The organism is Sphingomonas sp. BE123 (genome assembly GCF_031456015.1).
GTDB lineage: Bacteria > Pseudomonadota > Alphaproteobacteria > Sphingomonadales > Sphingomonadaceae > Sphingomonas.
Map to the genome: position 1 here is coordinate 1 of NZ_JAVDTW010000001.1, position 452099 is coordinate 452099.

A 452099-nucleotide genomic window follows, 5' to 3' on the forward strand; every position below is an offset into this window, starting at 1 on the left:
CGTGTCTTGCGACTGCGTGTCGGTAGCAGGGCCGGCGATCTGCGTGCTGATGCGAGCGCGAGTTCATGCGCGTGGCGTAGGCAGGGGGCCGGATGGGGACGGGGTACGAACGGCGTGGGATCCGTCGCTCCGCCGCCAGCGAGATCGCTGGAGTACGCGCGAGCGTTCGTCGCGCCAGCGCGCTGCGCGGCCATGAGGGGCTGGCGCGCGCCGAGGCGGCCGCGCTGGATCGACGCGCAGGAAACGCGCCCGACTCGCTGTCACGCCGAATTGTAGGCTGGCCTCTGTGCGGCGCAGCGGCGCCGAGCGGTCAGTTGAGAACGGCGGACAGCAGCGTCTTGCCGAATACCGTGCTGGCATGGCCGAGGAACAGGTCGAAACTGCCCTTGGTACCATGGGTCAGGCGATAGGTTTGGCCGCCCAGCGGCGCGTTGGCCGGATCGAGTTCGAATATGGCGGTGAACGGCGCTGCGCGATCGAGCGACGCGGGCCGATTGGCGTCTTCGGGGGCCGGGACCAACGGCGCCAGGCGCGCAGTGACGCGGCCTTGCTCACCATGGATGGTGAAAGCGGTTCCGACCAGCTTTTCCCAATCGCCCATCTCGCTCTTGGTCAGCGGCGGGGTCGTGCTGCTGTCGGTGCCGCGGACGGTCAGGGTGCCGGCGCCGCCATCACAGCCCGATACCGCGACCGCAGCGGTCGTCAGGACCCCGGTGGCGACGAATGAACGGCGTGTGGTCGAGCTGGTCTGCATGCATTGATCCCCCGCGAACGGCGCTGGTCGGCGCCGCGTTGCGACTCGTCGCTAGCATCGCGCGGGCCGTAAGGCATCTTAAAATATCGTGAAAAGTAGCTGGCATCGCGCACAAAAGCGTGGATATGGGACAGCAATCGCAGAGGGTGGGACATGGACCGGGAACTGACGCTTGAGCTGTTTGCGCCGCGGGTCGGTACTTCGGTGCCGGTGACTGCCGGGAATGGCGCGGTCACGCTGACGCTGGCCGAGGTTCAGGAACTGCCCGACTCGCGGCGTGTCGGCGGCGGCTTCAAATTGTTGTTCGTCGGCCCGGCGACGCCGCAGCTTGCGCAGGGGACGTACCTGTTCGACCTGGGTAACGCGCCCGCGGATTCGATCTTCATTGTCCCGATCGGTCCCGACGCGGCGGGGCAGATGCGGTACGAGGCGATCTTCTACTGATCCGCGCCAGCCTGGCCGGAAGCGCGTGAGCCGCGGTCAGCCCAGCGGGCGTTCCATCAGATCATAGGCACCGGCATCGCTGCGCACGACGAAGCCGAGCGACAGATAGAGGCTGCGCGCCGGATTGGCCTTTTCGACATGGATCGAGACGCCGAGCTGCTGCGCGCCGGCCCAGTCGATCACGTCGCGCAGGATCGCTCCACCGATGCCCTGACGCCGCGCCGCCGGGACCAGCGCGATGTCGACGATCCGGATCGAGCCGGGGAAGGGGTGGAGATACAGCCGTCCGATCGACGCCCCCTCCCGCTCGATGATCAGCCAGTCGCCCGCTGCATAATGCTGCTGATAATGCAGGTGCTGGGCGTGATGCTGTTGCGTCAGAAACGCCTGTTTGGCGTCGTCCGGCCAGCCGGTCGGTGCCAGCTCGTCGATCCGCGTCGAGGCATAGAGCGCCTCGGTGAACGCGTAATCGTCGGGCGACCAGTCGCGATAGGCGATGCCATGCGCGCGCGCATGGCGGATCGGCAAAGGCATGGCGCAGGTCCGGAGCGAAATCGTGTCGCGATATCTGTGCAGATCAGGGTCGCGGCGGGAACACGCCCTGCAGCGCGATGCAGAAATAGCAGGTCAGATAGGGCTGCATGTTGTTGTGCGGCTGATCGCCACCAGTCGGCGCCAGCGATTGCGGGCTCATCGTGACGCGCGTGCCGGTGTTGGTCTGATACAGGCTGCCACCCACCGAGGACGCGATCGCGATTCCCGAGGTCACCGACCCCTGGGTTCCTTCCTCGTTCGAGGCGCGCAGCGTGTGACTGTGCGACGGAATCTCGCTTTCGATCAGCGTCACCGTTTCGACGCCGCCGGTTTCACCCAGGTCATGGAGCGACAGGCCGGGGCCCTGACCGGGATGCATCGGTGCGCGCCCCTGGAGATCGGGGAGGGCAAAGTTCGACTTGCCATTGCCGCCATAGGTGGTCCCCAGCAGCGAAAACAGCGCCGTGTTCTGCGACAGCGGCAGCAACTGGCCGTCGCACCACGCCCACCCCCGGGGCGCGAAGTTGAACGGAAAGATTCGGATTTCGGCGACGAACGGATCGGCCATGCAATGCTCCTAGGTCGGGCTCGGGAAGATGCCGAACAGGGAAATGATGAAATTGACGCAGAGATAGGGCTGCATGTTGGTGTGCGGTTGGCTGCCGCCGACCGGTCCGATCGCAAGCGCCGACATTGCCGATCCCGGCGTCTCGGGAGCGAACGGACGCAGCACCGTGGAGGACGCGAGCAACGCATTGGCCGGTTCGGCCTGCGACCCGTTCGCCGTCGATGCGAGAAGCGTGTGCGTGTGGGAGGGGATCTGGTTGACGTTCAGCGTCACCTCTTCGACCCCGAAGGTTTCGGCCAGAATCACCCCATTGCCCTGATGGACGGGGACACGACCGCGCAGGTCGGGCAGCGCGAACGTGCTCTCGCCGTCGCCGCCATAGGTGGTTCCGATCAGCTGGAAGAGGGTCTCATTCTCCGTGATCCAGAGCAGCTGACCCTCGCACATTTCCCATCCGGCGGGGGCGAAATTGCCCGCGAACATGCGGATTTCACCGACATAAGGCTGAGCCATGGTGCGTCCTCAATTGGGCGAGGGGAAAATGCCCTGAAGGGCGATGCAGAAGCTGATGACCAGCGACGGCTGACGATTTTCATGCGCCTGCGACCCGCCGACATTGGCAACGCTGCTCGATTCGAGCGCGACATAGCCCGTCGTGGCGGTCGTGTACGCATTGCCCGGTTCGGCGGCAAACAGCGTTCCGCCGACCGGGGCCGGGTTCACCGAATTGCCCAGCGCGGGCGATGCCGCGAGGCTGTGGGTATGCGTCGGCATTTGCGACAGGGTGATGGTATGCGTATCCGCGCCGGCCCGCTCGCCGAGCGTGTGGCCGTTCCCGACATGAATCGGCACGCGGTTGCGAAAATCGGGGAGCGCGAACGTCGTCATCCCGTTGCCGCCAAAGGTGGTGCCGAGCAGCGAAAACAGCGCCTGATTCTGGTTGATCGGCAGGAATTGTCCGTTGCACAGCGCCCAGCCCTTGGGCGCGAACGAAAACGACATCAACCGGATTTCGGAAAGAAACGGTTCTGCCACTACCCTTAGCCCCCACTTGTTCGCCGTGTCCCCAAAGCTGTCCGGCGATGCGGTGCGAATATCCCAAATTCAGACGGTTGCAATCAATAGTTCGAACATGTGCGACTTCGGTGCAGGTTTGCGTCCCTGCACGGGACAGAATTTCGGGGCGAATCGGCCTTTTGCAGACGCGCGTGGCGCTGAATTTGCGACGGGAAGGCCGCTCGGGCGGCGCAGATCGCGTATCCGGTCCGAAGAAATCTATACTTTAAAATTGATTAAAAGTGATTGATGAGAGCGTCGCGGCCGTCTGGCTGTGCCCGGGGTCGGGGGATCGAGCCGGGCTGAAGGCGTGCGCGACGCTCGGCCCTCGGGCTGTCCGGCGCGCGCGGCAGGTGAGGGGGATCTATGTACGGCGACTTCAATCTTCTGGGGCGTATGGCGGCGGTGCAGGCGGGGCGCGCGACGGCGCGCGGCCAGAAGCAGGACGCAGCGGCGGCCGCACTGATCGCGCCCGAAGACGGCGCCGGTGCCGCCTGGTCGGTCGATTCGCTGTGGATCGATTCGGCTGCGTTCACTCAGATTGCCGATGCCGCCGAGCCGGAAGCTTCCGCCGCGCCCCAGCCCGCCGAATCGCGGCTGTCCGATTCGCCGGAAGTGCCGGCCCAGGCCGATGCGCTGGCTTCCGCTGCGCCTGAGACGGTTGCCGCGCAACCGGCAGTGATGAGCGAGGCGGCAGCGACGGGCCTTGCCGGAACGCTCGATCCCCAGAATGGCAGCGTGACTGTGACCCGGACCACGACGCTGAGCGTCGACGCCGACAGCGATGGCGTGGCCGATGCGGGCGACACGCTCAGCCATTATCTCGTGATCGTGAATGGCGGCGCGACGCCGCTGACCAGCCTGAGCTTCACCGATCCGCTGACCGGATCGACCTATGATGCCGGGTCGGTGCAGATCACGCCGATCGCGATCGACGATTCCTTCACGATGACCGGCAACACGCCGCAGACCTTCACCTTCGCGCAGCTGCTGGGCAATGATCTCGACCCCGATGGGTCGACGGCGGGGTTGAGCATCGCGTCGGTGGGCGGGGCGCAGAATGGCACCGTCACGATCGACTATCAGGCCGAGACGGTGACCTTCACGCCGAATACCGGTTACACTGGCCCGGCGAGCTTCACCTATCAGGTGATCGACGCGCAGGGGCTGACCAATGTCACCGGCTATGACGGGACGGTCAGCCTGACCGTCGAGACGCCGGTTTGGTATGTCGATTCGGCCTATAGCGGCGCGAACGGCACGCCCGATGGCAGCTATCTGCGGCCCTTCACCTCGCTCGCTCCGCTGAATGGCGGGACTGGCGACGGCACCACCAACGACGATGTCGATGCGGCCGGGCACACGATCTTCATCTATAACCGCGGCGCCAGCGCCTATAATGGCGGGATCACGCTGGAGGCGAACCAGACGCTGATCGGCGATGGCCAGGCGTTCACCGTCAACGGCATCGCCATCGGCGCCGACGGGTCGAACACGGTGATCAACCACGCGACCACCAACACCGGCTATGGCGTTACGCTGTCGACGGGCAACACGATCCAGGGGATTACCTTCACCGGCGGCAACTCGGGTACCGTCGGCATTCGTGACGGCAACGGCACCGTCGGCACGCTGACCATCAGCGGGACCGATGTGAACGGTGCCGGCACGGCGGTGGATATCGATCAGGGCGGCACGCTGAGCGTCAGCCTGGGAACGCTGAGCACATCGGGCGCGACGGGCGACGGCGTGCATCTTCAGGGCGTGAGCGGTTCGTTCTCGGCCAGCAGCGGCACGATCGAAAATGCCGGTGGAACCGGCTTCCTGGTCGGCGCGGCTGGCGGCGGGACCGCCAGCTCGGGTGGCAATGCGACCATTTCCTATGGCGGGACCGTGGCCAACGCGACCGGCGCCACGATCGAAATTCAGGATCGCACCGGCGGTACGGTGACGTTTTCGGGCAATGTCGCGGAAAATTCTGGGCGCGGCATCGTCGCCGACGGCAATAGCGGGACGATCAACTTCAGCGGACAGGTCGCGATCAGCAGCGGTACGTCGAACGCGATCGCGCTGACCAACAATGCGGCGGCGATCAACTTCAACCCGACCGGCAACGGACTCGACATCGTCACCACCAGCGGCACCGGGATTGTCGCGACGAGCAACAGCGGTCTGCTGACCATCACCGGCAACGCCAATTCGATCCAGTCGACGACCGGCACGCTGGTCAATCTCAACGGGACGAGCGCGGGCACCAACGGCATCAGCCTCGGTGACCTGTCCGCGAGCGGTGCAGTCGGCACGGCCGTCGCCTTCAACAATGTCGGCGGGTCGGTCAATGTCGCGTCGCTGACCGCGACCGGCGGCGTTACCACTGTCGGCGTCTCGATCACCAGCAGCTCGGGCAGCTTTACCTTCGACAATGCGGTTCAGGTGACGGCGACCGGTTCGGGCCGCGGCGTCTATCTGTTCGACAATAGCGGCGCGTCGGTCACCTTCTCGGGCGGTGGGAATGGCGTCGACCTCAGCACCGCGACCGGCAATGCCTTTTTTGCTTCGGCCAGCGGGACGGTCAACGTCGCCGGCACGGGCAACACGCTGTCGTCGGTCGGCGGCCTCGCGCTCGGCGTCTATACGACGACGATCGGCAGCTCGAACCTCAATTTCAGCAGCATCAGCGCCAATGGCGGCACCAACGGCATCGTGCTCAACACCACCGGGTCGACCGGCGGCCTGATCGTGACCGGCGATGGCGGCGGCAGCAACAACGGGTCGGGCGGCACGATCCAGAACATGACCGGCGACGGTATCAGCCTGACCAGCACGGCCGGCGTCCGCCTTGGCTACATGACGATCCAGAACAATCTGGGCGACGGCATCGGCGGGTCGGAGGTCAATGGCTTCCTGCTCAACCGCGCCAATGTGACGGGCAATGGCGACGATGCGGCGAGCGACGAATCGGGCATCAATATCGCCAACCTGACCGGCAGTGCGTTTAACGGCACGCGCCCGACCGGGATCACCAACAGCGTCTTCACCAACAACCATGAGTTCGAGGTGCAGATCGCCAATAGCGGCAACGGGACGCTGACCGATTTCGTGTTCTCGAACAACACGGTGTCGGACAATGGATCGACCGGCAAGATCGCGAACCTGGTGAACTTCCTCAACACCGGTACCGGCAGCATGACGCTCAATGCGAGCGGCGGCAGCTACACCGGCGCGGCGCCCAATTCGGCCACCGGCCTGCATATCGACAACAGCAGCAATGGCGGTTCGGTCACGGCGAACGTTTCCGGCGGTACCTTCACCAATAACAATGTCGCGGTGAACGCGTCGGCGGCGCTGAGCGGCAACCTGACCTTCGACATTGACGGCATCACCGCGACCGGCAACCGCAGCCATGGCATCAACGTGTTCGTGGCGGCGAGCAGCACCGGCGCGATCAACGGCACTGTCGCCAACAACGTGGTCGGCACGAGCGGCGTGACCGGATCGGGCTCATCGCTCGGCAACGGCATTTCGGTGCAGAATGAAGGCAGCATCCTCACCGGCAACCCGCTGCGCCTGCTGATCACCGGCAACACCATTCAGGAAATCGCCCAGTTCACGGCGCTCAACGTCAATCACGGCATTTCCGGACAGTCGAACACCCGGACGATGGATGTCACCATCTCGAACAACACGTTCGGCGATGTCGACAATGCCCGCGCGCTGGTGGTGCAGCAGAATAACAGCACCAACACCAGCGGCAGCGCGGGGATCATCAACGCGTCGATCTTCGGCAACAGCTTCCTCGGCACGATTGCCGGGCTGGTCGGCGACGGTTCAGTGATGCGCCTGCGCCAGCTGAGCGGCGGCACGTTCAACCTGGTTCAGCTGGTCGATTCGGCCGCGACCAACGCGAACGAGCTGGACGATCGCAACAACCTCAACAACGCCGTGCAGGACCGCATAAGCATCGGCGGCACGCTGACCTTCGGCGCGACTGCGCCGGCGACCCCGGCATCGGCGGAGCAGAGCGTGTCCGGCGACATCCAGCTGGTCATCGCGGAGATGGAAGCGGCCGGTCGCGCCGGCCCGACCGCCGAGATCGTCCGCCCTGCCTATGTCGCCCCGGTCGCCGAAACGGCGTCGGCGCCGGCTCCTGTCGCGGTCGAAGCACCGGCATCGCAGCCGGTGGTTCCGGCCGCGCCGGTGGACAGTCCGGCAACGACCGGAACGGTCAACCTCGGCTCGCTCCCGGCGGGCTATGCGGTCGGCATCTATTACACCAGCACCGTCAATCTGGTGCAGAACGCGGTCATCGCCAATCCGTACACCAACGTCGCGACCGTAACCTATTCGGGCGGCACGACGAACAGCAACCAGGAGTCGCTGACCGTCGATTCGCTGACGCTGGGCAGCCGGGTGTTCCTCGATGCCGATCGCGATGGCAGCTATGGTGCTGGGGACAGCGGGATCGATGGCGTGACGCTGTCGCTGTTCGCCGATGCGAACAATGACGGGATCGCTGACGGTGCGGCGCTTGCCAGCACCACGACTGCTGGCGGCGGGCTTTACAGCTTCGGCAATGTCGCAGCCGGGACCTATATCGTTCAGGTCAACGCGGCGAACTTCCAGAGCGGTGGTGCGCTGGAGGGGCGTGGCGTCACGCTGGATGGCGGCGATCCGGATGACAATGTCGATAATGACAATAACGGGATCAGCGCTGCCGGCGGGGTTGTCGTCGCGCGTCCGATCACGCTGACGCTGGGGTCGGAACCTACCGACGACGGCGATAGCGATGCCGATACCAACCAGACGCTGGATTTTGGCTTTGTCGTCCCGAACCAGGCGCCAACGTCGACCAATCTGGACGGCGATGTGGTCACCTTCACCGAGGGGTCTGGGCCGGTGCAGCTCGACCTTGGCGCGAACGCGACGATCAGCGATCCGGATAGCGGCAATTTCGATGGTGGATCGCTGACGGTAACGGTGACTGGCCCGACGCCGGGCCAGGACGGGCTGCCGGTTTCCGGCGGCGGCGCCAATGGTGTTGTGATTTCCAACGGCAATGTTTCCGTTGACGGTGTCACGATCGGTACGTTTGCGGCCTCGAACGGGTTTGCGACGCTGACATTCGCGTTCAATGCGAACGCGACTGCGGCGCGCGTTCAGGCGGTGGTCCGGTCGATCGGTTACGGCAATTTCGGCGGCGATACGCCGACCGCCGGCGACCGGACCATCACCTTCACGCTGGTCGATGGTGACGGCACCTTGGGTGGCGGGACGGACACCGCAACCTTCACCACCACCGTGAACGTTCAGCCTGTCGACGATGCGCCAGTGGCGGTTGCAGATAGCGGCACGGTGGCGGAAAACGCGACGGTCGCGATCTCGGTCGACAGCAACGATACCGATGTCGATGGTGGACCGCACACGGTGGCGACGATCGCCGGTCAGTCCGCCACGGTCGGCGCGGCGATCACGCTGGCATCGGGCGCGACCGCGACGCTCAATGCCGATGGCACGATCACCTATAACCCCAATGGCCGGTTCAACGCGCTGGTCTCGGCCGCAACGGCAGCCGCGACCGGGGCGAGCAACAGCAGCGCGACCGACAGCTTCACCTACGGCCTGGTCGGCGGCAGCAGCGCGACGGTGACGGTCACGATCAACGGCGTCGATGGCAGCGGCGACCAGTTGGGCGGATCGGCGGGGAACAATGTGCTGACGGGCACTGCGGCGGGTGACCTGTTCATGCTCGGACAGGGCGGCGATGACACCGTGTCGGGTGGCTTGGGCGAAGACGGCTTCTTCTTCGGCGGCGCGTTCAATGCCAACGATTCGGTCGATGGCGGCACCGGCACGCTCGACACGGTCGGGCTGCAGGGCGATTATTCGGCTGGCGTCACCCTTGGCGCCAACAGCGCAACCGGGATCGAGATCTTTGCCTTGCTTCCGGGCAGCGACACGCGCTTCGGCGACAGCTCGGGATCGAGCTACAGCTATGCGATCACCACCGGCAACGCCGCGATCGCGGCCGGCGTCACGCTGATCTTCCAGGCCAACACGCTGCGTGCGGGCGAGAATTTCACGCTTGATGCGTCGGGTGAGCTGGACGGTGCGGTGTTTGCCTATGGCGGCCTCGGCACCGATACGCTGACCGGTGGCCAGCAGAATGACGCGTTCTTCTTCGGCAATGGCCGGTTCGGCGCGTCCGACAGCGTCAATGGCGGGGCCGGGACGAGCGATACGCTGGGCCTGCAGGGTGTCTATGCCGGCGCGACCTCGGTCACGTTCGGCGCGAGCCAGATCAGCGGCATCGAGATCATCGCGGTGCTGTCGAACGTCGATACGCGCTTCGGCGGAGCGGGATCGGGCACGCCGTACAGCTATACGCTGGTGATGCATGACGGTAATGTCGCGGCCGGACAGCGCATGACGATCAGCGCGAACACGCTGGCCACCGACGAGGCGCTGGTCTTCTATGGCACGGACGAAACCGACGGGTCCTTCGCCATCTACTCCGGCAACGGCGTTGACATTATCGAGGGTAGCCAGGGCGACGACATCATCTCGGGCCGTGGTGGCGGCGACATGCTGACCGGACATGGCGGCGCCGATCGCTTTGTCTACTCCGCCGTGTCGGACAGCACGGTTTCGGCTTATGACGTGATCATGGACTTCACGGCAGGCGATCTGATCGACCTGTCGGCGGTCGATGCGGATTCGGGAACGGCGGGGCGTCAGCAATTCTCGTTCATCGGATCGGGCGCATTCTCCGGCACGGCGGGCGAGTTGCGTTACGAGGATTTTGGCGGCCAGGGCGCGTTCTTTGGCGACACGGATGGCGATGGCACGGCCGATTTCGAGATCTTCCTGATGACGACGGGGCACGCGATCGGGATCGACGATCTGGTCGGCGTGACCGAGGCGCCGGCGGCGGCGGTGATCGGGCTGCAGGATGCGGTCCCGCTCGACACGGCGCCGATGGAGCAGATCGTGCTGGCCGAACCCGCAGGCGGCGGGAGCGAATTCAGCCGGGTTTCGGCCGAAGCGTTCGTCGATGGCGATGCACCGGTCACGCGCGGCGACCTGTTGTTCATCGCGCCGACCAGTCTGCCGGATACGCAATATATTGACTATTCGATGTGATAAGCGCGCGCCCGGCATGGTGCCGGGCCGCGATGCATGCGGCGGGACAGGGACCGGAGTGTGAGAATCGAGTCCGGGACTCCGGCCCGCCTGTTCCTCAGCGCAACGCTGGTCGGCCTGCCCGGCATGGCCGCTGCGCAGGTCAGCGTGCCGCTGGCGGTCGACCGTCCGTTGGCGATCGATTTTGCGACCGATCCGGTGTTGCGCCTGCGCAGCGAGGCGGTCGACCCGGCCGTGTTTCGTGCGACGCTGACGGCGTTGCTCGCCGCGCATCCGACCGCCGCCGAGGCGCAGGCGCGCGCCGATGAGGCCGCGGCGCTGACCGACGAGGCACGCGACCGGATCGGGCCGAGCGTGACGGCGACGATGCAGAGCTATCGGGTGCTCGCGCGCGATTTCGACATTACTAATCCGGGCAATCTGGTGGAGCGGACCCGGCCGTTGCAGCGCACCGATGCGACCGTTCAGGTCGAACAGCGCCTGTTCGATGCCGGCGCGAGCGTCCGTCGCCTGCGCAGCGCGCGCGCGCGCGAACGCGCGGCGCTGGCCGATGCCGACCGGGCACGGTCCGACCTGGTGCTGGCGTTCATCGCCGGGTGGCATGAACTGGCGAGCTATCGCGCATTGATCGAGGTGATCGACGCGTTTCTGGCGCAGGAGCCGGCCATGCGCGCAGCCGTCGAACAACGGATCGCGCAGGGTGCCAGCGCCCAGATCGAACGCGTGCAGATGGATGCGCTGCTCGCCCAGGCCAAGGCGCGTCGGGCGCGAGCGGCGCGCGGTCTGGCCACCGCCGAAGCCCGGTTTCGCGCCGATACCGGGCGGGACGCGCCGCCCGGACTGGCACGCCCGCCGATTGCCGCGATCGCGGACGGGGAACGCGCGGCGCTGATCGCGGCAGCCGGGCGCAGTCCGCAGGTCGAAGCCGCGGTAGCGCGGGCCGAAGCCGCGCAGGAGGACGCGCGCGCTGCCCGTGCCGACCGGCTGCCGAGCCTGTCGGCCGGGGTCGATGCGGGCCGCTATGGCGTGTTCGAGCGCGAGCGCGATTATGACGTGCGCGCACGCGTGACGCTGCGCGCCCCGCTTTATGGCGGGGGACTGCGGGCGCGCGCGGACCAGGCCGATGCGCGCGCGCGTGCGGCGCTGGCCCAGGCGGACGGGACGCGCAGCGATGCGGCGCGCGACGCGGCCATCGCGCTTGCCGATATCGCCGCGCTCGATCAGCAGCTTGCCGCGCTCGAAAACGCCTATCGCGCCGCGCGGGTGTCGCGCGACGCGGCGGTGGCGCGCTTTGTGGGGCAGCGCGGCACGGTCACGGACATCGCCGCAGCCGAGGATAATCTGGTCGGCGCCGCCGCTGCCTATATTCAGGGGCTCGGCGAATGGGGCAGCGCACGCTATGCGGTGCTCGCGCAGGCGGGACTGCTGGTGGAACGGCTTGGCCTTCCCATAGACGGGGAACGGACGGGCAATGAGTGATCGCGATCTGGTCGAGCTGCCCACGCCGCGCATCGCCGACTGGCTGACGCGCCCGGTGCGGCGCAACCGCGCGACTTATGCCAAGGTCGTGGTGGCGGCGGTGGTGATCAACCTGTTCGCGCTGCTCGCCTCGCTGTTCACGATGACCGTCTATGACCGGGTGCTGCCGGGGCGGGCGATCGAATCGCTGGTCGCGCTGACCATCGGGTTCGCGATCGTGATGCTGTTCGATTTCCTGCTGAAGATGCTGCGCGCCTATTTCGTCGATCACGCCGGTGCGCAGATCGATCAGGAAATGGGGCAAAAGGCGTTCGAGCAGCTCGTGGCGATCCGCATGGACCGGCGCCGCGGGGCAACCGGACAGGTGGCCGGCACGATGCGCGAGCTTGAGACGCTGCGCGACTTCTTCACCTCGGCCACCCTGGTCGCACTCGTGGATGTTCCCTTCACCCTGGTCACCCTGACCGTGATCTGGCTGATCGGCGGGCCGGTCGTGCTGGTGCCGGCATTGCTGATCCCGCTGGTCGTCGTCACGGGGCTGGCGCTGCAACCGGCGCTTGAGCGGCTGACCGCGCAGATGCTGGGCGAAAGCCTGTCCAAGCAGGCGATCCTGGTCGAGGCGCTGGGCGCGATCGAGACCGTCAAGGCAACCGGGGCGGGGCCGATGCTCGCGCGGCGCTGGCACGCATCGGTGACAGAACATGCCGCCGTCTCGCTCAAGCAGCGGCTGATCTCGGCGATCGGGACAACCTTTGCCGGAAGCGCCGGTACGATCTGTTCGGTCGGGGTCGTCGTGGTCGGCGTGTTCCTGATCCTGTCCAATTCGCTGACCATGGGCGGGCTGATCGCCTGTTCGATCCTGGCCGGTCGCGCGCTTGCGCCGCTGGGGCAGGTGTCGGCGCTGCTCGCGCGGATCAACGCGACGCGCACCGCCTATCGCCAGATCGACGCGTTGATGTCGGAACAGCGCGATGGGCCGGCGGGGCAGGGCCTGTCGCCCGGGCGGGCGCAGGGGGCGGTGGCCTTTCGCAATGTCAGCTACACCTATCCCGGCGCGGCGGAAAAGGCGCTCGATGGCGTTTCCTTCACCCTCGAGCCCGGCGAGCGGGTCGCGCTGCTCGGCCGGGTCGGATCGGGCAAGTCGACGATCGCGCGGCTGCTGCTCGGCCTCAATACCGCGCAGGAAGGGCATGTGCTGATCGACGGGGCGCAGATCGGCCAGCTCGAGCCGGCAGCGCTGCGCGCGGCGATCGGGGCGGTGCTGCAGGATCCGGTGCTGTTCACCGGCACGGTGCGCGACAACATCACCCTCGGCCGGGCGGAGATTGACGATGCCGAGCTGATCCGCGCGGCGGACGTGTCGGGGACGCATCAGTTCATGTCGCGGCTCGTCAATGGCTATGACCGCGTCCTTGCGGATCGCGGCGAGGGGCTGTCGGGCGGGCAGCGCCAGTCGATCGCGATTGCGCGCGCGCTGGCCGGGCGCCCGCCAATCCTGGTGATGGACGAGCCGACCAGCGCGATGGACATGCAGACCGAGGACGCGCTGCTCGGCCGGCTTCAGGCCGAGCTGGACGGGCGGACGCTGTTGCTGGTCACGCACCGGCCGACATTGCTCAAGCTGGTCGATCGCGTGATCGTGGTGGCGGACGGGCGGATCGTGGCGGACGGGCCGCGCGACGCGGTACTGGCGCGGCTGGCGCGCAAGCAGGATGCGGCCTGAGCGATGCGCGACACCCGGATCGACGACCTGATCGACTATGTCGCCCCCGCGCGGGCGACGCGCTGGCTCTTATGGGGGCTGGTCGGCTTTACGCTGCTTGCGATCGTCTGGGCGGCGCTGGCGCAGATCGACCGGACGGTGCGCGGTACCGGGCGAGTCGTTCCGCGCGCGCAGCTGCAGACGCTGTCGAGCCTGGAGGGGGGCGTGATCGCGCAGATCCTGATCCGTTCGGGTCAGCAGGTGCGCGCCGGGCAGCCGCTGGTCCAGCTCGACCCGACCGAGCGGTCGGCGGAGCTTGGCAGCGGCGCGGCGACACAGGGGGCATTGCGTGCGCGCATCGCCCGGCTCAGCGCCGAGGTCGAGGGGCGGGCGCCGAGCTTCCCGGTCGATCCCGACGAAGACTATGTTCGCCAGGTGGCGATCGAACGCCAGCTGCATGCCGCGCGGGTCGCCGACCTGTCGAGCGCGATGGCGGTGGCGCGGGCCCGGATCGCCCAGTCGGACCGTGCCGTCGTCGAGGCCCAGGCGGCGCGGGCCGCCGCGCTGGCGACGCGCGAAGGGGCGCGAACCGAACTCGATATCCTGCGCCCGCTGGTCGAGCGCGGGCTCGAGCCGCGGCTGGCGCTGATCCAGGCGGAGGCGCGCGCCAGCACGGCGGCAGCCCAGCTCGCGGCAGCGGATGCGGCGATCGCCCGCGCGCAGGCTGCGGTCGTGCAGGCGCAGGCCGAGCAGCTCCGCGTGCAGGGCGACTGGCGCATGGCAGCGGCCGATGCGCTCGCCGTCGCCCAGGCCGATCTGTCAGCACAGCAGCGCAGCCTGCCGGCGCTGCAGCGGCGGGTCGAGCGGACGGTTGTCCGCGCGCCGCTGGACGGACGGGTCAACCGGGTGCTGGTCACGACGCGGGGCAGCGCGGTGGCGCCGGGTGCGCCGCTGGTTGAGCTGGTGCCATCGGGCGGTGGTCTGCTGGTCGAAGCGCGGATCGCCGCGCAGGACATCGGCCGAGTGCGGATCGAACAGCCAGCGCGCGTGGCGCTGACCGCTTATGACCAGGCGGTGCATGGCACGCTGGATGGGCGGGTCGTGACTATTTCGCCCGATTCGCTCACCGACGAGCGCACCGGGGAAATCTATTATCTGGTGCGCGTGCAGACCCGGTCGGAGCGGCTGGCAAGCGCGACCGGCCAATCCCTGCCGGTCGGACCGGGCATGGTGGCCGAGGTCAGCCTGCTCGGCGAGCGGCGCAGCGTCCTCAGCTATCTGCTGACCCCGATCACCCGCCTGAGCGACCGGGCGCTGCGCGAGTGAGGCGGGGGACCCGCAGGTACGGCGATCGCGCGGATCAGTGCGCGGGGTCGCCGTCGATCCGGATCAGCCCGTCTGCGGCAAGCTCGGCAATCAGCGCCGACGCCTCGACCACGCATTGATCATGCGCGACCGAGAATTCGCCGACCAGCCAGTCGACCAGCGTGTCGAAGCGAAGCGGCGTGGCGATCCGGTTCCAGATCGCCGCCGCCGTCGCGTTCAACCCGTAGCACAGGCCGGAATCGATATGCAGGCCGAGCAGCTCGTCATCCACTTCCGCTTCGATCAGCGTCGCGGAACGGCTGAGCACGGCCGAGGGAGCAAGGGTCATCGTGCGGTCGGCGCGCGTGCTTCAGCTGCCGAGCGCGATCGGACCTTCGGGCACCACCGGGTTTGCGCCGGCTGCGGCATCCGATGCGCGCATGCGGTTGACCCGCGGCGTTACCCAGCTGCGCCGTGCCGATTTGTCCGAACCGTTCCCAAACCCCTTGGACGTCATGCAATCACCCCGTTAGCGCACGAATCGGTCTGGCCCGAAATCGTGAATTTTGAAGGGGCTATAGAGCGACCTGGACAAGTGCAAGAACGCCGCACCGCGTCATCGTGCCATGGCGGAACGCCAGTGTGGCACCACGCGCACCGCTGGCGTCATGGTCGCGGTGCGTGGGCGCGGTGATGCGCTATCGACTCTATGGGCTGGAGGTCGCGAGCGACCTTCCGCTGGATGGCGCTGCGCCGGGCGATCCGGCATTGTCGCCTGACGTGCAGATCGTGCGGGCGCCGGACCTGCCGGTGACACGCGCGCTGACCGATGCGATCGTCCGCGATGGCGAGGCGGTGCTGTTCAGCGTGGCGAGCGTGGCGCGTTATCGGATCAGTGGGGGGCAGCGGATCGACGTGGCGGTCGGGGCAGGCGCGGATCCCGATGCGGTTGGGCTGTTCCTGACCGGAACCGCGATCGGCCTGTTGCTCCAGCAGCGCGGGATGCTGGTCCTCCATGCCAATGCGCTGGCGCGTGACGGCCGCGCGCTGGCGGTGCTGGGCCCGTCGGGCGCTGGCAAATCGACGCTTGCGGCGCGGCTGGTGCAGGCCGGGTTCGATCTGCTTGCCGACGATGTCGTCGCGATTGGGCGCGGCGATGACGGGAGAACGCCGCTGGCGCTGCCGGGGTTCGCGCGGATGCGCCTGTGGGGCGAAGCCGCCACCGCATTGGGCATCGATCCCGTGGCGCTGGCTCCGGTGCGCGCGCAGGCCGACAAATATGTCGTTCCGACCGAGCAGGCTGCCCGTTCGGCGGTGCCGCTGGCTGCGATCTATATTCTCGAGCGGGCAGATGCGCTGGCGCCGCCCGGCTTTGTCCGGCTGCGCGGGAGCGAAGCCGTCGCGGCATTGATGGCAAACAGCTATCGTGGCCAGTATCTGGCGCTGACCGAGGCCGAGCGCGCCCATTTCGGCGCTTGCGTCGCGCTAGCCCGGTCGGTGCCGGTGCACCGCTGGTCCCGCCCCTGGGGCCATGGCGAAGGGGCGGCGCAAACCGATGCGCTGATTGCCCATTTTGCCACGTTGGAGCGCCCCGACCCGGATTGAGCCGTCGGGTTGCGCTTTACCTTGCCGCCGGTTTCCGCAACACCATGGCGGGCCAGTCCCGCACTGCAGGGGCGCGTGCAGGAGGTGGAGCCGGGCAGCCGATGGTGATGAGCGGTACCCATGACCCCGTGCTGGTCACGCTGTCGATCGTCATCGCGGTCTTCAGCGCCTATACCGCGATCAGCCTCGGCGCACGGGTCCGCGCGGCGCGCGGGCAGCTCCAGAACTGGTGGCTGGCGGCCGCTGCCCTCGCCTTGGGCGGGGGCATCTGGTCGATGCATTTCGTCGCGATGCTGGCCTATGCGATACCGGGGATGGCGGTTGGCTTCGACGGTCCGATCACGCTCGCCTCGCTGATCCTGGTGATCGCGTGTGTCGGGGCGGGGCTGGCGATGGTCGCGCGGCCGGCACCGACGCGGCAGCGCTTCGCGCTGGCCGGGGCGCTGATCGGCGGCGGGATTGTCGCGATGCACTATCTCGGCATGCGCGCGATGCAGATGCCGGCGGAGCTCAGCTATGACTGGCGGTGGGTGCTGGTGTCGATCGGGATCGCACTCGGCGCGGCGACCGCCGCCGTCGCGCTGGCACTGCGTGAGCAGCGTGGGTGGAGCCAGCTCGCTGCGGCCTCAGTCATGGGCGCCGCGATTGCGGGGATGCACTATGCCGGGATGCAGGCCGCGATCTTCACCGTGCCGGCCGACCATGGCGCGCCGGTCGCGGCTGGGGGTGACGGGCAGGGCTATCTTGCGATCGCGATCGGTGCGCTCACGCTGCTGATCCTGATGCTGGCGCTTGGCGCAGCACGGATCGAGCGGCTGGTCGCGCGGGCTGCGCTTCGCGAGAGCCGCAGCGCGCTGCGCGTGACGGTCGCCGATATCCTGCGCCGTCGCGATGCCGAAGACGCGCTGGAAGAGGTTGCCGCGCTGCTCGGGGCGCATTTCGGGGTGAGCCGGACCGGGATGGGCGACCTCGATTCGAGCGCGACACTGTTCGACTATCGCGTCTGCTGGACCGACGGCAGCGTTCCCGTGCTGGTCGGGCGGCACCCGGCTGCTGCATTCGGTCCGCGGATCGTGGCCCAGCTGCATGCCGGCGCGACGGTCGCGATCGCCGATCTGCTCGATTCCGATCTGGTGACCGATGCGGCGACCCGCGCCACCGCGCGGGCGGTGGATACGCGCGCGATCCTGGTCGTTCCGTTCCTGCGCGCCGGCCAGCTGCGCACCATCGTCTATCTCAACGATCGTGAGCCGCGGCAATGGACTGCGGACGAGATCGAATTCATGGAGGAACTCGCCGAACGGATCCGGTTCGTGATCGAGCGTACCGTCGCCGAAACGGAGTTGCGCGAACTCAACGCCGAACTCGAACGCCGGGTCGAAGCGCGGACTCGCGCGCTGCAGCAGGCCGAGGATGAAAAGCGCGAGGTCGCCGCGCTTTATCGCGCCTATTTCGAGAATACCCCGGACTCGCTGTTCGAAATCGCGGTGACCGAGGACGGTGCGTTCATCGTCGATCAGATCAACGCGGCGCATGAGCGCGGCGTGGGCATGAAGCGCAGCGAAGTGCTGGGCCGCCGCGTCGACGCGGTGCTCCCGCCGCGCATCGCCGAGACGGTGATCGCCCATTATCGCGAGGTGGTGGCGAGCGGCACAACTGCGGCGTTCCGCGAGGTGCACAAGCTGCGCGGCACGACGCAATATTGGGACACCACGCTCGTCCCGCTGACCGGTCCGGACGGACGTGTCGTCAAGCTGATCGGCGCGAGCCGCAACATGACCAACCAGGTGGTCGCAGAAGAAGCGTTGCGCCAGTCCCAGAAGATCGAAGCGATGGGCCAGCTGACCGGCGGCGTGGCGCATGACTTCAACAACCTGCTCACCCCGATCATGGGCGCGCTCGACCGGCTGAACCAGAAGGAAGTCGGCGATGCGCGGGATCGGCGGCTGATCGCCGGCGCGTTGCAGGCCGCCGAGCGCGCGCGTACGCTGGTCCACCGCTTGCTGTCCTTTGCCCGGCGTCAGCCGCTCCAGGCGATCCCGGTCAACCTGTCCGAACTGGCGACGGGGATGATCGATCTGATCCGCAGCACTGCGGGTCCGCGCGTGCGCGTCGATCTGGAAATCGAACCCGAGCTGCCGGCGGCGCTTGCCGACCCCAATCAGCTGGAACTCGCGCTGCTCAACCTCAGCGTCAATGCACGCGACGCGATGCCCGATGGCGGGGTGCTGCGCATTGCCATCGATGCGGCCACGGTCGCGGACGGCGACGACCGCGGCGTGGCGCCCGGGCGCTATGTGCGCATGGAGGTGGCCGATACCGGGATCGGGATGGATGCCGAAACCCGCCGCAGGGCAGTCGAGCCATTTTTTTCGACCAAGGGGATCGGCAAGGGCACCGGCCTGGGCCTGTCGATGGCGCACGGGCTGGCGGCGCAGCTCGGCGGTGCGCTGACGATCGACAGCGCGCCAGGCGCGGGCACGCGGATCGCGCTGTGGCTGCCGCGCAGCGACGCCGTGGCGGCGCGGATCCAGACAGTCGCAGAACTGACCCCGCGCCGCCAGGGCGAGCGCGTGCTGCTGGTCGATGACGAGGAAGCGGTGCGCGACGTGACTGCACAGATGCTGCTCGACCTTGGCTATGCGGTCACGTCGGTTGCGTCCGCGTCCGATGCGCTTGCGGTGATCCATGACGGCAACTGGCCTGACCTGCTGGTGACGGACCATCTGATGCCGGCAATGACCGGGACCGAGCTGGCGCGGGTCGCGCGCCAGTTGCTTCCGGACCTGCGCATCCTGATCATTTCGGGCTATGCCGAGGATGCCGAGCTGAACCCTGAACTGCCGCTGCTTGCCAAGCCGTTTTCGCTGCCCGAACTCGCCAGCGCGCTGGCGCGGGCAGGCTGACCCGCGTCGTTCCAGCCGGGCTGCACGGCCCGGCCATGGGCGACTGCATCACGCTCGGCCGCGCGCCTGCGCTGCCAGCAACATCGCTCCCGTGATACCCGATGCATCGCCCAGCGCCGGAGCGCAGACGCGATGCCGCTGACCGCCCGGCAGATAGCCGGCGTCGAGCGCCTGCGTGGCATCGGAGATGGCGGGGAGCAGCCCGGGCGTGGCGAGCACCCCGCCACCGATCACGACCGTCTCGACCGCAGTCATCGCAAACAGGCTATGGCAGGCCTGCGCCAGATAGCCCGCAACGAGCCCGTGCGCGGGGTGATCGGCGGCAAGATCGGACAGCGTCGCGCCCCAGCGCTTCAAGATCGCCGGCCCGCTTGCCAGCCCCTCCAGACAGTCGCCGTGAAATGGACAATTTCCGGGATCGGTGTCGCCCATTGGACGACGCGGATAATAATGCCCCATCTCCGGATGGGCCGCGCCGTGGACACAGCGGCCGTCGAGCACAAGCCCGACGCCAATGCCGGTACCGACCGTCATATAGGCGAGCGAGCCGCCGCCGCGTCCCGCGCCGAGTCTGGCTTCGGCGACCGCCGCCGCGTTGACGTCGGTTTCGACGGCGACGGGTACGCGCAACGCGCGGCCAAGCGATCCGGCGAGGTCGAACCCGCTCCAGCCCTCCTTGGGGGTCGACAGGATATGGCCCCAGTCGGCACGCGTGCTGTCGAGGCCGACCGGGCCGAAGGTGCCAAGGCCCAGCGCCTCGATCGGCGGTTGGGTTGCGAACCATGCGAGCGCGGTAGCAACGGTGCTTTCCGGATCGCGCGTCGGAATCGATGTGCGCGCGACAATCGCGTCGGGTGCCGACCCGATCGCGAGGACGAACTTGGTTCCGCCTGCCTCGATCGCGCCAAGCATCACGCCAGCGCCACCGCGCTCAATCCCACGCTGTCGCCGTCGAACACAAGCTGAAGCAGCGGGGCGGGGGCGCCGACAAAGCCGTGTCCGCCCGGTGCATCGACAAAACCTGCCGTGACGCCTTCGGCGCTCACGAACCAGCTGTAGCAGCAAAAGGGATCGGCATCGGGGTTGGCAATCACCAGTCCGCTCCCGTTCAATGGACGCCAGGGGCCGGCGATCCCGTCGGCGACCATGCCGTACAGGCCCGTTGGCCCGGCCGCAACGTCGGGCGAAAAGGTCGAGTGCTGCGTCACCCAGAACAGATAATAGCGGCCGTCACGGGCCACGATATGCGCGCGTTCCAACTCGTTGTTCACATTGTCGGCATGCACGATCGGGGGGAGCAGCGCCCAGCCTTGCGACGTGCGCCGCGCCAGACCGACCGCGCCATTGTAATCCGATGTCGTTGCCGCGAGCGATGCGGTGAAGACCAGATAATCGGCCCCGTCTGCAGGGTCGCGGAAAAAGGCCGGGTCGCGAAACGCCTTGATCCGTCCGGGTTCGCCTTCATGCGCATCGGCGGGGCAATATTCGGGTATCAGGGTGCGGATCGACGGGGTCGGCACGGTCCAGTTGCCGATCGACCCGTCCGCCGCAACCGCGCCATGCGCCTCGAACAGCATTTGCTGATAGCCGCCGGCACGCTGCGCCGATCCGGCGCCGGTGAAGAACAGCGTGACCCGCCCCTCGTCGAGCAGCGCAGAGCCTGCCCATTCGCGTTCATAGGGGACGGCGGCGGGGGGAAGTACCGCGCCGCGATCGACCCAACTGCCGTCAACCTGCTCGAGCCAGCGAATCCGGGCTTCGAAATGACGTGCTGCCGGGTCGCCGCGGTCGGGGGCAGTCAGCGCCATCCACAGGTGACGTCCCGCGATCGACGCGATCGTGCCATCGGGGTTCTGGACCGGCCACATGTCCCAATAATACAGATCGCTGCCGCCCAAGGGGCGGGGCGCATCGGCGAATGCGGGCACGATCGCGGCCTTGTCGCGGTCGATCGCGGCAACATGGGCCGAAGTCCAGGGGCTGGTCATCATGTTCCTTTGCAGATGGGATCCGGGTGGCCCGGTCCAGTTCAGGACCGGGCCGGGAGAGATCAGAAGTCGAAGCGGACCGAAGCCGAAACCGTGCGGCCGTTGATCGAGCGCGCGCGGACGATGCCGTTGGCCGGGATGCTGCCTTCCTCGGCCTCGGTCAGGCCGATCGTGTCGAACAGGTTGTTGGCGTTCAGCGACAGCGTAATCCGCTCGAGCGGCCGGAAGTTGACGAATGCGTTGACCACGGTGAAGCCCGGCAGGACCAGCTGGTTGCCATCCTGGGCATAGCTGTCCGACGTGCCGACCGCGCTGACGCCCAGGCCGAACTGCTTCGCATCATAGGAAGCGGTCGCCTGGTAAATCCAGTCGGCCTGGCGGCGCGGTGTGTTACCGACATTGGCCGGGCTGATATTGTCCCGCGAAATGCTGGCATCGGTATAGGTCGCGCCTGCCGAGAGCGAGAAGGGACCGGTACGATAGCCAGCTTCCAGTTCGACGCCGCGCGCCTTGTAGGAGCGGCTGAATACCGTCTGGGTGGTCGCTTCGTAATTCTCTTCCTCGGTGCGCGCGTCGAATACCGTGGCATAGAATGACACGCCGTTCGCCCGGTACTTCACCCCGATCTCTGCCTGCTTCACAAAGTCCACCGCGACGGCCGCGTTGAGCAGGGCGCCGGTTGCCGGGTTGACGTTGTTGGCGTTGAACAGGATGCGATCGGCATTGGCGCGGCCGCCCCGGCTATAGCGACCAAAGACGGACAGCGCGTCGGTGATCAGATAGTTCGCGCCGAACGAATAGGAGACATAGTCGGTCCCGTAATCGACCAGTGCAGCGCCCGTGGTCGGAAGAACGCTGACCAGCGTTTCCGACGGGTTGATCGACCCGTTGCCGTTGATGTCGCGGGTCGTGACTGCACCATCGCCAAATGTGCGGCCGCGCGCGTCGGAGAAGTCCCACCGGATGCTGCCGTCGAGCGACAGGCCGCCGAACTTCAGGCCAAGCGAGGCGAATGGCGCCTTGGTGGTGTAGTCGAGGTCATAGGCGCGGCGGCAGCAATTGCCGAAGAAGCTGGCGCTGTACCCCACCGTGCCATTCTGGGTCTGGGCGACGCCAGCGGCATTGCGCACGTCGAGCAGCACCGCTTCGCCATTGCCCTGCACGCTCATCAGGTGCGACGTCCACAGCCAGGCGGTGTCGATTTCCTGTGTCGCGTAATAGAAGCCGGCGGTCAGTGTCGCCTTGCCCCCGCCCACATCGAAATCGCGCGTCGCGCGCAGGTCGTTCGTCAGATTGTCGAGGCTGTTGAGCCGGGTGTTGAAGGTCACGATGTTCGCAACAAGCCCGTTGCCGCCCAGCGTTGACGGGCTCGTCACGCGCTGCCCGGCATTCGGGCCGCTGGCATAGAAAAGCTGTGCGTTCGCGCCGCCGATCGCGTCAGCGGCTGCTTGCGCGCCGGTCACGCTGGCGGGGAAGGGCGAGACGAACGCGCCGCTGATGTCCGAATAGCGGAACCGGTTGGTGACGGTGAAGCCGCCGACCTCGAACTCGGCCTCGAACCCGAGCGCAGCGACCTTCGGGTGCATGCCTTCGTCGATGTTGAAGGTCTGAACCTGATTATTCTGGTTGAGCGTCGTGATCGGCTCGAAATAGCGCGAATGCAGCGACGCCGTGTTGATCGAGAAGTTCGCGATGCTCGAATAGGTCGGATTGGCGTCGGTGCCGGTGACCCGCACCGGGTTGGGCAGATAGCCGACCGAGTGGTCGTTCAGATATTTAGCGTACAGCCGGACATAGCCGCTGTCGAACTTGCGGGTGATGTTGGCCTTGATCTGGCCGCCGCGGGCACCGTCATAGCCGACGTCGCGCGGACCGTCGCCGATATGGCCGAACCCGCCGACATGGAAGGTCGTGTCGGCATCCAGGCGACCGCCATAATCGAAATCAAGCCGATATTCGCGATAGTTGAGGCCGCTGGTCAGCCCGATCGAACCGCCCTCCCGCTCGCCGGTCTTGGAGATGAAGTTGATGACGCCGCCCGGCGAATTCGAGGCGAAGGTCGATGCCGAGCCGCCGCGCACGGCTTCGACGCGCGCAATGTTGTTGTCGGTGCGCAGGAAGATGTCGGCATTGCCAAAGGTGATGTCGCCGAATTCGAGGATCGGCAGGCCGTCTTCCTGCAACTGCAGGAACTTGGCACCGCCCGATGCCACGGGGAGGCCGCGCACCGCGATATTCGCATTGCCCTCGCCGCCTGAGCTTTCCGAACGGATGCCCGGGATTTGGCGGATCAGTTCGGCCGAGGAACGCGGTGCCAGATCGACCAGATCTTCGCCGCCGATCGCGCTGACCGACACCGAACTGTCGAGCACATTCTGACCGCGCGCGACCGCAGTGATGACGATTTCCGTCTCGGCTGCGGGCACCGTGTCGGCGTCCGGCGCGGTCGCGTCCTGCGCGAACGCCGGCGTAGCCAGCGCACAGAATGCGACGCTGGCGATCAATGCGTGACGAGTCTTCATGACGATCCACTCCTTCAGCTGGCTCGCGTCGAATGCGCGATTCGCGCTAGAGATAGCTCCGCTGCAAACGATTGCAACAGCGGAGTTGCAAACGATTGCAATTCGGCGAAAATGGTGTCACCACATCGCCGAACGCCGATGCAAAGCGGCGGTTGAGAGGGTCCTGTCGATGCAAAATGCCGCCAAACCGCGCCTGTCGCTGTTGCGAATCATCGAAATGAACATCGGCTTTTTCGGCCTGCAGTTCAGCTTCGGGTTGCAGCAGGCGAATATGGGGCCGATCTACGGCTTCCTCGGTGCGGACGAGGCGACGATGCCGCTGCTGTGGCTGGCCGGCCCGATGACCGGACTGATCGTCCAGCCGATCGTCGGCGCATTAAGCGACCGAACGGCGTCGCGACTGGGACGGCGCACGCCCTATTTTCTGATCGGTGCGATCATCTGCTCGCTCGCCCTGTTCGCGATGCCCTATTCGCCGACCTTGTGGGCCGCAGCATCGCTGCTGTGGATTCTCGACGCGGGCAACAACATCACGATGGAGCCGTATCGCGCGTACGTGTCCGATCGGCTCGCGCCGGATCAGCGGCCGATCGGATTTCTGACCCAGAGTGCGTTTACCGGGCTGGCCCAGACGCTCAGCTACATGGCGCCCACGCTGCTGACCGTGTTTGCCGGGCGCGACGTCCTTGATGACAACGGCATCCCGGTGGTCGTGCGCCTCGCCTTCATCATCGGCGGTATCCTGTCGATCAGCACGATCGTCTGGTCGGTGTGGCGCGTGCGCGAGCTGCCGCTGACCGACGCCGAGCAGGCGGAGCTGACCGCGCGTCCGCTGTCGGCGCGTTCGGCGCTGTCGGATATTGCCACCGCGATCCGGGAAATGCCGCGTCCGATGCGCCAGCTTGCCCTCGCGATGCTGTGCCAATGGTATGCCATGTTCGTCTATTGGCAGTATATCGCGTTCGCGGTCGGGCGTTCGCTCTACGACACCACCGATCCCAAAAGTGCCGCGTTCCGTGAAGCGACGCTGACCGCGCAGCAGATCGGCGCCTTCTACAATCTCATCGCTTTTGCTTCCGCGCTGGTGCTCATTCCGGTTGTGCGGCGGCTGGGTGCGCGTTCGGTCCATGCCGTCTGCCTCGCCGCGTCGGGGATCGCGATGCTGGCGATACCGGGGATCGACAGCAAGATCGGACTGTTCGTCGCGATGGTCGGCATCGGCATCGGCTGGGCCGGGATGATGGGGAACACCTATGTCATGCTTGCCGAGGCGATCCCGCCGGCGCGGACGGGGATCTATATGGGCATCTTCAACATGTTCATCGTCATTCCGATGCTGATCGAAACGCTGACAATGCCGTTCCTGTACCAGCCGCTGCTGTCGGGCGACCCGCGCAATGCCTTGCTGCTGGCAGGCGGGCTGATGCTGATCGGCGCAGTCGCAACGCTGTTTGTCCGGGCAGGCGGGCGACCGCAGGGGGTCGCGCCGGTCGCCGATGCGCCCTCTGTTCCCGCGTGACGATGGCGTGCTAGTGGCCTCATGTGACTGACCGGCAAGACTCTGAACCCCGCATCATCGTCCGAACGCTCAGTGATCTTGCGCGGATTGCGGGGGTCTCGGCGGGCACCGTTAGCCGGGCATTGGCGGGCAACAGCCTGGTCAATGCCGAGACGCGAGCCCGCATTGTCGCGCTCGCCCGCGAACACGGCTTTCGGCCCAATCAGATGGCAAGCGGACTGCGGCGGCAAAAGACCGGCGTGATCGGCATCGCCATCCCGCTGGGCCATGACCAGCGCCAGCAGATTTCGGACGCGTTCTTCATGACATTGCTCGGGCATCTTGCCGATGCGCTGACCGAACGCGGCTACGATCTGATGCTGCGCCGGGTCATTCCCGAGCGCGATGAAGACTGGCTCGACCGCTTCATCGGTTCCGGCATGATCGACGGCGTGCTGGTGATCGGCCAGTCCGACCAGTTCGACCGGATCGAGGATGCCGCGGACGGCTATCGCCCGATGGTGGTATGGGGCAACCATCGCGAGGGGCAGCGCCATTGCGTCGTCGGGTCCGACAACCGGCTGGGTGGTCGGCTGGCGGCGGAACGCCTGATCGCGGGCGGCGCGCGCCATATCTATTTTCTGGGTGACGTCACCGCGGTCGAGTTCGACGCGCGCTTTGCCGGGGCGGCCGACGTGGCGCAGCGCATGGGCGTCGGCATCACGGCCTTGTCCAGCCATTTGTCGACCGATCGGCTCGAGGCTGAAGTCGCGGCCAATCTCGACCGCGCTTTCGCGCCGGGCGATGCCATCTTTGCGGCGACCGACACGCTTGCCGTCGCCAGCATTGCGCGATTGCGTGCGATGGGCGTCGAATGTCCGGGTCTGGTCCGGGTCGTCGGGTTCGACGATTTGCCACTTGCCGCGCATACCACGCCGGCATTGACCACCGTGCGCCAGGATATTCGCGCCGGTGCCTTTGCCATGGTCGATCTGCTGATGCGGCGGCTGGCGGGCGAGGATACTGAAAGCATCGTGATGCCGCCGCATCTGATCGTCCGAAAATCGGCCTGACGGCGCGTCAGGAATCCGGTGTCAGGGGCCCCGCGACCAGCGGCACGACCCGCTCCACGATCTTTTCCAGCCCCTTCGGATTGGGGTGAATCCGGTCGGGCAGCATCAGCGCCGGGTCGGTCACCACCCCGTCGAGGAAGAACGGGTAGAGCACCGCGTCATAGCGCTTGGCCAGATCGCCATAGATGGCGTTGAACGCGTCGGCATAGTCGCGGCCCATGTTCGGCGCGGCGATCATGCCGGTCAGCATGATCGGGATGCCGCGCTTTTTCAGTTCCTCGCAGATCGCGGTCAGGTTCGCGCGCGTCTCTGCCGGGTCGATCCCGCGCAGCATGTCGTTGCCGCCCAGATTGACCATCACCAGATCCGGCTTGCGGTCGAGCCCGTCGAGGGTGAAGCCGAGGCGGCGCAGCCCCGCCGCGCTCGTGTCGCCCGATACGCCGGCATTGTGCACGCGCGCGGCGATCCCGCGCGCGGTGAGCGCTTGTTCGAGCTGGGCCGGGAAACTCTCCTGCGGCAGCACGCCATAGCCGGCGTACAGGCTGTCGCCAAAGGCAACGACCAGCCGCGTGTCGGCCTGCTCCGCACCCGCGCTGGCAGCCCCCGCAGGGGTCGGTGAGGTGGCCAGCGACTGGTTCGCCGAATCATTTTCGCCCGAACAGGCGGCAAGGCCTTGGAGGAGCAACATTGCGCCCGCATATGGGGCAAGCTTTCTGATCAAGGACGTCATCTCCACCTATGTCGATCGAACCGGTGGCGGATATCGCAATCCGCGCGCGCAATGTCACCCTGACGCTTGGAACGCGCGAGGCGCCGACCGAAATTTTGAAGGGCATCGATGTCGATATCGCGCGCGGGAGCAGCGTCGCGATCCTCGGCCCGTCGGGGTCGGGCAAATCGTCGCTGATGGCGATCCTGTCGGGGCTGGAACAGGCCAGCGGGGGCAGCGTGAGCGTCGCGGGCATCGCCTATGACACGCTGGACGAGGACGGCCTCGCGCGCGCCCGGCGGGGGCGGGTCGGGATCGTGCTTCAGGCATTTCACCTGCTGCCGACGATGACCGCGCTGGAAAATGTCGCCGTGCCACTCGAGCTGGCCGGAGCGGACGATGCCTTTGCGCGTGCCGCGACGGAGCTTGAGGCGGTCGGCCTCGGCCATCGCCTCACCCATTATCCGGTGCAGCTGTCGGGCGGCGAGCAGCAGCGCGTCGCCATTGCGCGCGCGGTGGCGGGGCGGCCGGAGATCATCTTCGCCGACGAACCGACCGGCAATCTCGACGGCGCGACCAGCGGGGTCATCGTCGACCTGTTGTTCGACCGCCAGCGCGCGGCGGGCGCGACGCTGCTGATCATCACCCATGATCCTGCGCTCGCCAGCCGGTGCGACCGCGTGCTGACGATGCGCGACGGGCATATCGTCGCGGACAGCGCTGCATGAGTGCGCTGGGCTGGGGCAAAGCGTGGAGCATCGCGCGGCGCGACCTGCATGCCGGGTTTCGCGGGCTGCGGCTGCTGCTCGTCTGCCTGTTTCTCGGCGTCGCGACGCTGGCGACGATCGGCAGCCTGACCGCGTCGATCACCGGCGAGATTTCGGCGCGGGGGCAAATTCTGCTCGGCGGCGATGTCGAGGTCGGGATGACCCAGCGCCAGGCATCGGCGCAGGAGCGCGCGGCGTTCACTGCACTCGGCACGGTCAGCGACACGATCCGAACCCGCGCAATGGCGCGGCGCACGACCCCGATCGCGGGCGCGCCGGATGCGGTGCTGACCGAACTCAAGGGCGTCGATGCCCGCTATCCGCTGTATGGCAGCCTGACGCTGGAGCAGGGGCGCTATGCCCCGCTCGCGCCCGACGCCATCCTGATCGGCCGGGCGCTGTCGGAGCGGCTGCTGCTCAAGACTGGCGACCGGGTGCGCTATGGCGACGTCGATTTCCGTATCGTCGGGCTGATCGCCGACGAGCCCGACCGGGTGGGGGAGGGGTTCACGCTCGGCCCGGTCGCGATTGTGTCGCTCGACGGGATGAAGCGCACCGGCCTGCTGCAACCGGGCGCGCTGTATGAAACCAAGTATCGCGTTCGCCTGAACCCCGGCGTGACACCGGAGGACGCGGTCGACGGGCTCAAGCAGCGCTTCGCCACCGCCGGCTTCGAATACAAGACGCGCGACCGTGCCGCGCCAGGTGCCGTGCGCTTTTTCGAACGCATGGGGCAGTTTCTGTCGCTGATCGGCCTCGCCGCTTTGGTCATCGCCGGGATCGGGGTCAGCAACGGCGTCGCCTCCTATCTCGGACAGAAGCGCGGCGGGATCGCGACGTTCAAGATCCTTGGCGCGACCTCGGCCGATATCAGCCGCATCTACCTGCTCCAGATCGCTGCCGCGTCGGCGCTGGCAGTGGGCGCAGGGCTGGTGGTCGGCGCGGTGTTGCCGATCGCGTTCGTCGCGCTGGCGGGGGACCTGCTGCCGGTCGCGCCGGGCTTTGCGGTCTATCCGCTGCCGCTGCTGACCAGCGCCGCCTATGGCCTGCTGATCGCTTTCGCCTTTGCCATGCCGCCGCTCGCCCGGGCGCGTACCCATCCCGCCGCGGCGCAGCTGCGCAGCGGGGTGGAGGAATCGCGCCGCATCGACCGGCGCAGCACGCTGCTCGTCGCCCTCGCTGGCGCGCTGGTCGTGACGCTGGCGCTGGTCACCGCGCGTGAGCCGATCTTCGCCGCCGCCGTGCTCGGCGCGGTCGCGCTGGTGCTGCTGATCCTGCTCGGCATCGGCGCGCTGATCCGGCGGTTGTCGGCCAGGTTGCCGCGCCCGCGCCGACCGCTGCTGCGTCTCGCCCTGTCCAACCTGCATCGTCCCGGCGCGCAGACCGTGGCGCTGGTGATTGCCCTCGGGCTTGCGCTGACATTGTTCGTCACGCTCGCCGCGATTCAGACCAGTCTGGATGCCGAGATCGAGCGCGCCGTCCCGCAACGCGCACCCAGCCAGTTCGTGCTCGATATCCCGTCCGAATCGCGCGACGCGTTCTCCGCGCTGGTGAAGCGCGAGGCACCCGAGGCGAAGCTCAACATCGTGCCCTCGCTGCGCGGGACGATCACGGCTTATGGCAATACGCGCGTCGCCGACCTGAAGACTCTGCCCGAAGGTGCGTGGTTCCTGCGCGGCGAGCGTGGTGTGACCTACTCCGCCATGCTGCCAGAGGGCAGCGAACTGGTCGCCGGGCAATGGTGGCCCAAGGACTATGCCGGGCCGCCGCTCGTCTCGCTCGACCGCGAGGCCGCGACGCTCCTCAAGCTCGGCGTCGGCGACACGATGACCGTCAGCATCCTCGGCCGCGAGATCACCGCGAAGATCGCGTCGCTGCGGCAGGTCAATTGGGACACGATGGGGTTCAACTATATCCTCGTCTTCTCGCCCAACACGCTCGCCGCCGCACCGCACAGCCTGACCGCGACGATCGACATGGAGCCGAAGAACGAAGGCAAGGTGTCGCGCGCATTGCTCGGCGCCTTCCCCTCGGCCTCGATCATCGCGGTGAGCGAGGTGGTCGGACAGGTGCGCACGATCCTCGACCAGATGGCGACCGCCATCCTGCTCTCGGCATCGGTCACAATCCTGGCCGGCATCGCGGTGCTGGTCGGCGCGATCGCCGCGTCACGCCAGGCGCGCAGCTATGACAGCGTCATCCTCAAGACCCTGGGCGCGACGCGGCGACAGATCCTCGCGGCACAGGCGCTCGAATATGCACTGCTTGCCCTGACCCTCGCGGCACTGGCGCTGGGGCTGGGCGGACTGGCGGCGTGGTACGTCATCACCGGCGTGTTCGAATTCGGCTGGGCGCCCGACTGGACCATTGTCGGCGCGACGCTGGGCCTCGGCGCACTCCTGACGCTCGGCATCGGACTGCTCGGATCGCTTCCCGTGCTGTCGGTGCGGCCGGCCCAGGCGCTGCGCAGGCTCTGAAACCCACCGGCGCACGCCGTTCGCTCTCGCGTGCGGAGCGGCGAATGCGCTGCCGGATTAAATATTCACGCGCGTGAGAGTGAATGTTGACTCGGCTGCGCAATCGCTGCATCACGCATCCTGCAAACCGACGCGCGATCGGTGGCTTCAAGGAGAGCTTAGGATGAGGGCAAGGCTTCTGGCGACCGTCTGTGCGGTCACGCTGTTCACGGTTCCGATGTCCGCCGCAGCGCAGGATGCGCCGGCTGATCCCGCGACCGATCCCGCCGCGCGCGGCGATGAGGTGGTGGTCACCGCCACCCGCCGCGCCGAGAACATCAACGACGTGCCGCTGAGCATCAGCGCCTTCCAGCAGGAAGAGCTGACCGAAAAGGGGATTGTCGGGTTCGAGGGGATTGCGCGCGAGACGCCGGGCGTCGTGCTCAACCGACCGACCCAGAATTTCAACAATTTCACCGCGCGCGGCATCGCGACCAACGGCTATAACGCGAACCTGCAAAGCTCGGTCGCGGTCTATATCGACGAACTGCCGGTTTCCACGATCGGCAATACCACCGTGGTCGATCCGACATTGTTCGACGTCGAGCGGGTCGAGTTTCTGCGTGGTCCGCAGGGGACGCTCTTCGGCTCGGGCTCGCTGTCCGGGGCCATGCGCATCCTGACCAAGAGTCCCAATCTCACTTCGTTTGACGCGGCTGGCCAGGTCGATCTCGCGCTGACCGGTTCGGACAGCTTCCGCCAGCGCTACAATGTCATGGTCAATGTCCCGCTGGTCACCGACACGCTCGGGATCCGTGCTGTCGGCTTCTACCGCAATGAGGATGGCTATCTCGACAATATCGGGACCGGCATCAAGAATTCGAACAAGCTGATCAACTGGGGCGGCCGCGTGATCGCGCTGTGGAAGCCGAGCGACCGGCTGTCGATCCGCATCCTTGGATCCTATGAGGACAGCGATCCCAAGGACAGCTCGCTCACCAGCCCGGCGCTGGGCCGCGAAAAGCGCATTTCGGACCAACCCGACCGCTTCACCGGCAAGCAGACCATCGTCAACGGCACCGTCGAGTATGAATTCGATTTCGCGCAGCTGACCAGTTCGTCGACCTATTCCGATTTCGACCAGCGCTTCTATGTCGACCTTGCCGGCACGTTCGCGCCGGGATCCTTCCCGGCGGCGCCGATCGCCTTCGGGCTCGACGCCGACGCCTATGACAAGGTGTTCGTGCAGGAAACGCGGCTGGTCTCCTCGCTCGACGGGCCGTTCGAGTTCACCATCGGCGGTTTCTACATGCACCGGCGCCGCGATGTGGACTATTTCTATCGCTCCAGCCCGGAATTCCTGGCTGCGCGCGGCCTGACCGGGCTTCCCGACCAATATTACCAGAAGCTCTACACCCACCAGATCAATGAGGAACTGGCCGGGTTCGGCGAACTGACCTATCGCTTCTCGCCGCGCTTCTGGCTGACCGGCGGCATGCGGTACGGTCGTACTTCGGCGCAGGGCTTCACCGAGGCGGGCGGCTATCTGGCGAGTGCGGCCGGGTTCAACTATTTCACCTATGCGCTCTACGGGATCCCGGTGAACTTCAACACCTTCACCCCCTATGCGGCGGTTGAGGGGGTCAAGGCGACCGGCTCCGCCCCGTCGTGGAAGGCAAGCGCGACGTGGAAGCCGAGCGCGGCGATCACCACCTATGCGACCTTCTCGACCGGCTTCCGCGCGCCGATCGTCAACGCCCGTGCGGGGGCGGCGAGCCTGACCGATCCGACCGACATCATCATCCCCTATGGTGCGGATTCGGACGATCTCAAGAGCTACGAACTCGGGGCCAAGGCGCGCTGGCTCGACGGCCGCGTGACGATGAACGCGGCGCTTTACCTGATCGACTGGAGCAACATCCAGGCCCAGGCCAATCGCCGCTCGGACTCGGTGCAGTTCGCAACCAATATCGGCGCTGCGCGCAGCAAGGGGTTCGAGGTTGAAATGGGGATCATCCCCGCCAAGGACGTGTTCATCGGACTCAACGCCGCATATAATGACTCGAAGATCACCAAGCTGTCGACCACCGAAGCGGTGGTGTCGGGCGCGGTGCTCGGCCATCGCCTGTCGGCACCGCGGCTGCAGGGCGCGGCATACATCTCCTATGGCTTCGACCTGGGCGACAGCGCGCGCGGCACCTTTGCGATCAACGCGCAATATGTGGGGTCGTACAACAGCTCGTTCCCGAACACGCCGGGCAACCCGAACCTGCGCCTGTCGACCTTCGGCAAGACCGACGAATATGCCAATGTGAACCTCAATCTGGGGGTCAAGAAGGGATCGCTCTCGGCCAATCTCTATGTCGAGAACCTCTTCGACGATCATTCGGTCGTGTACATCCATCCCGAGGCGTTTCTGGTGAGCCGCTTCGGCACGCTGCGCCCGCGCACCGTGGGGATCCGTCTTGGCTACGGCCTCTGATATGGCGACGGCCGGTGGCAACACCGGCCGTCCGTCGCCTGCGAACCGGCCCTGGTTCGTGCTGGTGACGCTGACCTTCGTCTATATCCTCAACTTCCTCGACCGGCAGCTGATCGGCATCCTCGCCAAGCCGATCCAGGATTCGCTGAACGTGACCGACACGCAGCTCGGGCTGATCGGCGGCCTGTATTTCGCGATGTTCTATTGCTTCATCGCGATCCCCGTCGGCTGGTTCGCGGACCGTACCAGCCGCGTCGGCGTGCTCAGCCTTGCCTGCGCGATCTGGAGCGGCGCGACGGTCGCGTGCGGCATGGCGGCGAATTATACCCAGCTGGTGATCGCGCGGATGACTGTCGGGTTCGGCGAGGCAGGCGGTGTGCCGCCATCCTATGCGATCATCACCGACACCTATCCGCCGGGCAAGCGGGCCGCAGCGCTCGGCATCTTCAACCTTGGCCCGGCGATCGGTGCGGCGGCGGGCGTCGCGTTCGGCGCGGCCATCGCCGAGCTCTATGGCTGGCGGCTGCCCTTCATCATCGTCGGCGCGGTCGGCGTGGTCACGGCCGCGTTCGTGTGGCTGACGATTCGCGAGCCGCAAAAGGGCGCGATGGATGGCGCGCGCGCGGCAGGTGCGGACGACAAGGCGCCGTTCTGGCCAACGGTCGGCGCCTTCCTGTCCAACCCGGTGCTGATGCTCGCGGCACTGGGCAGCGGCGCGACGCAGTTCGTCACTTATGGCCTCGGCAATTTCGCGGTCCTCTATCTGATGCGCGAAAAGGGCATGGTGCTGGGCGATGTCGCGGTGTGGTACGCGCTGGTCCTGCTGATCGGCATGGGCGGCGGGATGGTCGTGTCGGGCCGGGTGATCGATGCGATCACGCGCAAATCGCGCAGCGGCTATGCCGTCGCGCCCGCCGTGTCGCTCGCCATCGCAATGCCCTTTTACATCGGCTTCGTCTGGGCACCGACCTGGCCGCTGGCGCTGGCGTTGCTCGCGGTGGTGATGGTGTTCAACTATTTCTACCTCTCGGCCTCGGTCGCGCTGGTGCAGGAAGAGGTGCGACCCAATCAGCGCGTGCTGTCGGGCGCGCTGTTGCTGCTGATCATGAACTTTATCGGTCTCGGTCTCGGCCCGACCTGGGTCGGCTTTGCCAGCGACTGGTTCAAGGCGCAGGGCGATACGCAGAGCCTGCAAAGCGCGCTCTATACGCTCACCCCCTTCTACCTGATCGCAATCGGCCTGTTCGTCGCGCTCGCGCGGCGATTGAAGCGGGAAGGGGCGGCGGCATGAAGTGGTTGGTCGCGTTCATCGCGCTCGCAGTTGGCAGCCCCGCGCTCGCCCAGGCGCCGCAGGTTGCCGCACCGGCCGGCACGGTCGAGGGCGTGGAGCAGGGCGGTCTGCGCATCTTTCGCGGCATCCCCTATGCACAAGCCCCGGTCGGCCCGCTGCGCTGGAAGCCGCCGGTGGCAGCACCGGACTGGCAGGGCGTACGCAAGGCAACCGCGTTCGGCCCCGCCTGCGTCCAGCCGCGCAACCGCAATGCCGGCATCTACACCAATCCGCTCGACACGGTCAGCGAGGATTGCCTGACGCTCAACATCTGGGCGCCCCCCGGGGCCAAGGATTTGCCCGTGTTCGTGTGGATCCATGGCGGCGCGCTGGTCGCGGGCTATAGCCATGAAACCATGTATGACGGCGCGCGTCTGGCGCAGCGCGGCAACATGATCGTGGTGTCGATCAACTACCGGCTCGGCATCCTCGGCTATCTCGCGCACCCGGAACTGAGCGCGGAATCGCCCGACGGCGTGTCGGGCAATTACGGCCTGCTCGACCAGATCGCGGCGCTCCAATGGGTCCGGCGCAACATCGCTGCATTCGGCGGTGATGCGAGCAACGTGACCATCGCGGGCGAGTCCGCCGGGGCGCTCAGCGTCCTGTATCTGATGGCCAGCCCGCAGGCGCGCGGCCTGTTCCACAAGGCGGTGGCGCAAAGCGCGTACATGATCACCACGCCCGAGTTGAAGCGCGGTGCCCACGGCCTGCCCTCGGCCGAGGCTGCGGGCAGCCAGATCATGACGGCGGTCGGCGCGCGCAACCTTGCCGCGTTGCGCGCAATGGACGCCGAGAAGCTGACGGTCGATGCCGCGGCCAAGGGCTATGGTCCGTGGGGAACGGTCGACGGCCAGACGCTGACGCGCCAGCTGGTCGCGACCTGGGATCAGGGCGAACAGGCCAAGGTACCGGTGCTCGCCGGGTTCAATGCGGGCGAGATCCGCTCGCTCCCGGTGCTGCTTCCGCCGGCGCCCGCGAGCGCCGAAGCCTATGAGGCTGCGATCCGCGCGCGTTATGGCGATCTCGCCGAGCCGTTCCTGCGGCTCTATCCGTCGAGCAACATCAAGGAATCGATGCTCGCAACCACGCGCGACGCGCTCTACGGCTGGACCGCGACGCGGATGGTGATCGGCCAGACCGCGATCGGGCAGAGCGCCTATCTCTATCTGTTCGACCATGGCTATCCGGCGGCCGCGGACTATGGCCTGCACGCGTTTCACGCTGCCGAAATCCCCTATGTCTTCGGCACCGCGAGCCGCACGCCGCCTTACTGGCCCAAGATCCCCGACGATGTGACCAACCGCCGTCTGTCGGACGCGATGCTGTCCTATTGGGCGAGCTTCGCGCGCAGCGGAACGCCGGTCGCCGACGGGCAGCCGGCATGGGAGGCCTATGGCAAGGCTGCCAACTATATGGCGTTCGCTGGCAAGCCGCTTCCCGGCACGCGGCTGCTGCCGGGCATGTTCGCACTGCACGAGGCGGCGGTATGCCGCCGCCGCGCGGCGGGCGATCAGCCATGGAACTGGAACACCGGCACAGCCTCGCCGGTCCTCAACAAGGCGACGGGTTGCCGATGATCGACGGAAGCATGCAGGATTATCCACTGACGCTGGACAAGTTCCTGCACCACGCCGCCAAATGGCATCCCGACGCCGAAGTGGTGACTGCGCGTGAGGGCGGGGGGATCGACCGGATCGGCTATGCCGCGCTGCGCGACCGTGCACTGGCGGTATCGTCGCTGCTGACCGGCTTTGGGGTCAAGGCGGGGGATCGCGTCGCGACCCTCGCGTGGAACAGCCAGGCGCATGTCGAGGCGTGGTATGCGATCATGGGCATGGGTGCGGTGTGCCACACGCTCAACCCGCGCCTCACCGCGCAGCAACTTGCGGATATGGCGGTGCAGTCTGGGGCCCGGCTGCTGATCGTCAGCGCCGACCTGCAGCCGCTTGCCCGGACGATCGCCGAGCGTGTTCCTGCCCTCTCGCGCATGCTGGTCATCGATGGCGCGCCGGATGGCGTCGCGAGCGGCTGTGCCGCCACCGCGCTCGAACCGCTGATCGCCACCGCTCCGGGCGGGGCGCGATGGGGTGCGTTCCCCGAAACCGCGCCATGCGGCCTGTGCTTCACCTCCGGCACCACCGGCGCGCCCAAGGGGGTGACCTACACCCACCGCGCCAGTTTCCTGCACACGCTGCGCTGTTTGCAGGCCGATGTGATGGCGATCCGCGCGACCGACAGCGTGCTGGTGGTGGTGCCGATGTTCCACGCCAATGCCTGGGGCCTGCCCTTCGCGCTCCCTGCGGCGGGCGGGCGGCTGGTGCTGCCCGGACGGCATAGCGACGGCGCCAGCCTTGCCCGGCTGATCAAGGCGGCAGCGGTGACGATCGGCGTCGCGGTGCCGACCATATGGCTCGGCGTCGCCGAGCATCTCGAGGCGACGGGCGAGGCATTGCCCAGCCTGCAGCGCATCATCGTCGGCGGTTCGCCACTCGCCCCCGCGCTGATGGAGCGGATCGAGCGGGTGCTGGGCGTCACCGTCCAGACCAGCTGGGGGATGACGGAGCTATCGCCGTCGGGGACTGTCGCGCCGCCGCACGATCCGCAGCGCAATGCCGCAGTTTCGGGACGCCCCGCAATCGGGGTGGACCTGCTGCTCACCGATGCCGACGGCACACCGCTCCCGCGCCAGCGCGACGTCGAAGGGCATTTGCGCGTGCGCGGCGCCGCCGTGGTCGACCGCTATTTCGGGCAGGATGCCCCCGCAACCGACGCCGATGGCTGGTTCGCGACCGGCGACCTCGCGCGGATCGACGCGACGGGCAACCTGATCATCACCGGCCGCGCCAAGGATCTGATCAAGTCCGGCGGCGAATGGATCAACCCGGCCGAGATCGAGGCGGTCGTCGGCGCGCTGCCCCAGGTCTCGCTTGCTGCCGTGATCGGGCGCGCGGACGCCAAATGGGGCGAACGCCCGCTGCTGCTGGTCGAGATGCAGGATGATGCATTGAGCGATGCGGACCTGCTTGCGCCCTTGCGCGGGCGCGTTGCGTCGTGGTGGATTCCCGATGCGGTGGTGCGGCTCGACGCCATGCCGCTCGCGCCGACGGGTAAAATCGACAAGAATAGCTTGCGGTCTCAATATGGAAGCGCTTGAGACCTTGCACGATCCGGCGCGACGAACGGTAGCGTCGTCCGGGCAGCAGGGGAACATGATCCGCGTGGCCGAGCCAACATCCGAAAAGCCCAAGTCCCGCCGCCGTTCGACCAAGGCCGAACAGCGCGCAGACACGATGGAACAGATCCTGGACGAGGCGGAATATCTGTTCTCGAAACATGGGCTGCACGGCGTGACGCTCAAGGATGTCGCCAAGCGCGTCGGTGTCCACCACACGCTGCTCAACTATTATTTCGAGGACAAGAAGAAGCTGTTCGATGCGGTGTTCGCGCGGCGCGCCGTGGTGACCAGCGAAAAGCGGCTGAAGGCGCTTGACGATTACGACGCCGCAACCGGCGGCAAGCCGACGCTGGAAGGCGCGCTGCACGCGTTTCTCGACACCGATCTCGACCTCTATATCGAAGGGGGCGAGGGCTGGAAGAATTACGGCGCGCTCGGTGCACTGGTCGCGAACACGCCCGAATGGGGGGCCGAGCTGATGGACGAACATTTCGATCCGGTTGTCCTGCGCCTGATCGACCTGCTCAAAAAGGCACTGCCCGACTGCGCGGAAGAGGACATCTTCTGGGGCTATCACTTCGTCACCGGCGCGTTGATGGTGACGCTGGCGCGGACCGGGCGGATCGACAAATTGTCGGGCGGCCTGTGCCGTTCGGAGGATTTCGCGGCGATCAAGCAGCGCATGGCCGCGTTCATGGCGGCAGGCTTTCGACAGATCTGCAACAGCGGGTGCCGCGTGCCGATCTAGGCTTGCGGCGCACGCGCGCGCCGCGCTATGGCAATGATATTCACTCACACGTTAGCGAATATATGGGGAGGAACAGAATGTCGCTCGAAGGTCGGATCGCCATTGTTACCGGTGCGGGCGGGGGGCTGGGGCGCGCGCATGCACTGTATCTGGCGGCGAAGGGTGCGCGGGTGGTCGTCAACGACCTGTCCGACACCGCAGCGCGCGATGTGGTGGCAGAGATTGGCGCGCAGGGTGGTAAGGCGCTGGCGCTGACCGGATCGGTCACCGACGAGGCGGCGGTTGCGCGCATCGTGGGGTCGACCATGGACGCCTGGGGCCGGGTCGATATCCTGGTCAACAATGCCGGCATCCTGCGCGACAAGAGCTTCGCCAAGATGACCATGGACGATTTCCGGCTCGTGGTGGACGTGCACCTGATTGGCGCGGCAATTGCCAGCAAGGCGGTGTGGGAAATCATGCGCGGGCAAGGCTATGGCCGCATCGTCATGACCACCTCGTCCTCCGGCCTTTACGGCAATTTCGGCCAGGCCAATTACGGCGCGGCGAAGATGGCGCTGGTCGGCCTGATGCAGACCCTGGCGATCGAGGGCGAGAAATACGGCATCCGCGTCAACTGCCTCGCGCCCACCGCCGCAACCGGAATGACCGAGGGCGTGCTTTCGCCGGCCAGCCTCGCCGCGCTCGATCCGGCGCTGGTCAGCCCGGGCTTGCTCGCACTGGTCGGCGAGTCTGCGCCGACCCGGACCATCCTGTGCGCGGGCGCCGGGCATTTCGCCACGGCGCATGTCACGCTGACCGACGGTGTCCAGATCGGCGATGGCGCCGATGCGGGCGAGACGCTGGTGGCGCGCTGGGGCGAGGCAACGGATCGGGCGGGCGAAATCGTCCCGGCCTATGGCTTTGTCCAGGCCGAGCGCGAACTCGCCGCCGCCAAGGTTGATGTGCCGGCGCTGGCTGTCGCGCGCTAGGCGCGATCAGAACTCCTCGGTGTCGATCTCGGCCTGCGTTGCTGCAGGGTAGCGCGGGCCGGCGATCGCGCCGGGTGCAAAGACCCGGTCCAGTTCGGCCAGCACCGCGGCTGGCAGCGGCGCGAGCGGCGTCGCGAAATTCTCTGCAAGGTGTGCGGGCGATGTCGTGCCGGGGATGGCAACGACATGCTCGCCTTGCGCAAATACCCATTGCAGGCACAATTGCGCCGGGGTGATTCCGCGTTCGGACGCGATGGCGCGTAGTGCGTCGAGCAGCGTCAGGTTGCGCGCGAAATTATCGGCGTTGAAACGCGGCATCATGCGGCGGATATCGCGCTCCTCCAGCGCCTCCGGTGACGCAAGCGCGCCGGCGAGGAAGCCGCGCGCGACGGGCGAAAAGGCGACCAGGGTCGTGCCCAGCTCTGCGCAGGTTTTCAGCACGCCGAGTTCGACATTGCGCGACCATAGCGAATATTCATTCTGCACTGCCGCGATCGGGTGCACCGCATGCGCGCGGCGCAGCGTGGTGGCGGACACTTCGCTCAGGCCGATCGCGCCGATCTTGCCCGCGTCGACCAGCCGTGCAAGTTCGCCGACCGACTCCTCGATCGGCACCGATTTGTCCCAGCGGTGGAGATAGTAAAGGTCGACGCGGTCGGTACGCAGCCGGGTCAGCGATTGCTCGATCGTCGCGCGCAGCGTCTCCGGCCGCCCGTCGATCACGCGCTTGCCGTCCACGCCGGTCATCCCGCATTTTGAGGCGAGGAAATAGTCGCCGCGGCGATGCGCGATGGCTTCGCCGATCAGGCTCTCGTTCGCGCCAAATCCGTAAAGCGCGGCGGTATCGAGATGGTCGTAACCAAGGTCGAGCGCCTGGTTGAGCAGCCGGATCGCATCCTCCCGTGCCGGCGGCGTGCCATAGGCATGGCTCAGTGACATGCAGCCGAGGCCGACCGGGTTGACGGTGGAGGATGCAAGGCGGCGCTTCATGGGACTCTCCGGTACTGACAGCCGTCCTTCCCTGACCCGCCCGTTGCCCGCTGGCAAGCCTCAGCCGCGCCGTGCGGCATAGGCGCTGACCGGCCCCTCCAGAAACGCTGCGATCTGGCGGTCCACCGCCTCGCCATCGCTCGCCTCGCGGTTGTAATTATCGAGGTCGAGGCTCAGCACCGGCACCCCCGCCCGGCGCAGCGCGCGCAGCACGAACGGGTCGGCATCGCTCAGCGCCACCGCGCCGTCGACCGCGTGGCTTTCCGCCTCGCGGACATGCCACGCCCCGGCCCAGGTCGGCATACGCAGCTCGTCGCCCATCGTCACGAAGCGGGCGGCGAGCGCACGCAGCGGGTCCTGGCCGGGGGCGGTGCGGCGGATATAGCCGTCGGCGGCAAGCGCGAGGTACATCGACCACACGAACACCGCGCCGTGGCTCTGCTCCCAGCGCTGGGTAAAGCCCATGTCGCTCCACATGCCGCGCCCGACCCACATCAGCCGCAGCTTCTCGTTCGCGCAGGCGGCCTCGCCTGCGTCGTGCCGTGCCTTCACCTCGTGGTAGAAGTCCCGCGCCGCGTCGCGCGCCCAGATCGTCCCGCGATGCCATTGCGGCACCATCGTCGCGGGCATGGTGTCGCTGATCGACACCGGGGCGGGGTGGGCGCCGGCAATCAGGTCGCGCGTTTTGCGGTAATAATCTTCCTGCTCGTTCACCAGGTCCATGATCTGCGCAAAGCGGTCCGCGTCGAAACGGCGATCGGTGCGCGCTTCGATCCGCGCGATCACCGCGCGCAGTTCGGCGGTCATCAGGTCGAGCCGTTCGGGCTCGATCGCGCTGTCCCAATCGTCGTGGAGCCGGTCCCACCAGTCGATCGGGAAGTCGATGCGGCTTTCGATGCTGCGTTCGAACAGGAACGGCTCCGCGCCCGTCTCGCGCGCCCAGTGATCGAAGATGCGCGGCGTTGCGTCGGTGCCGATCGGGGCCTGAACAAAGGCCGGGCGGGGCAGGCCGCCCCATGGCGCCTGTTCCGGGTCGGCGTCGAACATCGCGGCAATGCCTTGCGCGCTATAGGCCTCGGCATCGCTGGGATAGCCATGATCGCGCAGCAGCTGGAAATAGCGTGGCGATTGCTGCTTGGCCGCGACGATCGACGCCCACCATTGGTTGACAACGAACGGTACGTCCATCGCACGCAGGATTTCCTGCGGCGAATTGGCGTTGACGATCGCGAGTGGCGCGCCCGCTGCGACCGCATCCCGCACGCTCTTGAACCAGTCGCGCTGATACGCGCCGAAGCTGGCGATCGAGGCCAGCGACTTGCGGCTGCGGCGGCCCTCTGGCGCGCGCGGGGCGGGGCGGGGCGCGTCGGAGGTCGGGGCAGGGGGCGGCGGTGCGCCGATCCGCTCGACCGCGAACCCGGCGGCTGTGAGCGTGCGCGCGAAATAGCCTGCATCCCAGGCGGTTGCTTCGTCGCCGACGGATTCGACGATCACCGCGCGCGCGATACCCACTGCCGTCATGCGCGCAATCACGGCGGCGGCGCGGTCCTCGGCCGGGACAAGCTTTCGCGGGACGAGGCGCATCGGATCGTGCAGGCCGGCGAGCGTCTCGGGACTGTCGGCCCAGCCAGCGACCAGCGGATCGCCCCAGTCCTGATCGTCCGCTTTTGCATCAAGGCCACGTGCGGCAAGGTCGCGGGCGCGGGCGGTCGAGAAATGCGGGGAGCCAAGGACGAACACCGGTTCGCCACTGGACTCGCCAGAACCCTGCCCGACCAGCTCCAGCCATTCGGCAGGCGGAAGCGCATATGCCGCACCGATCGCCGCGATCCGCAACACACCCGACAGGTGCCGCATCGCCGCCGGGCGTGCGCGCTCCTCGGTGGCGCATGCAGCCAGAGCATCGGGATCGACCCCGCCCAGCCAATCGACAAGCTGGCCAATCCGCGCGGCATTATAGGCGCGACTGGACTCGCGCGGCTGGTGGCCGATGTCGAGCATATGGATCGGACGCTCGGCGATATCGCCAGCGCGGATCAGGTCGCGCACCGTCGCGAACAGCTGTGGCAGCTCGCTATCGGCATGGGTGAACAGCAGCGGGGTGCCGCGCGTATCCCCGACGATCTGCTGCAGCAGCGACCGGCCGCGCTGCGACAGCGTGCCGTCGCCCGCCAGCATATCGGCATCGGGCGTCGGGCCGGGGCGGGGGACCATGCGGACCGGCGCACGACCGGCGGCGCGGAGCAGCGCATAGGGTGCGTCCTGCCCCAGCACCCGGATCACCGGCTGCCCCTCGGATCGCAGCTGCTCGGCAACCGCGCCGGGATCGTCGCACGCCGCGATCAGCCGTGCCGCTGCATCCGGCATCAGATCACGCCCCGTTCGCGCAACGCCGCGATGCGTTCGGCATCATAGCCCAGCGTCGCGGTCAGCACGCGGTCATTATGCTCGCCGACCTGGATGGGCGTCACATCGTCGAACCCGGTATCGGCGTCGGAAAACACGATCGGGATACCGGCGGTGCGCAGATCGACCTGCGATCCGTAATTTGGGTGCGCGACCGGCACCGCTTCGTGCCGCGCGACCACGCGCGGGTCGCCCAGTGCGTCCTCGGGATGGCGGACGGGCGCGACGGGCACACCCTCCGCCTCCAGTGCGGCGACCACATCTTCGACCCGGTGCTGACGCGACCAGCCATTGATCGTTTCCTCCAGCACCACCGCATTGGCAACGCGGCTGTCGCGATTGGCGAAGCGCGGGTCGTCCGACAGCTCGGGCCGCCCCATCGCGCGGAACAGGCCCTGTGCCAACTTCTCATGCACCGCCACCACCGCGACATAACCATTGGCGCATTCGAACACGCCGAACGGCGAGAGGCGCTGCACGGTCAGGCCGGTGCGCGCCTGCATCCCCGCCGCCGCCATTGCCGACCAGTTCTCGATCGCGACGAAGCTGGTGAGCGCGCCGAGCATCGACACATCGATATGTTGGCCGACCCCGGTGCGGTGGCGCTGTTCGAGCGCGGAGAGGATTCCGATCACCGAAAATACCGGCGCGAGCATGTCGGCGATCGGAATGCCGATGCGCACCGGCGGCTCGCCCGGCCCGCCGCTGGCATACATCGCGCCCGACAGCGCCTGGATGATGATGTCCATTGCCTTGCCTCCTTCCGGCGCGGTCGCGCCGAAGCCGGACAGCGAGCAATAGATGATGCGCGGATTGGCGGCCTTGGCGGCCTCATAGCCCACGCCGAGCCGGTCGGCGGTGCCGGCGGTGAAATTCTCGACCACGATGTCGGCGGTGCGGACAAGGTCGAGGAACACCTCCTTCGCCTCGGGCGATTTGAGGTTGAGCGACACGCCCAGCTTGCCGCGCGCGCGGGTGAGGTGGCTGATCGACACATCGTCGTCATGCTTGCGCTCGACGGTGATGCCGTCGCGGCCGACATAGGGGCTGTTGTCGCGTGCGAGATCGCCGCCCTTGGGATCCTCGACCTTGATCACCTCCGCACCAAGCCCGGCGAGCAACAGGGTCGCATAGGGTCCGGCAAGCGCGCGGGTCAGGTCAATGACGCGCAGCCCTTCAAGCGGGCGTTCGCGGGTGGCTTCGGTCACGGGAGTTGTCCTTCAAGTGCAGCGGCCTGCGCCGCGGTGTAGCCAAGGGTCGCCAGCACCTCCGCCGTGTCGGCACCCGCGGGGCGGGCGACAGCGGCGGGGCGGGCGGGGGTGTCGGACAGGCGGATCGGACAGCCGGTGTGGCGCACCGTCCCGCCGCCGGGCGCGGGGAGATCGAGGATCATGCCGCGCGCGTGATTGTGTTCGTTCTCCATCGCTTCCGCGACCGTCAGGATCGGCGCAAACTGGGTCCCTGCCGCGTCGAGGATGGCGAGCCATTCGGCGCGCGGCTTGGTCGCCATCACCTGCGCGATGCGGTTCTTCATCGCGGGCCAGTTGGCGCGATCCATCTGCTTGTCCGCCAGATCGGGCAGGCCGATGGTCTCGACGAAGCTGCGCCAGTAGCGCGGCTCCATGTCGGTCGTGACCAGCCACTCACCATCGGCGCAGCGCCAGATCCCGCTATCGGCGCGGTGCATCCCCTTGGGCGGTGCCTTCGACAGGTCCGGGTTGCGCGACAGGATGTTGCCGATCAGCGCGAGCGAGGCGTCGGACATCGCGATGTCGACCTGTTGCCCCTTGCCCGTCGTCGCGCGTGCGATGACGGCGGCGAGGATGCCGATGACGGCGTTGGAACCGCTCAGCAGGTCCGCGACCGGCACGCCGGGAAAGGCCGGGCGGTCGGGGTCTCCGCCCATCCGCGACAAGGCCCCGGCAATCGCGAGCGCGACCGGATCATGGCCGGGCTTGCGCGCATAGGGTCCGGTCTGGCCGCACAGCGTGACCGAGCAATAGATCAGCCGCTTGTTGCGCGCCGCCATCTCCGGCCAGCCATAGCCCATGCTCGCCATCACGCCGGGGCGGTAATCCTCGACCAAGATGTCGGCCTGATCGATCAGCTTGAGGATCGCCTCGCGGCCGTCGTCGCTGCCGGGATCGATCAGCACGCTCTTTTTGCCGCGCGCGAGGATGTCGTGCGCGCGCAGCCGGGCATTCTCCTCGTCGCTGAGCTTGTCCCAGCCGAACACCTTGCGCTGCTTGGCCAGTTCGCGCGGGTTTTCGATGCGGATCACCTCCGCCCCCAGATCGGCGAGCAGCCAGGTGCAATAGGGGCCGGGCAGGAACTTGCTGAAGTCGACGACCTTAAGGCCTGTGAGCGCCGTCATTGGCCGTCCTCCAGCGACGACACCCACAGCCTGCCGGGCAGCTTTACGCCATCGACATCGCGCCAGAGCCCGCGTGCGGCGAGGTGGTCGCTCGTCAGCGCATCTGCGGGCGTATCGATCCACGACAGGCCGAGCCCGTTGGCCTGCGACATCGCGCCAAGCTCGGCGCGGGTGTGCGTGCGGAAGAAGGCTTCAACCACCGCCTCCCACGCCAGCAGCGTCTCGCGCGGCATGTCGGCGACCAGGATCGCGTCCCAATCAACATCGGCGAGCGGCCCGGCGGCGTCGCCCATGACCTTGACGATGCTGCGCATCATCGGCGGATTGTCGACCAGCGCCCAGGTGACGAACCCGTCGGCGCAGGGCCAGATCTGCCGCACCCCGGACTTGCCACGGATCAGCAGATTGCCGGTGCGGTTGCCGACGCGCCCGGTCCATTGCCAGGTCAGCGGCTCGCGATAATTGGCGAGCACGGCGGATTGATAGGCGGATATTTCGACCAACTGGCCCTTGCCGCTCGCCGCGCGGGCGTGGAGCGCGGTCAGCGCGCCGATCACCGCCTGGATTCCGGCAAGCGCATAGGCCTGTTCGCCCGGCAGCGTCAGCGGCGCGCGATCCGGGTCGCCGATGATGGTCATCAGGCCGGACCGCGCCATCAACGTCAGATCGGTCTCGGGCCGCCCGTCATTGGGTCCGCCGGGCAGGAACGGCGCGACGACCACGTCGATCAGCTTCGGGTTGGCGGCGGCGAGCGCGTCATGGTCGCGGCCCGGATTGCGGAACAGGATGTCGGCGGTCGCCAGCAGACCCTCGGTGTCGCCGATCGCCTTGCCATGGTCCCATGCCGCGTCGCCGGGTTCGGCCCGCACGACGTGCGCGCCCAGTTCGGCGAGCATCCGCCCGGCGAGTTCGCCAAGCCCCTCGGCCGGGTCGACAATGGTAAGGTGGGCGAGCATCATGCGAGCGCTCCCGCGTCGGTGAGGTCGCGGACCTCGGCCTCGCTCATGCCGAGCAGCTCCACGAACACCGCATGGTTATGCTCGCCCAGATTGGGCGGCGCGCCGACGCGGATCGCGCTGTCGGAGAACCGCAAAGGCGGGCCGGGGATTTCGGTGTCGCCAAGTTTGCTGTGCGTGACCGGGCGGTAATGGCCGCGTTCGATCAGCTCGGGATCGGTGAAGACGTCGCGGCCGTCATTGACCGGCTCGGCGGGAATGCCGAGCGCGGCGAGCCGGTCGGCTAGCACGCGCTTGTCCTGTCCGCGCGTCCACTCTGACAGCGCGGCGTCGAGATCGTCTTCATGCGCCTTGCGTCCGGCGAGCGTGGCGAAGCGCGGGTCGGCGATCCCCGCTGCCTGCGCCAGCGCCGCCCATTCGGCATCGTCGCGCACCGCGATCGCCACCCATTGATCGACCCCACGCGCGGGATAGGCACCCTGCGGCGCGCGCTGGGGTGAGCGGTTGCCGGGCTTTCCCCCGCCGCCGGTCTGCTCCGCCACAAACCGGTCGGCCATGACATGGATCAGCGGCTCGGTCTGGCTGATGTCGATCAGCTGCCCCTCGCCGGTCCTGCGGCGATGCTCGAGCGCGGCGAGCGTCGCGACGGTGGCAAACATCGGCGCGACCACATCGCCATAAGCAAACGGTGCCATGTGCGGATCGCGATCGGGCCAGCCCGACAGCGCCGCCATCCCCGACAGCGCCCCCGCCGAATTGCCATAGCCGCGCATCGTCCCGAGCGGCCCCTTGCGCCCGGCAACGCTCACGCTGATCTGGATGACGGCGGGGTTGATTGCCCTCAGCGTATCGAAGCTGAGGCCAATCCGGTCCATATAGCCATGGCTGAAATTCTCGACCACGATATCGGCCCACGCGACCAGCTTCTTCGCAACCGCGATCCCGCGCGGATCATTCAGGTTGATCGTCACCCCCAGCTTGCTGGTGTTGGTGATCGCGAAAAAGGTCGAGGCATCGGGATCGCGCCCGCCACCGGCGAAGGGCGGGGACAGACGGCCAAGGTCGAGCCGCTTGCGCGACTCGATCTTGATCACCGTCGCACCCATATCCGCCAGATCCTTGGTCGCACGCGGCCCCGCACCGACCCAGGAGAAATCGGCGACCCTGACGCCGTCGAGGGGAAGGTTGCTCATCGTGCGGCCACCTTTGCGTCGCAGCGGATCTCGCCCCCGGCGATCAGCCGTTGCGCTTCTTCATAGATCGGCACCGCATCGATCCCGATCTTGCCCAGCCGCTCGGCCTGGATCCGCGCATCCTTGTTGTAGAGCGCATCGAACGCGCGCTGTTCCTGCGCGGGGATGCTGGAGAAGGTGATGCCTTCCTTCTTCCCGTAATCGATCCCCGCCTGCTCGGCCTTGAGCAGCTGGCGGTTCAGCGCTTCCTCCCACACCTTGCGCCCCTCGGTCAGGATTGCCCGCAGGTCGGGCGGGAGCGTCCGCCAGGTCTTGTCCGACATCGCGCGCGCCGGGTACGCGCCGCGGCTGAAGCGGATCGTCGTGAAATGCTTCGCCACCTCGGCGAAATGCAGGCTGCGGATCGTGTCGGCGGGGGCGACGACGCCGTCGATCACGCCCTTGGCGAGCGCCGAATAGACTTCGCCCATCGGCATGTTGACCGGGTCCGCGCCGAGCTGCTTGAGGATGTCGACCGCATCGCTCTGCGCGCGCAGGCGCAGCCCCTTGAAGTCGGCAAGGCTGCGGATCGGCCGGTCGCGCGTCAGCACGCCGGGAAAATTGCCGCCCTGCACCGCGAGGACATGCAGCCCGTGCAGCTCTTTCTCGAAATGCGGGAACCGGTCGGCCAGGCAGTCATAGACCGCGACCTGATCGGTGATCGTGCGCACCCCGCCATAATAGGCGGCCTGCCCGCGCAGCAGATGCGCGCCGCCCTTGGAGTAAATCGGCGTGATCAGCCCGATATCGGCAACCCCGTGACGCACCTCCTCCATGCTCATGTCGGATGAGATCAGCGCGCCCGACCAGAACGGCTTGAACGCGATGCGCCCGCCGCTCTTGGCTTCGACCCATTTCATCCACTCCTCATCGGCCCGGCCGAACGGGTGGGTGGGGGTATAGGGGCTGGCATAGGTCAGCACATGCTCGGCGCTCGGCTGCGGCGCGACGCTGCATCCGGCGAGCGCGAGCGCGGCGAGGATCATGGGCACACGCATCGGTCAGGCTCCCATCACGCTGGGCAGCCACAGCGTCACCACCGGAAAGGCGATGATCATGGCAAGGTGGAAGAAATCGGCGATCAGGAACGGCACGATCCCGCGGAAAATCTGCCCCAGCGGAATGTCCTTGCCGATCGCCTGGATGACATAGACGTTGAGCCCGAGCGGCGGGTGGACGAAGCCGATCTCCATCGTGCGGACGAGGAAGATGCCGAACCAGATCGGGCTGTAGCCCAGCTCGAGCACGATCGGCAGGAAGATCGGCGTGGTCAGCAGCATCAGCGCCAGGCCATCGAGGAACGATCCCAGGACCAGCAGCATCAGCGCGATGACGATCACGACGATGACCGGGCTCGCATCCATCGCGCGCACCGTGGTCGACATCAGGTCCGCGATCCCGGTCACGCTGATAAAGGTCGCGAACAGGATCGCGCCGAAGATGATCAGGTAGATCATGCCGGTCGTGGACAGCGTCTTGGCGAAGCTGTCGGCAATCGCCGAGCGGTTGAACGCCCCGCGCAGGCCGATGAGGATGAAGGCGACGATGACGCCCACCGACGCGGCCTCGGTCGGGGTGAACCACCCGATCATCAGCCCGCCGATCACGAACACGACCAGCACGAGAATGTCGAGGATGCCGAGCAATCCGCGCATTCGCTCGCCCCAGCCGACGCGCACCGACCGCGGACCCAGCTCGGGCTTGAACCAGCACAGGACCGCGATGGCGATCATGTAGAACAGCGCCTGGCTGAACCCGGGGATGATCGCGGCGGTGAACAGCCGGCCGATCGAGACTTCGGCGATGATGCCGAACACGATCAGCGCGCCCGAAGGCGGGATCAGCGCGCCGAGCGTGCCGCCAGCGGCCAGCGCCCCGGCGGCGAAACCGGGATTATAGCCCGCGCGCCGCATCTCGGGCAGTGCGGCGGAGCCGACGGTGGCAACGGTGGCGAGGCTGGACCCGCTGATCGCGCCGAAGCCGGCACAGCCCGCGATGGACGCGAGGCCGAGGCCGCCGCGGCGATGCCCGACGAAGCGCGCGGCGACATCGAAAAAGTCCCGGCTCGCCCCGGCGGCGAAGCACAGATGCGCCATCAGCAGGAACAGCGGGAGGACGCCCAGCTCATATTTCTGCGCGACCTCGAACACCACCACGCCCGCCTTGACCAGCGCAGCTTCGGGCGAGAGCATCACCATCAGCCCGACCACGCCGGTGAGCGCCAGGCTGACGCCGATCGGCACGCCCAGCGTGAGCAGGCCGAGCAGCGCGAGAATGCCGATCAGGCCGATCAGCTCAGGCGCCATGACCGGCCTCCGGCGTCGAACGCGTAAAGGCGTGGCGGACGAACAGGATCGCGACGGACAGCAGGGCGACGATCATCAGCACGCGGAACCAGCGCAGCGGGATATGCAGCAGCTCCGACCGCTCATGCCCGGCCCACAAGTCACCGAGCAGGATTAGCGACCCCGCCGCCAGCAGCAGCACCGCGAGCGCGCCAAGCAGGTTGGCGACCCGCGCCAGCATCGCGCGGCGGGCAGGGGACAGGCGGTCGGTCAGGATATGCACCGCGGCATGGCCGCTCGACAGCGTCACGGCGACCATCGACGACGCGGCGATGAACACGATTGCCGCCTGCACGATCTCGATCGCGCCGAGCAGCGCGAACCCGGTGTGGCGGCCCAGCACCGCGATCGAATCCGCCGCGGTCGCCAGCAACAGGCCGGCCGATCCGATATAGAACGCCGTCTTGCCCGCGATCCCCGTCACCGGGGCGGGGGGCGGTTCCTCGTCGTGCAGCGGCGCTGCGGCTTCGGTCACCGGGTCGGACACGCTTTGCCTCTCCTGATTGACAGCCTCTCGCTGGGGCGGTCTAACTGAATGGTAGGATCAAAACCGTAGATATTTTCAACCATCTGTCAATTGCACGAATTGCGATGGGCGACAAGGGGACGCATGTGACGGAGCTGCAGTCGAAAACGGCGGACGAAATGAGCGAGGGCGGGCTGAAGCTCGGTCGGCTGGGCGACTATGTCGGCTTTCGCATGCGCCGCGTCCAGAACCAGCTGTCGGCCGACTTCGCAGCGGAGAGCGCGCATTACGGTATCCGCGCCGGCCTGTTTTCCTCGCTCGCGCTGATCGAGGCCAATCCGGGGCTGTCGCAGCAGCAATTGTCGAGCACCGTCGGCCTCGACAAATCGATCACCGTGCAGATCGTGGACGAACTGGAAAAGCGCGGCTGGGCCAAGCGCGAGCGCTCGACCGTAGACCGCCGCCGTCACGCGCTGACGATCCAGCCCGAGGGCAAGAAGACGCTCGATGATCTGTTCAGCATCATGAAGGGGGTCGAGGCCGAGGTACTGGCCCAGCTCAGCCCCGAAGAGCGCCCGATCTTCGACGCCGCGCTCGACCGGATGTACGCCGTCTTCCATCGCTGAACGCAGGCGTCCGGGGGCAGCATAGGCTACCCCCGGCACCCGCTTACATCCGGAAACGCACCGACGCGGCGAGGACGCGTCCGATCGGGTTGGCTGCCGACGGATCGTAACCGCCGCCACCGTTCAGACCCGGCGCCACATTGACGTAAGGCGGCTGGAGATCGAACAGGTTGCGGACCTCCAGGCCCAGCTCGACCCCGCCAAACACCGACTTCGCGCCCATTTCACCCAGGTTCCAGCTGACCGCCAGGTCGATCGGCGTATAGCTCGTCACCTTCTGGTTCGGGTTGATCGCGGTGTTGGTATAGCCGCCGACATGGGTCGCGGTCAGCTGCACCCGCATCGGCTCGTAATCCCACACCACGCTGCCGCGCGCCTTGAACTTGAGCGGGTTGTAGATGGTGTTGAGCCGGCTGCGCGGCGTGCCGGCGGGCGACACGGCGGTCTCGTAGTGGAAGAGATATGCGCCCGACGCGTTGAAGTTGAACGTGCCGGCGCGCTCGGTCGGCACCCGCCAGTTGACGACGAAGTCCATGCCGCGCGTGGTCGACTGGCCAAGATTGTTGTTCCGGCCATCGACGAACAGCGTCACGTTATTGGGGTCGCCGCCGGGGAAAGTGCCGCGCGCCAGCGTCACGCCCTGCGACAGCAGTTGCAGCACGCGATCGCGCGCCGCCGTGCCGCGCAGGATGATGCCCGTCCCGGCGAATTCGGATTCGCGCGACAGGATGGCGAGGTCGGCGAGGTAGCTGTCGACCTGGTTGATGTACTTCACGTCCCAATAGGTCGCGCTCACCCGCAAATTGGACGTGACGTCCCAGTCGGCACCGACCGACCAGGTCGTCGCCTCTTCCGGTGCAAGGTTGGTGTTCGGCCCCGAATAGGCAAAGCCCGTCAGCGGCGCCCCGCCCGCCGGATTCTGGTAGGTCTGGCCGAACAGATTGTTGCTGTTGCCGTAGATCTGCGAAATCAGCGGCGCGCGGAACGACGTGCCATAGCTGCCGCGCAGGACCAGCCCGCGCACCGGCGACCAGTTGACGCCGAATTTCGGATTGGTCGTCTCGCCCACGTCCGAATATTTGTCGTACCGGACCGCGGCATTGATCTCGAGCCGCTCGAACCCCGGCGTCGCGTTGCCCGCCCCGAACACCGGTACCAGCAGCTCGGCATAGGCCGAATCGACCCGGCGGGTGAAGCGGCGGAAGGTGACCGGCGTGCCCGCCGCGCCGCGCGCCGAACCCAGCCGCGTTTCGATTTCCTGCCCTTCATAGCCCGCAGCCAGCTTCACGCTGCCACCCGGCAGATCGACGATCGACCCGTTGAGCCGGGCTTCATAGCCGTTGAAGTCGTTGAGCGTCGGCGAAAGGGTGAGGAAGTTGCTGATCGCCAGCAGCGTCGCGCTCGAGGTACGGCCAAGGCCATAGGGATCGAACGCGGTCGCCGGGTTGCTGCTCGCAAGCGCGGCATTGAGCGCACTCGCATTGAGCCCGCGCACCTGATCCGACTGGTCGTTGCCGCGACCATAGGTGAACAGCCCTTCCAGCTCCCAGTCGCCCGGCAGCTTGAAGCGTACCCCCGGCGTCACCTGCCAGTTGGTGGCCGACCCGCGCGAAACGTCGCGCGGCAGGTCGTTGCGGAAATTATAGTCGATCGTATAGCTGGTGCCGGTAAAACCGGTCGGACGCACGAACCAGGCATTGGTCTGCGGCACGGTCAGCGTCGAGCTGAAATACGCCGGAAGCCGCTCATATTCGCGCTTGCTGTAAAAGCCGTCGGCGAACACCGTGAACCAGTCGGTGACCTCGAACGTCGCGGTGCCGTTGACCGAGTTGTAGCGCTGTTGCGGGAACAGATCCTGCCCGATCAGGTCGTCGCAGCGGTTGGTCGTCCCGGCGACCAGGTTGCCGACATTGGCCGCAGTCAGCTGGCCCGGCATCGCATAGGATAGGCCGCCGGCGCGCAGCGTGCCCGGGGCACAGCGCGTCACGCTATAGTCGTTGCCACCAAAGCCGCGCTGGTCGGAGCGGAAGAACGGGCGGTCGTCGCCGCTCAGGTTCGAGCGGTAGGAATGTTCATAGGCCAGCATGACCTGGCCGCGGTCCCACACTTTGCCGACAGCCACGCCGAACTGATATTCGTTGAAATCGGCGCCCCAGCCGCCGCGCGCGCTTGCCTCGACCCCGTCAAGCGTGCGGCGCGGGATCAGGTTGACGACCCCGGCGATCGCGTCGGAGCCATAGATTGCCGATGCGCCGTCCGCGACCACTTCGACCCGCTCGAGGCCCAGCGTCGGGATGACTGACGGCTCGAACGCGCGGCTGTTGTTCACCGCGCGATGGCCATCGACCAGGATCAGCGTCGCATACGGGCCGATGCCGCGCAGGTTGATCGTGTTGCCATAGGTGATGTTGCCGCTGCCACCGCTCTGGCCGCGCGAGTTTTCGCTGACGCCCAGGTCCAGCACCTGCGGGATCTGCTGGATCAGCCGGTCGGTGCTCAGTGCACCCGATGCGACGATGTCCTCGCGGTCGACCGCGATCACGGTCGAACCGACCGGGGCCGCGCCGCGCAGGCGGCTGCCGGTTACGACGATTTCGGATCCGGTTTCGCTTGCGCTTTCGGTTTCCGGTCCGGCGGTGTCCGGATCCTGGCTCGGGCTGGCCAGCGCGGCCCCCTCCGTCGCCAGCAGGATCGCCAGCGCGCTCGTCGCGCAGCGCAGATGTCGCCCAATTCCAGCCATCGCATCCTCCCATCGATTTATCGGTCGTGTTCGACTCAAATAGATATGAACACAAACAATCCGTATCGTCAACAGTAACCGGGTGGCCTCACGGGCAGATTGACGCAGCACTGAAAATCGTGCTCTCGCAACGCCATGACTGGGGAACAGGAACAGGTCGGCGCGCTGGGGCCGTTGGTCGGCTATCATCTGCGTCGCGCCTTCGGGGCGTTTGCGGCGGATTTTGCCAGCGCGATGGAAGGCACCGGCATGCGCCAGGTGCTGGTCGGGATCCTCGCGGTCGTTTCGGGCAGCCCGGGAATCAATCAGGGCGCGGTCGGCCGCGTGCTCGGGATCAAGCGCGCCAACATGGTTTCGCTGATCAACGAACTGGTCGACATGAAGCTGATCGAACGGGTCGTCGATCCCGGCGATCGCCGCGCCTTTGCGCTGACGCTGACCGACGCCGGTGCGCGCATGCTCGCCGACTGTCTCGCCCGGATCGAGGCGCATGAGCGCGCGATGCTGGCGGGCTTCAGCGATGCCGAGCGCGCAACATTGCTGGAATTGCTGGGCCGGATCGAACGGCGCGACCCGGCGGCGGGTTAATCCGCCAGGATCAGCGCGTCGAGCGCCACCACGCCTTCGCCCTTCGGATAGACCACCACCGGGTTGAGATCGATCTCGCGGATCGCCGGCGTCCCCGCCAGCACGCGGCCGAGCCCGGCGATCAGCCGCGCCACCGCATCGACATCCAGCGCGGGCGACCCGCGATAGCCGTCGAGCAACGCACCCTGTTTGAGCGCGCGCAGCTCCGCGACGATCGCATCATGGGTCAGGTCATGTGGCAGCAGCCGGACGTCGTGCAGCAATTCGGCGGTCACCCCGCCGAACCCGGCCAGGATCACCGGCCCCCATTCGGGGTCGTTGCGCGCGCCGATGATCAGCTCGACCCCGCGCTTGCCCATCGCCTCGACCTGCGCGCCGTCGAGCGCGATGGTCGCATCATAGGCGGCGACGTTACCGTACAGCCGCTCCCATGCCGCATCGAGCGCGGCATCATCGGCGATGTTCAGGATCACGCCGCCCGCATCGCTCTTGTGGCTGAGCGCGGCGGACTGCGCCTTGATCGCGACCGGATAGCCGATGCGCGCCGCAATCGCCTTGGCCGCGCCCGCGCTGGCGGCAAAGCCACCGGCGGGGAAGGGGATGCCGACCGGCGCGAGCAGCTGCTTGGCGCGATATTCGGGGATCACGCCCGACGGCAGGTCGAGTGCGACCGGCGCGGCATCCGCCGTCGCGAAATCGCGCTCCGCCAGCTGGCCCAGATGCCGCAACGCACGGAATGCGCGGTCCGGGGAGGGGAAGTAGGGCACGCCGATCGCGCGCAACTGCGCGATATATTCCGCCGGCACCTCCGCCCCGTCGTCGATGCCCGCAAAGATCACCGGCTTTTCCGGATTCAGCGCAGTCACCGCATCGATGATCGCCGGAAACTTGCGCGCGCAGGTCGCCGGGTCGGTCTGAATGATCCCGAACACCAACGCCGCGAAATTATCGTCCGCCAGCAACGGGATTAGCGTGCGGCGATACAGGTCCGGATCGACCAGCGCCTGCGCGGTCAGGTCCATTGGGTTGGACACCGGGATGAAGTCGGGGATCGATGCGCGCATCGCCTCCGCCGTCGCGCCATCCATCGCGGGCAGGGCAAGGCCAATGCGTTCGGCAAGGTCGAGCGTCAGCGCCTTGAACGCCCCGCTCTCGGTCAGCACCGCCGTCCCGCCGCGCCGCACCGGCTTGGCGCGCACCGCGAGTTCGACCACATCGCCTAGCGCTTCGAGGCTGTCGACCAGCACGACGCCGGCGCGCTCGACCTTCGCCTTCATCAACTGCCAGTCGCCCGCCATCGCGCCGGTATGCGTCGCCGCACTCTCACGCGCCGCCGACGACGTGCCGGGGTGGAGCAGGACGATATGCTTGCCCGCCGCGCGCGCCTGTTCGGCCAGCGCGAGGAACCGGGCGGGCTTGCGGAATTGCTCGACAATCATCGCGATTGCGGGGGTGGCGGGGTCGTTCAGCAGATGCGCGACATAATCCTCGACGCCCGACGCGGCTTCGTTACCGGTCGATACCGACACGGTGATCCCCAGCCCCTTGGCCATCAGCGTGGTGCCGAGCACCACCGCCATCGCGCCCGACTGGCTGACGATGCCGACTGCGGGCTTCCCCGCCAGGTCCAGCACCGGTGTCTCGACAAAGGTCAGCGGCACGCCGGCGGCATAGTTGACCATGCCAAGGCAATTCGGCCCCTCGACCACCATGCCATGTTCGGCGGCGATGCGCGCGACCTCGGCCTGCGCGGCCAGACCTTCCTCGCCCCCCTCGGCAAAGCCCGCCGAAAAGATGATCGCCGCGCCCACGCCGCGCGCCGCCAGCGCCTGCACTGCGCCCAGCACCGCCGGTCCCGGGATCGCCAGCACCGCCGCGTCGACTCCGTGCGGCAGTTCGTCGATCGACTTGAGGCACGGCCGCCCGTCGATCGTGTCGCGCTTGGGGTTGATCAGGTGGATGTCGCCCGCATAACCATGCCGCTCAAGGTTGCGCAGCACCGAGTTACCCAGCGCGCCGGGCGTGGGCGACGCGCCGACGATCACGACCGAACGCGGGGAGAGCAGGCGGGAAAGATCGGGCATTGTTCGTCCTTAAATCCTCCCCGGAACGGGGAGGGGGACCATCCGCAGGATGGTGGAGGGGGCCCGAGGCAAGGGGCGCCCGTTGCCTCGGGCCCCCTCCACCACGCCGCTTCGCGTCGCGGTCCCCCTCCCCGTTCCGGGGAGGATTTACTTGTTCAAGCCTTCACGCGGTCTTTGTCATACGCGCCCAGGCCCGGCTTGTAGCTCTTTTCGTCGATGAACTGGCGAATGCCTTCCTTGCGACCTTCATTGTCGTAGCTGTTCGCCGCTTCCTGCGCGCGGATCAGATAATCCTCGGCCTCGTCATAGGTCATCACCCCGACGCGGCGCACCGCATCCTTGGTCGCCTTGAGCGCGACTGGGTTCTTGCCCAGCAGCACCGTCGCCACCTCGGTCACGCGATCCTTGAGCGACTCCAGCGGCAGCGCTTCGTTGACCAGGCCCCATTCGGCCGCGGTCTTGCCGTCGATATTCTCGCCCATCATCGCATGGTACATCGCCTTGCGGAACGGCAGCAGCTCGGTCGCGACCTTGGTCGCACCGCCGCCGGGCAGGATGCCCCAGTTGATCTCGGACAGGCCGAACTTGGCTTCTTCAGCGGCAAAGGCGAGGTCGCATGCGAACAACGGGCCATAGCCGCCGCCAAAGCACCAGCCATTGACCATCGCGATCGTCGGCTTCTGGTACCAGCGCAGGCGCCGCCACCAGCCATAGCTTTCGCGCTGCGCCTTGCGCGTGCCCTGCAGCCCCTGCGCTTCGGTCTCGCGGAAATATTCCTTGAGGTCCATCCCCGCAGTCCACGCCGGGCCTTCGCCCGACAGCACCAGCACGCCGACATCGTCGCGGAACTCGAGCGTGTCGAGCACCTCCATCATGTCGCGGTTCAGCGTCGGGCTCATCGCGTTGCGCTTGTCGGGACGGTTGAACCGCACCCAGGCAATCCCGTTTTCGACATCATAGGCGACGACGCCGTTGGCACTCAATTCGGTCATGCTTCTTCCTTCACTCCCCTCCCTGCAAGGGAGGGGCTGGGGGTGGGTGCGCCACCGCAGAGTGGCGCTTGGTTCGGCCGGAGCAGGCTCGCTGACGCTCGCACCCACCCCCGACCCCTCCCTTGCAGGGAGGGGAGTTTGTTCAGATCGGATAATGGCCCGGCTGGGTCTCGATCGTGATCCAGCGCAGTTCGGTGAAACTGTCGATGCCCGCCTTGCCGCCAAAGCGGCCGTAACCCGACGCCTTGACCCCGCCGAACGGCATCTGCGCCTCGTCATGCACGGTCGGGCCGTTGACGTGGCAGATGCCCGACTTGATCTGCTTCGCGACGTTCAGGCCGCGCGCGGTGTCGCGGGTGAACACCGAAGCCGACAGGCCATATTCGGTGTCGTTGGCCAGCTCGATCGCATGAGCCTCGTCGCGCGCGCGGATCACGCCGACGACCGGGCCAAAGCTCTCGTCGCGGAACAGCTTCATGTCGGGCGTCACATGATCGATGACATGCGCGGGCATCAGCACGCCGTTGGCGTCGCCGCCATTCACCTGCACCGCGCCGTGCGACACCGCGTCGGCGATCAGCGCCTTGCAGTGATCGACGGTCTTCTGGTCGACTACCGCGCCCAGCGGGGTCTTGCCCTCGCGCGGGTCACCGACTGCCATCGCGCCGACCTTCGCCGCAAATTTGCGCACGAACGCGTCGGCGATGCTGTCGACGACGATGATCCGCTCGGTCGACATGCAAATCTGGCCCTGATTCATGAACGCGCCGAACGCCGCCGCCTTGACCGCCTCGTCAAGGTCGGCGTCCTCCAGCACGATCAGCGGCGCCTTGCCGCCCAGCTCGAGCAGGACGGGCTTCAGATGCTCGGCCGCGCGCTTGGCGATGATCCGGCCGACCGCGGTCGATCCGGTAAAGTTGATGCGGCGCACATGCGGGTTGTCGATCAGCGCACCGACGATCTCCGGCGCATCGGCCGGGGCGTTGGTGACGATGCTGACCGCACCCTTTGGCAGCGCCTCGTCAAACGCTTCGGCGATCAGGCTGTGGGTGCGCGGGCATTGTTCGCTCGCCTTGAGCACCACGGTATTGCCGCATGCCAGCGGCACCGCGACCGCGCGCACGCCCAGAATGATCGGTGCGTTCCACGGCGCGATGCCCAGCATCACCCCGACCGGCTCACGCAGCGCCATCGCGATGCAGCCGGGCTTGTCGGACGGGATCACTTCGCCGCCGATCTGGGTGGTCAGCGCCGCTGCCTCACGCACCATGCCGACCGCCAGCATCAGGTTGAAACGCGCCCAGCCTTCAGTCGCGCCGATTTCGCCCATCATCGCGTCGACGAACTGATCGGCCTTCGCTGCCAGCGCATCGGCGGCCTTGTTCAGCGCCGCGCGGCGGGCATTGGGGCCAAGCGCCGACCAGCCGGGAAAGGCGGCGGCGGCGGCTTCGACCGCCGCATCGGCGTCGGCGACGCTGAATGCCTTCGCCTCGGTCGCGACGGCGCCGGTAACCGGGTTCAGACGGGTAAAGGTGACGCCGGGAGCCGGCGGTGCGATGGTGGCCATGAACCTCTCCTTTATATTGTTATGCTTTATAACCTAAGCGTCGGTCGCGCAAGCGTCATCCGACACGGCGAGCGGTCTGCTCGCACGGTGCGGTCACCTGCTGTCGAGCCGCGCCGGTGCGCGGTGACCCGGCCCGCTAGACCGGCGCCTTCCATCCGCGCAGCGCCAGCAGCGCAACCGCCGCCACGATCGAACCGAGGCTCATCAGAACCGCCACGATCGGCAGCCCGTAACCAGCCGCGAACAGGAAGCCGGCAAGCGCCGGGGCCAGCGCCGATCCGCCGCGTCCGACTCCGATGACGAAGCCGGTGGCGCTGGCGCGAACCCCGGTGGGGAAGGATTGGGCGACCAGCGCATAGAGGCCGACCACGCCGGCATTGGTGGCAAAGCCCGCCGCTGCCGCGACCAGCGACAGCCCCGCCAGGTCGCTCTGCCCCTGTCCGAACAGGATGATCAACGCGGTCGACAACAGCATCGCGACGATGGTCAGCGCGAGCAGCCGGATCTTGCCGGTCAGCAGGCCCAGGATCAGCGATCCGGTGGCGCCGCCAATGCTCGCCCAGACCAGCACGCCCGCCGCCTCGGGCGGCGGGAAGCCCATGTCGACCACGATCTTCGGGATCCACTTCAGGATGAAGTAGAAGGTCATGATATGCGCCAGATAGGCGAGCGTCAGCAGGATCGTCGGGCGGATCAGGCCGGGCGAGAACAGGTCCACCAGCGGTGCCTTGCGCGTCGCTGCCGCCTCGGGCTCGGGCAATGCGTCGATCGGCGGATGGCCCATGCGGGCGAGGTTGGCGTTGATCCGCTCCAGCGCATTGGGCGCGCGCTTGTGCATCAGGAATGCGACCGATTCCGGCGCGCGCCACAGCACCAGCGGCACGAACAGGATCGAACACACCGCACCGAACACGAACACCGCGCGCCAGTCATACAGCGACAGCAACACGGCCGAGATCGACCCGCCGATGATCGTGCCGACCGGATAGCCCGCCGCCATCAGCACCACTGCCAGCGAGCGGTGCTTGGCATTCGCCGCCTCGGCCACCGCTGCATTGGTCGCTGCCAGCATCCCGCCGATGCCAAGCCCGGTCAGCACGCGCCAGATCATCAGCGTGTAGACATCGTGCGCGGTCGCTGCCCCCAGCATCCCGACGGTCATGATGGCCAGGCACGACAGGATCGTTGCGCGCCGCCCGATCCGGTCGGCAATCCCGCCCAGGAACAGCGACCCGATCGCCATCCCGACCAGCTCCATCGACAGGACAATGCCGAGCTGCGCGCGGTCGATGCCCCAATCGGAGGCAATTCCCGGGGAAGCAAAGCTGATCGACAGCACGTCGAACCCGTCGAGCGCGTTGAGCCCGACCATCGTTGCGACCACGCCCCATTGGAAGCGGGACATCGGTGCCTGATCGATTAGCGCCCGTGGATCGGTAGCCATTTCCCCTCCAGCGGCCGTGTCCGGCCATTGTTATATCTGAAAACAACCTATCGATAGATGCGTGCGAGCAATTCCTCAAGCGTTCCCAGTTCGGCCTTGCTGAAACGTGCCTTCAGCCATGTTTCATGCGCGGCGATCGCGACCTTGGCCTGCGCCAGCAACGCCTCGCCCGTCTCGGTCAGCCGGAATGCGATCCGCCGGCCATCGGTGCGCGACGGGCTGCGTGACACGAGGGCGCGCTTTTCCAGCCCGTGCACCAGCGCCATCGTCGTCGCGCGGTCCATGTCGAGCGCCTGGGCAAGGTCGGCCTGCGCCAGATCGGGGTGATCCCCGGTCAGCCACAGCACCGATACCTGTTTCTGCGTCAGCCCCAGATCGGCGAAATGCTCGACGAAATGCCGCTGCACCGCGCCGTGCGCGCGCCGCAGCCGCAGGCCAAGGTTGCGGTCGAGATCGCCGCGCCCGATCGTCACGCCTGTTCCGCCTCCATCAACTTGCGGATGATCGCCCGCGCGCGCACGCTGCCCTGATCGATCGAATAGCCGCGCAGCTTCATGTCGGGATTCGCCGCGATGCTGCGCTGCTGCGCCTCCAGCACTTCGACATCCTCGTCGAACACCTGGCCCTGCTGCGCCTTGAACCGTGCGGTAAAGCCGGCATCGTCGATGTCGAAGTTGCGCGCCATGCCCCAGAAATAGTGAGTCGTCGTTTCGGTCTCGGGTGTCATGGCATCCACCACGACGCCGCGCACCCCCGAATCGTGACTGTCGATCGTGTCCCCGGCATCGGCGGGCGACACGCCGACATCGATCAGCACCGATGACGGCGGCAGGAAGTGGCAGATCTGCCAGCGATCGACCGGCCCGGCCGAACGCAGCGCATCGCGCCAGAAGGGCGGCGGCTCGATCCCCGGCATCCAGCGGCGCACGAACACCTCTTCGCCCTTCACGATCGTTTCGATCGGCGCCTCGGTAATTTCATGCTGCCCGATCGACCCCTGATGCACCCAGGTCTCGTGGGAGAGGTCCATGAGGTTGTCGATCACCAGCCGGTAATCGCAGCTGATATGGTTATACCCGCCATCGAACGTCCATCCCGGCGCGCTGCACGGCCAGAAATCGGGGATCGTCGCCGGATCCGCCTTCGCCGCCTCGCCGATCCACACCCATACGAAGCGATGCTTCTCGACCACCGGGTACAAGGTGGCGCACACCGCCTTGGGCACCGGCTCCGACTTGATCGGCATCTCGTTGGCACAGCCATCGGGTTCGATCAGCAGCCCGTGATAGCGGCACCGGATCGAATCGCCCTCCTTGAACCCCATCGACAGCGGGAGCAGCCGGTGCGGGCACGCATCGCGCATCGCCACCACGCTGCGATCGAGCTTGCGGTACAGCATGACCGGTTCGCCACAGATGGTGCGCGCGATCGGCGTGCGGTCCACCTCCGAATCCCATGCGGCGACATACCAGCGGTTGGTGATCCAGGTCATTGCCTCGCTCCTCTTCCTGTCCTATCGATCGTTGTAGCATTTTGTATGTAACACGTACAAATATCGCAAGGAGAATCAGGATGCCTACACCCCCGTTCCGCGCCGATCATGTCGGCAGCTTCCTCCGTCCCAAGGCGCTGATCGACGCGCGCGCCGCGTTCAAGGCCGGCGACATCGACGCCGCCGCCCTGCGCGCGGTCGAGGATGAGGCGATTCGCGGCGTGGTGAAGTTCCAGGAGGATCTGGGGCTTCAGGGGATCACCGACGGCGAATTCCGCCGCACCTATTTCCACACCGATTTCCTGCTCCAGCTCGACGGCGTGGAAGAGGCCGGCGGCACCCAGGTCAAGTTCCACCAGCATGGCGGCAAGGAGCTGGAATATGCCCCGCCGGTCATGAAGATCACCGGCAAGATCGGCCATGCCCGCGACATCCAGCGCGCCGATTACGAATTCCTCGCCAGCTGCACGTCGCGCACGCCCAAGGTGACGATCCCGTCGCCGACGATGCTGCACTTCCGCGGCGGCCGTGAAGCGATCGACAGCGCCGCCTATCCCGATCTCGAGGATTTCTACGCCGACCTCGCCGCCGCCTATCGCGCCGAGATCGCCAGCCTCGCCGATGCCGGCTGCCGCTACCTCCAGCTCGACGACACCAACCTCGCTTACCTGTGCGACGAAACGCAGCGCGAGAATGCGAGGCTGCGCGGCATGGACCCCGACGCGTTGCCGCGCCTCTATGCGCAGATCATCAACGACTCGATCCGCGACAAGCCCGACGACATGGTCGTCTGCGTCCATCTGTGCCGCGGCAATTTCCGCTCGAGCTGGGCGGCCGAGGGCGGTTACGAACCCGTCGCCGAAGTGCTGTTCAACGAGTTGAAGATCGACGGTTATTTCCTCGAATATGACGATCCCCGCTCGGGCGATTTCGCGCCACTTCGCCATCTGCCCAAGGGCAAGACCGTCGTGCTCGGCCTCGTCACGACCAAGCTCGGCGAGCTGGAATCCAAAGACGACGTCAAGCGCCGCATCGACGAAGCCGCGCAATTCGCCCCGCTCGACCAGCTCGCGCTGTCGCCGCAATGCGGCTTCTCCTCCACCGTCCATGGCAACGACATCGAGGTCGAGCAGCAGGCGGCAAAGATGCGCCTGGTGATCGACGTGGCGAAGGACGTCTGGGGGTAAGCCCACAACCGTCACCCCCGCGAAAGCGGGGGCCCATCTCCTGCAAGATCAGCAACCGAACCGGTGCTGTTTGTGGATAGTCCGGGAGACGGGCCCCCGCCTATGCGGGGGTAACGGCTACGGTTTACTGACCGCCTGATTGCTCAAGCCCCGCAACCCCAGCGCCACCACCACCAGCACCCCGATCAACCCCAACTCGACCGCAGGCGATGGCGCCAGCCGCACCGCGAGCGTCGAGATCAGCGCCGCCCCGCCCATCTGCATCGTCCCGAACAATCCGGTTGCCGCGCTCGCCCGTTCGCGCTGCTGCTCGATCGCTTCGGCCAGCAGCGCCGGCCCGGTCAGTCCAGCGCCGAACGCGATCAGGCTCATCGCGACGAACAGCCCGACCAGTCCCGCACCGCTCGCGGCGACAATCAGGATCGCCACCGCGCCACCACCCAGTGCGACCGATCCCGCGGGTTTCAGCGCGTGCGGCCAGCGGCGCAGCACCACCGGCACGCACAACGTCCCCCCGATGATCGCGCTCGCCACGGCCGAATAGAACAGCCCAGCCTGTGCCGGGGTAGCGCCTGCCGCGTCGAGCACGAATGGCGACGCCGCCAGAAAGGTGAAGAAGCCGCCGCTGATCAGCGCATTGGACAGCGCGAGCGGCAAATAGCCACGCTGGCGCAGCACCTGCCAATAGGTCGTTGCGATGCGGCGCAGGTGCACCGGGGCACGGTCGCCCGGCCGCGTCTCGGGCAGCATTCGCACCGCCAGCGCCGCCGCGATCAGCGTCAGCCCGGCCAGAATCCAGAACAGCGCGCGCCACCCGCCGATGCTGGTCACCGCACCGCCCAGCGCGGGTGCAAGGGCAGGGGAGGTCAGCGTCACGCTGGTCAGGATCGCCAGCGGCGCTGCCGCCTTGCCCACAGGCGCGGTGTCGGTCGCCATTGCGCGTCCCGCGATCAGTGACGATGACGCGCCGATTGCCTGGATGGCGCGGCCGACCAGCATCGTCGCCAGATCACCGGCCAGCGCACAGATCAGCGTGCCGATCAGGAAAAGCGTCATTCCGCCAATCAGCACCGGCCTGCGCCCATGACGGTCGGCAACCGGCGCCCAGCCCAGCTGCCCCAGCGCCAGTCCGATCAGGTACAGCGAGATGACCAGCTGTCCGCCCGCCGGCGTCGCGCCAATCCCGTCGGCCAATTGCGGCAGGGCAGGGACGATGATCTGGATCGCCAGCGACCCAAGCGCGATGACCCCGCCCAGCAGGATCAACCGTCCCCGACCCGGCTCGGCACCCGCGATGGTCAGGCTTCCTCGGGCCAGTAGAGCCGCATCGGATTGGCAACGAGCAGCTTGTGCTGCAATGCCGCGGTCGGCGCGATCGCCGGGATCACATCGACCAGCGCGCCGTCATCGGGCAGCACGCGTTCCATGTTCGGGTGCGGCCAGTCGGTGCCCCACAACACCCGATCGGGATAGGCCTCGACCAGCGGCCGCACCGCCTTCACGAAATCGGCATAGGGCGGACCCGCCGGATCGAGCCGGTCGGGACAGGTGACCTTGGTCCAGATGTCATCGCGACTGTCGAGCAATGCCCGGAACGCGGTCATGTCAGCGCCGTCCGGTCCTTGCCGCACATCGGGTCGCCCCATATGGTCGATCACGATCGGCACGGGGATCGCGGCAAGGAACGGCTTCATTTCCTCGAGAATATCCGCCTCGAAATAGACCACGACGTGCCAGTTCAGCCGCGCAATCCGCCGCGCCACATCGAGGAACTTGTCCTTGGGCGCATCGTCCACCAGCCGCTTCAGGAAGTTGAACCGCACCCCGCGAATGCCGCCGGCATGCAGGGCATCCAGCTCGGCATCGCTGATCGCCGGATCGACCACCGCGACCCCGCGACACGTCCCTCCCGACACCGCGATGCCTTTCAGCGTCGCGGCATTGTCGGTCCCGTGACAGCTCGCCTGCACGATGACGTTGCGCGCAAAGCCAAGCTGCGCGCGCAGCGCGAACAGCGCCTCCGACCCGGCATCCTGCGGCAGATATTTGGCTTTGGGGCTGAACGGGAATTGCGCCTGCGGGCCGAACACATGGCAATGCGCATCGACTGCCCCCGGCGGCGGGGTGTAGCGCGGCTTCGATGGCGTCAGCGTCCAGCTGCGGATACGCCCATCGGCGTCGGTGGTGCTCATGCGAAGACTTCCCCGTCCATCAACTTCCGCGCGGTCCGCAGCATCCCGGCCTCGACCGGCGCGCCCGCCTCATCCAGCGTCACGACGCATTCGGTCACCCCGGTCGGATGCTCGACCCCCAATGTCAGCGACCGCCCCTCCGGCACCACCGCCAGGGCGGCCGCCGGCGATCCCTCGATCAGACACGCCGTCGCCACGCTCACCGCTCCCAGCACGCCGATCGACGCATGCACCCGGTGCGGGATCAGCGACCGCACGGCAATCGCGCCGCCATCGCGCGGCGCCGCGACCAGCATCATCTTGGGCACCGACTTGTCGCTCACATCGCCCAGATTCATCAGCGGCCCGGCCTGCAACCGGATCGCCTCGACCTTCGCCTTCATCGCAGCATCGGCGTCGAGCGTGTCGCGGTCCTCATACCCGGTGATGCCGACATCGGCGGCCGCGATCACGACGCATGGCATGCCATTGTCGATCAGCGTCACGGCTACGCCGTCAATCTCGTCGACGCCATTGCCGGTCGGCAGCAGCGCGCCGCAGCTCGACCCCGCAGTGTCCCGAAAGGCAAGGGGGATCGGCGCCGCCGTCCCCGGCACGCCGCTGATGCTGGCATCGCCATCGTACCGCACCCCACCGCTCGGCGTCTGCACCGTCGCTACCGCGACCTGCCCGGTATTTTCCATGAAGATCGCGACGCGCGTCGCGCCATCCTGCGCCGCGACCAGCCCGCGCTCGATCGCGAACGGCCCGATCCCGGCCAGGATATTTCCGCAATTCTGCGCATCGGTGACGATCGCCTGATCGACGAATACCTGCAGGAACAGATAATCGACGTCGACCTCGTCGCGCTCGGACTTGCGCACCACCGCGACCTTGCTCGTCAGCGGATCGGCGCCACCCATGCCATCGATCTGCCGCGGATCGGGAGACCCCATCACCCGCAGCAGAAAGGCATCGCGCGCGGCGGTGTCGCTGGGCAGATCATCGGCAAGGAAATACCCGCCCTTCGACGTTCCGCCCCGCATCCACATGCAAGGAACGCCGCTCATTAAATCCTCCCCGGAACGGGGAGGGGGACCATGCGCAGCATGGTGGAGGGGGCCCGAGGCAAAGGAACCCAGTGACGCAGGGCCCCCTCCGTCAGCGCTTCGCGCTGCCACCTCCCCGTGCCGGGGAGGATTGTAGCGCTACTCATACTTCAACCCCATCTCGGCCAAGCGCGGCCGCATGTCATAAATGTCGAGCCCGAGCTCACCCGCTGCCAGCCGCACCCGCTTGGCTTCCTCGGCCGCCTCCCGCTTGCGCGCCGCCTCCAGCACCGCCGCAGCATCGCCGTGCTTGACCACGCACACGCCATCGTCATCGGCAACGATCACATCGCCCGGCTCGATCGCTGCGCCCGCGCACACGATCGGGACATTGACCGACCCCAGCGTATTCTTGACCGTTCCCTGCGCGAACACCGCCTTGGACCACACCGGAAAGCCCATCTGCGTCAGGTCACGCACGTCGCGCACGCCTGCATCGATCACCAGTCCCCGGCATCCGCGTGCCATCGCACTGGTCGCTAGCAGATCGCCGAAATAGCCATCGACGCACGGGCTGGTGGGGGCGAGGACAAGGATGTCGCCCGCCTTCAACTGCTCGATCGCGACATGTACCATCCAGTTGTCGCCCGGCGGCGAAGAGATGGTGACGGCATTCCCCGCGATCCGCGCGCCGGAGTAGATCGGACGCATGTAATGCGCGAGCAGCCCGATGCGCCCCTGCGCTTCGTGCACCGTCGCGACGCCGGCCTGGGCAAGGCCATCGACGATGTCCATCGGGGTACGCTCGATATTCTGGACGACGCGTGCACTCATTGTCTTCTCCGGTGCGCAATTGTCGAACCCGGTTTCGGGCCGATGCAGCGTTGTTGCGCGATATGTTCCTCTTCGTGGACATCTCGCGGGCGGCGGCGACTTGTTCGCCTTCCATGGCTGCCCATCTCCAACACGCCATAATATGAATTCCGTTTATGTAATAAGATTTTCGGATATGTTGGCCGCATGATCCGTCCGTTCGAACTCAATCTCCGCCATCTGCGCGCGCTTGGGCAGGTGATCGCGCAGGGCAGCCTCAATCGCGCGGCGGAGGCGGCGGGGCTGTCACAGCCGGCGCTGACGCAGGGGCTGGCCAAGCTGGAGAAGCAGCTCGGCGTGACCCTGTTCGACCGGCATTCGGACGGGGTGACGCCAAGCCCCGCCGGGGCCGCGCTGGCCGAGCGGGTGGAGCGTGCCTTCGACCAGCTTGCCGCCGCGACCCGGCGCTCGGCGCGGGGCGGAACGCGCGGCTTTGCCCGGCCAGAATTGCTGATGACCGCGACCCAGCTCGATGCCTTTCTGCACTTTGCCGATGCGCAGGGCTTTGCCGGCGCGGCGGCGGCGAGCGGCATGTCGCAGCCGGCGGTGCATCGGTCGGTGCGCGAGCTTGAGCAGGTCTGTGCAACGCCATTGGCCGAGCGGCGCGGGCGCGGGATGGCGCTGACGCCCGCAGGCCGCACGCTTGCGCGCGGGGTGCGCCTTGCCGCGAGCGAGATTGCCGCCGGGATTGCCGAGGCGCGCGGTGACGAAGGCGAGGGTGGCCGCATCGCGATCGGCGCGATGCCGCTCAGCCGCGCGCTGCTGTTGCCCCACAGCCTTGCGCAATTCCTGCGCGAAGCGCCGCGCACCGTGGTCGATGTGGTCGAGGGATCGTGGCGCGAACTGGTCGATCCGCTGCTCGACGGCATCATCGACATCATGGTCGGCGCACTCCGCGATGACTGCCCGCCGGGGGTCGAACAGGTGCCGTTGTTCACCGATCGGCTCGCGATTTTCGGGCGGCGCGGGCATCCGCTGGCGCAGGGGGCGGTCGATCTCGACACGCTCGCCGCGCAATCCTGGGTGGTCGGTCCGGTCGGCACCCCGCTGCGCGCGCATTGGGAGGCGCTGTTCGCCGGGCGCACGCTCCCGCAAGTTCCGATCGAATGCGGGTCGGTGATGGTGATCCGCGGACTGCTGGTGCAGAGCGACCTGCTGACGCTGCTCTCGCCCGATCAGGTGGCGCTCGAGGTCGGAGCGGGGATGCTCGAGCGGATCGGTCCGCAACTCCCTGGCGCGGTGCGCACCATCGGCATCAGCACCCGCGCCGGCTGGCGCCCCACCCGCGCTCAGGCGCGCATGATCGCGTTGCTCCACCGCGCATCGGATGAAACCAGACTTCACAAAAACGGATAGCCCCCGACGCAATCCGATTAGAACATGTCGCCGAACATCGCTTCATACGCCCCATGATCGACGCGACATCTCTGCTCGGATTTGGCGAAGCCGGCCAGGCCTTCGCCCAACCCGGCGTCGCGTCGTTCGACATCGCCACCGAGAATGGCGAAACACGTCCACGCAAGATCGCCGATTTCGAGCGGGCCAATGTGCGCTGGTCCGCCACTCCCGCCGGCGCACTGGCGCATGCCGATCTGGTGCTGTGCCTCGTCACTGCGGATCAAGCACTCGCCGCCGCGCAGCGCTGCGCGCCGCTGCTGAAATCCGGTGCCTTGTGGCTCGATATGAACAGCGTTGCGCCCGGTACGAAGCGGGCGGCGGCGCAGGCGATCGAGGCTGCGGGCGGGCGCTATGTCGATGTCGCGGTGATGGCGCCGGTGCTGCCCGCGCGGCTGGGCGTGCCGCTGCTCGTCGCGGGGCCGTACGCTGACGCCGCTGCGGAAGCATCGCGCGCTTATGGCTTTACCAAGGTTTCGATCGCTGGGCCGAAGGTTGGCGATGCGTCCGCGATCAAGATGATCCGGTCGGTGATGATCAAGGGGCTGGAGGCGCTGACCGCCGAATGCGTGCTGGCCGCAGAGCGCGCCGGGGTGCGCGACGCGGTGCTCGCCTCGCTCGACGCAAGCTGGAAGGAACAGTCCTGGGCCACGCGCGCGGACTATAATCTCGACCGCATGCTCGCGCATGGCACCCGCCGTGCCGCCGAGATGGAGGAGGTCGCCAAGACGCTCACTGATCTTGGTGTTGATCCGGCGATGACGCGCGGCACGATCCAGCGCCAGCGTGAGATGGGTGCGCTCAATATGACGCCGCCCGGCGGATTGACGGCGAAACTCGCCGCGATCGAAACGAGGGAAGAGGACCTGCCAGCGTGATCATTGACTGCCACGGCCACTACACCGTCCTGCCCAAGGCGCATGACGCCTGGCGCGAGGAACAGAAAGCGGCGTTCAAGGCGGGGACGCCGTGCCCGCCCTATCCCGAAATCAGCGACGACGAGATCCGCGAGACGATCGAGGCGAACCAGCTGCGCCTGATCAAGGAACGCGGCGCGGACCTGACGATCTTTTCCCCCCGCGCATCGGCGATGGCGCCGCATGTCGGGGATGAGGCGGTCGCGATCGAATGGGCACGGCGCTGCAACGACCTGATCGCGCGCGTCGTCGGGCTGTTCCCCGAGACGTTCGTCGGCGTGTGCATGCTGCCCCAGTCGCCCAAGGCCGACATGCGCGCGAGCATCGCCGAGCTGGAGCGCTGCGTGACCGAGCTTGGCTTCATCGGGTGCAACCTCAACCCCGATCCGGGCGGCGGGCATTTCACCCATCCGCCGCTGACCGACCGCTATTGGTATCCGTTCTACGAGAAGATGGTCGAGCTGGACGTCCCGGCGATGATCCACGTGTCGGGCAGCTGCAACCCGGCGATGCACGCGACCGGCGGCTATTATATCGCCGCCGACACGATCGCCTTCATGCAGTTGCTGGAGGGCGATCTGTTCGCCGATTTCCCGACTTTGCGCTTCATCATCCCGCATGGCGGCGGCGCGGTACCGTACCATTGGGGGCGCTATCGCGGCCTGGCCGACATGCTGAAGAAGCCGGCGCTCGACACGCATTTGATGAACAACATCTTCTTCGACACCTGCGTCTATCACCAGCCGGGTATCGACCTGCTGGCGGATGTGATCGAGAACAAGAACATCCTGTTCGGGTCGGAAATGGTCGGCGCGGTGCGCGGGATCGATCCGACCACCGGGCATTATTTCGACGATACCAAGCGCTACATCGATGCGCTCGACATCAGCGATGCGGAGCGTGCCGCGATCTTCTCCGGCAATGCCCGCCGTGTCTTCCCCCGCCTCGACGCCAAATTGAAGGAGCGCGGCCTGTGAGCAACCACACCGACATCCACGCCTATCTCGCCGAATTCGACGACATCCCCGGCACCCGCGTGTTCACGGCGAAGCGTGCGCGCGCGGGTTATCATATGAACCAGTTCGCGATGAGCCTGATGAAGGCGGAGAACCGCGAACGCTTCAAGGCGAACGAGCGCGCCTATCTCGACGAGTGGCCGCTCTCCGAAGAGATGAAGCAGGCGCTGCTCGCCCGCGATTACAACACGTGCCTCGATCTGGGCGGTAATGTCTATTTCCTGGCCAAGCTGTTCTCGACCGACGGCATCCCCTTTGCGGAAGCGGTCAGCACGATGACCGACATGAGCTTTCCCGAATATCGCGAGATGATGATGCGCGGCGGGCGTTCGCCCGAGGGCGTCCGCTCGATCAAAGAAGGACGTTGAGCATGGCACGGATTACCGCAGGCGTTGCATCGAGCCATGTGCCGCTGCTCGGCGTTGCCGTCGATCAGGGCAAGGATCGCGACGATTATTTCGGGCCGATCTTCGCCGGCTATGACTGGACGCGCGAATGGGAGAAGGCCGAAAAGCCGGACGTCGTGATTCTGGTCTACAATGATCACGCGTCGGCGTTCGACATGAAGATCATCCCGACCTTCGCGATCGGGTGCGGCGAGCGCTACAAACCGGCCGACGAAGGCTGGGGGCCGCGCAAGGTTCCGGACGTGGAGGGGCATCCCGACCTGGCCTGGCACATCGCGCAGAGCCTGATCCTCGACGAATTCGACATGACCGTCATCAACGAGATGGAGGTCGATCATGGCCTGACCGTGCCGCTGAGCATGATGTTCGGCACCCCCGATGCCTGGCCGTGCAAGGTCATTCCGCTCGCAGTCAACGTCGTCACCTATCCGCCGCCCTCGGGCAATCGCTGCTGGGCATTGGGCGAGGCGATTGCGCGGGCGGTGGCGAGCTTCCCCGAGGACCTGAACGTGCAGGTGTGGGGCACCGGCGGCATGAGCCACCAGCTGCAGGGGCCGCGCGCGGGCCTGATCAATCGCGCGTGGGACAATATGTTCCTCGACGGGCTGATCGGCGAAAGCGATCACCTGCGCCGCATCCCGCACATCGAATATCTGCGCGAAACCGGGTCCGAGGGGATCGAGATGGTCATGTGGCTGATCATGCGCGGCGCGCTGGGCAAGCGCACCGCTGCGCTGCACCGTCATTATCACATTCCCTGTTCGAACACCGCGATCGGTCACCTCGTCCTGAGGCCCGATAATGGCGAGGGGCTGGATATGGCTGGGAGTGGGTTCGCGCAGGCGGCGGAGTGAACTGTTTCTAGCCCCTCCCCTTCAGGGGAGGGGCTTAAGAAGGAGAATAGCATGAAAATCGCACTCGCAGGCGCCGGGGCTTTCGGCGAAAAGCATCTCGACGGGCTTCAGAAGATCGACGGGGTCGAGGTGATCTCGGTCGTGGGTCGCCGGATCGAACCGACCCAGGCGGTCGCTGACAAATACGGCATTGCGCACGCCACCACCGACCTCGCCGAGGCGCTGGAGCAGCCGGGTCTCGACGCGGTGATCCTGTGCACCCCGACCCAGATGCACGCGGCGCAGGCGATCCAGTGCATGGATGCGGGCAAGCATGTGCAGGTCGAAATCCCGCTGTGCGACAGCCTGGCCGATGGTGAGGCAGTGCTGGCCAAGGCGCAGGAAACCGGGCTGACCGCGATGGTCGGGCATACGCGGCGCTTCAATCCGAGCCACCAGTTTCTGCACCGCAAGATCGCGGCGGGTGAGCTGAACGTCCAGCAGATGGACGTGCAGACCTATTTCTTCCGCCGCCAGAACATGAACGCGAAGGGCGAGGCGCGCAGCTGGACCGATCATTTGCTGTGGCATCATGCCGCACACACGGTGGACCTGTTCGCCTATCAGGCCGGGCCGATTGTCGCCGCCAACGCGATCGAGGGGCCGCACCATCCCGAACTCGGCATCGCGATGGACATGTCGATCCAGCTCAAGGCGGAAAGCGGTGCGATCTGTACGCTGAGCCTGTCGTTCAACAATGACGGGCCGCTCGGCACCTTCTTCCGCTACATCTGCGACAACGGCACCTGGATCGCGCGCTACGACGATCTGGTGACCGGGCGCGAGGAGCCGGTCGACCTGTCCGGCGTCGCGGTGTCGAACAACGGCATCGAGCTGCAGGACCGCGAATTCATCGCCGCGATCCGCGAGGGCCGTGAGCCCAATGCCAGTGTCGCGCAGGTGCTGCCCTGCTACCGCGTGCTGCACCAGCTGGAGCAGCAGCTCAAGGCGGCAGGCTGAACGTCAATTAAATCATCCGTTCGCCCTGAGCTTGTCGAAGGGCGGTTCTTCTGGTCGCGATGCCGAAAGAAGAACGGGGCTTCGACAAGCTCAGCCTGAGCGGGGTTGGGGAACCGAGTTATGAAGACCCAGGTTGCGATCATCGGGGCAGGGCCGTCCGGCCTGCTGCTCGGCCACCTCTTGCGCCAGGCGGGGGTGGACTGCGTCGTCGTCGAGCGGGCGTCGCCCGACTATGTGCTCGGCCGGATCCGGGCGGGGGTGCTGGAGACGGTGACCACGGATCTGATGGCCCGGCTCGGCCTCGATGCGCGGATGAAGCGGGAGGGGCTGGTCGAGGCTGGGTTCAACCTCGCCACCGATGACCGGTTGATCCGCATCGATATCGCCGCACTCACCGGGCGCAACGTGATGGTCTATGGCCAGACCGAGCTGACCCGCGACCTCATGGATGCCGCTCCCGAGCGCGGACTTGAGGTGATCTACGACGCGGACGACGTCGCGCTGCACGAGATCGAGGGCGATACACCGTTCGTCGCCTATGCGAAGGACGGCGAGACGCACCGGATCGACTGCGCCTATATCGCCGGGTGCGATGGCTTTCACGGCCCGTCGCGCAAGGCGATTCCGGCGAGCGCGGTGCGGGAGTTCGAGCGGGTCTATCCGTTCGGCTGGCTCGGGATTCTGGCGGATGTGCCGCCGTGCCATGACGAGCTGATCTACGCCAATGGACAGCGCGGCTTTGCACTCGCCTCCATGCGATCGAAGACGCGCAGCCGCTATTACATCCAGGTGCCGCTGACCGACCGCGTCGAGGACTGGAGCGAGGATCGCTTGTGGGACGAGCTCGCCGCACGGTTCGATCCGATCAGTGAGCATAAGGTCACGCGCGGCCCGGCGCTGGAAATGTCGATCGCGCCGCTGCGGTCCTATGTGTTCGAGACGATGCGGCATGGCCGGCTGTTCCTCGCCGGGGACAGCGCGCATATCGTGCCGCCGACCGGGGCGAAGGGGCTGAACCTGGCCGCGTCCGACGTCGCCTATCTCTGCGACGCGCTGGTGGGCGCGGTGAAGCAGGGGGATGCGGCGGGGCTGGACGGCTACCAGGCGCGCGCGCTCGCGCGGATCTGGAAGGCGGAGCGGTTCAGCTGGTATCTGACCAAGCTGATGCACCGCTTCCCGGAAGACGGCGCGTTCGAGCACCGGATGCAGGAGGCCGAGCTGGACTATGTCGCCAGCTCGACCGCGATGCAGACCGCGATTGCGGAAAACTACGTCGGGCTGCCGCTCTAGCCGGTTGGCTGGCCCTTCCCGAAGCGATCGTCTAGCATCGCTGGCGGGAGGGGGCAGATGACCGCAGCGCATCGCCGCACTGGGCTTGGGGCAGGGCGAAGGTGAGCGTGATCGCTGCCGCCGCGCTGTCGCTCGCGCTCGTCCTGTTCCTGTTCGCCATTGCCGCGCTGGTCGAACGGCGGGGGACGGGGACCGGCGGCAACCCGCGCTGGCGGCACGGTGCTTACACCCTCGCGCTGGGCGTTTATTGCACGAGCTGGACCTTTTACGGCGCGGTTGGCAGCGCGGTCCGCGACGGGTGGAGCTATCTGCCCATCTATCTCGGTCCGATCCTGCTGCTCTTGCTTGCCCCGCGGTTCCTGCGCCGGATCGCGCGGGCTGTCGCGGAGGAACGCGCGACGAGCGTGTCGGATTTCATCGCCGCGCGCTTTGGCCATGACATTGTGGTGGCGCGTCTGGTCACGGTGATCGCGCTGCTCGGCTCAATCCCCTATCTGGCGCTGCAGTTCCGCTCGATCGGCACGGCGATCTCGGCGGTGTCGGGCAGCGATGTGACGGTTCCGGCGATGGTGGTCGCCGCAGCGTTGCTGGCGCTGTTCGCGATCGCATTCGGCGCGCGCCGCTTCGAGCTGGCGGGGCGCAGCGAAGGCCTCGTCTACGCCATCGGCATCGATTCCGCACTGAAGCTGATTGCCCTGCTCGCGGTTGCTGTCGGCGCCATGGCGCTGCTCGCGGACATGCGCGGTCCGGCCCTGTCGGACGGGGCCGCCCGGCTTGGCGCCAATTTCGGGCTTGGCGCGCTGTCGATCGATGTCGGCGTGATCCTGTTGCTGGCGACCGCAGCGATCATTGCGCTGCCCCGGCAATTCTACATGGCGCTGGTCGAAGCGCGCGGCGAGAGCGATCTGGCCGACGCGCGCTGGGGGCTCGCGGGCTATCTTGCGGCGATGGCCGTGCTCGTCCTGCCGATCGCGCTGGCCGGGACCGTCCTGCTTGGGCCGGATACGCCGCCCGACCTCTACGTCCTTTCCGTTCCGGCAAGTGCTGAGACCATGCTGCTGGTCGGGTTTGCGCTGCTTGGCGGGATCAGCGCGGCGGCGTCGATGGCGATCGTCGAATCGCTGGCGCTGGCGACGATGGTGTCGAACGATCTGGTGTTCCCGACGCTGATGCGGCGGGCGGGCGACGCGCCATCCGGAGCGATCGGCCGCCGGACATTGTGGGTGCGCCGGATCGCGATCGTCGTCATCATGCTGCTGGGGCTCGCATGGGGGCTGTTGATCTCGGGCCGCGAGTCGCTCGCGTCGATCGGCCTGGTCGCCTTTGCGGCCATGGCGCAGTTCACCCCGCACCTGATCCTGGGCACGCGGGCGGGCGGGCGCGACCCGCTTGCGGCGCGGGTCAGCCTGAGCGTCGGACTCGTCTTCTGGGTCTATACCCTTGCCTTGCCGCCGGTGCTGCCGGGCGAATGGATGGCGATGTTGGCGGGGAGCTGGTTCGATCCGCTCCGCCTGCTCGGCATCGGGAGCGCGTCGCCGCTCGTGCACGGCGTGTTCTGGAGTATCGGCGCCAATCTGCTCGCCTATGCGCTGGTGGCGGCGCGTGGGGTGCAGCGCCCGGCGCTGCCCCGTTTTCCGCGTGCGGCCCGGCCGGTGGGTTCGGTGCGCGAGCTGGTCGAACTGACCGGGGGCTTCGTGGGGCGGGAACAGGCCGAACAGGCGTTTGCGGGCGTTCCGGGGGACGCCGCGGTCGACCGCGCCGCCGCCGCCCGCGCGCGCGAGCAGATCGCGCAGGTCGTCGGCGCATCGTCGGCGCGGGCCGTGGTCGCATCGGCGCTGGCGGGCGGTGCGCTGGAGCTTTCGACGGTCGCGCGACTGCTCGATGAAGGCGGCCAAAGCCTACGCTTTTCACGCGGGCTGCTCGCCGCAACCTTCGAAAATATCGATGCCGGGATCAGCGTGGTCGATGCGCAGATGAACCTGGTTGCGTGGAACAGCCGCTATCTGGAGCTGTTCGGCTATCCGCCCGGCATGGTTCGGGCCGGAATGCCGGTTGCCGAGCTGATCCGCTACAATGCGGGGCGCGGCGATTTCGGTCCGGGCGCGATCGATTATCATGTGGCAAAGCGGCTGGAACATATGCGTCGCGGCCAGGTCCACAGCTTTGAGCGCCGGCGCCGCGATGGGCGGGTGATCAAGACCGTCGGCGGCCCGATGCCTGGCGGGGGCTATGTCATGTCATTCACCGACATGACCGAGGAAGCGCGGGTGCGGGAAGAGCTGCGCGAGACGCTGGACGCGCTGGAGGACCGGGTCGAGGCGCGCACCCGCGAATTGCGCGAAGCGAACCGCCAACTGGCGCGCGCCGATCGGGACAAGACCCGCTTTCTGGCCGGGGCAAGCCATGATCTGTTGCAACCGCTCCACGCCGCGCGCCTGTTTACCGCAGCGCTGGCGCGCGAGGCGGGGCCGGCCCGTCCGGAACTGGTCGAGCGCATCGAAAGTGCAATCGTCGCGGCTGAGGATCTGCTTCGCGCGCTGCTCGACATCAGCCGGTTCGATGCTGGAGGGGTCACGCCGCAGCCGGGGCGGGTCGAGCTCGGCCCGTTCCTGCGGGACCTTATCGAAACAAGCCGGCCCATCGCCGAGGCAAAAGGCCTGGTCGTGCGGGCCGGGCCGTTGCCGGGAACCGTCGAGAGCGACGCCGGGCTGTTGCGGTCGGTGATCCAGAATTTCCTGACCAATGCGATCCGCTACACGCCCAGCGGCGGCGTTCTGGTCGGCACGCGCCGGCGCGGCGATCTGTGGCGGATCGACGTCGTTGATACCGGCGTCGGCATCGACGCGGATCAGGTGGAAACGATCTTCGACGAGTTCACCCGCCTGAACGCGGTCGAGGCTGAAGGCGCGGGCCTTGGCCTTGCGCTGGTCCGCCGGATCGTGCGGCTGATCGGCGGACGGGTCGAGGTGCGCTCTCGTCCCGGTCGCGGAAGCCGGTTCAGCCTCTATCTGCCGGCTTCGGGCAGCGGCGCGGCGGCAATGCGGCCTGGGATTGCGCGCGCGGAGCTGCGCGGGCAGTCGCTGCGCGTGCTCGCGATCGACAATGACGAGCGGATCGTGGCCGCCACAGTCGCGCTGCTGCGAAGCCTGGGTCACCGCGCGACGGGCGCGCGCTCCGGTGCGGCGGCGATGGCGCTGCCCGGGCCGTTCGACGCGGCACTTGTCGATGTCCAGCTCGACGATGGGGAAAACGGGTTCGACGTCGTCGCCCGGCTGCGCGACCGCCAGCCGGATATGCCGATCCTGCTGGTGACCGCCGAAACCGGCGTCACGCTGCGCGCGCGCGCCCAGGCTGTCGGGGTCGGGGTGCTCGCCAAGCCGGCGACTGCCGAAGCGATCGAGGCGTTTCTAGCGGCGGCGTCAGTGGCGCAGGTCGAGCCCGAGTGAGCGCGCGACCAACGCCGCCTGGGTGCGGTTGCGCACGTCCAGTTTTCGCATGATCGCGGTCATGTGCGACTTCACGGTCGCCTCGCTGATGCCAAGCTGGTGCGCGATCTGCTTGTTCAACTGCCCGTCGAGCACGGCAAGCAGAACCTTGAGCTGGGTCGGAGTCAGCCCGGCGACCGCGTGGCGGATCGCGTCGACATCGCCCGGCATCGCCGACGCGGGCGCTGGCGGCGCGATGCCGCGCAGCGCCCGCCCGATCGCATCCTCGATCGCGTCGAGGCCGCTGCCCTTGTGCAGGAACCCCACAGCGCCAAAGGCGCGTGCTTCTTCGGCCGCGACGCCGGCGTCGGCGCTGGACACGACCAGGATCGGTACGTCCGGGCATTCGGCATGCAACAGGGCGATCCCCGAATAGCCGACCGCGCCCGGCATGTTGAGGTCGAGCAGGATCAGGGCCAGCGGGGTGGCCTGATCCCCCGCAGCGGCCGCCGCGGCCGGAAGCGTTCCGGCCTCGACGATCGCGGCGCCGGGCGCGACCCTTTCCACCGCCATGCGCAATGCCTGGCGGAACAGCGGATGATCGTCCGCAATCAGGATCGCCCCGCCGCTCACCCGGCAACCAGATGCGGCCGGTTGGCGAGCAGGTGATCGACGACCGCAGGATCCGCGAGCGTCGACGTGTCGCCCAGATTGCCCACATCATTCTCGCCGATCTTGCGCAGGATACGACGCATGATCTTGCCCGAACGCGTCTTGGGCAGGGCCGGGGCAAACTGGATCACGTCCGGGGTCGCGATCGGACCGATTTCGTGCCGGACCCACTGGACCAGCTCGCGACGCAGCGCATCGTCGGGTTCCACTTCGACATTGGTGGTGACAAAGGCGTAGATGCCCTGGCCCTTGATGTCGTGCGGCATGCCGACGACGGCGGCCTCGGCAACCTTGTGATGCGCGACCAGAGCGCTTTCGATCTCCGCCGTGCCCATGCGGTGTCCCGACACGTTGATCACGTCGTCGATCCGTCCGGTGATCCAGTAATAGCCATCTTCATCGCGTCGACAGCCATCGCCGGTGAAATAGCGGCCGGGGAAGGTGGTGAAATAGGTCTGGAAGAAGCGTTCGTGATCGCCCCAGACGGTGCGCATCTGGCCGGGCCAGCTGTCGTTGATCACCAGGCACCCGTCGCCCGCGCCGGTAATCTCGCGCCCGTCATTGTCGAGCAGCGCCGGCTGGACCCCGAAGAACGGCTTGGACGCCGATCCCGGCTTCAGCGCGGTTGCGCCCGGCAGCGGCGTGATCATCGCGCCGCCGGTTTCGGTCTGCCACCAGGTGTCGACGATCGGGCAGCGTCCTTCACCGACGACGCGGTGATACCATTCCCATGCCTCGGGATTGATCGGCTCGCCAACGCTGCCCAGCAGCCGCAGCGAAGCGCGGCTGGTGCGCGTGACCCAGTCATCGCCTTCGCGCATCAAGGCGCGCAGCGCGGTCGGCGCCGCATAGAAAATCTCGACCTTGAACTTGTCGACGACCTGCCAGAAGCGGCTGGCGTCGGGGAAATTCGGCACGCCTTCGAACATCACGGTCGTCGCACCGTTCATCAGCGGCCCATAGACGACATAGCTGTGACCGGTGACCCAGCCGATATCGGCCGCGCACCAGTAAATCTGGCCGGGGCGATAATCGAACACCGTTTCGTGCGTCAGCGCGGTCCACACGGCATAGCCGCCGGTCGTGTGCAGCACCCCCTTGGGCTTGCCGGTCGAGCCTGACGTATAGAGGATGAACAGCGGATCCTCCGCGCCCATCGCCGCGGGCGGACAATCGTCGGACTGCGCCGCTGCCTCGGCCCAGTCGATGTCGCGCCCCGCGACCATCGCCACGTCCGCGCCGGTACGGCGAAGCATGATCACGCGTTCGACGCCGGGGCAGCGGGTCAGCGCTTCATCGACATTGGCCTTGAGCGGGATATGCTTGCCCCCGCGCAGCCCTTCATCGGCGGTCAGCACGATGCGGCTGTCGCAATCCTGGATCCGCCCGGCCAGCGCATCGGGTGAGAAACCGCCAAAGACAATCGAATGGATCGCGCCGATCCGGGCGCAGGCCAGCATTGCGACCGCAGCCTCGGGAACCATCGGCAGATACAGCGTCACCCGATCGCCGCGCCCGATCCCCTGCGCCTTGAGCAGATTGGCGAAGCGACAGACATCGGCATGCAGTTCGCGATAGGTGATCGACCGGTGCGGTTCGTCAGGGCTGTCGGGTTCCCACAGGATGGCGATCGCGTCGCCGCGTTCGGCAAGGTGGCGATCAAGCGCGTTCGCGCTGATGTTGAGCGTCCCGTCGGCGAACCATGCGATCCCGAAATCCGCTTCGTCGAAGCTGGTTTCCTTCACGCGCGTGAACGGCGTGATCCAGTCGATGCGCTGCGCTGCTGCGCGCCAGAAGGCTTCGGGATCCTCGACCGACTGGCGATACAAGCGGTCATAGCCATCGGCATCGACGCGTGCATTGGCCGCCCATTCCGGCGGCACCGGATAGATCGTCTGTCCCATCACTCTCTCCTGTCGCACATGGCTTTCCCAACGCCTAGCGCATCGTGCCGCGCCGGTCAGTCCGACAAAGGTCGTACATCTGCGACCTTGGTCGGGATAGGCGGTACCGCATGGGTGCCGCATGCTGAACCCCGCACCCGGATCAGACCGGGGCGGGAGGCAGATATGGAGAGGATCGTCCGGGCAGCGCATTGGTTGCTCGCCACATCGGCATGTGTCGCACCGGCGGCGGCGCTGGCACAGAACACGGTACCGTCGGCGGATCTGGCCGCGCGGGTCGAGCGGATGGAAGCCGAGCTTGCGACATTGCGCGCCGAACTGGCGGCAGCGCGCAGCGCGCCGGCACCGGCAGCGGCGCCCCCTGCGGCGGCACCCGCCAGCGTGGCGAAGGACGGCTTTTCCGCCGGCGCCACCCGGGTGCGACTGGGCGGGTTCGTCAAGACCGTCGCGAGCAGCAGCCGGTTCAGCGACGGCGAGGTCGCGACCAACTCGCTCGGGCGTGACTTCTACCTGCCCCAGGCGATCCCGACACATGGCGGTCCAGCCAGCCGGGTGCAGGATTTCAGCGCCAAGCAGACGCGCTTGTGGCTCGATCTCAAGCGCGACATCGCGGGTCATTCGGTCGGGGCCTATGTCGAGACCGATTTCCAGACCGCGGCGGGAACCCAGGGGTCTCAGCGTACCACCAACGGCTACAACCTCGCCCTGCGGCGCGCCTATGTCCAGATCGACGGATTTACCGTGGGGCAGGACTGGACCACGTTCCAATATGTCGGCGCGCTTCCCGAAAGCACCGATTTCGTCGGTGCGACCGAGGGCACGGTGTTCGTGCGCGAACCGCTGATCCGCTACTCTTCGCCGCTCGGCGGCGGGGCAACGTTGCACGTGGCGCTGGAGAACCCCGAGTCCGGCACCGCGACGCTGGGCACGCCCGCCCTGGTCGAGAATGGCGACGATCGCCTGCCGGACGCCGTCGCCCGGCTCGCCTATGCCGGCAGCCTCGGCGAATTGTCGCTGGCCGGCCTGGTGCGGGAGGTCCGCGTGGAGGCGGCCGGTGTCGCCGATCACCGCCTTGGCTGGGGTGTCAGTGCCGGTGGCAAATTGTTCCTGGCCGCCGACAAGCGCAGCGACGTGCGTTTCATGGCCACTTATGGGCGCAACATCGGTCGCTATGTCGGATTGAACTTCGCCCCTGATGCGGTGCTGGTGCCGGGCAGCGGCCTTGCCGACGTCACGGTGTTCGCGGCGCTCGGCGCGGCCCGGGTCGCGATTGCGCAGGATGTCCGCGTCAACCTGATCGGCAGCTATCAGCATGTTGGCTATGCCGACACGCTGTCGCCGGTAGCGCTGGCGGGCTTCAACCGCAGCGCATGGAGCGCCGCAGCGAACCTGTTCTGGTCGCCGGTCGCGCAGGTCGATGTCGGCATCGAGCTGCGCCATGGCGAACGGCGTCTGGTGAGCGGGGCGGCGGGGCAGCTCGACCGGGTCGAGCTTGCTGTCAAATACGGGTTCTGAATCGCGATAACAGAAGAGGGAGAGGGCTGATGGCCACCACCGATGACATGTTGCCAAAGCATCACAAGGCAACCCAGAGCGAGAAGCTGGTAATCACCGCTTCGTCGCTCGGCACCGTGTTCGAATGGTATGATTTTTACCTGTACGGCCTGCTGGCGACGATTATTTCGGCCCAGTTCTTTTCCGGGGTGAATGAAACCACCGGATTCATTTTCGCGCTCGCCGCGTTCGCCGCCGGTTTTGCGGTGCGGCCGTTCGGGGCGCTGGTGTTCGGGCGGATCGGCGATCTGGTCGGGCGCAAGAATACCTTCCTCGTCACCATGGGTCTGATGGGCTTTGCGACCTTCGTCGTCGGCCTGCTGCCATCCTATGCCACGATCGGCGTGGCGGCGCCGGTGCTGCTGATCCTGATGCGACTGATCCAGGGCCTTGCGCTGGGCGGCGAATATGGCGGGGCGGCGACCTATGTTGCCGAGCATGCGCCGAACAACAAGCGCGGCCTGTACACCAGCTTCATCCAGACGACCGCGACGCTTGGCCTGTTCGCGGCGTTGCTGGTGGTCATCGGCACCCGCACCATCGTCGGGGAAGCGGCGTTCAAGGACTGGGGCTGGCGCGTTCCGTTCCTCGTCTCGATCATCCTGCTTGGCGTGTCGCTGTGGATCCGGATGCAGCTCGAAGAGAGCCCGGTGTTCAAGAAGATGAAGGAAGAGGGCAAGACGTCGAAGGCGCCCCTGACCGAAGCGTTCGGCAAATGGGGCAACCTCAAATTCGTCCTGATCGCGCTGCTCGGTGCGGTCGCGGGGCAGGCGGTGGTGTGGTACACCGGCCAGTTCTACGCGATGTTCTTCCTCGAAAAGATGCTGATGGTCGATGGCGCGACCACCAACATCCTGATCGCCATCGCGCTCGCCATCGGTACGCCGTTCTTCATCTTCTTCGGCTGGCTGTCGGACAAGGTGGGGCGCAAGCCGATCATCATGGGCGGCTGTGCGCTGGCGGTGCTGACCTATTTCCCGGCATTTCATGCGCTGTCGTCGGCGGCCAACCCTGCGCTGGCCCGCGCCGCTGCGACCGCGCCGGTCACGGTCGTGACCAACGACGCGGACTGTTCGCTGCAGTTCGATCCGGTCGGCGGTAACAAGTTCGACAGCAAGAGCTGTGACATCGCCAAGGCGTTCCTTGCCAAGAACGCGATCAGCTACAGCTCGATCGAGGCGCCGGTTGGTGCGATCGCGCAGGTCAAGGTCGGCGACGTTACCTTCACCGCGCCCGATCCGGCCCAAGTGACCGGAGCCGAGCGCAAGGCGGCGATCACCGCGTTCCAGGGGGAGCTGAAGGCCGCGCTGACGGCGGCGGGCTATCCGTCCAAGGCCGATCCGGCGGCAATCAACAAGCCGGTGGTGGTGGCGATCCTCACCTGGCTCGTGCTGCTGGTGACCATGGTCTATGGCCCGATCGCGGCGATGCTGGTCGAGCTGTTCCCGACCAAGATCCGCTACACGTCGATGTCGCTGCCCTATCATATCGGCAATGGCTGGTTCGGCGGTTTCCTGCCGACGACGGCCTTCGCGATGGTCGCGGCGACCGGGGATATCTATTACGGCCTGTGGTATCCGATCGTCGTCGCGGGGCTGACCCTGGTGGTCGGGCTGCTCTTCCTGCCCGAGACGTTCCGGAAGAATATCGACGATTAGCAGACCACGGCTCGCCACTTCATTCCCCTCCCTGAAAGGGAGGGGCTAGGGGTGGGTTTAGCGGTCGGGGAGGCTCGATGCCTTCCCGGCCGCTTTTGGTCTAGGCGATGAGTTCTTTGCAGCGCGCAGACGCGCGCACCCACCCCAACCCCTCCCTTTCAGGGAGGGGAGTTATTGTTCGGCAGATTCGCTCCCTAGCCAGCCATTCGCCCGCGCCCAGCTCGCGAACAGGCGTGGCCATGCCGCAACCGGCTCGCCGGGTTTGCCGAGGCCCCAGCTATGCCCGCCGCGCTGGAAGAGGTGCATCTCGACCGGACGCTTCGCTGCCTCCATCGCATCGGCGAGCCGCTGGCTGTGCGCTACCGCGGCAATCGGGTCGTCGATCGCATGGGCGAGGAAGATCGGCGGGGTCGAGGCTGTCACCTGCGCTTCCACTGAATAGGCATCGCGCCAGTCGGGCAGCTTGCTGACATAGCGGGCCGTCCGCGTCGTATCGATCGGCGCGCGCATCGAGATCACCGGATAGATGAGCCCGGCAAAGTCCGGCACCGCGCTCACGCGATCGGCAATGTCCGCAGCCGCGTAGAAATCATGCGACCCGCGTGTCGCCAGAATGCCGGCGAGATGACCTCCAGCCGAAAAGCCGATCACGCCGATCCGCTTGGGATCGATCTTCAGCCGCTCTGCATTGGCGCGCAGCAGCCGCATCGCGCGCTGTCCGTCCTGAAACGGCGCGTCCGCATTCCAGCCGTCGCCGGGCAGACGGTAATAGAGCACCACCGCCGTCACGCCGCGCGCCGCCAGCCAGCGCGCGGTCGGCACTGCCGCGCTGCTGATCTGGATGCGGAAATAGCCGCCGCCCCCGATCACCAGGACCGCCGCGCCATTCGGCTTTTTTGGTCGATAGATTTCCATGCGGGGTGTGGAGACGTTGGACACCGCACCCGTCGCGCTACCCTCCCCGCCAATCTTCTCCGGGCCGGTGCCGCCACCCGACCCGGGCATGGCGGCGGGCCACAGCTTGAACACCTGATCGGGGCCCCTGTCCGCCGCCGCCGAGGGAGTGGCGGCGGCGAACAGGAACAGCAATGCAAGGAGCGACCGGATCACCATCAGAACTTCAACGTCGCGCCGACATAGAAGCGGCGCCCGGCCACGTCATAGGCGGAGTTCTGGTTGGTCAATCGCCCGCTTTCGGTACCGGTCGGCAGGAACGGGCTGATCGCGTTGGTCACGTTGTTGATCCCGGCATAGACACGCAATTCGGTGTCGCTGCGCGTGGGCACGTCGAGCGACGCGAACAGGTCATGCTCCCACACATCGTCGATGAACAGGTACATCGGCACTTCGGCGTTCGGGACGGTTTGAAGCAGCGCGCGATACTGATCGACCTGCGCATTGCTGTCGTTGATCGATCCATAGACGGTGGTGGTCCAGCGCACGCGCACCGGGCCGATCGTCCAGGCGAGCGACCCGCGCCCGCGATATTTGAAGCTGCCTTCGGCCAGATCGCCGCGCAGGTCGTTGACCACGGTGCCGTCCACGCCCGCGAACGTCACCTTGTGCCTGAGCACATGGGTCCCGTCGTAGCGCAGGTCGAAGCGACCGAGGATCCCGATCGCGTCCTTGAGGCTGAAGCTCCAGTTGAACGCGACGTCGATGCCCGACACGTCCATGCTGGCAAGGTTCACCTGGCGCTGAACCAGCTCGACGATCTGGCCGTTGTTCGGATTGCGGGTGATGTCGGCGCAGAACGGGTTCGATGCCTGCGCCGTGTCGGTGTCATAGCATTGCAGCTGGATATCGCGGTTCGAATAGGCGTCGATCGCGTCCTTGATCTTGATGTCGTAATAATCGACCGCCAGCGTCATGCCGCGCAGGAAGCTGGGGTTAAACACCGCGCCCAGGGTGAGCGTGTCGGCGGTCTCTTCCTTCAAATTCGGGTTACCGCCGTTCGGGCTGAACAGATTGCCGCCAGCCTGATTATATTCCTGTGGGTCGCCATCGGCGCGCTGCTGCGCGAATAGGGCCTGAATGCCCGGATCCTGGCGGCATGCCGCAGCGATGCGTCCCGATGTGGTCGGCGTCACGCCGTCGCACAGATCCTGTGCCGCCTCGAAATTGCCGCGCGGGGGCGAATAGATTTCGGCAAGGTCGGGCGCACGCTGGGCGCGGGCATATTGCGCGCGGAAACGCAGGTCCGCGACCGGGGCATATTGCGCACCGGCACGCCAGCTCAGCACCGTGCCGACCCGGTCGATATTGTAATGCGCAGCGCGCGCCGACAGATCGACGCTGAGCGCATAGGCGAGCGGCTGTTCCTTGAGCAGCGGGATGGTGACTTCGCCGAACCCTTCGACCGCAGTGATGTTGCCGCCGAAATTGGGGACGGCGTTGCCGGTGGTTCCGCCAGCCTGCGACAAGGCGTCGCCGCGCAGCTGCTGGCTGTCGCGGCGGAAATCGACGCCGAACGCGGTCGACACCGGCCCGGCGGGCAGGTCGAACAGCGCGCCGGTGGCGAAGGCCTGCGCCGTCACCTGCTCGATCGTCAGCTGCTGGTGCAGGTCGGCGCGGATCCATGCTGCCGCCTCGGGCGTGATCGATCCTTCGCCGAACAGGTTGATCGGCACGCAGCCCGCGGCGCGCGCGGTCGCATCGATGCAGCGGGGCAGGCCATCGGGGCCGCGTTCGGCGGCGAGTGCCTGAGTCAGCCGGGCACCGTTGATCTCGTTACGCCGCCACTGGTCCTGCTCGTACCGGCCATAGCCTGCGCTCGCCTCCCACTTCCAGTCGCTGCCGACCGTCCCGCGCAGGCCCGCCCAGCTGCGGATGGTGGTGCGCTCATTCTCGGTGATCTGCCCGCCAACCTCGTCGAACCGGCGGTCCCAGGCGAGGCCGTTGCCATTGGTCGGCGCGTCGCGGCGGATCTCGTCGGGTACGAACGGGTTGCACGCGCCCGAGCCGGTGCCGGTGGCACGGCGGCAGGAGATGCGACCATATTCGATCTCGGTCGTCACGCCGGTCACCGGGTCGGTCAGCGGATAGGTGGAATCCCAGCCGATGCCGACCGCTTCGCGCGTCTCGCCGGAGTCGATCCGCGAGAACTGGACCTGCGCAAAGCCCTCCAGCGCGTCGGAGAACTCGTAATTGACCTTTGCCGCCGCGAGATAGCGTTCGCGCGGGAGGATCAGCGAGCGGCCGGTACGCTGGTTGTAGCCATCGCGGTTGGGCAGGAAATAACCGCTATTGCCATTGTCGGACGTGCCGACATTAATCGGCGCGCCGGTCTGCACGTCCGGCCCGAGCGGGACAAGCACGCCGTTGCGGTAGAAGCGGTCGCGCGCCGAGGACGATCCCGAGAATACGCCGCCGGGGGTGAACGACGACAGATCGGCGGGGTTCAGCGGCGGGAAGAGGCGTGCCGGCTGGTCGCCGCTCGTGGGCACCCCGTTGTTGAGATAGACCGTCTCCAGCAAATTGGTGCCGGTGTTCCAGTCATAGTCGTAGGATACGCCACGCGTCGCCCATTCGCGATCAATTGCCCGGATTCCGTGATCGCGGTCATAGGTGCCGCTGATCAGGAAATAGCCGCGCCGGTCGCCAAAGCGCGTGCCCCAGCTGGCGTTGTACGTTTCTTCGAGTCCGTCGCCTTCCTCGGTGAAGCCGGTGCGCGCGTTGAGACGGAAACCGCGCTGGCGGTTTTCGGTGATGATGTTGACCACGCCCGCGACTGCGTCGGAGCCATAGACCGACGAAGCGCCGCCAGTGATGATCTCGACCCGGTCGATAAAGTCGGACGGGATCGTCGACAGGCTCACGCGGTTGCCGATGCCGCTGTTCGACACCGTGCGGCGGCCATCGACCAGCACCAATGTGCGGTTGTCGCCCAGATTGCGCAACATGATCGAGCTGAGGCCCGAATTCTGCGTGTTGCCGGTGACGCTCGCATCGTTGAGCGTCGACGACACGGCGGGCAGTTCGGCCAGCGTCTCGCTCAGTTCGCTGTCGCCGGATTCCAGCAGGTCCTGCGCCCCGAGCGTGACCGTCGGGGTCGCCGTGTCATAGGTTTCGCGGGCGATGCGGCTGCCGGTGATGATGATCGGTTCGGCCTGCTCGGCGCCAGCGGCTGCGGGTGCGTCCTGCGCCATTGCCGGCGCGACCCCGGCGCCCAGCGCCGATGCGAGCAACAGATATCTGACCTTCATGTGATCCTCCCTGGATATTGCCGCGCCCTTCGGGGCGTCAGTCTGCGTCGGTTTCGGCAGCCGGCCAGGCCGGTCCCGCAGGCGGCGCGCCGGACAGCGCACGGTCCAGCGCATCCTTGTCGAGCGCATTGTCCCAGCGCGCGACGACCACCGTCGCCACCGCATTGCCGATGAAGTTGGTGAGGCTGCGGCACTCGCTCATGAAGCGGTCGATGCCCAGGATCAGCGCCATGCCCGCGACCGGCACCGAGGGTACGATCGACAGCGTCGCGGCAAGCGTGATGAAGCCCGCGCCGGTGACGCCCGCTGCCCCCTTGGACGAGATCATCGCGATCAGCAGCAGCGCGATCTGGTCGCTGAGCGACAGGTCGACATTGCACGCCTGCGCGATGAACAAGGCCGCCAGCGTCATGTAGATGTTGGTGCCGTCGAGGTTGAACGAATAGCCGGTGGGCACGACCAGCCCGACCACCGACTTTTCACAGCCCGCGCGCTCCATCTTGTCCATCAGGCTGGGCAGGGCGCTTTCGGAGGATGAGGTGCCGAGCACCAGCAGCAGCTCGGCCTTGAGGTAGCGCATCAGCTTGAAGATCGAGAAGCCGGCAAGCCGTGCGACAACACCCAGCACGACGACGACGAAGATCAGCGAGGTCAGGTAGAAGGTCGCGACCAGCCCGGCGAGGTTGGCGAGCGACTCGATCCCGTATTTGCCAATGGTGAAGGCCATTGCACCGAACGCGCCAACGGGCGCCGCACGCATCAGGATGCCGACCAGCTTGAACACCACGAGGCCAATGCGCTCGAGCATGTCGCGCACGGGTGCGGCGGGTTCGCCGACCATCGACAGCGAAATGCCGAACAGGATCGCGACAAGCAGCACCGGGAGCAGCTGATCGCCGGTCAGCGCCGACACCAACGTGGTCGGAATGATCGCCATCAGAAATTCGATGATGCCGCTCTCGTGCGCCTTGGCGACATAGCCTTCGACCGCGCCGGTATTGAGCGTGGCGGGGTCGACATTCATTCCCGCGCCCGGCTGGACCGTATTGGCGACGATCAGGCCAACGACCAGCGCCAGCGTCGAAAAGAACAGGAAATAGGCAAATGCCTTGCCCGCGACGCGGCCGACCGAACGCAGCTCGGTCATCCCGGCGATGCCGGTGACGAGGGTGAGGAAGATCACCGGGGCGATGATCATCTTGACCAGTTTGATGAAGGCGTCGCCGAGCGGCTTCATCGCCTCGCCAGCGCCGGGGTAGAAGTAACCGAGCGCGATCCCGCCAGCGATCGCGATCAGCACCTGGACATAGAGCTGAGTCCACCAGCGTCCCGGCTTTGCGGGCTCCGCCGCGTAATCGAGTGCAACCGCCATCAACCATCCCCTTTGCGCGCCTTGATTGGCGCGTCTGGCTATAATGGGCAGAACTATGCGGGCGACAGGGGCTTTCCGGAAGCGGCGGATATTATGGTGTAGTATCAGTCATATAGAATGAAATACGCTTCATCGACCGAACAAATATGTGTGAAAATTCGCACATGAAAAGCCGGTCATGTGTGGTATTCCGCGCGAATGGACGTGGCAAAGACTCGGATATCGCGGCGCGTGGCACTGGTCGCGGTCATCGGCCTTGTGCTGGTGGGTGCGGTCGCGTTGGGAGCGGCGCGCTGGGCGCGGGGACAGGCCGTGGCGGCGACCGATGCGGCCGCTGCCGAACTGGCGCGCGCCAATGCCGGGTTGCTCACCAGCGAGTTGCAGAAGTTCCGACTGCTTCCACTCGTCCTTACCGAATATCCGGATGTGCCCGCATTGCTGGATGCCCCGTCGGCGACCGTCGCGGCACGGGTGAACGCCCGGTTGGAGCTGCTGGCCCGGCGCACCGATGCGGCGGCAATCTATGTCATCGACGCGCGGGGCCGAACTGTTGCCGCAAGCAATCATCGTCTGCCGACCAGCTTTGTCGGGCAGAATTACGGATTTCGTCCCTATTTCCGGGATGCATTGCGCGACGGCAGTGCCGAGCTGTTCGCGCTGGGCACGATCAGCGGTGTGCCGGGCCTGTATCTTGCGCAGCGGATCGGTACGCTTGCGCGCCCGCTCGGGGTCGTGGTTGTCAAGATCGAGTTCGAACGCGTCCAGTCGGCCTGGGCGGCGCAGCAGGGGACGACGATCGTCACCGACCGGCACGGCGTGGTGATCGTCACCGGCCGTCCCGACTGGCGCTTTCGCGCTGTCGCTCCCTTGTCGGCGGAGAGCCGTCGGGCCATCCGCAGCTCGCGGCAGTACGGCACCTTGCCCCTCTCGCCATTGCCGCTGACCATCGCGGGTGCGGATGTGCGGCAGGCGGACCCCGATGCCGCGGGTCGCGTGGCGAGCGTTGCCGCGCCGCTTGCCGGGGCGCGACTGCATGTGCTGATGCCGCTGCGTCCGGCGCTGGCCAGCGCCAATGCCAATGCCCGGCTCGTCACGCTCGCCGCGCTTGCGTTGATCGTCGGCGCGCTGGTCCTGGTGTGGCGCGCGCGGGAGCGACAGCAGCTGCAGGCAGCAGCGCGTGCAGCGCTGGAGGCGCAAGTGGCCGAGCGCACCGCCGAACTGCGCGAGACCAACAAACAGCTGGAGGCAGAAAGCGCGGAGCGCGCGCGGGCGGACCAGCGCTATCGCGCGGCGCGCGAGGAACTGGCACAGGCCAGCCGCCTCGGCTCGCTGGGGCAGATTACCGCCGGGGTGGCGCATGAGATCAACCAACCGGTCGCCGCGATCCGCACCTTTGCCGACAATGCCCGCCAGCTGCTCGACCGTGGCGAGACGGCGCGGGCGACCGACAATCTCGGGCGGATCAGCGCGCTGACCGAGCGGATCGGCACGATCACCGCCGAGTTGCGCAACTTCGCGCGCAAACGCACCCCCGAAATCGGCGCGGTCGAGATCGGGTCGGCACTCGATTCCGTCATGCTGCTGATCGGCGATCGCGTGCGCGCGGCGGGGGTCGCGTTCGAACGGCGCGGCGACCTGACCGTCCGCGTCATCGCCGATCGCGTGCGGCTCGAACAAGTACTGATCAACCTGGTGCAAAATGCGCTCGACGCACTTGGCTCGACCGAAGCGCCGCGCGTGATCCTTGCCGTGGAGGCGGCAGCGGAGCGTGCACGCATCACCGTGACCGACAATGGGCCGGGGGTGCCACCGGACCTGCGCGATCAGCTGTTCACGCCTTTCGTCACCGGGCGGGAAGCCGGGCTTGGGCTGGGGCTTGCGATCTCGCGCGATATTGCGCGTGATTTCGGCGGCGAGCTGATTCTGGTCCAGACAGGCGAGGGGGCGCAGTTCGAACTGACGCTGCTGCGCGCATGATCGGCGCGGGCGCGCAGACCGTCTTCTTCGTCGATGACGACGCGCCGCTGCGCGAGGCGAACGCGCAGACACTGGAGCTGGCCGGACTTCCGGTGCGTGCCTTCGCCGATGCTGCGACGGCACTGGCGGCGATCGGACCGGCGTTCGACGGCGTGGTCGTCAGCGACATCCGCATGCCCGGAATGGACGGGCTGCAGCTGTTCGCCCACCTGCGCGCAATGGACCCCGAACTGCCGGTCATCCTGATCACCGGCCATGCGGATGTGCCAATGGCGGTCGGCGCGCTGCGCGATGGTGCGTTCGATTTCCTGCCCAAGCCCTTTGCCGCCGACCATCTGGTCGCGTCGGTGCGGCGGGCGTTGGCGCATCGGCGGCTCATACTCGACAATCGTGCCTTGCGTGCCGCAGCCGCCAGCCCGCCGGACAGTCCACTGATCGGCGACAGCCCGGCGATGGTGCGACTGCGCGAGAGTGTCGCGCAAGTCGCGCGCGCCGAGGTCGATGTGCTGGTGGAAGGTGAGACGGGGACCGGCAAGGAATTGGTCGCGGCGATGTTGCATCGCGGATCGGCGCGGGCAGCGCGACCGTTCATCGCGGTCAACTGTGCCGCCTTGCCGCCTGCCCAGGCCGAGATCGAGCTGTTCGGCCATGCCGCCGATGCAGTGCCCTATGGCCGGTTTGAGCGGGCCGGACGGATCGAGGCCTCGAGCCGCGGGACGCTGTTCCTTGACGAGATCGACGGCATGCCGCTGGAGGTGCAGCCGCGCCTGCTGCGTGTGCTGGAGGAGCGTGAAGTGCTGCCGGTCGGCGCCGAGCGCCCAATGCCGCTGGATCTGCGCGTCATCGCTTCGGCAAAAAGCGATCTGCGCGAACTGTCACGACGGGGCGCATTCCGCAACGATTTGTATTTCCGGCTTAACGTCGTGCGTCTGTCGATCCCGCCGTTGCGCGAGCGGCGTTCGGACATCGCGCAGTTGTTCGCCGCGTTCGTTGCCGAGGCGGTGACGCAGACCGGGCAGGGTGGCTTTCGCATGACCGACGCGGTTCGGCGCCATCTGCTCGACCATGATTGGCCCGGTAACGTCCGCGAGCTGCGGAACTTCGCGTTCAGCGCGGTGCTGAACTTGAACGACGGTGCGGTGCCGGTGGCGCAGCATCAAAGCCTGCCCGACCGGATCGCGGCCTATGAGGCGATGCTGCTGCGCGAAACGCTGGAAACGACGCGCGGCAATGTCGCCCGGGCAATCGAGTTGCTCGGCATTCCGCGCAAGACCTTTTACGACAAAATGGCGCGCGCGGGGCTGGCGGCGGCACAGTTCAGGCCACGTGATTAGCTGCTAATTCGGGTTGAGCTGCGGCTGCGTTTTTTTAGCGAGCTTGCTAACCTTGTTCTTGATCAACGTATCGATGCGTTGCGCCTCCTGCTTGACGAGCGATATGTCTTTTACCGCTTTCAGCTCTTCGGTCGCGAACTTGAGCATTTCGTTCTTGTTCGAAAGCGAAAGGGTTGTGCTGTTGAGCCACTTTTTCAGATTGTACAGATACTCCGATTTTCTTCTTTGCAGCACCCACCTGTCCAGAACGATGTCGAGTTTGGCTAGCGCCGTGTTGATGTTGGATTGATCGTGAACGGTTTCGAGGATGGTTTCCGCTCGGTCCATCGCTTCGAAATAAAATTCATCATGGACCGGGTTGCTCTCAATTTTCTTGGCGAGTTTTTTGAGTGCGACCTTCTTTTGTCTGGCAAGCCTGACGTGCCGGCTAACTCCCTTTGTCGAGAACTTGAATCCGGAGTCGCCACGCCATCCGTTGACCTTGCTACGCCTCAGGCTCGTGGAGACCGAGCTTGCCTCGCCATGGCCCTGGCTCTTGAAGGGGCCCAGATTCTCGTTTTTGGCTTCCTGCTTCGTTGCCCGACGCCCTGTGGCAGTGATCTTTGCTCCGGGGCGGCTGTAAATGGTCCAGACCTCATTCTGTCCCATCGGGAGCAGGCTATGGGCAGCAACCATCTCGCATTTGAAGTCGGCGGCAGCGTTCTCGGTCAGGTTATCGGGATTCGCTGCGATCGCCGTCACGCGATAATGTACGAACGGGGGAACGAGTTTCTCCGTTGCCTTCTTTTTGTTGCCGCTCTTGGCCAATTTATCCTGAAGGCTCTTCTCGTGAAGCTCTACGCGCGCATTTTGCTTTAACTTACCTTCTGCGGTATTTTTATGTTCCGCATTGGCCGAGTATGTAATCGGGAAAAGATTATAAATCTCTCCGACGCCACCGAGATTGTCGTTGAGCAGATGACCTCGGACGAAACGCGCTTTGAACGCTTTTCCGATTTGCTTGTACAGTTCCGGTTGCTGGCCATTGGGGGCCGATCCCGCGATTGGGTCGCGCGCATCGATCCATGCGTCCGCAACCTTGCCGACCTCCTCCTTTTGGAGGTCGCCATTTTCATCCTCATAGCCGACTGTCTGGGTCTTGTACTTGACCTCGGACTCTAGCTGGATGACCGGCTGCCCGGATCGGGAGAGCTGGCATAGGCCAGGCTTTTGCAGCTGGGCATGGCGCTGGACGAGCGCCTTTGCACGGGGGCTGCCGGCGAGCGCGGCGGCAAGCTGGGCCAATTGCGGCCGTGCGCTGGATGCTGCGGGCGCCCCGGCTTTGGTGCCTCGACTGGGCGTTCGCTCGGCACGGGTGGCGAATTGCGGCATCGGTCATGCTCCCCCAATCCGAGCAGGATAGCGGGACCGTTGCGACAGGGCAACGACCCGGGAAAGCTGGGGACCGGCCATACGGCGTGTGAAAACGGCTGGTACGGGCGGGGGGACTTGAACCCCCACGGGCCTTGCGGCCCAACGGATTTTAAGTCCGGTGCGTCTACCATTCCGCCACGCCCGCGCCTTGCGACCGGTGCAGGGCAGCCGGTCCTGCGCGGCTCTATCGGCGCAGTGGCGGCCTGCCAAGCGCTTAGCGGTGCCGCCGGCTCAGACGTTGAGGCGCGTGCGCATTTCCTTGCCGGGCTTGAAATAGGGAACCCGCTTCGCCTCGACATCGACGGCTTCGCCGGTGCGGGGGTTGCGTCCGGTGCGGGCGTCCCGGGCACGGGTCGAAAAGGCGCCGAAGCCTCGCAACTCCACGCGTCCATCGTCCACCAGCCGCTGCGCGATCTCCTCGAAGAAAATATCGACGATGCGCTCGATCTCCCGCATCGCGAGGTCGGGATTGTCCGTCGCAAGCATCTGAACGAGTTCGGATCGGATCATCATTATCCCCATTGCCGGGCCGCGGTATCGGCACCGCAGTCTGATGCATGATGCTGTAGGCGGGGAAGGGGGCGGGCATCAACGGAATCTTGCCGGATGCGCAACAATTCTGAAACTTGGTGGCCGAAGCCTTTGAATTTGCGGGAACCGGGCGGGTGCACAACGCACCCGCCCGTGAACCAGTTACTTCTTCTCTTCGCGCGCCTTGAGCGCTTCGCCGAGAATGTCGCCCAGCGACGCGCCCGAATCGGACGAACCATACTGTGCAACCGCTTCCTTTTCCTCGGCGATCTGCATCGCCTTGACCGAGAAGGTCGGCTTCTTCGAACGATCGAGGCCGGTGACCATCGCGTCGAACTTCTGACCGACCTGGAAGCGTTCCGGACGCTGCTCGTCGCGGTCGCGACCCAGGTCCGTGCGCTTGATGAAGCCGGTCACGCCGTCTTCGCCGACCTGAACCTCAAGGCCCGAGTCACGCACTTCGAGAACGGTGACCGTGACGATCTCGTTCTTGTTGACGCGTGCGCCCGCTGCCGGCGTCGGGACGCCACCACGCTCGAGCTGCTTCATGCCGAGGCTGATGCGCTCCTTGTCCGGCTCGACCGCGAGCACGACGGCCTTGACCATCTCGCCCTTGCGATGCAGCGCCAGCGCGTCCTCGCCCGAAATGCCCCACGCGATGTCGGACATGTGGACCATGCCGTCGACGTCGTTGTCGAGGCCGATGAACAGGCCGAATTCGGTGGCGTTCTTGACTTCGCCCTCGACTTCGGTGCCGACCGGGTGCGCAGCCGCGAAGGCCTCCCACGGGTTCTGCTGGGCCTGCTTGAGGCCGAGCGAGATGCGGCGCTTGTCCTGGTCGACCTCGAGCACCATCACGTCGACTTCCTGGCTGGTCGACACGATCTTGCCCGGATGGACGTTCTTCTTGGTCCAGCTCATTTCGCTGACATGGACCAGGCCTTCGATGCCCGGCTCCAGCTCGACGAAGGCGCCATATTCGGTGATGTTGGTCACGCGGCCGCTCAGCTTCGCGCCGACCGGATACTTGACGCCGGCGCCGTCCCACGGATCGCTCTCAAGCTGCTTCATGCCGAGGCTGATGCGCTGGGTGTCGCGGTTGATGCGGATGATCTGCACCTTCACCGTGTCGCCGATGTTCAGCATTTCCGACGGGTGGTTGACGCGCTTGTAGCTGAGGTCGGTGACGTGCAGCAGGCCGTCGATGCCGCCCAGGTCGACGAACGCACCATAATCGGTGATGTTCTTGACGACGCCGTCGATCACCTGGCCTTCCGCCAGCGACTGGATCAGGCCCGAACGCTGCTCGGCGCGGTTCTCTTCGAGGACGGCGCGGCGCGAAACGACGATGTTGCCGCGCTTGCGGTCCATCTTCAGGATCTGGAACGGCTGCGGCAGGTCCATCAGCGGCTGAACGTCGCGGACCGGGCGGATATCGACCTGGCTGCCCGGCAGGAATGCAACGGCGCCCGAGAGATCGACGGTGAAGCCGCCCTTGACGCGCCCGAAGATCACGCCTTCGACGCGGTTGCCCTGGCTGAACTCCAGCTCGAGCTTGTCCCATGCGGCTTCGCGGCGCGCGCGGTCGCGCGACAGCATCGCTTCGCCATTGGCGTTCTCGACGCGGTCGACATAAACTTCGACTTCGTCGCCGATCTTGAGGTCAGCCTTCTGGCCCGGCGCCGCGAATTCGCGCAGCGGCACGCGGCCTTCGCTCTTGAGGCCGACGTCGATGACGGCGAGGTCGTTTTCGATGCCGGTGACGGTGCCGATGACGACGCGGCCTTCAAAGCTTTCTGCGCCGCCGAGGGTCTGGTCGAGAAGCGCGGCGAAATCGTCGCGCGAGGGGTTTGCCGTAGAGGCCATAAAGGGTTCAGTCCTAACTATCGTTTTTCCGGCCGGCTGGTTGGATCCAGCGGTCTTTGAGGCCGAAACGCCGCGGCGGCCGAACGCCGGTCGCGGCATTCGTTGAACGGCCCGGGCGAAGGGACTGACGCTCTTTCTGGAAAAGCGAAAACGGCGCTGGGGTATTACGCCCCGCGCTTCCCTCCGCAAGCGCCGCTCGCAGAACGGGCGCCGCATAGCCGGGGAGACGGGAAAAGGCAAGCTGGAGCGGCGATTCTTCGGGTTACCGCTTTCTTTACCTAGGCTCGTTACGCTCGCGACCCATTATAAGCTGCGGGGGGAGGGGCTATGATACCGGTAACCATGCGGGCCGGCGAGGCGCATGGGCGCGTGGTCGCGTCGGTTGCGGACCAATATGAAGTGATCCGCGACGATCGGCTCGGCCTGCTGCGGATCCGTTGCGTGGGGTTGCGGCTCGGCGACGAGGTCGACCGGTATCTTGCCGTGCTCGACCCGATCGTTGCGGACATGCGCGCATGTTTCGGTCGCGTCCGCGTGCTGGCGGACCTGCGTAACGCGCCGATCCGGACGCAGGACGCCGCGGACAGGATGCGCGCGGGCAATCTTCGCCTCTATCGTGCCGGGGACCGCGTTGCGCTGATCGTCGAGTCCAGCCTGCTCAAGATGCAGTTGCGCCGGACATTGGTCGCGTATCAGAACATCTTCGTCTCACCCAACGCCGCCGAAACCTGGGCAACAGCGGAAGTCTGACGCGATCGCATCCTCCCCTGCGGGGCAGGGGAGGACCGGACGGGTTCAGGCGCTCCAAGCCTGGAACGGCAGGTCGAGGTCGTCGGCGACCGCCTTGAACGCGATCTTGCCCTGATAGACGTTGAGGCCGTTGGCGAGGTGCGGATCGGCGGCCATCGCCTGTTCCGCGCCAAGGTTGGCAAGCTTCATCACGAACGGCAGCGTCGCGTTGTTGAGCGCGAAGGTGCTGGTGCGCGCGACCGCGCCGGGCATGTTGGCGACGCAATAGTGGATCACGCCATCGACCTCATAGACCGGGTTTTCATGCGTGGTCGCGTGGCTCGTCTCGAAACAGCCGCCCTGATCGATCGCGATGTCGACCAGCACGCTGCCGCGCTTCATCGTCTTGAGCATCTCGCGCGTCACCAGCTTCGGCGCCGCTGCGCCGGGAACCAGCACCGCGCCGATCACGAGGTGCGCATTCGCCACCGCCGCGGCGATCGCCGCCTTACTGGCATAGGCTGTCTTGATCGTGCTGCCGAAATGCATGTCGAGTTCGGCAAGACGGGCATTGTTGATGTCATAGATGGTGACATCGGCGCGCAGGCCGGTCGCCATCTGTGCCGCATTGATGCCCGAAACGCCGCCGCCGAGGATCGCGACGCGCGCCGGCGCCACGCCGGGAACCCCGCCGAGCAGCACGCCGCGGCCGCCCTGTTCCTTTTCGAGGTAATGCGCGCCGACCTGCACCGACATGCGGCCCGCGACTTCGCTCATCGGCTTGAGCAGCGGAAGCGAACGGTCGTTGGCGGTCACCGTTTCATAGGCGATGCAGGTTGCACCCGACTTCATCAGCCCTTCGGCCTGCGGCTTGTCGGCGGCGAGGTGGAGATAGGTGAACAGCGTGTGGCGCGGTTCGAGCAATGCGATCTCGCTCGGCTGCGGCTCCTTGACCTTTACGATCATGTCGCTCTGCGCGAACACTTCGGCGGGAGTGCCGACAATGCGTGCACCCGCGGCGATGTAATCGGCGTCGCTGAAATCGATGCCCATGCCGGCATTGGTCTGTACGACCACCTCATGCCCCGCGGCGCTCAGCTCGGCGACCAGTGGCGGGGTCAGGCCCACGCGATATTCGTGGTTCTTGATTTCCTTGGGGACACCGACGCGCATGGACACTCTCCGACCTGGTTTTTGTTTCGAGTGTGACCGTAGCGCAGCTTGCCACCGCAAATCCCTGCAAAGTCATGCGCTGTTCATCGTGATGACGCACGCGTATGGTGTTTAGAGGAACATTATTGGAAATTCGTGCAAGATGGATCGAATCGACGCCGCAATCCTGAAACTGCTCGCCACGAATGCGCGGGCGCCGGTGAACCAGATCGCGGGCGAGGTCGGCCTGTCCCCATCGGCGTGCACGCGCCGCATTCAGGCGCTGGAGGCGTCGGGCCATATTCAGGGCTATGCCGCCCGGCTCGGGCTGCGGCGATTGGGCTATAGCGTCACCGCTTTTGTCGACATCACGCTCGGCACCGAAGTGGACGAGGATCTCGCGCGGTTCGAGGCTGCGGTCGCGCAGATCGACGGGATCGTCGAATGCGCGCTGGTATCGGGTGGCTATGATTACCGCCTGAAGGTGCTGTGCCGTGACCTCGATGATTACGAGCGCCTGCACCGCGAAAAAATGGGCCGTTTGCCCGGCGTGGTGAAGATCAGTTCGAGCTTCGTGCTACGCTCGGTCCCGACGCGAAGCGAGGCGGATGCGCTGTTTGCTGGCGGACGGTAGCCACAAGCGCGGGCGGGCAATCGCGCTTGGCCTAGAATGTATTCAGCCATCTCGCTGGAATGTCAGCGGCGGCGAGGAAGGACAAGATCGACGACAGGCCCCAGTTGGCCGTGAAGATCCAGAAAAACACGGGCTGATCGCAGCGCTTCGGGTTGATCGAGGACCATCTGTGGCCCTCCCCGGTTCGGATCGCGTCGATCAATATCCAGAGAAACAGAAGCGCAGGAAGCAAGAACAGGGGCTGGGTCACCGGGCGGTTCTAGCCGCCCGCTTCGCCTCTGCAACTCGCGGTCAGGCTGGGGCTAGGCCTGCTACCCGTTGCTACCCCATGCTGCACGTGCTAACCGCCCGCGCTGTTTCAACGGACAGGCATTGGTCTGATGACCCCTCGCTCTCTCGCCACGGCACGTAAGTTCTTCCCGTGAGCGAGCCCAACGGAAGCCACGAGCCGGCTGCCGACTCGACTCCCACCGACCAGCATCACCCGCATGGCCGCGAGGCCGCGCTGTGGAAGCTCGCGGTCGGCGCGATCGGGATCGTGTTCGGCGACATCGGCACCAGCCCGCTTTATGCGTTCAAGGAAACCTTTGCGGGGCATCACCCCCTCGCGCTGGACCAGGAACACATCATGGGCGTGATCAGCCTGATGTTCTGGTCGATGATGGCGGTCGTGACGCTGAAATATGTCACGATCATCATGCGCGCCGACAACAAGGGTGAGGGGGGCAGCCTGGCGCTGCTCGCACTGATCAACCGCGCGAGCGGCCAGAAGAAATGGACTGCGGGGATCGTCATCCTCGGCGTGTTCGCGACCGCGCTCTTTTATGGCGACTCGATGATCACCCCGGCGGTCTCGGTGCTGTCGGCGGTTGAGGGTATTGCGGTGGCCGCGCCGGCGTTTTCGGGATGGATCCTGCCGATCGCGGTCGGCATCCTCGTGGCGCTGTTTTCGATCCAGCGGACCGGTACCGCGCGGGTCGGCGCGATGTTCGGGCCGATCATGCTCGGCTATTTCGCGGTCATCGCCACGCTGGGCACGCTCAGCGTGATCAAGACACCGGAAGTGCTGTGGGCGCTGTTGCCCGGCTATGCCGTGAATTTCTTCGTGATCGACGGATTTGCTGCGTTTCTTGCGCTTGGCTCGGTCGTGCTCGCGGTGACGGGCGCCGAGGCGCTCTATGCGGACATGGGCCATTTCGGACGGCGTCCGATCCGCGTGTCGTGGTTGTGGTTCGTGCTCCCGGCGCTGATGCTCAACTATATGGGGCAGGGCGCGCTGTTGATGCGTGACGCCAGTGCATTGCAGAGCCCATTCTATCTGCTTGCGCCCGAATGGCTGCGGCTGCCGCTGGTCGGTATCGCGACGATGGCGGCGATCATCGCATCGCAGGCAGTCATCACCGGTGCCTTCTCGGTCACGCAGCAGGGCATCCAGCTCGGCTTCATCCCGCGCCTGCGGATCAGCCACACCAGCGCATCGACGGCGGGACAGATTTACATCCCGCTGATCAACTGGGCGCTGATGATCGCCATCATCCTGCTCGTTCTGAGCTTCCAGACCTCGTCCAACCTCACCGCGGCCTATGGCATCGCGGTGACCGGGGCGATGCTGATCGACAATTTCCTGATCGCGGTCGTCCTGTTCGGCCTGTGGAAGTGGAAGAAGCGCTACGCGGTGCCGCTGCTCGCGCTCTTCTTCGTCGTCGATCTGGCCTATTTCACGGCGAACCTGACCAAGGTGCCCGATGGTGGCTGGTTCCCGCTACTGGCGGGCGTGGTGATCTTTACGCTGCTCACGACCTGGTCGAAGGGACGTCGCCTGATGGTGGACCGGATGCGCGAGAGCGCGATGCCGATCCAGGTGTTCATCCAGTCGGCGGCAAGCTCCGCGACGCGGGTCAAGGGGACCGCCGTGTTCATGACCTCTACCCCCGAGGGCGTGCCGCACGCGCTGCTCCACAACCTCAAGCACAACAAGGTGCTGCACGAGCGGGTGGTGCTGCTGACGGTCAAGATCGCCGACCAGCCTTATGTCGACGAGAAGGATCGGGTGACGCTCGACGACCTGGGGCAGGGGTTCCACCGCATGAAGATCTTTTACGGCTTCATGCAGGAGGCGGACGTGCCCGCGGCGCTGCAATCGTGCGCCGAATGTGGTGGCGCATTCAAGATGATGGACACGAGCTTCTTCCTGTCGCGGCAGACATTGTTGCCGTCGGAGCATCCGGGCATGCCGATCTGGCGCGAAAAGCTGTTCGCGTGGATGCTGCGCAACGCCGAAAGTGCGATGGAGTTCTTCCGGCTGCCCACCAATCGCGTGGTCGAGCTGGGGAGTCAGGTCGAAATTTGAGGGCGTTTGGTCGCGCGGCGACGCCGGGCCGGTGCGGGAGCAAAGCATGACTCCCGCTCCGATCATCGTGTCCGCGCTGCTCGGGCGGCAGGATCAGGCCGAGTTCGATGCGTTGCGGCGGGCGCATTTTCCGCCCGAGCGCAATGTGCTGCCCGCGCATCTGACCCTGTTCCATCACCTCCCGCCGTCGGCGCTGGACGAGCTCAAGCACCGGCTGAACGCCGCAACGCGCGGCGTTCGTGCGCCGGCGGCGCGGGCGGCGGGGCTGATGTCGCTGGGGCGTGGCGTCGCGGTGCGGATCGAATCGCCGGGGCTGGCGGCGATCCGCAGTGACCTGAGCGAAGCCTTTGCCGGGCTGCTGACCCCGCAGGATGCCGGCGGCTGGCGCCCCCACGTCACGATCCAGAACAAGGTTACGCCGGCGATGGCCAAGCTGTTGCTGGGCGCGCTGGGCCGGGAATTCCGGCCGCGCGATGTGGAGATCGCGGGTCTCGCCGCCTGGTATTATCGTGGCGGACCGTGGGAAGCTATTTCCCGTCACATGTTCGCTTGACCGCGCCGGAATCGCTCCGTATGTGCGCCGCTCTCGCTCGCACCCGAACGGATGCGAGCCGCCATGGTAGGGCGGAGTAGCTCAGTTGGTTAGAGCACGGGAATCATAATCCTGGGGTCGGGGGTTCAAGTCCCTCCTCCGCTACCAAATCACCACTCAGCTGATTTCAGCGCACGATTACATCGTGTTGCGTGCCACTGGTGCTGCGGATTTTCGCGCACCGCATTGACGCGCGCATCGGCTTGATTCGCCGTCGGCCGGTGGCCAGTCGCTGAAGCTATTCGCGGTGGCAGGGCCCACGACCCCCCCCCCCCCCCCAATTGTTATGATTTAAACCAATCTTCTTACTGCGCTAATGGCGCATGAAAATGACGTCTGTATTTATACAGTATTTGGGAAAATCTCCCTTGTTCTGTCGATATATACTTGGTGTCGCGCTTGATCCTCCCGACCGATGCTCGCCTGACCCCTATATGAAGGAATCGTCTCGGGAGATGCGGCGTATCTGATTGCCGAAATCCCGCAACAAAGAACGGGAACAGGTGAGGATCATTGATCATGGCGAAGACGTCACTTCTCGTGTTTGTATCGTATCTTGCGATTACGATGCCCGCCGCCGCCGCTGCTGCTGCCCTGCCTGACAAGGATCGTGCGGCAGAGACGGAAGAACAGGCCGATCCCAAGCCGGCACCGCAGGCGCAGGAACTCTTCTCCACCGGCGTGGCCAAGGGGCGCGATCGCCTCGACAGCGCCACTTCCACCAGCGCTCTGCGCGGCAACGATGTCCAGAAGCTCGGGCCGCGCCCGCTCGGCGAAGTGCTGCGGACGATGGCCGGCCTGCGCGTTGCGACCAGCATTGGCGAGGGCAACAACAACTATACGGTGCGCGGCCTGCCGCTTGCTGCCGGTGGTTCCAAATATATGCAGCTTCAGGAAGACGGTCTGCCGGTGCTCGAGTTTGCCGACCTGTTCAACGTTGCGGCCGACGTCTATCTGCGCAACGACCTGAGCGTTGCTGCGATCGAATCGATCCGGGGTGGCTCGGCCTCGACCTTTGCGTCCAACTCGCCTGGCGGTCTGATCAACATCCTGTCGCGTACCGGCGAGGTCGAAGGCGGCACGATTCAGCTGTCGACCGGCCTTGATTACGACGAGAAGCGCGTCGACTTCAGCTACGGGGCCAGGCTGGGTGAAAATACCCGCTTCCATGTCGGGGGTTTCTATCGCTCCGGCGAAGGCCCGCGCGACATCGGTTTTGACGGCTGGAAGGGTGGGCAGATCAAGGCCAACCTTACCCACCAGTTCGACAGCGGATATGTCCGTCTGTACCTGAAGCTCCTCGACGACCGCTCGCCGACCTTCGCGCCCTATTTCGCGAACATCACCGGCACCAACGAAAACCCCGTCATTCGCAGCTTTCCGGGCTTTGACCTGCGGCGGGATTCGGTGCTGTCCTCCAATCTTGGGCCGGTGATCACGCTGGATCAGAATAATCAGCCTGCCGCCCTGCCGATCGCCACCGGGCAGAGCGCGGAATCGCGGTCGATCGGGTTCGAGGGCCAGTTCGAGATCGCCGGTTGGACGATCACCGAACGCATGCGCTACTCGGTCAATCGCGGTGATTTCAGCCGCGCTTTCCCCAACGTCGCGAATACGGTGTCGGCCTTTGCCGCCGGCCAGGGTGGCGCGGGCGCAACGGCGCGCTATGCCAGCGGCCCGCTGGCAGGCCAGCCGATCAGCCCCACCGCCAACATCAATGGCAACGGCCTGCTCTCGCTCTATTTCGTGTCGTTCGTCCGGGCCCGCTCCCTCGACAATTTTACCAATGACATTCGCGGGTCGAAGGTGTGGAATGTATCGGGCGGCAAGCTTACCACGACGCTCGGCGCCTATTTCGCGACGCAGGATCTCAATACCACCTGGTTGCACACGGCGATGAATGTCGACGCCAATGGCGACAATGGCACCGCGATGGTCGACATCTTCAACGCGAGCGGCGCGCCGCAGACGCTGAACGGTTACTACGCCTTTGCCCGCGCCAGCAGCCTGTTCCGCCGCGCGTTCGACGTGAACTACAGGGTGTTCGCGCCCTATGGCTCGGTCAATTTCCATGTTGGCAAGCTCGCGATCGGCGGCAGCCTGCGCTATGACAGCGGCAAGGTGCGCGGGACGCTGGTCGGCGCGGACCTCAACAATGGCAGCGTCGGCCTGATCACGCAGGACATCAACCGCGACGGCCTGATCAACCCCGCTGAAACGCGCGTCGCGTTCCTGCCCTTCAGCCAGCCGGGGGCGGTCAATTACGATTATGGCTATCTCAGCTATTCGGCGGGCGTGAACTATCGCGTCGCCGAACCCTTTTCGGTCTTCGCGCGCTACAGCAAGGGCGCGCGGGCCAATGCCGACAAGGTGCTGTTCACCCCCCTGATCAACAATGACACCGGCGATATCCGCAGTGAGCGCGACAAGCAGGATGAGGTCAGGCAGCTGGAAGGCGGGTTCAAGTTCCGCAAGGACGGGTTCACGTTCAACGCCACTGCGTTCCGCGTTACCGCCGCTGACCATAATGTGCTCAACGGCGCGGCCAACCGTACCGACCGCACCTATCGCGCCACCGGCGTCGAGCTGGAAGGCGGGATCCAGCGCGGTCCGTTCAGCCTGATGGCTGGCGCGACCTATACCAAGGCCAAGATCACCGAAGATCTGCTCGTCCCGTCGCTGACCGGCAAGGTGCCGCGTCACCAGCCCGACTGGACGCTGACCGCTACCGGTTCAGCCGACCTCGGCCGGGCGACCGTGGGTGCCAGCGTGGTGACCATTACCAAGAGCTACGCGCAGGATACCAACCTGCTGGTCATGCCCGGCTTCACCACGGTCGACCTGTTCGCCCAGATTAAGCTGTTCAAGGGCGGCAGCTTCGCATTGAATGTCAACAACGCGTTCGATCAGCTCGGGATTTTCGAGGTCAATCAGGCCAGCGTCCCGGCCAGCGGCATCGGCTTTGCCCGCACCGCTAACGGTCGCACGGTATCCGGATCGCTGCGTTTCGACTTTTAGGAATGGACGCGCGCAGGTGGCGGGCCGGGCCGGTCAGCCACCTGCATCGCGGATCGTCTCCATCGCGACAAAGGTCGATGTACTTGCCACGTGCGGCAGGCTGGAGATGCGTTCGCCGAGCACTTCGCGATAACGGCGGATGTCGGCGGTGCGTACCTTGAGCAGATAGTCAAAGCTGCTGGCGATCATGTGGCATTCCTCGACCTCGGGGATGCGCAGCACGGCCTGTCGGAACGCCTCCAGCGCGTCCTCACGCGTGTCGGACAGTTTCACCTCGGTAAAAGCAATGTGATCGAGGCCGAGGCGGGCGGGATCGACGATCGCGCGGAAGCCGCGGATTACGCCGCTGGCGATCAGGCGTTTGACCCGCACTTGGCATGGCGTCTTGGACAGGCCGACGCGGGCGGCGAGGTCGGTGATCGAGATACGGCCATCAATGCGCAGGATTTCGACGATCTTGCGGTCGAACGGGTCGAGATCGCTGTGCTCGAGGGTATTCTGGCGCATCTTGACTGTTCCGGGCTTGATTTGAAGGCAAAGCGATAAGCCAAAGACATTTCAAAAGTCCATCTGCCGCCTCCGCATCTGGTATCATGGCGCAATGACCAAGCCCTTCGCCGATTTCGCGCCGCCCGTCCGCCCCGCCACTCCGCTGCGCGCGGCAATCACCGCCGCCTATCGCCGGCCCGAGCCCGAATGCCTCGCCGCGCTGATCGAAGCGGCGACTCTGCCCACCGGCGTGCGGGAAGCGGCGAAGGCGACTGCGACCGGGCTGATTACTGCGCTGCGCGCCAAGCATAGGGGCACCGGGGTCGAGGGGCTGGTGCAGGAATATGCGCTGTCGAGCCAGGAGGGCGTGGCGCTGATGTGCCTTGCCGAAGCGCTGCTGCGCATTCCCGATGCCGCCACGCGCGACGCGCTGATCCGCGACAAGATTTCGGATGGCGACTGGAAAAGCCATATCGGCGATGGCCGCTCGCTGTTCGTCAATGCGGCGACCTGGGGGCTGGTGGTCACCGGCAAGCTGACCGGCAGCGTCAACGATGCCGGGCTGGCCGCGGCACTGACGCGCCTGATCGCGCGCGCGGGCGAGCCGGTGATCCGGCGCGGCGTCGACATGGCGATGCGGATGATGGGCGAGCAGTTCGTGACCGGCGAGACGATCGCCGAGGCGCTCAAGCGCGCGCGCCCGCTGGAGGCGCGCGGCTTCCAGTACAGCTATGACATGCTGGGCGAGGCGGCGACGACGATGGCGGACGCCGACCGCTATTATCGCGATTACGAGACTGCGGTGAACGCGATCGGCGCGGCGTCGGCTGGCCGTGGCGTGGTCGGCGGGCCGGGGATATCGATCAAGCTGTCGGCGCTCCACCCGCGCTATGCCCGCGCGCAGGCGGGGCGGGTGATGGCCGAGCTGCTGCCGCGCGTGAAGGCGCTGGCGGTGTTGGCAAAGTCGTACGACATCGGCTTCAACATCGATGCGGAGGAGGCCGACCGGCTCGAACTGTCGCTCGACCTGCTCGAGAGCCTTGCGCTCGACCCCGATTTGGCCGGATGGGACGGGCTGGGCTTTGTGGTGCAGGCCTATGGCAAGCGCTGTCCGTTCGTCATCGACTGGATCATCGACCTCGCCCAGCGCGCGGGGCGGCGGATCATGGTGCGGCTGGTCAAGGGCGCCTATTGGGACGCGGAGATCAAGCGCGCGCAGGTCGACGGGCTTCCGGATTTTCCGGTTTACACGCGCAAGGTGCATACCGATGTCGCGTATATCGCCTGCGCGCGGAATCTGCTCGCGGCGAAGCGCCACGTCTTCCCGCAATTCGCGACGCACAATGCGCAGACGCTGGCGACGATCTACCAGCTTGCCGGGCCGGACTTCAGCATTGGCGATTACGAGTTCCAGTGCCTGCACGGCATGGGCGAACCGCTCTATGACGAGGTGGTCGGCGCGGAGAAGCTAAACCGCCCGTGCCGCATCTACGCGCCGGTCGGCACGCATGAGACGCTGCTCGCGTATCTCGTCCGCCGCCTGCTCGAAAACGGCGCGAACTCCAGCTTCGTCAACCGCATCGCCAATCCCGAAGTGTCGATCGCCGAACTGGTGACCGACCCGGTCGAGATCGTGACCGCGATGGATGCGCCGGGATCAAAGCACCCGATCATCGCACTACCGCGCGAGCTCTATGGCGCGCGGGTCAATTCGGCGGGGATCGACCTGTCGGACGAGACCGCGCTGGCCGCGCTCGGCGACGCGCTGCGCGAGAGTGCGGCGATTGGCTGGCTCGCCCAGCCGGCGAATGGCGAGGGCAAGTCGCGCCCGGTGGCGAACCCGGCCGATGCGCTCGACATTGTCGGCACGGTGGTCGAGATGAGCGAGACGGCTGCGCTGCAGGCGGTCGAAGGCGCCCAGTCGGTCGCGGCGGACTGGGCCGCTGTGCCGGTTGCCGAACGCGCCGCATGTCTCGATCGCGCTGCGGACCTCATGGAATCGCGGATGCAACTGCTGATGGGGCTCATCATGCGCGAGGCGGGCAAGTCCGCCCCGAACGCGATTGCCGAGGTGCGTGAGGCGGTGGATTTCCTGCGCTATTATGCGCAGCAGGCGCGCGCGACCTTGGGTGCCGCCCACGCCCCGCTCGGCCCGGTGACGTGCATCAGCCCGTGGAATTTCCCACTCGCGATTTTCATCGGACAGGTCGCGGCGGCGCTCGTCACGGGCAACCCGGTGCTGGCCAAGCCAGCCGAGGAAACCCCGCTGATCGCCGCGCAGGGCATCGCGATCCTCCACGCGGCCGGCGTCCCCGCCGATGTGGTCCAGCTGGTTCCCGGCGATGGCCAGATCGGCGCGACGCTGGTCGGCGCGGCGGGCACGCAGGGGGTGATGTTCACCGGTTCGACCGAGGTTGCGCGGATCATCCAGCGCCAGCTTGCCACCCGCCTTGCCAGCGACGGTACGCCGATCCCGTTCATCGCCGAAACCGGCGGGCAGAATGCGATGATCGTCGACAGCTCGGCGCTGGCCGAACAGGTCGTCGCCGATGTCATCGCCTCCGCCTTCGACAGCGCGGGGCAGCGTTGTTCGGCGCTGCGCGTGCTGTGCCTGCAGGAGGATGTCGCCGACCGCATCCTGACGATGCTGCGTGGCGCGCTGCACGAGCTGTCGATCGGCCGCACCGACCGACTGTCGACCGATATCGGCCCCGTGATCAGCGCCGAGGCACAGCTCAACATCAACAGCCATATCGAAAAGATGCGCCGGCTGGGGCGCCGGGTGGAGCAGATCGAGCTGGCGGGCGAGACCGGGCAGGGGACGTTCGTGCCCCCGACGATCATCGAGATCGACGCGATCGCCGATCTTCAGCGCGAGGTGTTCGGCCCGGTGCTGCACGTCATGCGCTACCAGCGCCGCGACCTCGACCGGGTGATCGATGCGATCAACGCGACCGGCTATGGCCTGACCTTTGGCCTGCACACGCGGCTGGACGAGACGGTCGAGCATGTCACGCAGCGGGTCGAGGCGGGCAATCTCTACATCAACCGCAACATCATTGGCGCGGTGGTCGGCGTGCAGCCATTCGGCGGGCGCGGGCTTTCGGGCACCGGGCCGAAGGCGGGCGGGCCGCTCTATCTCGGGCGGCTGGTCAAGGCACCGACGGTGCCGGCGGAACTCGCCTCGTCGGCATCCGATCCGGCGCTGCGCGACTTTGCGCTGTGGCTGGGCGAGGGCGGCGATTGTGCGCGGGAGGCCGGCGAGGCGTCGCTGCTCGGCGCGCAGCTCGAACTGCCGGGACCGGTGGGCGAGACCAACCTTTACACCATCCACCCGCGGGGCCGGGTGCTGCTGCTGCCGCAGACGCGTGCGGGGCTGATCGCGCAGCTGTGCGCCGTGCTGGCGACCGGCAACCGCGCGGTGATCGGCAATATGGCGCTGCGTGGGGAGCTGAACGGCGCTCCGGAGCGCGTGATGCAGCGCATCGATTGGGTGGGCGACTGGCGCGCGGGCGGACCGTATAGCGGCGCGCTGATCGAGGGCGATGCGGCGGCGCGCCGCGCGGCGCTGGCGGACATCGCCGACCTGCCTGGCCCGATCGTGCTGGCACAGGCCGGGACGCCGCGGCTCGACTGGCTGGTGGAGGAAGTTTCGACCTCGATCAACACAACGGCGGCGGGCGGTAATGCGAGCCTGATGGCGATGGCCTGAGGCGCGGCGCCGTCGCGCGCCAAAGCTGCTTGCTATTGGCCATTGCCGCTACCGCTGCTAGCCGCTGCCCAAAATGCGGGGAGCGGAAGATGCAGTTCGACATCGTGATCGTGGGTGCGGGACATGGTGGGGCACAGGCGGCAATCGCGCTGCGCCAGGCCAAGTTCGAGGGAACGATCGCGATCATCGGCGACGAGCCCGAGCTGCCCTATGAGCGCCCGCCGCTGTCGAAAGAGTATTTTTCGGGCGAGAAGGCGTTCGAGCGCATCCTGATCCGCCCTGCCGCTTTCTGGGTCGAACGCACTATCGAGATGCTGCTGAACCGCCGCGTGATTGCGGTCGATCCGGTCGCGCACAGCGTGACCACGGCGGATGGCGCGACGATCGGCTATGGCCAGCTGATCTGGGCAACCGGCGGCAGCCCGCGCCGGATCGGGTGTGCAGGCAACGACCTGATCGGCGTCCACACCGTCCGCACCCGCGCCGATGCCGACCGGATGCTGGCGGAGCTGGACGGGGTCGAACAGGCGGTCGTGATCGGCGGCGGCTATATCGGGCTGGAAGCGGCAGCGGTGCTCGCCAAGTTCGGCAAGAAGGTCGTGCTGCTCGAAGCGCTCGACCGCGTGCTGGCGCGCGTTGCGGGCGAGCCATTGTCGCGCTTCTATGAAGCCGAGCATCGCGCGCATGGCGTCGATGTGCGGCTGAACGTAGCGGTCGAGTGTATCGAGGGCGAGGGCCGGGTGAGCGGCGTGCGGATGCAGGACGGCACGGTGATCCCCGCGCAAATGGTAATCGTCGGCATCGGCATCGTCCCCGCCGTCGAACCATTGATCGCGGCGGGCGCGCAGGGCGGCAATGGCGTCGCCGTCGACCATCAGTGCCGCACCTCGCTGCCCGACATCTTCGCGATCGGCGACTGCGCGCTCCACGCCAACCGCTTCGCCGACGACATGCCGATCCGGCTCGAATCGGTGCAGAACGCCAATGATCAGGCGACCTTGGTCGCCAAGACGATCATGGGGCAGGACCTGACCTATGACGCGGTGCCGTGGTTCTGGTCGAACCAATATGATTTGAAGCTCCAGACCGTCGGCCTGTCGACCGGCCATGACCAAGCGATCCTGCGCGGCGATCCGGCGAACCGCAGCTTTTCGGTCGTGTATCTGAAGGACGGCCGCGTCATCGCGCTCGACTGCGTCAACGCGACCAAGGATTATGTGCAGGGTCGCAAGCTGGTGGTCGAGCGGCTGTCGCCCGATCCGGCGGCATTGCCCGACGCCACGGTACCGCTCAAGGAACTGGTCTGAAGAAAGGCTGGAGGCCCGAGCCGGAATCGAACCGGCGTGCAAGGATTTGCAGTCCTCTGCGTAACCACTCCGCCATCGGGCCTCGACAGCGAGGGCGCGATGTGCGCGGGGGCGGGCGCCATGTCAACCACTAGTCAGCTAGCAGCGCGAAAATAGCGTGAATGAACGCCGGGCAGCGCTTGGCGCGGGCGGCGGTGCAGGATAGAAGCAGCCGAGCGAATAAGTGTATTGCGTGACTATAACAGTTGTGCGAACAGGGCTGGAGTGATGATGACCGCGACCACCGAACCCCTGGCCCATGAGGCCGCCCGTGCCGCGATGGTGGCAAGTCAGCTGCGCACCAGCGGCGTGAACGACACGCGCGTCGTCGCGGCGATGGCGCAGGTTCCCCGCGAGGCGTTCCTGCCCGACTCGCAGCGCCCCTTTGCCTATCGCGACCGGTCGTTGCCGCTTGGCCACGGACGCATGCAGAATCCGCCGCTGGCCACGGGGCTGTTGCTGACCGAGGCGCGGATCGAGCCGGGTGAGCGGGTGCTGATGATCGGCGCGGCTGGCGGCTATGCAGCGGCGATCGCGGCGCGGCTCGGCGCGCAGGTGACGATGGTTGAAGAGGATGCCGCGCTGGCCGCACTGGCCCGGACTGCGCTGGATGCCGGTGCCGTGGTGGTCGAAGGCCCGCTCGCGGCCGGCGCGCCTGAGAGTGCGCCCTATGACCTGTTGCTGATCGACGGCGCGGTAGAGCAGATTCCCGCCGAGCTGACCGACCAGCTGCGTGACGGTGGCCGGGTCGTGACCGGCTTGCTCGATCGCGGCGTGACCCGCATCGCCACCGGCGTGCGGACCGGAGGCGGCGTCGGACTGGCCAGCGTGGTCGATATCGAATGTGCGCCCTTGCCCGGTTTCGCCAAGCCGCGCGGGTTCCAGTTCTGAAGAAAGCGAACGAAATGCGATTGAGCCTGATCCTTGCCGGCGTGAGTGTGACCGCCCTGACGCTTCCGGTGGCCGCCCAGACGGTGCCGCCGGCAGCCCAGGCGCCCGCGCCCCGGCCCGCCGAGACGCTGCGCGAGGCGATGGTCAAGGCCTATCGCACCAACCCCGACCTGACCGCCGAGCGCGCCAATCTGCGCGCGACCGACGAGAATGTGCCGATCGCGCGTTCGCGTGGCCTGCCGGGCGTGTCCTCGACCGGTGCCTATAGCGAAAGCCTGTCGAACACCGATGCGACGCCCGGATCGGTGCCGCGCCAGGGCACGCTGGGCGTCGATCTGAGCGTCCCGGTCTTTTCGGGTGGCGCGGTGCGCAATTCGGTGCGGGCGGCGGAAACGCGCGTTGCCGCCGGCCGCGCCGGCCTGCGCAGTGTCGAAGCGGCGCTGTTCACCGATGTGGTGGCGGCGTACATGGACGTGATCCGTGACGAAGCGACGGTGCGGCTCAACCTGCAGAATGTCCGCGCGCTCGACGTGAACCTGCAGGCGACGCGCGACCGGTTCGAGGTGGGTGACCTCACCCGCACCGACGTCGCTCAGTCCGAGGCGCGGCTGGCACTGGCTCAGGCCCAGCTGCGCGGCGCGGAAGCGCGACTGATCTCCAGCCGGGAAGCCTATATCCGCGTCGTCGGCACCGCTCCGGGAGCGCTCACCCCGCCGCCGCCGCTGCCGGGACTGCCGGCCGGTCCCGATCAGGCGGTAGCCGTCGCGCTAGAGGAAAACCCGGCGCTGGAAGGCGCGCGCAAGGCGCGGGAAGCAAGCGGTTACGACGTTCGCGTGGCGCGTGCGGCGCGCCTGCCCACCGTCAGCGTCGGAGTCGGTGGCGATTATTACAATCGCTTCGGATCGGTTCCCGGCGTGGGCGCCAATAGCGGGCTCAAGAATGACGGCTTTGCCACGTCGGCCGGGGTGAGCCTGAGCATCCCGCTGTTTCAGGGCGGGCGCCCTGCCGCGCAGGTGCGCCAGGCACAGGCCCGCGAATCGGTGGCGATCGAGCAGGTTACGGCCGCGGAACGCGGGGTGATCGCGCAGGTGCGGTCCGCTTATGCGGTCTATCAGTCGGCGCTGCGCGTGATCGAGAGCAGCCGCGTGGCGGTCGATGCCAATCGCCTCAGCCTCGAAGGCGTTCGCGCCGAAAACAGCGTCGGCACGCGAACCATTCTCGACATCCTGAACGCCGAGCAGGAATTGCTCAACAGCCAGGTCCAGCTCGTCACCGCCGAGCGCGATGCCTATGTCGCGGGCTTTGCCGTGCTGGCGGCGATGGGGCGCGCCGAAGCGGAAGATCTGGGTCTGGACGGTGGCCCGTTGTACGATCCGGTCGCCAATTACGATCGGGTGCGGGGCAGCCTGTCGGACTGGCGGGACAATCCGACGCCATCGGCAGAGGCGACCCGCACCGTCGGCACGCCCGCCCAGGACCCGTCGGTGACCGGACCGATTGACCCCCAGCCGCGCTAAGGAGTTGACAGCGCCACTGTAAATCCCACAGGTGGCGGCGAGTGCGATTCCTGGTTAAGGAATGACTATGGGGGACGTGAGCAACGAACCGTCGATGGAGGACATTCTTTCCTCCATCAAGCGCATCATCGCCGAAGAGGGCGATGCGGCGGCTGCGTCCCGTTCCCGTCGTCCAGCGCGCCCGGCGCCTGCTGCAGCGGCGCATGACGACGAAATCCTTGAGCTTAGCGAGCCGGCGCCGAGCGAGCCGCTGCGCCCCGAGCCGCGCCGTGCCGCCCCGGCCGCGCAGCGCGACGTGCCGCGCGTCGACCTGCGCGACGTTGCCCCCGATCCTGAGCCGGTGGCGCGCGCCGCCGATCCGATCCTGTCGCCGACGACGGCCGAGGCGACCCGTGGCCCGCTCGAGGCGCTGTCGCGCATGGTGGTGAAGCCCGAACCGGCTGCGGCGCCTGCGATTCCGGCGGGTGAAACTTCGCTTGAGGGCATGGTGCGCGAGATGATCCGCCCGATGTTGCGCGACTGGCTCGACGCCAATCTGCCGCGCATGGTCGAGGAAATGGTTCAGCGCGAGATTTCGCGGATCGCTGCCGGGCGGGACTGAGTCTTGCCTAAGCCGTCCCGCCCGTTAGAGGGCAGGACATGAGCGAACTTCCAAAGACCTTCGACCCCGCCGAGATCGAGCAGCGCTGGTACGCGCATTGGGAAAGCAACGGGCTGTTCCGGCCCGAGCGTCCGGGCGCGCAGCCCTGGACCATCGTCAACCCGCCGCCGAACGTCACCGGCTCGCTGCATATCGGCCATGCGCTGGACAATACGCTGCAGGACATCCTCGTCCGCCATGCGCGGTTGAAGGGCATGGACGCGCGCTGGGTGGTGGGCATGGACCATGCCGGCATCGCGACGCAGATGGTGGTCGAGCGCCAGCTTAACGCCCGCCAGCAAAAGCGCACCGACTTCACCCGCGAGGAATTCATCGCGAAGGTGTGGGAGTGGAAGGCGGAGAGCGGCGGCGCGATCACCGGCCAGCTGCGGCGCCTTGGCTGTTCGATGGACTGGTCCGACGAACGCTTCACGATGGACGAGGGCTTTTCGAAGGCCGTGCTCAAGGTCTTTGTCGACCTCTACAAGCAGAAGCTGATCTACCGCGACAAGCGCCTGGTGAACTGGGACCCGGGCCTCGGCACCGCGATCAGCGACCTTGAGGTCGAGACGCGTGAGGTGAACGGCAAATTCTGGCACCTGCGCTATCCGCTCGCCGATGAGAGCGGCTTCATCCATGTCGCGACGACGCGGCCGGAGACGATGCTGGCCGATATGGCGGTGGCGGTGCACCCGACCGACGAACGCTACACGGCATTGGTGGGCAAGCAGGTGCGGCTGCCGATCACCGGTCGCCTGATCCCGATCGTTGCCGACGAACATGCCGATCCCGAGCTGGGGTCGGGCGCTGTCAAGATCACGCCGGGGCATGATTTCAACGACTTCGAAGTCGGTCGCCGCGCGGGAATCGAGGCGCGCGACATGCTCAACATGCTCGATGCCAAGGCGGCGATCTGCCAGACCAGCGACGGGCTGATCCCCGCCGAGCTGATCGGCCTCGATCGCTTCGACGCGCGCGAGCAGGTGGTGGCGCAGCTCAAGGACGAGGGCTTCCTCGTCCCCTGGACCGACAAGGACGGCAACGAACACGACGCCGAACCGCGCAAGATCCAGACGCCGTTTGGCGACCGCTCGGGCGTGGTGATCGAACCGTGGCTGACCGACCAATGGTATGTCGACGCCGCGACGTTGGCGAAGCCGGCGATCGAGGCGGTCCGCTCGGGCGCGACCAAGATCGTGCCGAAGTCTTGGGAAAAGACCTATTTCAACTGGATGGAGAATATCCAGCCGTGGTGCGTCAGCCGCCAGCTGTGGTGGGGGCATCGCATTCCGGCGTGGTTCGCCGAGGATGGCAGCGTCTATGTCGCTGAATCCGAGGCCGAAGCGCAGGCGCAGGCGGGCGAGGGCGTTGCGCTGACGCAGGACGCGGACGTCCTCGACACCTGGTTCTCCTCTGCGCTGTGGCCGTTCGCGACGCTCGGCTGGCCCGAGAATGATGACCCCACGCTGGGCGGGCGTTACCCGAACGACGTGCTGATTTCCGGCTTCGACATCCTGTTCTTCTGGGATGCGCGGATGATGATGCAGGGTTTGCACTTCATGAAAGAAGTGCCGTTCAAGACCTTGTATCTGCACGGACTTGTCCGCGCCGCCGATGGCGCGAAAATGTCCAAGTCCAAGGGCAATGTGGTCGACCCGCTCGGCCTGATCGACCAATATGGCGCGGACGCGTTGCGCTTCTTCATGGCGGCGATGGAGAGCCAGGGCCGCGACGTGAAGATGGATGAAAAGCGGGTCGAGGGCTATCGCAACTTCGCGACCAAGCTGTGGAATGCGGCGCGGTTCGCCCAGTCCAACGGGATTCGCGCAAGCGAACATGTCGAGGCTCCACGCGCCACGCTCGCGGTCAACAAGTGGATTATCGCCGAGACCGTGTCCACGGTGCAGGCGATGGACATCGCCTTTGCCGATCATCGTTTCGACGGCGCGGCCAACACCATCTACCAGTTCACCTGGAGCCGCTTCTGCGACTGGTATCTTGAGCTGATCAAGCCGGTGCTCCAGACCGAAGGCGCCGAGGGTGCCGAGGAGACGCGGCAGGTCGCTGGCTGGGTGCTCGACCAGATCCTGGTCATGCTCCACCCGTTCATGCCCTTCATCACCGAAGAGCTGTGGTCGAAGATGGGCGACCGGCCCGAGTATCCGATCATCACCGCGCAATGGCCAATGGCGGATGCGCGCGCGCTTGATCCCGAAGCGGCGCAGGAGATCGACTGGCTGATCCGGCTGGTGAGCGAGCTGCGCGCGGCGCGGACCGAGCTGAACGTCCCGCCGGGCGCGCGGCTGGCGCTGCATGTCCGCGACGCCCATGCTGACACGCTGGAGCGGCTGATGCGCCAGAATGCGGCGCTCGCGCGTCTCGCCCGCGTCGATCGTGCCGAGGGCGAGGCGCCGGCGGGCGGTGCGCTGCAGATCGTGGTGGACGAGGCGACTTATGTCCTCCCGCTCGAGGGTGTCATCGACCTCGACGCCGAGCGCGCGCGCCTGACCAAGGCGATTGCGGCGGCGGAGAAGGAGCGCGACAGCCTCAATGCGCGCCTGTCCAACCCGGCCTTTGCCGAAAAGGCGAAGCCGGAGGCGGTGGAAAAGGCGCGGACGGACCATGCCGAGAAGTCGGCAGAAGCGGCGCGGCTGAGCGCGGCGCTGGGGCGGCTCGGGTAACCACCTCTTTCGTCGCCCCGGGCTTGACCCGGGGCAGGGCTGCCCTTCCCGCACGAAGAAGCCCAGCCCCGGGTCAAGCCCGGGGCGACGGTGGAGGGGAGATCCGCCGCCTCATCCGCACCGCTTGCGACCGCGCGGGACTTGGCCCAAAAGCCAAGCCATGTCCCATTATCCCGCGCTTCGCCTTCGTCGCACCCGCAGTTCCGGCTGGAGCCGTCGGCTTCATGCCGAGACGTTGCTGACCCCGGCCGACCTGATCTGGCCGTTGTTCGTGACCGACGGGGAGGGGCGCGAGGAGCCGATCGCCAGCCTGCCGGGCGTATCGCGCTGGTCGGTCGACGGGATCGTTGCCAAGGCGCGCGAGGCTGCGGATGCGGGAATCCCGTGTCTGGCGCTGTTTCCCAATACGCCGCCGGCGCTGCGCACCGAGGATGGCGCCGAGGCGCTGAACCCCGACAATCTGATGTGCCGGGCAATCCGGGCGATCAAGGATGCGGTGCCGGACATTGGCGTGCTGACCGATGTCGCGCTCGACCCCTACACCGCGCATGGCCATGACGGGCTGGTCGATGCGGCGGGCTGTGTGCTCAATGACGAAACCGCCGAAGTGCTGGTGGGTCAGGCGCTCAATCAGGCGCGCGCCGGGGCGGACGTGATTGCGCCGAGCGACATGATGGACGGGCGGGTCGGCCTGATCCGCGAGTCGCTGGAGGACGAAGGCTTCGTCAACGTCCAGATCATGGCCTATGCCGCCAAATATGCGTCGGCCTTTTACGGCCCGTTCCGCGACGCGGTGGGATCGCGCGGGCTGCTCAAGGGGGACAAGAAGACCTATCAGATGGACCCGGCCAATGCCGAAGAAGCGCTGCGCGAGGTCGCGCTCGACCTCGACGAAGGCGCGGACAGCGTGATGGTGAAGCCCGGGCTGCCCTATCTCGACATCGTGCGCCGGGTGAAGGAGCGGTTCGAGGTGCCGGTGTTCGCGTATCAGGTGAGCGGCGAGTACGCGATGATCGAGGCGGCGGCTGCGGCCGGGGCCGGGGACCGCGACGCGCTGGTGCTGGAAACGCTGATGGCGTTCAAGCGCGCGGGATGCAGCGGGGTGCTGACCTATCATGCGCTGCACGCCGCGCGGCTGATGGGCGGATGATCGAAACCGAGCGGTTGGTGCTGCGCCCGCCGGTGAAGGCTGACCACCCGGCGCTCTACGCGATGTGGGCCGACCCGGTGGTCATGGCCGATCTGGGGCCGGTCAAGGACGCCGCCGCGAGTGCGGCCACGCTGGCGCGGCACGACGGCTATCGCGCCGATGGCCTCGGATTTCTGAGCGTGATCCGCAAGGAGGATGGCGCGGTGCTGGGCTTTTGCGGGCTCAAGCGCGGCGATCCGCCCAACCCGATCGCCGGGCAGGTCGAGGCCGGATGGATGCTCGGCCAGGCCTATTGGCGGCGCGGCTATGCGCTTGAGGCCATGCGCGCGGTGCTCGACTGGGGCTGGGCCAATTTTGACGCGCCGCAGATCGTGGCGATCACCGCCGCGCGCAACGCGGCAAGCCGGGCGATGATGGTGCAGCTGGGCATGGCCTATGTCGAAGGCGGCGATTTCGACCACCACGCCTTTGCCGTGGATGACCCCTTGCGCCATATCGTCACCTACCGCATCACTCGCCCGTCCGTATCGCGTGAGTAGAGAAGGGGAGGCGATGAGCGCCGAAGCAGTCGCCGAACCGCAGCCGGGTGCGCCCGGTTGGCTGAAGGGCATGAGCGGCCCGCTCTTCGTCACCACCATCCTGCTTGGCAGCTTCCTGCTGTTTCTGGTCCAGCCGATGATCGCGCGGATGGCACTGCCGCGGCTGGGCGGTGCACCGGCGGTGTGGAACAGCGCGATGCTGATCTATCAGGCGTTGCTGCTGGGCGGCTATGCCTATGCGCACTGGCTGGGCCGGGTACCGGTGCGGCGACAGGCGATGATCCATCTTGGCGTACTCGCGGTCGCGGCGCTGTGGTTGCCGATCGGGCTGATGGCGATGCAGTTGCCCGCCGATGCCGAGCCGGCGCTGTGGGTGCCGTGGCTGCTCGCCGCGTCGATCGGGCCGTTGTTCTTCGCCATTTCGGCGCAGGCGCCGTTGCTGCAGCGCTGGTTCGCGTCGGCCTCGGGCGGGCGCGATCCCTATGCGTTGTATGCCGCTTCCAATGTCGGGAGTTTCGGCGGGCTGATTGCCTATCCGCTGCTGGTCGAGCCGTTGCTCGCCCTGCATGTCCAAAGCTGGTTGTGGACCGGCGGCTATGCGCTGGTGGTCGTCGCGGTGGCCGCCTGTGCGTTGCTGTTGCCGCGCAAGGCGGCGGACGCGCCGCATGTCCATGCCACGAGCGCCGCGCCGTCGTGGCGGCGCGTCGCGCACTGGATCACGCTCGCCTTTGTCCCGTCCGGGCTGATGCTCGCCACGTCGAGCTTCCTGACGACTGATATCGTTGCAGTCCCGATGCTGTGGGTGCTGCCGCTGGGGCTGTATCTGCTGAGCTTCACCATCGCCTTTGCCGCGCGGCGGACGGTCGCGGTGCTGCTGACCCGCTTTGCACCCGTCACCGTCCTGCTGTTCGGCGGGCTGATGATCGCGGGGCATAATGCCAATCCGGAACTCAACGCGCTGATGGCGCTGGTGCTGCTGTTCATGGTCGCAGTGGCGCTGCACACGCATATGTATGATTTGCGCCCGGAGCCGGACCGGCTGACCGGTTTCTACCTCGCCATGTCGGTCGGCGGGGCGCTGGGCGGGGTGTTTGCGGCATTGGTCGCGCCGCTGGTGTTCGACTGGACGTATGAATATCCGATCCTGATCCTCGCCGCCGGATTGCTGGTGCCGCAGCATTATCTGCTGCCCTGGCTTGCGCGGCTGTGGGAGCAGCGCGCGCAGCTGCGCCGGATCGCGGTGCTGGCGGTGGCGCTGGCGGTGCTGTGTGTGATCTGGCTTGGCCTGTCGGGCGGCGGCGACCGGCTGGGGGACCAGCAGGCCGGGTTGCTCTATCTGACGCTGGCGGTGATCGGTGTCGCCACGGTCGGCGCGCGCGTCCCGTTCCTGATCGTGCTGGCCGGATCGCTGTTCCTGTTCGGCGGCTTTCGCGCGCTGACGATGAGCTGGGATGGCGGGGTGCGCACGCGCAGCTATTTCGGCGTCTATACCATCACCGAACTGAGCGATCAGAAGCGCATGGCCCATGGGACCACGCTGCATGGCGTCCAGCTGACCGGATCGCCCGAGCGGCTGCGGACTCCGACGACCTATTATGTGCCGGGGTCCGGGGTCGGTCAGGCGATGCTGGCGCTGCCGGCGCTGTACGGGCCGCGCGCGCGGGTCGGAGTCGTGGGACTGGGGACCGGAACGCTGGCCTGTTACGCGACGCCGGGGCAGCGCTGGTCCTTTTACGAGATCGATCCGGCGGTGGTGGAACTGGCGCGCGGGCCGTTCCGCTTCCTCGACCAGTGCCGCCCCGATGCGCGGATCATCCTTGGCGATGCGCGCGTGCGGCTGGCCGATGCGCCCGAAGGCAGCCTCGACCTGCTCGTGCTGGATGCGTTTTCATCGGATGCCGTGCCGATGCACCTGATGACGCTGGAGGCATTTGCCACCTATGATCGCGCGCTGGCGCAGGACGGCTTGCTGCTGGTACACATCTCCAACCGGTTCCTGGCGCTGGAGCCGGTGGTCGAACGTGCCGCGGCGCTGGGTGGCTGGTCGGCGGCGCAACTGGCCTATTCGCCATCGCTGACCGAGGAGCTGGACGAGGCAGCGACATCGGACTGGATCGCATTGTCACGCTCGCCGGAAACGCTTGCGCGGCTGACCGCCCGCAACCCCGAATGGCGGCAATTGGCGACCCAGCCGAACTTTACGCCGTGGACCGATGATTATGCGACGATCCTGCCGGTGCTGCGCAGCCTGAACCGGGATCTGCCCTGACAGCGCGCGGGGCGGGTCAGCCGGCGAGCGCCGCCTCGAGCGCGCGCACCTGATCGGCCTGTTCCGCCGCGCGCGTCGACAGGGCGGCGATGGCCGAGTCGAGCGCGGGATAGGGGGCGTCGCCAGCCTGGAGCCGCGCGGCGGCAACCGATTCGAGGTCGGTGACAATCGCGACCAATTCGCCGCGCGTCCGGTTGAGGTCGGCGAGCGCGACCTGAGCGGCGATCCAGCTTTCACTGCCGATCGCGACGCCGCGCGCGATGGCGACTCGCGACTCGGTCTCCATCGCCTGTGACCGGAACCGCGTGACGATGGCCTCGGCTGCGGTGCGTTGGCCGGCGATCTGCGAGTCGAGCGCGGCATCCGGAGTCGCGACCGGGTCGGGACGGACCGGATCACGGTCCGGGCGCTGTTCGATCGGTCGAGGAAGCAGTGACGGATAGCCGTCTCCCGCCGTGCTGCATGCGCAAAGCCCCAGCGGGGCGGCGAGAAAAAGCAGGTATCGCATCGGCGCGGGTGTATGCCGTGAAAAAAGTCTGCGCAACGGGGTTGCCTTTCCTGAAATCGCCTTCTATCTGCGCCCCTCCACTGCGCACCCGTAGCTCAGCTGGATAGAGCATCAGACTACGAATCTGAGGGTCGGACGTTCGAATCGTTCCGGGTGCGCCATTCAAAGCCCTGCCAAGTCATCGACTTGGCGGGGCTTTGTTGCATTTGGGCGGTTGCAGACGCGCGCGGCCGGTCGCTGTGGTGCCGGGCACATGCTGGCGGGCGGCCGCAAATTTGTTCGGTATCCGCAACAAGCCGCTAATTTGCTGGTGTTTTAACCATATTCCGTGGTACCCGGTATGGGTGAAAACATTTGATGCCATAACGTGCCTGCTGTTGGGCCACCGCTGGACGCATAGCCGGACGCGCAAGGGCTATCGGACCTGCGCGCGCTGCCGTTTGCGCGAGCCCGATCCGGAGCAGAGTGCATCGCCGCCGTCGGACGCCGACTAAAAGCTGTAGGGCACGGCGCCGCGCAGGTCGGGGTCGATGCGGATATCGCCGGCCGCTGGCGGAAAGGCGCGTTGGTCGCAATCCGGGCGTGGGCAGATCCGGCAGCTGGTGCCGATCGGGGTTGCCGCACCGCCGGGGCGCAGCCCGTCGGCATAGACGAACGCGCCGCCATGGCTTTCCTCACAGCCCAGTGCGACGGCGTAGCGGCGCGGCGGGCGATCATAGCTGGCGGACGGCTTGACCAGCCCCTTGGCCATGATGACGTAGCGCGCACCGTCCGGGGTCTGGGCAAGCTGGGTCAGGATCCGGTCGGGGATCGCCACGGCTTCATGCACCACCCAGAGCGGGCAGGCACCGCCGAACCGGGCGAATTCGAGCCGGGTGGCCGAGTGGCGCTTGGTGATGTTGCCGGCCATGTCGACGCGGCAGAAGAAAAAGGGGATGCCCTGCGCGCCAGGGCGCTGAAGCGTGGAGAGGCGGTGGCACGCCTGTTCGAAGCTGGTGCCGAAACGCTGGCGCAGCCGGTCGATATCGTGGCGCAAATCGCGCGCGGCATCGCGGAAGCGGGTATAGGGCATCAGCAGCGCGCCGGCGGCATAGTTGGCGAGGCCGAGGCCGAGCAGTTCACGCGCTTCGGGCGAAGCGAGGCCGCTGGCATCGGCGACGGCGCGCATTTCGTTGGTGAATTCCAGACTGGCGAGGCGCTGGGCGAGCAGGAAGGCGCGGCTTTCGGGCGGGAGTACGCCGCTGATCACCAGCCGCCGGGCATCGGGGTCGAAGCGCGAGAGGCGCGTGTCGTCATCGCGCGCTTCCTCGATCCTGATCCCGTGCCAGCCGCGCAGCCGGTCCTCGATCGCGCGGGGATGGTCGAAGCTCTCTGCCAGCGCCTCGGCGGCGCGGTCGAGCGGGTCGATATAATTGCCCTCGGCCTGATACCAGTCGCGCACCGCTTCCCACGGCAGCGCGCTGCCATGGCCGGCGCCGCTTTCGACCTTGTCGTCGAGTACGCGCAGTTGCGCCTGGGCGCGGCGCCACGCGTCGTGTAGCGCGACCATGCGACGGGCGAGCGCGGGATGTTTCTCGACGCCCCGCTGAACGGCGGCTTCGTCAAGCGGGGCGGCGCCGATGCTGGAGTCGGTTGCCGCCTCGATCGCGCGGACCAGTTCGGCGGTGCTGTCGTCGCTGCCGACATCGCCCCAGAGATCGGGAAATTCGCGGCTGAGCGCGATCAGCACCGGCGGGGTGAGCGGGCGTTCCTCATTCTCGATCTGCGAGAGATAGCTGACCGAAACGCCGAGCCGGGCGGCGAGCGCGGCCTGGGGCAAAGCGAGCCGCCGGCGCAGATCGCGGACGCGGTTTCCGGCGAAGAGGCGGCGGCGCTGTTCCATCGCCCCACAATATCCGCAGATATGGGCAATGCAACTTCGCAACATTGCATTTGCGCGGAGCCCCGTGTCCTGTGCAGGGGCTGGCCAAGGGAGTAAGCCATGTCTTCGACGATCGAGGAACTCGAACGCCGCCGTGCTGCGGCCCGGCTGGGCGGGGGGGCAGAAGCGGATCGACGCGCAGCACGCCAAGGGCAAGCTGACCGCGCGCGAGCGGCTGGACGTGCTGCTCGACGAGGGGTCGTTCGAAGAGCTCGACATGTATGTCGAGCACAACTGCGTCGATTTCGGCATGCCGGAGCAGATCGTCCCGGGCGATGGCGTCGTCACCGGCAGCGGCACGATCAATGGCCGGCTCGTGTTCGTGTTCAGCCAGGATTTCACCGTGTTCGGCGGATCGCTGTCCGAGCGGCACGCGCAGAAGATCTGCAAGATCATGGACATGGCGATGAAGGTCGGCGCACCCGTGATCGGCCTGAACGATAGCGGCGGCGCGCGGATTCAGGAAGGCGTCGCGTCGCTGGCGGGTTACGCCGAGGTGTTCCAGCGCAATGTGCTGGCGTCCGGCGTGGTGCCGCAGATTTCGCTGATCATGGGCCCCTGCGCAGGCGGGGCCGTCTATTCTCCCGCGATGACCGACTTCATCTTCATGGTGAAGGATTCATCGTACATGTTCGTCACCGGCCCGGATGTAGTGAAGACCGTTACCAACGAGATCGTCACGCAGGAGGAACTGGGCGGAGCTGTGACGCATACCACGAAGTCGGGCGTTGCCGATGTGGCGTTCGAGAATGATATCGAGGCGTTGCTGGCGGCGCGCGACTTCGTGGACTTCCTTCCCGCGAGCAATCGCGAACCCGTGCCCGAGCGGCCGTGCCGCGATCCGTGGGACCGGGTCGAGAACAGCCTCGACACGCTGATCCCGCCGAGCGCGAACCAGCCGTACGATATGCACGAGCTGATCGCGAAGACGGTGGACGAGGGCGACTTCTTCGAGGTGCAGCCGACGCATGCCGGCAACATCATCATCGGGTTCGGGCGGATCGAGGGGCGCACCGTCGGGATCGTCGCCAACCAGCCGATGGTGCTGGCGGGCGTGCTCGACATCAATTCGTCGAAGAAGGCGGCGCGGTTCGTGCGCTTTTGCGACGCGTTCGAGATCCCGATCGTGACGTTTGTCGACGTGCCGGGCTTCCTGCCGGGCGTCGGGCAGGAGCATAGCGGCATCATCAAGCATGGCGCGAAGCTGCTGTTCGCCTATGCCGAGGCGACGGTGCCGAAGATCACGGTGATCACGCGCAAGGCCTATGGCGGCGCCTATGACGTGATGGCGTCGAAGCATCTGCGCGGCGATTTGAACTATGCCTGGCCGACCGCCGAGATCGCGGTGATGGGCGCGAAGGGCGCGGTCGAGATCATCTTCCGCGGGCGCACGCCGGAGGAGATTGCCGAGAAGACTGCGGAATATGAGGCGCGCTTCGCCAACCCGTTCGTCGCGGCGAGCAAGGGGTTTGTCGATGAGGTGATCATGCCGCATTCGACGCGGCGGCGGATCGCGCTGGGGCTACGGAAGCTGAGGAACAAGAGCCTCGAGAATCCGTGGAAGAAGCATGACAATATTCCGCTGTGACCGCCGCGACCGCCCCTCGGACGTCGGGATCGCCGCACCTGGTGCTTGACGATTTTCTGCCGCAACAGGCGGCGGAAACGATGCTCGCGCAAATTCTTGCGGCCGAGCCGGCATTTACCCCGTCCGAAATTGGCAGGGGGGCAACGTCGCGGGTGAATTCGGACTATCGCTCGTCGCTGCGGTTGCCGGGGCGGGTCGGCGTGGACCTGACGTCACTGGTCGACGCGATCGGTGCGCGGCTGGACGCGGTCTGCACCGGCGCAGGCGTCCGCACCTTTCCGGTCGCGCATCACGAACTCAGCATCGTCGCGCATCGCGACGGGGATTTCTACAAGCCGCATATCGATACCCGTACCGGCGAAACCGACGGTCGCTCGATCCGGGTGGTCAGCTGCGTCTATTATCTGCATCGCCCGCAGCGGGGATTTTCCGGCGGTGAACTGGCGATACATCCGATCATGGGTGGCGGTGAGCCGATCCTGATCGAGCCGCGCCACAACCGGCTCGCCATCTTCCCGTCCTTCATCCCGCATGAGGTGTTGCCGACGCGCTCGTCCGGCAGCTTTGCCGATAGCCGCTTTTCGGTGAATTGCTGGTTGCATCAGGCGCGGCGGCCTGGCCCCGTTACTGGAGATTGCGCATGAAACTCGGTCGGCTCAACCATATCGGTGTGGCGACGCCGTCGATCGCAGACTCGATCGCCTTTTATCGCGATGTGATGGGGGCGGAGACCATCCATGAACCCTTCGACCTGCCGGCGCAGGGGGTGAAGGTGTGCTTCGTCGATACGCCGAACACGCAGATCGAGCTGATCGAGTCGCTGGGTGAAGACTCGCCGATCCACGGCTTTCTGGCGAAGAACCCGGCGGGCGGACAGCATCATGTGTGTTATGAGGTACCCGACATTCATGCCGCCAAGGCGTGGTTCGAGGCGAAGGGCGCGCGGGTGCTGGGCGAACCGCGCATCGGGGCGCATGGGACGCTGATCTTCTTTGTCCACCCGCGCGACATGGGCGGGGTGCTGACCGAGATTATGGAAACGCCGAAGGGAGAGGCGCATTGACCGACGAGACCGTCCTTTACAGCCTCGACAATGGCGTCGCGACGATCCGGCTGAACCGACCGGAGCGGCTGAATGCGGTGACATTCGACATGCTCGACCTGATCCGCGCGTCGTTGCTGCGCGCGGTGAACGAGGGCGCGCGGGCGGTGCTGCTGACCGGCGAGGGGCGGGCATTCTGTTCCGGCGCGGATCTGGCCGGGCGGATGGATCGCGGGCCGGTCGATCCGGCCGAGAGCCTGGAGTTCCACTACAACCCGCTCGCCGAAACGCTGTCCAAGCTGCCGATCCCGATCGTCACCGCGATCAACGGCCCGGCGGCGGGCGCGGGCGTGGGCATCGCGCTGGGCGGCGATATCGTGGTGATGGCGAAGAGCGCGTATCTGCTGCTCGCCTTCAGCAATATCGGGCTGGTGCCCGATTGCGGTGCGACCTGGCTGGTCGCCAAGTCGGCAGGGCGGGCCAAGGCGCTGGAAATGGCGCTGCTGGGCGAGAAGATGTTCGCCGATGACGCGAAGGATGCCGGGCTGGTTGCGCGGGTGGTCGAGGACGACGCGCTGATGGCAGAGGCGGGGAAGCTCGCCGCGACGCTGGCCGCCAAGCCGACGATCGCGCTGGGCCTGATCCGCGCGCAGATCAAGGCGGCGCTCACCAACACGCTGTCCGAAACGCTGAGCGTCGAGGCGGCGCATCAGCGGATTGCGGGCAAGACCGAGGACTTTCGCGAAGGCGTGATGGCGTTTCTCGGCAAGCGTGCGCCGGAGTTCAAGGGTAAGTAAATGACCGACAAGCCCACCCCAGCCGACTGGAAGGCGCTGGCCGACAAGGAAGTGAAGGGCCGCGACCTGACCTGGCGCACGCCGGAGGGGATCGACGTCAAGCCGCTGTACACGGCGGAGGACGTGACCGCCGACCCCGGACTGCCCGGGTTCGCGCCGTTCACCCGCGGGGTGCGCGCGTCGATGTATGCCGGGCGCCCGTGGACGATCCGGCAATATGCCGGCTTTTCGACCGCCGAGGAGTCCAACGCCTTCTACCGCCGCAATCTGGCAGCGGGGCAGAAGGGGCTGTCGGTCGCGTTCGATCTGGCGACGCATCGCGGTTATGACAGCGATCATCCGCGCGTGACCGGTGACGTCGGCAAGGCGGGCGTGGCGATCGACAGTGTCGAGGATATGAAGATCCTGTTCGACGGGATTCCGCTCGACCAGATGTCGGTCAGCATGACGATGAACGGCGCGGTGATCCCGATCCTCGCCTTCTTCATCGTCGCGGGAGAGGAGCAGGGGGTCGATCAGAGCCTGCTCGACGGGACCATTCAGAACGACATTCTGAAGGAGTTCATGGTCCGCAATACGTACATCTATCCGCCCGAACCGTCGATGCGGATCATCTCAGACATTTTTGCATATACCTCGGCCAACATGCCGAAATTCAACAGCATTTCGATCTCCGGCTATCATATGCAGGAGGCCGGGGCGACGCAGGTGCAGGAGCTGGCCTTCACCATCGCCGACGGCATGGAATATGTGAAATACGGCGTCGCCAGCGGGCTCGACATCGACAAATTTGCCGGGCGGCTGAGCTTCTTCTTCGCAATCGGTATGAACTTCTTCATGGAAGTCGCTAAATTGCGGGCAGCGCGGGTGTTGTGGCATCGCGTGATGACCCAGCTGGGCGCGAAGGATGAACGCAGCAAGATGCTGCGCACGCACTGCCAGACTTCAGGTGTGTCGCTGACCGAGCAGGATCCTTACAACAACGTCATCCGCACGACGATCGAGGCGATGGCGGCGATGCTGGGTGGGACGCAGAGCCTGCATACCAATGCGCTGGACGAAGCGATCGCGCTGCCGACCGATTTTTCCGCGCGCATCGCTCGCAATACGCAACTGGTGATCCAGGAAGAGACCGGCATGACCAATGTCGTCGATCCGCTGGGCGGCAGCTATTATGTCGAAAGCCTGACGCAGGAGCTGGTCGACAAGGCGTGGGCGATCATCGAGCGGGTCGAGGCCGAGGGCGGCATGGCCAAGGCGGTCGCCGCCGGCTGGCCCAAGGCGATGATCGAGGAAGCCGCCGCCGCCGCCGCCGCGCGGATCGATCGGGGCGAGCAGGTGATCGTCGGGGTCAACAAGTACCGCAAGGCCGAGGAAGACCCGATCGACATCCTCGACGTCGACAACCACGCCGTGCGCGAGGCGCAGGTCGCGCGGATTGCGCGGGTGAAGGCGACCCGCGACGAAGCGGCGTGTCAGGCGGCGCTGGATGCGTTGCGCGAGGGCGCACGGGGCAATGGCAATCTGCTCGAGCTGGCGGTCGTGGCGGCGCGGCATCGCGCGACGCTGGGTGAGATCAGCCTGGCGATGGAGGATGTGTTCGGGCGGCATGGCACAGTGCCGACGCCGGTCAAGGGCGTCTATGGCGGCGCCTATGACGCCGACCAGAGCTGGGAGCGGTTGAAGGACGGCGTTGCTGCGACCGAGCGCCGGCTGGGCCGCGCACCGCGCATGCTGGTCGCCAAGATGGGGCAAGACGGGCATGATCGCGGGGCGAACCTCGTCTCCTCGGCGTTCGGCGATCTCGGCTTCAAGGTCGTCCCCGGCCCGCTGTTCCAGACGCCGCAGGAAGCCGCCGAGCTGGCGCTGGCGGAAGATGTCGATGTGGTCGGCGTGTCCAGCCTGGCGGCCGGGCACAAGACGCTGATCCCGCAGCTGATCGGCCATCTGCGTGATGCGGGGCGGAGCGATATCAAGGTGATCGCGGGCGGGGTGATCCCGGCGCAGGATTACCAGGTGCTGCGCGACGCGGGGGTGCAGGCGATCTTTGGTCCGGGGACGAACCTCGTGAATGCGGCGGAGGAGGTGTTGACGCTGCTCGGCCATAATATGCCGCCGCGTGAGGAGGCTGCGGAGTGAGCGACGACGCCGTCAAGCCGGACCCGGAGCCCGGGTTCGACAAGGAGATGCTGCTCTACGATTATTCGAAGCATCTGCTGTCGCTGGCGTTGCTGGGCCTTGGCGGCATTCTGTCGATTGCGCAGTCGCCGCAGGGGCAGAAGATTCCCGGCGTGATCATCGCATCGCTGACGGTGTTTCTGGCCATTTCCGGGCTGTGCGCGCTCAGCTGTACCGCGTCGATTTTGCGTTCGCGCCAGCGTAATGTTCCGGTACCGCGCTCGGCATGGCTGACCAATCAGGGGGCGATGATGTTCCTTGGGCTTGGCGTCGGCGGATTTCTTTACTCTTGGATCAGGGCTTTGATGTGACCACCCGTACCGACTGGACCCGCGACGAGATTGCCGCGCTGTTCGACCTGCCGTTCATGGAGCTCGTCTATCAGGCCGCCACGGTCCACCGCGCGCATTTCGCGGCGGATGAGGTGCAGCTATCGACCTTGCTCAGCATCAAGACCGGCGGGTGCCCGGAGGATTGCGGCTATTGCAACCAGTCTACCCATGCCGAGACGGGCCTCAAGGCGACCAAGCTGATGGACGTGCGCGCGGTGCTGCAGGCGGCGGCGCAGGCCAAGGACAATGGCTCGTCGCGCTTCTGCATGGGCGCGGCATGGCGCAACCCCAAGGATCGCGACATGCCCGCCATCGTCGAGATGGTGAAGGGCGTGCGCCAGATGGGCATGGAAACCTGCATGACTTTGGGCATGCTGACCGAGGGGCAGGCGGCGCAGCTGGCGGATGCCGGACTGGATTATTACAACCACAATATCGACACCTCGCCCGAGCGCTATGGCGAGGTGATCACGACGCGGACGTTCGCGGACCGGCTGGAAACGCTGGACCATGTGCGCGAGGCGGGGATCAACGTATGTTGCGGCGGGATCGTCGGGATGGGCGAGACGCGCGCGGACCGCGTGGGGTTCATCCATGCGCTGGCGACTTTGCCCAAGCATCCCGAGAGCGTGCCGGTGAACGCGCTGGTGCCGGTCAAGGGCACGGTGCTGGGCGACATGCTCCACGACACGCCGCTGGCAAAGATCGACCAGATCGAGTTCGTCCGCACGGTTGCCGTGGCGCGGATCACGATGCCGGAGTCGATGGTGCGCCTCTCCGCAGGCCGCGAGAGCATGAGCGATGAGACGCAGGCACTGTGCTTCATGGCGGGGGCGAATTCGATCTTCACCGGCGACAAGCTGCTGACCACCGGCAATGCCGGCGACGACAAGGACGCGGCGCTGTTCGCGCGGCTGGGAATGCGGGCGATGGCGGGTGAGGTGAAGGCGGAGCTGGAGGCGGCGGAGTGAGGAAGGTCGCCGCGTGGGTTCTCGCGGCTGCTATCCTAATCAACTTGGCCCTGTTGATCACCGATCATCGTCTGCTCGTTGGGGAGAAGAAGGTAAATCCTGGTCAGCGATACATCGTTGAAGGCTACGGTGACGCAGGCTCCAATGAGCAGAGCGTGCTGGTCTGTTCGTATTGGACCGGGCGCAGCGTCGTTAGGAACGTGCTTTGGTACTCCAGCAACAATGTGATGGGGAGAGACCAGTGTCCATTTTGGGACGCGGGCTCGAGATAGGACTGACCTAAATGTTCAAGAAAATCCTGGTCGCCAACCGTGGCGAGATTGCGTGCCGCGTGTTCCGGACCGCCAAGCGGATGGGGATTGCCACCGTCGCGGTCTACTCCGACGCCGATGCGCGCGCGCCGCATGTGTTGATGGCGGATGAGGCGGTGCGGCTGGGGCCGGCTCCGGCGGCGGAGAGCTATCTCAAGGCCGAGCTGATCCTGGCTGCGGCCAAGGCGACCGGCGCGGACGCGATCCATCCGGGCTATGGCTTCCTGTCGGAGCGTGAGAGCTTTGCCAAGGCGTGTGCGGAGGCGGGGATCGCCTTTGTCGGGCCGCCCGCAAACGCGATAGCGGCGATGGGCGACAAGATCGAGTCCAAGAAGCTGGCCAAGGCGGCGGGGGTCAATGTCGTCCCCGGCTATCTGGGCGAGATTGCCGATACCGATGAAGCGGTGCGGATCGCGTCGGACATCGGCTATCCGGTGATGATGAAGGCATCGGCGGGCGGCGGCGGCAAGGGGATGCGGCTGGCGTGGAGCGAGCAGGACGTCCGCGAGGGCTTTGAGGCGACCAAGCGTGAGGGGCTGGCGTCGTTCGGTGATGATCGCGTGTTCATCGAGAAGTTCATCGAACAGCCGCGCCATATCGAGATTCAGCTGATCGGCGACCAGCATGGCAACATCCTCTATCTGGGCGAGCGCGAATGTTCGATCCAGCGCCGGCACCAGAAGGTGGTCGAGGAGGCGCCGTCGCCCTTCGTCACGCCCGAGATGCGCCGCAAGATGGGCGAGCAGGCGGTCGCGCTCGCGCGGGCGGTTGGCTATTACAGCGCGGGGACGGTCGAGCTGATCGTCTCGGGCGCCGACAAGACCGGCGACGGCTTCTACTTCCTCGAGATGAACACGCGGCTGCAGGTCGAGCATCCGGTAACCGAGGCGATCACCGGGCTCGATCTGGTCGAGCAGATGATCCGCGTCGCGGCAGGCGAGCGGTTGGCGTTCACGCAGGATGAGGTCAAGCTGACCGGCTGGGCGATCGAGAACCGGGTCTATGCCGAGGATCCGTATCGCGGGTTCCTGCCCAGCACCGGGCGGCTGGTGCGCTATGCGCCCCCCGCGGCGCAGGACACGCCCTATGGCGAGGCCGGCGGCGAGGGTTATGTCCGCGTCGACGATGGCGTTGCCGAGGGCGGCGAGGTCAGCATGTTCTATGACCCGATGATCGCCAAGCTGATCACCTGGGGCAACACCCGCGACGAGGCGGCCGATCTGCAGGTCGCGGCGCTCGACCGGTTTCAGCTCGACGGGCTGGGCAACAATATCGATTTCCTGTCGGCGCTGATGCAGCATCCGCGCTTCCGCTCGGGCGCGCTGACCACGGGGTTCATCGCGGAGGAATATCCCGAGGGGTTCGAAGGCGCGCCCGCCGATGTGGCGCTGTTGCGCAAGCTGGCCGCGGTCGCGACGGTGCTGGACCTGATCCAGGCGGTGCGGGCGACCGAGATTTCGGCGCAACTCGCCACGCCCACCCTGTCGAGCGCGCGTGTCGTGCTGATCGGCGGCGAGCGGTTCGATATCAGCGTCGATGGCCACGCCGGAGGGATGCTGGCGAACTTCGACCCGAATGAAGCGCCACTCGACATGGCCACGGGCTGGCAGCCGGGGCAGCGGCTGGCGCAGTTCCGCATCGATGGCGAGGAATTGCTGAGCGTCGGGGTGCAGCGTGGCCGCGCAGGATGGACGCTGCGCACGCGTGGGGCGGCGCATGACGTCAAGGTCTATGCACCGCGCGTCGCGGAACTCGCCCGGCACATGATCGAGAAAATCCCGCCGGACATGAGCCGCTTCCTGCTCGCGCCGATGCCGGGTCTGCTGACGCGGATTGAAGTCGCCGAAGGCGAAAAGGTCGAGGCCGGTCAGCCGCTCGCGGTGGTCGAGGCGATGAAAATGGAGAATATCCTGCGCGCCGAAAAGGCGGGCGTGGTCAAGGCGATCAACTTTGCCGCGGGCGACAGCCTGGCGGTGGATGCCGCGATCCTGGAGTTCGAGTGAGGCGCGGCGACGCGCTCTCGGCGAAGAAACAGAAGAAGACCCTCCCCAACCCCTCCCGCAAGCGGGAGGGGCTAAGACGAAGAGGGGCGAAATATATATCCTCCCCCGCCAGGGGGAGGTGGCGCCGAAGGCGACGGAGGGGGAGGACGGCTGCGCGCTTGAGTCTCTTCCGTCGTGCTTCTTCCCCCTCTGTCAGCTGCACTGACACCTCCCCCTGGCAGGGGAGGATTGTCGGACTTCACGCCGTTGGCGGGGTCGCCGGTAGGACGACGGTAATGCGCAGGCCGCCGATCGGCGAGTTGCTCGCCTCGATCCGGCCGTGATGCCCCTCCACGATCGCGCGGGCGGTGGCGAGGCTGAGGCCCGACCCGCCCGGCGTGTCCTTGGCGTTGGCGCGGTAGAAGGGTTCGAACAGCTGCTGCGCCAGGCCGACATCGATGCCCGGGGCATTGTCGTCGACGATCAGGCGCCACGCGTCGCGCTGGCTCTCGAGGCCCAGCACGATGCGCCCGCCGCGCGGGACGTAGCGCATCGAGTTTTCGATGAGCGCGCCGAACAGCTGCTCGATCCGCTCGGCGTCCCATTTCACCAGAATGGTATAGGGAGGCAGGTTGCTGGTCTCGAGCCGCACGCCCGCCGCCTCGGCGCGCTTGGCGTGAACATAGATGGTGTTGTGGATCAGCGCGCGCGGATCGACATCGGCAAAGCGCAGCGGCAGGCGACCGAGATCGGCGAGCGCGACCGCGTGCAGGTCTTCGGCCATGCGCGCGAGGCGGTTCTGGTCCGCCTCGATCGCCGCCTTGAACTCGGGTTCGGCCGTCAGCGCTTCCTGAAGCTCGTCAAGGTGCGCCCCGAGCGAGGCAATCGGCTCGCGCAGCTCTTCGGCGATCATCACCAGCCAGGTGCGGCGCGCGGTTTCAATCCGTTCGAAGCGGTTGGCGATGCGGCGCAGGTTGCGCATCGTGCCGACAATCTCACGCGGCCCGCGCTCGTCGAAATAGATGTCGCCATCGCCGTCGGCGACCTCGTGGCTGAGCCGCAGCAGCTCGCGCTGGGGGCGGGACCAGCGGCTGGCGAACCAATAGGCAGCACCGAGCAGCAGAGCGAGGATCCCGGCAAGGATCGCGCCGATGCCGATATAATGGTCGCGCATGACGGCACGGTCACGGTCATTGAGTTGGGGCGGCGCGATGATCCGTGCGCGCGCAATGGTGCGTCCGTCGACCACCACCGGGCGCTCGATCAGCGCGGGGCCGGCGGCGCGGCCGGCGAGCAGCCGGTCCCCTTCGCCCACCAGCGCGACGCGGTTGCCGAGGATCGCGGGGTCGCGTCGGTCGAGGTCGGCGACGATCCGGTCGAACGCCTTGCCGGCGGCTGCGGATTCAGCGGCGAGTGCCACGAAGCTTTCAAGATGTTCGGCGTCGCGATTGCGGATCAGCCGTTCGCTGCTGGTATTGACGTTCCACAGCAGGACGCCGCCGGCCAGCGCCACGATAAGCAGGGCCTGAGCCGCCAGCGCCGTGAACATCCCCCTGAACAACCGCACGTCGATCTCCCCATTGCCCACCCCCCGGCGGGCCATTCAGTTCGCGCCTATTCGATCCCCGCGTCGAGCGAGTCGAGGATCCGACCGCCCGCCATGAACACCGCGATCGGGCAGACCGCGAAGAGCAGCCAGCCGCCGATGCCGGGATATTGCTCCAGATACTGCGCTCCCCGCTCAACGGCCCCGAGCCCGAGGCCATAGATGACGGCGAACGCCTCGAATCTGGTCTTGATCGTGAAGAGGCGCTTGATCCGTGACAGCATGGCAATCGTTACGCAAGAGCCGGGCCAAGCGCAGAAATACGGGGGTGCGGATGAACGAACATGGTTACCTGTCAATTAACCCGACAGCATGTCCGCATCGATCCCGAGATACGCCAGCAAGGCGGCGCGCGCAGCGGCGATCCGTTCCAGCAACGCCGGATTGCCAATCTCGTCCTGCGCGATCGTTTCGGGCCAGTGGTCGGCGATGACTGCGGCGATCCCGTCGAGCTTGCCCGGATCGACCAGAAAGCGGGGATCGACGGTTGCCGGGTCGGCAACCACGCGCAGGCGCAGGCATGCAGGACCGCCGCCATTGGCCATGGACTGACGGACATCGACCACTTCGAGATGGCGGATCGGGCCGTTGCCGGCGACATGCGCCTGGAGCCACGTCCAGACCGAGGGCGTGTCGCGCGCTTCGGTCGGGAGGATCAGGCCGGTTTCGCCGCCAGGCAGTGTCACCAGCTGGGCGTTGAACAGATAGGAGCTGATCGCATCGGCGAGGCTGACCTGCGCGGCGGGCACTTCGACGATTTCCACCGAGGGCATCAGGCGGCGCAGATCGGTGTAGAAGGCGTCCTTGTCGGCAAATGCATGTTCGTGCGCGAACAGGACATGGGCGTTGGCCACCGCGACGACGTCATTGTGGAACGCGCCGGCGGCGATCGCTTCCTCCGACTGTTGCACGAACAGGATGCGCGCGGGGTCGAGGCCGTGGCGGCGTGCGACCGCTTCGCTCGCTTCGCGGTGCTGGCGCGCCGGGAAGGGGCCGCCGCTGACGCCATAGACGAAGATTTCGACGCCCGGGGCGTCATGCTGTGGTGCAAGGCGCATGTGATTGGCCGCGCCTTCATCACCGAACGGGGCGGGGACCGGACCATGGACGCGAAAGGCGTCGTGGGCGAAGGCGAGGCGGAGCTGCGCCAACGTTTCGGGCCACTCATGGCTGCGGTGCGGCATCGTCACCAGATTGGCGACGGTCAGGTGGCAGCGGCCATCGGCGGTGTCGGGCGCGGGCGACACGGTGGCGGCATTGGCGGCCCACATCGCCGATGCCGACAGCGCCTGTGCCTGAAGATGCGGGGGAGCGTCGGCATAGCTGGTGGCGAGGCTGTCGAGCCAGCGCCGGTCGGGGCGGGCATGGGGCAGCAGGATACCCTGAGTGAGGCCAAGCGCGAGGTTGGCGCGCATCTTGGCAATGCCCTGCAGCGCGGCGGCGCGGGGTTGCGAAACGGCGCCGCGGTTGCGCGTGGCGGCGAGGTTGCCGTGGCTGAGGCCGGCATAATTGTGGCTGGGGCCGATGATCCCGTCGAAATTGATCTCAACGCGCATCTAAATCCTCCCCGGAACGGGGAGGTGGCAGCGCGAAGCGCTGACGGAGGGGGCCCGATGCACCGGACTCCATTGCCTCGGGCCCCCTCCACCATGCTTCGCATGGTCCCCCTCCCCGTGCCGGGGAGGATCTTTAGCGAGCAGCATAGCTGAGTTCATCTCCCACTTGGACACGCAGGCCCTCCGCAGCATCCGGATCAATGGATATGCCGTCCTTGAAGGTCGCGACACGCGCGTGACAGGCGCGAAAATCGGCCAGTTTTCCTGTGGCGACGATACTCGGGGCGCCAGTGGTGGCTATCAGTGTTACGCGCTCCGTTGCCGCATCGCGGATCGTCATGACAGTGTCGGTGCGCGCGGTCATGGTTGGGCCGCCGTCGAAAATGTCGATATAATTCTCGAACGCGAAGCCTTCCTGTTCGAGCATCCGCATCGCGGCGCGGCCCGATGGGTGCGGCACGCCGATCACGCTGCGCGCATGTTCGGTCAGCATCGCGGTGTAGACAGGGTGGCGCGGCATCAGGTCGGCGATGAACTGGTTGCCGTGGATCGCGTTGAATTCGTCCGCCTGCTGGAAATTCATCCCGAAGAAGCGGCCCGCCACGCCGTCCCAGAAGGGTGACCCGCCGGCTTCGTCGATCACCCCGCGCAATTCGGCGAGGATGCGGTCGGCGAAGCGCGCGCGGTGCATCGCGATGAACAGATAGCGGCTGCGCGCGAGCAGCATCCCAAGCCCCCCGGCGCGCTCGCCCGGATGGAGGAACAGGCCGCCAACCTCGCTCGACCCCTCAAGATCGTTGACGAGGTTGAGGATTTCGGCGCGGAAGGTGCGGTTCAGCGCCTCGCTGTGCTTGGTCACCGTGCCGATGCGGTAGGAATAGAAGGGCCAGCGCTGCCCGACCTGGGTGAAGATCTGGCAGGTGCCGCGCACTTCCTGGGTCACGGTGTTTTCGAGGACCAGGACGAACAATTCGTCCTTTTTGGCGTCATCGGTGCGCGCGAACGCTTCGGCGCTGCGTTCCAGCTTGGCGCGGAGCGCGGGCTTTTCGGGTGGGAGGTTGGTGAAGCCGCCCCCCGTCAGCTTCGCCATCTCATACAGATGCTGCAGGTCGTCGGCGCGCGCGGGACGGATGATGAAGGTCATACGCGGCCCTTTTCGACGATGCGCAGGATTGTGAGCGCCGACAGGGCGGCGCGTTCGGGCAGGCTGTCGGGGATCAGAAATTCCTCCTGCGAGTGAATGGCGCCGCCGCGTGCGCCCATCGTGTCGACCACGGGGACGCCGCATGCGGCGATGTTGTTGCCGTCGCATACGCCGCCGGTCGCCTTCCACGCCACGGGGATGGCGAGATCGGCGCCGGCCTGTTTGACCAGGCCGAACAGCCGCTCGGCGCCCGGGTCGAGCGGCTTGGGCGGGCGGTTGAAGCCGCCATGGACATGCACTGCCACATCGTGTTCGGCGGCAATCGTGTCGGCAAGGGCCTGCACCGCAGCGCCAGCGCGCTGGATGGCGTCGGGCGAGGCGGGGCGGAAATTGACGCGCAGGATGGCGAGGTCGGGGACGACATTGTTCGGCCCGCCCCCCTCGATCCGAGCGGGATTGACCGAGAGATCGTCGGTCATGAGCTGCGACAGGCGCAGCGCAAGATCGGCGGCAGCGACCAGCGCGTTGCGCCCGTCGCGCGGATTGCGGCCGGCATGGGCACTGCGCCCGCGCACGACGATCGAGAAATTGCCGGTGCCGCCGCGCGCGCCGGCCAGCGTGCCGTCGGGCAATGCGGGTTCATAGGTCAGCGCCGCGACCTTGCCCTGCGCTGCTTGCGCGATCAGCGCGGCGGAGGCGAAGGAGCCGGTTTCCTCGTCGGAATTGATCACGACTTCATAACCGAAGCGGTCGGCGGCGGGCGTATTCTCGATCGCGCGCAATGCGGCGAGCATCAGCGACAGCCCGCCCTTCATGTCCGCCGCACCCGGCGCATTGAGCGTGCCATCGGGCAGCCATGCCGCGGTCTGAAACGGGTGATCGGCGGGGAACACCGTGTCCATATGGCCGGTGAACAGCATCTGCACCGGCGCCTCAGGCCGTACGCGCAGGTGGAGGTGGCGGCCATGCGCGAGCGATTGCACGATGCCGCTGGTATCGACCATCTCGACCGGGGCCGGTTCGACCAGCGCGAGGTCACCGGGCAGCGCGGCGAAGGCGTCGGCGAGCAGGCCCGCCATCGTTGCGAGTCCGTCCAGATTGCGCGTGCCGCTATTGACCGCGACCCAGTGTTCGACCTGCGCCAGCATCGGCGCGGCGCGGGCCGCTTCGACGGCGGCAGCTTCGATTGCGTTCAGCCCCATGAACATGGTCTATCGGCTGACATGAGCGGGGTGAACCCCCGGCAGCAGAAAAGTATCTTCTGTTACGGGACGGCGACGCGTGACCCCAAGGGTCGCGCAACAGTGGCGGAGCCCGCCGTCGGGATGGGAGCCAAGTTGGCTTTCGCGGTCAGAAATCCACCAGCAGTGACGCCCGCGTTGTCGTGTCGGTCGAGGTGCGGCCATTGGGCGGCGCGCTTTCATAGTTCACGGCGTAGGACATCTGGGTCGAGAACGGGCCGAACAGCTTGACGCGCAGTGCGGTCTTGCCGGTGATCGTGCTGTTCTGTTCCTGGATGAAGGCCGATGCGTCCTGGCTGAAGGTCACGCCCTTGCTCAGCTTCCAGTCGAGATCGAGTTTGCCGCGTGCAGCGATCTGACGCTCGGTCGGCGCAGTCACGAAATCAGTGTAGCGGAATGCCGGGCCGAGTTCGAGATCGAGCGTCAGCGCGGCAGACTTGACCGCCGAATAGCCGGCACCGGCCGATATTGCGTAACGCTCGTCAAAGCCAAGGAAGCGATCGCTTTCGAACTGCGCAGCGCCATAGACATAGGCGCGGTCGTCGATTTTCCAGTTGGGTTCGTAGGCGGCGAGGTAGCGTTCGCGGACCGTGCGGCCGAGGCTTTCCTGATAATCCGCCTGAACCCGCAACTTGTGGCGCCAGCGCAGGCCATCGCGCTTCAGGTCGAGCACGCCGGTCAGGCCGAGCAGGTCGGTATTGCCGGTGGTCAGATAGCCGCCCAGCTCGGCGCGGCCCTTCACCAGATCGAGAAACTTGGCTTCGCGCAGCCGGCGCTCGGCCGCTTCGCGACGTTCGCGCTTCCACGCGACGGCCGTTTTTTCGAACTGCGCCGCGCGTTCCTTGTCGGCTGCCTTGGCATATTTGACGATCGCGTTGACCGCCGCTTCGTCGCCGGCCTTCATCGCGGCATCGAGCATCGCCTTTACTTCGGACGAGCGTTCCACCGAAGCGGGCGGCGCTTCGTCCTGCGCGGCGGGGGCGGTCGGATCACCAGCGGCCGCACCCGGTGCCGCCGGGGCGGCAAGGGGGTCAGCGTTGCCCAGCAGCAGGGGGGCGAGGAGCAACAGCGATGGGGCCATGTAACCGGTTACTACCCGATTTCGGCGCGATGATCGAGGGGCGTTCAGCATCAGCCGGTCCCATTCCCGTCAAGACCGAGCGGTTCGGCGAAGATGCGCAGCAGATCGACATAGAGCGCGCGCTTGAACGGCACGATCACGTGCGGCAGCTCGCGCGGGTCGAGCCAGCGCCAGGCCCGGAATTCGGGCTCGGCGGTCGCGATGTCGATCGCGTCGTCGCCGGCCGTCAGGCGGAACAGGAACCAGCGCTGGCGCTGCCCGCGCCATTTGCCCTTCCACACCTTGCCCAGCAGATCGTCGGGGAGATCATATTGCAGTTCGACCTCGGGCGCCGCGACAAGGTCGACATGGTCGCGCGAGACCCCGGTTTCTTCCCACAGCTCGCGATAGGCGGCGTCCAGCGGATCCTCGCCCGGGTCGATCCCGCCCTGGGGCAACTGCCATGCCTCAAGCGTCGAATCGAGCCGCTGGCCGACGAACACCTGGCCGTGCGCATTGACCAGGATCACCCCGGCGCAGGGGCGGTAGGGCAGGGCATCGCGGTCGATCATGCGGCGGCCTGCGTCATCACACGGTTCGCCTCGGCCTCGTTCAGCAGCGCGCGGAATGCGACCAGCATGGATGCAACATCGCCCTGGGCCGAAGGGATCGCGCGGCGCAGCGTGATAAAGCCGTGGATGTTGCCGACTGCCTCACGGAACACGACCGGCACGCCCTCCGCTGCCAGCGCACCGGCATAGGCACGGCCCTGATCGCGGATCGGATCGAGGCTGGCGGTGAGAATGAGCGCGGGCGGCAGACCCTCCAGCGTGGCATGGCGCATCGGCGAGGCGCGCGGATGTTCGACATCGGCGGCATAGCAGGTGTTGAACCAATCCATCGCCTTGGCGGTGAGCAGATAGCCGTCGCCGAAATGGTCGGCCGAGGCATAGCTGCCGCCGACATCGGCCGCGGGGTAGATCAGCAGTTGGCCGATCACCGGCACTGCGGCGGGTGTGTCGCGCAGGTCGATTGCGGCGACTGCGGCGATCTGACCGCCCGCGCTGTCGCCCGCCAGCGCGATGCTGGTGACCGCGCGGCCGAGTTCGGCGGGGTTCGACGCGACCCAGCGTGCCGCCGCCTCGCAATCGTCGGACGCGGCGGGCCACGGGTTTTCGGGAGCGAGGCGATAGTCGACCGACACCACCGGAAGGTCGAGCGCGCGGCTCAATTCGGCGGTGAAGCTGGCATGGCTGTCGATATTGCCGATGACGAAGCCGCCACCATGGAAGAACAGCACGACCGGCCCCGGCTCGCGGCTCTCACGCACATCGAACAGGCGAGCCGGGATATCCCCCGCAGGACCGGGTATCGTCAGGTCCCTGACCGTCGCCAGTTCACCCTGGGGCAGATCGACCAGATCCTTCATCGCCAGATATTGCGCGCGATACGCCTCGGGCGTGGGCGGCCACGGCATTTCGGGCATCGCGGCAAGCATGTCGAGAAAGGCGCGGGTGTCGGGACGGACGAAATGGTCGGCCAAGATCGGGTCTCCTGTCGTGCGTTGGCGTTTGTTTCAGCAAAGCTGAAACGGCTGCGGCACCGGCCCGCTCCCCCACCCGGCCACCCATATAATACTAACGTTGGGTGGCCGGGTGGGGGAGCGGGCCGGTGCCGCGATTCAGCGCAGCTGAATCCAACACATCATAGCTCATAGGCGAGGGGGTGCGGCGGCGTCCACCCGCGCAACTCGCGCTTCGCCGTAACTAAAGAAGAATTTCGCTGTCCTGCACGCAATAGTGCTGCTAGGGGCGCGGCCATGTTTCGAAAACGGCCCATTATTACCACCCGGACCGTGACCCGCCGCTGACAGGCCGGTCGCGTGGGTCCGGGGTTCCGCCGCGAAACATTTCCGAAGGCTGGCCACGCTGGCCGCTGACTTCCCACCGAAGAATGACTATGTGGCTGCCCGTATTCCGGGCGGCTCGACCGCATGAAAGGGTCTATTGATGGGTTACCGTGTCGTAGTCGCAGGCGCCACCGGCAATGTCGGGCGCGAGATGCTCGCCATTCTGGCAGAGCGCGAATTTCCGATCGACGAGCTGGCGGTGCTCGCCAGCGCGCGCTCGACCGGCGACATGGTCGATTTCGGCGAGACCGGGAAACAGTATAAGATCCAGAATATCGAGCATTTCGATCCGACCGGATGGGACATGGCGCTGTTCGCGATCGGGAGCGAGGCAACCAAGGTGCATGCGCCGCGCTTTGCCGCAGCCGGATGCACCGTGATCGACAATTCGTCGCTCTATCGCATGGATCCCGATGTTCCGCTGATCGTGCCGGAAGTGAACCCGGAAGCGATCGATGGCTACAAGGCGAAGAACATCATCGCCAACCCCAACTGCTCGACCGCACAGATGGTCGTGGCATTGAAGCCGCTGCATGACGCCGCCACGGTCAAGCGCGTGGTCGTCGCGACCTATCAGTCGGTGTCCGGCGCGGGCAAGCAGGGCATGGACGAGCTGTTCGAACAGTCGCGCAACATCTTCGTCGGCGACAGCGCCGAGCCGAAGAAGTTCACCAAGCAGATCGCGTTCAACGTGATCCCGCACATCGACAGCTTCCTGGACGACGGATCGACCAAGGAAGAGTGGAAGATGGTGGTCGAGACCAAGAAGATCCTGGACCCCAAGGTCAAGGTCATCGCGACCTGCGTCCGCGTGCCGGTGTTCGTTGGCCACTCCGAAGCGGTCCATGTCGAGCTGGAGAATGAGCTGTCGGCCGAGGACGCGCAGAACATCCTGCGCGAGGCGCCGGGGGTGATGCTGGTCGATAAGCGCGAGGATGGCGGGTACGTCACCCCGGTCGAATGCGTCGGCGACTATGCGACCTTTGTCAGCCGCGTCCGTGACGATGCGACGGTCGAGAACGGACTCGCCTTCTGGTGTGTCAGCGACAATCTGCGCAAGGGCGCGGCGCTGAACGCGGTGCAGATCGCCGAACTGCTTGGCCGTCGTCACCTGAAGAAGGGCTGAGCCCAACCGAATGGGCCTCCCCGCCGCGCAACGCTGGTGGCTGCTCGCATGCCTGGCGGGCGTGCCGCTGAGCGCGGTGGGGGCGGCCTATCCGCCCAACACCTGGTTGCAGGTCGGGCCGGTCGTGGTCGGCGTGCCGCTGGCATGGTGGGCGCTGCACCGCTGGCCGTTCAGCACTGCCAGCGTGGCATGGGCATGCAGCTTCGTGCTGCTGCACCTGTTCGCGGCGCGCTGGACCTATAGCAGCGTGCCCTATGATGCCTGGGGGCAGGCGGCATTCGGCCTCAGCATCGACGCGGCGCTGGGCTTTCAGCGCAACATGTTCGACCGGCTGGTGCATTTTGCATCCGGCCTGTGTTTCGCGCTCCCGCTGGTCGAGGCGGGGATGCGCCATGCCGGGCTGACGCGGCGGATAGCGGTGACCTTCATGCTGCTCGCGGTGCTCGCGATCGGCGCGGTCTACGAGATCTTCGAGTGGCTACTGACGCTGGGCCTGAGCACCGAGGCGGCGGAGCAGTATAATGGGCAGCAGGGCGACATGTTCGACGCGCCGAAGGACATGGCGCTTGCTTTGGCGGGCGCGGTGGGGGCGCTGGTCGCGGATGTGACCCGGTCAAATGGCCCGGCCGACTGACCGACCGGGCCGACTGCTCAGAATTCATCCCAATCGTCGATGGCCGCAGCCGCGTTGCCCGTGCTCGCCGCGATCGGCAGCTTGGGACGGACCAGCGGCGCCGGCTCGGCCTTCGCGGCGGGCTTGGCCTTGGCCGACGACTTGGGCGCCGGCTTTGCTGCAATGGGCGCAGCCGCTGGCTTGGGCTGCGCGACCGCTTTGGCGGTCGGCGTCGGCTTGGGCTGGCTGACCGGGCGAGCGGGCGCGGCGCGAGCCGCCTGACCCGCATCGAACTGCGCCGCCTGCTCGGCCAGTGCGTTGACCTGCGCGAGGAGCCCGCGCGCAGCGGCAGAGGTTTGCTCGACCATCGCGGCATTCTGCTGCGTCGACTGGTCCATCGTGCCGATAGCGGCGGCGATCTGCATCATCGCTGCCGACTGCGAGCTGTTGTCGGTCGACATGGCGCCGACTAGGCCGTTGACCGTGCCCACGGTCTCGACGATGCGGGCCAGCGCTCCGTCGACGCTGCGCACGGCATCGACGGCGACGGCGACTTCCTCCTGCGTCAGGGTCAGCTGTTCGCGGGCGCGCTTGGCCTCTTCCTCGGCGCGCATCGCCAGTGCGGAGACGAGGTCGGCGACGACCGCGAAGCCGCGACCGGCCTCACCGGCGCGCCCCGCCTCGACGGCAGCGTTCATTGCCAGAACGCGGGTCTGGAACGCGATCTTGTCGAGGCCTTCGATCACGTCGTCGATGCCGCGTGCGCTTTCGCTGACGCGGCTCATCGTCGCGACGGCGCGCTCGGCGGTGGTGCGGCCAGATTCGACCACGCTGCTGGCTTCCTCGGCGCGGGTCACGGCGTCCTGCGCGGCGCGAGACATGATCTCGAGCCGGCCGTTGATCTGGGCGATCGCGGCGGTCGTTTCCTCGATGCTGGCTGCGTTGCTTTCCGAGCGACGCGCGAGATCGTCGGCCGCGGTCGAAATCTCGCCGGTGCCGGCCTTGATCGCCACGGTGGATTCGATCACCGTTCCGACCAGGCCGCGCAACGCCACCACGGCGTCATTGAAGTCGGTGCGCAGCGCTGCATATTGCGGGTCGAAGTCGGTGTCGATGCCGTGGGTCAGCTTGCCCTGCGCGACACGCTTGAGGCCATCGCCGAGCGCGCGCACGACCTTGTCCAACGCCTCCTTGTTCCGTGCAATCTCGGCCTCGGCAGCGGCACGGGCGGCCGAGGCTTCCTGCAGGATCGCAAGCGCGCGGGCCATTTCGCCGATCTCGTCGCCGCGTTCGGCACCGACAATCTCGGTGCGGGTATCGCCATCGGCGAGCCGGCGCATGCTGGCGATCATCGCGGTGATCGGTGCGAACAGGCGGCGACCGATGAAGAACTGAACGGCACAGCCGATCAGCAGCGCGGCGAGCCCGATTTCCTCGAGCATCACGATCAGGCCCGATGCGCTGCCCGCCACATCTTCCACCGGAATGCCGACATAGAGGATGCCGATCGTCTTGCCCGATGCGTCGCGGATCGGATCATAGGCGGTGTAATAGCTCTTGCCGAGAATGTCGGCCTGACCGCGATAGGGCTTGCCGTCGCGCAGCACCGCGTCGAACACCGGCCCGGGCGCCAGCTTGGTGCCGACTGCACGGCTGCCGTCATCCTTGACGACATTGGTGGCGATGCGCGTGTCGCCGAGGAAGATCGTCGCGGTGCCGCCGACAAGCGCCTTCACGCGATCAACCGGCGCATTGAAGCCGTTGAGCGGGCGGCCGTCGAGCAGCAGCCGCTCGCCTTCGACCGAGAAATTCTTGCCGTAGCGACCCAGCACTTCACGGGCCACGCCCATATTGGTTTCCTGGCGCTCCGCCGCACGGCTCTGCATGTCCTGATCGAGCGCCCATTGCGTCGTCACGACGAGCGACACGGCGAGCGTGAGCATCGCGAGGCAGGAGAGCAAGGTGATTTTGGTGGCGAGCGTGAGGCGGTTGAGCATGGGACCCGGACCCGGCTGGTTTTGGACTGGGTCCAATATAGACGGGCCGGACCGGAACCGGTCGTCAGTGACCGGCCGCTGCCGGGTCGTTCCGGACGGGTGCCCTGGGCCGCTTGAGGAACAGCACGAGCGGGATCGATGCCGCGGTGACGATCATCATCGCCTTGAAATCATTGAGATAGGCGATCATCGCCGCCTGCCGCGTCACTTCGGCATTGGCGAGCGCTAGCAGCATGTCGGTCTGGTTACTCACATTGCCAAGCAGGGCTGGGTCGAGCGTCTGCAGCCGCTCCGCCGTGATGTGCGGGGCGAGGTCGGCATGGGCCACCTGGCTGCTGCGCGCGAGGATGGTGGTGACCAGCGAAATGCCGATCGACGCGCCGATGTTGCGCGACAAGTTGGTCAGGCTTGCCGCCTCGGTCCGCTGGTGCGCGGGCAGGGTGGCAAAGGCCATGCCGTTGAGCGGCATGAAGATCAGGCCCATGCCCAGCCCCTGTACCAGGCCGGCGACGATGAACGGCGTCGATCCCATTTCGAGTGACCAGGTGGTCATGTCGTATAGCGACCAGGCCGCCATTGCGAAGCCGGTCCCGACCAGCAGGCGCGGGTCGACGCCGCGCGCCACCAGCCGCGCCGACAGCCCCATCGTCACGAGCACCCCGACCCCGCGCGGCATCATCAATAACCCGGTGTCGATCACGGGATAGCCATAGAGCGACTGAAGCATCGGCGGGAGCAGTGCCATTGTGGCCATCATCACGACCCCGACCACCTGCATGAAGGCGAGCGCGGTGACGAGGTTGCGGTTGCGCCACAGACTGCGTTCGAACATCGGGTTCCTGCCCGTCGCCATATGAACGACGAACATCCACAGCGCGGTGCCGGCCACGAGCGTTTCGATCCAGATTTCGGTCGAAGAGAACCAGTCGGCATGCTGGCCGCGGTCGAGCATCAGCTGTAGCGCACCGATGCCGATCGCAAGCAGCGAGAAGCCGAACACGTCGAAGGCACGCTTGCGCACCGGACGGCTGGGCAGCAGCCACCACAGGATGACGAGGCAGATCGCGCCAAGCGGCAGGTTGACGTAGAACACCCAGCGCCAGTTGAAATTCTCGGTCAGCCAGCCGCCGAGCACGGGGCCCAGGATCGGGCCGATCATGATGCCCATGCCCCACACCGCCATGGCCTTTTGCTGATCCTGCGGGCGGTTGATGTCGAGCATCACTGTCTGGCTGAGCGGGTTCATGAAGGCCGCCGCAATCCCCTGAAGGATGCGAAACAGCACCATCTGTTCAAGGCTTTGCGCTGCGCCGCACAGCGCGGAGGCGATGACGAAGCCGACGATCGAGATCAGGAACAGGTTGCGTGACCCGATGCGGTCGGACACCCAGCCGGTGATCGGGATCGCAATCGCCGAAGCGACGATATAGCTGGTCAGCACCCAGGTGATCGTGTCGGCGGTCGCCCCCAGCGAGGTCTGCATGTGCGGCAGCGCGACGTTGGCGATGGTGGTGTCGAGGATCTGGATGATCGTGGCCAGCATCACGCCGAAGGTCAGCAGCCCCTTGTTGCGCACTGGCAGCGCCGCCGCATCCGCAGCGGGCGGGGCAGGGGGCGCATCGGAGGCGGGGCGTGCTGCGCTGGCCATGGGTCGCGGTTACTGCCGCGTGTCGACGGTGACTTCGGCGGAAAGGCCAGCGATCAGCTGGCGCGGGCTCTGTTGGTCGATCGCGATGCGGACGGGTACGCGCTGCGTCACCTTGACCCAATTGCCATTGGCATTTTGTGCCGGGAGTACCGAGGTCTCGGAGCCGGTTTGCGAGCCGATCGACGCGACATGGCCCTTGAGCTTCAATCCCGGATAGGCGTCGAAGCGCACCTCGGCGGGCTGTCCGACGCGCATGTCGGCAAGGTCGGTTTCCTTGAAATTTGCCTCGATCCAGGCGTCGCGCGAGCGAACGATCGTCACGGCGGGCAGGCCGGACATCATCATCTGGCCTACCTGAAGCCGGTCGGCCTGGCTGATCACGCCATCGACCGGTGCACGCCGGGCCGTACGCTCGAGATCAAGCAGCGCCTTGGCCCGTTGCGCCTGCGCCGCCGCAATCGCGGGGTTCACGCCTGGCACCGCGCTGCCGCTCGACAGCTTGGCGCGCGCCTCGTCGGCACCGGCCAGCGCGCTCTGCAGCCCGGCGCGCGCCTGTTCGACTGCGTGGAGCGCCTGCTCGTAGCGCGCGCGGGTGGTGAACCCGCGGTCCATCAACGCCTTTTGGCGCGCATAATCCTCTTGCGCTGCGGCGATCCGGTCGCGCGCGGCCTGAATGTCGGCATCAGTGCCGGCATAGCTGGCCCGCATCGTCGTAACCTGAACCTGCGCATTGGCAATCGCCGCGTCGGCCTGCGCCAGCGCGATGCGATAGGGTTCGGGGTCGATGCGGAACAGCAGGTCGCCCGCCTTGACGGTCTGATTTTCCTTCACCGCCACCTCGACGATGCGCCCGGCCACGTCGCTGGCGACCGACACCTTGTCCTGCTGGACATAAGCATTGTCGGTCGAGACGGTGCCGCCCGACAGCGACCACCATAATGCAAGTGCCGCGATAACCACCAGCGGGACGCCGAACATCAGGATCGGCCGCAGCAGTGGGCGCTTCGGTTTCTGCTCCGCGACCGGGTCGGCGGCGGCAGCACTTTCGATGCGGGGGTCAGCGTCAGCCATTGGCGGCCTCGTTGAATGAGTCGGTCGAGAGATTGGCGCGCAACCGTTCGAGCGTGGCCTGAAGCCGTGCCTGGTCGTCGGGATCGATGCCGTGCGCTGCGTCGAGGAACATTGCGTCGGCGATCGCCTTGAGCTGCAACAGGATCGGTTGCGCAGCATCGGTGAGGTGAATGCGCCACATGCGGCGATCGTCGGGATCGCGGCGACGCTCGACCCAGCCGGCTTCTTCCAGCCGGTCGATCATCCGGCCGAGCGTAATCGGCTCGACTTCAAGCAGCTCGGCAAGCATGCCCTGATGGCTGCCCTCATGGCGCTTCAGCACGCTGAGCGTTCGCCATTGCTGGCGCGTGACGCCGATCAGGCGCGCACGTTCATCGAACCGCTTCCGCAACAAGCGGGACACGTCGCTGATCAGGAATCCGAGTGAGTCGGTCATGAGTAGCGACATAATAAGCATGCTTATAGAATGCCAGTGTTATAAGTTGCATTCTCGAACTGATCGGGTTGCAGGAAACGCAATCGATATGGGTTTCCTGCAGTTGCGATCCGGTGCATCAGGCCGACCATGATGCAGACATTCGAAACGTTCGACGGCCAGGCGCTGGTCTGGCGCGAAATCGGCGCAGGGCGCCCGCTGGTGCTGATCCATGGCTATTTCTCCGACGCCGAGACCAACTGGATCAAATATGGCACGGCAGCGAAGCTGGCGGAGGCTGGTTTTCGCGTCATCATGCCGGACCTGCGGGCCCACGGTGAAAGCGCGCGGCCGCATGATCCCGCGGCCTATCCGCCCGATGCGCTGGCGCAGGATGCCGAGGCACTGATCGCGCACCTGGGCCTGACCGATTATGATCTGGGCGGCTATTCGCTTGGCGCGCGGACGACGGTGCGCGTGCTCGCCCGGGGGATCGCGCCGCGCCCGCGCCGGGTCATTCTGTCGGGACTGGGTGATGAGGGCGTGACGGATACGGGGCGCCGCGTGGGTCATTTCCGCAGCGTGCTGACCGGGTTCGGCAGTTTCGTGCGCGGCGATCGCGAGTTCATGGCGCAGGCGTTCCTCAAGACCACCGGGGGCGATCCAAAGGCGCTGCTCGGCGTCCTCAACACGTTCGTCGACACGCCGGCCAGCGCGCTTGCGTCGTTCGACCTCCCGGTGCTGGTCGTGGCCGGGGCGGAGGACGATGAGGTCGGATCCTTTACCGGCCTTGCCGCCATGCTGCCCGACGCCCGCTTCGTCGAAATTCCCGGCAATCATATGAGCGCGGTCACCCGGCCCGAACTCGGCGACGCGATCGTAACATTTCTGACTACTTGACCGGTCGCTGGGCCAGGCGCAGTCTGGCGCCATCCAATCATTTACCTGTTACGAGAGGGACGCGATGATCCGCACCGGAATTTCCACGATTGCGCTGGCGCTGCTGCTGGCGGCACCCGGGTCGGCGCAGCAGCAGAAGCCGGCGGCGGCGGCGCCGACCGCTGCCGAGGCGGATGCATTTGTCGCGCGGGCGAGCAAGGAGTTCGAGGCGTTCGCGCACGACGATGCGCGGATCCAGTGGGTCTATTCGACCTATATCAATCAGGATACCGCCGCACTGGTCGCGAAGAGCGGAGCCAAGGGGACCGAGCTCGCGGTCCGGTTCGCGCTCGAGGCGGCAAAGTATGAGAAGGTGAAGGGACTGTCGCCGGATACCAAGCGGCAGCTCGACATCCTGCGCAGCGCAATCACCTCGCCCGCGCCGACGCGCGCGGGCGCTGCCGACAGCCTCGCCAAGCTGCAGACCGACATGCAGACCGTCTATGGCACCGGCAAGGGGACGCTGAACGGTCAGCCGATCAACGGCAGCGACATCGAAGCCGCGATGGGCACCAGCCGCAACCCCGCCGAGCTGAAGGAGATGTGGACCAGCTGGCATGACAATGTCGGTACGCCGCAACGCCAGGATTATCAGCGTTCGGTCGGCTTGCTGAACGAGGGCGCGCGCGAGCTGGGCTTCAAGGATGTCGGCGCGATGTGGCGGTCGAATTACGACATGCCGCCCGAGGAATTCGCGAAGCTGACCGACAAGCTGTGGAACGAGGTCAAGCCGCTCTATGAGTCGCTGCACACCTATGTCCGCTGGAAGCTGAACGAGAAATATGGCGATGCGGTCCAGTCGAAGACCGGGCCGATCCGCGCTGACCTGCTCGGCAATATGTGGGCGCAGGAATGGGGCAATATCTATGACATCGTCGCGCCGGCGGGGTCGGGTGATCTTGGCTTTGACGTGGGCGAGCTGCTTGTCGCCAAGGACTATGACGCGATCAAGATGGTCAAGGCGGGCGAGGGCTTCTACTCCTCGCTCGGCCTTGCGCCGATGCCCGAAACCTTCTGGCAGCGCTCGCAATTCGTGAAGCCGGCCGACCGCGAGGTGCAGTGCCATGCGTCGGCGTGGAACCTCGACAATGTCGACGACCTGCGGATCAAGATGTGCATCAAGGTGAATGGCGACGATTTCGTCACGATCCACCATGAGCTGGGCCACAATTACTACCAGCGTGCGTACAATCAGAAGCCCTTGCTGTACCGCAACGGCGCCAATGACGGGTTCCACGAGGCCATCGGCGATTTCGTCGCGCTGTCGATCACACCCGATTACCTCGTTTCGATCGGTCTGCTTGATGAGAGCAAGGTGCCCAGCGCGGACAAGGACACGGGGCTGTTGCTGCGCCAGGCGATGGACAAGGTCGCGTTCCTGCCGTTCGGCCTGCTGATCGACAAATGGCGCTGGGGCGTGTTCTCCGGCGGGATTCCGGCGACCGGCTATCAGGGCGCGTGGGACGCGCTGCGGCTGCAATATCAGGGGATCGTTCCGCCGGTGAAGCGCGACGAGACCAGGTTCGACCCCGCCGCGAAATATCATATCCCGGCGAACGTGCCCTATACCCGCTATTTCCTCGCCCGGTTGCTGCAGTTCCAGTTCTACAAGGCGGCGTGCGACCAAGCCGGCTGGACGGGGCCGCTCCACCGCTGTTCCTTCTATGGCAACAAGGAGGTCGGCGCGAAGCTGAACGCGATGCTGGAAATGGGCGCGTCCAAGCCCTGGCCCGAAGCGCTCGAGGCGTTTACCGGCAGCCGCGAAATGTCGGGTGCCGCGATGGTCGAGTATTTCGCGCCGCTCAAGGCATGGCTCGACGAACAGAACAAGGGCAAGCCGCAGGGCTGGTAAACCCAAGAAACGGCCGCCGCGATGCGATCGCGGCGGCCAGTCTTGGCCCGGCCGGCTTGGGATCAGCCGGGCAGCTTGTCCGGAATCGTGCCTTCATCGGCGATGCCGGCAGCGAAGGACGCGGAGCTATCGGTGCCGTCCGCCTGATGCGCGCGTGCGCCGCCCGGCGTGGTCGGCGGGGCCGCAGCGCGCCGGTCGCGCTTGAGGGCGTAGAACACGCCTGCCAACGTCGCGCCGATTGCGGCAGCGCCGCCAATCACCGTCGCAAAGAAATTGCGGTCGCCCATTTTTTCGCGCGTCTCCGCCACCAGCTGCGCGGGTCGCGACGCTGACACCGTGTCGCGCGCTGCCTGTGCTGCCGATGACAGGCGCGCCGAGGCGGTCTCGAGCGTGCCGGCACTCGCCGGAGCCGCAGGCGGCGCAGTCTTGGCGCGCGACTTGGGGGCGGCAGGCTTGCGCGCGGCAGCGGTGCGCCGCGGCGGCGGAGCCTCGTCCGCAGCCGACGCGGCGGGCTTGCGCGGCGTGGCAGGCTTGGCCGGTGCGCGCTTGGCCGGGGCGGCCTTGCGCGCGGCGGCTGGCGTCGCGTCCGGTGCAGGAGCGGTCGCGGCAGGCTTCGGCTTGCGCGCCGTTGTCGCTGGCTTGGCTTCCGCCGGCGGCGCATCGGTCGCGCTCTTGGGCGCCGGAGCCTTGCGCGGGGCCCGCTTCCGGGGCGGCGCGGGCGACGCGCTTGCGTCGTCGGTGGTCGTGGTCGGGGCTTTGGCCATCACGCAACTCCAGTGGTTTCGTGGCTGAAACCAACCTCAGCCAATTCGGTTTCGCGCGTCAATCAAAAGCGGCCCCGGAACCCGTCCCGCCGTAGCGGGACGGGCCGCCGATTACCGGAATGGCGGTTCGTTGAACGCGCGCAGCTTGCGCGAATGGAGCTTGGCGCCCTCGCGCCGCAGCTCCTCGCACGTTTCGATCCCGATCTTGAGATGCTCGGCAATCGCGCGTTCGTAGAAGCGGTTGGCCTGACCCGGCAGCTTGAGCTCGCCGTGCAGTGGCTTGTCCGAAACGCACAGCAACGTGCCATAGGGGACGCGGAAGCGATAGCCCTGTGCCGCCAGCGTCGCACTCTCCATGTCAACGCCTACCGCGCGGCTGAGGGAGAAGCGGAGCGCCGAACGCGAGAAGCGCAATTCCCAGTTGCGATCGTCGGTCGTGACGATCGTGCCGGTGCGCAATCGCCGCTTGAGCTCATCGCCCGATTGACCGGAGACGGTTTCGGCCGCGCGGGCAAGCGCCTGTTGTACCTCGGCGATCGCCGGAATCGGAATTTCCGGCGGCAGCACGTCGTCGAGGACGTGGTCGTCGCGCAGATATGCATGGGCAAGCACATAGTCGCCGATGCGCTGGCTCGGGCGCAGACCGCCGCAATGGCCGATCATCAGCCACGCCTCGGGCCGCAGCACGGCGAGGTGGTCGGTGATCGTCTTGGCATTGGATGGGCCGACGCCGATATTGACCAGCGTGATCCCGCTGCCGTCTTCCGCCATCAGATGCCAGGCGGGCATCTGGTGGCGGCGCCACGCGCTGTCGGTGAGCAGCATGTCCGGATCGTCGCCCGCCTTGAACACGATGCCGCCCGGTCCGGACACGCCGGTATAGCGACTATTCTCGCCGACCTGCTCCGCCGCCCAGCGGACGAACTCATCGACATAGCGGTGATAGTTGGTGAACAGGATATATTGCTGCACATGCTCGGTCGGCGTGCCGGTGTAATGCCGCAGCCGCGCCAGGCTGAAATCGGTGCGCAGACCGTCGAACAGCGCCAGCGGGCGGGTTCCGTCCTGGCTGATCCAGCTGCCATCGGCAATCTCGTCGCCGATATGCGCAAGCTCGGTCGCCGGGAAATGCCGGGCGAGTTCGAGCACCGAGACCTGATCCATTTTCAGCACATGGCTGGGATCGATAACATACGGGAAGGGGATTTCCTGCCGCCCCACGGCAGCGGTGACCTCGACGTCATAATCCTCGATAAGCAACGTGAGCTGCTCGACCAGATAGTCGGCAAACATCGCCGGACGGGTAACGCTGATCGCATACTCGCCCGTCTCGACCAGGCGACCGAAGCTGCGGGCCGGGGTGGGGCGGTCAATTTCGTTGTGATAGCGGACGCGGATTTCGGGATAGGCGAAGCTGCCATCCTGACGGCGCTCCGGATCCGGTGCGGTCCCGTCTGTCAGATACCGGTCGAGTGCCTCACGCAGATTGGTGACGGAGGCGGTGTGGAGCCGATCCAGCTCGGCGACGATCTGTTCTGCTTGTGTCATCTTCCACGGCTAATGTGGCGCGATGACATTGGCAAGACCGGTCGATGACAGGAGCGCTGCACTGCAATGCCGAAGGCGCGGCAGGCCGGCGAAGCGCCGGCCTGCACACAACGTCATTCCGCGTCGTCGTCCTTGTCCAGCAGCTTGCTGATCCCGAACGCGGCGCCTGCAACCGCTGCAGCAGCGCCCGCGGCAATCGCCGCCGTGGCGACGGGATTGGCCTTGGCCGCTTCGACCAGGTCGTCGACGACCTCACCGATCGTCTCACCTGCCTCGGTCAGCGCTTCCTTGGCCTGATCGAGCAGGCTCGTCTCGCCGCCAGTGGTCACGGCGGTCTTTTCCGTCTCGGCTTCTGTGCTCATGTCGAGTCTCCCTTCAGCAAGGACAACAGCTTCGTCTTGCGGCGGTTCCGCGGTCAAGCTCGGACCGCCGCACGACTGAAGCCGTTAGTCCATTGTCCGGTCGCCCGGGTCTATCCGGGGATCACCGGAGCTCAGAGATTTTCGAGCAGATGCTCGGCCGAGCTGACCTTGAACTCGCCGGGCGCCTCGACATGCAGTTGCTCGACCACGCCATCATTGACCAGCATCGAATAACGCTGGCCGCGCGTGCCCATGCCGAAATTGCTGCCGTCGAATTCGAGCCCGACAGCCTTGGCAAAGGCGCCATTGCCGTCGGAGAGCATCGTCACGCTGCCGGCATCGGCGCTCTTGGCCCATGCGCCCATGACGAAAGCGTCGTTGACGGCGGTGCAGGCGATTTCATCGACGCCCTTTGCCTTCAGCGCATCGGCTTTTTCGACATAGCCGGGCAGGTGGCGCGCCGAGCAGGTCGGGGTGAACGCGCCGGGGACCGAAAAGAGCGCGACCTTGCGGCCAGCGAAAAACTCGTCGGTGCTGACCTGCTCGGGGCCATTCTCGGTAGCCTTCACAAAGGTGGTGCTGGGCACGCGATCGCCGATCTGGATCGTCATTGGGGTCTCCTCTCGTTCCGCGGAACTGCGGTTCGTCGTCCAAGTGGCATGGATTACGCAATTTTCAAGCGTGGCGGAGCGCCCTTCGCGGCCCTATGATAGATGGCATGGACGAGGCCAGCTTTCTCACCGGGCAACTCCTGCTCGCCTTGCCGGGGATCGGCGATCCGCGGTTCGAGCGCGCGGTGATCGCGATGTGCGCGCATGACGAACAGGGCGCCCTGGGCGTCGGGATCGGGCATGAACTGGACGGCCTGCGGCTCCATGACCTGCTCGCGCAGTTCGGAATCGAGTCCGGCGCCGCACCGGACGCCCCGGTCCATTTCGGCGGGCCGGTCGAGCCGCGCCGCGGCTTCGTGCTGCACTCCACCGACTGGGGCGGACAGGATACGATCGACGTCGCCGGGCGCTGGGCGCTGTCCGGGACGGTCGATGTATTGCGCGCAATTGCCGATGGCACCGGTCCGGCGCGCTGGGTCGTCGCACTGGGCTATGCCGGCTGGTCGGAAGGGCAGCTCGATGCCGAGATGACCCGCCACGGCTGGTTCAACGTTCCCGGCGACGATGCGCTGTTGTTCGGGACCAGCGCGCCGAAGCGCTGGGCGGAAAGCTTCGCCAAGGCCGGGATCGATCCCAGGCTGCTGGCGAATGACGGTGGGACGGCCTGAGGCTCCCGTGCCCGGCCGCTATCCGCGCAGTGTGTCGCGCGCGAATACCGGCCGGATCCGTGCTTACTTCTTGGCCTTCGCTTCCGCCCGGATCGTTTCGGGTGAGGGGATGACCGGAGAGAGCGCGGCGATCACCTGATCGGCATCGGCGAACATGGGGTCGGACAGGCCGGGATCGCCCTTGTTCCCGGTGATGAACGCCGCCAGCACCAGCCGGTCGCCGACAATCGGGAGCATCGCGAAGCCCTGATGCCCGCGCGATTTGGCGAGCAGCGCCGCGTGGAGCGCATAGGCCGGGAACAGCGCGTCAAAATCGGCGCCATAGTAGAACATCCGTTCCATCTTCAGCTTCGATTTGCTGTCGTCCTTCAGCTCCAGCACCAGCTTCGACTTGTCGGTGCGCCATACCTGCTTGGACAGGTTGCGATAGGCGGCGGCCGAGTCGACCGAGGGGATCAGGCGGAACAGCGTGGCGTTGTCGCTGTCCTTGGCCAGCGCCTCGGCGCGGCGGGTATCCAACCGCTCCTGCCACAGCGCCTCGGGCGTGCGCGACAGGCCGCCGATCAGCTCGTCGGTGCTGGCACCGGTGCGCAGCCGCCGGGTCACCTCGACCACGCTGCCGAACGAAGCGGCGACCCATTGCGAGCGCGCGGCGAACAGGCGGCGCGCCGCCGCCAACTCGCCGCGCTGGGTCTGGCGGATGATGCCATGGAGATCGAAAAGCTCGACGATCTCGCTCGCGTCTTTTTCGGTATCGCCAGCCGCGCGGCGCTGTTCGGCATTGGCGCGCGCCTCGGCGATGCGGGTGTCCGACAATTCGGTATTGCCGGCCAGCGCCAGCGCGATGGCGGCGCGGGCGATGGTGGAGCTGCTGCGCGATTCCGGGACGGTGCGCTTGTTGAAATCGACGTTCGCCTCGCGGATCGCGGCGGCTTCGGCAAAGCGGCCCCATTCTTCGAGCCGGTCGGCCTGCGCCGCAGTCCCGAGGCCGAGGCGGCTGCGCCACCCGCGGAACTCCGCCTCACGCGGTGATTCTGCCGGGTCGATCAGCAGATAATCGGGGACGCTCAGCAACGGCGTGAGCAGGAATTGCGCATCGCCGAGATTGCGCAGCGCCCGCTCGCGCGCCTCCACCGGCTTGCCCGCGCGATAGAGGGCGGCGGCGGCGATCAGGTCGAACGCGCGCCCCTGCGACCGGACATAATAGGGATTGGCCATGAACCCGGCGGTTTCAGCCTGCGATCGGGCGAGTTCAGCATCCGCGATCGCGCCGTCATAATCCTTCGCCTCGATCCGGTGGATGGCGCGGCCGAGGATCAGGTTGACCCGGCGATAGTCGTTGGTCTCGCGCTTTTCACCGTCGATCAGCGTCGAGCAGATCGCGACCCCCTCGGCACCGAACTTGCGCTTGCTGGGATCGGCATTCTCCGGCGGCGGGGCGAACAAGGCCAGCAGGGTGACCGCGCCGATCAGGCGGGCGGCGGTCTCGCCCGCGCTCATATTGTTGGGGTTGCCGTCGCACTGAACATGCAGGGAGGGCCCTTTTTCGGCCTTGGCCGCTTGAGCCAATGCGGGGGCCGACCCCATGCACGCGACCATCAGCGCCAGCGCGGCCGCGCCGGTGTTCGACCGAATCTTCATTGCAGAGCCCCCAAAACCGTTCGATCAAAGACGTGCCAGTGGGTGATTTGCCTGTCAACGCGCCGTATCGGCCAGCTCGGGAAGCGCCATATAAAGATATCTTTATGTTCTGTTTGCGCATCGACGGCTGATCGGCTAGGGGCGCTGGCAGGGCCGTGGGCATACTGCGGCAAGCATTTCATTAGCCGGAGAATGATCGTGGCCACCGTGCTCGACCCCAAGGATTACGTCATCAAGGATCTCAGCCTCGCTGCCTTTGGCCGCAAGGAAATCGAGATCGCGGAAACCGAAATGCCGGGCCTGATGGCGCTGCGCGAGGAATTCGGTGCGAGCAAGCCGCTGAAGGGCGCGCGCATCACCGGCTCGCTGCACATGACGATTCAGACCGCCGTGCTGATCGAGACGCTGAAGGAACTCGGCGCCGAGCTGCGCTGGGCGACCTGCAACATCTATTCGACCCAGGACCATGCCGCTGCCGCAATCGCCGCCGCCGGCATCCCCGTGTTCGCCGTCAAGGGCGAGACGCTGGAGGAATATTGGGACTATGTGATCCGCATCTTCGACTGGGGTCAGGACCAGACCTGCAACATGATCCTCGACGACGGTGGCGACGCCACCATGTTCGCGCTGTGGGGCGCGCGCGTCGAGGCGGGTGAAGAGCTGTTCACCCCGTCGAACGAGGAAGAGGAAATCTTCGTCGCGACGCTCAAGCGCTTCCTGGCCGAGCGTCCGGGCTATCTCACCAAGACCGTCGCGAACATCAAGGGCGTGTCGGAAGAGACCACCACCGGCGTGCACCGCCTGTACGAGCTGTCGAAGAAGGGCAAGCTTCCGTTCCCGGCGATCAACGTCAACGACAGCGTGACCAAGTCGAAGTTCGACAACCTTTATGGCTGCAAGGAGTCGCTGGTCGACGCGATCCGTCGCGCCACCGACGTGATGCTGGCCGGCAAGGTCGCGGTCGTCGCCGGCTTCGGCGATGTCGGCAAGGGTTCGGCGCAGTCGCTGCGCAATGGCGGCGCACGTGTGCTGGTGACCGAAATCGATCCGATCTGCGCGCTGCAGGCGGCGATGGAGGGCTTTGAGGTCGTGACGATGGAAGAGGCCGCTCCGCGCGCCGACATCTTCGTCACCGCCACCGGCAACGAGGGCGTGCTGACCGTCGATCACATGCGCGCGATGAAGAACATGGCGATCGTGTCGAACATCGGCCACTTCGACAGCGAGATCGAGATCGCCGGCCTCAACAACATGAAGTGGACCGAGATCAAGCCGCAGGTCGACGAGGTCGAGTTCCCCGACGGCAAGAAGATCATCGTGCTGTCGAAGGGCCGCCTGGTGAACCTGGGCAACGCCACCGGTCACCCGTCGTTCGTGATGTCGACGTCGTTCACCAACCAGGTGCTGGCACAGATCGAACTGTGGACCGCGTCGGAGAAGTACAAGAACGAAGTCTATGTTCTGCCGAAGCATCTCGACGAAAAGGTCGCGGCGCTCCATCTCGAAAAGCTGGGCGTGAAGCTGACCAAGCTGAGCCAGAAGCAGGCCGACTATATCGGCGTGCCGGTCACGGGTCCGTTCAAGCCGGATCACTACCGCTACTAAGCGGCGGTCAGTCCGAAACAGAAAAGGGGCGCTTCCGGGTTCGGAAGCGCCCCTTTTTGCTGTCAGTCGCTCGCGAGCGCGCCGAGTTCCTCGCGGAGCGGGCCGAGCCATTCGGCATAGGGACGCCAGATGTCGAACCCGTCCCGGTTGAGCGGGCGGCGCACCTGCTCGCTGCTGGGCGTGCGAACGACGCGGTCGAGCGTGTGGAATTGCAGGATCGAAGGATCCCAGTCGAGCCCGAGATAGGCAAGCGCCGGACGCAGCTGCGGTTCCGGATCCGCAACCATCGCAGCATAGTCGATATGGTGGACAAGCCCCGGCGCGACCCGGTCGAGGTGGGTCATCAGCCGCCGATAATCGACATAGCTGCGCCCGATGTGCCGCAGGTCGAACGACGAGGCGTGCGCGCTCGAAAACAGCTGGGTATAGTTGGAGAAGCAGCAGTCCATCGCGTCGCGGCGAATGTCGAGGAACCGGGCCTGGGGCAGGATCCGCTTCAGGAACAGCAGGTTGCTCCAGTTGTGTGGCAGCTTGTCGATGAAAAACCGGCGGTCGGTGCGGCGGTGTTCGGCAGCCCGACGCAGATAGTCTTCGCCCAGCACGCGCGCCTGATCGTCGGTCAGGCTGCGGGTAAGTTGCGGCACGGTCATCGGCCCGCGCCGCGTGGCCAGTTCGATCGCCGAGCGCAGGATGGCGGGGCCATAGGGAAGCTCGCCCACCGGCTCCAGTTCGGGGTGGCTCCCGAGCATCTGTTCGAGCAGGGTCGAGCCCGACCGCGGCAGGCTTACGATGAACACCGGCACCGAACCGTCGCCGACCGCGTCCTGCGGCATGCGCGCGATGAAGTCGGCATCGATGGTCCGTTCGATCTCGCCGATCTCGTCGGTCAGTTCGGCCGGATCATATTGCAGGCTCGCGGCGCGCTGGTCATTGCCCTTCGCATAATGGGCAAAGGCCTCGGCATAGCGCCCGCGATCATGCAGCGCCTTGGCCATCGCGAAATGCAATGGCGCGCTGTTGCGGGGATCGATCGCGATGTCGATACCGCGCGCGATCTGCTCAAGGTCCTGATCGGTCAGCACCTTGCGCTTGATGCTGGCGAGCGCCCACCATGCCTCGCCAAACTCGAAATCAGCCTCGGCCGCGCGTCGGTAAGCGGCAACCGCCTCATCGACTCGACCCATCGCGCGCAGGATATGGCCAAGCGGGATCAGCAGGCTGGGCTGCGTGTCGCCCGCTTGCTCCACCAGCTGCTGCTGAAGCGCGAGCGCCTCTTCATGGCGACCAAGCTTGTCGAGCAGCGCGCTGCGGGCGGAGGGGATTGAGAGGTCGGAGACTTCCTGCTCAAGCGCCTCCATCAGCGCGAGCGCCTCGGCGGGGCGTTGCTGCTGGTTGTACACGGCCGCCAGTTCGCGCCGTGCGTCGGGGCCGGTCGCCCCGAACGCGATCGCCTGACGCAGAAACTGCTGGGCTTGCTCGAGCGCGCCCAAGCGGTTGGCGATCGACCCGAGCATGGCCAGCCCGTCAGGGTCGCGCGGGAAGCGACGCAGATGGTCCATCACTTCACGCGCCGCCGCCTCGGGCTTTTCGGCCGCAAGCAGGGTGCGGGCGCGGGCGAGGGCAGGGCGGGTCGAAACGGTGTCGGCGTGGTTCATCCGGCCAGTCTACGCATATCCCAGCAGGGCGCGAAGACCCGGCGCATTGAAATCCACCAGTGCCCGATGCCGGTCACCCAGCCTGTCGGGCAGTTGCTTGGCGATTCCGGTAAGATTGTCGCGCGCCGTGCCGCTCTGCGCTGGGTCGGCGCCGATGCGCACCCGCGCCTGCCAGTCATCCGGTACGGCGATCCCGCAGGCCGCGAGCAGCGCCGCGAAGAACGTGGCCGCAGCGTCAGTGTCCGGCACCCTGGCGTGTGCGACGAGCTCCTCGAACCGGACCGGATAGACCTGCGAGCCGAACCATGCCGCGACATTCAGTTCGTACATCGCGTGCAGCGAGGGTTGCTTGCCGGGAATGCCGAAGATCATCATCGTCAGCAGCTCGTCGATGCCGAGTGCGCCGGACTTCAGGAATTCGACATTGCCGCTGAACTGTTCGGAGAGGAAGAAACGCGCCTGCGCGATCACCCAGTCATAGGGGTCGCGGTAGAGCAGGATACGCCGCGTCGGCGCGGTTTCGATGACCGAGGCATCGGCGAAGAACAGGTGGCCCCAGCTGAGCTTGGGCGCGTTGGGGTCGAACGCGGCGCGGTGGCGCTGCAGCGTCGGCCACTGGATGAAATCGGCCTGATATTGCTGATCGACCGGAACGAACATCCGCAGGATGTTGCGAAGCAGATGGCTGCCGCTTTTGGGCAGGCTGTTCAGGAATATGGGCTGGGTAAGCGGGGCCTGATCGAACTGGCGGTTCGCATCATCCAGCGTGTCGGGGTTTACCAGGACTTGCGGCATTGCGCGGCCCGACTCCTTGTAATCCACAACAGGAAAACGGGCGACATGTCGCCATGACGCCCGTTCCCGTTGTTGATGGTGTCTCGGATCAGAACTTGGCCGAGACGTTGACGAAGGCGCGACGCCCGACAAAGCTGTACTGCGACGCGGCGACGACCGGGCCGAGCAGGCTGATCTGGCCACCGTTCAGCACCGACACGCGCGGCGGGCGGGTGTTGAACAGGTTGCTGACGCCCAGCGTGATTTCGAACTTGTCGGCGACTTCCTGCGTAATCGACGCGCTGTGGTAGAAGGTCGCGTCGGTGGTCAGAACCGGGCAGTAGGTGCCGCGGATCGGCACGCCGTCGCCGCGATCGCCATTCACACACAGGTTCCCGCCATTGTCGTCGAGGTAATCGGCGACGTCTGACGTGCCGCCGATCACGTTCATGCTGTAGAAGAACGTGGTCCCGCTGCTCGGCAGGTTCCAGGTCAGACGGAAATCGCCGACCCACTTGGGCGACCCGGCTTCGCCATTGTCGGTCTGAACCGGCGAGGTCGGCAGCAGCTGGAAGTTGTCGCGGGTCTGCCAGGTCATGTCGGCGGTGAAGCTGATATTGCCCCACGAGCCGAGATCGCTGCGGATATTGGCCGTCAGGTCGACACCGCTGTTCTGCTGGCTGGCGATGTTGATGTACTGATCCGACACCGTAGCGATGTTGTACGGTGCGCCGGTCTGGCCGCGCGTGAAGAGCGAGCAGAGCGGATCGGTCGGGAACGACAGCGAGTCGTAGCAGCCGTAGATGATGCTTGCAGCGCCCAGCTGGGCGACCTGGCCCGACACCTTGATGTCGAAATAGTCGACCGCGATGTTGATGCGCGTACGGCTGCCGAGGAAGTCGAACTTCGGCGTCAGCACACCGCCCACGACCAGCGCCTTCGAGGTTTCCGCCTCAAGGTTGCCGATGCCGCCCTGCGACGACACCGTCGCGGTGACGCCCGACCCGTTATAGGTCGTCGGAATGCCCTGAGCGACGCAGTTGTCGCGCTGGCGCTGGTTGATCCGACCGTTCAGGAACGCGTTGGTGTAGCCCGCGCACGGATCGATATCGCGCGAGTTTGCGAAGCTCGTCTCGTTCGCGAGGAACTGCTCGAACAGCGCCGGCGAGCGGTACGACGTGCCGTAGCTGCTGCGGAAACGGAGCCAGTCGGTCGGGGCCCAGTTACCGCCGATCTTGTAGGTCCAGTTGCCGTTGTCGCTGTCGGAGAAGCCGTCCGAGGTCCGCGTCGAGGTGACGTTGGTCACGCGCCCTGCCGCCGAGAACGACAGTTCGTGAACGAACGGAATGTCCTTGAGCAGCGGAATGCTGACTTCGCCGAACGCTTCCCAGGTCTTGCTGTAGCCAGCGGTGATGCCCGAGGTCGATGCACCCCAGGCGTTGCCGGCGCGCGTGATCTCGCCCGGCGTGTCGTTGATCTCGTCGCGACGGAACGCGGCGCCGAGCGCAACGCCCAGCATGCCGCCCGGCAGCTTGAACAGGTCGCCGGTGATCGCACCTTCACCCGTCCACTGGGTGTAGAGGGTGCGGCCTTCTTCCCAGTCGAACAGATACGCCTTCTGCGCATCCGTCAGTTCGCCGCGCAGGAAATAGGGGTTGGTCCACGGAATATCGATGCACTGGCGACCCGAAACCGGGGTCACCATGCCGACGCACGAACCGATCGCGCCAAAGCCCTGCTGGGTGCTGATGTCATAGGCATCCTGCAGGATCTGCTGGTTGCGATAGCGGCCGATGCTGCGGCTGTACTGGCCGTAGACTTCCCACTTCCAGTTGTCCGCCGCGCCGAACGATCCGCGGAGACCCGCGACGCCGCGATAATAGTCGACCTTCTGGCTGCTGTCGCTCTGATCGGTGATCGCGGTCGGGCTGATCAGGTTCACGCCGCCAAAGCCGCCTGCCCAGTAGTTGTACAGGTTGCCGCCAGGATTATAGCCGTAGAGGTCGCCGGTGTACCCGAAGCTCCAGAACTGGCGCCAGCCATTCTGGTAGGTTTCACGACGGTTGAACAGGAATTCGCCGAACAGCTCGATCGAGTCGGTCAGCTCCTGCGAACCTTCCGCGAAGATCGTGTAGAGATCGCTCTTCGGGATGATCGTCGATTGCTCGACGAACGGGTGGTAGGCGTTCTGCACCGCCAGCGACGCAGTGTCATAGCCGGTCGGGAACCAGCCGGCCGGCGCGGTGAAATCGCCCGGATAGGCCGGGGCGCCATAGGTCGGGATGCCCAGCGACTCGCCCGGATACTGATACTGAAGCAGCACGGTCGCGTTGCGGAACGACGTGTTGCGGCCGGTGTTCGGACCACCCGGGCCGTCCAGCTGCAGGTTGTCGATCAGGTTGTAGGTCCAGATGTGGCCCCAGCGCAGATCCTCGCACGCATAGTTGCCAGTGCGCGGGTCGATCAGGTCGGCGCGCGAGCCATCGGGACGGAAGGTATAGGCTTCGGGGCAGGCGAGGTAGTCGCGGTCACCGCGGGTCAGCTCGTTCTGGTGCCAGTAATCGGCACCGATCAGGAAGTGACCGGTGTCCCACTTCTTCCCGTAGATCGCGTTGATGCGATAATTCTCGCCGCCGCCGTCGAACGGGGTGGACACGTTGCCCGAGAGCTGAAGCCCGTCGATGTTGCTCTTGGTCGTGATGTTGACCACGCCGGCGACTGCGTCCGAACCATAGACCGACGACGCGCCGGTCTTGAGGATGTCGATGCCCGCAGCGAGCGAGGCAGGAAGAACGTTGAGGTCGAACGACGAGACGCCACCGCGCGTACCGGCCGGACCGGCGCGACGCCCGTTGAGCAGCACAAGCGTGCGGTTCGCGCCCAGACCGCGAAGGTCGATGGTCTGCGAGCCGGGGCCGCCATTGGTGACGAAGTTGGACGAGATGGCCGCCGTGATCTGAGTCGAGCCGGCCGCGATCGGGCTGCTCTGCAGCATCGAGGCGATGTCGGTCTTGCCTTCCTTGGACACCAGTTCGGGGTCGATCTGTGCGATCGGATCGGGGCTGTTGAACGCCGTGAGGCCGCGGATGCGCGAGCCGGTCACGACCACTTCGCCTTCGACCGGGGCCTGGGCGGTGGTGGGTGCCTCGGGCTCGTCCGCGGGCGCATCCTGCGCGAAGGCAGGCGCGAGGCCAGCAACGCTCAGCCCAAGAATCGCGACGGTCCGGAGCGCCGTTGCGCCCAGGAAGCTGGTTTTCGCCATTTAGTGTCCCCTATTTCACCTGATGCGGAAGTTTGTTGCCGCATTGCAGCGCGATGACAAGAGCGCGACAGTAAATTTTCACGAAATCAAGCGGGTTGGCGGCCTATCCGACGGCGTATGTCGCATAATTGCAACATCGTCCGAATGCCGAGAGGCGTTGCCGCTGCGCGAGCGAGTTCGTAAGAGCCGGACGATGAAGGGCCGTCGGCGTTGATCGAAATTTCCCAGACAGCGGCGGTCCTTGCCGGCGCGACGCTTGCGACGACTGTCGTCGCGGGCGCGGGGATGCTGTTCGCGGGACTGCGGATGCGTGCCCGTGCCGAGCAGTTGGTCGAGGCGAACGAGCGGCTGCTCACGCTGGCGGCCGGGTCGCCGGCGCTGGCCATGATTGTCCGCGCCGACGGACGCATCGACCTGCCGATCGCGCTGGCCAACCTACTCGGTTTCGACACCGTGCCGCTGCAGTTTTCCGACCTGATCGACAATGACGCGGTGCTCGCGCCGGAGGATGCGCGTCTGCTGAGCGAGGAAGTGAGCGCGGCGCAGCGAGCGGGCAAGCCGTTCCGGCTGGTCACGCCGGTGCGCGGCGCGTCGCGGACCCTGCTCGTCAGCGGCATCCGCGCCCCTGACGCGGTGCGCGCGCCCGGTGGCGCTGTGCTGTGGTTCCTCGACGCGACCGAGTCGAGCGACGAAGTCGCGCGATTCGCGGCAGAGGCGGATCGCTATCGCGTGGCGTTCGATGCGCTGACCGGGCTGATCCAGTCGGCTCCGATGCCGATGTGGTACCGCGACCCGGAATTGCGGATCGCGATGGTCAACAATGCTTATGTCGACGCGGTCGAGGGCAAGGATGCAGAGCAGGTCGTTGCCTCGGGCATCGAGCTGGTCGACGCCTCCGCGCCGGGCGGGCCGCTCGCCAGTGCAGCGCATGCGCGCGAGGTCGGTGCGCCGCAGATGGTGAAGCTGCCCGCGACGATCGGGGGGAAGCGGCGCACGCTGCACATCCATGACGTGCCGCTGCCGACCGGCGGGGTTGCTGGCTTTGCCGTCGATGTCGAGGAGCTGGAACAAGCGCGCGGCGGGATCAAGCGCGCGGCCGAGGCACAGCGCGCGATGTTCGACCGACTGTCGGCGGGTGTCGCGCAGTTCGGGCCGGATCGCGCGCTGGTGTTCTGCAACCAGCCGTTCCGCCGCATCTTCGAGCTCAAGAACGAATGGCTTGCCGACCGGCCCGAGTTCGACCGGATCCTGGAGCGGATGCGCGAGGCCAACCGTCTTCCGGTCGTGCGCGACTTTCCGGGGTGGAAGAATGAGCGGCGCGAATGGTTCCTGGCGGCCGAGAGCGCGCGCGAGGAAAACTGGACGCTGCCCGGCGGCACGCATCTGCGCGTCGTTGCCCAGCCGCTGCCCGAAGGCGGCTTGCTGACGATTTTCGAGGATCTGACCGAGCAGGTCCAGCTGGCCAGCGCGCGCGACACGTTGTTGCGGGTGCGGACGGCGACGTTCGACAATCTGTTCGAGGGGCTTGGCGTGTTTGCTGCGGACGGGCGGCTGCAGCTGTGGAACAACCGCTTCAAACAGGCCTGGGGTTTTGAGGACGCGTTCATCGCCGGTCATCCGCGCGTCGATGCGCTGGCCAAGGAAGCGGCCGGCAAGCTTGCCAAGCCGGGTCGCGCGTCGCTGATCGGCGATCTGGTTCGCGCAGCGACGGTCGAGCGGCAGCAGCGCGGTGGGTCGATCGAGTTCGCCGATGGCCGGCATTTCGAGGTGGCGGCGGTGCCGCTGCCCGATGGCAATGCGTTGTTCACGATGCTCGACATTTCCGACCGGCGGCGGATCGAGAATGCGCTGCGCGAACGCAACGACGCGCTGGAGGCGGCCGACCGGATCAAGACCGCGTTCGTCGCCAGCATGAGCTATGAACTGCGCACCCCGCTGACGTCGATCAAGGGCTTCGCCGAGATGCTCTATAACGGCTATGCGGGAGCGCTGCCGCAGACGGCGGTCGACTATTCCGCCGCGATCCTCGAGTCGGTCGGGCGGCTCGGCGATCTGGTCGACGATGTGCTTGACCTGACCCGCGATGGCGGCGCGCTGGCGCGGGAGAGCGTCGATCTGGAACTGGTCGCGGGTGTTGCGGTCGAGCATGTCCAGCCGGCGATCAAGACCAAGAAGATCGAACTGGCGGTGGAGATTCAGGGGAGCGCCGGCAGCGTGCAGGGCGACCCGCGCCGGATCCGCCAGATTGTCGAGCATCTGCTGCGCCATGCGGTGAGCGGCACCGGCGAGGGTGGCCGGGTGCTGCTGCACATCGACGGGTCGGAAAAGCGGGCGCGCATCGTCGTGTCGGACGATGGGGCGGGTATGGCGCCCGAGGTTGCCGCCAAGGCCTTCGACCGCTTTGCGCAGGCCGGGATCAGCCGCAATGGCGAGCGCGCGTTGCAGCTTGGGCTGCCGCTCGCGAAGCAGTTCGTCGAGGCGCATCGCGGGACGATCGAGCTGGTGTCGGAGCCGGGGCAGGGCACAATGGTGATCGTGGAGTTGCCGCGCGCATGATCGCGTTGGCGGATGCTGCCGCGACCGAGGCGTTCGGACGCGCGCTCGCGGCACAGGTCCAGCCGGGCGATGTCGTGGCGCTGTCGGGGCCACTGGGCGCGGGCAAGACCAGCATCGCGCGCGGATTGCTTGCCGCACTGGGGCTGGAGGGCGAGGCGCCGTCGCCGAGCTTTGCGATCGTTCAGCCCTATGAACCGCCGGAAACCGCCATTCCCGTGCTGCATGTCGACCTCTACCGGATCGACGATCCCGGTGAGGCGGAGGAGCTGGGGCTGGACGATGCGCGGGCGGATTCGCTGCTGCTGGTCGAATGGCCTGAGCGACTGCCTGACAGCGTCTGGGGGGACGCCTTGTGGCTGACACTGACGATCGAAGCCGACGGGTCGCGCGGGTTGACAGCGCGGGTGCCGGCGGCATGGAAGGACCGATGGCCCCTATGAGCGATGGCGTGATTTCGCCCCCCGACATGAACCCGCCCGAGCGGGCACCGCATTTCCTGGCCGAGATCGGCTGGGGCGATGGCGAGATCTTGCCGCTGGCGGGGGACGCTTCGTTCCGGCGCTATTTCCGGGTGCAGGCGCCGGGGCGCAGCGCGATCCTGATGGACGCGCCGCCGCCGCATGAGGACCCGCGCCCGTTCATTGCGATCGCCCGCTGGCTGACTGACCGCGGGTTCGCCGCGCCGCAGATTTATGGCGAGGAGCTGGACACCGGGTTGGTCCTGATCGAGGATTTCGGTGACGCGCGGCTGCGCGAGACGGTGGATGCCGCGCCCGAGAGCGAGTTGCGACTGTACGAGGCGGCGATCGATGTGCTGATCCGGTTGCGCGGGCACGAAGCGGCGGAACTCGATCCCTATGACGCCGCGACGTGCCAGCGCGAGGCGGCGCTGCTGACCGACTGGTACTGCCCGGCGATCGGGGTCGAGGCGGATGTCGAGGGGTATCGCGCGGCGTGGGACGCGGTGCTCGCCCCCGCGCTGGAGGGACAGCGGGTAACGGTGCTGCGTGACTATCATGCCGAGAACCTGATGCTGATCGAGGGCAGCGAGACGCTCGGCCTGCTCGATTTCCAGGACGCGTTGGCGGGGCATCCGGCGTACGATCTCGTCTCGCTGTTGCAGGATGCGCGGCGCGATGTGCACCCCGATCTGGAGGCGGCGATGCTCGACCGCTATCGGCGAATTACCGGGGCGGATCAGACATTTGTCGACGCCTATCACGTGCTGGGCGCGCAGCGGAATGCGAAGATTATCGGCATCTTCACGCGGCTGTGGCAGCGCGACGGCAAACCGCGTTATCCCGGGCTGTGCCCGCGCGTGTGGGGCTATCTCGAGCGTGATCTGCAGCACCCAGCGCTGGCCCCGGTCAAGGCGTGGTTCGATGCGAACATCCCCGCAGAGCTGCGCGGCGACCCGATGGTGGTGGTGCAGGCGTGAGCACGAAGAAGACGCTGGCGATCCGGCCCGTCCCGGCGGGCGCGGTGCCGCATACCGCGATGGTGATGGCGGCGGGGCTGGGCAAACGCATGCGCCCGCTGACCGCGATGCGGCCCAAGCCGCTGGTCGAGGTAGCGGGCAAGCCGTTGATCGACCATGTGTTCGACCGGCTGCGCAGCGCGGGGGTCGCGCGGGCGGTGGTCAATGTCCATTACCTTGCCGATGCGCTGGAAGCGCATGTCACGCATCGGGTGAAAGACATCGAGATCCTGGTGTCCGACGAGCGCAAGCAGCTGATGGAAACCGGCGGCGGGCTGGTGCAGGCGCGCGCGATGCTGGGCGACGATCCATTTCTGTGCGTCAACAGCGACAATCTGTGGATCGACGGCCCGATCGACGCGATCCGGCAGCTGGCCGCGGCGTGGGACGATGACCGGATGGACGCGCTGCTGCTGCTCGTCCCGCTAGCCCGCGCGCATTGCCATGGCGGGCAGGGGGATTTTCACCTCGACCCGTTCGGCAAGATCGTCGGGCGGCGCAAGCCGGGGCGGCTGGCACCGTTCGTCTATACCGGGGTGCAGATCCTGTCGCCGCGCGTGATCCGCGATTGGCCGGAGGGGCCGTTCTCGACCAACCTGTTCTGGGAACGCGCGATTGCGGCGGGGCGGGCATTCGGCGTGGTGCATCAGGGGCTGTGGTTCGATGTCGGCAGCCCGCCGGCGATTGCAGCGACCGAGGCGGTGTTGGCGGATGGGTGAGCGGGCGAATAGCCTTCAACGCGCAGTTGAGGAGCTGTATCGCACCTTTGCAACTTCAGCGCCGCCGATCATCGAGGGTTGCCCCTGCTGCCTCGAGACTCGAGGCGTAGACGTCCTCTTGGCGACGCCACTGCGCGAACTTACCGGCCTGGAATTGTGGAGATATGTCTCGGGCCTTTTCTATACGATCGGCAGCGTCCGGGATTACCGGTATTTTCTTCCTCGGATCATGGAAATTGCAACAGAGCCGCTAGCCGACGCAAACAATCCAGAGATTGTCCTGCATAAGCTGTCACTGGCTGGCTGGGACCGCTGGCCGGATCATGAGCGCGAGGCAATCGAGCGGTTTATCTATGCCTGGTTCGCACAGGCTGTGGCTGCTGACTTGGCGGCTGTTCACGATGGCGATGTTCCTTCTGCTGTCGCATCGATTCTATGCGGATCTTCGCTTGCCGGTATGCCGATCACGCCCATGCTGGCCGCGATCGACACCCCTGCCACGGCGGCGATCGCTGCTCAATTGACCGGTGGCGTTGATGATGGCCCGTTCACCTTCTGGAAGGACGCTCCGACCGGCGTTGATGAGCTGAGATCATATTTCAGCAAGGCGCGGTCATAAGGGGAATGTTCTCGTTGCGTGCCGTCAAGTCGCGGCGCTAGGTTGCCCAACCCATGACCACCCGCCTCAACCTCTTCACCATCCCGCCGCATCGCGCCTTTGCCGATGCTCTCGCGCAGGGGTTGATCCGGCGGCACGGCGGCGATCCGTTGCGGCTGGCGCGCGGCGTGGTGCTGGTGCCGACCAATCGGGCCAAGCGGACGATCACCGATGCGTTTGTGCGCGCGAGCGGCGGCGGGTTGTTGCTGCCGCGGATGGTGGCGATCGGCGATCCGGAGCTGGACGAGGCGGCGGGGCCGTTCCTCGATCCGGCGGACGATGACGCGCCGATCCCGCCCGCAGTCGATCCGTTGCAGCGGCGGATGATCCTGGCGCGGCTGATCGAAGCGCATGACCGCAGCGTGGATGCGGCGGAGGCGGTGCGGCTGGCGGGCGATCTGGGGCGGACGCTCGACCAGATGCTGGTCGAGGAGATCGCGCCGAGCGCGCTGCGCGACGTGGTGCTGCTCGATCACCTGACGGTGCATTGGCAGCGCGCGCTCGACCTGTTCGAAATTGTTCTGGAGAAATGGCCGCAAGAACTTGAGAAGCTTGGCCGGATCGACCTCGCCGAGCGGCGCAATCGTTTGCTCGACCGGGTTGCCCGGCGCTGGAAGGCCGACCCGCCCGAGCGCTTTGTCTGCGCCGCGGGGATCACCACGAGCGCGCCCGCGATTGCGCGGCTGCTGCGCGTGGTTGCGGCGCTGCCGCAGGGGCAGGTCGTGCTGCCTGGCGTCGATCTGGCGATGGCGGACGAGGAATGGGCGATGCTGGGGGCGTTCCCGGCTGACCCGGTAAGCGGGCGGCGCAAGCGCAGCCTGGAAACGCATCCGCAATTCCATCTGAAGCTGTTGATCGACCGGATGGGCGTTCAGCGCGGCGAGTTCGAAACGTGGCGCGTCGCGACCGAGCTCGACGCGCCGCCCGCGCGGAGCAAGGCGATTGCGAGCGCGATGATGCCCGCCGAGCGCACGACCCTGTGGAGTGATTTGCCCGCGGGCGAGCGCCGTCTGGCGGGGGTGCGCGCGCTGGAAGTCGCGACCCCGGCGGAAGAGGCGCAGGGGATTGCGCTGGCGCTGCGGCAGGCGCTGGAGGAGCCGGGGCGGACGGCGGCGCTGGTGACGCCGGACCGCGCGCTCGCCAAGCGGGTCGCGGCGCATTGCGCGCGCTGGGGCATCGCGATCGACGATTCCGCCGGGTCGGCGCTGGCGATCCTGCCGCCGGGGACGTTGTTGCTGGCGCTGGCCGAGGCGGCGGCGCAGGGGTTTGCGCCGATGGCGTTGCTGGCGCTGCTCAAGCATCCGCTGGTACGTGCGGGCGAGGCGCGGATCGGGTGGCTGGAGCAGGTCCGGTCGCTCGATCTGGCATTGCGTGGGCCACGGCCGCCTGCGGGATTGGCGGGGGTGACGGCGCATCTGGCCGATCCAGAGGGTTATGATGCACGGGTTCGTGCGCGGGCGATCGATGCATGGGCGGAGATTGCGGCGTTGCTGGAGCCGATCGAGGCGGCGTTTGCGGCGGAGATGGTGCCGCCTGCGACGCTGCTGGCGCAGTTGCGCGAAGCTGCTGAGCGGCTGTGTGGCGAGCGGATCTGGGCGGGCGTCGATGGCCGCGCGGCGGCGGCGTTGCTCGACGATCTGGAGCGCGAGGCGGTGCATGGTCCAGCGCTGATCGCCCCGGCGAGCTTGCCCGCCTTGCTGCGGACATTGATGGACGAGGTGGCGGTGCGGCCGCCACAGGGCGGGCATCCGCGTCTTGCGATCCTGGGCGTGATCGAGGCGCGGTTGCATGCCGCCGACCTGCTGGTGCTGGGCGGGTTGAATGAGGGGGTGTGGCCGGGGCTGCCCGCGCCGGACCCGTGGCTCGCGCCGCGCATCCGCAGCGAGCTGGGACTGCCGGGGCTGGAGCGGCGGATTGGCCTCGCCGCGCATGATCTGGCGCAGGGACTGGGTGCGCGCGAGGTGCTGCTGACGCGGGCGAAGCGCGATGCGGGGGCGCCGACCATTGCGTCGCGCTTCTGGCTGCGGCTGGAGGCGCTGTCGGGCGGGCTGGAGCGGGCGAGCGAGCTGGAGGCCTGGGCGCGCGCGATCGATGTGCCGGGAGTGCATGAACCGGTGACGCGGCCCGAGCCGTGTCCGCCGGTGGCGATCCGGCCGAGATCGATTCCGGTCACCGATGTCGATCGCTTGAAAGCCGACCCTTATGCCTTTTACGCCAAGCGCATGTTGCGACTGCGCCCGCTCGATCCGGTCGATGCCGATCCGAGCGCGGCGTGGCGCGGGACGGCGGTGCATGATGCGCTGGAGCAATGGGCGCGGCACGATGGCTGTGACCCCGACGCGCTAGAGCCGCGCGTGCTGGAGATGCTGCGCGCGGCGCACCCGATGATGCGCGCGCTGTGGCAGCCACGGTTGATCGAGGCGGTGCGCTGGATCGTGCGCGAGACGGCGGCGCATCCGGCGCGGCGCATCCTGGCGGTGGAGCAGGAGGGCGGAATCGACATTGCCGGGGTGCGGCTGACCGGCAAGTTCGACCGGATCGATGCGATGGGCGACGGGACGATCGGCATTGTCGATTACAAGACCGGCCAGCCACCGAGCACCAAGGCGGTGCGCGCGGGCTATAGCTTGCAGCTTGGGCTGCTGGGCCTGATCGCCGAGCGCGGCGGGTTTGCCGGGATTTCGGGGCGGGCGAGCTGTTTCGAATATTGGTCGCTGGCGCGGCGCAACGGCGAGTTCGGCTATGTCGCGACGCCGGTCGATCCGGCGGAGAAATATGGGCGGATGAAGCCCGAGGAATTCGTGCCGAATGCGGCGGAGAAGTTCGCCGATACGGCGGGGCGATATCTGACCGGGGGCGAGGCGTTTACGGCCAAGCTGCATCCCGAATATGCGCCCTATTCCGACTATGACCAGCTGATGCGCCGGGACGAATGGTATGGCCGTGAGCGGCGCTAAAATCTCTGCATTGCCTCCGCTGGCGGGGAGCCAGGGGGCGGCGTCGCAGCCCGAGGCGAGCGTGTGGCTGTCGGCGAGCGCGGGGACGGGGAAGACGCAGGTGCTGGCGGCGCGCGTGTTCCGCCTGTTGCTGCGCGGAGTCGATCCCGGCGCGATCCTGTGCCTGACCTTCACCAAGGCGGGCGCGGCGGAGATGGCGGCGCGGGTCAGCGGGCGGCTGGCCTATTGGGTGCGGGCGAAGCGGACGGAGGTGTTCGCGGATCTGGAAGCGCTGGGCGAGCCGGCGGACGAGGCGCAGATTGCGCTGGCGCGAACATTGTTCGCCAAGGTGCTGGATGCGCCGGGCGGGGGTCTGCGCATCCAGACGATCCACAGTTTCTGCCAGACCCTACTGTCGGGGTTCCCGGTTGAGGCGGGGCTGACGCCGGGGTTCCGGCCGTTGGAGGCGCGCGAGGAATCGGCGCTGGCGCGCGAGGCGCTGGCGGAGATGCTGGTGACCGCCGAGCGCGAGGGGCGCGGATGGGTGATCGACGCGGTCGGGGCGCTGAGCCTGCGGCTGGGCGAGGGCAAGGCCGAGGCGTTTCTGAGCGCCTGCGCGCGGGCGCCCGAGGCGATGGCGGCGCTGCCGAGCGGGATCCAGCCCTGGCTGCGGCGGGCGTTTGGGCTGCCTTCGGGGGATGTCGCGGCGGCTGCGGCGGAATGGTGCAGCGACGATGCGTTCGATGTCGACGGGCTGGCGCGGATTGCCGATGCCAATGAGGCGTGGGGGACCGCGACGGGCATGCGCGATGCCGGGGTGGCGCGGGCGTGGATCGCGGCGGACCCGGCGGCGCGCGTGGCGGGGCTCGCGGAACTGCGCAAGCTGGCGCTGACCGGGAAGGACGAGCCGCGCAAGGTTTCGGCCAAGCTTGCGGGAATCGACCCGCAGTATGAGGCGATGCTGATCGCACTCGGCGAGGCGTGCGTCGCGGTGCAGGGGATGGTCGCGCGGGCGGGCTATGTCGATTGCCTGGCGCAGGGGCTTGAGGCCGGGCGCGAATATGCCGCGACCTATATTACGGCGAAGCGGCGCGCGGGGGCGGTCGATTTCGACGATCTGATCGGCAAGGCGGTGGCGCTGCTCGAACAGCCCGGCATGGGCGACTGGATCCGCTACAAGCTGGATCAGGCGACCAGCCATGTCCTGATCGACGAGGCGCAGGATACCAATGTCGCGCAGTGGCGGATCGTGCGCGCGCTGGCGGACGAATTCTTTGCCGGCGAGGGCGCGCATGGCGAGGAGGTGCGCACGATCTTTGCGGTTGGCGATTACAAACAGGCGATTTTTGGCTTTCAGGGGACCGACCCGGTCAATTTCCGCGCGGCGCAGCAGCATTTCGATACGCGCGCGGCGGGGGCGCTGGATACGCTGTCGCTGGTGCACAGCTTCCGATCGACCGCGCCGGTGCTGGAGTTCGTCGATGCGGCGATCGGGGCATTGCCGCCGCCGGGAATGGGGGCATTTGCCGAGCCCGAGCCGCATGCCAGCCGGGTCGAGGGGCCGGGGAATGTGACCCTGTGGCCGCCGGTGGTGACGGGCGGGGACCCGGAAGATGAGGAAGGCTGGATCGACGACGCGACGCGCGAACTGGCCAACCGGATCGCGCGGCAGATCAAGGGCTGGATCGGCACGCTTGTTCTGGAGAGCAAGGGGCGCGTGCTGCGGCCCGAGGATGTGATGATCCTGGTGCGGCGGCGCGGCGAGCTGGCGGGGCTGATCGTCGCGCGACTCTATGCCGAGGGGGTGCCGGTGGCGGGGGTCGACCGGCTGCGGCTGAATGCGCCGCTTGCCGTGCAGGATCTGCTCGCGGCGGTGCGGTTTGCGTTGCAGCCGGACGATGACCTGTCGCTGGCGGCGCTGCTGGTGTCGCCGCTGATCGGGTGGAGCCAGGACGAGCTGATGGTCGCGGCGATGCGCGAGCGCGGGAGCCTGTGGCGGCATTTGCGCGCGACGCAGACGCCGGAGCGGCTGGAGCCGCTGTTCGGGCTGCTCGCGCGCGCTGACTTCATGACGCCGCACCGGTTTCTGGAGGCGATCCTGACCGGGCCGATGGATGGGCGGCGCAAGCTGCTCCATCGGCTGGGGGCCGAGGCGCTCGATCCGATCGAGGAGTTGCTGACGGCGGCCTTGGGGTTCGAGGGGGTGGCGACGCCGACGCTGCAGCGCTTCCTCGACTGGTTCGACCGCGGCGATGTCGAGATCGTGCGCGATGCCGCGCAACCGCAGGCGGCGGTGCGGGTGATGACCGCGCATGGCGCGAAGGGGTTGCAGGCGCCGTTGGTGATCCTGGCCGATGCGACAGCGGATCCGGTGGCGGGAAATCGCGGGGATTTTGTTGACTGGGAGCCGGAGGGCGAGGGGTTCAAGCTCCCCGTGTTCCGTCCGGGCAAGGCCGAGCGCGGCGGGCCGGTCGATGCGGCGGTGAGTGCGGCGGAAGCGCGCGAGCTGGAGGAGCATTGGCGGCTGTTCTACGTTGCGGCGACGCGGGCGGAGGAGCGGCTGGTGATCGCGGGGGCGCTGGGTCCGAAGGCGAAGGGCGAGCCGCCGGAATTGAGCTGGTATACGGCGGCGGCGGCTGGGCTGGACGCGCTGGGTGTCGAGGCGGGCGAGGGGGAGCGAAGCTTTACCGGGCTGGCGCCGACCCGTGCGGTGCCGCGCAAGGCGGTCGTTGCGGACGTGGGCGAGGCGGCGGGGGCGGTGCCCGATTGGGCGCGGCGGGCGGCGCCGGTCGAGGCGCGGCCGCCGCGGCCGCTGGCGCCGTCGTCGCTGGGTGAGGATCTGGTGGCCGATCCGCCGCCGGCTGCGGCGCTGCGTGCGGCGGCGGAGCGCGGGCGGTTGATCCATGCCTTGCTGGAGCGGCTGCCGGTGGTTGCGGCCGAGCGGCGGGCGGAGGTGGCGGAGCGCTGGCTGGCGGGCGCGGGCGGCGTGGAGGATGCGGGCGAGCGGGCGGAGCTGGCGCGTGCGGCGCTGGGCGTGCTGGCCGAGTCGCGCTTTGCCGACCTGTTCGGGCCGGAGGCGCTGGCCGAGGCACCGGTGGCGGCGGTGGTCGCTGGCGGGCATGTCGTGTCGGGGACCGCCGACCGGCTGCTGGTGACCGATAGCCGCGTGCTGGTGGTGGATTTCAAGACCGGGCGGCGCGCGCCGGGGGCGCTCGGCGATGTGCCGCCCTATCATGTCCGGCAGATGGCGGCCTATGTTGCGGCGCTGGAGGTGATCTTTCCGGGGCGCGAGGTGGTCGCGGGGCTGCTCTACACGGCGGGGCCGGTGCTGTTCGAACTGCCGGCCGAGCTGGTCGAGGCGCACAAGCCGGGCTTCGGGGCGAGCGAACAAAGCTTGCCACGCGACGCTTGAGACGTGCGGCTGCCGACCCTAGTTAGGCGGCAACACAGAGGAGAATTGAGACATGGCCAAGGCCGTTACCGACGAGAGCTTTGCAACCGACGTGCTGCAGTCCGACAAGCCCGTGCTGGTCGATTTCTGGGCGGAGTGGTGCGCGCCGTGCAAGATGATCGGGCCGAGCCTTGAGGAACTGGCCGAGGAGCTGGCCGACAAGGTCACCATCACCAAGCTGAATATCGAGGAAAATCCCGATACGCCGGGCAGCCTTGGCATCCGCAGCATCCCGACGCTGTTCGTGTACAAGGACGGACAGAAGATCGCGCAGCAGGTGGGGATCGCCGACATCAATACCAAGTCGAAGCTGAAGGCGTGGATCGAGAGCGTGGTGTAAAATATGCGGGGGCCGGGATTTCCGGCCCCCGTCTGCTATCTAATCGCGCCAATAATCATGCCGCTCCGCGCCGTCGAAACCGGCCCGAATGCATGCAGCAGCGTTTGAAATCTGTTCCCCGAACCGCACGGGCACGGGTCGTTCCGACCGAGTTTTTCGATCAGCTCCACATCGCCATGGACGAAGCGCAGGCCGCGCTTCACATGCGTTTCGGAGGGATAGCCCCGCCGCCGCTTTGAGCTACGCTCGAAAGCAGGGGGAGTCGGCGAAGGTGTCGATGCGTGCCATGATGGCCTCCTGTCGCTGACGCGCGATGAGCCGCGCAGGAGGGCCGATAGCAAGCGAACCTCAGCTGCGATAGTCCGCGTTGATCGAGATGTAGCCGTGGGTCAGGTCGCAGGTCCATACGCTGGCGCGCCCGTCGCCAAGGCCCAGATCGACGCCGATTTCGATGTCCTGGCCCTTGAGATGCGCGGCGACGGGGGTTTCGTCATAGCCTTCGACCGCGAGGCCGCCTGACGCGACCTGGACGCCGCCGAAGGTGATGGCGAGCTTGTCGCGGTCGGCGGGTTCGCCGGCCTTGCCGACGGCCATGACGATGCGGCCCCAGTTCGCGTCCTCGCCCGCGATGGCGGTCTTCACCAGCGGCGAGTTGGCGATGCTGAGCGCGATGCGGTGGGCGCTGGCGTCGCTTTCGGCGCCTTCGACATCGATGCGGATGAATTTCGACGCGCCCTCGCCATCGCGGACGACGAGATGCGCCAGTTGGAGGCACAGGTCGGCGAGCGCGGCGCGGAAGGCGGCGGCGCCGTCGCTGTCGTCATCGGTGAGTGACGCATTGCCCGCCGCGCGGGTGGCGAAGGCGAGGACGGTGTCGCTGGTCGAGGTGTCGCTGTCGACGGTGATGCAGGAGAAGCTCTTGCGATTGGCGTCGGACAAAGCGCGCTGGAGGAAGGCGGGATCGACGGCAGCGTCGGTGAAGATATAGCCGAGCATGGTGGCCATGTCGGGGGCGATCATGCCGCTGCCCTTGATGATTCCGACCAGGTTGACGCGTTTGCCGTCGATGATCGCGGAGGTCGCTGCGCCCTTGGCAAAGGTGTCGGTGGTGCCGATGGTGTTGGCGGCATCCTCCCAGCCGCACGGTTCGGCGGTGAAGGCGGCGTCGAGGCCGGCTTCGGCCTTGTCGATCGGGAGGGGGACGCCGATCACGCCGGTCGAGGAGACGAAAACGTCCGATGGCTGGCAGCCGAGATGCCCGGCGACGCGCGCCGCAATCGCCTCGACCGCCGCGCGCCCGCGATTGCCGGTGAAGGCGTTGCTGTTGCCGGCATTGACCACCAGCGCGCGGGCTTTGCCGAGCGGGAGCGCGTCGCGGCACCATTCGACTTCGGGCGAGGGGCATTTGCTGGTGGTGGTGACGCCCGCGACCGCCGTGCCCTCGTCCAGCGTGACGAAGGTCAGGTCGCAGCGGTCCCATTGCTTGTAGCGCGCGCGGGCGACGCGGAGGGTGACGCCGGGGATGGCGGGGAGGGTGGGGAAGGCGGCGGGGGCAAGCGGGGAGCGGGTCATTGCGGTTCCTTACCGCTCACCCTGAGCTTGTCGAAGGGCTGTTCTTCCATTGACGGTTGAAAAACAGTGCTTCGACAAGCTCAGCATGAGCGGTTTGTTTTGAGTCAGGCCAGCGCACTCGCGGCGCTGAGTACCGCGCGGACGCTGGCGGTGGCGACGTCTTCGTCGATGCCGACACCCCAGACGGTCTGGCCGTCGGCGGTGCGGCATTCGACATAGGCCGCGGCCTGGGCGGTCGAGCCGTGGCCGATCGCATGCTCGGCATAGTCGGCGATGTCGAGATCGACGCCGAACCCGTCGCGGATCGCGGCGACGACGCTGGAGATCAGGCCGTTGCCGCGCCCGCTGACCGATCTGGACACGCCGTCCACTTCGACCGATCCGGCGAAGATGCGTTCGCCATTGGATGCGCGGGTTTCGTCATAGGCGCCGAGCGTGAAGCGTTGCGGCGTGGCGAGGCGGTAGGCGGTCTGGAAGGTCGCCCAGATATCCTGCGCGTTGAGTTCGCGACTGGTTTCGTCGGCCATGCGTTGAACATGGCGGCTGAAATCGGCCTGGAGCCGCTTGGGCAACTTCAGCCCCTTGTCCTGTTCGAGCACCCAGGCGACGCCGCCCTTGCCCGATTGCGAATTGACGCGGATCACGGCTTCATAGCTGCGGCCGAGATCGGCGGGGTCGATCGGGAGATAGGGGACTTCCCAGAAATCGTCGTTGCGCGCGTCCTGCGCGGCGAAGCCCTTTTTGATCGCGTCCTGATGGCTACCGGAGAAGGCGGTGAAGACGAGGTCGCCGGCATAGGGCGTGCGCGGATGCACCGGGATGTTGGTGCAATATTCGACGGTTTTCACAACCTCGTCGATGTCGTCGAAGGTGAGGCCGGGATCGACGCCTTGCGTATACATGTTCATCGCCACGGTCACCAGGTCGCAATTGCCGGTGCGCTCACCATTGCCGAGCAGGCAGCCCTCGACGCGATCGGCACCCGCCATCAGGCCGAGCTCGGCGGCCGCGACGCCGGTGCCGCGGTCGTTGTGGGTGTGGAGCGAGATCACCACGCTGTCGCGATTGGGGATGTGGCGGCAGAAATATTCGATCTGGTCGGCATAGATGTTCGGCGTCGCCGCCTCGACCGTCGCGGGCAGATTGAGGATCAGAGGGCGTCCGGGGGTGGGCCGGAGCACGTCCATCACCGCGGCGCACACCTCGATCGAGAAATCCAGCTCGGCGGTCGAGAAGGTTTCGGGGGAATATTCGAACTGCCAGTCGGTATCGGGCTGGGCAGCTGCGCCGTCGCGCAGCATGCGGGCGGCGTCGGTGGCGATGGCCTTGACCTGATCGCGCTCCATGCCGAACACGATGCGCCGCCAGGCCGGGCTGACCGCGTTGTAGACATGAACGATCGCCTGTTTCGCGCCGCGCAGGCTTTCGAAGCTGGTCTCGATCAGGTCGCGGCGCGCCTGTGTCAGCACCTGCACCGTCACGTCGTCGGGGATGCGGCCGTCGCGGACCAGGCCGGAGATGAAGTCGAATTCGGTCGCGCCCGCGCTGGGGAATCCGACCTCGATCTCCTTGATCCCGACGCGGCAGATCAGGTCGAAGAAACGCGTCTTCTTTTCCGCGTCCATCGGGTCGATCAGCGCCTGATTGCCGTCGCGCAGATCGGTCGAAAGCCAGCGCGGTGCGCGGGTAATCGTGCGGGACGGCCATTGGCGGTCAGGCAGGTTGACCTGGGGGAAGGGGCGGTATTTGACGCTGGGGTCGCGCAACATGAATCATCTCGCTTCGGAAAACGGGTCAGGCGGGGTGAAATTGCCCTTAGGCCGTGTGCGCGGCGGACAGCCGCACCGATCCACGCCCTAAGGGCGGGTAAGTCGAAGCAGGAGAAGGCTGCGGTTCAGCAACATTATGCTGCGCGCATAGCCGCACAACGCAACAAATGTCCAGACCGGCATTTTACGATACGCCCGGCCGGGCTGGTAGCATTCTATAAACAATGGGTTGGCTATGGTTGTGACGGGCGGGGGCCTGACAGGACTTCAATGCTTCAGATCATGTATATCAGCACCGGCGCCTGCGCTCCCGAGGACATTGCTCAGATCCTGACGGTGTCGCGCGCCAACAATCGCCGCGATTCGATCACCGGCTTGCTCTATGCCGATGACCGGCGCTTTCTGCAGGTGCTGGAAGGGCCGGAAGCGGCAGTCGAGCGCGCCTTTGCGCGGATCGGCGCCGACAGCCGGCACCGCGCGGTGGTGGTGCTGTCGCGCCGCACGATCGACGCGCGCGAATTCGGCGACTGGGCGATGGCGCATCGCACCCCCGGACTGGAAAGCGACGCGCTGATCGCGCTGATCGCCCAGCGGCTCGAGACCGCGTCGCCGAATGTCCGCGCCACCTTTGAGGGCTTTGCGAAGATCCGGCGCGCGGCCTGAGCGGTTCCTTCTGGCCCGAGGCCTTACTTCTGGAACGCGGCGGCGATGGTCAGTTCGACCTCGTCGCTGACCAGCGGCACGGCATAGCCGAGGCCGAAGTCGCTGCGCTTGATCGTCGCCTCGGCCTCGAACCCGACATTTTCCTTGCCGCCCATCTGCGCCGGCGCCTTGCCCGCGCCGTAGAAATCGACGTCGAGCGTCACCGGCTTGGTCACGCCGTTGAGGGTGAGGTTGCCGGAAACTTTGGCTGCTTCGCCGCTCGCATCGACCATTACGCTTGTCGAGACAAACCGGGCGTCAGCGGGCGCCGAGCCGAAAAAGTCCGGCTTGCCGCCGTCCTTGCCGTCGCGCAGCAGATGCGCGGTGAAGCCGGGCACGCCCGTCACCATCTTCGACACGGGGATGGTCACGTCGACCTTGGACGCGGCGGGGTTCTTCGGGTCGAGCTGCATCGTGCCGGTGACCTGACCGAACAGGCCCCAGAGCGGCGAGAAGCCGAAATGATTGACCTCCCACTTCACCAGCGTGTGGTTGGCATCGACGGTATAGGCGCCGCCGGTGATGGCGGCCTTGTCCTTCGAGCCCGGCATCTGCTGGGCGATCAGCGGGGTGGCGAGTGCGGTTGCTGCGATCAGGGTGGCGGCAATGAGGCGCATGGATTGATCTCCGGAAATGGTTCGGGGGCGCCACGACAATGCGCGACGCCCCCGTCGAGTTCAAATCACGAAAAGGGAACACATGGTTTCCCGGAGCGCGCTCAAAGTTGCGGGAGGATCAGATATTTCTCGCCCGTCGCGCGCCGGTTGTAGGCGGCGATGCAGCCGGGTTGGACCGCATCCTCCAGGCTGATGCGGTTGCTGTAGCTGCTGGCGAAGGTCGTGCGAATCTCGGCAGCGACCTTCGCGCGCATCCGCATCACTTCCTCCATCCCCGCCTTCATGAGATACGGGGTGAGCAGCCAGCCGCCGACGCCCCAGATCATACCGAATCCGCGATTCAGCTCGGTCGGCGCGGTGCTGAGGCCGCCATAGATATAGACCTGCTTCATCGTCGAGGAGCCATAGGGGCCGTTCGCCGGGTTGGTGCGGACCGCCGCCGCCTCCATCGCAGTCAGGATCTGTCCGGCGAGCTTGCCGCCGCCGATCGCGTCGAAGGCCAGGAATGCCTGGGTTTCGGCAATCGCTTCGGTCAGTTGCGCCATGAAGTCGGGCGCGCTGCTGTCGACGACATGGGTTGCGCCGAGGCTGCGGAGCAGCTGGGCCTGCGCGTCGCTGCGCACGATGTTCACCAGCGGCACGCCTTCGGACAGGGTCAGCTTGACCAGCATCTGGCCGAGGTTCGAGGCGGCGGCGGTGTGGACCAGCCCCTTATACCCTTCGCGCCGCATCGTCCCGACCATGCCGAGCGCGGTCATCGGGTTGACGAAGGAGGAGGCGGCTTCCTCAGCGGCGATTCCGTCGGGAAAGACGAGGCAGTCGCGCGCGCGGAGCAGGCGATACTGCGTATAGAAGCCGCCCCCGGCCGCCGCGACGGTCTTGCCGATCAGCGCCTGTGCGGCGGGATCGTCTCCGGCAGCGACAACCGTGCCGGCACCTTCATTGCCGATCGGCAGCGGCTTGCCCGCGCGCACGGCGACGTGGCGGCGCAGTGCCTCCGGGATTTCCGCGCGCGCGCCATAGCCGAGCGTGGTGAAGGCGTTGGAGTCGGCGACGCTGAGCATCACGGCCAGGTCGGACGGATTGATCGGCGTTGCCTCCACCCGGATCAGCACTTCGTCCCCGACCGGCTGCGGAACCGGCACGTCGCGCAGGGTGAGTTCGAGGCCGCCATCGTCGGTAACGGTCGAGAACATCTGCTTGGCCTGGGCCGGGATCGTGTCGCTCAATGCATCCTCCTTATGATGTTTGACATGGGCATACCGTGAATTCGAAAGCGGGATCAATGGGGCGTACGAAATCGTTGCGTGCTGCATCGTGCCCCCTCGCATTCGGGCGCGGTTTACGTTAAGGTGAACCTATGACCCGTGCAGCCATTCCGTTTGAAGTTCCGATCCCGGTCGATCCTGCCGACATCGACTTCATGGGACATGTCAACAACGCCAGCTATCTCAAATGGGTGCAGGCGGCGGTGCTGAGCCATTGGGAAAAGCTGGCGCCGGCCGAGGAAGTCGCCAAGCATTTGTGGGTCGCGCTCAAGCACGAGATCACCTATCGCAAGCCCGCTTTCCTGAACGACGAGGTGGTCGCGACCGTGCTGCTCGAAAAGGTGCACGGGGTCAGCGCATTTTATGAAACGGTGATCCGGCGCGGCGACGATGTGCTGGCCGAGGTCAAGTCGCGCTGGTGCTGTGTCGATGCGACGACGCTGCGCCCGGCGCGCATCGCCGAGCACATCGTCGAGCATTTCTTCGGCAAGCGCGAGGGCTGACGCTAGAGCCAGCGCGGAACGCGGTGGAAATAGTTGAGATAGGCGGTGCCGAAGCGGTGCGCCATGTAACGCTCCTCGCGCACGATGACGCCGTAATGGATGGTCATGATCAGCGGTACCAGCAGCCATAGCGCCGCCGGCGCGTTCGCCGCGACCGCCAGCCCGATATAGGCCAGCGCCATGCCGAGATACATGGGGTTGCGCGTCCAGCGATAGACACCCTGAGCCACGAACGCGGTGGCCGGCTGCCACGGCGGGGCCGGCGTGCCGGCAGCGCGGAAGCGCAGTAGCGCCGCGGCGATCAGCCCGCCCCCGGCAAGGACGAACAGCGGCACCACGGTCCAGCGCAGCGATCCGGGCATATCGAGCCCCTGGGTGCGGACCACCAGAAATTCGAGTGCGATGCCGGCCAGCAGAAAGCCGAGATAGATCAGCGGCGGCGGCGCGATGACGCCTGGAATGTCGGACTTGGTGTCGGTCATGCGCTTTCCTAACCCGCTGAATCGAACTTGTCGCGCTTTCGCTTCCCGAACAACAGCCGGCGCTCGAGATGGCGGCGCGCGGCGGCATAATAGGCCTGAAGAAACGCGCGATCGCCGGCAAGGCTGGCCTGATCGTCGCGCCGCCCGAGCTTGCGCCGGATCACGCCGGCCACGGTGGTGATCGTGTCAGGATCGTCGCGCTGAAGGATGTCGGCGAGCCGCTGAATTTCCATCTGGCCATAGGCATCGAGCTCTTCGGGCGCGAAGGCGAAGCGTTCGACCTGATCGACCGCGGTCTGGGCGAGCAGGTCCGGCGCAATCCGGGGACGCTCATTTTCCACCACCCAGGTGCCGGCAAGCAGGTCGCCGGCACGGAGCCGATCGCGGTTGAACAGCGGGAAGAACAGGAACAACGCGGTCCAGCCCAGCCCGAACAGCGCCAGCCAGCGATTGCTGAACCCGTCGGACCGGGCCGAGAGCAGGAACAGGGTGGGGAGAAAAATCTCGATCTCGCGCATCAGGTTGCGCGCGAGGATCGCGCCGCCGGTCAGCCGCGCACCGTCCCGCGCGACCACGCGGAGCTTCAGCGCGCGCTTGCCCGGGGTGGCGGCACGGGTGCCGCTTTCGAACAGGGTGAAATAGAAATTGCGCAGCAGGAAGAAGCCGAGCAGCCACAGGATCTGGGCGACATTGCTCGCCTGCGACTGGGTCAGCAGCCCGATCGCGGCGATGGTGAGGATGATCAGCAGCGCGAACATGATCGCAGCATCGATCAGGAACGCCGCCGCGCGCGCGCCCGCCGGGGCGAGCTGAAGGTGCAGCGTTGCCCCTTCCGGAGTCACCAGCTGCCGGGTCAGGCGGGTGCTGCGCTCAGCCATGCGCGCGCCGGCCGACAAAGCTGAAATAGACCAGCCACAGCGCAAACATGCCAGCGGCAATGGCGAAGCGCGCGATGTCGTCGGTGATCAGCTGACGGGCGAACCCCTCCAGCAAGCCGGCAACGAGCAGCATCAGCACCACCCCGATCATCACCAGCGCGCCGCGACGCCCGGCCTCGCCAGCCGCTGCCAGACGGCTGCGCGCGCCCGGAAACGCCACCGCGCGCCCGATATGCAGGCCAGCGGCACCGGCGAGGATGATCGCGCTGAGTTCGGTCGAGCCGTGGATCATCAGCCAGCCGGTGAAGCCGACGCCAAGCCCCTTGGAGATGAACGCGGTGTAGAAGGCGCCGATCAGGATCCCGTTGCTGGCAATCAGCAGCAAGGTCGGGATTCCGAACGCAAAGCCCAGCGCGAAGGCAAGGATCGACACCTGGCTGTTATGGGTGAAGAGCGCGGTCGCGAATACCTCAAGCCCGCCCTTTTCGGGTGCGCCGTAGATTGACTGGCGCAGGGTTTCGGTGCTCGCCTGCATGTTCCGGCCATTGGCCAGCTCACCCGGCACGATTGCGTTGAACCAGCCGGGATCGGCCAGCACGAGGAAATAGCCGGCGAGCGCGCTGCCCAGGAACAGGGCGGCGATGATCAGCGCTTCGGGCACGATGCCGCGCACCGCCGCCGGCCAGCCATGCGCGAAAAAGCCGGCAATCTGGCGCCATGCCGGCTCGCGCACGCCGTAAAGGATGAAATAGGCGCGGGTCGACAGGCTCTCGAGATAGGCGATCATCGACCCATCGAGCGAGGTTTCGCGCGCGATCGAGAGCGATGAGAGGGTCGAGCGATAGAGGCGCGGCAGCGCGACCAGATCCGCGCTGCTGAGCCGGCGCGGCGATTTGCGCTCGACCCGATCGAGCAGCGCTTCCAGCTGCTGCCAATCAGCTTCGCGTTCGGCCCGAAACTGGCTGACACCGAAAACGGGGATGGTCATGGGCGTTCGCGCTCGTGGATATAGCGCTCGGCCAGCGCCAGGGGCAGGTCGTCGGGGCTGGCCTCGACCACGTCGATGCCGAGACGTTTGAGCCGCTCGATCACGATCCGGCGTTCGCGCAACAGCGTGTGCGCGACGGTGGCGCGGGTCACGTCGTCGGCGGTGACCGGGCGTGCATCGAGCAGCGCCTCAAGCTCGAGGTCGCGGAACAGCACGAACAGCAGCCGGTGCCGCGCGCGCAACCGCGCCGCCGATGCGAGCATCAGTTCGGCACTGGTCGGGTCGGTGAACTCGCTGAACAGGATGATCAGGCTGCGGCGCTGAAGCCGCTGATCCAGCGCGACCAGCGACAGCGTGAAATTGCTTTCCTGGGCGCCGTAATCGAGCTCCGCCGCGGTGCGTTGCAGCGTGGCAAAGCCATGCCCGCCGGTCATGCTGCCCGAATCGGCGAGCGGACGGCCGGCAAAGCCGAACAGGCGGACGGAATCGCCCGATTTGAGCGCGACAAAGGCAGCGAGCAACGCCGCCGACACTGCGCGGTCGACGCGCGGCGTGCCGGCCACCGGTTCGCACATCGTGCGCCCGCAATCGACCGCGAAGACGATCATGTTGTCGCGTTCGGTGCGATATTCGCGCGCCAGCAGCGCCAAGTTGCGCGCCGAGCTTTTCCAGTCGATGGCGCGGCGCTCCATGCCGCTCTGAAAGTCGGTCAGCGCGTGAAATTCGGTCCCGTCGCCGCTGTCGGGGCGGATGCGCGCGCCGAACTGGCGGCTGCGCAGGAACTGGCGCAGCCCCTGTTCGCGCACCGGGCGCAGATCGGGCAGGATGCGGATGACGATGTCGAGCGCCGCGCTCCCCTGACGATAGGCGAGGCCGAGCGGTCCGCGGGTGCGCGCCCAGACGCGCGAGACGCGCGCCTGTCCACGGCGCTGTGCGGCGAAGCGCAGGGACGGGGCGCGGCTGTGCGGGTCAGCGAGCGGATCGAGCGGCGGCGAGACATCGACGGCATAGGCAAGGCCCGGCGTCGCCCCGGCGAGGGTGACGGGCGCGCCGACCTCGACCGTCCCGGGGGCGACGACCTGAAGATCGCTGGCGCGGATTGCCGGCGCGAACAGGCCGTCGAGCAGGACGAGCAGCGTGATGCCGCCCGCCCACGCCACCGCGAGCAGCCAGCCATCGGGGCGCAGGACGCCGAGCAGCAACGCCGCCGGCGCTGCCGCGACGACGAGCGCTACCGCACGCTGGCTGGGAACGATCAACGGGGTGCCTCGACCCGGTCGATCAGCTGGGCGACGATCGCGTCGGCGCTGCGCCCGTCGATCTCGGCGGCGGGCGAAAGCACCACACGGTGCCGCAGCAGCGGCTGGGCGAGCAGCTTGACATCGTCGGGGATGACATAGTCACGCCCGTCGAGCGCGGCGGCGGCACGGGCGGCGGCGGCGAGCGCGGATGCCGCGCGCGGCGAGGCGCCATGGGCAAGATCGGCATGATCGCGGGTGGCGCGGATCAGGTCGACGACATAGGCGACGATCTCATCCGCCAGCCTGACCCCGAGCACCGCATCGCACGCGGCGGTCAGCCCCGGCGCGGTGGTGACCTGCGTGACGCCACTGTCTTCCGGGCGCGGCGAGCCGGTGCGGGTGCCATATTGCGCGACGATCGCGCGTTCGGCGGCGGCATCGGGATAGAGGATCGCGAGCTTGAACAGGAAGCGGTCGAGCTGTGCCTCGGGCAGCGGGTAGACGCCCTGTTGCTCGATCGGGTTCTGGGTGGCGATCACGGTGAAGCGGTCGGAGAGTTTTTCGGTGGTCCCGTCGATCGTGACGGCGCGCTCCTGCATCGCTTCGAGCAGCGCGGCCTGGGTCTTGGGCGGCGTGCGATTGATCTCGTCCGCCAGCAACAGCTGGGTGAACACCGGGCCGCGCCGCAATTCGAACGACGAGGTCTGGAAGTTGAACAGGCTGGCGCCGACGATGTCGCCCGGCATCAGATCGGGCGTGAACTGGATTCGCCCGAAATCGAGGCCGAGCGTGCGCGCGAAGCTTTGCGCCAGCAACGTCTTGGCGGTGCCCGGTGCGCCTTCGAGCAGGACGTGACCGCCCGACAGCAGCGCGATGGTCAGCAGCCGCGTCGCCTGCGCCTGTCCCACCACTGCCTTGGCCACTTCGGCATCGATCGCCGCACCGAGGTTGCGGACGTCGTCGAGTGTCATGCCTTCAATTCCTTTCGCCAATCGTCGAGCGCCTGAGCGGCGTGAAGCAGGTCGGTTTCGGTGGTGGCGCCGCGCACCCGGTCGGTCGCGGCGGCGTAGGATGCGGTGGTAGCGAGCGAATCGAGATGCGCATCGAGCGCCTCACCCTGCAGCGTGCGGGGCAGCGCGAGCCGGCGCGCCGCCCAGTCGCGCATCGCATCGGCATAGGCGGTGCCGCCGTCCTTCACGCGACCCGCGCGGCGGGCGAGGCTGACGATATTCTCGATCAACGCGGCCTTGCCGAACGGAACCGCGCGCTGTTCGCGGCGGACCGGGCCGAAGCGGACCAGCGACGCCACGCCCGCCAGCAGCGCGGCGAGCGCGAGCGCGATCGTCACCCCGGCAAAGGGCGGTTCGAAGGCGAGTTGCAGCACGCTGCGGCCGCCGCTGCCATAGGGGAGCATCGTGTCGAACAGGATCGTGCCGGGCGCCGCCGGATCGAGCCCGGCCAGCAGCGCGAGCGCCGCGCGGGCATTGGCGCGATGCGCCAGGCCGTGATTGTTGAGCAGATCCGGGTCGGACAGGATGTAGATGTTCTTGCCCGGCACTTCGGCCAGCACGGCGCCGCCCGTGGCGGTGGTGATGAGCGGATAGAGACGCTCGCCGCGAAGCGATTGGGTCGATTCCGGCGGGCGGAAGGCGGGGATGGGCAGGCTGGTCCGCGACACCAGCGGGGCCGGCGCCTCACGCGCGACCGTGACTGTGACCAGCGGGGCGAGCAGGGCCGCGACCCGATCTTCGGGAAGCGGCGCGACCTGCTGCTCGCGCCAGGGGCGACGCGGTTCGGGCGTGGTGAACCATTTGGGCAGGATGATCAGGACCGGCGCATTGGGCCCGGCGGCGTCGGCGAGCGCCGCCTCCATCTCCTCACGCGTGGTGCGGGCATTGGGGGTGAGGATCAGGATGCCGCGATCGGGCCGCGCCGCCGGATCGCCGGTCTCGACCACGCTGCCGCCGGCAAGGGTGACGAGCCGGGTGAGGCCGTAAAAGCCGGTGGCGGTCCGGGTCGCCGGGCCGGGCGCATTGCTGCGCTGGCGGTCGACGCGGTCGCCATAGGCGCTGACCAGCAGATAGCCGAGCGCAAACACCAGGCCGGCGGCAACGACCAGCACCATCGTCCGGGTGCGGAAGGGCGAGGCGGGGGGCGGGGTCATCGGCCGAGCGCAAAGCCGGCATAGTCGGCGCGGGCGCGGGCCCAGTCCGCCGCGCCCAGCGGGTGACCGGCGAACAGGCTGCGTTCGACATCGGCGACGATCCGGCCGAAAATCGCGCGTGCCCCGTCGGGAAGCTGATCGATCCGGCCAATGTCGCGCGCGGTCAGGGATGGGCGGAGCAGGTCACCGCGCCAGCGTTCGATATCCTCCACGCTGCGGTGGAGCAGCAGGCGCACGGCGGCGTCATAGTCGCCGGCGGCGGCGAGTTGGTCGGCCTCGACCAGCAGCGCACGCGCGGTGGCGGCTGCCGGCGCCCAGCCCGGATTGGGTGCCGCGTCCGTGCCGCGCCGGGCCAGGCGATTGGCGAGCCAGGCGCGTGCGGGCGGAAACGCGGCGACCAGGATGGCAAGCACGACCAGCGCAAGCGCGGCCCACATCAGCACGGTCCAGCCGCCGCCCACCCATTGGATGAAGCTCCCGATCGCTTCGAACAGATCGACCAGCCAGCGCGGCGGCTTGCGCTGCTCGAGCGAAAATGGCGGGAAATCGAACTGGATGCTGGCGTCGCTGCGCAGCGTGCGGTGCGCGGCGTCGGCGCTGGCAGCATCGCCAAAGGCCGGCGACGCGGCGGTCGGCGCCGCCGTTGCGTCGCGCGCAGCGCTTGCGCTTCCTGCCGTCATTCCCCGCGCCCCCGCAACTGCTTCATGCTCTTGGAGCAAATCGGCAAATTGCGCGCAACGCTTTTCATCCCTAACGTCGGCAAACAGCGCGGCGGTTCGACTGCGCGGCATCGGAACAGGGAGAAACAGGCGTTGATCCGGATCATCATCGGCACGGCGGCGGCGGCGACGCTCGCGGCGTGCAGTGCAACTGCGGGGGGCAAGCCCCAGAGTGCGTCGTCCGAAGCTCCGGCGCGGCAGGGGCCGGGCAAGAACAAGGGGTATGACCACAACCCCTATCCCTCGACCTACAAGCCCTATCCCGGCGTCCCGACGCTGCTGACCAATGTCACGATCCTGGATGGTGAGGGCGGAAAGATCGAGCGCGGCGCGGTCCTGTTCCGCGACGGCAAGATCGTCGAGATCGGCCAGAGCATCGCGGCGCCGCAGGGCGCAACGGTGATCGACGGGGCGGGCAAATATGTGACCCCCGGCGTGATCGACGTGCACAGCCATCTGGGCGATTATCCCAGCCCCGGCGTCGCCGCGCATTCCGATGGCAATGAGGCGACCGGACCGGTCACCGCCGAAGTGTGGGCCGAGCATAGCGTGTGGCCGCAGGATCCCGGTTTCAGCCGCGCGCTCGCCAATGGTGGCGTGACCACGCTGCAGATCCTGCCCGGATCGGCGAACCTGTTCGGCGGGCGCGGTGTGACGCTGAAGAATGTCTATGCGCGCACGATGCAGGGAATGAAGTTCCCCGGCGCTCCCTATGGCCTCAAGATGGCGTGCGGCGAGAACCCCAAGCGCGTCTATGGCAGCAAGGGGCGGATGCCGTCGACCCGCATGGGCAATATCGCAGTCGACCGCCAGACCTGGGCGCGTGCGCAGGACTACAAGAAGCGGTGGGACCGCTATGAGACGCAGGGCGGCGAAGCGCCCGCGCGCGACATGGCGATGGACACGCTGCGCGGCGTGCTGGCGGGCGAGATCATCGTCCACAACCATTGCTATCGCGCCGACGAAATGGCCATCGTGCTCGATATGGCCAAGGAGTTCGGCTACAAGGTCGGCACCTTCCACCACGCGGTCGAGGCGTACAAGATCGCCGACCTGCTCAAGGCCAATGGCACCTGTGCCGCGGTCTGGGCGGACTGGTGGGGGTTCAAGATGGAGTCGTACGACGCCGTTTCCGAAAACCTCGCCATCCTCGAGCGCGAGGGTGCGTGCGGCATGATCCATTCGGACGACGCCAACGGCATCCAGCGGCTCAACCAGGAAATCGCCAAGGTCCGCGCCGCCGCCAAGCGCGCCGGGTTCGTGATTCCCGAGGAGATCGCGTGGAAATGGGCGGCGATCACGCCGGCCAAGGCGCTGGGCATCGATACCGTTACCGGCAGCCTGAAACCGGGCAAGATGGCGGATGTCGTGCTGTGGAACGGGAATCCGTTCAGCGTCTATACGCGCCCCGAAAAAGTGTGGGTCGACGGCGCATTGCTGTTCGACATGCACAATCCCAAATTGCGGCCGGTTTCCGACTTCGAGCTTGGCCAGCCCGGATCGGGAGACGTCAAGTGAAGAAGATGCTTCTGGCAGCCGCGGCGATGAGCGCCGCACTTCCCGCCGCCGCACAGACGGTCGCGGTCACCAATGCCCGGCTCGTCATCGGCGACGGATCGGCCCCGGTCGACGGGGGTACCGTAGTGGTGCGTGACGGCCGCGTGGTCGCCGCGGGCGCCGGTGTGGCCGTCCCTGCGGGGATCCCGGTGGTCGACGCCGGTGGACGCTGGGTCACGCCGGGCCTGTTCGCCGGGTTCAGCCGGGTCGGGATCGTCGAGGTCGATGGCGTGAGCGAGACCGACGATTCGGCCGCGGCCGGATCGCCGTTCAATGCGGCGATCGATGTGGCGCCGGCGGCCAATCCCAAGACCAGCGCAGTCGTGCTCAACCGCGCCGAGGGGATTACCCGGGCGGTGGTTGCGCCCGAAGCGCGCGGTTCGATCTTTGCCGGTCAGGGCGCGGTGATCGATCTGGGCGCCGACATGGACGCGGTGACCCGGCCGCGCGCCTTCCAGTTCATGGTCTATGGTGAGGAAGGCGGGCGCCGGGCCGGTGGCAGTCGCCCCGCCGCCATCGCGATGCTGCGCAACATCCTGTTCGAAGTGCGCGACTATGCGCGTGCGCCAGCGGGCTTTGCCGATCGCGGCAAGGACGCGCTGCTGACGCGTGCCGATGCGCAGGCGCTGGTTCCGGTGGTGACCGGGCAGGTGCCGCTGCTGGTGCATGTCGAGCGCGCGTCCGACATCCTGGTCGTGCTCGGCCTGAAGCGCGACGTTCCGGCGCTCAAGCTGGTGCTGGTCGGCGCGACCGAGGGGTGGACCGTGGCGCAGCAGATCGCCGCCGCCAAGGTGCCGGTGCTCGCCACCGCGCTCGCCGACCTGCCCGCTTCGTTCGAACAGCTCGCCGCGACCCAGTCGAATATCGGGCGTATGCAGGCTGCCGGCGTTTCGGTAGCGATCGGCATGATCAACGATGACGAGGCACGCCAGGCGCGGCTGATCAAGCAATATGCCGGCAATCTGATCGCGCTGACCAAGGTGCCGGGCGCAACCGGCCTCGACTGGGGGCGCGCCTTTGCCACGATCAGCTCGGGTCCGGCCGAAGCGCTGGGCATGGCGGGCGAGTTCGGCTCGCTGCGTCCGGGGCGGCGCGGGGATGTCGTCATGTGGGACGGCGATCCGCTGGAAATCGGAACCGCGGCGGTGAAGGTGTTCATCGACGGCGTGGAACAGCCGCTGGAAACGCGGCAGGACCAGCTGCGCCGGCGCTATTTCGATCCGAAGGAAGGCGCACTTCCCAAGGCGTATGAGCGCTGAACGAAGGTGATTGCGTGACCTGTTCCGGCGGACCGCGCCGCCGTGCGGGCCGGCCCCGCGATCCTGCAAAATATGCAGCAATCGTGGACGCCGCCCGCGAGGCGTTTTTCTCACGCGGCTATCATGCCGCGACGGTCGAGGAGATCGCCCAGGCGGCGGGCGTTTCGAAAGTCACGGTCTATAGCCGGTTCGGCGACAAGGAGACGTTGTTCGAGGAAGTGATCCGGGTCGAAAGCAACCGCATGGCGGCGGCGTTCGATTCGCCGGTATCCGATCAGCGATCGCTGGAAGAGCAGCTCAATGCCTATGGCGTCGAGCTGCTGACCTTCATGTTCAGCGCCGACCATGTCGCGATCGACCGCGTCCTGATGAACGAGATCGCGCAGCTGCCCCAGCTGGCGCAGCGTTTTTATGATGCCGGCCCCGCGGTGTGCTTTGGCCGGCTGGCCGATGTGCTGGCGGCGGCGCAGGCGCGCGGAGAGATCGACGTCGACGATCCGCTGGTCGCCGGACAGGATCTGTGCGGGCTGTGGCAGGGTGTATCCGACCTTGGCATCAAGCTGGGGCTGGAGCCGTTGCCGACGCCCGAGCAGATCCGCGCGCGGGTCGAACGGACCACGCGCTTGTTTTTGAAGATGGTCGCAGCCAAATCATGACGGTCCGCGTTGAGCGGTGGAGGAGGTGGAGATGACCCGAACCCTGATCGTGATGCTGTGTGGCGCAGCGCTTGTTGCCGGTTGTGGCGGCGCGCAGCCGGAAGCGGACACGTCCAATGCGGAAGCGGCCAATGCAGCGGCGGTGCTGACCAATTTCCAGGAGGAAGTCGTCGCGCTGCCGACCCGTGCGCAGGAGGGCGTGATGCTGCGCGCGATCCGCGATGCGCGGCTCGATTGCCAGCAGGTGACCGAATTGACCCGCGTCGAGGACCGGGCGGGCAATCTGCGCTGGCGCGTGGTGTGCGACGGGCGCAATCCCTATGTCGTCGAATTGTCGGCCGATGGGACCGCGCGGATCCGCAGCCGGCGCTGACCGCGCGGGCCGCATGAAAAAAGAGAGGGGGCGGTCCGCAGACCGCCCCCTTTTCAGTTGGGGTTCACCCGTCAGAGCCCGATCACGCCACCGTCATTCTTGGTGATCACGACGACCGCCGAACGCGGGCGCGTTCCGGCCGGAGCCGAACCGGTGGCCTGGGTCGCCGGCCAGCTGCTGTCCGGAGCGGTCGGCGTGCCGTCTTCGCCCGGATGCTGGATGCCGACGAACAAAGTGCGGCCGTCCGGCGTGGTGTCGACGCCGGTGATTTCGCACCCGACCGGACCGACCAGGAAGCGCCGCAGCGTGGCGTCGGTCGCCAGCGCACCGCGCCGGGTCGCCTGGGTCGCAGTCGTACCGCCGCTGCCGCGATTGGTGATCGTCACGGTGGTGCCGTCCCACACCGTGCCGGGCATGGCGACCAGCATCTGGTTGTTGGTGCGGTCGGTAAAGGCGCCGTCATCGGTCTGGATCCACAGCAGCGGCTTGACCTGGCCGCCGGCATTGGTCGGCCGCGAGAACCACAGGCCGTCGGGGCTCGAAAAGTCGTTCGCTGCGGTCAGGCCCGAAATGTTGACGTCGCTGTTCGAGTCGGCCGAGTCCGCGCCGAACAGATAGATGTCCCAGGCGAACACCATCGACGCCGGATCGGCATTCGCTTCGCGCAGGCGCAGGATGTGGCCATTGGGGTTGCCATATTGGTTCGACGACCCCTTGACGTCGTTATAGTGACGCGGGTTCGCCGCATCGGTGCCGGTGATCGGACGCACCGAGGCACTGTTGTTGGTCAGGGTGAGATAGATCTCACCCGTCACCGGGTTGGTCGCGGTCCATTCCGGACGATCCATGCGCGTCGCGCCGACCGCGTCCGCGGCGAGGCGGGCGTGGGTCAGGATGTCGGCCTGGTCGGCGAAAACATATTCGGGGTCCGCGCCGACCGCCGGGCGGTTCGGTACCTGGCCGAACACCAGCGGGATCCAGCGACCCGAGCCATCGGCGTTGAAGCGGGCGACATAGAGCGTGCCGGCGTCGAGATATTTGTCGCCCATGGCAAGGCGGTCGCTCGCCTGTGCATCGGCCGCAGTCCAGGTCGCGTTCGACACGAACTTGTAGAAATATTCGCCGCGGGCATCGTCACCCAGATAAACGGCAAGCTTCTTGCCGGGCACGGCGTTGCCGAACCAGGCGCCTTCATGGCCCATGCGGCCGAGCGCGGTGCGCTTGCGCGGTGCCTTGCTCTTGTCATACGGGTCGATCTCGACCACCCAGCCGAACTGGTTCGGTTCGTTGCGCCAGTCGGTCGTCGCCGAACCGCCCGCAGTGGCGCGCGCGTCCCAGCGACGGAACAACGTGTTGGCGGGGTCGGAAGCCGTGACGCTGCCCCAGCCATAGCCACCGCTGCTGCTCGACACGCCATAGCGGCGCAGCGCCGTGATTTCGCGCGCGGTGCGCTGGGCATCGTCGCCGCTGCGGCGGAAATAGCCTGCCCAGTTTTCCTCGCAGGTCAGGTTCGTGCCCCACAGCGTGTGACCGTTGGCGCAGTTGTTGAGCGTGCCGCGGCCCGCCGTGCCATCGGTGGAATAGGGCGTGTGCAGCAGCGCCGAGCCGCGCACCGGGCCGTTGAACACGACCGGGGTGTTCGGAGTCACGCGGCGGTTGAATGCCGAGTTCTGGACATAGGTCCAGGCGCGGCCGGCGCCCTCGACCACTTCGACCACCGAAACGCCATGCGCTTCGATTTCCTTGAGCGCCTCGCCCTCCGGACGCGCGCCGCCCGGCGCGGTCGGACCGGCGGGGTGGAGATACTGGACGTTCAGATTTTCGTGGTTCTGGACGATCAGGCCGCGGACCGAGCTGTTGTCGTCGCGCGTACCGGTGGCCGACAGGCCGTACCAGTAGAGCGCATCGCCATGGTCGCCGACGCGGTTGGCGAAATCGGTGTCGGTGCCGTCATTCTTGTAGGCGGGAACGCCAGCGGCGATCGGGTCGCCCAGACGGGTGAGGACCGAAACCGAATAGCCGGCGGGCACGGTGACGACGTCGTTGCGGTTCTTGGCGATCGAGGCGAAGCCGAGCTCGGCCACGTCGACGACAACCTCGACGCTCTGCACCGCAACCTGCCCCGCGGTGTCGGTCGCGCGATATTCGAACCGCAGCGTCTTGCGCTCGTCAACCGACGGCGCGACGAACGACGGCGCGGTCGAGGTCGGGTTGATCAGCGTCACGGTCGGGCCGGCGGTCTGGACCCAGGCCGAGGTGATCGCGCCATTGTCGGTCGCAGCAGCGTTGAGCGTGACGACTCGGCCCGACTTGCTGTTGCCGCTCGACCCGACCGAAACGATGTTGGGGAAGGGATCGGAGCTCGACGCCGAGCTGTCGCAGCCGGCGAGCACCGTGCCGCCGAATACTGCGGCCGATGCCGCTGCCGCGCCAGAGCGCAGCGCCGCGCGGCGCGAATAACGCTGCTCGATCATGCCGTTGAGGGTCGGATTGGCGGTGGTGTTGGTGTCGACGTCGCCATCGGTATAGGCAAAGCCGTGCGCTGCAAGATCGTTCATGTCCCAGTCCCCTGACTTCCGGCGCCGCAATCGGCCCGGCCCGGTGCGGCTTGTGGGCGCGACATCTTACGGCGTCGCGCAACTTTGCTGACAAAGCGGTTGCGGCGGTGCGGCAGTTTGATGACGGCTGGGAATCGCCGGATCCTCCCGCTAAGGCGCGCGCGATGAGCGGTGTGCGTGACAGCCTGATCGACCGGCTTGGCCGGGCTGCCCGGCGCGGTGTCGAGCGGCCGCGCGACATTCGCCCGAGCCTGCGCGGCGCGGTGAACCTGCGCGATGCGCTGCTGATCGCCGCGATCGTCGCGCTCGCCCCGCTCGCGACGCTTGGCGGGGCGATGCTGCTCACCCGCGCGGTCGACCGCGAGAGCCGCGACCTGTCCGCCCGCGTGGCGGCGCGCGATGCACCGATGGCCCAGCGGGCCGCAGCACGGGCCACGCTGCACGCGGCGGCAACGAAACCGGCGCTGGTCGTGACGCTCGAGCGCATCGCACGGGTGCTTCCGATGGATGCGCGGCTGATCATGGTTGCTCGCGGCGCCGACGGGCGGCTGTCGGTGGAGATCGCGGCGAGCGACCCGGATCTGCTGCGCGCAGCGTTACGCGACGACCCCCAGCTGGCGCGGCTGCGCAACACGGCGCAGCGCCGCGGACCCGACGCGCGTGTCGTCGTGACGATGACGTCGGTGCCATGAACCGCGCGACGATCGCGCTTGGAGTGGCCGCCGGGGGCGTGGTGCTCGCGCTGACTGCCCTTCCCGCCGCGCGCGCGGTGGAAGCGCTGCAGCGCGCGCGGCAGACCCATGCGGCGCTTGCCGCCGACCTCGCGGCGCCGCCGCGCGCACCGGTACCGATCGTCGCCCCGGGGCTGGCCGTGGCCGCGCAGGACGCCGCGCAGGCGCGCGTGCTGATGGCGCGGCAGATACGCAGCGCCGCCGCAGCGGGCGGCGTGCTGGTCGAGCGGCTCGATCCGGCGCCGTCCGGGGCGGGCGTGGCAGCGGTGGCACTACGCCTTTCCGGCCCGGAGAAAGCGGTGGTGGCATTGGTCGACCGGATCGAGCGCAATGCGCCGCTGACCCGCTTCTGCAGCTGGAAGATCAGCGCGCTCGCCAATGGCGGGGTGCGGGTCGAAGGCGAGCTGGTGGCGGCATGGCAGTGATGCCGCAACGCTGGGTCATCCTTGCCGCAGGGGCCGCGCTGGCAGCGGTGGTGCCGGTCGTGGCCTTGCTGCCGGCCAGTCCGCGCCCGCCCGCGCCGCGCGCCGGGCCAAGCCCGGTCCAGCCGGCGGCGCTGCCCGCCGTGTCGCGCGTCTATGACCGGCCGCTGTTCGCTGTGGCCGAGGCGGACGCAGCGCCAGCCGACGCGCCGGAGCTGACCGGGATTGCAGGCCGGATCAACCGCGATGCGGTGGCGCTGGTGCGGTTGCAGGATGGATCCTCCCGCACGCTGGCAATCGGCGAGAGCGTAGATGGCTGGCGGCTGGAAAGCCTGGCCATCGATGCGGCGCTGTTCACCCGCGGGCGCGAGCGGGTGCGCGTGGCGATGCAGGACAGCCCGGCGCCCGCCGAGTGATTACTGGGCGCAGGTCTTGAGCGCCTCTGCCCGGGTGGTGCGTCCGCTGGTGATCCAGCTCTCCGGAATCACGCTCAAATTCTGCTGCGTGATCAGATACGAACCCGGGCGCTGGCGGTAGATGACCAGCGTACCGCAATAGGCCGCAATCTTCGGATAGGTCGCCGTGACCTTGACGAAGGCATAGCGTCCGGGATGCGAAGCGCCCTCCGGGTTGTTGACCCAGCCCAGCGTCTGCAGGCTCCAGCGTCCCGGCCTGCCGGCATGCTGGGTCAGCATGTTCGGGACGCTGAGCCATTCATCCTTCTCGATCTCGAGGATGGGCTCCATCATCGGCATGCCCGCGACATAGTCGCTGCGGTCGAGCAGGCCCATGTAGCGATCGGCGAACGCAGTCAGGTCGGCCTGATCCTGCGCGCTCGGCTTCCAGTCGGCGGGGGCGCGCTCATAGGGATCGGTTGCCGGGTCGTAGCAGGAAAAGCTCTGGCGATATTGGGTCAGCGCCGCGCGGCCCTGCGCATCGGTGCTGGTGAAATATTTGTAGCGGCCCATGCGCGCCGAGAGGCGGCCGCAACGCTGCTTCGCGAGCGCGGCGATCCGGTCACTGACGGATGAGAGCTGCGCGACGGGGAAGGTGGCGACGGTCGCCGCATAGCCCTTGCCGGGCACCGCTTCGATCCGGATCGCGGGCTGAACCGGCGCGGGCGGCGGGGGCGCGGGCGGAGCGATGGCGACCGCCTGCGTCGTGCCGCCACACAGGCGCACCAGCCGGTCAATCGCAGCTTTCAGGGTCGCAGCCGCACTGCCGGCATAGAGGAAACGACCGCGTGCCGGGAGGTTCGGCGCCATCACCACGACATATTGGTCGCCATTGGACAGGCGGGTCGATTGCACGCGGTTCCACGCAAAGTCGGTTGCTTCGGTCCGCGCCGGATGCGCTGTCGCGTCGATCTGATGCGAGGGGTAGCTTACCTCAAGACGCGTGCTGCAGCGCGTTCCGGATACCGAATAGGTTGCGGTCTTGCCGGGCAATGTTGCGCCGGACCCGGTGTACATCGGCGCGCGGACGCGTTCGAGCAGCGACTTGATCTCGGCCTGCGCGACATCATGCGCGGTCTGGGCGGACGTGCTTGCCGGTACCAGCGCGGCGACCAGAGCTGGAACGAGCAGACGCATTTGAACCCTTTCAACCGCACACGCCGCACGGCGCGGCGCCTTCATCCTATTCGACGCAGCCGCTTCTTCAAACGGAAACAGTTGCCGACCCGATCAGTAGATCCCGTCGATTTCCAGCGTGAGGCGCGGTTGCAGCGGCTTCAGCAACAGGTTGCTCGGCGAATTGAGGTCGAGTTCCTCGGCGCGCAGCCGCGCATATTTCGCCTTCGCGACCGCGCTCGCATCGGCGCTGTCGCGCAGGATGGTCGGCTTGAGGAAGATGAACAGGGTGCGCTTTTGGCGGGTCTCGCGGCGGCTCTTGAACAATTCGCCGACGATCGGAATGTCGCCAAGGATCGGCACCTGGCTCTTGACCTGCCCATAGTCGTCGGACGTCAGGCCGCCGAGCACGATCGTCTGGCCATTGTCCGCCAGCACGGTGGTGGTGATCGCGCGGCGATTGGTGATGAGGTCGGTCGCCTGGCTCAACTGCGTTGCCGCGATCGACGATGCTTCCTGCACCACCTCAAGCCGGATCGTGTCGCCCGCGTTGATGCGCGGCAATACCTTCAGCGTGATGCCGACATCCTTGCGCTCGATCGAGGTGTAGGGGCGGACATCGCTCGAGTCTGTGAGGATCGATCCGGTGACGAACGGTACTTCCTGGGCGACCACGAACTCGCCGACCTTGTTGTCGAGCGTGGTGATCTGGGGCGTCGAGAGCAGGTTGGACTTGGACGACGTGCCGAGCGCCTGGACGAGGATCGAGAATTCGTTGCCGATCGCGACATTGCCGGTGAAACCCTGACCAAGGATCGAGCCGGCAGGCACGCCCAATGCGGTGAGGATGGCACCAAGCGACGGTCCGGCGGTGCCGAACGAGGTGCCGGCGCCCTCGACGCTGTCGAGCACCGCGCCGCTGGTGCCAAGCTGGACCGCCAGCGCTTCGGCTTCCTCGCCAGTGATTTCAGCGATGGCGGCTTCGATCACGACCTGCGGACGGCGCACGTCGAGTTCGGCGATCAGCGGCTCAAGCGCGGCAATCGCGCTGGGCGTGCCCCGCGCGACAACGGCGTTGATGTCGGGTGATGGCTGAACGGTCAGATCCGGGGTCGAAAACCCCTGGGGCGTCGCGGTCTGCTGCTGGCCAAGCTGGGCCTGCTGGGCAGTTCCGGCGGCGGCAGCAGCGGCGGCGGTCTGTGCCGGGCTGGTCCCGCCCGAGGCGATCAGCCCGCCGAGCACACCGCTCGGGCTGCGCGCTGCACTGCCGGATCCCGACAGGCTACGTGCGACCGGGTTGGTGGTGGTCGCTTCCTGACCCAGCACGCCGCGCAACACCTCGGTCACCGATTCGGCGTCGGCATAGTTGAGGCGGAACACGCGGGTCATCGGCGTGGCGCCGCCGGGCGCGTCGAGCGAGGCGGACATGCGGCGGGCGTCGGCGACGGCGGCGGGCGAGCCGCGCACGATGATCGTGTTGCTGCGCGCATCCGCCGCGACGCGTGCGCCGCCCGATGCAGCGTCGCCGAGCACGGTCTGGAGCGCCTGCGCCACTTCCGGCGCGCTGCCGTTGCGCAGCGTGATGGTGGCAAAGGTCATGCCGCTGCCGGTGCCGTCGAGCGAGCGCAGGATTGCCTCAACGCGACGGACATTGTCGGCATAGTCGGTAACGACCACGGCGTTGGGCTGGGCCAGCGGTTCGACGCTGCCGAAACTGGCGACCAGCGGGCGGACGACGCGGGCTGCCTCGGCACTCGGCACGTTGGACAGGCGGATCATCCGCGTCACGAGTTCCTGCCCCGATGCCGAGCGCGACGACACGCCGCCGTCGCGCACCGCGTTGCCGGCAGGCACGATGCGCCACGCGCGGCCCGAGCGGACCGCGGCAAAGCCGTTGGCGCGCAGAACCGACAGGAACAGTTCCCACACCCCCGCCGAGGTCAGCGGCGTGGCGGAGGTGACGGTGACGCTGCCCTTGACCGCGGGGTCGAGGATCAGCGTGCGGCCGGTGAGGCGCGAAATCTGGTCGGCGACGTCCGCGATCTCCACCCCGCGCATGTTGACGACGATATCGGCGCTGTCGGCCTGCGCAGCCAGTACCGGCTGGGCGGTCATGGCGGCGAGCGCGAGGGCCAAGGAGACTTTGGCGGCGGTCTTGCGGATCATTTGCGGCACGGTGGATTACCTAGCGAGTCGGGATGGTCAGCGTCACGGGCTTTCCATCGCGGGTGATCTGGACTTGGACGGAGCCTTGCGACTGGGCGGTGGCGAGCGCGGTGGCGGCTTGCGCCTGGGTGCTGATCGCGCGGCCGTTGACCGAGGTGATGACATCGCCCTGCTGAAGGCCCGGGGGCGCGCCCGGACCGATCTGGACGCCACCGGGGACGGGCGAGAGGCCCGATACCAATGCGGATGACAGGGCCACCGAATGCGGCGAACGCGCTGCCGACTTCGCGGCAGCTTGCGTTTGCGCGGGAGGCGCCGGTGTGGCGGCTGCCTGTTGCTGTGCCGTGGTCAGCGATGGATCGGGAAAAGCGAGATACTCGATCCGGCCGGCGACGCGCAGGAGTACGCGGTCGCGCAGGATGCCCTCGATCGTGCCGCCGCCGGGGGCCTCGCCGACGCGGAACGGCTTTGCGGGTTCGCCGCCGACCTCGATATAGGCGACCGAGAGCGCGGCGGGAACGGCGGCGAACACGCCCTTGAGCTTGAGCGGGAGCGCGGTCGGCTGGCTGGCGTCGGTCACGCTGCCCTTGCCGAAGGGCGCGAAGGCGAGCGCGGGGGTGATGTCGGTGGCGACCGCGACGGGGCGCGCGCCCGAGGGGATCGTCACCGCTCCGGTGCTGGCGTGCCCGGCGATCCGCCAGGTCAGGCCGGCAAGCGCGACGGCGACCGAGACGATCACCGCGCCGGTGACGAGATCGAGCGTCGTGCGCGCCTGACGCGGCGAAAGTTCGGGGAAGCGGATCATGTCCGTGTGCCCTCCACGAACCCGTCGAGCGATGCAAGCGGCGAGCGCTCGCCCGCCGGAGTCACCTGGATGCGGACCTTGTCGATCGCGGGGTCTTCGGTGCGGGTGCGGGCGACATCGACCTCCCATTGCTGGCCGAGCAGTTCGACCTGGTTCTGCGCCGCGGCGGGGTCGGCGAGCTGGAGTTCGGCGAGGCGGTTTTCCGCCACCCACATTGCGGCGGCGCGACGTTCGAGGCCGCGAGTTGAGTCGACATGGCTTTCGACCGCGCGCACCAGGCCGACGGTGGCGATGGCGAGCACCGCCAGTGCGACCAGCGCCTCGATCAGCGAAAAGCCGTCGTCGTGCTTCACGATGCTTCGGCCCGGCTGGCGGTGGCGGTCATGCCGTCATAGCGGACGACCCAGACCTGCTCGCCATTGCTGATCGTGGCGTTGAGTGGCTTGCCCGACCCATCGACGCCCATCATCACCGGGGGCTTCACATCGAGTTCGACCGCGATGCCGCCGGGAAGGCGGTGGAAGGCGAGGCCATCGGACAGCGGCGCCATCGACCCGTCCCGGGCGACCGCGGCGAAACCGTATCCGTCCTTTTCTACGGTGAAGGCGATGATGCGGTCGCCGATCATCGCATCGTCGGCGGCGGCTTGCAGGCGCAAGGCGAGGCGGCGTGCTTCGGTCTCGACCGAGGGGGCGCGGGTGGCCGAGCCGATGCCAAGCGCGACCCCGCCCGCCGCGACGCCGATGATGACGAGCACGATCAGCATTTCGATGAGCGTCATGCCACGCTCACCGCTGCGGATGGTTGCCCCCCGCATGAAGCTTATCCGCCCTTGGCGGGCGTCTGGGCCGCGTCGCGCGAATCGAGATCGGCGTCGAGGTCGCTGCCGCCGGGCTTGCCGTCGCGACCTAGCGACTTGAGCTCGAAGCTGCTGCCGGTCGAGGTGTAGCTGTAAGGATTGCCCCAGGCATCGACCGGATCGGTCTTCACATAGCCGCCATCGGGCCATGCGGTGGGGAGCGGCGGCGTGGTCGGCTTTTCGACCAGCGCCTTAAGCCCCTGCTCCGTGGTCGGATATTGGCCATTGTCGAGGCGATAGGTGGTGAGCGCGCTCGACAGGGTGACGAGGTTGGTCCTGGTCGTGGTCACGCGGGCCTGATCGGGGCGGCCGACCACGTTCATCGTCACCAATCCCGCGACGATCGCGATGATGACGAGGACGACGATCATCTCAAGAAGCGTGAGGCCAGCCTCACTTTGTGGCACTGCGCGACGCTTGCCCTTATCGGAACAGACTGCCACGGTGTCATCGAACTGTTTCAAAACTATGCGCATCGCGGCCCCATGCGTCCCCATCGTGAAAGCCATGTTACAGCCGGAGCACCCCACAGCATGACCGGCCAAGCCATTTCGAGCGCCGCGGAATCCCGCGCCACCGGCGTATGGACGCTGGCGGACGGTCGCGCGATCATAGCCGAGCCTGATGGCCCTGCAACCGTCCTCGTGCCGAGCGAATCGGTGTTGCTGCTGCGCGTCGCGCTGCCGTTGGCGAGCCGGGCAAAGCGGATCGAGGCGCTGCCCTTTGCGATCGAGGACCGGATCGCCGACCCGATCGAGGCCGTGCACATCGTGCTGGGCGCGGAGGTGGCGCCGCAGACCTATCTGGTCGCGGTCGTGCGCCATGCGCAGATGACAGCATGGGTCGAGGCGGCGGAGCTGGCCGGATTGGGCCACGCCGCAATGGTGCCCGACGCACTGGCGCTGCCTGAGCCGGAAGCGGGCGCATGGTGTGCCGCAGTCGAGGACGGCCGAGTGCTCGTCCGCAGCGGCGACGGCACCGGCTTTGCCGTCGCGAGTGCGCTGATCGGTGCGGCTTGGGAGCGCGCGGGATCGCCGCGCATCTGGAATTGCGGCGCGGCGCCGGTCGGTGCGTTGCCGCAATCGCCCTGGGCGGGCGAGCGCGACGGTCTGGCGAACCCGGCCATCGACCTGCGCCAAGGCGCCTATGCCCGGCGTGCGCTGCGCGGGAGCAGCTGGAAAAAGCGACTGGCGTGGATTGCGGCAGCCGGGATCACCGCGCATGTCGTGATAGCCGCCGCCGATGTCGTGATGCTGCGCGTGATTGCCGAACGGCGCGCCGACGATGTGCGCGCGGCAGTGGCGCAGGCGGCGCCCGGGGCCAATCTCGCTGGCGATCTTGAGGCTGCGGTGGTCGGCATGCTGCCGGTCGCGGGGCCGCCGCCGGGGCGGTTCGTTCCGCTGGTAACGGCTTCGGCGCGCGCGCTGGCGCCGCTGTCGAGCGCAGTGACGGCGCGGGCGATGCGGTTTGAAGGGAACACGCTGGTGCTCGATATCGAGCCCGGCCCGCCGGATCTACCTGAGCGCATCCGCGCGGCGTTCCGTGCAGCGGCGGTCGCGGCGCAGGTCGGGGCAGGGGCGGATGGAGCCATTCGCGTGACGGTGACGGCATGAAGATCGAACGTTCCCCGACCATCGACGCGGCGATGCTCCGGCTGTCCAGCTGGTGGAATGGTCTGGCGCCGCGCGAGCGGGTGCTGGTCGGAACGCTCGGTGTCCTGCTGGCGGGCGTGGTGCTGGTGTTCGGGATCGTGAAACCGCTGCAGGGCGCGCGGGCCGATGCCATCGCCGATATCCGCAGCCATGAGACGCTGGCGGCGCGGGTGCGCGCGGCGGGAACCCTGGTTGCGCCGGGCACGCAGCCGAAGCCGGCCGACGGGGCGCCGATCGAGGCGGCGCAGGCGGCGGCGAGCGCGGCGGGGCTGACCGTGACGCTGGCCCCGGGCGGGGCGGGTGCGACCGGGCAGGTGGCAGAGGCCAGCTATGAAGCGGTGGTCGGCTGGATCGCTGCGGTCGAGCGCACCACCGTGCTGCGCGCGCGCCGGGTCGAACTGACCAAGGGCAGCGCGCCGGGCCGGGTCAGCGCGAATGTGGAGTTCGGCCAGTGAATGCCGTGACGATGGACTTGCCGAGCCTGCCCTATAGCTATGCGCGCAACCATGGCGTGGTGCTGCGGGTGGGGGCTGAGGGCGTCGAGTGCCTGCACCGGTCCGACGCGGCGCTCGATGCGCTGCTCGAAGTGCAGCGGATCGCGCCGGGGGCCGCATTCGTCGCGGTGCCCGATGCCGAGTTCGATCAGGCACTGGCGGCAAGCTATTCGGGAAGTGCGGGCGCGGCGGCCGAGCTGGATCTGGGCGGAATGGACCTGGCCGCACTGGCCGACAGCGCGGCGGCGATCGACGATCTGCTCGACTCCCGCGACGATTCGCCGGTCATCCGCCTGATCAATGCGCTGCTGCTCGAAGCGGTGAAGGAAGGCGCGTCGGACGTGCATGTCGAGACGCAGGAAAAGCGCGTCGTCGTGCGCTTTCGCGTCGACGGCGTGCTGCGCGACAAATTGGAGCCCCGCCGCGAGCTCGCGCCGCTGCTGGTGAGCCGCATCAAGGTTATGGCAAAGCTCGACATTGCCGAAAAGCGCGTGCCGCAGGATGGGCGCGTGACGCTGCGCATCGGCGGGCATGACGTCGACGCGCGAGTCTCGACCATCCCGACCCAGCATGGCGAGCGGGTGGTGATGCGCCTGCTGGAGAAGGGCTCGCTCAAGCTCGACATGGAAGCGTTGGGCATGAGTGCGCGCGACCGGGCGGTGTTCGCGCGGCTGCTCGAACGGCCGCACGGGATGCTGCTCGTCACCGGGCCGACCGGATCGGGCAAGACGACCAGCCTCTATGCCGCGCTGCACCGGTTGAACGACCGCAAACGCAACATCATGACGGTGGAAGATCCCATCGAATATGAACTTGCCGGGGTCGCGCAGACCCAGGTAAATGCGCGCACCGGCATGACGTTTGCCCGCGGGCTGCGCGCGATCCTGCGGCAGGATCCCGATGTCATCATGGTCGGCGAAATCCGCGATCAGGAGACGGCGGAGGTCGCGGTGCGATCGGCGATGACCGGGCATTTCGTGCTGTCGACGCTGCACACCAACAGCGCGGTCGGATCGGTCACGCGGCTGCTCGACATGGGGGTCGAACGCTACCTGCTCGCGCCGATGCTGGTCGGGGTGGCGGCGCAGCGGCTGGTGCGGCGGCTGTGCCCGAGCTGTCGGCGGCAGGATGTTGCGAGCGATGCCGATATGGCGTTGCTTGGCGCCGCGCTGAAGGCTGGCGACACGGTGTGGCGCGCGGTCGGGTGCGAGGCGTGCCACGGCGACGGTTATCGCGGGCGGGCCGGCCTGTACGAGGTCGTCGCGATCGACGATGCATTTCAGGCGATGATCCATGACGGCGCATCCGAGGCGGAGATCGAGGCGCATGCACGGCGCGAGAACCCGTCGCTGCTCGACGATGGCGTGGACAAGGTGCGCGCTGGCGTCACGACTGTCGAGGAAGTCGCGCGCGTGGTGAGGGACGAGGGCTAGTGGCGGCCTTCACCTACCGCGCTGCCGACCGTTCGGGCGCGCAGAAAAAGGGCGTGGTCGAAGCCTCAAGCCCCGCTGCCGCGCGGGCGATGTTGCGCGAGCAGGGGTTGCTTCCGCTAGCGGTCGAACCGGCGGGAGAGCGGCGGTCGCTCGGGAGCATCCAGCTGCCCAAGCTGGGTCGATCGGGCATGAGCGCGCGCGAACTGGCGACGGCGACGCGGCAGATTTCGACGCTGGTCGGATCGGACATTCCGGTGGAGGAAGCGTTGCGGCTGGCGGCGAACCAGTCGGAGACGCAGCGCGTGTCGGGCATTTTGATGGAGGTGCGCGGCGCGATCCTCGATGGGCGCAGCTTTGCGAGTGCGCTGGCGACGCATCCGAAGACGTTTCCTGAGTTTTATCGCGCGTCGGTTGCGGCGGGGGAGGCGTCGGGGAAACTCACCGATGTGCTCGGCCACCTCGCGCATTTCGTCGAGAACCGGCAGGCGAATGCGCAGAAATTGCAGCTCGCGCTGCTCTATCCGGGGTTGCTGGCGACGGTTTCGCTGGGTGTCATCGTACTGCTGCTGGTCTATGTGATCCCGGACATCGTCAATGTGTTCGTGTCGCGCGGGACGGATTTGCCTTTGCTGACCCGCATCCTGATCGCGGTGTCGGGGTTCCTGCAGGCCTGGGGGCTGTATCTGCTGATCGCTGGGCTGCTGGCGTATCTCGCGTTCAACCGCTGGGCGGCGATCCCGGCCAACAAGCTCAAGGTCCATCGCGGCTTTACCGAGCGCTGGCCGTTCAAGCGCTTTTCCCGTCAGCACAATGCCGCGCGCTTTGCCGGGAGCCTGGCGACGCTGGTCGAGAGCGCGGTGCCGCTGGTCGATGCGCTGCATGCGGCGGCGGCGGTGACGCCGAACCTGTGGGTGCGCGCGCGGGCGATGCACGTCGCGGCGCGGGTGCGCGAAGGCATCAGCCTGCGCGCCGCGATGGCCGAGGCGGGGGTGTTCCCGCTGATGCTGACCGCGATCGTCGCCTCGGGCGAGGCGTCGGGTAAGCTGGGTCCGGCGCTGTCGCGCGCCGCCGATGAACTGGACCGCGAACTCGACGCGGTGACGAGCGCGCTGGTCGCTTTGGTCGAGCCGATGGTGCTGCTGCTGATGGGCGGAATGGTGCTGATGATGGTGCTGGCGATCCTGCTGCCGATCATCAATCTGAATGATCTGGTGACGTTGTAGGGAACGTCAGCAAAGCCTCACCTTCCGCTCATGACGGTCTGCAGACGGGCTGACAGGCATCGCGCTCTGACACAGGAGTTCGCGATGAAGGTGAAGATGATCCTGCCCGCCTTGACCGAGGCGAAGAGTCCGTTCTGGCGACCGATCAAATACTCGCTGTTTCCTCCGCTCGGGCTCGCGACGCTGGCGGCATTCCTCCATCCGGACGACGAGGTCGAGCTGATCGACGACCATGTCGAGCCGTTGCGCACCGACGACCGGCCCGATCTGGTCGTGATTCAGGTCTATATTACCAACGCCTATCGCGCCTATGCGCTGGCCGATCTGTACCGGGCGCGCGGCGTCCATGTCGCGCTGGGCGGGCTGCATGTCACGTCGTTGCCCGAGGAAGCGGCGGCGCATGCCGACACCATCTTCATCGGCCCCGGAGAGCAGACCTTCCCGCAGTTCCTGAGCGACCTGCGCGCCGGGCAGCCGCGCGCGCGCTACAGCTCGACCAGCGGGCGGACGATCCACGGCATCCCGCCGGTGCGACGCGACCTGATCAAGCGCAACCGCTATCTGGTACCCAATTCGATCGTCGTGACACGCGGTTGCCCGCAGCATTGCGATTTTTGTTACAAGGATGCGTTCTTCGCCGGGGGTCGGTCCTTCTATGCCCAGCGGGTCGATGAAGCGCTGGCTGAGATCGAGCGCTTGCCGGGTCGACACCTCTATTTTCTCGACGATCACCTGTTGGGGGACCGGCGCTTTGCGGCGGCGCTGTTCGAGGGAATGCGCGGCATGGGGCGGCTGTTCCAAGGCGCCGCGACGGTCGACAGCGTGTTGCGCGGCGACCTCATCGAGCGTGCGGCTGAAGCGGGACTACGCAGCCTGTTCGTCGGGTTCGAAACGTTCAGCCCGCACAATCTGGCCGCGAGCAACAAGAAGCAGAATCTCGCGCGCGACTATGCCGAAGTGACGCGGCGGCTGAGCGATCTGGGGGTGATGATCAACGGGTCGTTCGTGTTCGGGATGGATGATGACGACACCGACGTATTCGACCGCACGGTGGACTGGGCGGTGCGTCATGGCGTGACCACCGCAACCTTTCATATCCAGACGCCCTATCCCGGGACGCGGCTGTACCAGCAGCTGTCAGCCGAGGGGCGGATCTTCAGCCATGACTGGGACCGGTACGACACCCGGCATGTCGTGTTTCAACCACGCAGGCTAAGCCCCGAACAGCTCAAGGCCGGCTATGACCGGGCGTATCGCGACTTTTACAACTGGCCGAACATTGCGCGCGGCGCTTGGTCACACGACGCGATGAAGCATCGTGCCAAGCACTTCTTCTACGCTGCCGGGTGGAAGAAGTTCGAGCCGCTGTGGGATCTGGTGATCAAGTCGCGACGGCTGGCAATGATTACGCCAATGCTCGAGGCGGTGTTGAGCAAGGTGTCCGGCGGGCGGGACCGGACGCGGCCGTCACAACTCCCCCGTGATGCTGGCCCCGCCCGGCAGCCCGGCGAAGGGCAGGATGCGCGCTCCCTCGGGCGTCATGCGGATCGTCAGTTGTCCGTCCTCGCTGAGCGTCGCGGTCATCAGGATCTGGCGTTGCTGGGCGCGGGGGGTGAGGCGGATTTGGGTGGTGGTGCCGATCTTTTCGGAGACCAACAGCAGCGGGGGGACGGGGACTGCGGCCCCGCCGCCCTTGGCGGTGCAGGTGCCGGCGTCGGTGGTGAGGCGGCCGTCGATGCCCTGGCTGGAGCCGCCGACCGCGATCCGGTCGAACTCGAGCTGCATCACCATGTCGCAGGTGAAGGGGAGGTTGGGCTGAAGCGCCTGAAGCAGGTTGGCGTGGCTGCTGCCGCTGACCTTGTCGAGCACGGTGCTGCTGAAGCCCGCCAGTGCGCGGCCGCCCATGTCGGTGTCGGGGCCGGTCGCTGTCCAGTCGGCAGCGAAGCCGAGGCTGGTGAGCGAGCGCAGTGGCGCCCAGTGCCATTCGAACTTGCTGCCGCCCGCAACGCCGACCTCGCCATTCCACACCGTCCCGGCGACCCCGGTGCGCCATGGGCGGTTCTTGACGATCACGCTGGCGGGCATGGTCGCGACCATGGCGAGGGCATAAGCGGCTATGCCCAGCACGACGAAGACGGTAAGACGCCGACGAGCCGACCAGGATGCCCGTGACAATGCCGCCGATTCGACGCCGTGCGCTACTGACTGCTCTGGGATCGGGGCTGATATTGCCGTCGGCATTGCTTGCTGGTCCCTCTGTCCTTGCGGCCGACAAGGTCAAGCGTGACAAGCGGCCGGTGGCGTTGCTGCTGCCGCTGAGCGGGCCGCGCGCCGCGCTGGGCCTTAGCATGCGTCAGGCGGTGTTGCTCGCTGATTCTGGGCCGGAACTCACTGCCTATGATACCGGCGGAACGCCTGAAGGTGCGGCACTGGCGGCACGTAACGCGTTGAAGGCCAAGGCCGCGATGATCCTGGGGCCGGTGACCGCCGAGGAACTGAACGCGGTGAGCGCGGAGGTCGCGCGGCGGGTGCCGGTGATCGCCTTTACCAACAATGCCGTCGCGCGCGCGCCGGGCAGCTTCGTGTTCGGGATCACCCCCGCGCAGGTGACCAGCGCAGTGCTGCGCTATGCCCGGTCGCGCGGGGTGCGCAGCGTGGTGGTGGTCGATGACGGATCGCCGTGGAGCGTTGCGGCGGCGCTGGCGGCGGGCAGGGCGCAGGGCGAGGTCGGACTGGACGTGCGGTCGCTGAGCGTGGTCGAAGGTCAGCCTTTGCCTGCTGCGGGGGACGCGCCGGATGCGGTGCTGTTGCCCGGGAGCGGCGAGGCGGTGCTGGCGGCGGCGCGGAACCTGAAAGGGACCGGCGTGCAGCTGCTCGGCACGGTGCAGGCGCTCGATCACCGCCCCTCCGCGCTCGAGGCGATGGATGGTGCGTGGATCGCCAGCCCCGATCCGGCTGCATTCGGCAAGTTCGCAGGCGAGTTCCGTTCGCGCCATGGTGCGACGCCGGGGGCGCTGGCGGCGCTGGCCTATGACGCGGGCGGGGTGGTCAAGGCGTTGCGCGACAAGGGATCGCTGGACGAGGCGGCACTGCTGGCCGAGACCAACTACCCCTGCATCACCGGCAATGCGCGGTTCCGCAGTGACGGCAGCGTGGCGCGCGAACTGGCGATCCTGGTCACGGGGGCGCAGGGCTATGCGCCGGTGGCGGTGAGCCTGGGGGCGTGAAACCGGCGCCCGGCGAGCAGGGGTTCACCCTGCTCGAACTCATCATCTCGCTGGGGTTGTTCGCGCTGATTGCGGTGGCTGGGCTGACCTTGCTCAACAGCGTGATGTCGACGCAGGAGCGGACCGAAGGGCGGCTCGATCGCACCGCGGCGATTCAGCGGACAATGTTCGTGCTGCAGAGCGATCTTGACCAGATCACGCGCGGCGCGGTGAGCGGCGGGGGCGGCAATATCGCCTTTACCCGGGTCGCCGCCGGCATGGGCGGGCCGCCGGTGCCGCTGCGCTATGCCGCGAGCGGGGGCGCGTTGGTACGCGCCGCGCCGCAGCCGCAGCTGTTGCTGACCGGGGTGAGCGCGGTGCGCTGGCGCTTTCTGGATGGGCAAAACTGGGTCGATCGCTGGCCGCCGAATGAGGAGCGCGCGGAGGATTGGCCGCGCGCGGTGCAGGTCGAGATGCAGCTGGCGGGGGAACGCGGGCCGCAGGGGACGCTGCGCCGCGTCGTGGCACTCCCCGCCAAGGCGCAGGACGAAGCGCGATGAACCGGCGCGACGACGAACAGGGCATGATCCTGGTCAATGTGCTGATGTTTGTTGCCATCGCCAGCGGGCTGGTGTTGCTGATGATCGGGCGCGAGGAACTTGCGCTCGACCGCGCGCTGCGCAGCCGCGAGGCGGCACGGGCGGCGGCGATCGTGCGCGGCGGCGAGCTGTCGGCCATTGCAGCATTGCAGCGCGACGCGCTGGCAACGCCACAGGTCGATCACGCGGGCGAGGACTGGGCGTCGATCGGGGCGAATGGCGCGGCGATCGATGGCGGGACCTTCGACCTGGCGGTCAGCGATGCCGAGGGGCGGTTCAACGTCAACATGCTGCGCAGCGGCGACGCGGTGCCGGTGATCCTGTTCCAGAAGCTGGCGCGGATCGCGGGGCTGGACGAGCAGCAGACGGTCGAGGCGATTGCCTATATCCGAACGCAGGGACCGGTCAGCGATGTGCGGCCGATCCGGCTGATCCCCGGTGCGGATCCAGCGGCGATTGCGCGGCTGGAGCGCATGGTCACGGCCTTGCCCGGCAAGACGACGATCAACCTGAATGCGGCGGATCAGGAGCTGCTCGCATTCCTGATCGGCGATCCGGTCGCGGCGGAGCGGATTGTCGCGATCCGCAAGCGCAACGGACAGATCACGCTGCGCGACCTGTCCGACCTGAAGGTCAGCCAGCCGCCGGGGACGGCATTCAGCTCGAATACGTACTGGGTCCGGGTGCGGGCAAAGATCGGCGACACGGTGCAGCAGGGGGCGACGCTGATCCAGCGGCGGCGGACGGCAGCGGGCGCGGTGACGACGGTGCCGGTGGCGCGATGGCGCAATGCGGCGCTGCCGCCCGAGGCACCGGCGCTCACGAGCGGGTGAAGTTCATCCGACGCTTCAGCCTAGCGGGCTTCAGCTCTTGTAATCGATGATATGAAGTATCATTTGCGCCCCTCGTACAGGAGTAAGCGATGCGGGCGCGGGTGTTGAGTTGGTTCGATGGTTTGGCAGTGGGGGCTTCGGCGCTGTGCCTGATCCACTGTCTGGCGCTGCCGATCGTGATCGCCGCGTTGCCTGCGCTCGCCGCGCGGCTCGATCTGGGTGAGGGGTTTCACCTTGCCGTGCTGGCGTTCGCGTTGCCGGTCAGCGCGGTTGCGCTGGGCGAGGGCTGGCGGCGGCATCGCGGGCTGACGCCGTTGTTTGTGGGCGCGTTCGGACTGATGCTGCTGGCGGCGGGGCTGGCGTTCGAGGATTGGGTTGCGGTCGAGACGGGGCTGACCGTGGCGGGAAGCCTGTTGCTGGCCGGGGCGCATGTGGCGAACTGGCGGGGGCGGGTGGTTTAGCGCCACACAGAAGCCCGACCCCGGGTCAAGCCCGGGGCGACGCATGGGTTAGAGGATTGCTGGCAGGTCCAGACCCATTTCTCCGGCGCAGGTTTTCGCGATCTCATAGCCCGCATCGGCATGGCGCATTACGCCGGTTGCCGGGTCGTTCCACAGCACCCGCTCGAGCCGTTTGGCGGCTTCGGGGGTGCCGTCGGCGACGATGACCATGCCTGAGTGCTGCGAATAGCCCATGCCGACGCCGCCGCCATGGTGGAGCGAGACCCAGGTGGCGCCGCTGGCGGTGTTGAGCAGGGCGTTGAGCAACGGCCAGTCGCTGACTGCGTCCGATCCGTCCATCATCGCTTCGGTTTCGCGGTTGGGGCTGGCGACCGAGCCGCTGTCGAGATGGTCGCGGCCGATGACGATCGGGGCTTCGAGTTCGCCGCTTGCCACCATCTCGTTGAAGGCGCGCGCGAGGCGGTGGCGGTCGCCCAGGCCGACCCAGCAGATGCGCGCGGGGAGGCCCTGGAACGCGATCCGCTCTTTTGCCATGTCGAGCCAGTGGTGGAGGTGGTGGTTGCCGGGGAGCAGCTCCTTCACCTTGGCGTCGGTCTTGTAGATGTCCTCCGGATTGCCCGACAGCGCGGCCCAGCGGAACGGGCCGATGCCGCGGCAGAAGAGCGGGCGGATATAGGCGGGGACGAAGCCGGGGAAGGCGAAGGCGTTGGCGACGCCCGCGTCCTTGGCGACCTGACGAATATTGTTGCCGTAATCGAAGGTGGGGACGCCCATCTCCTCGAACGCGAGCATCGCGCGGACGTGCGTGGCCATCGAGGCGCGGGCGGCGGTTTCGACCTCGTGCGGGGCGGTTTCGCGCTTGGCGAGCCACTGGTCGAGCGTCCAGCCGGCGGGGAGGTAGCCGTTGATCGGATCATGCGCGCTGGTCTGATCGGTGACCATGTCGGGGCGGATGCCGCGCTTGACCAGTTCGGGGAGCACCTCCGCAGCGTTGCCGAGCAGGCCGACCGAGACAGGTGCGTCAGAGGTGCGAATGATTTCAAGCGCTTCATCGATGCTGTTCGCAGCACGATCGAGGTAGCGGGTGCGCAGGCGCATTTCGATCCGGCTCGGCTGGCATTCGATTGCGAGGCACGACGCGCCCGCCATGGTCGCGGCGAGCGGCTGCGCGCCGCCCATGCCGCCAAGCCCGGCGGTGAGGATCCAGCGGCCCGACAGGTCGCCGCCATAATGCTGGCGCCCGGCTTCGACGAACGTCTCGTAAGTGCCCTGAACGATGCCTTGGGTGCCGATATAGATCCACGATCCGGCGGTCATCTGGCCGTACATCGCCAGCCCCTTGCGGTCGAGTTCGTGGAAATGCTCCCACGTCGCCCAATGGGGGACGAGGTTGGAGTTGGCGATCAGCACGCGCGGGGCGTTCTCATGGGTGCGGAACACGCCGACCGGCTTGCCCGACTGGACCAGCAGCGTTTGATCATTGTCGAGGCGGCGGAGCGTTTCGACGATCGTGTCATAGGCTTCCCAGTTGCGCGCCGCGCGGCCGATGCCGCCATAGACGACCAGGCTTTCCGGCGCTTCGGCGACATCGGGATCGAGATTGTTCATGAGCATGCGCAGCGCCGCCTCGGCCTGCCAGTTCCTGGCGGAGAGGGCGGTGCCGGTCGGCGCCTTGATGCGGCGGCTATTGTCGGTGCGGGTCATGCTTGAGCTTTCGCGAAGTCGATGGCGGCGGTGAGGATCGGGCGGAGCGTGGCGTGCGCCTGCGCGGCGTGGATATCGTCCCAGCGCGGCGGCCAGCTGGCGGCGGGTACTTCGGTGACATAGGTGCGCATCGCCAGCTCCATCTGGATGGCGTGGACGCCCTTGTGGGGCTGGCCGTAGTGGCGCGTGGTCCAGCCGCCCTTGAAGCGGCCGTCGATCACATGGCTCCGCTGTTGCTCGGCACAAATCGCGGCGATGGCTTGCGCCAACTCGGGGGCGCAGGACTGGCCGCTGTTGGTGCCGATATTGAATTCGGGCAGGCGACCGTCGAACAGCTTGGGCACCACGCTGCGGATCGAATGCGCTTCGTAAAGGACGACTGCAGGGTGCTGGGCGCGCAGGCGGTCGATCTCGGCCTGGAGCGCGGCGTGATAGGGGGCGAAATAGGCGTTGCGGCGGCGGGCGATCTCGGTTTCGTCCGGTTCGTTGCCGGGGCTGTAGAGCGGCTCGCCGTCAAAGGTTTCGGTGGGGCACAGGCCGGTGGTGAACTGGCCGGGGTAGAGCGTTGCGCCGCTGGGGTCGCGGTTGACGTCGATCACCGTGCGCGAGGTCGTGGTGCGGACGATCGTTGCACCGAGCTGGAACGCGAAGGCGTAGAGCTGGTCGAGATACAGGTCGGCGTCGGTGCGCGCGCGGTTGAGCGAGACGAGCGACGGGGCGATGTCGGCGGGGATTTCGAGGCCGGCATGGGGGATGCTGACGATCAGCGGGCCTTCGTTGCGGACGGTGACGATCATATTAGCCCCGCCCCTTTAGGGGAGGGGTTGGGGTGGGGCGTCGCAGTCTCACGGAGACCGTTCGCCCAGAGGATAGGCCCCACCCCCAACCCCTCCCCTGAAGGGGAGGGGCTTAGGAAGGAGGCGATTTCCGTCTTCATTCCTCAACCCCCGGCAAGCCTTCGCCCAGCGCGCCGCTGGTAACCAGCGCGGTCGCTGCCGCCATGTCGGGGGCGAAGTGACGATCGTCTTCCAGCGTTGGCACCGATTCGCGCAGCAGGGTGCGGGCGGCTTCGAGCGGGACGCTGGAGGTGAGCGGGGCGTGGAAGTCGCAGCCCTGCGCGGCGGCGAGATATTCGATGCCGAGGATATGGGCGAGGTTGGTGGTCATGGCGAGCAGGCGGCGCGCGCCGTGACCGGCCATCGACACATGATCCTCCTGATTGGCGCTGGTCGGGATCGAATCGACGCTGGCGGGGTGAGCGCGCTGTTTGTTTTCGCTGACGAGCGCGGCGGCGGTGACCTGGGGGATCATGAAGCCCGAATTGAGGCCGGGGCGCGGGGTGAGGAAGGCGGGGAGGCCCGAGAGCGCGGGGTCGACCAGCATCGCGATGCGACGTTCGGCGAGGCTGCCGATTTCGCAGATCGCCAGCGCGAGCATGTCGGCGGCGAACGCCACCGGCTCGGCGTGAAAATTGCCGCCGGACAGCGCTTCTCCGGCGTCGGTGAAGATGAGGGGGTTGTCGGTGACGCCATTGGCTTCGATCGCAAGGGTGGTTGCGGCCTGGCGGATCAGGTCGAGGCAGGCGCCCATCACCTGGGGCTGGCAGCGCAGGCAATAGGGGTCCTGCACGCGTTCGTCGCCGTCACGGTGCGAGGCGCGGATGGAGGACCCCTCCATCAGCCCGGCGAGCGCCGCCGCGACTTCGATCTGGCCGCGATGGCCGCGCACTGTGTGGATGCGCGGGTCGAACGGGGTGTCGGAGCCCTTTGCGGCCTCGGTCGACAGCGCGCCGGTGACCAATGCAGCGCGGAACAGCTTTTCGGTCTCGAACAAGGCGGCGAGGGCGTAGGCGGTGCTGAACTGGGTGCCGTTGAGGAGGGCGAGGCCCTCCTTGGGGCCGAGCGTCAGTCCGCCCAGCATCGTGCGCGCAGGCAAGCGGCGCGGGCCCATCTCGACCTCGCCCACGCCGATCATCGCGGCGGCAAGATGGGCGAGCGGGGCGAGATCGCCGCTCGCGCCGACCGACCCCTGTGACGGGATGATCGGCGTGATGCCACGGTCGAGCATGTCCTGAAGCATCGCGATGGTTTCGGGCTTCACGCCGCTATGCCCCTGCGCGAGGCTGGCGAGCTTGAGCGCGATCATCAGGCGCACGACCGGGGCGGGCATCGGGTCGCCGACGCCGGCGGCGTGGCTGAGCACGATGTTGCGCTGGAGCGTTTCGAGATCGTCGTCGCCGATGCGGACGCTGGCGAGCTTACCGAAGCCGGTGTTGATGCCGTAGACCGGCTCGTGCTTCGCTAGGATCGCCTGCACGGCGTCTGCGCTGGCGGCGACCTTGTCATGGCAGGACGGATCGAGCGGAGCGGGTTCGCCGCGATAGATGGCGTTCCAGATGCTGAGCGGGGTGTTGCCGGGGACGATCATTGGCCTGCGAAAACTCGTGCATGGAGGGGGTTGGCGGCGATGCGGTAGACCAGCTCGGCGGGGTCGGAGATGTCCCAGATGGCGAGGTCTGCGGGCTTGCCGGGTTGCAGCGTGCCGCCGTCGATGCCGAGCGCGCGGGCAGCGTTCACCGTAACCCCACGCAGGCATTCGGCGACGGTCAGGCGGAAGAAGGTCGCGCCCATGTTCATCGCCAGCAGGATCGACGCCATCGGGGAGGTGCCGGGGTTGCAGTCGGTGGCGATGGCGATGGGCACGCCCGCGTCGCGCAAGGCCTGAACCGGCGGACGACGCGCTTCGCGGGTGAAGTAGAAGGCGCCGGGGAGGAGGGTGGCGACGGTGCCGCTGGCGGCCATCGCGGCAATACCGGCGCGGTCGAGATGCTCGAGATGGTCGGCCGACAGCGCACCGTGGCGAGCAGCGAGGGCGGCGCCGTGCTGATTGGACAGTTGTTCGGCGTGGAGCTTGACGGGCAGGCCGTGAGCGACCGCAGCAGCGAGCACATGATCGGTCTGTTCCGGGGTGAAGCCGATGCCTTCGCAGAACGCATCCACGGCGTCGGCGAGGCCCACTGCGGCGGGGATGATCTCGTTGCAGACGAGGTCGATATAGCCGTCCGGGTCGCCCTTGTATTCGGGCGGCACGGCGTGGGCGGCGAGCAGGGAGGTGCGGATGCGGACGTTGCGGACCTTGCCAAGGCTGCGCGCGGCGCGGAGCATCTTGAGTTCGTCGTCGAGCGTGAGGCCGTAGCCAGACTTGATCTCGACCGTCGTGACGCCCTCGCCGATCAGTTGATCGAGGCGGGGGAGGGCGCTGGCGATCAGCTCCTCCTCGCTCGCGGCGCAGGTGGCGGTGACGGTGGCGAGGATGCCGCCGCCAGCGCGGGCGATCTCCTCATAGGTTGCGCCGTTGAGGCGGGCCTCGAACTCCTTCGCGCGGGTGCCGGCATGGACGAGGTGGGTGTGGCAGTCGATCAGGCCGGGGGTGATCCAGCGGCCGTCGCAGTCGATGATTTCCGCCGCATCCGGTGCCCCGGCGTCGGGGCCGACATAGCTGATCGCGCCGCCGGTTGCTGCCACCGCGCCATGCTCGATCACGCCGAGTCGGTCGCCGGTCATCGTCGCGAGGCGGGCGTTGCGCCAGAGTTTGTCCGCGGGAGTCGGCATGCGTTTAGTGTTGGACAGCGCGGCCATTATGTCTAGACATATTCGCATGGCGCTCTGGTTCGAAACTGCGTTGCTGGATCATGGCTGGACCGATCGGGTTCGGCTGACGCTGGCGGATGGGCAGATCGAGCGGGTCGAGGTCGGGGTTGATCCCGAGCCTGGCGACGAGCGGCAATTCGCGGCGCTGCCGGGACTGCCCAACCTGCACAGCCATGCCTTTCAGCGCGCGATGGCCGGGCTGACCGAGGCGCGCGGCGCGTCGGACGATGATTTCTGGTCGTGGCGCGAGCTGATGTACCGCTTCGTGGCGAAGATCGGGCCGGAGCAGTGTGAGGCGATTGCGGCGCTGGCCTATGCCGAGATGCTGGAGAGCGGGTTCACGCGGGTCGGGGAGTTTCACTATCTCCACCATGCACCCGACGGATCGCGCTACGCCGATGTCGCCGAGATGAGCGGGCGGATCGCCGCTGCGGCAGAGATTTCCGGGATCGGGCTGACGTTGCTGCCCGTGTTCTACGCGCATGGCGGGTTTGGCGGGCAGGCGCCGGGGGCGGGGCAGGCACGGTTTATCAACGCCGTCGATGGCTTTGCCGATCTGGTCGCGCGCGCCGGGGCGAGGCTGTCGCAGGATGGGGTGATCGGCATCGCGCCGCACAGTCTGCGCGCGGTGACGCCGGATGAACTGGGCGCATTGCTTCCCATCGCCGAAGATGGGCCGGTCCATATCCATATCGCCGAGCAAATGAAGGAAGTGGCGGATTGCATTGCGTGGAGCGGGCGGCGACCGGTGCGCTGGCTGCTCGATGCGGTGCCGGTCGATACCCGCTGGACGCTGGTGCATGCCACGCACGTCGACGCGGATGAGGTTGCGGACATTGCAGCGCGTGGGGCGGTGGCGGGGCTGTGTCCGGTGACCGAGGCCAATCTGGGTGACGGCGTGTTTCCCGCGGGCGCATTTCTCGATAGCGGCGGCGCTCTTGGTGTGGGGAGCGATTCGAACGTGCGGATCGATGCGGCAGAGGAACTGAGGGTGCTCGAATATGGCCAGCGGCTGACATTGCGTGGTCGCAACCAGCTGGCGAGCGCGGCGCGGCCGTCGACCGGGGCGCGGCTGTTGGAAGCGGCGGTGCACGGTGGTGGCCAGTCGCTGGGGGTCAAGACCGGGCTTGCAGCGGGGCGTCCGGCCGACATTGTCTCGCTCGACCGCAGCGATCCGGCGTTTGAAGGGCGCAGCGGGGACGCGCTGATCGACAGCTGGATCTTTGCCAGCCGCCGCCCGATCGACTCCGTGTGGCGTGGGGGCGTCAAGCAGGTCGCAGGTGGGCGGCACCGGCATCGTGACGCGATCGAAGCGCGCTACCGCGTCGCCCTGCGGAGCCTGCTGGCATGAGCGTCGAGGCGCGGATCCGGGGCGAGATCGAGGCGCGCATCCGGTCGGGCGAATGGGGGCCAGGCACGCGCGTTCCGACCGAATATGAGCTGATGGAGGCGTATCGCTGCGCCCGCGCGACCGCGAACAAGGCGTTGAGCCGGCTCGCGCGTGAAGGGCTGATCGAGCGCAAGCGACGCGCGGGCAGCTTTGTCGCGCCCCCTGCGATCCGCACGCCGGTGGTGGGCGTGCCGGACATCGCCGCGCTGATCGCCGACCGGGGCGAGGCCTATCGCTGGGAATTGCTGACGGTGAATTTGCACCGCCGCGCGCCCGCCGGCTTTCCCGTGCGCGGTTCGGGCAGCGGGTGGCTGGTGCTGACCGGCGTGCATCATGCCGGGCGCGCGCCGTTCGGGTGGGAGGAGCGCTGGCTCGACCTCGCCGCCGCCCCGGGAGCGGCGGAGGCGGACTTTTCGGCGACCGCGCCGGGCAGCTGGCTGCTCGCGAACATCCCATGGACCGATGCGCGGCACCGGATTGCGGCAGTGGGCGCGAGTGCCGAGGCGGCGGGGCGGCTGAAGCTGACGGAGGGCGCGCCGTGTCTTCAGGTCGAGCGCTGGACGTGGCGGGGCAAGGCGCCGGTGACGTTCGCGCGCCAGATTTTCCCGGGCGAGCATTATCAGCTGGTCGAGGATTTCACCCCGCGCGGATAGCGGCGTCGGGGCTGGCGCGGGGCCAGCGTCAGAACAGCTCGGGGCGGATCACGTCGACGGTCGAGCGCAGGACGACCAGGCCATGGCTTTCGAGATAGGGGTGAAGCCCGACGAGAAACGCGTCGGCGCGTTCGTCGCGCGCGACGGCGAGGAACAGATATTTCGCGGTCGCGCCACTGATCAGATCCTCGGACCATTCGCCCTGCCGCCCGCGCCCGCGCTCGGTGCGGATCAGCGTGTAACCGGTCAGTCCGGCATCCTCGGCAATCTGCGCAAGCCGCGGCGCGAGCGGCGCGTCGACCAGCACTTCGATCCGGACGCGCTGCGTGGTCTTGATCATAGCATCACTCCCAGTCGCTCGGCGATCCAGCGAAACAGGGGAATGCCAAGGACGATATTGAACGGGAAGGTCACGCCGAGCGAGAGCGCGAGGTAAAGGCCCGCATCGGCCTGGGGCAGCGAGAGGCGCATCGCCGCCGGCACCGCGATGTAGGACGCACTCCCCGCCAGCACGCCGAGCGCGGCGGCGGACGGCGCGTCGAGCCCGATCAGCGTACCGGCAAGGACGCCGAGCGATCCGTTGACGAGCGGGAATGCGACCCCCAGCGCAGCAAGCCGCAGCGTCAGCGCACGCGTCTGGAGGATGCGCCGCATCGCGATCAGGCCCATGTCGAGCAGGAACAGGCAGAGCACCCCGGTGAAGCCGGCCTGAAACAGCGGCGAGATCGGTCCGAAGCCGCCCGGTCCGATGACGATCCCGATCACGAAGCTGCCGACCAGCAGGACGACCGAGCCGTTGAACAGGACTTCGCGCATCAGATTGCGGGAGAATATCGTGCCTCCGCCGCGGCGCGCGATCAGCAATCCGGACAGGATCGCGGGCGTCTCCATCGCGGCCAGCACCGCGACCATGAACCCGGCAATCGCAAAGCCGGAATTGCCATAGACCTGGCTTGCCGTGACGAAGGTCACGACGCTCACCGAACCGTAATGCGCGGCGACCGCGCCGGCGTTGGTGCGGTCGATCCGCCCGATGCGCATCAGCACGGGGGCGACCAGGAACGGGATGGCAGCGCTGAGCACGATGCCGGTCGCGAGGGCGGCGACAAGGTCCGGTCCGATGCCGGCCTTGGCCACTTCGACCCCGCCCTTCAGCCCGATGGCGACCATCAGGTAGAGGGACAGCCCCTTGGCGATGGTTTCGGGAATCGTGAGGTCGGAGCGCGCGGCAGCGGCGAGTGCGCCGAGCACGAAGAAGAGGACGGGTGCCGAGAGCAGGGTGGTCGAAAGCTGATCCATCGATCGGTCAGAAACCCAGTTCGATGCCGATTATCGGCGCGTGGCCGACCCGGTCGGGCCGCGCAGAGCGAATATCCTGTTGGCGCAGATATGCAACGCTGATGGTCAGCCGCTCGCTGAGTTCGTGTGCGACCCCGACCTGTGTGCGCAGGCCGGTCAGCCCGTCGCTGCCGCCGCGATCGGTCGCGCGCAGCGTGAGGAACAGTTCGGCATCGCTCTTGAAGCTCCAGCGCCCCGCCGTATCGAGCGGCACCGAAACACCAAGGCGCGGTCGCAGCCGCACGCCCATCTGATCCGCCCCCGCGACAAAGCGCTGCTCGAGGCGCAGGCGGGTGCGCAGGATGCCGTGGCTGGTCGACAGCTGCTGGATCAGCCGGGTTTCGTCCGCATCCCCATCGTTCACGCGCTGTTCGACCGCGCCGCTCAGCGTGATGTCGGGCGCGATGTCCTGATTGATCCACAGCCGGGCGAAGTACGTATCAGGCCGCCCGGCGCCGGAGTCGCGAAAGCGCTGCGCCGTTTCGATCTCGATCCCGGTATCGGCGTCGAGCGCTACCGATGCGGCCGGGTTGAGCCAGACTTCGAAGCCGTCATCCTGCGCGACGGCGGCAGGGGCCGACGCCATGACGGCAGTGGCAGTGAGCGCGACGAGGGCGAGACGGTGCATGGCGTACTATCCGGGAAGGTGAAAACAGAGGGGCCATGGCGGCGTGCCGGTACAGCGCCGCGCCGCCATGGCCGCAAGGGTCAGAAGCGGAACGCGACGCCGGCGCTGATCACCCAGGGATCGAGCTCATGCTCGGTCTGCAGCGCGACGGCCTGGCCCGCGCGGAACGTGGCGGTGGTCCCGACAAAATAGCGCTTGGCATCGAGCGACAGGCCGAGGCCACGGTCATTCAGGGCGATGTCGACGCCGCCCTGAAGCAACAATCCGACCTGGTCCGACAGATCGACATCGGTGGCGCCGAGGGCGGCGGCATCGGCACCGACCTTTTCGCTGAAGATCATGAAATAGCTGGCCCCGGCACCGAGATAGGGCTTGATCCCGTTCCCGGCGTTCAGGTGATATTTGACCGTGAGGCTCGCCGGCAGAATGATCGCGTCGTCGACCAGCGCGGCGCCGTCCAGCCCGCCCGTGCCACGCACGTCATGCGGGGTGACGCAGCAGATCGTTTCGAGCGAAAAGTTCGGCGTGACGAAATATTCGATCGCGACGGTCGGGACGACGGAGTCGCTGGCGCGCGTCTGTGCGGTCGCGGGGAGCCCGATCCGGTCGGTATTCACGTCGGAAATCTCGCCATTGGGGAGGACCCCGGTCAGGAACGCCTTGACCTGGATATCGCCTGCCTCCTGCGCGCTCGCCGGAGCAGCGACAAGCAGGGGGGCGGCAAGGGCAGCGAGCGTGGCGTATTTGAACGACATCAACAGAAACTCCGACAGTCGCCAGTCACGGCGAACACAGGTTACGGGACAGGAGGCACCAGGACGGCAGCGAAAAAGACCCGGCGGACCCTGGACAGGGGAGGGGGCTGGGGCCCGCCGGGTTCGCTCGCCTGGCGCTTACTTGGCGCTGTACGGCAGCGAGGAGTGGTGCAGGACGATGCGCAGCTTGCCATCCGGGCCGCGGACATAGCCCCAGGTCTTGTCGACCACGGTCCGGTTGCCCTTGGCGTCGATCACGGTGACATTGCCCATCGAGGTGGCCGAGGTTCCGGTGATCAGGATCCCGGCATTCTTGATTTCGAAGCTGCGCCAGCCCTTCAGCGCGAAGCCGGTGTCGCCCGAATAGCGCGCGTTGCCGCCGACGAAATAGGCCAGCGCGCCTTCACGATCGGTACGAAAGGTCTGCGGTGCGGCGGCCAGCGTCGGTTTGAACAACACCGGGCCCATCTGATAGCCATAAGCGCTGTCGATCACCTGTTCGGCGAGCTTCTTGGCGGCGGCGTGGCCCTTGGTGTCATATTCGGTGGCGATGGCGACCAGCGCGTTGCCCCAGGCCTGCTGCGCCGCGAGAACTTCTGCTTCGGTGATCGGCGCGTAAACCGCCGAGGATGCAGCGCCAGCCATCTTGGCGTGATCGTGCGCGGCGGCGGGCATTGCGACCACCGCGACGGGGAGGGCGGCGGCGAGCGCGAGGGTGTTGAGGATCGAGCGCTTCATGGCATGTCTCCGGTTCGAGCAAGAGTGGCGGACCGCGGGAGCACCGCGATCGCGAATTCCGACGGGTGTTCCCGACGCCGACCGAGCTAGGCCCCGGCGAGCCTGAGCAAATCTGCCGTTTGGCCAACCCTTTGGCCTAGGCCGCATGGCCTATGCACTTTCTGGCGGGGACGTTAGACGGGAGGCGATGCGCCCGGTGCTGCCTGTCTTGCCCGTCGAGGCCGATACTGTCGCCGAATTGCGGGCGCTGTACCGCGCCGCCGAGGCGCGCGCGGCGCGGCTCAGGCTGCTGTCGGGAATTGGTCAGGAGTTGACGCTCGCCACCGCAGAGACGCTGGACGAGCGGCTGCAGCGGTGCGCGCGCAGCGTGGCGTTCTTTCTGGGGCAGGGGCGGGGCGCGATCGTGCGGGAAGCACCCGAAGCCGGCATCGCGATCCCCTCGCCCGGAAGCGCTGGCGCAACCGCCGCGTGGCTGGTGATCGACGGACTGACGGATCCGGCAACGGTCGACGATCCGGAGGACCGCGATACGCTCGCCATGTGTCTCAACCTGTTCGGCGCGACGATCGACCGGCTTGAGCGCGAACAGGAGCGCGCCGTGCTGCTGACCGCGCTGCAGGAGCGCGAACAGCGCCTCGAAGCACTGGTCGGGCGCATCTTCTCGGCGCAGGAGGATGAACGGCGGCGCGTGTCGCAGGATCTGCACGATGGCGTCGCCCAGACCGCGACGGCGCTGGTGCGGATGCTGGAAGGGACCGGAGCCGCCCGCCAGACCGACCTGGCTGCGGCCGAGCGGGTGCGGCTTGCCGGAATTGCGCGCGCGTTGCTGCGCGAACTGCGCGCGATCATCGGCGGTCTGCGGCCGCCATTGCTGGACGATCTTGGCCTTGCGGCCGCGTTGCAGGCGCTGGGCGACGGACTGGCGGCGGATGGCTATGCGGTCGCGGTGACGCTCGACGCGGCGGAACTGCACCTTTCTGCTCCGATCGAGACGGCGCTGTTTCGTGTCGCGCAAGAGGCGGTTGCCAATATCCGAAAGCATGCGGGCGCGCCGTGTCCGGTCGCGATTTCACTGACCAAACAGCCGGATGGCGCCTGTGTGCTGCGCATTGTCGACCGGGGCAGTGTCGCGCCGGAACGCGCAGCGGCCGCCACCTCCGCCGGGCCGGGCGCACAGATCGGGATTGAAGGAATGCGCGAGCGGATGTTGGCAATTGGCGCGACGCTGGACTGGCGCTCGCTACCGGAAGGCGGGGTCGCCGTGACCGCGACATTGCCCGGGCAGGTGCGCGCATGACCGGCCCACGGCTGCTGATCGTCGACGATCATCAACTTGCGCGCGAAGGATTGCGCGCGGTGCTGGCCGAAAGCGGCTTCGACGTGGTCGGGCTGGCAGCGAGCGGCGAGGAGGCGGTTGCGCTGACCGTCGAGCTGCAGCCCGATCTGGTTCTGATGGATGTGCGGCTGGGGCCGGGCATTGACGGGCTTGAGGCCACGCGCAGGATCGCGGCGCTGGGCTTGCCAGCGCGGGTGGTGATGCTGACGCTGCACGACATGCCGGCCTATGTTCGCGAAGCGCTGGCGGCGGGTGCTGCGGGTTATGTGCTCAAGGATGCGGCGATCGGCGATCTCACCGCCGCGATCGAGCAGGTTTTGGCCGGGCGCTCCGCCATCCCGCTCGATCTGGTCAATTCGGCCATGCGCGCGGGCGGCGGAGAGGCGGCGGAGTCCGAACTGTCCCGCTTGTTGACCCTGCGCGAGCGGGAGGTGATCGATCATGTCGCGCGCGGCCTGACCAACAAGGAGATTGCGCGCGTGCTCGCCATCAGCCCGGCAACGGTCAAGGTGCATGTCGAACGCATCATCAGCAAGCTGGGCGTTGCCGACCGCACCCAGGCAGCGGTGCTGGCGACGCGGCTCGGGGCGGGCGAACGATGACCGGCCAGCCGCGGTGGATCGGCGCACTGGGCCGCTTCTGGGCTGACCAGCGGCTCGCGTTCAAGGGGCTGGTGGTCGTTGCGCTGCCGCTGCTCGCCTTGCTCGGGGCGCTGTTCTCGCTCTACCTGGCCAGCAACGCCGGGACTCGCGCCGAGGCCGATGTACGCCGCGCCTTTGCGATCCAGCGCGACACCTATCAGGTCCATGCCCTGCTGGCAGAGGCGGCCGCCGGCGCGCGTGGGTACGCGCTGACCGGGGAGGGGCGCTTTCTCGAGCCGTATCGCACCGCCGAGGCCGATCTGCCGCGCACGATGGCGCGGCTCGACGGGGCGATCCGCGATGGCGAAGTGCGTGCGCAGTTCGAAGAGTTGCGCGCACTCGCTACCCGCAAGCGCGAGGGACTGGCGCTGATCGTTCGGCTGTCCGGCTCGAGCGCCGATCGCGGCGTGCTGCAGGAGGCGCTGGCGGCAAACAAGCGGGTGCTCGATTCGATGCGTCTGACGATCGCACGGATCCAGGCGCGCGAGGCGATCCTGCTCGACCAGCGCCAGGCGCGCGTGGACGAGGTGCGTGCCGGGTTTCTGACGCTGACTGCGGTGAGCGCGCTCGCCGGGCTGCTCGGCAGTCTTGCCGCCGTCTATCTGTTTTCGACCGGCATCGTGCGCCGGGTCCGCGCGCTCGAAGACAATGCCGAGAGCCTTGCGCGGGGCGAGCCGCTGACGCTGTTGCCCGACGATGCCGACGAGATCGGCCGGCTGGCGCAGCGACTGGCGCGCGCGAGCGACCTGCTGCGCGCGCGCGAGCATGATCTGCGCGACAGCGAGGAGCGGTTCCGCCTCGTCGTGGAAAAGGTGCGCGATTACGGGATTTTTGCGCTGTCGCCCGAGGGCGTGGTGACCAGCTGGAACCTCGGCGCCGAGCGGATCAAGGGTTGGCGCAGCGACGAGATACTGGGTACGCATTTCAGCGCCTTCTACCCGCCCGAGACGCGCGCCCACCTGCCCGCGCAGATGCTCGCGCGCGCCCGCGTCGATGGCACGGCTGAGGATGAAGGGTGGCGCGTCCGCAAGGATGGCAGCCGCTTCTGGGCCAATGTGATCATCACCGCGCTGCGTGACGGGGCGGGCGAGCTGCGCGGTTTTGCCAAGGTCACCCGCGACATGACCGAGCGGCGCAATGCCGAGGAGTCGCTGCGCCTGGCGCGCGAGGAAGCCGTGGCCGCCAATCTCGCCAAGAGCGAATTCCTGTCCCGCACCAGCCATGAGCTGCGCACGCCGCTCAACGCCATACTCGGGTTCGGCCAGTTGCTGGAGATCGACGAGGATCAGCTGGGCGAGGGGCAGCGCTCCGCGGTGCGGCAGATCACCCGGGCCGGGCGGCATCTGCTCTCGTTGATCAACGACCTGCTCGACATTTCGAGCATCGAGGCCGGCGGCGCCGAACTCGACATGGAACGGCTCGACATGGCCGATGTCGTGCGCGAGGCGCATGACCTCACTGCGCCGATCGTCGCGGCGGCGGGGCTTGAGTTCCGGCTCGAGTCGCCGCCTGCCGGGACGATGGCGACCGGCGACCGGCGGCGCGTGATCCAGGTGATCCTGAACCTCGTCGCCAACGCGGCCAATTACAACCATAGCGGGCGCTGGGTGAGCTTGGGCTGTGCGGTCGCTGCGGACCGCGTCGAGATCAGCGTCGAGGATGATGGTCCGGGGATCGCGCCGCGCGACCTGCCACGCCTGTTCCGTGCCTTTGACCGGCTGGGCCAGCAGGAGCGGACCAAGGTCGAGGGAACCGGCCTCGGGCTGGCGCTGTCGAAGAGCCTGGTCGAATCGATGGGGGGTGAGATCGGATATGCGCCCGGCGGGAACGGCGGGGCGCGTTTCTGGTTCAGCATCTGCCGCGCCGATGCGACGCAGGGCGACTCGGCAAAACCGGATGGAAAGGGACTCGAACAATGAACGGGCGGCGCATCGAAGCCACGGAAATCCAGGCGCGCCGGATTCTGGTGATCGATGACGAGGAAGCAAATGTCCTGCTGTTGCGCAGCTTGCTGGCGCGGGAGGGCTATTCGGACGTTCACGCGATCACCGATTCGACCCGCGCGCTCGAAGCCTATGTCGCGCTCGCGCCCGATCTGGTGCTGCTGGATCTGATGATGCCGGTCGTCGACGGGTTCCAGCTGCTCGAAGCCTTTGGCCGGCATGACCGCGCCGAACAGTTCCGCCCGGTCCTGGTGCTGACTGCCGACACGACGATCCAAGCCCGCCGCCGTGCGCTTGCCTTGGGCGCCAAGGATTTTGTGTCAAAGCCGTTCGATGTCATCGAAATGTCGCTGCGAATTGCGAATTTGCTCGAGACGCGGATCCTGTACGAACGACTCGAAGCGCGCGCTGGGAGCTGAGCGCGCAGCTTCGCGCGGCGTGCAGAAGATGGTCGGGGAGAGAGGATTCGAACCTCCGGCCCCTGCCTCCCGAAGGCAGTGCTCTACCAGGCTGAGCTACTCCCCGACGGAGCGCCGCGTCATGTCAAAGGCCCCGGGTTGGGCTGACGGGCATCGCTTGGAGGCGCGCCTATAACCAGCACTTTGCGGCTGTGCAAGCGCTGCGTTGCAGCCTTTTTCACAATGTGCGCGCGCCGAGCATGTCCGGGATGCTGGTGAATTTCTCACGCGGTGCATCACCGCGGCGCGCGGCCACTTCGGCGGCGTCAATCTGCTGCCAGTCGCGGAAGGTCACGACGTCGATCCCGCGTTTGCCGAGCAGGGCATCGAGGCCGGGGCGGCCCACGCGGCCGCTATCGCCGGGAATGTCGGCGGCAATCTTTTCCGCGATCGCGAATCCGTCGGGACGGTTGGTGCCGATCGTGCCGCTCGGGCCGCGCCGCGCCCAGCCAACGGCATAGAGCCGGGGCAGAATGCGGCCTTCTTCGTTCGCGAATCGTCCGGCGGCGTCGTCATAGGGCACTCCGGCGATCCTCGGCGTGCGATAGCCGATACACGCAATGACGAGGCTGGCCGGCACGGCATGGCGCTCACCGGTGCCGATCGCGGCGCCACTGGCGTCGATCCGGGTCCGCTCGACAATCACCCGTTCGACGCGAGCGCTGCCCTCGATCGCCACCGGCTGAGAAAAGAATGCAAAGCGGATGGCGATGGGCTTGCCCGAGCGGCCAGCAGAGAAGCGGCGCAGATGGCCCAGCGTCTTGCGCAGGCCCGGCTCCAGCTCGGCATCGCCCGCTATCGAGGGCAGGTCCGCTGGATCGACCACCGGCTCGGCGCGCTCGAGCAGCGCGAGTTCGGCCAGCTCCTTGGGGGTCATTGCAATTTGCGTCGGTCCGCGGCGGCCTAGCAGGGTGATTGTCCGGATGCCGGCGCCACCCAGCGCGTCGAGCGCCGGTGACACGATATCCGAGCCGGAAAACTCCGCCCGGCTCTTGGCAAGGATACGCGCGACGTCGAGTGCGACATTGCCGTTGCCGATCACCACGGCGTCGGTGCCGCCAAGCGGCGGGGCGAGGCCGGCATGATCGGGATGGCCATTATACCAGCCGACGAACGCGGCCGAACCGATCACGCCGGGAAGATCGGCGCCGGGCAACGCCAATGGCCGATCGCTGGGCGCGCCGGTGGCCAACACGACCGCATCGTACAGCTCCATCAGCTCAGCGACGGTAATATCGACGCCGACCATGACATTGCCCACGAAGCGGACATTGTCGGTGAGGGCAACCGCCTCGTAGCGGCGGGACACGCCCTTGATCGCCTGATGATCCGGCGCGACGCCGCTGCGAATGAGGCCGAAGGGAACGGGGAGGCGGTCCAGGATATCGACACGTACGGCGTCGCCGAACTGCTTCTGGCACGCTTCTGCGGTGTAGTAGCCCGCCGGCCCAGATCCGATCACTGCGATATGCCGCATGCCCGGTTCTCCGCTGTTGTCGGTCGAGGCTAGCGGGGAATCGGGAAAGCGCAAGCACGCTTCGAACCATGGCCTGCCGTCCCGCATCGGCACAGGCGTTAACGATCCTTTGGGACTGGTCGAAAACGTAAACGCGGCGTTAACTGATCGCCATGCGACGCCAACTCATCCTGTCCGGCGCAAGCCGCAGCCATCCGTTCCGCGCCCGCCTCCCCGAAGTGCGCGCCGAGGTCCGCCGCCGCGAGGACGCGGGCGACCTGAAGCTGTTCGCGCTCAGCTTCACGGCGTTTTTCGTCTGCTTCTATACCTTCATTTCCTGACGCAGCGCCGCGCGTCAGTCACAGGCGCGATGCAGCTTGTGCGCGATCCATGCTGAAATGATCGCCATGCCGGCGACGAACAGCAGCTGGTCGGCCGGGCCGACACCAAGCGCGGTGATCGCGATGACGAGCAGCGCGCCGAGTACCATGCCGAACGCGTTGACGATGTTGTTGGCGGCGACGGTGCGCGCCGTCTGATCCTTCGTCACGGTGGTCGTGAGGAAGGCGTAGAGCGGCACCACGAACATCCCGCCGGCAATCGCGATCGCCATCAGGGTGACCAGCACCAGCCATGCCTGTGGCATCACCATGAAGCCCGCCATGTCGTAGAGCTGGCCCGGTGCGGCAGGGATCCAGAAGCGCGATTCGAACGAGAAGGCGACGATGAAAAGCGCCATCGCGATCACCGATGCGGGCGAATATTTAGCCGAAATCTCGCCCTTCAGCATCGCGTTGATGATGACCGATCCGATCGCGACACCGACCGAGAAGATTGCGATCATCAGGCTGGCGACTTCCTTGGTGGAGGTCAGCACATTCTTGGCGAGCGGCGTGAAGATGACGATCAGCACCGCGCCCATGGTCCAGAAAAAGCTGATCGCGCAGATCGACCAGAACAGGCGCGGGATGTGCATCGTGTTCGCGATCAGCCGCCACGATGCGGTGAACGGATTGTAGTTGAGCTTCAGGCGAGCGCCCTGGCGCGGCGCGGGGGGCACCATGCGACCGGTGAACCAGCCGGCGATGGCCACGGCCAGCGTCAGCCAGCCCGCAGTCTCGATCGAGACCCAGCCGGCGACCACGGTGCCCAGCAGGATCGAGAGATAGGTCGCGGCTTCCACCATGCCGGTGCCGCCGAGCACTTCGTCGTCCTTCAGATGCTGCGGCAGGATCGCGTATTTGATCGGGCCGAAAAAGGTCGAATGGGTCCCGAGCATCAGCACCGCACCCAGCATCATGCCGACCCCGACCATCGGATAGCCGAAATGCGCGACGATGATACCGCAGCCGCCGAAGAGCATGATCCCGATCTCCGCCGTCTTCACCAGCCGGATGATCTGCGCCTTGTCATAGGTGTCCGCGAGCTGGCCCGACAGCGCGGACAGCAGCACGAACGGCAGCAGCGCAGCACCGGTGGCGAGCGCGTTGAACATGAACTCGGTCTCGGGATCGTTCAGCACCTGATAGGTGGCGAACAACACCATCGCGGTCTTGAACAGATTGTCATTGAACGCCCCCATGAATTGCGTGGCAAACAGGGGCAGAAACCGGCGCTCCTTGAGCAGACCGAGCGCGTTGTTCATGTTCGTGGCGGGCCTTCGTCCGTCAAAACTGGCGCACGCATAGCCGCGCGATGGCCGCCGCGGCAACCAGTATCCGGCGCAATCATCGATGCGAGGCGCCGTGTTGGGGGATGATCACCGGCACAGGGAATGCTAGAGGCCACGCATGCTGACGCTGCCCAACGTCCTTACGCTCTCGCGAATCGTCACGGTTCCGCTGCTGGTCTTCCTGCTCTGGTGGCCGCAATGGCATGCCGGCTACGCGCTCGGCTTTGCGACCTACTGCCTGATGGGCATTACCGATTATTTCGACGGTTACCTTGCCCGGTCGCGCGGCACCGTGTCGAAGCTCGGCGTGTTTCTCGATCCGATCGCCGACAAGATCATGGTGGCTTCGGTCATCCTGATCCTGTGCGCCAAGGAATTGATCCCCGGCGTCCACATGATCGCCGCGCTGGTGATCCTGCTGCGCGAGATCGCGGTTTCCGGCTTGCGGGAGTTTCTGGGCGGGATCCAGGTGTCGGTCCCGGTGTCGGCGCTGGCCAAGTGGAAGACTGCCCTGCAGCTGACCTCGCTTGGCGGCCTGATCCTGGCCGGCGCGCTGCCCGGCTGGGGCTGGGTCCATGACACCAGCCTCGCTATGCTTTGGGGCGCGGCGGTCCTGACGCTGATCACCGGATGGGACTATCTGCGCGTCGGCTTGCGGCACATGGATAGCTGATGCGCGTCCTGTACTTCGCCTGGGTCCGCGAGACGATCGGCGTGGGTGAAGAAGCGGTGCATCCGCCCGAAGCGGTACGCACGGTTGCCGATCTGATCGCGTGGCTCAGCGCAAAGAGTGCCGGCCATGCCGCCGCCTTTGCCGAACCGGCACGGCTGCGCGCGGCGGTCGATCAGCGGTTTGTCGCGCTCGACAGCGCCCTGGGAGATGCGCGTGAGGTTGCCATCTTCCCCCCGGTGACGGGCGGATGATCCGGGTTTCGGTCGATACCGCGCCGATCGATGTCGGGGTCGAGCTGGCGGGGATCGAGGAAAGCGGCGCCGGCGGCATTGCGAGCTTTATCGGCGTGGTGCGCGGTGACGACGGGGTCACCTGTCTCGAACTCGAACATTATCCGGGGATGACCGAGGCGGTGTTGTGCGACCTTGCCGAACAGGCGATGGCGCGCTGGGCGCTGGTCTCGGCCGTGATCGCGCATCGCGTCGGGCCGATGCAGCCGGGCGAGCGGATCGTGCTCGTCGCGACCGCGGCGGCGCATCGCGCCGCCGCGCTGGAGGCCTGTGCCTTCCTGATCGACTGGCTCAAGACCGACGCGCCATTCTGGAAGCGCGAGCATCGCGGGGGCGCGGCGACCTGGGTCGATGCGCGCCAGAGCGACATCGCGGCCGCGTCGCGCTGGTCGGGTCAGGCGCTGCCCGTCCCCGACTGAGCCAGCACTTCCGCCAGCAGCCGGAAATCGCGCTCGCGCGGGCTGGCCTTGCGCCAGACCAGGGCAATGCGACGCGACGGGTTGTCCGCCTGAAGCGGGCGCGCGGTGATGTGGGTGTGATCGAGAATGCCGGCATCGATCGCCATTTCGGGCAACATCGTCACGCCAAGGCCGTTATCGACCATCTGCACCATGGTATGCAGCGAGGTGCCGAGCATCGTTGCCTCGGCGCGCAGTTCGGGGCGGTTGCACGCCGCAAGCGCATGATCCTTGAGGCAGTGCCCGTCCTCCAGCAGCAACAGCCGGGTCTCGTCGATCTCGCTGGCGCTGATGCTGGCATGGTCGGGCTCATATTCCCCTTCCGGGAAAGCGACGAACAACCGGTCGTCGAACAACGGGGCGGTTTCGACCTCGCCACAGCCATAGGGGAGAGCGAGCAGGACACAGTCGGTGCGCCCGGTATGCAGGCTTTCGCATGCCGGGCCGCTCGGCTCTTCCCGCAGGAACAGCTTGAGGTCAGGATAATCGCGACGCAGACGCGGCAGGATGCGCGGGAGCAGGAACGGGGCGATCGTCGGGATCACGCTCATCCGCATCTCCCCCGACAAAGGGCGCCCGGCGGCGCGGGCAAGGTCGGCGAGTTCATCCGCCTCGCGCAGGACGCGGCGCGCCTTGTCGACGATTCGCTCGCCCAATGGCGTGAAGCGAACCACGCGACGGGTGCGCTCGACCAGCACGACGCCGATCAGTGTCTCAAGCTCGCGCAGGCCGGCGGACAGGGTCGACTGGGTGACGAAGCAGGCATCGGCGGCGCGACCGAAATGGCCGTGATCCTTAAGCGCGACGAGATATTGCAGCTGCTTGAGCGTGGGGAGGTAAGTCTGCGCCATTGATCGATCCAATCGATTGATGGCGCGGATATAAGTGGTGACCGCGATAACGCCACCCCCGCATTCTGCGGGGGCGGCGTCATCCGGGTCAGGCGGCCGCGGCTTCGATCTCTTCGGCGGGGAGCCGGATGAGATAGTCGAAGGCCGACAGGGCTGCGGTCGAGCCTGCGCCCATCGCGATCACGATCTGCTTGTACGGGACAGTGGTGGCGTCACCGGCGGCAAAGATGCCCGGCTGGCTGGTTTCGCCGCGCGCATCGATCTCGATCTCGCCGCGCGGGGTGAGCGCGACGCTGTCCTTGAGCCATTCGGTGTTGGGGACGAGACCGATCTGCACGAAGATCCCTTCGAGCGCGATGTCGTGCTCGACGCCCGTATTGCGATCCTTGTAGGTCAGGCCGGTGACCTTTTCCGCACCGTTGACCCGGGTGGTCAGCGCCGAGGTGATGACCTGGACGTTCGGCAGACTGCCAAGCTTGCGCTGAAGCACCGCGTCGGCGCGCAGCTGGCTGTCAAATTCGATCAGCGTAACGTGACCGACGATGCCGGCGAGGTCGATCGCCGCCTCGACACCCGAATTGCCGCCGCCGATCACGGCGACTCGCTTGCCCTTGAACAATGGTCCGTCGCAGTGCGGGCAATAGGCCACGCCCTTGTTGCGATATTCCTCCTCGCCGGGCACGCCCATCTGGCGCCAGCGTGCGCCGGTCGACAGGATGATCGTCTTGGCCTTGAGGCTCGCGCCATTGGCCAGCACGACCTCATGCAATCCGCCTTCACGCGAAGCCGGGATCAGCTTTTCGGCGCGCTGCAGGTTCATGATGTCGACGCCGTTCTCCTTGACGTGACCTTCGAGCTGGGCGGCGAGCTTGGGGCCTTCGGTGTAGGGGACCGAAATGAAATTCTCGATGCCCATCGTGTCGAGCACCTGGCCGCCGAAGCGCTCGGCGGCGATGCCGACGCGCAGGCCCTTGCGTGCGGTGTAGATCGCCGAGGCGGCACCAGCCGGGCCGCCGCCGACGATGAGGACGTCGAACGGCTCCTTCGCCGCGAGCTTTTCGGCAGCCTTGGCCTCTGCGCCGCTGTCGAGCTTGGCGACAATCTGCTCGAGCTCCATCCGGCCCGATCCGAACAGTTCGCCGTTCAGATAGACGGTCGGGACCGCAAGCACCTGGCGCGCATCGACCTCTTCCTTGAACAGCGCGCCGTCGATCGCGACGTGGCTGATCCGGGGGTTGAGCACCGCCATCAGGTTGAGCGCCTGAACCACGTCGGGGCAGTTCTGGCAGCTGAGTGAGAAATAGGTTTCGAAGTGGAGGTCGCCGTCGAGGCCCTTGACCGCTTCGATCACGTCCTGCGCCGCCTTGGACGGGTGGCCGCCGACCTGAAGCAGGGCGAGCACGAGGCTGGTGAATTCATGCCCCATCGGGATGCCGGCGAAGCGCACACCGATATCGGTGCCGGCGCGGCGGATCATGAAGCTGGGGGTGCGCTTGTCATCGTCCTTGCGGACCAGCGTGATCTTGCCCGACAGGCCCGCGATTTCGGTCAGCAGACCTTCGAGCTCGCGCGACTTCGCATCGTCGCCCAGGCTGGCGACGAGTTCGATCGCCTCACGGATATGGACGAGATAGCCTTCCAGCTGTTGCTTGAGGTGCGCGTCGAGCATCGGGAAACTCCTTGAACTGAAATCAAAACGGCCCGGGGCATCGGTGAGGAGCGCCCCGGGCCGCGTTCGCACCCGCCAACTGGGGGAGGGACGGGTGCGATTAAGCGTCCGGCTTAGATTTTGCCGACGAGGTCGAGCGAGGGTGCGAGCGTGGTTTCGCCCTCTTCCCACTTGGCCGGGCAGACTTCGCCCGGATGCGCCGCGATATACTGTGCCGCCTTGATCTTGCGGAGCAGTTCGGCGGCGTTGCGGCCGACGCCTTCGCTGGTGATCTCGACCAGCTGGATCACGCCTTCGGGATCGATCACGAACGTGCCACGATCCGCGAGGCCCTGGCCCTCACGCAGCACGTCGAAATTCTTCGAGAGCGTGTGGTTCTGGTCGCCCAGCATGTAATAGTTGATCTTGCCGATCGCGGGCGAGGTGTCGTGCCATGCCTTGTGGCTGAAATGCGTGTCGGTCGACACCGAATACACCTCGACGCCCATCTTCTGCAGGGTCGGGTAGATGTCGGCCAGGTCTTCCAGCTCGGTCGGGCAGACAAAGGTGAAGTCGGCCGGATAGAAGAAGAACACCGCCCACTTGCCACGCACGTCGGCGTCGGTGACCTCGACGAACTTGCCTTCCTTGAACGCGGTTGCCGTGAACGGCTTCAGCTCGCTTCCGATGAGCGCCATTTTCTGTTCTCCTTTGGATGGTGCAGTGCAGCTTGTGCGATGCCGCATATAGGGTGCGGCGCAGCACATCCAAATTGGAAGAGTCGCTGTCGTTGATCGATCAAATCACTCAATAATAGGTGATTGATCGATTGTCAGGCGATGGCGCGATAGACGCTATAGCTGCTCGTTGCCGTCAGCACGACGCCGACCAGGATCAGGAGCGCCTTGGTCGGGACGCGCTTGGCAAGGATCGCGCCGAACGGAGCGGCGATCACGCCGCCGATGAGCAGGCCGACCACTGCCTCGGTAAAGGCCGAAAAGCCCAGATGCACGATGAAGGTGATCGATACCGACAGCGTCAGGAAAAACTCGACGCTGTTGACCGTCCCGATCGTGTAGCGCGGCTGGGTCCCCTGGATCAGCAGGTTGCTCGTGACCACCGGACCCCAGCCGCCGCCGCCGGCAGCGTCGAGAAAGCCGCCCGCCAGACCCAGCGGCTCGACGATTTTCGGTTCGCGATGATGACGAGTCGGGAAGCTTACCCCGCGCCACAGCAGGTAGACGCCGATCAGCGCGAGATAGGCCATGACATAGGGGCGGGTGACCGATGCGTCCAAGGTGCTCAGCAGATAGGCGCCGGTCACCCCGCCAATCACGCCGGGGATGAGCAGCCGGAAGAACAGCTTCCAGTTCACATTCTTGTGGATCGCATGGCTAATGCCCGAAACGCCGGTCGTGAAACACTCGGCGAGATGGACGCCAGCGGAGGCGGTTGCCGGCGGGACGCCGAGGACGCTGACCAGCAATGTGCTCGAGATCACGCCGAACGCCATGCCCAGCGCACCATCGACGATCTGGGCCGCGAAGCCGACCGCGATGAACGGGAGCAGTGCCTGGACGTCGAAACCTTCAAACATGCGCGCACCTACTCTCGATCCGACGCCGGGTTTGCCGGGCGGCGGCAATTCCCACAAGATACATCGTGTTTAACGGGTGCAAGCCAAATCCTTGCCCCGCTGGAATTGCGCAAAGCACATCCCTAAATAGGGCGCCGTACGAAAAGGGGCCTGATCATGTTCGGCGGCGTCGCAGCCTATCTCGAGTCCATTCGCGCCCGCGATCCGGCGCCGCGCAGCCGTCTCGAAATCCTGCTCTATCCGGGAGTGTGGGCGCTGTTCTGGCATCGGATCGCGCACCGGCTGTTCCGGGCGCGGCTGTTTTTCCTGGCGCGCGCCGTGAACCACCTGTCGCGCTGGCTGACGGCAATCGACATCCACCCGGGCGCAACGATCGGGCGCAATTTCTTTATCGACCACGGCTTTGTCGTGATCGGCGAAACGGCCGAGATCGGTGACAATGTCACGATTTACCAGTGTGTTACGCTGGGCGGGACCAGCCCGGACAATGGTGTGGCTGGCAAACGCCATCCGACGCTGGCGGATGGGGTGATCATCGGATCGGGGGCGCAGGTTCTGGGCCCGATCACCGTCGGCGCGCGCGCCCGGGTCGGCGCCAATGCAGTGGTGACCAAGGACGTGCCCGAAGGCGCCGTGATGGTGGGCATTCCGGCCAAGCCGACGCTGGTCGAAGCGCAGTCGTGGAATCGCGAATTCGTGCCCTATGGAACGCCGTGCAGCGAATTGTACGACCCCGCGACGCAGAAGCTTGAGCTGATGCGCTGTGAGCTTGAGACGATGCGCAAGCGCCTTGACGAGTTGATGGCTGAGCGGGCCGCTGCGGCTCAGCCGGAGCTGCGCGACCGGGCGTGAGCGGATCGGTCACGCCGCTGCCACTGCGCCCGGCCGGCCAGGTCGGGTTCGACCGTGCCGAACTGACCCGCATTCTCGACCTGTACGGCCGGATGGTCGCCGCCGGCCACTGGCGCGACTATGCGATCGACCTGGGCCGAGAGGCAGCCGTCTTCGCCGCGTTTCGCCGCGCTGCCGAACGCCCCGCCATGCGCATCGAGAAGCGACCCGCACTGCGCGCGCGCCAGGGCATGTGGACGCTGTGGGGCGAGCATGGCGTGGTGCTGAAGCGGGGCCATGAGCTTGGCTCGGTGCTCGCCCCGCTCGAACGGCGGCTGATCAAGCTCATCGCCGACTGAAGCGATCAGGCGGTGAAACGCTTGGTGAACCCCTTCACGTTTCCTAGAACAGCGGGCTGGGTATCGACCCGGTCGACCGCTGCCATTGCCGGTCCTTCGCGACACTGATCGACAAAGGCTTCCAGCGCGCTGTCGGTGCCGTCGGCGAGGATTTCAACGCGCCCGTCCTGCAGGTTGCGCACCCAGCCGGTAACCCCGAGCGCGCGCGCGGTGCGCACCGCCCAGTCACGATAGCCGACGCGCTGGACGCGTCCTTCAATCAGCAAACGCTGCGCTGTCATAGTCGATAATCCTGATTACACGTGCACCGACCGGTGCACCACGGCGTCATAGTCCCGACTGCGGGTCCACGCCCAGACCGCCCCGGCGCGGGGGCGGGGCAGTTCGACGCGGATCGTCGGATCAGGCGGGAGCGAAGGCTCCGGCATCATCCATGAGATGCAGCACCCCGTCGTTGATCGCGAAATAGGCGCCGCGAATCGTCAGTGTTCCGGCAGCTTCGCGCACCGGGATGAACGGGAAGGAGCGCAGGTTGCGGATCGACGTGCGCACCGTTTCGAGCTCCATCTCGCGACTCGCCTCCGGTCCCTCTCCGAACTCTGCCTTGATCCGGTCGCGCGCCGCGTCGAGCAGGCTGACCCAGGCATGGACGAAACCGCCCTCGCCGGGCGGGCTGTGCTGGAACATTTCGGTCAGCGCGGCATGGGCGCCGCCGCACATGCCGTGACCGAGTACCACGATTTCCTCAACCTCAAGCCGGGTGACCGCGAACTCCAGGGCAGCGGACACCCCGTGCCGGCCACCATCGTTCTCGAATGGGGGTACGAGGTTGGCGACATTGCGGACGACGAAGATTTCGCCGGGCAGCGTGTCGAAGATCTGCGCCGGTTCCACGCGGCTGTCCGAACAGGCGATCACCATGACCTTGGGGCTCTGTCCCTCTGCCAGTTGGGCCCAGCGTTCATGCTGGCGGCGGTAATCAGCGGTGCGGAAGCGGCGATAGCCATCGATCAGATCGTTGAAATGCGTCATGCCGGGTCCATTGGCGCGTGCTGACAGGGCTGGCAAGCCGGCGGGATCATCGCTATCTGCGCGCGATGACCGAGATGTCCCCGATCCCAGCCCCGCGTCCCGAACGTCAGCGCAAGCCCGACTGGATCCGAGTCAAGGCGCCGACCTCTGCCGGCTTTGCTGCGACGCGCGCGCTGATGCGCTCGAAAAGCCTCACCACAGTGTGCGAGGAAGCGGCCTGCCCGAATATCGGCGAGTGCTGGAGCAAGAAGCACGCGACGGTGATGATCCTGGGCGACACCTGCACCCGCGCTTGTGCCTTTTGCAACGTCAAGACCGGCATGCCGCGCGCGGTCGACCCGATGGAGCCCAACAATGTCGCCGATGCGGCGGTTCAGATGGGGCTTGAGCATATCGTGATCACTTCGGTCGATCGCGACGACCTGCCCGATGGCGGCGCGAAGCAATTCGTCAGGGTGATCGAGGCGATCCGCAAGGCGTCGCCGACCACGACGATCGAGATCCTGACGCCGGACTTCCGCAACAAGCATGAAGCGGCGGTCGAGATGATCGTCGCGGCGCGGCCGGACGTGTACAACCACAATCTCGAAACCGTTCCGCGTTTGTATCCCACCATTCGCCCGGGTGCGCGCTATTATGCGTCGATCCGCCTGCTGGAGCAGGTCAAGAAGCTCGATCCGTCGATCTTCACCAAGTCGGGCATCATGCTGGGTCTTGGCGAAGAGCGGCTCGAGGTCCATCAGGTGATGGACGACATGCGCAGCGCCGACATCGATTTCCTGACGATGGGGCAGTATCTGCAGCCCACGCCACGCCACGCCAAGGTGCAGGATTTCGTCACGCCGGCGGCGTTTGACGCCTATGCTGCGATCGCGCGGGCCAAGGGCTTCCTGCTGGTTGCATCCTCGCCGCTCACGCGGTCGAGCTACCATGCCGGCGACGACTTTGCGAAGATGAAGGCGGCGCGTGACGCCAAGCTGGCAAAGGCGGTGGTGACCGCCTGATGCCACGTCATGCCGAGACCCGGCGGCTGCCTTACACGCCGGAACAGATGTTCGACCTGGTCGCCGATGTCGGGCGCTATGGCGAGTTCCTGCCATGGGTCACTGCGGTGCGGGTCCGATCGAACAGCGAGAGCGAGATGGTCGCGGACCTGATGGTGGGGTTCAAGGGACTGCGCGAAACCTTTACCAGCCGGGTCCAGAAACAGCGGCCCGGGCATATCCGGGTCGAGTATCTGGAAGGGCCGCTGAAGCACCTGCACAATGACTGGAAGTTCCGACCGGACGGCGAAGGCGGCGTGCTCGTCGATTTCGAGGTCGATTTCTCGTTCAAGAACCGCGTGTTCGAGATGCTGGCCGGGCAGGTCTTCGATCGTGCGCTGCGGATGATGATCGGCGCGTTCGAACAGCGCGCCGCGGTGCTTTACGGCGCCTCGGGGGGAAGCAGCAGTTCGAGCGCACACAGCGCCGCCTGAAGCCGTACGCCGCCACGGCCAAGGTCACCGAAGTCGCGGGTGTCGGCGACTACCACATCCGGATCCGCTGCCTGTTCGGCGCGGGCAAACACGACATGGCCGACCGGTTTCTTGTCGCTGCCGCCGCCCGGGCCGGCGACCCCGGTGATCGCGACGGCGACATCGGCCCCGCTCTGTGCGAGCGCGCCCTGCGCCATGCTCCACGCCGTGGCGACCGAGACAGCGCCGAACGTGTCGAGCACGTCGCGGCTGACCTTCAGCTGCTTCACCTTGGCGTCGTTCGAATAGGTGACGAACCCGGCGATCAGGATTTCCGACGAGCCCGGGATTTCGGTGATTGCGGCGCTGACCAGGCCGCCGGTGCAGCTTTCCGCCACCGCCACGGTACGGCCGGCGGCGCGGTTGGTTTCGACGACGCGGCGTGCGGCATCGACCAGCTCGGCAGGGAGAATCATGTCCATCATTTGGGTCGCGCCATAGGGCAAAGCGGCAGCTTTGGCCCGTCTTTTCGACGGTCGGCGTCGAGCTGCGCCATGCCGACGAAGACGCCGGCGAGGTTCTTGGGCGGGAGCGGTGCAAGATTGGCGACGATCTTGTCGAGCTTGGGGCAATCGGCCGGCTCGATCATCTGGCCGGCGAGCGGCACCACGATCACCTTGAGCGCCGGCAGGACGAACATCGAGCCGGCAATCGGTTGAAGATCGGGGCCGAGCAGCTTGGCGATGCCGCTGCGCGCCGAGGGGAGCGCCGGGGCAACGCCAGACTGGAGCCGGGCGGCGAAGGCGGGGTTGGGACGGCGGAGAAACGCCGAGGCGGGGAGCGCGGTGCAGACCCGCCCCATCTCACTCACCATGTCGGGCAACAGCACCTGGAACAGCGCTTCGGCCTCGCCATCGGTGAGACAGGGGCGCGGCTGTGCCTGAACGCTGGACGCGACAAGGCCGGTCCAGAGCAGGGCGGTGGCGGCAAGGTGGCGGATACGCATGAACTTACTCCGTCAGCGGCCGCGATGGGCAGCCCGTCGGATTGTTGTAGATACGCGCGGGATCGCAAAGGCTGAACCGCGACACTTTATTCGGTCCGTTCGGGAAGTCGGATCGTGGCAACGGCCTGGGCCGCGATGCCTTCGCCGCGCCCGGTGAAGCCGAGCCGTTCGGTGGTGGTGGCCTTGAGGCTGACCTTGGCCACGGGCAGCTTCAGGATTTCGGCGATGCGCGCGCGGATCGCGTCGCGGTGCGGGCCGATCTTGGGCTCCTCACAGATCAGGGTGAGGTCGATGAAGTCGATGATGCCGCCCTCTGCCCGGACCAACGATGCCGCGTGTTCGAGGAAGCGGTCCGACGCGGCGCCGCGCCATTGCGGATCGCTGGGCGGGAAGTGCATCCCGATATCCCCGGCGCAGATCGTGCCGAGCAGCGCATCGGTGATCGCATGCAGCGCGACATCGGCGTCGCTGTGTCCGGCCAACCCCTTGTCATGCGGGATCAGCACGCCACCGAGCCAGAGCTCCTCGCCCGTCGCGAGCCGATGGACGTCATACCCAATCGCGCTGCGCGAAACGAGGCTGGCGGCATGACGCGCCTCGGCAGCGGCGAAATCGGCGGGGTGAGTGATTTTCTCGAGCATTGCGTCTCCGGGAACGAGTGCGACGTCATGGCCCGCGCGGCGGAGCATCTGGGCGTCGTCGGTGGCTTCCTCGCCGTCCGGCCAGGCGCGATGGGCGGCGAGGATGGCGTCGAAATGGAAGGCTTGCGGTGTCTGGATGCGGTTGAGCCCGGCGCGCGGGACGTTGTCGCCGAGGGTGTCGCTGCCTTTGGCGAGCGTGTCGGCGACGGGGAGGGCGGGGACTGCGCCGGGGGCGTGGTCGAGCGCGGCGAGCAGCGCGTCGATGACTGCGGTCGGGATGAAGGGGCGGGCGGCGTCGTGGATCAGGACGCGGGTGACGCTTTTGCCCTCCAGTGCCTCCAGCCCGGCGCGGACCGAGTCGCGGCGTTCGGCTCCGCCTTGGACAAAACTGACAGTTTCGAGCTGGAGTGCGCGCGCGTGTTCCTGCTGTCCTGCGCCGATCACGATGATGACGTCACTTATCATCGGATGCGATGATAGCGCGGTAACGCTATGTAACAGAATGGGTTTTCCGCACAGATCGGCAAACTGCTTCGGGATCGTCCCCCCGGCCCGCACCCCTTTTCCGGCGGCGACGATGATCGCGGCGGTAGTCATGGCGCGACCGGCTCAGACCGCTTGGCCAGACTGACCGCCCTGCGCGATCCGGGGAGGCCAAGGCTGGACCGCGTGTGTCGGACGCGGCGGTCCGGATGACGAAAAGGCAAGGCAGGGTGCATGGCACCTGCCTAGCGAGAGAGCCCGCTGTAGGAAAGTTCGCTGACGCGAGCCGGTGGGGCCATTGGCCGGCATCGACCCGGAAACAGCCCGCCGGGCGGAACGATCGCGTCCGGTGAACGTCCTCTATCAAACCCCAGTGAGAGAGGCATGCATGGATTTCCAGTTCAACAGCGACAACCGGATCGAGGGCAATGACGCCATGGCGGAGCAGGCTGAAGCGCGGGTGCGCGATCGGCTTGATCGCTTTCAAGGCCGGCTGACCCGGGTTGAGGTGCATGTCCGCGACATCGATGGCACCACCAACGGCGCTGAGGGCGTCGAGGCAGCGATCGAGGCGCGCCCGGCGGGAGCGCAGCCCGTGGCGGTGAGCGATCGCGGCCCGAAGCCGGAAGCGGCGATCAACGGGGCGCTGAAGAAGCTGGCGATGCGGTTGGATAGCGAGTTCGGGAAGGCCGATCGGGTTCGACAAGGCTGACCCCGCAGAAGGCGGGGATCGCGACGCACCTCTGACTTGCATCCCCGCCCTTGCCGGTATAGGCGCTCGTGCCTAAATTTCAGGCACAAATGACCATGTTGAACCCCATCCAGGTCGGGCCGGTTACGGTCGAGACGCCGGTGATTCTGGCACCGATGACGGGCGTTACCGATCTGCCGTTCCGACGGCTCGTGCGCCGCTATGGCTCCGGCCTCAACGTTACCGAAATGATCGCGAGCCAGGCGGCGATCCGCGAGACGCGGCAGTCGGTGCAGAAGGCGGCATGGGATCCGATCGAGGAGCCGGTGTCGATGCAGCTGGTCGGCTGCACCCCCTATGAAATGGCCGAGGCGGCGAAGCTGAACGAGGATCGCGGCGCGGCGATCATCGACATCAACATGGGCTGTCCGGTTCGCAAGGTGACCAATGGCGATGCCGGATCGGCGCTGATGCGCGTGCCGGACCTCGCCGCCAAGCTGATCGAAGCCTGCGTCAAGGCCGTGTCGGTGCCGGTGACGGTCAAGATGCGCATGGGCTGGTGCCACGACAGCCTGAACGCCCCCGAGCTGGCGCGCGTCGCCGAAGAGCTGGGCGCGAAGATGGTGACGGTCCATGGCCGCACCCGCAACCAGATGTACAAGGGCAGCGCCGACTGGGCGTTCGTGCGCAAGGTCAAGGACGCGGTGTCGATCCCGGTGATCGTCAATGGCGACATCTGCACGGTCGAGGATGCGCGCACCGCGCTGGCGCAGTCGGGTGCCGATGGCGTGATGATCGGGCGCGGCGCCTATGGCAAGCCATGGGTGCTGCGGCAGGTGATGGACGCGCTGAGCGGCAAGGGCGAGCGGCCCGACCCCGGCATCGACGAGCAATATGCCCTGATCGCAGAGCATTACGCGATGATGCTCGACCATTATGGCGAGATGACCGGCGTCAACCTGATGCGCAAGCATATCGGATGGTACACCAAGGGGCTGCCGGGATCGGCCGAGTTCCGCAACAAGGTGAACCAGGAGCCGAAGGCCGCGACCGTGCTGGGCATGCTCGACGAATTCTATGCGCCGTTTCGCGGCATGCCGGCGCTGGGATCATGGCCGTCACGCGAAGCGGCCTGAGGCCGCCGCCGCAGCCGGGCGAGCCGGATCTGGGGGAGCTGTTCGGCGGATTGCCGGTGGCGGCGCTGGTGCTCGACCCGCAGGACCGTGTGGTGCGCGCCAATATGGCGTGCGAGCATCTGCTCAACCACAGCGAAAAGGCGATGCTGGGGCAGCGGCTCGAGCGCGTGGTGACCTTGCCCGAGGGCTATGGCGCGCGGCGCGACGGGCATGGCTTTGCCGCCTATGATGTCGAGATCGAGCCGACCCGCTCGCCGCGGACCCGGGTCGATTTCATCGAGGCGCCGATCGCCGAGCATCCCGGCTGGCGCATCGTGACGCTGCATCAGGCGCCGACGTCGCGCCGGCTGTCGGTGGGGGCGGATCGCAGCGCGGGGGCGCGCGCCGCGGTGGGCGCGGCGGCGATGCTGGCGCATGAGATCAAGAACCCGCTGTCGGGCATTCGCGGTGCCGCGCAGTTGCTGGCCGGTGACGACGATCCCGAGACGCGCGGCGAACTGACCCAGCTGATCACCACCGAAGTCGACCGCATCGCTGCGCTGATCGACCGGATGCAGGACTTCACCGACACGCGCCCGCCCAAGCTGGCGCCGCACAATATCTATCCGCTGCTCGACCATGCGCGGCGGGTGGCGCTGGCGGGATTTGCGCGGGGGATGGTGATCGAAGAGCGGTTCGATCCGTCGCTGCCCCCGGTGATGATGGACAAGGACGCGTTTCTGCAGATCGCGATGAATTTGCTCAAGAATGCCGCCGAAGCGCTGCGCGACACGCCAGATCCGAAGATCATCCTATCCACGCAATACCGCCATGGCGTCGCGATGCGGCCCGGGCCGGACCAGCCGCGCCGCTGGCTGCCGATCGAGTTTTCGGTGACCGACAATGGCCCGGGCGCACCGGCGGATATCGCCAGCCATTTGTTCGAGCCGTTCGTGTCGGGCAAGCCCGAGGGCAAGGGGCTGGGGCTGCCGCTGGTCGAAAAGCTGGTGCGCGACATGGGCGGGGTGGTCGAATATGCCCGCGCCGGCGATCCGGAGATGACGGTGTTTCGGGTGAATTTGCCGAGGGCGGACGGGTGAGCGCCTCCATCCTCATCTGCGACGACGACGCCGCGATCCGCATGGTGGTGACGCAGGCGCTACGCCGCGCGGGGCATCGCGTGACGGCGGCGGCGTCGCTGGGCGAGCTGCGGCGCGAGCTTGGCGCGGCGCGGCCCGATGTGCTGGTGACCGATGTCGTGCTGCCCGATGGCAATGGGCTGGATTTCGTTGCGACCTTTACCGGCGAGACGCCCGACGTGCCCGTGATCGTGCTGTCGGCGCAGAATACGCTGTCGACGGCGGTGCGCGCGACCGAGGCGGGGGCGTTCGACTATCTGCCCAAGCCGTTCGACCTGGATGCGCTGACCGCGACGGTGGCGAGCGCGCTGGCGCGGGGACGGCGGCTGGTCGACGATTTGCCCGCGTCGGAGGAGCAGGCGGTGGCGCTGATCGGGCGCTCGCCGGCGATGCAGGACGTGTATCGCGTGATCGCGCGGGTGGTGTCGAACGAGCTGACCGTGCTGATCACCGGCGAGAGCGGCACCGGCAAGGAGCTGGTCGCGCAGGCAATCCATGACCTGGGGCCGCGTCGCCGGGCGCCGTTCGTCGCGATCAACATGGCCGCGATCCCGCGCGAGCTGATCGAGGCCGAGCTGTTCGGGCACGAAAAGGGCGCGTTTACCGGGGCGGGTGCCCGGGTGGCGGGCAAGTTTGAGCAGGCGAGCGGGGGCACGTTGTTCCTCGACGAAATCGGCGACATGCCGATGGAGGCACAGACGCGGCTGCTGCGCGTGCTGCAGTCGGGCGAGTTCACCACCGTCGGCGGGGCGCGCGCGATCCGCGCGGACGTGCGCATCGTTGCCGCGACCAACAAGGATCTGATGAACCAGGTGGTGTCGGGGCAGTTCCGCGAGGATCTGTTCTACCGCCTCAACGTCGTGCCGATTGCGTTGCCGGCGTTGCGCGAGCGGCGGCAGGACATCCGGTTGCTGGCGCGCCATTTCCTCGACCGCGCGGTGGAGGATGGCCTGCCGCGCAAGCATGTCGGCGACGATGCGATCGCGGTGCTTGAGGCGCATGACTGGCCGGGCAATGTGCGCGAGCTGGAGAACCTCATGCGGCGCATGGCGGCGCTGCATCGCGACGAGTGGATCGACGGCGATGCGGTGCGCGCGATGCTGGGCGAGGGCAGCGGGCTCGCCGCGCCGACGCGCGATGCGGGGATCGAGGCGGCGGTGATCGCGCGGCTGACCCGGCTGGCTGCGGAGGAGCCGGCGGTGCTGGAGGACGGTACGCTGTACGACCGCATCATCGGCGAGGTCGAGCGGCCGCTGATCGAGGCGATGCTGGCGCGGCACGGGCACAATCAGCTGCGCGCGGCGCGGGCGCTGGGGATCAACCGCAACACGCTGCGCAAGCGGCTGGACACGCTGGGGATCGATGTCGGCGGGCGGCTGGATGACCCGGCCTAGCGGCGGATTTGGCCCGTTTAGCGACAGGTTGAGCGACAAGTGTGTTTTCATGGCAACAATGTTGTTGTAGCCATGTCACGATGGATGTTGCCGCCAAGCCACTGACCGATGCGGGTGCGACTCGCGGGCGGCTGAGCATCACTCCTTTTGTCGAGATCCTCGTGCTTGGCATCGCGCTGGCGGTGCTGGTCACAAGCTATTTCGTCGTGAGCGGGAATACGGGCTCGCAGCGGTTGCTGACCCCGCCGCTGGTTGCACTGCTGCTGGTCGGCAATCTGATCCCGCTGGTTGCGTTGATCGTGCTGGTCGGGCGGCGCGTGGCGATGCGGCGCGCAGCGCGGTCGCCGCTGGGTGGGCGCGCGCGGTTGCATGTGCGGCTGGTCGCGATCTTTTCGATCCTGGCGAGTGTGCCGACGATCTTCGTGTCGATCGTGGCGTCGCTGCTGTTCCAATATGGGGTCGAGTTCTGGTTTTCGGACCGGGCGCGCGGGATGCTCGAAAACGCGTCTGCGGTCGCCGCCGGCAGTTTCGACGATTTGAAATATCGGGTTGGCGAGAACGCCGACAAGATGGCGTTGGATATCGCGGTCGAACTGATGGACACGCCGATCGATACGCCGCGCTTCACGCAATTCTTCGCGTTTCAGACCCGGCAGCGCGAATTGTCCGAGGCGGTACTGTTGCGCGAATTGCCGTCGGGCGAATTTCAGACGCTGGCGATCCTCAATCCCTATGAAGCCCTGATCGAGCAGCAGATCAGTCGGGACGCCATCCGCAAGATCAAGGCCGGCGAAACCAAGGCGATCGTGGAGGACGCGGGTGGGCGTGTCCGTGCCCTGATCCGGCTACCGCAATCGCCCGACCTGTATCTCTATGTCGCTCGGGTGGTTGATCCCGCCTGGCTGCAGCGCCGCGCGCGGGCGGAGTCCGTTCTGGCCGACTACAAGACGCTGACCGAGCGGTCGCGTGCGCTTCAGCTGCAGTTCAACGTTGCGCTACTGCTGCTTTCGCTTCTGGTCGTGGGACTGGCAGTATGGGCCGCGCTTGTGATCGCCGACCGCCTTGTCCGCCCTGTTGGCGATCTCGTGAAAGCGGCGCGGGATGTCGCGGAGGGCGACCTTGGCACCCGCGTGCCCACGCCGCGCGCGGATGACGAGATCGGGACGCTGGCCACCGCGTTCAACCGCATGACCGACCGGTTACAGGAACAGACCAACGCGCTCGTTGACGCCAATGCCGAATCCGAAGGCCGCCGCGCGCTGATCGAGGCGGTGATGTCCGGCGTGACGGCGGGCGTGCTGTCGATCGATGCCGATCGGCGCATCCGGCTGATCAACAGCTCCGCCATGGCGTTGTTGCGACCGGGCGATGCACCGGTCGGCAAGCTGCTGGCCGAGGTGTCGCCGGAGCTGGACGCGGTACTGGGCGGGGAGACGCGCGAGGATATCGTGCAGCTGACCAGCGGGGGCGAAGCGCGGACGCTGGCGGTGAAGATTACCCGCGACGAAGCGGGGCAGGTGCTGACGTTCGACGACATCACCCAGCAATTGCTCGATCAGCGGCGCGCGGCCTGGTCCGACGTCGCGCGGCGCATCGCGCACGAGATCAAGAACCCGCTGACCCCGATCCAGCTCGCCGCCGAACGGCTGCAGCGGCGCTATGGCAAGAAGATCGAGAGCGACGATGGCACCTTTGCCAAGCTGACCGACACGATCGTGCGGCAAGTCGGCGATCTGCGGCGGATGGTGGACGAATTCTCGTCCTTTGCGCGGATGCCCAAGCCGATCTTCCGGGCGGAGTCGATCATCGACATCGCGCGCCAGACGCTGTTCCTGCATGAAGTGGCCAAGCCGGACCTGCAGTTCCGCTTTGACGCGCCCGATACGCTGCCGCCGCTGGTGTGCGACCGCCGCCAGCTGGGGCAGGCGCTGACCAATCTGGTCAAGAATGCGGTTGAAGCGGTGGAAGCCCGCGAGGGTGGCGAGCCGGGCGAGATCGTGATGCGGGTGCATGAAGCAGCGGACGCGCAACTGATGATCGAGGTTGCCGACAATGGCGTCGGCCTGCCCGCCGAGCGCGAGCGGATCGTCGAACCCTATATGACGACGCGCAGCCGGGGCACCGGGCTGGGCCTGGCGATCGTCAAGAAGATCGTCGAGGAGCATTTCGGCACGATGGCCTTTGCCGATCGTGACGGCGGGGGGACGGTGGTGACGCTGTGTTTCGACACCGCGACGCTGGAGCGGCTGGCGGGGACCGGGGGCAGCGACGAGACGGAACAGGGTGGCGCGGGGATTTCCCCGCCGACCCCGACCAAGAACGGAAACGCACAATGACACTCGATATCCTGGTCGTCGACGACGAGAGCGACATCCGCGAACTGGTCGCGGGGGTGCTGGAAGACGAGGGGTATGAAACCCGCAGCGCGGCCGACAGCGACGCCGCACTCGAAGCGATCGCCGAGCGGCGGCCGAGCCTGGTGCTGCTGGATGTGTGGTTGCAGGGGTCGCGGCTCGACGGGCTCGACCTGCTCGACGAGATCAAGCGGCGCGACCCGTCGATCCCGGTGCTGGTGATTTCGGGCCATGGCAATCTCGACACCGCCGTCGCGGCGATCCGGCGCGGGGCATCGGACTTCATCGAAAAGCCGTTCGAGGCCGAGCGGCTGCTGCTGCTGGTCGAGCGCGCGACCGAGACCGAGCGGTTGCGGCGCGAAGTCGCGTCGTTGCGCGCAACGGTCGGGCGCAGCACCGACCTGCACGGCACATCGGGCGCAATCAACGCGGTGCGTGCGACGCTGAAGCGGGTCGCTGCGACCGGCAGCCGGGTGATGATCACCGGCGGCCCGGGGACCGGCAAGGAGGTTGCCGCCCGCCTGCTGCACGAATGGAGCCATCGCGCCGACGGGCCGTTCGTGATCGTCAGCGCCGCGCGGATGACGCCGGAGCGGGTCGAGGAGGAATTGTTCGGGGTCGAGGACGGCGATCTGGTCCATCCCGGCCTGCTTGAGCAGGCGCATGGCGGCACGCTGTTCCTGGACGAGATTGCCGACATGCCGATCGCGACGCAGGGCCGAATCCTGCGCGTGCTGACCGAACAGAAGTTCAACCGCGTCGGTGGGCAGCGGCAGGTCAAGGTGGACGTCCGCGTGGTTTCAGCGACGGGCCGCGACCTGACCGCCGAGATCGCCGAAGGGCGGTTCCGCGAAGACCTGTTCTATCGCCTGAACGTCGTGCCGGTGGCGATCCCGCCGCTGACCGAGCGGCGCGAGGATATTCCCGCGCTGGTCGAGCATTTCGTGGCGCATTATGCGACCGAACGGCGCGTGCCGACGCCCGAGGTCGCCGCCGAAGCGATGGTTGCGCTGCAAAGCTATGAATGGCCCGGCAATGTCCGCCAGCTGCGCAATGTGGTCGAGGCGACGGTGATCCTGGCACCGGGCGACCGGATCGGGCGGATCGACGTCGACATGCTGCCGACCGACGTACTCGGCCGCCGTGACGATGGCGGGATGGGCGCGGCGACGATCATGGGTGCGCCGCTCAAGGAAGCGCGGGAGAATTTCGAGCGCGAATATCTGCGCGTTCAGATCAAGCGCTTTTCGGGCAATATTTCGCGCACTGCGCATTTCATCGGGATGGAGCGCTCGGCGCTGCACCGGAAGCTCAAGCTGCTCGGCATCCATGAAGGTCGCGAGGAATGAACGCCATTCCTCCTCTGAGCGGGCTCGGGGGAGGAACGGGGCCGACGCTCAGGACGACAGCTTCATCAATCCGATCCCGCTGACGATCAGCGCGGCGGCGAGCAGGCGGGCGGGGGTGATCGCTTCGCCGAGAAAGGCGATGCCGACAATGAACGCGCCGATCGCGCCGATGCCGGTCCAGATCGTATAGGCGGTGCCCAGCGGCAATTCGCGCATCGCGGCGGCAAGCAGCGCGAAGCTGGCAATCAGCGCGACGATTGTGATGGCGGCGGGCAGGGGACGGGTGAAGCCGTCCGACAGCTTCATCGTGCTGGCCCAGACAATCTCGAGCAATCCGGCGGCGAACAACAGAATCCAGGCCATATGGCCCTCCTTTCGCAAGAGAGCCGGGCCGTCCCGGACTTGGACCCGCGCCGAGCGGGGGAGGGCGTGGCCTCGCGCCCGCGATATGGGGCAGCATCGGCACGATACAAGGGCCGCTATGGACGTTGCCGCGGGCAATACCTACATTGCGCACATCGCGCCGCTTCGTGGCGTGCATCCGACGCCGGGAAACGGCGCGACTGCGGGAAATCCCCGCCAAAAACAGTGAGCTGCATCATGGCCGACAAGCAGACATCCCTTCAGGACCTGTTCCTCAACGCGCTGCGCAAATCCAAGACCCCGGTGACCATGTTCCTGGTCAAGGGCGTGAAGCTGCAGGGGATCGTGACCTGGTTCGACAATTTTTCCGTGCTGCTGCGCCGCGACGGCCAGTCGCAGCTGATCTACAAGCACGCGATTTCGACGATCATGCCATCGGGTTCGGTCGATGTGGCGTCGATCGTCGATGCAATCCCCGACACCCCGTCCAAGAACCCGGTCTTGCAGGAGATTTTCCTGGGCGCGGTGAAGCGTCAGCAGGAAAATGTGACGATGTTCCTGGTCAATGGCGTGATGCTGCAGGGCGGGATCGCGGCGTTCGACCTGTTCTGCATGCTGTTGCAGCGCGATGGCGTGTATCAGCTGGTCTACAAGCATGCGGTGTCGACGATCCAGCCGGCGCACCCGCTGGACCTGACCGATCAGGGCGAGGAAGCCTGACCCTTTTGAAAGCCAATCAATGAGTACCGGATTTGACCGCGACCCCGACGAGTTTTCGCGCGGGGCGCGGGCGATCGTCGTCTATCCCGACCTTGGCGGATCGAGCCGGGATGCCGAGGCGCGGCTGGAGGAAACGGCCGGGCTCGCGCTGGCGATCGGCGTGGAGGTGGTCGAGCGCGCCGCGCTGCGCATCCGCGCGGCCAAGCCGGGCACGCTGATCGGATCGGGTCAGGTCGAGGCGCTGGCCGAGACGGTGCGCGACCGCGAACTGGGGCTGGCGGTGTTCGACGCCGCCTTGACGCCGGTGCAGCAGCGCAATCTGGAAACCGCGCTCGGCTGCAAGGTGATCGACCGCACCGGCCTGATCCTCGAAATCTTCGGCGAACGCGCCCGCACCGCCGAGGGGCGGTTGCAGGTCGAGCTGGCGCATCTCGACTATCAGGCGGGGCGACTGGTGCGCAGCTGGACCCACCTGGAGCGCCAGCGCGGTGGTTTCGGCTTTCTGGGCGGTCCGGGCGAAACCCAGATCGAGGCGGACCGCCGCCTGATCCGCGACCGCATGGCGCGGCTGCGGCGCGAGCTGGATTCGGTGAGCCGCACGCGCGGATTGCACCGCGAGCGGCGGCAGCGGGCACCCTGGCCGGTGATCGCGCTGGTCGGCTATACCAACGCCGGAAAATCCACGCTGTTCAATCGCTTGACCGGCGCTGACGTCATGGCGGAAAACCTGTTGTTCGCGACGCTGGACCCAACCCTGCGGCAGATTTCGCTGCCGGGGATCGACAAGGCGATCCTGTCGGACACGGTGGGCTTCGTCTCCGAACTGCCGACTCAGCTGGTCGCAGCGTTCAAGGCGACGCTGGAGGAAGTGGTGTCGGCGGACCTGTTGATCCATGTCCGCGACATCGCCCATCCCGACAGCGAGGCGCAGCGCGACGATGTCGAGAGCGTGCTCAAGGACATCGGGGTTTCGGAAGAGACACCGCGGTTCGAGGCGTGGAACAAGCTCGACCTGCTCGACGCCGAACGGCGCACCGAGGTGCTTGCCGAAGCGGCGAAGCGCGACGATGTGCTGGCAGTGTCGGCGCTGAGCGGGGAGGGGGTCGACACGCTGATCGATCGCGTCGCCGCGCGGCTGACGCTGGGCCATCGCCGCTATCGCGTGACGCTGGATGCTGCCGATGGCGCCGGCGCGGCGTGGCTGCACCAGCATGGCGAGGTGGTGGAGCACTGGATCGAGGGCGAGAGCGCGGTTTACGAGGTCCGCATGGCGCCCAAGGATCATGAACGTTTCGCGGTGCGTAACGGATGACGGCACGGCGTGCGGTAATGCTGGGGCTCGGCGCGCTGTTGCTGGTCGCGGCCGGGCCGGCGGCGCGCGAACCGGCAACGGTGCGCGTTCGGCTGGTGACCAGCGCGGGTCCGATCACGCTGGCGCTCGACGCAAAGCGCGCGCCGCTGACGACAGCGAATTTCCTGCGCTATGTCGATGACGGGCGGCTCGAGGGCACCTATTTCTACCGCGCGGCGCGCCGCAAGGGCGACCCGACCAAGGGTTTTGTCCAGGGCGGAATCGGTACCGATGCGCGCCGGATCCTGCCATCGGTTCCGCTTGAGCCGACCAGCAAGACCGGGATCAAGCATCTGAGCGGCACGATTTCGATGGCGCGGTCGATCCAGCCCGATTCGGCACATGGCAATTTCTCGATCATGGTCGGCGACAATCCGGCGCTCGACGCCCGACCCGGCAAGCCCGGCTATGCCGCGTTCGGGCGCGTAATCGGCGGCATGGAGGTGGTGCAGCGGATGCTGGCAATGCCGACGGGCGGCGGACGCGACGAGATGCGCGGGCAGATGATCCTCGAACGGGTACGGATCGTTCGCGCCGAGCGGCTCGACGGGACTGCGCGGCCCACCGGCCGGCCCAAGCCGTGGCTGATCAAGCTGCCCTGGCTCGATCGCTGACGCGGCGGTTCGGGAAATCTACCTAATCGCACCGCCACACCTTGTTGCGATGCAGCATTATTGCCATATGGTCGCAATGGATACCGAGCAGGGGGCGGAGGCAGCGCCCAACCCGACACCGATCGTGCTGGAGGGGATCGTCAGGCAGAAATGCATGAACGCGATCTACAACCGCACGCGCATGGTGCTGGCGCCGCACATCCTGTATACCCGTGGCGGGTCGCTCTATGTCGACGCGCAGGTGATCTCGCGCGATTTCGTCATCCCGCGCGAAGAGAAATTCGGGACCTTCAAGGTCGACGGGCTGCGCAACCTGGCGCTGACCGACCGCGATTTCGCGATCAGCCGGCTCTATCTGCCCGAATCCGAGAAATATGACGGCACCACGTTGATGGCGGTCGAACCACAGGGCGCCGCTTCGTTTTGAGTACTACTCGGCCGATTTGACCGCGACCCAAAGGTTTTCCTTCTCATCCAGCGATAATCCGACGAACGCGTCACCCGCCTTTGCCTCCATCGCGCGGAAGCGGCGTTCGAACTTGGCGTTCGCGGCACGCAATGCAGCCTCGGGATCGATGCCGAGCTTGCGCGACCAGTTGACCGTGGCGAAGAGCAGGTCGCCGATTTCCTCGGCGCGGTGATCGTCGCTGGTCGCGCTCTCGACCTCGGCCAGTTCCTCGTCGATCTTGGCGCGGGCATCGGCCGGGTCGGTCCAGTCGAACCCGGTACGCGCGGCGCGCTTCTGCAGCTTTTCGGCGCGGGTGAGGGCGGGGAGGCCGATCGCGACCCCGTCCAGCGCCCCGCTTGTCCCCTTGCTCCCCCGCTCTTCGGCCTTGATTTGTTCCCACAGGTGATGGCCGCCCGAGTCCGCGCCGCGAAAGATGTGCGGGTGGCGGCGCTCCATCTTGTCGCAAATGCCGGCGATGACGTCCGAGAGGTCGAACGCGCCGAGTTCCTGCGCGATGCGGCTGTGGAAAATCACCTGGAGCAGCAGGTCGCCGAGTTCGTCCTTGAGCTCGGTCAGGTCATCGCGCGCGATGGCGTCGGCAACCTCATAGGCTTCCTCGATCGTATAGGGCGCGATGGTCGCGAACGTCTGGACAGTATCCCATTCGCAACCGGTCACCGGATCGCGCAGCCGCGCCATGATCGCCATCAGCCGCTCGATACCGGGGGGCGTGATTGCGGGGCTGTTCGGCGCGGGGGAGACCGCCTGCTCGCTCATGGCATAAGTCCGATAATATACATTATGTTAAATCCGTATCGCTATGCGGCTCGAGGATCAGGACGTTCCCCTCCACCCGCCACGACTTGAGGCGCGACAGGAAGTTCATGCCAAGGACGTCGAGGTCGCCAAAGCTGGGCGCGACGAATACGGTGAGATTGTCGGTGGCGAGCGGCCCGACGGCGATACGCGCCGCCTCAGCCCGGCGCGCGTCGATCGGGCCGTTGGCCGTCGACACCCGCACTGGCGCGCCGTTCGTGTAATCGATCCCAGCAGCGCGCGCGGTTTCCTCGCTGATTGCGCTGACGGTCGCGCCGCTGTCGACCAGCATGCGGCGTTCGACGCCGTTGATCGTCGCACGGGCCCAGAAATGCCCGTCCGGTGACATGCGGATGCGCACGGTTTCGCCCGCAGTGACCTGGGGCGGCGATGTCAGGCCGATGCTTGTGCCGAGCGCGCGCAACTGGCCGCCAATCTTGTCCTTGTTGACCACGATCAGATAGATGACCCCCGCAATCGCGGCCCAGCCGAGGACGGTCTTGACGATGAAACCGAACTGCATGTTGCGGATGCTGAGCGAGCCGAGCACCAGCGCGAGGAACGCGACCAGCGAAACCAGCTGAATGATCTGGGTTTCGGTCAAACGTGCACCTCCATCCCGTCATGGCCCGGCTCGACCCCGGCGGGCAGTTCGGCCTTCAAAGTCATATAGTCCATCGAGTGATCCATATGAACGAGAACCGTGCGGCGCGCACGACATTGCTGCGCCCAAGCGAGCGTTTGCGCCAGATGCGGGTGCGTCGGGTGCGGCTCACGGCGCAGCGCGTCGGCGACCCACAGGTCGAGATCGCTGTAGAGTGCCGCCATCTCATCTGTGAAGATATTGAAATCAGTGGCATAGCCGACCGACTTGCCAGCGTGTTCGAAACGTAGCCCGGCGCTGGTGATGCCCCCGTGCGGCTGATCGACCGTGCGTACGACGATGTCGCCAATCGTCATGCCGTCGCGCAGCGGTTCGATCGTCGCGGTCGGGCGATAGGGCCCTCCCCCTTCGAACACGTAGCGAAAGCGCGTGCGCAGCCGCTCCTGCGTCTTCCAGTCGGCAAGGCCGCGCACCGGGGCGCCGCGCAAATGCATCAGCTGGCGCAGATCGTCGATGCCGTGACAATGATCGGCATGGTCATGGGTCCAGATCACCGCGTCGATATCCGCGACATTGGCAGCGATGAGTTGCTCGCGCAGGTCCGGACTGGTGTCGACCAGAATGCGGGTGGCGCCGGCCTCGACCAGGATCGACGCCCGAGTGCGTCGGTTGCGCGGGTCGGTTGCGTCGCAGCTGCCCCAGTCGTTGCCGATGCGGGGGACGCCGGAGGATGTCCCCGAACCGAGGATACGGACCTTCACGCCGCGGCCAGCGTCTTTGCGAACAACCGGTGGAAGTTTTCGCGCGTCGCCTCGGCGAGCTCCTCGGCGTCCATTCCACGCAGCTGGGCGAGGAAGCGGCAGGTGTCGGCGACGAAGGCCGGCTCACCGGTCTTGCCGCGATGCGGGACCGGGGCGAGGAACGGGGCGTCGGTTTCGATCAGGAGCCGGTCGAGCGGGAGCCGCGCGGCGGTTTCCTGAAGGTCGCGGGCGTTCTTGAACGTCACGATACCGGATATTGAGATATAAAAGCCCAATTCCAGTGCCTTGTCAGCGAATTCTCCACTTGCTGTGAAGCAGTGGATCACACCGGGATAAGCCCCCTTCCCCATTTCCTCGGCGAGGATCGCGGCGGTATCCGCCTCCGCATCGCGGGTGTGGACGATCAGCGGCAGGCCGGTCTCGCGGCTGGCGGCGATGTGCGCGCGGAAGCTGGTCTGCTGCTGGGCGCGGTCGCTATGGTCGTAATAATAGTCGAGCCCGGTTTCGCCGATGCCCACGACACGCGGGTGGGCGGCGCGGGCCACCAGCTTGGCGGTGTCGATATGGGGATGCTCGTCCGCTTCGTGCGGGTGGATGCCGACCGTCGCCCAGACGTCACGCTCACGCTCGGCGGTGGCGAGCACCTCATCCCATTCACGCTCGCGGGTCGCGATGTTGAGCATCGCGACGACGCCGGTCTCGCGGGCGCGGGCGAGCACCTCGGGCTGCTGCTCGCCAAGACCCTTGTAATTGAGGTGGCAGTGGCTGTCGGCGAGCCTCATGCGGTCGGTTCCTCCGCCAGCACAAGGCGCGGGAACACGCCGGTCGGCGGGTCGAGGCGGAAGCCCGACGCCACGGCTTCATCATACCAGCCCTTGTTGTCGAGCGCGGCGTGGTCGCGCGCGCTCTGGCCGAGCTGATCGAGGATCTTGCCCGCGCTTTCGGGGATCACCGGCAGGACCAGGATCGCGAGATCGCGGATCGCGCGGACCAGCGTGCCGAGCACGGCGTGCATCCGTTCCGGGTCGGTCTTGCGCAGCGCCCAGGGGGCCTGAACGTCGATATACTGGTTGCAGGCGAACACGGCGCGCATCCACGCCTCGAGAGCCTGGTTGAGCGCGAGGGTTTCGAACGCAGTGCGGAATTCGCGTCCCGCCTCGTCGATGGCCGCGAGCAGTTCGGCGTCTGCCGGATCGCTCCGCCCCGCTTCGGGCAGCGCGCCTTCGAGATTCTTGGCGATGAACGACAGCGTACGCTGGGCGAGGTTGCCGAAGCTGTTCGCCAGATCGGCATTGGCGCGGGTCACGATCGCGTCGTCGCTGAAGCTGCCGTCATTGCCGAACGCAACCTCACGCAGCAGGAAATAGCGCAGCGCGTCGACGCCATAGAGCCGCGTCAGCTCCATCGGATCCGCGACATTGCCGGTCGATTTCGACATCTTCTCGCCGCGGTTCAGGATGAAGCCGTGCGCGAAGACTTGGCGCGGCAACGGCAGATCGGCCGACATTAGGAAGGCGGGCCAATAGACGGCGTGGAAGCGGGTGATGTCCTTGCCGATCAAATGCAGGTTCGCCGGCCAGTAGCGCGCCAGATCGCTGCCCTCGTCCGGATAGCCGGTGCCGGTCAGGTAATTGGTCAGCGCATCGACCCAGACATACATGACGTGGCCGGGCGCATTCGGCACCGGCACGCCCCAGTCGAAGCTGGTGCGCGAAACCGACAGGTCGACCAGACCGCCCTCAACGAACTTCACCACCTCGTTGCGCGAGCGTTCCGGGCGGATGAAGTCGGGATTGGCGGCGTAGAGGTCGAGCAATGGCTGCTGGTATTTCGACAGGCGGAAGAACCAGGTTTCCTCGGCGGTCCATTCGACCGGCGTGCCCTGGGGCGACAGCTTGACGCCGCCCTCCCCCTGGGTGAGTTCTTTCTCTTCATAGAACGCTTCGTCGCGGACCGAATACCAGCCCTCATAGCGATCGAGATACAGGTCGCCCTTGGCCTCCATCGCGGCCCAGATCGCCTGGCTGGCGGCATAATGATCGGGATCGACCGTGCGGATGAAGCGATCATATGAAATATTGAGATCGCGCGCCATATCACTGAAATAGGCTGACATTTCATCCGCAAGCTGGCGCGGAGTCAGGTCGCGGGCGCGCGCGGTCTGGGCGATCTTGAGGCCGTGCTCATCGGTGCCGGTCTGAAAGCGCACGTCGCGCCCGGCCTGACGCTGGAACCGCGCAATCGCGTCGGCAGCGATCATCTCATAGGCGTGACCGATATGCGGCTTGCCGTTGGGGTAATGGATCGCGGTGGTGATGTAATAAGGTTCGGACATGACCGCGCTCTAGCGGCTTCTGCGCTGCGGCGAAAGCAGTCAGCGCTTCGCCAGCCGTGCGAGGATGCCGCCCATTTCGAACACGGTCGCCTGTGCATCGAGCGATTGGGCGAGCGCGACCGGGCCGAGTTGCGCGGCGGCTTCATACACCGCAATCGCCTCGGCCAGCGCAGCGCCCTGCCGATTGCGTGCCTCGGCAAGCGCGAAGGCGGGGACGCGGGCGAGAAACGCCTCGTACCGGGGTTGCGCCGCTTTGGTGCCGAGCGTGCGGGCGAGACGCGCGCGGATCGCATTGTCGGGATCGCCGCGCGCCGCGATGGCGGCCATCTCGCTGTCGATTGCCGCGAGGTCGAGCCCGGCGAAGCTCAGCGCTCGACCCGGCGACCCCTGCCCCGCGCGGACCAGCGCCGCGACCTCCGCCGCGCTGGCGTCGGGCATCGCCGCGCGCACTGCGGCGGCGACCTCGCTGTCGGGCAGCGGGTCGAAGCGCAGGACACGGCAGCGCGAGCGGATCGTCGGGAGCAACCGCCCCGGCGAATGGCTGACAAGCAGGAAGATCGTGCCTGCCGGCGGTTCCTCAAGATTCTTGAGCAGCGCGTTGGCGGCACCGGGGCGTTCGACATCGTCGATCGCGTCGATCACGATGACGCGGCGGCTCGACATGCTCGGCTTGGTCGCGAACATCGGGTTCAGCGCGCGGATCTGGGCGATGTTGATCGACCGTGCGATATTCTCGCCGGGCTTGTCGGGGTCCTTGGGCAAGCGGACCAGTTCGCGATAATCGGGATGCGCGCCGGACTCGATCAGCTTGCGCGTCGGATTGTCGTCGGGAAGCTCGAAACTGTCCGATGGCGCGACCTGCCCTGCCCCTTCCGCCAGCAGCCGTGCGGCCGCGGCGCGCGCGAAGCTCGCCTTGCCCAGCCCCTCGGCGCCCGCGATCAGCCAGGCATGGTGCAGCTGGCCGCTGGACATGGCGGCGCGAAACGCGGCCTTTGCCGCGGCATTGGGACCGGTTGACGTCATGGCAGCAGGTCGGAAAGCGCATCCATCAGCGACGTTGTGACGTCATCCATGCTGCCCGACGCATCGACCAGCCGCACGCGATCGGGTTCGGCTGCGGCGATGCGACGAAACTGCGCGGCGACGGCGGCGTGAAAGTCCGGCCCGCGCGCGCCGAAGCGGTCGGCAGCGCCGCCATCGCGCGCCAGCGACCGGGCATGGCCCGCGCCATCGGGCAGGTCGAGCACGAGTGTGCGGTCGGGCAACAGCCCCTTCGACCCGAAGCCGTGCAGCGCAAGGATCGCGGCATCGTCGATATCCTGCGCGCCCTGATAGGCGCGGGTGGAGTCGACATAACGGTCGCATACCACCCAGCTGCCGGCCGCGACCGCGGGGCGGATCAGCTTTTCGACATGGTCGGCGCGCGCGGCGGCGAACAACAGGGTTTCGGTGTGTGCGCTCCAGCGGGTGACCGCGCCCTGCATTAACAGGCCGCGGATCGCCTCCGCCCCCTCGGTCCCGCCGGGTTCGCGGGTGAGCACGACATGGATGCCCCGCGCCTCGAGCGCGGCGGCGAGCCGCCTGGCCTGGGTCGACTTGCCCGCCCCCTCCCCGCCTTCGAGGCTGAGGAAGACGCCCCTCACGCGCCGAACAGCGACATGAGGCCTGCCCAGATACGGCCAAAGAAGCCGGCTTCCCCCACATCGGCGGCGGCGACCAGCGGCAGCCGCTGTTCGGGCAGGCCGGGCGAGGTAACGACGAGGTCGGCGATATGCTGGCCGGCCTTGATCGGCGCCTTGACCGGACCCTGATAGACCACGGTCGCGCGCAGATCGGGATTGGCGCCGGACGGGATCGCAATGGCGAGATCGCGCGGGGCGACCAGGCCGACCTGCGACGCGTCGCCCAACTGGACGTCCGCCTGCTCGACCGTGCGACCCTTGGTCACCAGCTTGCGCGACGACCAGGCGCGGAACCCCCAGTCCATGAACTTGACCGATTCCTCGATGCGCGCATTGAAGCTGTTCAGCCCCGCGACGACCATGACGAGCCGACGGCCATTCTGCTCGGCCGAACCGGTGAAGCCATAGCCGGCCTCTTCGGTGTGCCCGGTCTTGAGGCCATCTGCGCCACGCACGCGCCCGAGCAGCGGATCGCGGTTCGCCTGCGTGATCGGCGCGCCGCCCACGGTGGTGCCGTAGGTGAAGCTTTCCTTGGAATAGAAGCGCTTGTACAGGTCGGCGTGGTTGGTGATCGTCAATTTGGCGAGCTTTGCCAGGTCGCGGGCGGTGACCACGGTGCGGCCCTGATCCGGCCAGCCGTTCGACGTGCCGAAGCGGCTGGCGTTAAGGCCGATTTCCTTGGCCTTCTGGTTCATCAGGTTGACGAACGCTTCTTCGGTCCCGGCGATGTGCTCGGCCAGCACGACGCAGGCGTCATTGCCCGAGACGACGACGATGCCGTTGAGCAGATTTTCGACGCTGACCTTCGAACCCGGTGACAGAAACATGGTCGAACCCGCTGACGGACCATGCCATTTCCGCCAGGTTTCGGGGCGGACATCGGCCATGTCGGACAGTTTGAGCTTGCCCTGCTTGATCAGGTCGAACGCGACATAGGCGGTCATCATCTTCGCCATCGATGCCGGCGGCATCGGGCGGTCGGCGTCCTTGGCAAACAGCACCGCGCCCGACGACAGATCCTCAAGATACGCGACCGGGGCTGCTGTCTCGAACGGCGGCGTCTGCGCCGTCGCGGGCGCGAGCACGAGCGAGAAGGCGGTGGCGGCGAGGAAGAACTTCTTCATGGGGCTTATCGGATCCAGCGGCTTGAGGGTTCAGGGAATCGAAACGATGCGGGCATCGCCATAGCCGCGGCGGGCGACATCCGCACGCGCGCGTTCGGCTGCGCCATGGTTGGGATAGGGGCCGAGCTGAACGCGGTACACGCCGCCGCCCGGACGGACGATTCCGCCCAGTTCGTCGGCGAGCACGCGCGCGCGCGCGGCGCTGGACAAGGCAGCGACTTGCACGAACAGCCCGCGGGCGACGGCCGGAGCCGGGCGCGGGGTTGGGCGCGTCACCGGGCGGGGTGGCGGCGGCGCCACGCTCTCCCGCGGCGGATCGACCAGCCGGCGACGCAGCCCGGCCAGCAGCGCCGGCGGGGCATCGGCGCGCATCGGCGCCGCCTGTCCGGCGGCGAGAAGTGTCGCATCCTGTGCGGTCACGGTGACGCGGCGGACGCGTACCGGCGGGTTTCCGGTCACCCCCAGCTGACGCGCGGCACCGGCCGACAGGTCGATCAGTCCGCTGCCCGGTCCGCGGATCAGGACGAAGATGGTTCGCCCGCTGTCGAGTGCGGTCACTTCGGCATGGCTGCCCTGCGGCAAGACGCTGCTCAGTGCAAACACGCCCTCCCCCGGCCCGGCATAGCCGGCATAGCCGACCCGGTCATAGCGTTCTTCGCCCGGGCGCAGGCGCGAGCTGCCCTGCGGACCGGCCGCTGCGTCCGGATCCGCGGGCGCGGCAGCCGGTGGCGGCGCGGCGCCGACGGCGGGAAGCTCGTCCAACCGCTCGCCGCCCGCGCAGCCGGAAACGAGCAGCGCGATCGCGACGATCTTAATGTTCGACTTCATCGGCCAGCAGTCCCACCGAAAGCGCGTAGAAATTCGAGCAGTTATAATCGAGAATGACGCGGTAGTTGCCGGTCAGCAGATAGGCGGTCTTGCCCGGCCCGTCGGGCTCGAGCAGCGTTGCCTGAATATGGTCGGCCGGCCAGTTGCCGGACTGCGGGACGATGCCCAGCGCGCGCCATTCGGCCATGCTGCGCCATTGCGAATGCCGCTCGAACACCCGCTTGCAGCGCGTCGGTACCGTGCGGTTGGCAAGCGCGGCGCGGTTGAGCCCGGCGGGAACGGTCACCGCAACCCCCCAGGGCTGGCCCGGGCGCCACCCCGCCTCGACGAAATAATTGGCGATCGAGGCGAGCGTATCGGCCTCGTTCGACCAGATGTTCGCGACGCCATCGCCATCGCCATCGCGACCGAGCCGCAGATAGACCGACGGGAGGAATTGCGGATAGCCGAACGCACCAGCCCAGCTGCCCTTGAGCGAATCGCGCGGGACGCCGCGGTCGATCATCTTCATCGTGGCAATGAACTCGCCAGCGAACAGGGTGCGGCGACGCCCCTCATAGGCCAGCGTCGCGAGGCTGCGCGGCAAATCGAAATTGCCGGTATAGCTGCCGTAATTGGTTTCATGGCCAAAGATCGCGACCATGATCGATTCGGGCACACCCGTCTCGCGCTCGACCCGCTCGAGCTTGGCGCGCAGCCGGCGATAGGTTTCGCGCCCGCGATTGATTCGCGCGGCATCGACATGCCGCGCCTTATAGGGGGCAAAATTGGGGATCGGGCCGGTGGACCCGCCGCCCGGCTGGTCGCGGTCGAGCTCGACCACGCGCGGGTTGAAGGTCAGGCCCGGCAGCACCGCGTCGAGCGTACGGGCGCTGACCCCCGCGCGCAGCGCTTCGGCGCGCAACGGGCCGTTGATATAGGCCTGAAACCCCGCCTCGTCCTGCGCCACCGCCGGCGCGCCGCCGACGCCAAGCGCCAGGACGGCCGTCCCGACCAGGATGAACCGGCGCAGCGCGCCCCTTAATCCGCTGGATCCATGCATGCTGCATCTGTGCCACAGGGCGCGATGGGCATGAACCCCTTTAGGCGGTTAAATCACGGCACTCTTGCGGAAAACAGGCCGAACCGCCTAAGGCCCGGGTCGCGCGGAGAGGTGGCCGAGTGGTTTAAGGCAGCGGTCTTGAAAACCGCCGTAGGTGCAAGCCTACCGTGGGTTCGAATCCCACCCTCTCCGCCATTTTCCACATCAAGCGACTGACGTTTCGGGGGAAATATCTCGCGCGGAATACGGCCCAGCTGCCGGCCCCAGCGTTCATGGGGCGCGAAACGGGTTGTGGGCGCGGTGTGCCGCATCGATCGGTTCATGGACCCGCAGCGAACTGGCGCCCGCTTGGTCTGGTCAACCGACGGCATGTCTGACCGCGAGTGGCGCGGGCGATCCAGGCGCGCTAGACTGCCGGAGGACGAGGGGGTCCGCAGCGGTGACAGGGGCAGATATTGGTTGTGTTCGCGGCTCGGCCCCAAGACACTGACGAACCGCCGCTGCCGCAATTCTCGCCAGAGCTGCGCTTCGTGGTCGCCGCGGCACGATTGGTGGGCGGAGACGACGCAGGGGCAGAATTGCACCGCGCCGGAACACAGGTCCGCAACTGGAATGTGGTTCATCGGGGGCTTGCGCAGCACGGTCTGATCGGTCTCGCGGTTCCAGCGCTCGCACGAACGGGCGGCGTTCCTGCCGCGATGCTGGCTCCCCTCAAGTCTGAGCACGCGGCGCACGTCGTGGGGGTGATGCACAGGCTCCGGGAATTGTCCCGGATCAAGCAGGCGCTGGATCAAGCGGGGATCCGTCACCTGTTCATCAAAGGCATCGCGCTGTCGATCCAGCTCTATGGCGATCCGGTTGCCCGCGGCGGGCGCGACATTGACATATTGGTCGAACGGTCGCGGACGAGGGATGCAGAGGCGATCCTGCGCGATCTGGACTATGAGTTACCGATCCATGCCGCCGCCCCGCCGGACGCCGCGGTCAACGCGCCGCCCAAGGAAAGCGGCTGGGTGCATCGCGAGAGCCGCATTCTCGTCGAACTTCACGACCGGCTCTGTGAAAATCATGCGCTCCTGCCCTGGGACTTCGATACACTTTGGGCGGAGCGCGAACTGGTCGAGATCGGCGGGATGGCCATACCCGCCATGGCCCGGGGCCGCCTGCCCGTCTATCTTGCGGTGCATGGCATTCGGCACGGTTGGCAGCGGTTGTTATGGCTGGTCGATCTGGCAACCGTGCTGGAGGAACCAGCCGCGTGGGAGGAGGCGCTCGGCGATGCGGCGCCGCTCGGGCTTGAGGGAATGCTGTTGCATGTCGGCTGGGCACTGCATCACTGGCTTGCACGTTCGGTGCCGGACGCGCTGCTCTCGCGCGGCAAACGGCGCATCGACGTGCTGCTGCTCAACCGACTGGTCGCGCGCTTCCACGACGGGCCGAATTGGTATGAGCCGCAACCGCGCAACTCGGTGCGGCGGTTCATCGCGGGCAGCGTATGGAGCCGGGCGATTACCTATGCGATGAAGCCGACGCGGGCCTTTTGGAGCCGTCAACTCGCCTTTGACCTTACCTCGCCGCAGGACCGTGCCGCGTTCGCGCTACCCGATCGATTAGACTGGCTCTATCCGCTGATCCGCCCGTTCGGTTGGGCGATCCGCCGCCTGCGCCGATGATTTGCAGCACAAGATCGAGTTCGGACAAAACAGCGTGACCCACTTTTACAGCTTTGGCGGACTTCGGGTCCGCTCGTCGATCGAGTTGCCGAGCCTGGTCAGCGCGGCGGAGGCCGAGGGCCGTTGGGCGGGCGAGCTCGATCTGCGAGTCGAGACCGGGGTCCCGGTCGATCACGACGCCGTGAGCTATGAGTGGCGCCACGGATACCGCATGCGCATCGGCGAAGCGGACGGGCGCTGGCTAATCCGGTCCCGGTTCGAAGGCAGTTTTCTGATCGCGCGTGACGGGCAAACCCTGACTTTGATTGTCGATGCGATGCCGCCCAGCCCCGCGGCGATCGAAGTGCTGTTGCGCCGCGTGTTGACTCGCGTGCCGATGTTGCAGGGTGCGATCGCGGTCCATGCCGCGTCGCTGCGGTGCGATGGCGGCGGCATGCTGCTGATCGGACGATCGGGCGCCGGGAAGTCGACGCTCTGCGCGGCGCTGACCGTGCGCGATCACTGGCAGATCCTGGGCGACGACACCGCATTGCTATGGCATCGCGAGGCACCGATGCTTGGCGCCGGGGCCAAGAGTGTGTGCCTGTGGCCGGATTCGCGCGACGGACTCGCGTTCGCGCCGGACCTGGCGGTTCCACTGGCCAGCGCGACCGGCAAGGGGCGCTCGCCGGTCGCTGCCGCTGATCCGCCGCCACTGACGCCGCTACGTGCGCTCGTCTTCCTTGACCGGCGCGATCCTGGTGCGGAGCCGCGCCTGGAGCCGCTCGACATTGCCCAAGCGATGGCGCTGATCGTGCCACAAATCATCCATTTCAACCCAAGCGGCACGAGCGTTGCGGAGCGTATCCATGCCGTGACCGGGCTGCGCAGCGTATTGCAGACGCGCCCGGCCTTCCGCTTGGTGTACCCCAGCGACTATGCGGCGTTGCCCCGGGTCGCAGCGATGCTCCGCCTGCTCGTTGCCGAGGGCGCGATTGCGTCGGCGCATCAGTCAGGTAACGATAGCGCATGATCGACCGTATCGCGCAGCTCTCCGCCTTGTTGCCCCAGGTTTCCGACGATCCCCGTGCGCTGATCGCGATTGCACGCCAGATGATCGCAGCCGGCGACCGGCCGCGCGCCCTTGCGCTGGCGGAACAGGTGCATGCGATGACCGGTGGACGCGGCGAGGCCGGCGTGACCGCCGCCGAAATACTGAGCGACGGTGTGTTCAGCTGGCACTTCATCATACCGCGCGACCGGGCGCGCAACGATGCCTATGAGCAGGCGCTGCGCCGCGCGATTCGGCCCGGGAGTCGGGTTCTGGAGATCGGGACTGGCACCGGGTTGCTGGCGATGATGGCGGCGCGCGCGGGTGCGCACGTGGTAACATGCGAGGCCGATCCGGCGATTGCTTCGGCGGCACGCGACGTGGTTGCGGCAAACGGCTACGCTGACCGTGTGACCGTGGTGAACAAGCATTCGACCGACCTTGATCCAATCCGCGACATGGGTGGGCTGGCGGATATTCTGGTGTCGGAGATCGTCAGCAACGATCTGTTGAGCGAAGGCGTGCTCGCGGCGCATGAGGATGCGGTCGCACGCTTGCTTGCCCCCGATGCCGTGGTCATTCCTGCACGGGGCACGATCCGCGTGGCGCTCGCCCGCGACCTGCGTGACCGCTCACCGCGCCTTTGTGACGCGAGCGGGTTCGATCTCACCGCGTTCAACCGCCTCGCCCTGCCCAACGAGACGATCCGCGTCGGGATGGATCAGGTGGCGCTGTGCAGCGAGCCGGTCGATCTGTTCAGTTTCGACTTCGCTACCGCCGAGCGCCGCAAGCCCGAGCGCCGCGAATTCGACATTTCCTCGTTCGGGGGCCGGATCGACGGAATTGTCCAGTGGATCGCGTTGACGCTGGATCCGGTCGGGCGATACGAGAATCGCCCGGAACCGGGGGCGGCGTCGTGTTGGGCGGCGCTGCTGTGGCGGTTTCCTGCACCGGTCGACACGAAAGCGAACGATTGCGTAACAATCGGCGGCGCACATGAGCGCGACCGCGTGCGGCTATGGGTATCCGATTGATCCGCGCTGGCTTGGATGCTACCCAAGGGGCTCAATAACGGGTGGGTATCATGGAACAGCTTCCGCAGAACGAGCAGACCGTCGCCCCGGCGAAGACCGAGGAATGGGTGAAGCCAGAGATCGCCAGCTTCCTTCCCGCAAAGGCTGCCGAGGGTATCTCCTATCGCCCGACCGATGGCATCAGCAACCTGACGCCCTGATCCACGCGGCCGCCCCGCGCTTCATCGGCGCTGAGCGGCCGGGATTATCCATTGACTGAAAGCACTGCGTGTTGACGGAATCGCCCGCTCGCGCACCGTTTGTTGCGCCTTATGACCTCGCGTCGGCAGCGCATGACTATCCCGTTTGGGATGGTCCGCCGCGCCGTACGGTCCTTGTCTGCACGCACCCGCGATCCGGCAGCACCCTGCTCGGCGAAGCGCTTTACTTTGATGGCGGGCTGGGCTGTCCGCTCGAGTATTTCCATGCCGGGTTCCGTCCGTCCTTCTCGCGCCGCTGGGGTGCGTGTGACTTTGACAGCTTGAGCGCGGCGGTTCGCCGGCACCGGACGACACCTGACGGGACGCTCGGGGTAAAGCTCTTCTGGCGCGATATCGAGGAGATCGCGCGCGAAGCCGATCCGGCGCTGGAGCGCTTTGCCAATGTGCCGCCCTGCGATGTTCCCGCCGATTATTATGCGGCGCTGGCAGCTCATGTTGCACGGCTGTTCCCCGACCCCAGCTTCGTCCATCTATGGCGCGAGGACAAGTTGCGCCAGGCAGTCTCGGCGGTGCTCGCGGTCGAGACCGGACGCTGGCGTTCGATTCCGGGCACGCCGGACCCGATGGTGCCCGCGACCGCGCCGTTCGACGTCGAGCGGATCGAGCGCATGATGAGCTATTCGGATTTCTGCCACGGCCATTTCCGCAATCTGTTTGCGGCGATGGGCGCGATGCCGCACGGCGTGACCTATGAGGCGCTGACGGCCGATTACGCCGCGTCGGTGCGTGCGGTGTTGCGCCATCTGGGCAGCGATGCCGAGCCGCAGGCGCCCCGGATGCGGCGACAGGCGGATGGCACGAGTGAAGCGATGGTGCTGCGCTATCTGCGCGAGCGCGCGGTGCCCGTGCGGCTGGCATAATGCTTCCCCCGATCCTGCCGCATCTCCGCTTCGACGCGTTTCTGGACACGCCGACACGCGCCGCGCTGCTCGATTGGACGCTGGCAAATTCCGCGCGGTTTGTGCCCGCGCAGTTGATGCGCGGAGTGGTCGATACCGATGTCCGGCGGTCGCTGACGCTGCGCGACCTCGGTCCGCTGGCAGCGGTGCTCGAGACCCGCCTCCGCGAAGAGGCATCGCACTGGTCGGCTGCGCTACGCTCGACGCCCTTCGTCACGAGCGAGGTCGAACTGGAGTTGGCCGCGCATAATGACGGCGCGCATTTCACACTCCACACCGATACCTATGCGAGCAACGAAGTCGCGCGGGGCGATCGGATGCTGAGCGCGGTCTATTATTTCCACCGCACGCCACGGGGCTTCGACGGGGGCGCGCTGCGCCTGCACCGGCTTGGTGCCAAGGCTGGCGACGCCGGACACGATATCGCGCCAGACGACAACAGCCTGGTCGTGTTTCCGTCCTGGGGGCCGCATGAGGTGATGCCCGTGCGCTGCCCGTCCGGCGACTTTGCGGATTCGCGTTTCGCCGTGAATTGCTGGATCTATCGCGCCCGACGCTAGGCTGCGAATTCCAGTACACCGCGCTCGATCAGGTCGGAGACAAACTCGGTCACGTCGCTGCGACAGGTTTCGGCATCGACCGTGTAACTGGCGGCCATGTGGTCGGTGAGCGCACCCAGCGTCTGCGGCTCCTCGACAAACGCCCAGATTTTCGCACCGGTGCGGTTGAGCTGAAAGAAGTACCCCGTGTCGATGTCGAGCAGGATCGCGTCGTCGGAAACGTCCGCGCCGACCACGGTTGCCTTGCGTCGCAGTATCGTCGTCGTGTCGATCGTCACCGCCTGCCCCATCGCTTCACCCTCACGCTTTCAGACCGAATGCATGCTCCAGCCACATGTCGGTGGCAAGCGTGAACCAGACCGGCCCCCATGCGGTGTCGGGGATCGGGCCCTGCCCACCGGCTTGCCGCCATGCCTCGAACGGCGCGTGCATTGCCGCGATTTTCTCCGGCACGATCCAGCCGAGCTTGACCGCAGTCAGATCGTGCACGGGTTTCTGGCGCAGCAACTCGCCGATCGCATCGACCTGGTGCGAGACGAAATAGGATTTGGTGCGGCGTTGGCGGATTTTTTCGGGCAAGGTGCCCTTCATCGCCTCGCGCAGCAGGAATTTGCGCGTGTTGAACTTGCGCAGATGCTCGCCGCCCGCGCCCATGAAAAAGTCGGTCAGCCGCCGGTCGTGCAACGGGTGGCGGACCTCGACCCCGTGATTCTCGGCGAAGGCGAGCACGCTGTCGATCATCGTATAGCGCCGCCCGAGCGAAAAGACGCTGTAACGCGCCTGCTGGTCCATGCCGCGCAGGCCGGCGCGCGCAATCCTCTGGTGCCAGCGATCAACGAGGCCGATACGCGCCGTCCACTCGGGGCGCAGCCAGTCGGGCCGGTCGAGGCGAAAGTCGAGATGCGGGGTCAGCAGCGCCTCGCGATGCTTGGGGCTGACGATCGGCATCAGCGTGCTGTAAAGCGTCCGCCGCGCCTGGACATACCAGGGAGAGTCGGGCCACATCTCCGCGCCGTGGCGGAACAGCTTGCCCCAGCGTCCGGCCATGAAACGGTCAGGCCAGTGTGCGAGCGATCCGTTGAGCCAGTCGTCGCCGCCTTCCCCGGTCCACAGCACGCGGCGACCGTCGGTCTTCAGCGCCTTGAGTACCCCGCCCATTGAGTCGAGTACGTTGGGCCGCACCGGCAGCTGGTAGGAATCGGCGCACCATTGCCGCGCGACATCGGGGTCGAAACGTCGCGCGCCGACCACCTCGGCAGTGATGCCGAGATGGTCCTCGACCGCGCTGCTCCATTCGGTCTCGTCATGCGGCTCGCCAGGAAAGCGCGCGGAGATCGCACCGACCGGCTGGTCGAGCTTCCCCGCGCGATACAGCTCGGTCGAACGGCATACGATCGACGAGGAATCCAGCCCACCCGAAAGCTGCGCTGTCACAGGTCCGACGCTGCGGCTGGTCGCGATCAGCGACTGGTCGAACAGACCGTTGAACCGCTCGACATGCTCTTCGAGTGAGCAGTTCGACAGATCCTCGAACGGTCCGCCGTGCCAGTTCCAGCGCGATACCTTGCCATTTTCGAACGCGATTGCGCCCCCTTGTGGCACACGCTCGATCCCCGCCCAGAGCGTGTCGGTTTCAGTTACGAAGCGCGCCGAGAGATATTCGCCGATCGCCCCTTCGTTGAGCTTTCGCTCGAACCCGAGACCCAGAATCAGCGCGCGCGGTTCGGTGGCAAAGCCGAAGGTCGTGCCGTCATAGGCCCAGAGCAACGGTCGCCAGCCCATCGGGGAGCGAAACAGGTCGAGCCGGCGGGCCCGCGGCTGCCACGCGGCAATCGCGTAATCGCCAGCCAGCCGATGCACAAAGTCGCGGCCCTCGCGCTCGAACAGCTTGAGTGCGATCAGACCGTCGGGCGCGTCGGCCAGTCGATCCCCGTCACTGCCGAGAAGCGCGAGCAGTTCGCCGCGATTGTCGAGCCGACCATCGCACAGCAGCGCAATTCGCGAGTCCGCGCCGATGAAGGGCTGGGCCTCGCCGCGCGCTTGCGGCGTGGTCGCATGTGCGAAACGGACGAAGCCGGCCCGGTCGTCATGCCAGGTCTGGACGCCATCGGACCCGCGGCTGAATGTCGAGCCGGCAACGCGATCCAGCAATTCCTGGCCGATCGGTCGATCATCGGTGAATACGCCACCGGCAATTCCGCTCACAGGACTGCCTCACGCATCGATCAGGAGCCCGAGCTGGATCGCTTCGGCGACAAAGCGATCGATATCGGCGCGCATCTCCACCTCGGCGACGGCATATCGGGCGGCCAGATCAGCTGCGACCCGCGCGAGCGGCGTTCGTGCTGCGATTGCCGTCCAGATCGCCGCCGCTGACGGATTGAGGACATGATACTGACCGTCGCGCGCATCATAAATCGCGAGCTCGCCCGAAACCGGGGGCCAGGACAGTTCGGGAGCAGGTCGGATCATTCCGCTTGCTCGCACGAGTGAGCCGCCCCCTTCAAGTGCCTGGTGATACCGTCCTTCACGTCGGTCAGCTCGCCCCAACTCGGCTCCGCCGCGGACAGGCCCGCATGCGCAATGCGGGACCGCGCTCCGGGAGTGCATCTGTGGCGTGATCACGCCTTCAACATGGCGGCCAAGGGTGAAGCTGGACGGGATGATCAGGAACGATCACGTTCACGATCATCGCGACCGCATCGATTATCCCCGCCCGATCAGCCGCATCGCGATCCGGTCCGCGACCTCGCTCGCCGGGTCGCCGGTGCGATCGCTTTCGTCCCATACTTCGGTGAGACGGTCGGGGATCCGGGCGATGCGGGCTTCCACCTCGGCGCGGTCGCCCTGCCCCAGATACTCCAGGCCGACATTGATGATGCCACCCGCGTTGATCACATAATCGGGAGCATAGAGGATGCCGCGCGCATGGATGCGTGCGCCGTCGCCCTGCTTTGCCAGCTGGTTGTTCGCCCCGCCTGCGACGACCTTGCACTGGAGTGCGGCGATGCTGTCTTCGGTCAGGATCGCGCCCAGCGCGTTCGGGCTGAAGATCTCAGCGGGAACCGTCGCGATGGCATCCGCGGCGACGACATCCGCACCCAGTTCGGCGGCAAGCGCCTGCGCCTTGTCGGCGTTGACGTCGGCCAGGGTCAGCTTGGCGCCATCGGCGGCGAGACGGCGGGCAAGGCCGCCGCCGACGCTGCCGACGCCCTGCACCGCGACATGCACGCCCGCCATCGAATCGGCGCCGAGCGCGCGCTTCGCCGCCGCCTTGACGCCGAGATAGATGCCGAGCGCCGTGAACGGTCCCGGGTCGCCGCCCGCACTGCCGCCCGCGACGGGCAGGCCGGAGACATGCCGGGTGCGCGTCGCGATCACCTTCATCCGCTCTTCGGACATGCCGACATCCTCGGCCGTCACATAGCGGCCGCCCAGCGACTCGACCGCTTCGCCAAAGGCGATCAACTGCGCTTCGGTGATCGTCGCGCCGGGCTCGGGGGCGAGCACCACGCCCTTGCCGCCGCCCAGGGGCAGGCTGGCCATTGCATTCTTGAAGCTCATGCCGCGCGACAGCCGCAGCGCATCGGTGATCGCGGCGTTACCATCGGCATAGTGCCAGAAGCGCACCCCGCCGGCCGCCGGACCCAGATTGGTCGAGTGGACCGCGATGACCGCGCGAAGGCCGCTGCGCGGTTCGGTGATCAGGTGAACGCCCTCGTGAGCGTCGAAATCGGGGAGGTCCCAAACCGCAGTCATGGCGCTATCCAGTCGCTAACAAAATTTCTGGACCGCGACATATTATTTGCAGCGGCGAAGCGCCAGCCCAAATGTCGGTATTGGGAAAATGGGGCGATCGACGGGACTTGAACCCGCAACCCCCGGCATCACAAGCCGGTGCTCTAACCAATTGAACTACGATCGCCGTGGAGTGGCGCGCTTAGCGGCGCGCCTGCGCACCGTCAAGCCTGTCCTCACGCGGTCAGAAGATGGGGATGCGCAGCCGGAATGAAAGAGCCGGTCGCCGAACTTCGCGTGACCGCGATCGCGGTTTCGACGGTGATCCGCCCTTCCCGCGCGAGCAAGCGCGCCGATCCGGCGAGCGTCGGGGCCCGGACAAAGGCATGGCGCGCAAGGATTGCGGCGTCGCCCCCCTCGGCGAACAGGCGCCGCAATCCGGTATCGGCCGCAACCCCCTCGAACAGGATGACCGGTGCGCCGTAACCGCTGCCGGCGCATGCGCTGCATCCCACCGGCTCATAAACGACCGTTCCGGGATCGACTCCGAGCAGCGCCGAATCGGACCCGCGCGCCTGGACCGGGCGGCGGCATGCCGCGCACAGGCCCGCGGCCGCGTGCGCCGCGACCAATGCGCGCAGCGCAAAGGCAAGCAGATGCCGCTCGACCCGCAATCCGCGCAACCGGGCAAGCGCACCCATCGTGTCCGCCGCATCGACGCCGATCACGACTCGCCTGCCGCGCTGCGCGTGGTCGAGCGCTGCGGTCAGCAGGGAGCGATCATCGCTCGCCGCCACCAGGATTGCATCGCAATCCATCCGGGCGGCGATGTCGAGCCGCACGCGGTCTTCCCCGACATCGGCGATATGCCGCTCGCCTGCACCGTCGGCGATGGCGCGCATCACCCGCTGGCGTAGCACCGGATCGGTGGCGGCCACCAGGATCGCCCCGCCGGGGATCGCACATTCGCGGTCAAGCGCGGCGCGCATCGCGCCCGGCATGCCGAGACTGGCCAGCGCTTCAGCGCGCGGGCGCTGCGCGGCGAGATCGATCACGACGCGATCATCCAGCGTCTCGGCAAAGGGCAGCGCCACGGCTTGATCGAACCATGCCGGATCGACCTCGCTCGGGCCGAACGGCATCAACCCGGCCGCGGTCCGCGCATAGAGCCGAACGCCCTCGCCCGCGCGGATCAGGTGCAGCGCGGGAAGCTGCGCGTCGAGTGCGGTCTGGATCAGGTCGTGAAGCGGGGACGCGCGGCCGGTCATGTTGCCGACTTATGGCTGGGATATGACGTTTAAGCTGCGTTGAGGTGACAGATTTAAGGCGATCAGCGACGCTGGCGGTCGGCGCGGCCATCTGGCAGGAACGCACCATGATCGCTCAGTCTGCTGCCGCCGGTTTTCCGATCGAACCCGTGATCGCGCGCCTCGGTGCGCGACCGGGGGTCCAGAAGGTGCCGACTCCCAAACTCACCCTGTTCGTGCGCAAGGGCTTTCTCGACCCGGCATTCTGCGCCGAGCTGATGACGATGATCGATCGCGATCGGCGCCCCTCGCTGGTGTCGGACTATAATGGCGACGACGCATTCCGCACCAGCGAGACCTGCGACCTGCCCGGCGAGGATCCGGCGGCAGCACGGCTCGACCGCATGATCTGCGACTTTATCGGCCTCGATCCCGCGCATGGGGAGCCGCTTCAGGGCCAGCGCTATGCGGTGGGTCAGGAGTTCAAGGCGCATACCGACTATTTCGAGCCGACCGGCGTCGATTTCGAGAAATTCTGCGCGGTGGCCGGGCAACGTACCTGGACCGTGATGATCTATCTGAACACCGTCGAAGCCGGCGGAGCGACGCGGTTCAAGGCGATCGACAAGATCATCCAGCCCGAGCCGGGAAAATTGCTGGCGTGGAGCAACCTGCGCTCCGATGGGACGCCGAACCCGACCACGCTGCACCATGCGATGAAGGTCCGCGCGGGCACCAAATATGTCATCACCAAATGGTTTCGCGAACGCCCCTGGGGATGACACCACGAAAAAGGGCCGCCCCGTGTGGGACGGCCCTTTTCTGTCCATGGTGGTGGATCAGAACTTCGCGCTAAGGCTCAGCGAGAATTTCCGGCCCACATCATAGGTGTTGGTGTCGACCCGCACGTCGCCGGCGAAGGTCTGATATTCCTGGTACCGGGTCTTGGTCAGGTTGCGCCCCTCGAACTTCACTTCGAATTCCGCACCCGCCAGCTCGAAGCCCTGGCGCGCGACGAGGTCGATCGTCAGGCCCGGCTTTTCGATGATGTCGGGCAGACGGACGCCTTCAACCACGGGGCCGCGGTTAGTGACGCGCTCGCTCGCATAGTTGAACAGCACGGTCAGCTGCGACAGCGATTCGGTATCCTCGATGCCGATCTGGAAATTGACCAGATGGTCCGACTGGCCGACCAGCGGCGCACCGTCATCGAACAGCAGCGACGACTGGACCGCCGGGGCGCCAAGGATCGGGCTCGGGACGAGCTGGTCGCCCGAGTCGATCTCCGACTTGGTGTAGGTGTAGTTGGCGACCAGCAGCAGGCGCTTGGTCGCGAAGAAATCGCCGCCCAGAGCGTCGAGACCGAAATACTTCTGCGCCTCGATCTCCCCGCCCCACAGCTTGGCGCTGGGTGCGTTGGAGAAGCCGGTCTGCAGCGAGGTCGAACCGCCCGCAACAAAGGCCACTGCCTCGATCGGGTTGTCGATCTTCTTGAAGAAGCCGGCAGCGGTCAGGCGCTGGTCGCGCGCGAAATACCATTCGTACCGCGCTTCGGCATTGTACAGCTGCGAGTCGACCAGCAGCGGGTTACCGATGAACTGACGGCTGCTCTCGAAATCCTGATACAGCTGCGGCGCGAGTTCGCGGAACTGCGGACGCGCAATCGTCTTCGAACCATGGACGCGCAGCTGCATGTCGGGTGCGAAGTTCCAGGTGACCGTTGCTGCGGGCAGCCAATAGTCATTGTCGAGGCGCGTGCCGGCGACTGCGCCGGTCGGGTTCACCTGCTGCTCAGCCGTCTCGTAGCGGACACCCGCAGCAACGCGCAGACCGTCTGCAATCTCGGCCTCGCCCTGAACATAGCCGGCATGGACCTTGAGCGACGCGTCATAGGCCGCGGCGCCGGTGCCGGTCGATTCGTTGCGGAGCGTGATGCCGTAGGTCTGGAGATTGTAATCCGACAGCAGATAGTCCGGGCGCTGCTGCGATACCGCCGTGCCGACCGGACCGTTGTTCGGACCGACAAAGCGGAAGAAGTAGCGATAGGACTGACGCGTCGTGTCCGAATAGGCATAGCCCGCCGACACGTTGATCGGGCGCACGCTGTCGAACTCGTACGCGATATCGGCCGCGCCGGTCCACAGATCCTCATTGAGGTCGCTGAACGCGATCGTTGCCGCACTCGGGCTGCTCAGCGCGTTGGTATAGTCGCTGACGACCGGATCCCAGATATACCGGAATGCGCGCTCATACGGGGCCTTGCGCTTAGTGTTCGCATAGGCGCCGCGCAGGTCGACATCGACCGCACCGAAATCGAGTTCGGCGACGATCTGGCTGGTGAACAGCTGGCGCTCGAACCAGTTGGTGTTCTGCGTCGCGAAGGACGGCACGCCAAACTGGCCCGGAATGCCGAAATTCTCTTCGTCGAACTGGCCGATGATCGCCTGCTTCAGCGTGTCATGGATATAGACGTTGGTGAAGCGGATCAGATGCTCACCCGCCTCGATGCCGAGGCCGAGCAGGCCGTTGGCAATGACGCGGTTGTCGGTGGTCACCTGGTTGCCGTCGCTGGCGAGGCCGCCGTCGGCGCCGATCGCGACCTGCTGCTTCTGGGCGCGGGTCTGCCAGCTGTTCGACAGGCCGCCGGCGCCGATCAGGCCGACGCGCGCGCCGCCGATGTCGACGGTCTTGGCAAAGCTGGTGCCGACCGACCAGTTGGCGGGGATGTGCGCATTCTCGAACACCACCGTCGTCGGGGCGTTCGACAGCTGCATCAGCTGTGCCGCATCGGTGATCGAGGTGCCGGCCGCGCCAGCTGCCTTGATGAAGCCGGGGACGGTGCGCTCGCCATCGTCATAGCCAAAGACGTCATGGCTGCCACCATCATAGGTGTAGCCGAGCTCGCTGGTGGTGACGGTGTCGAAGCCGATCGACCCCTCGATCTCGAAAAAGCCGTCGCGCGGCGCGGCGCGCGTGGTCAGGTTGATCGCGCCGCCGCCGAACTCACCCGGATAGTTGGGCGAGTAGCTCTTCTGAACCAGCGCCGAGGCGACGATGTTGGTCGGGAACAGATCCAGCGGCACGACGCGGCGGAGCGGTTCGGGGCTGGGCAGCGGCAGGCCGTTGAGCAGCGACGAGGAATAGCGATCGCCAAGGCCGCGGACATAGACAAAGCCATTGCCGACCACGCTGAGGCCGGTCACGCGGGTCAGCGCGCCCGCAATGTCGCCCTCACCCGTCCGCGCGATATCCGCGTTCGACAGGACCGAGACGACCTGGGGCGTGACCTTGATCACATTGGGGAAGTTGCGGCCGATCACCACGATTTCATCGCTGGTGTCGCCGGCGCCCGGGGCGGAGATTTCGACCTCTTCCTCATCCTGCGGAGCAGCTTCGGCGGCCGAATCCTGTGCGGCCTGCGCGAGCGCCTGCGGCGCGACGAGTTGCGAGGTAAGAAGCAGCAGGCTTCCGAATGCGGTGCTCTTTTTCATCTGTCGATGTCCGTGTTCAGAGGCTGGCGTTTTCAGAAGCCAACATGATTGAGAGGTTGGCCTTCAAAAGCCTGGTCCCGCCAAGGGAACCGGAACCGGCGGCCCCTTTTCCGCCGGTTCCGGTAGTCGGTCACGTTCCGATCAGGTGGTCGGAACGGTCGTGCATGCGGTACCCGCCGCGCCGAAGTTCGCGCGGTTCGAGTTGCAGGTCCAGCCCTGGTACCAGGTATCGGTCGGGCCGCTGACGGCGCCGATATAGCTGGTGGTGACCAGGAACGCGCTGCCCGACGGGTTCAGCGTCGCCGCGTTGAACGCGGTCACGCCGGTGGCGCCGGTGCCGGGCAGATAGCCCGAGGTCAGCGCGTTGGCCGCAGTGCCGTTCTTGACGTTGTTGGTGCCAGCGTCGACCAGCGCTTCCTGCTCGGCGTTGGTTACGGTGATGCTGTTCACCGCAGTCTCGGTGGTCAGGCTGCCGGTGCATGCGAAATAGTTCGAACGGAAGACCGGCGGGCCCTGCTCGTCGATGGCAGCATTCGCCGCGCGGATCGTCGACTTGCCACCATTGTCGGTCGTGCCGGCAAGGACGTTCAGGCACGGACGGCCCGACACGAAGATGCCGTTGACGAAGGTGAAGTCAGCACCGCCACGCAGACGCAGGCCGGCGTTGGTGCCGGTGCTGGTGTGCACGAAAGTGAAGTTCGCGATACGGCCGTTCTGGCGCGGGGTCGCATCTTCGTTATTGTTGGAGTCGATCTCCATGACATAGTTGTCGCCGGTCGTATTGTTCGGCTTCTGGATCGCGATGGCGAACTGGATGAAGCCCTTCCAACCCACATCCGTGTCGATGCTGTCGTCATCGGCGCCGGTGACGACCCAGTAACGGCCATTGTGCGTGCCGCCGAAGATCTCGATGCCGTCGTCCGAGCTGTTGTGGATCTGGATATATTCGATGCGGGTGCCGCTGCCGACGCCGCCGGTGGTGATGCCCTGCAGCTCGTTGTTGGGGCTGATCACGGTGCCCGAGTAGCGGACCTGAACATAGCGCAGAACGCCCGAATTGTCGCCCGGGGTGGCGCCGCCGTACAGTGCGTTGCCGGTACCTTCGACGACGTTCTCGCAGTTCACCGAACCGCCGGTCACGCCCGACAGGTTGCAGTTCGAGATCGGCGCGCGGCCGGCGAGGATGATGCCGCCCCACAGGCCCTGCGATTCGTCGGTCACGCCACCGGTCAGGTTCTGCTGTGCGGTGAAGATGATCGGCTGGCTCGCGGTGCCCTCGGCTGCGATCGTCGAGCCGCGGTTGACGACGAGGAAGTCGTTGTCCGCATTGGTCGTGTTCGCATAGACGATGACGCCAGGCTGGATCGTCAGGTTGCCAGCGGTACCGGCGGTGCCGGCGCCACCACGATCGACGCCGACATCGACGCGGCCGTTGATCTCATAGGCAACGCCCGGCAGCTTCTGCAGGGTCATGTTGGTGATGAGCGCAGGCAGACGGCAGCCGCGGAACGCGCCGACGACGCCGGCGTCGGTGGTGCCGGTCGGGCAGCTGGCGGCCGGCGTACCCGGTGCCGGGGTCGGCGACGGGGTGGGGGCCGGTGCGGGCGCGGGTGCCGGCGCAGGAACGACGATCACGCCCTCGCCGGGCGATGCAACGCTCGAGGCGCCGTCGCAAGCGGCGAGCGTGGCGCCCGCGACGCTGGTCATCAGGATGAGGCTGATACGCTTGAAGTCGGCCATGAAATTCTCCGTTCCGGTCGATCCCGGTTTGCAGGATGTGGGCGAGCGCCCCGGATCGACTCGGAACATCCCCCTGCCGATCACGCGAGCCGCGCTAGGCGCCGCGGATGACGGAGCGATGGGATTTGGGAGAAACTTCCATGACTTTTGCGTGACACTTGCGTGACGCCCCGAGCAGCTGACGGCTGGGGCGACCGTCAATTTCGAGCTACGCCATTGAAACATCGCGACTCTAATCAGAGATTCATGCTGTAGCGCCGCGCCCTGGCATCAGCTGTGGGGGGGGGGCACTCGCAGGTTCGGGAAAGAATGTTGCGCGAGCGCCACAGTCCCGGCTGCCCGAACGCAAAAGGCCCGCCGGAAATGTCCGGCGGGCCTTTGGGAGGTGGTGGGCGCGGCTGGGATTGAACCAGCGACCCCTGCGGTGTGAACACAGTGCTCTACCACTGAGCTACGCGCCCATCGCCATGTCGCGCCCGATCGGGCGCTGCTGGCATGTCCGACCTGAACCGGACACCCCGCGCGAGGCGGGGAGCGGTGCCTCTAAGGGGACCGGAACGACTTGTCCAGCCCCCTGTGCGCCAATTAGTTGACCGCGTCCTTGAGCACCTTGCCCGCCTTGAACTTGGGCTGCGACGACGCCTTGATCGTCATCGGCTCACCGGTGCGCGGGTTGCGACCGGTCGACGCCTTGCGCTTGGAAACCGAAAAGGTGCCGAAGCCGACCAGGCGCACTTCGTCGCCCTTCTTCAACGCTGCGGTAACCGCGTCGAACACCGCCTCGACCGCCTTGCTCGCGTCACCCTTGGCCAGACCTGCGGTATCCGCGACCGTGGCGATCAGTTCCTGTTTGTTCATGCCCTTTGAACCCCTGCTCTTTTTGAATCGGCTTTTCGAAATAAGGTCGGCGTTCCAACGCCGGTGGAACAGCAAACCGCCAGAAACCCGCGCTGTAAAGCGGAAAGCGGTGCGTTTCAGGGCAGAGCGCGCAAAAAATGGGTTCCTGCGCGCTCAACCATCAGTGCCGCAGCGTATCCGTCACCCCTGCCGGCGGCTGCACCGCCAGTTCGTCCGCTTCGGTCCAGTCGATCGAGGTCAGCGGTTCGGTCAGTGCGAGTTTCAGCACCTCATCGACATGCGACACCGGGATGATCCGCAGCCCTTCGCGGATATTGGCCGGAATCTCGCTCAGATCCTTTTCGTTCTCCTGCGGGATCAGCACGGTTTCGATGCCACCGCGCAGTGCCGCGAGCAGTTTTTCCTTGAGCCCGCCGATCGGCAGGACGCGGCCGCGCAGCGTTACCTCGCCGGTCATCGCCACGTCCTTGCGCACCGGAACCCCGGTCAGGGTCGAGACGATCGAGGTGACGAGACCAATGCCGGCCGACGGTCCGTCCTTGGGCACCGCGCCCTCGGGCAAATGGACGTGGATGTCCTTGCGTGCGAAGATGCTCGGCTTGATGCCATAGCTCGGGCTGCGCGCGCGGATGAAGCTGAACGCCGCCTCGACGCTTTCCTTCATCACATCGCCCAGCTTGCCGGTTGTCCGGATCGCGCCCTTGCCCGGCACGGTCACGCTTTCGATGGTCAGCAGCTCGCCACCGACTTCGGTCCAGGCAAGCCCGGTGACCGCGCCGATCTGGTGCTCCTCCTCACCGATGCCGAAGCGATATTTCCGAACGCCGGCAAATTCGTGCAGGTTCTCGGGCGTCACGACGACGCTCTCGACCTTGCCCTCCAGGATCCGGCGCAGCGCCTTGCGCGCGAGCTTGGCGATCTCACGCTCCAGCGTACGCACGCCGGCCTCGCGGGTATAGTAGCGGATCAGATCGCGCAGCCCTGCGTCGCTCAGTTCGAACTCGCCGTCCTTCAGGCCGTGCGCGTCGATCTGCTTGGCGATCAGATGGCGCTTGGCGATCTCGACCTTCTCGTCTTCGGTGTACCCTTCGAGCCGGATGATCTCCATGCGGTCGAGCAAGGGCTGGGGCAGGTTCAGCGAATTCGCGGTGGTGACGAACATGATGTCCGACAGATCGACGTCGATCTCCAGATAATGGTCGTTGAACTTGCTGTTCTGCTCCGGATCGAGCACTTCGAGCAGCGCCGAGGCGGGATCGCCACGGAAATCCTGGCCAAGCTTGTCGATTTCATCGAGCAGGAACAGCGGATTGCTGGTCCCGGCCTTTTTGAGGTTGGTCACGATCTTGCCCGGCAGCGAGCCGATATAGGTGCGACGATGGCCGCGAATCTCGGCCTCGTCGCGCACGCCGCCCAGCGACTGGCGGATGAACTCGCGCCCGGTCGCCTTGGCGATCGACTTGCCGAGGCTGGTCTTGCCGACGCCGGGCGGACCGACGAGGCACAGGATCGGCCCCTTGAGCTTGTTGGTGCGCGCCTGCACCGCGAGATACTCGATGATGCGGTCCTTGACCTTTTCCAGGCCGTAATGATCCGCATCGAGCACCGCCTCGGCCTCGACCAGATCCTTTTTGAGCTTCGACTTCTTGCCCCAGGGCAGGCCGAGCAGCACGTCGAGATAGTTGCGCACCACGGTCGCCTCGGCGCTCATCGGGGCCATGGTCTTGAGCTTCTTGAGCTCGGCCTGCGCCTTGCCGCGCGCTTCCTTGGACAGCTTGAGCGTGGCAATCTTCTGGGTCAGCTCGGCGACCTCGTCGCCCTCGCCCTCCTCGCCCTCATTGCCCAGCTCGCGCTGGATCGCCTTAAGCTGTTCGTTCAGATAATATTCGCGCTGGGTCTTCTCCATCTGGCGCTTCACGCGCGAGCGGATTTTCTTCTCGACCTGCAGCACGCCAAGCTCGCCTTCCATGAAGGCGAACACCATTTCGAGGCGCTTCTGCGGGTCGCTTTCGACCAGCAGACTCTGCTTGTCGGCAACCTTCACCGCGATATTGCCGGCAACCGCGTCGGCCAGTCGCGCTGCGTCGTCAATTTCACCGAGCTGCACGGCGGTTTCGGCGGGCAGCTTGCGGTTGAGCTTGGCGTAATTCTCGAACTGCTCGACGACCGATCGCATCAGCGCCTGAACCTCGGTGCCGGTCGCTTCCTTCTGCTCGACTGGCGACACGGTCGCCGTGAGATAGCCGCCAGCGTCCGCCATCGTCTCGAGCTTGCCGCGCTCCTTGCCGGCGACCAGCACGCGCACCGTGCCGTCGGGCAGCTTGAGCAGCTGCATCACCTCGGCCGACACGCCGGTATCGTACAGATCCTCGCGGCCGGGATCGTCATTGGCAGGATCGAGCTGCGCGACGAGGAAAATCTCCTTGTCGTCGGCCATCGCGGCCTCAAGGGCGGCGACCGACTTGTCGCGCCCGACGAACAGCGGCACGATCATGTGCGGAAAGACGACGATGTCGCGCAGCGGCAGGACTGGATAGGAAGACTTCATGAACACTCCGGTGCTGCCCGCTTGGGGCAGATTCGTTCCTGTATATGGGGTGCGGGCGCGTCGCATCAATGCGGTCGTTGCGGCGCTGGCGCTCGCCGCGCTACCCGATCCGGCGCTCGCGCAGCGCGGGGAGCCTCCCATCACCGAGCTTACCGCCCAGTCCGGAGGCGCGGTCGATCCGGAGCGCGCCGCGGTGCGGCTCGACGCGGTTGCGCTGGATCTTCGCGTCGAGCCGGAGCGCAAGCATTTATCCGGCGTGGCCGAACTGCGCCTCACGACGCGCATCGCCCAGACCCGCCTGCTGATCGACCTCGACCGCAACTTTACGGTCAGCTTCATCGAGATTGACGGGCGCCGCCTCGCGTCGTCGGCTTGGCGCAATCCCGAGGGGCGGCTGATCATCGCCCTGCCCCGCCCGGCACCGGCCGGCGCCCGGATCGTGCTGCGGCTGGGCTATGCCGGTCGCCCGCACGAGGCGGTGAACGCGCCGTGGGATGACGGCATCGTCTGGTCGAGCTGGCAGGGCAACTCGTGGGTCGCAACCACGGCGCAGGGCTATGGCTGCGACCTGTTCTGGCCCTGCCTCGATTTTCCGGCGGGCGAGGTCGGTGAGATGCGCTTGTCGATCACCGTGCCCGAGGGGCTGTCGGCGATCGCGAATGGCGTGCTGCAATCGCGCAGCCCCGCGCCCGGCGGCGGGACGCGCTGGACCTGGCTGGCGCGCGACATCAACCCTTATCTCGTTGCGCTGAACATCGGCCCCTATCGCGAGATCCGCGGCAGCTATGCCAGCCGGTTCGGCAACACGGTGCCGCTGCATTTCTGGCACCTGATGGGCAAGGAGCGTCAGGCCGCGGGGTTGTTCGCCGAATTTGCCCCGACGCTCGACTTCTTCGAGACGCTGATCGGGCCGTTCCCGTTCGCTCAGGAGAAGCTGGGCGTGGTCGAGACGCCGCACCTTGGCATGGAGCATCAGACGGTCAACGCGTACGGCAACGACTATCGCAAGGATGCGACCGGGTTCGACTGGCTGTTCCACCACGAGCTGGCGCATGAATGGTTCGGCAACCAGATGACTGCGGCCGACTGGGACGATTTCTGGCTGCACGAGGGCTATGGCCAGTACATGCAGCCGCTCTATGGCCAGTGGCGCGAGGGCGAGGCGCGCTATGCCGCGATGATGGCGGAGCAGCGCCGGAACATCCTCAACCGTCGCCCGCTGGTATCGGGCCGCCCGCGCACCTCGGACGAGGTCTATCAGATCGAAAAGGGCGGGCCCGGGCAGGATATCTATTACAAGGGCGCGTGGGTGCTGCACACGCTGCGCTATCTGATCGGCGATGCCGCATTTTTCGATGCCACCCGGCGGCTGGTCTATGGTCGACCCGACCCCAGGCCGGGCAATTTCGCACCGCGCTTTGTTTCGACTCCCGAGTTCGAAGCAGTGATGAGCGCGGCGGCCGGGCGCGACCTGAGCTGGTTCCATGACGTCTATCTGCGCGAAGCGGACCTGCCCGAACTGGTGGAGACGCGCGCGGGCAATCAGCTCACGCTGGAGTGGAAGACACCGCGCAATGCCCCCTTCCCGCTGCCGGTCGATGTCCAGGTGGACGGCGTCGTGCAGCGCGTCGCGATGGACGGCGGGCGTGCGACAATCACGGTGCCCGCAGGCGCGCATGTCGTGATCGATCCGATGGCCCGCGTCCTGCGCCGCAGCGTCGCGATCGAGGCGATGCAGCGCCGCTGACCTGCCACGCTTCAGCCGAGCCGGATATGCGCGTCGGTCACCCGGATCTGGTTGCGCCCACCATGTTTGGCGGCATAGAGCGCGGCATCGGCGCGGCGCATGGCAAGATCGATGGGGTCGCCGTCGATCGCCACGACCCCGCCCGAGCAGGTGACCGCCGCCCCGTCCGGGCGCGGGATCATGCCCGCTGCCAGCCGGTTTCCGATCCGCTGCAGCACCGCCGCCGCCTCCCCGTCCTCGGTCCCGGGGAACAGCACCGCAAACTCCTCGCCACCCCAGCGCGCAACCGCATCGCTCTTGCGCACATGGCGGGCGAGAAAGGCGGCGAAGTCCTGCAGGATCACATCGCCCGCGTCATGGCCGAAACTGTCATTGACCGCCTTGAAGCGATCCAAGTCGATCAGCGCGACCGCTCCGTCCGCAACCGCGTCCGCCTGCGCCAGAAAACCGCGCCGGTTGAGCAGTCCGGTCAGCGGATCGCGATGCGCGGCCACGTCGAGCGTGGCGAGCCGCATCCGCGTCGCTTCGCTCGCGCGGCTCACACCCGACAGCAGTTCCGCAAGCATGTCGGCATCGCGCACGCTTCCCAGCGCGTCGATCTGTTCGCGCTCGAGCGCGGCGATCGTCTGGGTCGCTGCGCGCACCGGCGCCATCAGGGCGTCGATCGCGATCAGCGTGAAGATTGTCCCGACCAGCGTGGCGGCGAGGACGACCGCGAGATCACTCCAGTCGATCCGGCCCGTTGTCGCCTGCCAGCCGGCAAAGGACAGCAACGGGACGTGCGTCCCGACAAAACACACCGTGAACATCCGCATGCGCAGACTGGAGGGGAACAGAAACCGGGTTAACTGATAAAAACGCATCGTCGCCTCCTGCCGCCCCTGCCCGCAACCAGCAGAAATCGTTAGGAGAAATGAATGGTTGGCGAAGATGCGTGGTTAATGCGACCAGCCGCACGTCACCCGGTGAGGCGTCCAATGAAAACGGGCGCCGGTTGCCCGACGCCCGTTCGATTGGCCCCTCCCGATGCCGCTCAGGCGGCGTCGCCGGCCTTTTTCTTTTCAGCCGAGTAGACCCGCACCGGTTCCTTCGACCCGGCGACAACGTCCTTGTCGATCATCACCTCGTCCACCCCGTCCATGCTTGGCAGGTCGAACATGGTGTCCAGCAGGATGCCTTCGAGGATCGAGCGGAGGCCGCGTGCGCCGGTCTTGCGCTCGATCGCCTTCTTGGAGACCGAAACCAGTGCGTCGTCGGTGAAGCTGAGCTTCACATTCTCCATCTCGAACAGCTTCTGATACTGTTTCACGAGGGCGTTCTTCGGCTCGGTCAGGATCTTGACCAGTGCCGGCACGTCGAGATCCTCGAGCGTCGCGACGACCGGGAGACGGCCGACAAATTCGGGGATCAGGCCGAACTTGAGCAGATCTTCCGGCTCGGTCTGACGCAGCACCTCGCCGGTGCGGCGCTCCTCGGGCGAGGCGACATAGGCACCGAACCCGATCGACTTGCCCTGCAGGCGGTCGCCGATGATCTTTTCGAGGCCGCTGAACGCACCGCCGCAGATGAACAGGATGTTGGTCGTGTCGACCTGCAGGAACTCCTGCTGCGGATGCTTGCGTCCGCCCTGCGGCGGCACCGACGCGGTAGTGCCTTCCATCAGCTTGAGCAGCGCCTGCTGCACGCCCTCGCCCGACACGTCGCGCGTGATCGAGGGATTCTCGGCCTTGCGGCTGATCTTGTCGATCTCGTCGATATAGACGATGCCGCGCTGCGCCCGCTCGACATTATAGTCCGACGCCTGGAGCAGCTTGAGGATGATGTTCTCGACATCCTCACCGACATAGCCCGCTTCGGTCAGCGTGGTCGCATCGGCCATGGTGAACGGCACGTCGAGGATGCGCGCCAGCGTCTGTGCCAGCAGCGTCTTGCCGCAGCCGGTCGGGCCGACGAGCAGGATGTTGGACTTGGCGAGTTCGACATCGGCGCCCTTCGCGCCATGGTTCAGCCGCTTGTAGTGGTTGTGCACCGCGACAGAGAGGACGCGCTTTGCCTGTTTCTGGCCGATCACATAATCGTCCAGCACGTCGCAGATTTCCTGCGGCGTGGGCACGCCACCGTCCTTCTTGCTGACGAGTGCCGACTTGGTTTCCTCGCGAATGATGTCGTTGCACAGCTCGACGCACTCGTCGCAGATGAACACAGTCGGTCCGGCGATCAGCTTGCGCACTTCGTGCTGCGACTTGCCGCAGAACGAACAGTAGAGCGTGCTTTTGGAATCGCCGCCGCTTAGCTTCGTCATTCAGTCTTCCTTTGCGTGCCGGGCCGATTGCTCGACCCGGCATCCTACCGCCGGGAAAATGCCCGGCAATCAAAAACGCCTTCTAGCGCATCAAGGGTGAGCGTCCGATTAAGACGCCGCGCCCTCGCTGTCAGCCGGCTGCGGGCGCTTTTCATACACTTCGTCGACCAGGCCGAACGCCTTGGCCTCATCCGCCTCGAGGAAGGTGTCGCGGTCCATCGCCGCTTCGATCCGCTCGAGCGGCTGACCGGTATATTTGACGTACAGGTCGTTCATCCGGCGCTTGATGCGCAGGATTTCCTTGGCCTGAATCTCGATGTCGGACGCCATGCCCTGCGCCCCGCCCGAAGGCTGGTGGATCATGATCCGCGCATTGGTCAGTGCCACGCGCAGCCCCGGCTCACCCGCGGCGAGCAGGAAGCTGCCCATCGACGCGGCCTGGCCGATGCACACCGTGCCGACCCGCGGCCGGATATACTGCATGGTATCGTGGATCGCCATGCCGGCGGTGACCACGCCACCCGGCGAGTTGATGTACATCCAAATGTCCTTCTTCGGGTTCTCGGACTCGAGGAAGAGCAACTGCGCGGTGATCAGCGAGGCCATGTGATCTTCGACCGGCCCGGTCACGAACACGATCCGTTCGCGCAGCAGGCGCGAATAGATGTCGAAGCTGCGCTCGCCGCGGCTCGACTGTTCGATGACGATGGGAACCAGCGCGCCGGTAACGGGATCGACGGTCATCTGACCGGAAAGGGGGTGCATGTGGGTTGTTCTCGTCAAATCTGTTTCTGCCCGACGACTACATCGGCGCTCGCACCGGATCACGCAAGGGGGGAAGAGGGTGAACGCGTGTGCCCCGCCCTGCCCATTGCGGCGATCCCCACGGGCGCGGGCAACCATTTCTGAACGCTTGAGACCGATACTGCCGGTCCAACAGGAGGCGAAAGGGGCGCCCATGCGCCAGGAAATGCGGACCATGATCGCGTTCGGAGCGCTCTATGCGCTGCTCGCGACCTGCGCGCTGGTGCCGCTGTTCGGCGCGGGCGGGTTGACCGACCTGACGTTCGGGATCGCGCTGGTCGTGGCCATCGCGCTGTTCCCCGCCACTGCCATCGTCCTCACGCTCTTTGCTCCGATGTTCCTCAACCCACAGCGGTGCACGCCGGCCAAACCGCGCCCCGCGGTCGCGCGCGCGACCCCGGCCATGGTCACGCCGCGCGATCGCTTCGAGCTCGCCTTTGCCGCGTGGAACGGGATCGAGTCCGAGGAAGCGGTCATTCGCCTGTCGCGCCGGCTTCACGCACTCGACATTGCCCACCGCCTGACCGATGGCGTGATCGAGGTGCATGACGGAGCCGTGCGCTGGCAGGTCGCGCCGGTCCAAGGCGCGCTGCGCATCTCCGGCTGGGTCGAGGCGCCGGACCAGGAAACCCGGGCGATGATCGTCGCCGCAGTTGAAGAATTTCTGATTGAGGAACTCGGGATCCGGATCGAACAGCGCGCAGCCTGACCGCCCGCCGCTGGCGTTCAGGGAGCCGGAGGAGCGGGCTGCGCCAGATAGGCCAGACGCCGGACTTCACGCCGACCGCGCACCACGGTGTCGAGGATCAGGCCGGCAAAGCTGCTGAGCGCCGCCAGAATAACCAACCCTGTCGCCAGAATCGCCGTCGGCAGCCGCGGCACCAGCCCGGTCTCGGCATAGGTAATCGCCAGCGGCACCGCGAGGATTACGGCGAGCGCGGCAAGGACCAGCGCGATCATGCCGAAAAACAGCACCGGCTTTTCGATCCGGTAGAGCGACAGGATCGTGCGCGCGATCCTTGCCCCGTCGCGATAGGTGGACAGTTTCGAAACCGATCCTTCGGGCCGCGCCAGATAGCGGGTTTCGATTTCCCCGACCGGCATTTTGAGCTCGAGCGCGTGCACGCTGATCTCGGTTTCGATCTCGAACCCCGCCGACAGCACCGGGAAGCTCTTCACGAACCGGCGCGAAAACACGCGATAGCCAGAGAAAATGTCGGTAAAACTGCGCCCGAACAGACCAGCGAGCAGCCCGGTCATCGCCCGGTTGCCCAGCACATGCCCGCGGCGATAGGCGTCGGCCGCCTCATGCACGCGGGTCCCGACGACCATGTCGAGGCCCTCGTCACGCAGCTTGGCAATCATTGCCGGAACCGCTGCCGGGTCATAGGTCGCGTCGCCATCGGCCATGACGTAGATGTCGGCGTCGACATCGGCGAACATCCGCCGGACGACATTGCCCTTGCCCTGCATCCGCTCGGTCCGCACGATCGCGCCGGCGTCTCGCGCCACCGCAACGGTGCGGTCGCGGCTGTTATTGTCGTAGACGTAGATCGCGGCATCGGGGAGCGCCGCACGAAAGCCCGCGACCGTCTGCGCGATCGCGGCTTCCTCGTTATAGCAGGGCAGGATCACTGCAATGCGCGGCTCGGTCACGCCAGTCCCCACTATGCCGCCCGGATACCGTCCGGGATAAACCAGAAGTCCACGCGGCGCTCGCGCTCCGTTCGGTTACCGCTGCCCCGACGCCCGGTGCGGGCCGCCAGGGCCGCAACCGGGGACGGGTGCGCGGAACCGAGCGGGGTCAGTCCGCCTTCTTCTTGGCCGGCGCCTTCTTCTTCGGCGCAGGTGCAGCCTCCTCGGCCTCACCCGCTTCGGCAGTCTCCGCCTTCGCCTTCTTGGCCGGAGCCTTCTTGGCGGGCTTCACCTCTTCGGCGGCAGCTTCGGCGGCGGGCTCTTCGGCCTTCTTCGTCTTGGCCTTCTTGGCGGGCTTGTGGTCGTGGTCGTGGTCGCAGTCCGGGCCATGAACGTGCGGCACCGCGCCTTCTTCGCTCTCGATCGCAGCTTCCAGCTCTTCGCGGGTAACTTCGCGCTCGCTCACCTCGGCCTTGCCGAAGAGGAAGTCGACGACCTTGTCCTCATAGAGCGGGGCGCGCAGCTGGGCGGCGGCCATCGGCTCCTGCTGGATATACTGGAAGAAGCGCTGCTGATCTTCCGGGCGATACTGCTGAGCCGCCTGGGCAATCAGACGGTTCATTTCCGCCTGAGTCACTTCGACGCCATTCGCCTGGCCGATTTCGGAGAGCAGCAGGCCAAGGCGCACGCGACGCTCGGCGATCGCGCGATAATCGTCCTTCTCGTTCTCCAGATCGGCCTTGGCCGCCTCCGGGTCCTCTTCATGGCTCGCCTCGTGCTGAAGCTGGGCCCAGATCTGCTGGAACTCGGCTTCGACCATCGACGGCGGCACCGGGAAGTCATGGCCAGCGGCAAGCTGGTCGAGCAGCTTGCGCTTCATGTAGGTGCGGGTGAGACCGCCGGTCTCGTTCTCCATCTGCCCGCGCAGGATCGTGCGCAGCTGATCGAGGCTCTCAAGGCCGAGATTCTTGGCGAGGTCCTCGTCGACCTTCACTTCGCCGGCAACCTTCACCGCAGTGATCTTGAGGTCGAAGGTCGCGGGCTTGCCGGCCAGCGTGTCGACGCCATAATCCTCGGGGAAGGTCACTTCGATCTGCTTCTCGTCGCCAGCCTTCACGCCGACGATCTGGTCCTCGAAGCCCGGGATCAGGCGCCCCGATCCGATTTCGATCGCCATGCCCTCGCCGGTGCCGCCATCGAATGCAACGCCATCGACCTTGCCGACAAAGTCCATCGTGACCTGGTCGCCCTGCTTCGCCTTGTGCTTGGCGGGGGCGTCTTCCCAAGCCTTCTGCTGGCCGGCGATCTGCAGGATCTGCGCGTCGACCGCCTCGTCGCTGACCGGAACGATCAGCCGCTCGAGCTTGAGCCCCTCGATCGACGGGGTCGGGACGTCGGGCAGGACTTCCAGCTCGACCTTCACCTCGGCGTCGCCGCCGGGAGCAAACGTGCCCTCGAGGCTGACCGACGGCTGCATCGCGGGGCGCAGCTTGTGGTCGGCGATCAGCTTCTGCACGCCTTCCTGGATGGTCGTGTTGAGCGCGTCCTGGGTCAGCGCCTCTCCATGCATCTTGCGGACCAGGTTGGTCGGCACCTTGCCGGGGCGGAAGCCGGGCATGCGGATCTGCGGGGCAACGCGCTTCACCTCGGCATCGACGCGGCTGTCGATGTCCGCAGCGGTGATCTTGAGGGTGTAGGCGCGCTTGAGGCCTTCGTTCAACGTCTCGACGGTTTGCATTTCTATCGGGCTTCCTGCTCTGGAAGTGGAATCGGAGTCGCGGCGCCCCCCTTGCGCCGGGCGGCGGACTGGTGCGGGCGAAGGGACTCGAACCCCCACATCTTGCGATACTGGAACCTAAATCCAGCGCGTCTACCAGTTCCGCCACGCCCGCATTCAGGGACACCGCAGGTCGGGCGCGTCTATAGCAAGGCGGTGGCCGGGGGCAAGGGCGATGCCAATAAAGCGTAATAATGACGCTTTTTCGGGCGCTGCACCACGCGATTTAGCGCGTCAGCCCGATCTGCCAGGCATGGGGCGCGACCGGATGCACCAGGACCAAGTCATCGTCGTCCACCATCCCCGCATCGCGCGCAGCCGGTTCGGCACGGTCGACGATCACTGCCAGGCGCCCGCGCCAGCCGCGCTGTCGCAGGTGGCGGACCTTGGCCAGATCGTCGCTTCCCGGGCGCAGCGCGACGATGACCCAGGCCAGATCGGCAGACTTCGGATCCTCGGCTAATGTTGCCGCACTGGCAAAGGAGCGGACACGATGACGCTGCCCGGACAATAGCAGGTGCAGGGCGCGACGCGCCGCATCGTCGGGATCGACGAGCGCGATCGCCAGGGGCGCTGCGGCATCGTCGGCGACGGCATGATGGAAGTCACGGGGATCCATTTCAGCGCAGCATGACGCACAAGCGCGCGTGCCGCCTTCCGGAATAATCCTTAGTCCGCTGCGTGCAGCCCCGCCGCAAATGCGATTCGCAGCGCTTCCGACAGGCTGCGCACTTCAAGCTTGGTCATCAGATTGGCGCGATGCACCTCGACCGTGCGCGGCGAGATGCCGAGATCATAGGCAATCGTCTTGTTGGGATTGCCCGCCACCAGCCCGCGCAGCACGTCGCGCTCACGCCCGGTCAGCGCGGCGATCCGTACCGCCGCTTCCTGCCCTTCCACCTCCGCATCGCCTGCGCGGTCGAGCCGTTCGAAGCCACGCTCGATCGCGCCCAGCAACTGGGCCTTTTCGAACGGCTTTTCGAGAAAATCGACCGCCCCCTGCTTCATCGCCGTCACCGCGGTTGCCACGTCGCCATGACCGGTCAGCACGATTACCGGCAGCGCGACCCCGCGCGCGTTGAGCTCGCGCTGCACCTCGAGCCCGTCCATCTCGGGCATGCGGATGTCGAGCAGGATACAGCCCGGATCGGGGTGGCGCGCGTCTTTCAGAAACGCGACGCCGGACGGATAGGCACGCACGTCAAAGCCCGAGGTCTTGAGCAGAAAGCCCGCCGAGCGCCGCACGGCATCCTCGTCGTCGATCAGATGGATCAGGCGCTTGTCGCTCATTCGGAAGTCTCCGCACTCGGAATGGTAAACCACAGGATCGTGCCCCCGCCGGGGCGCGGATCGGCCCCGATCCGCCCGCCATGCGTCTCTACGATCGTACGGCAAATGGAAAGTCCCAGACCAAGACCATTCTGCTTGGTCGTGTTGAACGCGTCGAACAGCCGCGAGCGGATTGCCGGATCGATCCCCGGTCCGGTATCGCTCACCGCGACCCGGATCATGCCGTCGGGCTGCAGCCGCGTTGAAACCGTGATATCGCGCACCGGCATATCTTCCAGCGCCTCGACTGCGTTGCGGATCAGATTGACCAGCACCTGCTGGATCTGCACCCGGTCGACCAGGGCGACCCGTGCATCGGGGTCGAGATCCTTGAGGCCGCGCACCCCGCGCTCGTGCGCTCCGGTCATCGCGAGCCGCGTCGCCTCTTCGACCATCGGCGGCAGCGGCTCGACGCGCTTCTCGACCTCGCCGCGTGCCACGAATTCGCGCAGGCGCCGCACGATATTCCCGGCCCGCAGCGCTTCGACCGCCGACTCGCTGACTGCTTCGCCGAGCATCTCGAGGTCCGGCTCGCCGGCGGCGATCAGGTCGCGCGCGGCCTCCATGTAATTGGCGATTGCGGTGAGCGGCTGATTGAGTTCATGCGCCAGCGTCGACGCCATCGTCCCCATCGCCGATACGCGCGACACATGCACCAGCTCGGACTGCAGCTCCTTCATCTGGAGTTCGGCGCGCTGGCGGTCGGTCAGGTCGCGGATGAAGCCGGTAAAGATCCGGTGCCCGGCGCTGCGCGCCTCGCCCACCGCCAGTTCCATCGGAAACTCGCTGCCATCGCGACGTTTGCCCGTCACGATCCGCCCGATCCCGATGATCCGCCGCTCGCCCGTCCGGCAATAATGCTCGACATAGTCGTCGTGCCGCAGGCGATCCCCATCGGGCATCATCATCCCGATATTGCGTCCGACCACCTCGGACTCGGTATAGCCGAACAGCCGTTCGGCCGCCGCGCTGAACGACAGGATCTGGCCACGCTCATCGATCACGATCATCGCGTCGGGCACCGTCGCCAGGATCGAGCGCAGGTGAAGTTCGCTGCGTGCCACTGCCGCCTCCGCAGCCTTGCGATCGGTAATGTCCTCGATGGTCACGCCAAAGCCGAGCAGCGTGCCGGCTTCGTTGCGCAGCGCGATCAGGCGCGCGTCGGCGGCGAATTCGGTCGCATCGAGCCGCCGTCGCCATCCCTCTTCGGCGTAGCGGCCATAGGTCGCGGCGCGCGACAGGTCATCGTCGGGTTTGCCCGACTGGCGATCGGAGTCGGAGTAGAAGATCGCGAAGGACTGGCCGATGGCGCTGTCGGGAAGATGGCCCAGCAGAATCTGGGCGCCGGGATTCCAGCTGCGAATGATGCCGTCCGGTGACAGCACGACCTGGGCGCGATCCAGATCGCTTGCGATGAATCGGGCAGCCAGCGCCTCGATCGTGTTGCCGTCCATGCCGCCTGTCCGCCCGCCCCGCCCTACATCCGTGGAACACCCATCGGGAAAACTACCAATGCAGTCCGGCACCGGAAAAGCCGATGCCGCCGCCGCGCACCCTTCGCGCAGAACGTATCGGGGGAATGACCCATGAAAACAACCCGTCTCCTTATCGGCGCACTGGCCTGCGTGGCCGGCGCTTCGCCCGCGCTCGCCAAGGAAGGCGATGTGCTGATGCGCGTCCGCGGCATCGTCGTGTCGCCGACCGAAAGCTCCGGCCCCGTGACGCCCGGCTTCCCGGGCAGCGAAGTCGGCGTCAGCGATGCAGTGATGCCTGAGGTCGATTTCACCTATATGGTGACCGACAATATCGGCGCTGAACTGATCCTTGCGACCACCAAGCATGACGCCGAAGGGCGTGGCACGCTGTCGGGCTTCGACGAGCTGGCGAGCACCTGGGTGCTGCCGCCGACGCTGACGCTGCAATATCACTTTGCGCCCGAGGCCAAGGTGCGCCCCTATGTCGGCGCCGGCGTCAACTACACGCTGTTCTACTCGACCAAGGCGAGCAGCGCGCTTGAAGCGGCAATCGGCAACACCAGCGTCGAGATGGACGACAGCTTCGGCTATGCACTGCAGGCTGGCGTCGATGTCGATCTGAACGAGAAGATGTTCCTCAACTTCGATATCAAATATATCGACATGGACACGACGGCGCGTCTGCGCACCGGCGCGGTGACCAACACCGCGGAAATCAGCATCGATCCGATCGTGGCTGGCGTCGGAATCGGCTTCCGCTTCTGATGAAAAAGCAGGGGCGGCAACCGGATCGCGGTTGCCGCCCCTCTTTTTTGTTCTGCAACCGACCGACTGACGACGACCGGAAGCCTGGCTGTCCTCAGAAATCAGGCTGGCGCAGCAGCCGTGGCGGGAGGTCGCCATAGCGCAGCACGGTCGCCCGCTCGCGCGCGGTCTGGCGCACGACTGCCAGATGCTCCTCGATGAACGCGGGATCGAGCCCCGGCACCACGGCATCGAAATGCACATGGTGACAGTCAGCCAGACCAAACGCCCGCGTGAGATAGGTATCGAACGCCTGTTTCAGCGCCATCCACTGGCCACGCTCCTCCAACCAGCGACGCGAAGCGCCGGAGGTCGAAAAGATCGTCAGCCGCTTGCCGCGCAGGATCGGGCTCGGCACCTGGTTCTGCACCGCGTCCGGGGTCATGTCGGCCCCCAGCACCCGATCGACATAGCCCTTGATCATCGCCGGCGGCATGCCGAACCAGATCGGGTACACCAGCACCACCATGTCCGACGCCTCAAGCTGGGCGAGCGAGGTGGCGACATCGGGACGCGGCGTGAATCCGGGCCCGGGCAATTCGTCGCGGCGGAGCAGCGGATCGAAATTGCGGGCATAGAGATCGTCGAGTTCGGTACGCTGGCCGAGCGCTTCAACCTCCGCGCAATAGCTGCGCGCGATGGCATGGTTGAAGCTGTCGAGGCCGGGATGGCCAAGCACCACCAGGTGGCGCAGCGTTTCGGGCGCGGGCACCTCGGTCATGACGCTCTCTCCTTATTGCGACAGGAAGACGGGATAGGGGCTGTTGTGGAGCAGGTCGCGGGTCACGCCGCCGAACAGCGTTTCGAACAGCCGCGAGTGACCAAAGCCGCCCATCACGATCAGCGCGGGGTCAAGCTGCAGGGCATGCGACAGGATCTGCTGCCCGATCCGACCGCTTTCAGGCTGAACCAGCGCAATGTCGGGCCGGATCCCGTGGCGCGAGAGGTAGCGTGCCGCCAGTTCGGGCGGATGCTTGAGGCCACCGCGATCGATGCTGAGAATCCGCACTTCACGCGACAGCGACAAGAGCGGCACGGCCGCGCGCAGGGCGGCATCGGATTCGTCCGAACCGTCCCAGGCGACCAGCGCAGTGCCGTGGAGCGCGATCCCGCGCGTCTCGGCGGGTACGGCGAGCACCGGCCGATTGGCGCGCAGCATCGTGGCGACAACACCGTCCATCTCTCCGCCCGGGAACCCGTCGAACACCGTGTTGATGACGACGAGATCGGTCAGCGCGGTATGCGATTCGAGGCAACCCGCGACATCGCCCATGCATTCGGCGAGCGACCAGGGAAGATCTTCGAGCGTCAGGCGCGCCGTGATGCGGGTGCGATTGGCATCCTGCGTCTCCAGCTCCTCGGCAATGTGCGCGGCGGCGGCGCTGGGTCCGATCATTGGATCCTCGACCATCGGCGTCATCGCCGTCACATCGATCGCGATCAGATGGCCGTGGAGCGCACGGACCAGATCGAACGCGGCCTGAACGCGGGCCTCCTGTCCGTCATCGGCATGGATGAGCACAGCGACATTCTTCATGATCCATCTCCCAGCGTGGATGAATCCTGGATAGGTCGCCCCTGCCCCGCCCTCTATCGGGAGTGATACGTAGCGTTCAGACTGCGGCGCTGAACTGACCGTGGCTGACCGCGCGATAGCGATCGAAGGCAGCGGCGGCGAGGCGTGCATAGGGCGCCCCCAGCCGCGTCGTCTCGATCGTCCAGTCGCTCCAGCGGATCGCGCCGGCATCGACCAGCGCGGCCAGCGCCGCAGGATCGTGGCACAGCGCCTCCGCGCGCATGCCGTGACGCTGCGCGATTGCCTCGGCGTCGACCACGCCATCGCACAGCAGCCGCTCGATGACGTCGCCTGCGGCCCGGTCGACCGCGTCGCGCCGGACCCCGCGCACGCCGGCAAGCGCGCCGCCCAGCACGGCCATGCGATAACGGCCGACATGCTTTTCATTCTGGATGATCGCACCGTCGAAATTGCTGATCGCGGATGCGCCAAGGCCGATCAGGGTCGTTGCCTGATCGTCGGTAAAGCCCTGGAAATTGCGGCGCAGCCGCCCCGCACGGGCCGCGACCGTGAGGCTGTCGTCCGGGCGCGCGAAATGATCGAACCCGATCGCTTCGAAGCCCGCTTCAACCCACAGATCATGCGCCAGCGCGCGCTGCCAGAAACGTGCGGGTGCATCGGGCAGCGCGCTGCCGTCAATCCGGCGCTGACGCGGCAGCAGCGCGGGCAGATGCGCATAGCCGAACATCGCCACCCGGTCCGGTGCAAGCCGATGGGCAGCGGCGATCGTCGCCGCGATATCGTCCATCGTCTGACCGGGAAGTCCGTACATCAGGTCCAGGTTGATCCGCCCGATCCCCGCCGACCGCGCCTCCGCAATCGCCTGAGCGACCTGCGCGAAGGGCTGGATCCGGCCGATCGCAGCCTGCACCCGGGGCGCGAAGGTCTGGGCGCCGACGCTGATCCGTCCGATGCCGGCGCGGGCAAAGGCCAGGGCGTGCGCACGACCGAAGAAGCGCGGGTCGATTTCCGCCGCCCAGTCGGCGTCCGGCGCGATATCGAACCGTTCGCGCAGCGTCCGGCACAGCCCGCCAAACGCCTCGGGACTGAGCGCGTTGGGGCTGCCCCCGCCGAAATGGACCGCCGTGACGCGACCGCGCATCCGCGCCGCCACGGTCGCGATCTCTGCCTCGATCGCTGCGCGGTAAATGTCCAGCCGCTCCGGTCGCCCGGTCGCGCCGGTGTTGCACCCGCAATACCAGCAGATCTTCTCGCAATAGGGGATGTGCAGATAGAGCGACACGGGCTGTCCCGGCGCAACCGCATCCAGCTCCGCGCCCTGCTCCACCGCCCCCACCGCGGCGCCGAACTCGGCCGCTGTCGGATAGCTGGTGTAGCGGGGCACGGCCCGGGCGGCGAGAGCGGGCAGATAGCGATGCGCCATCGGGTCAGCCCTGAACCGTCTGATCTTCGGATGGCGGCGAATGGAACTCGTGCCAGATGCCGTTGAGAACCGCGACCGCGACGGCCAGCGTGACGCCGAGGATCCAAGCGAAATACCACATGGCGGGGTGTTCCTTTCGGTCAGTAATAATCGGGGTTGGAGCGCACCTGTTCGATCGTCACCCGACCGAACAATACGCGATAGACCCAGGCGGTGTAGATCAGCACGATCGGCAGGAAGACCAGCGTCACGCCAAGCATGATGAACAACGTGGTGTGGCTCGACGACGCGTTCCACACGGTCAGGCTCGATGCGGGGTCGATCACGCTCGGCAGGATGAACGGGAACATCGACAGTCCGACCGTCCCGATGATGCCGATATTGGCGAGCGACGACCCGGCGAACACCAGCACGTCGCGCCGCGCGCGGATACCCGCCAGCGCGAGCAGCGGGCCGAGCAGACCGATTACCGGCGCCGCGATCATCCAGGGATAGGTCGCGTAATTGTCGAGCCAGGCGCCCGGCGCTGCCACCGCGCCGGCCAGACGCGGGTTGGACGGGCCCGCCGGATCGATCACGCCGTCGACGCGGAAACCGAGCCCGCCATAAGCGACATACAGCCCGCCCGCGACGAACAGCGTAACCGCGGCAATCGCTGCAACCTGACCGATCACGCGCGCGCGATCGAGCACGGGCCCCTGCTCCGCCTTAAGCGACAGCCAGCCCGCACCATGGAGGACCAGCATCGCCACCGACAACAGCCCGGCGAGCACGCTGAACGGCGAGAACAGGCCGAGCAGATTGCCGTCGTAGAAGGAGCGCAGATCGCTATCGAGCCGGAACGGCACGCCCAGCAGGACATTGCCAACGGCAACACCGAACACCAGCGCCGGCACGAACCCGCCCACGAACAGCGCCCAGTCCCACCGCGACCGCCAGGCGGCGTCGGGCCGCTTGGAGCGGTATTTGAAGCCGACCGGGCGCAGGATCAGCGCAGCGAGCACCAGGAACATCGCCAGGTAAAAGCCCGAGAAACTGACCGCATAGACGAACGGCCAGGCGGCAAAGATCGCGCCGCCGCCGAGAATGAACCACACCTGGTTTCCTTCCCAGGTTGCACCGACGGTGTTGATCACCATCCGGCGTTCCTCGTCGGTCTTGGCCACCCATGGCAGCAGCGATGCCACGCCGAGGTCGAACCCGTCGGTCAGCGCAAATCCGATCAGCAGCACGCCCATCAGCAGCCACCAGATGACGCGGAGCGTCTCGTAATCGAGCGGTAGGGTCATGATTGGTCTCCTTGTCCCGCGCGGCTCATTCGGCCGCGACGGTCTGGAAGGGATTGGGACCGCGCGGCAGGTCGACCACATCGGCCGGCGCCGCCGCACTCTCCGGGCCATGGCGGATCGCGCCGAGCATCAGCCGGACCTCGATCACCGCCAGCACGCCATAGATGAGCGTGAACCCGACGATCGTCGCCCACACCTCCCCGATGGTCAGGCTGGACGCTGCGAGGAAGGTCGGCAGGACCCCCTCAACCGCCCAGGGCTGGCGTCCGAGCTCGGCGATCAGCCAGCCCGACTGGATTGCAATCCACGGCAGCGGGATGACCCACAGCGCGGTGCGCAGGAACCATTTGCGGTCGAACTTGCGGGTATTCGCATAGTAGAGCGCGACCCCGAAGAAGGCGATGAAGAAGAAGCCGAGCCCGGCCATGCCGCGGAACAGCCAGAACAGCACCGGCACGTTCGGCACGGTCGACCATGCCGCCTTGTCGATCGCGGCGGCGTCGGCCTGACGCGGATCGGCCACGAAGCGCTTGAGCAGCATGGCATATCCAAGATCGGCCTTGTTGCGCTCGAACGTCTCCCGCGCGGCGACATTGGTACGATCGGTCTTGAGCGTCTCAACCGCGTCATAGGCATCGATGCCGCGAATGATCCGCGCGCGGGCCTGTTCGACCAGCGGCGTGATCCCGGCAACCTCACCCGTCAGGCTGCGCGTCGAGATCAGGCCGAGGACATAGGGAATCTTGACCTCGTACAGCGTCTCGCGCCCGGCGTTGGAGGGGATGCCGAAGATCGACAGCCCGGCCGGTGCCGGTTCGGTTTGCCAGGCACCTTCGATCGCGGCGAGCTTCATCCGCTGGTTGTCGGTCAGCGCATAGCCGCTCTCGTCACCCAGCACGACAACCGATAGCGAAGAGGCAAGGCCGAAGGCTGCCGCGACCGCGAAGCTGCGCTTGGCGAACTCGAGATGGCGCCCCTTGAGCAGATACCAGGAGGAGATGCCGAGCACGAAGACCGAGGCGAGCACATAGCCGGCGCTGACGGTGTGGACGAACTTCGCCTGCGCGACCGGGTTGAACACCACGGCCATGAAGTCGACCACTTCCATCCGCATCGTTTCGGGGTTGAACGCCGAACCGGTCGGAAACTGCATCCAGCCATTGGCGATCAGGATCCAGACCGCGGACAGGTTGGTACCGAGTGCGACCATGAAGGTGGCGAAAAGATGCTGGCGCTTGGACAATTTGTCCCAACCGAACACCATCAGGCCGACGAACGTCGCCTCGAGGAAGAAGGCCATCAGACCTTCAATGGCAAGCGGCGCGCCAAACACGTCACCGACATAGTGCGAGTAATAGGCCCAGTTGGTCCCGAACTCGAACTCCATCGTAATGCCGGTCGCGACCCCGAGCACAAAGTTGATTCCGAACAATTTTCCCCAGAACCGGGTGATGTCGCGCCAGATCGGGCGGTCCGTGATCACATACACCGTCTCCATGATCACGAGCATGAAGGCGAGGCCCAGCGTCAACGGCACGAACAGGAAATGGTACATCGCCGTCAGCGCGAACTGGAGCCGCGATAGCTCGACAACTGCCATATCAACCATTGGAATTTCCCCGGACTGAGGTGTGTTTGGCGAGCGACCTGCTAGACAAGAAGCCCCTCCCCGCGACATGGGGAATAATACGCAACCCCGACCCCCGGAATGTGACAAATTGTCCTAATATGAGCAAGCGCGAATATTCCGATTTCTGGTGGCTGGGCGATGTGCTTGGCGCAATCCTGTTTGCGTGGGGCCTCGCGGACGCGCTCTCGGCGCTGATTGCAGACGTACCGGTCCCGACAGCCGCGATCGCATCGCTATTGGCTGGCGGAGCGGTTCGCGCGCTGACCAGCTGGGCTGCACAGGCTCAGGGCGCCGCTGCTGCCCAGCGCGCGCTGGCCCCGCTGCGCGTGCAACTCCACCGGCGCCTGCTTGCCGAACCGCTGGCGCAGCCGCTGACCGTCGGCGAGAGCGCGGCGATCGCGATCGATCATCTCGACCGGGTAGAGGCGCATCGCGCCCGCTTCGTCCCGGTTCGTCTCGCCGCCGCAGCCGGGCCGGTCCTCATTGCGGTCGCGGTGGCCTTTGCCAGCCCGGTTGCCGCGACGATCCTGCTCGCGACCCTGATCCCGTTCGTCCTCGGCATGGTGCTGGCCGGCACCATGGCGCGTCGCGCGGCCGATGCGCAGCTGGTGGCCCTTGCCCAGCTGTCGGACCTGTTTGTCGAGCGGCTGCGGATGCTGGCGATCATCCGACATTTCGGCGCTGGCGAACGCATCACACGCCAGGCCGGCGCTGCCACTGCGGCGATTGCGCAGCGTACCCTCGCGGTGCTGCGCGTCGCCTTCCTGTCCAGCGCCGTGCTCGAATTTTTCGCCGCGCTCTCGGTCGCGCTCGTTGCGGTCTATTGCGGATTCAGCCTGCTCGGCCTGCTCCCCTTTCCGGTCCCGGAAACCCTAACCTTTCGCGAAGCGATGGTCGCACTTGCGCTTGCACCCGAATTCTATCTCCCGATGCGCCGACTGGCGGCAGCCTATCATGAGAAGCAGATGGGCGAAGCGGCCCAGGCCGTGATCGATCCCCTGCTGGCCCCGCCCCCGGCGCCCGCCGCTGCGCGATCGGCCCCGGACGCCGCCAGTCCCGGCCAGCTGACGCTCGACGGCGTGGAAATCATCTGGCCAGGCGCGCGCATCGGACCGGTTTCCTTCACCCTCGGTGCGACCGGCCTGCTCGCGCTGGTCGGCCCGACCGGCAGCGGCAAGACAAGCCTGCTCGCCGTGATCGCGGGACAGGTGCAGCCCAATACGGGTTCCGTCAGCGCGATCGACCCGGCGGACGTTGCCTGGGCAGCGCAGCGCCCGCTGATCCTGCCCGGCACGTTGCGCGACAATCTTGCCCTTGCCCGCCCGAGCGCGAGCGTTGCCGAGCTTCGCGCGGTGTGCAGCGAGGTCGGGCTGGACGCGCTACTCGACACGCGCGCTGACGGGCTAGACCTGCCGCTCGACCATCGCGGCAGTGGATTGTCGGGCGGCGAGCGACGGCGGCTCGGGCTGGCGCGCGCGCTGCTGGCACGACGCCCGCTCCTCCTCTGCGACGAACCGACTGCGGACCTTGATGCGGACAGCGCCGCGCGCATCACCGCGCTGCTGCGCGAGATTGCGACACGACAGGCGGTGATCGTCGCGACCCATGATCCCGACCTCGCCGCGCGCGCCGACCGGATCGTGACGCTGTGACCCGGCTCGCTGATGCTGCCGCGCGCCATGGCCTGGGGCGGCGGGTCGGGCTTGGCATGCCGCTGGCGCTTGCCGCGATCGCTGCGATGGCTGGCGTCGCGCTGCTCGCCATTTCGGGCTGGTTCCTGACAGGTGCGGCGATCGCCGGGGCCGGCGGCCTCGCGGCCATCTCTGCGTTCAACTATCTGCTCCCGAGCGCGGCAATCCGCGCGCTCGCGATCGGCCGCACCGCTGCGCGATATGGCGAGCGGCTGTCGAGCCACGGCGCCGCGCTTGGCGCCATGGCGCGCTTGCGGACGCGCCTGTTTGCGCGGCTGGCCGGTGCAGACAGCCGGGTCGCGCCCGACCTTGCCAGTGGCGACGCCAGCGCGCGGCTGATCGACGATATCGAGGCGCTGGAGGATCTGGTCGTCCGCCGGTCGGCGCTGCCGGGCGCATTAGCCGGGGCGGCGGTCGCGCTGTTTTGCGTCGCCCTGTCCGGCTGGCCGGCAGCGCTCGCTTATGGCGTTCTGACCGGCGCCGGGCTGGTCGCCGGCGGTCACGTCGCGCGGCGGCTGAGCCGGGCTCCGGCGGCAGCGGCATCGGCGGCGCGCGGGCGGCTGCGCGATCGCTATGTCGAGCTGGCTGCCGCACGGCCCGAAATCCTTGCCTATGGCCTGGGTGAGCGGGCGAATGCGATGCTGGCGGATGACCTTGCCAGTTGGGACCGCGCCCGTCTGGCGCTGGTGCGCGGAGAGGCGCTGCTCGGCGGCGCGGTCGCGGCGTGGAGCGCGCTGATCGCGGTCGCGGTGCTGATGCTCGCGCGTGAAGGCGCCGCGCTCGCCGCCCTGTCGACGCTTGCCGCATTTGCCGGGAGCGAGGTTCTCGCGGTCCGGATCCGCAGTGCCCTGCGTGAAGCGGTGATTGCCGAGGGGCTTGCGCGCATCGGCGCGATCGGAGCGCTCGACCCTGCCGCGCCATCGGCCGCGCCAGTCGCTCCCGCTACCATCGGCATCGGCGCGGTACAGCTTCAGCCGGGCGAACGGATCGTGCTGATCGGTCCGTCGGGCTGCGGCAAGACGACGCTGGTCGAGACGCTGGCCGGGCTTCGCAGCGCACCGCTTCCGCTCACGGTCGATGCGGTGGACGTCGCTGGACGGACCGCGTCGCAGCTTGCCGCGCAATTCGCGCTGGCGCCCCAGGCACCGCAGCTGATCGCGGGGACGATCGCGGACAATCTGCGCCTTGCTCGCCCCGGTGTTACCGAGCCTGCAATGTGGGCGGTGCTCGATGTCGTGCAGCTATCCGCGCGAATTCGGGCCATGCCCTCCGGGCTCGACACGCCGGTGGGCGAACAGGGCGGCACGCTGTCCGGGGGCGAGCAGAAGCGACTCTCGCTGGCGCGCGCGCTGCTGGCCGAGCGACCATGGCTGATCGCCGATGAGCCGAGCGAGGGACTGGATGCGGCGACCGAGAATGCGTTGGTCGCTGCCCTCGACGCATGGCTCGCGCGGCACGGCACCGGCTTGATCCTGGTGTCGCATCGCCCGGCACCCCGCACGCTGGCCAGCCGCGCGCTCGCCCTGCCCCTCGCCTGAGCTATTCGGCGGCGCGGGCGCTTGCGCCATCGGCGTCGCCGGCATCCGCGCTGGTATCATCGCCGCCAGCGGCATGGCTGGCCAGCAGCTCGACCGGCGGCACGCTTTCGATCTCGCGCGCGCCCGTCTCGATATTCAGATCCTTGAGCTTACGCGCCGACACCAGCGCTCGGCTCTCCAGCGAACTGGCAAAGGTGTTGAAATTCTTGACCGCGGTATTGAGCCCGCTGCCGACGGTGCGCAGATCCTGCATCGCCTTGGCAAGGCGGTCGTACAATTCCTTGCCGAGCGCGCCGATCTGCCGTGCTTCCTTTGCCAGCATCTCCTGCCGCCACACCGCCGCCACGGTACGCGCGATCGCGATCAGGTTGGTCGGTGTCGCGAGCAACACGCGCTTTTCGAACGCGAAGTCCCACAAGGTCGGATCATGCTCCAGCGCAGCCGAGAGGAAATGTTCGCCCGGTACGAACATGATGACATAGTCGGGCGCTTCCTCGAACTGGGTCCAATAGGCCTTGTTGCCGAGCGCATTGACATGCGCCTTCATCGCCGCGGCATGCTGGCCAAGCCCGATCTGTCGCTCCGCCTCGTCCACCGCGCCGAACGCGTCCTGATAGGCGTTGAGCGATACCTTGGCATCGATCACCAGCGCCTTGCCGCCCGGGACGCGCACGATCGCATCGGGACGCAACCGCCCGCCATCCTCCTGCGCGACACTGACCTCGGTCTGGAAATCGGTGTGTTCGGAAAGACCGCACGTCTCGAGCACGTTGCGCAATTGCTGCTCGCCCCAGCGCCCGCGCGATTTGGGGGCGTTGCGCAGCGAATTGACCAGCTTGGCCGCCTCCTGGCTGACCCGCTCCTGCCCGATCCGCATCTGCTCGATCTGGCCCTTGAGCTCGCCGAATGCATCGCGCCGCTCGGCCTCGACCTTGGCGACCCCTTCTTCGTACCGCTGGAGCCGTTCGGTGACCGGCTGGAGCAGCGCCTTCAGGTTCTGGCCCGCCACGCTTTCGGATTCGCGGAACCGGTCTTCGGCGCGCTTGAGAAAGGCCGCCTGGGTCTCCGCCAGCATCGATCCGGCGAGCTCACGAAACTGCCCGGCGAGCCGTCCTTCCAGCCCATCCGCCTTGACCCGAAGCTCGGCGAGTTCGATGCGCGCTGCGTCGCGTTCGTCGCGAATGGCGGCGAGCTGGTCGCGCAGTTCCGGCACTTCGCGCGCGCGCTCCTCGGCGGCGGCCAGTTCGGTAATCGCTGCCTTGAACTCAGCCTCGCGCGCGGCGCGCTCGGCCAGCGCCGCCGCGCCGCGCCGGCTCCCGGCAAGCCACCCCAGCACCACGCCAATCGCCAGCGCCAGCAATCCCGATACCACCCAGTCCAGTTCCACGCCGCCAACCCCGTCCTGAAAACGGAGTGGAACATAGACTGAACATCACTGAAGCAACAGGGCTAAAGTGCGCCAGGTCCAATCAAAATGCGTGGGCGAGCCGGTCAAGCATCGATCGCGCGGGGCTGACCGGCGGCGCGTCGGCCTGATCCAGCGCCGCATCAAGCCGCGCGATCCGGCGGTGCAGGTCGATGCTCGCGACGATCAGATGCTGCGCGCCGACCGGCATCGCGTCGAGCGCATCCTGCTCGGTCACCGGCGCTTCCCCCAGCCGTCGCGACGGATGCCGCGCGTCATTCATCCCGATCTCGCCGGCAGCGACCGCACGCTGCGTCAACAGCCACGCGATGCAATGCATCAGCCGCGTCGTCACCTTGAGCGACTCGCACGAAAACACCACGCGATCCATCGCACCGAGCCGCTCGCGCTGTTCCCGCCCGAGCGCGTCGAAATAGCCGCGCGCTTCGTCCGCCAGCAGCATCGCTTCGGTGTAGAGCGAGTCGATCAGCGCTCGCTGCACCCGCATGGTCTCGACATCCCCGGTCATGAGCGAAACGCTGACAGAAACCGGACGTTAACGAAACAGGAATTTGCGCCCCGCGCCTGTCCCAAAGCGGCGCGGCCTGCGCGCGCTGATTCAGGCGATGATGTCGGGGATCAACTGGTCCTCGAGCATCGCAATCTCGTCGCGCAGCAGGAGTTTGCGCTTTTTCAGCCGTGCGATCTGCAGCTGGTCGGGCATTGCCGTGGTCACCAGCGCCTCGATCGCCGCATCCAGGTCGCGATGCTCGACCCTCAGAAGCTCGAGTCGCCGCAGAATCTCGCTGTCGTCCATGATCCGTGCCGCCCCCGAACTCGCCCCGTCGCAAACCGCCGTTGCCCTGCCGAGGGGTAGTTTTGCAAGGGGCGACAAGCGATCCGAATCATGTTCTACTTTGCGTTCCCCCAACCTGAGCAGGAGGATTGCTTCCATGCAGACCGCGCATCTCTCAGCACTCGAGGCCAAGCACGCCAATCTCGAGCGCAAGATCATCGCCGAATTGCAGCGCCCGGCCCCCGACCAGCTGGTCGTCGCCGATCTCAAGCGCCGCAAGCTCAAGGTCAAGGAAGAGATCGCGTTGAGCTGACGCGACCCGGCCGGGACCCCGCCGATGCGGGGCCTGGCCACCGGTCCCTGCGTCGGGGTCAGCCCTTGAACAATTGGGGCTTGGCGTAAAGCGGCGTGGTGGTGCCGTGTCCGACCGGCTTGCGCGCCATCAGCGGATCGATCGGGCGATCAAAGGCGATCCCGACCCGCTTCTCCGCCGCCCACGCGATTTTTCCGCGGATCCAGCCAACCCCGCGCACATCGATCTCGACTTCGGTGCCCTGATCGACCGGATCGGGGTATTCGGCCATCAGTCCGCCGGCCGACAAATTGCGGACGCGCACTTGCACCTCCCGCCCTTCGATCCGCAACATTGCGGCCAGGAACAGGCTGTCGCGCGCCGCATTGCGCTGGCTCGCCGGATCGTCGGTGAAACGTCCGCCGAAAGGATCGGAGGTGAACTGGTCCATCTGCCGCTCTGATTCAAATCGTGACGCGCGCAATAGACCAGCAATGGCTATCGAAACCGTTAACCCCGCCCCGCCCGCGCCGATTATTCCTCGCGCGAAATCTTTTCGTTGCGCTCGTGCCGCTCCTGCGCCTCGACCGTCATCGTGGCAATCGGGCGCGCTTCGAGCCGCGCAAGGCTGATCGGCTCGCCCGTCACCTCGCAATAGCCATATTCGCCATCGTCGATCCGGCGGATCGCCGCATCGATCTTGGAAATCAGCTTGCGCTGCCGGTCACGCGTGCGCAGTTCGATCGACCAGTCGGTTTCGCTCGACGCGCGATCCGTCAGGTCGGCCTCACGCAGCGAATCGATCTGGAGCTGGTTCAGCGTCCCCGCCGCCTCGCGATGAATCGCGTCCTTCCACGCCAGCAGTTTTTCACGGAAATACTGTAGCTGCCGCGGATTCATGAACGGCTCATCGGCACTTGGCCGATACCCATCGGGCAGATCATTGGCTGCCTCGAGTTGTACAGGATCGTCGCGGTGTTCGAAAACGGTCGCCATCCCACTCTCCGTAACGGGACCGGTCGGCACGGGCCGAGCGTGATCCCCTTATCCCCGGCGCGCCCTATATCCGGGCAAATACGGTACCACAAGCTACCGAATCCACAGAATTGTGCGCCAAGCCGTTCTTGACACGCGGGAAATTACATCTCCCTGAACCGACACGCATTTTCTTGATGCGCCGCCCCTGCCCGTTCGCTGGCTACTTCCACCGAACGGCGACCGCTCAGCGAGTAAAAGCGTCCCCTAACGATACATTAACCATAATAGCGCTCCGCGCGGCTCAAATAATTCGTCAAACCGCCCCGGTTAAATGGTTAACGGGATTGCACTTAATACTTTGTTCTGCACTTTTCGGGCAATGACCCACTGAACGCGTGCCTCGGGCATGCTCCGGGGTCCAGGGACGAGAGAGAAGCAGAATGTCGGTCCGGATGGCTTTGGCGAAATTGTGCGCCTGCGCGTGCGGCGGTGCCGTGATCGGCGGCGGGGCGGTGCATGTCGCCGAGACGCGGGCCGAACGCGGCTATCAGCAGCGCCAGTCGGTTAAGCAACAGGGCATCGTTCAGCGGCGAGTCGTCAAGCGCCCGCTGCGCAAGCGCGTCGTGAAGCGCACCGTGACGACGACCGCCCAATGCCAGCCACAGGTCATCACCGTGACCAGCCAGGGCAGCGCCATCCCGCTCCCGCCGCCCACTTACGGGTCGAGCGGGGAAATGCCGATTGTCGGCGGCGGCGGTGGCGGCGGCGCGGCAGCGGCGGCAACCGGGGTAACCGGCGGCAGCAGCGGCGGCTTTGTCGGCGGCTTCTTCGCCGGCGGATTTTTCGGCGGGTCGAGCGGTGGCAGCGGCGCTTCGGGCAGCGGCGGCATCGTCATCTCGTCGACCAGCAGCACCAGCGGCGGGTCAACCTCCACGTCGGGCGGGTCGACCTCGACCTCGTCGGGCGGCTCCTCGGGCGATGTCTCGTCGTCGAGCGGCAGCGTGAGTTCCACCTCCTCGACGGGCGGTTCGTCGAGCGGCAGCGTCAGCTCGACCTCTTCCACCGGCGGCTCGTCGACCTCGAGCGGGAGCGTCAGTTCGACCTCCTCGACCGGCGGATCGTCAACGGGCGGTTCGTCCTCTTCGACATCCTCCGGTGGCTCGAGCGGCGACGTGTCGTCGTCCACCTCGTCCGGGGCATCGTCCTCATCGACCTCATCGGGTGCGTCGTCCTCGTCGACGTCCTCAGGCGGATCCTCGTCGTCGACCAGTTCGGCATCGGGCGGATCGTCGGGTGACGTCTCGTCTTCGTCGAGCGGCAACGTGTCGTCGTCGGCATCGTCCTCGGGCGATGTCTCGTCCTCGACCTCGGCCTCGTCCTCGGGTGACGTGTCCTCGTCGACTTCGGCCAGCTCGTCGGGCGACGTATCGACCTCATCCTCCAACTCGTCCGCGTCCTCGACCTCGGCGTCCTCATCGGGCGACGTCTCGTCCTCGACGTCGAGCGGGTGGAGCACGTCGAGCGGGTGGAGCACCTCGACCTCGAGCAGCACATCGACCTCTTCGGGCACCTCGAGCGGCGCAAGCAGTTCGTCGGGTGGCCCGGAGCCGGTTCCCGCGCCGCCCATGGTTCTGCTGTTCGGTGCGGCCGCGGCAGCATTGGTGGTGCGCAAGCGGTTCCAGAACCGCAAGGCAAAGGACGCCGCGGCGGCCGAATAAGCGCCGCGGCGACCAGAGCCGGGTCAGTTGGCGTCAATCAGCGCCTGTTCGATGTCGGGGATCGGGTGACCGGTCAGCGTCTTGTCGAGCTCGCCGGTCAGCCGCTCGCTCACTTCCTTGTGATAATGTTTGCGCAGTTCGCCCAGCGTGCGCGGCGGCGCGACGATGATCAGCGACTCAAAGTCGTTGTTCAGCGCGCGCTTCTTGAGCAATTCCGCCGTCTCCGCCGCGAAGCGGTCTTCCTCGAGCTGATGGAAATCGGTCTCTTCATAGGCGCTGCGCCCCGGTCCCACGCTTGAAAAGCTGCGCCCCGGCGTATCGGTACCCTGTTCGCGGTCGGGCGGATTGTCCTGCTCGCGCTTGCGCTCGACCTGAAGATTGAGATGCACGGCATCGCCCTCATTCCTGAGGAACAGCATCTTGCGGCCATCGGCGACCACGACCATCGCGTTATGGGGGACCTGCATCGGTGTTTCTCCTCATTCTGGTTATGCCTGCCAACGCACGGCGCGTGCGCCGGGTTGCCTCGGGACGCGCGCCTCGCCATAGCCTGCGCCCATGCATGACATTCGCGCCATCCGAGATAATCCCGAGGCGTTCGACGCCGCCCTTGCCCGCCGTGGCGCCGAGCCACAGGCCGAAATGCTGGTCGCCCTTGACGAGGCACGCCGCGCCCTGACGACGCAGCAGCAGGAAGCGCAGACTCGCCGCAACGACCTGTCGAAGCAGGTCGGCCAGGCCAAGGCCGCGAAGGACGAGGCACGCGCCCAGGCGCTGATGGCCGACGTTGCCGGTCTCAAGCAGACGCTGGAGGACCTGAACCTCGCTCAAAGCGCAGCCGATGAAGCGCTGCGAACCGCGCTGGCCGCGATCCCCAACCTTCCCGCCAGCGATGTCCCCGACGGCGCGGACGAGGACGACAATCAGCTCGTCCATGTCATCGGCGCCCAGCCCGCCTTTGCCTTTGCGCCGCGCGAGCATCATGACTTCGGTCCGGCGCTCGGCCTGGATTTCGACACCGGAGCGGTGCTTGGCGGGTCACGCTTCACGCTGCTACGGGGCGCGGCGGCGCAATTGCACCGCGCACTCGGCCAGTTCATGCTCGACACGCTGACCGCTCACCATGGCTATGAAGAATGCGTGCCACCCGTGCTGGTCCGCGACGAGATCATGTTCGGTACCGGCCAGCTGCCCAAGTTCGCCGAGGAATCGTTCCGCACGACCGATGGTCGCTGGCTGATCCCGACTTCGGAAGTCAGCCTGACCAACAGCGTGCGCGAGCAGATTTTGAGCGGCGAGGCGCTGCCGCTGCGGCTCACCGCGCTGACCCCCTGCTTCCGCTCCGAAGCCGGCGCCGCCGGTCGCGATACGCGCGGCTTCATCCGCCAGCACCAGTTCGAGAAGGTCGAGATGGTGTCGATCACGACGCCCGAGCAGTCGGACGCGGAGCATGAACGGATGACCGCCTGCGCCGAGGACATCCTGACCCGGCTCGGCCTGTCCTTCCGGCGTATGCTGCTGTGCGCGGGCGATATGGGATTCAGCGCGACGCGGACCTATGATCTTGAGGTGTGGCTGCCCGGCCAGGCACGCTATCGCGAAATTTCGTCCTGCTCGACCTGTGGCGACTTCCAGGCGCGGCGCATGAACGCGCGCTACCGCACGGGCGAGGGCAAGCCGGCGTTTGTCCACACGCTCAACGGATCGGGTCTGGCGGTCGGCCGTACGTTGGTCGCGGTGCTGGAGAATTACCAGCAGGAGGACGGCTCGGTGGCCGTTCCGGAGGTACTCCAGCCCTATCTGCGCGGGATCAACCGGCTGGAGCCGCGCGGGTGAGGATCCTGCTCACCAATGATGACGGCGTGCATGCGCGCGGGCTGGAGGTGCTGGAGCGCCTCGCGCGCACGCTGTCCGACGACATCACCATTGTCGCCCCGCTCGAGGAACAGTCGGGCAAGGGCCGATCGCTCAGCCTGACTGATCCGGTGCGGCTGCGCCGCTTCGGCGAACGCCGCTTCGCCGTCACCGGCACGCCGACCGATGCAGTGATGATCGCGCTGGCGGAGATCATGAAGGACGCTCCGCCCGACCTGATCCTGTCCGGCGTCAATCGCGGCGCCAATCTGGGCGAGGACGTCAGCTATTCCGGGACCGTGTCCGCGGCGATGGAAGGTGCGCTGGCAGGGATTCGCTCGATCGCGCTCAGCCAGCGCTATGCGCTCAGCGCACCGGGCGAGCGTGTCAGCTTCGCAGCGGCGGAACAATGGGGCGAGCGGGTATTGCGTCCGCTGATCACCGCCGACTGGGCGCCGCGCACGCTGATGAACGTCAATTTCCCGCCGCTGCCCGCCAGCGAGGTCGCCGGGATCAAGGCCGTCGGACAGGGGCTGCGCGACTATGGCCGGCTCAAGCTCGACAAGCGGACCGATCCGCGCGGCTTCGACTATTACTGGTTCGGCCTCGGCGCGGTCCCGCACTCGCCGGTGGCCGATACCGATCTTGAAGCGATCGAGCAGGGGTGGATCACCGTTACGCCCCTGCATCTGGACCTGACGCATCGTGAATCGCTCGTTATGCTCGACCGGACATTTGGCTGAACCGGACGGATCATGCGGCAAAGCGGGACCAGGGCTGGATTGATCGCGGTGCTGACACTGGCGCCGATCCTCGGTGGCTGTATCCCGCCGGGGGCCGGCGCGCCACCGCGGTCCGCCCCGGCGCCGCGGCAGGTCGATCCGACTGCGGCGCCGCGGCAGTCGGATGTTCCGGCCCTCCCCGCGCCGGTCTCTGCCTGGGAAGCGCGGCGCGTCACCGCCGATGCTCAAACGATCGCTCCGTCGGAATATGTCGTCGTGCCGGGCGACACGCTGCGCCGGATCGCGGACAAGACCGGCGCGGGGTCCGAGGCGATTGCGCGCGCCAACAATATTCCCCCGCCCTACACGATCCGCGTTGGCCAGCGCCTGTCGATCCCGGGCGGGCGCTATCATCTGGTCCGTGCGGGCGAGACCGGCATCGCCATTGCCCGCGCCTATGGCGTCGACTGGGGCCGCGTCGTCACCGAGAACGACCTCACCGAACCCTATATCCTGCGCACCGGCATGCGGCTGCTGATCCCGGGCGACCCGCGCACCATGACGGTCGAAGAACGCGCCGCCGCATTCCGGCTCGACATCGACGATATCGTCACTGGCGGCCAGCCTGCCATCGCCGAACGCGCACGCCCGACTGCGCCGACTGCATCCTCCGCCCGCGTGCTGCCGCCGGATGCCGCGGTGGCGGCGCCGGCAACGCTGCGTGGCGGCTTTGCCTGGCCCGCGCGGGGGACAGTCATCCGCCGCTTCGGCCCGATCGCCAGCGGGGAGCGCAGCGACGGCATCAAGATTGCCGTCCCGCTCGACACGCCGATCCTCGCCGCTGCGGACGGCACCGTCGCCTATGTAGGCAGCGAGATTCCGGCGCTTGGCGGGCTTGTCATCCTGCAGCATGGCAGCGGCTGGACCAGCGTCTACGGCCATGCCGGCCAGTTGCTCGTCCAGCGCGGCCAGTCGGTCAAGCGCGGCCAGATGATCGCGCTGTCCGGCGACAGCGGAACCAACCGCGCGCAATTGCATTTCGAGCTGCGCCAGGGACGCACCCCCGTCGATCCCATTCCGCGATTGCCAGCCCGTTGAGCCGTCCCCGCCTTCCCACCCACGCGCCGCTCCGGCGCAAAAGCGGCGTATCACCCTGGACGTCGATCGCCTGGCGCGTGGCCGCGGTACTCGGCCTCTACGCCTTTGCGGTCGCGTTCCACTGGTTCGACCGTGAGGGGCTGCGCGACAATTTCGACCAGCATATCAGCTTTCTCGACATCATCTATTTCACGATGATCTCGATCACGACGACGGGCTATGGCGATATCGTCCCGATTTCACCCGGCGCGCGCATGTTCGACGCGCTGGTGGTCACCCCGATCCGGATCTTCGTGATCGTGATCTTCATCGGGACGACCTATCAGTTCATCCTCAAACGCACATGGGAAACCTGGCGCATGGCGCAGATCCAGAAGATGCTGACCGGCCACATTGTCGTTGCCGGGTTCGGCAAGACCGGCTCCGACGCGGTCAACGAACTGATCGCGCGCGGCACCGATCCGGCGTGCATTGTCGTGATCGACGGCGACGAGCACGCCCTTGCCCGCGCCGAAGAGGCCGGGTGCAACGTCCTGGTCGGTGATGCGACCCGCGACCAGACGCTCAAGGATGTCCGGGTCGAACGTGCGCGGACGCTGATCGTCGCCACGGGCCGTGATGACACCTCGATCCTGGTCACGCTGACGGCACGGCATCTGGCGCCGGATGTGCCGATCTCGATCATCATCAAGGCCGACGACAATGAGGTCCCGGCACGCGCGGCCGGCGCGGATACGGTGATCAACCCGGTCAGCTTTGCCGGCCTGCTTCTCGCCGGATCGGTGGAAGGCGCGCATGTCGCCGACTATATGCTGGACCTCGCATCGGTCGATGGGCGCGTGCACCTCGCCGAGCGGCGCGTGACGATGGCCGAGGTCGGCCAGCCGCTCTCCGCCATCACCTCCGGGCTGGGCGTGCGCATCTATCGTCAGGGAAAGCCCTATGGCTTTTTCGAAAGCCAGGCGAATGCGCTGGAGGAAGGCGATATCATCGTCGAGATTATCGCCGGTAACGGACAGCGCGCGGACTGATCTTCTAATCCAGCGCCCAGTCGGTTCGCTCACGTTTCACGGTAAATCGCACCGTCGCGCCATCGCTGCGGTTGGCTGCACTGAGCTCGCCGCCATGCACCTCGATGATCCGGCGACAGATCGACAGCCCGATCCCCAGGCCATGCTCGGCCTTGGTCGAAATGAACGGCAGATTGAACTGTTGCAGCACGCTATCGGGAAAGCCGGGGCCGTCGTCGTCGACACGCACTTCGACCATGTCGTCGGACGCGTCCACTGCCGCGATCCGGATCACCCGGCGGATTTCGGGAAGGTCGGCCATCGCTTCTTCGGCATTGCGGATCAGATTCACCAGCACCTGCTGGATCTGGATCCGGTCGATCATCACCCGCCCCGTTACCTGTCCCGGCGTGTAGAGCACACGTGCGGCGCGCGTGACATTGCCACCCTGGGCAAGATCGATCGCATCCTCGATCGTGCGGTCAATCGAATCGGCGCGCAGCTCGGCATTGCCCTTCGCCAGATAGTCGCGGATGCGCCGGATGATCGCCCCCGCACGGGCGATCTGGTCCCGCGTCTGTCCCAGTTTCTCCGCGACTTCGCTGCGGCTCCCCTCGCCCTTGTTCAGCAACTCGCCAAGCGCGAGATAGTTGGAAGCGGCGGTCAGCGGCTGGTTCAGTTCATGCGCCAGTCCGGCCGCCATTTCGCTGAGCGATGCAACCCGCGCCGAATGCACGAACTCGTCGCGCATCTGATCGAACCGGCGCTTCGCCCGCGCCTCGTCGATCAAATGCCGGAAATAGAGCATCAGCAGCGCGATCACCACCAGCGTCAATGCCGCGGCCATAACCAGAAACCAGCCCGCGCGCCGCGCAGCAGGGGCGGTCAGCCGCGCTTCACCGACCCCGGACGTGACGAAGATCCCATAGTCGCCGATCCGTTGATGGCTGAACAGGCGGCGCATCCCGTCGATCGCGCTCGGCCCCCAATATTCGCCGTCCGGCGCCTGTGCCTGCTGCCGCATCACCAGCGTACCGCGCAGATCCTCGCCGGAACTGACGCGATTTCCCTCACGACGGGCGAGGCTGATCCCATCAAGGCTGATGATCGAGATCAGTTCGTCCGGCGCGTACCGCGTTCCGACGTTGAACGCGACAAAGCGGCGGGCGGGAATCGCGATCGCAACCGCCCCTGCAAAGCGGCCCGACGAGTCACGCAACGCGCGCGCGACGCGCAGGACCACGGCGCCCGTGTCGGGCTGGGCCGAGGGGTTGGAGATAACGCGCGCAGCCCGCCCCGACTGGAGCCGACGGAACGCTTCGGTCCGGCCAAAACCGGAGTCCGCATTCGCATAGCTGCTGAAACGAACGCGCCCGTTTCGGTCGAGAACTTCGGCTCCCACGATTGCTGGGTCGAAATAGGGCGGTAGCTCGAACCGCTGGACCGCGCCCGCGGAAGAGTCCCGGACCGCCGCACCATGGCGAGTATCGAGATAGAGCGCGGCAAGCTGGGCCGATTCGAGCGTGCGCTGGACATATTGCTCGAACGCGACCACCCGGCCGCGATTTTCGCGCGATGCTCCATCGGTCGCGGCGGCGCGATCCTCGACGACCTGCCAGACCACCGTGATCCAGGCGATGGCGACGAACAGGATGGCGGAGATCGTGACAAGCCGGGCGGCGGGCTGTCGCAGGATCGCGCGGAATGTGTCCGACTTGTGCATCAGCCCCCTGCTCGCCGAACGCTCAATGTCTCATGCTAGGACAGCACGGTCACAAACGCCAGCGTCACACAAGGTAGAAATCATAGCGCAGAGTGGTTGTTCCGCCTGACTCACCGCTGCATTGCCAACCACCACGCATTGGTGACCTTGAACTTAAAGATCGGCGCGTATTGTCGGGTCTCCTTCTGCGCCGCCGCATCGAAATCGCGATAGCTCGCGAGACGGGACATGAGCAGATCGCCGGCATCGGTCAGGAACGGATATGCGCGCTGGGGCTGTCCGGTCAGGAGCAGGCTCATCCCAGCGTACATCTGGAAATCGATCAGCAGCCTGTCGCTGCCGGCACCCGATTGTTTCGCGACGCTGACGAGGCGTTCGATCACCGGAACGACAAGATCGAGCCGCTCCGGATTGGTTTTCATGGTCAGTACCACCTGCCCGGTCAGCATCTTGATCCGCACCGACGCCGGGTTTGTCGGGTTGTTCGCCGCTGCTTCCAGGCGCCGGACATAGGGTCCCGCCTCGGCAAATTTCCCGGCGTCGATCAGCGCCACGGCCAGCATGGCCGCCGCCAGGTCGGTGACCGCAGACGCCGGGCCATATTGCTTTTCCGCACTGGCGAGCTCCGCGCGCGCGGCTGCGACCACATCCGCCGGGGCGGCACCGGACCACCACGCAATGCGATCGCGCGCAGTCGAACCGGGCTTCGCCAGCTGATCGACCCGCGCGGCGAGCACACGCGCCTCGTCCTCGCGGTCCAGCCTGCGCAAGGTGTTGGCGAGGCTCGCCATCGCATCCAGCGCGAGCGGCCCGCTCTCTCCTTCCGCCCGTTCGAACAGTGCCAGCGCTCTGCGCAACGCCGGCTCCGCCTCGCGGTCCCGATCCATCGAATAATAGGCCATGCCCAGGCATTCCTGGACGCGGCCGGACAGGATCGCCTGTTGCGGCGTCGTCTCGGGCAATTGCCGGGAGATCGGCAGCAGCAGGTCGACCGCCGCCTGCCCCTGCCCCAAATTCCACTGCGCGATGCAAAGCCCGACAGCCGCAATCACGGTCAGGCGGCCGGTGGCTCCATTGAGCTTGCGCGACACCGCCAATCGCCGCTCCGCGACCGGCAGATACTTGGTTAAGGCTTGCAGGCGATCATAATAGGTCGTCAGCGCGCTGAGAATGATCAGTGCATCCTCGCTGTCGGGACCGACCTGCCTATCCACATAATCAAGCGCGCGCAGGATCGTGCCCTCGACCTTGTCGTTGCCCGCCGTCGCAACGAGCAACGCGACCCCGGCTGCCAGCGTGGCGCAGGTGTCGCCCTGTGGATGCGCCGCCCGGCAATTCTCGAACGCTGGAATGATGATCTCTGCGGCTTTCCCATATTCGCGCTTGGCGAAGGCGGCTTCGCCCTCGACCGGGATCGGGATGCGCGGCGCGGTCTGCGCCGTCGCCGCTTCGGCTGGGGCCAGCCCCGCAACCGCGAGCATCGCCGCGCCTCCGGCCACCGCATGCCGCCACAGATCGATCATCGCCTCTTCCCCATCGACTTGAACGTTCGCTGTGTCCTTTCCTCGCAACTTGAGCGTCCGGCGGGCGCTCGGCAACTGACAAATCCGGCGCGCAGGCGGGCACGCCGCATCTGGCGCCCTCTATCTTTTTCCGTAAAATCGCCTATGTCGCCCGCCAATCATGGCAACGCGACTCCCCGAAGCCCCCAAGGTGGGCATGGTGTCGCTCGGCTGTCCCAAGAATCTGGTCGACTCCGAGCGTATCCTGACCAAGCTCCGTTCCGACGGCTATGCCATGTCGGCCGATTATGCCGGCGCTGATGTGGTGCTCGTCAACACCTGCGGGTTCCTCGACAGTGCCAAGGAAGAGTCGCTCGAGGCGATCGGCGAGGCGATTGCCGAGAATGGCCGCGTCATCGTCACCGGCTGCATGGGCAAGGAAGCCGACGTCATCCGCGCCCGCTTTCCCAATGTGTTGGCGGTCACCGGTGCGCATCAATATGAGGAAGTGGTCGGCGCCGTCCATGACGCCGCCCCGATGCCGCCCAACGCCTTCCTCAACCTCGTCCCCGAAAGCGGGCTGAAGCTCACGCCGCGGCACTACAGCTATCTGAAGATCAGCGAGGGCTGCAACCACCGCTGTTCCTTCTGCATCATCCCGGCGCTGCGCGGCGATCTGGTCAGCCGCCGCCCCGACGCGATCCTGCGCGAGGCGGAGAAGCTGGTCGAGGCGGGCACGCAGGAACTGCTGGTGATCAGCCAGGACACGTCGGCCTATGGCGTCGACATCCGCAAGGAACCGCGGATGTGGAAGGGCGCGGAGGTCGTTCCGCACATGACCGACCTTGCCCGCGAACTCGGCAAGATCGCGCCATGGGTGCGGCTGCACTATGTCTACCCCTACCCCCATGTCGATCAGGTCATCCCGCTGATGGCCGAGGGGCTGATCCTCCCCTATCTCGACATCCCCTTCCAGCATGCCGCGCCGAACGTGCTACGCACGATGCGCCGCCCGGCGAACGAGGCGAAGGTGCTGGAGCGGCTGCGCAACTGGCGCAGCATCGCGCCCGATATCACGATCCGATCGACCTTTGTCGTCGGTTTCCCCGGCGAGACCGAGGAAGACTTCCAGTATCTGCTCGACTGGCTGGACGAGGCGCAGCTCGACCGTGTCGGCGCGTTCCGGTTCGAGCCGGTCGAGGGTGCCGCCGCCAACGACCTGCCCGGCGCAGTGCCCGAGGAGGTCAAGGAAGAGCGCTACGCGCGCATCATGGAAAAGACCGCCGCGATCAGCGCGGCCAAGCTGCAGGCCAAGATCGGCCGCACGCTGGAAGTGATCATCGACGAGGTGGATGGCGACGGCGCCAATGCCCGCTCACAGGCCGATGCGCCCGAGATCGACGGCACTGTCTTCCTGCGCGATGCCGGGCATCTGAAGCAGGGCGATATCGTCCGGGTCGAGATTGAGGACGCCGACGAACACGACCTCTACGGCGCGCCGCTGGCCTGAATGCGGCGCTGGTTCCTCGCTCTTCCGGCCTGGCTTGCGCTGACCGGGATTGCGCCGGAGCCGGGTGTTCGCGGCGAGGCGGTCGATCCGTTGACCGTTCAGGACGATGACTTCGCCCGCCATCGTGACCCGGCGACATGGCGCGGGCTGGCGGTAACGCGAATCGAATTTCGTGAAGAAAGAGGGGCTTGGCGGCTCTTTCGGATCGCCAATGTGAAGAAGCCGCGCGGGCCGCTCTGGTTCGTGCCGCACGATAACGAAAATGCCGGGTTCGAGGCAGGGCTGGCCGGGGTCCGAGCCTATGGCGGCGTGATGATCGTCGTCGACTCCGGAATTGCCGAGGATGGTCGCCGCCGGAACGCGGCAGTGGATCGCGGCGGACCGATCGATCCTAATCGCAATTTCCGCGATGGCACGCCGCTCTATGCCAACATCATCCTCGCCGATGTGCGGCGCGGGGCGCTGCCGATCATCGCGCTGCACACCAATTCGCCTGGGTTCGATACGCGCAACTCGCGCTGCAACCAGTCCGACCCGCCCGGGCGCGGCGAGGTGTCGATCCGCTTTTGCGACGACGTCATGCAGCCATCGCCGTCACAGGCTCGCGCATGGCCGTTCGATGACGACGACAGCCTTGCCTATGTCGCCTATCGATCGGGCCGATCGCCCTATTCGGCCTGGTGCGGCAAGGCCCTGGCCCTGGCCGATTTCAATGTCGTGTTCGAACGCGTGCGCGTCAGCGACGGGTCGCTCTCCAACTATGCGCTGCTCCGCGGCCTGCCCTATGTCAATTTCGAGACGCAGGAGCGCGGGCTGGAGCCGGCGCGGCTGGCGGAGAGCCGCGACCGGCTTGTGGCGATGATCGACCGGGCGATGGAGCGGTGCACGGCGCCTAGGACACGGCTCGCGCGCTAGTTGCCGTTGCCGAGCATGCGGCCTAGATCATCCGGGATGACCGACCTTTCCCTGCTGCTTCAGCCCGATCGCGGCCAGTCCGCGCGCTCCATCCATGTCGTCCATCCCGATCAGTGGCAGGACTGGCTCAAGGAGCAACCGCCGCGCATCCGCACCGCGATCGCCGCGCACAAGCTGACCGGCAAGGCGGGGAACCGCGCCATCCTTCCGGGCGAGGGGCCAGAGGATTGGGCGATGCTGCTGGTGTGCGACGAGGCCGAGACATCGCCCTTCCGCATCGCTTCGCTTGGCGAGCAGTTGCCCGAGGGTAGCTATCGGCTCGCGTCGGGAGAGCCCGGCGCGGCGATGCTCGGCTGGGTGCTCGCCCAGTATCGCTTCGACCGCTACCGCAAGGATGAGGCGACGCAGGGTCCGCGCGTGCTGCTGACCGGAGAGCCGGGACGGATCGAAGAGACGCTGCGCCTCGCCACCGCGACGTTCAAGGTCCGCGATCTGGTCAACACCCCCGCCTCCGACATGGGGCCAGCCGAGCTGGAAGCCGAGGTCGAGGCGCTGGCGAAGAGCCATGGCGCGACGGTGACCGTCACGCGCGGCGACGCGCTCGAGCAGGGCTATCCGATGATCCACACGGTCGGAATGGCGGCGGCGCGCGGGCGGGAGCCACGGCTGATCGAGCTCGAATGGGGCAATCCCGAGCATCCCCGGCTGGCCCTGGTCGGCAAGGGCGTATGCTTCGACACCGGCGGGCTGGACATCAAGCCGAGCGCGGGCATGCGGCTGATGAAGAAGGACATGGGCGGCGCAGCGCATGCGATTGCGCTCGCCGGGCTGGTGATGGCTCAGCGGCTGCCCGTGCGCCTCCATCTGCTCGTCGCGGCGGTCGAGAATTCGGTGGCTGGCAATGCCTTCCGCCCCGGCGATGTGCTGAGCACGCGCAAGGGCCTGACGGTCGAGAACACCAACACCGACGCCGAGGGGCGCCTGATCCTGGGTGACGCGCTGACCAAGGCGGTCGAGGGCAAGCCGGGGATGATCCTCGACTTTGCGACCCTGACCGGCGCGGCACGCGTGGCGCTCGGCCCGGATCTTCCGGCCCTGTTCGCCAATGACGACGCACTCGCGGGCGCACTGCTCGATGCCGGGGACAATGTGAAAGATCCCCTGTGGCGATTACCCTTGTGGGACGGGTATGACGAGATGCTGAAGTCGGACATCGCCGACATGGTCAACGCCCCCGACGGCCCCTTTGCCGGACCGATCACCGCCGCGCTGTTCCTCCGCCGCTTCGTTCCCAAGGACATCGCCTGGGCGCATCTCGACCTGTTCGCCTGGCGTCCCGCCGCCAAGCCGGGCCGACCCAAGGGCGGCGATGCGATGGGCCTGCGCGCGACGTGGGCGATGCTGAAGCTCCGCTACGCCGACAAGCCGTAACTGGCGTAACCGGCTCGACTTCGCAACGCTGGGGCGGCAAGGTGTCGTGATGACACACACGCGCAATGGCGGCCGCATCCTCGTCGACAACCTCGTGGCCCAGGGCTGCGACCGCATTTTTCATGTGCCGGGCGAGAGCTTTCTCGCGGTGCTCGACGCGCTGCACGATGTGCCGCAGGTCGATCTGGTAACCTGCCGACAAGAGGGCGGCGCGGCGTTCATGGCGTGCGCGGACGGCGCGATGACCGGCAAGCCCGGCATCTGCTTCGTCACGCGCGGTCCGGGTGCGACCAACGCCAGCATCGGCGTACATGTCGCCATGCAGGACTCGATCCCGATGATCCTGTTCATCGGCGACGTCGATCGCTCGATGCGCGACCGCGAAGGGTTTCAGGAAGTCGATTTCCCCGCCTTTTTCGGCCCGCTGGCGAAATGGGCGACGCGGATCGAGGATGCGGCGCGCATCCCCGAATATGTCGCGCGCGCGTGGAACGTGGCGATCAGCGGGCGCCCCGGACCGGTCGTGGTCGCGCTGCCCGAGGACATGCTGCTCGATATGGTCGAGACGCTCGACCGCCCGCGCCTGACCCGCCACAGCGCTGGGCTCGACCCGGAGGACTTCACCGACGTCCTCGACCTGCTGCGTACTGCCGAGCGTCCGGTGGCGATTGTCGGTGGCGCCGGTTGGGACATTGCGACCGGCGCGGCGTTCGACAGCTTCGCGCGCAGCTGGGGCATTCCCGTCGCGGGGGCATTCCGGCGGCAGGACGCGATCCCCAACAGCTCGCCGGCCTGGGCGGGCAATCTCGGCTATGGCCCCAATCCCAAGCTGGTTGCGCGGATCAAGGCTGCCGATCTGCTGCTGGTCGTCGGCGCGCGGCTGGGTGAGGCGACGACCGATGGCTATACGCTCGTTACCCCGGATCATCCCGGCCAGACGCTGATCCATGTCCATCCGGACGCAGCTGAGCTCAACCGCGTCTATCGCGCCGATCTCGGCATTGCTGCGCCGGTGTTCGAATTCGCTGCAATGCTGGCCGCCGCCGATGCCCCTGCAACGCCCCGCCCGGCCTGTGCCGAAGCGCATGCCGAGTGGCAGGACTGGTCGACGCCCAAGCCCCGCGACGGCGTGACGCTCGACCTCGGCCAGTGCGTCGCGGCGATGCGGGAGCGGATCGACGCGGACCACGCAATCGTCTGCAACGGCGCGGGCAATTTCTCCGGTTGGTGGCACCGTTACTGGCGTTATGGCACGCAGCCGTCGCAGCTCGCGCCGACCGCTGGCGCGATGGGTTACGGCACCCCCGCCGCCGTCGCCGCTGCCCTGCGCCGCAAGGACAAGCTCGCCATCGCGCTCGCCGGAGACGGCGACTTCCTGATGAACGGACAGGAGCTGGCAACTGCCGTGCAGCACGGCGCGGACCTGCTGGTGCTGGTCATCGACAATGGCGCCTATGGCACGATCCGCATGCACCAGGAGCGCGAGTTTCCCGAGCGCCTGTCGGGCACAACGCTGCACAATCCCGATTTCGCCGCGCTCGCCCGCGCTTATGGCTGCTGGGCCGAGACGGTCGAGCGAACGCAGGATTTCGCACCGGCACTCGACCGTGCTCTGGCCGAGCGCGGCGTGCGCCTGCTGCATCTGAAAACCGATGTGGAGATCATCACCCCGGCGACGACGATCACCGCGATCCGGGGGTGAGGTTCAGGCGCGCGCGATCGTCCGTTCACCCGCCAGCAGCGCGTTGACCGCGTCGAGTGCCCAGCGCTCGCACAGGCCAACCGCGCGGGCAAAGGCCTTCACGAAGCCCTTGATGTAGATCACGCCGGGAATCTCGTCGAACCGCTCCGCCTCGATCGCGGCGAGGTAGCGGACCGGAACACGGGTTTCCGCAGCGATGTCTTCGATCGACAGCGCGCGGCGGCGGCGCGCATCGGCCAATGCGTGACCGACGCTGCCGCGCGGTTCGATGCGCCAATCGCCATTGGCAAATGGAAGTACTGGTTGTTCCATCACGGCATTCATCGTCGTCAAGCCCCCCGGCTGGCTGACATTTCCGGATCGTCCCGGCACGGAACAGTGTAATGACCCAAAACGGCTATCGAGTCGATTCGATTCGCCCACGAAAAAGGGCCGTTTCCCGCAGAAAACGGCCCTTCCAGATCTTCGAACCAAAGACGGGCGTCAGATATCGTCGCCCAGCGCGCCCTTGATCTTGCCGCCCAGCTGCTGCGCCTTGCCCTTGCCTTCCTGCGCAGCGCCCTCGGCGCGCGTCTCGGGATCGTTGCTCTGCTGCTTGGCCTTGCCGATTGCTTCGTTCACGTTGCCTTTGATCTTGTCGATGAGTTCGCCCATGATTGGCTCCTTGCGGTTCGGGGTGGGGTTCCCCCGATCAACCGCCGGGCCGCGTACGAGTTCCGATCTTTGCGCTTAGTCCCCGGAGCTTTGCCCGATGCCGCACCGGATCATCGACCTGTATCAGCGTCATGCTGCAGCCTTCGATGCTGCGCGCCGCGATAGTTTTCCGGAGCGCACCTGGTTCCAGCGATTCGAACGGATGCTGCCGCGTGGTGCCGACGTGCTCGACCTTGGCTGTGGCGGAGGCGAGCCGGTAGCGCGGTTTCTGGTGGACCAGGGGCATCACGTGACCGGGGTCGACAGTTCGGCCACGCTGGCCAATCTCGCCCGCACGCGTTTTGCGCGCCACAAATGGATCGAGGCGGACATGACGCGGTTTGGCGCCGAGTCCGGTGCCTATGACGGCATCATTGCCTGGTCGAGCCTGTTCCATCTGGAGCCGCAGTGGCAGGAAAAGCTGATCCGCCGGATCGCCGTGTGGTTGCGCAAGGGCGGGGTCGCGCTGTTCAATACCGGCCCGGCAAATGGCGTCGCGATCGGCACGTTCGAGGGCGAAGACCTGTATCATGCCAGCCTGTCTCCCGACGAATATCGCGCAGCGCTTGCCGAGAGCGGGCTGAGCGTGGTCAATCATGTCAGCGAGGATGCAAGCTGCGGCGGCTTTACCGTTTGGCTGGTGGGGAAAATCTGATGCGGTTCATCGGTTGGTTGTTCGCTGCGGTCTTGTTGGTGTTCGTCGGCTGGCTGGGCGGTCCGGTCGCCATGCAGAGCTATCGCGTGGCGACCGCCGCCGACCCGGAAGGCGCCAAACAGTCCGTCGCCGACGCGCTTATTGGCGCCTATCACACTGCGCCCGCCGGCCCGACGACGCTGCAATCGACCGGGCCGGACACCAGCTCGGTCCGCGCGTGCGGCTATCCGCCCGATCCCCTGCTTCGCGAGGAAGGCGTACCCTTTTCGAGAACGGTCGACTGGGGAATAACAGTGCTGAACTTCCGCGCCAGCCGCGATTACGAGCGCGACCTGCGCCATGTGCGGGTCGAGGCCCTTGCCAAGAGCCATTCGGTCGCGGCCATGGCCGCATTGCTCAGCTGCCGCGATACGCCGCTGGAGCGCTTCTGTCGCCCGCGCGTGGCGCAAATGACCGCTGAAGCGGACCGCGCCAACGCGAAAGCCATCGCCGAGCTGCGCGCCATGGGGCAGGCGACGGATCGACGCATCCTCTGCACCTTCCTCGACGGCGCAGCGGCGCGGCGCGGCATCGCGAAGGCCGCACCCGCACCGAAGCCGGCGTCCTAGATCAACCCGGCCAGCGGGCTCGACGGATCGGCATAGCGTCGCTGTCCCATCCGCCCGCTGCGATAGGCCAGCCGCCCGCTTTCGACCGCGAGGCGCATCGCGCGCGCCATCAGGATCGGGTCCTTCGCCTCGGCGATCGCGGTGTTCATCAGCACGCCGTCGCAGCCCAGTTCCATCGCCACCGCCGCGTCGCTCGCCGTGCCGACGCCAGCATCGACCAGCACCGGCACCTTCGCGCCCTCGACGATCAGGCGGATCGTTACGCGGTTCTGGATGCCGAGCCCCGACCCGATCGGCGCGCCCAGCGGCATGATTGCGACGGCCCCCGCATCCTCCAGCCGCTTCGCCGCAATCGGATCGTCAACGCAATAGACCATCGGCAGGAACCCTTCCTTGGCCAGCACCTCGGTCGCGCGCAGTGTTTCGTGCATGTCGGGGTACAGGGTCTTTGCCTCGCCCAGCACCTCCAGCTTGACCAGATCCCATCCGCCAGCTTCCCGCGCCAGCCGCAGCGTGCGGATTGCGCTCTCGGCATCGAAACAGCCGGCGGTGTTGGGCAGGTAAGTGATCTTCTTGGGATCGATATAGTCGGTCAGCATCGGGGCCTTGGGGTCGCTGACATTGACGCGACGCACCGCCACCGTGACGATCTCCGCGCCGCTCGCCTCGACAGCAGCGGCGTTCTGAGCGAAATCCTTATACTTGCCGGTTCCGACAATCAGCCGCGAGGTGAAGGTCCGCCCCGCCACGGTCCAGCTGTCGTCCGTCGTCGCGACATGATCCCCGCCGCCGACGAAATGCACGATCTCGATCGCGTCGCCATCCTCCACGATCACCTGTGCCAGCGTCGAGCGCGGCACGACCTCGAGGTTCCGCTCCACCGCCACTTTCTCAGGCACCAGCCCCAATTCGTTCGCGAGATCGGCGAGGGTGATCCCGCCTGCAACGCGGCGATGTTCGCCATTGACCGTGATCGTGATGGTGCCGTCGGCGTGCATGGTTGCTCCTGACCGGTTGAGTTTGCGCGGCGCATATAGGAAGCTTCGTCCGCGACCAACAGCTTCGCAAGGTTGGAAGGATCGGCATGTCGCTCACTCGCCGCCGCTTCGTCGAAGGTGCTGCTGCGTTCACCGCCACCGTGCCGCTCCGTGCGGTCGCCCAGCCCTCCGCGCCGCCCGACCCGCGTCTGCTGCGCGCGATCCGCGACCATCTCGGCTATTCGGTCGGCTTCCGGCGAAAGTTCGCAATCGGAACCTACGCCGCCCCGGGACGCGCCGCCTCGCCCAGCCAGCTCGCACTGACCCTTCGGTCGATCACGCAGCGCCTGGGGCGCCTTTCCGCCAATCATCCGACCTGCGCGCTGATCCACTGGCACGACCCCGACGGCCGGCTTCATGGCTGGCTGTTCGACGGCACCGGCGTGATCGCAAGCGGTGCCAGCATCGGCCCCTATGACAGCCTTAGCTTTTTGCTCGACGCCCTGCGCGTCGACGCACGGACGGCGACGCGGGCTCCGGTCCGACGTGGGTCGCCGCGTCCACCCCCGCCGCTACGCACCACGCCGACCGACCCGCGCGCACAATTCGCCCGCGCACGCGATATGCTGTTGCCGGGAGCAATTGCTGCTGCGCTGACCGAGCGAAGCGGGCGGCTGTTGATCCTCCCAGCCCACGACACCGGCTCTGCCCCCTATGCGGCGTTGCCGCTGGGCGATGCGATGCTCGCCGATCGCTGGTCGACGCTGATCCTGCCGGACATCGAAACGCTGGCCGATCCGCAGCGCACGTTCGACACACGGCTCGATCCACGCAACGCGCTCGTGGTCGGAAACCCCGATCTGTCGACCGATCCGGCCTATGAATGGAGCGACCTGCCCGACGCGGCGGAGGAAGCGCAGGCGTTTGCGAAGATTTTCAGCCTGCCGCCCGCGCGGCTGCTGACCGGCAAAGCCGCGACGCGCGAACGCGTGCTGGCAGGGATCGACAATTATGGCGAGGCGAGCATCGTGTACCTCGCCACCCATGGCCTCGCAAACTCGGTCAATCCGATGGACGGCAGTTTCGTCGCACTGGCCGATGGGCATCTTTATGGCCGCGACCTGCGCACACCGCGGTTCCAGGCATGGGCAGCATGGCATCCGCTGGTGATCCTCAGCGCCTGCCAGACGGCGCTGGGGAAAACCTTTGATGGTGGCACTTATGGCGTGGCGCGCGGCTGGATCTCGGCGGGCGCGGGTCAGGTGGTGGCGAGCCTGTGGAACGTCAGCGACACCGCGACCCAACTGCTGATGCTGCATTTTGCCGACTATGCCTTTCTCAAGCGCGAGCCGCCGGAAGAGGCATTGCGCCTCGCCCAGCTGGACGCGCGCGCGACATTTCCGAAAGATCCGGCAGCTTGGGCGAGCTTTACGCTGTTCGGCGCGCCCTCACGTTCGGGCTCACGTCTCGACCTGCCCGCCTTGCCCCGCTAAAGCGTCGGCACAATTGCGCGAGTGCACCGATGGCTGACCTGATTTTCGTCCTCAACGGCCCCAATCTTAACCTGTTGGGGACGCGCGAACCGGAAATCTATGGCTCCGACACGCTCGACGACATTGCCGGGATGCTGGAGGATCGTGCCCGCGACCTCGACCTGACCGTCGATCTGCGCCAGTCGAATCATGAAGGACATCTGGTCGACTGGATGCATGAGGCGCAGGCGCGCGGGGCCAGGGCGGTATTGCTGAACGCCGGCGCCTTCACCCACACCAGCATCGCACTGTATGATTGCATCAAATCGATCCGCACCCCGGTGATCGAAGTGCACCTGTCAAACCCGCATGCGCGCGAGGAATTCCGGCATTTGAGCTATGTCGGACGCGCCGCAAAGGGAACGATCGCCGGCTTCGGCGCGCAATCCTATCTGCTCGCACTCGAAGTTGCGGCGCGACTTTGATGCGGCGAGCGGTTTGCAAGCCGGGTCATCTTGACTAATAGCCGCCTTTTCCTGCGCGCCGGTCCGGGGTCCGGCGCGAACCGAACATTTTTTGAGGTCGCATGAGCGAAGATCATAAAAAGGGCATGCACGTCGATATCGAGCTGGTGCGCCAGCTGGCCGCCGTGCTGGACGACACCAACCTGACCGAGATCGAGGTCGAGGACGGCGACCGCAAGGTCCGCGTCGCGCGCAAGGTGAGCGCCGCACCGGTTGCCTACGCCGCACCCGCCCCGATGGCCCCGGCCCCGATGGCCGCGGCCGCACCCGCCGACATGCCCTCCGACCCTGCGTCGATCACGCCGGCACATGAAAATGCGGTCAAGTCGCCGATGGTCGGCACCGTCTATCTCGCGGCCGAGCCGGGCGCCAAGCCGTTCATTGCGGTCGGCCAGCAGGTCAAGGCCGGTGAGACGCTGCTGATCGTCGAGGCGATGAAGGTGATGAACCCGATTGCCGCGCCGCATGGCGGCACCGTCAAGGCGATCCTGGTCGATAACGGCCAGCCGGTCGAGTTCGACCAGCCCCTCGTCGTCGTCGAGTAAAGCGCTTTAATGTTGCGCCGCACCAGCCCGCTCCCCCACCCGGCCGCCCACATCATATCGTCGCTGGGCGGCCGGGTGGCGGAGCGGGCCGGTGCCGCCTAGGATTTCATAATGCCCGAGATCAAGAAACTCCTGATCGCCAATCGCGGCGAGATCGCACTGCGCATCCACCGCGCATGCCATGAAATGGGCATCAAGACGGTCGCGGTGCACTCCACCGCCGATGCCGATGCCATGCATGTGCGTCTCGCGGATGAGGCGATCTGCATCGGCCCGCCGGCCGCTGCCGACAGCTATCTCAACATCCCCAACATCATCTCTGCCGCCGAGATCAGCGGCGCGGACGCGATCCATCCCGGCTATGGCTTCCTCAGCGAAAACGCCAAATTCGCCGAGATCGTCGAGCTGCATAACCTGATCTTCGTCGGGCCGAAGCCCGAGCATATCCGCACCATGGGCGACAAGGTCGAAGCCAAGCGCACCGCCGGCGCGCTTGGCCTGCCGCTGGTCCCCGGATCGGACGGCGCGATCAGCGACGTGACCGAAGCGAAGAAGCTCGCTGAAGAGATCGGCTACCCGGTCATCATCAAGGCCGCGTCGGGCGGCGGCGGTCGCGGCATGAAGGTGTGCAGCGACCCCGACCAGTTCGAAACCCTGATGCAGCAGGCGGGCAGCGAGGCGAAGGCCGCGTTTGGCGACGCCACCGTCTATCTCGAAAAATATCTCGGCAACCCGCGCCACATCGAAATCCAGGTGTTCGGCGACGGCAATGGCAACGCCATCCATCTGGGCGAGCGCGACTGTTCGCTTCAGCGCCGTCACCAGAAGGTGCTGGAGGAGGCCCCCTCCCCGGTCCTGTCGACCGAGGAGCGCAACCGCATCGGCGCGATCTGCGCCAAGGCGATGGCGGACATGGGCTATCGCGGCGCGGGGACGATCGAGTTCCTGTGGGAAAATGGCGAGTTCTACTTCATCGAGATGAACACCCGCCTGCAGGTCGAGCATCCGGTGACCGAAGCGATCACCGGCCTCGATCTGGTCCGCGAACAGATCCGCATCGCCGAGGGGCATCCGCTGACGCTGCGTCAGGAGGATGTCCAGTTCCGCGGCCACGCGATCGAATGCCGGATCAATGCCGAGGATCCGCGGACCTTCGCGCCCTCGCCGGGCAAGGTCACACAGTACCACGCGCCGGGCGGCATGAACGTCCGCGTCGATAGCGGCCTGTATTCGGGCTACAAGATCCCGCCTTATTACGACAGCATGATCGCCAAGCTGATCGTGTACGGCACGACCCGTCAGGGCGCCCTGCGCCGCCTGCGTCGCGCGCTCGAGGAGTTCGTGATCGAGGGTCAGGGGATGAAGACCACGATCCCGCTGCATCAGGCGCTGCTGGACGTGCCGGAATTTCAGCAGGGCGACTACACGATCAAGTGGCTGGAAGAGTGGCTGGCGAAGCAGGACGCGGCGTGAACGCCACGATCCTGCACAACCCGCGCTGTTCCAAATCGCGTGAGGCGCTGGCGATCCTGCAGGATGCCGGCGCCACCGTGACGGTGGTCGAATATCTCAAGACTCCGCCGTCGCGCGACGCGCTGGCCCGGCTCTATGCCAAGGGCGGCATGTCGCCGCGCGACGGGCTGCGCAAGGCCGAGGCCGGAGCCAAGGCGCTCAAGGACGCGTCGGATGACGCGATCCTCGACGCGATGGCCGCCGACCCGATCCTGATCGAGCGCCCGCTGGTCGAAACCGACAAGGGCGTGCGCCTCGGCCGGCCGCCCGAGCGGGTGCGGGACATCCTTTAGGCGCCCGCCCCACCCGGCTGATAGCGCGTCAGCGCGGCAATCCCTTTGCAATCGTCTCGCGCCACGGCGTTGTCGGACGGCCGATCAGTTGGCTCAGCGTCCCCGACGCGTCGAACAGCGCGCCCTCCCCCGCCCGCGCATCGCTATCGGCAAGGATTGCTGCAAAGGGTCCGGGAAGCCCCGCTTGCTCCAGCGCCGCCGCATAGTCCGATTGCGCCAGATCCCGATACGTCACCGGCACGCCCGAAAGCTCGGACAGCGCGGCGGCCAGTTCGTCCTGGGTGAACCCCGGCGCGCCAGCGAGTTCGAACGTGCCGGTCAGGCCACGCACCAGCGCCGTCGCCGCCGCCTCGGCATAATCGGCGCGCGCTGCCGCAGAAATCACGGCTGCACCCGAGCTGCCCAGAAGCACCCGGTGTTCGATCGCCGAACCGGCACTCATCAGATAGTTTTCGGTGTACCAGCCGTTGCGCAGCAGCGCATGGTCGAGCCCGCTCGCGGCGAGCATCCCCTCAGTCGTCCTGTGTTCGGTTGCGAGCTGCAGGGGCGAGCGGTCGGCATGCAGGATGCTGGTGTAAGCGACAAGACCGACGCGCGCGGCTTTGGCGGCGGCGATCACCGCGCCATGTTGTGCACTCCGGCTGCCGATCGCGTTTCCGGAAATGAGCAACAGCCGCTCCACCCCGGCGAGCGCCGGTACCAGGGTTTCCCGCGCATCATAGTCGAACCCACGCACCTGCACCCCCAGCGCCGCGAGGTCGGCGACGCGCTCGGGCGCGCGCACCAGTGCGACGACGCGGTCCGGCGCAACCCGATCCAGCAATGCGGTAATGACAAGGCGGCCCAGCTGGCCCGAAGCTCCGGTCACGGCAAACATGGTCTTCCCTTTCTTGTGGAATGTTGACCGCCACCATCTAATCTGTCACTTACCGATCGTAAGTACGCACGAAAAGGTAAGTGTAAAATGTCCGAGCGCCTGCGCATGGCCGACATGCTCGCCCGCGGCGATGTCTTCGCGCCGGATTGTCCGGCCCGCACGATCCTGCGCCAGGTGACGAGCAGCTGGGGCCTGTTGGTGCTGGTCGCGCTGCAACCGGGCACGCTGCGGTTCAGCGCGCTCCGGCGTCGGATCAGCGGGATCAGCGAACGCATGCTCGCGCAGACGCTGCAGCAGCTGGAATCCTATCGTCTGGTCACGCGGCACAGCCTGCCCGTGGTCCCGCCGCATGTCGAATATTCGCTGACCCCGCTCGGCATCGAGACCGCCCGGCGGGCGGAGGACCTGGTCGAATGGATCCAGACCCACCTGGTCGACATGCTGGCGGAGCCGGGTGAGGTAACGGACCTGGACCGGGCGCCGCGCTGACCGACCCAATGCGCTCAGGCAGCCTGGTCCGCCTCGCTCGCCATCTCGTCCGTCACATCGATCTTGGTGCCGTAAAGGTAACGCGCAATGCCATTCTCGGTCACGACATCGGCGGTGACCCGCATCCAGCGGATCGCGCCATCGGCGCGGCGGATGCGCGCTTCGAAAGTGAAGCTGCCGCATTCGGCGATCGCCGTCGCGCGCAAGCGCGCCAGCCGGTCGCGACATTCGGGCAGATACATCGCCACGATCGCATCGCGCGTAACCGGTATGCCGCGCGGCAGGCCGAACAGGTCGTAGACGCCATCGCTCCAGTGGAGCGAATCGTCCCGCAGATCGCATTGCCAGCGGGCCTGGATCGGCATGACGTCACGGGTCGAAATCGGATTCGGCACCATACGATCATGGGTAGCAAATGCGGTCCTAAAGTCCAGTGAACGCGTGACCTTTTGCCGCGACCCGGCTATTCCCGAGCCATGGCAACCGGTCCCGACCCGCTCCTGCTCGAACCCGGTCGCAATTGCTGGCGCGCGGCGGACGCAACCCGTCTCTCGGTGATCGTCGATGCCGATGCCTATTTCCGCGCGGCCCGCGCCGCAATGCTGCGCGCCCGCAAGCAGATCATGCTGATCGGCTGGGACTTCGATGCCCGCATCCTGCTGACGCATGACGACCCGCCCGACCATCCGGAAGCGCCGCGCGAAGTGGGCGCGTTCATTTCATGGCTGGTCGCGAACAATCCCGAGCTCGAGGTGCACATCCTGCGCTGGGACGTCGGCGCCGCCGCGGCGCTGCTGCGCGGGCGGACGCTCGCGACGCTGGTCCAGTGGAAGCTGGCGAAGCGGATCCATCTCAAGCTGGATTCAACCCATCCGCCGGGCGCGTCCCACCATCAGAAGATCGTCGTGATCGACGATTGCGTCGCGTTCTGCGGCGGGATCGACATGACGCTGGGGCGGTGGGACACGCGCGCGCATGCCGATGGCGACCCGGGGCGGATCGGACCGGATGGCGAAGCGGCAATGCCGTGGCATGACGCGACCACCGCGATCCAGGGTCCGGCCGCCGCCGCGCTGGGCGATCTGTGCCGGATGCGCTGGCATCGCGCCGGCGGCCATCGCTTGTCGCCCCCCGAAACAGCGCATGATTGCTGGCCGGAGGGACTGAGCCCAGACTTTACCGACATCCGCGTCGCGATCGCACGTACACAGCCTGCGCTGGGCGAGGACGCGCCCATTCAGGAGATCGAGGCGCTGTACCTCGACCTTATCGCCACCGCGCGCCACTGGGTCTATGCCGAAAGCCAGTATTTCGCGTCGCGCCGCATTGCCGAGGCGATTGCCCGACGGCTCGCTGAACCGGACGGGCCGGAGTTTGTCATCGTCAACCCGCGCAGCGCCGATGGGTGGCTGGAGCAAACCGCGATGGACACCGCCCGCGCGCGGTTGTTCCAGGCGCTCAAGCAACGCGATCCGTATGACCGGCTGCGCCTGTATCATCCCTATACTGCGGCCGGCGACCCGATTTACGTGCATGCCAAGGTGCTGGTGGTCGACGACCGCTTCGTCCGGGTCGGATCGTCCAACTTCAACAACCGCTCGCTCGGGCTCGACACCGAATGCGATGTCGCCCTCGCGGCGCGGAATCCGGAAGAGGCAGCCCGCGTCGCGGCGATCCGCGATGGCCTGATTGCCGAGCATCTCGGGACCGATTCGCTGACGGTGGCGCGGCAGATCGCAGACAGCCGCTCGCTCATCGCTACGGTGGAAAAGCTGCGGACCACGGGCCGCTCGCTGCGCCCCTACAGCGTTCCCGACCTGGGTGCGGTCGAACAATGGCTGGCCGAGAATCAGCTGCTCGATGCCGGGGATGAAAGCCCGTTCGAAGCGATGGCCAAGGGCGGGCTGCTGCGACGCCTCTAGCCAGTGGAGCGCTCGACAATGCGCGACCGCGCGCTAATCTGCGCCGCGTGACGCTCAACGATTTCCTTGCCCCGCTGACCGAAGCGACGTTTCGCGACCGTCACTGGGACCGCCATCCGGTGCATGTACCCGCGACGCCGGCGCGGCAGTCAGCCCCGCCGCTCGATTGGACCACGCTCAACGCGCTGTTCAGCCAGCGAACCGCCTGGACCCCCGACCGGTTCAAGTTGATGCTCAACGGTCGCGCCGTCGATCCGGCGCATTATCTGGTCGATGCGCCGGGCAAGCCGCAGGCGGGCGATCCGGCGCGGATCGAACAGTTTCTGGCAATGGGCGCCAGCCTCGTCCTCGACCATGTCGAAGACCTGCTGCCGGCGGTACGCGCGACCGCAGACCTGCTCGCCCAGGAATTCGCGGCGCTGGTTGGGGCAAATTGCTACGCCTCGTTCCGCGGCGTTCAGGCATTTGCCTCGCACTACGACACGCATGAGGTGTTCGCGCTGCAATGTGCTGGGGAGAAGCGGTGGCGCATCTACGCCCATCGTGCCGAAGCACCGCTCGACGTTCCCGATGGCGACGGCGCGCAGGCGTGGATCGACGCGGCAAAGGGGCCGGTCCTGCTCGACATCGTCACCCGCCCCGGCGACCTGCTCTACATCCCGCGCGGCTATTTCCACGATGCGATCGCGACCGACGGCGACTCGCTGCACCTGACCTTCGGCGTCGCCCCCTTCTCCGGTCGCCTGCTGCTCGAGCTGTTGCAGGACGCCGCGCTCGCCGACCCTGCGTTTCGCGCCTGGTTGCCCGATGCGCGTACCGCCGACCCTGCTGTGCTGGGCGCGCATCTTGCGCTGCTTGGGGAAAAGCTGGCGCGACTCGCCACCAGCGCAGCGCTCAGCGACTCGATCCGCCTGCGTCAGCGCAAGCTGGCGGTGCCGGCGCATCACCTCGGCCTGCCCGACCGACCGGCGCTCGATTTCTACGCCCGTACCGGCCAAGCGGCGCGGGTCGAACAGACGGAATCGGGCTATCTCCTCGTATTGAGCGCCCGACACGAACCGCTCGGGCTGCTTGCCGACGCTGCTGCCTGGATGCTCGCACGTCCCGCCTTTTCCGCGCAGGAAGTCCATGCGCAATTTCCCCACCATCCTGCCGCCGAGATCGACGCGCTGATTGCGCAATTCCGGTCCGAGCGGCTTGTCGAACCCTATCGGCCACGGATCTGAAGCTGCCATGCGATCTGCGGGGTGACGCGGCGCGTCTCTCCCGCTATGCGCGCCCGCATGACCCAGACAGCTTCCGCCATCACGCCCGAGATTGTCGCCGAGCACGGCCTCTCGCCCGAGGAATATGAGCGCGTCCTGCACGCCATGGGGCGCGAGCCGAACCTGACCGAACTCGGCATCTTTTCGGTGATGTGGTCGGAGCATTGCAGCTACAAGTCGAGCCGCATCCATCTGAAGAAGCTGCCCACGACTGCCCCCTGGGTGATCTGCGGTCCCGGTGAGAATGCCGGCGTGATCGATATCGGCGACGGCCAGGCGGCGATCTTCAAGATGGAGAGCCACAACCACCCGAGCTACATCGAACCCTATCAGGGCGCGGCGACCGGCGTCGGCGGCATTCTGCGCGATGTGTTCACCATGGGTGCGCGCCCGATCGCGAACATGAACGCGCTGCGCTTCGGCCGCCCCGATCATCCGAAGATGAAGCACCTCATTTCCGGCGTGGTGCATGGCATCGGCGGCTATGGCAACTGCGTCGGCGTCCCGACGGTCGGCGGCGAGGTCAATTTCCACAAGGCCTATGACGGCAACATCCTGGTCAACGCGATGACCGTGGGCGTCGCGCAGACCGACAAGATTTTCTACAGCGCCGCTGCCGGGATCGGCAATCCGGTCGTCTATGTCGGCTCCAAGACCGGCCGCGACGGCATCCATGGCGCAACCATGGCCTCGGCGGACTTTGACGAGCATAGCGACGAGAAGCGCCCCACCGTGCAGGTCGGCGACCCCTTCACCGAAAAGTTGCTGATCGAAGCGTGCCTTGAGCTGATGGCGTCGGACGCGATCGTCGCGATCCAGGACATGGGCGCGGCCGGCCTCACCTCGTCGAGCGTCGAGATGGCGTCAAAGGGCGGCGTCGGCATCGAGCTGATCATGGACAATGTCCCGCAGCGCGAAACCGGCATGACGCCGTACGAAATGATGCTGTCGGAAAGCCAGGAGCGCATGCTCATGGTGCTCAAGCCCGGCCGCGAGGCGTTCGCCGAGGCGATCTTCCGCAAATGGGAGCTGGATTTCGCGGTCATCGGCACCGTCACCGATACCGGCCGCATGGTGCTGAAGTGGAAGGGCGATGTCGTCGCCGACATCCCGCTTGCCCCGCTCGCCGACGAAGCCCCGCTCTACGACCGTCCGCATGTCCCGACGCCCAAGCCCGCCGACCTGTCGGATGAGCCGGAATCGACCGACATCGCGGCGGACCTGATCAAGCTGATGGGCTCGCCCGACATCGCGTCGCGCCGCTGGATCTGGGAGCAGTATGACCACATGGTCGGCGCCGACACGGTGCAGCGCCCCGGCGGCGACGCCGCCGTGGTTCGCGTCCACGGCACCGACAAGGCGCTGGCGATCACCACCGATTGCACCCCGCGTTACTGCTTCGCCGACCCGGTCGAGGGCGGAAAGCAGGCGATTGCGGAAGCGTGGCGCAACCTGACCAGCGTCGGCGCGACCCCGCTCGCGGTCACCAACTGCCTCAACTTCGCCAATCCGCAGCGGCCCGAGATCATGGGCCAGATCGTCGGCTGCCTTGAGGGCATGGGCGACGCCTGCCGCGCGCTCGACTTCCCGATCGTGTCGGGCAATGTCTCGCTCTACAATGAGAGCAAGGCGACCGGTGGCGGCTCGGCGATCCTCCCCACTCCTGCAATCGGCGGCGTCGGCATCCTTGCCGACTGGTCGAAATCGATGACGATCGCGTTCAAGGCGACCGGCGACGCGATCATCGCGGTCGGGGAGCGTATGGGCCATCTCGGCCAGTCGATCTGGCTGCGCGAGATCCACGGCCGCGAGGAAGGCCCGCCCCCGCCCGTGGACCTCAAGGCCGAAAAGCGCACCGGCGACTTCGTTCGCGACATGATCGCCCGTGGCCTGGTCAATGCCGTCCATGACGTGTCGGACGGCGGTATTGCCGTTACGCTTGCCGAAATGGCCTTGGCGAGTGGCATCGGCGCGCATGTCGATCAGGCCCAGCCGTTCGGGGTCGCCGGCAGCTTCTTCGGCGAAGATCAGGGGCTCTACATCGTCACGGTTCCGGACGAGGCGCTGACCGAATTCCTCAGCGCCGCCGCGACCGCCGATGTTCCCGCCGACCCGATGGGCCGCACGATCCGCGACCGGCTGATCTTCGAACTCGACGAAGGCGACTGGTGCGTGACGATCGACGATCTGCGTACCGCGCATGAGGGCTTTTTCCCCGCGCTGATGGGGTCCTGACGGACTCAAGTCGGCCGCTGCGACCATTCGGTGACGGATGGTCGCAGCCGGGGTGGCGATTGGCGGGGTGATGCGTGCCGGCGCGGCACGGGCGCACACGCATGATTGGCAAGGAGCCGCGCATCGATGACCGACGTCCCCTCGACCCCGTGGCGCCCCTATCCCGCGCTGGATGATGCGCAGCGCATCACAGCCGCGCGCGCGGTGTACGACGCGATGGCAACCCGCCGCTCATGCCGCGCCTTTGCCGACACACCGGTCCCGCGCGCGGCGATCGAATGGGCCATCCGCACAGCCGGGACTGCGCCCAGCGGCGCCAACCATCAGCCATGGCATTTTGCCGTGGTCGCAAGCGCTGCGGGCAAGGCGGCGATCCGGTCCGGGGCCGAGGCGGAGGAACGCGAATTCTACGCCGGCAAGGCGGGCGCGGAGTGGCTTCGCGCACTCGCCCCGCTCGGCACCGATGCCGACAAATCCTATCTCGAGATCGCGCCCTGGCTGATCGTCATCTTTGGCCAGCGGCGGGGCGGGCTCAAGCCGGGTGACGATGTTCAGAACTATTATGTGACCGAAAGCGTCGGCATCGCCACCGGCCTGCTGCTGACCGCGCTCCACGCCGCCGGGCTGGCGACCCTGACCCACACGCCCAATCCGATGAAGTTCCTCAACGCCGTCTGCGCGCGTCCCGACAATGAAAAGCCGGTGATGATCGTGGCCGTCGGCCACCCCGCGCCCGATGCCACGATCCCGTTGCACGCGCTCAGCAGAAAGCCGCTGGACGAGATCGCGTCTTGGCTCTGACATGGCTGGCGCGGGCCGGGGCGTGGATGTATTCTCCGGGCAACACAGGGGGAGAAAGTTCGTGGCTACGACCATGGCGGGCAACCGCCATCTGACGCTCGACACCGTTCGCGGAGTCGCAGTGCTGGGCATTTTGCTGCTCAACATCATCGCCTTTGCGATGCCGGCACCGGCCTATTTCAACCCGGCGGCCTATGGCGGTGCGGAGGGGATCGACCTCGCCGCATGGTTCGGCAATTTCGTGCTGTTCGACGGGAAGATGCGCGGCTTGTTCTCCTTCCTGTTCGGTGCATCGACCCTGCTGGTGATCGAACGCGCGACCGCGAAGGGCGAGAGCGCAGCCAGGGTCCATTATGCCCGCATGATCTGGTTGCTCGTCTTTGGCCTCGTCCATCTCTGGGCGATCTGGTGGGGCGACATCCTCAATCATTATGCGCTGATCGGCATGATTGCCTTTCTGTTCCGCACCGCCCGGGTGAAGACGCTGCTGATCGTCGGCTGCATCTTGCTGGTCATCCAGTTCATGGTCAGCGCCTTCATCCCGATGATCGCCGCGATCGCCCAGCTGACGCCCGGCAAGCCGGGCATGGCCGAGGCGATCGAGGGGCTCAAGCAAGGCTTCGGCCAGCCGCCCACGGCATGGCTGACGGAGGATGTGGCGATCCACCGAGGCAGCTGGTGGGCCATTGCCGTCGATCGGTTCAGCGAAGCCCAGTGGATGCCGCTGGTCGGGCTGATGCAATATGGCTGGGAAACGCTGGCCTATATGCTGTTCGGCATGGCCGCATTCCGCAACGGCATGCTGACCGGGCAATGGGAGCGCCGCCGGTACTGGCGCTGGGTCGCGATCGGCTTCGGCATCGGCATTCCCGCCTATGTCGCGCTCGCGCTGTGGATGGTCCGATCGGACTTCAGCCTGACCGTGGTGACCGCGGCGACCATGCCGCTGACCACGCCATTCCGCCCGCTGATGATCATGGGCTGGGCCGCGCTGATCGTGCTGCTGATGCGTCCGGGCGGGTTCCTGACCGACCGGCTCGCCGCCGCCGGGCGGATGGCGTTCACCAATTATCTCGGCACCAGCCTGATCTGCACCACCCTGTTCTATGGCTATGGCCTTGGCTGGTACGGCGCCTTGTCGCGCGCCGAGGTCTATCTGGTCGTGCTCGGCGTATGGGCGCTGATCCTGCTCTGGTCGAAGCCCTGGCTCGAGAATTTCGCGTACGGCCCGCTGGAATGGCTGTGGCGCAGCCTCGCGCGCGGGCGACCGCAGGGAATGGCGGGTGGCGCGCTGATCAGGGGGTGAGCGGCCCCGCGCGCGTGGTTTGCGAGTCGGCGAACCACGCGCGTTGGATCAGCAGCAGCGCACACGGAAGCTCGGGTGCGTGGTCCGTCAGACCGCATTAGCCGAGCTTCTGCATCTGTTTCTCGCGAATGCCTCGCAATAGGCTTGCGAATCACTCTCAATCGCCTTAACACTCCGGTATCGCGTGAGAGGGTTCGATGGTCGTCTGCGTCTGCAATGCCATTCGTGAGAAGGATGTCCGTGCTGCGGCGCGTGAGGGCGCGATCAGCGCCTGCCAAGCCTATCGCGCGCTCGGACGCCAGGCGAAATGCGGTCAATGCGTGCCGTTCGCGCGAGCCATTATCGATGCCGAGCGCGCTGCTGCGTAGCGTTCGCAGCTTCGCAAAACCGCAGAAATCCGCCATTTTCTGACTATTTGACACGCCCTCCCCACGCTATACTCGCGCTCGAAATCCGAACGCGAAAGGTGCGATATGAAGGGCGACCCCAAGGTCATCGATTTTCTGAACGAGGTGCTCAAGGGCGAGCTGACCGCGATCAACCAATATTGGCTGCACTATCGCCTGTTCGACCATTGGGGCGTCAAGAAGCTCGCCGAGTTCGAGCGCCATGAATCGATCGACGAGATGAAGCATGCCGACATGCTCGCCGAGCGTATCCTGTTCCTCGACGGCCTGCCCAATTTCCAGCTGCTCGGCCGGCTGCGCATCGGCGAAACGGTCGAAGAGGCGCTCAAGGCCGATCTCGAGCTGGAATATGAGGCCGTTGCACTGCTGAAGGACGCGATCGAGCATTGCGAAAAGGTCCGTGACTATGGCAGCCGCGACCTGTTCCAGCGCATTCTCGACAGCGAAGAAGAGCATGTCGACACGCTCGAAACCCAGTTCGAGATGATCGAGCGGATGGGCATCCAGAATTACATCCAGCTCAACGCCAAGCCGGAAGAAGCGGCGTAATCGTCAGGCGGCGGGGCGGCGTCCGAACATCGGGCGCCGCTCCACCAGCGGGTTCGCTTCGCGTTCCAGCAATGCCAGCGTTTCGCGGAACAGCGGGCGCAGCGCGACGACATGGTTCAGCGCTTCGCTCGGTTCGTAGCGGTTCTCGACGCAATGGCGGGCAATATCCTCGATCGCGGCGGCGCATTCCGCCAGCGGCTCGGCACCGAACTGCCGCGCCTCCCCTTTCAGCGTATGTGCCGGGCGGACCAGTGCGGCGGCGTTGTTGGCGCGCATCGCGTCTTCGATCTGCGCGACCGACTTGACGCCATCCTCCTGAAAATAACCCAGGATCCGCACGAAATTGGCGCCGAGCTGAGCCCGGGCCTGCGCAAACGCAGTCCAGTCCACCAGCTGGTCCGTTCCGAGCGTCGCCACATCTACCTCCCGACCCTGCGTTTCGACAGTGTCACGAATATGGGTAACCGGGTAAACGTCTCGTTGACAGAGCGCGGTTAATGCGCCGGAAACGTCGCTTCGATCAGCCGGAATCGCGATCGAACGGGTTTTTCGACGGGCGCATGGTCAATCGCACCGGCACCGCGCCAAACCCGAATTCCTTGCGCATGCTGTTCACCAGATAGCGTTCATAGCTTTGCGGCAGCTGATCGACACGGGTGCCGAACAGGATGAAGCTGGGCGGACGCGTCTTGGCCTGGGTCACATAGCGTGGCTTGATCCGTCGGCCGCCGGGCGCGGGCGGCGGGTTCGCCTCGATCGCGCGTTCGAACCAGCGGTTGAGCTGGCCGGTCGTGATCCGGCGCGACCATGCCTCGCGCGTTTCGAAGGCGACCTTGATCAGCGTATCGAGCCCCTTCCCCGTCGCCGCCGACACGGTCAGCAACGGCACGCCCTTCACCTGCGCCAGCCCCTCGTCCAGCGCACCCTTGACGCCGTTGAACAGGCTCGACTGGTTCTCGGCCACGTCCCATTTGTTAAGCGCGATGACGAGCGCGCGGCCCTCCTGCAGCACCTTGTCGGCGATCTTGAGGTCCTGAACCTCCAGCCCCTTGGTCGCGTCGAGCAGCAGCACCACGACCTCGGCGAAATCGACCGCACGCAGCGCGTCGGCCACCGAAAGCTTCTCGAGCTTTTCCTGCACCTTGGCGCGCTTGCGCATGCCCGCAGTGTCGATCAGTCGCACCGGGCGCTGATTGCCGTCCTCGTCGGTCCACAGCCATTCGATCGCGATCGAATCGCGCGTGATCCCGGCTTCGGGGCCAGTGATCAGCCGATCCTGGCCCAGGATCTTGTTGATCAGCGTGGACTTGCCCGCATTCGGGCGCCCGACCACCGCCAGCTTGAGCGGCGCATCGGGGGACTCATCGTCCTCCTCCGCGACCTCGTCCTCCTCACGGTCGATGAACGGCTGCAGCGCCTCGAACAGATCGGCAATCCCCTCGCCATGTTCGGCCGAGAAGGGCACCGGATCGCCCAGCCCAAGGCCCATCGCTTCATGGATGCCCGGTTCGGCTGCGCGTCCCTCGGCCTTGTTGGCGAGCAGGACGATCGGGGTGCCCGAGCTGCGCAGCCAGCGCGCGACCTCTTCGTCGAGTGGGGTGATCCCCGCCCGCGCGTCGATCATGAACAGCGCGACATCGGCCTCGCGCACCGCTGCCTCGGTCTGTGCGCGCATGCGGCCCGGCAGGCTCGCCGGATCCTCATCCTCGAACCCCGCCGTGTCGATGATCCGGAACGGACAGCCGAGCAGATCGCCATCGCCTTCGCGACGATCGCGCGTGACGCCGGGCTGATCGTCGACCAGCGCCAGGCGCTTGCCGACCAGACGGTTGAACAGAGTGGATTTGCCGACATTGGGTCGGCCAATAATGGCTACGGTAGGAAGACGCATAGGCGCCTCCTACCGCAACTCCCCGCTCAGCGATAGGCGGTGATCACGCCCTTGTCGCTCAGCACATAGATGCTGTTGCCGGCGACGATCGGCGACAGGCTGATCGGCTCGCCGACGTCGATCGTCGTTCCGACGCTGCCATCGGCGGGCGAGGTGGAAACCAGCTCGCCGCGCGAATTGCCCAGCCACAGGCGATTGCCGGCCAGGACCGGGCCGACCCAGGTGATCGGGCCCTTCTTGTCCTTCTCGTCGCGCCACGCGCGCATCGGGCTGATCCAGCGCACCTTGCCGCTGCCGCGCGCGATGCACACGAGCCGCGCGTCGTCGGTCATCACGAAAATCCACTCGCCCGCGATCCACGGCGTCGAGATGCCGGCGAAATTCTGTTCCCACAGCCGCTGGCCCGAAGCGAGTTCGACCGCCGCCATGCGCTCGCCCTGCCCGACCGCATAGACACGTCCCTGATCGATCACCGGCTCGGCGTCGATGTCGACGAGGCTTGAGACCGAGGTCGAAATGGTCGAGCGCGACAGCGTGTCGCTCCACAGCGAACGACCATTTTCGTAGCGATACGCATTGAGCTCGCCCGATGAAAAGCCGGCGACGATCGTGCCCTGGGCCGCGGCCGGCGCGGCAACGCCGAACACGCCCTGCGTTTCGGGCGTTCCCGACTGGGTCCACACGACTGCGCCATCGCTCTGGGCCAGCGCGAACAGCTGATTGTCCTGCGACACGACATAGGCGTTGCCGAGGAACAGCGTCGGTGCGCCGCGCAGCGGGCCGCCCGGCTTCTTGCGCCAGAGTTCCGTGCCCGCAGTCACATCGATCGCAACCACGTCGCCCAGACCATTGGTCGCAAAGGCGCGCCCCCCCTCCACGCTGACGCCGCCGCCAAAGGCCGCGTTGCGATTTTCCTTGTCGGTCGAGGTGGCGAAAGACCACAGCTTGCTGCCGCTGGTGGCGTCGAATGCATGCACCACCGCGTCGGTGTCGACCACAAACAGCTTGCCATCGACCACGACTGGCGCTGCAGCCAGTCGAACCCGCCCGTTCGACCCGGCAATCTTGGCGGACCAGGCGCGCGCGGGGCTCTCGCCAACCGCCAGATGCCCCATCGCCTTGGCCGAATTGCCGCCGGGCTGGCTCCAGTCGGGATTGGCGACCGCGACCGGCAGGACGACGTCGACGGCTGCGATGCTCTTGTCAGCGGAAATCCCGCTCTCGCTCGCCAGGATCGGCACGCGCTGCCCCAGCACGGGGGTCTTGTTGCCACCGCCCTTGAACACGCCGCACGCGCTCAGCGCGACCAGCGCAACCAGGGTAACGGGGATGCGAACCGACTTGATCATTGTGCTTTCTTGTCCTTGCCCTCGTCGACGATCGCGTCGACACCCAATAGGCCCGCCATCTGAACCGTGCGTTGACGGATCGAACGGGGCACGGATTCGTCCTTGGACAGCGCGCCGTACAGCTTGCCGGCCTCGGTCTTCTTGCCCTGGCGCAGATAGGCGGCAGCGACCAGCTCGCCCGCGCTGCCGTACCAGGGGTTGTCCTTCACCGCGAGCGGGCTGAGCCGTGCGATCACCACCTCCGGCTTGATCGCGTCATATTCGGCCATCGTCTGGCGAATGAGCGCGAGGTCGCGAAACGCCTGCGGCACGTCCGGATCGGCGGCAATCGCGCCGAGCAGCGCAGCGGCGCCCTTGATGTCGTTCTTCTGCAGCAGCAGCGTCGCCTGGGTGAAGCGTGCCGAGGCGCTGAAGCCCGCGGTTCCCGATTCGGCCAGCTGCTTGAGCGACTCTTCGGCCACCTGCGGCTTGTTCTCGCCGAGCGCCTTGTACGCGGCGGCAAGCGTGTCACCCTCGGCTGCGCGCTGGCTCTCGCTATGGCTCTGCCAGTACAGCCAGCCGCCAAAGGCTAGCAGCCCGGCAACCACGGCGGCGATGATCCACCGCCCGTAATTCTGCCAGATGTGCAGCGCCTGGTCCTTGCGAAGCTCTTCATCGACCTCGCGCATAAAGGCTTCGTTGCTTTGCGGGCTCAACGCCAAGGGGGAACTCCATCGCGGAAAACAGGGGTGCGGGCGCGGACCTTAGCCGCGCCGGTTCGGAAACGAAAGCGGCTCAGTCCTTCGGCTTATAGACTTGTTCCGCGCCGGGAAAACTCCGCTCGCGCACCGCGCTCGCATAATGTTCGACCGCAGCCGAAATGCGTCCGGCCATGTCGTCGAACTTCCGGACGAAGCGCGGGGTACGCTCGAACAGGCCCAGCATATCCTCGGTCACCAGCACCTGCCCGTCGCACCGGGCCGAAGCGCCAATGCCGATTACCGGGCATCCGACGGCGGCGACGATCTCGTCGGCCAGCGTCTCGACCACGCCCTCGGCGACAAGTGCGAATGCGCCGGCCTCGGCCACTGCTTTCGCGTCGCCGATGATCTTCGCATACTCCGCCTCGCCGCGGCCGCGGGCGCCATAGCCGCCGAGCGCATTGACCGCCTGAGGGGTCAGTCCGATATGGCCCATGACCGGGATGCCGCGCGCGGTCAGAAACGCGATCGTTTCCGCCATCGCCGCCCCGCCTTCCAGCTTCACCGCCGCAGCACCGGTTTCAGCCATGATCCGCGCTGCCGACTGAAACGCCTGTTGCGGGCTGGTCTCGTAGCTGCCGAACGGCATGTCGATGACGACGACCGAATGATAGCTGCCCCGCACCACTGCGGCGCCGTGCGCGCACATCATGTCGAGCGTCACCGCCAGCGTCGACGGCAGGCCGTAGATCACCTGACCCAGGCTGTCGCCGACCAGCAACACGTCGCAATGCGGGTCGAGCAACTGCGCCATGCGCGCCGTGTAGGCGGTCAGCATCACGACCGGCTCCTTCCCCTTGCGCGCCTGAATCGCCGGAACCGTCAGTCGCTTCATCGGCGCCGGAGTCGGCGTGGCACGGCTGGTCGAGGTGTCGATGGTGAAGGTCGTGGACATGGAAGGCGCTCTAGCGACGCGAAGGCGTCCGCGCCAGCGCGCACAGTGGGAATGTACAATCTACTTGCCTAAATGTTCGCTATCATTAACATTGAGTGACATTGATCGTACATTGGAGAGAGCGCATGGCGTTTCGGGAGAAGATTGCGTGGGTCTCGTTTCTGAGCACGCTGCTGATTTGGGGTGGGTTTTTCATCATCCTCGCCACGGTACCGCACGGCATGCGCGGGCTGACGATACTCGGCCCGTTCATCGTCGCAACGATGGCGCAGGCGGCGGTGATGATCGCCGCAGCCTCGATCTGGGCGATCAGCGCGCCCAAGGAAGCCAACGCCCCCGCCGATGAGCGCGACCGCGCGATCGGACTGCGCGCCACCCGCATGGCCTATCTCACGCTGATCCTTGGCGTGGCCGCCGTGATCGTCTGGCTGCACCTCGGCCTGCACGGTCCTGACACGATCTTCGCGCTGGCGGCTGCCTTCATCCTCGCCGAAGCGGTGCGGTTCGGCGCCACCGCGCTCGGCTATCGGTGGAACTGGCATGGCTAACCCACCGATCAGCAATCAGATTCGCACGCTGCGCTTCATGGCGGGCGAGATGACCCAGGCCGAACTGGGCGACCGGGTCGGCGTTACCCGCCAGACGATCGCCGCGATCGAGCAGGGGAAATACGCGCCGACCCTCGAAACCGCGTTCCGCATCGCCCGCGCATTCGACAAGCCGCTTGAAGAGGTATTCCAGTGGGAGGGGGACTGACCCCTCCCCTGCCCGTTACAGCAAGGCTGCAGCCCATGCTTCGGGCTTGAACCCGACGAGCACGCCGCCGCGATACTCGACGACCGGTCGCTTGATCATGGAGGGATGCGCCGCCATCAGCGCGAGCGCCTTGGCCGCATCGATATCGGCCTTGTCCGCCTCATCCAGCTTGCGAAAGGTCGTGCCGGCGCGGTTGAGCAGCGGCTCCCAGCCAACCACCTCGGCCCATTTCGCGAGCCGCGCAGAATCGGCGCCTTCCTTCTTATAGTCGTGGAAGGCGTAGGCGATGCCATTGGCGTCCAGCCACACCCGCGCCTTCTTGACCGTGTCGCAATTGGGGATGCCGTAGAGCGCGACACTCATGCCACCACCTCCGCTGTGCCGTCCGCACCGACCGCGATCCAATTGGTGCCGCGATGCCCGAAATCGATACCCGGATGCAGGATTTCCGCAAGAATCTCCGCAGATTCGACTAGACGCGGTCCAGGGCGGTTGAAGAAATACTGGCCATCGGTTGCAGCAACCCGGCCCTCGCGCACTGCGCGCAGCGACTGCCAGAGCGGACTTGCGGCAAGTGCGGGCAGTTCGTCCAGCGTCTGGGGGATGCGGAAGCCGCATGGCATCAGCACGATCCCATCGGGGTCCGCCTCGGCCAGTGCCTCGATCCCGACATAGGGCGAATGCTGGCCATGCGCCGCGAGCAGGCTTTCGCCGCCGGCGATCTCGATCAGCTCGGGCACCCAATTGCCCGCCATCATCAGCGGATCGAGCCATTCGATTGCGGCGACGCGCGGTCGGGGACGACCGGCAACCGCAGCGCGAACCGCATCCATTCGCGCCTTGAGCTGCGCCACGACCGGCCCTGCATCCGCTCCGGTCGCGGCCGCTACCGACGCGAAATCGCCCCACACATCGTCGAGCGTGTCCGGCGCGGTGCTGATCAGCACCGGTGCACTTCCGGTCCAGTCGTTGAGCGCCGCGCTCAGATCGTCCGGTGTCACCGCACACACCGCGCACTGCGTCTGAGTCAGCACGACATCGGGGTTCAGCGCGCGCAGGCCGTCTGCATCGACTTCATAGACCGACAGGCCGGCGCCGACGATCGCGCGCACGCGGTCCTCGATCTCGCCCGAATTGAGCCCCTTGGCCAGCTTGCTGCGCGTGAGCACCGGCAAGCCCTCGACGCGCGGCGGCCAGTCGCATTCATGACTGCGCCCGACCAGCGCGTCACCAAGCCCCAGCGCGACCGCGATCTCGGTCGCGCTCGGCAGCAGCGATACGATCCGCAACCCCGACATCAGGCCAGGCGCAGCCGGCGACCGAACAACTGCGGCGCGCTGCTGCTCAGAACGGCATAGGCGGCCATCAGCACCGCCAGCCACAGCGCGTCATTGGCAAAAATGGTCAGCACGATCTTCGGCGTGAAGGTCGCGAGACCGCCAAAGGCCAGCGCGACCATGTAGAGCGAGCCTTCATACGCAATGAAGCCCAGCGCCGCGCCGCCTGCGATCTGAACCAAAGTCGCTCCCTCGCGCGCTATAATCCGCGCCGCGAGCCACGCCAGCATCGCGCCGCCCGCAATCGCCGCGCCCCAGCCAATCGCATAGCCATCCACCGGATAGCCCATGAAGCCGAAGCCGATCGCCTGATTCGCCGCCCAGCATGCCAGCACGGTGAGCGCGCCCGCGCGCCGCTCCATCGTCCCCGCCGCTGCCGCCGAGGCTGCGACGAACGGCGTCACGCATCCGAAGATCGGCGTCGCGGCAAGCACGAACAGGAACAGCGTTGTCGGCCAGGCATATTTGCTGGCGGAAGGAAGCAGCATCATGGGTCTCCGGAAACTGTCCGCCTAGCCCCGCTCCTCTCTCAGACAAGTGCACCATGCCCTTGAGAAAGCTCGGAGAAGCGTTGTAGTCGGCGCATTTTATCGCGTTTGCGGGCACTTTGCCAGAGCGGCAGCCAGGCATTTCTTGGGTGTGGTGCTGTCCACAGCCCGTTCGTATAGCGCTCGAATGATGGCTGACTCAGCGGTCCCGGACCGCGTCTCCCGGCTAGGGTTACCGGCATGACCGGGATCTGCGGCGTTTGGCGGTTCGACGGGCAGAGTGGGGCCGCCCCTGCCTGTGACCGGATCGGACGGGCGCTGGCCATTTACGGGCCAGATCGCGCTGGCAGCTGGGCCGATGGACCGATCGCCCTCGGCTGTCGGCTCGCCCGCCTGCTGCCCGAGGATCGCTATGACCGACAGCCGTTAATCAGCGACGACGGGCGCATCGTGTTGGTAGCCGATGTGCGGTTGGACAACCGGTCGGAACTGGCAGAGGCGCTCGATCTCGCCTCGGGCGACCTTGCACAAATGGCTGATGCGGACCTGCTGCTCCGCACCTGGCTTGCCTGGGGCCCAGCCGCCATCGACCGGCTGATTGGAGAATTCGCCTTTGCCGTGTGGGATGGCGACGCACAACGCTTGACGCTGGTTCGCGATTTTATCGGCTGCCGTCCGCTCTTCTATCACCAGGGCGATGGCTGGATCGGATTCGCCTCGATGGTGAAGGGATTGCATGCCCTGCCCGAGGTCCCGATCGCGGCCGACAAGACGACGCTGCAACGCTATCTCGCGCTCTTACCGATGCAGGGGGCGGGCAGCTTTTATGAGTCGATCCGCCGGGTCGAGCCCGGGCATTTCGTTGAAATCGCCGCGGACGGGCGGGTCAACGCCGTCCGCTGGTACAGGCCGCCACCGCTCCTGCCGGACCTCGCCGACCCCTCCCCCTATATCGCAGAGGTGCGAGAAATATTCGAACGCGCGGTTGCAGCGCGGCTACGCGCGACCGGCGCAATCAGCTGCACGTTGAGTGGCGGCCTCGATAGCGCCGCCGTCACCGCCACAGCCGCAATACAGCTGGCGGCTGCTGGCCGACGGTTGAAGGCGTACACGCACACACCAATGCTCGGAGTGCCGCTGCAAACGCCGCCGAACCGGTTCCCGAACGAGGGCGTACTGGCCGCGCGTCTTGCCGCTGATCATCCCATCATCGATCATGTGATGGTCGATTCCGCTGCACGATCGATCGGCGACGATCTCGACCAACGCTACTACTACAACGAGATTCCCGCTTTGAACCTCTGCAATGAACTGTGGGTGAGCGAGATAAACAAACTGGCCGGTGGGCAGCGCGGTAATGTGCTTCTGACCGGGGCCATGGGTAATCTCACGATCAGCAATGAGGGCAAGCACGGGCTGAACAGCCTATTTTATGGTGGCCGGCTATTGGCCTGGGCGCGGATCGCACGGCGCGTCGTCCGGTCGGGTTCGATGTCGGTCCTGGGATTGGCATTTTTTACAGCGTTGCCGATCATGCCGACTGCGGTACAGAATGCGCTACAGCGGCTTTTCGGGCGTCCCGGCCCTGCTGTGCGCGATTACACTCTCGTGCGTGCGGCTGTGATGGACGCCCCGCAAACCGGGCGGGCTACGCTGGCCCAGGAGACGGAACGGTTCTTCAACAATCTCGCGCGTGGTCGCCGCGAACGGATCCTCTCCGCACTATGGCAGCAGGAGATCCTGACGATCAGCTACAAGGGGGCGCTTGCCCGCTACGGCGTCGATACGCGCGACCCGATGTCCGATCGACAATTGGTCGACCTGTGCCTTGCCCTGCCGCACGCGCTTTTTCTGCATCGTGAACACGGCAGAGGCCTTTATCAGCTTGCGTTCGCGGACCGGATACCGGCAGAAATCCGCTTGAACCAGCGCCGGGGATCGCAGGGTTCCGACTGGGCGGCCCGGCTCTACGCGGCGCGCGAACGGATTGCGGACGAGGCCGAACGAAGCAGTGCAAGCCAGACGGCGAATGCGCTGATCGACCTGGACCAACTGAAATGGCTGGCGACGACGATCCCCGATCCGGATACCGCAGATCTCGACGCGGCGGTAGTGCCCTATCGGTACCGTCTGCTGCGCACGCTATCCGTCACGCATTTCCTGCGTCGCGTTGAAGGTGGCAATCACTGACGACACCTGAAACAAACGTCATCAGCTTTCGACGGTGATGCCGTCGCTCACTGGACCGGTCGCGCCCATCGTCAATGCCGCGACGTCCACCGTCATGAGGGACGGGGTCGTCCAGGCACGGCGCTGTCGCAATGCGCCATTCGCAGAAGTTACGGACAATGCGGCGACGTCATCGCGCGCGTCACCCGTGCTTCTCTGCTCAATCTTCATCGAAACCCCTCTCAAAATCCCATATACTGTGTCGATACTCTGCTTAGCCGAGCTCGATCCAACCGCCAAGCCGGCCGGGCCGGTTCGGGCGCTATCGTTATTCCCATTCGATCGTCCCCGGCGGCTTGGAGGTGTAGTCGTACACGACGCGGTTCACGCCCTTCACCTCGTTCACAATCCGCGTCGCAACGCGCGTCAGGAAGCTGGCGTCGAACGGATAGACGTCGGCCGTCATCCCATCGGTGCTGGTCACCGCGCGCAGGCCGCAGACGCTGTCATAAGTACGCCCATCGCCCATCACGCCGACCGTCTTGACCGGCAACAGCACCGCAAAGGCCTGCCAGATCGCGTCGTACAGGCCGGCGTTGCGGATTTCCTCGAGATAGACCGCATCCGCCTTGCGCAGGATGTCGCAGCGCTCCTTGGTCACCTCGCCCGGGATGCGGATCGCAAGGCCGGGTCCGGGGAACGGGTGGCGTCCGACGAACACATCAGGCAGTCCCAGCTCTCGGCCAAGCGCGCGGACCTCGTCCTTGAACAGCTCGCGCAGCGGCTCGACCAGCTTCATGTTCATGCGTTCGGGCAAGCCGCCGACATTGTGGTGGCTCTTGATCGTGACCGACGGACCGCCGGTAAAGCTCACGCTCTCGATCACGTCGGGGTAAAGCGTGCCCTGCGCCAGGAACTCCGCGCCGCCGATCTTGCGCGCCTCTTCCTCGAACACGTCGATGAAGGTCTTGCCGATGAACTTCCGCTTCGCCTCGGGGTCGGTGACGCCGGCGAGGCCGTTGAGGAACAACGTCTCGGCGTTCACATGGACCAGCGGGATATTGTAGTGGCCGCGGAACAGGCTGACCACCTGATCCGCCTCGCCGCTGCGCATCAGCCCATGGTCGACGAATACGCAGGTCAGCTGGTCGCCGATCGCTTCGTGGATCAGCACCGCTGCGACCGCGCTGTCGACACCGCCGGACAGGCCGCAAATGACCTTGCCGCTTCCGACCTGCTGGCGGATCTCGGCAATCTTGGTCTGGCGGAACTCCGCCATCGTCCAGTCGCCCTTGAGCCCGCAGACATGGCGCACGAAATTCGCCAGCAGCTTGCCGCCATCGGGGGTGTGCACCACCTCCGGGTGGAACTGCATTGCATAGTAACGGCGGCTATCGTCGGCGATCACCGCGAACGGCGCGCCGGGGCTGGCCGCGACCGGGCGGAAGCCGGGGGCAAGGTCGGTGACCTTGTCGCCATGGCTCATCCACACCTGATGTGTTTCGCCCTCGCTCCACAGCCCGTTGAACAGCGCACAACCATCGGCGATGTCGATGAACGCGCGTCCGAACTCGCCGCTGTCGCCCAGCTGCACCCGCCCGCCCAGCTGGTGCATCATCACCTGCTGGCCATAGCAGATGCCAAGGACCGGGACGCCGCTATCGAAGATCGCGTCGGGGACGCGCGGCGAGCCTTCCTCCAGCACAGAAGCGGGCGATCCCGACAGGATGACGCCGCCGGGCCTCATCCGTTCGAACGCCTCTGCGGCGGCATTGAAGGGGGCGATTTCGCTGTAGACGCCCGCCTCGCGCACGCGGCGCGCGATCAGCTGGGTCACCTGGCTGCCGAAATCGACGATGAGGATGGATTCGCCGGGCTGTGTCATGGCGAGCCGATAGGCAGCGACGCGGCGAGTGTAAAGGCATCGCACCCCCCTCCCGGAACCATTTCGCGCGCAGGGGATTCCTCGGTCCACCATGGTCACTGCGTCCTTAACCGCACCCGCAAAGCATTTCGAAGCGCCGTGCGGTTATCCTGCCCCCATGCAGTCGAACCGGACCCCCCGCCGGATCTTGCTGCCGATCCTTGGCGCCGCGGCACTGGTCGCGGCGCCTGCTTCGGCATCGATCCTGAACTATGTCGGTGAATGCGTGCCGTTCGCGCGTGCCGCGTCGGGCATCCAGATCTGGGGCGATGCCTGGACCTGGTGGAGCCAGGCCGCCAGCAAATATCAGCGCGGTCAGACGCCCGAAGTGGGCGCCGTCGTCGCCTTCGCCAAGTCCGCCGCCCTGCCGCTGGGCCATGTCTCGGTGGTCAGCCGCGTGATCGAACCGCGTGTCGTCATGGTCACCCATGCCAACTGGTCGCGCTTCGACGGCAAGCGCGGACAGGTCGAGCAGGACGTGACGCTGTTCGACGTCTCGGAAGCGGGTGACTGGAGCCGCGTCAAGGTTTGGTACCGCGACAATCGCGGGCTGGGCAGCACGGTCTACCCTGTCCATGGCTTCATCTATGGCCGTCCGGTCAGCGGCGCCAGGATCGCCAGGGCCCGCCCGGCCCCCGAACTGACCGGCGATCGCCCCGACTATGTCGGATCGCTGATTGACGCCTATGCGCGTTAGTCATCCAACCCGTCACCCCCGCGAAAGCGGGGGCCTATCTCCTGCACCGTCCACCTGCACAATCGGTCAGGAGATGGGCCCCGGGTCAAGCCCGGGGTGACGGTTGGTTGGGGGCTGGACGCAGCCCCCTCCCCGCGCCACACTCGCGCGATGTTCTTCTCTTTCGTCGATGAGCTCCGCGCCGCAGGCATCCCCGCCAGCATGAAGGAGCATCTCGTGCTCCTCGAGGCGCTCGATCGCGACGTGATCGACCGTACGCCGGAGGCGTTCTACTATCTCGCCCGCGCGACCTTCGTGAAGGACGAAGGGCTGCTCGATCGCTTCGATCAGGTGTTCGCCAAGGTGTTCAAGGGCATCGCCTCGACCTATGGCCTCCAGACCGGCGAGATTCCCGAGGAATGGCTCAGGGCAATTGCCGAAAAATATCTGACCCCTGAGGAGATGGAGGCGATCAAGTCGCTCGGCTCGTGGGAAGAGATCATGGAGACGCTCAAGAAGCGGCTCGAGGAACAGCATGAGCGCCATCAGGGCGGCAACAAGTGGATCGGCACCGGCGGCACCTCCCCCTATGGCAATTCGGGCTATAACCCGGAGGGCGTGCGCATCGGCGGCGAGAGCGTCCACAAGCGCGCGCTCAAGGTGTGGGAAGGGCGCGAGTTCAAGAACCTCGATTCGACCCGGGAACTCGGCACGCGCAACATCAAGGTCGCGATGCGCCGACTGCGCCGCTTTGCCCGCGAAGGCGCGGCGGACGAACTGGATATCGAGGGCACGATCGACGGGACCGCGCGGCAGGGCTGGCTCGACATCCGGATGCGGCCCGAGCGGCACAATGCGGTCAAACTGCTGCTGTTTCTCGACGTGGGCGGGTCGATGGACCCCTGGGTCAAGCTGTGCGAGGAATTGTTCAGCGCCGCGACCGCCGAGTTCAAGAATCTCGAATTCTTCTATTTCCACAACTGCCTCTACGAAGGCGTGTGGAAGGACAATCGCCGCCGCTTTCAGGAGCGCACCCCGACCTGGGACGTGCTCCACAAGTTCGGCCATGATTATAAGGTGATCTTTGTCGGCGACGCGTCGATGTCGCCCTATGAGATCAGCCACCCGGGCGGTTCGGTCGAGCATTTCAACGAGGAAGCCGGCGCCACCTGGATGCAGCGTGTAACCAACACCTATCCCGCGACGGTGTGGCTGAACCCGATTCCGGAGGAGCAATGGGGCTATTCCCAGTCGGTCCGGATCATGCGCGAGCTGATGAACGACCGCATGTATCCGTTGACGCTGGCTGGCCTCGATGACGCGATGCGCGAGTTGAGCCGCAAGACCTGATCGGGCCGCGCCGATCGTCGTTCAGCGACAGACCAGCGCCTCGATCGCGGCGGCGTGTGCCTGCCACGCAATTCCCCGCGCGGCGAGCCAGTCATCGTCATAATAGGTGCAGTGATAGCGCTCGCCGCCATCGCACAGGATCGACACGACCGACCCGCCGACGCCCTGCGCCGCCATGTCGCGGATCAATTGCGCGCAGGCAAAGATGTTGGTGCCGGTCGACCCCCCGACAGCGCGGCCCAGCCGGCGCGACACGGCGCGCATCGCGCCAATGCTCTGCGCATCCTCGACCGCGATCATCCGATCGATCACCGACGGGATGAAGCTGGGCTCGACGCGCGGGCGGCCGATCCCCTCGATGCAGCTGGCATGCCCCTCGGGCAGTGCAACCGCGCTGCGGTCGGCAAAATGGCGGTGGAAAATCGAATGGACCGGATCGGCGACGCACAGCTGGGTACTGTGCCGCTGATAGCGGATGTAACGCCCGATCGTGGCGGAGGTGCCGCCGGTCCCGGCCCCGCATACGATCCACGTGGGCACCGGATCCTCCTCCGCCGCCATCTGGGAGAAGATGCTCTCCGCGATATTGTTGTTGCCGCGCCAGTCGGTGGCGCGCTCGGCATAGGTGAACTGGTCCAGATAATGGCCACCGGTTTCGCGGGCGAGCCGGTGCGCGACATCATACACCGTTCGCGGGTCGTCGACCGTGTGGATCTCGCCGCCATGAAAGCGGATCGCATCGAGTTTCGGGGCGGCAGTCGCGGTCGGCACCACCGCGATGAAGCGCAGGCCGAGCATGCGCGCGAAATAGGCTTCGCTGACCGCAGTCGAGCCAGACGATGCTTCGATCACGCAGCTGTCGGGCCCGATCCACGCGTTGCATAACGCATAGAGGAACAGCGAACGCGCAAGCCTGTGCTTGAGACTGCCGGTCGGATGGCTGCTCTCGTCCTTGAGATAGAGCTTGATGCCCGGGTGATGCGGCAGGTCTAGCCGGATCAGATGCGTGTCGGCCGAACGGTTATAGTCGGCCTCGATCTGGCGCACGGCTTCGGCGCGCCAGCGGCGTATCGCCGCGTTCCGATCCGCCCCGTCACCCATTGCTACCATCTGCAAAACCCCCGTGCATGCACGCCGCTTATGCCCCGCGGATGCAACGACGCCTAGCGTTGCACAACCGTTTCCGTCGTCCCCGGCTGCCTCAGCATAGCTGTGCTGCGTCAAAGGCGATGCGGAGCGTGTTGCGCTGACGCAACAGCCGCACCGTACTCCAGTCGTCAGGATCGGCGCGGGTCGCGCCGACGAGCATCGGGCGCAGCCGGTCAAGCGTGATGCGCGCCTCCACTCGCGCCAGATGCGCGCCAAGACAGTGCGTCACCCCCGACCCGAACGCGAGATGCCCGTTTGCCGGGCGCGCCGGATCGAAGCGATCCGGGTCGGCGAAGCGGTCCGGGTCGCGATTGGCATCGCCGAGCATCAGGTAGACCAGATCGCCCGACGCGATGCGATGCGCGCCAATCACCAGGTCCGCCGTCGCGACGCGCCCGACACCCCGCACTGGCCCCTCCAGCCGCAGCACTTCGTCGATCACCGCATCGATCGACACGGTGCCATTGGCGAGGTCCTGTGCGACCAGCGGATGATCGATCAGCAAGGCGATCGCGTTGGCGATCAGGTCGCGGGTCGTGGCGCTGCCGGCATAGAGCAGCATGGTCCCCCAATAGGCGACGAGCGACGGCGCGATCCCCTCGGCCTCGGCGACCGCGCGGATCGCGTCGACCATCGGCGTCGCGCGCGCCTGCGCCAGCCGCGCGCCGATCCAGCGCGCGACTGCGGCTTGGGCAAAACGGGCATGGTGCCGTTCGGGCTCGCTCGATCCGATGTCATGACCGCGCGTGATCGCTTCGAACAACGGCCGCAACTGGGCATGATCCGAATCCGGCAGACCGAGCAGGTCGGCCATGACCGCAACCGGCAACGGAAAGGCCAGGTCGCCCACCACCTCCATGCCACCGCGCGCCTGCGCCGCATCCGCAATCCGATCGATACGCACTTCGACGAAGGCGCTCAGCGTCGCCACCTTCTCGGGCCGCAGCTGCTGTGCCAGCCGCTGCCACAGCGGGCGGACGCGGTGCGATCGCTCCCCTGCCCCGGCCTGCTCGACATGCGTTGCCGCGTCGCCGACCGCGAGCGGCTTGTGGATCACCAGCCGCGCGTCGTGTAGCGCATCGCGTACATCGCGATAGCGGGTCAGCAAAAGCGGCGGCGCGCTCATTCGGGCGTCCGCGCGCTCACCACGACATAGGCCAGCACCGGCAGTGCCTCGATATTGCGGACGAATTCGATCAAGCGGTTGAACGTCGCCACGTCTATCCGTTGCGACAGCAACTCCGCCAGCGCCTTGCTCTTGAAATGCGCGACATAGGCGCGCCAGCTGGCGTCGGTAATGTCCTCGATCTCGATATCCGCAAACCCGCACGACTCCCACAAGGCGCGATAGCTGGCGAGGTCGGGATAGCATTCCTGCCCGGAGAGAACCTTGCGGAACGCCGTTGGCTCGCCATGAAACACCATGTCGGCAACGACGATTTCACCGCCGGGCTTCAGCACGCGTCGCGCCTCGTTCAGAAACTCCCTCCGCCCCTTGAAGTGCAACGCCGCCTCTACGCTGGCGATCGCATCGAACATTGCGTCGGGGAAGCGCATGTTCTCGGCGGGCATCACCTCGAAATGCGCCCCGGGCACACGCGCGCGGCATTGCTCGATCTGAAAGTCGGAGACGTTGATGCCGTACACGCGCTCTACCGGGAAATGGCGCGCGAGATATTCGGCGGTGCCGCCAAGCCCACAGCCGACATCCAGCAACGGCCCCTGGGTCCGACGAAACTTGCCGACGACCAACGCCATCAGATTGTCGCACGCGTCGCTGAATTCAGCGGTGTCGGGACGGAACAAGCCCATATTGGCGTAGCCGCAGTCCGCGCGGTCGCCGACATAGAGACCGCCATCCCGGAAGAAGCGATCATAGGATCCGGTGAGGGTCTGCTGATATTCAGTCGGCATCAAATACTCCGTGAAACTTCACCGGGATGGATCGCGCTTCGTGCAGCAGCCACGACTCCCGCCATTGCACCGGTCCGCGCAGCTGCAGCTGTGGCGTGAGCGGTCGAACCGCGTCAAGCAGCGCCCCGATTTCGAGCCGCGCGAGCATCGCGCCGAGGCAGTGATAGCGGCCCAGGCCAAAGGTCAGCGGCGGCTGCGACGCATCCGCCGGCGCGCGGTTCGCCCCGCCGATCAGCAGATACAGGCCTTGACCCGGTCGAATCACCGCCGCGCCCAGTTGCACTTCATCGCGCGCAACGCGCTTGATCCCGAGAACGGGCGTGTCGAGCCGCAGCAGATCGTCGATCTGGTCCGGTGACAACGATTCGTCCGATTCCGCCCCCGCACCGAGCAGCCGGGCGAGGATGTTGGCGATGCTGGCGCCGGTCGTGGTCGTCCCGGCACTGAATAGCTTGCTGCACGTATCGATCATGCTCACGTCCGGCAGCGCGTACTCCGCCTGGGTCGCGCGGAGCAGATCCATCAGCTCGGTCGCGGGGCCGGCGCGCCAATGGTGCTGGAAATAGAGCCCCAGCACCCGCGCTGCCGGGGCCACCGCCGTCGGCCGTCCGGCCCATGGCAGGTCATAGCTCTGCAGCAGCCCCTCTGCCGCGAACTGGAGCGCGGGGAGATCGCCCGCCGGAATGCCCAGCAGCGCCGCCATGACGCGCGTCGGGATGGCGTGCGCCACTGTCGCGACGAGATCGCCTTCGCCCTGCCTGGTCAGCTCCGCCAGGCACGCCTTGGTCGCGGCGGCGGCGACGTGGGCCAGCGCCTCCTCGGCGGTCGCAAACCATCGCCGCAGCCGCCGCACGACCGTGGTGCGAAACGGATCGGAGCGATCGGCAAAGGAACTGCCCTGCGTGATGTCCAGGCGATCGTCGCGCAACAGCGCGGCAATGTCGGCGCGCGCGGAGATGAACCAGGCATCGCGTTCCGGGGCGAAATATCGCGGGGCATCGTCCCGCAGCCGGGCCAACGCGGGATAGGGATTGCGGGCATAATCACGACCGGGCGGTTCGAGCCCGAACGGCAAGGCAGCGGCATACATTACCGTTTGCGCACGAGATACGGCCCGACGACCAGCGCGTGCAGCCCGGTGTCGCGGAACAGCGTCGCGGCCTCGACCGGTGTCTCCACGATCGGCTGTCCGCGGCGATTGAGTGAGGTGTTGAGCAGCATGCCGATGCCGCTCTGCGCCTTGAACGCGGTCAGCAACGCGTGAAATGTCGCGTCCGCCTCCTGCCGCACCGTCTGGACCCGCGCCGTGCCGTCAACGTGCACGACCGCGCCGATCCGGCTGCGCCAGGCTTCGCGGACCGGCACGACGAACAGCATATAGGGACTGTCGCGATCGAGCTCGAAATAGGTGGCGGCGTCCTCGGCCAGCACGGCGGGTGCAAACGGGCGGAAATCCTCGCGAAACTTGACCTGCGCGTTGATATAGTCGCGCAGGTCTGCACGGCGCGGATCGGCAAGGATGCTGCGATGGCCAAGCGCGCGCGGGCCGAACTCCGCGCCGCCGCGATGCCATGCCAGCGTCTTTCCCTCGGCGAGCGTGTTGGCCATCGCCGCCATCAGGTCGTCGGGGCGGTCGACCGTCACATTGTCGCCAACCGCCTGCAACGCGCGCTCGATCTGCGCGGGATCCGAGTCATAGCTCCGCCCAAGGAACGGCGATCCGCCATCGCGCACCGCCTCGCCCGCGAGGATCGTGCGCCAGCCATGATAGGCGCAGCCGATCGCCAGCCCGGAGTCATCGGCGGCCGGCGGCACGAACATCCGCTCGAACGGCGTCTCGTTCAGAATCCGCGTGTTGGCGACGGCGTTCAGCGCCACGCCGCCGGCAAAGCACAGATTGGGGCTGGGATGCAGCGCGTGACGGGCACGGGCCAGTTCGACCAGCGCGCGTTCGACCTCCCCTTGCACCATGCGTGCGATATCGGCGAAATACTGGAAACGCGCCTTGAAGTCCGCCGCCGAGCGCATCCGATCGCGAAACTCCGCCATCCAGCCATAATCGACGAACACGCGCCCGTCGCGAATGTCGAAGATGCGATGGCGGAACGCCCCCGGCTGGCCATAAGGCGCGAGCCCCATCAGCTTGCCGAGATCGCTGAGGCTCCCCAACACATAACGGCTGGCTCCGGCATAAACCCCACCGATCGAATGCCGCGTGGTGTCGGGGTGCATCGGATAGTCGGTCGCGAACCGGCCCAGCGGCGAGAAGTCCTTGAACACCGCCCGCACATCGCTGCCCGATGCCGCGTAATAACTGTCCTTTTCGAAATAGAGTGCAGCCAGTTCGCCCTCCGGCTGCTCGGGCAGGATCGCGCCGTCCAGGTCCATGCAATCCTCGAACGCATTGCCGCACCCGTCTACCGTCAGCACCGCCGCGTCATCGAACGGGCTCAGGAAATACGCGCTGCACGCATGGGCGAGATGGTGCGAGATCGTCGTCACCGGCACGCCATCGGGGATGCTGCGCTCACCGCGATACCAGCGATGTCCGTAAGCGAAGCTGCCGAAATTGGCGTTCTGGACCACCAGCGCGACATCGTCCCAGCCGATCCCCGCCGCATTCATGCAATAGGCGATGGCAAGCGCATCGTTGCCACCGTCATTCTTGACCTTGGTCAGCCGCTCCTTCTCGATAGCCAATGCAATGCGGCCATCCTTCAGTAAACATGCCGCGCCATTGTGCGACAGGCCGACACCCAGAACATAAACGGGTTTGGACGATGTCATCGACGCGCGGCGCTCCCATGGGAAAGCGTCCGCAATAGGAGAATCCGGCGGATCGGCAAGCGTTTGTCCGGTCCATTCGCGCGGAACCGCGTTGCTGGCGCAGGCCATGGTTTCGCGATAGATCGGCGCGATGGACGCCAGCGCTGCCTTGCGAGATTTCTTTCACCCGATCGACCCCGTCGAGATCGTGGACGCCATCGCCGGTGCCCGGCGGCTGTTTCGGACAACCGATCGCGCGGCCGCGTTTGCGCGGCTGTTGCCCTGGGCCACCTTGGGCACGCTGATCACCGCGCACTCGCTGCAGAAGGGCCATGTCACGATCGCCCGACAGGGGCGTCCGGTGCCGCTGGAAATGGTCGGCGCCAGTTCCGGCGGGCTTGCCCCCGAGGCGATCCAGGCGCTGTGCGATCAGGGCGCCAGCCTGGTGCTGAACAATATCGACGGGCAGGTGCCGGCCATCGCCGCGATGAACGCGATGGTCGAACGCCATCTGCGCTGCGACACCCACACCAATGCCTATGCCAGCTTCAACCGCGAAAGCGCGTTCAAGCCGCATTTCGACGGGCATGACGTGCTCATCCTGCAGCTTCACGGCCGCAAGCGCTGGTGGTGCTACGGGCAAAAGATCCGGTTCCCGCTGAAGGGGCAGACCTTCTCCAGCCCGGAAGAATTGCCGCCGCCGGAATGGGAGGGCGTGCTGGAGCCGGGCGACATGCTCTACATCCCGCGCGGCGACGTCCATCGCGCCATGGTCGAGGGTCCGAATTCGCTGCACCTCACCGTCACGATGCTCCCGCCGACCGGCGCCGACATGCTGAGCTGGCTCGGCCGGAAATTGCTGCACCAGGAGATCGGCCGCGCCTATCTACCGGTCCTTGGTGACGCCGCAGACCGCGCTGCGCATCAGGCGGCGTTGCGCTCGGCATTCCATGAACTCGTGGACACGCTCGACATCGACGCCTTTCTTGCCGACGCTGATCGCGACCGCCCACCGTGCCGTCCGCTCTCGCTTGGGCTTTCCCAGTCGATCGCCCCCGCAACCCGCGTACAGCCTGCGCTGCGACGCCGGGTCCCGATTGCCGCGGTGGAGGCGCGCTCTGGTCCCCTGTCCCCGGCGGAGCGGGCCGTGCTCGAACTGCTGCTCGCGGAAGATGCCCTCAGCGCGCAGCAGGTTGCGGACCGTCTGCCCGGGCACGATGCTCACGCGGCTATCGGAACATTGGCCCGCCGGGCATTGGTGTTTCTTTCCGGAGAGATCTGACCGCCGCGGGCGCCGGGCGCGCTTGTCTTGCAATCGGTCCGGTGCTAGCGCGCGGATCACAGGGGCACGGGGCCCTAAAGGGATGTATCATGCGCGATCTTAAGAACGACGTTCGGGAACCGGCAGAAGACGCAAAGCTGGCCTATGTGACCCCCGATCTGGTCGAAGCCGGGATGATCTCCGACGTGACGCTCAGCAACGGCAACAACAGCGGCGCCGACGCAGCATATTCCTGATCCACTACCAGTTCAGCAGGGGCTTTCTTCGCACCGTGCGGAGAGCCCCGACGCTGTTCCGGCCCGGCTGCGCGTTCGCCCGACCGTGAGGGGTACCTCCTGCGGGATAGGATCGCTGAGGTCCGGCCCAATTCTGTGATGCGTTTTCCGGGAGCACCGATGTTCGTACGAAGCCCAAGCGCGCTCTGGACCGAACTTGACGGCCAGTTCATGCTCATGAACATCGAGAATGGTTCCTATTACGAAATGGCTGGCATCGGCGGCGCGATCTGGCAGATGCTGGAAACGCCCCAGTCCGAGGCGGAACTGGTCGAGGCGATCCTGAGCCGGTATGACGTCCAGCGGGATCAGTGCACGCGCGACGTCCGCGCCTTTCTCGACAAGCTGGTCGCGACGCATGTCGTGACCGAACAGCCCGATACCGCCGGCACCACGGCTCCCCCCGCCGGATGAGCTTCATCGCAGGGATCGTACGGCACGATTCCCTGGAAATCCCCGACGACTGGATCGCGGCGCTTGCGGACAGGGCGGGATGCGCCGTGCAGACACTTCACCGTGCCAACGACGCGGTGTTTCTGGCCGGCCCCGATGGGCTGCGCGCCTGCAGTCCTGATCAGATCGCGCTGTGCGACGGCGATGTTGCTGCCGCTGACCTCAATGGCTGCGCGGATGCTGCCGCCGTGCCGTGCCTCGACGATATCGCCAGCGCGCATTGGACGGATGCTGCGCGACGGCTGATTCTCTCGCGCTCCCACCTCGGCACACGACCGCTATTTTATGTCGCGCAGGACAGCTTTTTCGCGTTTGCATCGACCCTGCCGGCCCTGCTCGCCCTGCCCTGCGTGTCGCGCGCACTCGACGCTGGCGCGATCGCGCGCGCCTTGTGCCAGGACGGCACCGGCCCGGCGAATGACACCTATTATGCCGACGTGCGGCGCGTACCGGGCGGTCATGTCCTGACGCTGGAGGCTGGCACGCTCGCGCTCTCCCGCCTCCCCGCCTTGTGGGATGCCGTCCCCGAACCACGGTCGGACGAAGCGGGCGATCCTGCGGACACCCTGCGCGCCCTCCTGATCTCCGCCGTCGAGCGCCAGCTGGACGATGGCAAAACCATCGCCGTGCATCTGAGCGGCGGGCTGGACTCGGCCACCATCGCCTGCATCGCCGCCCGGCGGCTGAAGCAGCAGGGGCGACGCCTGATCGCATTGTGCTCGGTACTCCCGCCTGGCCATGTCGGCCCGGAAATGGACGAACGGCGCTTCATCGAAGCGGTGCTCGCGCAAGAGGATACGATCGACCCGGTCTGGGTGACGCTTCCGCACGAAGCGGATCCGCTCGGCGCTTTGCCGCGCGCGTTCGAATGCCTTGGCGAACCGCATTACAGCAATGTCAGCCATGCCGAGGAGATGCTGGGCAACGCCGGGCGCACCCATGGGGTCGATGTGGTGCTGAGCGGCTTTGGCGGAGACTTTTTTGTGTCGGCGCATGGCATCCCCACGGCCGAACTGCATCTGCGGCGCGGACGCATCGGTGCTGCGCTGGCGGAATTGCGCCGGCAGCGCCGCGTGCACGGCACTGGCTGGTGGCCATTGCTGCGCGACAATGTCGTGCGCCCATTGGCCCGGTGGCGCTATGTCTTTCAGCCCGCCCCCGAAACCTGCGCCGCGCCGGCACTGGTTCGCCGGGTGGCAGAGCGCGAAGGACGACGGCCTGCTGCCTCCATCGCGAAGATCCGTCCACTGCCGCATCAGGAAATGGACCATCTTCTGGTCCCGGGACATCTCGAGCGGGTATTGCCCGGGATGCGCCAGATCTTCGCGCAATGCCATGGCCAGGATCTGCGCTTCCCGTTGCTCGACCCGCGCCTGATTGCGCTGCTGCGTAACCTGCCGGAAACCGAATTGCATCGCGACGGCCAGACACGCAGCGTGATGCGCCGGGCAACGGTCGGGATCGTGCCCGAACTGGTGCGCCTGCGCCCGGACAAGGGGCCGGCATTCGACCCGGCGCTCGCCGCCCATTGCGCCGGAGCGCGGCCGGCATTGCGGCGCTGGGCCGAACAGGCGGCTCCCGCGTGCTGGGACTATGTCGATCGCTCCCGCTTCCTCGCCGCGCTCGACACGATCCGGCCGAGCGATCGCACGGGGTGGCAGCGCGACATGTTCGCGATCGTGCTGACCGGCGGGCGGTTCCTTAAATTCATCGACTGGCACGCCCGGCAGCAGGGGCCGCGCGCATGACCCTTCATCTCTGCCAGCTCTATGGCCTGACCATCGCAAGCCCGTTCCCGCTGCCCGGCGCGCGCCCGCTTGCGACGGCGGCGACGCCCGACGTGACCATCGCATGGGAACCGGAAACGGCATGGCGCGACGTCGCCGATAGCCGGCAAATCCCGCCGCACGACCCGAATGCGCCACATCTCGGCAACACCGCCGATGGCGGACTGAGCATTGCGTGGCGGCGCGAACTCCAACTGGTCCTGGCGGAATCGCATGACCGCATCACGGTGGTGTGCACCCGCGCCAAGCTGGAATTCGCGCCGACGGTGCTCGTCGGCATCGGGCTCGGTCTGTTGCTCCATCGCCGCGGCATTGTCTGCCTGCACGGGTCAGTCATCGCGCTGAACGGCCGCACCTTCGCACTGCTGGGTGATAGCGGCACGGGCAAGTCGACCGCAGCGGCGGCGCTGGTGGCACATGGCGGGACGCTCATCTCCGATGACATCGCCGCGTTACGACCCGACGGCGACGGATTCGCGGTCGCATGGGGGTGTGCCAATGTGCGGCTGGGCCCGGTGGCGAGCGCTCGCATCGTCGGGACCGACCAGCTCGCAACCGTGCCGTGGCTCGACAAGCTGATGTGGGACGTGTCCGGAAACGACAGCGGCGCGGATCGGCCGCCCCCGCGGCTCGATGCGCTGTACCTGCTCGGTCCGGCGGCGGACGCGGACGGCGTGACGGTCGGCGCCCCGATCGCGTTGGCGCGCGCCCTGCCCCGCCTCGTCGAAAGCTGGTATCCGCAGCATTTCACGCCATTGCTGACCCAGCCCCGCCTCGACGCGCTGCGCACGATTGCCGAACGCGTCCCGATGTTCGACCTCTCCTACCCCCGCCGCTGGGACATTCTGCCCCAGCTGATCGCCGCGCTGCGCGGATGACCGTGCAGACCCTCGCGCCGATCCTGCGCTTCGTGCTGGACGCACGGGAATGGCCTTGCCCCGACCGGCTCGCGAAACTGGCGTTGCAATTGCCTGCGGTTGCCACCGCCGGGCTCGAGATCGCGCTGGGGGCTGAAGACGCGATCGACCTGCAGCAGCGCGTCAAGAGCGCGGACGAAATGGCCTGTCTGACCCGCTGGCTGGCGCGGACCACGCCAGCGGGCATCGGATGGCAGCGGCTGACTGCCGCGTTCGCGTCCATCGCGGGCGATATCGACGAACTCTGGCTTGAGCTTGACGCGCCGCCCGCGGACGGTTCGGGCGAGGCACCCCTGTCGGTGTTCGTGCAGCTGAGCGATCCTGGCGCTTCCGCCATCGCCCGCGTGCTGGCAGCGTTCGGCATGCCGCTCGATCCGTCGCGGGAGGAGGCGCTGGCGCGCTGCCTAGCCGCATGCGGACCGGGTGCGCGCCTGTCCTATCTCGGGTTGATGCTGGGCCGCACCGGCGCACCGCTACGGTTGATCATCGAGGGCGTCGCACCGCAGGACGCCCGCGGCTTGCTCGAGCGGTCCGGCTGGCCCGGGCCGATTGCCAGCGCGAGCGACTGGATCGACCGGCTGTTCGTCCATGCCGACCGGATCCGGCTTGCCCTGACGCTGGCCGAAACGCTGACCCCCGACATCGGCCTCGAGTGTTTCGTCGGCGAACCCGCCGCGAACGACCCGCGCTGGCGCTGCCTGTTCGACCTGCTGGTGCAGCATGGCCTCTGCACCGCGGCGCGGCGCGATCAGATGCTCGGTTGGCCGGCAATGCTGACGCCGCTGTCGGCGCAGTCCTGGCCCGAGGCGCTGATCGCCGACGCATTGCTGCGCAGCGAGCCGGACGCGCGCTGGCTCGACTGCCGCATCAGCCATGCCAAGGTGACGCTGGCGCCCGGGGTTCCGCCCCGCACCAAGGGCTATTTGGGCTTTATCGAAGTGGGCAACCCGTCCGCCGCCGATCCGGCGCCGCCACCGCACGTGGGTGCCGCGGGCGTCACGGCGGCAATCGATGCCGCCACGGGGTTCCTGCTCTCCGCGCGCAACCAGGCGGGCTGGTGGCTCGACTATGACGGATTTTCGGAAGGGCCGGCGGACGAATGGGTCACGGCCTACGTCGCGCTTGCGCTGCACGATTGCGGCGGCAGCGATGCGCGCGCTGCGGCGACGCGCGCCTGGCACCTGCTGACCGCGCGGGCGCGCTCGGGCTGGGGCTGGAACTTCCTTCAGCCCGCGGATGCCGACAGCACGATCTGGGGTCTCCGCCTCGCTGCGGCGCTGGGTCAGAGCGCGACGACAGCGGCCAGCGACGCGATCAGGTTCCTGCGCCAGCATCTCCATGCCGATGGCGGCATCGCCACCTATCGCCGCGACCTCTATGCGCACTGGTCGGACGGCAAGGCGGTGAACCCCGGCTGGTATGACAGCCATGCCTGTGTCACGGCGGCGGCGGCGCATGTGCCCGACCTTGGCCCGGAGCTGCGCGCCCATCTGCGCGACGTGCAGCTGGTGGATGGAACCTGGCGTGGCTATTGGTGGCAGCAGCCCTATTATACCACGGGCCTCGCCGCGGAGGCGCTTGCGGCAACGGGTCGCGCCGACGATGCGGATCGGGTGGCGCGCGCCGCTGCAGCAACCCGCGTAACACTGGAGCAGGATGGCGGTATTGCCGCACTGGGCGAACGCCCCTTCGACGCGGCATGGGCGCTGCGCACGCTGCTGCTCCAGCCGATGGGCCAATCGGACGCAATCGAGCAGCTGGCCGACCTGCTCCGGTCCGCGCAGCACGCGGATGGATCGTGGACCGCGTCAGCAGCGCTGGCGATCCCCAACCGCCAAGGCGACATCGTCCCAGCGATCGACAATCGCCGCCGCTTCACCACCGCGACGGTGCTCACCGCACTCGCGCGCTACGAACGCCTCAAACCGGCTGACCAGTAACGCTAGCGCGCGTTCTTCCCGGCCCGAAGTGCCCGCAGCGCCCAGTCGTGCCGAAACGCCTGCTGCAAATCGGCGGTGTCGAACTCCAGCCCGCGTGCCCGGCCAAGGCGGCATAGCGCCCCGACATCGTCCCGCTGTGCTGCGAGCTCGGTTCGAAGCGCCGCATCCCGACGCACGGCGGAGAGGAACAGCAAGGCGTTTTGGACGGTCATTGGCACGCGCTCGCAGCTGATCGTCGATCCGTCAAACCCGCGCGGCCGACCGATGCGCAGGCCCGGGCAAGGTCGCCATCGCGCATTGCGGCGCGCCTCAATTCCCCTCCGCGTCGACCATGAACTGCACCGGTTTTCCCCGCGTCGCCGGCTCCCATCCTGCCGACAGCGCCGCGCGCACACAGCGCGCGATCGTCGCGTCGTCGAGCTGAAGACGGCCGCGCGGCAACCCTTTCAGCAACCGCTTGGGCGGCGGAAATTCGACCAGCGCCTCGCGCCGGGCATCGCGCTGTTGCAGCGCGATTGTCATGCCCCGCCAACCCGCATCGTCCGACAGATGCGGCTCGCGCTGCAACTGCCAATCGTAGAAAATGCCATCGACCTGGACGGCGCCGCCGGTGTTGTGAGACTTCGACATATCCGCGCCCCTAGCATGACCGATCGCGCGCAGCCTAGTCGCGCGATTGGCCGGGGGGACGGACGCGGCTGCCGGTTGCCGCCGCGCGCGAAAGCTGATTTGAGGCGTCGCTCGGCGCGTGACGCGATTACTGGAAAAGCGGAAGGGTTTCGGACGTTCAATGAATTATCGCCACTCCTTCCACGCAGGCAACAGCGCCGATGTCGTGAAGCACAGCCTGCTGATCGCGCTTGTCCGCGCCTTGCAGCAAAAGCCGGGCGCGCTGACCCTGATCGACACCCATGCCGGCTGCGGGCTTTACGACCTTGGCGGCGAACAGGCGCAGCGCACGGGTGAGGCGGCACAGGGCGTGCTGCGGGTCTTTGCCGAGCCGGACCCGGTGCTCGACGCCTATCGCGCGGCGGTGCGCGCGGTAAATGCCGGGCCAGAACCACAACTCTATCCCGGCTCGCCGCAGGTCCTTGCACAGCTCCTGCGGCCGCAGGACCTGCTGATCCTCAATGAAAAGCATCCCGAGGATGTGCAGGCCCTGCGCGTCGCGATGCGCGGGTCGCCAGCTGCGGTACATGAGCGCGATGCCTATGAGCTGTGGCTGGCGATGCTCCCGACCCGCACCGCGCGCGGCGTGGTGGTGGTCGATCCGCCCTACGAGCAGACCGACGAGCGTGACCGCATCACCGCCACCCTTGCTGCGGCGCATCGCAAATGGGCGCATGGCGTGACGGTCATCTGGTACCCGCTGAAGGACCGCACCACGCATCAGCAGTGGAAGAACAAGCTGCGCAGGCTCGGCATCCCGAAGTTCATGGTCATCGAACACTGGTTGTACGATGCCGATCAGCATGGAATCTACAACGGCGCCGGCCTGTTCATTGTCAATCCGCCTTACGCCTTCACCCAGGCGCTGCCGCCGCTGCTGGAATCTCTGCGCACCACGCTGGCACCCGACGGGCATCAAGGGGTGCTGACCGCAACCTGGCTGGACGATCAGGCAGCATAGTCCTGCGCTGGCGACCCGAACCCTATTGCGGCGCGCCCCCCACTGCCTGAAACAGCCCAACCATCGCGGTCAGCTCGTCCGCACGTGTTTGAACGAGGGACAGCTCCACCCCGAGCAGTGCGCGCTGCGCATCGATCTGTTCGATGTACGGGGTATAGCCGGCGCGGTACCGGTTCTGCGCATGCCGCAATGCATCCGCGACCGCCTTTTGCTGCGCGACCAGCGCCACTTCCTGCTCGCGCAGATTGGCCAGCACCGCCATCCGGTCCTCAACCTCGCGAAAGGCATTGAGCACGACCGAACGATAGCTCCATGCTGCCTGATCGCGCTGCGCCGTCGCTCCGTCGAGCTGCGCCTGCAGCCTTCCACCCTGAAAGATCGGCGCAAGCACGCTCCCGCCCAGCGACCACACCCCGATCGGGTTGGCGAGCAGGTCGGACAGCGCCACGCCTGCGCTCGCCCCCAGGTTGACCGACGGCAAGAACTCGGCGCGGGCAACGCGCATGCGGGCATCGGCAGCGACGATCGCATATTCCGCAGCGGCGATGTCGGGGCGCCGCCGCAGCAACTGCGACGGCAGCGTCGCCGGCGGCGCGGGCTGGCGCAACTGTTCGAGCGTTCCGCCGCGCACGATCCCGCCCGGCATCACGCCGGTCAGCACCGACAAGGCATTTTCCTGCCGCGCGATCTGGGCCTTCAGCTGCGGGAGCAGCTGGACGGTCGCCTGATACTCGGCCTCCGCCTGACGCAGCTCGAGCTGCGAGGTATAGCCCACCTCGGCCCGGTCACGCGCGAATTTGAGCGCCCGCGCCCGCGCGTCGCGCGTCGACTCCAGTACCTCAAGCCGCTTGTCGAGCGCGAGCAGCGTGATGTAGCCCGTCGCCGTCGCTGCGCTCACCGACAGCTTGGCAGCCTGCGCGCTCGCTGCACGCGCCGCAACCCCGGCCTTTGCCGCCTCGACCCGCGCCGCATTCTTGCCGAACAGGTCAAGCTCGTACGACGCGCGGAAGGCCGGTTGCGCCGCGATCGATTCCTGCGCGCGCCCGAACGGCGAAACCTCCCGCCGCACCCCGCCTTCGACACCCGCACCGACCGACGGGAGCAGATAGCCGCGCGATCCCAGCTCGGTTGCGCGTGCCTCTTCAACCCGTGCGGCGGCAATCTGCACATCGGCATTGTTCGCCCGCGCCTGTTCAACCAGTCGCGCGAGCTGGGGATCGCCAAAACCATTCCACCAGTCCGCCTCGACCGGCGCCGTCACGCCGAGCGGGGTACGCCACTCGGCCGGTGGGGCGATCACGCTGCCCGGCGGAACCTGCTGCAACGCGGGGGCGCATGCCGACAGGCTGAGCGCCGACACTGCCGCCATAATCAGGGACTTGCGCATCATCGTCATCCCTTGGTGTGAACGGTGGCGACGACCGACATGCCCGGACCCAGGCGGCGCGCCGATTCCTGGCCCTTGTCGAGAATGATGCGCACGGCGATCCGCTGGGGCACCTTCACGAAATTGCCTGCGCCGGTGTCGGGCTTGACCAGGCTGAACTCGCTGCTCGCGGCCGGTGCGATGCTCTGCACGCGCCCGGTCAGGCGAACCCCGCCCAGCGCGTCGATCTCCAGCGTCGCGCGCTGGCCGACCGCCATCTTCGCCGTCTGCGTTTCCTTGAAATTCGCAACCACCCACAGATCATCCGGCACGATGTACATCAGCTGCGTTCCCGGTGTTACCAGCTGGCCGACGCGCGCCGTCACTTCGCTGAGCCGACCCGCGCGCGCTGCGCGGATTTCGGTACGCGACAGCTCGAAGTCGGCCAGGCCCTTGGTCGCTTCCGCCCCGGCCACCTGCGCTTCGAGCGCGCCGCGCCCGACCGTCACCGATCGCACATTCTGCGCCGCTATCGCCCGCTGCGCCTGCGCCTGTCGCACCCCGGCCTGCGCCTGTTGCAGCGCCGCGCGCGCCTGATCGCGTTCCCGCAGCGACACCGATCCTTCGTCGACCAGCTCGGCAATCCGGTTCATGTCCGCCTGCGCCTTTTGCAGTCCCGCGCGTGCCGCAGCGACCGCAGCATCCTGCAAATCGAGCTGGGCCTGGGCCGAACGCAGGCTTTGCGCACTGTTGGCGAGTGTCGCGCGCTGCGCGGCGGTGTTGGCCGCACCCTGCTGAACCTTTTCGCGGAACGGCGTGTCGTCGATCCGGGCAAGCAGGTCGCCCTTTTCGACACGCTGAAAGTCGGTCACGGGCACGTCGACCAGATACCCGCCCACCTGCGGGCTGACGATCGTCGTGCGCCCCCGGACATAGGCGTTGTTCGTCGTCTGGTTCGCCCCGTCGAATGGCGGCAACCCCCAGGCATAGAGTGCCACCAGCGCACCGATCACGATCGCGACCGCCGCGATTGCAATGTTGCGGCGCGACCGGCCCGGCGCCCACCCGGTCTGTGGCTCCATCGCGGGCGCTTCGTCCTCAGGGGCCACGGCCTGCGGTCCGCTTTCAGCTTCTTTGGTCATTGCGTCGTTCCTGTGCGCATGGCCTCCATGAAGGCCAGTTCCCTGGCGAGCGGATTGCGCCCGCGAATCTTGTTGATGAGCCACGGCACGAACAGCGCGACGAAGGTCAGCGCCGGCAGCGTGCCGATCACGAAAAACACGTCGTTGAAGGCCAGCACGGCAGCCTCGCGTCCGACCTCGGCCGAAATGCTCGACGCAGCCGCTTGCTGCCGCAGCGCCGGATCGAGCTGCACGGGCGCCACCCGCTGCGCCGCGTTGCTCAGCGCCTGCGCCAGCGGCGCGTTACCCAGGGTCAGGGTGTTGCCGGCATCGATCAGATGCGTCTTGAGCCGGATCGTATGATAGGCGGACAGCAGCGAGATCCCCGCAAGCCCGCCCAGCGATTGCGAGAGCGAAAAGATCGCGATGAAGCTCACCACATAATTCTGTCCTGCCGCCAGCGCACGCAGCATGCCCTCCATCAGCAGCGGCCCCATCGCGAAGACCGCGGCGAACGCGATGGCGGCCTGGGTCAGGTACAGGTCCTGCGGGCGGCTCATCACGCCGGTGCGGGTATCGGCGAATGCCGCAATGCCGATCAGCAGGACCGCCACCAGCACCGGCCGCGTCAGGTCGCGCGGATCGAGCCGCGCCACCGACACCATCATCCCGCCAAAGGTCGCCCCGGTCAGCACCCAGAAATAACCGACCAGCTGGTCGTTGCCGAAGCCGAGCGCGGCGAACATGCCGCTCGCGCCAAAGCCCTGCTCGGCCACCAGAATGCGCACCGTCGCACCGATCAGCGCCAGCCCCAGGATCGCGCGGCTCGACAGCCAGCTCAGGTCGAGCATCGGGCTCTTGCGATTGGCTTCGATCAACAGGCAGCCGCCAATGCCCAGGATCGACAGGGCGAGCGCATAGCCGAGCCACGGCGTATCCCACCACTCGACCCGCCCCTGAATCAGGAACGCGCACAGCGCCGAAATACCGATCACGAACAGCGCGATGCTGGGGATGTCGAGCGGCTCGAACGTCTTCTTGCGAATGCCCGGCGGCAGCCGCAGCAGCGTGACCAGCCCAAGGCCAAGCAGCGAGAGCGCGAACTGGAACTGGAACACCCGGCTCATATCGCCATCGACCAGCAAAGCGGGGGACAGTGCGCGGGTCAGCGGGAATGCGACCTGGGTCAGCCCCAACGAGATGACGAGACCCCCGACCCGCACCGCGGCGGGCAGCCCCTGCATCAGATAATAGATTGCGAGCGCCGACAGGCCGCTCGCGGTAATCCCGGCGACTGCCCGCGCGGCAAGTTCGGGATAATAGCCCGGCTGGATCATCTGCACGAAATTGGCGGCGACCAGCCCAACCATCGCCCAGCGCACGAACATCTGGATGCCGAATTCCTGGCGGACGCGGAACAGCATCATGCTCATCGTCGCATAGGTCGAGTAGAAGGCGACCGTCAGCCATCCGGCCTCTGCCGGTGTCAGCGCCAGCTGCGCCTGCAGTGCCCCCGCATTGGCCAGCAAAAACCCGTTCTGCGCGCCGCCGAGCAGGCCCATGAAAACGCCAATGCCAAGATAGGCGATACGGCGCCGGCGCGGGTGATCCGGATTGGCGGGCGACCCGGGCAGGATCGGCAGCTCGTGCGGCTTGAACCGATAACCGGCCGCATCGTCGATCAGGACCGGGCGTTCAGTCACAGCGCAACGCCCCTTCGACCAGCGTCGTCTCCAGCGCTGCCGCGAACGCCGCATCATCGGCAATGCCGTCGACCAGCCGCATCAGTCGCGCGCGGCGGGCCACTGCACTCGCTGCGGCGTAGATGAAATTGGCGACGCGAAACTGCAGATGATCCGGCGCCGGGCCGGCGCAATCGCCCGTCGCCGCGACGGCAAGATCGTGGAAATGGGAATGCAGCGGCGAGGACAGTTCATCCAGCAACCAATGCGATCGTGCGCTGTCGATCGTGATGTCGCGCAGCAACAGGCGCGGAACCTCGGGCCGCTCGAGCAAATAGGCGATGAAGGTCCGCATGGCATGCCGCAACCGTGCCACCGGGGCACGATCGGCCTCAGCCGCGTGCAGCGCTGCGTGCAGATCGTGCGCCGCTTGCGACACGATCGCCTTCCACAACCCCTCCTTGCCGCCGAAGCGATAAGCGACCAGCGCGACATCGACCCCCGCATCACCCGCAATTTCGCGCAGGCTGGTCGCATCATAACCCTGCGCCGCGAAGCGCAGCAGCGCCGACCGCGCGATCAGCGCGCTGGTATCGGTCTCTGCCTCTTTCGGCCGCCCGCGGCCGCGTCGCTCGCTCATGTCTTGCTCCTTGCGCGACCAGATCGGAATGCCGCAGATATAATTCAATAGCTGTTGAATAAATTCGCAATCACGCACTTCCTGCCGCGGCAAGGCGCCAGGCGTCTTGCGCGCGCGCCGGCCGCACACGATCTGAAGGCATCCAGAAAAACGTTCCGGTCGCGAAACTCATTGCGCGCTGACGGGTTCCCACGCCCTGACACGCCGCCACGTTCGTGCCCGGCCCAACCCGCAAAGGACAACCCCCATGAAGATCCTGATGATCCTGACCAGCCATGACCAGCTCGGCGACACTGGCAAGAAGACCGGCTTCTGGCTCGAGGAGTTTGCCGCCCCTTATTATGTGCTCAAGGACGCCGGGCACGACATCACCCTCGCCAGCCCCGCCGGCGGCCAGCCACCGCTCGATCCCAAGTCCGACGAACCGGACGCGCAGACCGCGGCGACCGAACGGTTCAAGCAGGATTCCGAGGCACAGGCACAGCTGGCATCGACCCTGAAGCTCGCGGAGGTCGACGTCGCCGGCTTCGACGGCGTCTTCTATCCCGGCGGGCACGGCCCGCTCTGGGATCTCGCCGAAAGCGCGACCTCCAGAGCGCTGATCGAAACGGCGCTCGCCGCGGGCAAGCCGGTCGCGCTGGTCTGCCATGCGCCCGCGGTCCTCAAGTCGGTCACCGCCCCGGACGGCGCACCGATCGTAAAGGGACGCAAGGTCACCGGCTTCACCAACGCAGAGGAAGACGCAGTCGGCCTGACCGACATCGTCCCCTTCCTCCTCGAAGACGCGCTGCGGGAACAGGGCGCCGAATTCTCGAATGTCAGCCCGTTCGAGCCGCATGTCGTTGCCGACGGCTTGCTGATCACCGGCCAGAACCCGCCGTCCAGCGAGCCGACCGCGCATGCCCTGCTCAACGCGCTGAACGCCAGGTCCTGACGCCCCCTCCTGCCGGACGACCACGCTCCAGGGTCGTTCGGCGGAGGCCGCCCAGGTGAATCCAGCCCGCTTCGTTTTCGATTTGGGCAATGGCGCGTCAGATCAGCGCAGTTGCCTCGCCGGGCTTGCGGGGAGCGCGCGTAGGCGCAGGCGCTAGCGGTCGGCGCAGCCGGTTGAAACCTGGGAAGCAGGTTCTGGGTAAATACAAAGCGCCTGCAAGCTTGGCGGAAACGTTTTGGCGCCTTAGCCCTGCCAAAGCCGAACACGTCGAGGCCGTGCTCGCGGATGCAGGCGGCAAGCCTTGCAGAATCGCAGTGTGACGAGAAGATTCAGAACCCGTCAAATCACGCTAATCTGCCACCCGATCCCGGGCTCATCCGGCACGAACCGGAATCGGTCGCGATCAACGGCTATGCGGCCGGCCGCCTGGGTTGCACGTCCCCCATTGATCACTACGCACATATAATGTACCACATTAGTCACGCGCTCGGCACCGTCCGGTCTTGTTCGGTGAGCCCGTTACGCAGCCAAAAAGGTGTGACATGAACAAGGCTTTCCCAATCCTCGGCATGCTCGTCTTAGCTACTTCGCCAATGGCCGTGAGCGCCCAGGACGCTCCGCCGGGACCGGAGGCGTTGGCAAAAATCGCCGAGATGATGACGGAGGCCGATCTCAATGGCGATGGCAGGACGACAAGGGCCGAACTCAACCAGCATCGTGCACAGATGTTCGCCAAGCTCGATCGCAACACCGATGGCGTGATCGACAATCGCGACAGCCCCAGAATCCCGCTGGCAAAGCGCAGATTCCAACCGGCCTTCGAACGGGCGACGTCGATTTTTGATCACAACAATGACGGGCGCGTGACCCTCGATGAGTGGAACCGCTCCGATCCGGATATCTTCGCCAGGCTCGATCGCAATGAGGATGGGGCCGTCACCCGGACGGAGCTTGCGGCGCTTTCCACGCTGAAATAGTCCGGGCCGGCGCCGCCGCTTTTTTGGAGCGGGTGGTCGTTCGATTGGGCCACCCGACGACCGCGCGTCCGCCAAGCCGGAGCGATTGCGGGCTGCGGAGCGTGCCGATCCGCTGGACCGGCCCGCCCCGCACGCCCCGCTTACTTGAGACGCGCAGCCAGCTGTGCTTCGAGCTGTGCCAGCGTCACAAAGCCGTCCTTGTCGGTATCGACACGGCTGAAATTAGAAGCGACGCGGCTCATCCCGCCATTTTTGGCTTCCTGTTGAGTCAGCTTGCCGTCCTTGTTCTTGTCCGAAGCCTTGAACTTGGTTCGCAGCTCGGCGAGCCGGTCCTGGTACATGTCGGCGTGCGCGACCGGGGCGAAGATCATCAGGGCAGCGGCGAGTGCAGTAATCTTGGCAAGGGGTTTCATTGGGCAATCTCCAAAATCTCGAGCCAGGCATAAGAGAGGGCGGTAGCAACGCGAATCCGCACAGCCTTCCCTGACCCAGTAATATAATGCACAACATTAACCGGAGCCATACGGTGGTTGGTCCAGACTGCCGGTGGCCGCGTGCGAGGGCTAGCTGTTTGCCAGTCCGGCCTGGTCGAGCCGCCAGCGCAGGGTGTCGATCCGGTCCTGGCCGAAAAATGGCTCAGCTCGAAACACCATGGTCGGCACGCCCCAATGGCCAGCCGCGTCAAGTGCTTCCTGATTGCGTTCGATCTCGGCGAGATGGTCGCCATTTTCGATTGCCGCGTCGAGTTCCGCCAGGTCCAGCCCGGCGCTGGCCACCGCATTCGCGAGCAAATCGCCCTTGTCCCACCCCTTGGTGCCGCCAAAGATCAGCGCTGCGACCCTGTCGGCCAGTTCCACGCCCCGTCCCCGGCGATTGGCCTCCACCCCCAGCTTGGAAAGGCGGTAGATGTAGGGCTGCTCCCTGGCGACCTCCATTGTCCTGAAATCCTGCACGATCGGGTCCGGATCGGCCGGCAGGACGACCGGCCGGCCAAGCATTTCGCCGCGGCGCATGCTGTCCATCGCGATGTATCGGGGAGGCTTGCGGTTGGCCGGGTCGAACAGTGCCTGCGGATTGCGGACGGCTAGCGGCAGCACCACACGCAGCTGGACATCGACATCATAGTCCGCGCGCAGCTGCAGCAGATCGGCGGTGACCAGCCGCGAATATGGGCTGCGAAAGGACCAGAACACATCGACGGTTTCGCTCATGGTCAACTATCCTCCCCTGCCCGACAAGCTTATCGGCACGCGCGCGCGGTGCAAATCAGCGGTTGCCCGCGTCGCGCTATTTGCTGAAGATCAGCCCCGCAAAGTCGCCCGCCCGGCGCCATGCCGCGATGTGTCGAAAAAAGCCTTCGGCGCCGCCCGGGTGGCCTTGTGACCGGCGGAACTTCTCGTTCCAGCCCTGGCCTTCATTGTTCCAGAAGCCGGGCGTGCAATCCGACGATGTAATCATGGACAGCGGTGTCGTCAGGATCAGGTTAACCCATTCCGTCACCGCCGCCTGTGTCGGCTCGATCTCGGCATAGCCCTTGCGCTCTGCATGACCGACGATCTGGGCGATGGTCGCGGCGTGATCGACGATGTTGTGCGGGATGTTGGAGACCATATTGGCCCCCTGATTCATCTGCACCGCAAAGGCATTGGGGAAGCCGTGCATGTGGAGGCCGTGGAGGGTCTGCAGACCCTCGGCCCAGTATTCCGACAGCATCTGCCCGCCGCGCCCCTTGAGGTCGAAGCCGGTCTTGAGCTGGAAATTGGCCCCAAATTCGAAGCCCGAGGCGTAGACGATACAGTCAACCTCGTAGAGTTTGCCTCCGACGACGAGACCGGTTTCGGTGATCCGCTCGACCCCCTTGCCGTCGGTATCGACCAACGTGGTGTTGGCGGCGTTGTAGGCCGGCAAGTACTCGTCGCTGAAGCAGGGACGCTTGCAGAGCTGCGAATACCGTGGCTTCAGATGCTCGGCGGTGTGCGGATCCTTTACGACCGCCTCGACCCGGGCCCGGATCTGCTCCATCTTCTCGATGTCCGAGTCCTCAAACGCCGCCCGTACCCATGCGGTGCTCTGCGCGGCCGGTGCAGCATTGAAGGCCTTGCGCATTCGAGTCACCAGCCGCGCCAGCCATAGCGGCGTATTTCCCAATGCCTTTTCGCGGATGCGGCGGGAGATTGCGGTCCAGCCGTCATTGATCAGGTCCTCGCGCGGAAGGCCGCCGCCCATATTCTCGACGAAATTGTCCATCCAGCGCTTCTGCCAGCCGGGCGTGGCGATGCCCGCGAACCACTCGGGATCGATCGGATGATTGTTGCGCACATCGACCGAGGAGGGCGTGCGTTGGAACACGTAGAGCTGCTTGGCGGTCTTGGCGAGCTGCGGGATGCACTGCACACCCGTCGCCCCGGTGCCGATCACCGCGACCCGCTTGTCGGTGAGCTTGTCCATCGGCGCGCCGTCCGCATCGCCGCCGGTATAGTCATAATCCCAGCGGCTGGTGTGGAACGACTTGCCCTTAAAGGTCTCGATCCCCGGTATGCCTGGCAGTTTCGCGACGTGCAGCGGCCCAGTGCCGATCGCGACATATTTGGCGGTGAAATCGTCGCCGCGGTTGGTGGTGATGCGCCAGACCCGCGCGTCCTCCTGCCACTCGATGCTGGACACCTCGGTATGGAACAGCGCCTTGTCGTACAGGTCGTAATGCCTGGCAATTCGCTCGCAATGGGCGAGGATCTCGGGGCCGCGGACATATTTCTCGCTCGGCATGTAGCCGGTCTCTTCGAGCAGCGGCAGGTAAATCATTGCCGCCGTGTCGCAGCGCGCGCCGGGATAGCGGTTCCAGTACCAGGTGCCCCCCACACCGCCGGCTTTGTCGATCAGCCGGAAACTGTCGATCCCGGCTTCCTTGAGCCGCGCGCCGACGACAAGGCCCGACATGCCGGCCCCGACAAAGGCGAAGGTGACGTGATCGGCTACGGGCTCGCGCTCGATATACGGCGTATAGGGATCGGCGGCGAGCGCGGCGAACTTGCCCGAGAGCCGCTGATACTGGTCATTGCCTTCGGGGCGCAGCCGCTTGGCACGCTCGGCGGCGTATTTCGCCTTGATGTCAGCCTTGTCGAGCACCGTCGTCATCCTGAGCCTCTCACCTGTTTACGCGCTGCATCGGATGGCTCGGCGTCAGCGGCAGGCTGCGACCCGTTGCGATGGGTTGGCAGCGCAGCGCAGCAGTGGCCATCGCTGCGATGCCACCAATTTAATGCACTGCATTAGGATGTCAAGTAAGCGGCGTGCTCGGCGCTGCCTACACAGGTGCGCTGAGATAGGCGGCGAGGCAGGTCGCCGCTTCCTTCACTGCCGCGTCGATAGGCAACGCCGTTCCCGCTTCCACCTCACGAGAAAAACTCACCGCCTGAACCATGGCGATGACAAAACTCTGGCGGAACCTTGGCTCCAACCGTGCGCGCGGGATTTCGGACAGGCAGACGATAATCTCCTCGCTCAAGCGCACAAAGCTCTGTGCGCCGGCGTTCAAGATCAGCTTTGCATAATCGAAGCGAGGGTCAGACACGAACTGAAGGCAGAACCGGGCATAAACGCGGCCATCGTCTTCAAGGCACGCTTCCAGAAAAGGTCCGATCGCCGCTTCGAGCAATGCGACCAGCCGCGCCTGCGGATCGCTTTCGGTAACGCGTTCTAGGCGCAGCGCGCGCTCCGCCTCGATCTCGCGGTACCGCTTGACGAATACTTCCTCGATCAGGCTCTCGATACCACCGAAATGGTAATGCACCGCGCTGGGATTGCGCGCACCAGCGTCGGTGGTGATCATCTTGACCGAGACCGAGCCCAGTCCCTTTTCGGCAATCAGCCTCTCGGCTGATCGCAGCAACTCGGCCTTGGTATCCTGACGGTTTGGAGCTTCCATGACGCTCGCTAGTAATCCACGTCATTAGAATGACAATGCGGGATTTTACCGTTCGTCGATGAGCGGCGGTCACTTCGTCGCTGCGGCCGCGACCACGCGTTCGATCGCCGCGGCGATTTCGACCGGCACCTCTTCCTGCAGAAAATGTCCAGCTTGCGTTTCGGTGACCCGCGCCTGCGGGTACATCGCCTTCATCGTCGGCAGGGCGCGCGCGAGGATCGGGTCGCGCATCCCCCAAACGATCTCGGTCGGCACGTTCAGAGTTCTGGCATAGGCCTCGATTTCACTCATAGGCTTGGAGGTCGGGTGATCGGGACCGGTCGGCACCATCCGCTTCAGCGCCAGCGGCCCCTTCTTGTTGCCGCTGTCGATCACAGGGCGCTTGTACAGCGCTGCAACCTCTGGCGGGAACGAGGCTGGATCGCCCTGCGTTTCGCGCAGCCGGTCGAAAATCGAAACAAGGTTCTCCAGCAAGAGTTCGCCCATGATCGGCGTGGCGGCGATGGCGTGCGGGCGGGAGAGCTCGAACTTCTCCCTGGGAGCCGTCCAACCGGTGTTGAGAATGACCATGCCCTTGAGCAGCTCGGGTGAGCCCATTAGGGCGCCGAGCCCGACCGCGCCGCCCCAATCTTGCCCGACATAGACCACCCCGGTCAGATTGAGCTTGCGCAGCGCGATGTTCATCCAGCGCATATGGTTTTCGAGCGTGTGCTGGCTCGCGGGAATCTTGGTCGAGAAGCCAAGCCCGACCATGGTCGGCATGATCAGCCGCATCCGATCCGTCGGCAGCTTCTGCCAGATCTTGCGGTACAACATGCCGTTGGTCGGGTTTCCGTGCTGGAGATAGACCGGGGTGCCCGTGCCGGCCTCCAGCACGTGAATTTTGATACCCGGTTCGACTTCGATCAAATAGCTCTTGTAGCCGCGGGGCAGGGCTGAATCTGCATATCCGGGGAGAGGGAAAGCCTCGAATTCACCCGATGCAGTGGCGATGGTGCCTGAGCCTGTTGGCGTCACGCGCGCGCCGTCGCGGGTCATCCACCATATGCCCGCAATCGCAAGCACCGCCACAGCGCCCAGCCCGATCAGCAACTTGGTCATCATCCTCAAATCTCCGGTGGTCGCCTGCGCGCCGTCACGCCGCAGATTAATGCATTGCATTATCGCTTATCGCCATACTGCGCGGCGATCAAGCCTCGCGCGGCGAACCGGCGGCGCGTGCTGCACCGTAAAGCAGAGCGACAAATATCAGTTCGGGTACAAACCGTTCGGGCAGGAACGGCGCACCATGGGCGACGCCTGCGACAATCCGCCCGACTGCAAACAGCCCAATCAGCATCATCGGCGGATAGTACCAACAGCGTTGCTTGCGGATCAGCGCCAGCAGCAGGCACGCCGCGATGGTCAGGCACCAGCTGGCCAGCGCGCCGATCATCGAACTTAGGCCCATCCCGCCGTCGGGGACCGGAAAGCCCCAGAATATGACGGCCCGCGCGGGATTGACGAGCCACAGGATGCCTTGCGCGCCGAACAGCATCGCCAGCAACGCAGGTGGCACCCACACGAGGGATCTGAAAAGTCTGGCCATCACCGGGCTCAGAACGACTTACGCAAGGTTGCGCCGAACGTGCGCGGCTGACCCGGCGCGCCGCTGAACGAGCCCGCCTGCAGCACCGTCGGCGACGCAAAAATCAGATATTGGTCGTCGAACAGATTGCGCGCCCACAGGCTGACTCCAATCCCGCCCGGCGTGCGGATACCGATCGAAGCGTTGATCAGGTTCTGCCCGCGCGTGTACCCGGTCGCATCGATGACCGCCTGCTCGGCGGGGTTATCGACGAAGGGCGAGTCGCCGATATGCTGCCAATCTGCGCGCACGAATGCGTCCAGTCGGCCGATCGTGAAACTGTAATTGCCGCCAAGGCTGAACTGGGTCTTGGCAATGCCCTGCGGCTGCTGGCCGGAAACATCGATCCCGTTACCGAAGTTGGGGAAGGAATCGTAGACCGGGTCAAGGAAGGTTGCCCCGCCCGTCAGGGTCAGGCCGGCATAGGGCTTCCAGAGAAAATCGAATTCGACCCCGAAGGTCGACTGTTCGGCCGCATTGGCGAGCACGAAGCCGTTATCGGTGAACACATTGGTCTGGAAGTTCTTGATCGTCTGATCGAACACCGTGACGTTGAAGCTCAGCCGGCTGAAGCTGGCCTTGAGGCCGAACTCATAGACCTCGGAATCTTCCGGCCCGGCAAAGCGCGTGCCCGGCAGCAGGTTGACGAGATGGAGCCCCGCATTGGTGATTGGCGAGGGCGGCGTTGAATAGACCGGCCGCTGGGTGAAGCGATCGAACACCGGATTGCCCGCGGTATAGTCGGTCGGGAACGGGCGGCTCTGACGCGAGAGGTTCCACGAGGTCGCCTTGAAGCCGGTCGCATATGAGGCGTAGACATTGAGGTTGTCGGTCACCTCATATGCAAGCCGGACGGTGAAGTCGGTGCTGTTATCGTTGCTCCGCCCGTCTTCGACCGCGTTGGGATAGCCCAGAAAGGCTGGAAACGGTTGCAATGCGCGCAGCGCATTGAACGGGTTGTTCGGCCCCCGTGCCACTGCCAGCGCTTGTTGCTGAAGCTGGGCGTAGATTTGCGGGTTGGTCTGGATAAATGCGCCGACCTGGGCGGGATTGGTCGGATTGACGCCCCGGCCGACCAACAGCTGCGACAGGCTCGCAGCATAACCCAGCTGGTCAAGATTCTGGTTCGACAGCGCTTCGGTGCTCACCGCGTTCAGGCTGACGTTCTTCTCGTCTTCGGTGTAGCTGATGCCGAAGGTCGCGGTCAGCCGGTCGGTGAGGTTCAGATCGACCGTTCCGAAAATCGACCACGCGTTGTTGTCCTGGCGGCTATTGTCCGTCAGCCCCTGCCCTGCGCCGCCCAGCATGGGCGGGGCGGTCCCGGTGCTCTGGGTTATGAGGTTCGTGAGATTGAGCAGAACCTGCGGACTACCGACCAGGGAGTCGAGATAGGGGCGGTAATCTGCGCCATTGATGATCTGGTTGCCGACGTTCAGACGTTCGTCAAAATAGTAGCCGCCAAGGGTCCACTCGATCAGATTGCCCTTCCCCACCGACTGCAGCCGGATTTCCTGGGTGAAGGTTTCGATCTCGCTCTGCTGGCTGACCGCGCCGAACAGCGAGAGATCAGTAACGTCCGCATCGAAATTGGACTCATTCGTATTGCTGCGGAACGCGGTGATGCTGGTCAGCGCGGCAAAGCCCAGATTGAAATCGCCCTGCAGCGAGACGCCGGCATTCTCGATTTTATTGGCCGGGGCGACATCGTAGAATACGGTGTAGGAGAAGGGGTCTTCCGAAACGACCCGCCCGCCGATCGCGCGGATATTGGCACCGGTCGCCCCTTCGACCAGATTGGTGGCACCGCAGCATAGCTCGTCGATCTTGTCATAGTCGGCGATCAGGCGGAATGAGATGTCGCCCGACGGCTTCCACAGAATGTCCCCGCGCACGCCCCACCGATCCCGCTGGTTGTAGTCGGCGCCCGTGCCGAGATCTTCGAAAAAGCCGTCGCGGCGGTTGTAGTTGCCCGACAGCGCGGCGGCGAGGTTCGGGGCCAGCGGTCCCGTGACATAGGCGTCGAAACGGCGCAGATCGTAATTGCCGATGCTCGCTTCGACCGCTCCGCCAAACTCGAATTGCGGCTTGCGCGTGGTGACCGAAATGACCCCCGCCGAGGCGTTCTTGCCGAACAGCGTCGATTGCGGACCGCGCAGCACTTCGACGCGCTCGAGATTGGGCAGGTCCGAAATCGCAGCCGCCGAGCGCGAGCGATAGACGCCGTCGATAAATACGCCCACCGAAGGTTCAAGCCCGATCGCGTTCTGGCCGTTGCCAAAGCCGCGAATGAAGAAAGTGGTGTTGCCCGAGGTCTGTCCTTGGCGAACCGCCAGCGAAGGCACCAGCGTTTGCAGATCATTCAGATCCTGGATCTCGGCACGCTCGATATCGTCAGCACCGACCACCGAGACGGCGACCGGCGTTTCCTGAAGGGTCTGTTCGCGCTTGGTGGCAGTCACGATGATCACAGGGATCTGCCCCGCCTGCGCCTCTTCCTCTTTGACGGCCGCGTCAGCCCGCTCCTGAGCATGGAGCGGCGCAGCAAAGCCTACAAGCAGGGCTGACAACGCGCAGCCGACCGCCAGCGCGGAACGATGTTTGACAGACGGTTGTGCGCGAGATGCTCCCAGCATTCTTCCCTCCCCAAGTCGGCGCCGCCATTCATAGTGACGGCTGATCGATGCCATTAATGGTATACATTATCCCGGGGTGAGCAAGAGGGGAGTTGGGAGCCGCGTGCGTCGGCACTGCCCGCCCCCGGGACCACATGATTGCCAAGATTAATTTCATGCATTAATCTGCTGGCCATTGGTGAACAGCTTGTGCCCGAAGCCGCCCCCCGAGGCGAGAAAAGCGTCAAGTAGCACGACGGGAGGAAGGCCGGAAATGCTGAAGAAGATCGGGCTCGCCGCTCTTGTCGCGGTGCTGGTGATCGGCGCGGTCGCGTGGTTCAACCGCGCTGCGATCATTCAGGTCATCGCGCTCAATCGGGCCAAGGCCAACCGGATCGAGGCGGGACCGACTCGTCCGGTTCCATGGAACCAGGGCCCCGCGAAGGCGACCATGCCGCTCGCCGAACGCCCACCCAACATCATCTTCATCCTGCTCGATGATCTGGGCTATAACGACATCACCACCTTTGGCGGCGGAATTGCCGGCGGCCGGGTGCCCACCCCGAATATCGACCGGCTGGCTGCGCAGGGGGTGATCTTCTCACAGAGCTATGCCGGCACCGGCACCTGCGCGCCGTCCCGCGCGATGCTGATGACGGGGCGCTACCCGACACGCACCGGATTTGAATTCACACCGACGCCCAATGGCATGACCAATGTGCTGGCCGCCTTTGCCGAGAGCCGCGGTGAGAGCCCCATGCCCCGGATGGAAGTCAATCCGGCGATCAACGACGAGATCATGCCGTTCAAGGACAAGGGCCTGCCAAGCTCAGAGATCACCATCGCTGAACTGCTCAAGCAACAGAATTACCACACGGTCCATATCGGTAAGTGGCATCTCGGCAACAGCCCGCAATTCCTGCCCAACGCGCAAGGCTTCGATGAAAGCCTGCTGATGCACAGCGGCCTGTACCTGCCCGAGGACGATCCGAACGTCGTCAACGCAAAGCTCGACTTCGATCCGATCGACAAGTTCCTCTGGGCCGCACTCAGCTTTGCCGCGTCCTATAATGGTGGCGAACCGTTCAAGCCGGGCGGCTATCTCACCGACTGGTGGACGGACGAGACGCTGCGGGTGATTGACGCCAACCGCAATCGCCCGTTTTTTCTCCACCTCGCCCATTGGGCACCGCACACGCCGCTCCAGGCGACCCGCGCAGACTACGACGCGGTCGGCGCATTCCCGACGCATCGCGAGCGGGTCTATGCCGCAATGGTCCGCGCGGTCGATCGCAGCGTCGGACGCGTGCTCGACAAGCTTGAGGCCGAGGGGCTGGCCGAAAACACCATCGTCGTGCTCAGCAGCGACAACGGCGCGCCGGGCTATATCGGCATCCCCCAGGTCAACGCCCCCTACCGCGGATGGAAGATCACGCTGTTCGAAGGCGGCATCCGCGTGCCGATGTTCGTCAAATGGCCAGCGCGGATCGCGCCTGGGACGGTCGTCGATACGCCGGTCGCGCATATCGACCTGTTCCCCAGCCTCGCCGCTGCCGCAGGCGTGCCGCTGCCGCGCGACCGGGTGATCGATGGGGTGAACTTCATGCCGGCCGCCTCCGGGACCGGCCCGCTCAAGCGCAAGGATGATGCGATCTTCTGGCAATCGGGCCAATACCGCGTGGTCCGCGCGGGCGACTGGAAGCTGCAGGTGGATGGCAATCAGAACAAGCTATGGCTGTTCAACCTCGCCACCGACCCGACCGAGAAGACCAACCTTGCGAACAAACAGCCGCAAAAGGTCGCAGAGCTCAAGGCGCTGCTCGCCGCGCATCATGCCAACGCCGTGCCTTCGCTGTGGGCGCACAGCCTGATCAGCCCGATCGCGATCGACAAGACCCTCGACCAGAAGGTGGTCAAGGGCGACGAATATATCCTCTGGGCCAATTGAGGCGGACGCGCGCGCGGCCGGGTCATGCACTGGAGGTAGGGGAGGATCGCATATGAATATCGCGCTGGCCGGCCTGATCGTACTTGGCGGGATTGTCGTCCTTGCCATCGTCGCCGCCGGGACCACCGGCCTGCAGCAGCCGTCGCGGCGCATCTACCGGCACGACACGGTCATCTTCGCAGCGGTGCGGCAGGATGATCCGGCGTTGCGCCTGGTCGCTCCTGACGCCCTGTGGAATGCATCGGCCCAGTTCACGCTGATCGGTGAAGGCGAGCCTTACTGGACCCATTACTTGATCCTGCCGCCGGAAACACAGGCTCTGGCAGCGTTGCTGGACGATCCGGCGGTATTGGACTTGTTTGTGGCCGAGGTAGAATTGACCGCGATCCCGACCATCGCGCTTGGGGTGCTGCGATTGCGGCACCTGCTCGGAATGACCCGGCGGCCGTCCGGTCCGATGCCGACCAGGCTCGACACCATCGCCGGGCGGCCCGAATTGCTACCGACGATGGAGGCAATCGCCCGCGCGCAGGCCCAGCCGGACGGGCCGGTCACGATGATCAACTTCCTCGACTATCATGCCCGTTCCAAAGGCGACGCGGTGGACGGGCGCACGGACTATCTTCTTTATGGTCGCGAAGCCTTCAAGGCGGTCCATGCCGTGGGTGGGCAGTTCCTGTTTGCCGGGACCATCACCGCTATGCTCGTCCAGCCGCGCAGCCCCGACTGGCAGGCGCCGTGGGACGACCTGGCGGCAATGATCTATCCCGATCCGACCGCGATCTTCGCCATGGAGCAATTGCCCGCTTATCGCCGCGCGCTGGGCCAGCGGGACGCGGGGCTCAAGCGAACCCGCGTCATCGCGACTCGCCGCTATTGAGCGGTCCGACGGCGCATCAGTACACGGATCCCGCGCAGCGCGAGCCAGATCAGCGCGACAAACGTCAGCAGGAAGCCCCCGAGCACGCCATAGAGCCACGGATAGTTGCTGAGCAACCGCGCGCCGACATTGCGATTGACCTGGACCATGGAATCATAGCCTTTCGGCATCTCCAGCACGCCGACCCGCTTTGTGTAGGCCGCATATTCGGAAAGCATCCGGCGCATGATGGCCGGCGCGCTGGCGCTCAGATCGGTCGTCTCGCCCGGATCGCGCGCGAGGTTGTAGAGCCGCCACCGGCCATCGCCGACCGGGGGCACGCTGCGGGTAATCTTGTAATCGCCCAGATACAGCGCGGAATTGCCTGATACTTCCACTGCGCGGGCATCGTCCGGGCCATAGGCGCTTTCGGCCGCGCCGCTAAGGACCGGCATCAGGCTGCGCCCGGTAATCGGCTTGCCTGCGCTGGCTTGCGGATCGACCTTCAGCCATTCGAGCACGGTCGGGGCGATATCGGTGATCATCGCCGGGCTCGTGACCCGTCGCGGGGCGATGCCGGGTCCGGCCATGATCAGCGGCACGCGGATCCCGCCTTCGGTCGCGTAGAATTTGAACCACGCCCCCGGCGTCGCGGCGGCCGCGGCCCATTCGGGGCCGATAAAGCCCCAGGACCCGGGGCCGCCCATATTATCTGCGCCGATGTGGTAGCCGGTCAGCCTTTGGAACACCGAAAGCATGGCATTGTCGTCGCCGCGCGATGGCTCCGGCCCGTTGTCGGAGGAGACGATGAAGATCGTGTTCTCGTACTGGCCGCTTGCCTTGAGATGCTGGATCAGCCGTCCGATGTGGAAATCCATCGCCTCCAGCATCGCCGCATTGACTTCCATGCGGGCGGCATAGAGGGCACGGTCCTGGGCCGATAGGCTGTTCCAGGCGCGAAAATCGGGCGGCAGCGCGGCGAGCGGCGCGCCCTGCGGAATCAGCCCCAGCGCCTGTGCCCTTTGGTGGCGCGCCTTCCGCAGGACTTCCCAGCCCTGATCATAACGGCCCTTGTAACGGTCGATGAATTGCCGCGGTGCCTGCACCGGGATGTGGATCGCCTGAAATGGCAGATAAGCGAAGAACGGCTTGGCCGGATCAGTTTCAGCGAGATACTTGATCGCCTTGTCGACGATGAAGCGCGAGGAATAGAAATCCTCGGGCAAGCTCGCCTCGACCCCGTCCTCGAACCACGGCGCGTCTTTGTAATAGGGCATGTAGGACCGGTCGTCCCAATTGTCCGCTCCCGATGCCGCCAGCGCGAAGCTGCGGTCAAAACCATGGGCCTGCGGCATCTCACTTGCCGCCTCACCCATGTGCCATTTGCCGGCCATGATCGTCCGATAGCCCTGCGCCCGCAGCCGGTCGGCCAGCGTCAGGACGCCCGGTTCGAGCGCCATCTCGTACCCGGGCTTGCCGCGCTGCTCCTTGGGCAGGACTTCGGGTATGGTCGCGATGCCGGTCAGGTGCGCATCCATCCCGGTCAGCAGCATCGCGCGCGAGGGCGAACACAGGGGCGAGGCGCGGTATTGGGTGAACAAAGCCCCGCGCCCGGCCAGCGCATCGATATTGGGCGTACGCGCCTCGCCGCCATACGCGCCGAAATCCATCAGCGCGGCGTCATCGGCAAGGATGATGACGACATTGGGACGCTTGTCCGCGGTGCTGGCAGGCGCAGCCGCGCCCAGCAGTGCGGCGAAGGCGACGAGGGACGGTAGCAGTCTTGATCGCGGGGTCCGCATGGGCCGTTTCCTTCAGGTACGCCGCCTAGCGATTGGGTCCAGCCTCTCGCACAAGCACACGGCTTGCGGTGATCAGAATGGCGCCAATCACGATCTCGACTGCGACCATGTGGGCGAGGAACGCGGCACCATGAAACAGATACGCATTTGTCCGGTATGCGGCAGCGCCCAGTATCAGCACGGCCCCCGCGATGAACCACGGCCGCTCGCGCGTGATCAATGCCATCACGGTGAAGGTCGCAGCGCCCAGAAAGAGGGCACCAATGTCCATCTGGCTGCTCAAGCCAGCGCCGGTCAGCAAGGGCATTTCAAGCACCTTGGCCGCGCGCTCGGGGACAAGCAGCCAGAGCGCCGCGTTGGTGGCCATGAAGAGCGCAATGACGGCGACGAGCACCAGCAGAACTGTTCGACCCACTTGCATCCCCCAGACCTCCATCTTGTTAATGTGGTATATTATTCTTATGATTGATGTCAACGAACGGGCTGGCAGCGTTGCGAAGGTCAGCCTCGACTAAAACGGGGGACTGAATCATGCCAGCACGGCATGTTTGAACGACGGGGCCACTGACATGAGACAATCGGCGGTGAACATCAGGCGCATCGTGCAGCATGTGGGTGGACCAACATGAAGCGGTTGTTTCTTCCCGTGCTGCTAGCCGTCTGCGCCTGCGGCGAGGCGCCGCAGCAGAGCATTCCCAAACAGTCCGCCGCGGCCTGCACAGGACTTGCCGAGCCCGAAATGGTGTGGATCGCCGGTGGCCGCTACACGATGGGCGACGATGCCCGCTACCCCGAAGAGGGGCCCGCGCGCGAGGTCGAAGTCGCCGGCTTCTGGATGAGCCGGACCGAGGTTACCAACGCCCAGTTCGCCGCATTCGTCGCCGCAACCGGCTATCGCACCGAAGCCGAGCGTGATCCACCGGCGCTGCCCGGTGCCCCGCCCGAAATGCGCAAGCCCGGCTCGGCCGTGTTCCGGGTGCCCACGCCGGACAACAGCAATTGGTGGGCCTGGATCCCCGGTGCAAACTGGCGACACCCCTCGGGGCCGCAGAGCGCAATTGCCGGGCGCGATACGGATCCTGTGGTCCAGGTTACCTATAATGATGCACGCGCCTATGCCCGCTGGGCGGGGCTGAGCCTGCCCAGCGAAGAACAATGGGAGTTCGCCGCGCGTGCCGGCGCGGCGTCCTTGCCCGAGCCTAAAGATGCGTCGGGCAAGCCGACCGCCAACTATTATCAGGGCGCATTCCCCGCCCGCGACCTGGGCGAAGACGGCTTCACCGCGCGCGCGCCAGTCGGCTGCTTTCCGGCGAATGCCTTTGGCCTGCATGACATGATCGGCAATGTGTGGGAGTGGACGACGAATGAAAGTCGCCCGGGCCAGCCGACCAATGTGATCAAGGGTGGGTCCTATCTTTGCGCGGCCAATTACTGTGCCCGCTACCGCCCCGCCGCCCGCCAGTTTCAGGAACGCGACCTCGGCACGGACCATATCGGCTTCCGTGTCGTCCGGATGGCCCCCGGACCTGAGACCTAGTCATGTGAACCCAAACGCCAAGGAAGCACGCGGCACCGTCGGCGCCTTGGGGGCCGCGTCACCGACCCACGCGGTCGGTCTGTTTGAGCGCCACTTCCATCATCCGATGCGCGGTTTCTGAACCGCTGTTCTGATTTTGCCCGGTCACCAGCCGCCCATCGACGGCAGCATGGTTCGCGAAAAAATCACGGTAGGCGGTTTCGGCCCCGAACAGCGCACCGGCGGCACGCAAGTCGCGCTCGGGATGTTTCGGGGTAAAGCTGATGCCGAGTTCCCGGATCTGCTTGTCCGTTACCGCGGAAATTCGGCGTCCCAGCACCAACGGCTTACCGTTCGGGGCCTTTGCTGCAAGCAGGCCAAGCGGACCATGGCAGACGCCCCCAACCACGGCGCCGCCTGCATAGGCCCGGCTGATCTGAGCGCCCAACATGTCGGATTGCGCGAAATCATACGCGGCACCCCAGCCGCCCGCCAAAAAGACAATGTCGTAGGCGTCAATGTCGATATTTTGGATGGCTAAGGATTGCTGCACCTTCGCCATGAATTGCGGGTCCGCCAGAAACCTCCGGTCGTGCGGTGAGCGTAACGGCCAGCGCAGTGAAACCGGCTCTATCGGGATGTCGCCGCCCTTGATGCTGGCGATATCGACGTCCATCCCTGCGTCCAGAAACGCATAATAGGGTGCCGTCATTTCAGATGCGAACACGCCAGTTGCGTCGCCTGCGGGGTCGAGCGTGGCATGGCTGGTCGTGATAATCAACGCGCGCCGGCCCGCAAGATCTATCTTGGGTATCGCATAGTGCGGATGCAGACCCATCGCCGTCAGCGCGGACGGCAAGCCAAACCAGACCAGCGCGGAAAGCGCCAACGCACCGACCGCAAGATACGCAATCCATCGGTTCATCGCGAACAGGTCCCTACGGTTTCCTGAGTTCTGGTAATGGCATGCTGGGGCAGCGCTTTTGTCAGCGTCCGCCCCTATGGTCACATCAGATCGCGGCGTTCGATCGCCTTGCTGTCAGGGGGAAGTGAAAACAGCATCCCATCTTCGCCCACCACAATTTTGCCGTCGAACCGCGCGGGCGCGTCACCAAGGAAGGCGGGGTAGAGATAGGAATAGGGCAGCGGCGGCACGAGGTGCGAGAGCACCAGCATGCGCGCACCCGCCGCCTGCGCGCTTTCCGCCGCCTGCTCTGGCGTAGCGTGATAATCTTGAATGTCGTGAAAGATCTTGGCAGTATTAGCATTGCCTTGTGCCGCGAAAGCCGCCTCGATGTGCTTGAGCAACTGGGGCTGCAGGGCATCATGGACGATCAGGTCGGCGCCCTTGCAGATCGCAATCAGGTTTGCAGACTTGGCCGCGTCGCCGCTGATACACAATGCGCGCCCTTTATAGTCGAAGCGATATCCGACCGCGGGCTTGATCGGATCGTGATCGACCTTGAACGCCGTGACGGTAACGCCGCCGCCGCGCAGAATAATCGCGCTATTGCCCTTTATGGCAAAGGGCCGCGCCACGGCTCCACCACCGCTACTCGGAACCACCTCTTCTCCGTGGTGCGCGATCCGATAGGTTTTATCGAGTGCATAGGCAGCGTTGAAGCCCGCCACCACCTGCTCGACGCCTTCCGGGCCGTAGACAGGCAGCGGCGCGGTGCTCGCGCGGCGGGTCCAGTGGTACAGCATCAGCGGGCCGATGCCGTCGATATGGTCCGAATGGAAATGGGTGAGCAGCAACGCGTCGACATCACCGGCGCTGACACCCATCAGGTTGAGATTGCGGTTGCCATTCTCGCCCATGTCGACAACGAAAATCTGCTTGCCCGCGACAACGACGTTGCACGGGCCGGCGCGGTGCGGATTGGGCATGGGTGACCCCGTACCGCACAGCCCGACATGTAAGCCGTCACCAAGGCCGGACAGTTGGTTGCGGCCAGCCAATTGTTCCGCCGCGCGCTGGAACATGGCTGCGCCGACCTGCTTCTGGAACACAAAACCAGCTGCGATGACCGACGCCACAACGACCAAGAGCCCGATCGCGATTCGCTTCATCGTCTTTTCCCTTCGATCGATCTTTTGGCTTAATCGATCGCATTAGGCAATTGCTGGCGCATCGACGCCAACTGTCCGCTTTCTCCGTTATCCAGACCGAAAGCTGGCCCACAAAAAGCCGCGCGGGACTAGGCGGTGAGCAATCCCGATGGGTTGACTACAATGAGAGCGCAGGGTTTTCCGAACGACGGGGGGACGAGGCGGCGGGGACACTGATCGGGGCGCGGACAGACCGCGATCGCTCCACTCGAGCATGGCACGGCCATTCGCCTTGGCGACCCGGCCAACGGGATGCTCCCCCGCTCCCTGGTCGAACCGCAGTGCGATCGCGAGCGGAGACCCGGGCGCAACCCGCGTCATGCGCCAGTCTTCGAACGCGCGCGGCGGCGCGGTTTAGGCGCCTGACGCAGAACTCTGCGGGCCCCGGCGATATCGCTCCGCCTTTCGCGCGCGGGCCGATCGTTCTTGGGCGGTGCTCATGGGCCCGTTCCATGGGGCCGACCCGGAATATCGGACCGCGCAAAGTGGCGGAAATCCGTCGCTTTCGCGATAAAGTGGTCGGGGAGACAGGATTCGAACCTGCGACATCCTGCTCCCAAAGCAGGCGCGCTACCAGACTGCGCCACTCCCCGACGCGAAGCGGCTCGCCTATACAGGTCCGACCGCAAAGGCAATGCGCTGGTGGGCCCGGCAGGACTCGAACCCGCAACCTAGCCGTTATGAGCGGCCAGCTCTAACCGTTGAGCTACAGGCCCCGCCAGCACGCCCGCCGATTAGGGGCGTTCGTCCGCCCCCGCAAGCGCCGCGAGGATCTGGTCATGCGACGCCGGCGCAATCCCCAACCGGTCGAGCAGCGCGAACGCCTGTTCCCACCAGTTGCGAAACAGCGCCAGCTCGGCCGCATCACGGACATAGGGGGTATGGCCCGGCGCTGCCGAGGGCGAATGATAGGAAAACATCAGCAGCCGCACATCGCTGTCCGCCGCGACCCGGATCGCCTCCAGCGCCAGCGCGATCGGCATATCCTCCGGCGTCAGCGCCACCCGGCTGTGCAGCCGCAGGCGCGATGCGATGCCACGCCCGCGCGGGATCCGCCCCAGCGCACCATGCAGCCCCGCCCCGCCCCGCCGCATCGCGCCGGTATAGATCGTCGTCAGCGGAATCTCGACCAGCGCGCCATGGCCGGTGCGAAAGGCGTGGTTGGGGATCGCGCGATAGTCCGGCCCGCCTTCCCCGGCATAGCTATAGCCCGATCGCATCGACGTATCGACGCGATACCCCGCCGCCGCAAGCAGCGCGAGCGTCTCGGGGCCAAGGCCATAGCGCCCGGTCCGCATCATCACCGGCCGCGTGCCGAACGCCGCTGCGATCGCGTCGGTCAGCGCGGCGATCTTGGCCGCCTGCAGCGCGCGCGGCAGATTGCCGAGAAAGCTGTTGCGCGGGCTCACCGCCTCATCATGCGGCGGGTTGACCCAGGGGTGGAGCTGCGACCCGATCGCCGCCCCGCCATCCGCGACCAGCTGCTGCAGGATCGCCACCGAACGCGGGCAGCGCACGATCGGGTCGTCGATCATGTAGGTTGCCGGCACGCCATGCGCGGCGAACAGGGCATGCAGGTCGGGCAGCGCCGCCATCGCCTGTGTGTCGCGATGCTCCCGCGCCAGCGGCTGCGACCAGTCGAATTCTTCCTCGGTATCGACAAACACGGCAAAGCGCTGGCCGAATGCGTCCGGCCACGCGATCCGCGCGGCGGCAGCCGGCTTGCGCGGCCGATAGCCGACGGGTCTTGAGCGAGGGGCAGTGCGCAGCGTCACGCGCCGGGTTTAGCGCGCCTGTTCCAAAGACTTGGTTACCAGCGCCGGCAACTCGACCGTCATTGCGTCCGGCCCGATCGCCAGCGTCCCGCCAAGCTGGCGCGCAATGTTGCGAACCAGGCGCAGCGCAAAGCCGGTGCCGAGCAACGCGCCATCCTGCTGTTCATCGTCCATCGCGAACAGCGCGTCCCCGCCAACGCTCGCCAACGCGCGCGGCTGATCGAAACGGATCGCGACCCGGCCCGCATCGGCGGACACCGCGACGCCGACGCGTTCGCCCTCCTCTGCTGCCGACAACAGGGTCGCGAGCAGGCGCGACAGCATCCGCTCGATCGCCCGCGCGTCGCCGCGCACCGTCCGGTCCGCGATCGGCAGCGAAATCCACGCGCCGCGCAGTTCGGCCATCGGAGCGAGTTCATCGGCGATGCGCGCCAGCAGCGGACGCAGTGCCACGTCGGTCTCGCCGGGGTGGAAGGCGTCGGCATCGATCCGCGCGGCGATGTCGAGATCGTCGATCGCGGCCAGCAATGCGCGCGCATGGGTGCGGATCGTCCCGGCCCGCTCGCGATACAGCGGCGGGGCGTCGCCCAGCATCTCGCGCTCGATCATCTCGGCAAAGCCGGCGATTGCATTGGTCGGCGTGCGCAGCTCGTGCATCAGCTGGCGCAGCGAGTCCGCCGCCGGGTTGGCGCGCGGCGCTGCGACCGGGGCGGCGCTCTCTTCCCGCCGCGGGCGGCGCGCGGTGCCGCGATAGCCGGTGAAGCGCCCGGTTGCGCGATCAAAGGCCGGCGTCGCCGAAATCCGCCACTCCCCCGCGGCGTCGGATTCGCCGACAATCATCAGCCGGGCATCGCTGAACGGCGCGCGGCTGCGCAATGCACCGGCCGCAACGCCATCGGCGCGCGACTCGCCCGGCATCGAACTCAGCTCGAGCGACAGGCCAATGAGCGGCGCACGCGACACGCCCTCGACCCAGCGGATCGTGCCCAGCTCGTCGGTCTCGAACCGGAACCCATCGGCGCGCTGCGGCACCGGCAGCGTGGCCGCCCGCTCCTGCTGGCGCGTGTAAAAGGCGTCGATCCGCGCGACGACCTCGGCAATCTCGAACGGTCCGGCCTCGGCATCAGGCGCGTCGGGGCCGGGGCTCGCCAGTGCGTCATGCGGGGACTGGAGCGCGGATTCACTCATTTCGGGTAGGTGCGCCGCTTCCGCGTCGGGTGCAAGCGCAACTGCATCCGCATCCGCGTCGGATGGCGCAGCTTCATCTCCGGCGCCGCCCTGCGCCTGCTGCAGTGCCTGGACCACCAGCGGGATGCCCAGCGCAGCCGCGCCGACCGTCACGAACGGCGAGGTATCGGCCGGGACCTGCGCCGCCAGCACCGGCTCCGCCTCGGGCGGAGCGGCGTCAATGGCCGGTGCAACCGGTTCGTCGGGCTCCGCCGCGACCACCGCCTCGTCGATCGCTGCCTCCGCTACGGGCTCCGGCGCGGGCTCCGCTTCGGGTTCCGGTTCGACCGGCGCGGGTGCGCGCTCCAGCACCGGGCGAAGCCGCATGCGGATCCGCGTCTCGACCCGCTGCACGACGTCGAGCACCGATTCCATTGCAACCGGCGCATCCGGCTCGGCGGCATCCGCCGCGTCACCGGGTGCCGGGTCGACCGGATCGGGCTCATCACGATGCACATGCGCCGCGTCGGCAGCGGCGACGGTCTGCTCGGCCAGCTCCGGCTCCGGCTCGACCGGTATCTCGGGCTCAAGATCGGCCGCCGCCGCAGGCTCCGGCTGCAGTTCCGGCATCGCCTCCATGGCCGCATCCGCAGCGACCTCGGGTTCAATCTCGGGCGCCGCGACAGAATCTGGCGCGACGTCAGCGGCACGCGCTGCAGCCGCAGCATCGGTGACCACGAAATCTGCCGGGCCGAAACTCTCCAGCGCGCGCTCGATCCCGGGCGGCAGGTCGCGGCGTCCGCGCAGCACCGATCGCCCGGCGGCCGACAGGCGCGGCAGCAGCTCCACCCACTCGCCCGATGTCAGCCGCGCGGTGCGCAGGACCGGGGCGGCCACCGAAATCTCGTCGATCGCACACAGCGCCACCAGCGGGGCCGGCGGATTGACATGCTCCAGGCCCCGCGCGCACGCCGCGCGAACGCTCAGCGGCACATCGTCGCGAATCCGGCGAAGCAGGTTGAACGCGCGCACATCCGCCGCTACGCGCCGCCGTCCGATCAGGTCCACCAGCTGACGCCACGCTGAGGCCTTGCCGAACGATGTCGAAACATCGGCGGCCAGAACGGTCTCAAGGGTGTCGTCGTAACGCAAAATCGGGCTGTCCAATCGGGCCGCTGTTCGGCCGGTAAGGATTCCTTAACCCGAGCCAAGCCTCGCTGGGAACAGGAGAATTCATCCCGAAATGGTGGCGTCGCATAGTGGGACAATTGCGCTTGCAAGTAATTTAATTATGTCTAACGCACACGTGGCGACACAAGCATGCCGCACAAGGGAATCAACATGGCTTTCGACGATATCGACCGGCAAATCATGGCGCATCTGCAGGCCGATGGACGCATGACCAATGTAGAACTGGCCGACCGGGTCGGGCTTACCGCCCCGCCCTGCCTGCGCCGCGTCCGCGCGCTGGAAGAAAAAGGTGCAATTCGCGGCTATCATGCCGATCTCGACCCGGCCTGGCTGGGCTATTCGATCACGGTTTTTGCCATGGTCAGCCTCAAGAGCCAGGCCGAATCGGATCTTGAGGCGTTCGAGGCGCATGTCGCGTCGATCCCGGAAATCCGCGAATGCTACATGCTGAATGGCGATATCGACTTCATCCTGAAGATCGTCGCCCGCGATCTCAGCAGCTTCCAGCAGTTTCTGACGACGCGCCTGACCACCGCGCCGAACGTCGCGCATGTACGCACGTCGCTTACGATCCGTTCGTCCAAGTCCGAACCGGGCGTTCCCGTCGACGCCTGACACGGCCTGCGCGCTGCATGAAAAAGGGGGCGCCCTGTCGGGCCGCCCCCTTTTCCGTGGTGCCGCTGTGGCGTGCGATCAGGCAGCCTGATCCAGCCAGATCGTCCAGAACCGGGCCAGCTCGGCGCGCGCGCCACCGTTGATCCCCTGGAACACCGTCTTGGCTTCAGCCTTCTGGCCCTGCATCGCCAGCGCGATACCGAGGCGGCTGTTGACCAGCGCGGCATCGACCCCACCCTTCTGCAGCGCAATGCGGTACAGTTCGGCGGCCTTGGCGAAATTGCGGCTGCCCAGATAGGCGTCGGCGACATTCTTCGCCGCGGTGCCATTGGCCGCCGCCGCCGCGCTCTTCTCCTCGCCCGCCAGCGAGCCTTCCGCCTTTTCGCGGACCGTTGCCGAACGATACAGTTCGTTGGTCGCGACGTTGCTGGCCTGGACCTTGCCCGCCGCGCGGCCTTCCTCGATCACGGCCTTGGCTTCCCAGGGCAGACCGCGGCGCAGCGCCAGGTCGGCATATTCCTGATAATCCGCCTCGCCGCCCAGCGCCTTGCTCGCGCGCATCAGGCGCATCACGTCGAGCTGCAGATCGGCGTCGATCGTGGCACCCTTCTCGCGCGCCTGCTCCATGTAGACGTACAGCGCGGTGCGCCAGCCGGCCGGGCTGGGATAGGCGGCGATCTGGCGGCCGAGCCATTCGGTCGCGGCGGCCTTCTTGCCACCGCGATACAGCCGGTCGACCGCGAACTTGTACCAGGTCTCCGGCGCCTTGCGACCTGCCGCTTCCTCGGCCTTGATCGCCGCATCGATGCTGGCGACGCCGGCATCGAGCTGGCCCGAGTCGAGCTGCGCCTGCGCGATCTGCAGGTTGAGGTTGCCGCCATTGGGCACATAGCCCAGGTCGCGCGCCTTGATCAGGAACGGCAGCGCCTCGGCATATTTCTTCTGCTTGAGCGTCAGGTCGCCACGCACATAGTTGAACCGCCCGGCATCGGCCGGCTCGGTGCGCGGATGCGCGATCAGCAGGTCGAGCGCGCGGATCGTCCCGGCGTCGTCCTTCAGGTTGGCGGCGGTGGTCAGCCGGAAATTGGCGACATAGAAACGTTCGTCATCGGCGGTCGCCATCGCGTCGAGCGCGTCGAGCTTGGCGGCGGCGCCCTGGAAATCCTTCGCCTTGATCAGATTCTCGACCTCGATCGCAGCCTTGCGGAACGCGTCGCTGATCTTCAGCTTGGGCGCCTGCTCGGCGTCCTTCTTCTGCGCAGCGGCGGGGATCGATACCGCGGCGGGCGCGGCCAGCAGCACTGCAGCGGCGAGCGCAGCCTTGGAAACAGACTTCATCCGAAACTCTCCTTACGCGATGGGCGCAGCTATCGTCGCCACCGCTCTAGTAATCCGCCCCGCGCGGTCAAGGCGGGGAATCCGGCCCAGCATCATCTTGTCCCGCGCCTGAACGCATTTTGAACGCACCGGTTGCCCGCTTCGTGCGCGCGCGAGCGCGCGGGCACGCGCAGGTGCGCGGGCTTGGCAGGTAGCCACGGGGCGGCTAGAGCGGTCACAACACTGACACAACCCATCGAAAGCATCGCAACTTGACCGACGAGACCGTCCTCGCGGACCCTTCCGATATCACCCCCATCTCGATCGTCGACGAGATGAAGACCAGCTACCTCGATTACGCGATGAGCGTGATCGTGGCGCGCGCTTTGCCCGATGTCCGTGACGGCCTGAAGCCCGTCCACCGCCGCATTCTCTACGCAGCGCAGGAGGGCGGCTACCTCCCCGGCCGCGCCTATCGCAAGTCTGCCCGCCTTGTCGGTGACGTGATGGGTAAATATCACCCGCACGGCGACAGCTCGATCTATGACGCGATGGCGCGCATGGCCCAGGATTGGGCGATGCGCGTGCCGCTGATCGACGGTCAGGGCAATTTCGGTTCGATGGATCCCGATCCGCCCGCCGCGATGCGTTACACCGAAGCGCGTCTGGCCAAGGTCGCGATGTCGCTGCTCGACGATATCGACAAGGATACGGTAGACTTTCAGGACAATTACGACGGCTCCGAAAGCGAGCCGACCGTCCTCCCCGCCCGCTACCCGAACCTGCTCGTCAACGGCGCGGGCGGCATCGCGGTCGGCATGGCGACCAACATCCCGCCGCATAACCTTGGCGAAGTGGTCGATGCGTGCCTCGCCTATATCGACAATGGCGCGATCACGATCGAAGAGCTGATGGAGATCGTGCCCGGTCCGGACTTCCCGACCGGCGCGCAGATTCTCGGCCGCTCGGGCTGCCGCAGTGCCTACCAGTCGGGCCGCGGCTCGATCATCGTGCGCAGCCGCTACATCACCGAACAGCGCGGTGAGCGCCGCTCGATCGTCCTCACCGAAATCCCGTACCAGCAGGGCAAGAACGCGCTGGTCGAAAAGATCGCCGAAGCTGCGAAGGAAAAGCGGGTCGAGGGGATCAGCGACATCCGCGACGAATCGTCGCGCGAAGGCGTGCGCATCGTCATCGACCTCAAGCGCGACGCGACGCCCGAAGTCGTGCTCAACCAGATCTGGCGCAACACCCCGGCGCAGCAGAGCTTCCCGGCCAACATGCTCGCGATCCGCGGCGGTCGCCCCGAACTGCTCAACCTGCGCGACATCATTGAAGCGTTCGTCCGCTTCCGCGAGCAGGTGATCACCCGCCGATCGAAGTTCGAACTCGCCAAGGCGCGCGACCGCGCGCACATTTTGCTCGGCCTCGTCATCGCGGTCACCAACCTCGATGAGGTTGTCCGCATCATCCGCGGGTCGTCCAGCCCCGCCGCAGCGCGCGAATCGCTGCTGATGCGCGACTGGCCAATTGCCGAGATCGCGCCGTACATCCGCCTCGTCGAAGCGGTGGAGACCGAGGTCAGCGGCGACACCTATCGCCTGTCGGACGTTCAGGTTCGCGCGATCCTCGACCTGCGGCTGCACCGCCTGACCGCTTTGGGCCGCGACGAGATTGGCGACGAGCTGAAGGAACTCGCGGACTCGATCGCCGAACTGCTCGAAATCCTCGCCAACCGCGCCAAGCTCTACGAAGTGCTGCGCGAAGAGCTGGTTGCCGTGCGCGACCAGTATGCGACGCCGCGCCGCACCGAAATCGCCGCCGCCGCCGACGGGATCGAGGACGAAGACCTGATCGAGCGCGAGGACATGGTCGTCACCGTGACGATGCAGGGCTATATCAAGCGCACCCCGCTCGACGCCTTCCGCGCCCAGGCGCGCGGCGGCAAGGGCCGCGCCGGCATGGCGACCAAGGACGAGGACGCGATCACCGAGCTGTTCGTGACCTCGACCCATACCCCGGTGCTGTTCTTCTCCACCCTCGGCCGCGTCTATCGCATGAAGGTGTGGAAGCTGCCCGAAGGCGGCCCCGCCACGCGCGGGCGGCCGATGATCAACCTCCTGCCGCTCGCGGCCGGGGAAACCATCTCGACCGTGCTCCCGCTGCCCGAGGACGAGAGCGAGTGGGGCAAGCTCCACGTCATGTTCGCGACCGCCAAGGGCAATGTCCGCCGCAACTCCATGGACGCGTTCACCAACGTGCCTAGCAACGGCAAGATCGCGATGAAGTTCGAGGGCGAGGACGAGGATGACCGCCTGATCGGCGTCGCCCTGCTCGACGAGGGCGACGACGTCCTGCTCGCCAGCCGCGCGGGCAAGGCGATCCGCTTCGCCGGCGACGAAGTCCGCGAATTCCAGAGCCGCAATTCGACCGGCGTGCGCGGCATGCGCCTGCTGGGCGACGATCAGGTGATCTCGCTGTCGATCCTCCACCGCGTCGGCACCACGGCCGAGGAGCGCGAAGCCTATCTCCGCTTCGCCCCGTGGAAGGCGGAGAAGGAAGGCGAGCCCGATTTGTCGCCCGAACGGTTCGAAGAGCTGCGCGCCAAGGAGCAGTTCATTCTGACCGTCTGCGCCAATGGCTATGGCAAGCTCAGCTCCGCCTATGAATATCGCCGCACCGGTCGCGGGGGTCAGGGCATCACGAACATCGACAATATCGCGCGCAACGGCGCGGTGCTGGCCAGCTTCCCGGCGACCCAGTCGGACCAGCTGATGCTGGTGACCGACCAGGCCAAGATGATCCGCCTGCCGCTCAGCTCGTTGCGCGTCATCGGGCGCGGCTCGGCCGGCGTGCGCCTGTTCCACGTCGCGCCGGGCGAGCAGGTCGTCTCCGCCGCGCGGATCGAGGAGAGCGAGGAGGACGCCGAGGTCAATCTGGCCGATGGCGAAACCGAAACCGCTGCCCTGCCCGACGCCACCCCCGGCGACGACCTCGCCGCGGGCCCCGAAGGCGGCGAATGATCTTCGTACCGTAACCGAAATGGACTAGGCTCCCCCGGCCAGCATCCGGGGGAGCCGTCCCATGCAATACAGCCTGCTGAAATCACGCATTGCCGCCGCCGATCGCCCGCGTGTCGTCGCGCATCTCCAGCGGCTGATCGCCCAGCTCGACCGCGACATCCCGGACAAGGACAGCGAGCGCAACCTGCTGCTCGCCACCTGGAACATCCGCGATCTCGGCAAGGCCGGCAAAGGCTGGGGCCATGGCAACCGCCTCCCCGAAAGCCTGTTCTACATCGCCGAGATCATCTCCCGCTTCGATTTCGTCGCGGTGCAGGAGGTGAACGAGCTGGGCCCTTGGTACGACATCATGGCGATCCTCGGCCCCGATTGGGACTTCATCGCGACCGACGTCACCCATCGCAAGCTCGGCGGCAATGGCGAGCGGCTGCTCTATGCCTTCGACAAGCGCAAAGTATGGTTTCAGAAGATCGCGGGCGAGATCGTCCTGCCCGCCGACATGCTCATCTCCGCCACCACCGGCACCAGCACCGACAAGCTGGCGCAAGGCAAGCAGTTCCGCCGCACCCCGTTCATGGCGCGCTTCCAGTCGGGCTGGTTCAAGTTCGATATCTGCACCGTCCACCTCTATTATGGCGATGAGCGCGGCGCGGAACTGCAGGAGCGCATCGCGGAGATCGACCGCGTCGCCAAATATCTCGCCAGTCTCGCCGACATCGCCCGGGACAGTGGCCGCGCGACGATCCTGCTCGGCGACTTCAACATCGTCCATCCCGAGCATGAGACGATGAAGGCGCTCAAGGCGCACGGCTTCAAGACCCCCAAGCGGCTCGACGCGCCCAGCAATCTCGACCGCACCAAATATTACGATCAGATCGCCTTCATCGCCGACCCGGCGGTGATCGACTATATCGACAGCGGCCCCGCATCGGCGCGCAATGCCGGCATCTTCGAAATCTTCGAAAGCATCTTCCGCCCCGAGGATTTGCCCGATTATCAGGCCGCCGCCGCAGCGACGACCGAGGGCAAAAAGGCAACCGACCTCGCCAACTATTATGCCGACGACTGGCGCACCTGGCAGATTTCGGATCACAAGCCGCTATGGGTGCGTTTGAACACCCATCACGCCGCGCGCTATCTCGCGACGCTCGCCGGCACTTGAAGGAATTGAAATGTCTCGTCCCACCACCGCCTACAAGGTGCTGACCGCTCCCCAGATGGCCGATCTCGAGGCGGGCCGGTTCGAGGGCGCGCCGATCGACATTCAGGACGGCTATATCCACCTCTCCACCGCAGCCCAGCTGACCGAGACGGTCGACAAGCATTTCGCCGACCAGCCCGACCTGTGGGTCGCGGCCGTCGATCTCGACGCGCTCGGCGACGCGATCCGCTGGGAAGTCTCGCGCGGCGGCGCGGAGTTCCCGCACCTCTATGGCGCACTCACGCTCGAGACGGTGGTGGCCTATTCCCCGCTCGAGCGAACTGAAGACGGTTCGGTCGCGCTGCCAGTCACCGGCTAACCGATCGTCCCCGGCGTTGAGCCGGAGTCGGGCTTCTTCGCAGCGCAGGGTCGCGACGGTGCCGGCGCCCGCGCCGCTGCTTATGCCGCGAACACTTCGTCGGCAAACAGGTCCACCACCTCGACGCCTTCGCCCTCCGCCTCCAGCAACAACGTTCGGTGGCAGAGGCATGGATCCCGCTCGAAGCACAGCAACGCGCTCGGCGTCTCTGCGATCAACGCCCGCATTTGTGCCGCCTGCGCCTGCGCTTCCGGCAGCTCGAGCGCTGTCCGGCATAGACCGCCTCGAGCGTCCGCCGATCGCCCTTCTTGGCTGCATCGCGGCCCGGCTTGGGTGTCCCCAACGCCTTTAGGTGCACATAGCCGATGCCCCGCTCCGCCAGCGCCGCCGCCAGCGACGATTTCGAAAAGCCAGGCCGACGCGAGAGCGGCAATTGCCGCACGTCGATCACCTGCCGCACCCCTGCCTGCTCCAACGCCGCAAGAAACGATGCGATCGTCGCCCCCTCATATCCGATGGTGAAAACCAAGATTGACTCCCCTGATTTCTGTAATTACAGAAATTACATCATGACCCGTTTCGCAGAGCATCCCGACGCAAAGGCCTTCATCCTCCACTGGGGTGAGATGGGAACGCATTGGGGCGTCAACCGCTCCGTCGCGCAGATCCACGCGCTGCTTTACCTTGCCGACCGCCCGCTGCACGCCGATGAGATCGTCGAAACGCTCGGCCTTGCCCGCTCCAACGTCTCGACCGGGCTCAAGGAACTACAGGGCTACAGCATCGTCCGCCGCGTCCATGTCGAGGGCGACCGTCGCGATCACTTCGTCGCGGAAACCGACCTGTGGGACATGCTCATGCGCATCGTCGCCGAGCGCAAGCGGCGCGAAATCGACCCCACGGTGCAACTCCTCGGCGAACTCGCCCAACGCCTCGCCGCCGACCAGAGCGCCCCGACGCAGGTGCGCGAGCGGATCGGGCGGATGCACGAATTCATCGGCACCCTGGGCGGCTGGTACGACCAGGTCCGCGTCCTGCCCAAGCCAACCCTCGTCACGCTCATGAAGCTTGGCGGGAAAGTGGCACGCTTCATTCCCGGCGCTTCGAAAAAGGACTGACCCCGTTCTGCTCGCCCGACATTCGCACGCCAATCAGTTTCGGTATTTCCAGAAATAACTGCAAGGAGAAGTACGATGATCGAGACCGTCTATGCGCTCTATCTCGCAATCACCATCGCGCTCACCATCTGGGTCGCGCGGACGCTCAGTCGCAACGGCATCGTGTTCCTGATGCAGTGCTTCGGCCAGAATGAGACGCTGGCGCACTCCACGAACCATCTGCTTGTCGTCGGCTTCTATCTGATCAACCTCGGCTTCATCACCCTGACGCTCAGCCTGGGGAATGAACCGACCACGGTTCCGGAAGCAATCCGCTTCCTCAGCAGCAAGGTCGGGCTAGCGGTGATCGTGCTCGGCGCGATGCACTTCTTCAACATGGGCGCGATCGCGCAATTCGGGCGCAAGGTGAACAGCTGGCTCAGTCACGAAGCGCGGCCGGCCGCCGCCTGACCAGGTGCGGCGCATCTCGCAGCGGATGCGCCGCATCCCCCTGATCCGCGCCATCACCGGAGACCAATGATGCACGTCCGCTTCTATCGCGGTGGATTCGTTGCCACCCTCGCCGCCGGGCCGATCTTTCTGTCGACCCTCGGCCTTGCACCGCTGGCGCTCGACCCGGCCCGGTCAATGGCACTGCATCCCGTCGTGGTCGATGGTGCGGTGATGCTGCCAGTAACCGCCGCGTCGATCGTGCTCGGGTCCGTCCTCGCGGCGCTGCCGGTGTGGCTGGGTGGAACCGCGATGGGCTGGATCGCAGCCCGCAATCCGGGGCTGGCCCATCCGGCAGCGTGGGCGCTCGTTGGCGGGGCGACCACCGCGGCTGCCGCGGCCGCGCTCGACTTCGCTCCCGATACGCCGATCGGCTTTGCCTTGATCGCGACCGGCGCAATGTGCGCGACGATCGTCCGCTACGGCACCCGCTGGTCCGACGACAGCGCCCCACCGACCCCCCACGCGATCAACGCCTGCGCTGCGAAGTAAGTGGGCCAGATCAACAGGCCGGGGATCGCCGACCCTTCCAGCGGTCCGAAGCGCGAGAAGATCAGCAGGTCCGAAATGACGAACAGCACCGCGCCCAGCCCGACGCGATAGCGCGGAAAGCGGCTGGTCCACGCCAGCGCGGCCATCACGCCCAGAAATGCCGAATAGGCCCCCGCCTGCACCGCCCCGCCCGCCGGAGCCGCAAACAGCGCCGCAATCCCGATCGTCGCCGGGGCCAGCAGCCACCCAAACGCCTTCTGGCTCACCGTTAACGCCGTCCGCCGGTTGCGCAGATACAGCACGCACGCGGTCAGATGCCCCGCCGCAAACGCCGCGCCGCCGACCACCAGCCCGTGCGTCTCCAGCAACAAATCGCCCAGCGCCCCCAGCGCCAGCGCGCCGGTGAGCAGCCACCCGTCCACGCCCCGCGCCCGCGTCGCCGCCCATAGCGCGAGCAGCGCCACGCCACTCGTCTTCCATGCCGGACCCCACACGCCCGGATCGATCAGTCCCCATGCCTCCAGGCAGTAACTCGCCCCCGCGATCACCGCCGCCCCGAACAGCCACCCCATCGCATCCTCTTTCCTACAAGGCCCCGCTTCGCGTAAGGGCGTCGCAGGGGTCCGGCACCGCCGGACACGTGTCAAGCACGCGCATGACAACCCGCATTTTTTGTCAGTTTCCCCACCAAAGGGTGTCAGGCTCGATCCGAATGAATAGTCATCAAGTCCATATCATCGGCGGCGGTCTCGCCGGGTCCGAAGCGGCGTGGCAGCTCGCCAATGCCGGCATCCGTGTGAAGCTGTCCGAAATGCGGGGCGGCGGCGACATGACCCCCGCGCACCAGACCGATGGTCTTGCCGAACTGGTCTGCTCGAACAGCTTCCGCTCCGACGATGCCGAACGCAACGCGGTGGGCCTGCTGCATCAGGAGATGCGCGACCTCGGGTCGCTGATCATGGCGCAGGGCGACGCGCACAAGGTGCCGGCCGGCTCTGCGCTCGCGGTGGACCGCGACCTGTTCTCGCAAGGCGTCACTTCCGCACTCGAAGCGCATCCCAACATCACCATCGTGCGCGAACGCATCGATCAGCTTCCGGCCGAGGGGCTGACGATCGTGGCCACCGGCCCGCTCACCGCCCCCGGTCTGGCCGACAGTATCGGCGCCGCCACCGGCAGCGACGCCCTCGCCTTTTTCGACGCCATCGCCCCGATCGTCCATTTCGAGAGCATCGACATGGACAAGGCATGGTTTCAGTCGCGCTGGGACAAGGTCGGCCCCGGCGGGAACGGCAAGGATTACATCAACTGCCCGCTGACCAAGGACGAGTATCTGGCATTTCATCAGGGCCTGCTCGACGGCGAAAAGACCGAGTTCAAGGAGTGGGAGAACGTCCCCTATTTCGACGGATGCATGCCGATCGAGGTGATGGCCGAGCGCGGTGTCGATACGCTGCGCTACGGCCCGATGAAGGGCGTCGGGCTCGATGATCCACGCACCGCCTGCGACGAATTCCCCAATGGCCGCTGGCCCTATGCCGTGGTCCAGCTGCGGCAGGACAATGCCACCGGCACGCTGTGGAACATGGTCGGCTTCCAGACCAAGCTCAAATATGCCGAGCAGGTCCGCCTGTTCCGCACCATTCCGGGGCTTGAGAACGCCGAATTCGCCCGGCTTGGCGGCCTCCACCGCAACACCTTCATTCGCTCGCCCGAGCTGCTCGATCCGACGCTGCGGCTGAAGAGCCGCCCGCATATCCGCTTTGCGGGCCAAGTGACGGGGTGCGAGGGCTATGTCGAAAGCAGTGCGATCGGGCTGTTGGCGGGCCGGTTCGCCGCGGCGGAGCTTCTGGGCCGCGACCTCGCCCCGCCTCCGGTCGAAACCGCGCTCGGCGCGCTGCTCGGCCACATCACCGGAGGGGCGGAGGTCGAGACCTATCAGCCGATGAACGTCAATTTCGGCCTGATGCCACCGATTGCGGGGCGGACGAAGAAGGCCGACCGCAAATTGCTCTACACCGCCCGTGCCCGCACCGCCTTTGCGGAGTGGCTCAAGGCGGCCTGAGCTACTCCTCGGCCTCCGCCAGCGCCTTGGCCACTTCGGCGCGACAGTCGCAGCGCGGGGTGGTCCTGGCCTTGCGCTTCGGCGCGGTGGTGGCGAATTCGGCGCGGGTCAGCGTCCCCGACTTGTCCGTGTCGGCGGCGGCAAAGCGGGTCGAGGTGCGCACCGACCATTCCTCGAACGACAGCCTGCCGTCGCCATTGCTGTCGAGCTTGGCAAAGGCCTTGCGCCGGGGTTGCTGGAGTTCGGCGAGGGAAATGAGTCCATTCCGGTCCTTGTCGTTCCGGTCGAACCGTTTTTCCTCCCGACTCCGGTCCGGGGCCTGCGGCACTTCGGCCGAATCAGCAGCGGCCGATGGTGCTTCCGGCCGTGCCTCTGCCGCCGGCGGCGTCGGCAGCGGATCCGGTGTCGCCTTGCTCTGGAACAGAAAAACCCCGGCACCCGCCATCAGCAGCGCCGCGACCCCGCCGGCAACATATCGCCACATCCCGACTCTCCCCTGGCCTGGGATCAGGCTAGCGGATCGCACCGCAGCGGCAAGCCGTCACCGCCCGCTCATCCGGTGCCACAGCGCCCGCAGCATCCGCCGCGGCGACCCACGCTCCACCCCGGCGAGGTCCAGCCGCGCGAGATGCGCCATTGCCCCCAACGCCCGGCCATTCCGGCTCCACCGCGCGCTGCACGCCTGGTCCAGCGCCACCTCGGCCACGGCCCGCGCGGCGGCAGCTTCACCCGGATCGCTCAGCTTCAGCGCCAGATCCGCCAGCGCCCAGCCCTGTCCGGCAACCGCCACCGGATCGCGCTCCGCCGCCCCGGCAATCCGTCCCGCCAGCGTAAACAACCGCGCACCGCGTTCGCCATGCGCGCGCAGCGCTTCCGCATCGAGTTCGGGGTCGAGCAGCACGCTCCAGCCGGCGACGATCCCCGCTACCGCACCGCCCGTCACGTCGGGCCGCACGACCGCAGCGGCAATCCCCTGCAGCACCGGCTCAGCCGGGGCCGGCGCCCGGTCGAGCGCTTCCAGCGCGTCTTCCCACCATTTCAGGCGGATCTGGCCGAGCATCGGCTCGCTGGTCGTCCGCAATGTTTCGCCCAGCCGGTCGTCCAGCGCCAGCAACGCGGCAAGCGCATTGGCCGCATCGATCGTTGGGGCGTAGGCCAGGATCAGCCCGCGCTCAGGCGATTCACCATCGTCCCGCTGCCAACCGCCCGCGTTTCCCGGCATCGCGTTAACCATCCTCTTTCAACCCCCGTTAGCCCAACTTCCGGCATAGCCCGTAGTGAACGGGGGAAGCTTTCTGTCGATGTCGCCGCGCCCAACCGCCATGACCAACGCCCGGGCCCTTATGGGCCGGCTTGCCCGCGACCGTCGCGGCAACACGCTGGCGATCATCGCCGCATCGCTGGTCCCGCTTGCCGGCATGGTCGGCGGCGGGGTCGACTTGAGCCGCATGTACATCGTCAAGACGCGGCTGCAACATGCCTGCGACGCCGGCGCGCTCGCCGGCCGCAAGCAAATGGGCGGCGGCACCTGGGCGTTCAACAACCATGCGGCGCGCGCCGCTGCCGAACGCTTCTTCGACGCGAATATCCAGGCCAGCCCCTATGGGGCGTCCACCGTCACGCGCAGCTTCACCGAAAGCGCCGGCAAGGTCACCGGAACCGCCAGCGCGACGCTGCCGATGACGTTGATGCGCGTGCTCGGGAAAACCACCGAAACGCTCAGCGTCACGTGCGACGCGGAAATGCGCCTGCCCAATACCGATGTGATGTTCGTGCTCGACACAACCGGGTCGATGGGCAGCAAGGCCATCGACACCGACACCCAGACCAAGATGGAAGCGCTCCGCTCGGCGGTGAAATGCTTCTACGAGATCGTCGGCCGCCTGGACACGAACGAGAATTGCGCCACCGGCACCCCCTCTGGCGGCACCGGGTCGACGGTCCAGGTCCGGTTCGGGTTCATGCCCTACGCGTCCAACGTGAATGTCGGAAAGCTGCTCCCGACCAGCTACATCGCGGACACCTGGTCCTATCAATCGCGCGAACCCGAATGGGAAATCACCCAGCGGCTTGAATGGGGCGCGGTCGTCGACACCACGGGCTCGCCCGGTAGCGGCGAGAGCGAGTGGAGCAACTGGCAGGGGACCGGCCACTCGTGCTGGAGCGCCCCGGCGGATCAGAACAATGTGTCCGGAACCTATCAGGTCGACACACCCGTCGTCACCAGCGGCACGACGCGGACCTGGCAGACGCGCACCTACTCGCGCTACAATGTCGATTATGGGACATCCTGGTCTGGCTGGAGCTGTTCCGTCTCGGTCCGCTACAAGGGGACCGGCAGCTACACGGTCGTTCAGCATACCCAGACGGCCCAGACCATCAACGAACAGACCTTTCGGCGCTGGCATTATGGCCGGATCGCACACAATGTCTCGGGCCTGAAGAACGGGACCAGCTGGAATAACACGCTCCAGCTGCCGATCGGTTCGAATGGCACGATGCGGACCCTGACGTGGGACGGTTGCATCGAGGAGCGCGCGACGGTCAGTCAGGCGAGCTACGACCCCATTCCCGCGGGTGCAAAGGATCTTGACATCGATTCAGCGCCGGTTGCCGGGGACGCGACCACGCAATGGGGCCCGGCGCTGCAACAGGCCATCTATGCCCGCGATGTCCAGAACTACTGGTCCGAACTGGACCGCAACGACGCTTACACGACCGCCAACTATTACAACGCTGTTCCATATTTCTGTCCTGAACAGGCAAAGAAGCTGCAGGCCTGGCCGACGGCTTCCGCCTTTGAAAGCTATGTCGACAATCTGACCCCGAACGGGAACACCTATCACGACATCGGCCTTTTGTGGGGCGCGCGTTTCCTGTCGCCAACCGGGATCTTCCGGTCCGAAAACGAGTACACGCCGCAAGGCGGTGAAATCGAACGGCACATGATCTTCATGACCGACGGTGAAGCGTGTACCAACGAAACCGACTATGGCGCCTATGGCTTTCACTGGCTGGACCGCCGCATCACCGACCCTGCCAGTGCGCCGACGGGGGGCTGCCTAACCACCGGCACGATCACCCAGCAGGTCAACGCACGGACCCAGGCAATCTGCACTGCGATCAAGAACAAGAACATCACCTTATGGGTAATCTGGTTCGGTGCATCGTCACCCACGATTGAGGGAATGATGCAGAGCTGCGCGACCACGGGTCGCTACTTCGCCGCGCGCAACTCGGCCGATCTGCAGAACACGTTCAAGTCGATTGCCGACCAGATCTCCCAGCTGAGGCTTACCCGGTGAAGCGGCGATTCTCCCTCCGCCGCTTTGCCCCCGGCGCGCTCCGGCGCGACGAGGCGGGCGCCACCATCGTCGAATTCGCGATGGTGGCGCCTGTGCTCGGGCTGGCGCTGCTTGGCGCATTCGATGTGGCGCATACGCTCTACACCCGCGCGGCAATTCAGGGCGTGGTGCAGAAGACCGCGCGCGACTCGACCCTTGAAAGCGGGCTGGAATCCGGCGCGCAGGCGGCGCTGGACAACAAGGTCAGGGCGCAGGTGAAGGCGCTCGCGAACAATGCGACGATCACCATCAACCGGCGTTTCTACCGAACCTTCAGCGATGCCGCTGCGGCACGGGCCGAGGCGTGGACGGACACGAACGGCAATCGTGTATGCGATGGCAGCGAGCCGTATGAAGATGTGAACGGAAACGGCGTCTGGGACCGGGACGGCGCAAATGCCGGCCAGGGCGGGGCGAAGGATGCGACGCTCTACACGGTGACCGCCAGCTATCCGCGGATGTTTCCGCTCTACAATCTGATCGGCGGATCGCGCACCACCACGATCACCGCCTCGACCGTCCTGCGCAACCAGCCCTATAGCGATCAGGGCAGCTATGGCGCGAGCCAGGTGCGCAACTGTCCGCCAGCGATCGAAGCGTCGCCGGTTCCGGTCAACACCAGCAGCCCGACCCCCGCCCCCACCGTTAGCCCGTCGGCCAGCCCAAGTCCGACCCCGACCGCCGGCTGCAATAATGGGCTGTTTGGGCTCTGCCTGCTATGATCGCGGGCCGCTCGGCCGTGGTCCGCACGCTGCGCCGCCTGCGCCGCGACCGCCAGGGGTTGGCGCTGCTTGAATTCGCGCTTTCGCTGCCCCTGCTGCTGATGCTCAGCCTGGCCGGTGCGGAACTGACCAGCTACATCGTCACGCGTATGCGCGTCAGTCAGATCGCGCTGCATCTTGCCGACAATGCGGCCCGGATCGGATCAGGCAGCCAGCTTCAGGCGAAGACGATCAATGAAGCCGACATCAATGACCTGCTCACTGGCGCGGGTCTGCAATCGGGCGAGCTCGACCTGTTCAGTAATGGCCGGGTGATCATTTCCAGCCTTGAGCCGGATCCGGCCAACGCCGGCAAGAACCGCATCCGTTGGCAACGCTGCCGCGGCGCCAAGACATCGCAGACGTCAGCCTATGGTGGCGCAGGCGCAACCAACCTCAACGGGATGGGAAAGACCGGCCGTCTTGCACTCGCGCCGGCCGACAGCGTCGTGATGTATGTCGAGGTCTATTATGAATATCAGCCGCTGTTGCGCGCCGCGCTCGCGCCCACGATGAATTTTCGTGAGGAGGCATCGATGATGGTGCGCGATCGCCGCGACACAGTCGGCGGCACGAACGGCGTATACCAGGTTACCGGCGTCACCGCCTCGACCTGCTGACCGCGTTCAGGCCCCTCCCCTCCCGGGGAGGGACCGAACGGTTCAGCGGTAGGTGACCTTCTTCACCCCGGCCACCACCTTCTCGGCGGTGATCAGCGCGAGTTTCTCGAGGTTCGCGGCATAGGGCAGCGGGACGTCTTCGTTGGTCACGCGGATCACCGGAGCATCGAGATCGTCGAAGCCCTGCTCCATGCACACCGCGACGATTTCCGACGCGATCGAGCACACCGGCCAGCCTTCCTCGACCACCACCATGCGGTTGGTCTTCTTCAGGCTCTTGAGCACCGTGTCGGTGTCGAGCGGGCGCAGCGTGCGCAGGTCGATCACCTCGGCATCGATGCCCTCTGCGGCCAGCGTCTCGGCGGCTTCGAGCGCGACACCAACGCCGATCGAATAGCTGACCAGCGTCACGTCCTTGCCCTCGCGGACGATGCGCGCCTTGCCGATCGGCAGCACCCAGTCGTCGAGCTTGGGGACGTCGAAGCTGCGCCCGTACATCAGTTCGTTCTCGAGGAACACGACCGGATCTTCCGACCGGATCGCCGCCTTCAGCAGGCCCTTGGCATCCGCCGCGTCATAGGGCGCGATCACGATCAGGCCCGGAACGCTGGCATACCACGGACCGTAATTCTGGCTGTGCTGCGCGCCGACGCGACTCGCCGCGCCGTTGGGACCGCGGAACACGATCGGGCAGCGCATCTGGCCGCCCGACATGTAATTGGTCTTCGCGGCCGAGTTGATGATGTGGTCGATCGCCTGCATCGCGAAGTTGAACGTCATGAACTCGACGATCGGCTTGAGGCCACCCATCGCCGCGCCCGAACCGATGCCGGCAAAGCCATATTCGGTGATCGGGGTGTCGATCACGCGGCGCGAGCCGAATTCGTCGAGCAGCCCCTGGGTCACCTTGTAGGCGCCCTGATATTCCGCGACTTCCTCGCCCATCACGAACACGCGGTCGTCCGCGCGCATTTCCTCGGCCATCGCATCGCGCAACGCTTCACGCACGGTCGTCTTGACCATTTCGGTGCCCGCGGGAACCTCCGGATCGACCACGCTCGCCGCCTTGTCGCTCGCCAGCTGCTTGGTGCCGCTGTCAGCCTTTTTCGGGCCGCCATCTTCGCCCGCAGCGGGCTCTTCCGCCTTCGGCGCCGGAGCGGGTGCCGCCGCCGGAGCAGGCGCCGACGCATCCTCGCCCTCGGCCGCGATCGTCGCGATCACGGTGCCGACCTTCACCCCGTCGGTGCCCTCGGCCACCAGGATCTGCGCCAGCGTGCCTTCATCGACCGCTTCGAATTCCATCGTCGCCTTGTCGGTTTCGATCTCGGCGATGATGTCGCCCGACTTGATCGTGTCGCCTTCCTTCACCAGCCACTTGGCGAGGGTTCCCTCTTCCATCGTGGGCGAGAGCGCGGGCATCTTCAGCTCGATCGCCATTTCAGTACGTCTCCACCAGAACGTCGGTATACAGCTCGGCCGGATCCGGCTCCGGCGCCTGCTCGGCGAAGTCCGCCGACTCGTTCACTGCCTTGCGAATCTCGGCCTCGATCGCCTTCAGCTCGTCTTCCTTGACGCCGATGGCCTCCAGTTCCTTCTTCACGCCTTCGATCGGATCGCTCTTCTCGCGCACCGACTGGACCTCGTCGCGCGAGCGGTACTTGGCCGGGTCGGACATCGAATGGCCGCGATAGCGATAGGTCTTCATCTCGAGGATGATCGGGCCCTTGCCCGCGCGGACCCATGCCAGCGCTTCTTCGGCGGCACCACGGCACGCCAGCACGTCCATGCCGTCGACCTGGATGCCGGGAATGCGGAAGCTTTCGCCACGCTTGTACAGCTGGTCCTCGGACGATGCGCGATTGACGCTGGTGCCCATGGCGTACTGGTTGTTCTCGATCACGAAGATGATCGGAAGCTTCCACAGCTCGGCCATGTTGAAGGTCTCATAGACCTGGCCCTGGTTCGCGGCGCCGTCGCCGAAATAGGCCATGGCGACGCCACCGTCACCGCGATATTTGTGCGCAAAGGCAAGGCCCGCGCCAAGCGACACCTGCGCGCCGACGATGCCGTGCCCACCGTAGAACTTCTTCTCGGTCGAGAACATGTGCATCGACCCGCCCTTGCCGCGGCTGATGCCCGCAGCGCGACCGGTGAGCTCCGCCATGATCTCCTTGGGATCGATGCCGTAAGCGAGCATGTGGCCATGGTCGCGATAGCCGGTAATCACCGAATCCTTATCGCCGTCCAGTGCCGACTGCAGGCCGACCGCGACCGCTTCCTGCCCGATATACAGGTGACAGAAGCCGCCGATGAAGCCGAGGCCGTAAAGCTGGCCCGCCTTTTCCTCGAAACGGCGGATGAGCAGCATCTGGCGATAGAATTCGAGCAGCTCCTCCTTCGACGCATTGTACCGTTGCGGTTCGTTCGGACGCTCACGGTTGGTTGGAGCTGGTTCGTTAGTGCGGCTCTTGGCCGGTGCTTTTGCCACGATGATCCTCATCCTGGGGAAAGATGGAAGCGGCCCTATAGGCCGGTTATCGCCCCGGGCGCAATGGCAAGCGCGGGTAGTTACGATCGCATCTAACGCTACGGCGTCGGGGCGGGGTTCGCCGCGATCGAGTCAGTCGAGCGCGACGATCACCTCGTCGGGGTGCACGACGTTCAGCTTCTTGCGGGTCAGTTCGTCGACCATGTCGGGGTCGGCACCGCTCTGCTTGAGCAGTGCCACCCGATTGCGCAGCTCGGCCCGCTGCTTCTCAAGCCGGGCAAGTTCGGCCTGTTTGGCGGCCAGCTGGCGCTTGTAATCGCCATAGACCAGCACGCCATTGGGCCCGAGCACCGCCGCATAGGCAAAAAAGCCCATGAACATGATCGCGACGGCAGGCAGTCCTGCCCGGCTGAGGATCGTCTTGAACGGTGTTGCGCGGCTCATTGGGTTAATGTCGCGCAAACCGATTCGTCGATCAACCCCGTAGAATGCCGCGCCCCGCATAAACTGCCGCATCGCCCAGCTCTTCCTCGATCCGGATCAGCTGGTTGTACTTGGCAAGCCGGTCAGAGCGCGCGAGCGAACCCGTCTTGATCTGCCCGCAATTGGTCGCAACCGCGAGATCGGCGATCGTCGCGTCCTCGGTCTCGCCCGAACGGTGCGACATCACGGCGGTGTAGGAGGAACGCTGCGCCAGGCTGACCGCCTCCAGCGTTTCGGTCAGCGTGCCGATCTGGTTGACCTTGACCAGCAGCGAGTTGGCGAAACCGCCATCGATGCCGCGCTTCAGCCGCTTCGGGTTGGTCACGAACAGATCGTCGCCGACCAGCTGAACCTTGCCGCCCAGCTTTTCGGTCAGCAGCTTCCACCCGTCCCAATCGTCCTCGGCCATGCCGTCCTCGATCGAGAAAATCGGGTAGCCGGCGCACAGCTCGGCGAGGAAATCGGCATTCTGCGCCGACGTCAGCGTCTTGCCCTCACCCACCATCTTGTACGCGCCGTCGCGATAATATTCGGTCGCTGCGCAATCGAGCGCGAGCATGACGTCATCGCCGGGCGTGTACCCGGCCTTCTCGATGCTCGCCATGATGAAGTCGAGCGCTTCGTGCGTCGATGCGATGTTCGGCGCGAAACCACCTTCGTCGCCCACCGCGGTCGACAGCCCCTTGTCGTGCAGGCCCTTTTTGAGCGTGTGGAAGATTTCCGCACCACACCGCACCGCTTCGGCCAGCGAGTCCGCGCCGACCGGGACGATCATGAACTCCTGGAAATCGATCGCATTGTCGGCATGCTCGCCGCCATTGATGATGTTCATCATCGGCACCGGCAGGACATGCGCCGAAACACCGCCGACATAGCGGTAGAGCGGCAGGCCGCGCGCATCCGCAGCCGCCTTGGCGACCGCGAGGCTCACGCCCAGGATTGCGTTCGCGCCCAGCCGGCCCTTGTTCTCGGTGCCGTCCAGCTCGATCATCGCGTAATCGATCTCGGCCTGATCCTCGGCATCGAGGCCGGTGATCTCCTCGGCAATCTCGCCGTTCACACCCTCGACCGCCTCAAGCACGCCCTTGCCGAGATAGACCGACGTGTCGCCGTCGCGCTTCTCGACCGCTTCATGCGCGCCGGTCGACGCGCCCGACGGGACCGCGGCGCGGCCAAAGCTGCCGTCTTCGAGCAACACATCGACCTCGACCGTGGGGTTGCCGCGGCTGTCGAGAATCTGGCGCGCATGGATGTCGATGATTGCGGTCACGAAATGGTCTCCCTACCTTGGGTCAAGACGGTGTCGCGCGGGCCTCTATCCCGTTCGTCGCCGCTGGGCAAATCACGGATGGCGGGGAACCCTCGCGCCGCGCCATGGTTGTCTGGGCGAAGCAGCAAAAGGGATTCGAGCGATGGCTGACGAAACTTTCCCCAAGGACCAGAGCATGGATCCGGCGACCGATGCGCTTGTCGCGACGCGACCCGCAGGAAGCACGACGGACGAGCCGGGCAAACGCAGCGCAGGCGCCTTTGTTCGCGACGAGGCGGGCAAGCTCGCCGGCCAGGCGGGCGACAAGGCGCGCTCCTTTGCCGATACCGGCAAGGAAAAGGCGACCGGCGCGCTCGACGAATTCTCCAACCTGATGCGCGATGCCGCCGGCACGGTCGATGAAAAGCTTGGCGAGCAATATGGCCAATATGCCCGCTCCGCCGCCGATCAGATTTCCGGCCTCGCCGAATCGCTGCGCGGCAAGCAGGTAGACGACCTGCTCGATGACGCGCGCGAGTTCGTGGAGAAGAGCCCGGCGGTTGCCGTCGGCATCGCGGCCGGAGTCGGCTTCGTCCTTGCACGCTTGCTCAAGTCCGGGCTCGATGCTGCTGGCGACCTTGCCGACAAGGGCGATCCGAACCGGAGCGATCCGGACGACCGCCCCACGGCATGATCGAGCTTGGGGGGCATGGTGGACGAACGGGACGATGACAGCATCGGCACATTGGCTGCTCAAGCGGTGGCCGATGCGCGTGCCTATGCCGAGGCGGAAATTGCCTATTGGAAGACGCTGGCGTTAGCCCGGATTGCGGACGCACGCGCGGCGCTGATCTTCGGTGCAATCGTCTTCCTGCTCGCAAATTCCGCAGCAATCGCGCTCATCGTCGGGCTGGTCCTGATCCTGTCGCCCCATATCGGCCCAGCCGGCGCGACCTTGGTGGTCGTCTTGGCCGCGATGGGTGCGGCCGGACTTGCGGCACGCACGGCGCTGCAGCGCTATCGCCGTGCCGTGCGCCCCCGGGACGTGCCATGAGCGATGTGCCCTCCGCCCTTGCGGATGCGGACGCGCGGCGGCTCAGCGCGCGTACCCGGCTATTCGCGACGCTCGATCGGGTTCAGGCACGGGTCAACCCCGTCACGCTCGCCCAGGATGCGGTCGAAACCGTCGCCCTGGGCGTGGCGCGAGACACGGTCGCGACCGTTCGCGCCCATCCGCGCACGGTCGCGGCAGTCGCCGGGGCGGCCATCGTGTTCCTCGCGCGCCGCCCGCTCGCACGCATCCTCGCCGGCGGTGCAACCACGATCGTCAAGGCGAGTTTGAAGAAGCGCAGCGCAACGCACACATCCGCGGGCAAGGCCCGTCGAAAGAAAGGATCGTCGAAATGAGCAAATCCCGCAAGGCCGCCACCGGCTCGCGCTCCGAAGGGCTCGAGCAGAACCCGCTGGCGCTTGTCGCAGGCGGTGTCGCACTGGGCGTGGTAATCGGTGCGCTGATCCCGCGCCTGCAAAAGGAAAAGGAACTGCTCGCCCCGGTCGGCAAGCGCATCGCGGAAAGCGCCACTGCTGCAGCGGCGGCCGCACGGGAAGCCGGCAAGGCCGAGATCGATGCGATTCTGCCCCAGCGCGACGCGGCCAAGGAGCAGATCGGCAAGATCATCGGCTCGGCGCTCACTGCCGCAAAGGAAGCCGCATCAACCAAGGCCGACGCCTGACCGTCACCGTGCCGCGCGCATTACGGTGCGGCACGGTATTGAGTGGAGCGTGGCATCGCGGCTAAGGCCCCGGGGTATCTCATTCCCCGGGAGCCTATATGAGCAAATTGCATCTCGTCTTTGGCGGTCGCGTGACCGATCCGATGACGCTCGATTTCCAGGATCCGACCAAGCTCGACGTGGTCGGGGTGTTCCCCGATTATGCCAGCGCTGAAAAGGCGTGGCGCGCTGCCGCGCAGCGCACCGTCGATGATGCCGAAATGAAATATGTGGTCGTGCACCTTCACCGGCTGCTCGAGCCGGACATGGAAGGCTGACTTACCTCCTCCCCCAGCGAGCTGGGGGAGGACCCGATCAGATAAACTCGATCTTGCTGACTTCGTACCAGCGATCTCCCGCCGGCACGGTCACTTCGACCTCATCGCCCAGGCTCTTGCCGATCAGCGCGCGGCCGAGCGGCGAGTTGTAGCTGATCCGACCGGTTTTGGCGTCCGCCTCGGCCTGGCCGACAATCTGGTACTTCACCGTCTTGTCGTCCTCATCGAGCAGCGTCACCGTTGCGCCGAACACGATGCGGTCGCCCGACAGTTCGCGCGGATCGATGATCTGCGCGCGGCTCAGCTTGTCCTCGATATCGGCGATCGACGCCTCGATCTGCCCCTGCCGTTCCTTCGCCGCGTGATATTCGGCGTTTTCGGACAGGTCGCCATGCGCGCGGGCCTCCTCGATCGCGTCGACAATCAGCGGACGCTCGGCTTTCAGCATTTTGAGCTGCTCGTTGAGCTTCTCATAGCCTTCCGCCAGCATCGGCATCTTTTCGACCGTCGCCATCCCGTACCCGTCCTTCGTCAAAACCCCTTCCCCGACGTGCCAGAATTGGCCCGCCCGCACCCTAACTCACGTTGTGGGGGATCAATTGTGCGATTGCGAATAGTAGGCCTGCAACGGACGGACTTCAAGGGACTGGCCGCTCAGCGCCGTAATGGCCTGCGCTGCGGCGACGCTGGCGGGCGCCGTGGTGAAGTACGGGATCTTCAGCGACAGCGCCGACGCGCGGATCGATTCGCTGTCCTTCAGCGACTGCCACCCTTCGGTGGTGTTGAAAATCAGCGCAATGTCGCCGTCACGGATTCGGTCGACGATATGCGGACGACCCTGCGCCACCTTGTTGACCCGCTCGACCGGAACGCCCTGCGCCGCCAGATAGTCGGCGGTCCCGCCGGTCGCGACGATGGTGAAACCCTGTTCGACCAGCAGCTTCACGCCCGGCAGCACCACCGGCTTGTCGCTGTCCTTGACGCTGACGAACACATTGCCGCCCTTGGGCAGCACCGTGCCCGCGCCCAGCTGCGCCTTGGCAAAGGCGGTCGGGAAATCGCGATCGATCCCCATCACTTCGCCGGTGGACTTCATTTCCGGTGACAGCACCGGATCGACGCCGGGGAAGCGGTTGAACGGGAACACCGCTTCCTTGACCGCGATATAATCGATGTCACGATCGATGGCCGGCAGGTCCTTCAGCTTCTCGCCCGCCATCACGCGGCTCGCGATCTTCGCAATCGGCACGCCGATGGCCTTGGCGACGAACGGCACCGTCCGCGATGCACGCGGGTTCACCTCGATCAGGTACACTTCGCCGTCCTTGACCGCGAACTGGATGTTCATCAGGCCCTTGACGCTCAGCGCGCGCGCCAGCGCGTCCGCCTGTCGCTCGATTTCCGCGATGATCGCGTCGGGCAGGCTGTAGGGCGGCAGCGAGCACGCGCTGTCGCCCGAATGGACGCCCGCCTCCTCGATATGCTGCAGCACGCCTGCGACCACCACATCGTCGCCGTCGCTGATCGCGTCGACATCGACCTCGATCGCGTCGCGCAGATACTGGTCGATCAGCACCGGGGCATCGCCCGACACCTGCACCGCGGTCTGGATATAATGATCCAGCTGCTCGGGGGTATCGACAATCTCCATCGCCCGGCCACCCAGCACGAAGCTCGGCCGCGTCAGCACCGGATAGCCGATCCGCTCGGCTACCGCGATCGCCTCTTCGCGGCTGCGCGCAATGCCGTTCTTGGGCTGCTTGAGGCCAAGCCGCGCGACCAGGTCGGCGAACAGCTCGCGATCCTCGGCCAGGTCGATCGCATCCGGGCTGGTGCCCAGGATCGGGATCCCCGCCTGCTCCAGCGCGCGCGCGAGGTTCAGCGGCGTCTGCCCGCCAAACTGGACGATCACCCCGGCGAGCGTGCCGTTCGACATCTCGACATGCAGGATCTCCAGCACATCCTCCGCCGTCAGCGGCTCGAAATACAGCCGGTCTGACGTGTCATAATCGGTGCTCACCGTTTCCGGGTTGCAGTTGACCATGATCGTCTCATAGCCCGCATCCGCCAGCGCGAAGCAGGCGTGGCAGCAGCAATAATCGAACTCGATCCCCTGCCCGATCCGGTTCGGCCCGCCGCCCAGGATCACGACCTTCTTGCGCGCCGACGGCATGCTCTCGCACTCGGGCGCGCCAAAGGACGGCGCCTCATAGGTCGAGTACATATAGGGCGTCTTGGCATCGAACTCGGCGGCGCAGGTGTCGATGCGCTTGAACACCGGACGGACGCCAAGCTTGTGGCGCAGCTTGCGCACATCCGCCTCGGTCACCCCGCCGGTCATCGCCTTGACGACCTCACCGATCAGGCCAGACGACTTCGCCATCGCGTCGGTGCCTTCGCGCAGGTTCGCCGAGCGCAACGCCAGCCACGCCAGCCTTTTGTCGCTGAACCCCATCGACTTGAGCCGCCGCATCCCAGCGGCATCCTGCGGCAGGCCGTTGCGGCACACGCCCTCTTCCGCCGCGATGATCTCGGCAATCCGCTCCAGGAACCACGGGTCGTACGCCGCGAGCGCATGGACCTCGGCGACCGTAAAGCCCTCACGCAGCGCCTGCGCCGCGATCAGCAGCCGGTCGGGCGTGCGCTGCGCCAGCGCCGCCTCGATCACGTCGCGCGGCGCGCCCTGCAGATGCTCGACATTGTTGAAGCCGGACAGGCCGGTCTCCAGCCCGCGCAGCGCCTTCTGCATCGATTCATGAATGTTGCGGCCGATCGCCATCACCTCGCCGACCGACTTCATCGCCGTGCCCAGCGTCGCCTCGGCGCCCTTGAACTTCTCGAACGCAAAGCGCGGGATCTTGGTCACGACATAGTCGATCGTCGGCTCGAAGCTCGCCGGCGTCGCGCCGGTAATGTCGTTGGTGATCTCGTCCAGCGTATAGCCGACCGCCAGCTTCGCCGCGACCTTGGCGATCGGAAAGCCGGTCGCCTTGCTCGCCAGCGCCGAAGACCGCGACACGCGCGGATTCATCTCGATCACGATCAGGCGCCCGTCCTTCGGGTTCACCGCGAACTGCACGTTCGACCCGCCGGTCTCGACGCCGATCTCGCGCAGCACCGCGATGCTGGCGTTGCGCATGATCTGATATTCCTTGTCGGTCAGCGTCAGCGCGGGCGCGACCGTGATCGAGTCACCCGTATGGGTGCCCATCGCGTCGACATTCTCGATCGAACAGATGATGATGCAGTTGTCGTTGCGGTCCCGCACGACCTCCATCTCATATTCCTTCCAACCGAGGAGCGATTCCTCGATCAGCACCTCGGTCGTCGGCGATGCATCCAGCCCCTTGCGGACGATCTCGATGAACTCTTCCTTGTTGTACGCAATGCCGCCGCCGGTGCCGCCCAGCGTGAAGGACGGACGGATGATCGCCGGCAGCCCGACCTTCTCCAGCCCCTCCAGCGCCTCGGCCTCGCTGTGCGCAATCGCCGAGCGCGCACTGTCGAGCCCGATCTTGTCCATCGCGTCGCGGAATTTCAGCCGATCCTCGGCCTTGTCGATCGCCTCGGCATTCGCGCCGATCATGGTGACGCCGAACTTCTCCAGCGTGCCATCCTGTGCCAGCGCCAGCGCGGTATTCAGCGCCGTCTGCCCGCCCATCGTCGGCAGGACCGCGTCTGGCCGCTCCTTCTCGATGATCTTGGCGACCACGGCGGGCGTGATCGGCTCGACATAGGTCGCGTCGGCCAGCTCGGGATCGGTCATGATCGTCGCCGGGTTCGAATTGACCAGGACGATACGATAGCCCTCTTCCTTGAGCGCCTTGATCGCCTGCGTGCCCGAATAATCGAACTCGCACGCCTGACCGATCACGATGGGACCAGCGCCAATGACGAGGATGGAGGAGATGTCAGTGCGTTTAGGCATATTCGCTATCGTCTTCCTCAGCCCTGATTAGGCAGTTCATAAATACTTTCGTTGCGTGCCGCGCAGCTACTTCTTCGAGTGCGCATTGCAACCGCTCCACTATCTCGACACTGAGAAGGCCAATCCGGCGTGTCTCGAGATAACCTTCGCGTTCCGCCCCCCAGAAATTCAGCCGTTCGAACCCCAGCGACGCCAAGTCTCTTGCGAGTGCATCCACTGCCTCAGCGCGAAGGTCGAAGCATTCAAAGTCCTGATACCAACGGAGTGGTTCGTTGGCGGAGACCCCATTTGCATGAAAGTCTCGAAGCACGTCAGAAAGCTTTAAGCCTTCCTCAGCATTCGTCACCGCAACATCCCCACAAACCGCTCGAACAGATAGAAGCTATCCTGCGGCCCCGGCGACGCCTCGGGGTGGTACTGCACGCTAAACGCCCGCCCACCGTCAATCTCGATCCCGCAATTGCTGCCGTCGAACAGCGACACATGCGTCTCGACCACGCCCGCGGGCAACGTCGCGCTCTCGACCGCAAAGCCGTGGTTCATCGACGTGATCTCAACCGCGCCGTCGCTCAGCCGTTTGACCGGGTGGTTCGCGCCGCGATGCCCCTGGAACATCTTGGTCGTCTGCGCGCCCGCCGCCAGCGCCAGCAGCTGATGGCCAAGGCAGATTCCGAACAACGGCTTCTTGGTCGCCAGCAGCTCGCGGATCACCGGCACAGCATATTCGCCGGTCGCGGCCGGATCGCCCGGCCCGTTCGACAGGAAGATGCCGTCGGGGTTGAAGCTCAGCACCTGCTCGGCGGTCGCGGTCGCGGGCAGCACCGTCACCTTCGCCCCGGCCTTTACGAGATTGCGGAAGATATTGTGCTTCGATCCATAATCGATCGCCACGACATGCGGGCGCGCGCCATCGCCATCGACCTCATAGCCAAAGCCCAGCCGCCACACGCCGCCTTCCCACCCGAAATGCGTCTCGGTGGTGACGGTGATGGCCAGGTCCATGCCCTCCAGCCCCGGCCAGGCCTTTGCCTGTTCGATCAGCGCCGGAATATCGAAGTCGCCCGAAGCCGAATGCGCGATCACCCCGTTCGGTGCGCCCTTGCCGCGAATGCGCCGCGTCAGCGCGCGGGTGTCGATGCCCGAAAGGCCGATGCGGTTGTGCTTCTTCATCCACGTGTCGAGATGCTCGACGCTGCGGAAATTGCTCGGCTCGGTTACATCCTCGCGCACGATCATGCCCAGCGCGTGCGGATTGTCCGCCTCGACATCGTCCGGGTTCGCGCCGACATTGCCGATATGCGGGAAGGTAAAGCAGATCATCTGGCCCGCGAAGGACGGGTCGGTCATGATCTCCTGATATCCGGTCATCGCGGTGTGGAAGCAGACCTCCCCAGCCGCCGCGCCCTCGGCCCCGAATCCACGGCCCCAGATCACTTCGCCGGTCGCAAGGACCAGCACTCCGGTCGCACCTTCGGGCACAGCAATAGGCGTGGCTTCGGCCATCAGAGAAGGTCGCTCCTGTCAGTTTTTCCGGCGATGTCGCTAAGCGCTGCCCGCTAGACCCCTACCCCCCTCGCGTCAACCGTCCGTCGCGACTATCTGGGGCAAATTCCGATTCAGTTGAAAGATGAAGCAAATGATCCGCGACGACATCAAGGCCGCCCTCGTCACCGCCATGAAGGGCGGCGACAAGGAAGGGACCGCCGCCATCCGCCTGATCCAGAGCGCGATCAAGAACCGCGATATCGAGGCGCGCACGCAAAGCCCCGTCGCGGACGACGACGCGCTGGTCGTGGAAGTGCTGCAGAAGATGGTGAAGCAGCGCCGCGAATCGATCGAGATGTTCGAAAAGGGCGGCCGCCAGGAACTTGCCGACAAGGAAAAGGCCGAGGTCGCAGTGATCGAACGCTTCCTCCCGGCCCAGCTGAGCGAGGAAGATACCAAGGCCGCGATCGAGGCGATCAAGGCCGATCTTGGCGCCACCGGCATGAAGGATATGGGCCGCGTCATGGCTGAGCTGAAGGCGCGGCATGCGGCGAGCCTCGACATGAGCAAGGCCAGCGGTCTGGTAAAGGCGGCGCTGGCCTGAGGTGACCCTTACCCCCGCCTTTCTCGACGAGCTGCGCGCGCGCACCACGCTGTCGGCCCTGATCGGCCGCAGCGTGAAGATCACGCGCGCAGGTCGCGAATACAAGGCGTGCTGCCCCTTTCACAACGAGAAGACGCCCAGCTTCACGATCAACGACGACAAGGGCTTCTATCATTGCTTCGGTTGCGGGGCGCATGGCGACGCCATCCGCTGGATGACCGAGCATGACGGCCTACCCTTCATCGATGCGGTGAAGGAACTGGCCGCCGCCGCCGGGCTCGACATGCCGGAGGCCGACCCGCGCGCGGCGCAGCGGGCGGAGCGCGCCAAGGGGCTGCACGAGGCGCTGGCCGACGCCGCCAAATTCTATACCGATCAGTTGCACGGCATCGCCGGGGCCGAAGCGCGCGCGCTGCTCGAACGCCGCGGCATCACCGCCGACACCGCCCGGACCTTTGGCATGGGCTATGCGCCGGACTCGCGGAACAGGCTGCGTGAAGCGCTCAAAAGCTATGGCGACGCGCTGCTGGTCGAGGCGGGGCTGCTGATCCAGGTCGAGGGCAAGGAACCCTATGACCGGTTCCGCGGTCGCCTGATGATCCCGATCAAGGATGCGCGCGGCCGCGTGATCGGTTTTGGCGGGCGCATCATCGGCGATGGCGAGCCCAAATATCTGAACTCCCCCGAAACCCCGCTGTTCGACAAGGGGCGCACGCTCTACAACCTCGACCGTGCGGGGGCCGCGTCGCGCAAGACCGGGCGGGTCATCGCGGTCGAAGGCTATATGGACGTCATCGCACTGGCGCAGGCCGGCTTTGGCGAAGCGGTCGCCCCGCTCGGCACGGCGATGACCGAACATCAGCTTGAGCGGCTGTGGCGGATGGCCGACATCCCCTATCTGTCCTTCGACGGCGACAATGCCGGGCAAAAGGCGGCGATCCGCGCCGCACATCGTGCGCTGCCGCTGCTCCAGCCGGGCCGCAGCCTCGCCTTTGTCACGCTGCCGCCGGGACAGGATCCCGACGATCTGGTGCGCGCCGCCGGGCCGCAGGCGTTCGAAGCGTTGCTGGCATCGGCCCAACCGCTCGCCGACCGGCTGTGGAGCCACGAACTGGCGGCCGAGCCGGTCGACACGCCCGAAGCGCGCGCCGGCCTCAAACGGCGGCTGTCGGACCTCGCCGCGACCATCCAGGACGGCAATGTCCGTCACGAATATGTGAACGAGTTCCGCCGCCGGGTCGACGAACACTTTGCCCCCGCGCCGCGCGCCTTCACGCCGCGCGGCCAGTCGCGCGGCCCGTTCAAGCCCGGCCAGCGCTGGCAGCCGCCCGAACCGCCGCCCAGCCCGGAATCGCGGGCGATCGGCGCCACCGGGATCGACCGCACGCTGGCCAAGGCGGTGCTCGCCGGGCTGATCCGCCACCCGGCCGAAATCGCCCGCCATGTCGAAACCCTGACCAGCCTTGCCCATGCCGATGGGGCGCTTGGCCGGCTGTTCGAAGCGGTGGTCGATGTCGCGCTGGAAGATCAGGCGCTTGATAGCGCGCGGCTGCGCACCATATTGACGACGTCCGGTTTCGATTCACAGGCAGCCGAGTTGCTGCGCGCCGACCAGCTTCCCTTTACCTTCACCCAGAAGGATTGGGACGCGGGCCGGGCCGCGTTCGACCTTAGCGAAGCGATTGCGGTACTGGCGGCACGCCCGCGTGTCGAAGCTGCGCTGGCCGAGGCAACGGCCGCGGTGCAGGCGCAGTTCAGCGACGCTGCGTTCGAACGTCAGGTGGCGCTGGTGAGGCAGAAGGCGGAGCTTGAGTCCCGCCTCGCGAATCTGATGCTTGCGGACGAAGCATAATTGAGTGATTAGGCGGCGTATAATAGCCGCCATACGATTTCAAAGGCAGTCGATGGCAAAGGCAAATATGGCGGACGGCACGGAAACCACGGATACCGGCGACGCACCGCTGATCGATCTCAACGAAGGCTCCATCAAGAAGCTGATCGCCCGCGCCAAGAAGCGCGGCTACATCACGGTCGACCAGCTGAACGAAATGCTGCCGCAGGACCAGTTCACGTCCGAGCAGATCGAAGACGTCATGTCTGCGCTCAGCGACATGGGCGTGAACGTCGTCGAGAATGAGGATGTCGGCGAGGACGATCAGCCCGAGGACGAAACCCCGGACGAGATCGACGCCGACAGCAAGGACGACGAACCCGCCTTCGAAATCGCCAAGAAGAAGGAAACCGTCGATCGCACCGACGATCCGGTGCGCATGTACCTGCGCGAGATGGGCGCGGTCGAGCTGCTCAGCCGCGAAGGCGAAATCGCGATCGCCAAGCGCATCGAGGCCGGCCGCGACACGATGATCCTCGGCCTGTGCGAGTCGCCGATCACCTTCAACGCCATCATCGGCTGGTCCGACGCGCTCAACGCCGGCGAGATGCAGCTGCGCGAGATTCTCGACCTTGACGCGATGTTGTCCAAGGGGCCGTCCGCCGAGCAGGTCGAAGGCGCCGAGGAAGATGACAATGGCGAGATCAGCGAGAAGACCGCCGGCGCGACCTACAAGGAAGAGGAAGACGTCGAGGAGGAAAGCGCCGAGGACGAGGATGACGAGCTGACCGAGCGCCGCGCCCGGCGCCCGTCGGACGACGAAGACGAGGACAACACGCTCAGCCTCGCCCAGATGGAAGAGACGCTGAAGCCCCAGGCGCTCGAGAAGTTCGCGAACATCACCGCGATCTACAAGAAGTTCGCCAAGGTGCAGCAGCAGCGGCTCGACGCGATGGCGTCCGGCGGCGAATTGTCGGCAGCCGAAGAGAAGAAATATCACAAGCTGCGCGAAGAGCTGACCGCCGAAGTCGAAAGCGTCCAGTTCCACCAGGCGAAGATCGAATATCTCGTCGACCAGCTCTACAGCTTCAACCGGCGCCTCACCGCGCTGGGCGGCCAGATGCTGCGCCTTGCCGAACGGCACAAGGTGAGCCGCAAGGACTTTCTGGATCGCTATGTCGATCACGAGATGGACGAGAACTGGCTCGAATCGATCGCGAAGCTCGACAAGAAATGGGCCGCGTTCGCGACCAACGAAGCCGCAGCCGCCGACCGCATCCGCGTCGAAGTCTCGGAGATCAGCCAGCAGACCGGCATGGCGCTCGGCGAATTCCGCCGCATCGTCAACATGGTGCAGAAGGGCGAGCGCGAGGCGCGCATCGCGAAGAAGGAGATGGTCGAGGCCAATCTTCGCCTCGTGATCTCGATCGCCAAGAAATACACCAATCGCGGCCTGCAGTTTCTGGATCTCATTCAGGAGGGCAATATCGGCCTGATGAAGGCGGTCGATAAGTTCGAATATCGCCGCGGCTACAAGTTCAGCACCTATGCGACCTGGTGGATCCGTCAGGCGATCACGCGTTCGATCGCCGATCAGGCACGCACGATCCGCATCCCGGTGCACATGATCGAGACGATCAACAAGCTGGTGCGTACCAGCCGCCAGTTCCTGCACGAACAGGGCCGCGAACCGACTCCGGAGGAGATGGCCGAGCGCCTGTCGATGCCGCTGGAGAAGGTGCGCAAGGTGATGAAAATCGCCAAGGAACCGATCAGCCTCGAAACGCCGATCGGCGACGAGGAAGATTCGCACCTCGGCGACTTCATCGAGGACAAGAACGCGATCATCCCGGTCGATGCCGCGATCCAGGCGAACCTCAAGGAAACGGTCACCCGCGTCCTCGCCAGCCTCACCCCGCGCGAGGAACGTGTGCTGCGCATGCGCTTCGGCATCGGCATGAACACCGACCACACGCTCGAGGAGGTCGGTCAGCAGTTCAGCGTGACGCGCGAGCGCATCCGCCAGATCGAGGCCAAGGCGCTGCGCAAGCTCAAGCACCCGAGCCGCAGCCGCAAGATGCGCTCGTTCCTCGACCAGTAATCGGCGCGACCGGGGCGGGACACCTCCGCCCCGGTTCGCTCGGTACCGCAAGCACGCAAAAAGGGCCGCCCGATGGGCGGCCCTTTTTTTGGCTCAGGACCAAGCTGCCTGGCGGCTTGACTTTTTCGAAACCTGCTGGATTTCCCGGGAAATCCACCCCGTCATGCGGGGGATGGTGGAGCCGAGGGGGATCGAACCCCTGACCTTCGCAATGCCATTGCGACGCTCTCCCAGCTGAGCTACGGCCCCATCCGTTCCGGGAAGGAGGTGGCGTTTAGCAGCCACTCCGCGGTATGCAACCGCTTTTTTTAGGTTTCTTCGTCGTCGTCGCCGGTGTCCACACCGAGGTCGTCGTCGCCACCCAGATCGACGTCGTCATCGAGCGAGCCCTCTGCGTCCTCGTCAATGTCCAGATCCTCGTCACCCAGGTCGGCGTCGTCCTTCTTGACCTTCTCGGCGTCTGCCTTGACGGCCTCGAACGGCAGCGGCTGCTTCGACTTCAGGATCGGCTCGGGCTCCCACGCGAACCCGCAGTTGATGCAGGTTACCGGTTCGTCCTTGGTCAGATCGTAAAAGCGGGTCGCGCATTTCGGGCAGGTCCGCTTCGTGCCCCATTCCGGCTTCACCATGTGCCGCTCTATGCCTTTTCGTTCGAATTTACAGGGATGACGGGAAACATGTTCCCGTTCGAAGTGGCGGGCGCCTTGCCATAGCGCAAGCCCCCTGTCAAAGCCGCCGCCAATGAGCGCGCATTCTCCCCTCCCCCTCGCCATTTCCGCCCGCGGTCCGTTGCGGGGCACCGTCGTCGTTCCGGGTGACAAGTCGATCAGCCACCGATCGCTCATGTTTGCCGGACTCGCGGTTGGCGAAAGCCGGATCGAAGGGCTGCTGGAAGGCGAGGACGTGCTGGCCACCGCCGCGGCGATGCGGGCGATGGGCGCGCAGATCGAGCGCGATGCTGCCGGAATCTGGCACGTCGCCGGCGTCGGCGTCGGCGGCCTGCTTCAGCCCGCTTGTGCGCTCGACATGGGTAATTCGGGCACATCGACCCGGCTGCTGATGGGGCTGATCGCGAGCCATCCGATCACGGCGACCTTCATCGGCGATGCGTCGCTGTCGAAGCGGCCGATGGGGCGCGTGATCGAGCCGCTGTCGGCGATGGGTGCGGAGTTCACCGCAAGCCCCGGCGATCGGCTGCCGCTGACCATGCGCGGTCTGAGCCCCGCCGTGCCGATCGAATACACGCTTCCGGTCGCGTCGGCGCAGGTCAAATCGGCCATTCTGCTTGCCGGCCTCAACACGCCGGGCCTGACCCGCGTGCTCGAACCCGTGCCGACCCGGGACCATAGCGAACGGATGCTGCGCGGCTTTGGCGCCGACCTGACGGTCGAGGAAACGCCGCAGGGTCGGATGATCGCGATTCGCGGCGAAGCCGAACTGAAGCCGCAGCAAATCACGGTCCCCGGCGATCCGTCGTCGGCAGCCTTCTGGATGGTCGCTGCGTCGATCGTGCCCGGTTCGGACATCGTCATTGCCAATGTCGGTCTCAACCCGACTCGCACCGGCATCGTTACCGCGCTCAGGATGATGGGCGCGGACATTACCGAGTTGAACCCGCGCACGGTCGGAGGGGAGCCGGTCGCCGACCTTCAGGTCCGCCATGCACCGCTGAGCGCGATCGAAGTGCCGCCCGACCTCGCACCCAGCATGATCGACGAATATCCCGTGCTGTTCGTTGCCGCTGCTTTCGCCGACGGTCGAACGGTCGCGCGCGGGGCTGAGGAACTGCGCGTCAAGGAATCCGATCGCATCGCCGCGATGGCAGCGGCCCTGGCCCCCAATGGCGTGCGGCTTGAGGAATTCGAGGATGGCCTGGCGATTGTCGGGACCGGCGGCGCGCCGATTGCCGGCGGTGCACCGATCGCCTCGAAACTCGATCACCGCATCGCGATGAGCATGGCCGTGGCTGGACTCGGCGCCCGCGATGCCGTCTCGATCGACGACGCCGGCCCGGTGGCGACGAGCTATCCCGGCTTTTTCGCAACGCTAGACCGATTGACCGACCGCCAGCCATGATCATTGCCGTCGACGGACCCGCCGCTTCCGGAAAGGGCACGATTGCCCGGGCGCTCGCCCGGCATTTCGACCTGCCGCATCTCGACACCGGGCTGCTGTATCGGGCCGTCGCGGCGACAGTGCTGCGCGACGAGCTCGACCCGGCGCAGGAAGCCGATGCGGTCGCCGCAACCAGCTTCGATGACCTGTTGCTCGCCGATGAGTGGCTGCGCAGCGACGAGGTTGGCCAGGCGGCTTCGATCGTCTCGGCGCACCCGCTGGTGCGCGCTGCGCTGCTTCAGCGCCAGAAGCGTTTTGCCGCCCAGCCCGGGGGCGCAATCCTCGATGGTCGCGACATCGGCACCGTCATCGCGCCCAACGCGCATGCCAAGCTGTTCGTCAAGGCGACTCCGATGATCCGGGCACGGCGCCGTCATGCAGAATTGCGCAAGGGCGGATCAGCCGTGAGCCTTGACCGCGTCCTGGCCGATATCCGCGCCCGGGACGAGCGCGACAGCAAGCGGACCGAGGCTCCGTTGGTCGCTGCCGCCGACGCGGCAGTGCTCGATACCAGCTTCCTGTCGATCGAGTCGGCGGTACAAAAGGCAATCGAGCTCGTGACGCGCCAGATCGACGCGCACCGCGCCGCCGATTAACCGGCGCGACCTCGAATCACGCCCGCACTAGCGGCCGTCAGCGTGCTGGCGCCGGGGTACCGCCCTGCATCGCACGGGCCCGCAGTACCGCCAGAAAACGGATCGAGATAATCGCCCGGTCGATGTCCGCGCGATAGCTGACCTCGGCCGGCGTCGCGCGCCGCGCGCGGACCAGCCAGGGAAGCGCTGCATCCGGATTCCCGGTCCGCGCCAGCGCCATGCCATAGAAGAACGCCGGCCCGGGATGCTGCGGCGCCAGCGCCGCGGCGCGGCGAAACGCAACGCCGGCGGCGGGTGACATCGTGCCCTGATCGGCCTCGACAATTGCGATGCCCAGCCAGGTCCACAAGGCCGCGTTCTGCGGGTCCTGCCGCACGGCTCCAAGCATCAACTGCGCCGCCGTGTCAGCCTTTCCCGACCGGATGAGGGCGTCAGCCGGATAAAATGCGGTGTCGAGCGCGGTGAAGCGTCCGAACATCGCCCCCCGAAGCTCGCGCAGTCGCACGACGCCTGCATCATCCTCGACCACCGCCTTGCTGGCCGACACCGGCGCCCCGGCCAGGCCCGGCTTGGCTTGCAGTGCATAGCCGGTCGCACCCAGCATCAGCGCTGCCGCGCCGAGCGTCCACAGCGCGCGCGGCGCGCCGAACAGGCCGAGCGCCACAAACGCCCCTGCCCCGATCACCGCCAGCATTACCCAGCCCATCAGCCGCGCCTCCTTCGGAAACTGCCGCGCGCGATCCACAGCCCGATGCCGAGCAGCAGCAGCGGCGCAAGCCACAGCGGCGCCGTCGCCAGGGTTAACGGGGGATCGTAGCTGACATAGCTGCCATAGCGCTCGATCAGCCACGCGCGGACCGCCTCCGGGCGCTCTCCGGCTGCGATCTTCTGCCGCACGATCCGGCGCATGTCTGCGGCCATCGCCACATCGCTGTCCGCGATCGACTGACCCTGACATACCAGGCAGCGCAGCTCGAACATCAGTGCACTCGCCGCCGCCTCCTGCCGCGCATCGGGCAGCTGGGTATAGCCAAGATCGGCCGGCGCCGAATCCGCAGCTGTGCCAAGCGCGAGTGCAAGAGCCGCAAGCAATGTCATCGCGCAGCCTCCAGCGCGGCGAGCAGCTTCGGCACATCGTCTTCGCGAATATCGCCGATATGCTGCATGCGAATCCGCCCCTCGCCATCGATGACGAAGGTTTCGGGGACCCCGGACGATCCGATGCCGATCTGCACCATGCGCTGCCGATCGTCGCCGATCCGGCGATACGGGTCACCATGGCGGGCCAGGAATGCCGCGACCGCCTCGGGCGTGTCGCTGATCGCGACCGCATCGATCTGCGCGCCAGCCCGTTGCAGGGCCATCAGGTGCGGCGCCTCGGCGATGCAGGGGACGCACCAGCTGGCAAAGACGTTGAGCAGGCGGGGCTTGCCCGTGGCCAGATCGGCCCGCGACAGGCCGGGCTTTCCTTCGACCATCGCCGGCAGCGCAAAATCGGGCAGCGGCTTGCCGACCAGTGCCGACTTGACCACCGCCTCGCCAGTCCCCTGCAGGCCATAGATCGACACCCCGACCAGCAGCGCGAACGCACCGAGCGGGAGCCAGAGCTTCCAGCGCGTCACGCGGCGTCCTCCCGGCGGCGCGCGCTGCGTCGCTCACGGAACACCCGGCCGATCAGCGCCAGCGCGCCGCCCAGTGCGATCAGGCCGCCACCGAACCAGATCAGCGTAACGAATGGCTTCCACCACAGGCGCAGCTGCCAGCGCCCCTGCGCGTCCTGCTCGCCCAGCACCGCATACAGCTGACCGTCGATGCGGGTCGCAAGCGCCGCCTCGGCCGTGTCGGTTGGCGGCGCGGCATAGAAGCGCCGCTGTGGCCGCATCAGGATCACCGGCCCGGTGCCGCGCTGCGCGGTCAGCCGCCCTTCCACCGCGGACCAATTGTCGCCGATCGCTGGCCCGACACCTGTCAGGACCACGCGCCACGGTCCGACCTGATAGGGCTGACCATAGCGTGCTGCGACAAGGCGTTCCTGGGTAAAGGCGCTGTCAGCGGCCATCCCGGCAAGGCTCACCGCTACGCCCAGATGCGCGACGACCATGCCCCATGTGAACAGCGGCGTCCGGGTCAGCTTGCGCCCCCACAGCGGAAGGATGCTCGCCACCGCAACGCCCGCTGCCAGGCCGATACCGACCAGCTCCATCCACCCCGTTGCCGGCGCCAGCACGAATACCGCCGCCATGCTCAGCATCGTCGCGGCGACGGGTACCGTCATCCGCCCGAGCACGGCATTGGCGTCGTCGCGGCGCCACCGCAGCAGCGGCCCGACCGCCATCGCAGCGACCAGCGCCAGCGCCACCGGCCCCGCGGTCTTGTTGAAGAAGGGCGGTCCGACCGACAATTGCTCCCCCATCGCCTGCGCTGCGATCGGGTAGAGCGTCCCGATCAGCACGATCCCGAGGATGACGGTGAGCAGCAGGTTGTTGAGCACCAGTCCGCCCTCGCGGCTCAGCGGATCAAAGCCCTGCCCTGCCCGGACCGTCCCAGCGCGCAAGGCAAACAGCAGGAGCGCACCGCCAATGTAAAGCGCCAGCAGGACAAGAATGAACGACCCGCGCGTCGGATCGACCGCAAAGGCATGGACGCTGGTCAGGATGCCCGATCGCACGAGAAATGTGCCGAGCATCGACATCGAGAACGCCACGACCGCCAGCATCAGCGTCCAGGCGCGCAACCCGTCGCGCGCAGCCAGGACGTTGACCGAATGGAGCAGTGCCGTCGCCGCCAGCCAGGGCATCAGCGAGGCATTCTCGACCGGATCCCAGAACCACCATCCGCCCCAGCCCAGTTCGTAATAGGCCCAATAGCTTCCAGCGGTGATGCCGATGGTCAAAAATACCCAGGCAGCGAGCACCCAGGGGCGCATCGCGCGGGCAAAGGCCGGCCCCACCGCCCCCGTAACCATCGCGCCGACCGCGAACGAAAACGCGACCGACAGGCCGACATATCCGAAATACAGCGTCGGCGGGTGGAAGGCGAGTCCGGGGTCCTGCAGCAGCGGGTTGAGGCCCAACCCGCCGATTGCCGCGGGCTCGAGCCGCGCAAAGGGGTTCGAAGCGATCAGCAGAAACGCATAGAAGCCAAGCGCAATGGCCGCCTGCGCACCCAGCGTGGCGGTCAGCGTCGCGCGGTCCAACTGGCGCTCGACCAGCGCGATCGCGCCGCCCGACATCGCCAGCACGGTGACCCACAGCAGCATCGAGCCTTCATGGTTTCCCCATGCGCCGGCGATCTTGTACAGCATCGGCTTGGCCGAATGGCTGTTCTGCGCGACCAGCACGACCGACATGTCCGACCGGATGAACAGCACGATCAGCAACACGAAGGCGAGCGCCGCCAGCAGCCCCTGAACGATCGCGACCGGACGAATGGCAGCGATCAGTTGCGCACGTGCCGGGGCAGTCCGCAGCGCCAGCGCGAGCCCGGCCGCGACCAGCTGAAGCAACGCCAGCGCCGCTGCGAACCACAGCGCGGCCAATCCCGCTTCGGCGATCATTGCGCGCCCGCGTCCGGTGCAGGCATCTTGTCCGCGATCTCGGGCGGCATGTACCGCTCATCATGCTTGGCCAGCAGATTGTCGGCGGTGAAGCTGCCATCGGGCATGAACTTGCCTTCGGCAACCACGCCGGACCCTTCCTTGAACAGGTCCGGGGTCACGCCGGAAAAGCGGACCGGCACCGTTCCGCCATTGTCGGCAACGATGAAGGTGATGGTGATGCCATCGGCGAGTCGCTTGATGCTGCCGGTCTGCACCATCCCGCCAAGGCGCACCGCACGACCCGGCTCGGGGGTCTTGGTCGCAAGATCGCTCGGCGTGTAGAAGAACGCGGCTTCATCGCGCAGCGCGGACAGCGCAAGGCCGCTCGCCCCGCCGATCGCGGCGAGCGCCAGCAACCCCAGCATCAACCGTTGGTGCTTCGCCTTCATCGCCGGTCCCTCAAAGCGTCCGCTGCTGCCTCAGCCCGCCGCATCGCCCGCCAGCTGGCGAGCGCGAGCCCGCCGAGCCCGGTAACGACCACGCCATAAGCGGCGATAATGAACGGCCAGTGGTTCATGCTGCCATCCGCCGCATCCGCGCCTCGACCCGCTGCTCGGCCAGAATTGCGCGCATCCGCATCAACACGATCCCGCCGAACATCAGCGAAAAGCCGGGCAGGGTCAGCAGCAACGGCCACAACATCGAATCATCGATGGTCGACTTGGTCAGCGTCAGGCTCTGTCCCTGGTGCAGCGTGTTCCACCAGATCACCGAATAGCGGATCACCGGCAACAGCGCCGTTCCGGCGATGCCGAACAGCGCCGGAATACGCCCGTCCCCGCCCCGCTCGCGATCGGCGCGCTCAAGCGCGATCCAGGCGATGTAGATGAAGAACAACAGCAGCATCGACGTCAGCCGGCCGTCCCATTCCCACCAGGTGCCCCAGGTCGGGCGCCCCCAGATCGACCCGGTGATCAGGCACAGGGCGGCAAACAACGCGCCCGCAGGCGCGGTTGCCCGCGCTGCAACCGCAGCAAGCGGGTGACGCCACACCAGAAAGGCAAAGCTCGCCAGCGCAAGCGCGCTCCAGCCGCCCATGCCCAGCCATGCCGCGGGAACATGAATGTACAGGATGCGGACGCTTTCCTTCTGCAGATAGTCCGGCGGTGTCTGGGTCAGCCCGCCCCAGGCGCCGACAAGCGTGAGCAGCAGCCCGATCCAGAACAGGATGGGCGTCAGCGGGCGCGCATAGCGAAGGAAGCGCGTTGGGTTGGCGAGAGCGTGGATCACGGCGTTTGCGCGCTCATAAGCGGTTTCGCCGGCAAGTCCAAATACGTTATCTTCCCACCTTGCTCAGGCGGGTTGGATCAACGGGTCAGCTGCTCGAATTCCGCGTCGCTCAACGGGATCTGGAACTCCAGCCCCGCTTCAAAATCGCTCGCCCAGACCACCCGTGCGGCCCAATGTCCGACATGCGGCAGGGTCAGCCAGATCATCGAATCACGGCGCACCGCGGAATAGGTTTCGATCCGCGCACCATGGGTCGACAGGTCGACGACCTTGCACAAGGCCCGGTCAAGCCCGCCGCGACCGAGCTTGGCGTCGAGCGACACCGGCGCACGCGGTGCGCGCCGGCGTCCGAGCACGGCGGGTTCGAACTCCGCGGTAAAGCTGTGTTTGCCGGTTGCTGCCATGGCCCCCGGTGTAGAGCGGGCTGGCTAACGCCGCGTTAACGCTCTGCCCCCAACGCAAAGCGGCCCGCCCCGGGGATCCGGAACGGGCCGCTGATCTGCTGCAACCGGGCTGCGCCCGATCGACTTACTTCTTCGAGAGCGAAAGCCCGCCGAAACGCTTGTTGAAGCGTGCCACCTGGCCGCCGGTGTCGAGCATCTGGCCGCGGCCGCCGGTCCATGCCGGATGCGCCAGCGGATCGATTTCGAGCTGCATCACATCGCCTTCCTTGCCCCAGGTCGACCGCGTTTCGTACACGGTGCCGTCGGTCATCTGGATCTTGATCATGTGATAGTCGGGATGGGTATCGGGCTTCACTGCAAATTCCTTTGAGATAAGCCACCGGTTTCCGACCGGCAGCGGACGCGGCGCGTTACACGGCGCCGCGTCGGATTGCAATATCGCGTGGATCGCGAAATCAGGCGGCCGGCGGATCGGCGATCATCGCCGTGAATTCGCACTCGGTCGCGAGATCATCGCCCAGATACGCCTTGCCGGCAAATTTGCAGACGCGCGCACGCTTCTGGACAAACTCGACCTCAAGCCGCAGCAGAACGCCCGGTTCGACCGGCTTGCGGAACTTCACGCCGTCAATCGACATGAAATAGACCAGCTTGCCGGTCCCCGCGAGCCCGAGGCTCTCGACCGCGAGTACGCCCGCCGCCTGCGCCAGCGCCTCCACCTGGAGGACGCCGGGCATGATCGGCCGTCCGGGGAAATGTCCCTGGAAGAATTCCTCGTTGATCGACACCGCCTTGACCGCGACGATCTTCTCGTCGGGGATCAGCTGCTCGACCCGGTCGACGAGCAGCATCGGGTAACGATGCGGCAGCGCCGCCATCACCCGCGTGACGTCGAACGGGCCGAGGGCGGCCTTTCCTTCGGCGGCGTCGCTCACCGGCCGGTGGGCGCCGGCTGGGCGGGCTGCTGGGCCGGCTGAGCGGGCGGCGGCGGTGCGACGGTGTTGACGGTCGGCAGCTGCTGATTCAGCGCCGCCAGCACCGGATCGGTGATGTCCGCCGCGGTTGCCGAGAACAACAGGCTGTTCTTGGGCACCGCGATCGTCGCGCCACGCTGATTGGCGACCTGCTCGATCACCGGCAACAGGCGTGCGGTGATCTGCTGGTCGACATATTGCGCGTTGCGGCGCAGCACCTGCTCACGCTCGGCAATGACGCGCTGAACCGGCTCGGCCTTCTTCTGATACGCCTGGACGCGCGCGTCCAATGCCGCATCCTGCTTGCCATTGGCAGCACGCAGGGCGGCTTCGATCGCCGTCCGCTCGGTCTGCAGCGGCGCGCTCTGCTGCTGGGCGAACTGCTGGAACTGGGTCTGCTGGGTCTGCAGCTGGGTGCGGGCCGAAACGCATGCGGCGCAGGTCGCCATCACGCGCTCGACATCGACAACGGCTACCTTGGCGTCGGCCAGCGTCTGGGCGGTGGCGGCACCCGCACCGGCGGCGGCACCCGCGACCGCAAGCGCGGCGAGGAAGGTCTTGGTGTTACGCATCAGAAGGCAGTCCCTACGTTGAAGGTGAAGAGCTTGGTATCGTCGCCTTCCTGCGTCAGGAAGGCATGGGCGAGGTCGAGCCGCAGCGGCCCGAACGGCGAGTTCCAGTTGACGCCGATGCCAACCGACAGGCGCGGCTTGGGCGAGTTGCCAAGGAAGCGCTCGACGAACGGATCGGTCTGAACATTGTACACGCTGTTGACCGACGTGCCCGAACACGCGCCGCCAACCGTGGTGGCAAAGCCGATGCTGCAGGTGGTCAGCTGTCCCGGCGCGACCGAGTCGGTGATCGGCACGGCATAAAGCGGCACGCTGACCCCGTTGACCACCGTCGACTGCGGCGTCTGGATCGGCAGCAGCGAAGGCGACCCGTCGGCGTTGGTGGCCAGCGCGGCCGTTGCCCAGGCCGGGTTGCTCGGGTCGGTCAGGATCGTCTTCGATCCATCGGCATTGGTCAGGAACCGCGCCTGGGTGAAGCTTGCCGTCTTGTTCGGCTCGCGCACACCCCAGTTCGCACCCGCCATGAAGAAGATCGACGGGCGAATCCCCATTTCGCGCGCGCCGGCGCCGAGCGGGATCTCAAGCTCGAGCTTGCCGAGATAGTAAGCGCGGCCACCGATCGCGTCGTCGAAGATCTGGTCTTCGTCGGTAATCAGCGTCTGGTTCCCGCCAGCGACCGTACCGGTATAGCCGATGCGCTGGATGCGCGGACCGACGCCGCGAATGTCGAAGCCGCGGAACTGCGGTTCGCCCAGGAAGAAGCGGTCGGTGATGCGCACCGGATCGACACCCGGCCCGCCATCCTCAAGGCTGTGGATATAGCCACCCTCGAGCCCGGCGGAGAAGATGAACCCGCTGCCGACATTCCAGTATTTGTCGCCGTCGAAGCGGCCGCGCAGATACTTCACGTCACCGCCAAGCCCGGCGAAATCGGTGCCCAGCACCAGCCGCTGCCCCCGCGTCGGACGCAGGCGACTGTTGAGGCTGTCATAGATCAGCGACAGGCCGACCGCCGATGTCCAGCGCTTGCCCAGCGCCTCGCACAGGTAGCGCCCGGCCTTGAGCGGATCGCACTGACCGCCGGTAAAGAAGGTGCTCTCGTCCAGCGTCACCGAATCGTGGGTCAGCGAATAGCGGCCCGACAGGGTCCAATATTCGGTCAGCGGCACGCCCAGCACCAGCTGTCCGCCGGTCGACACCTGCTGATAGGTGGTGCGGCGATCGGTGCCGAGATAGTTGAACGAGTTATAGTCGCGGCGGAAGATCGTACCGCCCAGCGCGACATTCTGGTCGAACAGATAGGGCTCGGTAAAGCCGAGTTCGACCGACTTGGAGTAGCTCGAATAATCCGCCGACAGGCGCAGGTCCTGCCCCTTGCCGCGGAAATTGCGCTGGCGGACCGAACCCTGGAAGATGAAGCGCTCAAGGCTCGAGAAGCCAGCCGACAGCGTCAGTTCGCCGGTCGACTTCTCCTCGACATTGGCGGTCAAGATCACGCGGTCGGGCGCCGAGCCTTCCTTCTGCTCGATCTCGAACTTCTCGTTGAAATAGCCGAGTGAGTTGATGCGGTCCTGCGACCGCTTGACCAGGAAGGTGTTGAACGCGTCACCTTCGGCCAGGCGCATTTCGCGGCGAATGACCTTGTCCTGGGTCTGGGTGTTGCCGACGATGTCGATCCGCTCGACATAGGTGCGGCGCGCCTCGGCGATGTTGAAGTTGAGCGACATCGTCAACTTCTCGCGGTCCCGCTTGAAGTCCGGCGTCACGTTCGCAAACGCATAGCCAAAGGCGCCGGCGGTTTCCGAAAGCTGGTCGATCGTGTCCTCGACCAGCTTGGCGTTGTACCAGTCGCCCTCCTGCATCGCGAGGCCCTTGGCCAGCGCCTTGTCGTCGAAGTCGCGAATGTTGCTGTCGACCGTGACCTCGCCGAACTTGTAGCGCGGCCCTTCCTCGATCACGTACGTGATGATGAAGTCTTCCTTGTCCGGGGTCAGTTCGGCCACCGCGGAAACGACACGGAAATCGGCATAGCCCTGGGTCAGGTAGAACTGGCGCAGCTTCTGCTGGTCATAGGCCAGCCGGTCCTGGTCATAGCTGGTGTTCGAGCTGAACAGGCTGGTGATACGCGACTGTTTGGTCGCCATCTCGCCGCGCAGCTTGCCGTCCGAAAACTCCTGGTTGCCGATGATGTTGATCTGGCGGACCTTGGACTTGGGGCCCTCCCGCACCTCGAACACCACATCGACGCGGTTCTGGTCGAGGCTGACCATCTTCGGCTCGACCGTCGCGGCAAAGCGACCCTGGCGGCGATACAGCTCGACGATCCGCGCAACGTCCGCGCGCACTGCGGTGCGGGTGAACATCTGGCGCGGGGCGAGCTTGATTTCCTTGACGATCTTGTCGTCCTTCAGGCGCTTGTTGCCCTCCAGGATGACGCGGTTGATCACCGGGTTTTCGCGCACACGCAGCACGATGTCGCCGGTCTCAACCCCTTCGATCGTCACATCGGCGAGCAGTTCGCTCGCCAGCACGTCGCGGATCGCCTGGTCAAGGCTCTCGGTCGTATAGGCCTGACCGACCCGCAAGCGGGTGTAGGACAGCACCGTTTCCGGCTCGAGCCGCTGCGTCCCTTCGACCCGCAGCGACCGGATCGTCCGCGTTTCCGCAGGGGCGACCGCCGCGTCGCTGGTCTGGGCCGCGGGAGCGGGGGCCTGCTGCGCATGCGCTGCGGTGGCAAGCGCGAACAGCGTCGTGCCGGCCATGAGTCCCGCGGTGGCGCGCACGCCGAATTTCGTAACCTTGAGTGCCGTCACCATCCCACCCCAGTCGGATCCAAGAGATTTTGGTCGGAAGCTTGCGTCCATCTGCACGCCCTGCCCCAACCGGTTCAGCCGATCAACCCGGCCAGGCTTCTCCAGACGCCGAACGCGCCCAGATCGTTGAATGTTACCAACAGCATCAAGGCCAGGATCGCCATCATGCCGCCGCGGAATGCCCATTCCATCACCTCAGGCGCAACGGGTTTGCGACGGATCGCCTCGATCGCATAAAATAACAGATGTCCGCCATCCAGCACGGGGACTGGCAACAGGTTGATGAATCCAAGGTTAATCGAAATCAGCGCCGCCAGCACGATGAACTGATCGACGCCCAGCGACAAGGTCTCACCGGAATATTTGGCGATTCGCAGCGGCCCGCCCAACTCGCTCACCGGCACGCGACCCAGAAACAACTGGCCCAGCCCGTCGATCATCGTTCCGACCAACGCGACGGTGCGCTGCATCCCGACCATCGGCGCCTGCCACCACGCAACCGGAGTCCGCTCGACCTCACCGCTCGGTGCGATGCCCAATATTCCGCGGCTCGTCTCGTTGCCAAATCGGTCGGTTTCGACCCGACGGCCGATCACGGCGCGGGTGCTGCCGGGTACGCCGTCACGGACATAGTCGATCTGCACCTCCGCCCCGGCGCGCAGCGTGGTGAAGCGGATCATGTCGTCAAAGCTGTCGACCTGCCGACCGCCAATCGCGACGAACCGATCGCCCGCCTTCAGCCCGGCTGCTTCCGCCGGCGTCCCGGCACCGATCGCTCCGGCCACGGCAGGCATTCGGGCCTCGCCGTAAAGCGCCGCGAAGGCGCCAAGGATCGCGATGGCGACGATGAAATTCGTGACTGGCCCCGCAGCAACGACGATCGCCCGCTGCCACAGCGGCTTGGCCTGGAATGTCTGCGCACGCTCGGCGGCGGGCAGCGCGAGCCATTCGGGGCTCGGCTGGCCGGCCGGATTCATGTCGCCGGCGAATTTGACGTAGCCGCCCAGCGGCAGCCAGCCGAATTTCCACCGCGTCCCGCGCTTGTCGGTGAACCCTGCGATTTCGCGCCCGAACCCGATCGAAAACGCTTCGGCCTTGATCCCGAAATAGCGACCGGCTGCATAATGCCCCAGTTCGTGCACGAACACGAGCGGCCCGATGATCAGGACGAAGGCGAGCAGGTAGAGAAAGAAGCCGGGAGTTTCGGTCAAGCAACGCAGTCCTTCACACGCTCGCCCGCCAGGATCCGCGCTTCCGCATCGATCGCCAGAACCTGATCGAGCGTAGCCGGCGCGGGCGGGTCATAGCGGTTGAGGGTATCCGCGACGATTGCGGCAATTTCAAGAAAGCCGATCCCCCCCTTCAGGAACGCCGCCACCGCCACCTCGTTGGCGGCATTCAGGATCGCCGGACGCGCGCCACCCGCCGCCAGCGCCTCACGCGCCAGCTTCAGACACGGGAAGCGTGCGTAATCCGGCGCCTCGAAGTCCAGCCGTCCGATGGCGGCGAGGTCGAGGCGCTGGCACGGCGTCTCCATCCGCTGCGGCCAGGCCAGCGCATGCGCGATCGGAACGCGCATGTCGGGCGAACCGAGCTGGGCCAGGACCGACCCGTCGACATATTCCACCATCGAATGGATCACCGACTGGCGGTGGACGATCACCTCGAGCTGCTCGACGCTCACCGGAAACAGGTGAAACGCCTCGATCAGTTCCAGCCCCTTGTTCATCATCGTCGCGCTGTCGACACTGATCTTCGCGCCCATCGACCAGTTGGGGTGCGCGACCGCCTGCTCGGGGGTGATCGCCTGCATCTCGGCAAGGGTGCGTTCGCGAAACGGACCGCCGCTCGCGGTCAGGATGATCCGTGAGATTGATGCTGCATTCCGCTCTTCAAGGCATTGGAATACGGCATTATGCTCGGAGTCCACGGGCAACAGCGTCGCGCCGTGCCGGGCCGCGGCGTCGATCATCACATCGCCGGCTGACACCAGCGACTCCTTGTTCGCCAGTGCCACCGCCTTGCCGCCCTCGAGCGCGGCCAGCACCGGCTTGAGCCCGGCGGTGCCGACAATCGCGGCCATCGTCCAGTCAGCCCCCATCCGCGCAGCATCGCAGACCGCGTCCGGTCCGGCCGCGACCGCGATTCCGCTGCCCGCCAGCGCATCGGCCAGCGCGTCATGACAGGATGGATCGGCGACCACCGCCATGCGCGCGCCGACTCGCCGTGCCGCTGCCGCGAGCCGCTCGACATCGCAATTGGCGGTCAGGGCGAGGACGTCATAGCGCGCCGGATCGCGTTCAATCAGGTCGAGCGTCGAGGTGCCGACCGAGCCAGTCGCGCCGAGAATGGTGACGGATTTCATGCAAGTCCTTGCAACAGAACGATCAGAGCAGCAGCTGGCGCAACCGGCACCAGCCCGTCGAGACGATCGAGAACGCCGCCATGGCCGGGCAGGATCGTTCCCGAATCCTTCACCCCGGCGCGGCGCTTGAGATGGCTTTCATACAGGTCGCCGGCCTGCGCGAGCACGGCGAGCAGCGGCGTCGCCACCACCAGCATCGGATCGAGCCCGGCGGGGATCAGGATCGCCGCGAACAGCGCGGCCGAGAGCACGCCACCGATCAGCCCGGCCCAGGTCTTGTTCGGGCTGATCGCCGGGGCCAGCTTGGGTCCGCCAATCGCGCGTCCGGCGAAATAGGCGCCGATGTCGCAGGCCCAGACCAGTGCCATCGCCCAGAACGCCAGCAACAGGCCATGTTCCTGCGCGCGCAGGAACACCAGCGCGAGCACCGGGATGCCGACATATACCGCGCCCGCGCCCAACGCACCGCTGCGCGTGACGCTGGCAAGGAAGAAGCCGGCACCCAGGATCAGCCCGACCACCAGAAAGCCCGGCCCCGCCGCCCATGGCGACAGGATCGCCAGCGGGACCATCAACCCATATTGCGCAAGGCGGCGCTGGCTCAGCGATGCGCCATGCAGGCCGCCCCACTCATGAATCATGATCAGCCCGGCGATCGTCGCCAACAGCCAGAACGCAAACCCGCCCAGCCACAAGGTCAGCCCCGCGACCAGGATCAGCGCGAGGCCGACCGCCGCACGCACCGGCAGGTCGGCATTGCGCAGTGGCGGGCGCGGCTCGCTCACAGCCCTCCGAACCGGCGTTGCCGCCGACCGAATTGCGCAAGCGCGTCGGCCAGCGCCGCGCCGTCGAAATCGGGCCATAGCGTGTCGACGAACAGCAGCTCGGCATAGGCCGCCTGCCACAACAGGAAGTTCGACAGACGCTGCTCGCCCGAGGTGCGGATGAGCAGGTCGAGCGGCGGCAGGCCATGCGTGGTCAGCGCATCGCTGAACATCGCATCGTCGATCTGCGCCGGATCGATCGCTCCGCTGCGCGCCGACTCGGCAAGCCGCCGTGCCGCCGCGACGATTTCGGCCTGCGCCCCGTAATTGAGGGCGATGACAAGCGTCGCCCCGTCATTCTTCGCGGTCCGGGCGATCGCATCGTCGATCATTGCCACCAGATCCGCCGACAGCGCGCGGTAATCGCCAATGACGCGCAACCGCACATTTTCCGCAACCAGGTCGCGGATTTCATTTTTCAGGAAATGGCGCAGCAACCCCATCAGGTCGCGCACCTCATCCTCGGGCCGGCGCCAATTCTCAGACGAAAACGCATAGAGGGTGAGGACTTCGACACCCAGTTCGCGCGCGGCTTTCGACACGCGCCGGACCGCCTCGACGCCCTGTTTGTGGCCGGCAAGGCGCGGCAGCCGCCGGGCCTGAGCCCAGCGACCATTGCCGTCCATGATGATGGCGACGTGACGGGGGAGCGGCGTGGCGCCGTCCGGATGCGCAAGCATGGGTTCGGTCACGTCCATCGTCCCGACGGAGTGCCCGGCCGGCCATGCAAACATGGCCCTGGCCGCTGACGCGGCGCGCCGGTCACTTGCCCAGGATTTCCTTTTCCTTCGCCGCCGCGGCCGCGTCGATCTCGGCGATCGTGGCGTCGGTCAGCTTCTGGACGTCGGCCTCATGCCGCTTGCGGTCATCCTCGCCAAATTCGCCCTTCTTCTCGTCGGTCTTCAGGCTGTCCATGCCGTCGCGGCGGACGTTGCGCACCGCGACTCGCGCCGCTTCGGCGTATTTGCTGGCCAGCTTGGCCAGCTCCTTGCGGCGCTCTTCGGTCAGGTCCGGGATCGGCAGGCGCAGATTCTGCCCGTCGACGATCGGGTTGAGGCCCAGACCGGCCGAACGGATTGCCTTGTCGACCGGGCCGACATTCGACTTGTCCCACACCTGCACCGACAGCATGCGCGGCTCGGGCGCCGACACCGTCGCCACCTGGTTGAGCGGCATGTGCGACCCGTAGACCTCGACCGTGACCGGGTCGAGCAGCGTGGTGCTTGCGCGACCGGTGCGCAGCCCGGCGAGGTCATGCTTCAGCGATTCGACGGCGCCGTGCATGCGGCGCTCAAGATCGGCCTTGTCATATGCGGCCATAGCTCAGGTTCCTCTTATTCAGTCTTAACTTAAGCGGAGACGGGATCGTTGCGGACGATGGTCGACGTACCCTCGCCGCGCAAGACTGCCTCCAGATTGCCCTCGTCGCGGATGTTGAACACCACGATCGGAATGTCATTGTCCCGGCACAGCGCAACCGCAGTCGCGTCCATGACCTTCAGATTGTCGACCAGCACGCGGTCGAAGCTCAGTTCGTCATAACGCGTCGCGCTCGCCACCTTCTTGGGGTCGGCATTGTACACGCCATCGACGCTGGTCCCCTTGAACAGCGCATCGCAATTCATCTCGGCGGCACGCAGCGCGGCGGTCGTGTCGGTGGTAAAGAACGGCAGGCCGGTGCCGGCGGCAAAGATCACCACGCGGCCCTTCTCCATGTGCCGCATCGCCTTGCGCCGGATATAGGGTTCGCTGACCGACGCCATCGGGATCGCCGACTGGACGCGGGTATCGACGCCCAGCCGCTCCAGCGTGTTCTGCATCGCCAGCGCATTCATCACGGTGGCGAGCATGCCCATATAATCGGCGCTCGCCCGCTCGAATCCCTGTGCCGCACCGGCCAGACCGCGGAAGATGTTGCCACCGCCAACGACCATGCAGATTTCATACCCCGCCTCGGTCGCCGCCTTCACCTCACGCGCGACGCGCTCGCAGGTGGCGGGATCGATCCCGAACTGCCCCTGCCCCATCAGCACTTCGCCGGAGAGTTTGAGGAGGATGCGTTTGAAGCGTGGCGCGGTCATCTGGCCCTATGGTCTGTCGGGGGTTGGGAGCGGCGCGGACCTTAGGCGCGGGCGCGGGGGAAGCCAAGCGGGGATGCGATGCAATGTTTGCCGACGAGAAAACTCTGCATCGCGCGGGAACTACTGACCAGCCGGTTGGTGGACGCTGCGAACAGCCTCCGCGATTTTCCGCATCGCGGACGCCTTGCCGAGGAGGGCGGCGCGAGCTGGCGACCGTTCTACCTTACGTCATTCGCTATCTGGTGATGGGGCAGCGCGTCTTCATCAACGATATCAAGCACGGACGCCAACGCCGCGAATGACAAACAAAAAAGGCGCGACCATAGCTGGCCGCGCCCCTCTTGTTCCGAATGGATCGGACGATCAGCCGGCCGCAGCCGCCGTCGCCGCCACTTCCGCGGCGAAGTCGCTCTCTTCCTTCTCGATGCCTTCGCCGAGCTGGAAGCGGACATAGTCGACCAGCTTGATCGCCGCACCGGCTTCCTTGCCGGCCTGCGCGATCACGTCGGCGACCGGGGTCTTGCCGTCCATGACGAACGCCTGGGTCAGCAGCGCGTTCTCCTTCTTGAACTTCTCGATCGGACCGTTGAGGATCTTCTCGACCACGTCCGCCGGCTTGCCGACGGTGCGGTCGGCGTTCTTCTCGCGCAGGATCGCGGCTTCACGCTCGACCACTTCGGGGTCGAGATCGTCGACCGTCAGCGCCAGCGGGAAGGCAGCGGCGATGTGCATCGCGATCTGCTTGCCCAGCGGCTCGAGCACGTCGACGCCCGCCTCCGACTCAAGCGCGACCAGCACGCCGATCTTGCCCAGGCCCGGGGCCGCGGCGTTGTGGACGTACGGGATCACCGCGCCATTGGTCACTTCGACCTTCTTCGCGCGGCGCAGCACCTGATTCTCGCCGATCGTGGCGATGTTGGCCACCAGCACTTCGTCAACCGTGCCGCCGGTGATCGACGCCGCCTTCAGCGCATCGATATCGTCGATGCCCTGCTCCAGCGCGACGGCGGTCACTTCGCGGACAAAGCCCTGGAAAATGTCGTTCTTGGCGACGAAGTCGGTCTGCGAGTTGACCTCGACCGCAACGCCCTTGGTTCCGGCGACGGCAACGCCGACCAGACCTTCGGCTGCGGTGCGGCTCGACTTCTTCGCGGCGGCGGCAAGACCCTTGGAGCGCAGCCAGTCGGTTGCCGCCTCGATGTCGCCATTGGTTTCCGCAAGCGCCTTCTTGCAGTCCATCATGCCGGCGCCGCTCTTCTCGCGCAGTTCCTTCACGGCTGCTGCAGTGATCTCGGCCATGTTCGTGTTCCTCGTGCTTAAGCGGTTTGCTTCAAATATGGTGCGGGCGGGACAAAGCGCATTCGCCCTGCCCCGCCCCCATTACGGTTCGATGACCAGAGCGCTTACGCGTCGAGCTGACGCTCGCCTTCGGCCGCGGTTTCCGGGTCGGTCGAAGCCGCCGGCGCTTCCGGTTCGGCCAGGGCCGGCTCGACCGGGGGTTCTTCGGCTGCACCGAAGTCCGCGCCGCTCACGACCTGCGCCTGGTGGTTGCCACGGGTTGCCGCGATCGCGACGGCTTCGCAATACAGGCGGATCGCGCGGCTGGCGTCGTCATTCGCCGGAACCGGGAACGCGATGCCATCGGGCGAGACGTTCGAATCGAGGATCGCGACGACCGGGATACCCAGCGTGTTGGCTTCCTTGATCGCCAGCTCTTCCTTGTTCGCGTCGATCACGAACATGATGTCGGGAATGCCGCCCAGATCGCGGATGCCGCCGAGCGAAAGCTCCAGCTTGTCCTTCTCGCGGGTCAGGTTCAGCACTTCCTTCTTGGTCAGGCCGTGCGTGTCGCCCGACAGCTGCTCTTCCAGCGTCTTGAGACGCTTGATCGAGTTGCTGATGGTCTTCCAGTTGGTGAGCATGCCGCCCAGCCAGCGATGGTTGACGAAATGCTGGTTCGACTTGCGCGCTGCTTCCGCGATCGCTTCCTGCGCCTGGCGCTTGGTGCCGACGAACAGGACCTTGCCGCCCGATGCGACGGTCGAGCTGATGAATTCCAGCGCGCGCGCGAACAGCGGAACGGTCTGCGACAGGTCGATGATGTGGACGCCGTTGCGCTCGCCAAAGATGTAGGGCTTCATCTTCGGGTTCCAGCGGTGCGTCTGGTGGCCGAAATGCGCGCCCGATTCGAGCAGCTGCTGCATGGAGACGACGGGTGCCGCCATAGGGATAACTCCTTCCGGTTGAGCCTCTGGGAAGCGAGTGACCATGACCGAAATGGCCGGTGGCACCGGGTTATGATGCTTCCCATGCGGGGTTGAAGCGGGGCCGTTAGTCCAGAAGCGCGCGCAGCGCAAGTGAACAAAAGCGGAATTTCGCGCTTGACGAATGGAACGTTAACGGAACATAAACGGCTCACAGAGCGATCAGGGAACCCCCGGTGTCGCTCAAGCGTCCCGGCTTCTCAGGATTCCGGCCGCTTGCGGAGAATTGGGAGGCCAACGATGGTTGCAGTGGTTGCCGTATTGCTCTTCACCGCAGGTGCGGTGCTTTCGGTGTGGACGATCTGGACCACGGTCGCGCCGCGGGTCGATTATATGCGTGCACTGCTGACCGGCGAGGCGGCGGAAACGCCGCCCCCCGTTTCTGCCTATGCCGCGCGGACCCGCATCATGCCGCGCCCGGCCCCGCGCCGATCTGTTCCGCCGCTTCGCGCTGCCGCATGACACGACGGAATGCGGCTGCGCTGAACGGCAGCGTCGCCAGATAGCCGAGGCAGACGGCCGTCAGCGTCTGCCACGGGGCGGTCACCAGCGCCGCGCCGAGCACACCGACGATGACCAGCGCCTCGAACCGGACATTGCGGCGCAGACGCAGCGACTTCCAGGAATAGGTTGCGACGCTCGACACCATCAGCAGCCCGACAAACGCGACCCAGGGCGTGACCAGCCAGGGCGAACGCAGCACATCCTCCTCGCTCCACAACCAGATATAGATTGGCAGCATGGCGAGCGCCGCGCCCGCCGGCGCGGGAATACCGGTCAGGAATCCGGCGAGCTTGCGCGGATGCGCGGCATTGTCGATCTGCGAATTGAACCGCGCCAAGCGTAGCGCACAGAACACCGCATAGAGCAGCGCAACGATCCACCCCAGTTTCGGGGCGGCCATCAGCGACCATAGATACAGGATCAATGCGGGTGCGACTCCGAACGAGATCGCATCCGACAAGCTGTCCAGTTCGGCGCCGAACCGGCTCTCGGCCCGCACCATCCGCGCCACCTGCCCGTCGATGCCGTCAAGGGTACCGGCCAGCATGACCATCAGCACCGCCCGTTCCCACTCCTCCCCAATCGCGAAGCGGACGCCGGTCAGGCCGGCGCACAGAGCAAGCGCGGTGACGGCATTGGGCGCCACCGCGCGTAGCGGGATGCCGCGGGTCTGCGGGCGGGGACGCAGGCTCATGCGATGCTCCGGCCGGGTCGGGTCACTGCGCCACGCCCTGCGCCGGCTGGCCGCCCCGAACGCCGACGATCGTTTCGCCGGCGATGCAGCGCTGGCCGAGCGCGACCTGCGGGGCATAATCATCGGGCAGGAACACGTCGAGGCGGCTGCCGAAGCGGATCAGGCCAAAGCGCTGGCCGGACGCGACCATATCGCCGGGCTTCACGAACGTGACGATCCGGCGCGCGACCAGGCCGGCGATCTGGGTGAAGCCGACCCGCGTTCCATCGTGGCTTTCGATCACGAAATGCTGACGCTCATTCTCCTCGCTGGCCTTGTCGAGGTCGGCGTTGAGGAACTTGCCGGCAATATAGACCACCTGGCGAATCGTTCCGGCCATTGGCGCGCGATTGATATGGACGTCGAACACGGACATGAAGATCGAAACGCGCACGCGGGTCGCTTCGTTCAATCCCTCTGCCCCGGCAATCTCGCGCGGGACCGGGACGCGCTCGATCATCGTCACCAACCCGTCGGCGGGCGAGATGACCAGCCCGTCGCCCTGCGGCGTCACGCGGACCGGATCGCGGAAAAAGGCCGCGACCCAGATGGTCAGGCCGATCAGGAAAAAGCCGAGCTCGTCCCAGATCGCGAAGAGAAACAGGATCGTGATCGCGGCTGAGATCAGCACATATTTGCGGCCCTCCGGATGGACGGAGGGAAAGCGCCACTTGACGGTGTTGGTGACGGCGGGCGGTGTTTCGAGTGAAGGCATGGCCGCGGGTCTAGCTGTGCCCTTGGCGCAACACAATCCTGCGTCGCGCCCGCGCCGCGCGACGATGCCACCGGTATCGGCGGCGCTTGATCGCGCGCGCGCATGCTCCTAGACGCTCGCCAAACCCTTCCTCCCGATACGAACAGGAAAGCGAGCATGGCGAAGATCAAGGTCAAAAATCCGGTCGTCGAGATCGACGGCGACGAAATGACGCGGATCATCTGGCAGTGGATCCGTGAGCGCCTGATCCTTCCCTATCTCGACATCGACCTTAAATATTACGACCTCAGCGTCGAGAAGCGCGACGAGACCAACGACCAGATCACGGTCGATGCCGCCAACGCGATCAAGGAATATGGCGTCGGCGTGAAGTGCGCGACGATCACCCCGGACGAACAGCGCGTCGAGGAATTCAACCTCAAGGAAATGTGGAAGTCGCCCAACGGCACGATCCGCAACATCCTGGGCGGCGTCGTGTTCCGCGAGCCGATCGTGATCAGCAACGTGCCGCGCCTGATCCCGGGCTGGACCAAGCCGATCGTCGTCGGCCGCCACGCATTCGGCGACCAGTATCGCGCGACCGATTTCAAAGTGCCGGGTGCCGGCAAGCTGCGCCTCGTGTTCGAAGGCGAGAATGGCGAAACGATCGACCGCGAAGTGTTCAACTTCCCCGGCTCGGGCGTCGCGATGGCGATGTACAACCTGGACGATTCGATCCGCGATTTCGCGCGCGCTTCGTTCAACTACGGCCTCAACCTGAAGTGGCCGGTGTACCTGTCGACCAAGAACACCATCCTCAAGGCCTATGACGGCCGGTTCAAGGACCTGTTCCAGGAAGTGTTCGAGACCGAGGGCTTTGCCGAAAAGTTCAAGGAAGCAGGCATCGTCTACGAACACCGCCTGATCGACGACATGGTCGCATCGGCGCTCAAGTGGAGCGGCGAGTTCGTGTGGGCGTGCAAGAATTATGACGGCGACGTCCAGTCGGACCAGGTCGCGCAGGGCTTCGGTTCGCTCGGCCTGATGACCTCGGTCCTGCTCTCGCCCGATGGCAAGACGGTCGAGGCCGAAGCGGCGCACGGCACCGTCACCCGCCACTATCGTCAGCACCAGCAGGGCAAGGCGACCTCGACCAACCCGATCGCGTCGATCTTTGCGTGGACCGGTGGCCTCAAGTTCCGCGGCAAGTTCGATGACACGCCGGAAGTCACCAAGTTCGCCGAGACGCTGGAGCGTGTTTGCATCCAGACCGTCGAAAGCGGCAAGATGACCAAGGATCTCGCGCTGCTGATCGGCCCGGAACAGCCCTGGATGACCACCGAGCAGTTCTTCGAGGCGATCCGCCAGAATCTCGAAACCGAAATGGCCAGCTGGGCCTAAGCCCCGCTGCCACCGGCACCGAACGGGCCGCGTCCTCACAAGGGACGCGGCCTTTTCATTGTGATGCCGGCTCGAATCAACCGTACCGCGCTGCACAAGTGCGGTGACAAATGGTTTCGCACCCAGCTAGGGTGCAGCCATGGCGCTCGACCTCTCAAATAGCGGCTTCAGCGATGCGCTGGTCATCCTTGGCGCGGCCGGCATTGTCATTCCCGCGTTCACCCGGTTCCGGATCAGCCCCGTGATCGGGTTCATCCTGGTCGGGGCGCTGGTCGGCCCGGCCGGGCTGGGGCAGCTGGTCGATCGCTTTCCGTGGCTGTTCTACGTCACGATTACCGATCCCGAATCGATCGAACCCTTTGCCGAGTTCGGCATTATCCTGCTGCTCTTCTCGATCGGGCTCGAGCTTTCGTTCAAACGCCTGTGGACCATGCGCGGGCTGGTCTTTGGCGTTGGCGCCGCCGAGTTGCTCGGGGCCGGCGCCCTGATCGCCACCGGCCTTTATGTGATGGGGCAGCCCTGGACCGGGGCAATGGGGCTGGGCCTTGCCCTCGCCATGTCATCGACTGCGCTGGTCCTGCCGATTGCCGGAACCACCAGCGCGGTGGGCAAGTCAGCGCTTGCGATGCTGTTGTTCGAGGATCTGGCGCTGGTGCCGATCGTGTTTCTCCTCGGCGCACTCGCTCCGGCGGCGGCGGACTCGGGCGTCGGGGATTTCATGATGACGCTGGTGCGGGGCGGCGTGGTCGTTGCCCTGCTGTTCGTCGGCGGCCGGTTCCTCCTGCCCCGCCTGTTCGCACAGGCGGCACGGACCAAGTCGCCCGAACTGTTCCTCGCGGCGAGCCTGCTGGTCGTGATCGTCGCCAGCCTCGCCACCACCGTGGTCGGCCTGTCGCCGATCGTCGGGGCCTTGCTCGCCGGCCTGCTGATCGCCGAGACCGATTATCACAGCGAGGTTGAGGTCATTACTGCGCCGTTCAAGGGACTGGCGCTCGGCGTGTTCCTGATCACGGTCGGCATGCGGCTCGACTTGCGCATGATCATGCAGGACTGGGCGCTGCTGCTCGCCGCGATCCTTGGCGTGATGACCGTCAAGGTCGCGGTGACGATGGCCCTGCTCAAATTGTCGGGCGCGCGCACCGGGACCGCGGCCGAAGCCGGCGTGATGATGGCGAGCCCGTCCGAAACGACGCTGATCGTCCTGGGCGTCGCGGCGGCTGCGGGGTTGATCCAGCCATCGACCGCCGCCTTCTGGACCACCGTCACCGCGATCGGTCTGACCATCACGCCGCTGCTCGCCAAGGCCGGCCGGTTCGCCTCACGCAAGATCGAGGAACATGACGGGGTACGCAGCGATGCCAGCGCGGAAGAAATGGTGCCCGGCGGCACGGTGATCATCGGCTTCGGTCGCGTGGGACGCACCGTCGCCGATATGCTGCGCGCGCACGACAAGCCCTATGTTGCCGTCGATGCCGATATTGACGGCGTCGCTGCCGCGCGCCGCGAGGGGTATCAGGTCATCTTTGGCGATGTCGCCCGCACCGAACTGGTCGATCGGTTGCGGCTGGGCCATGCCCGTGCCCTGATCCTGACGATGGACGATCCGGTCCTGACCGTGCGGCTCACGCGGCGGGTACGCGCCTGGGTGCCCGGCATTCCCATCATCGCCCGCGCCCGCGATGCGGCCCATGCCGCCGAATTGTACAAGGCCGGGGCAACCGACGCCGTGCCGGAAACGCTGGAAAGTTCGCTGCAGCTGTCCGAAGCCGTGCTCGTCGATCTCGGCGTCGCGGTCGGTCCGGTCATCGCATCGATCCACGAAAAGCGCGACGAGATGCGCAAGGCGATCAAGGACGCCGCCGGGCTGGAGCGTGAGCCGCGCATCCGTCGCGTTCGCCAGGGCGAGGTCGAGGCCTGACCCTGCGGAGCGCCCGCCCGGATCAGGCCATCCGCGCGCGCACCACCCGCTTCAGCACGTCGAGCGGCATCGCCCCCTTGCGCAGCACCTCATGGAACTGGCGCGGGTCCCAGTTGGCACCGGCCTTCGCCTTGGCTTCGTCGCGCAGCTGGACCCACACGGTATGCCCGATCTTGTAGCTGCACGCCTGGCCGGGCCAGACAGTGTAGCGATCGATTTCGCCCTGGCTGCGGCCCCGCGCGATGCCAGTGGTTGCGATGAAATAATCGGTCGCCTGCTCGCGGCTCCAGCGCTTGGCATGCATCCCGCTGTCGACCACCAGCCGGGTCGCGCGGAACAGCAGCGACTGAAGATAGCCGACCTGCCCCAGCGGATCGCCATCATACATGCCCATCTCGTCCGCAAGCTGCTCGGTATAGAGTGCCCAGCCCTCGCTATAGCCACTGAACCCGCCGCGCCGCCGGATCAGTGGAATATCCTGCGATTCGAGCGCGAGCATGACCTGCAGGTGATGCCCCGGCACAGCCTCGTGATAGCTCAGCGTTGCCAGCCCGAATTTCGGCCGGTCGAACGTGTCGCGCAGGTTGATATAATAGATCCCCGGCCGCGAGCCATCGAGCGTCGCGGCCTGATAATAGCCGCCGGGTGCGCCCGCTTGGATCGCCGGCGGCACGCGCCGCACCTCGACCGGCGCCTTGGGCAAGGTCGCGAATTGTTCGGGCAGGCGCTGTTCCATCGCCCGCACCTGCGTCCGCAGCGTCTCGAGCAGTGCTTCGCGGCCCGGGTCGGTGTTCGGAAACAGCTGATCGGGCCGCTCGTTCAATGCAACCAGCCGCGCACCGACCGTGCCGTCGCGCAGTCCCTGCGCTTTCAGGATCGCGTCGATCCGGCCGCTGATCTCGGCCACCTGCTCAAGCCCGATGCGGTGGATCTCGTCGCCGGTCAGGCGCGTGGTCGTCGCGGCCTCGGCCGCCGCGACATAATAGGCCTCACCATCGGGCAGCCGCCAGACACCCGCATCATGCACCGCGCGCGCCTGCAATTCGCCAATCAACGCGCGCTGGCGGTCGAGTGCTGCAAACACCTTCTCCGCAACGATCTTCTCGGCCTGCACGCCACGCTCGGGCGAGAGGCCTGCTGCAGCCAGCTTCGCCCTGAAGCTGGTCACCAGGCCGGTTTCGCCCGGCGCCTTGTCACGGAGCGACGCAAACTGCTTCAGCGTCGTGTCGAGTACATAGTCGGGCGCGAACACGCCGCGCGCGGCGTCGGCGCGCTGACGCTCGCTTTCCTGATCGAGTATTGTCGCAAACGCCTCGAGCCGCGCGAGATAGGCATCGGCGTCCGACGCGTTGCGCACGCGATGCTGGTTGTCGAGGAAATCGGGGACGTCCTGATAGGCGCCGCTCAACTGGGTCAGGCGATAGGGGGCATAACGTCCGCCCGCCGCGCCATAGGTGAACCGCTCCCGTCCCGCGATGCTGCGCTCGAGCTGATAGGTGACGATGTCGTAATCGAGCCGGGCAGCCTCGCCCAGCGTCGCCGGATCGATCGCCCGGATCGCGGCGAGTTCGGCCCGCGACCGCGCCAGCGCACGCGATTCATCCGCGGCGCTGCGCCCTGACAGCTGCGACTTCAACCCCGCCTTGGCGCCGGTATCGAGCCCGAGCGCGGTCGCACCCTCGGGACTTTCGGTCATCCGGTCGTTGAAAATCCGGTCGAGCAGGGTGCGCAACGCCATGTCCCCTGCCCCCGGCTTCGTGTCCGCCCCGGCTCGTGCCGGAGCGGCGACACTGCTGGCCAGCGCCGCAGCGCCGATGGACTGAACGAACGAGCGGCGGCGCAGGGTCATGGGCGATTGAGTCTCCGGTCAGTTGTCGAGCGCAGGCACACGGGCAACACAGGCGGCGAGCGCCGCAGTGGTGGCGCCATCCTGCGCGCGCAATTTGGGCTCGAGCTGGGCCGACAGCGCGGGGACTTCGGTATCGACCGCCTTGCCGGTCTTGCCTGCTGCGCGCCCGGCATCGGCTGCGGCCATGCCCCAGTAGATCATCTGGTCGAACAGCACCGATTCCTGCGGCGTACCCTTGCCGATCTTGCTGGCGGCATGAGTCAGCGCGGCACAGTTCAGCGCCTCGGGATAGGGCGGCAATTTGCCCTGCGCCATCGTGGCGGGGGCGGCGATGAGGGCCGCTGCGATCGCGGCGGCCTTCAGAATAGGATCACGCAGTTGTTTTCTCCTCGGCAAGCGCCGTCTTGACTGCATCGATCGCGGCGTGGGCGTTGCCGCCCTCGGGACCGCCACCCTGCGCCATGTCCGGCCGCCCGCCGCCGCCCTGCCCGCCCAGCGCGGCGACGCCACGCTTGACCAGCTCGACGGCACTGAAGGTGCCGGTCAGGTCGTCGGTGACACCCACCGCGATCGCTGCACGTCCTTCATTTACCGCGACAAAAGCTACCACAGCTGAACCGATCCGGCCTTTCGCCTCATCAACCGCGCCGCGCAGCGCCTTGGGATCGAGCCCGTCGAGGATCTGGCCGACAAAGTTCACGCCGCCAATCTGCTCGGGACCAGCCGGAGCCGCCGCCCCGCCGCCACCCATGGCCAGCGCCTTCTTCGCCTCGGCCAGCTCGCGCTCCAGCTTGCGCCGCTCGTCGACCAGCGCCGCAACGCGCGCGCCGACCTCATCGGGCGAGGTCTTGAGCGTCGCCGCCACTTCGCGCAGCTTCGCGTCGCGCTCGTTGAGCCAGGTGCGCGCTGCCTCGCCGGTCAGCGCCTCGATCCGGCGCACGCCGCTCGACACCGCACTCTCGCTGACGATCTTGAACACGGCGATATCGCCGGTGGCCTTGACGTGCGTACCGCCGCACAGCTCGACCGAATAATGCTTGTCGGTCAGGCGGCCCATCGACAGGACGCGCACCTCGTCGCCATATTTCTCACCGAACAGCGCCAGCGCGCCCGCCGCGACCGCATCGTCCGGGGTCATCAGCCGCGTACCAACCGTCTCGTTGGCGCGGATTTCGGCATTCACCTCGGCCTCGATGTCGGCAATCTCCGCCGCGCTCAGCGCCGAGGGGTGCGAGAAGTCGAAGCGCAGGCGGTCCGGCGCAACCAGCGACCCCTTCTGCGTCACATGCCCGCCCAGCCGGTTGCGCAGCGCGGCGTGCAGCAGGTGCGTGGCCGAGTGGTTGGCGCGAATCGCGTCGCGGCGCGTGACGTCGATCGCCAGCTTGACCGTATCGCCGACCTTGATCTCACCACGCGCCAGCGTCGCCTGATGCGCGTGCAGCCGGCCCAGCGGCTTCGACGTATCGCTGACAATCGCCTCGGCGACATCGTTGCCGATCGTGCCCGCGTCGCCCATCTGGCCGCCGCTCTCGCCATAGAACGGCGTCTGGTTGGTGAGGATCGTCACCTCATCCCCCGCACCGGCGCGGTCGACGCGCACGCCGTCCTTGACCAAGGCGACGACCTGTCCCTCACCCTCGGTCGCGCTATAGCCGGTGAATTCGGTGCTCCCCAGTTCCTCGGCGATGTCGAACCACACTTCGTCGCTGGCCTTGGCGCCCGATCCCTTCCACGCGGCGCGCGCGGCATCCTTTTGCCGCTTCATCGCCGCGTCGAAGCCGTCGCGGTCGACCTTCATCCCCTGCGGACGCAGCGCGTCCTCGGTCAGGTCGTAGGGGAAGCCATAGGTGTCATACAGCTTGAACGCGGTCTCGCCGGACAGCGTATCGCCCTCGCCCATCGTCGCGGTGGCCTCATCCAGCAGCTTGAGGCCGTTCGCCAGCGTCTGACGGAAGCGGGTTTCCTCCTGCAGCAGCGTCGCCTCGATCAGCGGCTGGGCCCGAACCAGTTCGGGATAGGCCCCGCCCATTTCCGCGACCAGCGCGGGCACCATGCGGTGCATCAACGGCTCCTTCGCGCCCAGGATATGCGCATGGCGCATCGCGCGGCGCATGATCCGGCGCAGCACATAACCGCGCCCTTCATTCGCCGGCAGCACACCATCGGCGACCAGGAAGCCGGAGGTGCGGATATGGTCGGCGATCACGCGATGGCTCGCCTGATTGTCGCCGGTCGTCGCCGACTGGGTCAGCGCACCGCTCTCGGCGATCAGCGCCTTGAACGTGTCGGTGTCGTAATTGTCGTGCACGCCCTGCAGCACCGCCGCGATGCGCTCCAGCCCCATGCCGGTGTCGATGCTCGGCTTGGGCAGGTCGCCGACGATCTGGTCCGCCTCCTGCACATGCTGCATGAAGACGAGGTTCCAGATCTCGACAAAGCGGTCGCCATCCTCTTCCGGGCTACCCGGAGGGCCGCCCCAGATATGGT

The 452099-nt window shown here is 66.4% G+C and carries 409 protein-coding genes, 12 tRNA genes and 2 pseudogenes (1 of these 423 running past the window's edge); 191 read left to right on the forward strand and 232 right to left on the reverse strand.

Annotated elements, in window-relative coordinates; genetic code table 11:
- Positions 1-310 precede the first annotated feature (310 nt).
- A complete protein-coding gene (locus J2Y54_RS00005) occupies positions 311-754 on the reverse strand; it encodes a DUF6916 family protein (protein WP_310035905.1) in 444 nt (147 codons plus the stop codon).
- A gap of 153 nt (positions 755-907) precedes the next feature.
- Here J2Y54_RS00005 and J2Y54_RS00010 point away from each other — a divergent pair, with 153 nt between their 5' ends.
- Positions 908-1198 (forward strand): DUF6916 family protein, encoded by a 291-nt coding sequence (locus J2Y54_RS00010; protein WP_310035907.1) that lies wholly within the window; start codon positions 908-910, stop codon positions 1196-1198.
- 36 nt (positions 1199-1234) lie between these two features.
- Here J2Y54_RS00010 and J2Y54_RS00015 read toward each other — a convergent pair whose 3' ends face one another.
- From J2Y54_RS00015 to J2Y54_RS00030, 4 genes are read right to left on the reverse strand one after another with little or no spacing between them, the layout of a single operon-like run.
- Positions 1235-1732 (reverse strand): GNAT family N-acetyltransferase, encoded by a 498-nt coding sequence (locus J2Y54_RS00015; protein WP_310035909.1) that lies wholly within the window; start codon positions 1730-1732, stop codon positions 1235-1237.
- Between the two features lie 43 nt (positions 1733-1775).
- Positions 1776-2300: a tail fiber protein gene (locus J2Y54_RS00020; RefSeq protein WP_310035912.1), complete on the reverse strand. Its 525-nt coding sequence runs from the start codon at positions 2298-2300 to the stop codon at positions 1776-1778.
- 9 nt (positions 2301-2309) lie between these two features.
- On the reverse strand, positions 2310-2813 hold the full coding sequence (locus J2Y54_RS00025; protein WP_310035913.1) for a tail fiber protein: 504 nt from the start codon (positions 2811-2813) through the stop codon (positions 2310-2312).
- Between the two features lie 9 nt (positions 2814-2822).
- Positions 2823-3302 (reverse strand): tail fiber protein, encoded by a 480-nt coding sequence (locus J2Y54_RS00030; protein ID WP_310035916.1) that lies wholly within the window; start codon positions 3300-3302, stop codon positions 2823-2825.
- A 420-nt stretch (positions 3303-3722) separates the two neighbouring features.
- Between J2Y54_RS00030 and J2Y54_RS00035 the strand changes: the two genes are divergently transcribed.
- Genes J2Y54_RS00035 through J2Y54_RS00050 form a run of 4 tightly spaced genes read left to right on the forward strand, consistent with a single transcriptional unit; the run spans position 3723 to position 15003 of the window.
- Entirely contained in the window at positions 3723-10496 is a 6774-nt protein-coding gene (locus J2Y54_RS00035) for an Ig-like domain-containing protein (protein WP_310035918.1), read from the forward strand.
- A 60-nt stretch (positions 10497-10556) separates the two neighbouring features.
- Positions 10557-11975 carry a TolC family protein gene (locus J2Y54_RS00040; protein ID WP_310035919.1) on the forward strand — a complete coding sequence of 473 codons (1419 nt, stop codon included), beginning with the start codon at positions 10557-10559 and terminating at the stop codon, positions 11973-11975.
- Positions 11968-13698 carry a type I secretion system permease/ATPase gene (locus tag J2Y54_RS00045; protein ID WP_310035921.1) on the forward strand — a complete coding sequence of 577 codons (1731 nt, stop codon included), beginning with the start codon at positions 11968-11970 and terminating at the stop codon, positions 13696-13698. Before J2Y54_RS00040 ends, J2Y54_RS00045 begins: the two co-directional genes overlap by 8 nt.
- A 3-nt stretch (positions 13699-13701) precedes the next feature.
- Positions 13702-15003, forward strand: a complete 1302-nt coding sequence (locus J2Y54_RS00050; protein ID WP_310035922.1) for an HlyD family type I secretion periplasmic adaptor subunit — start codon at positions 13702-13704, stop codon at positions 15001-15003.
- Positions 15004-15037: 34 nt separating this feature from the next.
- Here J2Y54_RS00050 and J2Y54_RS00055 read toward each other — a convergent pair whose 3' ends face one another.
- Together J2Y54_RS00055 and J2Y54_RS00060 are read right to left on the reverse strand one after the other, a co-directional pair.
- Positions 15038-15331 (reverse strand): PqqD family protein, encoded by a 294-nt coding sequence (locus tag J2Y54_RS00055; RefSeq protein WP_310035923.1) that lies wholly within the window; start codon positions 15329-15331, stop codon positions 15038-15040.
- Positions 15332-15352: 21 nt separating this feature from the next.
- Complete coding sequence (locus J2Y54_RS00060; RefSeq protein ID WP_310035925.1) at positions 15353-15499, reverse strand: hypothetical protein; 147 nt, start codon at positions 15497-15499, stop codon at positions 15353-15355.
- Between the two features lie 176 nt (positions 15500-15675).
- Between J2Y54_RS00060 and J2Y54_RS00065 the strand changes: the two genes are divergently transcribed.
- Both J2Y54_RS00065 and J2Y54_RS00070 read left to right on the forward strand, forming a co-directional pair.
- Positions 15676-16587: a hypothetical protein gene (locus tag J2Y54_RS00065; protein WP_310035926.1), complete on the forward strand. Its 912-nt coding sequence runs from the start codon at positions 15676-15678 to the stop codon at positions 16585-16587.
- A complete protein-coding gene (locus J2Y54_RS00070; protein WP_310035929.1) occupies positions 16584-19493 on the forward strand; it encodes an MHYT domain-containing protein in 2910 nt (969 codons plus the stop codon). Before J2Y54_RS00065 ends, J2Y54_RS00070 begins: the two co-directional genes overlap by 4 nt.
- 48 nt (positions 19494-19541) lie before the next feature.
- Here the strand turns inward: J2Y54_RS00070 and J2Y54_RS00075 are convergent, their stop codons facing one another.
- The 3 genes from J2Y54_RS00075 to J2Y54_RS00085 form a co-directional block, all read right to left on the reverse strand.
- Entirely contained in the window at positions 19542-20405 is an 864-nt protein-coding gene (locus J2Y54_RS00075; protein ID WP_310035930.1) for an ROK family protein, read from the reverse strand.
- Positions 20405-21481, reverse strand: a complete 1077-nt coding sequence (locus J2Y54_RS00080; protein WP_310035933.1) for a glycoside hydrolase family 68 protein — start codon at positions 21479-21481, stop codon at positions 20405-20407. Before J2Y54_RS00080 ends, J2Y54_RS00075 begins: the two co-directional genes overlap by 1 nt.
- 62 nt (positions 21482-21543) lie before the next feature.
- Entirely contained in the window at positions 21544-24003 is a 2460-nt protein-coding gene (locus J2Y54_RS00085; protein ID WP_310035934.1) for a TonB-dependent receptor domain-containing protein, read from the reverse strand.
- 169 nt (positions 24004-24172) lie between these two features.
- Between J2Y54_RS00085 and J2Y54_RS00090 the strand changes: the two genes are divergently transcribed.
- Positions 24173-25522, forward strand: coding sequence for an MFS transporter (locus J2Y54_RS00090; RefSeq protein ID WP_310035935.1), 1350 nt, complete (start codon positions 24173-24175; stop codon positions 25520-25522).
- A gap of 23 nt (positions 25523-25545) precedes the next feature.
- Positions 25546-26574, forward strand: a complete 1029-nt coding sequence (locus J2Y54_RS00095; RefSeq protein ID WP_310035937.1) for a LacI family DNA-binding transcriptional regulator — start codon at positions 25546-25548, stop codon at positions 26572-26574.
- Between the two features lie 7 nt (positions 26575-26581).
- Here the strand turns inward: J2Y54_RS00095 and J2Y54_RS00100 are convergent, their stop codons facing one another.
- A complete protein-coding gene (locus J2Y54_RS00100; protein WP_310035939.1) occupies positions 26582-27262 on the reverse strand; it encodes an arylesterase in 681 nt (226 codons plus the stop codon).
- A gap of 50 nt (positions 27263-27312) precedes the next feature.
- Here J2Y54_RS00100 and J2Y54_RS00105 point away from each other — a divergent pair, with 50 nt between their 5' ends.
- The 8 genes from J2Y54_RS00105 to J2Y54_RS00140 all read left to right on the forward strand — a co-directional run bounded on the left by J2Y54_RS00105 (position 27313) and on the right by J2Y54_RS00140 (position 39215).
- Positions 27313-28011 (forward strand): ATP-binding cassette domain-containing protein, encoded by a 699-nt coding sequence (locus J2Y54_RS00105; protein ID WP_310035940.1) that lies wholly within the window; start codon positions 27313-27315, stop codon positions 28009-28011.
- Entirely contained in the window at positions 28008-30527 is a 2520-nt protein-coding gene (locus tag J2Y54_RS00110; RefSeq protein ID WP_310035941.1) for an FtsX-like permease family protein, read from the forward strand. The genes J2Y54_RS00105 and J2Y54_RS00110 overlap by 4 nt, the downstream gene beginning before the upstream one ends.
- Before the next feature lie 163 nt (positions 30528-30690).
- Positions 30691-32988 carry a TonB-dependent receptor gene (locus tag J2Y54_RS00115; RefSeq protein WP_310035942.1) on the forward strand — a complete coding sequence of 766 codons (2298 nt, stop codon included), beginning with the start codon at positions 30691-30693 and terminating at the stop codon, positions 32986-32988.
- 1 nt (position 32989) lies between these two features.
- Positions 32990-34279 carry an MFS transporter gene (locus J2Y54_RS00120; protein WP_310035945.1) on the forward strand — a complete coding sequence of 430 codons (1290 nt, stop codon included), beginning with the start codon at positions 32990-32992 and terminating at the stop codon, positions 34277-34279.
- Positions 34276-35898, forward strand: a complete 1623-nt coding sequence (locus J2Y54_RS00125) for a carboxylesterase family protein (RefSeq protein ID WP_310035946.1) — start codon at positions 34276-34278, stop codon at positions 35896-35898. The genes J2Y54_RS00120 and J2Y54_RS00125 overlap by 4 nt, the downstream gene beginning before the upstream one ends.
- Positions 35895-37475, forward strand: coding sequence for an AMP-binding protein (locus J2Y54_RS00130; RefSeq protein ID WP_310035947.1), 1581 nt, complete (start codon positions 35895-35897; stop codon positions 37473-37475). The genes J2Y54_RS00125 and J2Y54_RS00130 overlap by 4 nt, the downstream gene beginning before the upstream one ends.
- A 55-nt stretch (positions 37476-37530) precedes the next feature.
- A complete protein-coding gene (locus tag J2Y54_RS00135; RefSeq protein WP_310035948.1) occupies positions 37531-38244 on the forward strand; it encodes a TetR/AcrR family transcriptional regulator in 714 nt (237 codons plus the stop codon).
- A gap of 77 nt (positions 38245-38321) precedes the next feature.
- Positions 38322-39215: an SDR family NAD(P)-dependent oxidoreductase gene (locus J2Y54_RS00140; RefSeq protein ID WP_310035949.1), complete on the forward strand. Its 894-nt coding sequence runs from the start codon at positions 38322-38324 to the stop codon at positions 39213-39215.
- A 6-nt stretch (positions 39216-39221) separates the two neighbouring features.
- Here the strand turns inward: J2Y54_RS00140 and J2Y54_RS00145 are convergent, their stop codons facing one another.
- Genes J2Y54_RS00145 through J2Y54_RS00185 form a run of 9 tightly spaced genes read right to left on the reverse strand, consistent with a single transcriptional unit; the run spans position 39222 to position 50005 of the window.
- Positions 39222-40205, reverse strand: coding sequence for an aldo/keto reductase (locus tag J2Y54_RS00145; RefSeq protein WP_310035951.1), 984 nt, complete (start codon positions 40203-40205; stop codon positions 39222-39224).
- A 60-nt stretch (positions 40206-40265) separates the two neighbouring features.
- Positions 40266-42572 (reverse strand): 2-hydroxyacyl-CoA dehydratase family protein, encoded by a 2307-nt coding sequence (locus J2Y54_RS00150; protein WP_310035952.1) that lies wholly within the window; start codon positions 42570-42572, stop codon positions 40266-40268.
- Positions 42572-43819 (reverse strand): CaiB/BaiF CoA-transferase family protein, encoded by a 1248-nt coding sequence (locus J2Y54_RS00155; RefSeq protein WP_310035953.1) that lies wholly within the window; start codon positions 43817-43819, stop codon positions 42572-42574. The genes J2Y54_RS00150 and J2Y54_RS00155 overlap by 1 nt, the downstream gene beginning before the upstream one ends.
- Positions 43816-44985, reverse strand: a complete 1170-nt coding sequence (locus J2Y54_RS00160) for a CaiB/BaiF CoA-transferase family protein (RefSeq protein ID WP_310035954.1) — start codon at positions 44983-44985, stop codon at positions 43816-43818. The genes J2Y54_RS00155 and J2Y54_RS00160 overlap by 4 nt, the downstream gene beginning before the upstream one ends.
- Entirely contained in the window at positions 44982-45944 is a 963-nt protein-coding gene (locus tag J2Y54_RS00165; protein WP_310035955.1) for a CoA transferase, read from the reverse strand. Before J2Y54_RS00165 ends, J2Y54_RS00160 begins: the two co-directional genes overlap by 4 nt.
- Positions 45941-47134 (reverse strand): CoA transferase, encoded by a 1194-nt coding sequence (locus J2Y54_RS00170; protein ID WP_310035957.1) that lies wholly within the window; start codon positions 47132-47134, stop codon positions 45941-45943. Before J2Y54_RS00170 ends, J2Y54_RS00165 begins: the two co-directional genes overlap by 4 nt.
- Positions 47131-48171: a TRAP transporter substrate-binding protein DctP gene (gene dctP / locus J2Y54_RS00175; RefSeq protein ID WP_310035958.1), complete on the reverse strand. Its 1041-nt coding sequence runs from the start codon at positions 48169-48171 to the stop codon at positions 47131-47133. Before dctP ends, J2Y54_RS00170 begins: the two co-directional genes overlap by 4 nt.
- A gap of 3 nt (positions 48172-48174) precedes the next feature.
- Complete coding sequence (locus J2Y54_RS00180) at positions 48175-49479, reverse strand: TRAP transporter large permease (RefSeq protein ID WP_310035960.1); 1305 nt, start codon at positions 49477-49479, stop codon at positions 48175-48177.
- Positions 49469-50005, reverse strand: a complete 537-nt coding sequence (locus J2Y54_RS00185; RefSeq protein ID WP_310035961.1) for a TRAP transporter small permease subunit — start codon at positions 50003-50005, stop codon at positions 49469-49471. Before J2Y54_RS00185 ends, J2Y54_RS00180 begins: the two co-directional genes overlap by 11 nt.
- A gap of 125 nt (positions 50006-50130) precedes the next feature.
- Here J2Y54_RS00185 and J2Y54_RS00190 point away from each other — a divergent pair, with 125 nt between their 5' ends.
- Positions 50131-50610, forward strand: coding sequence for a MarR family transcriptional regulator (locus J2Y54_RS00190; protein WP_310035962.1), 480 nt, complete (start codon positions 50131-50133; stop codon positions 50608-50610).
- Between the two features lie 43 nt (positions 50611-50653).
- Here J2Y54_RS00190 and J2Y54_RS00195 read toward each other — a convergent pair whose 3' ends face one another.
- Positions 50654-53350 carry a TonB-dependent receptor domain-containing protein gene (locus J2Y54_RS00195; protein ID WP_310035964.1) on the reverse strand — a complete coding sequence of 899 codons (2697 nt, stop codon included), beginning with the start codon at positions 53348-53350 and terminating at the stop codon, positions 50654-50656.
- A gap of 135 nt (positions 53351-53485) precedes the next feature.
- On the opposite strand from J2Y54_RS00195, the gene J2Y54_RS00200 reads away from it, so the two are divergent.
- Positions 53486-53938, forward strand: a complete 453-nt coding sequence (locus J2Y54_RS00200) for a MarR family transcriptional regulator (RefSeq protein WP_310035965.1) — start codon at positions 53486-53488, stop codon at positions 53936-53938.
- On the opposite strand, the gene J2Y54_RS00205 is transcribed toward J2Y54_RS00200, so the two are convergent.
- The 6 genes from J2Y54_RS00205 to J2Y54_RS00230 all read right to left on the reverse strand — a co-directional run bounded on the left by J2Y54_RS00205 (position 53935) and on the right by J2Y54_RS00230 (position 61517).
- Complete coding sequence (locus tag J2Y54_RS00205) at positions 53935-56022, reverse strand: acetate--CoA ligase family protein (RefSeq protein WP_310035966.1); 2088 nt, start codon at positions 56020-56022, stop codon at positions 53935-53937. The genes J2Y54_RS00200 and J2Y54_RS00205 overlap by 4 nt on opposite strands.
- A 155-nt stretch (positions 56023-56177) precedes the next feature.
- The gene (locus J2Y54_RS00210) at positions 56178-57014 is read right to left on the reverse strand and encodes a p-hydroxycinnamoyl CoA hydratase/lyase (RefSeq protein WP_310035967.1); all 837 of its coding nucleotides are present in this window, start codon (positions 57012-57014) and stop codon (positions 56178-56180) included.
- 142 nt (positions 57015-57156) lie between these two features.
- Positions 57157-58581 carry an aldehyde dehydrogenase gene (locus J2Y54_RS00215; RefSeq protein WP_310035968.1) on the reverse strand — a complete coding sequence of 475 codons (1425 nt, stop codon included), beginning with the start codon at positions 58579-58581 and terminating at the stop codon, positions 57157-57159.
- 136 nt (positions 58582-58717) lie between these two features.
- Complete coding sequence (locus J2Y54_RS00220; RefSeq protein ID WP_310035970.1) at positions 58718-60025, reverse strand: MFS transporter; 1308 nt, start codon at positions 60023-60025, stop codon at positions 58718-58720.
- A 47-nt stretch (positions 60026-60072) separates the two neighbouring features.
- Positions 60073-60498, reverse strand: a complete 426-nt coding sequence (locus tag J2Y54_RS00225) for a MarR family transcriptional regulator (protein WP_310035971.1) — start codon at positions 60496-60498, stop codon at positions 60073-60075.
- A complete protein-coding gene (locus J2Y54_RS00230) occupies positions 60495-61517 on the reverse strand; it encodes an aromatic ring-hydroxylating dioxygenase subunit alpha (protein ID WP_310035973.1) in 1023 nt (340 codons plus the stop codon). The genes J2Y54_RS00225 and J2Y54_RS00230 overlap by 4 nt, the downstream gene beginning before the upstream one ends.
- A gap of 80 nt (positions 61518-61597) precedes the next feature.
- Between J2Y54_RS00230 and J2Y54_RS00235 the strand changes: the two genes are divergently transcribed.
- The gene (locus J2Y54_RS00235) at positions 61598-62704 is read left to right on the forward strand and encodes a 5-methyltetrahydropteroyltriglutamate--homocysteine S-methyltransferase (protein ID WP_310035974.1); all 1107 of its coding nucleotides are present in this window, start codon (positions 61598-61600) and stop codon (positions 62702-62704) included.
- A gap of 117 nt (positions 62705-62821) precedes the next feature.
- Here J2Y54_RS00235 and J2Y54_RS00240 read toward each other — a convergent pair whose 3' ends face one another.
- The 4 genes from J2Y54_RS00240 to ligK form a co-directional block, all read right to left on the reverse strand.
- A complete protein-coding gene (locus J2Y54_RS00240) occupies positions 62822-63970 on the reverse strand; it encodes a multidrug effflux MFS transporter (protein WP_310035976.1) in 1149 nt (382 codons plus the stop codon).
- Positions 63971-64002: 32 nt separating this feature from the next.
- Positions 64003-64896, reverse strand: coding sequence for an amidohydrolase family protein (locus J2Y54_RS00245; RefSeq protein WP_310035977.1), 894 nt, complete (start codon positions 64894-64896; stop codon positions 64003-64005).
- Positions 64893-65945: a 4-oxalomesaconate tautomerase gene (locus J2Y54_RS00250; RefSeq protein ID WP_310035979.1), complete on the reverse strand. Its 1053-nt coding sequence runs from the start codon at positions 65943-65945 to the stop codon at positions 64893-64895. The genes J2Y54_RS00245 and J2Y54_RS00250 overlap by 4 nt, the downstream gene beginning before the upstream one ends.
- A gap of 138 nt (positions 65946-66083) precedes the next feature.
- Complete coding sequence (ligK, locus tag J2Y54_RS00255; protein WP_310035980.1) at positions 66084-66758, reverse strand: 4-carboxy-4-hydroxy-2-oxoadipate aldolase/oxaloacetate decarboxylase; 675 nt, start codon at positions 66756-66758, stop codon at positions 66084-66086.
- Positions 66759-66944: 186 nt separating this feature from the next.
- Between ligK and J2Y54_RS00260 the strand changes: the two genes are divergently transcribed.
- From J2Y54_RS00260 to J2Y54_RS00295, 8 genes are all read left to right on the forward strand, one after another.
- Positions 66945-68153, forward strand: a complete 1209-nt coding sequence (locus J2Y54_RS00260; RefSeq protein ID WP_310035982.1) for a LysR family transcriptional regulator — start codon at positions 66945-66947, stop codon at positions 68151-68153.
- 53 nt (positions 68154-68206) lie between these two features.
- Positions 68207-69070: a DUF1932 domain-containing protein gene (locus J2Y54_RS00265; protein WP_310035984.1), complete on the forward strand. Its 864-nt coding sequence runs from the start codon at positions 68207-68209 to the stop codon at positions 69068-69070.
- The gene (locus J2Y54_RS00270) at positions 69067-70086 is read left to right on the forward strand and encodes an amidohydrolase family protein (protein ID WP_310035986.1); all 1020 of its coding nucleotides are present in this window, start codon (positions 69067-69069) and stop codon (positions 70084-70086) included. Before J2Y54_RS00265 ends, J2Y54_RS00270 begins: the two co-directional genes overlap by 4 nt.
- Positions 70083-70493: a protocatechuate 4,5-dioxygenase subunit alpha gene (gene ligA / locus J2Y54_RS00275; RefSeq protein ID WP_310035987.1), complete on the forward strand. Its 411-nt coding sequence runs from the start codon at positions 70083-70085 to the stop codon at positions 70491-70493. The genes J2Y54_RS00270 and ligA overlap by 4 nt, the downstream gene beginning before the upstream one ends.
- A gap of 2 nt (positions 70494-70495) precedes the next feature.
- Positions 70496-71386 (forward strand): class III extradiol dioxygenase subunit beta, encoded by an 891-nt coding sequence (locus J2Y54_RS00280; RefSeq protein ID WP_310035990.1) that lies wholly within the window; start codon positions 70496-70498, stop codon positions 71384-71386.
- 51 nt (positions 71387-71437) lie between these two features.
- Positions 71438-72385 (forward strand): Gfo/Idh/MocA family oxidoreductase, encoded by a 948-nt coding sequence (locus J2Y54_RS00285; RefSeq protein ID WP_310035991.1) that lies wholly within the window; start codon positions 71438-71440, stop codon positions 72383-72385.
- Positions 72386-72505: 120 nt separating this feature from the next.
- Positions 72506-73675 carry a 4-hydroxybenzoate 3-monooxygenase gene (pobA, locus tag J2Y54_RS00290; RefSeq protein WP_310035993.1) on the forward strand — a complete coding sequence of 390 codons (1170 nt, stop codon included), beginning with the start codon at positions 72506-72508 and terminating at the stop codon, positions 73673-73675.
- 101 nt (positions 73676-73776) lie between these two features.
- A complete protein-coding gene (locus J2Y54_RS00295) occupies positions 73777-77121 on the forward strand; it encodes a PAS-domain containing protein (protein ID WP_405052852.1) in 3345 nt (1114 codons plus the stop codon).
- Here J2Y54_RS00295 and J2Y54_RS00300 read toward each other — a convergent pair.
- Together J2Y54_RS00300 and acs are read right to left on the reverse strand one after the other, a co-directional pair.
- Positions 77095-77733: a response regulator transcription factor gene (locus J2Y54_RS00300; protein WP_310035996.1), complete on the reverse strand. Its 639-nt coding sequence runs from the start codon at positions 77731-77733 to the stop codon at positions 77095-77097. The two genes, J2Y54_RS00295 and J2Y54_RS00300, sit on opposite strands and share 27 nt — an antisense overlap.
- Positions 77730-79676, reverse strand: coding sequence for an acetate--CoA ligase (acs, locus tag J2Y54_RS00305; RefSeq protein ID WP_310035997.1), 1947 nt, complete (start codon positions 79674-79676; stop codon positions 77730-77732). Before acs ends, J2Y54_RS00300 begins: the two co-directional genes overlap by 4 nt.
- A gap of 165 nt (positions 79677-79841) precedes the next feature.
- Here acs and J2Y54_RS00310 point away from each other — a divergent pair, with 165 nt between their 5' ends.
- Both J2Y54_RS00310 and J2Y54_RS00315 read left to right on the forward strand, forming a co-directional pair.
- Complete coding sequence (locus J2Y54_RS00310) at positions 79842-81191, forward strand: DcaP family trimeric outer membrane transporter (RefSeq protein ID WP_310035999.1); 1350 nt, start codon at positions 79842-79844, stop codon at positions 81189-81191.
- A gap of 29 nt (positions 81192-81220) precedes the next feature.
- A complete protein-coding gene (locus J2Y54_RS00315) occupies positions 81221-82888 on the forward strand; it encodes an MFS transporter (protein WP_310036001.1) in 1668 nt (555 codons plus the stop codon).
- 171 nt (positions 82889-83059) lie between these two features.
- On the opposite strand, the gene J2Y54_RS00320 is transcribed toward J2Y54_RS00315, so the two are convergent.
- Genes J2Y54_RS00320 through J2Y54_RS00330 form a run of 3 tightly spaced genes read right to left on the reverse strand, consistent with a single transcriptional unit; the run spans position 83060 to position 88465 of the window.
- Positions 83060-83998, reverse strand: a complete 939-nt coding sequence (locus tag J2Y54_RS00320; protein WP_310036003.1) for an alpha/beta hydrolase — start codon at positions 83996-83998, stop codon at positions 83060-83062.
- 2 nt (positions 83999-84000) lie between these two features.
- Complete coding sequence (locus J2Y54_RS00325) at positions 84001-87093, reverse strand: TonB-dependent receptor domain-containing protein (protein ID WP_310036004.1); 3093 nt, start codon at positions 87091-87093, stop codon at positions 84001-84003.
- 37 nt (positions 87094-87130) lie between these two features.
- Positions 87131-88465, reverse strand: a complete 1335-nt coding sequence (locus J2Y54_RS00330; protein ID WP_310036005.1) for a dicarboxylate/amino acid:cation symporter — start codon at positions 88463-88465, stop codon at positions 87131-87133.
- Positions 88466-88696: 231 nt separating this feature from the next.
- On the opposite strand from J2Y54_RS00330, the gene J2Y54_RS00335 reads away from it, so the two are divergent.
- Together J2Y54_RS00335 and J2Y54_RS00340 are read left to right on the forward strand one after the other, a co-directional pair.
- On the forward strand, positions 88697-90442 hold the full coding sequence (locus tag J2Y54_RS00335) for an ATP-binding protein (RefSeq protein WP_310036008.1): 1746 nt from the start codon (positions 88697-88699) through the stop codon (positions 90440-90442).
- Entirely contained in the window at positions 90439-91776 is a 1338-nt protein-coding gene (locus tag J2Y54_RS00340) for a sigma-54 dependent transcriptional regulator (protein ID WP_310036010.1), read from the forward strand. The genes J2Y54_RS00335 and J2Y54_RS00340 overlap by 4 nt, the downstream gene beginning before the upstream one ends.
- Before the next feature lie 3 nt (positions 91777-91779).
- Here J2Y54_RS00340 and J2Y54_RS00345 read toward each other — a convergent pair whose 3' ends face one another.
- The 4 genes from J2Y54_RS00345 to rpsA form a co-directional block, all read right to left on the reverse strand.
- A complete protein-coding gene (locus J2Y54_RS00345; RefSeq protein ID WP_310036013.1) occupies positions 91780-93147 on the reverse strand; it encodes a hypothetical protein in 1368 nt (455 codons plus the stop codon).
- 99 nt (positions 93148-93246) lie between these two features.
- Positions 93247-93334: transfer RNA gene (locus J2Y54_RS00350), tRNA-Leu, on the reverse strand.
- Positions 93335-93420: 86 nt separating this feature from the next.
- Positions 93421-93699: an integration host factor subunit beta gene (locus J2Y54_RS00355; RefSeq protein WP_310036016.1), complete on the reverse strand. Its 279-nt coding sequence runs from the start codon at positions 93697-93699 to the stop codon at positions 93421-93423.
- 183 nt (positions 93700-93882) lie between these two features.
- Positions 93883-95586 carry a 30S ribosomal protein S1 gene (rpsA, locus tag J2Y54_RS00360; protein ID WP_310036019.1) on the reverse strand — a complete coding sequence of 568 codons (1704 nt, stop codon included), beginning with the start codon at positions 95584-95586 and terminating at the stop codon, positions 93883-93885.
- A 327-nt stretch (positions 95587-95913) separates the two neighbouring features.
- Here rpsA and J2Y54_RS00365 point away from each other — a divergent pair, with 327 nt between their 5' ends.
- Positions 95914-96336, forward strand: coding sequence for a hypothetical protein (locus J2Y54_RS00365; protein WP_310036022.1), 423 nt, complete (start codon positions 95914-95916; stop codon positions 96334-96336).
- A 45-nt stretch (positions 96337-96381) separates the two neighbouring features.
- Here the strand turns inward: J2Y54_RS00365 and ald are convergent, their stop codons facing one another.
- Complete coding sequence (gene ald / locus J2Y54_RS00370) at positions 96382-97488, reverse strand: alanine dehydrogenase (RefSeq protein WP_310036024.1); 1107 nt, start codon at positions 97486-97488, stop codon at positions 96382-96384.
- Positions 97489-97630: 142 nt separating this feature from the next.
- Between ald and J2Y54_RS00375 the strand changes: the two genes are divergently transcribed.
- The 5 genes from J2Y54_RS00375 to J2Y54_RS00395 all read left to right on the forward strand — a co-directional run bounded on the left by J2Y54_RS00375 (position 97631) and on the right by J2Y54_RS00395 (position 104061).
- A complete protein-coding gene (locus tag J2Y54_RS00375; protein ID WP_310036025.1) occupies positions 97631-98101 on the forward strand; it encodes an Lrp/AsnC family transcriptional regulator in 471 nt (156 codons plus the stop codon).
- Between the two features lie 421 nt (positions 98102-98522).
- The gene (locus tag J2Y54_RS00380) at positions 98523-100451 is read left to right on the forward strand and encodes a potassium transporter Kup (RefSeq protein ID WP_405052853.1); all 1929 of its coding nucleotides are present in this window, start codon (positions 98523-98525) and stop codon (positions 100449-100451) included.
- A gap of 46 nt (positions 100452-100497) precedes the next feature.
- Entirely contained in the window at positions 100498-101004 is a 507-nt protein-coding gene (locus J2Y54_RS00385; RefSeq protein ID WP_310036027.1) for a 2'-5' RNA ligase family protein, read from the forward strand.
- Positions 101005-101074: 70 nt separating this feature from the next.
- Positions 101075-101151: transfer RNA gene (locus tag J2Y54_RS00390), tRNA-Met, on the forward strand.
- A gap of 459 nt (positions 101152-101610) precedes the next feature.
- Entirely contained in the window at positions 101611-104061 is a 2451-nt protein-coding gene (locus J2Y54_RS00395; protein ID WP_310036029.1) for a TonB-dependent receptor domain-containing protein, read from the forward strand.
- A gap of 33 nt (positions 104062-104094) precedes the next feature.
- On the opposite strand, the gene J2Y54_RS00400 is transcribed toward J2Y54_RS00395, so the two are convergent.
- Entirely contained in the window at positions 104095-104568 is a 474-nt protein-coding gene (locus J2Y54_RS00400) for an Lrp/AsnC family transcriptional regulator (protein WP_310036030.1), read from the reverse strand.
- A 94-nt stretch (positions 104569-104662) separates the two neighbouring features.
- On the opposite strand from J2Y54_RS00400, the gene putA reads away from it, so the two are divergent.
- Positions 104663-108262 carry a trifunctional transcriptional regulator/proline dehydrogenase/L-glutamate gamma-semialdehyde dehydrogenase gene (gene putA / locus J2Y54_RS00405; protein ID WP_310036032.1) on the forward strand — a complete coding sequence of 1200 codons (3600 nt, stop codon included), beginning with the start codon at positions 104663-104665 and terminating at the stop codon, positions 108260-108262.
- 89 nt (positions 108263-108351) lie between these two features.
- Positions 108352-109569: an FAD-dependent oxidoreductase gene (locus J2Y54_RS00410; protein WP_310036033.1), complete on the forward strand. Its 1218-nt coding sequence runs from the start codon at positions 108352-108354 to the stop codon at positions 109567-109569.
- 8 nt (positions 109570-109577) lie between these two features.
- Here the strand turns inward: J2Y54_RS00410 and J2Y54_RS00415 are convergent.
- Positions 109578-109651, reverse strand: a tRNA-Cys gene (locus J2Y54_RS00415).
- Positions 109652-109836: 185 nt separating this feature from the next.
- Between J2Y54_RS00415 and J2Y54_RS00420 the strand changes: the two genes are divergently transcribed.
- The 7 genes from J2Y54_RS00420 to J2Y54_RS00450 all read left to right on the forward strand — a co-directional run bounded on the left by J2Y54_RS00420 (position 109837) and on the right by J2Y54_RS00450 (position 119295).
- On the forward strand, positions 109837-110499 hold the full coding sequence (locus tag J2Y54_RS00420) for a protein-L-isoaspartate O-methyltransferase (RefSeq protein ID WP_310036035.1): 663 nt from the start codon (positions 109837-109839) through the stop codon (positions 110497-110499).
- A 14-nt stretch (positions 110500-110513) separates the two neighbouring features.
- On the forward strand, positions 110514-112016 hold the full coding sequence (locus J2Y54_RS00425; RefSeq protein WP_310036036.1) for a TolC family outer membrane protein: 1503 nt from the start codon (positions 110514-110516) through the stop codon (positions 112014-112016).
- Between the two features lie 67 nt (positions 112017-112083).
- Positions 112084-112617 carry a DUF2497 domain-containing protein gene (locus J2Y54_RS00430; RefSeq protein ID WP_310036037.1) on the forward strand — a complete coding sequence of 178 codons (534 nt, stop codon included), beginning with the start codon at positions 112084-112086 and terminating at the stop codon, positions 112615-112617.
- 38 nt (positions 112618-112655) lie between these two features.
- Complete coding sequence (locus J2Y54_RS00435; protein WP_310036039.1) at positions 112656-115337, forward strand: valine--tRNA ligase; 2682 nt, start codon at positions 112656-112658, stop codon at positions 115335-115337.
- A gap of 160 nt (positions 115338-115497) precedes the next feature.
- Complete coding sequence (gene hemB / locus J2Y54_RS00440) at positions 115498-116487, forward strand: porphobilinogen synthase (RefSeq protein WP_310036041.1); 990 nt, start codon at positions 115498-115500, stop codon at positions 116485-116487.
- Positions 116484-117026: a GNAT family N-acetyltransferase gene (locus tag J2Y54_RS00445; protein ID WP_310036044.1), complete on the forward strand. Its 543-nt coding sequence runs from the start codon at positions 116484-116486 to the stop codon at positions 117024-117026. Before hemB ends, J2Y54_RS00445 begins: the two co-directional genes overlap by 4 nt.
- A gap of 70 nt (positions 117027-117096) precedes the next feature.
- Complete coding sequence (locus J2Y54_RS00450; RefSeq protein ID WP_310038411.1) at positions 117097-119295, forward strand: fused MFS/spermidine synthase; 2199 nt, start codon at positions 117097-117099, stop codon at positions 119293-119295.
- 16 nt (positions 119296-119311) lie between these two features.
- On the opposite strand, the gene J2Y54_RS00455 is transcribed toward J2Y54_RS00450, so the two are convergent.
- The gene (locus tag J2Y54_RS00455; protein WP_310036046.1) at positions 119312-119803 is read right to left on the reverse strand and encodes a hypothetical protein; all 492 of its coding nucleotides are present in this window, start codon (positions 119801-119803) and stop codon (positions 119312-119314) included.
- 84 nt (positions 119804-119887) lie between these two features.
- Between J2Y54_RS00455 and J2Y54_RS00460 the strand changes: the two genes are divergently transcribed.
- Positions 119888-119964, forward strand: a tRNA-Arg gene (locus J2Y54_RS00460).
- 329 nt (positions 119965-120293) lie between these two features.
- Here the strand turns inward: J2Y54_RS00460 and J2Y54_RS00465 are convergent.
- The gene (locus tag J2Y54_RS00465; RefSeq protein ID WP_310036047.1) at positions 120294-121685 is read right to left on the reverse strand and encodes a short-chain fatty acyl-CoA regulator family protein; all 1392 of its coding nucleotides are present in this window, start codon (positions 121683-121685) and stop codon (positions 120294-120296) included.
- 99 nt (positions 121686-121784) lie between these two features.
- Between J2Y54_RS00465 and J2Y54_RS00470 the strand changes: the two are divergent.
- From J2Y54_RS00470 to J2Y54_RS00505, 8 genes and pseudogenes are all read left to right on the forward strand, one after another.
- Positions 121785-123312, forward strand: a pseudogene (locus J2Y54_RS00470) (acyl-CoA carboxylase subunit beta).
- Between the two features lie 41 nt (positions 123313-123353).
- Complete coding sequence (locus J2Y54_RS00475) at positions 123354-123956, forward strand: 2OG-Fe(II) oxygenase (protein ID WP_310036049.1); 603 nt, start codon at positions 123354-123356, stop codon at positions 123954-123956.
- The gene (mce, locus tag J2Y54_RS00480; RefSeq protein ID WP_310036050.1) at positions 123953-124375 is read left to right on the forward strand and encodes a methylmalonyl-CoA epimerase; all 423 of its coding nucleotides are present in this window, start codon (positions 123953-123955) and stop codon (positions 124373-124375) included. The genes J2Y54_RS00475 and mce overlap by 4 nt, the downstream gene beginning before the upstream one ends.
- On the forward strand, positions 124372-125151 hold the full coding sequence (locus J2Y54_RS00485; RefSeq protein WP_310036052.1) for an enoyl-CoA hydratase-related protein: 780 nt from the start codon (positions 124372-124374) through the stop codon (positions 125149-125151). The genes mce and J2Y54_RS00485 overlap by 4 nt, the downstream gene beginning before the upstream one ends.
- Positions 125152-127290: a methylmalonyl-CoA mutase gene (scpA, locus tag J2Y54_RS00490; RefSeq protein WP_310036053.1), complete on the forward strand. Its 2139-nt coding sequence runs from the start codon at positions 125152-125154 to the stop codon at positions 127288-127290.
- On the forward strand, positions 127287-127640 hold the full coding sequence (locus J2Y54_RS00495; protein ID WP_310036054.1) for a hypothetical protein: 354 nt from the start codon (positions 127287-127289) through the stop codon (positions 127638-127640). The genes scpA and J2Y54_RS00495 overlap by 4 nt, the downstream gene beginning before the upstream one ends.
- Positions 127637-128632: a biotin synthase BioB gene (bioB, locus tag J2Y54_RS00500; protein WP_310036056.1), complete on the forward strand. Its 996-nt coding sequence runs from the start codon at positions 127637-127639 to the stop codon at positions 128630-128632. The genes J2Y54_RS00495 and bioB overlap by 4 nt, the downstream gene beginning before the upstream one ends.
- Before the next feature lie 283 nt (positions 128633-128915).
- Complete coding sequence (locus J2Y54_RS00505; protein WP_310036058.1) at positions 128916-130946, forward strand: acetyl/propionyl/methylcrotonyl-CoA carboxylase subunit alpha; 2031 nt, start codon at positions 128916-128918, stop codon at positions 130944-130946.
- A gap of 238 nt (positions 130947-131184) precedes the next feature.
- On the opposite strand, the gene J2Y54_RS00510 is transcribed toward J2Y54_RS00505, so the two are convergent.
- From J2Y54_RS00510 to J2Y54_RS00545, 8 genes are all read right to left on the reverse strand, one after another.
- Positions 131185-132528, reverse strand: coding sequence for an ATP-binding protein (locus J2Y54_RS00510; RefSeq protein WP_310036059.1), 1344 nt, complete (start codon positions 132526-132528; stop codon positions 131185-131187).
- Positions 132529-132539: 11 nt separating this feature from the next.
- Positions 132540-132755 carry a hypothetical protein gene (locus J2Y54_RS00515; protein WP_310036061.1) on the reverse strand — a complete coding sequence of 72 codons (216 nt, stop codon included), beginning with the start codon at positions 132753-132755 and terminating at the stop codon, positions 132540-132542.
- A 75-nt stretch (positions 132756-132830) separates the two neighbouring features.
- Positions 132831-134087 carry an N-succinylarginine dihydrolase gene (locus tag J2Y54_RS00520; RefSeq protein WP_310036062.1) on the reverse strand — a complete coding sequence of 419 codons (1257 nt, stop codon included), beginning with the start codon at positions 134085-134087 and terminating at the stop codon, positions 132831-132833.
- 133 nt (positions 134088-134220) lie between these two features.
- Positions 134221-135231: an arginine N-succinyltransferase gene (locus J2Y54_RS00525; RefSeq protein WP_310036065.1), complete on the reverse strand. Its 1011-nt coding sequence runs from the start codon at positions 135229-135231 to the stop codon at positions 134221-134223.
- A complete protein-coding gene (locus tag J2Y54_RS00530) occupies positions 135228-136433 on the reverse strand; it encodes a hydrolase (protein ID WP_310036068.1) in 1206 nt (401 codons plus the stop codon). Before J2Y54_RS00530 ends, J2Y54_RS00525 begins: the two co-directional genes overlap by 4 nt.
- Before the next feature lie 148 nt (positions 136434-136581).
- Positions 136582-137553 (reverse strand): DUF481 domain-containing protein, encoded by a 972-nt coding sequence (locus J2Y54_RS00535; protein ID WP_310036069.1) that lies wholly within the window; start codon positions 137551-137553, stop codon positions 136582-136584.
- A gap of 50 nt (positions 137554-137603) precedes the next feature.
- Entirely contained in the window at positions 137604-138104 is a 501-nt protein-coding gene (locus J2Y54_RS00540; protein ID WP_310036070.1) for an RNA pyrophosphohydrolase, read from the reverse strand.
- Positions 138101-139075 carry an alpha/beta hydrolase gene (locus J2Y54_RS00545; protein WP_405052854.1) on the reverse strand — a complete coding sequence of 325 codons (975 nt, stop codon included), beginning with the start codon at positions 139073-139075 and terminating at the stop codon, positions 138101-138103. The genes J2Y54_RS00540 and J2Y54_RS00545 overlap by 4 nt, the downstream gene beginning before the upstream one ends.
- A 466-nt stretch (positions 139076-139541) precedes the next feature.
- Here J2Y54_RS00545 and J2Y54_RS00550 point away from each other — a divergent pair, with 466 nt between their 5' ends.
- Together J2Y54_RS00550 and J2Y54_RS00555 are read left to right on the forward strand one after the other, a co-directional pair.
- On the forward strand, positions 139542-140567 hold the full coding sequence (locus J2Y54_RS00550; RefSeq protein ID WP_310036072.1) for an aspartate-semialdehyde dehydrogenase: 1026 nt from the start codon (positions 139542-139544) through the stop codon (positions 140565-140567).
- A 10-nt stretch (positions 140568-140577) separates the two neighbouring features.
- A complete protein-coding gene (locus J2Y54_RS00555; RefSeq protein WP_310036074.1) occupies positions 140578-141201 on the forward strand; it encodes a DUF2238 domain-containing protein in 624 nt (207 codons plus the stop codon).
- 17 nt (positions 141202-141218) lie between these two features.
- Here J2Y54_RS00555 and J2Y54_RS00560 read toward each other — a convergent pair whose 3' ends face one another.
- From J2Y54_RS00560 to J2Y54_RS00575, 4 genes are all read right to left on the reverse strand, one after another.
- Complete coding sequence (locus J2Y54_RS00560) at positions 141219-143177, reverse strand: methyl-accepting chemotaxis protein (protein ID WP_310036077.1); 1959 nt, start codon at positions 143175-143177, stop codon at positions 141219-141221.
- Positions 143178-143241: 64 nt separating this feature from the next.
- Positions 143242-144825 (reverse strand): DHA2 family efflux MFS transporter permease subunit, encoded by a 1584-nt coding sequence (locus J2Y54_RS00565; RefSeq protein ID WP_310036080.1) that lies wholly within the window; start codon positions 144823-144825, stop codon positions 143242-143244.
- Between the two features lie 9 nt (positions 144826-144834).
- Positions 144835-145896 carry an HlyD family secretion protein gene (locus J2Y54_RS00570; protein ID WP_310036082.1) on the reverse strand — a complete coding sequence of 354 codons (1062 nt, stop codon included), beginning with the start codon at positions 145894-145896 and terminating at the stop codon, positions 144835-144837.
- A complete protein-coding gene (locus J2Y54_RS00575; RefSeq protein WP_310036083.1) occupies positions 145889-146332 on the reverse strand; it encodes a MarR family transcriptional regulator in 444 nt (147 codons plus the stop codon). The genes J2Y54_RS00570 and J2Y54_RS00575 overlap by 8 nt, the downstream gene beginning before the upstream one ends.
- Before the next feature lie 129 nt (positions 146333-146461).
- Here J2Y54_RS00575 and J2Y54_RS00580 point away from each other — a divergent pair, with 129 nt between their 5' ends.
- Complete coding sequence (locus J2Y54_RS00580) at positions 146462-147211, forward strand: alpha/beta fold hydrolase (protein WP_310036084.1); 750 nt, start codon at positions 146462-146464, stop codon at positions 147209-147211.
- A gap of 64 nt (positions 147212-147275) precedes the next feature.
- Entirely contained in the window at positions 147276-149102 is a 1827-nt protein-coding gene (locus tag J2Y54_RS00585; RefSeq protein ID WP_310036085.1) for a M2 family metallopeptidase, read from the forward strand.
- A 62-nt stretch (positions 149103-149164) separates the two neighbouring features.
- Here the strand turns inward: J2Y54_RS00585 and J2Y54_RS00590 are convergent, their stop codons facing one another.
- The 4 genes from J2Y54_RS00590 to J2Y54_RS00605 all read right to left on the reverse strand — a co-directional run bounded on the left by J2Y54_RS00590 (position 149165) and on the right by J2Y54_RS00605 (position 152387).
- Positions 149165-149866: a hypothetical protein gene (locus J2Y54_RS00590; protein WP_310036086.1), complete on the reverse strand. Its 702-nt coding sequence runs from the start codon at positions 149864-149866 to the stop codon at positions 149165-149167.
- Between the two features lie 111 nt (positions 149867-149977).
- On the reverse strand, positions 149978-151414 hold the full coding sequence (locus J2Y54_RS00595) for an AMP nucleosidase (RefSeq protein ID WP_310036087.1): 1437 nt from the start codon (positions 151412-151414) through the stop codon (positions 149978-149980).
- Positions 151415-151527: 113 nt separating this feature from the next.
- Complete coding sequence (locus tag J2Y54_RS00600; protein WP_310036089.1) at positions 151528-151776, reverse strand: hypothetical protein; 249 nt, start codon at positions 151774-151776, stop codon at positions 151528-151530.
- 131 nt (positions 151777-151907) lie between these two features.
- Entirely contained in the window at positions 151908-152387 is a 480-nt protein-coding gene (locus tag J2Y54_RS00605) for a peroxiredoxin (protein ID WP_310036090.1), read from the reverse strand.
- Between the two features lie 107 nt (positions 152388-152494).
- On the opposite strand from J2Y54_RS00605, the gene J2Y54_RS00610 reads away from it, so the two are divergent.
- Complete coding sequence (locus tag J2Y54_RS00610; protein WP_310036092.1) at positions 152495-153055, forward strand: YqgE/AlgH family protein; 561 nt, start codon at positions 152495-152497, stop codon at positions 153053-153055.
- A 63-nt stretch (positions 153056-153118) separates the two neighbouring features.
- Here the strand turns inward: J2Y54_RS00610 and J2Y54_RS00615 are convergent, their stop codons facing one another.
- Positions 153119-154696 carry a hypothetical protein gene (locus J2Y54_RS00615; RefSeq protein ID WP_310036094.1) on the reverse strand — a complete coding sequence of 526 codons (1578 nt, stop codon included), beginning with the start codon at positions 154694-154696 and terminating at the stop codon, positions 153119-153121.
- A gap of 192 nt (positions 154697-154888) precedes the next feature.
- On the opposite strand from J2Y54_RS00615, the gene ahcY reads away from it, so the two are divergent.
- Positions 154889-156301: an adenosylhomocysteinase gene (gene ahcY / locus J2Y54_RS00620; RefSeq protein ID WP_310036095.1), complete on the forward strand. Its 1413-nt coding sequence runs from the start codon at positions 154889-154891 to the stop codon at positions 156299-156301.
- 62 nt (positions 156302-156363) lie between these two features.
- Here the strand turns inward: ahcY and J2Y54_RS00625 are convergent, their stop codons facing one another.
- The 3 genes from J2Y54_RS00625 to J2Y54_RS00635 form a co-directional block, all read right to left on the reverse strand.
- Positions 156364-157956: a sulfotransferase gene (locus J2Y54_RS00625; RefSeq protein WP_310036096.1), complete on the reverse strand. Its 1593-nt coding sequence runs from the start codon at positions 157954-157956 to the stop codon at positions 156364-156366.
- Positions 157957-157965: 9 nt separating this feature from the next.
- Positions 157966-158751 carry a hypothetical protein gene (locus J2Y54_RS00630; RefSeq protein WP_310036097.1) on the reverse strand — a complete coding sequence of 262 codons (786 nt, stop codon included), beginning with the start codon at positions 158749-158751 and terminating at the stop codon, positions 157966-157968.
- Between the two features lie 88 nt (positions 158752-158839).
- Positions 158840-161992 carry a TonB-dependent receptor domain-containing protein gene (locus J2Y54_RS00635; protein ID WP_310036098.1) on the reverse strand — a complete coding sequence of 1051 codons (3153 nt, stop codon included), beginning with the start codon at positions 161990-161992 and terminating at the stop codon, positions 158840-158842.
- A 210-nt stretch (positions 161993-162202) separates the two neighbouring features.
- On the opposite strand from J2Y54_RS00635, the gene J2Y54_RS00640 reads away from it, so the two are divergent.
- The 8 genes from J2Y54_RS00640 to trxA all read left to right on the forward strand — a co-directional run bounded on the left by J2Y54_RS00640 (position 162203) and on the right by trxA (position 174129).
- A complete protein-coding gene (locus J2Y54_RS00640; protein ID WP_310036100.1) occupies positions 162203-164548 on the forward strand; it encodes a PAS-domain containing protein in 2346 nt (781 codons plus the stop codon).
- Positions 164545-164988 (forward strand): tRNA (adenosine(37)-N6)-threonylcarbamoyltransferase complex ATPase subunit type 1 TsaE, encoded by a 444-nt coding sequence (gene tsaE / locus J2Y54_RS00645; RefSeq protein WP_310036102.1) that lies wholly within the window; start codon positions 164545-164547, stop codon positions 164986-164988. Before J2Y54_RS00640 ends, tsaE begins: the two co-directional genes overlap by 4 nt.
- A gap of 26 nt (positions 164989-165014) precedes the next feature.
- Positions 165015-165986 (forward strand): phosphotransferase, encoded by a 972-nt coding sequence (locus J2Y54_RS00650; RefSeq protein WP_310038414.1) that lies wholly within the window; start codon positions 165015-165017, stop codon positions 165984-165986.
- A 59-nt stretch (positions 165987-166045) separates the two neighbouring features.
- Entirely contained in the window at positions 166046-166744 is a 699-nt protein-coding gene (locus J2Y54_RS00655) for a nucleotidyltransferase family protein (protein ID WP_310038416.1), read from the forward strand.
- A 118-nt stretch (positions 166745-166862) separates the two neighbouring features.
- Positions 166863-167363 (forward strand): hypothetical protein, encoded by a 501-nt coding sequence (locus J2Y54_RS00660; protein WP_310036104.1) that lies wholly within the window; start codon positions 166863-166865, stop codon positions 167361-167363.
- A gap of 53 nt (positions 167364-167416) precedes the next feature.
- Positions 167417-170359: a double-strand break repair protein AddB gene (gene addB, locus J2Y54_RS00665; protein ID WP_310036105.1), complete on the forward strand. Its 2943-nt coding sequence runs from the start codon at positions 167417-167419 to the stop codon at positions 170357-170359.
- Positions 170340-173750, forward strand: coding sequence for a double-strand break repair helicase AddA (addA, locus tag J2Y54_RS00670; protein ID WP_310036106.1), 3411 nt, complete (start codon positions 170340-170342; stop codon positions 173748-173750). Before addB ends, addA begins: the two co-directional genes overlap by 20 nt.
- 52 nt (positions 173751-173802) lie before the next feature.
- Complete coding sequence (gene trxA, locus J2Y54_RS00675; RefSeq protein WP_310036108.1) at positions 173803-174129, forward strand: thioredoxin; 327 nt, start codon at positions 173803-173805, stop codon at positions 174127-174129.
- A 35-nt stretch (positions 174130-174164) separates the two neighbouring features.
- On the opposite strand, the gene J2Y54_RS16135 is transcribed toward trxA, so the two are convergent.
- From J2Y54_RS16135 to leuA, 3 genes are all read right to left on the reverse strand, one after another.
- Positions 174165-174332, reverse strand: a complete 168-nt coding sequence (locus tag J2Y54_RS16135; RefSeq protein ID WP_405052855.1) for an SEC-C metal-binding domain-containing protein — start codon at positions 174330-174332, stop codon at positions 174165-174167.
- 145 nt (positions 174333-174477) lie between these two features.
- Positions 174478-175701: a bifunctional glutamate N-acetyltransferase/amino-acid acetyltransferase ArgJ gene (argJ, locus tag J2Y54_RS00680; protein WP_310036109.1), complete on the reverse strand. Its 1224-nt coding sequence runs from the start codon at positions 175699-175701 to the stop codon at positions 174478-174480.
- 104 nt (positions 175702-175805) lie between these two features.
- Positions 175806-177470: a 2-isopropylmalate synthase gene (leuA, locus tag J2Y54_RS00685; RefSeq protein WP_310036112.1), complete on the reverse strand. Its 1665-nt coding sequence runs from the start codon at positions 177468-177470 to the stop codon at positions 175806-175808.
- A 270-nt stretch (positions 177471-177740) separates the two neighbouring features.
- Between leuA and J2Y54_RS00690 the strand changes: the two genes are divergently transcribed.
- Complete coding sequence (locus J2Y54_RS00690) at positions 177741-178133, forward strand: BLUF domain-containing protein (protein WP_310036113.1); 393 nt, start codon at positions 177741-177743, stop codon at positions 178131-178133.
- Between the two features lie 23 nt (positions 178134-178156).
- Here the strand turns inward: J2Y54_RS00690 and J2Y54_RS00695 are convergent, their stop codons facing one another.
- Together J2Y54_RS00695 and J2Y54_RS00700 are read right to left on the reverse strand one after the other, a co-directional pair.
- Positions 178157-178789 carry a YceI family protein gene (locus tag J2Y54_RS00695; RefSeq protein WP_310036115.1) on the reverse strand — a complete coding sequence of 211 codons (633 nt, stop codon included), beginning with the start codon at positions 178787-178789 and terminating at the stop codon, positions 178157-178159.
- Between the two features lie 101 nt (positions 178790-178890).
- The gene (locus J2Y54_RS00700; RefSeq protein ID WP_310036118.1) at positions 178891-180018 is read right to left on the reverse strand and encodes a zinc-binding dehydrogenase; all 1128 of its coding nucleotides are present in this window, start codon (positions 180016-180018) and stop codon (positions 178891-178893) included.
- 131 nt (positions 180019-180149) lie between these two features.
- Here J2Y54_RS00700 and J2Y54_RS00705 point away from each other — a divergent pair, with 131 nt between their 5' ends.
- Positions 180150-180560, forward strand: coding sequence for a thioesterase family protein (locus J2Y54_RS00705; RefSeq protein WP_310036120.1), 411 nt, complete (start codon positions 180150-180152; stop codon positions 180558-180560).
- Positions 180561-180562: 2 nt separating this feature from the next.
- On the opposite strand, the gene J2Y54_RS00710 is transcribed toward J2Y54_RS00705, so the two are convergent.
- The 7 genes from J2Y54_RS00710 to J2Y54_RS00740 are packed head-to-tail and all read right to left on the reverse strand — an operon-like array spanning position 180563 to position 186993.
- Positions 180563-181042 carry an isoprenylcysteine carboxylmethyltransferase family protein gene (locus J2Y54_RS00710; protein ID WP_310036123.1) on the reverse strand — a complete coding sequence of 160 codons (480 nt, stop codon included), beginning with the start codon at positions 181040-181042 and terminating at the stop codon, positions 180563-180565.
- Between the two features lie 8 nt (positions 181043-181050).
- Entirely contained in the window at positions 181051-181920 is an 870-nt protein-coding gene (locus J2Y54_RS00715) for an RDD family protein (protein WP_310036125.1), read from the reverse strand.
- On the reverse strand, positions 181913-182908 hold the full coding sequence (locus J2Y54_RS00720) for a stage II sporulation protein M (RefSeq protein WP_310036126.1): 996 nt from the start codon (positions 182906-182908) through the stop codon (positions 181913-181915). The genes J2Y54_RS00715 and J2Y54_RS00720 overlap by 8 nt, the downstream gene beginning before the upstream one ends.
- Positions 182905-184167, reverse strand: a complete 1263-nt coding sequence (locus tag J2Y54_RS00725; RefSeq protein ID WP_310036127.1) for a DUF58 domain-containing protein — start codon at positions 184165-184167, stop codon at positions 182905-182907. Before J2Y54_RS00725 ends, J2Y54_RS00720 begins: the two co-directional genes overlap by 4 nt.
- The gene (locus tag J2Y54_RS00730) at positions 184164-185120 is read right to left on the reverse strand and encodes a MoxR family ATPase (RefSeq protein WP_310036129.1); all 957 of its coding nucleotides are present in this window, start codon (positions 185118-185120) and stop codon (positions 184164-184166) included. Before J2Y54_RS00730 ends, J2Y54_RS00725 begins: the two co-directional genes overlap by 4 nt.
- Positions 185117-186313, reverse strand: coding sequence for a DUF4350 domain-containing protein (locus J2Y54_RS00735; protein WP_310036130.1), 1197 nt, complete (start codon positions 186311-186313; stop codon positions 185117-185119). Before J2Y54_RS00735 ends, J2Y54_RS00730 begins: the two co-directional genes overlap by 4 nt.
- Entirely contained in the window at positions 186310-186993 is a 684-nt protein-coding gene (locus J2Y54_RS00740; RefSeq protein ID WP_310036131.1) for a hypothetical protein, read from the reverse strand. Before J2Y54_RS00740 ends, J2Y54_RS00735 begins: the two co-directional genes overlap by 4 nt.
- Before the next feature lie 135 nt (positions 186994-187128).
- Between J2Y54_RS00740 and J2Y54_RS00745 the strand changes: the two genes are divergently transcribed.
- The 4 genes from J2Y54_RS00745 to J2Y54_RS00760 all read left to right on the forward strand — a co-directional run bounded on the left by J2Y54_RS00745 (position 187129) and on the right by J2Y54_RS00760 (position 190877).
- Positions 187129-188550 (forward strand): amidohydrolase, encoded by a 1422-nt coding sequence (locus J2Y54_RS00745; protein WP_405052889.1) that lies wholly within the window; start codon positions 187129-187131, stop codon positions 188548-188550.
- Positions 188547-189848 carry an amidohydrolase family protein gene (locus J2Y54_RS00750; protein ID WP_310036134.1) on the forward strand — a complete coding sequence of 434 codons (1302 nt, stop codon included), beginning with the start codon at positions 188547-188549 and terminating at the stop codon, positions 189846-189848. Before J2Y54_RS00745 ends, J2Y54_RS00750 begins: the two co-directional genes overlap by 4 nt.
- 83 nt (positions 189849-189931) lie before the next feature.
- Complete coding sequence (locus tag J2Y54_RS00755; RefSeq protein ID WP_310036136.1) at positions 189932-190504, forward strand: TetR/AcrR family transcriptional regulator; 573 nt, start codon at positions 189932-189934, stop codon at positions 190502-190504.
- Positions 190505-190535: 31 nt separating this feature from the next.
- Entirely contained in the window at positions 190536-190877 is a 342-nt protein-coding gene (locus J2Y54_RS00760) for a hypothetical protein (protein WP_310036138.1), read from the forward strand.
- 71 nt (positions 190878-190948) lie between these two features.
- On the opposite strand, the gene J2Y54_RS00765 is transcribed toward J2Y54_RS00760, so the two are convergent.
- Positions 190949-193435, reverse strand: coding sequence for an alkaline phosphatase PhoX (locus J2Y54_RS00765; RefSeq protein WP_310036139.1), 2487 nt, complete (start codon positions 193433-193435; stop codon positions 190949-190951).
- A 164-nt stretch (positions 193436-193599) separates the two neighbouring features.
- Between J2Y54_RS00765 and J2Y54_RS00770 the strand changes: the two genes are divergently transcribed.
- From J2Y54_RS00770 to J2Y54_RS00780, 3 genes are read left to right on the forward strand one after another with little or no spacing between them, the layout of a single operon-like run.
- Entirely contained in the window at positions 193600-194127 is a 528-nt protein-coding gene (locus J2Y54_RS00770; RefSeq protein WP_310036141.1) for a hypothetical protein, read from the forward strand.
- Complete coding sequence (locus J2Y54_RS00775; RefSeq protein ID WP_310036143.1) at positions 194124-194591, forward strand: hypothetical protein; 468 nt, start codon at positions 194124-194126, stop codon at positions 194589-194591. The genes J2Y54_RS00770 and J2Y54_RS00775 overlap by 4 nt, the downstream gene beginning before the upstream one ends.
- The gene (locus tag J2Y54_RS00780; protein ID WP_310036145.1) at positions 194582-195004 is read left to right on the forward strand and encodes a hypothetical protein; all 423 of its coding nucleotides are present in this window, start codon (positions 194582-194584) and stop codon (positions 195002-195004) included. Before J2Y54_RS00775 ends, J2Y54_RS00780 begins: the two co-directional genes overlap by 10 nt.
- Here J2Y54_RS00780 and J2Y54_RS00785 read toward each other — a convergent pair whose 3' ends face one another.
- The 6 genes from J2Y54_RS00785 to gspG form a co-directional block, all read right to left on the reverse strand.
- Positions 195005-196180 (reverse strand): hypothetical protein, encoded by a 1176-nt coding sequence (locus J2Y54_RS00785; protein WP_310036146.1) that lies wholly within the window; start codon positions 196178-196180, stop codon positions 195005-195007.
- Positions 196181-196273: 93 nt separating this feature from the next.
- Positions 196274-198325: a type II secretion system secretin GspD gene (gene gspD, locus J2Y54_RS00790; RefSeq protein ID WP_310036147.1), complete on the reverse strand. Its 2052-nt coding sequence runs from the start codon at positions 198323-198325 to the stop codon at positions 196274-196276.
- 19 nt (positions 198326-198344) lie between these two features.
- Positions 198345-199130, reverse strand: a complete 786-nt coding sequence (locus J2Y54_RS00795; RefSeq protein ID WP_310036148.1) for a type II secretion system protein N — start codon at positions 199128-199130, stop codon at positions 198345-198347.
- Positions 199127-199483, reverse strand: a complete 357-nt coding sequence (gene gspI / locus J2Y54_RS00800; RefSeq protein WP_310036150.1) for a type II secretion system minor pseudopilin GspI — start codon at positions 199481-199483, stop codon at positions 199127-199129. Before gspI ends, J2Y54_RS00795 begins: the two co-directional genes overlap by 4 nt.
- Positions 199480-199947 carry a prepilin-type N-terminal cleavage/methylation domain-containing protein gene (locus J2Y54_RS00805; protein ID WP_405052856.1) on the reverse strand — a complete coding sequence of 156 codons (468 nt, stop codon included), beginning with the start codon at positions 199945-199947 and terminating at the stop codon, positions 199480-199482. Before J2Y54_RS00805 ends, gspI begins: the two co-directional genes overlap by 4 nt.
- A gap of 5 nt (positions 199948-199952) precedes the next feature.
- Positions 199953-200498, reverse strand: coding sequence for a type II secretion system major pseudopilin GspG (gene gspG, locus J2Y54_RS00810; protein WP_310036154.1), 546 nt, complete (start codon positions 200496-200498; stop codon positions 199953-199955).
- Positions 200499-200522: 24 nt separating this feature from the next.
- On the opposite strand from gspG, the gene gspL reads away from it, so the two are divergent.
- The 9 genes from gspL (at position 200523) to J2Y54_RS00860 (ending at position 209890) form a co-directional block, all read left to right on the forward strand.
- A complete protein-coding gene (gene gspL / locus J2Y54_RS00815; protein WP_310036155.1) occupies positions 200523-201602 on the forward strand; it encodes a type II secretion system protein GspL in 1080 nt (359 codons plus the stop codon).
- Positions 201599-202096 carry a type II secretion system protein GspM gene (gspM, locus tag J2Y54_RS00820; RefSeq protein WP_310036157.1) on the forward strand — a complete coding sequence of 166 codons (498 nt, stop codon included), beginning with the start codon at positions 201599-201601 and terminating at the stop codon, positions 202094-202096. Before gspL ends, gspM begins: the two co-directional genes overlap by 4 nt.
- 5 nt (positions 202097-202101) lie before the next feature.
- A complete protein-coding gene (gspE, locus tag J2Y54_RS00825; RefSeq protein WP_405052890.1) occupies positions 202102-203568 on the forward strand; it encodes a type II secretion system ATPase GspE in 1467 nt (488 codons plus the stop codon).
- A complete protein-coding gene (locus J2Y54_RS00830) occupies positions 203568-204791 on the forward strand; it encodes a type II secretion system F family protein (protein WP_310036161.1) in 1224 nt (407 codons plus the stop codon). Before gspE ends, J2Y54_RS00830 begins: the two co-directional genes overlap by 1 nt.
- Before the next feature lie 84 nt (positions 204792-204875).
- The gene (locus tag J2Y54_RS16140) at positions 204876-206963 is read left to right on the forward strand and encodes a B12-binding domain-containing radical SAM protein (protein ID WP_405052857.1); all 2088 of its coding nucleotides are present in this window, start codon (positions 204876-204878) and stop codon (positions 206961-206963) included.
- Positions 206964-207088: 125 nt separating this feature from the next.
- Positions 207089-208018 (forward strand): penicillin-binding protein activator, encoded by a 930-nt coding sequence (locus tag J2Y54_RS00845; protein WP_310036163.1) that lies wholly within the window; start codon positions 207089-207091, stop codon positions 208016-208018.
- Positions 208015-208557: a type II secretion system protein GspJ gene (locus J2Y54_RS00850; RefSeq protein WP_310036164.1), complete on the forward strand. Its 543-nt coding sequence runs from the start codon at positions 208015-208017 to the stop codon at positions 208555-208557. The genes J2Y54_RS00845 and J2Y54_RS00850 overlap by 4 nt, the downstream gene beginning before the upstream one ends.
- On the forward strand, positions 208554-209429 hold the full coding sequence (locus J2Y54_RS00855) for a type II secretion system protein GspK (RefSeq protein ID WP_310036165.1): 876 nt from the start codon (positions 208554-208556) through the stop codon (positions 209427-209429). The genes J2Y54_RS00850 and J2Y54_RS00855 overlap by 4 nt, the downstream gene beginning before the upstream one ends.
- An 89-nt stretch (positions 209430-209518) precedes the next feature.
- A complete protein-coding gene (locus J2Y54_RS00860) occupies positions 209519-209890 on the forward strand; it encodes a MerC domain-containing protein (RefSeq protein WP_310036166.1) in 372 nt (123 codons plus the stop codon).
- A gap of 48 nt (positions 209891-209938) precedes the next feature.
- Here the strand turns inward: J2Y54_RS00860 and hutU are convergent, their stop codons facing one another.
- The 4 genes from hutU to hutI all read right to left on the reverse strand — a co-directional run bounded on the left by hutU (position 209939) and on the right by hutI (position 215205).
- A complete protein-coding gene (gene hutU / locus J2Y54_RS00865) occupies positions 209939-211594 on the reverse strand; it encodes a urocanate hydratase (RefSeq protein WP_310036167.1) in 1656 nt (551 codons plus the stop codon).
- Positions 211591-212391, reverse strand: coding sequence for an N-formylglutamate deformylase (gene hutG / locus J2Y54_RS00870; RefSeq protein WP_310036168.1), 801 nt, complete (start codon positions 212389-212391; stop codon positions 211591-211593). Before hutG ends, hutU begins: the two co-directional genes overlap by 4 nt.
- 136 nt (positions 212392-212527) lie before the next feature.
- Positions 212528-214021 (reverse strand): histidine ammonia-lyase, encoded by a 1494-nt coding sequence (hutH, locus tag J2Y54_RS00875; protein WP_310036171.1) that lies wholly within the window; start codon positions 214019-214021, stop codon positions 212528-212530.
- Positions 214018-215205, reverse strand: coding sequence for an imidazolonepropionase (gene hutI, locus J2Y54_RS00880; protein ID WP_310036172.1), 1188 nt, complete (start codon positions 215203-215205; stop codon positions 214018-214020). The genes hutH and hutI overlap by 4 nt, the downstream gene beginning before the upstream one ends.
- Positions 215206-215251: 46 nt before the next feature.
- Between hutI and J2Y54_RS00885 the strand changes: the two genes are divergently transcribed.
- Entirely contained in the window at positions 215252-216595 is a 1344-nt protein-coding gene (locus tag J2Y54_RS00885; RefSeq protein WP_310036173.1) for a formimidoylglutamate deiminase, read from the forward strand.
- On the forward strand, positions 216592-217287 hold the full coding sequence (locus J2Y54_RS00890) for a UTRA domain-containing protein (RefSeq protein WP_310036174.1): 696 nt from the start codon (positions 216592-216594) through the stop codon (positions 217285-217287). Before J2Y54_RS00885 ends, J2Y54_RS00890 begins: the two co-directional genes overlap by 4 nt.
- 28 nt (positions 217288-217315) lie before the next feature.
- Here J2Y54_RS00890 and J2Y54_RS00895 read toward each other — a convergent pair whose 3' ends face one another.
- The 5 genes from J2Y54_RS00895 to J2Y54_RS00915 all read right to left on the reverse strand — a co-directional run bounded on the left by J2Y54_RS00895 (position 217316) and on the right by J2Y54_RS00915 (position 220746).
- Entirely contained in the window at positions 217316-217627 is a 312-nt protein-coding gene (locus tag J2Y54_RS00895) for a P-II family nitrogen regulator (protein WP_310036175.1), read from the reverse strand.
- Positions 217624-218586: a sodium-dependent bicarbonate transport family permease gene (locus tag J2Y54_RS00900; protein ID WP_310036176.1), complete on the reverse strand. Its 963-nt coding sequence runs from the start codon at positions 218584-218586 to the stop codon at positions 217624-217626. Before J2Y54_RS00900 ends, J2Y54_RS00895 begins: the two co-directional genes overlap by 4 nt.
- 7 nt (positions 218587-218593) lie before the next feature.
- Positions 218594-219253, reverse strand: a complete 660-nt coding sequence (locus tag J2Y54_RS00905) for a DUF2490 domain-containing protein (protein ID WP_310036177.1) — start codon at positions 219251-219253, stop codon at positions 218594-218596.
- An 80-nt stretch (positions 219254-219333) separates the two neighbouring features.
- Positions 219334-220008, reverse strand: coding sequence for an OmpW family outer membrane protein (locus tag J2Y54_RS00910; protein WP_310036179.1), 675 nt, complete (start codon positions 220006-220008; stop codon positions 219334-219336).
- Positions 220009-220146: 138 nt separating this feature from the next.
- On the reverse strand, positions 220147-220746 hold the full coding sequence (locus J2Y54_RS00915) for a hypothetical protein (RefSeq protein WP_310036182.1): 600 nt from the start codon (positions 220744-220746) through the stop codon (positions 220147-220149).
- A gap of 196 nt (positions 220747-220942) precedes the next feature.
- Here J2Y54_RS00915 and J2Y54_RS00920 point away from each other — a divergent pair, with 196 nt between their 5' ends.
- From J2Y54_RS00920 to J2Y54_RS00935, 4 genes are read left to right on the forward strand one after another with little or no spacing between them, the layout of a single operon-like run.
- Complete coding sequence (locus J2Y54_RS00920; protein WP_310036184.1) at positions 220943-222043, forward strand: histidine kinase; 1101 nt, start codon at positions 220943-220945, stop codon at positions 222041-222043.
- Complete coding sequence (locus tag J2Y54_RS00925) at positions 222040-222684, forward strand: response regulator transcription factor (RefSeq protein ID WP_310036186.1); 645 nt, start codon at positions 222040-222042, stop codon at positions 222682-222684. The genes J2Y54_RS00920 and J2Y54_RS00925 overlap by 4 nt, the downstream gene beginning before the upstream one ends.
- On the forward strand, positions 222681-224642 hold the full coding sequence (locus J2Y54_RS00930) for an ATP-binding protein (RefSeq protein WP_310036188.1): 1962 nt from the start codon (positions 222681-222683) through the stop codon (positions 224640-224642). Before J2Y54_RS00925 ends, J2Y54_RS00930 begins: the two co-directional genes overlap by 4 nt.
- Positions 224639-225085, forward strand: coding sequence for a response regulator (locus tag J2Y54_RS00935; protein WP_310036189.1), 447 nt, complete (start codon positions 224639-224641; stop codon positions 225083-225085). The genes J2Y54_RS00930 and J2Y54_RS00935 overlap by 4 nt, the downstream gene beginning before the upstream one ends.
- A 29-nt stretch (positions 225086-225114) precedes the next feature.
- On the opposite strand, the gene J2Y54_RS00940 is transcribed toward J2Y54_RS00935, so the two are convergent.
- Together J2Y54_RS00940 and J2Y54_RS00945 are read right to left on the reverse strand one after the other, a co-directional pair.
- Positions 225115-225191, reverse strand: a tRNA-Pro gene (locus tag J2Y54_RS00940).
- 111 nt (positions 225192-225302) lie between these two features.
- The gene (locus J2Y54_RS00945; RefSeq protein WP_310036191.1) at positions 225303-226601 is read right to left on the reverse strand and encodes an FAD-dependent oxidoreductase; all 1299 of its coding nucleotides are present in this window, start codon (positions 226599-226601) and stop codon (positions 225303-225305) included.
- A 152-nt stretch (positions 226602-226753) separates the two neighbouring features.
- Here J2Y54_RS00945 and J2Y54_RS00950 point away from each other — a divergent pair, with 152 nt between their 5' ends.
- Positions 226754-226921: a hypothetical protein gene (locus J2Y54_RS00950; RefSeq protein WP_310036193.1), complete on the forward strand. Its 168-nt coding sequence runs from the start codon at positions 226754-226756 to the stop codon at positions 226919-226921.
- A gap of 14 nt (positions 226922-226935) precedes the next feature.
- Here J2Y54_RS00950 and J2Y54_RS00955 read toward each other — a convergent pair whose 3' ends face one another.
- Positions 226936-228225, reverse strand: a complete 1290-nt coding sequence (locus tag J2Y54_RS00955) for an MFS transporter (RefSeq protein ID WP_310036196.1) — start codon at positions 228223-228225, stop codon at positions 226936-226938.
- A 145-nt stretch (positions 228226-228370) separates the two neighbouring features.
- Here J2Y54_RS00955 and pgsA point away from each other — a divergent pair, with 145 nt between their 5' ends.
- The 3 genes from pgsA to J2Y54_RS00970 are packed head-to-tail and all read left to right on the forward strand — an operon-like array spanning position 228371 to position 229634.
- Positions 228371-228925: a CDP-diacylglycerol--glycerol-3-phosphate 3-phosphatidyltransferase gene (pgsA, locus tag J2Y54_RS00960; RefSeq protein ID WP_310036197.1), complete on the forward strand. Its 555-nt coding sequence runs from the start codon at positions 228371-228373 to the stop codon at positions 228923-228925.
- Positions 228925-229176 (forward strand): molybdopterin converting factor subunit 1, encoded by a 252-nt coding sequence (gene moaD / locus J2Y54_RS00965; protein WP_310036200.1) that lies wholly within the window; start codon positions 228925-228927, stop codon positions 229174-229176. The genes pgsA and moaD overlap by 1 nt, the downstream gene beginning before the upstream one ends.
- Entirely contained in the window at positions 229173-229634 is a 462-nt protein-coding gene (locus J2Y54_RS00970; RefSeq protein ID WP_310036201.1) for a molybdenum cofactor biosynthesis protein MoaE, read from the forward strand. The genes moaD and J2Y54_RS00970 overlap by 4 nt, the downstream gene beginning before the upstream one ends.
- Here the strand turns inward: J2Y54_RS00970 and J2Y54_RS00975 are convergent.
- The 4 genes from J2Y54_RS00975 to J2Y54_RS00990 all read right to left on the reverse strand — a co-directional run bounded on the left by J2Y54_RS00975 (position 229610) and on the right by J2Y54_RS00990 (position 233769).
- On the reverse strand, positions 229610-230524 hold the full coding sequence (locus tag J2Y54_RS00975) for a hydrogen peroxide-inducible genes activator (protein ID WP_310036202.1): 915 nt from the start codon (positions 230522-230524) through the stop codon (positions 229610-229612). The two genes, J2Y54_RS00970 and J2Y54_RS00975, sit on opposite strands and share 25 nt — an antisense overlap.
- An 88-nt stretch (positions 230525-230612) precedes the next feature.
- Positions 230613-232193 carry an alkyl hydroperoxide reductase subunit F gene (gene ahpF, locus J2Y54_RS00980; protein ID WP_310036203.1) on the reverse strand — a complete coding sequence of 527 codons (1581 nt, stop codon included), beginning with the start codon at positions 232191-232193 and terminating at the stop codon, positions 230613-230615.
- A gap of 113 nt (positions 232194-232306) precedes the next feature.
- Complete coding sequence (gene ahpC / locus J2Y54_RS00985) at positions 232307-232870, reverse strand: alkyl hydroperoxide reductase subunit C (RefSeq protein ID WP_066662779.1); 564 nt, start codon at positions 232868-232870, stop codon at positions 232307-232309.
- 134 nt (positions 232871-233004) lie between these two features.
- Positions 233005-233769: a sulfite exporter TauE/SafE family protein gene (locus J2Y54_RS00990; RefSeq protein WP_310036205.1), complete on the reverse strand. Its 765-nt coding sequence runs from the start codon at positions 233767-233769 to the stop codon at positions 233005-233007.
- A 156-nt stretch (positions 233770-233925) separates the two neighbouring features.
- On the opposite strand from J2Y54_RS00990, the gene epsC reads away from it, so the two are divergent.
- Both epsC and J2Y54_RS01000 read left to right on the forward strand, forming a co-directional pair.
- A complete protein-coding gene (epsC, locus tag J2Y54_RS00995) occupies positions 233926-234621 on the forward strand; it encodes a serine O-acetyltransferase EpsC (protein WP_310036208.1) in 696 nt (231 codons plus the stop codon).
- A complete protein-coding gene (locus J2Y54_RS01000) occupies positions 234618-234959 on the forward strand; it encodes a DUF2794 domain-containing protein (RefSeq protein ID WP_310036209.1) in 342 nt (113 codons plus the stop codon). The genes epsC and J2Y54_RS01000 overlap by 4 nt, the downstream gene beginning before the upstream one ends.
- 5 nt (positions 234960-234964) lie before the next feature.
- Here J2Y54_RS01000 and J2Y54_RS01005 read toward each other — a convergent pair whose 3' ends face one another.
- Complete coding sequence (locus tag J2Y54_RS01005; protein ID WP_310036212.1) at positions 234965-235240, reverse strand: acylphosphatase; 276 nt, start codon at positions 235238-235240, stop codon at positions 234965-234967.
- 121 nt (positions 235241-235361) lie between these two features.
- Positions 235362-235991, reverse strand: coding sequence for a carbonic anhydrase (locus J2Y54_RS01010; protein WP_310036215.1), 630 nt, complete (start codon positions 235989-235991; stop codon positions 235362-235364).
- A 65-nt stretch (positions 235992-236056) separates the two neighbouring features.
- On the opposite strand from J2Y54_RS01010, the gene lipA reads away from it, so the two are divergent.
- Together lipA and J2Y54_RS01020 are read left to right on the forward strand one after the other, a co-directional pair.
- Positions 236057-236995, forward strand: a complete 939-nt coding sequence (gene lipA, locus J2Y54_RS01015; protein ID WP_310036218.1) for a lipoyl synthase — start codon at positions 236057-236059, stop codon at positions 236993-236995.
- Entirely contained in the window at positions 236995-237468 is a 474-nt protein-coding gene (locus tag J2Y54_RS01020) for a type II toxin-antitoxin system RatA family toxin (RefSeq protein ID WP_310036221.1), read from the forward strand. The genes lipA and J2Y54_RS01020 overlap by 1 nt, the downstream gene beginning before the upstream one ends.
- Here the strand turns inward: J2Y54_RS01020 and J2Y54_RS01025 are convergent.
- The 3 genes from J2Y54_RS01025 to J2Y54_RS01035 form a co-directional block, all read right to left on the reverse strand.
- Positions 237417-237932 (reverse strand): CinA family protein, encoded by a 516-nt coding sequence (locus J2Y54_RS01025; RefSeq protein WP_310036223.1) that lies wholly within the window; start codon positions 237930-237932, stop codon positions 237417-237419. The genes J2Y54_RS01020 and J2Y54_RS01025 overlap by 52 nt on opposite strands.
- Complete coding sequence (locus J2Y54_RS01030) at positions 237929-238453, reverse strand: hypothetical protein (RefSeq protein WP_310036225.1); 525 nt, start codon at positions 238451-238453, stop codon at positions 237929-237931. The genes J2Y54_RS01025 and J2Y54_RS01030 overlap by 4 nt, the downstream gene beginning before the upstream one ends.
- A gap of 86 nt (positions 238454-238539) precedes the next feature.
- The gene (locus J2Y54_RS01035; protein ID WP_310036227.1) at positions 238540-239691 is read right to left on the reverse strand and encodes a bifunctional 2-C-methyl-D-erythritol 4-phosphate cytidylyltransferase/2-C-methyl-D-erythritol 2,4-cyclodiphosphate synthase; all 1152 of its coding nucleotides are present in this window, start codon (positions 239689-239691) and stop codon (positions 238540-238542) included.
- A gap of 184 nt (positions 239692-239875) precedes the next feature.
- Here J2Y54_RS01035 and J2Y54_RS01040 point away from each other — a divergent pair, with 184 nt between their 5' ends.
- From J2Y54_RS01040 to J2Y54_RS01065, 6 genes are all read left to right on the forward strand, one after another.
- A complete protein-coding gene (locus tag J2Y54_RS01040; RefSeq protein ID WP_310036230.1) occupies positions 239876-240289 on the forward strand; it encodes an HPF/RaiA family ribosome-associated protein in 414 nt (137 codons plus the stop codon).
- A gap of 89 nt (positions 240290-240378) precedes the next feature.
- Positions 240379-241404 carry a tRNA dihydrouridine synthase DusB gene (gene dusB, locus J2Y54_RS01045; RefSeq protein WP_310036232.1) on the forward strand — a complete coding sequence of 342 codons (1026 nt, stop codon included), beginning with the start codon at positions 240379-240381 and terminating at the stop codon, positions 241402-241404.
- On the forward strand, positions 241380-242483 hold the full coding sequence (locus tag J2Y54_RS01050) for an ATP-binding protein (RefSeq protein WP_310036234.1): 1104 nt from the start codon (positions 241380-241382) through the stop codon (positions 242481-242483). The genes dusB and J2Y54_RS01050 overlap by 25 nt, the downstream gene beginning before the upstream one ends.
- Positions 242480-243916 carry a nitrogen regulation protein NR(I) gene (ntrC, locus tag J2Y54_RS01055; RefSeq protein WP_310036237.1) on the forward strand — a complete coding sequence of 479 codons (1437 nt, stop codon included), beginning with the start codon at positions 242480-242482 and terminating at the stop codon, positions 243914-243916. The genes J2Y54_RS01050 and ntrC overlap by 4 nt, the downstream gene beginning before the upstream one ends.
- Before the next feature lie 80 nt (positions 243917-243996).
- On the forward strand, positions 243997-246252 hold the full coding sequence (locus J2Y54_RS01060; protein ID WP_310036239.1) for an ATP-binding protein: 2256 nt from the start codon (positions 243997-243999) through the stop codon (positions 246250-246252).
- The gene (locus J2Y54_RS01065) at positions 246249-247619 is read left to right on the forward strand and encodes a sigma-54 dependent transcriptional regulator (RefSeq protein WP_310036242.1); all 1371 of its coding nucleotides are present in this window, start codon (positions 246249-246251) and stop codon (positions 247617-247619) included. The genes J2Y54_RS01060 and J2Y54_RS01065 overlap by 4 nt, the downstream gene beginning before the upstream one ends.
- A gap of 48 nt (positions 247620-247667) precedes the next feature.
- On the opposite strand, the gene J2Y54_RS01070 is transcribed toward J2Y54_RS01065, so the two are convergent.
- Positions 247668-247982, reverse strand: a complete 315-nt coding sequence (locus tag J2Y54_RS01070; protein ID WP_310036244.1) for a multidrug efflux SMR transporter — start codon at positions 247980-247982, stop codon at positions 247668-247670.
- Between J2Y54_RS01070 and hfq the strand changes: the two genes are divergently transcribed.
- The 4 genes from hfq to J2Y54_RS01090 all read left to right on the forward strand — a co-directional run bounded on the left by hfq (position 247983) and on the right by J2Y54_RS01090 (position 251094).
- Positions 247983-248702, forward strand: a complete 720-nt coding sequence (hfq, locus tag J2Y54_RS01075) for an RNA chaperone Hfq (RefSeq protein WP_405052858.1) — start codon at positions 247983-247985, stop codon at positions 248700-248702.
- A 19-nt stretch (positions 248703-248721) separates the two neighbouring features.
- Positions 248722-250014: a GTPase HflX gene (gene hflX, locus J2Y54_RS01080; protein ID WP_310036246.1), complete on the forward strand. Its 1293-nt coding sequence runs from the start codon at positions 248722-248724 to the stop codon at positions 250012-250014.
- Entirely contained in the window at positions 250011-250667 is a 657-nt protein-coding gene (locus J2Y54_RS01085) for a peptidylprolyl isomerase (protein WP_310036247.1), read from the forward strand. The genes hflX and J2Y54_RS01085 overlap by 4 nt, the downstream gene beginning before the upstream one ends.
- Before the next feature lie 76 nt (positions 250668-250743).
- Positions 250744-251094 (forward strand): hypothetical protein, encoded by a 351-nt coding sequence (locus J2Y54_RS01090; protein ID WP_310036249.1) that lies wholly within the window; start codon positions 250744-250746, stop codon positions 251092-251094.
- 3 nt (positions 251095-251097) lie between these two features.
- Here J2Y54_RS01090 and mazG read toward each other — a convergent pair whose 3' ends face one another.
- From mazG to J2Y54_RS01140, 10 genes are read right to left on the reverse strand one after another with little or no spacing between them, the layout of a single operon-like run.
- Positions 251098-251892 carry a nucleoside triphosphate pyrophosphohydrolase gene (gene mazG / locus J2Y54_RS01095; protein ID WP_310036251.1) on the reverse strand — a complete coding sequence of 265 codons (795 nt, stop codon included), beginning with the start codon at positions 251890-251892 and terminating at the stop codon, positions 251098-251100.
- A gap of 22 nt (positions 251893-251914) precedes the next feature.
- Positions 251915-252535, reverse strand: coding sequence for a TIGR02281 family clan AA aspartic protease (locus tag J2Y54_RS01100; RefSeq protein WP_310036254.1), 621 nt, complete (start codon positions 252533-252535; stop codon positions 251915-251917).
- Entirely contained in the window at positions 252532-253296 is a 765-nt protein-coding gene (locus tag J2Y54_RS01105; protein ID WP_310036256.1) for an MBL fold metallo-hydrolase, read from the reverse strand. Before J2Y54_RS01105 ends, J2Y54_RS01100 begins: the two co-directional genes overlap by 4 nt.
- Entirely contained in the window at positions 253293-254078 is a 786-nt protein-coding gene (locus J2Y54_RS01110; protein WP_310036257.1) for a TatD family hydrolase, read from the reverse strand. Before J2Y54_RS01110 ends, J2Y54_RS01105 begins: the two co-directional genes overlap by 4 nt.
- Positions 254075-255631, reverse strand: coding sequence for a methionine--tRNA ligase (metG, locus tag J2Y54_RS01115; RefSeq protein WP_310036258.1), 1557 nt, complete (start codon positions 255629-255631; stop codon positions 254075-254077). Before metG ends, J2Y54_RS01110 begins: the two co-directional genes overlap by 4 nt.
- Before the next feature lie 39 nt (positions 255632-255670).
- Positions 255671-256654 (reverse strand): DNA polymerase III subunit delta', encoded by a 984-nt coding sequence (locus tag J2Y54_RS01120; RefSeq protein WP_310036259.1) that lies wholly within the window; start codon positions 256652-256654, stop codon positions 255671-255673.
- The gene (tmk, locus tag J2Y54_RS01125) at positions 256651-257274 is read right to left on the reverse strand and encodes a dTMP kinase (RefSeq protein WP_310036260.1); all 624 of its coding nucleotides are present in this window, start codon (positions 257272-257274) and stop codon (positions 256651-256653) included. Before tmk ends, J2Y54_RS01120 begins: the two co-directional genes overlap by 4 nt.
- Positions 257271-258437: a D-alanyl-D-alanine carboxypeptidase family protein gene (locus J2Y54_RS01130; RefSeq protein WP_310036261.1), complete on the reverse strand. Its 1167-nt coding sequence runs from the start codon at positions 258435-258437 to the stop codon at positions 257271-257273. Before J2Y54_RS01130 ends, tmk begins: the two co-directional genes overlap by 4 nt.
- 30 nt (positions 258438-258467) lie before the next feature.
- Positions 258468-259265 carry an SPOR domain-containing protein gene (locus tag J2Y54_RS01135; protein ID WP_310036263.1) on the reverse strand — a complete coding sequence of 266 codons (798 nt, stop codon included), beginning with the start codon at positions 259263-259265 and terminating at the stop codon, positions 258468-258470.
- Positions 259249-260307, reverse strand: a complete 1059-nt coding sequence (locus J2Y54_RS01140; RefSeq protein ID WP_310036265.1) for a lytic murein transglycosylase — start codon at positions 260305-260307, stop codon at positions 259249-259251. Before J2Y54_RS01140 ends, J2Y54_RS01135 begins: the two co-directional genes overlap by 17 nt.
- 105 nt (positions 260308-260412) lie before the next feature.
- Here J2Y54_RS01140 and J2Y54_RS01145 point away from each other — a divergent pair.
- From J2Y54_RS01145 to J2Y54_RS01175, 7 genes are all read left to right on the forward strand, one after another.
- A tRNA-Ser gene (locus tag J2Y54_RS01145) sits at positions 260413-260502 on the forward strand.
- 266 nt (positions 260503-260768) lie between these two features.
- On the forward strand, positions 260769-261980 hold the full coding sequence (locus J2Y54_RS01150; protein WP_310038420.1) for a nucleotidyltransferase family protein: 1212 nt from the start codon (positions 260769-260771) through the stop codon (positions 261978-261980).
- A 34-nt stretch (positions 261981-262014) separates the two neighbouring features.
- Positions 262015-262992, forward strand: coding sequence for a hypothetical protein (locus J2Y54_RS01155; protein WP_310036266.1), 978 nt, complete (start codon positions 262015-262017; stop codon positions 262990-262992).
- The gene (locus tag J2Y54_RS01160; RefSeq protein WP_310036267.1) at positions 262989-264044 is read left to right on the forward strand and encodes a 50S ribosomal protein L11 methyltransferase; all 1056 of its coding nucleotides are present in this window, start codon (positions 262989-262991) and stop codon (positions 264042-264044) included. The genes J2Y54_RS01155 and J2Y54_RS01160 overlap by 4 nt, the downstream gene beginning before the upstream one ends.
- 50 nt (positions 264045-264094) lie before the next feature.
- The gene (locus J2Y54_RS01165; protein ID WP_310036269.1) at positions 264095-264244 is read left to right on the forward strand and encodes a hypothetical protein; all 150 of its coding nucleotides are present in this window, start codon (positions 264095-264097) and stop codon (positions 264242-264244) included.
- Between the two features lie 68 nt (positions 264245-264312).
- Positions 264313-265164 carry a Stf0 family sulfotransferase gene (locus J2Y54_RS01170; RefSeq protein WP_310036272.1) on the forward strand — a complete coding sequence of 284 codons (852 nt, stop codon included), beginning with the start codon at positions 264313-264315 and terminating at the stop codon, positions 265162-265164.
- Positions 265164-265763, forward strand: a complete 600-nt coding sequence (locus J2Y54_RS01175) for a 2OG-Fe(II) oxygenase (RefSeq protein WP_310036274.1) — start codon at positions 265164-265166, stop codon at positions 265761-265763. Before J2Y54_RS01170 ends, J2Y54_RS01175 begins: the two co-directional genes overlap by 1 nt.
- Here the strand turns inward: J2Y54_RS01175 and J2Y54_RS01180 are convergent.
- The 6 genes from J2Y54_RS01180 to J2Y54_RS01205 all read right to left on the reverse strand — a co-directional run bounded on the left by J2Y54_RS01180 (position 265760) and on the right by J2Y54_RS01205 (position 270769).
- On the reverse strand, positions 265760-266053 hold the full coding sequence (locus tag J2Y54_RS01180) for a PqqD family protein (RefSeq protein WP_310036277.1): 294 nt from the start codon (positions 266051-266053) through the stop codon (positions 265760-265762). The genes J2Y54_RS01175 and J2Y54_RS01180 overlap by 4 nt on opposite strands.
- 10 nt (positions 266054-266063) lie before the next feature.
- The gene (locus J2Y54_RS01185) at positions 266064-267968 is read right to left on the reverse strand and encodes an asparagine synthase-related protein (protein WP_310036278.1); all 1905 of its coding nucleotides are present in this window, start codon (positions 267966-267968) and stop codon (positions 266064-266066) included.
- Between the two features lie 9 nt (positions 267969-267977).
- Complete coding sequence (locus tag J2Y54_RS01190; protein ID WP_310036279.1) at positions 267978-268235, reverse strand: PqqD family protein; 258 nt, start codon at positions 268233-268235, stop codon at positions 267978-267980.
- A gap of 234 nt (positions 268236-268469) precedes the next feature.
- The gene (locus tag J2Y54_RS01195; protein WP_310036280.1) at positions 268470-269522 is read right to left on the reverse strand and encodes an amino acid dehydrogenase; all 1053 of its coding nucleotides are present in this window, start codon (positions 269520-269522) and stop codon (positions 268470-268472) included.
- Positions 269523-269611: 89 nt separating this feature from the next.
- A tRNA-His gene (locus tag J2Y54_RS01200) sits at positions 269612-269688 on the reverse strand.
- Between the two features lie 49 nt (positions 269689-269737).
- Entirely contained in the window at positions 269738-270769 is a 1032-nt protein-coding gene (locus J2Y54_RS01205) for a hypothetical protein (RefSeq protein ID WP_310036281.1), read from the reverse strand.
- Positions 270770-270876: 107 nt separating this feature from the next.
- Here J2Y54_RS01205 and J2Y54_RS01210 point away from each other — a divergent pair, with 107 nt between their 5' ends.
- The gene (locus J2Y54_RS01210; RefSeq protein ID WP_310036282.1) at positions 270877-271530 is read left to right on the forward strand and encodes a 2OG-Fe(II) oxygenase; all 654 of its coding nucleotides are present in this window, start codon (positions 270877-270879) and stop codon (positions 271528-271530) included.
- A 57-nt stretch (positions 271531-271587) separates the two neighbouring features.
- Here the strand turns inward: J2Y54_RS01210 and J2Y54_RS01215 are convergent, their stop codons facing one another.
- From J2Y54_RS01215 to lon, 5 genes are all read right to left on the reverse strand, one after another.
- Entirely contained in the window at positions 271588-274239 is a 2652-nt protein-coding gene (locus J2Y54_RS01215) for a TonB-dependent receptor domain-containing protein (RefSeq protein ID WP_310036283.1), read from the reverse strand.
- Positions 274240-274380: 141 nt separating this feature from the next.
- Positions 274381-275979 (reverse strand): hypothetical protein, encoded by a 1599-nt coding sequence (locus J2Y54_RS01220; RefSeq protein WP_310036284.1) that lies wholly within the window; start codon positions 275977-275979, stop codon positions 274381-274383.
- 386 nt (positions 275980-276365) lie between these two features.
- Positions 276366-276440: transfer RNA gene (locus J2Y54_RS01225), tRNA-Val, on the reverse strand.
- Positions 276441-276564: 124 nt separating this feature from the next.
- On the reverse strand, positions 276565-276837 hold the full coding sequence (locus tag J2Y54_RS01230) for an HU family DNA-binding protein (protein WP_310036285.1): 273 nt from the start codon (positions 276835-276837) through the stop codon (positions 276565-276567).
- Between the two features lie 160 nt (positions 276838-276997).
- Positions 276998-279385, reverse strand: coding sequence for an endopeptidase La (gene lon / locus J2Y54_RS01235; protein WP_310036286.1), 2388 nt, complete (start codon positions 279383-279385; stop codon positions 276998-277000).
- Between the two features lie 49 nt (positions 279386-279434).
- On the opposite strand from lon, the gene J2Y54_RS01240 reads away from it, so the two are divergent.
- Positions 279435-281132 carry a M1 family metallopeptidase gene (locus J2Y54_RS01240; protein ID WP_310036287.1) on the forward strand — a complete coding sequence of 566 codons (1698 nt, stop codon included), beginning with the start codon at positions 279435-279437 and terminating at the stop codon, positions 281130-281132.
- Positions 281133-281143: 11 nt separating this feature from the next.
- On the opposite strand, the gene J2Y54_RS01245 is transcribed toward J2Y54_RS01240, so the two are convergent.
- From J2Y54_RS01245 to clpP, 3 genes are all read right to left on the reverse strand, one after another.
- The gene (locus J2Y54_RS01245) at positions 281144-281995 is read right to left on the reverse strand and encodes a GGDEF domain-containing protein (RefSeq protein ID WP_310036288.1); all 852 of its coding nucleotides are present in this window, start codon (positions 281993-281995) and stop codon (positions 281144-281146) included.
- Between the two features lie 170 nt (positions 281996-282165).
- Entirely contained in the window at positions 282166-283434 is a 1269-nt protein-coding gene (gene clpX / locus J2Y54_RS01250; RefSeq protein ID WP_310036290.1) for an ATP-dependent Clp protease ATP-binding subunit ClpX, read from the reverse strand.
- Between the two features lie 108 nt (positions 283435-283542).
- Complete coding sequence (gene clpP / locus J2Y54_RS01255; RefSeq protein ID WP_310036292.1) at positions 283543-284199, reverse strand: ATP-dependent Clp endopeptidase proteolytic subunit ClpP; 657 nt, start codon at positions 284197-284199, stop codon at positions 283543-283545.
- Between the two features lie 214 nt (positions 284200-284413).
- On the opposite strand from clpP, the gene J2Y54_RS01260 reads away from it, so the two are divergent.
- Positions 284414-284947, forward strand: a complete 534-nt coding sequence (locus tag J2Y54_RS01260) for a hypothetical protein (RefSeq protein ID WP_310036294.1) — start codon at positions 284414-284416, stop codon at positions 284945-284947.
- 17 nt (positions 284948-284964) lie between these two features.
- Here the strand turns inward: J2Y54_RS01260 and J2Y54_RS01265 are convergent, their stop codons facing one another.
- The 6 genes from J2Y54_RS01265 to J2Y54_RS01290 form a co-directional block, all read right to left on the reverse strand.
- Positions 284965-285894, reverse strand: coding sequence for a glycosyltransferase family 2 protein (locus J2Y54_RS01265; RefSeq protein ID WP_310036298.1), 930 nt, complete (start codon positions 285892-285894; stop codon positions 284965-284967).
- A gap of 148 nt (positions 285895-286042) precedes the next feature.
- Positions 286043-287611 (reverse strand): trigger factor, encoded by a 1569-nt coding sequence (gene tig, locus J2Y54_RS01270; RefSeq protein WP_310036300.1) that lies wholly within the window; start codon positions 287609-287611, stop codon positions 286043-286045.
- Positions 287612-287680: 69 nt separating this feature from the next.
- Positions 287681-287765: transfer RNA gene (locus J2Y54_RS01275), tRNA-Leu, on the reverse strand.
- Between the two features lie 111 nt (positions 287766-287876).
- Entirely contained in the window at positions 287877-288269 is a 393-nt protein-coding gene (locus J2Y54_RS01280; RefSeq protein ID WP_310036302.1) for a hypothetical protein, read from the reverse strand.
- Between the two features lie 50 nt (positions 288270-288319).
- Positions 288320-288940 carry a response regulator FixJ gene (gene fixJ, locus J2Y54_RS01285; protein ID WP_310036304.1) on the reverse strand — a complete coding sequence of 207 codons (621 nt, stop codon included), beginning with the start codon at positions 288938-288940 and terminating at the stop codon, positions 288320-288322.
- Positions 288937-290433, reverse strand: coding sequence for a PAS domain S-box protein (locus J2Y54_RS01290; protein ID WP_310036306.1), 1497 nt, complete (start codon positions 290431-290433; stop codon positions 288937-288939). Before J2Y54_RS01290 ends, fixJ begins: the two co-directional genes overlap by 4 nt.
- Before the next feature lie 132 nt (positions 290434-290565).
- Here J2Y54_RS01290 and J2Y54_RS01295 point away from each other — a divergent pair, with 132 nt between their 5' ends.
- Complete coding sequence (locus J2Y54_RS01295; protein ID WP_310036307.1) at positions 290566-291219, forward strand: OmpW family protein; 654 nt, start codon at positions 290566-290568, stop codon at positions 291217-291219.
- A 94-nt stretch (positions 291220-291313) separates the two neighbouring features.
- On the opposite strand, the gene J2Y54_RS01300 is transcribed toward J2Y54_RS01295, so the two are convergent.
- The 6 genes from J2Y54_RS01300 to J2Y54_RS01325 all read right to left on the reverse strand — a co-directional run bounded on the left by J2Y54_RS01300 (position 291314) and on the right by J2Y54_RS01325 (position 297116).
- Positions 291314-291979, reverse strand: coding sequence for an NAD(P)H-dependent oxidoreductase (locus J2Y54_RS01300; RefSeq protein WP_310036309.1), 666 nt, complete (start codon positions 291977-291979; stop codon positions 291314-291316).
- Between the two features lie 12 nt (positions 291980-291991).
- Positions 291992-292795 (reverse strand): universal stress protein, encoded by an 804-nt coding sequence (locus J2Y54_RS01305; RefSeq protein WP_310036311.1) that lies wholly within the window; start codon positions 292793-292795, stop codon positions 291992-291994.
- A 76-nt stretch (positions 292796-292871) separates the two neighbouring features.
- Entirely contained in the window at positions 292872-294218 is a 1347-nt protein-coding gene (gene hemN, locus J2Y54_RS01310) for an oxygen-independent coproporphyrinogen III oxidase (protein WP_310036312.1), read from the reverse strand.
- Between the two features lie 4 nt (positions 294219-294222).
- Positions 294223-294339 carry a cytochrome bd-I oxidase subunit CydX gene (gene cydX / locus J2Y54_RS01315; protein WP_310036314.1) on the reverse strand — a complete coding sequence of 39 codons (117 nt, stop codon included), beginning with the start codon at positions 294337-294339 and terminating at the stop codon, positions 294223-294225.
- Positions 294340-294358: 19 nt separating this feature from the next.
- Positions 294359-295507: a cytochrome d ubiquinol oxidase subunit II gene (gene cydB, locus J2Y54_RS01320; protein WP_310036315.1), complete on the reverse strand. Its 1149-nt coding sequence runs from the start codon at positions 295505-295507 to the stop codon at positions 294359-294361.
- A gap of 25 nt (positions 295508-295532) precedes the next feature.
- On the reverse strand, positions 295533-297116 hold the full coding sequence (locus J2Y54_RS01325) for a cytochrome ubiquinol oxidase subunit I (RefSeq protein ID WP_310036317.1): 1584 nt from the start codon (positions 297114-297116) through the stop codon (positions 295533-295535).
- A gap of 119 nt (positions 297117-297235) precedes the next feature.
- Here J2Y54_RS01325 and J2Y54_RS01330 point away from each other — a divergent pair, with 119 nt between their 5' ends.
- Both J2Y54_RS01330 and J2Y54_RS01335 read left to right on the forward strand, forming a co-directional pair.
- Complete coding sequence (locus J2Y54_RS01330; RefSeq protein ID WP_310036319.1) at positions 297236-298789, forward strand: ATP-binding cassette domain-containing protein; 1554 nt, start codon at positions 297236-297238, stop codon at positions 298787-298789.
- The gene (locus J2Y54_RS01335) at positions 298786-300366 is read left to right on the forward strand and encodes an ATP-binding cassette domain-containing protein (protein WP_310036321.1); all 1581 of its coding nucleotides are present in this window, start codon (positions 298786-298788) and stop codon (positions 300364-300366) included. The genes J2Y54_RS01330 and J2Y54_RS01335 overlap by 4 nt, the downstream gene beginning before the upstream one ends.
- Position 300367: 1 nt before the next feature.
- Here the strand turns inward: J2Y54_RS01335 and J2Y54_RS01340 are convergent, their stop codons facing one another.
- The 3 genes from J2Y54_RS01340 to J2Y54_RS01350 form a co-directional block, all read right to left on the reverse strand.
- Positions 300368-301753 carry a DNA recombination protein RmuC gene (locus tag J2Y54_RS01340; RefSeq protein WP_405052859.1) on the reverse strand — a complete coding sequence of 462 codons (1386 nt, stop codon included), beginning with the start codon at positions 301751-301753 and terminating at the stop codon, positions 300368-300370.
- Positions 301754-301835: 82 nt separating this feature from the next.
- Complete coding sequence (locus tag J2Y54_RS01345; protein WP_310036322.1) at positions 301836-302300, reverse strand: DUF1465 family protein; 465 nt, start codon at positions 302298-302300, stop codon at positions 301836-301838.
- A 90-nt stretch (positions 302301-302390) separates the two neighbouring features.
- On the reverse strand, positions 302391-302588 hold the full coding sequence (locus J2Y54_RS01350; RefSeq protein ID WP_310036323.1) for a DUF465 domain-containing protein: 198 nt from the start codon (positions 302586-302588) through the stop codon (positions 302391-302393).
- Positions 302589-302724: 136 nt separating this feature from the next.
- On the opposite strand from J2Y54_RS01350, the gene J2Y54_RS01355 reads away from it, so the two are divergent.
- The gene (locus tag J2Y54_RS01355; RefSeq protein ID WP_310036325.1) at positions 302725-302880 is read left to right on the forward strand and encodes a DUF465 domain-containing protein; all 156 of its coding nucleotides are present in this window, start codon (positions 302725-302727) and stop codon (positions 302878-302880) included.
- Positions 302881-302938: 58 nt separating this feature from the next.
- Here the strand turns inward: J2Y54_RS01355 and J2Y54_RS01360 are convergent, their stop codons facing one another.
- From J2Y54_RS01360 to J2Y54_RS01375, 4 genes are all read right to left on the reverse strand, one after another.
- Positions 302939-303310 carry a PilZ domain-containing protein gene (locus J2Y54_RS01360; RefSeq protein ID WP_310036326.1) on the reverse strand — a complete coding sequence of 124 codons (372 nt, stop codon included), beginning with the start codon at positions 303308-303310 and terminating at the stop codon, positions 302939-302941.
- An 83-nt stretch (positions 303311-303393) separates the two neighbouring features.
- Positions 303394-303855: an RNA polymerase-binding protein DksA gene (dksA, locus tag J2Y54_RS01365; RefSeq protein WP_310036328.1), complete on the reverse strand. Its 462-nt coding sequence runs from the start codon at positions 303853-303855 to the stop codon at positions 303394-303396.
- A gap of 697 nt (positions 303856-304552) precedes the next feature.
- Positions 304553-305464 (reverse strand): hypothetical protein, encoded by a 912-nt coding sequence (locus tag J2Y54_RS01370; RefSeq protein ID WP_310036331.1) that lies wholly within the window; start codon positions 305462-305464, stop codon positions 304553-304555.
- A gap of 114 nt (positions 305465-305578) precedes the next feature.
- Positions 305579-306022, reverse strand: coding sequence for a host attachment family protein (locus tag J2Y54_RS01375; RefSeq protein WP_310036332.1), 444 nt, complete (start codon positions 306020-306022; stop codon positions 305579-305581).
- Between the two features lie 91 nt (positions 306023-306113).
- Between J2Y54_RS01375 and serS the strand changes: the two genes are divergently transcribed.
- Genes serS through J2Y54_RS01395 form a run of 4 tightly spaced genes read left to right on the forward strand, consistent with a single transcriptional unit; the run spans position 306114 to position 310260 of the window.
- Positions 306114-307391 (forward strand): serine--tRNA ligase, encoded by a 1278-nt coding sequence (gene serS, locus J2Y54_RS01380; protein ID WP_310036334.1) that lies wholly within the window; start codon positions 306114-306116, stop codon positions 307389-307391.
- A complete protein-coding gene (gene surE / locus J2Y54_RS01385) occupies positions 307388-308152 on the forward strand; it encodes a 5'/3'-nucleotidase SurE (protein ID WP_310036336.1) in 765 nt (254 codons plus the stop codon). Before serS ends, surE begins: the two co-directional genes overlap by 4 nt.
- A 51-nt stretch (positions 308153-308203) precedes the next feature.
- The gene (locus J2Y54_RS01390) at positions 308204-309229 is read left to right on the forward strand and encodes a peptidoglycan DD-metalloendopeptidase family protein (RefSeq protein ID WP_405052891.1); all 1026 of its coding nucleotides are present in this window, start codon (positions 308204-308206) and stop codon (positions 309227-309229) included.
- On the forward strand, positions 309226-310260 hold the full coding sequence (locus tag J2Y54_RS01395; protein WP_310036338.1) for a potassium channel family protein: 1035 nt from the start codon (positions 309226-309228) through the stop codon (positions 310258-310260). Before J2Y54_RS01390 ends, J2Y54_RS01395 begins: the two co-directional genes overlap by 4 nt.
- A gap of 4 nt (positions 310261-310264) precedes the next feature.
- Here the strand turns inward: J2Y54_RS01395 and J2Y54_RS01400 are convergent, their stop codons facing one another.
- Complete coding sequence (locus J2Y54_RS01400; protein WP_310036339.1) at positions 310265-311962, reverse strand: ATP-binding protein; 1698 nt, start codon at positions 311960-311962, stop codon at positions 310265-310267.
- A 110-nt stretch (positions 311963-312072) separates the two neighbouring features.
- Positions 312073-313485, reverse strand: coding sequence for a tetratricopeptide repeat protein (locus tag J2Y54_RS01405; protein WP_310036340.1), 1413 nt, complete (start codon positions 313483-313485; stop codon positions 312073-312075).
- Positions 313486-313645: 160 nt separating this feature from the next.
- Here J2Y54_RS01405 and rimO point away from each other — a divergent pair, with 160 nt between their 5' ends.
- The 4 genes from rimO to J2Y54_RS01425 are packed head-to-tail and all read left to right on the forward strand — an operon-like array spanning position 313646 to position 319022.
- On the forward strand, positions 313646-314974 hold the full coding sequence (rimO, locus tag J2Y54_RS01410) for a 30S ribosomal protein S12 methylthiotransferase RimO (RefSeq protein ID WP_310036341.1): 1329 nt from the start codon (positions 313646-313648) through the stop codon (positions 314972-314974).
- A complete protein-coding gene (locus J2Y54_RS01415) occupies positions 314975-315889 on the forward strand; it encodes a hypothetical protein (protein WP_310036343.1) in 915 nt (304 codons plus the stop codon).
- Positions 315890-315925: 36 nt separating this feature from the next.
- On the forward strand, positions 315926-317320 hold the full coding sequence (locus J2Y54_RS01420) for a leucyl aminopeptidase family protein (RefSeq protein WP_310036345.1): 1395 nt from the start codon (positions 315926-315928) through the stop codon (positions 317318-317320).
- Positions 317321-317369: 49 nt separating this feature from the next.
- Positions 317370-319022: a thiamine pyrophosphate-binding protein gene (locus tag J2Y54_RS01425; protein WP_310036346.1), complete on the forward strand. Its 1653-nt coding sequence runs from the start codon at positions 317370-317372 to the stop codon at positions 319020-319022.
- A 3-nt stretch (positions 319023-319025) separates the two neighbouring features.
- Here J2Y54_RS01425 and J2Y54_RS01430 read toward each other — a convergent pair whose 3' ends face one another.
- Together J2Y54_RS01430 and J2Y54_RS01435 are read right to left on the reverse strand one after the other, a co-directional pair.
- Positions 319026-319334, reverse strand: coding sequence for a helix-turn-helix transcriptional regulator (locus tag J2Y54_RS01430; protein WP_310036348.1), 309 nt, complete (start codon positions 319332-319334; stop codon positions 319026-319028).
- 171 nt (positions 319335-319505) lie between these two features.
- Positions 319506-319676, reverse strand: coding sequence for a CsbD family protein (locus tag J2Y54_RS01435; RefSeq protein ID WP_310036349.1), 171 nt, complete (start codon positions 319674-319676; stop codon positions 319506-319508).
- A gap of 97 nt (positions 319677-319773) precedes the next feature.
- Between J2Y54_RS01435 and J2Y54_RS01440 the strand changes: the two genes are divergently transcribed.
- Positions 319774-320370 carry a class I SAM-dependent methyltransferase gene (locus J2Y54_RS01440; RefSeq protein WP_310036351.1) on the forward strand — a complete coding sequence of 199 codons (597 nt, stop codon included), beginning with the start codon at positions 319774-319776 and terminating at the stop codon, positions 320368-320370.
- Positions 320370-320978, forward strand: a complete 609-nt coding sequence (locus J2Y54_RS01445) for a hypothetical protein (protein ID WP_310036353.1) — start codon at positions 320370-320372, stop codon at positions 320976-320978. The genes J2Y54_RS01440 and J2Y54_RS01445 overlap by 1 nt, the downstream gene beginning before the upstream one ends.
- Here the strand turns inward: J2Y54_RS01445 and thiS are convergent.
- A complete protein-coding gene (thiS, locus tag J2Y54_RS01450; protein ID WP_310036357.1) occupies positions 320975-321976 on the reverse strand; it encodes a sulfur carrier protein ThiS in 1002 nt (333 codons plus the stop codon). The genes J2Y54_RS01445 and thiS overlap by 4 nt on opposite strands.
- A gap of 86 nt (positions 321977-322062) precedes the next feature.
- Here thiS and J2Y54_RS01455 point away from each other — a divergent pair, with 86 nt between their 5' ends.
- The 5 genes from J2Y54_RS01455 to arsC all read left to right on the forward strand — a co-directional run bounded on the left by J2Y54_RS01455 (position 322063) and on the right by arsC (position 326301).
- Positions 322063-323448, forward strand: coding sequence for a CHAT domain-containing protein (locus tag J2Y54_RS01455; RefSeq protein WP_310036359.1), 1386 nt, complete (start codon positions 322063-322065; stop codon positions 323446-323448).
- A gap of 29 nt (positions 323449-323477) precedes the next feature.
- Positions 323478-323912, forward strand: coding sequence for a type II 3-dehydroquinate dehydratase (gene aroQ / locus J2Y54_RS01460; protein WP_310036361.1), 435 nt, complete (start codon positions 323478-323480; stop codon positions 323910-323912).
- A gap of 101 nt (positions 323913-324013) precedes the next feature.
- Positions 324014-324496, forward strand: a complete 483-nt coding sequence (accB, locus tag J2Y54_RS01465; RefSeq protein ID WP_310036362.1) for an acetyl-CoA carboxylase biotin carboxyl carrier protein — start codon at positions 324014-324016, stop codon at positions 324494-324496.
- A gap of 111 nt (positions 324497-324607) precedes the next feature.
- Complete coding sequence (gene accC / locus J2Y54_RS01470; RefSeq protein WP_310036364.1) at positions 324608-325969, forward strand: acetyl-CoA carboxylase biotin carboxylase subunit; 1362 nt, start codon at positions 324608-324610, stop codon at positions 325967-325969.
- On the forward strand, positions 325966-326301 hold the full coding sequence (gene arsC, locus J2Y54_RS01475; protein WP_310038423.1) for an arsenate reductase (glutaredoxin): 336 nt from the start codon (positions 325966-325968) through the stop codon (positions 326299-326301). The genes accC and arsC overlap by 4 nt, the downstream gene beginning before the upstream one ends.
- Positions 326302-326329: 28 nt before the next feature.
- Here arsC and J2Y54_RS01480 read toward each other — a convergent pair whose 3' ends face one another.
- Entirely contained in the window at positions 326330-327178 is an 849-nt protein-coding gene (locus J2Y54_RS01480; protein ID WP_310036367.1) for an NAD(P)H-binding protein, read from the reverse strand.
- Between the two features lie 87 nt (positions 327179-327265).
- Between J2Y54_RS01480 and J2Y54_RS01485 the strand changes: the two genes are divergently transcribed.
- Positions 327266-327667, forward strand: coding sequence for a helix-turn-helix domain-containing protein (locus tag J2Y54_RS01485; RefSeq protein ID WP_310036370.1), 402 nt, complete (start codon positions 327266-327268; stop codon positions 327665-327667).
- Positions 327668-327681: 14 nt separating this feature from the next.
- On the opposite strand, the gene J2Y54_RS01490 is transcribed toward J2Y54_RS01485, so the two are convergent.
- Entirely contained in the window at positions 327682-328065 is a 384-nt protein-coding gene (locus tag J2Y54_RS01490; protein WP_310036371.1) for a PAS domain-containing protein, read from the reverse strand.
- A gap of 78 nt (positions 328066-328143) precedes the next feature.
- On the opposite strand from J2Y54_RS01490, the gene J2Y54_RS01495 reads away from it, so the two are divergent.
- From J2Y54_RS01495 to bfr, 7 genes are all read left to right on the forward strand, one after another.
- The gene (locus J2Y54_RS01495; protein ID WP_310036373.1) at positions 328144-329589 is read left to right on the forward strand and encodes a phospholipase D-like domain-containing protein; all 1446 of its coding nucleotides are present in this window, start codon (positions 328144-328146) and stop codon (positions 329587-329589) included.
- Positions 329590-329636: 47 nt separating this feature from the next.
- Positions 329637-330815: a JmjC domain-containing protein gene (locus tag J2Y54_RS01500; protein WP_310036375.1), complete on the forward strand. Its 1179-nt coding sequence runs from the start codon at positions 329637-329639 to the stop codon at positions 330813-330815.
- 57 nt (positions 330816-330872) lie between these two features.
- Positions 330873-333089 carry a phosphoribosylformylglycinamidine synthase subunit PurL gene (gene purL, locus J2Y54_RS01505; protein WP_310036377.1) on the forward strand — a complete coding sequence of 739 codons (2217 nt, stop codon included), beginning with the start codon at positions 330873-330875 and terminating at the stop codon, positions 333087-333089.
- A gap of 126 nt (positions 333090-333215) precedes the next feature.
- Positions 333216-333890 (forward strand): nitroreductase family protein, encoded by a 675-nt coding sequence (locus J2Y54_RS01510; RefSeq protein WP_310036378.1) that lies wholly within the window; start codon positions 333216-333218, stop codon positions 333888-333890.
- Between the two features lie 61 nt (positions 333891-333951).
- Complete coding sequence (locus J2Y54_RS01515; RefSeq protein ID WP_310036380.1) at positions 333952-335196, forward strand: DUF418 domain-containing protein; 1245 nt, start codon at positions 333952-333954, stop codon at positions 335194-335196.
- Positions 335197-335393: 197 nt separating this feature from the next.
- Positions 335394-335564, forward strand: coding sequence for a bacterioferritin-associated ferredoxin (locus J2Y54_RS01520; protein ID WP_082738054.1), 171 nt, complete (start codon positions 335394-335396; stop codon positions 335562-335564).
- 105 nt (positions 335565-335669) lie between these two features.
- Entirely contained in the window at positions 335670-336152 is a 483-nt protein-coding gene (bfr, locus tag J2Y54_RS01525) for a bacterioferritin (protein WP_310036382.1), read from the forward strand.
- Between the two features lie 3 nt (positions 336153-336155).
- Here bfr and J2Y54_RS01530 read toward each other — a convergent pair whose 3' ends face one another.
- The 5 genes from J2Y54_RS01530 to panB all read right to left on the reverse strand — a co-directional run bounded on the left by J2Y54_RS01530 (position 336156) and on the right by panB (position 341027).
- The gene (locus J2Y54_RS01530; RefSeq protein WP_310036384.1) at positions 336156-336569 is read right to left on the reverse strand and encodes an Hpt domain-containing protein; all 414 of its coding nucleotides are present in this window, start codon (positions 336567-336569) and stop codon (positions 336156-336158) included.
- Between the two features lie 103 nt (positions 336570-336672).
- Positions 336673-338043 (reverse strand): ribosome biogenesis GTPase Der, encoded by a 1371-nt coding sequence (der, locus tag J2Y54_RS01535; RefSeq protein ID WP_310036386.1) that lies wholly within the window; start codon positions 338041-338043, stop codon positions 336673-336675.
- Between the two features lie 26 nt (positions 338044-338069).
- Positions 338070-339392 (reverse strand): PQQ-binding-like beta-propeller repeat protein, encoded by a 1323-nt coding sequence (locus J2Y54_RS01540; protein WP_310036389.1) that lies wholly within the window; start codon positions 339390-339392, stop codon positions 338070-338072.
- Positions 339389-340093 carry a tetratricopeptide repeat protein gene (locus J2Y54_RS01545; RefSeq protein ID WP_310036392.1) on the reverse strand — a complete coding sequence of 235 codons (705 nt, stop codon included), beginning with the start codon at positions 340091-340093 and terminating at the stop codon, positions 339389-339391. Before J2Y54_RS01545 ends, J2Y54_RS01540 begins: the two co-directional genes overlap by 4 nt.
- A 73-nt stretch (positions 340094-340166) precedes the next feature.
- A complete protein-coding gene (gene panB, locus J2Y54_RS01550; RefSeq protein WP_310036393.1) occupies positions 340167-341027 on the reverse strand; it encodes a 3-methyl-2-oxobutanoate hydroxymethyltransferase in 861 nt (286 codons plus the stop codon).
- A gap of 125 nt (positions 341028-341152) precedes the next feature.
- Here panB and J2Y54_RS01555 point away from each other — a divergent pair, with 125 nt between their 5' ends.
- Both J2Y54_RS01555 and J2Y54_RS01560 read left to right on the forward strand, forming a co-directional pair.
- A complete protein-coding gene (locus J2Y54_RS01555; RefSeq protein WP_310036394.1) occupies positions 341153-341575 on the forward strand; it encodes a hypothetical protein in 423 nt (140 codons plus the stop codon).
- Positions 341568-341783: a helix-turn-helix transcriptional regulator gene (locus J2Y54_RS01560; protein ID WP_310036395.1), complete on the forward strand. Its 216-nt coding sequence runs from the start codon at positions 341568-341570 to the stop codon at positions 341781-341783. The genes J2Y54_RS01555 and J2Y54_RS01560 overlap by 8 nt, the downstream gene beginning before the upstream one ends.
- Positions 341784-341798: 15 nt before the next feature.
- On the opposite strand, the gene J2Y54_RS01565 is transcribed toward J2Y54_RS01560, so the two are convergent.
- Genes J2Y54_RS01565 through J2Y54_RS01575 form a run of 3 tightly spaced genes read right to left on the reverse strand, consistent with a single transcriptional unit; the run spans position 341799 to position 343608 of the window.
- The gene (locus J2Y54_RS01565) at positions 341799-342146 is read right to left on the reverse strand and encodes an ArsC family reductase (RefSeq protein ID WP_310036396.1); all 348 of its coding nucleotides are present in this window, start codon (positions 342144-342146) and stop codon (positions 341799-341801) included.
- Positions 342143-343081 (reverse strand): cobalamin-binding protein, encoded by a 939-nt coding sequence (locus J2Y54_RS01570; protein WP_310036397.1) that lies wholly within the window; start codon positions 343079-343081, stop codon positions 342143-342145. Before J2Y54_RS01570 ends, J2Y54_RS01565 begins: the two co-directional genes overlap by 4 nt.
- A complete protein-coding gene (locus J2Y54_RS01575) occupies positions 343081-343608 on the reverse strand; it encodes a hypothetical protein (protein ID WP_310036398.1) in 528 nt (175 codons plus the stop codon). The genes J2Y54_RS01570 and J2Y54_RS01575 overlap by 1 nt, the downstream gene beginning before the upstream one ends.
- Positions 343609-343848: 240 nt before the next feature.
- Between J2Y54_RS01575 and J2Y54_RS01580 the strand changes: the two genes are divergently transcribed.
- Positions 343849-345798: an asparagine synthetase B gene (locus J2Y54_RS01580; protein ID WP_310036399.1), complete on the forward strand. Its 1950-nt coding sequence runs from the start codon at positions 343849-343851 to the stop codon at positions 345796-345798.
- 21 nt (positions 345799-345819) lie between these two features.
- Here J2Y54_RS01580 and J2Y54_RS01585 read toward each other — a convergent pair whose 3' ends face one another.
- Entirely contained in the window at positions 345820-346008 is a 189-nt protein-coding gene (locus J2Y54_RS01585; protein ID WP_310036400.1) for a hypothetical protein, read from the reverse strand.
- A gap of 97 nt (positions 346009-346105) precedes the next feature.
- Positions 346106-347662 carry a glutamine-hydrolyzing GMP synthase gene (gene guaA / locus J2Y54_RS01590; protein WP_310036401.1) on the reverse strand — a complete coding sequence of 519 codons (1557 nt, stop codon included), beginning with the start codon at positions 347660-347662 and terminating at the stop codon, positions 346106-346108.
- Between the two features lie 157 nt (positions 347663-347819).
- On the opposite strand from guaA, the gene J2Y54_RS01595 reads away from it, so the two are divergent.
- Both J2Y54_RS01595 and J2Y54_RS01600 read left to right on the forward strand, forming a co-directional pair.
- Entirely contained in the window at positions 347820-348398 is a 579-nt protein-coding gene (locus tag J2Y54_RS01595) for a CHAP domain-containing protein (protein WP_310036402.1), read from the forward strand.
- Between the two features lie 150 nt (positions 348399-348548).
- Positions 348549-349727 carry a VWA domain-containing protein gene (locus J2Y54_RS01600; RefSeq protein WP_310036403.1) on the forward strand — a complete coding sequence of 393 codons (1179 nt, stop codon included), beginning with the start codon at positions 348549-348551 and terminating at the stop codon, positions 349725-349727.
- Between the two features lie 21 nt (positions 349728-349748).
- On the opposite strand, the gene J2Y54_RS01605 is transcribed toward J2Y54_RS01600, so the two are convergent.
- The 5 genes from J2Y54_RS01605 to J2Y54_RS01625 form a co-directional block, all read right to left on the reverse strand.
- Entirely contained in the window at positions 349749-350828 is a 1080-nt protein-coding gene (locus J2Y54_RS01605) for a PLP-dependent cysteine synthase family protein (RefSeq protein WP_310036404.1), read from the reverse strand.
- Positions 350829-350928: 100 nt separating this feature from the next.
- Positions 350929-352002 carry a cytochrome P450 gene (locus J2Y54_RS01610; RefSeq protein ID WP_310036405.1) on the reverse strand — a complete coding sequence of 358 codons (1074 nt, stop codon included), beginning with the start codon at positions 352000-352002 and terminating at the stop codon, positions 350929-350931.
- Complete coding sequence (locus J2Y54_RS01615; RefSeq protein WP_310036406.1) at positions 351999-352790, reverse strand: methyltransferase domain-containing protein; 792 nt, start codon at positions 352788-352790, stop codon at positions 351999-352001. Before J2Y54_RS01615 ends, J2Y54_RS01610 begins: the two co-directional genes overlap by 4 nt.
- A complete protein-coding gene (locus tag J2Y54_RS01620) occupies positions 352780-353880 on the reverse strand; it encodes a hypothetical protein (protein ID WP_310036407.1) in 1101 nt (366 codons plus the stop codon). The genes J2Y54_RS01615 and J2Y54_RS01620 overlap by 11 nt, the downstream gene beginning before the upstream one ends.
- On the reverse strand, positions 353880-355577 hold the full coding sequence (locus J2Y54_RS01625; protein ID WP_310036409.1) for a carbamoyltransferase C-terminal domain-containing protein: 1698 nt from the start codon (positions 355575-355577) through the stop codon (positions 353880-353882). Before J2Y54_RS01625 ends, J2Y54_RS01620 begins: the two co-directional genes overlap by 1 nt.
- Before the next feature lie 130 nt (positions 355578-355707).
- On the opposite strand from J2Y54_RS01625, the gene J2Y54_RS01630 reads away from it, so the two are divergent.
- The 6 genes from J2Y54_RS01630 (at position 355708) to J2Y54_RS01655 (ending at position 362210) form a co-directional block, all read left to right on the forward strand.
- Positions 355708-356838 (forward strand): JmjC domain-containing protein, encoded by a 1131-nt coding sequence (locus J2Y54_RS01630; RefSeq protein WP_310036411.1) that lies wholly within the window; start codon positions 355708-355710, stop codon positions 356836-356838.
- A gap of 89 nt (positions 356839-356927) precedes the next feature.
- A complete protein-coding gene (locus tag J2Y54_RS01635) occupies positions 356928-357074 on the forward strand; it encodes a hypothetical protein (RefSeq protein ID WP_310036413.1) in 147 nt (48 codons plus the stop codon).
- 159 nt (positions 357075-357233) lie between these two features.
- Positions 357234-357527 (forward strand): PqqD family peptide modification chaperone, encoded by a 294-nt coding sequence (locus tag J2Y54_RS01640; RefSeq protein WP_310036414.1) that lies wholly within the window; start codon positions 357234-357236, stop codon positions 357525-357527.
- 86 nt (positions 357528-357613) lie between these two features.
- Positions 357614-359314: an asparagine synthase-related protein gene (locus J2Y54_RS01645; protein ID WP_310036415.1), complete on the forward strand. Its 1701-nt coding sequence runs from the start codon at positions 357614-357616 to the stop codon at positions 359312-359314.
- Complete coding sequence (locus tag J2Y54_RS01650; RefSeq protein ID WP_310036417.1) at positions 359311-360231, forward strand: hypothetical protein; 921 nt, start codon at positions 359311-359313, stop codon at positions 360229-360231. Before J2Y54_RS01645 ends, J2Y54_RS01650 begins: the two co-directional genes overlap by 4 nt.
- Positions 360228-362210, forward strand: coding sequence for a hypothetical protein (locus tag J2Y54_RS01655; protein ID WP_310036418.1), 1983 nt, complete (start codon positions 360228-360230; stop codon positions 362208-362210). Before J2Y54_RS01650 ends, J2Y54_RS01655 begins: the two co-directional genes overlap by 4 nt.
- Before the next feature lie 2 nt (positions 362211-362212).
- Here the strand turns inward: J2Y54_RS01655 and J2Y54_RS01660 are convergent, their stop codons facing one another.
- Both J2Y54_RS01660 and J2Y54_RS01665 read right to left on the reverse strand, forming a co-directional pair.
- On the reverse strand, positions 362213-362422 hold the full coding sequence (locus tag J2Y54_RS01660) for a Nif11 family protein (protein WP_310036419.1): 210 nt from the start codon (positions 362420-362422) through the stop codon (positions 362213-362215).
- A gap of 97 nt (positions 362423-362519) precedes the next feature.
- Entirely contained in the window at positions 362520-362840 is a 321-nt protein-coding gene (locus tag J2Y54_RS01665; protein ID WP_310036420.1) for a hypothetical protein, read from the reverse strand.
- Between the two features lie 160 nt (positions 362841-363000).
- Between J2Y54_RS01665 and J2Y54_RS01670 the strand changes: the two genes are divergently transcribed.
- Positions 363001-363840: a 23S rRNA (adenine(2030)-N(6))-methyltransferase RlmJ gene (locus tag J2Y54_RS01670; protein WP_310036421.1), complete on the forward strand. Its 840-nt coding sequence runs from the start codon at positions 363001-363003 to the stop codon at positions 363838-363840.
- A 22-nt stretch (positions 363841-363862) separates the two neighbouring features.
- On the opposite strand, the gene J2Y54_RS01675 is transcribed toward J2Y54_RS01670, so the two are convergent.
- From J2Y54_RS01675 to J2Y54_RS01690, 4 genes are read right to left on the reverse strand one after another with little or no spacing between them, the layout of a single operon-like run.
- Positions 363863-365227, reverse strand: a complete 1365-nt coding sequence (locus J2Y54_RS01675) for an efflux transporter outer membrane subunit (RefSeq protein WP_310036422.1) — start codon at positions 365225-365227, stop codon at positions 363863-363865.
- A 5-nt stretch (positions 365228-365232) separates the two neighbouring features.
- On the reverse strand, positions 365233-366348 hold the full coding sequence (locus tag J2Y54_RS01680) for an HlyD family secretion protein (protein WP_310036424.1): 1116 nt from the start codon (positions 366346-366348) through the stop codon (positions 365233-365235).
- On the reverse strand, positions 366345-368030 hold the full coding sequence (locus J2Y54_RS01685; RefSeq protein WP_310036425.1) for an MFS transporter: 1686 nt from the start codon (positions 368028-368030) through the stop codon (positions 366345-366347). The genes J2Y54_RS01680 and J2Y54_RS01685 overlap by 4 nt, the downstream gene beginning before the upstream one ends.
- On the reverse strand, positions 368023-368649 hold the full coding sequence (locus J2Y54_RS01690) for a TetR family transcriptional regulator (RefSeq protein ID WP_310036427.1): 627 nt from the start codon (positions 368647-368649) through the stop codon (positions 368023-368025). Before J2Y54_RS01690 ends, J2Y54_RS01685 begins: the two co-directional genes overlap by 8 nt.
- A gap of 247 nt (positions 368650-368896) precedes the next feature.
- On the opposite strand from J2Y54_RS01690, the gene J2Y54_RS01695 reads away from it, so the two are divergent.
- Both J2Y54_RS01695 and J2Y54_RS01700 read left to right on the forward strand, forming a co-directional pair.
- Positions 368897-369583 (forward strand): type 1 glutamine amidotransferase domain-containing protein, encoded by a 687-nt coding sequence (locus J2Y54_RS01695; protein ID WP_310036428.1) that lies wholly within the window; start codon positions 368897-368899, stop codon positions 369581-369583.
- A gap of 542 nt (positions 369584-370125) precedes the next feature.
- Positions 370126-370560, forward strand: a complete 435-nt coding sequence (locus J2Y54_RS01700) for a hypothetical protein (RefSeq protein ID WP_310036429.1) — start codon at positions 370126-370128, stop codon at positions 370558-370560.
- Positions 370561-370700: 140 nt separating this feature from the next.
- On the opposite strand, the gene J2Y54_RS01705 is transcribed toward J2Y54_RS01700, so the two are convergent.
- The 7 genes from J2Y54_RS01705 to J2Y54_RS01735 form a co-directional block, all read right to left on the reverse strand.
- Positions 370701-370973: a hypothetical protein gene (locus J2Y54_RS01705; protein ID WP_310036430.1), complete on the reverse strand. Its 273-nt coding sequence runs from the start codon at positions 370971-370973 to the stop codon at positions 370701-370703.
- 150 nt (positions 370974-371123) lie between these two features.
- Complete coding sequence (locus J2Y54_RS01710; protein ID WP_310036431.1) at positions 371124-371771, reverse strand: DsbA family protein; 648 nt, start codon at positions 371769-371771, stop codon at positions 371124-371126.
- Positions 371772-371847: 76 nt separating this feature from the next.
- Positions 371848-373695 carry an NAD(P)/FAD-dependent oxidoreductase gene (locus J2Y54_RS01715; RefSeq protein ID WP_310036432.1) on the reverse strand — a complete coding sequence of 616 codons (1848 nt, stop codon included), beginning with the start codon at positions 373693-373695 and terminating at the stop codon, positions 371848-371850.
- A gap of 169 nt (positions 373696-373864) precedes the next feature.
- Positions 373865-374485 (reverse strand): TetR family transcriptional regulator, encoded by a 621-nt coding sequence (locus J2Y54_RS01720; protein ID WP_310036434.1) that lies wholly within the window; start codon positions 374483-374485, stop codon positions 373865-373867.
- Between the two features lie 69 nt (positions 374486-374554).
- Positions 374555-375586: an alpha/beta fold hydrolase gene (locus J2Y54_RS01725; protein ID WP_310036436.1), complete on the reverse strand. Its 1032-nt coding sequence runs from the start codon at positions 375584-375586 to the stop codon at positions 374555-374557.
- A gap of 88 nt (positions 375587-375674) precedes the next feature.
- Complete coding sequence (locus J2Y54_RS01730; protein WP_310036437.1) at positions 375675-376031, reverse strand: hypothetical protein; 357 nt, start codon at positions 376029-376031, stop codon at positions 375675-375677.
- A 50-nt stretch (positions 376032-376081) separates the two neighbouring features.
- Positions 376082-378679 carry a TonB-dependent receptor domain-containing protein gene (locus J2Y54_RS01735; protein ID WP_310036439.1) on the reverse strand — a complete coding sequence of 866 codons (2598 nt, stop codon included), beginning with the start codon at positions 378677-378679 and terminating at the stop codon, positions 376082-376084.
- 319 nt (positions 378680-378998) lie between these two features.
- On the opposite strand from J2Y54_RS01735, the gene J2Y54_RS01740 reads away from it, so the two are divergent.
- Together J2Y54_RS01740 and J2Y54_RS01745 are read left to right on the forward strand one after the other, a co-directional pair.
- Positions 378999-380672: a sulfatase gene (locus J2Y54_RS01740; protein ID WP_310036441.1), complete on the forward strand. Its 1674-nt coding sequence runs from the start codon at positions 378999-379001 to the stop codon at positions 380670-380672.
- A gap of 52 nt (positions 380673-380724) precedes the next feature.
- Positions 380725-381552, forward strand: a complete 828-nt coding sequence (locus J2Y54_RS01745) for a hypothetical protein (RefSeq protein ID WP_310036442.1) — start codon at positions 380725-380727, stop codon at positions 381550-381552.
- On the opposite strand, the gene J2Y54_RS01750 is transcribed toward J2Y54_RS01745, so the two are convergent.
- Positions 381546-383333: a sulfatase-like hydrolase/transferase gene (locus J2Y54_RS01750; RefSeq protein WP_310036443.1), complete on the reverse strand. Its 1788-nt coding sequence runs from the start codon at positions 383331-383333 to the stop codon at positions 381546-381548. The two genes, J2Y54_RS01745 and J2Y54_RS01750, sit on opposite strands and share 7 nt — an antisense overlap.
- Before the next feature lie 25 nt (positions 383334-383358).
- Positions 383359-383754 (reverse strand): hypothetical protein, encoded by a 396-nt coding sequence (locus J2Y54_RS01755; protein ID WP_310036444.1) that lies wholly within the window; start codon positions 383752-383754, stop codon positions 383359-383361.
- A 204-nt stretch (positions 383755-383958) separates the two neighbouring features.
- On the opposite strand from J2Y54_RS01755, the gene J2Y54_RS01760 reads away from it, so the two are divergent.
- Positions 383959-384870, forward strand: coding sequence for a formylglycine-generating enzyme family protein (locus tag J2Y54_RS01760; protein WP_310036445.1), 912 nt, complete (start codon positions 383959-383961; stop codon positions 384868-384870).
- A gap of 58 nt (positions 384871-384928) precedes the next feature.
- Here J2Y54_RS01760 and J2Y54_RS01765 read toward each other — a convergent pair whose 3' ends face one another.
- From J2Y54_RS01765 to J2Y54_RS01790, 6 genes are all read right to left on the reverse strand, one after another.
- Positions 384929-385774: a type 1 glutamine amidotransferase domain-containing protein gene (locus J2Y54_RS01765; RefSeq protein ID WP_310036446.1), complete on the reverse strand. Its 846-nt coding sequence runs from the start codon at positions 385772-385774 to the stop codon at positions 384929-384931.
- 80 nt (positions 385775-385854) lie between these two features.
- Complete coding sequence (locus J2Y54_RS01770) at positions 385855-386922, reverse strand: MBL fold metallo-hydrolase (protein WP_310036447.1); 1068 nt, start codon at positions 386920-386922, stop codon at positions 385855-385857.
- Positions 386923-387477: 555 nt separating this feature from the next.
- Positions 387478-387554, reverse strand: a tRNA-Pro gene (locus J2Y54_RS01775).
- A 47-nt stretch (positions 387555-387601) separates the two neighbouring features.
- A tRNA-Ile gene (locus J2Y54_RS01780) sits at positions 387602-387677 on the reverse strand.
- Positions 387678-387695: 18 nt separating this feature from the next.
- On the reverse strand, positions 387696-388736 hold the full coding sequence (locus J2Y54_RS01785) for a WalW protein (RefSeq protein WP_310036449.1): 1041 nt from the start codon (positions 388734-388736) through the stop codon (positions 387696-387698).
- A 9-nt stretch (positions 388737-388745) separates the two neighbouring features.
- Complete coding sequence (locus J2Y54_RS01790; protein ID WP_310036450.1) at positions 388746-391055, reverse strand: HAMP domain-containing sensor histidine kinase; 2310 nt, start codon at positions 391053-391055, stop codon at positions 388746-388748.
- Positions 391056-391244: 189 nt separating this feature from the next.
- On the opposite strand from J2Y54_RS01790, the gene J2Y54_RS01795 reads away from it, so the two are divergent.
- A complete protein-coding gene (locus J2Y54_RS01795; RefSeq protein WP_310036451.1) occupies positions 391245-391709 on the forward strand; it encodes an Lrp/AsnC family transcriptional regulator in 465 nt (154 codons plus the stop codon).
- A gap of 78 nt (positions 391710-391787) precedes the next feature.
- Here J2Y54_RS01795 and J2Y54_RS01800 read toward each other — a convergent pair whose 3' ends face one another.
- Positions 391788-393047 carry a hypothetical protein gene (locus J2Y54_RS01800; RefSeq protein WP_310036452.1) on the reverse strand — a complete coding sequence of 420 codons (1260 nt, stop codon included), beginning with the start codon at positions 393045-393047 and terminating at the stop codon, positions 391788-391790.
- Between the two features lie 251 nt (positions 393048-393298).
- Between J2Y54_RS01800 and gyrA the strand changes: the two genes are divergently transcribed.
- The 3 genes from gyrA (at position 393299) to J2Y54_RS01815 (ending at position 397569) form a co-directional block, all read left to right on the forward strand.
- A complete protein-coding gene (gyrA, locus tag J2Y54_RS01805; protein WP_310036453.1) occupies positions 393299-396049 on the forward strand; it encodes a DNA gyrase subunit A in 2751 nt (916 codons plus the stop codon).
- Positions 396050-396110: 61 nt separating this feature from the next.
- On the forward strand, positions 396111-397211 hold the full coding sequence (locus tag J2Y54_RS01810; protein WP_310036455.1) for an endonuclease/exonuclease/phosphatase family protein: 1101 nt from the start codon (positions 396111-396113) through the stop codon (positions 397209-397211).
- 10 nt (positions 397212-397221) lie between these two features.
- Positions 397222-397569, forward strand: a complete 348-nt coding sequence (locus J2Y54_RS01815) for a DUF952 domain-containing protein (protein WP_310036456.1) — start codon at positions 397222-397224, stop codon at positions 397567-397569.
- Between the two features lie 80 nt (positions 397570-397649).
- Here the strand turns inward: J2Y54_RS01815 and J2Y54_RS01820 are convergent.
- Positions 397650-398101: pseudogene (locus J2Y54_RS01820) on the reverse strand (DUF488 family protein).
- A gap of 37 nt (positions 398102-398138) precedes the next feature.
- On the opposite strand from J2Y54_RS01820, the gene J2Y54_RS01825 reads away from it, so the two are divergent.
- The 3 genes from J2Y54_RS01825 to J2Y54_RS01835 all read left to right on the forward strand — a co-directional run bounded on the left by J2Y54_RS01825 (position 398139) and on the right by J2Y54_RS01835 (position 399668).
- Entirely contained in the window at positions 398139-398687 is a 549-nt protein-coding gene (locus tag J2Y54_RS01825; RefSeq protein ID WP_310036457.1) for a MarR family transcriptional regulator, read from the forward strand.
- A gap of 75 nt (positions 398688-398762) precedes the next feature.
- Positions 398763-399137, forward strand: a complete 375-nt coding sequence (locus J2Y54_RS01830) for a hypothetical protein (RefSeq protein ID WP_310036458.1) — start codon at positions 398763-398765, stop codon at positions 399135-399137.
- A 69-nt stretch (positions 399138-399206) separates the two neighbouring features.
- On the forward strand, positions 399207-399668 hold the full coding sequence (locus tag J2Y54_RS01835; protein ID WP_310036459.1) for a hypothetical protein: 462 nt from the start codon (positions 399207-399209) through the stop codon (positions 399666-399668).
- Here J2Y54_RS01835 and J2Y54_RS01840 read toward each other — a convergent pair.
- Positions 399596-400240, reverse strand: coding sequence for a lysoplasmalogenase family protein (locus J2Y54_RS01840; RefSeq protein WP_310036460.1), 645 nt, complete (start codon positions 400238-400240; stop codon positions 399596-399598). The two genes, J2Y54_RS01835 and J2Y54_RS01840, sit on opposite strands and share 73 nt — an antisense overlap.
- A gap of 140 nt (positions 400241-400380) precedes the next feature.
- Here J2Y54_RS01840 and trmFO point away from each other — a divergent pair, with 140 nt between their 5' ends.
- The gene (trmFO, locus tag J2Y54_RS01845) at positions 400381-401733 is read left to right on the forward strand and encodes a methylenetetrahydrofolate--tRNA-(uracil(54)-C(5))-methyltransferase (FADH(2)-oxidizing) TrmFO (protein WP_310036462.1); all 1353 of its coding nucleotides are present in this window, start codon (positions 400381-400383) and stop codon (positions 401731-401733) included.
- A 1-nt stretch (position 401734) separates the two neighbouring features.
- Here the strand turns inward: trmFO and J2Y54_RS01850 are convergent, their stop codons facing one another.
- Both J2Y54_RS01850 and J2Y54_RS01855 read right to left on the reverse strand, forming a co-directional pair.
- Positions 401735-402217, reverse strand: a complete 483-nt coding sequence (locus J2Y54_RS01850; protein ID WP_310036463.1) for a histidine kinase — start codon at positions 402215-402217, stop codon at positions 401735-401737.
- Positions 402218-402274: 57 nt separating this feature from the next.
- Positions 402275-402967: a hypothetical protein gene (locus J2Y54_RS01855; RefSeq protein ID WP_310036465.1), complete on the reverse strand. Its 693-nt coding sequence runs from the start codon at positions 402965-402967 to the stop codon at positions 402275-402277.
- Between the two features lie 88 nt (positions 402968-403055).
- On the opposite strand from J2Y54_RS01855, the gene J2Y54_RS01860 reads away from it, so the two are divergent.
- From J2Y54_RS01860 to J2Y54_RS01870, 3 genes are read left to right on the forward strand one after another with little or no spacing between them, the layout of a single operon-like run.
- Positions 403056-405038, forward strand: coding sequence for a Tad domain-containing protein (locus tag J2Y54_RS01860; protein ID WP_310036466.1), 1983 nt, complete (start codon positions 403056-403058; stop codon positions 405036-405038).
- On the forward strand, positions 405035-405799 hold the full coding sequence (locus J2Y54_RS01865) for a pilus assembly protein (protein ID WP_310036468.1): 765 nt from the start codon (positions 405035-405037) through the stop codon (positions 405797-405799). The genes J2Y54_RS01860 and J2Y54_RS01865 overlap by 4 nt, the downstream gene beginning before the upstream one ends.
- Complete coding sequence (locus J2Y54_RS01870) at positions 405796-406458, forward strand: pilus assembly protein (protein ID WP_310036469.1); 663 nt, start codon at positions 405796-405798, stop codon at positions 406456-406458. Before J2Y54_RS01865 ends, J2Y54_RS01870 begins: the two co-directional genes overlap by 4 nt.
- A 42-nt stretch (positions 406459-406500) precedes the next feature.
- Here the strand turns inward: J2Y54_RS01870 and J2Y54_RS01875 are convergent, their stop codons facing one another.
- The 4 genes from J2Y54_RS01875 to eno form a co-directional block, all read right to left on the reverse strand.
- The gene (locus tag J2Y54_RS01875; RefSeq protein WP_310036470.1) at positions 406501-407895 is read right to left on the reverse strand and encodes a pyruvate dehydrogenase complex E1 component subunit beta; all 1395 of its coding nucleotides are present in this window, start codon (positions 407893-407895) and stop codon (positions 406501-406503) included.
- A 1-nt stretch (position 407896) separates the two neighbouring features.
- A complete protein-coding gene (gene pdhA, locus J2Y54_RS01880) occupies positions 407897-408958 on the reverse strand; it encodes a pyruvate dehydrogenase (acetyl-transferring) E1 component subunit alpha (protein ID WP_405052861.1) in 1062 nt (353 codons plus the stop codon).
- Between the two features lie 120 nt (positions 408959-409078).
- Positions 409079-409390, reverse strand: a complete 312-nt coding sequence (locus tag J2Y54_RS01885) for a septum formation initiator family protein (RefSeq protein WP_310036472.1) — start codon at positions 409388-409390, stop codon at positions 409079-409081.
- A 31-nt stretch (positions 409391-409421) separates the two neighbouring features.
- Positions 409422-410699, reverse strand: coding sequence for a phosphopyruvate hydratase (gene eno, locus J2Y54_RS01890; RefSeq protein WP_310036473.1), 1278 nt, complete (start codon positions 410697-410699; stop codon positions 409422-409424).
- 142 nt (positions 410700-410841) lie between these two features.
- On the opposite strand from eno, the gene J2Y54_RS01895 reads away from it, so the two are divergent.
- From J2Y54_RS01895 to J2Y54_RS01915, 5 genes are all read left to right on the forward strand, one after another.
- Positions 410842-411372, forward strand: a complete 531-nt coding sequence (locus tag J2Y54_RS01895) for a DUF883 C-terminal domain-containing protein (RefSeq protein WP_310036474.1) — start codon at positions 410842-410844, stop codon at positions 411370-411372.
- Between the two features lie 15 nt (positions 411373-411387).
- Complete coding sequence (locus J2Y54_RS01900; RefSeq protein WP_310036475.1) at positions 411388-411732, forward strand: hypothetical protein; 345 nt, start codon at positions 411388-411390, stop codon at positions 411730-411732.
- The gene (locus J2Y54_RS01905; RefSeq protein ID WP_310036476.1) at positions 411729-412085 is read left to right on the forward strand and encodes a hypothetical protein; all 357 of its coding nucleotides are present in this window, start codon (positions 411729-411731) and stop codon (positions 412083-412085) included. The genes J2Y54_RS01900 and J2Y54_RS01905 overlap by 4 nt, the downstream gene beginning before the upstream one ends.
- Entirely contained in the window at positions 412082-412411 is a 330-nt protein-coding gene (locus tag J2Y54_RS01910; protein WP_310036477.1) for a hypothetical protein, read from the forward strand. The genes J2Y54_RS01905 and J2Y54_RS01910 overlap by 4 nt, the downstream gene beginning before the upstream one ends.
- Before the next feature lie 98 nt (positions 412412-412509).
- Entirely contained in the window at positions 412510-412728 is a 219-nt protein-coding gene (locus tag J2Y54_RS01915) for a DUF4170 domain-containing protein (protein WP_310036478.1), read from the forward strand.
- 37 nt (positions 412729-412765) lie between these two features.
- On the opposite strand, the gene greA is transcribed toward J2Y54_RS01915, so the two are convergent.
- From greA to carA, 4 genes are all read right to left on the reverse strand, one after another.
- Positions 412766-413242, reverse strand: a complete 477-nt coding sequence (gene greA, locus J2Y54_RS01920) for a transcription elongation factor GreA (protein WP_310036479.1) — start codon at positions 413240-413242, stop codon at positions 412766-412768.
- An 81-nt stretch (positions 413243-413323) separates the two neighbouring features.
- Positions 413324-416656, reverse strand: coding sequence for a carbamoyl-phosphate synthase large subunit (carB, locus tag J2Y54_RS01925; protein ID WP_310036480.1), 3333 nt, complete (start codon positions 416654-416656; stop codon positions 413324-413326).
- A complete protein-coding gene (locus tag J2Y54_RS01930) occupies positions 416649-417002 on the reverse strand; it encodes a hypothetical protein (protein WP_310036481.1) in 354 nt (117 codons plus the stop codon). Before J2Y54_RS01930 ends, carB begins: the two co-directional genes overlap by 8 nt.
- Positions 416999-418159: a glutamine-hydrolyzing carbamoyl-phosphate synthase small subunit gene (carA, locus tag J2Y54_RS01935; protein ID WP_310036482.1), complete on the reverse strand. Its 1161-nt coding sequence runs from the start codon at positions 418157-418159 to the stop codon at positions 416999-417001. The genes J2Y54_RS01930 and carA overlap by 4 nt, the downstream gene beginning before the upstream one ends.
- 133 nt (positions 418160-418292) lie before the next feature.
- On the opposite strand from carA, the gene J2Y54_RS01940 reads away from it, so the two are divergent.
- Genes J2Y54_RS01940 through rpoD form a run of 3 tightly spaced genes read left to right on the forward strand, consistent with a single transcriptional unit; the run spans position 418293 to position 422677 of the window.
- Positions 418293-418745, forward strand: coding sequence for a GatB/YqeY domain-containing protein (locus tag J2Y54_RS01940; RefSeq protein ID WP_310038425.1), 453 nt, complete (start codon positions 418293-418295; stop codon positions 418743-418745).
- 1 nt (position 418746) lies between these two features.
- Positions 418747-420597 (forward strand): DNA primase, encoded by a 1851-nt coding sequence (gene dnaG, locus J2Y54_RS01945; RefSeq protein WP_310036483.1) that lies wholly within the window; start codon positions 418747-418749, stop codon positions 420595-420597.
- 52 nt (positions 420598-420649) lie between these two features.
- On the forward strand, positions 420650-422677 hold the full coding sequence (rpoD, locus tag J2Y54_RS01950) for an RNA polymerase sigma factor RpoD (protein ID WP_310036484.1): 2028 nt from the start codon (positions 420650-420652) through the stop codon (positions 422675-422677).
- Between the two features lie 173 nt (positions 422678-422850).
- Here rpoD and J2Y54_RS01955 read toward each other — a convergent pair.
- Together J2Y54_RS01955 and J2Y54_RS01960 are read right to left on the reverse strand one after the other, a co-directional pair.
- Positions 422851-422926: transfer RNA gene (locus J2Y54_RS01955), tRNA-Ala, on the reverse strand.
- Between the two features lie 59 nt (positions 422927-422985).
- Positions 422986-423306, reverse strand: a complete 321-nt coding sequence (locus J2Y54_RS01960; protein ID WP_310036485.1) for an FYDLN acid domain-containing protein — start codon at positions 423304-423306, stop codon at positions 422986-422988.
- Between the two features lie 112 nt (positions 423307-423418).
- On the opposite strand from J2Y54_RS01960, the gene aroA reads away from it, so the two are divergent.
- A complete protein-coding gene (aroA, locus tag J2Y54_RS01965) occupies positions 423419-424753 on the forward strand; it encodes a 3-phosphoshikimate 1-carboxyvinyltransferase (RefSeq protein WP_310036486.1) in 1335 nt (444 codons plus the stop codon).
- Positions 424750-425388 carry a (d)CMP kinase gene (gene cmk / locus J2Y54_RS01970; protein WP_310036487.1) on the forward strand — a complete coding sequence of 213 codons (639 nt, stop codon included), beginning with the start codon at positions 424750-424752 and terminating at the stop codon, positions 425386-425388. Before aroA ends, cmk begins: the two co-directional genes overlap by 4 nt.
- A 37-nt stretch (positions 425389-425425) precedes the next feature.
- Here cmk and J2Y54_RS01975 read toward each other — a convergent pair whose 3' ends face one another.
- The 18 genes from J2Y54_RS01975 to pyrH form a co-directional block, all read right to left on the reverse strand.
- On the reverse strand, positions 425426-426094 hold the full coding sequence (locus tag J2Y54_RS01975) for a cytochrome c biogenesis factor-like protein (RefSeq protein WP_310036488.1): 669 nt from the start codon (positions 426092-426094) through the stop codon (positions 425426-425428).
- Positions 426094-426486 carry a cytochrome c-type biogenesis protein gene (locus J2Y54_RS01980; protein WP_310036489.1) on the reverse strand — a complete coding sequence of 131 codons (393 nt, stop codon included), beginning with the start codon at positions 426484-426486 and terminating at the stop codon, positions 426094-426096. Before J2Y54_RS01980 ends, J2Y54_RS01975 begins: the two co-directional genes overlap by 1 nt.
- On the reverse strand, positions 426483-427010 hold the full coding sequence (locus tag J2Y54_RS01985) for a DsbE family thiol:disulfide interchange protein (RefSeq protein WP_310036490.1): 528 nt from the start codon (positions 427008-427010) through the stop codon (positions 426483-426485). Before J2Y54_RS01985 ends, J2Y54_RS01980 begins: the two co-directional genes overlap by 4 nt.
- Positions 427007-428944: a heme lyase CcmF/NrfE family subunit gene (locus J2Y54_RS01990; RefSeq protein WP_310036492.1), complete on the reverse strand. Its 1938-nt coding sequence runs from the start codon at positions 428942-428944 to the stop codon at positions 427007-427009. Before J2Y54_RS01990 ends, J2Y54_RS01985 begins: the two co-directional genes overlap by 4 nt.
- Positions 428941-429375, reverse strand: coding sequence for a cytochrome c maturation protein CcmE (ccmE, locus tag J2Y54_RS01995; protein ID WP_310036493.1), 435 nt, complete (start codon positions 429373-429375; stop codon positions 428941-428943). Before ccmE ends, J2Y54_RS01990 begins: the two co-directional genes overlap by 4 nt.
- A complete protein-coding gene (gene ccmD / locus J2Y54_RS02000; protein WP_310036494.1) occupies positions 429372-429503 on the reverse strand; it encodes a heme exporter protein CcmD in 132 nt (43 codons plus the stop codon). The genes ccmE and ccmD overlap by 4 nt, the downstream gene beginning before the upstream one ends.
- Positions 429500-430216, reverse strand: a complete 717-nt coding sequence (gene ccmC / locus J2Y54_RS02005; protein WP_310036495.1) for a heme ABC transporter permease CcmC — start codon at positions 430214-430216, stop codon at positions 429500-429502. Before ccmC ends, ccmD begins: the two co-directional genes overlap by 4 nt.
- 77 nt (positions 430217-430293) lie before the next feature.
- Complete coding sequence (locus J2Y54_RS02010) at positions 430294-430620, reverse strand: PilZ domain-containing protein (protein WP_310036497.1); 327 nt, start codon at positions 430618-430620, stop codon at positions 430294-430296.
- A 124-nt stretch (positions 430621-430744) separates the two neighbouring features.
- Positions 430745-430975, reverse strand: a complete 231-nt coding sequence (gene rpmE / locus J2Y54_RS02015) for a 50S ribosomal protein L31 (protein ID WP_310036499.1) — start codon at positions 430973-430975, stop codon at positions 430745-430747.
- Between the two features lie 100 nt (positions 430976-431075).
- Entirely contained in the window at positions 431076-431555 is a 480-nt protein-coding gene (gene fabZ / locus J2Y54_RS02020) for a 3-hydroxyacyl-ACP dehydratase FabZ (RefSeq protein ID WP_310036500.1), read from the reverse strand.
- The gene (locus J2Y54_RS02025) at positions 431552-432166 is read right to left on the reverse strand and encodes an OmpH family outer membrane protein (protein WP_310036501.1); all 615 of its coding nucleotides are present in this window, start codon (positions 432164-432166) and stop codon (positions 431552-431554) included. Before J2Y54_RS02025 ends, fabZ begins: the two co-directional genes overlap by 4 nt.
- Complete coding sequence (gene bamA, locus J2Y54_RS02030) at positions 432166-434982, reverse strand: outer membrane protein assembly factor BamA (protein WP_310036503.1); 2817 nt, start codon at positions 434980-434982, stop codon at positions 432166-432168. Before bamA ends, J2Y54_RS02025 begins: the two co-directional genes overlap by 1 nt.
- A gap of 71 nt (positions 434983-435053) precedes the next feature.
- On the reverse strand, positions 435054-436190 hold the full coding sequence (locus tag J2Y54_RS02035; RefSeq protein ID WP_310036504.1) for an RIP metalloprotease: 1137 nt from the start codon (positions 436188-436190) through the stop codon (positions 435054-435056).
- The gene (locus tag J2Y54_RS02040) at positions 436187-437344 is read right to left on the reverse strand and encodes a 1-deoxy-D-xylulose-5-phosphate reductoisomerase (RefSeq protein ID WP_310036505.1); all 1158 of its coding nucleotides are present in this window, start codon (positions 437342-437344) and stop codon (positions 436187-436189) included. Before J2Y54_RS02040 ends, J2Y54_RS02035 begins: the two co-directional genes overlap by 4 nt.
- Positions 437341-438129: a phosphatidate cytidylyltransferase gene (locus J2Y54_RS02045; RefSeq protein ID WP_310036506.1), complete on the reverse strand. Its 789-nt coding sequence runs from the start codon at positions 438127-438129 to the stop codon at positions 437341-437343. Before J2Y54_RS02045 ends, J2Y54_RS02040 begins: the two co-directional genes overlap by 4 nt.
- Complete coding sequence (locus tag J2Y54_RS02050) at positions 438126-438848, reverse strand: isoprenyl transferase (RefSeq protein ID WP_310038427.1); 723 nt, start codon at positions 438846-438848, stop codon at positions 438126-438128. The genes J2Y54_RS02045 and J2Y54_RS02050 overlap by 4 nt, the downstream gene beginning before the upstream one ends.
- 82 nt (positions 438849-438930) lie before the next feature.
- Positions 438931-439488 (reverse strand): ribosome recycling factor, encoded by a 558-nt coding sequence (frr, locus tag J2Y54_RS02055; protein ID WP_310036507.1) that lies wholly within the window; start codon positions 439486-439488, stop codon positions 438931-438933.
- Between the two features lie 29 nt (positions 439489-439517).
- Positions 439518-440249, reverse strand: a complete 732-nt coding sequence (pyrH, locus tag J2Y54_RS02060; RefSeq protein ID WP_066660227.1) for a UMP kinase — start codon at positions 440247-440249, stop codon at positions 439518-439520.
- A gap of 83 nt (positions 440250-440332) precedes the next feature.
- On the opposite strand from pyrH, the gene J2Y54_RS02065 reads away from it, so the two are divergent.
- On the forward strand, positions 440333-440551 hold the full coding sequence (locus tag J2Y54_RS02065; RefSeq protein WP_310036508.1) for a hypothetical protein: 219 nt from the start codon (positions 440333-440335) through the stop codon (positions 440549-440551).
- A gap of 61 nt (positions 440552-440612) precedes the next feature.
- Here J2Y54_RS02065 and tsf read toward each other — a convergent pair whose 3' ends face one another.
- Together tsf and rpsB are read right to left on the reverse strand one after the other, a co-directional pair.
- A complete protein-coding gene (gene tsf / locus J2Y54_RS02070) occupies positions 440613-441548 on the reverse strand; it encodes a translation elongation factor Ts (RefSeq protein ID WP_310036509.1) in 936 nt (311 codons plus the stop codon).
- Positions 441549-441652: 104 nt separating this feature from the next.
- On the reverse strand, positions 441653-442474 hold the full coding sequence (gene rpsB / locus J2Y54_RS02075; RefSeq protein ID WP_310036510.1) for a 30S ribosomal protein S2: 822 nt from the start codon (positions 442472-442474) through the stop codon (positions 441653-441655).
- Positions 442475-442753: 279 nt separating this feature from the next.
- On the opposite strand from rpsB, the gene J2Y54_RS02080 reads away from it, so the two are divergent.
- Positions 442754-442975 (forward strand): hypothetical protein, encoded by a 222-nt coding sequence (locus J2Y54_RS02080; protein ID WP_310036511.1) that lies wholly within the window; start codon positions 442754-442756, stop codon positions 442973-442975.
- On the opposite strand, the gene J2Y54_RS02085 is transcribed toward J2Y54_RS02080, so the two are convergent.
- Both J2Y54_RS02085 and J2Y54_RS02090 read right to left on the reverse strand, forming a co-directional pair.
- Positions 442920-443711, reverse strand: a complete 792-nt coding sequence (locus J2Y54_RS02085; protein WP_310036513.1) for a phosphatidylcholine/phosphatidylserine synthase — start codon at positions 443709-443711, stop codon at positions 442920-442922. The two genes, J2Y54_RS02080 and J2Y54_RS02085, sit on opposite strands and share 56 nt — an antisense overlap.
- Before the next feature lie 22 nt (positions 443712-443733).
- On the reverse strand, positions 443734-444465 hold the full coding sequence (locus J2Y54_RS02090; protein ID WP_310036514.1) for a phosphatidylserine decarboxylase: 732 nt from the start codon (positions 444463-444465) through the stop codon (positions 443734-443736).
- A gap of 156 nt (positions 444466-444621) precedes the next feature.
- Between J2Y54_RS02090 and J2Y54_RS02095 the strand changes: the two genes are divergently transcribed.
- Both J2Y54_RS02095 and J2Y54_RS02100 read left to right on the forward strand, forming a co-directional pair.
- Positions 444622-445845, forward strand: coding sequence for an NADP-dependent isocitrate dehydrogenase (locus J2Y54_RS02095; RefSeq protein ID WP_310036516.1), 1224 nt, complete (start codon positions 444622-444624; stop codon positions 445843-445845).
- Between the two features lie 139 nt (positions 445846-445984).
- Positions 445985-447763, forward strand: a complete 1779-nt coding sequence (locus J2Y54_RS02100) for a cation:proton antiporter (protein WP_310036517.1) — start codon at positions 445985-445987, stop codon at positions 447761-447763.
- Positions 447764-447785: 22 nt separating this feature from the next.
- On the opposite strand, the gene J2Y54_RS02105 is transcribed toward J2Y54_RS02100, so the two are convergent.
- The 3 genes in view from J2Y54_RS02105 to alaS are tightly spaced (at most 55 nt apart) and all read right to left on the reverse strand, a layout consistent with a single transcriptional unit that may run on beyond the window.
- The gene (locus J2Y54_RS02105; RefSeq protein WP_310038428.1) at positions 447786-449606 is read right to left on the reverse strand and encodes a DUF885 family protein; all 1821 of its coding nucleotides are present in this window, start codon (positions 449604-449606) and stop codon (positions 447786-447788) included.
- A gap of 24 nt (positions 449607-449630) precedes the next feature.
- Positions 449631-449927, reverse strand: coding sequence for a hypothetical protein (locus J2Y54_RS02110; RefSeq protein ID WP_310036519.1), 297 nt, complete (start codon positions 449925-449927; stop codon positions 449631-449633).
- A gap of 55 nt (positions 449928-449982) precedes the next feature.
- A protein-coding gene (gene alaS, locus J2Y54_RS02115; protein WP_310036521.1) for an alanine--tRNA ligase crosses the window boundary here: on the reverse strand, positions 449983-452099 show its 3' portion. Its footprint extends 541 nt past the window's final position; only the last 2117 of its 2658 coding nucleotides appear in the window; the start codon falls outside the window, past its right edge; its stop codon occupies positions 449983-449985.

What these genes read in the sequence shown, in the direction of transcription:
- J2Y54_RS00005 (WP_310035905.1), bottom strand. Translation starts at nt 754, where the DNA reads ATGCAGACCAGCTCGACCACACGCCGTTCATTCGTCGCCACCGGGGTC.
- J2Y54_RS00010 (WP_310035907.1), top strand. Translation starts at nt 908, where the DNA reads ATGGACCGGGAACTGACGCTTGAGCTGTTTGCGCCGCGGGTCGGTACT.
- J2Y54_RS00015 (WP_310035909.1), bottom strand. Translation starts at nt 1,732, where the DNA reads ATGCCTTTGCCGATCCGCCATGCGCGCGCGCATGGCATCGCCTATCGC.
- J2Y54_RS00020 (WP_310035912.1), bottom strand. Translation starts at nt 2,300, where the DNA reads ATGGCCGATCCGTTCGTCGCCGAAATCCGAATCTTTCCGTTCAACTTC.
- J2Y54_RS00025 (WP_310035913.1), bottom strand. Translation starts at nt 2,813, where the DNA reads ATGGCTCAGCCTTATGTCGGTGAAATCCGCATGTTCGCGGGCAATTTC.
- J2Y54_RS00030 (WP_310035916.1), bottom strand. Translation starts at nt 3,302, where the DNA reads ATGTCGTTTTCGTTCGCGCCCAAGGGCTGGGCGCTGTGCAACGGACAA.
- J2Y54_RS00035 (WP_310035918.1), top strand. Translation starts at nt 3,723, where the DNA reads ATGTACGGCGACTTCAATCTTCTGGGGCGTATGGCGGCGGTGCAGGCG.
- J2Y54_RS00045 (WP_310035921.1), top strand. Translation starts at nt 11,968, where the DNA reads ATGAGTGATCGCGATCTGGTCGAGCTGCCCACGCCGCGCATCGCCGAC.
- J2Y54_RS00050 (WP_310035922.1), top strand. Translation starts at nt 13,702, where the DNA reads ATGCGCGACACCCGGATCGACGACCTGATCGACTATGTCGCCCCCGCG.
- J2Y54_RS00055 (WP_310035923.1), bottom strand. Translation starts at nt 15,331, where the DNA reads ATGACCCTTGCTCCCTCGGCCGTGCTCAGCCGTTCCGCGACGCTGATC.
- J2Y54_RS00060 (WP_310035925.1), bottom strand. Translation starts at nt 15,499, where the DNA reads ATGACGTCCAAGGGGTTTGGGAACGGTTCGGACAAATCGGCACGGCGC.
- J2Y54_RS00065 (WP_310035926.1), top strand. Translation starts at nt 15,676, where the DNA reads ATGCGCTATCGACTCTATGGGCTGGAGGTCGCGAGCGACCTTCCGCTG.
- J2Y54_RS00075 (WP_310035930.1), bottom strand. Translation starts at nt 20,405, where the DNA reads ATGCTTGGCGCGATCGAGGCAGGCGGAACCAAGTTCGTCCTCGCGATC.
- J2Y54_RS00080 (WP_310035933.1), bottom strand. Translation starts at nt 21,481, where the DNA reads ATGACCAGCCCCTGGACTTCGGCCCATGTTGCCGCGATCGACCGCGAC.
- J2Y54_RS00085 (WP_310035934.1), bottom strand. Translation starts at nt 24,003, where the DNA reads ATGAAGACTCGTCACGCATTGATCGCCAGCGTCGCATTCTGTGCGCTG.
- J2Y54_RS00090 (WP_310035935.1), top strand. Translation starts at nt 24,173, where the DNA reads ATGCAAAATGCCGCCAAACCGCGCCTGTCGCTGTTGCGAATCATCGAA.
- J2Y54_RS00100 (WP_310035939.1), bottom strand. Translation starts at nt 27,262, where the DNA reads ATGTTGCTCCTCCAAGGCCTTGCCGCCTGTTCGGGCGAAAATGATTCG.
- J2Y54_RS00105 (WP_310035940.1), top strand. Translation starts at nt 27,313, where the DNA reads ATGTCGATCGAACCGGTGGCGGATATCGCAATCCGCGCGCGCAATGTC.
- J2Y54_RS00110 (WP_310035941.1), top strand. Translation starts at nt 28,008, where the DNA reads ATGAGTGCGCTGGGCTGGGGCAAAGCGTGGAGCATCGCGCGGCGCGAC.
- J2Y54_RS00115 (WP_310035942.1), top strand. Translation starts at nt 30,691, where the DNA reads ATGAGGGCAAGGCTTCTGGCGACCGTCTGTGCGGTCACGCTGTTCACG.
- J2Y54_RS00120 (WP_310035945.1), top strand. Translation starts at nt 32,990, where the DNA reads ATGGCGACGGCCGGTGGCAACACCGGCCGTCCGTCGCCTGCGAACCGG.
- J2Y54_RS00125 (WP_310035946.1), top strand. Translation starts at nt 34,276, where the DNA reads ATGAAGTGGTTGGTCGCGTTCATCGCGCTCGCAGTTGGCAGCCCCGCG.
- J2Y54_RS00130 (WP_310035947.1), top strand. Translation starts at nt 35,895, where the DNA reads ATGATCGACGGAAGCATGCAGGATTATCCACTGACGCTGGACAAGTTC.
- J2Y54_RS00135 (WP_310035948.1), top strand. Translation starts at nt 37,531, where the DNA reads ATGATCCGCGTGGCCGAGCCAACATCCGAAAAGCCCAAGTCCCGCCGC.
- J2Y54_RS00140 (WP_310035949.1), top strand. Translation starts at nt 38,322, where the DNA reads ATGTCGCTCGAAGGTCGGATCGCCATTGTTACCGGTGCGGGCGGGGGG.
- J2Y54_RS00145 (WP_310035951.1), bottom strand. Translation starts at nt 40,205, where the DNA reads ATGAAGCGCCGCCTTGCATCCTCCACCGTCAACCCGGTCGGCCTCGGC.
- J2Y54_RS00150 (WP_310035952.1), bottom strand. Translation starts at nt 42,572, where the DNA reads ATGCCGGATGCAGCGGCACGGCTGATCGCGGCGTGCGACGATCCCGGC.
- J2Y54_RS00160 (WP_310035954.1), bottom strand. Translation starts at nt 44,985, where the DNA reads ATGACGGCGCTCACAGGCCTTAAGGTCGTCGACTTCAGCAAGTTCCTG.
- J2Y54_RS00165 (WP_310035955.1), bottom strand. Translation starts at nt 45,944, where the DNA reads ATGATGCTCGCCCACCTTACCATTGTCGACCCGGCCGAGGGGCTTGGC.
- J2Y54_RS00170 (WP_310035957.1), bottom strand. Translation starts at nt 47,134, where the DNA reads ATGAGCAACCTTCCCCTCGACGGCGTCAGGGTCGCCGATTTCTCCTGG.
- dctP (WP_310035958.1), bottom strand. Translation starts at nt 48,171, where the DNA reads ATGCGTGTGCCCATGATCCTCGCCGCGCTCGCGCTCGCCGGATGCAGC.
- J2Y54_RS00180 (WP_310035960.1), bottom strand. Translation starts at nt 49,479, where the DNA reads ATGGCGCCTGAGCTGATCGGCCTGATCGGCATTCTCGCGCTGCTCGGC.
- J2Y54_RS00195 (WP_310035964.1), bottom strand. Translation starts at nt 53,350, where the DNA reads ATGGCTGGAATTGGGCGACATCTGCGCTGCGCGACGAGCGCGCTGGCG.
- J2Y54_RS00200 (WP_310035965.1), top strand. Translation starts at nt 53,486, where the DNA reads ATGACTGGGGAACAGGAACAGGTCGGCGCGCTGGGGCCGTTGGTCGGC.
- J2Y54_RS00205 (WP_310035966.1), bottom strand. Translation starts at nt 56,022, where the DNA reads ATGCCCGATCTTTCCCGCCTGCTCTCCCCGCGTTCGGTCGTGATCGTC.
- J2Y54_RS00210 (WP_310035967.1), bottom strand. Translation starts at nt 57,014, where the DNA reads ATGACCGAATTGAGTGCCAACGGCGTCGTCGCCTATGATGTCGAAAAC.
- J2Y54_RS00215 (WP_310035968.1), bottom strand. Translation starts at nt 58,581, where the DNA reads ATGGCCACCATCGCACCGCCGGCTCCCGGCGTCACCTTTACCCGTCTG.
- J2Y54_RS00220 (WP_310035970.1), bottom strand. Translation starts at nt 60,025, where the DNA reads ATGGCTACCGATCCACGGGCGCTAATCGATCAGGCACCGATGTCCCGC.
- J2Y54_RS00230 (WP_310035973.1), bottom strand. Translation starts at nt 61,517, where the DNA reads ATGACCTGGATCACCAACCGCTGGTATGTCGCCGCATGGGATTCGGAG.
- J2Y54_RS00235 (WP_310035974.1), top strand. Translation starts at nt 61,598, where the DNA reads ATGCCTACACCCCCGTTCCGCGCCGATCATGTCGGCAGCTTCCTCCGT.
- J2Y54_RS00245 (WP_310035977.1), bottom strand. Translation starts at nt 64,896, where the DNA reads ATGAGCACCACCGACGCCGATGGGCGTATCCGCAGCTGGACGCTGACG.
- J2Y54_RS00250 (WP_310035979.1), bottom strand. Translation starts at nt 65,945, where the DNA reads ATGAGCGGCGTTCCTTGCATGTGGATGCGGGGCGGAACGTCGAAGGGC.
- ligK (WP_310035980.1), bottom strand. Translation starts at nt 66,758, where the DNA reads ATGAGTGCACGCGTCGTCCAGAATATCGAGCGTACCCCGATGGACATC.
- J2Y54_RS00260 (WP_310035982.1), top strand. Translation starts at nt 66,945, where the DNA reads ATGATCCGTCCGTTCGAACTCAATCTCCGCCATCTGCGCGCGCTTGGG.
- J2Y54_RS00265 (WP_310035984.1), top strand. Translation starts at nt 68,207, where the DNA reads ATGATCGACGCGACATCTCTGCTCGGATTTGGCGAAGCCGGCCAGGCC.
- J2Y54_RS00280 (WP_310035990.1), top strand. Translation starts at nt 70,496, where the DNA reads ATGGCACGGATTACCGCAGGCGTTGCATCGAGCCATGTGCCGCTGCTC.
- J2Y54_RS00285 (WP_310035991.1), top strand. Translation starts at nt 71,438, where the DNA reads ATGAAAATCGCACTCGCAGGCGCCGGGGCTTTCGGCGAAAAGCATCTC.
- pobA (WP_310035993.1), top strand. Translation starts at nt 72,506, where the DNA reads ATGAAGACCCAGGTTGCGATCATCGGGGCAGGGCCGTCCGGCCTGCTG.
- acs (WP_310035997.1), bottom strand. Translation starts at nt 79,676, where the DNA reads ATGGGACAGACGATCTATCCGGTGCCGCCGGAATGGGCGGCCAATGCA.
- J2Y54_RS00310 (WP_310035999.1), top strand. Translation starts at nt 79,842, where the DNA reads ATGGAGAGGATCGTCCGGGCAGCGCATTGGTTGCTCGCCACATCGGCA.
- J2Y54_RS00315 (WP_310036001.1), top strand. Translation starts at nt 81,221, where the DNA reads ATGGCCACCACCGATGACATGTTGCCAAAGCATCACAAGGCAACCCAG.
- J2Y54_RS00325 (WP_310036004.1), bottom strand. Translation starts at nt 87,093, where the DNA reads ATGAAGGTCAGATATCTGTTGCTCGCATCGGCGCTGGGCGCCGGGGTC.
- J2Y54_RS00330 (WP_310036005.1), bottom strand. Translation starts at nt 88,465, where the DNA reads ATGGCGGTTGCACTCGATTACGCGGCGGAGCCCGCAAAGCCGGGACGC.
- J2Y54_RS00340 (WP_310036010.1), top strand. Translation starts at nt 90,439, where the DNA reads ATGATCGGCGCGGGCGCGCAGACCGTCTTCTTCGTCGATGACGACGCG.
- J2Y54_RS00345 (WP_310036013.1), bottom strand. Translation starts at nt 93,147, where the DNA reads ATGCCGCAATTCGCCACCCGTGCCGAGCGAACGCCCAGTCGAGGCACC.
- J2Y54_RS00355 (WP_310036016.1), bottom strand. Translation starts at nt 93,699, where the DNA reads ATGATCCGATCCGAACTCGTTCAGATGCTTGCGACGGACAATCCCGAC.
- rpsA (WP_310036019.1), bottom strand. Translation starts at nt 95,586, where the DNA reads ATGGCCTCTACGGCAAACCCCTCGCGCGACGATTTCGCCGCGCTTCTC.
- J2Y54_RS00365 (WP_310036022.1), top strand. Translation starts at nt 95,914, where the DNA reads ATGATACCGGTAACCATGCGGGCCGGCGAGGCGCATGGGCGCGTGGTC.
- ald (WP_310036024.1), bottom strand. Translation starts at nt 97,488, where the DNA reads ATGCGCGTCGGTGTCCCCAAGGAAATCAAGAACCACGAATATCGCGTG.
- J2Y54_RS00375 (WP_310036025.1), top strand. Translation starts at nt 97,631, where the DNA reads ATGGATCGAATCGACGCCGCAATCCTGAAACTGCTCGCCACGAATGCG.
- J2Y54_RS00385 (WP_310036027.1), top strand. Translation starts at nt 100,498, where the DNA reads ATGACTCCCGCTCCGATCATCGTGTCCGCGCTGCTCGGGCGGCAGGAT.
- J2Y54_RS00395 (WP_310036029.1), top strand. Translation starts at nt 101,611, where the DNA reads ATGCCCGCCGCCGCCGCTGCTGCTGCCCTGCCTGACAAGGATCGTGCG.
- J2Y54_RS00400 (WP_310036030.1), bottom strand. Translation starts at nt 104,568, where the DNA reads ATGCGCCAGAATACCCTCGAGCACAGCGATCTCGACCCGTTCGACCGC.
- putA (WP_310036032.1), top strand. Translation starts at nt 104,663, where the DNA reads ATGACCAAGCCCTTCGCCGATTTCGCGCCGCCCGTCCGCCCCGCCACT.
- J2Y54_RS00410 (WP_310036033.1), top strand. Translation starts at nt 108,352, where the DNA reads ATGCAGTTCGACATCGTGATCGTGGGTGCGGGACATGGTGGGGCACAG.
- J2Y54_RS00420 (WP_310036035.1), top strand. Translation starts at nt 109,837, where the DNA reads ATGATGACCGCGACCACCGAACCCCTGGCCCATGAGGCCGCCCGTGCC.
- J2Y54_RS00425 (WP_310036036.1), top strand. Translation starts at nt 110,514, where the DNA reads ATGCGATTGAGCCTGATCCTTGCCGGCGTGAGTGTGACCGCCCTGACG.
- J2Y54_RS00430 (WP_310036037.1), top strand. Translation starts at nt 112,084, where the DNA reads ATGGGGGACGTGAGCAACGAACCGTCGATGGAGGACATTCTTTCCTCC.
- J2Y54_RS00435 (WP_310036039.1), top strand. Translation starts at nt 112,656, where the DNA reads ATGAGCGAACTTCCAAAGACCTTCGACCCCGCCGAGATCGAGCAGCGC.
- hemB (WP_310036041.1), top strand. Translation starts at nt 115,498, where the DNA reads ATGTCCCATTATCCCGCGCTTCGCCTTCGTCGCACCCGCAGTTCCGGC.
- J2Y54_RS00445 (WP_310036044.1), top strand. Translation starts at nt 116,484, where the DNA reads ATGATCGAAACCGAGCGGTTGGTGCTGCGCCCGCCGGTGAAGGCTGAC.
- J2Y54_RS00450 (WP_310038411.1), top strand. Translation starts at nt 117,097, where the DNA reads ATGAGCGGCCCGCTCTTCGTCACCACCATCCTGCTTGGCAGCTTCCTG.
- J2Y54_RS00455 (WP_310036046.1), bottom strand. Translation starts at nt 119,803, where the DNA reads ATGCGATACCTGCTTTTTCTCGCCGCCCCGCTGGGGCTTTGCGCATGC.
- J2Y54_RS00465 (WP_310036047.1), bottom strand. Translation starts at nt 121,685, where the DNA reads ATGGAACAGCGCCGCCGCCTCTTCGCCGGAAACCGCGTCCGCGATCTG.
- mce (WP_310036050.1), top strand. Translation starts at nt 123,953, where the DNA reads ATGAAACTCGGTCGGCTCAACCATATCGGTGTGGCGACGCCGTCGATC.
- scpA (WP_310036053.1), top strand. Translation starts at nt 125,152, where the DNA reads ATGACCGACAAGCCCACCCCAGCCGACTGGAAGGCGCTGGCCGACAAG.
- J2Y54_RS00505 (WP_310036058.1), top strand. Translation starts at nt 128,916, where the DNA reads ATGTTCAAGAAAATCCTGGTCGCCAACCGTGGCGAGATTGCGTGCCGC.
- J2Y54_RS00510 (WP_310036059.1), bottom strand. Translation starts at nt 132,528, where the DNA reads ATGGCCCGCCGGGGGGTGGGCAATGGGGAGATCGACGTGCGGTTGTTC.
- J2Y54_RS00515 (WP_310036061.1), bottom strand. Translation starts at nt 132,755, where the DNA reads ATGCTGTCACGGATCAAGCGCCTCTTCACGATCAAGACCAGATTCGAG.
- J2Y54_RS00520 (WP_310036062.1), bottom strand. Translation starts at nt 134,087, where the DNA reads ATGCGCGTTGAGATCAATTTCGACGGGATCATCGGCCCCAGCCACAAT.
- J2Y54_RS00525 (WP_310036065.1), bottom strand. Translation starts at nt 135,231, where the DNA reads ATGACCTTCATCATCCGTCCCGCGCGCGCCGACGACCTGCAGCATCTG.
- J2Y54_RS00530 (WP_310036068.1), bottom strand. Translation starts at nt 136,433, where the DNA reads ATGGGGCTGAACGCAATCGAAGCTGCCGCCGTCGAAGCGGCCCGCGCC.
- J2Y54_RS00535 (WP_310036069.1), bottom strand. Translation starts at nt 137,553, where the DNA reads ATGGCCCCATCGCTGTTGCTCCTCGCCCCCCTGCTGCTGGGCAACGCT.
- J2Y54_RS00540 (WP_310036070.1), bottom strand. Translation starts at nt 138,104, where the DNA reads ATGATCGACCGCGATGCCCTGCCCTACCGCCCCTGCGCCGGGGTGATC.
- J2Y54_RS00550 (WP_310036072.1), top strand. Translation starts at nt 139,542, where the DNA reads ATGGGTTACCGTGTCGTAGTCGCAGGCGCCACCGGCAATGTCGGGCGC.
- J2Y54_RS00555 (WP_310036074.1), top strand. Translation starts at nt 140,578, where the DNA reads ATGGGCCTCCCCGCCGCGCAACGCTGGTGGCTGCTCGCATGCCTGGCG.
- J2Y54_RS00560 (WP_310036077.1), bottom strand. Translation starts at nt 143,177, where the DNA reads ATGCTCAACCGCCTCACGCTCGCCACCAAAATCACCTTGCTCTCCTGC.
- J2Y54_RS00565 (WP_310036080.1), bottom strand. Translation starts at nt 144,825, where the DNA reads ATGGCCAGCGCAGCACGCCCCGCCTCCGATGCGCCCCCTGCCCCGCCC.
- J2Y54_RS00570 (WP_310036082.1), bottom strand. Translation starts at nt 145,896, where the DNA reads ATGGCTGACGCTGACCCCCGCATCGAAAGTGCTGCCGCCGCCGACCCG.
- J2Y54_RS00575 (WP_310036083.1), bottom strand. Translation starts at nt 146,332, where the DNA reads ATGACCGACTCACTCGGATTCCTGATCAGCGACGTGTCCCGCTTGTTG.
- J2Y54_RS00580 (WP_310036084.1), top strand. Translation starts at nt 146,462, where the DNA reads ATGATGCAGACATTCGAAACGTTCGACGGCCAGGCGCTGGTCTGGCGC.
- J2Y54_RS00585 (WP_310036085.1), top strand. Translation starts at nt 147,276, where the DNA reads ATGATCCGCACCGGAATTTCCACGATTGCGCTGGCGCTGCTGCTGGCG.
- J2Y54_RS00590 (WP_310036086.1), bottom strand. Translation starts at nt 149,866, where the DNA reads ATGGCCAAAGCCCCGACCACGACCACCGACGACGCAAGCGCGTCGCCC.
- J2Y54_RS00595 (WP_310036087.1), bottom strand. Translation starts at nt 151,414, where the DNA reads ATGACACAAGCAGAACAGATCGTCGCCGAGCTGGATCGGCTCCACACC.
- J2Y54_RS00600 (WP_310036089.1), bottom strand. Translation starts at nt 151,776, where the DNA reads ATGAGCACAGAAGCCGAGACGGAAAAGACCGCCGTGACCACTGGCGGC.
- J2Y54_RS00605 (WP_310036090.1), bottom strand. Translation starts at nt 152,387, where the DNA reads ATGACGATCCAGATCGGCGATCGCGTGCCCAGCACCACCTTTGTGAAG.
- J2Y54_RS00610 (WP_310036092.1), top strand. Translation starts at nt 152,495, where the DNA reads ATGGACGAGGCCAGCTTTCTCACCGGGCAACTCCTGCTCGCCTTGCCG.
- J2Y54_RS00615 (WP_310036094.1), bottom strand. Translation starts at nt 154,696, where the DNA reads ATGAAGATTCGGTCGAACACCGGCGCGGCCGCGCTGGCGCTGATGGTC.
- ahcY (WP_310036095.1), top strand. Translation starts at nt 154,889, where the DNA reads ATGATCGTGGCCACCGTGCTCGACCCCAAGGATTACGTCATCAAGGAT.
- J2Y54_RS00625 (WP_310036096.1), bottom strand. Translation starts at nt 157,956, where the DNA reads ATGAACCACGCCGACACCGTTTCGACCCGCCCTGCCCTCGCCCGCGCC.
- J2Y54_RS00630 (WP_310036097.1), bottom strand. Translation starts at nt 158,751, where the DNA reads ATGCCGCAAGTCCTGGTAAACCCCGACACGCTGGATGATGCGAACCGC.
- J2Y54_RS00635 (WP_310036098.1), bottom strand. Translation starts at nt 161,992, where the DNA reads ATGGCGAAAACCAGCTTCCTGGGCGCAACGGCGCTCCGGACCGTCGCG.
- tsaE (WP_310036102.1), top strand. Translation starts at nt 164,545, where the DNA reads ATGATCGCGTTGGCGGATGCTGCCGCGACCGAGGCGTTCGGACGCGCG.
- J2Y54_RS00650 (WP_310038414.1), top strand. Translation starts at nt 165,015, where the DNA reads ATGAACCCGCCCGAGCGGGCACCGCATTTCCTGGCCGAGATCGGCTGG.
- J2Y54_RS00655 (WP_310038416.1), top strand. Translation starts at nt 166,046, where the DNA reads ATGGTGATGGCGGCGGGGCTGGGCAAACGCATGCGCCCGCTGACCGCG.
- addB (WP_310036105.1), top strand. Translation starts at nt 167,417, where the DNA reads ATGACCACCCGCCTCAACCTCTTCACCATCCCGCCGCATCGCGCCTTT.
- addA (WP_310036106.1), top strand. Translation starts at nt 170,340, where the DNA reads ATGGCCGTGAGCGGCGCTAAAATCTCTGCATTGCCTCCGCTGGCGGGG.
- trxA (WP_310036108.1), top strand. Translation starts at nt 173,803, where the DNA reads ATGGCCAAGGCCGTTACCGACGAGAGCTTTGCAACCGACGTGCTGCAG.
- argJ (WP_310036109.1), bottom strand. Translation starts at nt 175,701, where the DNA reads ATGACCCGCTCCCCGCTTGCCCCCGCCGCCTTCCCCACCCTCCCCGCC.
- leuA (WP_310036112.1), bottom strand. Translation starts at nt 177,470, where the DNA reads ATGTTGCGCGACCCCAGCGTCAAATACCGCCCCTTCCCCCAGGTCAAC.
- J2Y54_RS00690 (WP_310036113.1), top strand. Translation starts at nt 177,741, where the DNA reads ATGCTTCAGATCATGTATATCAGCACCGGCGCCTGCGCTCCCGAGGAC.
- J2Y54_RS00695 (WP_310036115.1), bottom strand. Translation starts at nt 178,789, where the DNA reads ATGCGCCTCATTGCCGCCACCCTGATCGCAGCAACCGCACTCGCCACC.
- J2Y54_RS00705 (WP_310036120.1), top strand. Translation starts at nt 180,150, where the DNA reads ATGACCCGTGCAGCCATTCCGTTTGAAGTTCCGATCCCGGTCGATCCT.
- J2Y54_RS00710 (WP_310036123.1), bottom strand. Translation starts at nt 181,042, where the DNA reads ATGACCGACACCAAGTCCGACATTCCAGGCGTCATCGCGCCGCCGCCG.
- J2Y54_RS00715 (WP_310036125.1), bottom strand. Translation starts at nt 181,920, where the DNA reads ATGGCTGAGCGCAGCACCCGCCTGACCCGGCAGCTGGTGACTCCGGAA.
- J2Y54_RS00720 (WP_310036126.1), bottom strand. Translation starts at nt 182,908, where the DNA reads ATGACCATCCCCGTTTTCGGTGTCAGCCAGTTTCGGGCCGAACGCGAA.
- J2Y54_RS00730 (WP_310036129.1), bottom strand. Translation starts at nt 185,120, where the DNA reads ATGACACTCGACGACGTCCGCAACCTCGGTGCGGCGATCGATGCCGAA.
- J2Y54_RS00735 (WP_310036130.1), bottom strand. Translation starts at nt 186,313, where the DNA reads ATGACCCCGCCCCCCGCCTCGCCCTTCCGCACCCGGACGATGGTGCTG.
- J2Y54_RS00740 (WP_310036131.1), bottom strand. Translation starts at nt 186,993, where the DNA reads ATGACGGCAGGAAGCGCAAGCGCTGCGCGCGACGCAACGGCGGCGCCG.
- J2Y54_RS00760 (WP_310036138.1), top strand. Translation starts at nt 190,536, where the DNA reads ATGACCCGAACCCTGATCGTGATGCTGTGTGGCGCAGCGCTTGTTGCC.
- J2Y54_RS00765 (WP_310036139.1), bottom strand. Translation starts at nt 193,435, where the DNA reads ATGAACGATCTTGCAGCGCACGGCTTTGCCTATACCGATGGCGACGTC.
- J2Y54_RS00770 (WP_310036141.1), top strand. Translation starts at nt 193,600, where the DNA reads ATGAGCGGTGTGCGTGACAGCCTGATCGACCGGCTTGGCCGGGCTGCC.
- J2Y54_RS00775 (WP_310036143.1), top strand. Translation starts at nt 194,124, where the DNA reads ATGAACCGCGCGACGATCGCGCTTGGAGTGGCCGCCGGGGGCGTGGTG.
- J2Y54_RS00780 (WP_310036145.1), top strand. Translation starts at nt 194,582, where the DNA reads ATGGCAGTGATGCCGCAACGCTGGGTCATCCTTGCCGCAGGGGCCGCG.
- J2Y54_RS00785 (WP_310036146.1), bottom strand. Translation starts at nt 196,180, where the DNA reads ATGCGTCTGCTCGTTCCAGCTCTGGTCGCCGCGCTGGTACCGGCAAGC.
- gspD (WP_310036147.1), bottom strand. Translation starts at nt 198,325, where the DNA reads ATGATCCGCAAGACCGCCGCCAAAGTCTCCTTGGCCCTCGCGCTCGCC.
- J2Y54_RS00795 (WP_310036148.1), bottom strand. Translation starts at nt 199,130, where the DNA reads ATGATCCGCTTCCCCGAACTTTCGCCGCGTCAGGCGCGCACGACGCTC.
- J2Y54_RS00805 (WP_405052856.1), bottom strand. Translation starts at nt 199,947, where the DNA reads ATGCGGGGGGCAACCATCCGCAGCGGTGAGCGTGGCATGACGCTCATC.
- gspG (WP_310036154.1), bottom strand. Translation starts at nt 200,498, where the DNA reads ATGGCTTTCACGATGGGGACGCATGGGGCCGCGATGCGCATAGTTTTG.
- gspL (WP_310036155.1), top strand. Translation starts at nt 200,523, where the DNA reads ATGACCGGCCAAGCCATTTCGAGCGCCGCGGAATCCCGCGCCACCGGC.
- gspM (WP_310036157.1), top strand. Translation starts at nt 201,599, where the DNA reads ATGAAGATCGAACGTTCCCCGACCATCGACGCGGCGATGCTCCGGCTG.
- J2Y54_RS16140 (WP_405052857.1), top strand. Translation starts at nt 204,876, where the DNA reads ATGAAGGTGAAGATGATCCTGCCCGCCTTGACCGAGGCGAAGAGTCCG.
- J2Y54_RS00855 (WP_310036165.1), top strand. Translation starts at nt 208,554, where the DNA reads ATGAACCGGCGCGACGACGAACAGGGCATGATCCTGGTCAATGTGCTG.
- J2Y54_RS00860 (WP_310036166.1), top strand. Translation starts at nt 209,519, where the DNA reads ATGCGGGCGCGGGTGTTGAGTTGGTTCGATGGTTTGGCAGTGGGGGCT.
- hutU (WP_310036167.1), bottom strand. Translation starts at nt 211,594, where the DNA reads ATGACCCGCACCGACAATAGCCGCCGCATCAAGGCGCCGACCGGCACC.
- hutG (WP_310036168.1), bottom strand. Translation starts at nt 212,391, where the DNA reads ATGATCGTCACCGTCCGCAACGAAGGCCCGCTGATCGTCAGCATCCCC.
- hutH (WP_310036171.1), bottom strand. Translation starts at nt 214,021, where the DNA reads ATGATCGTCCCCGGCAACACCCCGCTCAGCATCTGGAACGCCATCTAT.
- hutI (WP_310036172.1), bottom strand. Translation starts at nt 215,205, where the DNA reads ATGCCGACTCCCGCGGACAAACTCTGGCGCAACGCCCGCCTCGCGACG.
- J2Y54_RS00885 (WP_310036173.1), top strand. Translation starts at nt 215,252, where the DNA reads ATGGCGCTCTGGTTCGAAACTGCGTTGCTGGATCATGGCTGGACCGAT.
- J2Y54_RS00890 (WP_310036174.1), top strand. Translation starts at nt 216,592, where the DNA reads ATGAGCGTCGAGGCGCGGATCCGGGGCGAGATCGAGGCGCGCATCCGG.
- J2Y54_RS00895 (WP_310036175.1), bottom strand. Translation starts at nt 217,627, where the DNA reads ATGATCAAGACCACGCAGCGCGTCCGGATCGAAGTGCTGGTCGACGCG.
- J2Y54_RS00900 (WP_310036176.1), bottom strand. Translation starts at nt 218,586, where the DNA reads ATGGATCAGCTTTCGACCACCCTGCTCTCGGCACCCGTCCTCTTCTTC.
- J2Y54_RS00905 (WP_310036177.1), bottom strand. Translation starts at nt 219,253, where the DNA reads ATGCACCGTCTCGCCCTCGTCGCGCTCACTGCCACTGCCGTCATGGCG.
- J2Y54_RS00910 (WP_310036179.1), bottom strand. Translation starts at nt 220,008, where the DNA reads ATGTCGTTCAAATACGCCACGCTCGCTGCCCTTGCCGCCCCCCTGCTT.
- J2Y54_RS00915 (WP_310036182.1), bottom strand. Translation starts at nt 220,746, where the DNA reads ATGAAGCGCTCGATCCTCAACACCCTCGCGCTCGCCGCCGCCCTCCCC.
- J2Y54_RS00925 (WP_310036186.1), top strand. Translation starts at nt 222,040, where the DNA reads ATGACCGGCCCACGGCTGCTGATCGTCGACGATCATCAACTTGCGCGC.
- J2Y54_RS00930 (WP_310036188.1), top strand. Translation starts at nt 222,681, where the DNA reads ATGACCGGCCAGCCGCGGTGGATCGGCGCACTGGGCCGCTTCTGGGCT.
- J2Y54_RS00935 (WP_310036189.1), top strand. Translation starts at nt 224,639, where the DNA reads ATGAACGGGCGGCGCATCGAAGCCACGGAAATCCAGGCGCGCCGGATT.
- J2Y54_RS00945 (WP_310036191.1), bottom strand. Translation starts at nt 226,601, where the DNA reads ATGCGGCATATCGCAGTGATCGGATCTGGGCCGGCGGGCTACTACACC.
- J2Y54_RS00950 (WP_310036193.1), top strand. Translation starts at nt 226,754, where the DNA reads ATGCGACGCCAACTCATCCTGTCCGGCGCAAGCCGCAGCCATCCGTTC.
- J2Y54_RS00955 (WP_310036196.1), bottom strand. Translation starts at nt 228,225, where the DNA reads ATGAACAACGCGCTCGGTCTGCTCAAGGAGCGCCGGTTTCTGCCCCTG.
- pgsA (WP_310036197.1), top strand. Translation starts at nt 228,371, where the DNA reads ATGCTGACGCTGCCCAACGTCCTTACGCTCTCGCGAATCGTCACGGTT.
- moaD (WP_310036200.1), top strand. Translation starts at nt 228,925, where the DNA reads ATGCGCGTCCTGTACTTCGCCTGGGTCCGCGAGACGATCGGCGTGGGT.
- J2Y54_RS00970 (WP_310036201.1), top strand. Translation starts at nt 229,173, where the DNA reads ATGATCCGGGTTTCGGTCGATACCGCGCCGATCGATGTCGGGGTCGAG.
- J2Y54_RS00975 (WP_310036202.1), bottom strand. Translation starts at nt 230,524, where the DNA reads ATGGCGCAGACTTACCTCCCCACGCTCAAGCAGCTGCAATATCTCGTC.
- ahpF (WP_310036203.1), bottom strand. Translation starts at nt 232,193, where the DNA reads ATGCTCGACGCGCACCTCAAGCAACAGCTGGAAGGCTATCTCGTCCAT.
- ahpC (WP_066662779.1), bottom strand. Translation starts at nt 232,870, where the DNA reads ATGGCGCTCATCGGAAGCGAGCTGAAGCCGTTCACGGCAACCGCGTTC.
- J2Y54_RS00990 (WP_310036205.1), bottom strand. Translation starts at nt 233,769, where the DNA reads ATGTTTGAAGGTTTCGACGTCCAGGCACTGCTCCCGTTCATCGCGGTC.
- epsC (WP_310036208.1), top strand. Translation starts at nt 233,926, where the DNA reads ATGTTCGGCGGCGTCGCAGCCTATCTCGAGTCCATTCGCGCCCGCGAT.
- J2Y54_RS01005 (WP_310036212.1), bottom strand. Translation starts at nt 235,240, where the DNA reads ATGACAGCGCAGCGTTTGCTGATTGAAGGACGCGTCCAGCGCGTCGGC.
- J2Y54_RS01010 (WP_310036215.1), bottom strand. Translation starts at nt 235,991, where the DNA reads ATGACGCATTTCAACGATCTGATCGATGGCTATCGCCGCTTCCGCACC.
- lipA (WP_310036218.1), top strand. Translation starts at nt 236,057, where the DNA reads ATGACCGAGATGTCCCCGATCCCAGCCCCGCGTCCCGAACGTCAGCGC.
- J2Y54_RS01020 (WP_310036221.1), top strand. Translation starts at nt 236,995, where the DNA reads ATGCCACGTCATGCCGAGACCCGGCGGCTGCCTTACACGCCGGAACAG.
- J2Y54_RS01025 (WP_310036223.1), bottom strand. Translation starts at nt 237,932, where the DNA reads ATGATGGACATGATTCTCCCTGCCGAGCTGGTCGATGCCGCACGCCGC.
- J2Y54_RS01030 (WP_310036225.1), bottom strand. Translation starts at nt 238,453, where the DNA reads ATGCGTATCCGCCACCTTGCCGCCACCGCCCTGCTCTGGACCGGCCTT.
- J2Y54_RS01035 (WP_310036227.1), bottom strand. Translation starts at nt 239,691, where the DNA reads ATGACTACCGCCGCGATCATCGTCGCCGCCGGAAAAGGGGTGCGGGCC.
- dusB (WP_310036232.1), top strand. Translation starts at nt 240,379, where the DNA reads ATGACCATGTTGAACCCCATCCAGGTCGGGCCGGTTACGGTCGAGACG.
- J2Y54_RS01050 (WP_310036234.1), top strand. Translation starts at nt 241,380, where the DNA reads ATGGCCGTCACGCGAAGCGGCCTGAGGCCGCCGCCGCAGCCGGGCGAG.
- J2Y54_RS01060 (WP_310036239.1), top strand. Translation starts at nt 243,997, where the DNA reads ATGGATGTTGCCGCCAAGCCACTGACCGATGCGGGTGCGACTCGCGGG.
- J2Y54_RS01065 (WP_310036242.1), top strand. Translation starts at nt 246,249, where the DNA reads ATGACACTCGATATCCTGGTCGTCGACGACGAGAGCGACATCCGCGAA.
- J2Y54_RS01070 (WP_310036244.1), bottom strand. Translation starts at nt 247,982, where the DNA reads ATGGCCTGGATTCTGTTGTTCGCCGCCGGATTGCTCGAGATTGTCTGG.
- hfq (WP_405052858.1), top strand. Translation starts at nt 247,983, where the DNA reads ATGGCCCTCCTTTCGCAAGAGAGCCGGGCCGTCCCGGACTTGGACCCG.
- hflX (WP_310036246.1), top strand. Translation starts at nt 248,722, where the DNA reads ATGAGTACCGGATTTGACCGCGACCCCGACGAGTTTTCGCGCGGGGCG.
- J2Y54_RS01085 (WP_310036247.1), top strand. Translation starts at nt 250,011, where the DNA reads ATGACGGCACGGCGTGCGGTAATGCTGGGGCTCGGCGCGCTGTTGCTG.
- J2Y54_RS01090 (WP_310036249.1), top strand. Translation starts at nt 250,744, where the DNA reads ATGGATACCGAGCAGGGGGCGGAGGCAGCGCCCAACCCGACACCGATC.
- mazG (WP_310036251.1), bottom strand. Translation starts at nt 251,892, where the DNA reads ATGAGCGAGCAGGCGGTCTCCCCCGCGCCGAACAGCCCCGCAATCACG.
- J2Y54_RS01110 (WP_310036257.1), bottom strand. Translation starts at nt 254,078, where the DNA reads ATGAGGCTCGCCGACAGCCACTGCCACCTCAATTACAAGGGTCTTGGC.
- metG (WP_310036258.1), bottom strand. Translation starts at nt 255,631, where the DNA reads ATGTCCGAACCTTATTACATCACCACCGCGATCCATTACCCCAACGGC.
- J2Y54_RS01120 (WP_310036259.1), bottom strand. Translation starts at nt 256,654, where the DNA reads ATGACGTCAACCGGTCCCAATGCCGCGGCAAAGGCCGCGTTTCGCGCC.
- J2Y54_RS01130 (WP_310036261.1), bottom strand. Translation starts at nt 258,437, where the DNA reads ATGAAGAAGTTCTTCCTCGCCGCCACCGCCTTCTCGCTCGTGCTCGCG.
- J2Y54_RS01135 (WP_310036263.1), bottom strand. Translation starts at nt 259,265, where the DNA reads ATGAAGTCGAACATTAAGATCGTCGCGATCGCGCTGCTCGTTTCCGGC.
- J2Y54_RS01140 (WP_310036265.1), bottom strand. Translation starts at nt 260,307, where the DNA reads ATGCATGGATCCAGCGGATTAAGGGGCGCGCTGCGCCGGTTCATCCTG.
- J2Y54_RS01160 (WP_310036267.1), top strand. Translation starts at nt 262,989, where the DNA reads ATGATCGACCGTATCGCGCAGCTCTCCGCCTTGTTGCCCCAGGTTTCC.
- J2Y54_RS01165 (WP_310036269.1), top strand. Translation starts at nt 264,095, where the DNA reads ATGGAACAGCTTCCGCAGAACGAGCAGACCGTCGCCCCGGCGAAGACC.
- J2Y54_RS01175 (WP_310036274.1), top strand. Translation starts at nt 265,164, where the DNA reads ATGCTTCCCCCGATCCTGCCGCATCTCCGCTTCGACGCGTTTCTGGAC.
- J2Y54_RS01180 (WP_310036277.1), bottom strand. Translation starts at nt 266,053, where the DNA reads ATGGGGCAGGCGGTGACGATCGACACGACGACGATACTGCGACGCAAG.
- J2Y54_RS01190 (WP_310036279.1), bottom strand. Translation starts at nt 268,235, where the DNA reads ATGATCCGACCTGCTCCCGAACTGTCCTGGCCCCCGGTTTCGGGCGAG.
- J2Y54_RS01195 (WP_310036280.1), bottom strand. Translation starts at nt 269,522, where the DNA reads ATGACTGCGGTTTGGGACCTCCCCGATTTCGACGCTCACGAGGGCGTT.
- J2Y54_RS01205 (WP_310036281.1), bottom strand. Translation starts at nt 270,769, where the DNA reads ATGACCGGCCGCGCGTCCCCGCTTCACGACCTGATCCAGACCGCACTC.
- J2Y54_RS01210 (WP_310036282.1), top strand. Translation starts at nt 270,877, where the DNA reads ATGATCGCTCAGTCTGCTGCCGCCGGTTTTCCGATCGAACCCGTGATC.
- J2Y54_RS01215 (WP_310036283.1), bottom strand. Translation starts at nt 274,239, where the DNA reads ATGAAAAAGAGCACCGCATTCGGAAGCCTGCTGCTTCTTACCTCGCAA.
- J2Y54_RS01220 (WP_310036284.1), bottom strand. Translation starts at nt 275,979, where the DNA reads ATGGCCGACTTCAAGCGTATCAGCCTCATCCTGATGACCAGCGTCGCG.
- J2Y54_RS01230 (WP_310036285.1), bottom strand. Translation starts at nt 276,837, where the DNA reads ATGAACAAACAGGAACTGATCGCCACGGTCGCGGATACCGCAGGTCTG.
- lon (WP_310036286.1), bottom strand. Translation starts at nt 279,385, where the DNA reads ATGAAGTCTTCCTATCCAGTCCTGCCGCTGCGCGACATCGTCGTCTTT.
- J2Y54_RS01245 (WP_310036288.1), bottom strand. Translation starts at nt 281,995, where the DNA reads ATGCGTTTTTATCAGTTAACCCGGTTTCTGTTCCCCTCCAGTCTGCGC.
- clpX (WP_310036290.1), bottom strand. Translation starts at nt 283,434, where the DNA reads ATGACGAAGCTAAGCGGCGGCGATTCCAAAAGCACGCTCTACTGTTCG.
- clpP (WP_310036292.1), bottom strand. Translation starts at nt 284,199, where the DNA reads ATGCACCCCCTTTCCGGTCAGATGACCGTCGATCCCGTTACCGGCGCG.
- J2Y54_RS01260 (WP_310036294.1), top strand. Translation starts at nt 284,414, where the DNA reads ATGATCGCGTTCGGAGCGCTCTATGCGCTGCTCGCGACCTGCGCGCTG.
- tig (WP_310036300.1), bottom strand. Translation starts at nt 287,611, where the DNA reads ATGCAAACCGTCGAGACGTTGAACGAAGGCCTCAAGCGCGCCTACACC.
- J2Y54_RS01280 (WP_310036302.1), bottom strand. Translation starts at nt 288,269, where the DNA reads ATGGATCCCCGTGACTTCCATCATGCCGTCGCCGACGATGCCGCAGCG.
- fixJ (WP_310036304.1), bottom strand. Translation starts at nt 288,940, where the DNA reads ATGAGCGACAAGCGCCTGATCCATCTGATCGACGACGAGGATGCCGTG.
- J2Y54_RS01290 (WP_310036306.1), bottom strand. Translation starts at nt 290,433, where the DNA reads ATGGACGGCAACACGATCGAGGCGCTGGCTGCCCGATTCATCGCAAGC.
- J2Y54_RS01295 (WP_310036307.1), top strand. Translation starts at nt 290,566, where the DNA reads ATGAAAACAACCCGTCTCCTTATCGGCGCACTGGCCTGCGTGGCCGGC.
- J2Y54_RS01300 (WP_310036309.1), bottom strand. Translation starts at nt 291,979, where the DNA reads ATGACCGAGGTGCCCGCGCCCGAAACGCTGCGCCACCTGGTGGTGCTT.
- J2Y54_RS01305 (WP_310036311.1), bottom strand. Translation starts at nt 292,795, where the DNA reads ATGAAGAATGTCGCTGTGCTCATCCATGCCGATGACGGACAGGAGGCC.
- hemN (WP_310036312.1), bottom strand. Translation starts at nt 294,218, where the DNA reads ATGGCGCATCGCTATCTGCCCGCTCTCGCCGCCCGGGCCGTGCCCCGC.
- cydX (WP_310036314.1), bottom strand. Translation starts at nt 294,339, where the DNA reads ATGTGGTATTTCGCTTGGATCCTCGGCGTCACGCTGGCCGTCGCGGTC.
- cydB (WP_310036315.1), bottom strand. Translation starts at nt 295,507, where the DNA reads ATGACCCTACCGCTCGATTACGAGACGCTCCGCGTCATCTGGTGGCTG.
- J2Y54_RS01325 (WP_310036317.1), bottom strand. Translation starts at nt 297,116, where the DNA reads ATGGTTGATATGGCAGTTGTCGAGCTATCGCGGCTCCAGTTCGCGCTG.
- J2Y54_RS01330 (WP_310036319.1), top strand. Translation starts at nt 297,236, where the DNA reads ATGAGCAAGCGCGAATATTCCGATTTCTGGTGGCTGGGCGATGTGCTT.
- J2Y54_RS01345 (WP_310036322.1), bottom strand. Translation starts at nt 302,300, where the DNA reads ATGACCGGGGATGTCGAGACCATGCGGGTGCAGCGAGCGCTGATCGAC.
- J2Y54_RS01350 (WP_310036323.1), bottom strand. Translation starts at nt 302,588, where the DNA reads ATGGACGACAGCGAGATTCTGCGGCGACTCGAGCTTCTGAGGGTCGAG.
- J2Y54_RS01355 (WP_310036325.1), top strand. Translation starts at nt 302,725, where the DNA reads ATGCAGACCGCGCATCTCTCAGCACTCGAGGCCAAGCACGCCAATCTC.
- J2Y54_RS01360 (WP_310036326.1), bottom strand. Translation starts at nt 303,310, where the DNA reads ATGGACCAGTTCACCTCCGATCCTTTCGGCGGACGTTTCACCGACGAT.
- dksA (WP_310036328.1), bottom strand. Translation starts at nt 303,855, where the DNA reads ATGGCGACCGTTTTCGAACACCGCGACGATCCTGTACAACTCGAGGCA.
- J2Y54_RS01370 (WP_310036331.1), bottom strand. Translation starts at nt 305,464, where the DNA reads ATGGGCGGCGCGGGAACCGGCTCCGGGCCACCCGACGAACTGCTTGCG.
- J2Y54_RS01375 (WP_310036332.1), bottom strand. Translation starts at nt 306,022, where the DNA reads ATGCAGGTCCCCCATAACGCGATGGTCGTGGTCGCCGATGGCCGCAAG.
- serS (WP_310036334.1), top strand. Translation starts at nt 306,114, where the DNA reads ATGCATGACATTCGCGCCATCCGAGATAATCCCGAGGCGTTCGACGCC.
- J2Y54_RS01400 (WP_310036339.1), bottom strand. Translation starts at nt 311,962, where the DNA reads ATGCACAAGTCGGACACATTCCGCGCGATCCTGCGACAGCCCGCCGCC.
- J2Y54_RS01405 (WP_310036340.1), bottom strand. Translation starts at nt 313,485, where the DNA reads ATGATCGATCTGTGGCGGCATGCGGTGGCCGGAGGCGCGGCGATGCTC.
- rimO (WP_310036341.1), top strand. Translation starts at nt 313,646, where the DNA reads ATGGCAACGCGACTCCCCGAAGCCCCCAAGGTGGGCATGGTGTCGCTC.
- J2Y54_RS01415 (WP_310036343.1), top strand. Translation starts at nt 314,975, where the DNA reads ATGCGGCGCTGGTTCCTCGCTCTTCCGGCCTGGCTTGCGCTGACCGGG.
- J2Y54_RS01420 (WP_310036345.1), top strand. Translation starts at nt 315,926, where the DNA reads ATGACCGACCTTTCCCTGCTGCTTCAGCCCGATCGCGGCCAGTCCGCG.
- J2Y54_RS01425 (WP_310036346.1), top strand. Translation starts at nt 317,370, where the DNA reads ATGACACACACGCGCAATGGCGGCCGCATCCTCGTCGACAACCTCGTG.
- J2Y54_RS01430 (WP_310036348.1), bottom strand. Translation starts at nt 319,334, where the DNA reads ATGGAACAACCAGTACTTCCATTTGCCAATGGCGATTGGCGCATCGAA.
- J2Y54_RS01435 (WP_310036349.1), bottom strand. Translation starts at nt 319,676, where the DNA reads ATGGGCGAACTCATCGACAAGATCAAAGGCAACGTGAACGAAGCAATC.
- J2Y54_RS01440 (WP_310036351.1), top strand. Translation starts at nt 319,774, where the DNA reads ATGCCGCACCGGATCATCGACCTGTATCAGCGTCATGCTGCAGCCTTC.
- J2Y54_RS01445 (WP_310036353.1), top strand. Translation starts at nt 320,370, where the DNA reads ATGCGGTTCATCGGTTGGTTGTTCGCTGCGGTCTTGTTGGTGTTCGTC.
- thiS (WP_310036357.1), bottom strand. Translation starts at nt 321,976, where the DNA reads ATGCACGCCGACGGCACCATCACGATCACGGTCAATGGCGAACATCGC.
- J2Y54_RS01455 (WP_310036359.1), top strand. Translation starts at nt 322,063, where the DNA reads ATGTCGCTCACTCGCCGCCGCTTCGTCGAAGGTGCTGCTGCGTTCACC.
- aroQ (WP_310036361.1), top strand. Translation starts at nt 323,478, where the DNA reads ATGGCTGACCTGATTTTCGTCCTCAACGGCCCCAATCTTAACCTGTTG.
- accB (WP_310036362.1), top strand. Translation starts at nt 324,014, where the DNA reads ATGAGCGAAGATCATAAAAAGGGCATGCACGTCGATATCGAGCTGGTG.
- accC (WP_310036364.1), top strand. Translation starts at nt 324,608, where the DNA reads ATGCCCGAGATCAAGAAACTCCTGATCGCCAATCGCGGCGAGATCGCA.
- J2Y54_RS01480 (WP_310036367.1), bottom strand. Translation starts at nt 327,178, where the DNA reads ATGTTTGCCGTGACCGGAGCTTCGGGCCAGCTGGGCCGCCTTGTCATT.
- J2Y54_RS01485 (WP_310036370.1), top strand. Translation starts at nt 327,266, where the DNA reads ATGTCCGAGCGCCTGCGCATGGCCGACATGCTCGCCCGCGGCGATGTC.
- J2Y54_RS01490 (WP_310036371.1), bottom strand. Translation starts at nt 328,065, where the DNA reads ATGGTGCCGAATCCGATTTCGACCCGTGACGTCATGCCGATCCAGGCC.
- J2Y54_RS01495 (WP_310036373.1), top strand. Translation starts at nt 328,144, where the DNA reads ATGGCAACCGGTCCCGACCCGCTCCTGCTCGAACCCGGTCGCAATTGC.
- purL (WP_310036377.1), top strand. Translation starts at nt 330,873, where the DNA reads ATGACCCAGACAGCTTCCGCCATCACGCCCGAGATTGTCGCCGAGCAC.
- J2Y54_RS01510 (WP_310036378.1), top strand. Translation starts at nt 333,216, where the DNA reads ATGACCGACGTCCCCTCGACCCCGTGGCGCCCCTATCCCGCGCTGGAT.
- J2Y54_RS01520 (WP_082738054.1), top strand. Translation starts at nt 335,394, where the DNA reads ATGGTCGTCTGCGTCTGCAATGCCATTCGTGAGAAGGATGTCCGTGCT.
- bfr (WP_310036382.1), top strand. Translation starts at nt 335,670, where the DNA reads ATGAAGGGCGACCCCAAGGTCATCGATTTTCTGAACGAGGTGCTCAAG.
- der (WP_310036386.1), bottom strand. Translation starts at nt 338,043, where the DNA reads ATGCGTCTTCCTACCGTAGCCATTATTGGCCGACCCAATGTCGGCAAA.
- J2Y54_RS01540 (WP_310036389.1), bottom strand. Translation starts at nt 339,392, where the DNA reads ATGATCAAGTCGGTTCGCATCCCCGTTACCCTGGTTGCGCTGGTCGCG.
- panB (WP_310036393.1), bottom strand. Translation starts at nt 341,027, where the DNA reads ATGTCCACGACCTTCACCATCGACACCTCGACCAGCCGTGCCACGCCG.
- J2Y54_RS01555 (WP_310036394.1), top strand. Translation starts at nt 341,153, where the DNA reads ATGGCGTTTCGGGAGAAGATTGCGTGGGTCTCGTTTCTGAGCACGCTG.
- J2Y54_RS01560 (WP_310036395.1), top strand. Translation starts at nt 341,568, where the DNA reads ATGGCTAACCCACCGATCAGCAATCAGATTCGCACGCTGCGCTTCATG.
- J2Y54_RS01565 (WP_310036396.1), bottom strand. Translation starts at nt 342,146, where the DNA reads ATGAGTGTCGCGCTCTACGGCATCCCCAATTGCGACACGGTCAAGAAG.
- J2Y54_RS01570 (WP_310036397.1), bottom strand. Translation starts at nt 343,081, where the DNA reads ATGTCGGGGTTGCGGATCGTATCGCTGCTGCCGAGCGCGACCGAGATC.
- J2Y54_RS01575 (WP_310036398.1), bottom strand. Translation starts at nt 343,608, where the DNA reads ATGCTGCTTCCTTCCGCCAGCAAATATGCCTGGCCGACAACGCTGTTC.
- J2Y54_RS01580 (WP_310036399.1), top strand. Translation starts at nt 343,849, where the DNA reads ATGACCGGGATCTGCGGCGTTTGGCGGTTCGACGGGCAGAGTGGGGCC.
- J2Y54_RS01585 (WP_310036400.1), bottom strand. Translation starts at nt 346,008, where the DNA reads ATGAAGATTGAGCAGAGAAGCACGGGTGACGCGCGCGATGACGTCGCC.
- guaA (WP_310036401.1), bottom strand. Translation starts at nt 347,662, where the DNA reads ATGACACAGCCCGGCGAATCCATCCTCATCGTCGATTTCGGCAGCCAG.
- J2Y54_RS01595 (WP_310036402.1), top strand. Translation starts at nt 347,820, where the DNA reads ATGCAGTCGAACCGGACCCCCCGCCGGATCTTGCTGCCGATCCTTGGC.
- J2Y54_RS01600 (WP_310036403.1), top strand. Translation starts at nt 348,549, where the DNA reads ATGTTCTTCTCTTTCGTCGATGAGCTCCGCGCCGCAGGCATCCCCGCC.
- J2Y54_RS01605 (WP_310036404.1), bottom strand. Translation starts at nt 350,828, where the DNA reads ATGGGTGACGGGGCGGATCGGAACGCGGCGATACGCCGCTGGCGCGCC.
- J2Y54_RS01610 (WP_310036405.1), bottom strand. Translation starts at nt 352,002, where the DNA reads ATGAGCGCGCCGCCGCTTTTGCTGACCCGCTATCGCGATGTACGCGAT.
- J2Y54_RS01615 (WP_310036406.1), bottom strand. Translation starts at nt 352,790, where the DNA reads ATGCCGACTGAATATCAGCAGACCCTCACCGGATCCTATGATCGCTTC.
- J2Y54_RS01620 (WP_310036407.1), bottom strand. Translation starts at nt 353,880, where the DNA reads ATGTATGCCGCTGCCTTGCCGTTCGGGCTCGAACCGCCCGGTCGTGAT.
- J2Y54_RS01625 (WP_310036409.1), bottom strand. Translation starts at nt 355,577, where the DNA reads ATGACATCGTCCAAACCCGTTTATGTTCTGGGTGTCGGCCTGTCGCAC.
- J2Y54_RS01630 (WP_310036411.1), top strand. Translation starts at nt 355,708, where the DNA reads ATGGACGCCAGCGCTGCCTTGCGAGATTTCTTTCACCCGATCGACCCC.
- J2Y54_RS01635 (WP_310036413.1), top strand. Translation starts at nt 356,928, where the DNA reads ATGCGCGATCTTAAGAACGACGTTCGGGAACCGGCAGAAGACGCAAAG.
- J2Y54_RS01640 (WP_310036414.1), top strand. Translation starts at nt 357,234, where the DNA reads ATGTTCGTACGAAGCCCAAGCGCGCTCTGGACCGAACTTGACGGCCAG.
- J2Y54_RS01650 (WP_310036417.1), top strand. Translation starts at nt 359,311, where the DNA reads ATGACCCTTCATCTCTGCCAGCTCTATGGCCTGACCATCGCAAGCCCG.
- J2Y54_RS01655 (WP_310036418.1), top strand. Translation starts at nt 360,228, where the DNA reads ATGACCGTGCAGACCCTCGCGCCGATCCTGCGCTTCGTGCTGGACGCA.
- J2Y54_RS01660 (WP_310036419.1), bottom strand. Translation starts at nt 362,422, where the DNA reads ATGACCGTCCAAAACGCCTTGCTGTTCCTCTCCGCCGTGCGTCGGGAT.
- J2Y54_RS01665 (WP_310036420.1), bottom strand. Translation starts at nt 362,840, where the DNA reads ATGTCGAAGTCTCACAACACCGGCGGCGCCGTCCAGGTCGATGGCATT.
- J2Y54_RS01670 (WP_310036421.1), top strand. Translation starts at nt 363,001, where the DNA reads ATGAATTATCGCCACTCCTTCCACGCAGGCAACAGCGCCGATGTCGTG.
- J2Y54_RS01675 (WP_310036422.1), bottom strand. Translation starts at nt 365,227, where the DNA reads ATGCGCAAGTCCCTGATTATGGCGGCAGTGTCGGCGCTCAGCCTGTCG.
- J2Y54_RS01680 (WP_310036424.1), bottom strand. Translation starts at nt 366,348, where the DNA reads ATGACCAAAGAAGCTGAAAGCGGACCGCAGGCCGTGGCCCCTGAGGAC.
- J2Y54_RS01690 (WP_310036427.1), bottom strand. Translation starts at nt 368,649, where the DNA reads ATGAGCGAGCGACGCGGCCGCGGGCGGCCGAAAGAGGCAGAGACCGAT.
- J2Y54_RS01695 (WP_310036428.1), top strand. Translation starts at nt 368,897, where the DNA reads ATGAAGATCCTGATGATCCTGACCAGCCATGACCAGCTCGGCGACACT.
- J2Y54_RS01700 (WP_310036429.1), top strand. Translation starts at nt 370,126, where the DNA reads ATGAACAAGGCTTTCCCAATCCTCGGCATGCTCGTCTTAGCTACTTCG.
- J2Y54_RS01705 (WP_310036430.1), bottom strand. Translation starts at nt 370,973, where the DNA reads ATGAAACCCCTTGCCAAGATTACTGCACTCGCCGCTGCCCTGATGATC.
- J2Y54_RS01710 (WP_310036431.1), bottom strand. Translation starts at nt 371,771, where the DNA reads ATGAGCGAAACCGTCGATGTGTTCTGGTCCTTTCGCAGCCCATATTCG.
- J2Y54_RS01715 (WP_310036432.1), bottom strand. Translation starts at nt 373,695, where the DNA reads ATGACGACGGTGCTCGACAAGGCTGACATCAAGGCGAAATACGCCGCC.
- J2Y54_RS01720 (WP_310036434.1), bottom strand. Translation starts at nt 374,485, where the DNA reads ATGGAAGCTCCAAACCGTCAGGATACCAAGGCCGAGTTGCTGCGATCA.
- J2Y54_RS01725 (WP_310036436.1), bottom strand. Translation starts at nt 375,586, where the DNA reads ATGACCAAGTTGCTGATCGGGCTGGGCGCTGTGGCGGTGCTTGCGATT.
- J2Y54_RS01740 (WP_310036441.1), top strand. Translation starts at nt 378,999, where the DNA reads ATGCTGAAGAAGATCGGGCTCGCCGCTCTTGTCGCGGTGCTGGTGATC.
- J2Y54_RS01745 (WP_310036442.1), top strand. Translation starts at nt 380,725, where the DNA reads ATGAATATCGCGCTGGCCGGCCTGATCGTACTTGGCGGGATTGTCGTC.
- J2Y54_RS01750 (WP_310036443.1), bottom strand. Translation starts at nt 383,333, where the DNA reads ATGCGGACCCCGCGATCAAGACTGCTACCGTCCCTCGTCGCCTTCGCC.
- J2Y54_RS01755 (WP_310036444.1), bottom strand. Translation starts at nt 383,754, where the DNA reads ATGCAAGTGGGTCGAACAGTTCTGCTGGTGCTCGTCGCCGTCATTGCG.
- J2Y54_RS01760 (WP_310036445.1), top strand. Translation starts at nt 383,959, where the DNA reads ATGAAGCGGTTGTTTCTTCCCGTGCTGCTAGCCGTCTGCGCCTGCGGC.
- J2Y54_RS01765 (WP_310036446.1), bottom strand. Translation starts at nt 385,774, where the DNA reads ATGAACCGATGGATTGCGTATCTTGCGGTCGGTGCGTTGGCGCTTTCC.
- J2Y54_RS01770 (WP_310036447.1), bottom strand. Translation starts at nt 386,922, where the DNA reads ATGAAGCGAATCGCGATCGGGCTCTTGGTCGTTGTGGCGTCGGTCATC.
- J2Y54_RS01795 (WP_310036451.1), top strand. Translation starts at nt 391,245, where the DNA reads ATGGCTTTCGACGATATCGACCGGCAAATCATGGCGCATCTGCAGGCC.
- J2Y54_RS01800 (WP_310036452.1), bottom strand. Translation starts at nt 393,047, where the DNA reads ATGAAGTCTGTTTCCAAGGCTGCGCTCGCCGCTGCAGTGCTGCTGGCC.
- J2Y54_RS01810 (WP_310036455.1), top strand. Translation starts at nt 396,111, where the DNA reads ATGCAATACAGCCTGCTGAAATCACGCATTGCCGCCGCCGATCGCCCG.
- J2Y54_RS01815 (WP_310036456.1), top strand. Translation starts at nt 397,222, where the DNA reads ATGTCTCGTCCCACCACCGCCTACAAGGTGCTGACCGCTCCCCAGATG.
- J2Y54_RS01825 (WP_310036457.1), top strand. Translation starts at nt 398,139, where the DNA reads ATGACCCGTTTCGCAGAGCATCCCGACGCAAAGGCCTTCATCCTCCAC.
- J2Y54_RS01830 (WP_310036458.1), top strand. Translation starts at nt 398,763, where the DNA reads ATGATCGAGACCGTCTATGCGCTCTATCTCGCAATCACCATCGCGCTC.
- J2Y54_RS01835 (WP_310036459.1), top strand. Translation starts at nt 399,207, where the DNA reads ATGCACGTCCGCTTCTATCGCGGTGGATTCGTTGCCACCCTCGCCGCC.
- J2Y54_RS01840 (WP_310036460.1), bottom strand. Translation starts at nt 400,240, where the DNA reads ATGGGGTGGCTGTTCGGGGCGGCGGTGATCGCGGGGGCGAGTTACTGC.
- trmFO (WP_310036462.1), top strand. Translation starts at nt 400,381, where the DNA reads ATGAATAGTCATCAAGTCCATATCATCGGCGGCGGTCTCGCCGGGTCC.
- J2Y54_RS01850 (WP_310036463.1), bottom strand. Translation starts at nt 402,217, where the DNA reads ATGTGGCGATATGTTGCCGGCGGGGTCGCGGCGCTGCTGATGGCGGGT.
- J2Y54_RS01855 (WP_310036465.1), bottom strand. Translation starts at nt 402,967, where the DNA reads ATGGTTAACGCGATGCCGGGAAACGCGGGCGGTTGGCAGCGGGACGAT.
- J2Y54_RS01860 (WP_310036466.1), top strand. Translation starts at nt 403,056, where the DNA reads ATGACCAACGCCCGGGCCCTTATGGGCCGGCTTGCCCGCGACCGTCGC.
- J2Y54_RS01870 (WP_310036469.1), top strand. Translation starts at nt 405,796, where the DNA reads ATGATCGCGGGCCGCTCGGCCGTGGTCCGCACGCTGCGCCGCCTGCGC.
- J2Y54_RS01875 (WP_310036470.1), bottom strand. Translation starts at nt 407,895, where the DNA reads ATGGCGATCGAGCTGAAGATGCCCGCGCTCTCGCCCACGATGGAAGAG.
- pdhA (WP_405052861.1), bottom strand. Translation starts at nt 408,958, where the DNA reads ATGAGGATCATCGTGGCAAAAGCACCGGCCAAGAGCCGCACTAACGAA.
- J2Y54_RS01885 (WP_310036472.1), bottom strand. Translation starts at nt 409,390, where the DNA reads ATGAGCCGCGCAACACCGTTCAAGACGATCCTCAGCCGGGCAGGACTG.
- J2Y54_RS01895 (WP_310036474.1), top strand. Translation starts at nt 410,842, where the DNA reads ATGGCTGACGAAACTTTCCCCAAGGACCAGAGCATGGATCCGGCGACC.
- J2Y54_RS01900 (WP_310036475.1), top strand. Translation starts at nt 411,388, where the DNA reads ATGGTGGACGAACGGGACGATGACAGCATCGGCACATTGGCTGCTCAA.
- J2Y54_RS01905 (WP_310036476.1), top strand. Translation starts at nt 411,729, where the DNA reads ATGAGCGATGTGCCCTCCGCCCTTGCGGATGCGGACGCGCGGCGGCTC.
- J2Y54_RS01910 (WP_310036477.1), top strand. Translation starts at nt 412,082, where the DNA reads ATGAGCAAATCCCGCAAGGCCGCCACCGGCTCGCGCTCCGAAGGGCTC.
- J2Y54_RS01915 (WP_310036478.1), top strand. Translation starts at nt 412,510, where the DNA reads ATGAGCAAATTGCATCTCGTCTTTGGCGGTCGCGTGACCGATCCGATG.
- greA (WP_310036479.1), bottom strand. Translation starts at nt 413,242, where the DNA reads ATGGCGACGGTCGAAAAGATGCCGATGCTGGCGGAAGGCTATGAGAAG.
- carB (WP_310036480.1), bottom strand. Translation starts at nt 416,656, where the DNA reads ATGCCTAAACGCACTGACATCTCCTCCATCCTCGTCATTGGCGCTGGT.
- carA (WP_310036482.1), bottom strand. Translation starts at nt 418,159, where the DNA reads ATGGCCGAAGCCACGCCTATTGCTGTGCCCGAAGGTGCGACCGGAGTG.
- J2Y54_RS01940 (WP_310038425.1), top strand. Translation starts at nt 418,293, where the DNA reads ATGATCCGCGACGACATCAAGGCCGCCCTCGTCACCGCCATGAAGGGC.
- rpoD (WP_310036484.1), top strand. Translation starts at nt 420,650, where the DNA reads ATGGCAAAGGCAAATATGGCGGACGGCACGGAAACCACGGATACCGGC.
- J2Y54_RS01960 (WP_310036485.1), bottom strand. Translation starts at nt 423,306, where the DNA reads ATGGTGAAGCCGGAATGGGGCACGAAGCGGACCTGCCCGAAATGCGCG.
- aroA (WP_310036486.1), top strand. Translation starts at nt 423,419, where the DNA reads ATGAGCGCGCATTCTCCCCTCCCCCTCGCCATTTCCGCCCGCGGTCCG.
- cmk (WP_310036487.1), top strand. Translation starts at nt 424,750, where the DNA reads ATGATCATTGCCGTCGACGGACCCGCCGCTTCCGGAAAGGGCACGATT.
- J2Y54_RS01975 (WP_310036488.1), bottom strand. Translation starts at nt 426,094, where the DNA reads ATGGGCTGGGTAATGCTGGCGGTGATCGGGGCAGGGGCGTTTGTGGCG.
- J2Y54_RS01980 (WP_310036489.1), bottom strand. Translation starts at nt 426,486, where the DNA reads ATGACATTGCTTGCGGCTCTTGCACTCGCGCTTGGCACAGCTGCGGAT.
- J2Y54_RS01990 (WP_310036492.1), bottom strand. Translation starts at nt 428,944, where the DNA reads ATGATCGCCGAAGCGGGATTGGCCGCGCTGTGGTTCGCAGCGGCGCTG.
- ccmE (WP_310036493.1), bottom strand. Translation starts at nt 429,375, where the DNA reads ATGAAGGCGAAGCACCAACGGTTGATGCTGGGGTTGCTGGCGCTCGCC.
- ccmD (WP_310036494.1), bottom strand. Translation starts at nt 429,503, where the DNA reads ATGAACCACTGGCCGTTCATTATCGCCGCTTATGGCGTGGTCGTTACC.
- J2Y54_RS02010 (WP_310036497.1), bottom strand. Translation starts at nt 430,620, where the DNA reads ATGGCAGCAACCGGCAAACACAGCTTTACCGCGGAGTTCGAACCCGCC.
- J2Y54_RS02025 (WP_310036501.1), bottom strand. Translation starts at nt 432,166, where the DNA reads ATGCGTAACACCAAGACCTTCCTCGCCGCGCTTGCGGTCGCGGGTGCC.
- bamA (WP_310036503.1), bottom strand. Translation starts at nt 434,982, where the DNA reads ATGGTGACGGCACTCAAGGTTACGAAATTCGGCGTGCGCGCCACCGCG.
- J2Y54_RS02040 (WP_310036505.1), bottom strand. Translation starts at nt 437,344, where the DNA reads ATGAAATCCGTCACCATTCTCGGCGCGACTGGCTCGGTCGGCACCTCG.
- J2Y54_RS02050 (WP_310038427.1), bottom strand. Translation starts at nt 438,848, where the DNA reads ATGCTTGCGCATCCGGACGGCGCCACGCCGCTCCCCCGTCACGTCGCC.
- frr (WP_310036507.1), bottom strand. Translation starts at nt 439,488, where the DNA reads ATGGCCGCATATGACAAGGCCGATCTTGAGCGCCGCATGCACGGCGCC.
- pyrH (WP_066660227.1), bottom strand. Translation starts at nt 440,249, where the DNA reads ATGACCGCGCCACGCTTCAAACGCATCCTCCTCAAACTCTCCGGCGAA.
- J2Y54_RS02065 (WP_310036508.1), top strand. Translation starts at nt 440,333, where the DNA reads ATGTTTGCCGACGAGAAAACTCTGCATCGCGCGGGAACTACTGACCAG.
- tsf (WP_310036509.1), bottom strand. Translation starts at nt 441,548, where the DNA reads ATGGCCGAGATCACTGCAGCAGCCGTGAAGGAACTGCGCGAGAAGAGC.
- rpsB (WP_310036510.1), bottom strand. Translation starts at nt 442,474, where the DNA reads ATGGCGGCACCCGTCGTCTCCATGCAGCAGCTGCTCGAATCGGGCGCG.
- J2Y54_RS02080 (WP_310036511.1), top strand. Translation starts at nt 442,754, where the DNA reads ATGGTTGCAGTGGTTGCCGTATTGCTCTTCACCGCAGGTGCGGTGCTT.
- J2Y54_RS02085 (WP_310036513.1), bottom strand. Translation starts at nt 443,711, where the DNA reads ATGAGCCTGCGTCCCCGCCCGCAGACCCGCGGCATCCCGCTACGCGCG.
- J2Y54_RS02090 (WP_310036514.1), bottom strand. Translation starts at nt 444,465, where the DNA reads ATGCCTTCACTCGAAACACCGCCCGCCGTCACCAACACCGTCAAGTGG.
- J2Y54_RS02095 (WP_310036516.1), top strand. Translation starts at nt 444,622, where the DNA reads ATGGCGAAGATCAAGGTCAAAAATCCGGTCGTCGAGATCGACGGCGAC.
- J2Y54_RS02100 (WP_310036517.1), top strand. Translation starts at nt 445,985, where the DNA reads ATGGCGCTCGACCTCTCAAATAGCGGCTTCAGCGATGCGCTGGTCATC.
- J2Y54_RS02110 (WP_310036519.1), bottom strand. Translation starts at nt 449,927, where the DNA reads ATGGCGCAGGGCAAATTGCCGCCCTATCCCGAGGCGCTGAACTGTGCC.